This is a genomic window from Bacillus sp. N5-665 (genome assembly GCF_022637375.2).
Taxonomy (GTDB): Bacteria; Bacillota; Bacilli; order Bacillales; family Bacillaceae_G; genus Bacillus_A; species Bacillus_A wiedmannii.
Window position 1 is genome coordinate 2,537,076 of the sequence record NZ_CP093325.1, and the last position, 461,373, is coordinate 2,998,448.

The 461,373-nt window shown below is 33.6% G+C and carries 470 protein-coding genes, 23 pseudogenes, 2 riboswitches and 6 other annotated features (2 of these 501 running past the window's edge); of the genes and pseudogenes, 263 read left to right on the forward strand and 230 right to left on the reverse strand.

Going from position 1 to position 461,373, the window contains the following annotated elements:
* A protein-coding gene (proC, locus tag MNO09_RS15615; RefSeq protein WP_000360731.1) for a pyrroline-5-carboxylate reductase crosses the window boundary here: on the reverse strand, positions 1 to 351 show its start. It extends 468 nt beyond the left edge of the window; only the first 351 of its 819 coding nucleotides appear in the window; the start codon lies at positions 349 to 351; the stop codon falls past the left edge of the window.
* Positions 352 to 690: 339 nt separating this feature from the next.
* Positions 691 to 901, forward strand: a binding site (T-box leader).
* A gap of 144 nt (positions 902 to 1,045) precedes the next feature.
* Between proC and proB the strand changes: the two genes are divergently transcribed.
* Both proB and MNO09_RS15625 read left to right on the forward strand, forming a co-directional pair.
* Positions 1,046 to 2,149 carry a glutamate 5-kinase gene (gene proB / locus MNO09_RS15620; protein ID WP_000744714.1) on the forward strand — a complete coding sequence of 368 codons (1,104 nt, stop codon included), beginning with the start codon at positions 1,046 to 1,048 and terminating at the stop codon, positions 2,147 to 2,149.
* Between the two features lie 30 nt (positions 2,150 to 2,179).
* Positions 2,180 to 3,427, forward strand: a complete 1,248-nt coding sequence (locus tag MNO09_RS15625; protein WP_001006640.1) for a glutamate-5-semialdehyde dehydrogenase — start codon at positions 2,180 to 2,182, stop codon at positions 3,425 to 3,427.
* A gap of 49 nt (positions 3,428 to 3,476) precedes the next feature.
* Here MNO09_RS15625 and MNO09_RS15630 read toward each other — a convergent pair whose 3' ends face one another.
* Positions 3,477 to 4,670 carry a NupC/NupG family nucleoside CNT transporter gene (locus MNO09_RS15630; RefSeq protein WP_000545487.1) on the reverse strand — a complete coding sequence of 398 codons (1,194 nt, stop codon included), beginning with the start codon at positions 4,668 to 4,670 and terminating at the stop codon, positions 3,477 to 3,479.
* Positions 4,671 to 4,834: 164 nt separating this feature from the next.
* On the opposite strand from MNO09_RS15630, the gene MNO09_RS15635 reads away from it, so the two are divergent.
* The 5 genes from MNO09_RS15635 (at position 4,835) to MNO09_RS15655 (ending at position 9,027) form a co-directional block, all read left to right on the forward strand.
* The gene (locus tag MNO09_RS15635) at positions 4,835 to 5,878 is read left to right on the forward strand and encodes an ArsR/SmtB family transcription factor (RefSeq protein ID WP_088107306.1); all 1,044 of its coding nucleotides are present in this window, start codon (positions 4,835 to 4,837) and stop codon (positions 5,876 to 5,878) included.
* 51 nt (positions 5,879 to 5,929) lie between these two features.
* Complete coding sequence (locus MNO09_RS15640) at positions 5,930 to 7,150, forward strand: MFS transporter (protein ID WP_000769361.1); 1,221 nt, start codon at positions 5,930 to 5,932, stop codon at positions 7,148 to 7,150.
* A gap of 96 nt (positions 7,151 to 7,246) precedes the next feature.
* Positions 7,247 to 7,573 (forward strand): heme-degrading monooxygenase HmoA, encoded by a 327-nt coding sequence (gene hmoA, locus MNO09_RS15645; protein WP_000469504.1) that lies wholly within the window; start codon positions 7,247 to 7,249, stop codon positions 7,571 to 7,573.
* A 148-nt stretch (positions 7,574 to 7,721) separates the two neighbouring features.
* On the forward strand, positions 7,722 to 8,426 hold the full coding sequence (locus tag MNO09_RS15650; protein WP_241950189.1) for a nucleotidyltransferase domain-containing protein: 705 nt from the start codon (positions 7,722 to 7,724) through the stop codon (positions 8,424 to 8,426).
* A 205-nt stretch (positions 8,427 to 8,631) separates the two neighbouring features.
* A complete protein-coding gene (locus MNO09_RS15655) occupies positions 8,632 to 9,027 on the forward strand; it encodes a VOC family protein (RefSeq protein ID WP_000773092.1) in 396 nt (131 codons plus the stop codon).
* Between the two features lie 154 nt (positions 9,028 to 9,181).
* On the opposite strand, the gene MNO09_RS15660 is transcribed toward MNO09_RS15655, so the two are convergent.
* Positions 9,182 to 9,784, reverse strand: a complete 603-nt coding sequence (locus MNO09_RS15660; protein ID WP_000827655.1) for a chorismate mutase family protein — start codon at positions 9,782 to 9,784, stop codon at positions 9,182 to 9,184.
* A 282-nt stretch (positions 9,785 to 10,066) separates the two neighbouring features.
* On the opposite strand from MNO09_RS15660, the gene MNO09_RS15665 reads away from it, so the two are divergent.
* Positions 10,067 to 10,570 carry a GNAT family N-acetyltransferase gene (locus MNO09_RS15665; protein WP_241950190.1) on the forward strand — a complete coding sequence of 168 codons (504 nt, stop codon included), beginning with the start codon at positions 10,067 to 10,069 and terminating at the stop codon, positions 10,568 to 10,570.
* A 137-nt stretch (positions 10,571 to 10,707) separates the two neighbouring features.
* Here MNO09_RS15665 and lsrF read toward each other — a convergent pair whose 3' ends face one another.
* The 4 genes from lsrF to MNO09_RS15685 form a co-directional block, all read right to left on the reverse strand.
* On the reverse strand, positions 10,708 to 11,490 hold the full coding sequence (lsrF, locus tag MNO09_RS15670; RefSeq protein WP_000219778.1) for a 3-hydroxy-5-phosphonooxypentane-2,4-dione thiolase: 783 nt from the start codon (positions 11,488 to 11,490) through the stop codon (positions 10,708 to 10,710).
* Between the two features lie 6 nt (positions 11,491 to 11,496).
* Positions 11,497 to 11,859 (reverse strand): cupin domain-containing protein, encoded by a 363-nt coding sequence (locus MNO09_RS15675; RefSeq protein WP_000909986.1) that lies wholly within the window; start codon positions 11,857 to 11,859, stop codon positions 11,497 to 11,499.
* 177 nt (positions 11,860 to 12,036) lie between these two features.
* The gene (gene lsrK / locus MNO09_RS15680) at positions 12,037 to 13,599 is read right to left on the reverse strand and encodes an autoinducer-2 kinase (protein WP_000018824.1); all 1,563 of its coding nucleotides are present in this window, start codon (positions 13,597 to 13,599) and stop codon (positions 12,037 to 12,039) included.
* A complete protein-coding gene (locus tag MNO09_RS15685) occupies positions 13,599 to 14,531 on the reverse strand; it encodes a sugar-binding transcriptional regulator (protein WP_000192723.1) in 933 nt (310 codons plus the stop codon). Before MNO09_RS15685 ends, lsrK begins: the two co-directional genes overlap by 1 nt.
* A gap of 197 nt (positions 14,532 to 14,728) precedes the next feature.
* Between MNO09_RS15685 and MNO09_RS15690 the strand changes: the two genes are divergently transcribed.
* Genes MNO09_RS15690 through lsrB form a run of 4 tightly spaced genes read left to right on the forward strand, consistent with a single transcriptional unit; the run spans position 14,729 to position 19,186 of the window.
* A complete protein-coding gene (locus tag MNO09_RS15690) occupies positions 14,729 to 16,210 on the forward strand; it encodes a sugar ABC transporter ATP-binding protein (RefSeq protein WP_000800273.1) in 1,482 nt (493 codons plus the stop codon).
* Positions 16,207 to 17,160 (forward strand): ABC transporter permease subunit, encoded by a 954-nt coding sequence (locus tag MNO09_RS15695; protein ID WP_000827674.1) that lies wholly within the window; start codon positions 16,207 to 16,209, stop codon positions 17,158 to 17,160. Before MNO09_RS15690 ends, MNO09_RS15695 begins: the two co-directional genes overlap by 4 nt.
* Entirely contained in the window at positions 17,157 to 18,146 is a 990-nt protein-coding gene (locus tag MNO09_RS15700) for an ABC transporter permease (RefSeq protein ID WP_000876511.1), read from the forward strand. Before MNO09_RS15695 ends, MNO09_RS15700 begins: the two co-directional genes overlap by 4 nt.
* The gene (gene lsrB / locus MNO09_RS15705; protein WP_000823626.1) at positions 18,143 to 19,186 is read left to right on the forward strand and encodes an autoinducer 2 ABC transporter substrate-binding protein LsrB; all 1,044 of its coding nucleotides are present in this window, start codon (positions 18,143 to 18,145) and stop codon (positions 19,184 to 19,186) included. Before MNO09_RS15700 ends, lsrB begins: the two co-directional genes overlap by 4 nt.
* 46 nt (positions 19,187 to 19,232) lie before the next feature.
* Here the strand turns inward: lsrB and MNO09_RS15710 are convergent, their stop codons facing one another.
* The gene (locus tag MNO09_RS15710; RefSeq protein WP_000069157.1) at positions 19,233 to 20,735 is read right to left on the reverse strand and encodes a malate:quinone oxidoreductase; all 1,503 of its coding nucleotides are present in this window, start codon (positions 20,733 to 20,735) and stop codon (positions 19,233 to 19,235) included.
* A gap of 381 nt (positions 20,736 to 21,116) precedes the next feature.
* On the opposite strand from MNO09_RS15710, the gene MNO09_RS15715 reads away from it, so the two are divergent.
* The 7 genes from MNO09_RS15715 (at position 21,117) to MNO09_RS15745 (ending at position 31,175) form a co-directional block, all read left to right on the forward strand.
* Positions 21,117 to 22,163, forward strand: a complete 1,047-nt coding sequence (locus MNO09_RS15715) for a DUF2332 domain-containing protein (protein WP_001260245.1) — start codon at positions 21,117 to 21,119, stop codon at positions 22,161 to 22,163.
* 304 nt (positions 22,164 to 22,467) lie between these two features.
* Positions 22,468 to 24,207, forward strand: coding sequence for a sigma-54-dependent Fis family transcriptional regulator (locus MNO09_RS15720; RefSeq protein ID WP_000550895.1), 1,740 nt, complete (start codon positions 22,468 to 22,470; stop codon positions 24,205 to 24,207).
* Between the two features lie 240 nt (positions 24,208 to 24,447).
* Positions 24,448 to 26,052 carry an ATP-dependent acyl-CoA ligase gene (locus tag MNO09_RS15725; RefSeq protein WP_000916935.1) on the forward strand — a complete coding sequence of 535 codons (1,605 nt, stop codon included), beginning with the start codon at positions 24,448 to 24,450 and terminating at the stop codon, positions 26,050 to 26,052.
* Between the two features lie 44 nt (positions 26,053 to 26,096).
* Positions 26,097 to 26,888: an enoyl-CoA hydratase gene (locus MNO09_RS15730; protein WP_000428760.1), complete on the forward strand. Its 792-nt coding sequence runs from the start codon at positions 26,097 to 26,099 to the stop codon at positions 26,886 to 26,888.
* Between the two features lie 119 nt (positions 26,889 to 27,007).
* Positions 27,008 to 28,444, forward strand: a complete 1,437-nt coding sequence (locus MNO09_RS15735) for a GntP family permease (protein WP_000364901.1) — start codon at positions 27,008 to 27,010, stop codon at positions 28,442 to 28,444.
* 599 nt (positions 28,445 to 29,043) lie between these two features.
* The gene (locus MNO09_RS15740) at positions 29,044 to 29,628 is read left to right on the forward strand and encodes a TetR/AcrR family transcriptional regulator (RefSeq protein WP_000517410.1); all 585 of its coding nucleotides are present in this window, start codon (positions 29,044 to 29,046) and stop codon (positions 29,626 to 29,628) included.
* 11 nt (positions 29,629 to 29,639) lie between these two features.
* Positions 29,640 to 31,175 carry an MFS transporter gene (locus MNO09_RS15745; RefSeq protein WP_001246243.1) on the forward strand — a complete coding sequence of 512 codons (1,536 nt, stop codon included), beginning with the start codon at positions 29,640 to 29,642 and terminating at the stop codon, positions 31,173 to 31,175.
* 42 nt (positions 31,176 to 31,217) lie between these two features.
* On the opposite strand, the gene MNO09_RS15750 is transcribed toward MNO09_RS15745, so the two are convergent.
* Positions 31,218 to 31,703, reverse strand: a complete 486-nt coding sequence (locus MNO09_RS15750) for a GNAT family N-acetyltransferase (RefSeq protein WP_000737810.1) — start codon at positions 31,701 to 31,703, stop codon at positions 31,218 to 31,220.
* Positions 31,704 to 31,883: 180 nt separating this feature from the next.
* Here MNO09_RS15750 and MNO09_RS15755 point away from each other — a divergent pair, with 180 nt between their 5' ends.
* From MNO09_RS15755 to MNO09_RS15765, 3 genes are all read left to right on the forward strand, one after another.
* Positions 31,884 to 32,375 carry a nitroreductase gene (locus tag MNO09_RS15755; RefSeq protein ID WP_070168911.1) on the forward strand — a complete coding sequence of 164 codons (492 nt, stop codon included), beginning with the start codon at positions 31,884 to 31,886 and terminating at the stop codon, positions 32,373 to 32,375.
* Positions 32,376 to 32,575: 200 nt separating this feature from the next.
* Positions 32,576 to 34,018: a cell wall-binding protein EntB gene (entB, locus tag MNO09_RS15760; RefSeq protein WP_070168910.1), complete on the forward strand. Its 1,443-nt coding sequence runs from the start codon at positions 32,576 to 32,578 to the stop codon at positions 34,016 to 34,018.
* Between the two features lie 229 nt (positions 34,019 to 34,247).
* Complete coding sequence (locus MNO09_RS15765; RefSeq protein ID WP_070168909.1) at positions 34,248 to 34,922, forward strand: hypothetical protein; 675 nt, start codon at positions 34,248 to 34,250, stop codon at positions 34,920 to 34,922.
* A 30-nt stretch (positions 34,923 to 34,952) separates the two neighbouring features.
* Here the strand turns inward: MNO09_RS15765 and MNO09_RS15770 are convergent, their stop codons facing one another.
* Complete coding sequence (locus tag MNO09_RS15770) at positions 34,953 to 35,471, reverse strand: kinase (protein WP_070168908.1); 519 nt, start codon at positions 35,469 to 35,471, stop codon at positions 34,953 to 34,955.
* 100 nt (positions 35,472 to 35,571) lie between these two features.
* Here MNO09_RS15770 and MNO09_RS15775 point away from each other — a divergent pair, with 100 nt between their 5' ends.
* Genes MNO09_RS15775 through MNO09_RS15790 form a run of 4 tightly spaced genes read left to right on the forward strand, consistent with a single transcriptional unit; the run spans position 35,572 to position 37,520 of the window.
* Positions 35,572 to 35,877: a YfzA family protein gene (locus MNO09_RS15775; protein WP_070168907.1), complete on the forward strand. Its 306-nt coding sequence runs from the start codon at positions 35,572 to 35,574 to the stop codon at positions 35,875 to 35,877.
* Positions 35,878 to 35,890: 13 nt separating this feature from the next.
* On the forward strand, positions 35,891 to 36,439 hold the full coding sequence (locus tag MNO09_RS15780; protein ID WP_070168906.1) for a GNAT family N-acetyltransferase: 549 nt from the start codon (positions 35,891 to 35,893) through the stop codon (positions 36,437 to 36,439).
* A gap of 5 nt (positions 36,440 to 36,444) precedes the next feature.
* Positions 36,445 to 36,993: an isochorismatase family protein gene (locus tag MNO09_RS15785; protein WP_070168905.1), complete on the forward strand. Its 549-nt coding sequence runs from the start codon at positions 36,445 to 36,447 to the stop codon at positions 36,991 to 36,993.
* Positions 36,990 to 37,520 carry a cysteine hydrolase family protein gene (locus MNO09_RS15790; RefSeq protein WP_033656358.1) on the forward strand — a complete coding sequence of 177 codons (531 nt, stop codon included), beginning with the start codon at positions 36,990 to 36,992 and terminating at the stop codon, positions 37,518 to 37,520. Before MNO09_RS15785 ends, MNO09_RS15790 begins: the two co-directional genes overlap by 4 nt.
* A gap of 124 nt (positions 37,521 to 37,644) precedes the next feature.
* Here the strand turns inward: MNO09_RS15790 and MNO09_RS15795 are convergent, their stop codons facing one another.
* Positions 37,645 to 38,082 (reverse strand): YndM family protein, encoded by a 438-nt coding sequence (locus MNO09_RS15795; protein ID WP_001013095.1) that lies wholly within the window; start codon positions 38,080 to 38,082, stop codon positions 37,645 to 37,647.
* Between the two features lie 180 nt (positions 38,083 to 38,262).
* Here MNO09_RS15795 and MNO09_RS15800 point away from each other — a divergent pair, with 180 nt between their 5' ends.
* The 9 genes from MNO09_RS15800 to MNO09_RS15840 all read left to right on the forward strand — a co-directional run bounded on the left by MNO09_RS15800 (position 38,263) and on the right by MNO09_RS15840 (position 54,073).
* The gene (locus MNO09_RS15800) at positions 38,263 to 41,742 is read left to right on the forward strand and encodes a DUF4020 domain-containing protein (RefSeq protein ID WP_176505876.1); all 3,480 of its coding nucleotides are present in this window, start codon (positions 38,263 to 38,265) and stop codon (positions 41,740 to 41,742) included.
* A 107-nt stretch (positions 41,743 to 41,849) separates the two neighbouring features.
* Positions 41,850 to 42,086: a binding site (T-box leader), on the forward strand.
* A gap of 54 nt (positions 42,087 to 42,140) precedes the next feature.
* Positions 42,141 to 42,376, forward strand: a binding site (T-box leader).
* A 194-nt stretch (positions 42,377 to 42,570) separates the two neighbouring features.
* Complete coding sequence (locus tag MNO09_RS15805; RefSeq protein ID WP_001273578.1) at positions 42,571 to 43,647, forward strand: bifunctional 3-deoxy-7-phosphoheptulonate synthase/chorismate mutase; 1,077 nt, start codon at positions 42,571 to 42,573, stop codon at positions 43,645 to 43,647.
* Between the two features lie 9 nt (positions 43,648 to 43,656).
* Positions 43,657 to 43,876, forward strand: a binding site (T-box leader).
* A gap of 53 nt (positions 43,877 to 43,929) precedes the next feature.
* Positions 43,930 to 45,102, forward strand: coding sequence for a chorismate synthase (aroC, locus tag MNO09_RS15810; RefSeq protein WP_001269422.1), 1,173 nt, complete (start codon positions 43,930 to 43,932; stop codon positions 45,100 to 45,102).
* Between the two features lie 18 nt (positions 45,103 to 45,120).
* The gene (gene hisC / locus MNO09_RS15815; protein ID WP_001197255.1) at positions 45,121 to 46,221 is read left to right on the forward strand and encodes a histidinol-phosphate transaminase; all 1,101 of its coding nucleotides are present in this window, start codon (positions 45,121 to 45,123) and stop codon (positions 46,219 to 46,221) included.
* Positions 46,214 to 47,314 carry a prephenate dehydrogenase gene (tyrA, locus tag MNO09_RS15820; protein ID WP_001228147.1) on the forward strand — a complete coding sequence of 367 codons (1,101 nt, stop codon included), beginning with the start codon at positions 46,214 to 46,216 and terminating at the stop codon, positions 47,312 to 47,314. The genes hisC and tyrA overlap by 8 nt, the downstream gene beginning before the upstream one ends.
* A 16-nt stretch (positions 47,315 to 47,330) precedes the next feature.
* Positions 47,331 to 48,620 carry a 3-phosphoshikimate 1-carboxyvinyltransferase gene (gene aroA, locus MNO09_RS15825; RefSeq protein WP_000664596.1) on the forward strand — a complete coding sequence of 430 codons (1,290 nt, stop codon included), beginning with the start codon at positions 47,331 to 47,333 and terminating at the stop codon, positions 48,618 to 48,620.
* A 135-nt stretch (positions 48,621 to 48,755) separates the two neighbouring features.
* Positions 48,756 to 49,916, forward strand: a complete 1,161-nt coding sequence (locus MNO09_RS15830; RefSeq protein ID WP_117616475.1) for a GNAT family N-acetyltransferase — start codon at positions 48,756 to 48,758, stop codon at positions 49,914 to 49,916.
* A gap of 230 nt (positions 49,917 to 50,146) precedes the next feature.
* Positions 50,147 to 50,713 carry a TetR/AcrR family transcriptional regulator gene (locus MNO09_RS15835; RefSeq protein ID WP_088107304.1) on the forward strand — a complete coding sequence of 189 codons (567 nt, stop codon included), beginning with the start codon at positions 50,147 to 50,149 and terminating at the stop codon, positions 50,711 to 50,713.
* 243 nt (positions 50,714 to 50,956) lie between these two features.
* Positions 50,957 to 54,073 (forward strand): MMPL family transporter, encoded by a 3,117-nt coding sequence (locus MNO09_RS15840; RefSeq protein WP_000040222.1) that lies wholly within the window; start codon positions 50,957 to 50,959, stop codon positions 54,071 to 54,073.
* A gap of 29 nt (positions 54,074 to 54,102) precedes the next feature.
* Here MNO09_RS15840 and MNO09_RS15845 read toward each other — a convergent pair.
* A pseudogene (locus MNO09_RS15845) lies at positions 54,103 to 54,276 on the reverse strand (stress protein); the annotation flags it as partial.
* A 164-nt stretch (positions 54,277 to 54,440) separates the two neighbouring features.
* Here MNO09_RS15845 and MNO09_RS15850 point away from each other — a divergent pair.
* Together MNO09_RS15850 and ltaS are read left to right on the forward strand one after the other, a co-directional pair.
* Positions 54,441 to 56,066 (forward strand): ABC-F family ATP-binding cassette domain-containing protein, encoded by a 1,626-nt coding sequence (locus MNO09_RS15850; RefSeq protein WP_000633872.1) that lies wholly within the window; start codon positions 54,441 to 54,443, stop codon positions 56,064 to 56,066.
* A gap of 529 nt (positions 56,067 to 56,595) precedes the next feature.
* Complete coding sequence (gene ltaS / locus MNO09_RS15855; protein WP_000811615.1) at positions 56,596 to 58,569, forward strand: lipoteichoic acid synthase; 1,974 nt, start codon at positions 56,596 to 56,598, stop codon at positions 58,567 to 58,569.
* 58 nt (positions 58,570 to 58,627) lie between these two features.
* On the opposite strand, the gene MNO09_RS15860 is transcribed toward ltaS, so the two are convergent.
* The 3 genes and pseudogenes from MNO09_RS15860 to MNO09_RS15870 form a co-directional block, all read right to left on the reverse strand.
* The gene (locus tag MNO09_RS15860) at positions 58,628 to 59,299 is read right to left on the reverse strand and encodes a TerC family protein (protein WP_000346929.1); all 672 of its coding nucleotides are present in this window, start codon (positions 59,297 to 59,299) and stop codon (positions 58,628 to 58,630) included.
* 115 nt (positions 59,300 to 59,414) lie between these two features.
* Positions 59,415 to 60,077: pseudogene (locus tag MNO09_RS15865) on the reverse strand (DUF3841 domain-containing protein).
* A 181-nt stretch (positions 60,078 to 60,258) separates the two neighbouring features.
* Positions 60,259 to 61,086: a peptidoglycan-N-acetylglucosamine deacetylase gene (locus tag MNO09_RS15870; protein WP_000551432.1), complete on the reverse strand. Its 828-nt coding sequence runs from the start codon at positions 61,084 to 61,086 to the stop codon at positions 60,259 to 60,261.
* A 217-nt stretch (positions 61,087 to 61,303) separates the two neighbouring features.
* Between MNO09_RS15870 and MNO09_RS15875 the strand changes: the two genes are divergently transcribed.
* From MNO09_RS15875 to MNO09_RS16005, 27 genes and pseudogenes are all read left to right on the forward strand, one after another.
* Positions 61,304 to 61,564, forward strand: a complete 261-nt coding sequence (locus MNO09_RS15875; RefSeq protein ID WP_001106983.1) for a hypothetical protein — start codon at positions 61,304 to 61,306, stop codon at positions 61,562 to 61,564.
* Between the two features lie 686 nt (positions 61,565 to 62,250).
* Positions 62,251 to 63,072, forward strand: a complete 822-nt coding sequence (locus MNO09_RS15880; RefSeq protein WP_000248723.1) for an MBL fold metallo-hydrolase — start codon at positions 62,251 to 62,253, stop codon at positions 63,070 to 63,072.
* Positions 63,073 to 63,277: 205 nt separating this feature from the next.
* Positions 63,278 to 63,667 (forward strand): VOC family protein, encoded by a 390-nt coding sequence (locus MNO09_RS15885; protein ID WP_000800662.1) that lies wholly within the window; start codon positions 63,278 to 63,280, stop codon positions 63,665 to 63,667.
* A gap of 166 nt (positions 63,668 to 63,833) precedes the next feature.
* Positions 63,834 to 64,781, forward strand: a complete 948-nt coding sequence (locus tag MNO09_RS15890; RefSeq protein ID WP_000172773.1) for a PLP-dependent cysteine synthase family protein — start codon at positions 63,834 to 63,836, stop codon at positions 64,779 to 64,781.
* A gap of 237 nt (positions 64,782 to 65,018) precedes the next feature.
* The gene (locus MNO09_RS15895; RefSeq protein ID WP_000923446.1) at positions 65,019 to 65,702 is read left to right on the forward strand and encodes a DNA alkylation repair protein; all 684 of its coding nucleotides are present in this window, start codon (positions 65,019 to 65,021) and stop codon (positions 65,700 to 65,702) included.
* Between the two features lie 16 nt (positions 65,703 to 65,718).
* The gene (locus tag MNO09_RS15900; RefSeq protein ID WP_000803739.1) at positions 65,719 to 66,420 is read left to right on the forward strand and encodes a nucleotidyltransferase domain-containing protein; all 702 of its coding nucleotides are present in this window, start codon (positions 65,719 to 65,721) and stop codon (positions 66,418 to 66,420) included.
* A 15-nt stretch (positions 66,421 to 66,435) separates the two neighbouring features.
* The gene (locus tag MNO09_RS15905) at positions 66,436 to 66,981 is read left to right on the forward strand and encodes a GNAT family N-acetyltransferase (protein ID WP_001102509.1); all 546 of its coding nucleotides are present in this window, start codon (positions 66,436 to 66,438) and stop codon (positions 66,979 to 66,981) included.
* Between the two features lie 34 nt (positions 66,982 to 67,015).
* On the forward strand, positions 67,016 to 67,516 hold the full coding sequence (locus MNO09_RS15910) for a GNAT family N-acetyltransferase (protein ID WP_000620337.1): 501 nt from the start codon (positions 67,016 to 67,018) through the stop codon (positions 67,514 to 67,516).
* A 15-nt stretch (positions 67,517 to 67,531) separates the two neighbouring features.
* Positions 67,532 to 68,053 (forward strand): DinB family protein, encoded by a 522-nt coding sequence (locus MNO09_RS15915; RefSeq protein WP_000653841.1) that lies wholly within the window; start codon positions 67,532 to 67,534, stop codon positions 68,051 to 68,053.
* A 69-nt stretch (positions 68,054 to 68,122) separates the two neighbouring features.
* Entirely contained in the window at positions 68,123 to 69,061 is a 939-nt protein-coding gene (locus tag MNO09_RS15920) for a DMT family transporter (protein WP_088107303.1), read from the forward strand.
* 56 nt (positions 69,062 to 69,117) lie between these two features.
* Complete coding sequence (locus MNO09_RS15925) at positions 69,118 to 69,528, forward strand: GNAT family N-acetyltransferase (protein WP_001053323.1); 411 nt, start codon at positions 69,118 to 69,120, stop codon at positions 69,526 to 69,528.
* 301 nt (positions 69,529 to 69,829) lie between these two features.
* Positions 69,830 to 71,020 (forward strand): DUF418 domain-containing protein, encoded by a 1,191-nt coding sequence (locus MNO09_RS15930; protein ID WP_088107302.1) that lies wholly within the window; start codon positions 69,830 to 69,832, stop codon positions 71,018 to 71,020.
* Positions 71,021 to 71,209: 189 nt separating this feature from the next.
* Positions 71,210 to 71,821 (forward strand): annotated as a pseudogene (locus tag MNO09_RS15935) (hypothetical protein).
* A 20-nt stretch (positions 71,822 to 71,841) separates the two neighbouring features.
* Entirely contained in the window at positions 71,842 to 73,089 is a 1,248-nt protein-coding gene (locus MNO09_RS15940) for a glutathionylspermidine synthase family protein (protein ID WP_000287875.1), read from the forward strand.
* A 302-nt stretch (positions 73,090 to 73,391) separates the two neighbouring features.
* Positions 73,392 to 74,192 carry a BA2930 family N-acetyltransferase gene (gene aacC, locus MNO09_RS15945; RefSeq protein WP_131828557.1) on the forward strand — a complete coding sequence of 267 codons (801 nt, stop codon included), beginning with the start codon at positions 73,392 to 73,394 and terminating at the stop codon, positions 74,190 to 74,192.
* Positions 74,193 to 74,204: 12 nt separating this feature from the next.
* The gene (locus MNO09_RS15950) at positions 74,205 to 74,894 is read left to right on the forward strand and encodes a phosphopantothenoylcysteine decarboxylase domain-containing protein (protein ID WP_000676694.1); all 690 of its coding nucleotides are present in this window, start codon (positions 74,205 to 74,207) and stop codon (positions 74,892 to 74,894) included.
* Between the two features lie 137 nt (positions 74,895 to 75,031).
* Complete coding sequence (locus MNO09_RS15955) at positions 75,032 to 75,505, forward strand: tetratricopeptide repeat protein (protein ID WP_000400644.1); 474 nt, start codon at positions 75,032 to 75,034, stop codon at positions 75,503 to 75,505.
* A gap of 12 nt (positions 75,506 to 75,517) precedes the next feature.
* Positions 75,518 to 76,567, forward strand: coding sequence for a hypothetical protein (locus tag MNO09_RS15960; RefSeq protein WP_001000050.1), 1,050 nt, complete (start codon positions 75,518 to 75,520; stop codon positions 76,565 to 76,567).
* A complete protein-coding gene (locus tag MNO09_RS15965; RefSeq protein WP_001057918.1) occupies positions 76,560 to 77,054 on the forward strand; it encodes an NUDIX hydrolase in 495 nt (164 codons plus the stop codon). Before MNO09_RS15960 ends, MNO09_RS15965 begins: the two co-directional genes overlap by 8 nt.
* Positions 77,055 to 77,157: 103 nt before the next feature.
* Entirely contained in the window at positions 77,158 to 77,667 is a 510-nt protein-coding gene (locus tag MNO09_RS15970; RefSeq protein ID WP_001037868.1) for a ribonuclease FAU-1 family protein, read from the forward strand.
* A 202-nt stretch (positions 77,668 to 77,869) separates the two neighbouring features.
* Entirely contained in the window at positions 77,870 to 78,460 is a 591-nt protein-coding gene (locus MNO09_RS15975; protein ID WP_000822636.1) for a TetR/AcrR family transcriptional regulator, read from the forward strand.
* Entirely contained in the window at positions 78,457 to 79,185 is a 729-nt protein-coding gene (locus MNO09_RS15980; protein WP_064475581.1) for a hypothetical protein, read from the forward strand. The genes MNO09_RS15975 and MNO09_RS15980 overlap by 4 nt, the downstream gene beginning before the upstream one ends.
* A 227-nt stretch (positions 79,186 to 79,412) precedes the next feature.
* Positions 79,413 to 80,168: an ABC transporter ATP-binding protein gene (locus MNO09_RS15985; RefSeq protein WP_000218586.1), complete on the forward strand. Its 756-nt coding sequence runs from the start codon at positions 79,413 to 79,415 to the stop codon at positions 80,166 to 80,168.
* A 15-nt stretch (positions 80,169 to 80,183) separates the two neighbouring features.
* Positions 80,184 to 81,170: pseudogene (locus MNO09_RS15990) on the forward strand (aliphatic sulfonate ABC transporter substrate-binding protein).
* A 16-nt stretch (positions 81,171 to 81,186) separates the two neighbouring features.
* Positions 81,187 to 82,035 (forward strand): ABC transporter permease, encoded by an 849-nt coding sequence (locus MNO09_RS15995; RefSeq protein WP_000432139.1) that lies wholly within the window; start codon positions 81,187 to 81,189, stop codon positions 82,033 to 82,035.
* A 177-nt stretch (positions 82,036 to 82,212) separates the two neighbouring features.
* Entirely contained in the window at positions 82,213 to 83,325 is a 1,113-nt protein-coding gene (ssuD, locus tag MNO09_RS16000; protein WP_000422243.1) for an FMNH2-dependent alkanesulfonate monooxygenase, read from the forward strand.
* 223 nt (positions 83,326 to 83,548) lie between these two features.
* The gene (locus tag MNO09_RS16005; RefSeq protein WP_001289320.1) at positions 83,549 to 83,641 is read left to right on the forward strand and encodes a putative holin-like toxin; all 93 of its coding nucleotides are present in this window, start codon (positions 83,549 to 83,551) and stop codon (positions 83,639 to 83,641) included.
* 228 nt (positions 83,642 to 83,869) lie between these two features.
* Here the strand turns inward: MNO09_RS16005 and MNO09_RS16010 are convergent, their stop codons facing one another.
* On the reverse strand, positions 83,870 to 84,691 hold the full coding sequence (locus MNO09_RS16010; protein WP_000189697.1) for an HNH endonuclease: 822 nt from the start codon (positions 84,689 to 84,691) through the stop codon (positions 83,870 to 83,872).
* Positions 84,692 to 84,840: 149 nt separating this feature from the next.
* Here MNO09_RS16010 and MNO09_RS16015 point away from each other — a divergent pair, with 149 nt between their 5' ends.
* Complete coding sequence (locus MNO09_RS16015) at positions 84,841 to 85,926, forward strand: AI-2E family transporter (protein WP_000837880.1); 1,086 nt, start codon at positions 84,841 to 84,843, stop codon at positions 85,924 to 85,926.
* 240 nt (positions 85,927 to 86,166) lie between these two features.
* Here MNO09_RS16015 and MNO09_RS16020 read toward each other — a convergent pair whose 3' ends face one another.
* From MNO09_RS16020 to MNO09_RS16045, 6 genes are read right to left on the reverse strand one after another with little or no spacing between them, the layout of a single operon-like run.
* A complete protein-coding gene (locus tag MNO09_RS16020) occupies positions 86,167 to 86,307 on the reverse strand; it encodes a YrzI family small protein (protein WP_000668504.1) in 141 nt (46 codons plus the stop codon).
* Between the two features lie 25 nt (positions 86,308 to 86,332).
* On the reverse strand, positions 86,333 to 86,473 hold the full coding sequence (locus MNO09_RS16025) for a YrzI family small protein (protein WP_000669812.1): 141 nt from the start codon (positions 86,471 to 86,473) through the stop codon (positions 86,333 to 86,335).
* Between the two features lie 25 nt (positions 86,474 to 86,498).
* Positions 86,499 to 86,642 (reverse strand): YrzI family small protein, encoded by a 144-nt coding sequence (locus MNO09_RS16030; protein WP_000668981.1) that lies wholly within the window; start codon positions 86,640 to 86,642, stop codon positions 86,499 to 86,501.
* A gap of 26 nt (positions 86,643 to 86,668) precedes the next feature.
* Entirely contained in the window at positions 86,669 to 86,812 is a 144-nt protein-coding gene (locus tag MNO09_RS16035; RefSeq protein WP_000668975.1) for a YrzI family small protein, read from the reverse strand.
* Positions 86,813 to 86,840: 28 nt separating this feature from the next.
* Positions 86,841 to 86,984, reverse strand: a complete 144-nt coding sequence (locus MNO09_RS16040; RefSeq protein ID WP_000142719.1) for a YrzI family small protein — start codon at positions 86,982 to 86,984, stop codon at positions 86,841 to 86,843.
* Between the two features lie 27 nt (positions 86,985 to 87,011).
* Positions 87,012 to 87,152 (reverse strand): YrzI family small protein, encoded by a 141-nt coding sequence (locus tag MNO09_RS16045; protein WP_000156191.1) that lies wholly within the window; start codon positions 87,150 to 87,152, stop codon positions 87,012 to 87,014.
* Positions 87,153 to 87,592: 440 nt separating this feature from the next.
* Here MNO09_RS16045 and MNO09_RS16050 point away from each other — a divergent pair, with 440 nt between their 5' ends.
* The 6 genes from MNO09_RS16050 to MNO09_RS16075 all read left to right on the forward strand — a co-directional run bounded on the left by MNO09_RS16050 (position 87,593) and on the right by MNO09_RS16075 (position 91,399).
* On the forward strand, positions 87,593 to 88,177 hold the full coding sequence (locus MNO09_RS16050) for a DUF4825 domain-containing protein (RefSeq protein WP_061673344.1): 585 nt from the start codon (positions 87,593 to 87,595) through the stop codon (positions 88,175 to 88,177).
* A gap of 179 nt (positions 88,178 to 88,356) precedes the next feature.
* The gene (locus tag MNO09_RS16055) at positions 88,357 to 88,737 is read left to right on the forward strand and encodes a GntR family transcriptional regulator (protein WP_061673345.1); all 381 of its coding nucleotides are present in this window, start codon (positions 88,357 to 88,359) and stop codon (positions 88,735 to 88,737) included.
* Complete coding sequence (locus tag MNO09_RS16060; protein WP_000560938.1) at positions 88,734 to 89,606, forward strand: ATP-binding cassette domain-containing protein; 873 nt, start codon at positions 88,734 to 88,736, stop codon at positions 89,604 to 89,606. The genes MNO09_RS16055 and MNO09_RS16060 overlap by 4 nt, the downstream gene beginning before the upstream one ends.
* Positions 89,603 to 90,274, forward strand: coding sequence for a DUF4052 family protein (locus tag MNO09_RS16065; protein WP_000178190.1), 672 nt, complete (start codon positions 89,603 to 89,605; stop codon positions 90,272 to 90,274). The genes MNO09_RS16060 and MNO09_RS16065 overlap by 4 nt, the downstream gene beginning before the upstream one ends.
* 40 nt (positions 90,275 to 90,314) lie before the next feature.
* Positions 90,315 to 90,794, forward strand: a complete 480-nt coding sequence (locus tag MNO09_RS16070; RefSeq protein ID WP_000502959.1) for a CcdC family protein — start codon at positions 90,315 to 90,317, stop codon at positions 90,792 to 90,794.
* A 95-nt stretch (positions 90,795 to 90,889) separates the two neighbouring features.
* On the forward strand, positions 90,890 to 91,399 hold the full coding sequence (locus MNO09_RS16075) for a 2'-5' RNA ligase family protein (protein WP_001259192.1): 510 nt from the start codon (positions 90,890 to 90,892) through the stop codon (positions 91,397 to 91,399).
* A 6-nt stretch (positions 91,400 to 91,405) separates the two neighbouring features.
* Here MNO09_RS16075 and coaW read toward each other — a convergent pair whose 3' ends face one another.
* The 7 genes from coaW to MNO09_RS16115 all read right to left on the reverse strand — a co-directional run bounded on the left by coaW (position 91,406) and on the right by MNO09_RS16115 (position 97,147).
* Positions 91,406 to 92,236: a type II pantothenate kinase gene (gene coaW / locus MNO09_RS16080; RefSeq protein ID WP_000446260.1), complete on the reverse strand. Its 831-nt coding sequence runs from the start codon at positions 92,234 to 92,236 to the stop codon at positions 91,406 to 91,408.
* Between the two features lie 91 nt (positions 92,237 to 92,327).
* On the reverse strand, positions 92,328 to 92,726 hold the full coding sequence (locus MNO09_RS16085) for a 3-hydroxyacyl-ACP dehydratase FabZ family protein (protein ID WP_088107301.1): 399 nt from the start codon (positions 92,724 to 92,726) through the stop codon (positions 92,328 to 92,330).
* Between the two features lie 56 nt (positions 92,727 to 92,782).
* A complete protein-coding gene (locus MNO09_RS16090) occupies positions 92,783 to 93,982 on the reverse strand; it encodes an LL-diaminopimelate aminotransferase (RefSeq protein WP_000222687.1) in 1,200 nt (399 codons plus the stop codon).
* Positions 93,983 to 94,515: 533 nt separating this feature from the next.
* Entirely contained in the window at positions 94,516 to 94,878 is a 363-nt protein-coding gene (locus MNO09_RS16100; RefSeq protein WP_061673347.1) for a hypothetical protein, read from the reverse strand.
* A gap of 170 nt (positions 94,879 to 95,048) precedes the next feature.
* The gene (locus MNO09_RS16105) at positions 95,049 to 95,348 is read right to left on the reverse strand and encodes a hypothetical protein (protein WP_241950191.1); all 300 of its coding nucleotides are present in this window, start codon (positions 95,346 to 95,348) and stop codon (positions 95,049 to 95,051) included.
* 153 nt (positions 95,349 to 95,501) lie between these two features.
* Entirely contained in the window at positions 95,502 to 96,704 is a 1,203-nt protein-coding gene (locus MNO09_RS16110; protein WP_000269251.1) for an MFS transporter, read from the reverse strand.
* Positions 96,705 to 96,994: 290 nt separating this feature from the next.
* Positions 96,995 to 97,147 carry a YqbF domain-containing protein gene (locus MNO09_RS16115; protein WP_078183406.1) on the reverse strand — a complete coding sequence of 51 codons (153 nt, stop codon included), beginning with the start codon at positions 97,145 to 97,147 and terminating at the stop codon, positions 96,995 to 96,997.
* A 478-nt stretch (positions 97,148 to 97,625) separates the two neighbouring features.
* Here MNO09_RS16115 and MNO09_RS16120 point away from each other — a divergent pair, with 478 nt between their 5' ends.
* The 8 genes from MNO09_RS16120 (at position 97,626) to MNO09_RS16155 (ending at position 102,919) form a co-directional block, all read left to right on the forward strand.
* Entirely contained in the window at positions 97,626 to 97,985 is a 360-nt protein-coding gene (locus tag MNO09_RS16120) for a hypothetical protein (RefSeq protein ID WP_088107300.1), read from the forward strand.
* Positions 97,986 to 98,181: 196 nt separating this feature from the next.
* The gene (locus MNO09_RS16125) at positions 98,182 to 98,967 is read left to right on the forward strand and encodes a class I SAM-dependent methyltransferase (RefSeq protein WP_064475560.1); all 786 of its coding nucleotides are present in this window, start codon (positions 98,182 to 98,184) and stop codon (positions 98,965 to 98,967) included.
* A gap of 69 nt (positions 98,968 to 99,036) precedes the next feature.
* On the forward strand, positions 99,037 to 99,225 hold the full coding sequence (locus MNO09_RS16130; RefSeq protein WP_088107299.1) for a DUF3970 family protein: 189 nt from the start codon (positions 99,037 to 99,039) through the stop codon (positions 99,223 to 99,225).
* A gap of 77 nt (positions 99,226 to 99,302) precedes the next feature.
* Positions 99,303 to 100,268, forward strand: coding sequence for a nucleoside hydrolase (locus MNO09_RS16135; RefSeq protein ID WP_088107298.1), 966 nt, complete (start codon positions 99,303 to 99,305; stop codon positions 100,266 to 100,268).
* Between the two features lie 173 nt (positions 100,269 to 100,441).
* Positions 100,442 to 100,684, forward strand: a complete 243-nt coding sequence (locus tag MNO09_RS16140) for a GlsB/YeaQ/YmgE family stress response membrane protein (protein WP_000638309.1) — start codon at positions 100,442 to 100,444, stop codon at positions 100,682 to 100,684.
* Between the two features lie 77 nt (positions 100,685 to 100,761).
* The gene (locus MNO09_RS16145) at positions 100,762 to 101,157 is read left to right on the forward strand and encodes a cytosolic protein (RefSeq protein ID WP_140399243.1); all 396 of its coding nucleotides are present in this window, start codon (positions 100,762 to 100,764) and stop codon (positions 101,155 to 101,157) included.
* A 219-nt stretch (positions 101,158 to 101,376) separates the two neighbouring features.
* Entirely contained in the window at positions 101,377 to 102,234 is an 858-nt protein-coding gene (locus MNO09_RS16150; RefSeq protein ID WP_078183397.1) for a gluzincin family metallopeptidase, read from the forward strand.
* Between the two features lie 16 nt (positions 102,235 to 102,250).
* On the forward strand, positions 102,251 to 102,919 hold the full coding sequence (locus tag MNO09_RS16155; protein WP_078183398.1) for a YjgB family protein: 669 nt from the start codon (positions 102,251 to 102,253) through the stop codon (positions 102,917 to 102,919).
* Positions 102,920 to 102,984: 65 nt separating this feature from the next.
* Here the strand turns inward: MNO09_RS16155 and MNO09_RS16160 are convergent, their stop codons facing one another.
* Entirely contained in the window at positions 102,985 to 104,211 is a 1,227-nt protein-coding gene (locus tag MNO09_RS16160) for an MDR family MFS transporter (protein WP_088107297.1), read from the reverse strand.
* Between the two features lie 101 nt (positions 104,212 to 104,312).
* Here MNO09_RS16160 and MNO09_RS16165 point away from each other — a divergent pair, with 101 nt between their 5' ends.
* The 5 genes from MNO09_RS16165 (at position 104,313) to MNO09_RS16185 (ending at position 109,841) form a co-directional block, all read left to right on the forward strand.
* The gene (locus MNO09_RS16165) at positions 104,313 to 106,049 is read left to right on the forward strand and encodes an ABC transporter substrate-binding protein (protein WP_088107296.1); all 1,737 of its coding nucleotides are present in this window, start codon (positions 104,313 to 104,315) and stop codon (positions 106,047 to 106,049) included.
* Positions 106,050 to 106,208: 159 nt separating this feature from the next.
* Positions 106,209 to 106,832: a YhbD family protein gene (locus MNO09_RS16170; RefSeq protein ID WP_000102255.1), complete on the forward strand. Its 624-nt coding sequence runs from the start codon at positions 106,209 to 106,211 to the stop codon at positions 106,830 to 106,832.
* A gap of 13 nt (positions 106,833 to 106,845) precedes the next feature.
* A complete protein-coding gene (locus MNO09_RS16175; protein WP_001258388.1) occupies positions 106,846 to 107,556 on the forward strand; it encodes a bactofilin family protein in 711 nt (236 codons plus the stop codon).
* A gap of 18 nt (positions 107,557 to 107,574) precedes the next feature.
* Positions 107,575 to 108,282, forward strand: coding sequence for a hypothetical protein (locus MNO09_RS16180; protein ID WP_000401032.1), 708 nt, complete (start codon positions 107,575 to 107,577; stop codon positions 108,280 to 108,282).
* A 23-nt stretch (positions 108,283 to 108,305) separates the two neighbouring features.
* Positions 108,306 to 109,841 carry an MDR family MFS transporter gene (locus MNO09_RS16185; RefSeq protein WP_000229631.1) on the forward strand — a complete coding sequence of 512 codons (1,536 nt, stop codon included), beginning with the start codon at positions 108,306 to 108,308 and terminating at the stop codon, positions 109,839 to 109,841.
* Between the two features lie 54 nt (positions 109,842 to 109,895).
* On the opposite strand, the gene MNO09_RS16190 is transcribed toward MNO09_RS16185, so the two are convergent.
* On the reverse strand, positions 109,896 to 110,216 hold the full coding sequence (locus tag MNO09_RS16190; protein ID WP_001062728.1) for a hypothetical protein: 321 nt from the start codon (positions 110,214 to 110,216) through the stop codon (positions 109,896 to 109,898).
* Between the two features lie 253 nt (positions 110,217 to 110,469).
* On the opposite strand from MNO09_RS16190, the gene MNO09_RS16195 reads away from it, so the two are divergent.
* From MNO09_RS16195 to MNO09_RS16210, 4 genes are all read left to right on the forward strand, one after another.
* Positions 110,470 to 111,249 (forward strand): BC_2878 family exosporium-associated protein, encoded by a 780-nt coding sequence (locus tag MNO09_RS16195; RefSeq protein ID WP_000501719.1) that lies wholly within the window; start codon positions 110,470 to 110,472, stop codon positions 111,247 to 111,249.
* Between the two features lie 259 nt (positions 111,250 to 111,508).
* A complete protein-coding gene (locus MNO09_RS16200; RefSeq protein ID WP_000638757.1) occupies positions 111,509 to 112,279 on the forward strand; it encodes a GNAT family N-acetyltransferase in 771 nt (256 codons plus the stop codon).
* A 489-nt stretch (positions 112,280 to 112,768) separates the two neighbouring features.
* The gene (locus MNO09_RS16205) at positions 112,769 to 113,464 is read left to right on the forward strand and encodes a CsxC family protein (protein WP_001294980.1); all 696 of its coding nucleotides are present in this window, start codon (positions 112,769 to 112,771) and stop codon (positions 113,462 to 113,464) included.
* A gap of 129 nt (positions 113,465 to 113,593) precedes the next feature.
* On the forward strand, positions 113,594 to 114,721 hold the full coding sequence (locus MNO09_RS16210) for a BC_2427 family protein (RefSeq protein ID WP_241950192.1): 1,128 nt from the start codon (positions 113,594 to 113,596) through the stop codon (positions 114,719 to 114,721).
* 296 nt (positions 114,722 to 115,017) lie between these two features.
* Here the strand turns inward: MNO09_RS16210 and MNO09_RS16215 are convergent, their stop codons facing one another.
* Positions 115,018 to 115,449, reverse strand: a complete 432-nt coding sequence (locus MNO09_RS16215; RefSeq protein WP_000027170.1) for a GNAT family N-acetyltransferase — start codon at positions 115,447 to 115,449, stop codon at positions 115,018 to 115,020.
* Positions 115,450 to 116,283: 834 nt separating this feature from the next.
* Between MNO09_RS16215 and MNO09_RS16220 the strand changes: the two genes are divergently transcribed.
* Positions 116,284 to 117,144, forward strand: a complete 861-nt coding sequence (locus tag MNO09_RS16220; RefSeq protein ID WP_000538283.1) for a DegV family protein — start codon at positions 116,284 to 116,286, stop codon at positions 117,142 to 117,144.
* 33 nt (positions 117,145 to 117,177) lie between these two features.
* Here the strand turns inward: MNO09_RS16220 and MNO09_RS16225 are convergent, their stop codons facing one another.
* Positions 117,178 to 117,612, reverse strand: a complete 435-nt coding sequence (locus MNO09_RS16225) for an Lrp/AsnC family transcriptional regulator (RefSeq protein WP_000357670.1) — start codon at positions 117,610 to 117,612, stop codon at positions 117,178 to 117,180.
* Positions 117,613 to 117,754: 142 nt separating this feature from the next.
* Here MNO09_RS16225 and MNO09_RS16230 point away from each other — a divergent pair, with 142 nt between their 5' ends.
* From MNO09_RS16230 to MNO09_RS16250, 5 genes are all read left to right on the forward strand, one after another.
* Positions 117,755 to 119,023 (forward strand): APC family permease, encoded by a 1,269-nt coding sequence (locus MNO09_RS16230; protein WP_241950193.1) that lies wholly within the window; start codon positions 117,755 to 117,757, stop codon positions 119,021 to 119,023.
* 116 nt (positions 119,024 to 119,139) lie between these two features.
* On the forward strand, positions 119,140 to 120,729 hold the full coding sequence (locus MNO09_RS16235; protein ID WP_088107294.1) for a M3 family metallopeptidase: 1,590 nt from the start codon (positions 119,140 to 119,142) through the stop codon (positions 120,727 to 120,729).
* A gap of 30 nt (positions 120,730 to 120,759) precedes the next feature.
* Positions 120,760 to 121,758, forward strand: coding sequence for a phosphotransferase (locus MNO09_RS16240; protein ID WP_000566843.1), 999 nt, complete (start codon positions 120,760 to 120,762; stop codon positions 121,756 to 121,758).
* Positions 121,759 to 121,778: 20 nt separating this feature from the next.
* Entirely contained in the window at positions 121,779 to 123,170 is a 1,392-nt protein-coding gene (locus tag MNO09_RS16245) for a 5'-methylthioadenosine/adenosylhomocysteine nucleosidase (protein WP_001079700.1), read from the forward strand.
* An 81-nt stretch (positions 123,171 to 123,251) separates the two neighbouring features.
* Positions 123,252 to 123,701, forward strand: a complete 450-nt coding sequence (locus MNO09_RS16250; RefSeq protein WP_000659781.1) for a GNAT family N-acetyltransferase — start codon at positions 123,252 to 123,254, stop codon at positions 123,699 to 123,701.
* Between the two features lie 58 nt (positions 123,702 to 123,759).
* On the opposite strand, the gene MNO09_RS16255 is transcribed toward MNO09_RS16250, so the two are convergent.
* Positions 123,760 to 124,176, reverse strand: coding sequence for a hypothetical protein (locus MNO09_RS16255; RefSeq protein WP_000591752.1), 417 nt, complete (start codon positions 124,174 to 124,176; stop codon positions 123,760 to 123,762).
* 121 nt (positions 124,177 to 124,297) lie between these two features.
* On the opposite strand from MNO09_RS16255, the gene MNO09_RS16260 reads away from it, so the two are divergent.
* The 3 genes from MNO09_RS16260 (at position 124,298) to MNO09_RS16270 (ending at position 128,321) form a co-directional block, all read left to right on the forward strand.
* On the forward strand, positions 124,298 to 124,945 hold the full coding sequence (locus MNO09_RS16260) for a response regulator transcription factor (protein WP_000865982.1): 648 nt from the start codon (positions 124,298 to 124,300) through the stop codon (positions 124,943 to 124,945).
* On the forward strand, positions 124,938 to 126,314 hold the full coding sequence (locus tag MNO09_RS16265) for a sensor histidine kinase (protein ID WP_001037283.1): 1,377 nt from the start codon (positions 124,938 to 124,940) through the stop codon (positions 126,312 to 126,314). Before MNO09_RS16260 ends, MNO09_RS16265 begins: the two co-directional genes overlap by 8 nt.
* 201 nt (positions 126,315 to 126,515) lie before the next feature.
* Entirely contained in the window at positions 126,516 to 128,321 is a 1,806-nt protein-coding gene (locus MNO09_RS16270) for a Xaa-Pro dipeptidyl-peptidase (RefSeq protein WP_088107293.1), read from the forward strand.
* Positions 128,322 to 128,383: 62 nt separating this feature from the next.
* Here MNO09_RS16270 and MNO09_RS16275 read toward each other — a convergent pair whose 3' ends face one another.
* Positions 128,384 to 128,665, reverse strand: coding sequence for a hypothetical protein (locus tag MNO09_RS16275; protein ID WP_097860265.1), 282 nt, complete (start codon positions 128,663 to 128,665; stop codon positions 128,384 to 128,386).
* 194 nt (positions 128,666 to 128,859) lie between these two features.
* On the opposite strand from MNO09_RS16275, the gene MNO09_RS16280 reads away from it, so the two are divergent.
* From MNO09_RS16280 to MNO09_RS16290, 3 genes are all read left to right on the forward strand, one after another.
* The gene (locus MNO09_RS16280; RefSeq protein ID WP_000490930.1) at positions 128,860 to 129,624 is read left to right on the forward strand and encodes a class I SAM-dependent methyltransferase; all 765 of its coding nucleotides are present in this window, start codon (positions 128,860 to 128,862) and stop codon (positions 129,622 to 129,624) included.
* 202 nt (positions 129,625 to 129,826) lie between these two features.
* Positions 129,827 to 130,090, forward strand: coding sequence for a hypothetical protein (locus MNO09_RS16285; RefSeq protein ID WP_000409900.1), 264 nt, complete (start codon positions 129,827 to 129,829; stop codon positions 130,088 to 130,090).
* A 374-nt stretch (positions 130,091 to 130,464) separates the two neighbouring features.
* Positions 130,465 to 130,695 carry a hypothetical protein gene (locus MNO09_RS16290; RefSeq protein ID WP_000789031.1) on the forward strand — a complete coding sequence of 77 codons (231 nt, stop codon included), beginning with the start codon at positions 130,465 to 130,467 and terminating at the stop codon, positions 130,693 to 130,695.
* A gap of 260 nt (positions 130,696 to 130,955) precedes the next feature.
* Here MNO09_RS16290 and MNO09_RS16295 read toward each other — a convergent pair whose 3' ends face one another.
* Complete coding sequence (locus MNO09_RS16295; protein WP_000939247.1) at positions 130,956 to 131,387, reverse strand: cytidine deaminase; 432 nt, start codon at positions 131,385 to 131,387, stop codon at positions 130,956 to 130,958.
* 170 nt (positions 131,388 to 131,557) lie between these two features.
* On the opposite strand from MNO09_RS16295, the pseudogene MNO09_RS16300 reads away from it, so the two are divergent.
* From MNO09_RS16300 to dltD, 8 genes and pseudogenes are all read left to right on the forward strand, one after another.
* A pseudogene (locus MNO09_RS16300) lies at positions 131,558 to 131,620 on the forward strand (ankyrin repeat domain-containing protein); the annotation flags it as partial.
* A 17-nt stretch (positions 131,621 to 131,637) separates the two neighbouring features.
* Complete coding sequence (locus MNO09_RS16305) at positions 131,638 to 132,234, forward strand: DJ-1/PfpI family protein (protein WP_088107292.1); 597 nt, start codon at positions 131,638 to 131,640, stop codon at positions 132,232 to 132,234.
* Between the two features lie 394 nt (positions 132,235 to 132,628).
* On the forward strand, positions 132,629 to 132,985 hold the full coding sequence (locus MNO09_RS16310; protein ID WP_001228713.1) for an FtsB family cell division protein: 357 nt from the start codon (positions 132,629 to 132,631) through the stop codon (positions 132,983 to 132,985).
* Between the two features lie 259 nt (positions 132,986 to 133,244).
* A complete protein-coding gene (locus tag MNO09_RS16315; RefSeq protein WP_000271317.1) occupies positions 133,245 to 133,571 on the forward strand; it encodes a DUF3870 domain-containing protein in 327 nt (108 codons plus the stop codon).
* Positions 133,572 to 133,725: 154 nt separating this feature from the next.
* Positions 133,726 to 134,787: a dipeptide epimerase gene (locus MNO09_RS16320; RefSeq protein WP_116480653.1), complete on the forward strand. Its 1,062-nt coding sequence runs from the start codon at positions 133,726 to 133,728 to the stop codon at positions 134,785 to 134,787.
* A gap of 39 nt (positions 134,788 to 134,826) precedes the next feature.
* The gene (locus tag MNO09_RS16325; protein ID WP_000755434.1) at positions 134,827 to 135,828 is read left to right on the forward strand and encodes a C40 family peptidase; all 1,002 of its coding nucleotides are present in this window, start codon (positions 134,827 to 134,829) and stop codon (positions 135,826 to 135,828) included.
* 20 nt (positions 135,829 to 135,848) lie between these two features.
* Positions 135,849 to 137,471 carry a peptide ABC transporter substrate-binding protein gene (locus MNO09_RS16330; protein ID WP_000758263.1) on the forward strand — a complete coding sequence of 541 codons (1,623 nt, stop codon included), beginning with the start codon at positions 135,849 to 135,851 and terminating at the stop codon, positions 137,469 to 137,471.
* Positions 137,472 to 137,804: 333 nt separating this feature from the next.
* Positions 137,805 to 138,986 carry a D-alanyl-lipoteichoic acid biosynthesis protein DltD gene (gene dltD / locus MNO09_RS16335; RefSeq protein ID WP_000782287.1) on the forward strand — a complete coding sequence of 394 codons (1,182 nt, stop codon included), beginning with the start codon at positions 137,805 to 137,807 and terminating at the stop codon, positions 138,984 to 138,986.
* A 39-nt stretch (positions 138,987 to 139,025) separates the two neighbouring features.
* Here the strand turns inward: dltD and MNO09_RS16340 are convergent, their stop codons facing one another.
* A complete protein-coding gene (locus MNO09_RS16340; protein WP_000558687.1) occupies positions 139,026 to 139,250 on the reverse strand; it encodes a hypothetical protein in 225 nt (74 codons plus the stop codon).
* Positions 139,251 to 139,421: 171 nt separating this feature from the next.
* On the reverse strand, positions 139,422 to 140,027 hold the full coding sequence (uptA, locus tag MNO09_RS16345; protein WP_064475528.1) for an undecaprenyl phosphate transporter UptA: 606 nt from the start codon (positions 140,025 to 140,027) through the stop codon (positions 139,422 to 139,424).
* Between the two features lie 277 nt (positions 140,028 to 140,304).
* Here uptA and MNO09_RS16350 point away from each other — a divergent pair, with 277 nt between their 5' ends.
* The gene (locus tag MNO09_RS16350) at positions 140,305 to 141,705 is read left to right on the forward strand and encodes an HD domain-containing protein (RefSeq protein ID WP_070168885.1); all 1,401 of its coding nucleotides are present in this window, start codon (positions 140,305 to 140,307) and stop codon (positions 141,703 to 141,705) included.
* A 191-nt stretch (positions 141,706 to 141,896) separates the two neighbouring features.
* Here MNO09_RS16350 and MNO09_RS16355 read toward each other — a convergent pair whose 3' ends face one another.
* A complete protein-coding gene (locus MNO09_RS16355) occupies positions 141,897 to 142,661 on the reverse strand; it encodes a DUF1836 domain-containing protein (protein ID WP_000447228.1) in 765 nt (254 codons plus the stop codon).
* A gap of 259 nt (positions 142,662 to 142,920) precedes the next feature.
* On the opposite strand from MNO09_RS16355, the gene MNO09_RS16360 reads away from it, so the two are divergent.
* Both MNO09_RS16360 and MNO09_RS16365 read left to right on the forward strand, forming a co-directional pair.
* A complete protein-coding gene (locus MNO09_RS16360; RefSeq protein WP_000914488.1) occupies positions 142,921 to 143,370 on the forward strand; it encodes a hypothetical protein in 450 nt (149 codons plus the stop codon).
* Positions 143,358 to 143,666, forward strand: coding sequence for a YxcD family protein (locus tag MNO09_RS16365; RefSeq protein WP_000447756.1), 309 nt, complete (start codon positions 143,358 to 143,360; stop codon positions 143,664 to 143,666). The genes MNO09_RS16360 and MNO09_RS16365 overlap by 13 nt, the downstream gene beginning before the upstream one ends.
* Before the next feature lie 24 nt (positions 143,667 to 143,690).
* On the opposite strand, the gene MNO09_RS16370 is transcribed toward MNO09_RS16365, so the two are convergent.
* The 4 genes from MNO09_RS16370 to MNO09_RS16385 all read right to left on the reverse strand — a co-directional run bounded on the left by MNO09_RS16370 (position 143,691) and on the right by MNO09_RS16385 (position 147,257).
* Positions 143,691 to 144,926 (reverse strand): NAD(P)/FAD-dependent oxidoreductase, encoded by a 1,236-nt coding sequence (locus MNO09_RS16370; RefSeq protein WP_001000576.1) that lies wholly within the window; start codon positions 144,924 to 144,926, stop codon positions 143,691 to 143,693.
* Entirely contained in the window at positions 144,923 to 145,255 is a 333-nt protein-coding gene (locus tag MNO09_RS16375; RefSeq protein WP_001080017.1) for a (2Fe-2S)-binding protein, read from the reverse strand. The genes MNO09_RS16370 and MNO09_RS16375 overlap by 4 nt, the downstream gene beginning before the upstream one ends.
* Positions 145,252 to 145,524, reverse strand: coding sequence for a (2Fe-2S)-binding protein (locus MNO09_RS16380; RefSeq protein WP_000182240.1), 273 nt, complete (start codon positions 145,522 to 145,524; stop codon positions 145,252 to 145,254). Before MNO09_RS16380 ends, MNO09_RS16375 begins: the two co-directional genes overlap by 4 nt.
* 71 nt (positions 145,525 to 145,595) lie before the next feature.
* Positions 145,596 to 147,257, reverse strand: a complete 1,662-nt coding sequence (locus MNO09_RS16385; protein WP_000885725.1) for a sigma-54 interaction domain-containing protein — start codon at positions 147,255 to 147,257, stop codon at positions 145,596 to 145,598.
* A 180-nt stretch (positions 147,258 to 147,437) separates the two neighbouring features.
* Here MNO09_RS16385 and MNO09_RS16390 point away from each other — a divergent pair, with 180 nt between their 5' ends.
* The 7 genes from MNO09_RS16390 (at position 147,438) to MNO09_RS16420 (ending at position 155,079) form a co-directional block, all read left to right on the forward strand.
* Complete coding sequence (locus MNO09_RS16390; protein WP_001215276.1) at positions 147,438 to 148,613, forward strand: NAD(P)/FAD-dependent oxidoreductase; 1,176 nt, start codon at positions 147,438 to 147,440, stop codon at positions 148,611 to 148,613.
* Complete coding sequence (locus tag MNO09_RS16395; RefSeq protein WP_001257547.1) at positions 148,610 to 149,647, forward strand: proline racemase family protein; 1,038 nt, start codon at positions 148,610 to 148,612, stop codon at positions 149,645 to 149,647. Before MNO09_RS16390 ends, MNO09_RS16395 begins: the two co-directional genes overlap by 4 nt.
* The gene (locus MNO09_RS16400) at positions 149,644 to 150,585 is read left to right on the forward strand and encodes a proline racemase family protein (protein ID WP_078183825.1); all 942 of its coding nucleotides are present in this window, start codon (positions 149,644 to 149,646) and stop codon (positions 150,583 to 150,585) included. The genes MNO09_RS16395 and MNO09_RS16400 overlap by 4 nt, the downstream gene beginning before the upstream one ends.
* 22 nt (positions 150,586 to 150,607) lie before the next feature.
* Positions 150,608 to 151,504 carry a 4-hydroxy-tetrahydrodipicolinate synthase gene (gene dapA / locus MNO09_RS16405; RefSeq protein WP_000789607.1) on the forward strand — a complete coding sequence of 299 codons (897 nt, stop codon included), beginning with the start codon at positions 150,608 to 150,610 and terminating at the stop codon, positions 151,502 to 151,504.
* An 18-nt stretch (positions 151,505 to 151,522) separates the two neighbouring features.
* Entirely contained in the window at positions 151,523 to 153,007 is a 1,485-nt protein-coding gene (locus tag MNO09_RS16410; RefSeq protein WP_000958341.1) for an aldehyde dehydrogenase family protein, read from the forward strand.
* A 113-nt stretch (positions 153,008 to 153,120) separates the two neighbouring features.
* Positions 153,121 to 154,611, forward strand: coding sequence for an alanine/glycine:cation symporter family protein (locus MNO09_RS16415; protein WP_078183826.1), 1,491 nt, complete (start codon positions 153,121 to 153,123; stop codon positions 154,609 to 154,611).
* 102 nt (positions 154,612 to 154,713) lie between these two features.
* Positions 154,714 to 155,079, forward strand: a complete 366-nt coding sequence (locus tag MNO09_RS16420; RefSeq protein WP_000399731.1) for a carboxymuconolactone decarboxylase family protein — start codon at positions 154,714 to 154,716, stop codon at positions 155,077 to 155,079.
* Positions 155,080 to 155,225: 146 nt separating this feature from the next.
* Here the strand turns inward: MNO09_RS16420 and MNO09_RS16425 are convergent, their stop codons facing one another.
* Positions 155,226 to 155,522, reverse strand: a complete 297-nt coding sequence (locus MNO09_RS16425; protein WP_000398782.1) for a putative GTPase — start codon at positions 155,520 to 155,522, stop codon at positions 155,226 to 155,228.
* Positions 155,523 to 155,629: 107 nt separating this feature from the next.
* Here MNO09_RS16425 and MNO09_RS16430 point away from each other — a divergent pair, with 107 nt between their 5' ends.
* From MNO09_RS16430 to MNO09_RS16450, 5 genes and pseudogenes are all read left to right on the forward strand, one after another.
* A complete protein-coding gene (locus tag MNO09_RS16430; protein ID WP_001180587.1) occupies positions 155,630 to 156,133 on the forward strand; it encodes a GNAT family N-acetyltransferase in 504 nt (167 codons plus the stop codon).
* A gap of 399 nt (positions 156,134 to 156,532) precedes the next feature.
* Positions 156,533 to 157,048 carry a DinB family protein gene (locus MNO09_RS16435; protein WP_000915564.1) on the forward strand — a complete coding sequence of 172 codons (516 nt, stop codon included), beginning with the start codon at positions 156,533 to 156,535 and terminating at the stop codon, positions 157,046 to 157,048.
* A 247-nt stretch (positions 157,049 to 157,295) separates the two neighbouring features.
* Positions 157,296 to 157,961: a lytic polysaccharide monooxygenase gene (locus MNO09_RS16440; RefSeq protein WP_000850068.1), complete on the forward strand. Its 666-nt coding sequence runs from the start codon at positions 157,296 to 157,298 to the stop codon at positions 157,959 to 157,961.
* 161 nt (positions 157,962 to 158,122) lie between these two features.
* Positions 158,123 to 159,052: a manganese-dependent inorganic pyrophosphatase gene (gene ppaC / locus MNO09_RS16445; protein ID WP_000416841.1), complete on the forward strand. Its 930-nt coding sequence runs from the start codon at positions 158,123 to 158,125 to the stop codon at positions 159,050 to 159,052.
* A 108-nt stretch (positions 159,053 to 159,160) separates the two neighbouring features.
* A pseudogene (locus MNO09_RS16450) lies at positions 159,161 to 160,807 on the forward strand (M3 family oligoendopeptidase).
* Between the two features lie 18 nt (positions 160,808 to 160,825).
* Here MNO09_RS16450 and MNO09_RS16455 read toward each other — a convergent pair.
* On the reverse strand, positions 160,826 to 161,023 hold the full coding sequence (locus MNO09_RS16455; protein ID WP_000789489.1) for a DUF4017 family protein: 198 nt from the start codon (positions 161,021 to 161,023) through the stop codon (positions 160,826 to 160,828).
* Positions 161,024 to 161,184: 161 nt separating this feature from the next.
* Between MNO09_RS16455 and MNO09_RS16460 the strand changes: the two genes are divergently transcribed.
* The 3 genes from MNO09_RS16460 to MNO09_RS16470 all read left to right on the forward strand — a co-directional run bounded on the left by MNO09_RS16460 (position 161,185) and on the right by MNO09_RS16470 (position 163,381).
* Positions 161,185 to 162,390 carry a hypothetical protein gene (locus tag MNO09_RS16460; protein WP_001059727.1) on the forward strand — a complete coding sequence of 402 codons (1,206 nt, stop codon included), beginning with the start codon at positions 161,185 to 161,187 and terminating at the stop codon, positions 162,388 to 162,390.
* 20 nt (positions 162,391 to 162,410) lie between these two features.
* Entirely contained in the window at positions 162,411 to 162,860 is a 450-nt protein-coding gene (locus tag MNO09_RS16465) for a DUF6884 domain-containing protein (protein ID WP_000824886.1), read from the forward strand.
* A gap of 305 nt (positions 162,861 to 163,165) precedes the next feature.
* Positions 163,166 to 163,381: a hypothetical protein gene (locus tag MNO09_RS16470; RefSeq protein WP_033657660.1), complete on the forward strand. Its 216-nt coding sequence runs from the start codon at positions 163,166 to 163,168 to the stop codon at positions 163,379 to 163,381.
* On the opposite strand, the gene MNO09_RS16475 is transcribed toward MNO09_RS16470, so the two are convergent.
* From MNO09_RS16475 to MNO09_RS16490, 4 genes are all read right to left on the reverse strand, one after another.
* Complete coding sequence (locus tag MNO09_RS16475) at positions 163,366 to 163,818, reverse strand: SET domain-containing protein (RefSeq protein ID WP_000877592.1); 453 nt, start codon at positions 163,816 to 163,818, stop codon at positions 163,366 to 163,368. The genes MNO09_RS16470 and MNO09_RS16475 overlap by 16 nt on opposite strands.
* Before the next feature lie 142 nt (positions 163,819 to 163,960).
* Positions 163,961 to 164,317, reverse strand: coding sequence for a hypothetical protein (locus tag MNO09_RS16480; RefSeq protein ID WP_000606236.1), 357 nt, complete (start codon positions 164,315 to 164,317; stop codon positions 163,961 to 163,963).
* 129 nt (positions 164,318 to 164,446) lie between these two features.
* Positions 164,447 to 165,070 (reverse strand): hypothetical protein, encoded by a 624-nt coding sequence (locus tag MNO09_RS16485; RefSeq protein ID WP_000287710.1) that lies wholly within the window; start codon positions 165,068 to 165,070, stop codon positions 164,447 to 164,449.
* 684 nt (positions 165,071 to 165,754) lie between these two features.
* A complete protein-coding gene (locus MNO09_RS16490; RefSeq protein WP_000813317.1) occupies positions 165,755 to 165,916 on the reverse strand; it encodes a hypothetical protein in 162 nt (53 codons plus the stop codon).
* A gap of 285 nt (positions 165,917 to 166,201) precedes the next feature.
* Between MNO09_RS16490 and recQ the strand changes: the two genes are divergently transcribed.
* The 19 genes and pseudogenes from recQ (at position 166,202) to MNO09_RS16585 (ending at position 182,872) form a co-directional block, all read left to right on the forward strand.
* Entirely contained in the window at positions 166,202 to 168,319 is a 2,118-nt protein-coding gene (gene recQ, locus MNO09_RS16495; protein WP_000494294.1) for a DNA helicase RecQ, read from the forward strand.
* A 25-nt stretch (positions 168,320 to 168,344) separates the two neighbouring features.
* Entirely contained in the window at positions 168,345 to 168,728 is a 384-nt protein-coding gene (locus MNO09_RS16500) for a gamma-glutamylcyclotransferase family protein (protein ID WP_000546568.1), read from the forward strand.
* A 183-nt stretch (positions 168,729 to 168,911) separates the two neighbouring features.
* Positions 168,912 to 169,655, forward strand: coding sequence for a class I SAM-dependent methyltransferase (locus tag MNO09_RS16505; protein WP_001004309.1), 744 nt, complete (start codon positions 168,912 to 168,914; stop codon positions 169,653 to 169,655).
* 116 nt (positions 169,656 to 169,771) lie between these two features.
* Positions 169,772 to 171,847 (forward strand): HelD family protein, encoded by a 2,076-nt coding sequence (locus MNO09_RS16510; protein ID WP_001059525.1) that lies wholly within the window; start codon positions 169,772 to 169,774, stop codon positions 171,845 to 171,847.
* 81 nt (positions 171,848 to 171,928) lie between these two features.
* Complete coding sequence (locus MNO09_RS16515; RefSeq protein WP_070168881.1) at positions 171,929 to 172,285, forward strand: DUF952 domain-containing protein; 357 nt, start codon at positions 171,929 to 171,931, stop codon at positions 172,283 to 172,285.
* Between the two features lie 145 nt (positions 172,286 to 172,430).
* Positions 172,431 to 172,778 (forward strand): PadR family transcriptional regulator, encoded by a 348-nt coding sequence (locus MNO09_RS16520; RefSeq protein ID WP_000339351.1) that lies wholly within the window; start codon positions 172,431 to 172,433, stop codon positions 172,776 to 172,778.
* Positions 172,765 to 173,766, forward strand: coding sequence for an HAAS signaling domain-containing protein (locus tag MNO09_RS16525; RefSeq protein WP_001048853.1), 1,002 nt, complete (start codon positions 172,765 to 172,767; stop codon positions 173,764 to 173,766). Before MNO09_RS16520 ends, MNO09_RS16525 begins: the two co-directional genes overlap by 14 nt.
* A 43-nt stretch (positions 173,767 to 173,809) precedes the next feature.
* Positions 173,810 to 174,322: a GNAT family N-acetyltransferase gene (locus tag MNO09_RS16530; protein ID WP_000617497.1), complete on the forward strand. Its 513-nt coding sequence runs from the start codon at positions 173,810 to 173,812 to the stop codon at positions 174,320 to 174,322.
* A 204-nt stretch (positions 174,323 to 174,526) separates the two neighbouring features.
* On the forward strand, positions 174,527 to 174,898 hold the full coding sequence (locus MNO09_RS16535) for a hypothetical protein (protein ID WP_000739872.1): 372 nt from the start codon (positions 174,527 to 174,529) through the stop codon (positions 174,896 to 174,898).
* Between the two features lie 32 nt (positions 174,899 to 174,930).
* The gene (locus MNO09_RS16540; protein WP_000680428.1) at positions 174,931 to 175,347 is read left to right on the forward strand and encodes a GNAT family N-acetyltransferase; all 417 of its coding nucleotides are present in this window, start codon (positions 174,931 to 174,933) and stop codon (positions 175,345 to 175,347) included.
* Between the two features lie 285 nt (positions 175,348 to 175,632).
* Entirely contained in the window at positions 175,633 to 176,439 is an 807-nt protein-coding gene (locus MNO09_RS16545) for a GH25 family lysozyme (RefSeq protein ID WP_000540640.1), read from the forward strand.
* A 240-nt stretch (positions 176,440 to 176,679) separates the two neighbouring features.
* Positions 176,680 to 177,084, forward strand: a complete 405-nt coding sequence (locus MNO09_RS16550) for a GNAT family N-acetyltransferase (RefSeq protein WP_000288959.1) — start codon at positions 176,680 to 176,682, stop codon at positions 177,082 to 177,084.
* Between the two features lie 15 nt (positions 177,085 to 177,099).
* Positions 177,100 to 177,453, forward strand: coding sequence for an MmcQ/YjbR family DNA-binding protein (locus MNO09_RS16555; RefSeq protein WP_000340184.1), 354 nt, complete (start codon positions 177,100 to 177,102; stop codon positions 177,451 to 177,453).
* A 21-nt stretch (positions 177,454 to 177,474) separates the two neighbouring features.
* Positions 177,475 to 178,182 (forward strand): class I SAM-dependent methyltransferase, encoded by a 708-nt coding sequence (locus MNO09_RS16560; protein ID WP_000655503.1) that lies wholly within the window; start codon positions 177,475 to 177,477, stop codon positions 178,180 to 178,182.
* Between the two features lie 65 nt (positions 178,183 to 178,247).
* Positions 178,248 to 178,634 (forward strand): ribosomal maturation YjgA family protein, encoded by a 387-nt coding sequence (locus MNO09_RS16565; RefSeq protein ID WP_001056434.1) that lies wholly within the window; start codon positions 178,248 to 178,250, stop codon positions 178,632 to 178,634.
* 21 nt (positions 178,635 to 178,655) lie between these two features.
* Entirely contained in the window at positions 178,656 to 179,174 is a 519-nt protein-coding gene (locus MNO09_RS16570; RefSeq protein WP_000821261.1) for a DNA topology modulation protein, read from the forward strand.
* 32 nt (positions 179,175 to 179,206) lie between these two features.
* Positions 179,207 to 179,884 (forward strand): formylglycine-generating enzyme family protein, encoded by a 678-nt coding sequence (locus MNO09_RS16575; RefSeq protein WP_001078763.1) that lies wholly within the window; start codon positions 179,207 to 179,209, stop codon positions 179,882 to 179,884.
* Positions 179,885 to 179,953: 69 nt separating this feature from the next.
* On the forward strand, positions 179,954 to 181,147 hold the full coding sequence (locus tag MNO09_RS16580) for a macrolide family glycosyltransferase (RefSeq protein ID WP_000124901.1): 1,194 nt from the start codon (positions 179,954 to 179,956) through the stop codon (positions 181,145 to 181,147).
* 356 nt (positions 181,148 to 181,503) lie between these two features.
* A pseudogene (locus MNO09_RS16585) lies at positions 181,504 to 182,872 on the forward strand (lytic polysaccharide monooxygenase).
* Positions 182,873 to 183,176: 304 nt separating this feature from the next.
* Here MNO09_RS16585 and MNO09_RS16590 read toward each other — a convergent pair.
* Positions 183,177 to 183,641 (reverse strand): hypothetical protein, encoded by a 465-nt coding sequence (locus MNO09_RS16590; RefSeq protein WP_000024964.1) that lies wholly within the window; start codon positions 183,639 to 183,641, stop codon positions 183,177 to 183,179.
* A 701-nt stretch (positions 183,642 to 184,342) separates the two neighbouring features.
* Here MNO09_RS16590 and MNO09_RS31045 point away from each other — a divergent pair.
* Positions 184,343 to 184,944, forward strand: a pseudogene (locus tag MNO09_RS31045) (DUF6944 family repetitive protein).
* A gap of 179 nt (positions 184,945 to 185,123) precedes the next feature.
* On the opposite strand, the gene MNO09_RS16605 reads toward MNO09_RS31045, so the two are convergent.
* The 3 genes from MNO09_RS16605 to MNO09_RS16615 all read right to left on the reverse strand — a co-directional run bounded on the left by MNO09_RS16605 (position 185,124) and on the right by MNO09_RS16615 (position 186,652).
* Positions 185,124 to 185,558, reverse strand: coding sequence for a GNAT family N-acetyltransferase (locus tag MNO09_RS16605; protein ID WP_000555722.1), 435 nt, complete (start codon positions 185,556 to 185,558; stop codon positions 185,124 to 185,126).
* Between the two features lie 106 nt (positions 185,559 to 185,664).
* Complete coding sequence (rpiA, locus tag MNO09_RS16610; protein ID WP_033657767.1) at positions 185,665 to 186,327, reverse strand: ribose 5-phosphate isomerase A; 663 nt, start codon at positions 186,325 to 186,327, stop codon at positions 185,665 to 185,667.
* Positions 186,328 to 186,331: 4 nt separating this feature from the next.
* Complete coding sequence (locus MNO09_RS16615; RefSeq protein ID WP_001125372.1) at positions 186,332 to 186,652, reverse strand: 2Fe-2S iron-sulfur cluster-binding protein; 321 nt, start codon at positions 186,650 to 186,652, stop codon at positions 186,332 to 186,334.
* A 142-nt stretch (positions 186,653 to 186,794) separates the two neighbouring features.
* Here MNO09_RS16615 and MNO09_RS16620 point away from each other — a divergent pair, with 142 nt between their 5' ends.
* Complete coding sequence (locus MNO09_RS16620) at positions 186,795 to 187,481, forward strand: RNA polymerase subunit sigma-70 (protein WP_000337485.1); 687 nt, start codon at positions 186,795 to 186,797, stop codon at positions 187,479 to 187,481.
* A 21-nt stretch (positions 187,482 to 187,502) separates the two neighbouring features.
* On the forward strand, positions 187,503 to 188,084 hold the full coding sequence (gene clpP / locus MNO09_RS16625; RefSeq protein WP_000991621.1) for an ATP-dependent Clp endopeptidase proteolytic subunit ClpP: 582 nt from the start codon (positions 187,503 to 187,505) through the stop codon (positions 188,082 to 188,084).
* Between the two features lie 44 nt (positions 188,085 to 188,128).
* Here the strand turns inward: clpP and MNO09_RS16630 are convergent, their stop codons facing one another.
* On the reverse strand, positions 188,129 to 188,986 hold the full coding sequence (locus MNO09_RS16630; protein WP_000727304.1) for a glycine betaine ABC transporter substrate-binding protein: 858 nt from the start codon (positions 188,984 to 188,986) through the stop codon (positions 188,129 to 188,131).
* 171 nt (positions 188,987 to 189,157) lie between these two features.
* On the opposite strand from MNO09_RS16630, the gene MNO09_RS16635 reads away from it, so the two are divergent.
* A complete protein-coding gene (locus MNO09_RS16635) occupies positions 189,158 to 190,363 on the forward strand; it encodes a quaternary amine ABC transporter ATP-binding protein (protein ID WP_000370615.1) in 1,206 nt (401 codons plus the stop codon).
* Positions 190,356 to 191,192: an ABC transporter permease gene (locus MNO09_RS16640; protein WP_000095063.1), complete on the forward strand. Its 837-nt coding sequence runs from the start codon at positions 190,356 to 190,358 to the stop codon at positions 191,190 to 191,192. Before MNO09_RS16635 ends, MNO09_RS16640 begins: the two co-directional genes overlap by 8 nt.
* Before the next feature lie 48 nt (positions 191,193 to 191,240).
* Here the strand turns inward: MNO09_RS16640 and MNO09_RS16645 are convergent, their stop codons facing one another.
* The gene (locus MNO09_RS16645) at positions 191,241 to 191,477 is read right to left on the reverse strand and encodes a hypothetical protein (RefSeq protein ID WP_000553347.1); all 237 of its coding nucleotides are present in this window, start codon (positions 191,475 to 191,477) and stop codon (positions 191,241 to 191,243) included.
* Between the two features lie 217 nt (positions 191,478 to 191,694).
* On the opposite strand from MNO09_RS16645, the gene MNO09_RS16650 reads away from it, so the two are divergent.
* The 7 genes from MNO09_RS16650 (at position 191,695) to MNO09_RS16680 (ending at position 195,195) form a co-directional block, all read left to right on the forward strand.
* Positions 191,695 to 191,862: a glycine zipper domain-containing protein gene (locus tag MNO09_RS16650; protein ID WP_000508399.1), complete on the forward strand. Its 168-nt coding sequence runs from the start codon at positions 191,695 to 191,697 to the stop codon at positions 191,860 to 191,862.
* Between the two features lie 106 nt (positions 191,863 to 191,968).
* The gene (locus MNO09_RS16655; RefSeq protein ID WP_000367659.1) at positions 191,969 to 192,454 is read left to right on the forward strand and encodes an HIT family protein; all 486 of its coding nucleotides are present in this window, start codon (positions 191,969 to 191,971) and stop codon (positions 192,452 to 192,454) included.
* Positions 192,438 to 193,274 (forward strand): PP2C family serine/threonine-protein phosphatase, encoded by an 837-nt coding sequence (locus tag MNO09_RS16660; protein WP_000557587.1) that lies wholly within the window; start codon positions 192,438 to 192,440, stop codon positions 193,272 to 193,274. The genes MNO09_RS16655 and MNO09_RS16660 overlap by 17 nt, the downstream gene beginning before the upstream one ends.
* Positions 193,275 to 193,291: 17 nt before the next feature.
* The gene (locus tag MNO09_RS16665) at positions 193,292 to 193,654 is read left to right on the forward strand and encodes a DUF4181 domain-containing protein (RefSeq protein ID WP_000558206.1); all 363 of its coding nucleotides are present in this window, start codon (positions 193,292 to 193,294) and stop codon (positions 193,652 to 193,654) included.
* 61 nt (positions 193,655 to 193,715) lie between these two features.
* Positions 193,716 to 194,159, forward strand: a complete 444-nt coding sequence (locus MNO09_RS16670) for an NUDIX domain-containing protein (protein WP_000841907.1) — start codon at positions 193,716 to 193,718, stop codon at positions 194,157 to 194,159.
* A gap of 19 nt (positions 194,160 to 194,178) precedes the next feature.
* Positions 194,179 to 194,559 carry a DUF4181 domain-containing protein gene (locus MNO09_RS16675; protein ID WP_000267363.1) on the forward strand — a complete coding sequence of 127 codons (381 nt, stop codon included), beginning with the start codon at positions 194,179 to 194,181 and terminating at the stop codon, positions 194,557 to 194,559.
* A gap of 39 nt (positions 194,560 to 194,598) precedes the next feature.
* A complete protein-coding gene (locus tag MNO09_RS16680; protein WP_000523947.1) occupies positions 194,599 to 195,195 on the forward strand; it encodes a uridine kinase family protein in 597 nt (198 codons plus the stop codon).
* A gap of 26 nt (positions 195,196 to 195,221) precedes the next feature.
* On the opposite strand, the gene MNO09_RS16685 is transcribed toward MNO09_RS16680, so the two are convergent.
* A complete protein-coding gene (locus MNO09_RS16685; protein WP_000901169.1) occupies positions 195,222 to 195,740 on the reverse strand; it encodes a GrpB family protein in 519 nt (172 codons plus the stop codon).
* A gap of 41 nt (positions 195,741 to 195,781) precedes the next feature.
* A complete protein-coding gene (locus tag MNO09_RS16690) occupies positions 195,782 to 196,627 on the reverse strand; it encodes an oxidoreductase (protein ID WP_217993423.1) in 846 nt (281 codons plus the stop codon).
* 135 nt (positions 196,628 to 196,762) lie between these two features.
* On the opposite strand from MNO09_RS16690, the gene MNO09_RS16695 reads away from it, so the two are divergent.
* The 7 genes and pseudogenes from MNO09_RS16695 to lpdA all read left to right on the forward strand — a co-directional run bounded on the left by MNO09_RS16695 (position 196,763) and on the right by lpdA (position 204,406).
* On the forward strand, positions 196,763 to 197,722 hold the full coding sequence (locus tag MNO09_RS16695; RefSeq protein WP_241950194.1) for a helix-turn-helix domain-containing protein: 960 nt from the start codon (positions 196,763 to 196,765) through the stop codon (positions 197,720 to 197,722).
* A gap of 123 nt (positions 197,723 to 197,845) precedes the next feature.
* Positions 197,846 to 199,042, forward strand: a complete 1,197-nt coding sequence (locus tag MNO09_RS16700) for an MFS transporter (RefSeq protein WP_000664571.1) — start codon at positions 197,846 to 197,848, stop codon at positions 199,040 to 199,042.
* Positions 199,043 to 199,083: 41 nt separating this feature from the next.
* Positions 199,084 to 199,563: a DinB family protein gene (locus tag MNO09_RS16705; protein WP_000233780.1), complete on the forward strand. Its 480-nt coding sequence runs from the start codon at positions 199,084 to 199,086 to the stop codon at positions 199,561 to 199,563.
* A gap of 169 nt (positions 199,564 to 199,732) precedes the next feature.
* The gene (acoA, locus tag MNO09_RS16710; RefSeq protein WP_000921268.1) at positions 199,733 to 200,731 is read left to right on the forward strand and encodes an acetoin:2,6-dichlorophenolindophenol oxidoreductase subunit alpha; all 999 of its coding nucleotides are present in this window, start codon (positions 199,733 to 199,735) and stop codon (positions 200,729 to 200,731) included.
* Positions 200,732 to 200,748: 17 nt separating this feature from the next.
* Entirely contained in the window at positions 200,749 to 201,783 is a 1,035-nt protein-coding gene (gene acoB, locus MNO09_RS16715; RefSeq protein WP_000198910.1) for an acetoin:2,6-dichlorophenolindophenol oxidoreductase subunit beta, read from the forward strand.
* 27 nt (positions 201,784 to 201,810) lie between these two features.
* Positions 201,811 to 203,010, forward strand: a complete 1,200-nt coding sequence (locus MNO09_RS16720) for a dihydrolipoamide acetyltransferase family protein (RefSeq protein WP_000257796.1) — start codon at positions 201,811 to 201,813, stop codon at positions 203,008 to 203,010.
* Positions 203,011 to 203,025: 15 nt separating this feature from the next.
* Positions 203,026 to 204,406 (forward strand): annotated as a pseudogene (gene lpdA, locus MNO09_RS16725) (dihydrolipoyl dehydrogenase).
* A gap of 82 nt (positions 204,407 to 204,488) precedes the next feature.
* On the opposite strand, the gene MNO09_RS16730 reads toward lpdA, so the two are convergent.
* The gene (locus MNO09_RS16730; protein WP_088107288.1) at positions 204,489 to 205,082 is read right to left on the reverse strand and encodes a hypothetical protein; all 594 of its coding nucleotides are present in this window, start codon (positions 205,080 to 205,082) and stop codon (positions 204,489 to 204,491) included.
* 220 nt (positions 205,083 to 205,302) lie between these two features.
* On the opposite strand from MNO09_RS16730, the gene MNO09_RS16735 reads away from it, so the two are divergent.
* On the forward strand, positions 205,303 to 205,929 hold the full coding sequence (locus MNO09_RS16735; protein WP_088107287.1) for a DUF4085 family protein: 627 nt from the start codon (positions 205,303 to 205,305) through the stop codon (positions 205,927 to 205,929).
* A gap of 49 nt (positions 205,930 to 205,978) precedes the next feature.
* On the opposite strand, the gene MNO09_RS16740 is transcribed toward MNO09_RS16735, so the two are convergent.
* A complete protein-coding gene (locus MNO09_RS16740; RefSeq protein WP_088107286.1) occupies positions 205,979 to 206,470 on the reverse strand; it encodes a hypothetical protein in 492 nt (163 codons plus the stop codon).
* Between the two features lie 250 nt (positions 206,471 to 206,720).
* Here MNO09_RS16740 and MNO09_RS16745 point away from each other — a divergent pair, with 250 nt between their 5' ends.
* The 6 genes and pseudogenes from MNO09_RS16745 to MNO09_RS16770 all read left to right on the forward strand — a co-directional run bounded on the left by MNO09_RS16745 (position 206,721) and on the right by MNO09_RS16770 (position 211,183).
* Positions 206,721 to 207,491 (forward strand): DeoR/GlpR family DNA-binding transcription regulator, encoded by a 771-nt coding sequence (locus tag MNO09_RS16745; protein ID WP_000493613.1) that lies wholly within the window; start codon positions 206,721 to 206,723, stop codon positions 207,489 to 207,491.
* A gap of 13 nt (positions 207,492 to 207,504) precedes the next feature.
* The gene (locus MNO09_RS16750) at positions 207,505 to 208,056 is read left to right on the forward strand and encodes a GNAT family N-acetyltransferase (protein WP_088107285.1); all 552 of its coding nucleotides are present in this window, start codon (positions 207,505 to 207,507) and stop codon (positions 208,054 to 208,056) included.
* A gap of 4 nt (positions 208,057 to 208,060) precedes the next feature.
* Positions 208,061 to 208,399 (forward strand): NIPSNAP family protein, encoded by a 339-nt coding sequence (locus MNO09_RS16755; RefSeq protein ID WP_088107284.1) that lies wholly within the window; start codon positions 208,061 to 208,063, stop codon positions 208,397 to 208,399.
* Between the two features lie 314 nt (positions 208,400 to 208,713).
* Positions 208,714 to 210,564, forward strand: a complete 1,851-nt coding sequence (locus MNO09_RS16760) for a sigma-54-dependent Fis family transcriptional regulator (protein WP_088107282.1) — start codon at positions 208,714 to 208,716, stop codon at positions 210,562 to 210,564.
* A gap of 112 nt (positions 210,565 to 210,676) precedes the next feature.
* Entirely contained in the window at positions 210,677 to 210,922 is a 246-nt protein-coding gene (locus MNO09_RS16765; RefSeq protein WP_000873844.1) for a DUF3977 family protein, read from the forward strand.
* A gap of 21 nt (positions 210,923 to 210,943) precedes the next feature.
* Positions 210,944 to 211,183, forward strand: a pseudogene (locus MNO09_RS16770) (hypothetical protein).
* Positions 211,184 to 211,211: 28 nt separating this feature from the next.
* Here MNO09_RS16770 and MNO09_RS16775 read toward each other — a convergent pair.
* Positions 211,212 to 211,991 carry an arylamine N-acetyltransferase gene (locus MNO09_RS16775; protein ID WP_001138863.1) on the reverse strand — a complete coding sequence of 260 codons (780 nt, stop codon included), beginning with the start codon at positions 211,989 to 211,991 and terminating at the stop codon, positions 211,212 to 211,214.
* Positions 211,992 to 212,083: 92 nt separating this feature from the next.
* Here MNO09_RS16775 and MNO09_RS16780 point away from each other — a divergent pair, with 92 nt between their 5' ends.
* Positions 212,084 to 212,521 (forward strand): NUDIX hydrolase, encoded by a 438-nt coding sequence (locus tag MNO09_RS16780; protein ID WP_000062931.1) that lies wholly within the window; start codon positions 212,084 to 212,086, stop codon positions 212,519 to 212,521.
* Between the two features lie 35 nt (positions 212,522 to 212,556).
* Here MNO09_RS16780 and MNO09_RS16785 read toward each other — a convergent pair whose 3' ends face one another.
* Positions 212,557 to 213,168, reverse strand: a complete 612-nt coding sequence (locus MNO09_RS16785) for a TetR/AcrR family transcriptional regulator (protein ID WP_000795026.1) — start codon at positions 213,166 to 213,168, stop codon at positions 212,557 to 212,559.
* Positions 213,169 to 213,327: 159 nt separating this feature from the next.
* Here MNO09_RS16785 and kynU point away from each other — a divergent pair, with 159 nt between their 5' ends.
* The 5 genes from kynU to MNO09_RS16810 all read left to right on the forward strand — a co-directional run bounded on the left by kynU (position 213,328) and on the right by MNO09_RS16810 (position 217,793).
* Positions 213,328 to 214,614 (forward strand): kynureninase, encoded by a 1,287-nt coding sequence (gene kynU / locus MNO09_RS16790; protein ID WP_000276314.1) that lies wholly within the window; start codon positions 213,328 to 213,330, stop codon positions 214,612 to 214,614.
* A 2-nt stretch (positions 214,615 to 214,616) separates the two neighbouring features.
* The gene (gene kynB, locus MNO09_RS16795) at positions 214,617 to 215,246 is read left to right on the forward strand and encodes an arylformamidase (protein ID WP_000842469.1); all 630 of its coding nucleotides are present in this window, start codon (positions 214,617 to 214,619) and stop codon (positions 215,244 to 215,246) included.
* A gap of 32 nt (positions 215,247 to 215,278) precedes the next feature.
* Positions 215,279 to 216,118, forward strand: a complete 840-nt coding sequence (kynA, locus tag MNO09_RS16800; protein ID WP_088107281.1) for a tryptophan 2,3-dioxygenase — start codon at positions 215,279 to 215,281, stop codon at positions 216,116 to 216,118.
* A 117-nt stretch (positions 216,119 to 216,235) separates the two neighbouring features.
* The gene (locus MNO09_RS16805) at positions 216,236 to 217,153 is read left to right on the forward strand and encodes a serine hydrolase domain-containing protein (RefSeq protein WP_088107280.1); all 918 of its coding nucleotides are present in this window, start codon (positions 216,236 to 216,238) and stop codon (positions 217,151 to 217,153) included.
* A 16-nt stretch (positions 217,154 to 217,169) separates the two neighbouring features.
* Positions 217,170 to 217,793, forward strand: a complete 624-nt coding sequence (locus tag MNO09_RS16810; protein ID WP_001258052.1) for a Pr6Pr family membrane protein — start codon at positions 217,170 to 217,172, stop codon at positions 217,791 to 217,793.
* 51 nt (positions 217,794 to 217,844) lie between these two features.
* Here the strand turns inward: MNO09_RS16810 and MNO09_RS16815 are convergent, their stop codons facing one another.
* On the reverse strand, positions 217,845 to 218,177 hold the full coding sequence (locus tag MNO09_RS16815) for a DUF3889 domain-containing protein (protein WP_000734895.1): 333 nt from the start codon (positions 218,175 to 218,177) through the stop codon (positions 217,845 to 217,847).
* Between the two features lie 144 nt (positions 218,178 to 218,321).
* On the opposite strand from MNO09_RS16815, the gene sleB reads away from it, so the two are divergent.
* From sleB to MNO09_RS16860, 9 genes and pseudogenes are all read left to right on the forward strand, one after another.
* Complete coding sequence (sleB, locus tag MNO09_RS16820) at positions 218,322 to 219,101, forward strand: spore cortex-lytic enzyme (protein WP_001249038.1); 780 nt, start codon at positions 218,322 to 218,324, stop codon at positions 219,099 to 219,101.
* A 15-nt stretch (positions 219,102 to 219,116) separates the two neighbouring features.
* Positions 219,117 to 220,457 (forward strand): germination protein YpeB, encoded by a 1,341-nt coding sequence (ypeB, locus tag MNO09_RS16825; protein ID WP_000943711.1) that lies wholly within the window; start codon positions 219,117 to 219,119, stop codon positions 220,455 to 220,457.
* Between the two features lie 26 nt (positions 220,458 to 220,483).
* Positions 220,484 to 221,080 (forward strand): YhcN/YlaJ family sporulation lipoprotein, encoded by a 597-nt coding sequence (locus tag MNO09_RS16830; protein WP_000697998.1) that lies wholly within the window; start codon positions 220,484 to 220,486, stop codon positions 221,078 to 221,080.
* Positions 221,081 to 221,187: 107 nt separating this feature from the next.
* The gene (locus MNO09_RS16835) at positions 221,188 to 221,544 is read left to right on the forward strand and encodes a hypothetical protein (RefSeq protein WP_000976462.1); all 357 of its coding nucleotides are present in this window, start codon (positions 221,188 to 221,190) and stop codon (positions 221,542 to 221,544) included.
* Positions 221,545 to 221,570: 26 nt separating this feature from the next.
* Positions 221,571 to 222,068: pseudogene (locus tag MNO09_RS16840) on the forward strand (GNAT family N-acetyltransferase).
* 196 nt (positions 222,069 to 222,264) lie between these two features.
* Positions 222,265 to 222,723 carry a GNAT family N-acetyltransferase gene (locus MNO09_RS16845; protein ID WP_000402852.1) on the forward strand — a complete coding sequence of 153 codons (459 nt, stop codon included), beginning with the start codon at positions 222,265 to 222,267 and terminating at the stop codon, positions 222,721 to 222,723.
* Positions 222,724 to 222,875: 152 nt separating this feature from the next.
* The gene (locus tag MNO09_RS16850; RefSeq protein WP_000158261.1) at positions 222,876 to 223,412 is read left to right on the forward strand and encodes a DUF1697 domain-containing protein; all 537 of its coding nucleotides are present in this window, start codon (positions 222,876 to 222,878) and stop codon (positions 223,410 to 223,412) included.
* A 147-nt stretch (positions 223,413 to 223,559) separates the two neighbouring features.
* Positions 223,560 to 223,988, forward strand: coding sequence for a hypothetical protein (locus tag MNO09_RS16855; RefSeq protein ID WP_000514638.1), 429 nt, complete (start codon positions 223,560 to 223,562; stop codon positions 223,986 to 223,988).
* A gap of 96 nt (positions 223,989 to 224,084) precedes the next feature.
* Positions 224,085 to 224,669 (forward strand): SMI1/KNR4 family protein, encoded by a 585-nt coding sequence (locus MNO09_RS16860; protein WP_241950026.1) that lies wholly within the window; start codon positions 224,085 to 224,087, stop codon positions 224,667 to 224,669.
* A gap of 139 nt (positions 224,670 to 224,808) precedes the next feature.
* Here the strand turns inward: MNO09_RS16860 and MNO09_RS16865 are convergent, their stop codons facing one another.
* Positions 224,809 to 225,210, reverse strand: a complete 402-nt coding sequence (locus tag MNO09_RS16865; protein WP_001080450.1) for a hypothetical protein — start codon at positions 225,208 to 225,210, stop codon at positions 224,809 to 224,811.
* A gap of 210 nt (positions 225,211 to 225,420) precedes the next feature.
* Between MNO09_RS16865 and MNO09_RS16870 the strand changes: the two genes are divergently transcribed.
* Both MNO09_RS16870 and MNO09_RS16875 read left to right on the forward strand, forming a co-directional pair.
* Positions 225,421 to 226,590, forward strand: coding sequence for a ParM/StbA family protein (locus MNO09_RS16870; RefSeq protein ID WP_000025618.1), 1,170 nt, complete (start codon positions 225,421 to 225,423; stop codon positions 226,588 to 226,590).
* Positions 226,591 to 226,601: 11 nt separating this feature from the next.
* A complete protein-coding gene (locus MNO09_RS16875; protein WP_001257747.1) occupies positions 226,602 to 226,937 on the forward strand; it encodes a hypothetical protein in 336 nt (111 codons plus the stop codon).
* 118 nt (positions 226,938 to 227,055) lie between these two features.
* Here MNO09_RS16875 and mleBCA read toward each other — a convergent pair whose 3' ends face one another.
* Positions 227,056 to 227,910, reverse strand: coding sequence for a BCA family alpha/beta fold macrolide esterase (mleBCA, locus tag MNO09_RS16880; protein ID WP_000136590.1), 855 nt, complete (start codon positions 227,908 to 227,910; stop codon positions 227,056 to 227,058).
* Between the two features lie 186 nt (positions 227,911 to 228,096).
* Between mleBCA and MNO09_RS16885 the strand changes: the two genes are divergently transcribed.
* Positions 228,097 to 229,026, forward strand: coding sequence for an NADP-dependent oxidoreductase (locus MNO09_RS16885; RefSeq protein ID WP_000644556.1), 930 nt, complete (start codon positions 228,097 to 228,099; stop codon positions 229,024 to 229,026).
* A gap of 117 nt (positions 229,027 to 229,143) precedes the next feature.
* Here the strand turns inward: MNO09_RS16885 and pdxR (MNO09_RS16890) are convergent, their stop codons facing one another.
* On the reverse strand, positions 229,144 to 230,583 hold the full coding sequence (gene pdxR, locus MNO09_RS16890) for a MocR-like pyridoxine biosynthesis transcription factor PdxR (RefSeq protein WP_000706787.1): 1,440 nt from the start codon (positions 230,581 to 230,583) through the stop codon (positions 229,144 to 229,146).
* A 146-nt stretch (positions 230,584 to 230,729) separates the two neighbouring features.
* Here pdxR (MNO09_RS16890) and MNO09_RS16895 point away from each other — a divergent pair, with 146 nt between their 5' ends.
* The gene (locus tag MNO09_RS16895; RefSeq protein ID WP_000234370.1) at positions 230,730 to 231,647 is read left to right on the forward strand and encodes a DMT family transporter; all 918 of its coding nucleotides are present in this window, start codon (positions 230,730 to 230,732) and stop codon (positions 231,645 to 231,647) included.
* 134 nt (positions 231,648 to 231,781) lie between these two features.
* Positions 231,782 to 232,819, forward strand: a complete 1,038-nt coding sequence (locus tag MNO09_RS16900) for a DnaA N-terminal domain-containing protein (protein ID WP_000783728.1) — start codon at positions 231,782 to 231,784, stop codon at positions 232,817 to 232,819.
* A gap of 17 nt (positions 232,820 to 232,836) precedes the next feature.
* Here the strand turns inward: MNO09_RS16900 and secY are convergent, their stop codons facing one another.
* Positions 232,837 to 234,141, reverse strand: coding sequence for a preprotein translocase subunit SecY (gene secY / locus MNO09_RS16905; protein ID WP_000490105.1), 1,305 nt, complete (start codon positions 234,139 to 234,141; stop codon positions 232,837 to 232,839).
* Positions 234,142 to 234,676: 535 nt separating this feature from the next.
* Between secY and MNO09_RS16910 the strand changes: the two genes are divergently transcribed.
* The 7 genes from MNO09_RS16910 (at position 234,677) to MNO09_RS16940 (ending at position 253,767) form a co-directional block, all read left to right on the forward strand.
* The gene (locus tag MNO09_RS16910; RefSeq protein ID WP_001091622.1) at positions 234,677 to 235,192 is read left to right on the forward strand and encodes a DinB family protein; all 516 of its coding nucleotides are present in this window, start codon (positions 234,677 to 234,679) and stop codon (positions 235,190 to 235,192) included.
* 585 nt (positions 235,193 to 235,777) lie between these two features.
* Positions 235,778 to 237,724 carry a bifunctional metallophosphatase/5'-nucleotidase gene (locus tag MNO09_RS16915; RefSeq protein WP_070168874.1) on the forward strand — a complete coding sequence of 649 codons (1,947 nt, stop codon included), beginning with the start codon at positions 235,778 to 235,780 and terminating at the stop codon, positions 237,722 to 237,724.
* A gap of 885 nt (positions 237,725 to 238,609) precedes the next feature.
* Positions 238,610 to 240,313: a M4 family metallopeptidase gene (locus MNO09_RS16920; RefSeq protein WP_000791435.1), complete on the forward strand. Its 1,704-nt coding sequence runs from the start codon at positions 238,610 to 238,612 to the stop codon at positions 240,311 to 240,313.
* Positions 240,314 to 240,800: 487 nt separating this feature from the next.
* The gene (gene pulA, locus MNO09_RS16925) at positions 240,801 to 243,365 is read left to right on the forward strand and encodes a type I pullulanase (protein ID WP_001177927.1); all 2,565 of its coding nucleotides are present in this window, start codon (positions 240,801 to 240,803) and stop codon (positions 243,363 to 243,365) included.
* Between the two features lie 871 nt (positions 243,366 to 244,236).
* Complete coding sequence (locus MNO09_RS16930; RefSeq protein ID WP_000003215.1) at positions 244,237 to 245,214, forward strand: SagB/ThcOx family dehydrogenase; 978 nt, start codon at positions 244,237 to 244,239, stop codon at positions 245,212 to 245,214.
* Between the two features lie 32 nt (positions 245,215 to 245,246).
* Positions 245,247 to 252,257 carry a non-ribosomal peptide synthetase gene (locus MNO09_RS16935; protein WP_140399242.1) on the forward strand — a complete coding sequence of 2,337 codons (7,011 nt, stop codon included), beginning with the start codon at positions 245,247 to 245,249 and terminating at the stop codon, positions 252,255 to 252,257.
* Between the two features lie 55 nt (positions 252,258 to 252,312).
* Positions 252,313 to 253,767, forward strand: a complete 1,455-nt coding sequence (locus MNO09_RS16940; protein WP_000164817.1) for an aromatic-L-amino-acid decarboxylase — start codon at positions 252,313 to 252,315, stop codon at positions 253,765 to 253,767.
* A gap of 111 nt (positions 253,768 to 253,878) precedes the next feature.
* On the opposite strand, the gene MNO09_RS16945 is transcribed toward MNO09_RS16940, so the two are convergent.
* Both MNO09_RS16945 and MNO09_RS16950 read right to left on the reverse strand, forming a co-directional pair.
* Complete coding sequence (locus tag MNO09_RS16945) at positions 253,879 to 254,835, reverse strand: alpha/beta hydrolase (RefSeq protein WP_000797653.1); 957 nt, start codon at positions 254,833 to 254,835, stop codon at positions 253,879 to 253,881.
* Positions 254,836 to 255,147: 312 nt separating this feature from the next.
* Positions 255,148 to 255,315 (reverse strand): hypothetical protein, encoded by a 168-nt coding sequence (locus MNO09_RS16950; RefSeq protein WP_000649299.1) that lies wholly within the window; start codon positions 255,313 to 255,315, stop codon positions 255,148 to 255,150.
* Between the two features lie 531 nt (positions 255,316 to 255,846).
* Between MNO09_RS16950 and MNO09_RS16955 the strand changes: the two genes are divergently transcribed.
* From MNO09_RS16955 to MNO09_RS16965, 3 genes are all read left to right on the forward strand, one after another.
* On the forward strand, positions 255,847 to 256,446 hold the full coding sequence (locus MNO09_RS16955) for an undecaprenyl-diphosphatase (RefSeq protein ID WP_000010593.1): 600 nt from the start codon (positions 255,847 to 255,849) through the stop codon (positions 256,444 to 256,446).
* A gap of 606 nt (positions 256,447 to 257,052) precedes the next feature.
* Positions 257,053 to 258,480 (forward strand): ABC transporter permease, encoded by a 1,428-nt coding sequence (locus MNO09_RS16960; protein ID WP_001010228.1) that lies wholly within the window; start codon positions 257,053 to 257,055, stop codon positions 258,478 to 258,480.
* 11 nt (positions 258,481 to 258,491) lie between these two features.
* Positions 258,492 to 259,169 (forward strand): ABC transporter ATP-binding protein, encoded by a 678-nt coding sequence (locus MNO09_RS16965; protein WP_000447850.1) that lies wholly within the window; start codon positions 258,492 to 258,494, stop codon positions 259,167 to 259,169.
* Between the two features lie 295 nt (positions 259,170 to 259,464).
* On the opposite strand, the gene MNO09_RS16970 is transcribed toward MNO09_RS16965, so the two are convergent.
* From MNO09_RS16970 to MNO09_RS16990, 5 genes are all read right to left on the reverse strand, one after another.
* Positions 259,465 to 259,647, reverse strand: a complete 183-nt coding sequence (locus MNO09_RS16970; protein ID WP_000273229.1) for a hypothetical protein — start codon at positions 259,645 to 259,647, stop codon at positions 259,465 to 259,467.
* A 154-nt stretch (positions 259,648 to 259,801) separates the two neighbouring features.
* Entirely contained in the window at positions 259,802 to 260,338 is a 537-nt protein-coding gene (locus MNO09_RS16975; protein ID WP_001167129.1) for a DinB family protein, read from the reverse strand.
* A gap of 297 nt (positions 260,339 to 260,635) precedes the next feature.
* Positions 260,636 to 261,652, reverse strand: coding sequence for a hypothetical protein (locus tag MNO09_RS16980; RefSeq protein WP_000835940.1), 1,017 nt, complete (start codon positions 261,650 to 261,652; stop codon positions 260,636 to 260,638).
* Between the two features lie 614 nt (positions 261,653 to 262,266).
* A complete protein-coding gene (locus MNO09_RS16985; protein ID WP_088107277.1) occupies positions 262,267 to 263,739 on the reverse strand; it encodes a sensor histidine kinase in 1,473 nt (490 codons plus the stop codon).
* Positions 263,732 to 264,397 (reverse strand): response regulator transcription factor, encoded by a 666-nt coding sequence (locus MNO09_RS16990; RefSeq protein ID WP_000800743.1) that lies wholly within the window; start codon positions 264,395 to 264,397, stop codon positions 263,732 to 263,734. The genes MNO09_RS16985 and MNO09_RS16990 overlap by 8 nt, the downstream gene beginning before the upstream one ends.
* Before the next feature lie 446 nt (positions 264,398 to 264,843).
* Here MNO09_RS16990 and MNO09_RS16995 point away from each other — a divergent pair, with 446 nt between their 5' ends.
* The 8 genes from MNO09_RS16995 (at position 264,844) to MNO09_RS17030 (ending at position 271,104) form a co-directional block, all read left to right on the forward strand.
* Positions 264,844 to 265,536: an HAD family hydrolase gene (locus tag MNO09_RS16995; RefSeq protein ID WP_000540707.1), complete on the forward strand. Its 693-nt coding sequence runs from the start codon at positions 264,844 to 264,846 to the stop codon at positions 265,534 to 265,536.
* A 171-nt stretch (positions 265,537 to 265,707) separates the two neighbouring features.
* Entirely contained in the window at positions 265,708 to 266,079 is a 372-nt protein-coding gene (locus tag MNO09_RS17000) for a DUF4180 domain-containing protein (RefSeq protein WP_000403433.1), read from the forward strand.
* 84 nt (positions 266,080 to 266,163) lie between these two features.
* A complete protein-coding gene (locus MNO09_RS17005) occupies positions 266,164 to 266,688 on the forward strand; it encodes a MepB family protein (RefSeq protein WP_078183525.1) in 525 nt (174 codons plus the stop codon).
* A gap of 138 nt (positions 266,689 to 266,826) precedes the next feature.
* Entirely contained in the window at positions 266,827 to 267,594 is a 768-nt protein-coding gene (locus tag MNO09_RS17010) for an arylamine N-acetyltransferase family protein (protein WP_000202759.1), read from the forward strand.
* 153 nt (positions 267,595 to 267,747) lie between these two features.
* Positions 267,748 to 268,401, forward strand: coding sequence for a YdeI/OmpD-associated family protein (locus MNO09_RS17015; protein WP_000022224.1), 654 nt, complete (start codon positions 267,748 to 267,750; stop codon positions 268,399 to 268,401).
* Positions 268,402 to 268,527: 126 nt separating this feature from the next.
* The gene (locus tag MNO09_RS17020; protein WP_241950027.1) at positions 268,528 to 269,643 is read left to right on the forward strand and encodes an NAD(P)/FAD-dependent oxidoreductase; all 1,116 of its coding nucleotides are present in this window, start codon (positions 268,528 to 268,530) and stop codon (positions 269,641 to 269,643) included.
* A 426-nt stretch (positions 269,644 to 270,069) separates the two neighbouring features.
* On the forward strand, positions 270,070 to 270,738 hold the full coding sequence (locus tag MNO09_RS17025) for a DNA alkylation repair protein (RefSeq protein WP_001003171.1): 669 nt from the start codon (positions 270,070 to 270,072) through the stop codon (positions 270,736 to 270,738).
* 177 nt (positions 270,739 to 270,915) lie between these two features.
* Positions 270,916 to 271,104, forward strand: a complete 189-nt coding sequence (locus tag MNO09_RS17030) for a hypothetical protein (RefSeq protein WP_000170114.1) — start codon at positions 270,916 to 270,918, stop codon at positions 271,102 to 271,104.
* A 434-nt stretch (positions 271,105 to 271,538) separates the two neighbouring features.
* On the opposite strand, the gene MNO09_RS17035 is transcribed toward MNO09_RS17030, so the two are convergent.
* Together MNO09_RS17035 and MNO09_RS17040 are read right to left on the reverse strand one after the other, a co-directional pair.
* A complete protein-coding gene (locus tag MNO09_RS17035) occupies positions 271,539 to 271,988 on the reverse strand; it encodes an NUDIX hydrolase (protein ID WP_001202579.1) in 450 nt (149 codons plus the stop codon).
* A gap of 48 nt (positions 271,989 to 272,036) precedes the next feature.
* Positions 272,037 to 272,294 (reverse strand): hypothetical protein, encoded by a 258-nt coding sequence (locus MNO09_RS17040; protein WP_000996282.1) that lies wholly within the window; start codon positions 272,292 to 272,294, stop codon positions 272,037 to 272,039.
* A gap of 201 nt (positions 272,295 to 272,495) precedes the next feature.
* Between MNO09_RS17040 and MNO09_RS17045 the strand changes: the two genes are divergently transcribed.
* The 4 genes from MNO09_RS17045 (at position 272,496) to MNO09_RS17060 (ending at position 275,634) form a co-directional block, all read left to right on the forward strand.
* The gene (locus tag MNO09_RS17045; RefSeq protein ID WP_000186023.1) at positions 272,496 to 273,926 is read left to right on the forward strand and encodes a PQQ-dependent sugar dehydrogenase; all 1,431 of its coding nucleotides are present in this window, start codon (positions 272,496 to 272,498) and stop codon (positions 273,924 to 273,926) included.
* Positions 273,927 to 274,000: 74 nt separating this feature from the next.
* Positions 274,001 to 274,573, forward strand: a complete 573-nt coding sequence (locus MNO09_RS17050) for a YybS family protein (protein ID WP_001015346.1) — start codon at positions 274,001 to 274,003, stop codon at positions 274,571 to 274,573.
* Between the two features lie 39 nt (positions 274,574 to 274,612).
* Positions 274,613 to 275,176, forward strand: a complete 564-nt coding sequence (locus MNO09_RS17055; RefSeq protein WP_000282955.1) for a GNAT family N-acetyltransferase — start codon at positions 274,613 to 274,615, stop codon at positions 275,174 to 275,176.
* A gap of 77 nt (positions 275,177 to 275,253) precedes the next feature.
* The gene (locus tag MNO09_RS17060; protein ID WP_001048941.1) at positions 275,254 to 275,634 is read left to right on the forward strand and encodes a nucleotide excision repair endonuclease; all 381 of its coding nucleotides are present in this window, start codon (positions 275,254 to 275,256) and stop codon (positions 275,632 to 275,634) included.
* 54 nt (positions 275,635 to 275,688) lie between these two features.
* Here the strand turns inward: MNO09_RS17060 and MNO09_RS17065 are convergent, their stop codons facing one another.
* On the reverse strand, positions 275,689 to 275,895 hold the full coding sequence (locus tag MNO09_RS17065) for a hypothetical protein (protein ID WP_000267714.1): 207 nt from the start codon (positions 275,893 to 275,895) through the stop codon (positions 275,689 to 275,691).
* 132 nt (positions 275,896 to 276,027) lie between these two features.
* On the opposite strand from MNO09_RS17065, the gene MNO09_RS17070 reads away from it, so the two are divergent.
* The 5 genes and pseudogenes from MNO09_RS17070 to MNO09_RS17090 all read left to right on the forward strand — a co-directional run.
* Positions 276,028 to 276,807 (forward strand): undecaprenyl-diphosphate phosphatase, encoded by a 780-nt coding sequence (locus MNO09_RS17070; protein WP_001104283.1) that lies wholly within the window; start codon positions 276,028 to 276,030, stop codon positions 276,805 to 276,807.
* A 62-nt stretch (positions 276,808 to 276,869) separates the two neighbouring features.
* Positions 276,870 to 278,192 (forward strand): NAD(P)-binding protein, encoded by a 1,323-nt coding sequence (locus tag MNO09_RS17075; RefSeq protein WP_000482020.1) that lies wholly within the window; start codon positions 276,870 to 276,872, stop codon positions 278,190 to 278,192.
* Positions 278,193 to 278,255: 63 nt separating this feature from the next.
* A complete protein-coding gene (locus MNO09_RS17080) occupies positions 278,256 to 278,783 on the forward strand; it encodes a GNAT family N-acetyltransferase (RefSeq protein ID WP_000708345.1) in 528 nt (175 codons plus the stop codon).
* Between the two features lie 16 nt (positions 278,784 to 278,799).
* Complete coding sequence (locus tag MNO09_RS17085; protein ID WP_000999066.1) at positions 278,800 to 279,321, forward strand: YfiT family bacillithiol transferase; 522 nt, start codon at positions 278,800 to 278,802, stop codon at positions 279,319 to 279,321.
* A 1-nt stretch (position 279,322) separates the two neighbouring features.
* A pseudogene (locus MNO09_RS17090) lies at positions 279,323 to 279,796 on the forward strand (GNAT family N-acetyltransferase); the annotation flags it as partial.
* 121 nt (positions 279,797 to 279,917) lie between these two features.
* On the opposite strand, the gene MNO09_RS17095 reads toward MNO09_RS17090, so the two are convergent.
* The gene (locus MNO09_RS17095; RefSeq protein ID WP_000522465.1) at positions 279,918 to 280,295 is read right to left on the reverse strand and encodes a PH domain-containing protein; all 378 of its coding nucleotides are present in this window, start codon (positions 280,293 to 280,295) and stop codon (positions 279,918 to 279,920) included.
* Between the two features lie 179 nt (positions 280,296 to 280,474).
* Here MNO09_RS17095 and MNO09_RS17100 point away from each other — a divergent pair, with 179 nt between their 5' ends.
* From MNO09_RS17100 to MNO09_RS17125, 6 genes are all read left to right on the forward strand, one after another.
* On the forward strand, positions 280,475 to 281,326 hold the full coding sequence (locus MNO09_RS17100) for a patatin-like phospholipase family protein (protein WP_000789274.1): 852 nt from the start codon (positions 280,475 to 280,477) through the stop codon (positions 281,324 to 281,326).
* Between the two features lie 12 nt (positions 281,327 to 281,338).
* Entirely contained in the window at positions 281,339 to 281,710 is a 372-nt protein-coding gene (locus MNO09_RS17105) for a YxiJ-like family protein (RefSeq protein ID WP_000924180.1), read from the forward strand.
* 268 nt (positions 281,711 to 281,978) lie between these two features.
* Positions 281,979 to 282,344 carry a hypothetical protein gene (locus MNO09_RS17110; RefSeq protein WP_000432668.1) on the forward strand — a complete coding sequence of 122 codons (366 nt, stop codon included), beginning with the start codon at positions 281,979 to 281,981 and terminating at the stop codon, positions 282,342 to 282,344.
* A gap of 79 nt (positions 282,345 to 282,423) precedes the next feature.
* Positions 282,424 to 283,620: an alpha/beta hydrolase gene (locus MNO09_RS17115; RefSeq protein WP_098828252.1), complete on the forward strand. Its 1,197-nt coding sequence runs from the start codon at positions 282,424 to 282,426 to the stop codon at positions 283,618 to 283,620.
* Between the two features lie 21 nt (positions 283,621 to 283,641).
* On the forward strand, positions 283,642 to 284,049 hold the full coding sequence (locus MNO09_RS17120; protein ID WP_001070912.1) for a DnaJ family domain-containing protein: 408 nt from the start codon (positions 283,642 to 283,644) through the stop codon (positions 284,047 to 284,049).
* 78 nt (positions 284,050 to 284,127) lie between these two features.
* Positions 284,128 to 284,943, forward strand: coding sequence for a YwqG family protein (locus MNO09_RS17125; RefSeq protein WP_000799782.1), 816 nt, complete (start codon positions 284,128 to 284,130; stop codon positions 284,941 to 284,943).
* 713 nt (positions 284,944 to 285,656) lie between these two features.
* Here the strand turns inward: MNO09_RS17125 and MNO09_RS17130 are convergent.
* Together MNO09_RS17130 and MNO09_RS17135 are read right to left on the reverse strand one after the other, a co-directional pair.
* Positions 285,657 to 285,851 (reverse strand): annotated as a pseudogene (locus tag MNO09_RS17130) (RidA family protein); the annotation flags it as partial.
* Positions 285,852 to 286,505: pseudogene (locus tag MNO09_RS17135) on the reverse strand (hypothetical protein); the annotation flags it as partial.
* Between the two features lie 169 nt (positions 286,506 to 286,674).
* On the opposite strand from MNO09_RS17135, the gene MNO09_RS17140 reads away from it, so the two are divergent.
* Complete coding sequence (locus MNO09_RS17140; protein ID WP_078183534.1) at positions 286,675 to 287,637, forward strand: MBL fold metallo-hydrolase; 963 nt, start codon at positions 286,675 to 286,677, stop codon at positions 287,635 to 287,637.
* Between the two features lie 60 nt (positions 287,638 to 287,697).
* On the opposite strand, the gene MNO09_RS17145 is transcribed toward MNO09_RS17140, so the two are convergent.
* The 15 genes from MNO09_RS17145 to MNO09_RS17215 form a co-directional block, all read right to left on the reverse strand.
* Positions 287,698 to 288,639, reverse strand: a complete 942-nt coding sequence (locus tag MNO09_RS17145) for a hypothetical protein (RefSeq protein WP_001242976.1) — start codon at positions 288,637 to 288,639, stop codon at positions 287,698 to 287,700.
* 82 nt (positions 288,640 to 288,721) lie between these two features.
* Positions 288,722 to 289,234 carry an NUDIX hydrolase gene (locus MNO09_RS17150; protein ID WP_088107275.1) on the reverse strand — a complete coding sequence of 171 codons (513 nt, stop codon included), beginning with the start codon at positions 289,232 to 289,234 and terminating at the stop codon, positions 288,722 to 288,724.
* 22 nt (positions 289,235 to 289,256) lie between these two features.
* Positions 289,257 to 290,387: a DNA polymerase III subunit beta gene (dnaN, locus tag MNO09_RS17155; RefSeq protein WP_000394448.1), complete on the reverse strand. Its 1,131-nt coding sequence runs from the start codon at positions 290,385 to 290,387 to the stop codon at positions 289,257 to 289,259.
* A 30-nt stretch (positions 290,388 to 290,417) separates the two neighbouring features.
* Positions 290,418 to 290,861 (reverse strand): NUDIX hydrolase, encoded by a 444-nt coding sequence (locus tag MNO09_RS17160; protein ID WP_000757647.1) that lies wholly within the window; start codon positions 290,859 to 290,861, stop codon positions 290,418 to 290,420.
* 224 nt (positions 290,862 to 291,085) lie between these two features.
* Entirely contained in the window at positions 291,086 to 291,502 is a 417-nt protein-coding gene (locus tag MNO09_RS17165) for a GNAT family N-acetyltransferase (protein ID WP_000706727.1), read from the reverse strand.
* Positions 291,503 to 291,742: 240 nt separating this feature from the next.
* Positions 291,743 to 292,369: a cadmium resistance transporter gene (locus MNO09_RS17170; RefSeq protein ID WP_088107274.1), complete on the reverse strand. Its 627-nt coding sequence runs from the start codon at positions 292,367 to 292,369 to the stop codon at positions 291,743 to 291,745.
* A gap of 289 nt (positions 292,370 to 292,658) precedes the next feature.
* Positions 292,659 to 293,867: an L-lactate MFS transporter gene (locus tag MNO09_RS17175; RefSeq protein ID WP_000815162.1), complete on the reverse strand. Its 1,209-nt coding sequence runs from the start codon at positions 293,865 to 293,867 to the stop codon at positions 292,659 to 292,661.
* 283 nt (positions 293,868 to 294,150) lie between these two features.
* Positions 294,151 to 294,294 carry a hypothetical protein gene (locus MNO09_RS17180; RefSeq protein WP_000653369.1) on the reverse strand — a complete coding sequence of 48 codons (144 nt, stop codon included), beginning with the start codon at positions 294,292 to 294,294 and terminating at the stop codon, positions 294,151 to 294,153.
* Between the two features lie 31 nt (positions 294,295 to 294,325).
* Positions 294,326 to 295,342 carry a serine hydrolase domain-containing protein gene (locus MNO09_RS17185; protein WP_000288899.1) on the reverse strand — a complete coding sequence of 339 codons (1,017 nt, stop codon included), beginning with the start codon at positions 295,340 to 295,342 and terminating at the stop codon, positions 294,326 to 294,328.
* A 102-nt stretch (positions 295,343 to 295,444) separates the two neighbouring features.
* A complete protein-coding gene (locus tag MNO09_RS17190; RefSeq protein WP_001013079.1) occupies positions 295,445 to 295,717 on the reverse strand; it encodes a heterocycloanthracin/sonorensin family bacteriocin in 273 nt (90 codons plus the stop codon).
* A 199-nt stretch (positions 295,718 to 295,916) separates the two neighbouring features.
* Entirely contained in the window at positions 295,917 to 296,363 is a 447-nt protein-coding gene (locus MNO09_RS17195; protein WP_000790755.1) for an NUDIX domain-containing protein, read from the reverse strand.
* A 60-nt stretch (positions 296,364 to 296,423) separates the two neighbouring features.
* Positions 296,424 to 296,882, reverse strand: coding sequence for a GNAT family N-acetyltransferase (locus MNO09_RS17200; protein ID WP_001102697.1), 459 nt, complete (start codon positions 296,880 to 296,882; stop codon positions 296,424 to 296,426).
* A 76-nt stretch (positions 296,883 to 296,958) separates the two neighbouring features.
* Positions 296,959 to 297,882: a nucleoside hydrolase gene (locus tag MNO09_RS17205; RefSeq protein WP_000416762.1), complete on the reverse strand. Its 924-nt coding sequence runs from the start codon at positions 297,880 to 297,882 to the stop codon at positions 296,959 to 296,961.
* 161 nt (positions 297,883 to 298,043) lie between these two features.
* Positions 298,044 to 299,405, reverse strand: coding sequence for a family 8 glycosyl hydrolase (locus MNO09_RS17210; RefSeq protein WP_088107273.1), 1,362 nt, complete (start codon positions 299,403 to 299,405; stop codon positions 298,044 to 298,046).
* Positions 299,406 to 299,543: 138 nt separating this feature from the next.
* Positions 299,544 to 300,458, reverse strand: coding sequence for a DMT family transporter (locus tag MNO09_RS17215; protein ID WP_070168867.1), 915 nt, complete (start codon positions 300,456 to 300,458; stop codon positions 299,544 to 299,546).
* 145 nt (positions 300,459 to 300,603) lie between these two features.
* Here MNO09_RS17215 and norG point away from each other — a divergent pair, with 145 nt between their 5' ends.
* Positions 300,604 to 302,037 carry an efflux pump transcription regulator NorG gene (gene norG / locus MNO09_RS17220; protein WP_088107272.1) on the forward strand — a complete coding sequence of 478 codons (1,434 nt, stop codon included), beginning with the start codon at positions 300,604 to 300,606 and terminating at the stop codon, positions 302,035 to 302,037.
* A gap of 45 nt (positions 302,038 to 302,082) precedes the next feature.
* Here the strand turns inward: norG and MNO09_RS17225 are convergent, their stop codons facing one another.
* Positions 302,083 to 302,613, reverse strand: a complete 531-nt coding sequence (locus MNO09_RS17225) for a DUF4269 domain-containing protein (protein WP_000495201.1) — start codon at positions 302,611 to 302,613, stop codon at positions 302,083 to 302,085.
* A 174-nt stretch (positions 302,614 to 302,787) separates the two neighbouring features.
* On the opposite strand from MNO09_RS17225, the gene MNO09_RS17230 reads away from it, so the two are divergent.
* Positions 302,788 to 303,249, forward strand: a complete 462-nt coding sequence (locus MNO09_RS17230; protein WP_000021530.1) for a hypothetical protein — start codon at positions 302,788 to 302,790, stop codon at positions 303,247 to 303,249.
* Positions 303,250 to 303,520: 271 nt separating this feature from the next.
* On the opposite strand, the pseudogene MNO09_RS17235 reads toward MNO09_RS17230, so the two are convergent.
* Both MNO09_RS17235 and MNO09_RS17240 read right to left on the reverse strand, forming a co-directional pair.
* Positions 303,521 to 304,385, reverse strand: a pseudogene (locus tag MNO09_RS17235) (glycerophosphodiester phosphodiesterase).
* A 45-nt stretch (positions 304,386 to 304,430) separates the two neighbouring features.
* Complete coding sequence (locus tag MNO09_RS17240) at positions 304,431 to 305,231, reverse strand: GNAT family N-acetyltransferase (protein WP_001107082.1); 801 nt, start codon at positions 305,229 to 305,231, stop codon at positions 304,431 to 304,433.
* A gap of 507 nt (positions 305,232 to 305,738) precedes the next feature.
* On the opposite strand from MNO09_RS17240, the gene MNO09_RS17245 reads away from it, so the two are divergent.
* Positions 305,739 to 306,437, forward strand: a complete 699-nt coding sequence (locus MNO09_RS17245) for a hypothetical protein (protein ID WP_033657770.1) — start codon at positions 305,739 to 305,741, stop codon at positions 306,435 to 306,437.
* Positions 306,438 to 306,486: 49 nt separating this feature from the next.
* Here the strand turns inward: MNO09_RS17245 and MNO09_RS17250 are convergent, their stop codons facing one another.
* Both MNO09_RS17250 and MNO09_RS17255 read right to left on the reverse strand, forming a co-directional pair.
* A complete protein-coding gene (locus MNO09_RS17250; protein WP_000971288.1) occupies positions 306,487 to 306,963 on the reverse strand; it encodes a methyltransferase family protein in 477 nt (158 codons plus the stop codon).
* 54 nt (positions 306,964 to 307,017) lie between these two features.
* A complete protein-coding gene (locus MNO09_RS17255; protein ID WP_088107270.1) occupies positions 307,018 to 308,316 on the reverse strand; it encodes an MFS transporter in 1,299 nt (432 codons plus the stop codon).
* Positions 308,317 to 308,960: 644 nt separating this feature from the next.
* Here MNO09_RS17255 and MNO09_RS17260 point away from each other — a divergent pair.
* Positions 308,961 to 310,145 (forward strand): MFS transporter, encoded by a 1,185-nt coding sequence (locus tag MNO09_RS17260; protein WP_001009828.1) that lies wholly within the window; start codon positions 308,961 to 308,963, stop codon positions 310,143 to 310,145.
* A gap of 92 nt (positions 310,146 to 310,237) precedes the next feature.
* Here MNO09_RS17260 and MNO09_RS17265 read toward each other — a convergent pair whose 3' ends face one another.
* A complete protein-coding gene (locus MNO09_RS17265; RefSeq protein WP_000703273.1) occupies positions 310,238 to 311,455 on the reverse strand; it encodes a methyltransferase domain-containing protein in 1,218 nt (405 codons plus the stop codon).
* A gap of 584 nt (positions 311,456 to 312,039) precedes the next feature.
* Between MNO09_RS17265 and MNO09_RS17270 the strand changes: the two genes are divergently transcribed.
* On the forward strand, positions 312,040 to 312,612 hold the full coding sequence (locus MNO09_RS17270) for a DJ-1/PfpI family protein (protein ID WP_088107269.1): 573 nt from the start codon (positions 312,040 to 312,042) through the stop codon (positions 312,610 to 312,612).
* Between the two features lie 134 nt (positions 312,613 to 312,746).
* Here MNO09_RS17270 and MNO09_RS17275 read toward each other — a convergent pair whose 3' ends face one another.
* The 9 genes from MNO09_RS17275 to MNO09_RS17315 form a co-directional block, all read right to left on the reverse strand.
* Positions 312,747 to 313,553, reverse strand: a complete 807-nt coding sequence (locus tag MNO09_RS17275; RefSeq protein ID WP_000831942.1) for a DegV family protein — start codon at positions 313,551 to 313,553, stop codon at positions 312,747 to 312,749.
* Positions 313,554 to 313,753: 200 nt separating this feature from the next.
* Positions 313,754 to 314,260: a DUF3189 family protein gene (locus MNO09_RS17280; RefSeq protein WP_000576339.1), complete on the reverse strand. Its 507-nt coding sequence runs from the start codon at positions 314,258 to 314,260 to the stop codon at positions 313,754 to 313,756.
* Positions 314,261 to 314,339: 79 nt separating this feature from the next.
* Positions 314,340 to 314,807, reverse strand: coding sequence for a DUF1453 family protein (locus MNO09_RS17285; protein WP_000353194.1), 468 nt, complete (start codon positions 314,805 to 314,807; stop codon positions 314,340 to 314,342).
* Positions 314,808 to 315,013: 206 nt separating this feature from the next.
* Positions 315,014 to 316,039 carry a serine hydrolase domain-containing protein gene (locus MNO09_RS17290; protein WP_088107268.1) on the reverse strand — a complete coding sequence of 342 codons (1,026 nt, stop codon included), beginning with the start codon at positions 316,037 to 316,039 and terminating at the stop codon, positions 315,014 to 315,016.
* 105 nt (positions 316,040 to 316,144) lie between these two features.
* Positions 316,145 to 317,383 carry an MFS transporter gene (locus MNO09_RS17295; protein ID WP_070168862.1) on the reverse strand — a complete coding sequence of 413 codons (1,239 nt, stop codon included), beginning with the start codon at positions 317,381 to 317,383 and terminating at the stop codon, positions 316,145 to 316,147.
* 65 nt (positions 317,384 to 317,448) lie between these two features.
* Positions 317,449 to 317,707, reverse strand: a binding site (T-box leader).
* Positions 317,708 to 317,883: 176 nt separating this feature from the next.
* On the reverse strand, positions 317,884 to 320,022 hold the full coding sequence (locus tag MNO09_RS17300) for a penicillin-binding protein (RefSeq protein WP_000549366.1): 2,139 nt from the start codon (positions 320,020 to 320,022) through the stop codon (positions 317,884 to 317,886).
* A gap of 306 nt (positions 320,023 to 320,328) precedes the next feature.
* The gene (locus tag MNO09_RS17305) at positions 320,329 to 320,928 is read right to left on the reverse strand and encodes an undecaprenyl-diphosphatase (protein ID WP_001110142.1); all 600 of its coding nucleotides are present in this window, start codon (positions 320,926 to 320,928) and stop codon (positions 320,329 to 320,331) included.
* 262 nt (positions 320,929 to 321,190) lie between these two features.
* Entirely contained in the window at positions 321,191 to 322,180 is a 990-nt protein-coding gene (locus MNO09_RS17310) for a zinc-binding dehydrogenase (protein ID WP_000644541.1), read from the reverse strand.
* A 171-nt stretch (positions 322,181 to 322,351) separates the two neighbouring features.
* The gene (locus MNO09_RS17315; protein WP_000437694.1) at positions 322,352 to 322,864 is read right to left on the reverse strand and encodes a GrpB family protein; all 513 of its coding nucleotides are present in this window, start codon (positions 322,862 to 322,864) and stop codon (positions 322,352 to 322,354) included.
* Between the two features lie 127 nt (positions 322,865 to 322,991).
* Here MNO09_RS17315 and MNO09_RS17320 point away from each other — a divergent pair, with 127 nt between their 5' ends.
* Both MNO09_RS17320 and MNO09_RS17325 read left to right on the forward strand, forming a co-directional pair.
* On the forward strand, positions 322,992 to 323,873 hold the full coding sequence (locus MNO09_RS17320) for a protein kinase family protein (RefSeq protein ID WP_000651955.1): 882 nt from the start codon (positions 322,992 to 322,994) through the stop codon (positions 323,871 to 323,873).
* Positions 323,874 to 323,958: 85 nt separating this feature from the next.
* On the forward strand, positions 323,959 to 325,227 hold the full coding sequence (locus tag MNO09_RS17325) for a sensor histidine kinase (RefSeq protein WP_001012273.1): 1,269 nt from the start codon (positions 323,959 to 323,961) through the stop codon (positions 325,225 to 325,227).
* A gap of 92 nt (positions 325,228 to 325,319) precedes the next feature.
* Here the strand turns inward: MNO09_RS17325 and MNO09_RS17330 are convergent, their stop codons facing one another.
* The 4 genes from MNO09_RS17330 to MNO09_RS17345 all read right to left on the reverse strand — a co-directional run bounded on the left by MNO09_RS17330 (position 325,320) and on the right by MNO09_RS17345 (position 328,618).
* Positions 325,320 to 325,427: a YjcZ family sporulation protein gene (locus MNO09_RS17330; RefSeq protein ID WP_000120182.1), complete on the reverse strand. Its 108-nt coding sequence runs from the start codon at positions 325,425 to 325,427 to the stop codon at positions 325,320 to 325,322.
* 135 nt (positions 325,428 to 325,562) lie between these two features.
* On the reverse strand, positions 325,563 to 326,363 hold the full coding sequence (locus MNO09_RS17335; RefSeq protein ID WP_000287575.1) for an energy-coupling factor transporter transmembrane component T family protein: 801 nt from the start codon (positions 326,361 to 326,363) through the stop codon (positions 325,563 to 325,565).
* A complete protein-coding gene (locus tag MNO09_RS17340) occupies positions 326,356 to 328,059 on the reverse strand; it encodes an ABC transporter ATP-binding protein (RefSeq protein WP_001182493.1) in 1,704 nt (567 codons plus the stop codon). Before MNO09_RS17340 ends, MNO09_RS17335 begins: the two co-directional genes overlap by 8 nt.
* Positions 328,060 to 328,069: 10 nt before the next feature.
* Positions 328,070 to 328,618 (reverse strand): ECF-type riboflavin transporter substrate-binding protein, encoded by a 549-nt coding sequence (locus MNO09_RS17345; protein WP_001038205.1) that lies wholly within the window; start codon positions 328,616 to 328,618, stop codon positions 328,070 to 328,072.
* A gap of 138 nt (positions 328,619 to 328,756) precedes the next feature.
* Positions 328,757 to 328,872, reverse strand: a riboswitch (SAM riboswitch).
* A gap of 153 nt (positions 328,873 to 329,025) precedes the next feature.
* Here MNO09_RS17345 and MNO09_RS17350 point away from each other — a divergent pair.
* Complete coding sequence (locus tag MNO09_RS17350) at positions 329,026 to 329,706, forward strand: aspartate/glutamate racemase family protein (RefSeq protein ID WP_000864386.1); 681 nt, start codon at positions 329,026 to 329,028, stop codon at positions 329,704 to 329,706.
* A gap of 49 nt (positions 329,707 to 329,755) precedes the next feature.
* Here MNO09_RS17350 and MNO09_RS17355 read toward each other — a convergent pair whose 3' ends face one another.
* The 6 genes and pseudogenes from MNO09_RS17355 to MNO09_RS17380 form a co-directional block, all read right to left on the reverse strand.
* Positions 329,756 to 330,934, reverse strand: a complete 1,179-nt coding sequence (locus MNO09_RS17355) for a macrolide family glycosyltransferase (protein WP_000932166.1) — start codon at positions 330,932 to 330,934, stop codon at positions 329,756 to 329,758.
* A gap of 338 nt (positions 330,935 to 331,272) precedes the next feature.
* Positions 331,273 to 333,399, reverse strand: coding sequence for a peptidoglycan D,D-transpeptidase FtsI family protein (locus MNO09_RS17360; protein WP_000745498.1), 2,127 nt, complete (start codon positions 333,397 to 333,399; stop codon positions 331,273 to 331,275).
* A 221-nt stretch (positions 333,400 to 333,620) separates the two neighbouring features.
* Positions 333,621 to 335,408 carry a PAS domain-containing sensor histidine kinase gene (locus MNO09_RS17365; RefSeq protein WP_000994063.1) on the reverse strand — a complete coding sequence of 596 codons (1,788 nt, stop codon included), beginning with the start codon at positions 335,406 to 335,408 and terminating at the stop codon, positions 333,621 to 333,623.
* Between the two features lie 442 nt (positions 335,409 to 335,850).
* Positions 335,851 to 336,702, reverse strand: a complete 852-nt coding sequence (locus MNO09_RS17370) for a Cof-type HAD-IIB family hydrolase (protein ID WP_000766373.1) — start codon at positions 336,700 to 336,702, stop codon at positions 335,851 to 335,853.
* Positions 336,703 to 336,879: 177 nt separating this feature from the next.
* A complete protein-coding gene (locus MNO09_RS17375; protein WP_088107267.1) occupies positions 336,880 to 337,458 on the reverse strand; it encodes a cysteine dioxygenase family protein in 579 nt (192 codons plus the stop codon).
* Between the two features lie 112 nt (positions 337,459 to 337,570).
* Positions 337,571 to 337,684, reverse strand: a pseudogene (locus MNO09_RS17380) (cytochrome P450); the annotation flags it as partial.
* Here MNO09_RS17380 and MNO09_RS17385 point away from each other — a divergent pair.
* Positions 337,677 to 338,018 (forward strand): annotated as a pseudogene (locus MNO09_RS17385) (PadR family transcriptional regulator); the annotation flags it as partial. The pseudogenes MNO09_RS17380 and MNO09_RS17385 overlap by 8 nt on opposite strands.
* A 102-nt stretch (positions 338,019 to 338,120) precedes the next feature.
* Here MNO09_RS17385 and MNO09_RS17390 read toward each other — a convergent pair.
* The 6 genes from MNO09_RS17390 to MNO09_RS17415 all read right to left on the reverse strand — a co-directional run bounded on the left by MNO09_RS17390 (position 338,121) and on the right by MNO09_RS17415 (position 343,468).
* Positions 338,121 to 338,276 (reverse strand): DUF1540 domain-containing protein, encoded by a 156-nt coding sequence (locus MNO09_RS17390; RefSeq protein WP_000046092.1) that lies wholly within the window; start codon positions 338,274 to 338,276, stop codon positions 338,121 to 338,123.
* 70 nt (positions 338,277 to 338,346) lie between these two features.
* Positions 338,347 to 338,979 (reverse strand): Vat family streptogramin A O-acetyltransferase, encoded by a 633-nt coding sequence (locus tag MNO09_RS17395; RefSeq protein ID WP_001069225.1) that lies wholly within the window; start codon positions 338,977 to 338,979, stop codon positions 338,347 to 338,349.
* A complete protein-coding gene (locus MNO09_RS17400; RefSeq protein WP_088107266.1) occupies positions 338,969 to 340,252 on the reverse strand; it encodes an MFS transporter in 1,284 nt (427 codons plus the stop codon). The genes MNO09_RS17395 and MNO09_RS17400 overlap by 11 nt, the downstream gene beginning before the upstream one ends.
* A gap of 266 nt (positions 340,253 to 340,518) precedes the next feature.
* Positions 340,519 to 341,754: a cytochrome P450 gene (cypA, locus tag MNO09_RS17405; RefSeq protein WP_000062108.1), complete on the reverse strand. Its 1,236-nt coding sequence runs from the start codon at positions 341,752 to 341,754 to the stop codon at positions 340,519 to 340,521.
* A 158-nt stretch (positions 341,755 to 341,912) separates the two neighbouring features.
* A complete protein-coding gene (locus MNO09_RS17410; RefSeq protein ID WP_000282702.1) occupies positions 341,913 to 342,317 on the reverse strand; it encodes a hypothetical protein in 405 nt (134 codons plus the stop codon).
* Between the two features lie 146 nt (positions 342,318 to 342,463).
* Entirely contained in the window at positions 342,464 to 343,468 is a 1,005-nt protein-coding gene (locus MNO09_RS17415) for a DUF1835 domain-containing protein (RefSeq protein ID WP_000565724.1), read from the reverse strand.
* A gap of 229 nt (positions 343,469 to 343,697) precedes the next feature.
* Here MNO09_RS17415 and MNO09_RS17420 point away from each other — a divergent pair, with 229 nt between their 5' ends.
* Positions 343,698 to 343,910 (forward strand): hypothetical protein, encoded by a 213-nt coding sequence (locus MNO09_RS17420; protein WP_000409414.1) that lies wholly within the window; start codon positions 343,698 to 343,700, stop codon positions 343,908 to 343,910.
* Between the two features lie 249 nt (positions 343,911 to 344,159).
* On the opposite strand, the gene MNO09_RS17425 is transcribed toward MNO09_RS17420, so the two are convergent.
* From MNO09_RS17425 to MNO09_RS17460, 8 genes and pseudogenes are all read right to left on the reverse strand, one after another.
* Complete coding sequence (locus MNO09_RS17425; RefSeq protein WP_000878362.1) at positions 344,160 to 344,363, reverse strand: hypothetical protein; 204 nt, start codon at positions 344,361 to 344,363, stop codon at positions 344,160 to 344,162.
* 139 nt (positions 344,364 to 344,502) lie between these two features.
* On the reverse strand, positions 344,503 to 344,919 hold the full coding sequence (locus MNO09_RS17430) for a DUF3995 domain-containing protein (RefSeq protein WP_000905592.1): 417 nt from the start codon (positions 344,917 to 344,919) through the stop codon (positions 344,503 to 344,505).
* Between the two features lie 128 nt (positions 344,920 to 345,047).
* The gene (locus MNO09_RS17435) at positions 345,048 to 345,821 is read right to left on the reverse strand and encodes a DUF3959 family protein (protein ID WP_000732197.1); all 774 of its coding nucleotides are present in this window, start codon (positions 345,819 to 345,821) and stop codon (positions 345,048 to 345,050) included.
* Positions 345,822 to 346,029: 208 nt separating this feature from the next.
* Positions 346,030 to 347,772: pseudogene (locus MNO09_RS17440) on the reverse strand (RNaseH domain-containing protein); the annotation flags it as partial.
* 140 nt (positions 347,773 to 347,912) lie between these two features.
* Positions 347,913 to 348,533, reverse strand: a complete 621-nt coding sequence (locus tag MNO09_RS17445) for a replication-relaxation family protein (protein ID WP_078183818.1) — start codon at positions 348,531 to 348,533, stop codon at positions 347,913 to 347,915.
* Complete coding sequence (locus MNO09_RS17450; RefSeq protein WP_078183817.1) at positions 348,475 to 349,665, reverse strand: FtsK/SpoIIIE domain-containing protein; 1,191 nt, start codon at positions 349,663 to 349,665, stop codon at positions 348,475 to 348,477. Before MNO09_RS17450 ends, MNO09_RS17445 begins: the two co-directional genes overlap by 59 nt.
* 118 nt (positions 349,666 to 349,783) lie before the next feature.
* Positions 349,784 to 349,966: a hypothetical protein gene (locus MNO09_RS17455; protein WP_078183816.1), complete on the reverse strand. Its 183-nt coding sequence runs from the start codon at positions 349,964 to 349,966 to the stop codon at positions 349,784 to 349,786.
* Complete coding sequence (locus tag MNO09_RS17460; protein WP_078183815.1) at positions 349,963 to 350,265, reverse strand: hypothetical protein; 303 nt, start codon at positions 350,263 to 350,265, stop codon at positions 349,963 to 349,965. Before MNO09_RS17460 ends, MNO09_RS17455 begins: the two co-directional genes overlap by 4 nt.
* Positions 350,266 to 350,449: 184 nt before the next feature.
* Here MNO09_RS17460 and MNO09_RS17465 point away from each other — a divergent pair, with 184 nt between their 5' ends.
* Positions 350,450 to 350,671 carry a helix-turn-helix transcriptional regulator gene (locus MNO09_RS17465; RefSeq protein ID WP_078183814.1) on the forward strand — a complete coding sequence of 74 codons (222 nt, stop codon included), beginning with the start codon at positions 350,450 to 350,452 and terminating at the stop codon, positions 350,669 to 350,671.
* Here the strand turns inward: MNO09_RS17465 and MNO09_RS17470 are convergent.
* The gene (locus tag MNO09_RS17470) at positions 350,668 to 351,252 is read right to left on the reverse strand and encodes a restriction endonuclease (protein ID WP_078183813.1); all 585 of its coding nucleotides are present in this window, start codon (positions 351,250 to 351,252) and stop codon (positions 350,668 to 350,670) included. The genes MNO09_RS17465 and MNO09_RS17470 overlap by 4 nt on opposite strands.
* 127 nt (positions 351,253 to 351,379) lie before the next feature.
* On the opposite strand from MNO09_RS17470, the gene MNO09_RS17475 reads away from it, so the two are divergent.
* The 6 genes from MNO09_RS17475 (at position 351,380) to MNO09_RS17500 (ending at position 354,978) form a co-directional block, all read left to right on the forward strand.
* Complete coding sequence (locus MNO09_RS17475) at positions 351,380 to 351,832, forward strand: DUF4429 domain-containing protein (RefSeq protein ID WP_000388427.1); 453 nt, start codon at positions 351,380 to 351,382, stop codon at positions 351,830 to 351,832.
* Positions 351,833 to 352,241: 409 nt separating this feature from the next.
* Positions 352,242 to 352,517: a TIGR04197 family type VII secretion effector gene (locus MNO09_RS17480; protein ID WP_000529645.1), complete on the forward strand. Its 276-nt coding sequence runs from the start codon at positions 352,242 to 352,244 to the stop codon at positions 352,515 to 352,517.
* 41 nt (positions 352,518 to 352,558) lie between these two features.
* Positions 352,559 to 352,921, forward strand: coding sequence for a DUF3958 family protein (locus MNO09_RS17485; protein ID WP_078183812.1), 363 nt, complete (start codon positions 352,559 to 352,561; stop codon positions 352,919 to 352,921).
* Entirely contained in the window at positions 352,918 to 354,225 is a 1,308-nt protein-coding gene (locus MNO09_RS17490) for a pre-toxin TG domain-containing protein (protein ID WP_165690517.1), read from the forward strand. The genes MNO09_RS17485 and MNO09_RS17490 overlap by 4 nt, the downstream gene beginning before the upstream one ends.
* A 17-nt stretch (positions 354,226 to 354,242) precedes the next feature.
* Positions 354,243 to 354,626, forward strand: a complete 384-nt coding sequence (locus MNO09_RS17495) for a UCP019853 family protein (protein ID WP_088107264.1) — start codon at positions 354,243 to 354,245, stop codon at positions 354,624 to 354,626.
* 94 nt (positions 354,627 to 354,720) lie between these two features.
* On the forward strand, positions 354,721 to 354,978 hold the full coding sequence (locus MNO09_RS17500; protein ID WP_074541405.1) for a hypothetical protein: 258 nt from the start codon (positions 354,721 to 354,723) through the stop codon (positions 354,976 to 354,978).
* Between the two features lie 97 nt (positions 354,979 to 355,075).
* On the opposite strand, the gene MNO09_RS17505 is transcribed toward MNO09_RS17500, so the two are convergent.
* The 28 genes from MNO09_RS17505 to terS all read right to left on the reverse strand — a co-directional run bounded on the left by MNO09_RS17505 (position 355,076) and on the right by terS (position 377,176).
* Positions 355,076 to 355,834: an N-acetylmuramoyl-L-alanine amidase gene (locus tag MNO09_RS17505; protein WP_088107263.1), complete on the reverse strand. Its 759-nt coding sequence runs from the start codon at positions 355,832 to 355,834 to the stop codon at positions 355,076 to 355,078.
* A complete protein-coding gene (locus MNO09_RS17510; RefSeq protein WP_088107262.1) occupies positions 355,834 to 356,046 on the reverse strand; it encodes a hypothetical protein in 213 nt (70 codons plus the stop codon). Before MNO09_RS17510 ends, MNO09_RS17505 begins: the two co-directional genes overlap by 1 nt.
* A 3-nt stretch (positions 356,047 to 356,049) precedes the next feature.
* Positions 356,050 to 356,331, reverse strand: coding sequence for a hypothetical protein (locus MNO09_RS17515; protein WP_088107324.1), 282 nt, complete (start codon positions 356,329 to 356,331; stop codon positions 356,050 to 356,052).
* A 67-nt stretch (positions 356,332 to 356,398) separates the two neighbouring features.
* Entirely contained in the window at positions 356,399 to 357,433 is a 1,035-nt protein-coding gene (locus tag MNO09_RS17520) for a hypothetical protein (protein ID WP_098116358.1), read from the reverse strand.
* Positions 357,433 to 358,104 (reverse strand): hypothetical protein, encoded by a 672-nt coding sequence (locus MNO09_RS17525; RefSeq protein WP_088107260.1) that lies wholly within the window; start codon positions 358,102 to 358,104, stop codon positions 357,433 to 357,435. The genes MNO09_RS17520 and MNO09_RS17525 overlap by 1 nt, the downstream gene beginning before the upstream one ends.
* A gap of 15 nt (positions 358,105 to 358,119) precedes the next feature.
* On the reverse strand, positions 358,120 to 360,390 hold the full coding sequence (locus MNO09_RS17530; protein ID WP_241950028.1) for a hypothetical protein: 2,271 nt from the start codon (positions 360,388 to 360,390) through the stop codon (positions 358,120 to 358,122).
* A gap of 13 nt (positions 360,391 to 360,403) precedes the next feature.
* Positions 360,404 to 361,138, reverse strand: a complete 735-nt coding sequence (locus MNO09_RS17535) for a DUF2612 domain-containing protein (RefSeq protein WP_088107259.1) — start codon at positions 361,136 to 361,138, stop codon at positions 360,404 to 360,406.
* Positions 361,131 to 362,321 carry a baseplate J/gp47 family protein gene (locus MNO09_RS17540; protein ID WP_088107258.1) on the reverse strand — a complete coding sequence of 397 codons (1,191 nt, stop codon included), beginning with the start codon at positions 362,319 to 362,321 and terminating at the stop codon, positions 361,131 to 361,133. Before MNO09_RS17540 ends, MNO09_RS17535 begins: the two co-directional genes overlap by 8 nt.
* Positions 362,322 to 362,324: 3 nt before the next feature.
* On the reverse strand, positions 362,325 to 362,681 hold the full coding sequence (locus MNO09_RS17545) for a contractile injection system sheath initiator (protein WP_088107257.1): 357 nt from the start codon (positions 362,679 to 362,681) through the stop codon (positions 362,325 to 362,327).
* A 9-nt stretch (positions 362,682 to 362,690) separates the two neighbouring features.
* Positions 362,691 to 363,161 (reverse strand): Gp138 family membrane-puncturing spike protein, encoded by a 471-nt coding sequence (locus MNO09_RS17550; protein ID WP_088107256.1) that lies wholly within the window; start codon positions 363,159 to 363,161, stop codon positions 362,691 to 362,693.
* Positions 363,158 to 363,985 carry a phage protein gene (locus MNO09_RS17555; protein WP_088107255.1) on the reverse strand — a complete coding sequence of 276 codons (828 nt, stop codon included), beginning with the start codon at positions 363,983 to 363,985 and terminating at the stop codon, positions 363,158 to 363,160. Before MNO09_RS17555 ends, MNO09_RS17550 begins: the two co-directional genes overlap by 4 nt.
* Entirely contained in the window at positions 363,982 to 364,290 is a 309-nt protein-coding gene (locus MNO09_RS17560) for a phage baseplate plug family protein (RefSeq protein WP_088107254.1), read from the reverse strand. The genes MNO09_RS17555 and MNO09_RS17560 overlap by 4 nt, the downstream gene beginning before the upstream one ends.
* Positions 364,291 to 364,298: 8 nt before the next feature.
* Positions 364,299 to 364,718 carry a phage baseplate protein gene (locus tag MNO09_RS17565; RefSeq protein WP_088107253.1) on the reverse strand — a complete coding sequence of 140 codons (420 nt, stop codon included), beginning with the start codon at positions 364,716 to 364,718 and terminating at the stop codon, positions 364,299 to 364,301.
* Positions 364,719 to 364,730: 12 nt separating this feature from the next.
* Positions 364,731 to 367,142, reverse strand: coding sequence for a phage tail tape measure protein (locus MNO09_RS17570; RefSeq protein WP_241950029.1), 2,412 nt, complete (start codon positions 367,140 to 367,142; stop codon positions 364,731 to 364,733).
* Between the two features lie 227 nt (positions 367,143 to 367,369).
* Positions 367,370 to 367,624: a hypothetical protein gene (locus MNO09_RS17575; RefSeq protein ID WP_088107251.1), complete on the reverse strand. Its 255-nt coding sequence runs from the start codon at positions 367,622 to 367,624 to the stop codon at positions 367,370 to 367,372.
* A gap of 29 nt (positions 367,625 to 367,653) precedes the next feature.
* Positions 367,654 to 368,052 (reverse strand): phage structural protein, encoded by a 399-nt coding sequence (locus MNO09_RS17580; protein ID WP_088107250.1) that lies wholly within the window; start codon positions 368,050 to 368,052, stop codon positions 367,654 to 367,656.
* Between the two features lie 24 nt (positions 368,053 to 368,076).
* Positions 368,077 to 369,084 carry a DUF3383 family protein gene (locus tag MNO09_RS17585; RefSeq protein WP_241950030.1) on the reverse strand — a complete coding sequence of 336 codons (1,008 nt, stop codon included), beginning with the start codon at positions 369,082 to 369,084 and terminating at the stop codon, positions 368,077 to 368,079.
* The gene (locus MNO09_RS17590) at positions 369,077 to 369,577 is read right to left on the reverse strand and encodes a phage neck terminator protein (protein ID WP_088107249.1); all 501 of its coding nucleotides are present in this window, start codon (positions 369,575 to 369,577) and stop codon (positions 369,077 to 369,079) included. Before MNO09_RS17590 ends, MNO09_RS17585 begins: the two co-directional genes overlap by 8 nt.
* A complete protein-coding gene (locus MNO09_RS17595) occupies positions 369,574 to 369,927 on the reverse strand; it encodes a hypothetical protein (RefSeq protein WP_088107248.1) in 354 nt (117 codons plus the stop codon). The genes MNO09_RS17590 and MNO09_RS17595 overlap by 4 nt, the downstream gene beginning before the upstream one ends.
* Before the next feature lie 2 nt (positions 369,928 to 369,929).
* A complete protein-coding gene (locus MNO09_RS17600) occupies positions 369,930 to 370,553 on the reverse strand; it encodes a hypothetical protein (protein WP_088107247.1) in 624 nt (207 codons plus the stop codon).
* Positions 370,553 to 370,807, reverse strand: coding sequence for a head-tail connector protein (locus MNO09_RS17605; RefSeq protein ID WP_088107246.1), 255 nt, complete (start codon positions 370,805 to 370,807; stop codon positions 370,553 to 370,555). Before MNO09_RS17605 ends, MNO09_RS17600 begins: the two co-directional genes overlap by 1 nt.
* An 18-nt stretch (positions 370,808 to 370,825) precedes the next feature.
* A complete protein-coding gene (locus tag MNO09_RS17610; RefSeq protein WP_218923479.1) occupies positions 370,826 to 371,056 on the reverse strand; it encodes a Rho termination factor N-terminal domain-containing protein in 231 nt (76 codons plus the stop codon).
* A gap of 59 nt (positions 371,057 to 371,115) precedes the next feature.
* Positions 371,116 to 371,970 carry a phage major capsid protein gene (locus MNO09_RS17615; RefSeq protein ID WP_088107244.1) on the reverse strand — a complete coding sequence of 285 codons (855 nt, stop codon included), beginning with the start codon at positions 371,968 to 371,970 and terminating at the stop codon, positions 371,116 to 371,118.
* Positions 371,971 to 371,983: 13 nt separating this feature from the next.
* On the reverse strand, positions 371,984 to 372,640 hold the full coding sequence (locus MNO09_RS17620) for a DUF4355 domain-containing protein (RefSeq protein WP_088107243.1): 657 nt from the start codon (positions 372,638 to 372,640) through the stop codon (positions 371,984 to 371,986).
* Positions 372,641 to 372,783: 143 nt separating this feature from the next.
* Entirely contained in the window at positions 372,784 to 373,710 is a 927-nt protein-coding gene (locus tag MNO09_RS17625) for a phage minor head protein (protein WP_088107242.1), read from the reverse strand.
* Positions 373,711 to 373,720: 10 nt separating this feature from the next.
* Entirely contained in the window at positions 373,721 to 375,091 is a 1,371-nt protein-coding gene (locus tag MNO09_RS17630) for a phage portal protein (RefSeq protein ID WP_241950031.1), read from the reverse strand.
* A gap of 14 nt (positions 375,092 to 375,105) precedes the next feature.
* Positions 375,106 to 376,377, reverse strand: a complete 1,272-nt coding sequence (locus MNO09_RS17635; protein WP_088107241.1) for a PBSX family phage terminase large subunit — start codon at positions 376,375 to 376,377, stop codon at positions 375,106 to 375,108.
* Positions 376,364 to 377,176, reverse strand: a complete 813-nt coding sequence (gene terS / locus MNO09_RS17640) for a phage terminase small subunit (protein WP_140399248.1) — start codon at positions 377,174 to 377,176, stop codon at positions 376,364 to 376,366. The genes MNO09_RS17635 and terS overlap by 14 nt, the downstream gene beginning before the upstream one ends.
* Before the next feature lie 397 nt (positions 377,177 to 377,573).
* Here terS and MNO09_RS17645 point away from each other — a divergent pair, with 397 nt between their 5' ends.
* Positions 377,574 to 377,780 (forward strand): hypothetical protein, encoded by a 207-nt coding sequence (locus MNO09_RS17645; protein WP_088107239.1) that lies wholly within the window; start codon positions 377,574 to 377,576, stop codon positions 377,778 to 377,780.
* A gap of 58 nt (positions 377,781 to 377,838) precedes the next feature.
* Here the strand turns inward: MNO09_RS17645 and MNO09_RS17650 are convergent, their stop codons facing one another.
* Positions 377,839 to 378,150, reverse strand: coding sequence for a hypothetical protein (locus tag MNO09_RS17650; RefSeq protein ID WP_241950032.1), 312 nt, complete (start codon positions 378,148 to 378,150; stop codon positions 377,839 to 377,841).
* A 613-nt stretch (positions 378,151 to 378,763) separates the two neighbouring features.
* Positions 378,764 to 379,459: a hypothetical protein gene (locus MNO09_RS17655; RefSeq protein WP_088107237.1), complete on the reverse strand. Its 696-nt coding sequence runs from the start codon at positions 379,457 to 379,459 to the stop codon at positions 378,764 to 378,766.
* A 513-nt stretch (positions 379,460 to 379,972) separates the two neighbouring features.
* Between MNO09_RS17655 and MNO09_RS17660 the strand changes: the two genes are divergently transcribed.
* Complete coding sequence (locus MNO09_RS17660; protein ID WP_262366821.1) at positions 379,973 to 380,104, forward strand: hypothetical protein; 132 nt, start codon at positions 379,973 to 379,975, stop codon at positions 380,102 to 380,104.
* An 84-nt stretch (positions 380,105 to 380,188) separates the two neighbouring features.
* Here the strand turns inward: MNO09_RS17660 and MNO09_RS17665 are convergent, their stop codons facing one another.
* The 3 genes from MNO09_RS17665 to MNO09_RS17675 form a co-directional block, all read right to left on the reverse strand.
* Complete coding sequence (locus MNO09_RS17665) at positions 380,189 to 380,881, reverse strand: hypothetical protein (protein WP_088107236.1); 693 nt, start codon at positions 380,879 to 380,881, stop codon at positions 380,189 to 380,191.
* Between the two features lie 1,017 nt (positions 380,882 to 381,898).
* Positions 381,899 to 382,276 (reverse strand): ArpU family phage packaging/lysis transcriptional regulator, encoded by a 378-nt coding sequence (locus MNO09_RS17670; RefSeq protein WP_088107235.1) that lies wholly within the window; start codon positions 382,274 to 382,276, stop codon positions 381,899 to 381,901.
* A 41-nt stretch (positions 382,277 to 382,317) separates the two neighbouring features.
* A complete protein-coding gene (locus tag MNO09_RS17675) occupies positions 382,318 to 382,491 on the reverse strand; it encodes a hypothetical protein (protein WP_170956733.1) in 174 nt (57 codons plus the stop codon).
* A gap of 140 nt (positions 382,492 to 382,631) precedes the next feature.
* Between MNO09_RS17675 and MNO09_RS17680 the strand changes: the two genes are divergently transcribed.
* The 5 genes from MNO09_RS17680 (at position 382,632) to MNO09_RS17700 (ending at position 389,551) form a co-directional block, all read left to right on the forward strand.
* Positions 382,632 to 384,230, forward strand: coding sequence for an NTTRR-F1 domain (locus MNO09_RS17680; protein WP_088107234.1), 1,599 nt, complete (start codon positions 382,632 to 382,634; stop codon positions 384,228 to 384,230).
* 81 nt (positions 384,231 to 384,311) lie between these two features.
* Positions 384,312 to 384,509: a hypothetical protein gene (locus tag MNO09_RS17685; protein ID WP_088107233.1), complete on the forward strand. Its 198-nt coding sequence runs from the start codon at positions 384,312 to 384,314 to the stop codon at positions 384,507 to 384,509.
* 478 nt (positions 384,510 to 384,987) lie between these two features.
* Positions 384,988 to 385,722 (forward strand): collagen-like triple helix repeat-containing protein, encoded by a 735-nt coding sequence (locus MNO09_RS17690; protein ID WP_088107231.1) that lies wholly within the window; start codon positions 384,988 to 384,990, stop codon positions 385,720 to 385,722.
* Between the two features lie 1,012 nt (positions 385,723 to 386,734).
* Positions 386,735 to 387,520, forward strand: coding sequence for a sulfotransferase family 2 domain-containing protein (locus tag MNO09_RS17695; protein ID WP_088107230.1), 786 nt, complete (start codon positions 386,735 to 386,737; stop codon positions 387,518 to 387,520).
* Between the two features lie 528 nt (positions 387,521 to 388,048).
* Positions 388,049 to 389,551, forward strand: coding sequence for an NTTRR-F1 domain (locus MNO09_RS17700; protein ID WP_277884434.1), 1,503 nt, complete (start codon positions 388,049 to 388,051; stop codon positions 389,549 to 389,551).
* A gap of 733 nt (positions 389,552 to 390,284) precedes the next feature.
* Here MNO09_RS17700 and MNO09_RS17705 read toward each other — a convergent pair.
* From MNO09_RS17705 to MNO09_RS17765, 13 genes are all read right to left on the reverse strand, one after another.
* The gene (locus MNO09_RS17705) at positions 390,285 to 390,731 is read right to left on the reverse strand and encodes an MFS transporter (protein WP_241950033.1); all 447 of its coding nucleotides are present in this window, start codon (positions 390,729 to 390,731) and stop codon (positions 390,285 to 390,287) included.
* A 15-nt stretch (positions 390,732 to 390,746) separates the two neighbouring features.
* Positions 390,747 to 391,253: a YpiB family protein gene (locus tag MNO09_RS17710; RefSeq protein WP_088107228.1), complete on the reverse strand. Its 507-nt coding sequence runs from the start codon at positions 391,251 to 391,253 to the stop codon at positions 390,747 to 390,749.
* Entirely contained in the window at positions 391,234 to 391,422 is a 189-nt protein-coding gene (locus tag MNO09_RS17715) for a hypothetical protein (protein WP_088107227.1), read from the reverse strand. The genes MNO09_RS17710 and MNO09_RS17715 overlap by 20 nt, the downstream gene beginning before the upstream one ends.
* A 5-nt stretch (positions 391,423 to 391,427) precedes the next feature.
* A complete protein-coding gene (locus tag MNO09_RS17720; protein ID WP_241950198.1) occupies positions 391,428 to 392,237 on the reverse strand; it encodes an ATP-binding protein in 810 nt (269 codons plus the stop codon).
* The gene (locus MNO09_RS17725; protein ID WP_078183763.1) at positions 392,191 to 393,021 is read right to left on the reverse strand and encodes a DnaD domain protein; all 831 of its coding nucleotides are present in this window, start codon (positions 393,019 to 393,021) and stop codon (positions 392,191 to 392,193) included. Before MNO09_RS17725 ends, MNO09_RS17720 begins: the two co-directional genes overlap by 47 nt.
* A gap of 170 nt (positions 393,022 to 393,191) precedes the next feature.
* Entirely contained in the window at positions 393,192 to 394,016 is an 825-nt protein-coding gene (gene recT / locus MNO09_RS17730) for a recombination protein RecT (RefSeq protein WP_078183764.1), read from the reverse strand.
* A 15-nt stretch (positions 394,017 to 394,031) separates the two neighbouring features.
* Positions 394,032 to 394,967, reverse strand: coding sequence for a YqaJ viral recombinase family nuclease (locus tag MNO09_RS17735; RefSeq protein WP_078183765.1), 936 nt, complete (start codon positions 394,965 to 394,967; stop codon positions 394,032 to 394,034).
* 46 nt (positions 394,968 to 395,013) lie between these two features.
* Entirely contained in the window at positions 395,014 to 395,574 is a 561-nt protein-coding gene (locus MNO09_RS17740; RefSeq protein ID WP_078183766.1) for an NUMOD4 domain-containing protein, read from the reverse strand.
* 16 nt (positions 395,575 to 395,590) lie between these two features.
* Complete coding sequence (locus tag MNO09_RS17745; protein ID WP_078183767.1) at positions 395,591 to 395,806, reverse strand: YqaI family protein; 216 nt, start codon at positions 395,804 to 395,806, stop codon at positions 395,591 to 395,593.
* Positions 395,807 to 396,127, reverse strand: a complete 321-nt coding sequence (locus tag MNO09_RS17750; protein ID WP_078183768.1) for a hypothetical protein — start codon at positions 396,125 to 396,127, stop codon at positions 395,807 to 395,809.
* Positions 396,124 to 396,279, reverse strand: coding sequence for a hypothetical protein (locus MNO09_RS17755; RefSeq protein ID WP_165690510.1), 156 nt, complete (start codon positions 396,277 to 396,279; stop codon positions 396,124 to 396,126). Before MNO09_RS17755 ends, MNO09_RS17750 begins: the two co-directional genes overlap by 4 nt.
* Positions 396,272 to 396,547 carry a helix-turn-helix domain-containing protein gene (locus MNO09_RS17760; RefSeq protein ID WP_078183769.1) on the reverse strand — a complete coding sequence of 92 codons (276 nt, stop codon included), beginning with the start codon at positions 396,545 to 396,547 and terminating at the stop codon, positions 396,272 to 396,274. Before MNO09_RS17760 ends, MNO09_RS17755 begins: the two co-directional genes overlap by 8 nt.
* A 56-nt stretch (positions 396,548 to 396,603) precedes the next feature.
* Entirely contained in the window at positions 396,604 to 396,795 is a 192-nt protein-coding gene (locus MNO09_RS17765; protein ID WP_078183770.1) for a helix-turn-helix domain-containing protein, read from the reverse strand.
* Between the two features lie 241 nt (positions 396,796 to 397,036).
* Between MNO09_RS17765 and MNO09_RS17770 the strand changes: the two genes are divergently transcribed.
* Positions 397,037 to 397,390 (forward strand): helix-turn-helix domain-containing protein, encoded by a 354-nt coding sequence (locus MNO09_RS17770; protein WP_078183771.1) that lies wholly within the window; start codon positions 397,037 to 397,039, stop codon positions 397,388 to 397,390.
* 34 nt (positions 397,391 to 397,424) lie between these two features.
* On the opposite strand, the gene MNO09_RS17775 is transcribed toward MNO09_RS17770, so the two are convergent.
* From MNO09_RS17775 to MNO09_RS17790, 4 genes are all read right to left on the reverse strand, one after another.
* A complete protein-coding gene (locus tag MNO09_RS17775; RefSeq protein ID WP_262366820.1) occupies positions 397,425 to 397,553 on the reverse strand; it encodes a hypothetical protein in 129 nt (42 codons plus the stop codon).
* A 154-nt stretch (positions 397,554 to 397,707) separates the two neighbouring features.
* The gene (locus MNO09_RS17780) at positions 397,708 to 397,854 is read right to left on the reverse strand and encodes a complement C1q protein (RefSeq protein WP_078183772.1); all 147 of its coding nucleotides are present in this window, start codon (positions 397,852 to 397,854) and stop codon (positions 397,708 to 397,710) included.
* A 37-nt stretch (positions 397,855 to 397,891) separates the two neighbouring features.
* On the reverse strand, positions 397,892 to 399,043 hold the full coding sequence (locus MNO09_RS17785) for an AimR family lysis-lysogeny pheromone receptor (protein WP_078183773.1): 1,152 nt from the start codon (positions 399,041 to 399,043) through the stop codon (positions 397,892 to 397,894).
* 685 nt (positions 399,044 to 399,728) lie between these two features.
* Entirely contained in the window at positions 399,729 to 401,405 is a 1,677-nt protein-coding gene (locus MNO09_RS17790) for a copper amine oxidase (RefSeq protein ID WP_088107225.1), read from the reverse strand.
* Between the two features lie 486 nt (positions 401,406 to 401,891).
* On the opposite strand from MNO09_RS17790, the gene MNO09_RS17795 reads away from it, so the two are divergent.
* Positions 401,892 to 403,001, forward strand: coding sequence for a site-specific integrase (locus MNO09_RS17795; protein WP_088107224.1), 1,110 nt, complete (start codon positions 401,892 to 401,894; stop codon positions 402,999 to 403,001).
* Between the two features lie 83 nt (positions 403,002 to 403,084).
* Here the strand turns inward: MNO09_RS17795 and MNO09_RS17800 are convergent.
* From MNO09_RS17800 to MNO09_RS17845, 10 genes and pseudogenes are all read right to left on the reverse strand, one after another.
* A pseudogene (locus MNO09_RS17800) lies at positions 403,085 to 403,741 on the reverse strand (pPIWI_RE module domain-containing protein); the annotation flags it as partial.
* A 323-nt stretch (positions 403,742 to 404,064) separates the two neighbouring features.
* Positions 404,065 to 404,334, reverse strand: a pseudogene (locus MNO09_RS17805) (thiaminase II/PqqC family protein); the annotation flags it as partial.
* A 392-nt stretch (positions 404,335 to 404,726) separates the two neighbouring features.
* A complete protein-coding gene (locus MNO09_RS17810; protein WP_117616499.1) occupies positions 404,727 to 406,259 on the reverse strand; it encodes an alpha/beta hydrolase in 1,533 nt (510 codons plus the stop codon).
* Positions 406,260 to 407,091: 832 nt separating this feature from the next.
* Complete coding sequence (locus MNO09_RS17815; protein WP_000402399.1) at positions 407,092 to 407,424, reverse strand: DUF898 family protein; 333 nt, start codon at positions 407,422 to 407,424, stop codon at positions 407,092 to 407,094.
* A gap of 503 nt (positions 407,425 to 407,927) precedes the next feature.
* Positions 407,928 to 408,269, reverse strand: coding sequence for a heterocycloanthracin/sonorensin family bacteriocin (locus MNO09_RS17820; RefSeq protein WP_097860285.1), 342 nt, complete (start codon positions 408,267 to 408,269; stop codon positions 407,928 to 407,930).
* Positions 408,270 to 408,562: 293 nt separating this feature from the next.
* The gene (tenA, locus tag MNO09_RS17825) at positions 408,563 to 409,252 is read right to left on the reverse strand and encodes a thiaminase II (RefSeq protein ID WP_000672761.1); all 690 of its coding nucleotides are present in this window, start codon (positions 409,250 to 409,252) and stop codon (positions 408,563 to 408,565) included.
* A gap of 122 nt (positions 409,253 to 409,374) precedes the next feature.
* Positions 409,375 to 409,480, reverse strand: a riboswitch (TPP riboswitch).
* 72 nt (positions 409,481 to 409,552) lie between these two features.
* On the reverse strand, positions 409,553 to 410,467 hold the full coding sequence (ddlB, locus tag MNO09_RS17830; protein ID WP_002096579.1) for a D-alanine--D-alanine ligase: 915 nt from the start codon (positions 410,465 to 410,467) through the stop codon (positions 409,553 to 409,555).
* A gap of 4 nt (positions 410,468 to 410,471) precedes the next feature.
* Complete coding sequence (pdxR, locus tag MNO09_RS17835; RefSeq protein ID WP_000471626.1) at positions 410,472 to 411,920, reverse strand: MocR-like pyridoxine biosynthesis transcription factor PdxR; 1,449 nt, start codon at positions 411,918 to 411,920, stop codon at positions 410,472 to 410,474.
* A gap of 160 nt (positions 411,921 to 412,080) precedes the next feature.
* A complete protein-coding gene (locus tag MNO09_RS17840; RefSeq protein ID WP_000868161.1) occupies positions 412,081 to 413,124 on the reverse strand; it encodes a homoserine dehydrogenase in 1,044 nt (347 codons plus the stop codon).
* Between the two features lie 87 nt (positions 413,125 to 413,211).
* A complete protein-coding gene (locus MNO09_RS17845; protein WP_000517081.1) occupies positions 413,212 to 414,453 on the reverse strand; it encodes an esterase/lipase family protein in 1,242 nt (413 codons plus the stop codon).
* 276 nt (positions 414,454 to 414,729) lie between these two features.
* On the opposite strand from MNO09_RS17845, the gene MNO09_RS17850 reads away from it, so the two are divergent.
* Positions 414,730 to 415,071 (forward strand): DUF3914 domain-containing protein, encoded by a 342-nt coding sequence (locus MNO09_RS17850; protein WP_000690182.1) that lies wholly within the window; start codon positions 414,730 to 414,732, stop codon positions 415,069 to 415,071.
* A 76-nt stretch (positions 415,072 to 415,147) separates the two neighbouring features.
* Here MNO09_RS17850 and MNO09_RS17855 read toward each other — a convergent pair whose 3' ends face one another.
* The 5 genes and pseudogenes from MNO09_RS17855 to abc-f form a co-directional block, all read right to left on the reverse strand.
* Entirely contained in the window at positions 415,148 to 415,819 is a 672-nt protein-coding gene (locus MNO09_RS17855; protein ID WP_002096581.1) for a lipoprotein BA_5634 family protein, read from the reverse strand.
* A gap of 68 nt (positions 415,820 to 415,887) precedes the next feature.
* Positions 415,888 to 417,819 (reverse strand): ABC transporter permease, encoded by a 1,932-nt coding sequence (locus MNO09_RS17860; RefSeq protein WP_000144149.1) that lies wholly within the window; start codon positions 417,817 to 417,819, stop codon positions 415,888 to 415,890.
* On the reverse strand, positions 417,794 to 418,564 hold the full coding sequence (locus MNO09_RS17865; RefSeq protein ID WP_000404253.1) for an ABC transporter ATP-binding protein: 771 nt from the start codon (positions 418,562 to 418,564) through the stop codon (positions 417,794 to 417,796). The genes MNO09_RS17860 and MNO09_RS17865 overlap by 26 nt, the downstream gene beginning before the upstream one ends.
* A 280-nt stretch (positions 418,565 to 418,844) precedes the next feature.
* Positions 418,845 to 419,397, reverse strand: a pseudogene (locus tag MNO09_RS17870) (GNAT family N-acetyltransferase).
* Positions 419,398 to 419,417: 20 nt separating this feature from the next.
* Positions 419,418 to 421,046, reverse strand: coding sequence for a ribosomal protection-like ABC-F family protein (gene abc-f / locus MNO09_RS17875; RefSeq protein WP_070168854.1), 1,629 nt, complete (start codon positions 421,044 to 421,046; stop codon positions 419,418 to 419,420).
* A gap of 518 nt (positions 421,047 to 421,564) precedes the next feature.
* On the opposite strand from abc-f, the gene MNO09_RS17880 reads away from it, so the two are divergent.
* Positions 421,565 to 422,554 (forward strand): aldo/keto reductase family protein, encoded by a 990-nt coding sequence (locus tag MNO09_RS17880; protein WP_000395983.1) that lies wholly within the window; start codon positions 421,565 to 421,567, stop codon positions 422,552 to 422,554.
* Positions 422,555 to 422,626: 72 nt separating this feature from the next.
* On the opposite strand, the gene MNO09_RS17885 is transcribed toward MNO09_RS17880, so the two are convergent.
* Positions 422,627 to 423,526 carry a LysR family transcriptional regulator gene (locus MNO09_RS17885; RefSeq protein ID WP_000354629.1) on the reverse strand — a complete coding sequence of 300 codons (900 nt, stop codon included), beginning with the start codon at positions 423,524 to 423,526 and terminating at the stop codon, positions 422,627 to 422,629.
* Between the two features lie 367 nt (positions 423,527 to 423,893).
* Between MNO09_RS17885 and MNO09_RS17890 the strand changes: the two genes are divergently transcribed.
* On the forward strand, positions 423,894 to 424,520 hold the full coding sequence (locus MNO09_RS17890; protein WP_000373290.1) for a DUF6518 family protein: 627 nt from the start codon (positions 423,894 to 423,896) through the stop codon (positions 424,518 to 424,520).
* A gap of 318 nt (positions 424,521 to 424,838) precedes the next feature.
* Here the strand turns inward: MNO09_RS17890 and MNO09_RS17895 are convergent, their stop codons facing one another.
* From MNO09_RS17895 to MNO09_RS17905, 3 genes are all read right to left on the reverse strand, one after another.
* On the reverse strand, positions 424,839 to 425,822 hold the full coding sequence (locus tag MNO09_RS17895; RefSeq protein ID WP_000620165.1) for a sensor histidine kinase: 984 nt from the start codon (positions 425,820 to 425,822) through the stop codon (positions 424,839 to 424,841).
* Positions 425,819 to 426,526: a response regulator transcription factor gene (locus MNO09_RS17900; protein ID WP_078183862.1), complete on the reverse strand. Its 708-nt coding sequence runs from the start codon at positions 426,524 to 426,526 to the stop codon at positions 425,819 to 425,821. The genes MNO09_RS17895 and MNO09_RS17900 overlap by 4 nt, the downstream gene beginning before the upstream one ends.
* 126 nt (positions 426,527 to 426,652) lie before the next feature.
* Positions 426,653 to 427,567, reverse strand: coding sequence for an acetamidase/formamidase family protein (locus MNO09_RS17905; RefSeq protein ID WP_000285655.1), 915 nt, complete (start codon positions 427,565 to 427,567; stop codon positions 426,653 to 426,655).
* 156 nt (positions 427,568 to 427,723) lie between these two features.
* Between MNO09_RS17905 and MNO09_RS17910 the strand changes: the two genes are divergently transcribed.
* A complete protein-coding gene (locus MNO09_RS17910) occupies positions 427,724 to 428,152 on the forward strand; it encodes a cell wall hydrolase (protein WP_001128408.1) in 429 nt (142 codons plus the stop codon).
* Positions 428,153 to 428,212: 60 nt separating this feature from the next.
* Here MNO09_RS17910 and lysS read toward each other — a convergent pair whose 3' ends face one another.
* Positions 428,213 to 429,766, reverse strand: a complete 1,554-nt coding sequence (gene lysS / locus MNO09_RS17915; RefSeq protein ID WP_098116398.1) for a lysine--tRNA ligase — start codon at positions 429,764 to 429,766, stop codon at positions 428,213 to 428,215.
* An 82-nt stretch (positions 429,767 to 429,848) separates the two neighbouring features.
* Positions 429,849 to 430,105, reverse strand: a binding site (T-box leader).
* Between the two features lie 67 nt (positions 430,106 to 430,172).
* Positions 430,173 to 430,343, reverse strand: coding sequence for a DUF2197 domain-containing protein (locus tag MNO09_RS17920; protein WP_000551050.1), 171 nt, complete (start codon positions 430,341 to 430,343; stop codon positions 430,173 to 430,175).
* Between the two features lie 230 nt (positions 430,344 to 430,573).
* On the opposite strand from MNO09_RS17920, the gene MNO09_RS17925 reads away from it, so the two are divergent.
* Positions 430,574 to 431,278, forward strand: a complete 705-nt coding sequence (locus MNO09_RS17925) for a class I SAM-dependent methyltransferase (protein ID WP_001079942.1) — start codon at positions 430,574 to 430,576, stop codon at positions 431,276 to 431,278.
* 146 nt (positions 431,279 to 431,424) lie between these two features.
* Here the strand turns inward: MNO09_RS17925 and MNO09_RS17930 are convergent, their stop codons facing one another.
* From MNO09_RS17930 to MNO09_RS17945, 4 genes and pseudogenes are all read right to left on the reverse strand, one after another.
* The gene (locus MNO09_RS17930) at positions 431,425 to 432,057 is read right to left on the reverse strand and encodes a type 1 glutamine amidotransferase family protein (RefSeq protein WP_001194782.1); all 633 of its coding nucleotides are present in this window, start codon (positions 432,055 to 432,057) and stop codon (positions 431,425 to 431,427) included.
* Between the two features lie 54 nt (positions 432,058 to 432,111).
* Positions 432,112 to 433,592: pseudogene (locus MNO09_RS17935) on the reverse strand (UDP-N-acetylmuramoyl-L-alanyl-D-glutamate--2,6-diaminopimelate ligase).
* A gap of 440 nt (positions 433,593 to 434,032) precedes the next feature.
* Positions 434,033 to 434,260 (reverse strand): hypothetical protein, encoded by a 228-nt coding sequence (locus MNO09_RS17940; protein WP_241950034.1) that lies wholly within the window; start codon positions 434,258 to 434,260, stop codon positions 434,033 to 434,035.
* A gap of 100 nt (positions 434,261 to 434,360) precedes the next feature.
* A complete protein-coding gene (locus tag MNO09_RS17945) occupies positions 434,361 to 434,549 on the reverse strand; it encodes a hypothetical protein (protein ID WP_241950035.1) in 189 nt (62 codons plus the stop codon).
* Positions 434,550 to 435,055: 506 nt separating this feature from the next.
* Here MNO09_RS17945 and MNO09_RS17950 point away from each other — a divergent pair.
* Positions 435,056 to 435,466: a hypothetical protein gene (locus tag MNO09_RS17950; protein WP_001013790.1), complete on the forward strand. Its 411-nt coding sequence runs from the start codon at positions 435,056 to 435,058 to the stop codon at positions 435,464 to 435,466.
* Between the two features lie 121 nt (positions 435,467 to 435,587).
* Here the strand turns inward: MNO09_RS17950 and MNO09_RS17955 are convergent, their stop codons facing one another.
* From MNO09_RS17955 to MNO09_RS17975, 5 genes are all read right to left on the reverse strand, one after another.
* The gene (locus MNO09_RS17955) at positions 435,588 to 435,869 is read right to left on the reverse strand and encodes a hypothetical protein (RefSeq protein ID WP_000600376.1); all 282 of its coding nucleotides are present in this window, start codon (positions 435,867 to 435,869) and stop codon (positions 435,588 to 435,590) included.
* Positions 435,870 to 436,087: 218 nt separating this feature from the next.
* The gene (locus tag MNO09_RS17960; RefSeq protein WP_000397613.1) at positions 436,088 to 436,717 is read right to left on the reverse strand and encodes a class I SAM-dependent methyltransferase; all 630 of its coding nucleotides are present in this window, start codon (positions 436,715 to 436,717) and stop codon (positions 436,088 to 436,090) included.
* Between the two features lie 234 nt (positions 436,718 to 436,951).
* The gene (locus MNO09_RS17965) at positions 436,952 to 437,449 is read right to left on the reverse strand and encodes a DUF421 domain-containing protein (protein ID WP_001021693.1); all 498 of its coding nucleotides are present in this window, start codon (positions 437,447 to 437,449) and stop codon (positions 436,952 to 436,954) included.
* Positions 437,450 to 437,504: 55 nt separating this feature from the next.
* Positions 437,505 to 438,362, reverse strand: coding sequence for an NAD-dependent epimerase/dehydratase family protein (locus MNO09_RS17970; RefSeq protein ID WP_000689428.1), 858 nt, complete (start codon positions 438,360 to 438,362; stop codon positions 437,505 to 437,507).
* 79 nt (positions 438,363 to 438,441) lie between these two features.
* The gene (locus MNO09_RS17975) at positions 438,442 to 439,368 is read right to left on the reverse strand and encodes a zinc-dependent alcohol dehydrogenase (RefSeq protein ID WP_000437354.1); all 927 of its coding nucleotides are present in this window, start codon (positions 439,366 to 439,368) and stop codon (positions 438,442 to 438,444) included.
* 111 nt (positions 439,369 to 439,479) lie between these two features.
* Here MNO09_RS17975 and MNO09_RS17980 point away from each other — a divergent pair, with 111 nt between their 5' ends.
* Positions 439,480 to 439,722 carry a hypothetical protein gene (locus tag MNO09_RS17980; protein WP_078183833.1) on the forward strand — a complete coding sequence of 81 codons (243 nt, stop codon included), beginning with the start codon at positions 439,480 to 439,482 and terminating at the stop codon, positions 439,720 to 439,722.
* A gap of 27 nt (positions 439,723 to 439,749) precedes the next feature.
* Here the strand turns inward: MNO09_RS17980 and MNO09_RS17985 are convergent, their stop codons facing one another.
* The 9 genes and pseudogenes from MNO09_RS17985 to MNO09_RS18025 all read right to left on the reverse strand — a co-directional run bounded on the left by MNO09_RS17985 (position 439,750) and on the right by MNO09_RS18025 (position 450,425).
* On the reverse strand, positions 439,750 to 439,953 hold the full coding sequence (locus MNO09_RS17985; protein WP_000538967.1) for a hypothetical protein: 204 nt from the start codon (positions 439,951 to 439,953) through the stop codon (positions 439,750 to 439,752).
* 395 nt (positions 439,954 to 440,348) lie between these two features.
* On the reverse strand, positions 440,349 to 440,429 hold the full coding sequence (locus tag MNO09_RS17990; RefSeq protein ID WP_081339392.1) for a hypothetical protein: 81 nt from the start codon (positions 440,427 to 440,429) through the stop codon (positions 440,349 to 440,351).
* A gap of 240 nt (positions 440,430 to 440,669) precedes the next feature.
* Complete coding sequence (locus tag MNO09_RS17995; protein WP_070168850.1) at positions 440,670 to 442,754, reverse strand: serine hydrolase domain-containing protein; 2,085 nt, start codon at positions 442,752 to 442,754, stop codon at positions 440,670 to 440,672.
* Positions 442,755 to 442,847: 93 nt separating this feature from the next.
* Positions 442,848 to 444,014, reverse strand: a complete 1,167-nt coding sequence (locus tag MNO09_RS18000) for a serine hydrolase domain-containing protein (RefSeq protein ID WP_000857826.1) — start codon at positions 444,012 to 444,014, stop codon at positions 442,848 to 442,850.
* 907 nt (positions 444,015 to 444,921) lie between these two features.
* The gene (locus MNO09_RS18005) at positions 444,922 to 446,091 is read right to left on the reverse strand and encodes a serine hydrolase domain-containing protein (RefSeq protein WP_000702509.1); all 1,170 of its coding nucleotides are present in this window, start codon (positions 446,089 to 446,091) and stop codon (positions 444,922 to 444,924) included.
* An 805-nt stretch (positions 446,092 to 446,896) separates the two neighbouring features.
* A complete protein-coding gene (locus tag MNO09_RS18010; protein ID WP_001193603.1) occupies positions 446,897 to 447,529 on the reverse strand; it encodes a type 1 glutamine amidotransferase family protein in 633 nt (210 codons plus the stop codon).
* A gap of 74 nt (positions 447,530 to 447,603) precedes the next feature.
* Positions 447,604 to 448,566 carry a helix-turn-helix transcriptional regulator gene (locus MNO09_RS18015; RefSeq protein ID WP_001124127.1) on the reverse strand — a complete coding sequence of 321 codons (963 nt, stop codon included), beginning with the start codon at positions 448,564 to 448,566 and terminating at the stop codon, positions 447,604 to 447,606.
* A 23-nt stretch (positions 448,567 to 448,589) separates the two neighbouring features.
* Positions 448,590 to 448,939: pseudogene (locus MNO09_RS18020) on the reverse strand (helix-turn-helix domain-containing protein); the annotation flags it as partial.
* 91 nt (positions 448,940 to 449,030) lie between these two features.
* On the reverse strand, positions 449,031 to 450,425 hold the full coding sequence (locus MNO09_RS18025; RefSeq protein ID WP_000280084.1) for an aminotransferase-like domain-containing protein: 1,395 nt from the start codon (positions 450,423 to 450,425) through the stop codon (positions 449,031 to 449,033).
* A gap of 190 nt (positions 450,426 to 450,615) precedes the next feature.
* On the opposite strand from MNO09_RS18025, the gene MNO09_RS18030 reads away from it, so the two are divergent.
* Entirely contained in the window at positions 450,616 to 452,307 is a 1,692-nt protein-coding gene (locus tag MNO09_RS18030; RefSeq protein ID WP_000440495.1) for a M3 family oligoendopeptidase, read from the forward strand.
* 14 nt (positions 452,308 to 452,321) lie between these two features.
* Here MNO09_RS18030 and MNO09_RS18035 read toward each other — a convergent pair whose 3' ends face one another.
* A complete protein-coding gene (locus tag MNO09_RS18035) occupies positions 452,322 to 453,416 on the reverse strand; it encodes a helix-turn-helix domain-containing protein (RefSeq protein ID WP_070168849.1) in 1,095 nt (364 codons plus the stop codon).
* A gap of 192 nt (positions 453,417 to 453,608) precedes the next feature.
* Here MNO09_RS18035 and MNO09_RS18040 point away from each other — a divergent pair, with 192 nt between their 5' ends.
* Complete coding sequence (locus MNO09_RS18040) at positions 453,609 to 454,556, forward strand: phosphotransferase enzyme family protein (protein WP_070168848.1); 948 nt, start codon at positions 453,609 to 453,611, stop codon at positions 454,554 to 454,556.
* Positions 454,557 to 454,644: 88 nt separating this feature from the next.
* Here the strand turns inward: MNO09_RS18040 and MNO09_RS18045 are convergent, their stop codons facing one another.
* Entirely contained in the window at positions 454,645 to 455,394 is a 750-nt protein-coding gene (locus tag MNO09_RS18045) for an aminoglycoside phosphotransferase family protein (RefSeq protein WP_088107185.1), read from the reverse strand.
* Positions 455,395 to 455,510: 116 nt separating this feature from the next.
* On the reverse strand, positions 455,511 to 456,305 hold the full coding sequence (locus MNO09_RS18050; protein ID WP_000627930.1) for a VOC family protein: 795 nt from the start codon (positions 456,303 to 456,305) through the stop codon (positions 455,511 to 455,513).
* A gap of 250 nt (positions 456,306 to 456,555) precedes the next feature.
* Between MNO09_RS18050 and MNO09_RS18055 the strand changes: the two genes are divergently transcribed.
* The gene (locus tag MNO09_RS18055; protein WP_000194099.1) at positions 456,556 to 456,999 is read left to right on the forward strand and encodes a carboxymuconolactone decarboxylase family protein; all 444 of its coding nucleotides are present in this window, start codon (positions 456,556 to 456,558) and stop codon (positions 456,997 to 456,999) included.
* Between the two features lie 75 nt (positions 457,000 to 457,074).
* On the opposite strand, the gene MNO09_RS18060 is transcribed toward MNO09_RS18055, so the two are convergent.
* The 3 genes from MNO09_RS18060 to MNO09_RS18070 all read right to left on the reverse strand — a co-directional run bounded on the left by MNO09_RS18060 (position 457,075) and on the right by MNO09_RS18070 (position 458,681).
* A complete protein-coding gene (locus tag MNO09_RS18060; protein WP_000334477.1) occupies positions 457,075 to 457,278 on the reverse strand; it encodes a hypothetical protein in 204 nt (67 codons plus the stop codon).
* A 45-nt stretch (positions 457,279 to 457,323) separates the two neighbouring features.
* The gene (locus tag MNO09_RS18065; protein ID WP_001003844.1) at positions 457,324 to 458,076 is read right to left on the reverse strand and encodes a class I SAM-dependent methyltransferase; all 753 of its coding nucleotides are present in this window, start codon (positions 458,074 to 458,076) and stop codon (positions 457,324 to 457,326) included.
* A 272-nt stretch (positions 458,077 to 458,348) separates the two neighbouring features.
* Positions 458,349 to 458,681, reverse strand: a complete 333-nt coding sequence (locus MNO09_RS18070) for a winged helix-turn-helix transcriptional regulator (protein ID WP_000365527.1) — start codon at positions 458,679 to 458,681, stop codon at positions 458,349 to 458,351.
* A gap of 153 nt (positions 458,682 to 458,834) precedes the next feature.
* On the opposite strand from MNO09_RS18070, the gene MNO09_RS18075 reads away from it, so the two are divergent.
* Positions 458,835 to 459,551, forward strand: coding sequence for an SDR family oxidoreductase (locus MNO09_RS18075; protein ID WP_241950036.1), 717 nt, complete (start codon positions 458,835 to 458,837; stop codon positions 459,549 to 459,551).
* A gap of 42 nt (positions 459,552 to 459,593) precedes the next feature.
* On the opposite strand, the gene MNO09_RS18080 is transcribed toward MNO09_RS18075, so the two are convergent.
* Complete coding sequence (locus MNO09_RS18080) at positions 459,594 to 460,169, reverse strand: NUDIX hydrolase (protein WP_070168846.1); 576 nt, start codon at positions 460,167 to 460,169, stop codon at positions 459,594 to 459,596.
* A 221-nt stretch (positions 460,170 to 460,390) separates the two neighbouring features.
* On the opposite strand from MNO09_RS18080, the gene MNO09_RS18085 reads away from it, so the two are divergent.
* Positions 460,391 to 461,373, forward strand: partial view of an MFS transporter gene (locus MNO09_RS18085; RefSeq protein WP_088107184.1) — the 5' portion only. The gene runs 244 nt beyond the window's last position; only the first 983 of its 1,227 coding nucleotides appear in the window; its start codon is at positions 460,391 to 460,393; the stop codon falls past the right edge of the window.

Consider the following 461,373-nt stretch of genomic DNA (forward strand, 5'->3'; position numbering starts at 1 on the left):
TCTTACAACCTTTAATTTTTTATCAAAAGCTTCTTCAGTACTTTTAATGCTTTTCCCGGCAGCGATCGTTACGACGATAACATCGTTTTTGATTACTTCTTTTATTTCGTTAATGATTGATGCGTATAGGTCTGGTTTAATTGATAAAATTAAAATATCAGCATTTTTAGCTACTTTATTGTTGTCAGTAGTTGTAGTTAGCCCATATTTTTCACTAGCATTTTTTAAATTCATAGTGTTTAAATCCGAACAAATAATATTATTTGCAGACACTATCTTTTTGTTTAGCATCCCACCAATCATAGCCATTCCCATATTTCCACAACCGATGAATCCAATTTGTTTATCCATAATAACTCAATCTTGCTCCTTTTATAATAAATTATATCATTTTGAAATTGTTATCTTAAAATAACAATAACATCTCCATGCAATATAAAGAAACATTCTAAGAGAATATATTCCTTTTTGCAACACTAAAAGATAAAAATCAATTATATTCGACATTCTGTAAATATATACACTATAATTTAAGGTATTATGTTTATGAATATGAGTTAAACTTATATCGATTTGTATGTTCATTCAGTAGGTCAATAATTTCATGCAAGTAACTTGCCGCTCTATTCATTTTTAAAAATACTTCTTGACACCAAATCAAACTATATCGCATAATATAAAAAATTAAACCGAAAATCGTTGAAGGGAAATAGTACATATGTCTTCTTGCGAAAGAGAGTGGAATTCACCGGCTGAAAGATTCCTCGTATAGAATATATCGAACCTATCCCTGAGTCTTAAATGAAAGTTTAGGCGTTCGCCTGCGTTATAGGCGCCAAGTGGATATCTATGTATATCAATTAAGGTGGTACCGCGGAACAATGACCGTTTCGTCCTTTTTATTTTATTAAGGGCGAAGCGGTCATTTTTATTTTGCTCTTAAATAGGCTAGGCGCAGCATTGAAAAGAATAGAATCGCTGCAAGCTGTATAAATAGAAGTGTAATTTATAAAAAACTTTGATTTTAGACTTGGGGGATAAAAAAGTGAAAAAACAACGAATTGTTGTAAAGATTGGGAGTAGTTCCTTGGCAGATAGTCACGGAGGCATCTCTATAGAACAACTTTCAGATCACGTTGCCGCATTGGCTCGATTGAAAGAGGAAGGGCATGAAGTTTTGTTAATTACATCTGGGGCCGTCGCTGCAGGTTTTTCAGCTCTAGGGTATCCTAGTAGACCTGTGACAATTAAAGGAAAACAGGCTGCTGCAGCTGTCGGACAAAGTTTGTTAATGCAGGCGTACACGGAGGAATTTCGTAAATATGGTATCGTTACTGCGCAACTATTGCTGACGAGAAGTGATTTTTCTAGAAAAGAACAATATAGTAATGCTTACGCTACATTAGGAGAGTTACTAAACCGTTCTGCTCTTCCAATAATTAATGAAAATGATTCCATCTCTTTAGAAGAGCTGACGTTCGGTGATAATGATATGCTGTCAGCTTTAGTAAGCGGGCTTGTTTCGGCGGATATGCTAATGATTTTTACGGATGTGAACGGTTTATACGACAAAAATCCTCAGAAAAATGCGGATGCGAAAAAGTATTATTTCCTTCCTGAAGTTACGGAAGAAATCGCTTCTATTGCAGGAGATGCTGGGTCCAAACTTGGGACTGGTGGTATGAAGTCAAAAATTGATGCTGCGAAGACAGCACTTTCTCTTGGTGTGAGTGTATTTATCGGAACAGGACGTGGACAAGAGAAATTTGTAGATGTTTTGAAGGGCAAAGGTGATGGAACGTATGTCGGAAATGCTCCTCAAAAAGAAATGAAAGTGAATAAGCAATGGATTGCCTTGCATTCGCTTGTTAGTGGACAAATTGAAGTAGACGCTGGAGCAGCTACTGCTATCATTCAGCATGGTAAGAGTCTTCTTCCTGCTGGCGTTACGAATGTGTCAGGATTTTTCAAAGTTGGCGATGTCGTAGAAGTAATGACGCAACAAGGGCGCGTCATCGGAAAAGGGCAATGCACATATAGTGCTGAGGAACTAAGAGATGTAAAAGGTATGCAAAGCCAAGATATCCAAGCAAGAGGCGATAGGCATAATTATGAAGTCATTCATAGAGATTATTGGGTTTCACTTTAAGAATAGTGATGTTAAGAAGGAGGAAAAAAGATGAATGAAGTGTTGGCAAAGGGAAAAAAAGCGAAAGAAATTGCTAGAGAACTTGTACTAAAATCTACAAGTCAAAAAAATGAAGCACTTGCTGCAATTGCTGAAAGGCTAATAGTAGAAACAGCTTATATTTTAAAGGAAAACAAACGGGATATTGAAGAAGGTAGGGCGAAAGGATTTTCCGATTCTCTTCTTGATCGTCTTATGTTGACGGAGCAGCGTATTATTGATATGGCAGAGGGAATTAAGCAGTTAATTGAATTACGTGATCCTATTGGAGAATGTGTAAGTAAATGGGAGCGACCAAATGGACTATCTATTCAGGAGATGCGTGTACCACTTGGTGTTGTTGGCATGATTTACGAGGCAAGGCCGAATGTAACTGTGGATGCTGCTACAATTTGTTTGAAGACAGGAAATGCAGTTATATTACGTGGTAGTTCTTCTGCTATCAATTCTAACAAAGCCATCGTTTCCGTTATTCATCGAGCGCTCAAAGAAACAAGCTTGCCTCCAGAAAGTGTACAGCTTATAGAAGATACAACGCGAGATAGCGCAAAGCAGTTGTTTACAATGAATGATTACCTAGACGTTCTTATTCCAAGAGGCGGCAAACAATTAATCGATACGGTAGTAAGAGAAGCATCTGTTCCAGTACTTGAAACGGGTGCAGGAAATTGTCATATTTTCATTGATGAAACAGCGAATAAGCAAATGGCAATTGATATTATTATTAATGCAAAAACGCAGCGTCCATCTGTATGTAATGCAATTGAAACGATTGTACTTCATGAGAAGTGGGTGCAGCAATATGGTAAAGAGCTGTTTTCTGCTTTAAAGGAAAGAGGCGTGGAACTACGTGGTGATCAAAAAGCATTGGCAATTGATTCTTCAATTGTACTTGCTTCAGAAGAAGACTGGGGTACAGAATTTTTATCACTCACGCTGGCAGTGAAAGTAGCTTCTTCTATAGAAGAAGCGATTTATCACATAAATACGTATGGATCTATGCATTCCGAAGCGATTATTACAGAGGATGAGGAAAACGTCAATAAGTTCTTCACATCTGTTGATGCGGCGGCACTTTATCATAATGCATCCACTCGTTTTACTGATGGATCTGAATTCGGATTTGGAGCAGAAATTGGCATCAGTACACAAAAGCTACATGTAAGGGGACCGATGGGACTTCCTGCATTGACTTCTACAAAATATGTGATTCGTGGAAATGGTCAGATTCGAAAATAATAATAAAAGACACTCAATTAGCTTGGGTGTCTTTTATTTTAAAGATTATTTACCATACAAATAGTCCAACAAGCATAGCGCTTAATAAGGAAACTGCCATCCCGCTAACAAGAAGCTTCCAAACATTTTTACCGATTATGGCTGATTTTTCTCCGCCAAATAATGAATTGTAAGTTCCGTAAATCATACCTACTGTACTAAAGTTAGCAAAAGAAGCTAGAAATGTAGTTGCAACTGCAACTGTATGTGGTTGTAAAGACTTTAGGTTTGATTTTAAATCCATCATTGCAACAAATTCATTCGTCGTTATTTTGATCCCCATTAATTCAGCTACATACATCGCATCACTGCCCGATAAACCGAGTAAAAAAGCAAAAGGGCTAAAGATAATGGAGAAGATTTTTTGAATTGTTAAACCTGTGACGAAAAAGCCTAAAATCCCATTTAAACATGCAGTTAATGCTACATAACCAATTACCATAGCTAAAATAACGATAACCATATTCATCCCGACTAACATACTGTTTGAAATTGTAGAAAAGAAATCTTTTTTTTCATCTTTTGAAGGTGTATATACGACATCTTCTTCTTTCGTAACTTCCACAGGATTTAATACATTGGCTAAAATTAATGCATTAATACAGTTTAAAGGGATAGCGCTGAAAATATATGTTGCCGGAACCATTGATAAATAAGCGCCAAGAATGGATCCGCTAACGCTACTCATACTCATAATTCCAAAAGTTAATAAACGATTTTCTTTTAAAACGGATAATTGATCACGGACAACCGCAAGTGCTTCAGTGTTTCCTAAAAACATCATTTGAATCGAAAAGAAACTTTCTAACTTTGGTAAACGAGAAATCTTTGAAATAACTGCACCTACTTTATCAATAATCCAAGTTAAGATACCGAAGTACGAAAGAATATCAAAGAACGTGATAACAAAAATGATAGGAAGTAATGCACTAAAGAAGAAATCAACAGTTTGATTTTCCATAGCGGAAGGAAATACAAACCGAATACCTTCATTCGCACATGATAGTAGCCAACTGAAAAATGAAGCAATTTTATTAATGATAATACTGCCGAGCTTCGTGCCTAACATAAACCACGTAATAAAGAGCTCCAATATGATTAGAATAACGATTGGTCTCCATTTTATTTGTTTTTTATTAGGCGAACATAGGAAAACGATTAATATTACAACAAAAATCCCTAACATATTTAATATGAAATGCATCTCAACAACTCCTTGAGAGTTATTATTTGTATATAAAAAAGCTCCTATTCTTCTTAATTTAGAATGAATGTATTTCAACTTAAATTTTATTAATTCTAAAAATATAGAAGGTAAAATTCGATAAAAGTAGAATTTGATATATAGCAAACAAGGAGGGGATAAAAATGGAGGTTTATCACATAACGAGTAGAAAGAGGGAAACTTATTACGTTCAAGTAAAATATTCGATACTTTTCGAATGTGCACTAGGCATTGCGGCAATTACTCATAAAAGGTTAATCGATACTCTTGAAAAGAGTCAAAATGAATGGGAAGAGATTAAGGAATCATTAACAGAAGAAATGAGAGAGCACTTACATTTTGTAGAAGAACATAACACGTGGAAAGCGTTGCTTCAGTTATTGTATGAAGGAGAGTTTCAGGACTTATCACAGTTTCGTGCTAAAATCGATTCACTTTCAGAAGAAGACTTGAAGTATATATGTTTACCGTTTTTAGGTGAGAAATATGAAGAGAAAAGACATTTAGCAGCAAGTGGAGACGTAACGGCAATACATGAACTAATGGAATTGACACATGATCATCAATTTTTCTCCACGTATATTCGTTTTATATGTGATGTTCATGTACAAGAGCTGCAATCCCATTTAACCGCTGTTATGACAGGTTGGTATGAGAGTGTTATTCAGAAAGAGGAAGAGCAAATACTATCTATATTAAAACGAGATTATGAAGCGAAAAATGAAATGAATAAAAAGATGAAACCAGAAGAGTTTGTCGAGTGGGCGACTGGCGGCGTGAATTATATGCCAGAGCCAAGTGTTCATTACGTACTTCTTATCCCGCAAATGACATACAGACCGTGGAATATTGAGACGGATATTGAAGATACGAAAGTATTTCATTACCCAGTCGCAAACGAAAGCATTCATCCTGAAGATCTGTATGAACCGAATTATTTTTTAGTTCAAAAACATAAAGCACTTGGGGATGAAGCGAGGTTACGCATTGTAAAAATGTTGTTTGAAAAAGAACGAACATTGCAGGAAATTACAGAGAGACTGCAACTCGGTAAGTCGACAGTACACCACCATTTGAAATTGTTACGTGCAGCGAAGTTAGTAGATATACATGAGGGGAAATATGTATTGAGAAAGAAAGCAGTACAGTCGTTAGCGAAAGAATTAGATGCGTTTTTAAATAGATAATATGCAACTAGAATGCACATAGAGGGAGGAATCTAGTAGAAAAGTTGGTGTATGAAATTGAAAAATGTATTGAAAAACCATTCGTTCTTTTATATGTGGATTGGTAGCGCGATTTCAGAGTTAGGCGGGGCTTTCGGAACGTTATGTAATTCGATTCTTGTTTACGAATTAACAGGATCAAAAACAGCATTAAGTAGTATGTGGCTACTATACTTTATCCCATCTCTTATACTACAACTAATAAGTGGCCCATTTATTGATAAATGGAGCCGGAAGTGGATTATGATTTTTTCGCAATGGATGCGGGCTTCGGTTTTCTTACTGCCGTTAGTCATGTTACTTACTAACAGTATAGAAGTATGGCATGTGTATGTCGTACAAATAATAATCGGGCTTATTACGCCGCTGTATACACCTGCAAGTCAAGCAATTACACCGAGCATTGTAAGTAAAGAACAGCTTCAAGACGCAAATGCGTATATTGATGGGATGGCTCGTCTTATGATGTTTCTTGGGCCCGTATTAGCCGGAGTAGTCATTCATTTGATTGGAACAGAACTTACATTATCTTTCGTATGTATTTGTCTATTTGTTAGTGGTGCGTTATTACTTAATATAAAAGAAAAGAGAACAAAACAACCTATTCGGAAAACGTGGCTAGAACAGTTTCTTCACGGTTTTACATATTTTTTCACAAAACCAGTTATCGTTTGGCTCGGTGTCTTTCTTACTTTCGTGCAATTTGGGGTGGGGGTAACGTTGGTTACAAATCTACCTTATATAAAAGATGAGCTTTCAGCAGGGTATGCGGAGTTTGGTTGTTTTATGGCTGGTTTCCCGTTTGGCTATGTAATTGGATCTATACTAGTCGGAAAAGTAACGTATAAAAGCCGGCGTATACTTATGCTTGGTGGATTGTTTATAGGAGGACTTACATACATTTCTCTAGGGTTCAATCATAGTATAGTAATTGCGGTGTTCATTGAAGTAGTTGCAGGCATTTGCATTGCCTTTTTCAATGTTCATAACACAACCATATGCCAACAAACAGTACCAAACAATATGATAGGGCAAGTATTTTCAGTGCGGTTATTTTTCATACGATCCGCTATGCCGTTAGGTGTGTTATTAGGAGGCATACTGAGTGAAATGTGGGGAGTGAGAGCACTATACTTTATCATCGGTGCGATTATATGTACCACTTCTTTAATAGGAATATTACTTCCGTATTTCAAATTTTTAGATGAGGCGATAGAAAAGAAATCAGCATAATTCAAAAAATTAAAACTTTACAATTGAAAATAATTATCATAATCAATTATAATAGAAGAATACTAGTATTCGTATTACAAAGAGGGAGTGGGATATATGTTTATCGAAACGAAAACATTTACAGTAAAAGAAGGTACATCAAATATAGTTGTAGAACGTTTTACTGGAGAAGGTATAATTGAAAAATTTGAAGGCTTTATCGACTTGAGTGTTCTTGTGAAAAAAGTAAGACGAGGAGACGAAGAAGTAGTCGTTATGATTCGCTGGGAATCTGAAGAAGCATGGAAAAACTGGGAAACAAGTGAAGAACATTTAGCAGGACATAGAGCGAGCCGTGGCAAACCAAAACCAGATCATATCATTAACGTTGATCACGCAGTTTATTATGTAAAATCATCGAAAACGGCTTATCAGCAGTCTTAAAATATAATTAAAGGTAGAGGATATTTGTTTATTAATAAACAAATATCCTCTTTTTTTGATTTATAGTAAAATATGGATGTGATATATGTTTTATTGTTTCGTTATAAATGGAGGTAAATGAAGTGAAGAAAATGTTTGGAGGTTATAAATGTTAGAAACACAAACATCTATTAAACATGAACAACATAAAAAATTAGTGCAAACAATAGTAGCTGAAATCTTATCAATAGATAAGGTAACTGGATGTATGCTTATCGGATCTGTCGCAAGAGGTGATGCATATCCTGATTCGGATTTAGACTTATATATTCTTTTAGAAGACGGACAAAAAAAGAAGTTTCATTCTGAAACGAGAGAGGAAATTTTAGTTGAATATAAGTATGCAGATGTTAATCAAATACAAGTAAACTTTAAAAACAATCCGATGGAACTATACTCATTTTTAGCAGGGGAAATTTTATTTGATAAAAGCGGTGAGTTAAAAAAGTTAAAGGAAATAGCTACATATGAATTTGAAAACTATCGTGTTTCTAGCGACAAAGTGAAAGGTATTTCTCATTGGTTGCATAGTTCGCTCATTAAAATTCAGTCTGCTTTGAAAGCACATGATGAGCTAAAGGCTTCATACATAGTTCATACGTCAACTTGGACATTGATAGAAGGGATATGGGCTATTAATAACAAACCTACACCGCCAGCTGGATCTGTTTTAAGGTATATTCAAGTGTTGCCTAATAAACCAATCCATTTGGAGGCATTACTTCATAAATTATTTTTAGGTGATACGACAGAGCGTATCTCTTCAGCAATCTTCTTGATTGAGTGGGTTTTACACAATTTGAAAAGTAAATAATGTGGCTATTATATATAGGTACATTAATATTTCACGTCGAATCGTTCATGTAATTGCATTCATATTAAAAAACGTTCTAGGCTATAGAAAAAAGTATTAGACTATAAAACATAGTCTTAAACGGAACACTTGAGTATCATGTCTTACATATTTAGGTGTTATCAATATGAGTCTATATACCTTCTGTTTAATAGGAGATGAGTGAATGAAGTTAAATCATTTGAATCTATGTGTTGATAATTTATCAGAAGCGAGACATTTCTTTGAAACATTTTTTGATTTTCAATTTTTAGAGCAAAAGGGAAAGGCACTAGTAGTGATGAGTGACGAGAGTGGATTTATACTTGTGCTAAGCGATCCAAAAGCATTTAAGGGAAATAAGGAAGTTATGTATCCTGAAGCTTTTCATATTGGTTTTTTAGTGGATAGTTCAAATGAAGTTGATCAAGCATATAATCGATTAGTAGCTGGCGGCATTGAAATAGAAAAGGCACCGTATTCTATGAGAGGGAGTAGTTATGGTTTTTATTTTTCAATGTTTAATGGATTGTTAATTGAAGTGTCCTGCCTTGACTATAAAGATGGTAAGAAAGTTCAATAGCAATCAACAAGAGTAATTGTTTGAAGGTGTAAATATAGCCCCTTATCCAGTTTGGAAAGGGGTTTGATTATTGTATATGTTTTTTTAAGGGACATAAAAAATAAAAAACAAGTGAATTTTAGTCAAGTATATGAATTGTGAGATAACTTCTTTATTAATCTATCTTAATTTCAAATTCAAACACAGCTTGATCCTTCCGAAACGGCATATTGAGTTCTTTAAATCGTAAGCTTATTCCAGACAAATTATCAGGAAGGGCAGGAGATATAACGAAATGATGACTAAAATGTCCATCAGTGCCACCGCCACCTTCTGACCAGCAGTCATATGTATCATCTATTGATAATTGGAAGAAACTATGAGGCTTATTTTCATTAAAAATTTCATCAGTGGAATCCCAATCGCTATATAAATAAACTACACTAGCATTTGCGTATTGCCGAATAAAAGTTACGGTATACATAATACCTTTATGTTCATACGTTTTAAAAACAGGTATATGTTTTTTGAATGTAGTTGGTTCGACACGAGGTTTAAATTCACCTTCGTCCATTATGGAAGAGAATAGTGAATTTAGATAGTCTGGATAAAATCCGTATTGCTTTGCCCATTTATAAATCGCTTCGTCATGTGGAAAACCTGGGTCATCACCTGAAAGTTCTTTCCGTTCTTTTAATAGTTCACAAATTTTTTCATCGATAGTATACAATCGTTCATCGTAATAATCAGTAGGGCGTTCAAAAGTCATCCGTTTCATAATCATTCCTCCTTTTCTTTATTTTAACAAAAAAGAAAGGGCGAAACATTTTTTAATATAAATATTAATTGTAAATTTAAAATCATTCATAAATCAAATATTATAGATTTAAAATGAAGTTTGATAACAAGGTAGGTCTATTTAGCAGCGGAATTGCTTATGTATAAAATAACAATTTTGTATGCTGATGCAAGAAAATTTAGAGAATGAAGCAGGTTTTCCATATGGTAAAGTACGAAACTATTATAAGTAGTGCAGTGATATGAATAGGAGGTTACGGCTATGACAGCTGTTTTTAAAGATATGGCGTTCCAGCTGAAAACAGAACGACTCGATCTGAATATGTGGGAGGAATCCGATGCAGTCTGGCTTAGAAAATTAATTGGTGAACGTGGTGTGGACATGCCAACTGTTGATTCTGTTCGTAACGCTCTTATTGAGATGCGCAAGAAAGCAACTGAAAATGGAATTTCTCTTCTTACTATTCGTAGGCGAGAAGAAGGGGATTTCATCGGATACTGTGGCTTAATTATCGGTCGTTCCACGCTTGAAGAGCCGGAAATTGCATACGAATTGTTCCAAAGTGCTCATCGCAAGGGTTATGCGACAGAGGCAGCATCAGCAGTGCTAGAGGCTGCGATTGCTACGGGTCGCCATAGACTTTGGTCAACTGTAGGCGCTTGGAATACGGCGTCTTTCCGGGTATTAGAAAAGATAGGGTTTCATCGGCATCACAGTAAGTGGGGGGAGCGCGGTGAGATTGTTTGGAATGTACGAGATCTGTAGAAATCTGACCAAATTCGGAACAAAAAATGTAAAAGAAAGCCTCTATGTTAGGTTACTTAGTAATCTAACATAGAGGCTTTTTCTTATAGTAAGTATTGATTTTGTATATATTTAAGTGTAATAGTCTGTCGTTTATTTTAATTTTTTACATCTTCGTATAATTGGAGTGCCTCTTTTACATTTAATCCATTCTTCACGATACCATGAATCGCTTGAATCATCGCAGCAGGATGTTCAGATTGCCATATGTTCCGGCCCATATCTACGCCAATTGCGCCTTCTTGCAGTGCATTGTACGTAATGTTTAATGCGTCTTCAATTGAATCTAGTTTTGGTCCGCCAGCGATGACGACTGGGGCAGGACAAGTGCTTGTAATTTTTTCGAATCCTTCGCAGTAATACGTTTTAATAATGTCAGCTCCCATTTCAACACAAACGCGGGAAGCGAGAGCTAGAAAGCGAGCTTCACGTTTTTGTAATTCTTTCGCAACAGCGGTAATGCCGAGTACTGGCAGACCGTAATCGTGAGCTTCTGAAACTACATTTGCGAGATTTGAAACTGTTTGTGTTTCATAGTCGGATCCGACGAAAACTGAAACGCCGACGCCAATTGCATTTTGTTTTACTGCTTCTTTTACAGGTGTAACAATTGTTTCATTCGCTAAATCTTTACCGACGACAGTAGCTCCGCCTGAAACACGCATAACCATCGGTGTGCTGCAGTTTTCAGGAATACAAGAGCTAAGTACACCACGTGTCAAAAAGAGGGAATCCGTATAAGGAAGTAAGTTTTTAACGGTCTCAAGTGGTTGTTCTAGGCCGTGAATTGGTCCTAAAAAGTAGCCGTGATCTATCGCTAACATAACCGCTCTGCCATCAGGTAAAATTGTATTTAATCGATTTTTAAATCCCCAAGTCATGTGAAATCACTCCTTCGTTAATGTTGGATTTTCCGTTTGTACTGTATCTTTATTTGGTAAATGTGGTGACTTAATAAAAACTGCTTTAAAAGGTTTGTCAGAATGGTTAATAAGATAGTGAGATTCATGAGGGCGAACTTGCAATACATCGCCTTGTTTAATCGGAACCCTTTCGTTATTCACATAGAAATCAATTTCACCTTCTAATGCATAAAAGACTTCTTCGCACGTCGTATGATAGTGATTTTGAAACTCCTGCCCAGGCTGAATGACAACAAGACCAAGATCAATATTCGGACCTTGTATTAAATATTTCGGCCCGTTATCACCGAAGCGATAGGAGAAATCATTTTCATTCGCTTTTAACATACATTTCACTCCTTTATCCCGCATTAACGGGCAGTAAAACTCCCATCTCAAAATTTAGCTGGAGCAAAGAAGATAGGGGGAGATCAACTGCCCGTAAAAGCCCGATTGGTTCAACTAATAATCAGTGGGGGAGGAACAAAATCCCCCACTGATTAAAGTTTTACTTTATGTAATCTGTTACAGTGCACCAGGCGCAATCCACATATGTGAGGTGAGCCCTTTATCAGCTAAAGCGAGCTGACTGTCATATACAGTTTTCCATGTTTCATAGAATTCTTTATATAGTTCGTGATTTTCAGTAATTGGTTCGAATGTGTGCTCCCACTGTACAAACTGTTCGGCAGTTTCTGCCATAGATGAATATATGCCAGCACCAACTCCGGCAGCAATAGCAGTTCCTAAAGCAGCTGCTTCTTTCACAACTGGTACTTTTACAGGGATACCGAGTACGTCTGATAGAATTTGTGGCCATAGTTTTCCTTTAGCGGCACCGCCAGCAAACACGACTTCAGAAGGGAATGTTCCTGTGAGATTTTCTATTAATTTTAAGTTACCAAGTGTAACGAAGGCAGCATTTTCTTCAATAGCACGGAACAGTTCTTTTTTTCCGCATTTGTCAGCATCTAAACTTAAATTTAAAAAAGAAGGTGCGGCATGACGCCAAGAAATGTAGTTCATTACGTTTGAAAAAGTAGGGATAATACCATGTGAGCCGACAGGTACGTCTTTCGCTTGTTCTTCTAATAATGCATAAGCATCTACACCGAGCTTGTCAGCAAGTTTCTTTTCCTCTTGGCAAAAAGCGTCTCGAAACCAGCGCATAACAAGCCCTGGAAAAAAGGCAATCGTTTCATATTGCCACAGGTTAGGTACGACGTGACAATTTACGCGAATTGCAGCATATGGATCTGTTAGCGGTTCTGTAACATTCACTTCTTGTTGCCAAAAACTACCTCCGCATATTAACGTTTGATTAGGTTTCACGACTCCTGTTCCAAGTGAGGCCATTTGTGCATCTCCGCCCCCGGCAACGACAGGAATTCCTTCACGTAATCCAGTGAATGCTGCACACTCTTTTGTAACATTGCCGATAACGGTACCAGCTTCATTTACTTTTGGTGAAAATGTCAAAGTTAGACCGCAATCTATAGCGATATCGTTATCCCATACTCTATTTTGTAAGTCAAAAATACCGGACGTACATCCGTTTGAGGGATCGATTTGCAGCACGCCGCTTAATTTATATAAAATCCAATCGTTTAACATCGTAAAAGAGTGAATAGCATTATAGACGTCTGGTTCATGTTTTTTAATCCAAAGTAGGCGGGGTAAAGCACCTAATGAAAAAGTTTGGCCTGATCTAGTATATAAATCTTCTTCAAGATGCGACCGAATTTCTTTTAGCTCACTAACTTCGGCAGATGCGCGCCCATCAACATTTGCACAAGCCCAAATTTCTTGCCCATCTTTATCATATAAAACAAAACCTTCTCGCATACTAGTAGCGCTAATAGCTTGAATAGAAGAGGGAGAGACATTACTTCTTTGTAAAACTTCTTTCGTGCATTGTTGTACAAGTTGCCAGTTTTCTTTTACATCAAAATTCATAGAGCCTGGATAGCGAGGATCCGTTTTATGAACCCATTCTTTTTGACTGACCGCAATTTGATTACCTAGTAAATCAAAAAGAACAGCTCGAATGCTTCCTGTACCAGCATCAAAAGCTAATAAATGAGACATTAACAATCACCATCCTTTCGTAATAAGGAGAGGGCCGTTTCCTCATCGGTAATTAATGTATGAATGAACTTTCCTTTTAAGGCACCATATATTGCATCTATCTTTTCTATACCTCCAGCAACACCAACGACATGCTTCATTTTGCGAAGGATAGAGAGTGGCGTACCAATTAGGCGGTTGTGATGCGGAAGATGTAATAAATCACCATTCGTATTATAAAACTGTCCTAAAATATCACCAGCGCCGTGTTGGCTACGAATATATGTCATTTCACGTAGCGTTAATTTTTCTTCTTTTACAATAGTTGCGTCTTGGGATAGCCCGCCAATACCAACAACTGCTGTATGAGCAAGTGAAGCGACATGAAGCATATCTTTTACACTCGGTTCTGATAGAATACTTTGTGCCATTTCGGTTGTAGATGCTAAAAACGGCGTAGGGATAATGTGAAAATCGCCTTGCATGTAGTGAAAATAGTTTTGTTTTCTCGGGAGATAGTGATTTACTCCGCCTGTTAGCGTTACGATTGAAAGATTAATAGAACTTTCAAAATGAATGTTTTCTAGCATTTTGCTAATCGTTTCGCCCCATCCAATGCCGAGTAAATCGCCTTGCTGGAGCTGAGTCTCTAAATATTGTGCAGCAGCTTTTCCGAGTGAGGCGGCATAATTGTCTATTGGAGTAGGGATAATGAAAGCATCTTTTAAGTGGAAATTTTTCATTAGGTCACGTTCAATGCTCAAACAGTGCAAACCAGTACCTTTTACGTGAAATGTAACGATACCTTCACTGCGCGCCTTATCTAATAACCGGACGACTTTATTTCTTGAAATATGAAGAAGTGAAGCGATCTCCTGTTGTGTTAATTGATCTTTATAATAGTACCAAGCTACTTTAGTTAATAAATTCTCTTCAAAGTTTAGCTGTGTCATACTCTTCATCCCTTTCAACAATTGACCACTGCTTAAACATATGTGCTACATATTTTGTTTATTCCAGTTGAAACGATTATTAGTCTGGTGAAAAAAGTGTTCTAGATATGAAAAAAGGAATATACAATGCTACAAAACAAGTAGAACAAATAATCATTTTCTCAAAAAATGTTCTGGATAAAGGCAGGTGACATCATGTGAAGAACGTACCTTTATTACATGTAAAGAAAATGAGTAAGGCGTTTTTAAATCAACTTGTGCTAAAAGAAGTGGACTTACAAGTAGAGCGTGGTGATATATACGCTTTAGTTGGGGGAAATGGCGCTGGAAAATCAACATTAATGAAAATATTAACGGGGTTATATTCGTATGATTGTGGAGAAATGTATGTAAAAGGAATGAGGAAACAGTTTGCAAATCCGAAAGAAGCCCACCGAGAAGGGATTTACTTAATACCACAAGAACCACTCATTTTTCCGCATATGACCATTGAAGAAAATATATGTATCGGACTAAAAGGAAAGAAAAAGGAATTAAAAGTAAAAATCAAGCAATTGATTGACAGTTTAGGATGGGGGATTGACCTTAAAGAACTGGGAGGATCACTATCCATTGCGCAGCAACAATTAGTAGAAATCGTTAGAGGGTTAATAAGAGAAGCCGAGATTCTTATTTTAGATGAGCCAACATCGACATTAACAACTCACGAAATGAAGAGTCTTTTTGTGCTGATGAAAAGTTTGCAAGAAAAAGGAATTGGGATGATATATATTACGCATCGCTTTCCAGAAATTTTTGAAATTGCAAATAAAGTGGCGATATTACGAGATGGAATGATTGTAAGCAAAGGGGATGTATGTGACTTTACATATGACATGTTGATGGAGGGATTATTGCCAAAAGGGTATAAACAAGAAGAGAAAAGAGAAATAGTGCGAGAGTCAAAAGAAACGAAAAAAATATTAGAAGCAACTGATGTAACGAGTCACGCATTCGAAAACATTTCATTCACTGTACATACTGGTGAGATTGTAGGTATTGCTGGCATTGTTGGATCAGGCAGAACTGAATTAGCAGAAGCGATATTTGGATTGAAACCTATAAAATCAGGTTCTATTTTATTAGAAGGAAAATCAATTGATTCATACTCTTTGCATAAAAGACTAAGCGAAGGACTAGTTTATGTGCCAGAGGATAGAGTAAGAAATGGTATTTTTTCAATTGCATCGGTTAAAGAAAATATGACTGCAGCAAGTTTACATCAAAATAGTCGTTTTTTCATTAACCAAGAAAAAGAAAGCGCTTTAGTGAAGTCGTATATAGAACAGTTTCGAATTGTTGCACGAAGCATGGATGAAGTACTAGCATCTTTATCAGGAGGTAATCAGCAAAAAGTCGTGCTTGCAAAATATCTTGCGTGTAATCCGAAAATTATTATTCTTGATGAACCGACTCGCGGAATTGATGCGAAAGCAAGGCTTGAAGTATATGAAACGATAGAAAAAATGAAAAGGGAAGGACTCGCAATATTATTAATCTCTTCAGATATTGAAGAAATTGTTCAATTAGTAAACCGTGTATATGTAATGCGAAATGGACAATTTGTTTCTCATCTGGAGAAAGAACAAATACATGTAGAAGAAGTTACACGTCTAGCATACGGAGGTGTAACGGAATGAAACGTATGTATAAAATGCACGAAACCTCTATCATACTGTTATTACTAATTTACATTGCCATTGTCGGAATGATAAATCCAAGTTTCGTTCAGCTTAACTCGTTATCTTTAATGATGAAATCAAGCGTTATTTTAGTCGTGCTAGCAATTGGCCAATCGTTCGTCTTATTTACGAAAAATATAGACGTATCAGTTGGTTCAATTATGGGATTAAGCGCAGCGGTTTGCGGGATGTTGTTATCGGATGGATATAATGCATTCTTGTCTATTACAGCTGCTATTTTACTTGGCGCTATTATCGGGTTCGCAAACGGGATTGGCGTTGCAAAGTTTCGGGTACCAGCTATTATCATGACATTAGGTATGTTAGGGGTCATTAGAGGTGCGATGTTAATTTTCACAGGCGGAAAGTGGATTGAAGATATACCAAACGATTTTAAGCAACTGTCATCTATCGTCATACTTGGTTTGCCGATAATTGTATGGCTTGTTCTTATTATTTTACTACTACTATACTTCTTTTTAAGGAAAGTGCCATTCGGAAGATACTTTTATGCGGTAGGTGATAATGAAGATGGCGCGAGACTCATTGGTATACCTGTTAATAAAGTAAAGATATATGCGTTTATTATATCGGGTATAAGCGCTGCGCTCGCTGGTTGCATATTTGTTTTGAATATCGGGTTCGTTCCAAATCAAACAGGAACCGGGATAGAACTACAGGTTATCGCAGCTGCGGTACTAGGGGGAATTCATTTAAAAGGGGGAACGGGTTCTATAGTTGGAGCTGCATTAGGAGCAGTATTTTTAGAGGCGATTAGTAGTTCACTTGTCTTTTTAAAAATACCTGCGTTTTGGAATAATGCTATTTCAGGGTTTTTATTATTAGTAATCGTTATGTTAGATAGTGTTATGAAAAAGTGGAAGGCGGAAAGGAGGATGAATCTATGAAGTATTTGTACAGATGGGAAGGCGTTCTAATTGTATTACTTCTTATAGAATTCATTCTCTTTAGTTTTATAAGTAGTGATTTCTTAAATATTAGTAATCTCCTTTTTAGTACAAATGATTTTCTATTTATAGCAATCGCGGCGATACCAATGACTTTCGTTATTGTAACAGGAGGAATAGACGTTTCTGTAGGATCTATTATGGGGTTAACTTCGATTATAATTGGTGTACTTTGGATGAATGGAATACCTATTTTGCTAGCGGTCATATTAGCTCTTATAATCAGCTGTTTAGCAGGAGCTTTAAACGGAATCATTATAAAAATGACAGACGTAGAGCCACTTGTCGTTACACTCGGAACGATGTTTTTATACGGCGGAATTGCACTCGTCATTTCAGGAGGGGCAGGTGCTTCTGGATATGAAGGGATAAGTGGTTTACCTGACGCATTTGTACAACTTGCAAACGGTAGTTTTATAGGAATACCGAATTTATTATGGATTCTGATCGTATTAACAGTTTTATGTACTATATTATTTCACCGTACTATATATGGGCGCCACGTAAAATTAACAGGTTCGAACGAAAATACAGCAAAATACACTGGGATCAAAACGAAAAAAGTAGTCATTATCGCTTACATACTTTCCGGGTTAGGAGGTGGATTAGGGGGCGCTTTCTTAACTGCATATTTCGGTTCCGCACGTGCTGATATGGGAAGTGAAACGATTTTACCAATCATTACTGCAGTCGTATTAGGCGGGACACTTATTACAGGGGGAAAAGGAAGCATTATCGGTACTGTACTGGCGAGTATTTTTATAGGGCTAATGCAGTATGGCTTGCAAATGACGGGTTTAACAAATGAACAATCTAACGTAGTTATTGGTATTATTCTTATTCTTTCAGTTATTATGAGACATTTCAAATTACATCAATTTACAATGGGGAAAAGAAAGAACTTGCATAAGGGGGAAATGTCATGAAGAGAAAACTGGGGATTCTATTAATAGTATGCATTTGTATAATCGGTTTAATTGCTTGCTCTAGTCAAACGGCAGATAAGAAGAAGGCAGATGATGTGAAATTTGCATTCATTCCGAAATTAACTGGAGTTGGCTTTTTTACATCGGGCGGTGAAGGAGCAAAAGAGATGGGAGATAAACTAGGCGTACAAGTGAAATATGATGGACCGTCTGAAGCAAGCGTATCAGGCCAAGTGAAATATATAAACAATTTTATTAACCAAAACTATGATGCACTTATGGTCTCTTCTACTTCAGTAGATGGACTATCACAATCATTGCAACGTGCTAAGAAAAAAGGGATGACGGTGTTAACGTGGGACTCTGATGTGAATCCGAAAGACCGTTCATTTTATATAAGCCAAGGTACACCAGACCAACTTGCTAACTTATTAATTGAAATGACTTCAAAGCAAATTGGAGATAAAGGAAAAGTAGCCTTCTTTTATTCTAGCCCAACAGTAACGGATCAAAATCAGTGGGTAACGAAAGCGAAAGAAATTATTAAAAAGAAATATCCGAACTGGGAAATTGTAACGACGCAGTACGGTGAAAATAATGCGCAAAAATCTTTATCCGTAGGGGAGAATATATTAAAAACATATCCGGATATTAATGCAGTCATATGTCCAGATGCAACGGCACTACCAGCGATGGCACAAGCAGCTGAAAACTTAAAAATGGATAAAAAGGTAGTCGTAACAGGGTTTTCGACACCTAACGTTATGCGTGATTACGTAAAACAAGGAACAGTAGCGCAATTTGGATTATGGGATGTAAAACAACAAGGTGCACTCGCAACTTATGTAGCAAATGAAATCGTTGTAAAAGGGAAGAAGTTAAAAGTAGGGGATAGCTTTGAAGTAAAAGGAATTGGAAAAGTGAAAGTAGAGCCAAATTCTATCCAAGGTTATGATTATGAAGCAGAAGGAAATGGAATTATCGTATTACCAGAGCGGGTTGTATTTACGAAAGAGAATATTGATAAATATAATTTTTAGGAACAAAAAAACGTCCGAATATATCGGACGTTTTTTTGTTCCTTCATTAATTATGAACTGTTTCTTTTTCATTTAATCCAAGCGTACGACCAGTAGAAGTGTGAAGATCTTGGAACAATCTTGGATTTTCAGTTAGTGAAATGCCGTAAGAAGGGATCATTTCTTTTATTTTTCCTTCCCATTCTACCATGCGGCTTGGGAAACATTTTTCTAATACTTCAAGCATGACGTGAACAGCAGTAGAAGCACCTGGTGATGCACCTAGTAATGCAGCGATTGATCCATCAGCCGCACTAACAACTTCGGTACCGAATTGAAGTGTACCTTTACCGCCAGCATCAGTGTCTTTAATTACTTGCACACGTTGCCCAGCAACTACAATATCCCAATCTTCACTTTTCGCGTTCGGAATGAATTCGCGTAATTCTTCCATACGTTTTTCATGTGATAACATAACTTGCTGAATTAAGTATTTTGTTAGTCCCATTTCTTTTACACCAGCAGCTAACATCGTTAAGACGTTATTTGGTTTTACAGAACCAATTAAGTCAAGATTTGAGCCAGTCTTTAAGAATTTAGGTGAGAATCCTGCGAACGGTCCAAATAGTAAAGCTTTTTTATTGTCTATATATCTCGTATCAAGGTGAGGTACAGACATTGGCGGAGCGCCAACTTTAGCTTTACCGTAAACTTTCGCATGATGTTGCTCTACAACTTTTTGGTTTTTACATACCATAAATAGTCCGCTTACTGGGAATCCACCGATATGTTTTGATTCAGGAATGCCAGTCTTTTGTAGTAGAGGTAGACTACCGCCACCGCCACCGATAAAGACGAATTTTGCAGTATGATGCTCAATTTTACCACTATTCATATCGTGTACTTTCACTTCCCACAAACCATTCTTCGTACGTTTAATATTTTCGACACTATGTTTGTAGTTTAGCTCGACATTTTTCGTTTGTAAGTAATCAAACAACATACGAGTTAATGCACCGAAGTTAACGTCTGTTCCAGAGTCAATCTTCGTTGCAGCCATTGGTTCGTTAGGTGTACGTCCTTCCATAATGAGTGGAAGCCATTTTTTTAATGTTTCAGGAGCATCGGAAAATTCCATTCCTTGAAACAGTGGATTTTTTGAAAGCGCTTCAAAACGGTTTTTTAGAAACTCAACATTTTTTTCGCCTTGTACTAAACTCATATGAGGTAGAGGCATAATAAAATCTTGTGGATTACGAATTAATTTGCTTTTTACAAGATATGCCCAAAATTGTCTTGAAAGCTGGAATTGCTCATTCACTTTTACAGCCTTACTAATATCTATAGATCCGTCAGATTTTTCGGAAGTATAGTTCAGTTCGCATAGCGCAGAATGCCCTGTACCTGCATTATTCCATTCATTAGAGCTTTCTTCCCCGGCACTTGCGAGTTTTTCAAAAACTTTAATTTCCCATTCAGGTGCTAATTCTTTTAGTAATGAGCCTAACGTTGCACTCATAATTCCTGCACCAATTAAGATAACGTCTGTTTTTTGCTGCATGTTGCTCATGATAATCTCTCCATCCCCTATATTGGCAAAAAAGAGTAGGTGTTTTTTTATATCTAAGCCGTAAATTGAAAACACCGCCTAGGCCCCACCTAGGTGTATACCTTTTTTGTCTCAATTATATAACCATCTCATACTCTATTATAATAATTAATAGACTAAAATATCTAGTGTTATCTGATAATTTTAAACTATTTAACGTTTTATTCGCCAAAAATCTTATTTAACAAGCTCTTTTAAGGTGATAAATAGAAAAAAATTACAGTTTGAAATTATCTCGAAAAAGCTTACGTATCGTAGAATGGGTAGAAAGGATACCTTTTTATGGAATTTTACTCCTGTTAATAGTGTGATTATTCTGTAAAATGAAAAGGAGGGATACCAATGCGTACACAAGAACAAATCGCAAACTTATTTCGAAATTTTTCAATAAAGGAATGTAAAGGGTCAAGTGACTTATATGAATACTTATCAATAAAAATTGCTGAAGATGAGGAAGTACTTACACTATCTTCCTACGCTCAAGTAGGCCAACCAGTCCCAAACTTATTATTAGGCGCCGTACATTATTTATTACTAGCAGGGAAAGAACATCATTTAAAAACGTATTATAGTAGTTTAGTTGAAAATACGAATACAAATTTAGATCAAGCTTTTGATCAATTTAAAGATTTCTGTAAAACGTTCCGAGAAGAAATCATTACTTTGTTACAAACAAAACTTGTTCAAACGAATGAAGTAAGGCGATGTGCGTACTTATACCCAAGTTTCTGTTACATATTTAATAAAGTGAAAAAGCCATTAGCGTTAATTGAAATTGGGACAAGTTCTGGGTTACAACTGTTCTGGGACCAATATAGCTATTCGTACGGAACAGATGAAACATACGGAAATATAAATTCAAATGTACATTTAATTTCTGAAATAAGAGGAGAGAATGTGCCTCATTTTCTAAAAGAAAGTCCATCTGTCGCAGAAAGAATAGGACTAGATTTACATGTAAATGATTTACATAGTGATGAAGATTATTTATGGCTACGTGCACTCATTTGGCCAGAACATAAAGAAAGACTTGAAATGTTTGACCAAGCAGCATCTTTAGTGAAAAATGAATCTGTTCAATTAATAGAAGGAGACGGTGTGGAGCTATTGCCATCTATTATTGAACAAATAAGTGAAAATGCTGTAATCTGTATTTTCCATACACACGTCGCAAATCAAATACCTGAACAAGTAAAACATAAATTAGAAAAACAAGTGAAAGAAATCGGTGCAAAACGTGATGTATTCCACCTGTATAACAACATGTGGGACCGGGACCTTCATATTGATTATTATATTAACGGAAACGAATATCGTGAAACGGTTGGGGAAACAGAAGGGCATGGGAGATGGTTTAGTTGGAAGCTTAAAAATCGAACTTTATGCTAAAGAAAATCTATCAATTATGGGTTTCGTCACCAATATTCGTAATAAAAACAGTTGACAGAAGGTAATTCGTCAACTGTTTTTTCTTTTTATTAAATTTGTTTTATGTATCCAATGTAAGTGTTAAACAGGTCCCTGCTGCATGTTGCAAATAGTTGATGAGATAATTAGAAGCCACTGGTTAATGAGCTATATTACTAGTTTAAGAATTTATAACTTCAAACGGAAAAACCAAGGGAAAGTAAATATTTAAAATGAATATATAATACATGCGAGAATGAGCACAATTGGATAGGGGGGCTTCCAAATGCATATGGATGAACGAATGAATTTGCAGGTAACTAGTCAGGCTCTTCAGGTAATGAATAATGGAATTGCTGTTATAAGTCATGATGGAATCATCACATATAGCAACAAACTATTCTGTAGCATGTTACATAAAAAAGAAAATGAAATAATAGGTCAGCATATATCAACGATTATTCCTGATCGGAAGAAGTTAGTAGTGAATCAAAGTGATAGTTTGTACAGGTATGAATGCAGGAGTGGAAACCAAGTTTTAATTGTGAATGAATCCCGTGTATATCAGAATGAGACAGAATACGGATCAATTGCCATTCTGGAAAGTAAGGGGAAAAGTATACAGTCTTTGGAAAGCATCATAAGTCGATATGAAAGTGCCTTACATTTACTGTCTGAGTGCATTCTAGGGGTAAATGAACAAGGAATTGTTAATTTTTTAAGTGGTTCTTATGCACAATTTTTAGGGATTGATGATCCGAAGAAAGCGATTGGAAAGCATTGTACGGAGGTTGTTGAGAATACGAGGATGCATATTATCGTAAAGACGGGACAGATGGAAATTGGGCATATCCAGCGTATAAGTAATCGGAATATAATCGCAACGCGCATACCTATCATAAAGGAAGGTAAGATTATTGGAGCAATTGGTAAAATTATGTTTCATGATATACAGCAGTTTAAAGCTTTGGGAGACCAAATTAGTGAAATGGAATCAAAGCTATCTTACTATCAAACTGAATTACAGCGGCTGCAAGAAGGGCGACTTTCCTTTCAAAGCATTATAGGAGAGAGTGAAAAAATGAAAGAAGTCAAAATGATGGCTTTAAAGGTTTCTAAAAGTCGGTCTACCGTTTTGATAAGAGGAGAAAGTGGTACAGGAAAAGAGCTCTTTGCGCATGCGGTACATCGTGCAAGTCCACGTGCAAATGGTACATTTATTCGTTTGAATTGTGCTGCGATTCCAAGGGAGCTTTTGGAGGCTGAATTGTTTGGATACGAAGAAGGGGCTTTTACAGGAGCGAAAAAAGGCGGTAAGCCTGGGAAGATTGAATTAGCCGATAAGGGAACGTTGTTTTTAGATGAAATTGGTGATATGTCTTTGGATATGCAGGTGAAGTTACTTCGTGTATTGCAAGAGAAAGAGATTGAAAGAATTGGAGGTACGAAAATTCAAAAGGTTGATGTCCGTTTCATTGCGGCGACACATCGAAATCTCCGTGAAATGGTGCAAAGAGGGGAATTTAGGGAGGATTTATATTATAGGTTGAATGTGTTTGAGATTGATATTCCTCCGTTGCGAGAGAGAAAAGAAGATATGATACATATAACGGAATTTTTAATTAAGAAATTGAATGGTGAGCTAGGTAGTAATGTTCTTTCATTGGATAAGAGAGTAAGAGACATATTCATGGAACATGATTGGCCAGGGAATATTAGAGAGCTAGAGAATGTGTTAGAACGAGCGATGAATGTTATAGAAGAAATGATTATTCAAGTGCATCATCTTCCTGCCTATTTACGGAAAAAAGATTTGGAAGAAGAGTTAAATCATGAAACATTTACAATGGACCAAGATAAGCATGAGGTGAGTTATTTACTGCAGGCGGAAGTGGAAGCTGCTGAAAAACGTGCAATTACGAGAGCTTTGGAAAAAACAGCTGGAAATATAAAAGGGGCAGCCGAGCTTTTAGGAATTCATCGGGCCAGCTTATATAGAAAAATAGAAAAATATGAAATGTCATGAAGGAAAGCAAAGGGCAAACAGGCCCTTTTTTTGTTTGTAGCAATAAATATTGTCTCTCTTTTGCGACATTTTCTTATATATGCGACATGGTTGCTAATATTTGTAGCGTAAATGCGACATGTGAAATTAGACAAGTAAGGGAGAGTACGAAGGAATAAGTGAATAGGGAATGAGTCGATTTTTGGCATGCTTCTTGCTATATAAATAAAAAGGATTTTAGCAGGAAGGGGATGGAATTCAATGTTGAAAAATCAAAGTTTACCGCATTTTATTATGCAAAGTATCGAAAAAACACCTAGTAAAGTGTATTTACAATTTGAAGAACAAAGGATTACATATGAGGAGCTTTATCATCGAATTGCAAGAGCCATAGCAGGATTTTGTGAGCTCGGTATTCAAAAAGGAGACAAGGTTTGTATTATGCTTCATAACACTCCTGAATATCTGGATGTTTGGTTTGCTTTATCTTTCATGGGAGCAATTGCGGTACCTCTGAATGTGCATTTAAAAGGAGAAGGCTTGCAGTATATTGTAGCCCATTCTGATTGTAAGTTAATTATTGTTGATAAGGAGTTTGTTCCTCAAATTGCTTCTTGTTTGTCATGTATACAAAGGGACATTCAAATTGTTGCTTACGGAAGAAATGAAAGCGTGTTCATTAAAGGCGATGGTAAGGAGCGGTCAGTAATCGAATTGAAAGATGTACTACATACAAATAACCATCACCTTCCAAACGAATTTGTTTCTTCCACTTCTATTAACAGTATCCTATATACCTCTGGAACAACTGGATTACCTAAAGGAGTCATGTTAAGTCATTCTGCCTATGTAAATTCTGCGCAGTCATTTGCCAACTATATGGTTGGTGCAAGTTCAAAAGATGTCTTATTTACAGCGCTTCCGTTATTTCATATAAACGCCCAGGCTCATACAGTACTTGGGGCTATTTCTTCTAATGCGACGATCGCTCTTGGTAAACGGTTTAGTGCTTCTAGATTTTGGAGTGAAATTCGCAGTCATGGCGCAACCATTTTTAATTCTTTAGGATCTATGATTCCTATTCTTTACAAGCAGCCAGAAAAGGAAAACGATAATGACAATTTAGTAAGGGTGACGGCTTGCGCTGCTACGCCTAAGGAGTTTTGGAAGCCGTTTGAGGAGCGATTTGGCGTCCGGATTGTGGAAGGTTACGGATTAACGGAAACGACTGGTTTTTGTGTAACGAATCCAATTCATTCCAACAAGCCACCTTCTATAGGAAAACCATATTCTTACGTAGAGACGAAGATTGTCAATGAAGATGGAAATGAGGTACGGACTGGTGAAATTGGAGAGATTTTTATTCGTTCCTTACAGAGACAAGCATTCATGGAAGGTTATTATAAAATGCTTGATAAAACAGAGGAGGCAATGAAGGAAGGATGGTTCCATACAGGAGATCGAGGTTATCTAGATGAGGAAGGTTATCTATACTTTTGCGATCGAATCAAACAGTGTATCAGGAGGCGTGGTGAAAATATCTCCTCTTGGGAAATCGAAAAAGTTGTGAATAATCATCCAAAAATACTTGAATCAGCGGCCATCGGTGTCCCGTCAGAAGTGGGAGAAGAGGATGTCAAATTATATGTGATTGTAAAGAAAGATGAAACGATGTCCCATGAAGAGATTATAGATTGGTGTCAAGAACGTATGGCTTACTTTATGGTACCTAGATATGTTCAGTTCAGTGAAACTTTCCCAAAAACCGCGACGGAACGGATTCAAAAATTCAAGCTGCAGGAGGAAGGAATCGGCGGTGCTTGGGATCGTGAACGGGTCGGTTATGTAATTAAAAGAACGAGTTGATGTGCTGATTTTACCTCATATCATATTAGAAAGAAGGGAATGGATTGGAAAATAAGCGAGTTGTTACATGGTCCAAAGAAAATGGAATCGCAACGATTATCATTGATAATCCTCCTGTAAATGTACTAAGCGGTGCTGTGGTAGAGCAACTGACGGTAGCGGTCGATGAAATTGAACGGGACGATGAAGTAATTGTTGTACTTCTAACTGGCGCTGGTGGAAAGGCCTTTGTTGCAGGAGGGGACATTAAGTCGTTTCCGGAATGGATTGGGAAAGGAAGTGAATACGCGGAGGAAAAATCATTGTGGCTTCAGAACCCGTTAAATAAAATTGAAAGATTGCCGAAGCCTGTAATTGCTGCTATTAACGGACTAGCGCTTGGGGGCGGGTGTGAATTAGCTTTATCGTGTGATTTACGGATTATTGAAGAACACACCCAAATCGGGCTTCCGGAAGTAAAATTAGGCTTGTTTCCAGGTGCGGGAGGAACGCAACGTTTACCTCGATTAATCGGAACTGCAAGTGCAAAGGAAATGATGTTTACTGGTGAACCACTCACTGCTGAAGTAGCATGGAGAGTTGGTTTGGTGAATCATGTTGTTCCGCGTGGCGAATCGCTGAATAAGGCGAAGGAACTAGCATTGAAAATAGCTCGGTTTTCTCTTCCTGCATTATCTTTGATGAAGCAATCTATCGATAAAGGGATAACTTCTTCTCTTGAGGACGGATTAAAAATAGAAGCTGAAAATTTTGGACATGTGTTTCAAACGAGTGATGTAAAAGAGGGAGTGGAGGCTTTTATAGAAAAGAGGGCACCAATCTTTCATCATAAATAAAAAGCTATAACTATAATATGCAAAAAGTAATGCCTGCTCTGACAGGCATTACCACAATATATACAAACAGAAAAGGATACAAAGTTGAAAAATCCATATTATGGAGGGGGATTGGGGTTATGGATTTATTGATTGTATTGTTATCGCTTGGCTTACTCATTTTTGTAGCTTACCGAGGATTCTCAGTCATTTTATTCGCTCCGTTATGTGCGTTGCTCGCTGTATTTTTAACAGAACCAGCGAATGTTTTACCGTTCTTTTCTAATGTTTTTATGGCGAAAATGGTCGGATTTATAAAATTATATTTTCCTGTATTTTTGCTTGGAGCGATATTCGGTAAAGTGGTAGAAATCACTGGAATAGCAGAAAAAATCGCGAAAATTATTATCCATTTTATAGGCGTGAAAAGAGCAATTCTTTCCATCGTATTAATGGGAGCGATTCTTACATACAGTGGTGTCAGTTTATTTGTGGCAGTATTTGCGATTTATCCATTTGCGGCGCAATTATTTCGCGAGGCAAATATTCCGAAACGTCTCATTCCAGCGACAATCGCATTCAGCGCATTTACGTTTTCGATGGATTCACTTCCTGGATCGCCTCAAATCCAAAATGTTATTCCAACTACGTTCTTTAAAACAGATATTTATGCCGCTCCTACATTAGGAATTATCGGAGCACTGTTTATCTTCATATGTGGTATGTTGTATTTGGAAAGGTGTAGGAAGAAGGCTGCTGCTAAGGGAGAGGGGTACTTCGGAAAAGGCGGTGCTACTTCTGAGATGGCTGCCACAACTAGTGCACAATTGGTGCAAAATCCGATTGCTTCAAGCGATGTAATTCCAGTTAGTTACTGGATAGCTTTCCTTCCGCTTATGCTGGTTGGCGTAATGAATAAAGTCTTTACAGCATTCATCCCTGTTTGGTATACAAAGGGATTTGATTTTGCATCTATAGGTTTGAAGGAGTACGGAACAATTGATATGGGACAAGTCGTGGGGATTTGGTCTGTGGAAATGGCACTACTTATCGGTATATTGTCTGCTATTTTATTAAATTTCCAAGCAGTAAAAGAACATTTTCAATCTATTACAAGCGTGGGCGTAAGTGGTTCAATCTTAGCTGCCATGAATACCGCAGCTGAATATGGGTTTGGTGCCGTTATAGCAGCTTTACCTGGATTTGTCATGATTCAAAACTATTTAACGGGGACTTTCTCAAATCCTTTAATTAGTGGAGCGGTCATGACGAATATATTGTGCGGACTGACGGGATCAGGCTCGGGTGGAATGAGTATTACATTAGGTTTAATGGCAGAAAAATATATTGAAGCGGCAGTGAACTTTGATATTCCGTTAGATGTGCTGCATCGTGTAATTGCAATGGCGGCAGGAGGTATGGATACTTTACCTCATAACGGAGCAGTTATAACTTTACTTGCAGTTACAGGATTAACGCACCGGGAAGCTTATAAAGAGATTTTCGGTATTACGATAATAAAGACACTTGCCGTATTCTTCGTTGTTGGAGTGTATATGATGTTTTCTATTGTATAGTAGGAAATGTTATTAATAACGCAATCATTCTTTTAGATAATGAATAATGGTAACCAGAAACAGTCAACTTTCTATGAGACGATGGTTACTTGTATGTTTTCAATGAATTTCATAAAAAACTTAAATTGTAGATTGAGATTGAAATATCCCCAACTTTACTTGGTTAAGATGAGTAGGGCTTCCCTGTTAAAATAATAAAGTCGGTAAATTTACTTGTTGCAACGATGCATTTCTTCACATCCATTGCAACAGAACCTATTTTTTCCCTTTGATAACAGGTGTATCACAATGTAAAGTAAGGTAGTTTACTGATTTATTTATCCTTATAAAAATACTTGAAATATACCCTCGAGTAGCAATTTCATTCCCAACTATAAGAAAATAATTATAGTGGGCTCTAGATTGTCAACATTAATATTAGCTGTGAAAAGCTTTTGCAAACGTTTTTTATCCATAGAAGAATTTGAGGGGATATTTCTAGTAGTAGTTGAAGATGTAATGAAATTCCAGAAAAAATGAAAGTAACTAGTTACTTTCATTTTTCTTTTGTGATAATATGTTAGTAATTACTTACTTACATATTGAATGGAGGAATAAAGATGGGGAAATTAACAGCACGAGAAAAAGTTATGGAAGCTGCTACGTTATTATTTGGGGAAAAGGGGTATACAGCGACAACAATTCGTGAAGTGGCAGAAAAAGCGGGGGTAAGCGAGTTAACGATATTCCGTAATTTCAAAAATAAGGAAAATCTTTTTAGAGAGAGTATTATTTTACGGACGACACCAGTGGCTTTGTTAGAGGAAATAGAAGAGCAATTTACTGGTGATTTACATAAGGACCTTACGAAAGTAGCAGAAACATATATTCAAACCAATTTGCCAAAGTTAAATTACATTTGGGCTGCGTTAATAGAATCAAGACAAAATAGTGAAATGAAAGCATTACTACATGAATTGAATTCACATTTAGTGGATCATTTAGAAAGATATTTAAAGCAACTTGAAGAGAAGCGACACATTTCCGCTTGTAATTGCCGTCTTATAGCGAATATGTTTTATGGACAACTGTTTTTATACATTATGAATGTAAGTATATCGGAAGAAGAAATTCAGTTAGAAGAGTATATAGAGACGTGTGTAAATTTATTTATGAATGGGATATTAAATAAAGAATGCGAATAAGGGTGGCAGAAATGAGGAATACATTTGCATTAACAGCTTTAATTGCAGGTTTTTTTATGGCAATTTTAGATTCAAATATTGTGAATATCGCATTACCAGAAATGACAAAGACATTTCATACTTCAATTGATACTATTTCTTGGGTTGCTAATAGTTATAATGTTGCCTTTGTATCGTGTTTGTTAATTGCAGCACGTCTTGCGGACCAGTTTGGTCGCAAGAAGCTGTATATTATTGGTTTATTTGGGTTTTCTTCTAGCTCACTCTTGTGTGGAATTGCTACTTCTTTTCAGGCACTAGTTGTCTTTAGGGTAATACAAGGAATTTGCGCTGCAGTTATCGTACCAGTTGCTATGCCTTTAGGTCTTAATTTAGTACCGAAAGAGAAACAAGGTATGATAGGGGGCATCATGGGCGCTTTTGGGGGATTAGCAGCAGCAATTGGCCCTTCACTTGGAGGTGTTTTAACTGACAAATTGAATTGGAGCTGGGTGTTTTTTATTAATGTTCCAGTTGGTATATTATCTTTCATCTTCGTGATTCTTTGTATTAAGGAATCCTATGATCATGCTGCAAGCCCTAAAATAGATTGGGCAGGTATGTTTACTTCTGCATCTGCACTATGCTTACTTGTATATGCACTCATACAAATAAATACAAATCATTTAAGCATGATAAGCTTAATACTTCTTTTTATGCTCTCACTCATAGGTTTTATATTATTTTTTATCATTGAAAAGAAAAGTGAAAATCCAATGTTGCCATTAAAGTTATTCACAAATAAAGAGTTTTCAATCTCAAATTTTTCTTTATTTTTTGTTGGAATGGGATTAATGAACTTTTTGTTTATACTTGCTTTTTATTTCGTTCAAGTAGAAGGTATGTCTGAATTACAGTCAGGTTTAATAATTAGCACGCTAGCGATTGTTTCAATGTTTGTTACAGCAATAGTAACATCAATTGCTGCAAAGCGGGGGAGTTCATTAATAGGTAGTATAGGACTACTAGCATTTATCATAGCATCATATTTATTTAGTCAAATAGATTCCAACTTTACAACATGGGATTATATTTGGCGATTAATGATTGTTGGGATTGGAACTGGCTGCACATTAGCACCGTATACAACAACGGCAGTTTTAAGTGTGCCGATTGAAAATTCAGGCGTTGCTGCAAGTATATGTAATATTTCTAGAACAGTTGGAAGTATTGTCGGGGTAGCGGTACTGGTGATGTTTCTGAATCATCAATTGTTAGTTGAAAAAGAGAAGATAAATAGGGAAGTAGTGACTGTGATTAAAAAAAGTGATTTGTCAAATTTAGAAAGGGGGCAAGTATTGCAAGCGATAAATAAAAAACAGCAAATCATCTTAAAAACTGATGGAGAGCGAAAAATTTACAAGCAACTAAAGGAGGAATATAAGAAAGGAATTATTCGTAGTTATAATTTAGCATTTTTAATGGGGGCTATTATATTTTTTATCGCATTTATTTTTAATATGGGAAGAGTCTTAATAGAGAAGAAAAGAAGAGGATTATTCCAATAAAGAAAAAGGCTGTGCGTCATATAGAGCACGGCCTTATTATAGTTATATGCATTTACTCAAAATCTCCCCAGGCAATCCATCAATCTCACAAACTTTCTCAGATGTAAAACCTATATTTATTAAAATTTTGCGAGAAGGGATATTGTTTGGATCGATTATTGCTTTTAGTACGTTTACATCTGTCTGTTTCGCAATATTCATTAATTCCTTTGCAATCCTGCTACCATATCTTTTTCCCCAATGCTCTGGCAAAATCATATAACCAATTTCAGCTTCTTTAATATTATCCTCGTTTACAGTAACATGTCCAAGACCAATATATTCATTTGTAATAGAATCATATACTTTATAAGAGCCGAATAGTTGATGTTTTTCATTGCACTTTAGCAGCTTTGTAAAGTCATTTTTTGCTTCATCTAACGGAATAGCGCGTTCGGTAATTTGCGCCATTACTTCTTCATTTGAAACGAGCTGGAAATATAAATTGAAATCTGTTGGTTCAAATTTATTAAAATATAGTTTCTTCATAATAACTTCTCCAAACTAATTTTTAATGTTCTTCAGAAAAGTTTAATGACACGTAAATCATAATTTCAATTATAAAAGATTATTAAAGGTAATTATTAATTTTTGGTTAGTAACGTACATACAATGTGTAATTAAGTGCGTGCACTATGGAGTGAATGCAGAAAAGGGTGAATGAAGCATATGAATCCATTTGAGCAAATGATGTACGTTGGTGTCATTATGTCTAGTGTACTATCCGTAATGATTTTAGGATCTTTATATTATAATCCCCGTCTTTCGTTAACTGAATATCCGAAAGATATTCAAAAGGTAGTTTTTCCAAAATCGATTTATGAAAAGAAGCAAACAATCTACTTTAATATTGCATATAATGCTATTCTTTTCGGTACGCCTGTCGTTTCTACATATATACTACATAAACATGAAAAATTATTATATGTTGATGCCTATTTACATACTTTTGGTATTTTAATGATTTTCAATTTAATAGATTTGTTTATAATTGATTGGCTAATCTTTTGCTGGATTACCCCGAGATTTGTTGTTATTCCTAGTACAGAAGGGATGAAGGGTTATAAAGATTATAAGTTTCATTTAAAAGGGGCTATAGTTGGAACAAAATTTTTAGCAATCGTAAGTTTATTTTTGGCAGGAATTGCGACAACTATTTAGTATGAAGAGTTTATAAAAGATGAGGAGATTGATAATGTATAGAATTAGAATTGAGAATTTGATAATATTGAAGTAGGAAGTTTTAAAAACAGTATATTAAGCGGTAATAATATACTGTTGCAAATGTTTTGATACACTGTGAAATTTCCTGATTTTATGGAAATTTTTCATAGAATACAAAAAACGTAATGGAGGCTAATATGAAAAAAGTAATTGGCGCAGCAACAGCAACTGTTTTTGGATTGGGGGCTTTTACCACAACTGCTATCGCAGAAACGATCGTAACAGCAGATGTACTCAATGTACGTGAAAAACCGACTACGGAATCAAAAGTTGTCGAAAAAGTAAAAAAGGGACAAGAGTTAAAAGTAATAAATACCGAAGATGGATGGTCCAAAATTGACTTAAACGGTAAAGAAGTGTTTGTTAGTTCGGAGTTTACAAAAGATGTGTATCATGTAACAGCGAATTTGTTAAATGTTCGTTCTGATGCGAATACAGAATCAGAAATTCTTGGCAGACTGAAAAAAGATGATGTTATTGAATCAACGCATCAAGTAAAAGACGGATGGCTGCAATTTGAGTATAAAGGAAAAACAGCCTATGCAAATGTTTCTTTCCTATCAAGTACAGCCCCAGTTGAAAAAAAAGCTGAAGAGAAAACGAAGAAAGTAGCGAAAGTACAAAAAACGGTTAAAGCTAAAGAAGAAGTTAAAACACAAAAGATAGTAAAGCCTAAGGAAGAAGTGAAAGTACAAGAAGTAGTAAAGCCTAAGGAAGAAGTGAAAGTACAAGAAGTAGTAAAGCCTAAGGAAGAAGTGAAAGTACAAGAAGTAGTAAAACCTAAGGAAGAAGCGAAAGTACAAGAAGTAGTAAAGCCTAAGGAAGAAGTGAAAGTACAAGAAGTAGTAAAGTCTAAAGAAGAAGTGAAAGTACAAGAAGTAGTAAAGCCTAAAGAAGAGGCGAAGGCTAAAGAAGAAGAGAAAGCCCAAGAAATAGCGAAGGCTAAGGAAGAAGCAAAAGCCCAAGAGATAGCAAGGGCTAAGGAAGAGGCAAAAGCAAGAGAAATAGCCAAGGCTAAGGAAGAAGCGAAAGCCCAAGAAATAGCGAAGGCTAAAGAAGAAGAGAAAGCCCAAGCCCAAGAAATAGCGAAGGCTAAGGAAGAAGCGAAAGCTCAAGAAATAGCGAAGGCAAAAGAAGAAGCAAAAGCAAAAGAAAAAGAAAAAGCAAAAGCCCAAGAAATAGCAAAAGCTAAGGAAGAGGCCAAAGCAAGAGAAATAGCAAAGGCAAAGGAAGAGGCCAAAGCAAAAGAAGAATCTAAAAATAACACGCAGGCTGCTAAACGTGAATTAACGGTAGTAGCGACAGCATATACTGCTGATCCAAGTGAAAATGGTACATATGGTGGACGCGTTTTAACTGCGATGGGGCATGATTTAACGGCTAATCCGAATATGAGAATTATCGCAGTTGATCCGAAAGTAATCCCATTAGGATCTAAAGTCTGGGTAGAAGGTTATGGAGAAGCTATCGCTGGTGATACGGGAAGTGCTATTAAAGGAAATCGTATTGATGTTTTAATGGGTTCAAAAAGTAAAGCTATGAATTGGGGAAGACAAACTGTTAAAGTTAAAATTCTTTAATAAATATAGTTATCTAGATAGAAGTCAGTTCTCTTTATTGAGGCTGGCTTTTATTTTTGAGTAAATATGATTGATACAAGGAAAGAAAAAGTAAATATATTATATATCAAATCATTTACTATGTACTTTCACTCGTAATAGTGTAATTAAGTTTAAAGTATAGGTGTATTCTAGTGTTAGTTTTATTTATAATGAAGTGGATTAGATTTATTTAAAGCGAGGATAGAATATGACAACAGAATTATATGGCGCACATTGCAATGAGTTGAAAGGGTATAGAGTAATTGAGGGGAAAGATTCCTATAATCATTATTTTGGTGGTGAAGATTGCAATTTGCCAGTATGTAAGTTATGTAGTGAGAAGATGCATCAAATTCTCTGTTTTGATTTAAAAGATGGGAGACTTGCGGAACTTAAAAGTAATGAACTAAATATTTTACCATTCGTTTCATGTTTGAACTGCGCGATGGTGTGGGAACCGCAATATTTTCAGTTAAGTGATGGAGGTAAAACAGTTCAAATCATACAGCAGCAAAATACAGAAGAATGGATAATGGAAGAGGAATATAAGTTACCAGTTTCATTACCAAAAACAACGGTAAGGCTTATAAATATGAAAAATGATGATATACCTATAGATGAAGATAGTTACGGGGAAGCTTTTGACTTGTTCGGTTCTGAATATGTATGTAGATTATTAGGGGCACCATTATATGATGATCTTCCAGAGAATTTGGCGTGTCCAACTTGTTCTAAAGAGATGAAGTATGTTGCTACAATTACACAAGATTTGGAGGAACGCGGACTTATTTCGGTAGTTGATTTCCAGTTTGGGGAAATGAATATATATTATTATATATGTAAAGAGTGTTCAATTATTAAAACTGAAATACAAGGTACATAACGAAAATAAGACTGACATATTCTGTCGGTCTTATTTTTGTATCGCAACATCAGAAAGAATCGCATCAAATATATCTTTTTGCGTGAAGTTATCTGTAAAAATAGCTTCTCTGGTAACTTCAATTGTATCGTGCGGATTATACCATTTTTCTATGGAATCCTCACCAAATTCATGTCGTTTGTCCCTTGTGTTATGTCGTCGAATCGTTTCTTTTAACGATAAATCAAAGTAATATGTATAGACGTTTCCTTCGAAAAAATGTATTAATTCTTTCAGCATATCACCGTATCTACGACTGTTTAAAATGCCTTCTAAAATAACAAATTTACATTTTCCTTTTCCGTACTTTGTAATTTCAAATAGTAAATCATGTGATAAATTCCCCATCGTATCGTGTACTCTAAGCATATCTCTACGTACAACATCCTGTGATACTAAAAGTGTACCTTGTCCGAAATGTTCTTGTAATTGCTTTGCGATTGTTGTTTTACCACTTGCGGAGTTGCCTCTAAGAATGATTAAAGTTGATTTAAGTATAGGATTAGACATAATGTATTCCCCCAGCATGAATGAGTATATAGAAAATTTTAACAAATAAAGTGCGGAAAGTGTATAATTAATAGGATTGAAATAAAAAGGTGGGAGTTAGATGGAACATGAATTAAATAAGGCGCAGCCAATTTGGAAACGGACATGGTTTCGCTATCTAGGGGCATTTATAATTGTTCAATTACTATTTATTATTTGTGAGATTACAGGATGGGCACCAAATTTTAAGCCAAGTGGAGAGTTTTTAAATAGAATTTTACATTCTGAATTTTTCACGGAATGGTTCACTCCATATGAAATTCCTCATTTTAATGTGTTTACAGCATTTTTTGCGATTACATTGTTACCATACGCATTAATTGGTGCGATGAAAGATTTCACAACAAGGAAAAATACAAATAATTAAAAAGAGGTATTATATGCTATTTCAAAAAGATCATGTATCGGTACGGTACGTAAAAGAAGAGGATGCACAGGTCATTTCAAAATGGTTAACAGACCCAGAAGTCTTGCAGTATTACGAAGGAAGAGATAATCCGCAATCTGTAGAAATGGTACTGAATCATTTTATACATAATCCAAATAGTCATGAAAAAAGATGTTTAATAGAGTTTGATGCCGTTCCAATTGGTTACATACAAATGTACCCAATTGATTCTGAGTGGAAAACATTATATGGCTATGAAGAATCACAAAATGTATGGGGAATGGATCAATTTATCGGAGAGCCGACTTATTGGGGAAAAGGAATTGGAACGAAACTCGTTCAGGCAGCAATTACATATATTATGGAGAACACGGGAGCAGAAGCAATCGCAATGGACCCGAAAGTAAATAATGAACGTGCGATAAAATGTTATGAAAAATGCGGATTTAAAAAGGTGAAGATATTAAAGGAACAGGAGCTGCATGAGGGGAAATTAGAAGATTGTTGGATGATGGAATATAAACGTATAGAGGATAGGTGATAAAAATGAAGGCGCTACTTGTATTAGATATGCAGAAGGGGATTTTAGAGTGTAAAGATTTTTCTGTTGAAAAAGAGTTAATCGCAAATGTTTTAAAACAATTTAAAGCAGAGAATGAACCTATTATTTTCTTAAAACACCGAGATGATAATCCAGAAAGTACGTTGTATTTTGAATCAACTGGAAGTGCATTAGTAGAAGAATATATCGAGTTTGCGGATTATATAGCCGAGAAGACAACACCTAGTGCGTTTAAAGATACAGGTGTTGAAGAAATATTAATGAAACATAAAGTTGATCATGTTGTTATCGTTGGATTTAATACGGAATTTTGTTGTTTATTTACAAGTATCGCTGCTTTTGAAAAAGGCTATAAAGTTACGCTCATTGAAGATGCGACGGGAACAGCTAACGATGAAGAAGTATACGAAATGCCTGGATTAGATATAAAGGACTTCATCGGATCAATCCTGAATTGGTCCCATGTAATTGAAGTACTATATTATGATGAATATGTAGAGGCCTATACAAACAAAGGGAGCTGCGCGAAATGAAAAAAGCATTAATAGTAATTGATGTGCAAGCAGGTATGTATACAGCAGGAACGCCAGTACATAATGGGGAGAAGTTTTTAGAAATATTACAAGAACTTATTGGGCAATGTCGTTCTAATGATATTCCCGTTATTTATGTACAACATAACGGACCAAAAGATCATCCGTTAGAAAAAGGTACAGAGGGCTGGAAAGTACATGAGGTGATTGCTCCGCAAGAAGGGGATAGTATTGTTGAAAAGGCGACGCCAGATTCATTCCATAAGACAAAATTAAACGAAGTATTACAAGAAAAAGGAATTGAACACGTTATTATTTCAGGTATGCAAACGGAGTACTGTGTGGATACGACAACGCGAAGAGCGTTTAGTGAAGGGTATAAAGTAACGTTAGTGAGTGATGCACATAGTACGTTTAATACAGAAGTGTTACGTGCGGAAGACATTGTAAAGCATCATAATGTGGTGTTTGGAGCGTTTGCTAATGTTGTTGCGTTAAAAGATTTGAAAGTGACTGCCTCTAAATAAGAGGTAGTTTTTTTATTATATGAACGATATCTTGAAAATATCGTTCATATAATTTCACGTACCATAATGAATACATGAAAAAGGAGCACCAAATAATTAAAAAGGGTGCTCCTGCATCGAAATGTTACTTCTTCTTATCTTTATCCAATATATTCTGTTCTTCAGCAAATTCCGTACCATATGCAAAGCGGCGATTAATATGAATGTTATCATTGTTGTGCCTTGTGTGTGAGTTAGAAAAGCGATGAACGATTACTTCAGATAATGTAAAGACAGTAGCGGAAAGGAAACTACCCCATGCAATTTGCATGTAATTGTCTAATAAAATATTACCGAAAATCCATACGCTTAAATACGTTAGTAAGAAATCCGACATAATGGCACCGGTATTGCCTATTCGGTTTAATATGATTTTATCGACGAACATATAGGATACGATTGTAACAAAGAGACTAAATGAAATAATTTGGACGAACGTTGCAGGGAAAAATAAAGCGAGTCCGATACTAAATGCGATAATGCACGATATAAACTTAATAAGAACTACAGTAAAACCATTCAATATTTACACCTCCGATTTATACATAGTTTTACAATAAATTTAGGAGTTCATACATTGTAACAAATATATTTACATAAAACTTTTTCACGTTCGATTTTTGTCTAAATATTAAAAAAACAAAGAAAAAATGTTATAGTAAAATGAGAGTATATGACATTTTTAGGTAAGGGGGAATCCATGATGTGGATTACTTCAGAAGTAGAAATTCCAGAGGAGTTAATTGATCATCTTGAACAAGGAAAGTTAGTACTATTTGTTGGAGCGGGAGTTTCTATGAAAGGGAAATCAAACTTACCGAATTTTGATGATCTAGTTGATGAGATTGCGAAAACGTTATATGTAGAAACGCGTGAAATAACAGAACCTCATGATTATTATCTTGGTAAAATTGCGAAAACAAAAGATATACATCAAGTTGCAAGAGATTTAGTTCATATTGAAAAATCAAAGCCGAATCCTCTTCATTATGCGATTCCGAGATTGTTTCCTTTAGATACGGAAGTCCGCATTGTAACGACAAATTTTGATCGGCATTTTACAACTGCGATGAAAGAAATGAATAGAGAATTAAACGTATATTACGCACCTGCGTTACCTACAGGTAGAGCGTTTAAAGGACTCGCCTACATACATGGCAATATAGAACAAGAGAAAGAAGCATTAATATTAACAGATGGTGATTTTGGAAGGGCTTACTTGACGGAAGGATGGGCAAGAAGATTTTTAGTTGATTTATTCTCGAATTATACCGTTTTATTCGTTGGATATAGCCATAATGACCCAGTAATGAAATATTTAGCAACTGGTTTACCACCAAGTACAAGGCGTTATGCATTTGTTGCGCAAGGGGAAAATACGTACCATTGGGAGCATTTAGGAATACGGCCGATTGTATACCCGAATAAAGGTAATAATCATCAATCTCTTGTTAAAGCAGTGAAGCGATGGGCGGAATTAATGGGAGATAATTATATTACAAAACGAATGCGGATTCGTGACATAGTAACAGTTCCACCGTCAGTAGAGCAGGAACAATTATCATACATAAAACAATCCATAAAAAAAATTGAAACAGTCCGCTACTTTGTTGAATTTGCTCATGATTATGAATGGGTGGAATGGCTTGAAACAGAAGGGACATTACAAAATTTATTTTTAGTTACATCAAACGATAATGAGGTAGATGAATTACTTGCAGAATGGTTGGTGGAACAATTTCTTTTTAGTCATCAAAAAGAATTATTTCAATTAATTTTTAAAAATCATTCTAAACTATCTCTGTTATTATGGAGAACAATTTGTAGCTACTTAAACGAAACGAAAATTAAAATGGACCCGTTGTTGTTTGCAAGATGGACACTTCTTTTACTAGAAACAGCTGAAAAAGATAGTAAATCAATTGAAAAAATTTCTTACTTACTCCAAAAATGTTCTTTTCCTGAGCATAAAGAGATTGCTTTATTATTACTAACGTTTATTTTGGATGGAAAGCTTAAGTTAAAGCGGGAGAGAAAATGGGGAAATGATACACAAGAATCAATAGAACTTGAGGAATCGAGTCGTTTACCAGTTTCTACATTTTCTTATGTGGAGCAAATTTGGAATGAGAAGATGAAACCTCATATTTCCTATTACGCCGTACCAATTATGATGATGGGAATAGAGAAGATGCGAATGTTATCACTACGACAAACGGCACTGAAAAAAAAGGATAAGGAAAATGTTGAAAAAGAGTTTCAGCAAAATGATCTTGCATTTTTAATTCAAATTGTAAAAGAGTGTTTAGCCTATTTGTGTGAAAATAATGAAAAAAAAGCAAATTATTATATTACAGAAATGATAGAAGCAAACAGCATGCTTCAGAACCGAATTGCAATTGATGCGATGAATAAAAATATATTCGTTAGTGCCGATGCCAAAATGAAATGGTTGTTACAGGAAGGACTTCTTTTAAATGTCACGTATAAACACGAAGTTTTTCAACTTATAAAAAATCATTTCGCACTCTCTTTAGAAAAAACAAAGGAAGAGGTTATTCAAATTGTATTGAAGGACCTTGCAGAGGAGAGAGCATTTGATGCTTGTTTAGTTTTAGATTTATTATTCACTTGTGATTCGAATAGTCCATCTACAGCAAAAGGTTATGAGTTAATGAAGCAAAAACATCCTCACTTTCATTCTGATCGATATAGTGTACAAAAGAAAGAGACGGCAGAACAAAGTATTACTTGTAATGTAACTGCTGATGGATTATTGCAGTTGAAAGACGATGAAATTATGAAGCAAGTTCGTCAATTTTCTCAAGATGGTGTTTTTGAACAACGCCATTTTTTAGAGATGTTATCGAAAGCATGTAAGTTGAATACAGAATGGAGTATTTCATTTGCCTATCAATTAGTTGGTATGCACGAAATAAGTAATGAAGTATGGTTTGTTTGTATTAGAGAGTGGCGAAATAACCGAGGATTGACAAATGAACAAATCCAAAAAGTTATTCCGCTATTGCAGAAATTTGTTAGAAATACTGCTTTTCATTGGTTAATTAGTAGCTTTCTATATGAAATTAGTAATCGATTAGAAGAGTTAGAGGAAAATAGTATACGCAATGTGAAACGGTTTGCTTTTTCGGTATTCCCTCAAGTAATGAAAAGCGATACAGATTTTAAGCTTGGAAAACAAGATTTTTACAATGAATCGATCCAGCATCCAGTTGGGAAAATGACAGCTGTATTATTAAAACTGTTATCATATGATCATTTATACGATCGTAACGTGTATGAATATTTATTTTTATTTGAAGAACAAGTAAGAGTTAGTACAGAACGGACAAATTTTATGTTAGCTCGTTTAGTAGCAGATATTACATTTCTTTATCATATTGAGAAGCAATGGTGCCGAAAATATTTGTTACCGTACTTAGATTTAAAGCAGGAAAATGAGATTACGAAATATGCATGGGCAGGCTTATGTTACACGCAAATCAATTTACCTTTATTTACAGAGATGAAGCGATTTATTAAGTATGCGGTAGAACATTTGGAAGTATTACATCCGCATACGAGGGAAGCTTTCTTGAAATGGCTTAGTTTTGTATTTATTAAATGTGTACTGTATTGGGAGCAAAAAACAGATTGGTTATACCCGTTACTTATACAAGAAAATGAAGAAAATAAAATTAAATTTATGCAGTTTTTATGCTATTACGTAAAAACGCTAAGTGCAAAAGAACAACAAAAATTTTGGGCATCTTGGCTCAGTGTATTTTTGCGGGAGCGACCGAAAATGGCTGAAATCACAGCTAGAGAATATGTAATGCTTTTGCGTATTATTTTATTTATGGATGAAATAGTAGAAAGAGGATTATCTATAATAAAAACATTTTCAGATGTGCTTGGAAAAGGGAATCAAACGGAGTTAAAACAGTTGTTTAATGAAATACTTGAAAAGACAGAGAGTATAAAAATGTATAAAGAATTGTATGCAAATGTATTTTTCACTTTACTACAAACGCTTCAGGAAGCTGATTTACTTGAAACTGAAATTATTCAAATAAAAGAAATATTAATCCAGTATGGAGTAGAAAAATATGTATTAAATGCAATAGATAATGAGATAATTCGCATCGGAATTGTTATGGAGAATTTACAAGAAGAAATGTAGGACGGAAGTGGAATTTTAAAAAAAATATAAAAAGTTGTTGACAGTGTTTTGAAAAGCGTTCTATAATACGAATCATACTTATTCAATTTCAAAAACATTTGAATAAACAAAGTGCAATGAAGAGATCACAGTAGTGGTTAGTCTTACTGTAACAGAGAGCTGGTGGTTGGTGTGAACCAGTACAGGGATAATCATGAATTACAGTCTTGGAGCATCTTTTTCGTAGTAAAGATAGTATTGTCTTTATGAAGAAAAAGCGGTCAATTGATCGTTAACAGTGAAGAGAGGTAGACGGAAAGTTAGTCTACAACTAGGGTGGTACCGCGATAAATATCGTCCCTACTGATTTATTCAGTAGGGACTTTTTGTATTTTAGTGGTCTAACTTGAAAATTAAATATATATGCGTTGAAAGGAAAAGCAGTAGTTGTTGTTTCCCTGTAACAGAGAGCTGGTGGTTGGTGTGAACCAGTACAAAAACAAGAGCGAATTACAGTCCTAGAGCATCTTTTTCGTAGTAAAGATAGTAATGTCTTTATGAAGGGAAAGACGGTCAGATGATCGTTAACAATGAAGAGAGGTAGACGAAAGAAGTCTACAACTAGGGTGGTACCGCGATAAATATCGTCCCTACTGATTGGATCAGTAGGGATTTTTTGTACAAAAAAGTGGGTTTTTAACTAGTAGATAGTGTCCTTATAGTAAGTATTCGTTTAAAATAAGAAGAGGTATCGATTCCACTAAAATTTTGTATAATTTATCAGTTCAGAAAATAGAGAATTTTTCATTCTCTTACTATACTTTTAAAACATTAGAGGAGGATTTCCAAATGGCAAATCATGAATTAGATCAATTACGTAAACAGGTAGATGAAATTAACTTACAACTATTACACCTTTTAAACAAACGTGGTGAAATCGTTCAAAAAATTGGAGAGCAAAAGCAAGTACAAGGTACGAAACGTTTTGATCCAGTACGTGAGCGTGAAGTACTTGATATGATCGCAGAGCATAACGAAGGACCATTCGAAACGTCAACTGTCCAACATATTTTCAAAACAATCTTCAAAGCTAGCTTAGAATTACAAGAAGATGATAACCGTAAAGCATTACTAGTATCACGTAAAAAGAAACAAGAAAATACAATCGTTAATGTAAAAGGTGAATTGATTGGAAACGGAACACAAACGTTCATCATGGGACCTTGTGCGGTAGAAAGCTTAGAGCAAGTTCGCCAAGTAGGGCAAGCGATGAAAGACCAAGGTCTAAAATTAATGCGCGGTGGTGCTTTCAAACCGAGAACATCTCCATACGATTTCCAAGGTTTAGGAGTAGAAGGATTACAAATTTTACGCCAAGTAGCAGATGAGTTCGACTTAGCGATCATTAGTGAAATCTTAAATCCGAACGATGTTGAAATGGCGCTAGACTACGTTGATGTCATTCAAGTTGGCGCACGTAACATGCAAAACTTCGATTTATTACGAGCTGTAGGTAAAGTTAACAAACCAGTATTACTAAAACGTGGATTAGCAGCAACAATTGATGAGTTTATTAACGCAGCTGAGTACATCATTGCACAAGGTAACGACCAAATTATTCTATGTGAGCGTGGTATCCGCACATACGAAAGAGCGACACGTAACACATTAGACATTTCAGCAGTACCGATTTTAAAGAAAGAAACACATTTACCAGTAATCGTTGACGTAACGCATTCAACTGGACGCAGAGATTTATTATTACCAACAGCGAAAGCAGCACTTGCAATTGGCGCAGATGCAGTAATGGCTGAAGTACACCCAGACCCAGCGGTTGCATTATCAGATTCTGCACAACAAATGGATATTCCAGAATTCCATAGATTCATGGATGAGTTAAAAGGTTTCAAAAATAAATTATCTTAATTCCATATCATATATGCGCTGAAGAGGAAACAGTAGTGCTTATCTCACTGTTAAAGAGAGCTGATGGTCGGTGTGAATCAGTACAAAGATAAGCATGAATTACAGCCTTGGAGCATCTTTTCCGCCAACTTTTGGAGGGAAAGACGGTCAAACGATCGTTACAGAAGAAGAGAGGTAGACGATAGTTGTCTACAACTAGGGTGGTACCGCGATAAACATCGTCCCTACTGAGCGCTCAGTAGGGACTTTTTTGTACAAAAAAATAGTAAAGGGGCAAGAGAAATGAGATACATTACAGCTGGAGAATCACATGGACCGCAGTTAACAGTTATTTTAGAAGGTGTACCAGCAGGTTTAACATTAACAGCGGAACATATTAATAAAGAATTATTAAGAAGACAAAAAGGGCACGGACGCGGAAGACGCATGCAAATAGAAACTGATACAGTTGAAATTGTAAGTGGTGTTCGTCATGGGATGACACTTGGCTCACCAATAACGTTAATCGTTAAAAATGATGATTTCAAACATTGGACGAAAGTAATGGGTGCAGAGCCAATTTCGGAAAAAGAAAGTAAAGATATGAAACGTACAATTACAAAACCACGTCCAGGACATGCGGATTTAAACGGCGCAATTAAATATGGACATCGTGATATAAGAAACGTACTAGAGCGCTCATCTGCAAGAGAAACAACAGTTCGTGTAGCTGCTGGTGCAGTTGCGAAACAAATTTTGAAAGAATTAGGCGTAGAAATTGCAGGGCATGTTCTTGAAATTGGTGGGGTACAAGCGAAACGAATTTCAAACTTACCAATAGAAGAAATTCAAACGATTACTGAAAATTCACCAGTTCGATGTTTAGATAAAGAAGTAGAACAAGAGATGATGGATGCGATAGATAACGCTAAAAGTAGTGGGGATTCAATCGGCGGTATTGTTGAAGTCATTGCAGAAGGTATGCCAATTGGCGTTGGTAGTTACGTTCATTACGATCGTAAATTAGATGCAAAACTTGCTGGTGCAATTATGAGTATTAATGCATTTAAAGGTGCTGAAATTGGCGTTGGTTTTGAAGCAGCAAGACAGCCAGGAAGTAAAGTGCACGATGAAATATTATGGGATGAAGAAAATGGATACACGAGAAAAACGAATAATGCCGGTGGTTTAGAAGGCGGTATGACAACAGGAATGCCAATTGTCGTAAGAGGTGTTATGAAGCCAATACCTACATTATATAAACCGTTAGCAAGTGTTGACATTGATACGAAAGAAGCATTCCAAGCGAGTATTGAAAGATCTGATAGTTGTGCAGTACCAGCAGCAGGTGTAGTAGCTGAATCTGTTGTAGCATGGGAACTTGCACATGCACTAGTCGAACAATTCGGAAAAGATCGTATGGATTTAATTCAGCAAAACATTACGCAACATAACAAATACGCAAAAGAATTTTAATAAAAAGGTGGTTTTAACATGCAAGTAAAAGATCAGCTATCATCATTACAACCATATAAACCAGGTAAATCACCTGAACAAATGAAAGAAGTGTACGGAGATCATTCATTTGTGAAATTAGCATCAAATGAAAATCCATTCGGCTGCTCACCACGTGTTTTAGATGAGTTGCAAAAATCGTGGTTGGAACATGCTTTATATCCTGACGGAGGTGCTACAACGCTCCGTCAAACAATTGCAGATAAGTTACATGTCCAAATGGAACAAATACTTTGCGGTAGTGGTTTAGACGAAGTCATTCAAATAATAAGCCGTGCAGTACTTAAAGCAGGAGATAACATCGTAACGGCTGGTGCAACATTCCCGCAGTACCGTCATCATGCAATTATTGAAGGTTGTGAAGTGAAAGAAATCCCTTTAAATAACGGTGTATACGATTTAGACGAAATTTCGTCAGCAATAAATAATAATACGAAAATCGTATGGATTTGTAATCCGAACAACCCGACAGGCACATATGTGAATGATCGAAATTTGACTCAATTTATTGAAGGTATTAGTGAAAATACGTTAATTGTCATTGATGAAGCGTACTATGAATACGTAACAGCAAAAGATTTCCCGGAGACATTACCGCTTTTAGAAAAACATAAAAATATTCTTGTACTTAGAACATTTTCTAAAGCGTACGGATTAGCTTCTTTCCGCGTTGGATATGCGATTGGACAAGAAGAGTTAATCGATAAATTAAATGTCGTACGTTTGCCATTTAACGTATCTTCATTAGCGCAAAAAGCAGCGACGATTGCTTTTGGTGATAATGAGTTTATTGAAGAAATAGTTCGTGTGAATACAGAGGGATTACAACAATACGAGAGCTTTTGTAAGGAAAATGAAATTCCATTTTATCCATCGCAAACCAATTTCATCTTCTTGCCAGTTGAGAATGCTGGAGAGATTTATGAAGCTTGTGCACACGCAGGGTTTATTATACGTCCGTTCCCGAATGGTGTCCGTATTACAGTCGGAACAAGGGAGCAAAATGAAGGAGTGATTTCAGTGTTAAAACAACACTTTGAAAATAAAAAAAGAAAGTCTCGAGATGAGGCAAATGCGTAAAAAGGTAGTATTAATTGGAACAGGTTTAATAGGAGGCTCTCTTGCATTAGCAATTAAGAAAGAGCACGATGTAACGATAACAGGTTATGATATATTTCAAGAACAAGTAGAGCGTGCAAAAGAATTACACGTAGTAGATGAAGTAGCAGTAGATTTACAGCATGCATGTGAAGAGGCACATTTAATTGTGTTTGCTTCTCCAGTTGAAGAAACGAAGAAGTTATTACACAAATTAGCGTCATTTCATTTACGGGAAGATGTTATTGTAACAGATGTTGGTAGTACAAAAGGGACGATCATGAATGAAGCGGAAGCTTTATTTTCAAAGGAAGTTTCTTTCATTGGTGGACATCCGATGGCAGGTTCTCATAAAACGGGAGTTGAAAGTGCAAAAGCACATTTATTTGAAAATGCATTTTATATTTTAACGCCGATGAATCATGTGCCAAATGAACATGTGGAAGAACTAAAGCGTTGGTTACAAGGAACAGGATCTCATTTTCTCGTTCTAAATACAGAGGAACATGATTATGTAACAGGGATCGTTAGTCATTTTCCGCATCTTATCGCAGCTGGATTAGTAAAGCAAGTGGAGAAACATGCAGGAGATAATCCGCTCATTCATCAACTAGCTGCGGGAGGGTTTAAAGACATTACACGTATCGCATCTAGTAGCCCAAAAATGTGGAGTGATATTGTTAAGCAAAATCGCGAGCATTTAATGGTATTATTAAAAGAGTGGATCTCTGAAATGGAAGATTTATATGATACAGTTTCTACTGGAGATGCAGGCGAGATTCAAACCTATTTTGCAGACGCGAAAGAATACCGTGACTCTTTACCAGTACGAAAGAGAGGGGCAATTCCTGCCTATCACGACTTATACGTCGATGTTTTAGATAAAGTAGGGGCATTGGCTCATATTACGAGTATTTTGGCACGCGAAGAAATTAGTATTACGAACTTGCAAATATTAGAAGCGCGTGAAGGGTTGCTTGGGGTATTACGTATTAGCTTCCAAAGAGAAGAAGATCGTATGAAAGCAAAGCTAGCGCTTGGAGAAGAAAAATACCAAACTTATGAAACAATTTAAATGAGAAGGTGAAAACATGAAGGAAAGAACAATAGAACCTGTTAATAACGGATTAAATGGTATTATTACAATTCCAGGAGATAAATCCATTTCACACCGCGCTGTCATGTTCGGCGCGATTGCAGAAGGAAAAACAACGATTAAAGGTTTCTTGCCCGGTGCAGACTGTTTAAGTACAATTTCTTGCTTTAAAGAAATGGGAGTAGAAATCGTGCAAAACGGTGATGAAGTCACTGTAGTTGGTAAAGGGTTAGAAGGCTTACAAGAACCGAAAGCTGTATTAGATGTTGGCAATTCTGGTACAACAATACGTTTAATGTCAGGAATTTTGGCAAATACACCATTTTTCTCTTGCGTACAAGGTGATGCATCTATCGCAAAAAGACCGATGAAACGTGTTACAAATCCATTAAAACAAATGGGTGCAAACATTGATGGCCGCGAAGAAGGGACGTTTACACCGTTAACAATACGTGGTGGAGATTTAAAAGCAATTGAATACACTTCACCTGTAGCAAGTGCGCAAGTAAAGTCAGCTATTTTACTTGCAGGACTTCGAGCAGAAGGTGTAACAGCTGTTACAGAACCACATATTTCACGCGATCATACGGAAAGAATGCTTGAAGCCTTTGGAGTTAAAGTAATTCGTGAGGGAAAAACAGTGAAACTTGCAGGTGGACAAAAGTTAACAGCAACAGACGTTCAAGTGCCAGGTGACGTATCGTCAGCAGCATTCTTCTTAGTAGCGGGCGCAACCATTCCAAATAGTAAACTAGTATTACAAAATGTAGGGATGAATCCAACTCGTACAGGGATCATTGATGTTTTAGAGAAAATGGGTGCTACGTTCACTGTAGAGCCAATTAACGAGGGAGCATCAGAACCAGCTGCAAATATTACAATTGAAACATCTTCATTAAAAGGAATCGAAATTGGCGGAGATATTATCCCAAGATTAATCGATGAAATTCCTGTTATCGCCTTAGCGGCAACGCAAGCAGAAGGAATTACAGTAATTAAAGATGCGCACGAATTAAAAGTAAAAGAAACGAACCGTATCGATACAGTCGTTGCGGAGTTAACGAAACTAGGAGCTCGCATAGAAGCAACTGATGACGGCATGATTATTTACGGGAAATCAGCACTAAAAGGCAATACAGTAAATAGTTACGGTGATCACCGCATTGGAATGATGCTTGCAATTGCCGGCTGTCTAGCAGAAGGAAAAACAACAATTGAAGACGCAGAAGCAGTAGGCGTATCATATCCTACATTCTTCGAAGAACTTCAAAAGTTAGCAAAATAAAGTAATAAAAAGCAGATACGGGATGTATCTGCTTTTTATATTGGATTCTTGTCGTTAAGTCTATATAATTTCATTCACCGCGCTGGAATATTGAGAATTGTGGTACAATTCAAACAAGGAATGGAGGAGAAATATATGAACGTTATACGATTAAAAGAAGATAGATTTAGAGAAGCATTACGCTTATCGGAATACGCTTTTCAATATAAAGTTGATGAGGAACGATTGCAGCAACAACTTACAAAGATGAAAGAAAGTCATGAAATATACGGTATTATGGAAGGTAAAGATTTAGCAGCAAAACTGCATCTTATTCCGTTTCATATATACATAGGCAAAGAGAAATTTAAAATGGGAGGCGTTGCAGGGGTAGCGACGTATCCAGAGTATAGAAGAGGCGGGTATGTAAAAGAATTGCTTCAACACTCACTTCAAACGATGAGAAATGACGGATATACAGTATCAATGCTACATCCATTTGCTGTTTCATTTTACCGTAAATACGGCTGGGAACTTTGTGCGAATCTCTTTGTATGTCATATGTCAAAGAGTGATTTAGTTATGAAAAAACAAGTAAATGGTACTGTGAAACGTTTCAATAAAGAAAATCACCCAGAAGAGGTCGAAAAGATTTATGAAACATTTGCAGAACGTTTTTCCGGTATGCTAGTTCGCGATGAAAAATGGTGGTTACAAGCTGTTTATGATGATTTAACATTAGCGATTTATTCCGATAAAAATAAAATGGCAGCTGGCTACATGCTATATAAAATAGAAAACTATAAAATGACAGTAGAAGAATTTGTTTCACTGCATAATGAAGCGCGAAATGGTCTGTGGAACTTTATTTGTCAGCATGATTCTATGATTAAAGAACTTGAAATGACAGTAAGTGAAAAAGAACCGTTATTATATACACTGCAAGAGCCACGCGTGAAAGCAGAAATAAAGCCATATTTTATGGGCAGAATTGTAGATGTGGAGCAGTTCTTAAAACAATATGAGTTGAATTGGAACAATGCACAGCAAGAAGTGATTTTACATATTACAGATTCATTTGCACCGTGGAATAACGTTACAGTGAGGCTTGCAAATCATGAAATAACAATTATAGAAGAAGAAATAAAGGATAAAGGAATTAGTCTAGATATAAATGCATTATCTACAATAATGTTTGGATACAAACGTCCGTTACAACTTAATGAACTAGAATTAATTAGCGGAAGTGAAGAGGAAATACGAGCGTTTGAGAATATAGTTCCAGTACGTAAAGCATTTATTTATGATTTCTTTTAAGTTATAAATAGGAAATTGAGCTGTCCCAAATAAAATTTTGGGACGGCTTCAAATTATACTGTCAGTTTTTGTCGGTAAATCGATATATCTTGAAAATCGCTGATATAATTTTTTCACAAACAAGGGATTAAAAACCGAACCGATACTGGTCACGCACTTGACTTTTAATCCATGTAATTTATAATTAAAAACGGAATGAATTTTCATTCCTGAAAATAGAGGTGGAAAAAATGGCTAAAAACAAACAAGAGGATATTTTTGATGCTGCGATGAAACTTTTCGCAGAGCGTGGTTACGATGGTACGACAATTCCAATGATCGCTGAAAAGGCAAAAGTCGGTGCGGGTACTATTTATCGCTATTTTGAAAATAAAGAGGCACTTGTTAACTCATTATTTTCAAAAAGTATGTTAGAGCTTTCTGAAATGATAAAAACGGATTTTCCTGTTGAAGCAAATATTCGTGAACAGTTTAATCATACGTACAACCGTTTATTTGAATTTGCGAGAAACAATGTGGATGCTTTTTTATTTACAAATTCTCACTGTGATAGTTATTTTCTTGATGAACAAAGTAAGAAAATATTTGAAGATTTTATAGGCTTCTTTATGAATATTATTGAAGATGGAATCGCAAAAGGTTTTCTTCGTCCATTGCCTCCAGTTGCTTTAATTATTATTGTATATCAACCGCTAGAAAAACTAACGAAGGTAATTGCAACAGGGCAATTAGAATACTCAAAAGAATTAGTAAAAGAATTGGAAGAAAGTTCTTGGAACGCTATTAGAATCATTTGATTCTATAGCTAATAAGTATAGGAATGAATATTCATTCCTGAATAGATTTAAAACATGAGAGTAGGAGAGGATATTTGTGTAACAATAGGAATGAACATTCATTCCGGAAAAGGTAGTTTAATAAAGTTAAAAAAATAATGTAATAGAACGATAGGAATGAACGTTCATTCCGAAAAAGTATTTTTAAAAGGATAGGAATGAATATTCATTCCCTTTTAATTTTCAAAATGGGAGATGATTAAAATGAGTAAGCTGAAAAATTGGAAAAGTTTATCTTTTCTATTATGGATAGTTATTACTATTGCAATGATCGTAACGATGCCTAATATGGATAAATTAGTGAAAGAAAAAGGGCACATTACGATTCCTAATACAGAACAAAGTAGTATTGCTGACAAGATGATAAAAGAGATGGATAAAGACGGGACTGAAAAGTATGAAATTATAGCTGTTTTTAATAGTGGAAGTAAAACAGCTTTAACAACTGAGCAAAAAGAGGAGATCGTAAAAACAATCCATGCTTTACAAAATGAAAAAGAGCAATTAGGAATTAAGGAAGTTGTTTCACATTTAGATAATAAAGATTTGGAAAAACAGTTGATATCTAAAGACAATACAACCATTTTAACGCAAATCTCTGTAGATAAAAAAAATGGTGAAATATCAAAAGTTACGAATGGACTTCATAAAAAAGTGCAAACGAAGGGTGTTAAAACGTACTTAACAGGAAGTGATTTAATAGCGGGTGATTTTCTTACTTCCTCCCAAGAGGGAGTGAAGAAGACGGAAGTTATTTCTATCATTTTCATTCTAGTTGTATTAATCATTGTATTTCGTTCACCAATTGTTCCAATTGTTTCCCTTCTTACTGTTGGTGTATCATATTTAGTTTCAATGGGGATTATTGCCCATTTAGTAGATCAATTTAATTTTCCGTTTTCTAACTTTACACAAGTGTTTGTAGTCGTTGTCCTGTTTGGGGTTGGAACAGACTATAACATTTTATTATATACAAGATTTAAAGAAGAATTAAGTAAACAAGAAAATGCATTTTTAGCTACGAAAGAAACTTTCAAATCAGCAGGGAAAACCGTTTTATATAGCGGAATAGCAGTACTAATTGGTTTTGCATCTCTTGCTTTAGCGAGTTTTAAATTATATCAATCTACTTCAGCGGTAGCAATTGGTGTCGCAGTATTATTACTCGTATTAACTACGTTAAATCCATTTTTTATGGTGCTTTTAGGAAAAGGAATGTTTTATCCAGTTAAAACATTTAAGGGGCATGAGGATAGTCGTTTATGGGGATTTCTTGCGAAAAACTCAGTAGTAAGACCATTCGCAGCTTTAATCATCGTATTTGTGATATCGATTCCTTTCGTAATGAAATACTCTAACACACTAAATTACAATGATTTATTTGAAGTAGATAATAAATATGAGTCGAAAATGGGGATTAACGTAATAGAAGAGCATTTTCCACCAGGTTTTTCTTCACCAAGTACGTTAGTCATTCAATCAGATAACAAGTTAAATGAGGCGAGTTCGTTGCAAACTTTAGACGAACTAACTGATAAGATTTTGAAAGTGAAAGGTGTTTCAGAAGTATATTCACCGACGCGTCCAACCGGTGAAAGGATAAAAGAACTATATATAAATAAACAAGCGGGAGAACTGAATACAGGTTTAGGAGATGCGAATGGTGGTATAAAGGAAATTAATGATGGATTAACTACTGCAAAAGATAAAATGGGTAGTAAAGATTCAAATAGTCTTGCAAACGTTCAAAAATTAATTGATGGAACAACGAAAGCGAAAAATGGTGTAACAGCATTAGGAACAGCTTTAAATCAACTTTCAAATGGTATAAATGACGGAGCACAAGGTGCGCAGCAAATTGAGAGTGGGTTAACTTCAGTAAATGAAAATATTAGTGTATTATCTAATGCAACTTCACAACTTCATGCTGGCTATGCGCAGTTAGAAAAAGGTTTAAGTTCTTACGATCAATACTTCGGAAGTATTTCTCAAGCGATTGATGGGGCGAAAAAAGGTTACGAACAAATTGAAATGTTAATGACCAATTTCATTCAAACGAAACCAGAATTAGCAAATGATCCGAACATACTGCAGACGATAGGAATTGCTAAAGAGGCTCAAAAACAATTAGGTGGGCTTTCAAATGAATTAAACCAATTAGCAACGCAACATAAAGCAGCAATGGGTTCATTTAAAGAAGCAAATCAATCGTTATCGAAAGTGGATAACGGCTTAAAAGAAATGAGCGATGGAGTTACTAAGTTACAAAAAGGAGCAGCTGATCTTAAAAATGGATTAAATGAAGGTGCTTCAGGCTCAAAACAAATTGCGAACAAGTCATCTGAGTTACAAACCGGATTAACAAAAATAAATGATGGGCAAGGCCAGTTATTAACCGGGCTGAAAGACTTGCAAGAACAGATGGGGCAATTACAATCAGGATTATCTAAAAGTACAGAAGGGCTTGAAAAGGTAAGTAACGGCCTAGGAGATGCTCAGAAATATTTAGGGGAACTAAATGAATCAAAAAGCTCTGCGAAATTTTATATACCAAAAGAAGTTTTAGAGGGGGAAGATTTCCAAAAAGCATTGAATACGTACATGTCACAAGATAGAAAGACTGCTAAAATGACAATCATTTTAGACGTAAATCCGTATTCCAAAGAAGCGATGCCAATTATTGAGGAAATTAATAAAACGATAGACGGTACGCTAAATGGTACAGAATTAAATTCGGCGAAAAAAGCAATCGGAGGTACAACAGCTAGAAACGTTGATTTAAAAGAAGTAACAGGTCAAGACTTCTTACGTACAGCTACAATTATGTTAATTGGCATTGCGATTGTATTACTCGCTATTACACGGTCATTTTTAAATACAATCTTTATTATTGGATCTTTAATATTAGCCTATTTTGCATCACTTGGCATAAGTGAACAAATTAGTACACACGTATTAAACGTAGAGTCATTAAGCTGGAATGTACCATTCTTTAGTTTTATTATGATTGTCGCTTTAGGTGTGGATTATAGCATTTTCGTAATGATGCGATACAATGAACTAGAAGGGGACCCAGCAACGAAAATTGTAAATGCATCTCGTCACATAGGAGGAGTTGTATTATCAGCGGCACTTATTTTAGGCGGAACATTTGCTGCATTAATCCCTTCAGGTGTATTGACACTTATACAAGTAGCATCCGTTGTTGGTGTTGCACTGTTACTATTAGCTATCATTGTGATGCCAATATTGTTACCTGCATTAATAGGGTTAACGAGTAAAATGAAGCATTATACGAAAAAATTAAGTAAAAGAAAATAAAAGAATCCCTTTTTAAAAGGGGATTCTTCTTATTTAATAAACTTGTCCATCACGTCTTTATATTTTGCAAATTCTTCATCTTTCATATCTCCATTCATTTGTAAAAGAAAATTGCCTTTTGCATGTGTATGCGAGAATAACATAGGAGTAGAATTTCCTAATTCATCGTAATATTTCTTAACTTTTTCTAGGTCTTCTTTCTTTTTATTCAAGGTAGAAAAGGGATGAATAGCAATCAACCGTTGCTATTCATCCATCTTCTACTATATAATAGCTATAGTCTACAATAATTGAGTCGTAATATGCGATTTTTTAAGACAATCGGTGAGAAAACGCTGAAATAAGCGGTATTAGTAGGAGGACACAAATGATTACAGTAAGTAACGTTAGTTTGCGTTTCGCGGATCGCAAATTATTTGAAGATGTTAACATAAAATTCACGCCAGGTAACTGCTACGGTTTAATCGGAGCAAACGGTGCGGGTAAATCAACATTTCTAAAGATTTTATCTGGAGAAATTGAACAATCAACAGGTGATATACATATTACGCCAGGTGAGCGTCTAGCAGTATTAAAACAGAATCACTTCGAATATGAAGAGTTCCCAGTATTAGAAACAGTAATTATGGGTCACACGCAACTTTACAAAGTAATGCAAGAGAAAAATGCCATTTACATGAAAGAAGACTTTAGTGATGAAGATGGTATGCGTGCTGCTGAACTTGAAGGTGAGTTCGCTGAGCTTAACGGTTGGGAAGCAGAATCAGAAGCTGCAATCCTTCTTAAAGGTTTAGGTATTGGTGAAGATGTTCATGATAAGAAATTGTCAGAATTAACTGGTGCAGAGAAAGTAAAAGTATTACTTGCTCAAGCATTATTTGGTAAACCTGACATTCTATTACTAGATGAGCCTACCAACCACTTGGACTTAAAAGCGATTCAATGGTTAGAAAACTTCTTAATGAACTTTGAAAATACAGTAATCGTTGTATCCCATGACCGTCACTTCTTAAATAAAGTTTGTACGCACATGGCTGATCTTGATTTCGGTAAAATTCAACTTTATGTTGGTAACTATGACTTCTGGTATGAGTCAAGTCAATTAGCTTTAAAATTAACACAAGATGCTAATAAGAAAAAAGAAGAGAAAGTAAAAGAGTTACAAAACTTTATTGCACGCTTTAGCTCAAACGCATCTAAAGCGAAACAAGCAACTTCTCGTAAAAAATTATTAGATAAAATTACATTAGATGATATTAGACCATCATCACGTCGTTACCCATTTGTTGGCTTTACACCTGAGCGTGAAATAGGAAATGACTTATTAACTGTTGAAGGTCTTTCTAAAACAATTGATGGTGAAAAAGTGTTAGATAATGTGTACTTTACTTTAAATAAAGGTGATAAAGTTGCATTTATCGGTCGTAACGATATTGCGATGACAACATTATTCAAAATCCTTATGGGTGAAATGGAGCCAGATAGCGGTTCATTCAAATGGGGCGTTACAACATCTCAATCTTACTTCCCAAGAGATAACTCTAAATACTTTGAGAACAGTGACTCCAACTTAGTTGATTGGTTACGCCAATTCTCTCCACAAGATGAGTCAGAAAGCTTCTTACGTGGTTTCTTAGGCCGTATGTTATTCTCAGGTGAAGAAGTTAAGAAGAACGTTTCTGTATTATCTGGAGGCGAAAAAGTTCGTTGTATGCTATCTAAAATGATGTTAAGTGGTGCGAATGTAATCACACTTGACGATCCAACGAACCACTTAGACCTTGAGTCTATCACTGCATTAAACAACGGTTTAATCGCATTTAAAGGTACAATGTTATTCACATCTCATGACCATCAGTTCGTACAAACAATTGCAAACCGCATTATCGAAGTAACGCCAAACGGTGTAATCGATAAAGAGGCTACTTACGATGAGTTCTTAGAAAATGAAGAACTTCAAAAACAAGTAGAAGCAATGTACAAAGGTCAATAATAAATGATGAAAAACCTCGCTCTCTTTATGAAAGCGAGGTTTTTTTATAATCTTTGATTTTATGAATTATGAATAATTATTCAAAAATAACTTTAGAGAAGGAAAGACATTTTGAAGTTACATATAGAGGAATGGCTGAAGTATGAATAAACTTGAAATACATTAAGATATTTAATATACACCGAAAAAAACAAATGCTATCTATTGTGAATTTCATTATATTACATTAATGTTCCAGAACTGGAGACATATTTATTTGCGAAGCAGTGAATAAAGGTTTATAGTATGTGGAGTCATAATTAGTGGATGAGACTTGGGAGAAAACAGAAAATGTTACAAATTTATTTTATTAAATAGAAACCAAGGTCAAAATGTCTAGAAAGAAATAGTTGAATAAATACTAGCTTCAAATTATAATTACTAATATTCTTCATTTAGTTAAACAAACAAAATCTATTTGAAGATAAAAAATTGAATAAAGACAGACTTATAAAAAAATAAGCCTTGGATGATCAAAAGAGGTGGAGAGATGAAACAATTACTATTAAAGAGTAAGCGAGTGTTAAGCAATCACTTTGGATTTTTCGTGTTTGCCATTATTTTATTCTGGTTAAAAACATACGCAGCATATGTGACAGAATTTAATTTAGGGATATCCAACACAATCCAAAAGTTTTTACTGTTTTTCAACCCGTTAAGCTCAGCAGTTTTATTTTTAGGGCTCGCATTATTCGCAAAGGGGAAACGTGCTTACATTTGGTTAATTGTTATTAATTTGTTAATGTCTATACTGTTATACGCAAACGTAGTATATTATCGCTTTTTCAGTGACTTTATTACGTTCCCGACATTAACACAAACGAATAACTTTGGAGATTTAGGTGGTAGTATTTTTGCATTGCTACACGTCTATGATCCACTATATTTCTTAGATACAATCATTTTAATTGCTTTAGTCGCAACAAAATTTGCAAGTCCAAAACCAATTCGTGTTGCGAAACATAAATTATCACTAGTATTTGTAGCAGGTATTTTATTATTCAGTATTAACTTAGGTCTTGCAGAATCTGATCGTCCTGAATTATTAACAAGAACATTTGACCGTAATTATATTGTGAAATATTTAGGGGCATACAACTATACGATTTATGATGGCATTCAAAGTGCGAAAGCATCAACAGAACGAGCGTTAGCTGATGGAGATAATATGACAGAGGTTAGAAATTATCTTGCATCAACATATGCAAGTCCAAATCCTGAGTACTTTGGTAAAGGAAAAGGAATGAACGTAATTTATATTCATTTAGAATCATTCCAAAACTTTTTAATTGATTATAAATTAAATGGGCAAGAAGTTACACCGTTCTTAAACTCATTTACAAAAGATGCGAATACGTTATACTTTGATAACTTCTTCCATCAAACAGGACAAGGTAAAACATCTGATGCGGAGTTCATGCTAGAAAACTCAATGTTTGGATTACCACAAGGATCTGTTTTTACAAATAAAGCTCATAACACGTTTCAATCAGCACCAGCTATTTTAGGTCAACAAGGATACACATCAGCAGTGTTCCACGGTAACTATAAAACGTTCTGGAACCGTGACGATATTTATAAATCATTTGGTTTTAATAAATTCTTTGATGCGTCATACTACGATATGAACGAAAAAGATGTAGTAAACTATGGATTAAAAGATAAACCGTTCTTTAACGAATCTATACCATTATTACAAACATTGAAACAACCGTTCTATACGAAGTTCATTACGCTATCAAACCATTTCCCTTATCCAATTGATAAAGAGGAAGCGACGATTGAACCAGCTAAAACAGGTGACTCTTCAGTAGATACGTATTTCCAAACAGCACGTTATTTAGATGAGTCTGTAAAAGGATTCTTGGATTACTTGAAACAATCTGGTTTATACGATAACTCAATTATCGTTATGTACGGTGATCATTACGGTATTTCTGATAATCATGGCGCAGCAATGTCTCAAATAATGGGTAAAGAAATGAACTCATTTGAAAATGCACAACTGCAACGTGTACCATTAATCATTCGTGTTCCAGGAATGAAGGGTGGCGTACAACATCAATACGGCGGAGAAATTGATGTTCTTCCGACACTATTACACTTACTAGGTACAGATACGAAAAATTATGTCCAGTTCGGATCAGATTTATTATCACCAGAGCATAAACAAGTCGTTCCATTCCGTAACGGTAACTTCGTAAGTCCAACAGTTACTGCACTGAATGGAAAATACTATGATACAGCTACTGGTGAATCTGTAGAATTAACAGACGAAATAAAACAAAATGAACAAATGGTTCAAAAATCACTGAAATACTCTGACCAAGTTGTTAACGGTGACTTATTACGATTCTATACACCGGAAGGATTTACACCGGTCGATCGTTCGAAGTACAACTATAACCATCGTGATAAAAATAAAACGAAGGTAAAGACGACTGAAGACGGAGAAACGAAATAAATATTAAAAAGCGCTACTCATTTGAGTAGCGCTTTTGTTTGTACATATAACGTTGTCATTATATAGAATTATCTTTCGTTTTTTGTTTCATCTTTCCAAAGAATACTACACCGGCAATGATAATAATGATAAATACCCATTTTATGAAAGGATTACTTTCGAAAAATCCAGCGAACCATTTTTCATCTACAATCATTTTCGCGGCAGTATAAGCTAAAACAGCTGCTCCAATTGTAATGATGACAGGGAATCGGTCCACCCATTTTAAAATTAATGTACTACCCCATACTACTACTGGAATGGACACTAATAGCCCGATGATGACTAAAGAAAAATTGCCATGCGCAGCTCCGGCAACAGCGAGAACATTATCAATTCCCATTAACGCATCAGCTATAATAATGGTTTTTATAGCAGACCAAAATCCTTCTTCTGCTTTAATATCATGATCTTTACCTTCAGCAATTAATTTGTAAGCGATCCATATAAGGAGTACACCACCAATTAGAAGTAGCCCTGGTATTTTTAACAACCAAACGACAACTAAAGTAGCGAGGGCTCTAATCGCGATTGCCCCGATAGTTCCCCATATAATAACTTTCTTTTGTTGATCTTTCGGTAATCGCCTTGCTGCTAATCCAATTACTATGGCATTATCACCGGCTAACACTAAATCAATTACAATGATGGCAAGTAATGCTGATAAATATTCGGCTGAAAGAAAATCCATATACACATCACTCCTTAAGAGTAATATGTGCTAAAGTGTTGATAATATAAAAAATAGGATTGAATTTGTATATTCAATCCTATTTTTTGACTGTCTTTTGATATGTATATGTGTTTTAATTCCGTATAAGTCGCTTTTGTAGTTTTTTTTGCTTATCTTTTTTCTTTTTTAATTTTCGATTCATCTTATTAATACGGCTTTCTTTTCTGTTATCCCATTTATCACTTCTGATTGTATTAATAGACTTATCTTCCTTAGCACGAAAACGTCGTACTTTTTTCACGAAGGAAAGGGGAATTCTACCAATGACACCTTGTTTTTCTAATGAATCCTCTTTGCCTAGACACCAATCAGGATGTGATAATAAATAGTCGAAATCGAATATTATCCCGTATTCTTTATCCATATAGGTATACCATTCATCTAATGTACACTTATTTTTTGTATGTAAATATATTGATTCGTCAGTCATAGCGCAGCACCAATAGTCAAAATAGCTCCATAGCACCCATTCATTCGGCACATCAAGTGTTAAAATTACCATTTTTGAATTTTCTCTACCCCAAGCTATCTGATTTCGGTTTGGATAATTATTTTCTTCCCATACCCAAATAGGATAGTTACCTTCGTAGTAGGGTAATCTTTTTTTAGCTACACGTACCATTCAATCGTATGAATATATAAAATCAGGATCGATGTTTTCTTTACTTCCTTCTAAATAACCAAGTTTCTTAAATTGTTTCCACGCTGCTTCATTTTGAACTGTATATACGATCATGTGACACCTACTTATGTAATGTAGGTTACAGTATAGCATGTGATGATACTAAATTAAATTAATGTGATTTATATTTTCTATTGATATAAAGGAAGAGGGGGGAATCGAATATACGAGAAGAAATTTCAAAAACGATAAAAAAAGACTCAATAACCTACTAGAGGAAATCAAGTCTTTTTTATTACATACGGTTATCGTGCCAGAAGTTTAATGGGAAGTGTTCGTTCTCACTATAACTTTCTAATTCATATCCTTTTTCTTTCAACCCTTTAATAATTCCAGGTACTGCTTTAACGGATTGTGGATGAATATCGTGCATTAGAATAACTTCTGTTGGCTTGTTAGCTCCATTTACAACGTTTTGCACAATTTTAGCTGATGCAGCATCAACAGGCATTTTACTGTATGTCCAGTCTAAAGAATCAATTGTCCAATCCCAAACTTTTAATCCGTTTTCGACAACTTTGTTGCGAAGAGCTTCGTTTAATCCTGGCATTGAGCCGTAAGATGGACGAGTTAATACTGGTGATTTACCTAGAACACCAGCGATTAAGCCTTGATCTTCCTTCATTTCATCTACATAACGACCTTCTGTGTAAAGTTTCTTGTAGTTATGAGTCATACTGTGCATCCCAACGTAGTGGCCTTCAGCATCTTCACGTTTTACAAGATCAGGGAAAGCTTTTACGTTTGAACCAATTAGGAAAAATGTTGCTTTTGCATTTTCTTTCTTTAACATATCTAAAAGCTCAGCTGTGTATTTTCCAGGACCGTCATCAAATGTTAAGTAAGCTACTTTTCTAACTTGCCCATTATATTGTTTTGGAGCTTCTTTCGGTGCAAGAGATGATTGAATTTCACTTACAAGTTGAACAGATTTTGCTTCATCCTCTGTACTTGCTAGAGCAGTATGTGCTGATCCTAAAGCCGCTTCGTATGTAAATAATACCCCCGCGCAAATCAACATAGCCCTTTTTACTAAAGTTGTCATTCGAATTCCATTGTGCATAATTTTCCTTCTCTCTATAAAAGTTCTACTCTACTATATTAGCAATTATAGGGCGGTAATTGCAAAAAAACTTTTTTACAAGAGTAAAAAAGTTTGGTCAAAAGTATGCAAGATTTTAAAGGGGTATCATTTCGAAAGAAACGTCACAAATAATTGGATAATTTTAATTATGAGTTGGAAACAATACAAGGGATATTAATTTTAGGAGGTGCTTTAATTGAATTATAAAAAAATGCTTTCAATATTTATGACAAGCATATTTACAGTAGGATTATTAATTGGCTGTAATCCAGCTCCAAAAGACGAAAAGGAGCCAGATCCAACGGAGGAACCTTCTGAACAAAGACAGGAGGAAAAAAATGAAAAACAAGATCCTGCTAAAGAAAAAAATAATGAGTTAAACAAAAAGGATGAACAAGAACCAGATCCAACAGAAGAGCCATCTGAGGAACAAAAGAAGAAAAAAGAAAATGAGTAGTTGTAGTTTAATGAAATATGTAACGTGATTTTGTAACGAAGAATATTTTCTAAAATATACAACCACTTTTCTTACTTTATAAAAAAGTGGTTGTATAAAATTGCATATGCATTTAAATATTTCATGGATATAAATTTTGTCTCAAGGCTACTTTTTAATTCATGTAGTTTGTGATGTTTATTTCCCCTAAAATGAAGCTTGAAATCAATATTCATTTATCTTTACAAACTCTTCAATCATCAAATTAAATTCACCCGATAGTTTTATCAACAAACTTTATGTTGCTACTGCTTTCTGTATTACATACTTCGTACAGTATAATTACAATTTTTATTATACTCTCTCCTTAATTTAAATCTACTATCCCCCTGATGTGTATTAGTAAGTATTATAGTGATAAAGTTGTAACAAAATCTTTCAATTGCTTCATTTATTTTATGAAGATTTGCTCTTTCTTTTAACGATTAAAGGTTTAAGTATATTAGAAAGTTTTAATATAATTAAAACTCTATTTTCTTGGAAGCAGCAAATAAAAATTAAAGAAATTAGACTAAAGTGTTAAAAGGAAGGGGGCTAATCATACTTTCGTATTACTTCATTTTCATTCCAATTATTGATTCGAATATTTTTGTTTTCTATTAAAATATTGGTATAAGAACAATTAAATTTAAAAAGGGAGTGGGAATATGGTTAATTATATTTGCACTACATGTGGAGTACAGTATCCCGAAAATGAAGAAGCACCTTCTCGTTGTAATATTTGCAATGAGGAAAGGCAATATGTGAATCTAATTGGGCAGTCATGGACAACATTAGAAACTATGCAAAATAGCAATTTATACAAAAATGAAATAATAAAAGAAGAAAGTGGTTTGTATAGCATTACTACAAAACCTAAATTTGCAATTGGACAAACAGCATTTTTAATACAAAGTAAAACTCTACATGTTATGTGGGATTGCATTAGCTATTTAGATGATAAAACGATTAAGAGTATATATGATTTAGGTGGTATTCAAGCAATAGCACTTTCTCATCCACATTATTACTCTACACAAGTAAAATGGGCGGAAACATTCAATGTACCTATCTATATTCATGAAGATGATAAAGAGTGGGTGGTTCGCCCGAGTAAACAAATTAAATTTTGGTCTGGGGAACATCTGATATTATCGGAAGAACTTACATTGCATCGCTTAGGAGGCCATTTTAAGGGCGGGACTGTTATGCATTGGAAAGAAGGTAACGAAGGGAAAGGAATTTTGTTATCAGGTGATATTATACAAGTAGTTTCCGATCAAAAATGGGTGAGTTTTATGTATAGTTATCCAAATCTCATCCCATTACCAGCGAATAAAGTTAGAGATATGGCAGAGAAAGTAAAAGATATCCAGTTTAGTCGACTATATAATGCATTTCATGGTGTGGTGGAAGATGCGAATAAGGCTGTACAAAGATCTGCTGATCGGTATATAAAGGCCCTGCAAGGAGAACTTTTTCATACGTAATAAAATATAAGGAAGAACTATTTATTTCATCTCAATATTTATATAACTACTTTTATATGAATTTAATACTAAAGTCCTACTATTTATAAACTAATAGGTCTTTCAACTTAGGTAGTTCTCACACTAATGAGGGATATGAAAGGGAATATATGTAACTTATAATAATTACTATAAAGCTTTGGAAAATGAAAAGGAGGAGATTTGCATGAAGAATTGGGTTCAATTTAGAATTGCAAGACCAACAGATAAATTTGAAGAAGTTATAGGTTTTTATGAGAAGGGGTTAGGGTTAAAGCGTATAGGAGAATTTCATAATCATGAAGGATATGATGGGGTTATGTTTGGAGTACCGGATGCCGAGTATCATTTAGAGTTTACAACGCACGTTAATGGAAGTCCATGTCCGGCACCGACAAAAGATAATTTACTAGTATTTTATATGCCTAATAAAGATGAAATTGAAAAAATAGTGAATCGATTAAGTAATATGGGCTATCATGAGGTGAAACCAGAAAATCCGTATTGGATAGAGAAAGGGACCACAATAGAGGATCCAGATGGTTGGAGAATTGTGCTTATGAACGCATTTGAATAAAGAAGCTCTTTTCGTATGTAATGTAGTGTAACAAAATGATTTAGTCATAAATCCCTACAGCATTTGTAGGGATTTTTATATAAAAAGATTTAGCCAAGAGAGTTATGAAAATGTAGAAAGTATTTTAGCTAAAAATAAATATGATTTATGTAGGAGGAATAGAAGTATGACATTAAAGCATTTTAATGAGTTCGCTAAAAATGTTGGGAATACACCTCTCATTAAATTAGAATGCGAAGAAACGAAGGATCTTTCTGTTTATGCTAAATGTGAATGGCACAACCCTACAGGATCGATTAAGGATAGAGCCGCACTTGGAATGATTAATAAATATTTACAAGAAGCGGACAAAAAACAACCTATTTTAGAGTATAGCGGTGGAAGCTTAGCGAGATCAATTGGCTATATTTGTTATTGTTTAGGAGTTCAATGCACGTTAGTTTTAAGTTCTGGAACTGGTAAATCACTACTAAATGAACTTAAACATTATGGAGCTAACGTGATTTTAGTTGATAAATGTATGGGTTTTTACGCAGTAATTGAAAAGACAATTGAGATTAGCAAACAAAAACCAGAGTTATACTTTTTATTCCAACATTATAATAATGCAAATCTATTAAGTCATATAGAAGGAACAGGACGAGAAATTATTACACAAATGAATGGAAAACCAATACACGCATGGGTAGCATCTGCTGGTACTGGTGGAACTATAATGGGGGTCTATAAAGCAGTAAAGAATTATACAAAAAAAGCTGAGCTACATTTAGTAATGCCTGCTGAATTGCCTTATGGTTCCGAACAACCACCAAATGATTTAAAGAAATATGCTGGATCAGGTGGGTTCGGCCTAGGAAGGAAACAACATTTCATAGAACAGGAAGACAATTTGATAGAAAAACAATGGACATATTCATATAAAGAAACCTTGTATGAAATGGCACGTTTTTATAATGAAACTGGTATGAAAATAGGAACGTCTGCGGCAGCGAATTTATTAGCTGCTAAACAAATTGGAAAAGAAAAAGGCGCGAATTTTAATGTAGTTACAGTTTTTCCGGACGCCGGGTCTATAGAAGAGTGGTCAGATGTAAAGAGCTTACAACAATTATAGAGAAAATCAAACAAAAGTTCTATCATATTCTATTTCTTACAATATGAGAAATTGAAGAAATGAAAACCTGTATATGTAAAATGTACAGGTTTTTAGTGGTTGTTTTAGTTATCTGTAGAAACTTTAAAATTTCACATACCGTATTTTTAAAAATAAATATAGGAAAACCAAAAAGTAATGTAGAATATATCGTACATACATATATGAAGTCAACATAAAAGATAAAGAGGTGGGCATATGTTACTTGAAGAAGTAATGCAGCAACTAGAGGAATATGGAACAGAACAAAATCGTAAAACGTATAAAAACCACGGAGCGAAAGAGCCACTATTCGGAGTTAGTTTTGCCAATTTAAAATTGTTAAAAAAGAAGATAAAAAAAGATCATGATTTAGCAATTTCATTATGGAAAACAAAAAATATGGATGCAATGACTTTAGCAACAATGATTTTAGATCCAAAGAAAGTTACGACAGAACAGCTAAATAAATGGGTACAGGAAGTTGATTATTATTGTTTAATGGACGTTTTGATGACGGCTATTTGTACTTCGCCAATCGCGATAGAAAGAATGGAAGAATGGACAAAGTCTGATGATGAATGGATTGGAAGAGCTGGCTGGTCTTTATTAGCAAATATAGCGATTAAAAATAAAACGTTACATGATGATTTCTTCTCTCCGTATTTAGAAGAGGTTAAAACAAATATACATAATGAAAAAAATAGAAAAAAAGAAGCGATGAATAGTGCTTTAATCGCGATAGGAATTCGTAATGAAGACTTAGAGGGAAAGGCGATTGTAATTGCACGTGAAATTGGAAAAGTACAAGTTGATCACGGGGCAACATCATGCAAAACACCAGACGCAGAGCCGTATATAAAAAAAGCGAGAGAAAGAGCTGAAAAAAAGAAAGTGAAATAAGAAAAGGGGAACGGTTATGAAACCAATGGAAGCGGCACAAAGCATAATTACATCACAATTTCCGAATTGTGATGTAGCTTTACTGGGAGGAAGCGTTGTACGAGGAGAAGCGACAAAAACATCTGATCTGGACATTGTTATAGTTGATCAAAATTTAACGTCTTGTTATAGAGAATCTTTCTATAGTAATGGATGGCCTGTTGAAGTGTTTGTACATAATTTTGAAACGTGTAAAACCTTTTTTAAAATGGATTGTGACCGAGGGAGACCTTCGTTACCACAATTAGTTTCAGAGGGTATTGTATTGAAAGGGGAAAATGAAATTGTTGAGAAATTAAAAAGAGAAGCAAATGATTTACTAAATAAAGGGCCAGCTAAATGGACGGAAGAAATGATGAAGCAGAAACGGTATTTTATTACGGATACTTTGGACGATTTTATTGGTGCATCAAAAAGAGAAGAAGAATTGTTTATCGCAAATTTATTAGCTGATTTATTACATGAATATGTATTAAGAGTAAATGGTAAATGGCTTGGAAATTCAAAATGGTTTATAAGGGTACTTAGAAGGTATGATGAACAGTACGCAGATCAATTTGTAGCAGCGTTCGATCATTTTTATACAACGGGAGAGAAAAGAAAATTAATTATTTTTGTAGAAAAAACGCTAGAACAGTACGGAGGAAGAATGTTTGAAGGGTTTTCTATAGGAAAATAAAAAGGAGATAACGCAATGAATGTACCATATGTTCAATTAAGAGAACTTACACTAGATGATGTAGAAGAGCGATATCAATGGTCATTAGATAAAGAAGTGACAAATCATTTAGTTGTACCGGATCAATATCCACCCTTCACTCGTGAAGATACGAAAAAGTGGATTGAAGCATGTATAAATCGAAAAAATGGTTATGAACAAAGAGCTATCACTACAGAAAACGGCATACATATTGGGTGGGTAGATCTTAAAAACTTTGATAAAACAAATAAAAATGCAGAACTGGGAATCGCGATTGGTAATAAAGAGTATTGGGGTAAAGGATATGGATTAGCAGCTTTATATAGTATGTTACATCTAGCATTCATTGAATTTGAATTAGAAAAAGTTTGGCTACGTGTAGATGAAGATAATTTTCAAGCTAGAAAGAGTTATGAAAAGGCTGGTTTTATTTGTGAAGGATTAATGAGAAATGATCGATTACGTCAAGGGAAGTTCATTCATCGTTATCGTTATAGTATGTTAAGAGAAGAATACGAATCTTTAAATGGTAGTTTATAAAAATATTATGTTAACTAAAAGGAGCTGGAGAAATATGATTCGATTACTTACGAAAGAAGATGCGAAAAAATATTGGGATTTACGTTTACAAGCATTACAAGTAAACCCAGAGGCATTTGTAACAACTTATGAAGAGGCGATTCGCCAGGAAAATCCTATTAAGCGAGTGGAAGGTAATTTAACAGCTACTACTAGTTGTACATTCGGTGCTTTTAATGGGGATCATCAATTAGTTGGAGTTGTCACTTTACTAACTGAAGAAAAAGAGGCGTATAAACATAAAGGGCATATCGTTGCGATGTATGTAGATGCAAGCAATCGAAGAAGTGGTCTTGCACGTGAGTTAATACGTAAGGCAATTGAAAGAGCAAGAGAGATGAGCTTAGAACAATTGAACTTAGGTGTTGTATCTACAAACGAACCAGCAAAAAAATTGTATGAATCAATGGGCTTTAAAACGTATGGGATTGAAAAGAGAGCTATAAAGATGAATGGTGTGTATAGTGATGATGAACATATGGTCTTGTTCTTTTAATAGAGGGAGTTTAGTATGAAAGATCTCCATTTAGAAAAAAATATGAACCCGCAAGTAGCGATTTTGTATGCGACGGTTACTGATACATTTAAACGATTGCAAAAGTTAGTAGAAGGTACTGATGTGAAAGAACTGTCCTTCAAAAGGTCAGAAAATAATGAAAACAGTATTGGGCAACTACTTCAGCATTTAGCAATAGTCGATTTACACTGGGTGTACCGTTTAAAAGGAGAGGAAGTTCCACCGACACTTGAAAATAAATATGGACCAATGTTGAATGAAATGGGAGGATTGCCTAGTTTAAGAAAGTATAAATTACAAGAATTAATGCAAGATTATGAAGCGGTGCAACATATGTTTTATGAGGAGTGTATGAAACTAACAGAAAATGATTTAACAAGGGAAATTTTTTATGAGAAGGGAGAAACTGCGACTATAAGGTGGGGAATATGGCATATAGCCGATCATAATCGGTACCATCAAGCTCATATTAGTCAGTTAAGAAAACTATATAGAGCTAGAATAGATGCGAGATAAAGATTTCGAATTTTAATTATATTTAATTTGTTGTATAGTATAAGAAGAAACTAAACAAGGGGTTTTATAATGAAAGCTATTGCAGTAGGGATATTGGCATCATTCTTCTTTGCCTTTACCTTTGTTTTAAACCGGGCGATGGACTTAGAAGGTGGAAGCTGGATTTGGAGTGCTTCATTACGGTACTACTTTATGGTTCCAATGCTTTTACTTATTGTCATGTATAGAGGGAACTTAAAGCAACTCTTTCAATATATGAAAAATAATCCGAAAGAATGGTTAGTGTGGAGTATCGTTGGATTTGGTCTCTTCTATGCACCACTTAGTTTTGCCGGAGCTTTTGGACCCGGTTGGCTTGTTGCATCAACATGGCAAATTACGATTGTCGCAGGAATTTTGTTAACACCATTTTTTGCAGTAGATCCATTACATAAAAAACTTCCAATGAAGGAATTAGTTATGTCTGGGGTTATTTTATGCGGTGTTGTACTCATGCAAGTAGAACATGCTTCTTCATTAGGAATTCGAGAAACCGTTTTATGTGTAGTTCCTGTACTTATTGCAGCGTTTGCGTATCCTCTTGGAAATCGAAAAATGATGCAAGTTTGTAAAGGCGAATTAGATGTATTCCAGCGAGTTCTCGGTATGACATTAGCAAGTTTACCATTTTGGTTTTTACTATCTGGTTATGAAGTATCAACAGGCGGATTACCGTCAAGTAGCCAAGTTTTCCAATGTTTTATTGTAGCAGTTAGTTCTGGTTTAATCGCGACAGTACTATTCTTCTTTGCGACAGATCTTGTAAAAGATGATCCACAAAAACTAGCAACAGTGGAAGCAACACAGTCCGGTGAAGTTTTATTTGCGCTAGTAGGAGAGCTCATCTTGCTATCTGCGCCAATTCCGTCATCTTTATCTTGGATCGGAATGAGTTTTGTTATTGTCGGAATGATACTACATAGTTATGTAGCGGTCGTTGTGAAAAAAGAAGAAAAAATAACGGCATAGTGAGATTAGCTCTTTATATAAAGAGCTAATTTTTTTTCATAGAAAGGGATGAAGAGATGAATTTGCAACGCGTGGAACAAATTGAGAAAAATCCAATTTTAAATGTGTTACAGTATGCAGTCGGGCCAAGTGAAACTAGCTTAAAGAAAGCAGTTTTATATTATGAAAGTAATAAAGGGACTTTGTACAGATATGAAGAAGAGGCTTGTATAGGTATTGAAATAATCGGAGCAAATAAAGCGAGAATATGTCATATAGCAGTCGCTCCACAATATCGTAATAAAGGAATTGCGTTGCAAATGATAAAAGAAGTAGTAAAAATGCTTCAATTAACTTATATAGAAGCAGAGACAGACAATGAGGCAGTAGAATTTTATAAAAAAATTGGTTTTCAGGTTAAAAGTTTAGGAGAAAGATATCCGGGGATTGAAAGATTTCATTTGTATTTTAAAAATAAAACATATTAAAATCATCTTAGAATATAATATCCGGAATAGGATTTGAAGAAATAGTTCGTTTTATATGTATCCCGTTATTTGTGGACAGTAAAACTCCCACCTCAAAATTCGGCTGGAGTAAGGAAGCTAGGTGGAAGCCCTGAAGCCCGTAAACGCCAATTGGTACGGGGATAATAATCAGTGCGTGAATGAACAAAAGCTCCACTGATTAAAGTTTCACTTTATTTTTTCTAATTTTAATAGCAACTAGTTATTAGTTTTTGACAAAAATGTAAGAAAGGTTAGTTGATGCTAAGGAAGGAAGTAAAATATGAGTAAATCAATAAATAATGGAGCAATTGAGAAGAAGCGTGCAGTCTCATTAGATTTAGCAAGAGGTACTATGTTACTATTAATCGTACTTGCCCATGCACCGCTTTACTTGTATGCTGCAGATCCTGGAATTATGCATAGGGTGGAAAGCGGAAGTTTCTTTGATCAAATTGTAAACCTTTTTGGTATATTCATAATTGATAACCGTGCAAGAGCGATGTTTGCCGTATTATTAGGCTACGGTTTGGTTCTAGCACTCGAAGGGCAAATATCAAAAGGGAAAAATGAAAATCATGCTGTAAAAAGAGTAAGAAGACGCTCTTGGTATTTAATACTGTTTGGGGTTGTGTTAGCAGTCTTAATTGGAGGGCAAGATATTCTTATGGCCTATGGTGTAGCGGGGCTTCTTGTTAGCCCGCTATTAAAGTGTAAAATGAAAACATTAATTCGAACATTTACGATTATCACTATATTGTATATCATTTTTATTCCAATAATATGGGGATTTAATATGCAAGCAATAGGCGATTACGGTTTTTCACCAGATGTTTCAGCAAAAGACACGTATCTAAGTACTATAATGTTACGATTACTTTTCTTTCCTGTTATACCTGTTCTCATCCATTTTATGTTCCCAATTCTTCCTTCGGTAATTCTTGGTTTGTGGATTGCTAGATATCAGTTATTAATAAAACCAGAGCAACATTTAAAAAAATTATATTTTATAACAATTATAGGATTAGCAATTTCCTTAATAGGTGCTTTGCCTCTATCTTTTATAGGGACTATATGGTATCCAAGTGTATTTACAGCTGGAATGATAAATGGAATCCATATTTTAACTGGAATTGTTGGAGGGTTAGCATATGCAACGGGTTTCGGTATAATAGGGAGTAGATTGAAAAATCTAGGGTACTTTAGCCTTTCATTAATTGCTTTGGGAAAGCGCTCATTAACATTTTTTGTTTTGAATGAGGCACTGCTTGTTATACTTTTATCACCTGTAGCATTTGATTTAGGTGGGTATGTAAGTAACGCTCTTGCTGCATTGATAGCTATAAGTATTTGGATATTGTCTGTCATATTAGCTACAATAATGGAGAAAAACAATCTGAATGGACCATTAGAGATTTTATTGAGACGTTTAATATATATAAATAAAACAATTGAAAGACGACCCGGGTATTAGGTCGTCTTTCAATTTATTATAGTCTATAAATAAAATTATAATCTAATGATAGTTTGTTTTTATTCATGGAATAAAAAGTATAAAATATGCAAATGTGCATATAGGCTTTAGTTTGAAAAAATTAACATATACATTATATAATAAAGTTACCTGGAAAAATATAGATAAAAGAAATTAGGTGTATAACACATGAGAATGGATAAAAGTAAATTTATAAAAGTTGCTGCATCAATAGGAGTATCATCATTTTTATTAACTGGGTGTGGTGATTATGAAGAGGAAACTGCACAGAAAGAAAGTACCGCTATTAAAACAGATGGTGCAAAGCAAGGGAATGAACAAGAAGCTTTACATTGTGATGATAAAACTCCTACCAATGAAAATGTAGAAAATGATGAGTTATGCAAGGAAATTAATCCATCGTTTTCATCGTATAATGAAAACTCACATTTACCGATACTACCATTCGTAGCAGGATATTTATTAGCAAGCAGAACTTCAAATATGAATTATACAGCAAAACCCAATGTACTGAAGAAACCGTATGCAAATAATATTATTCCATATCGTGAAAAAGACCAAAGTAGAACTGGTGGCAGCGGTGGTGGTTGATACTACGGTGGAACTAACAGTAACAACAATAATTCTTCCAATAAAGTAGATTTAAACAAACAACAGCCGAGTACATCAAATAAAGTGACGCCAGATACAAATACGCCGAAATCATCTACGACTCAAACGCCGAAAGTGAATTCTGGTTCAAGTGGAATTGGAAACGCAAAAGCGCCAGCCGGATCATAATACGAAAGGATAATAGGATCATGTATACAGAACAAGAGCAGAAAGAGTATATGAAAGTATGGTTTTCACTTGCGGAAGAGGCTGGTCGGAATGGTTTTACATGGCCGAGTCTATTAGAAAATGAAGAATGGAATCAATATATGGCAACAGGTATGTATCGTATGCCAGTAAAAACTTATACTGCTATTTCAAAAGCGACAGAGGAAGTTATGTACGTGTTATATAGAACGTATCAATATATTGTCAATACGACAGAAGATTTTCAAAAACTAGGATTTCCAGCTGAAACGTGGGAAATTGCGAGAATGAAACATATTGGTTTGTTTTCATATTTTACAAGGTTTGACTTTATCGTAAATGGTGAAGATATAAAGTTAATAGAAGTAAATTGTGATACACCAACAGGTTATTTAGAGCCATCTGTCGCAAATGAAGTGTTATGCCGTTATCACAATGTAAATCACCCAAATCATATAGAAGAGCATATTGTGCAGGCGTGGGAACAAATTAAACATGACTATAGTATAGATCCTAGAGAAACGATTTATTTTACGAGTTATGATTGGCATGATGAAGACCATCAAACGGTTCAATTTTTAAGAAGCTATTGCTTAGATCAGTCAACGGATTATATAGGTATACAAGATATCGTCGTTGCAGATGATGGTATATATACGCCAAATGGTGAGAGAATTCATTATTTATATAGACTATATCCAATTGAATATTTAGTTTCAGACGCTGATAAAAACGGGAAAAGAATTGGACTTCAGTTTTTAGATCATATAGCGCAAGGCAGAGTGAAAATCATTAATCCACCAGCTGCTTTTCTTATGCAAAATAAAAGTGTACTCGCATTAATTTGGCAACTTTACGAAGAAGAATTTTTCTTTGAGGAAGAAGAGCGAGGAATCGTTCAGAAATACTTCCTACCAACATATTTTACAAATAAACCATTTATAGAAAGAAATGAATCCTATGTTTCTAAACCTTTATACGGCCGTGAAGGCGGAGGAGTATCTATATTTGAAAATAATGAACTATTAGCTGAAGATAAAACAGAGTATTACTTTGAACAGCGGAAAATATATCAGAAATACATAGAAATGCCTGACTATACAATTGACACATGGGACGGTCCGTATACTGGTAAACTATTAATTGGTTCACACTGTATTAGCGGGAGAGCTGCTGGTTTATTTTTACGTGTAGGTGAGAAAATAACGGGAAACTTATCGATGTTTACAGGGGTTACAATTGAAGGGTAAATAAAATGGAAGAGCTTATCAGTTGTGATGGGCTCTTTCGTTTATATATAGTGTTTGTATTGTTTTGACGTATTACTTTTATTTTTCTTCATACTGAAAAAACGTATGCAATTAAGTAAATTAGTTCAAATAGTAGAAAAGAGAATAAAGTTTTTTATTTATCTGCTTTTGTTATTTGATTATTATGCATGTGAATATATAACCTTTTTTTGTAGTGACAGAAATGATTAAGTTAAAAATTAAGAAAAATATGATAATATATGTATGTAGTAGTTTTAAAAAATGGGGGAACAATCGTGAAAATGAATGACATAGTGGCAAATACACAATTGCCAAATACAATCAAAACAATTACAAATGATTTAAGAGAATTAGGGTTAGAAAAAGGAATGACGGTTATTGTGCATTCTTCGCTCAGTTCTATTGGCTGGGTATCTGGCGGAGCCGTTGCGGTAGTAGAGGCGTTAATGAAAGTTATTACGGAAGAGGGAACAATTATTATGCCAACTCAATCTTCGGATTTATCTGATCCGAAACATTGGTCAAGACCACCTGTACCTGAAGAATGGTGGCAAATTATTCGAGATAACGTCCCGGCGTTTGAGCCACATATAACACCAACAAGGGCAATGGGAAAAGTAGTTGAATGTTTTCGTACATATCCGAATGTAGTACGTAGCAACCATCCATTAGGAAGTTTTGCTGCATGGGGAAAACATGCAGAAGAAATAACGATGAATCAGTCGCTATCAATGAGTTTAGGAGAGGAATCTCCATTAAGAAAAATATATGATTTAGACGGATATATATTATTAATTGGTGTTGGATATGATTCCAATACGTCTGTACATTTATCTGAAGTACGTACTGGTGCATGTGAGTTAATAAAAGTAGGGGCACCAATTATAGAGAATGGTGCAAGAGTATGGAAAGAGTTTGTTGATATGGATTACGATTCTGATAAGTTTGTAGAAATCGGTGTAGAGTTTGAGCGAAAAGGAACTGTAACAAATGGGAAAATAGGAAATGCAACGTGCCGTCTTATGAAGCAACGAGATATCGTTGACTTTGGAACAGAATGGTTTCGTAAGAAAAATCAGTAAGGGATGGTTACAATGAAGGGGAAAAAGGTATTAATTACGAGTGGTGGTTGTTTAGAAAAATGGGACCAAGTGCGTGGTCATACGAATATGGCAAAAGGAACAATTGGTAGAATAATCGCGGAAGAATTTATAAGTAAAGGAGCACATGTTATATATTTACACGGTTATTTCGCTGAGAAACCAAACGATGTAAACAATCAATTAGAATTACACCCGTTTGAAGGAATTGTTGATTTACAAGATAAAATGAAAAGTATAATTACACATGAAAAAGTCGATGCGGTCATTATGGCAGCGGCTGGATCAGATTGGGTTGTAGAGAAAATTTGTGATCAAGATGGTAATGTTCTTGATATGAATGGGAAAATTTCAAGTGATATAGCGCCAATTATTCATTTTCAAAAGGCTCCAAAAGTATTAAAGCAAATAAAAGAGTGGGATCCAGAAACCGTACTCGTTGGCTTTAAACTTGAAAGTGATGTAAATGAAGAAGAATTGTTTGAAAGAGCGAAAAATAGAATGAAAGAATCTAAGGCAAATGTAATGATTGCAAATTCACCACATTCTTTATATTCACGCGGAGCGGTGCACAACGTAATTGGACAGGACGGTAAAGGGAAGTTATGTAATGGGAAAGATGAAACGGCGAAAGAAATTGTCAAAAGGTTAGAAGTACTATGTAATCACATTACTGCTTTATAATTTTAAGTATTTGGATAAGAGTGAATCCGCATAGTATATATAGGTAAGCGAAACTTTAATTTATGGGAATTTTACTTTTACACAAATGTTAACCATTCAAGATGGATACATAAAATAATTGGTGAGGAGTGGATTCTATGGAACATTTATTAAAGCAAGCGATTAAACTAAGAAATGAAAAGAAATATGCGCAATCTAGAGAGATACTTATGGGGTTAACCAATTTTACGCGGGATGCAGAAGTGCTTTTTCAATGTGCCTGGATACATGATGTAATGGGACTTGAAACAGACGCTGTGCCGTATTATGAACAGGCAATTGCAAATGGTCTTGATGGGGAGTCACTTTGCGGTGCATATATCGGTCTTGGCAGTACATATCGTTGTATAGGTGAGTATGACAAAGCAATTACTGTTTTAGAAACAGGTTTGCAGCAGTTTCCGGATAATGCCGTGATGAAAGTATTTTTGTCATTAGCAAAATATAACGTTAACGATCATGAATCCGCGATGAAATTATTACTTGAAACGGTTATAAAAGTAGACGAAGTTAAAGAATTTGAACGTGCCATTACATTTTATAAAGATCATTTAAACGAGGTTTTTAAATAGAGGAGTGAACGTATGAATGACTCACTATCGCGAAGGCGAAAAGGTATTTGGATTGGACTCGTATCTTTCATCTTGTTATCAAACTATTTATTGTATGCCCTTCCGATTGTACCAGCCGCTCCGAAAGAAGTAGTGCTTGGTTCTTTGTTAGATTGTATGTTTGTAATTCCGCTTATTACATATTTCTTTATTATTCGAAAAAGATACTCGCTAACGTATATATTTCCTGTCGTAATAGCTGGATATATATTTGCGAGATTTATTATTCCAAGTAACTATTTACAAGCTTTTTCAAACGTTTCTTATATTATAGTTGCAGGAGAAATTGCTTTTGTAGGTCTAGAATTATTCCTTCTCTATAAAATCGTTAAAGTGCTTCCTGAAACAATCAAACGATATAAAGAATATAGAAGAGAATATTCTTCATTTTCTTATGCGATTGATGCAGCGTTTGATGCTACTATGAAAAGAAATAAATTAGTAGATATCATTGTAACAGAGTGTAAGTTAATCTATTATGCATTTTTATCGTGGCGTGCAACAGTACCGGAAGGTAAATCTGTATACTCATATTACAAAAAGACTGGTGCAATAGGTGTATATATTATGATTATCCATGCAACCTTAATAGAAAGTATTGGTTTTCATTATTTGCTTCATCAATGGAATCCAGTTGTAGCATGGGTGTTACTTATTTTAAATGTATATGCAATGTTTTATTTTTTAGCTGAAATTCAAGCAATGCGTAAAAATCCAATTATTGTTACGGAAGAACAGGTAATTATTCAAATTGGATTAGGGAAGAAAATCATTATACCGTTTACACAAATTGATAAGATTACGTTTTATAAAGGAGAACTTTTAAAAAAAGAGAAAGAGGTTCTTGACGCAACAGTGATGGAATTTATAAAGGAACCTCCAACATTTGAAATAATACTCAAAGAGCCAATGAAAGCACAATTATTATATGGATTTTCTAAAACAGTAAGTCGTGTTTACTTAAATGTTGATGAGGAACGAAAATTTTATGATGTGATGGTGGAGAAATTGAACCATGAATAATGCTACTAATTTTTATCGTGCGCTTGGTGTGTATGGTATTTGTATCGAAAATAATAATATATTAGTAATTGATAAATCAAAAGGTCCATATAAGAACAGATATGATCTACCTGGTGGGAGCTTTAATGAAGAGGAGTCGTTGTTATCGGCACTCCATAGGGAATGTAAAGAAGAAACTGGATTAGAAGTAAAGGTTATAAAGCAAGTAGGTACGGTTGATTTTCAATACCCTTCAAAGTTTAAAGATTATACACATGTACACCATATTGCAGTTTTGTATGATGTTGAAAAGAGTGCAGGGAAAATCATAGTACCAAAACAATTTGAAGGTCAAGATTCTTTAGGAGCGAGATGGGTTTCTATAGAAAGCATTACAGAAGACAATTCATCTCCACTTGTATGTAGTGCAGTGAAGTGGTTGAAAACGAATGAGCTTCCATTAGAAGTGAAAAAATATGAAACATGGACAGTGAAAAACTCCTTCTAAAATAAGAGGGAGTTTTTATTGTGTATTTGGAGACCAAACACTTCTTTATCACTATATAAATGGATATAATTAAGATTAGAAATAGCATAAGGGGAAACCAAGAATGAATAAATTACTAACACCAAAAAGTGAAATTATAGAAAGAAAAATTCGGTATGACTCGACCGTAGTAGATCACACTTGCTTATTACTTGAAAAGCAGTTGCAAAGTATCGTGTTATTTCATGAGGTTCAGTATTCATTTACAATGACTGCACATCGTGCGAGTTTAACAATCCCAAAAGGAAGTTACACCATTGCATACTACTGGGAAAATCGTCCGTACAATTTATACATATGGAGAGATAAAAATGGAATGTATTTAGGCTCTTATTTTAATGTTGTAAAAAATACGCAAATAACAGACGAATTAGTGTCATTTGAAGACTTAATTATTGATATATTGGTACTTCCAAGTGGAGAATATTTTATTTTAGATGAGGATGAGTTACCTGAGCCTTTAGAGGGTTTTGAGGGTGGTTATGTGAATGAAGCTCTTAATGTATTAGAGGAAATAATTCAAAAGACGCTTCCTCAAATGATTGTAGAGACAGAAATGGTGTGGTTAAACTAAAGCGATTTGAAAAGAAAATATGTGTTTAATGAAATTGAGTAGTCTTAAGTTATATGATCTAACTTTTTGATAAGTCTAAGGTTAGATGTATATTTCTTGAGATTACTCTTTTTTTGTGGAAACTAATATTGACTGAATATAGTTCAGTCGTTTATGATTGAATCAGATTCAGTCGAAGGTAAAAGATAGTAGGAGATGACCTATGAAAAGAATATCAAAAGAACCAGATGTTAGAAGGCAAGAGTTGATGGATATTGGTTTTGAACTATATATGAAAAATGGTATGAAAGGATTTGGCATAAAAGATGTTGTGAATCAAGCAGGTGTAGCAACGGGCTTATTTTATTATTACTTCAAGTCTAAAGAGAATTTTGTTGATGAAGTATTAAATGATTTTATTGTGAAAAATATGGAGTTAATTGAAGAAATACTTATTTCTAATGAACGGTCTGTCATGCAAAAGCTGAAAGATTCTCTAAATATATTTTGGACATTTATCGAAAAATTAGCACCCTATAAAAATGTGAGTTCGTTTCAGACGGAACAACATTTTCAACTGGAACAGAAATTATTTACGCGAATGCAGCCATTAATTCGACAAGTAATCGAAGAAGGGGTGAAAACTGGGATTTTTAATACTAATAACTCATTATTAGCATCAGGATTTATTTTATACGGTCTTAGCAGTATTGCTCATTCAGAGGTGAATTTGAATCTAGACACGAAGCAAGAAATGATTAATTTAGTATTAAATACACTACGATACGATCAAATCGAAGGAGAATGTATATGAAAATTATTATTGATGGAAACAATATTTCGAATGAACAACTTACAAAGTGGAAAAGAGAACGTATTAAAAAAGTTTTAAATACATTAGGACATAAAGAACCGGAATTAAATGATACAGACGTTATGAAAAAAAAACTAACGGAACTAAAGTTAAATCATTCATACAATGAAATGTATGATAAGTTGAAAATTAAACTGAAATTAAGTGAAATGGGTATGCGTATTTGTACTGTTTTATCTGGTGATAGACGAAAATTTTCAAAAACAAGTATCTATTTAGATGGGATTACAGCAGAAGAAGCGATAAATGGAATTGATAGTTTTATGCTTGAACAATCAGATGAAAATGATCAAGTGAATTTATCAGCCTGTCCAGATCACTACGTACTAAGACCCTTTGGGGAAAATGAATTAGAGGTTATCGAAACTACTGGTAATTCTCCATTTCCAGTTCAATTTTTTATTGTTTTTGGTGACGAAACGGGATTGAAGACACCTCGAGATAAGTCTTATCAATATCAATCAACAGGTGTTGCACGTATGAAAGACGGTACTACTATTGGTGGAGTTCGACATCAATTCAAAGATACAGATACTGGTATAGAAGTAAGTCTAGTTGTAGAGTTTCCGGCACTTTGTCCTAATAGCCTTATTAAATCGCATCAAATGCATTTGGCATGTGAGTTTTCTTATTGGTTACAGTGGATTAAGAACCATAAAAAATAATTTTTAAATAAATAACAATAAGGATGTTCAAACGAATCATATGTATTTTTTAATAAAACCAAGTTGACTTATCGGAAATATTTGTATAATATGTACTTAATTCTATTACGTATTGCTGATTGGAGAAACCAAAGGCATTTTATCTATTGATAAAATGCCTTTGGTTTTTTTATTGCATAAATACTGAATCTGTTCATTTAGATGAATCATTTCAAGGAGGCGAAGAAGTGACTGTTTCAATTGATGGAGTATCAAAATATTTTTCGAAACAAACTGCTACGGTTCAAGTATTAGAGAATATTAATTTTCAATTAGAGAAAGGGGATTTTGTTACAGTAATTGGTCCGAGTGGTTGCGGAAAAAGTACACTATTAAAAATTATTGCAGGTTTAGACAGCGATTTTGAGGGAGAAATCATTATTGACGGGGAGCGTATAACAAAACCGAGTAAGAAGCAAGGATTTATATTTCAAGAGCATCGATTGTTTCCATGGCTAACAGTGGAAGAAAATATTGCAGCTGATTTGTCATTAAAAGATAAGTATGTGAAAGATAAGGTAAAGGAATGGGTTGAAATCGTTCGATTAGACGGTTTTGAAAAATCTTATCCGAAAGAAATTTCAGGCGGGATGTCACAACGTGTTGCGATTGCGAGAGCCTTATTAAGAGATCCGAATGTATTATTACTTGATGAACCATTTGGGGCACTTGATGCTTTTACTAGAAGTCATTTGCAAGAAGTACTGTTGAACATTTGGGAACAGAAGAAAACGACAATGATATTCGTTACACATGATATAGACGAAGCAATATATCTTTCGAACCGAATTGTCATCATGAGTGCAAAGCCTGGAAAAATACATAAAGTGATTGAAAATAATTTATCTTATCCGCGTAGTAAAACTTCGGAGTCATTCCAAGAAATTCGAAAGAAAGTATTACAGCAGTTTGAACACGGGGGATTAATTCAAACAAGTATATAGGGAAAGAGTGAGTATATGTATAAAAAAATTAAAGTTCTTTCTTTTGCAGTAGCTATTTCTTTATTTTTATTTGGATGTGAAAAAAGCACAGCAAGTAGTAAGAAGGAAGATGTAACAGTACAAATTGGTATACAGCAAGGATTAAGCCCGCTATTATTAGCACAGAAAAAAGGATGGTTTGAAGAGGAGTTAAAAAAAGAAGGGGTTAAGGTGAAATGGACAGAGTTTCAAAGCTGACCTCCCTATTTTGAAGCGATCGCATCAAATCGATTAGACTTTGGTGAAGTCGGGAACTCCCCAGTTATTTCAGCGCAAGCAGCTGGGATTGAATTTACCGAAATTGCTAATACAAGTTATGCGAGGAAAGGGACTGGAATTCTTGTACAAAAAGATAGCAAGATTACGAGTGTAAAAGATTTAAAAGGTAAAAAAATTGCAGTAGCAAAAGGAAGTAGCGCATTTAATTTATTATATCGAGCATTAGAAAAAGAAGGTATAAATGCGAAAGATGTAAATGTCATTCAACTGCAACCAGATGAAGCGCAGCCGGCATTTGAATCCGGATCAGTAGATGCATGGGCCATTTGGGATCCGTTTATTTCACTACATACGTTAAATAAAGGGGCAAAGATTATTGCAGATGGTGAACGATTAAATGTTTCTTCACCAGAGTTTTTAATTGCGAGAACAAAATTCGCGAAGGAGCATCCAGAATTAGTTGAGAAATTCCTTAAAGTTTATGAAAAAGCACGTGTATGGCAAGAGTCAAACTTAGATGAAGCGATAAAAATATATACTTCTGCAAAGAAGATAGATGCAGAAATTGTAAAAGAAGTGTTTGATCACGACAAACCAATTTTAGTTCCGGTAACGAAAGAAATAATAGCTGAACAGCAAAAAACAGCGGATTTTCAATATAAACTCGGTTCAATAAAGAACGAAATTAAAACAGATAAAGTTGTAGATAATTCTTTCGTAGAAAAAGCATTAAAGGCGAAATGAAAAGAGGTTTTGTAAATTGGAGAATACGAAAGCTGTTATGAAACCAACGGGTATAACGATTGGCAAAAACAATGTAAAGAAAGTGCGAAAGACGAATGTAAAAGTGCTAGTAAGAGCGATTACTATACCAGTTATCGTATTAATAATTTGGCAATTAGCCGGCGTATTCGATCTAGTTTCTAAAACAGTATTACCAACGCCATTAGATATATTTCTAGCTTTTCAAGAACTTATAAAAACAGGAGAGTTATTCGGTCATTTAAGTATCAGTGTATTCAGGGCTGCGGCTGGTTTCTTTATTGGCGGGAGTTTAGGAATTATTTTAGGAACGATTGTTGGATTTTCAACGAGAAGTGAGCAATATTTAGATCCATCTGTACAAATGTTAAGAACTGTACCTCATTTAGCAGTTGCGCCACTTTTCGTATTATGGTTCGGTTTTGGTGAAACATCGAAAGTATTATTAATTGCGGACGGTGCATTTTTTCCTCTATACGTAAACGCGTTTTTAGGGATACGAGGTGTAGATTCAAAGTTATTCGATGTTGCCAGAGTGTTAGAGTTTAGTAAAAGAAAATTAATTACAAAATTAATTTTACCTGCCGCATTGCCGAACCTATTACTCGGAGCAAGGTTATCTTTAGGAGTTGCATGGGTGAGTTTAGTAGTAGCAGAACTTATGGGGTCTACAGAAGGTATTGGCTATATGATTATGGATGCAAGGCAATTTTCAAATACAGATATCGTATTTGTCGGCATTATTATTTTTGCATTCGTTGGAAAGTTTTCTGATTCACTCGTACGTTTACTAGAAGTGAAGTTTTTAAGATGGCGAGATAATTTTAAAGGAGAGACAGGGAATTAACATATAAAGTGAAACTTTAATCAGTGGGAAGGGTCATCCCCCACCTAACTTCTTTGCTTTCGCTGAATTTTAAGGTGGGGATCTTACTGCCCGCAAATAGCGGGGTAAATTATTAGGGGTAATTTATATAGAGTATGTTAGTATACGTTTCAAAATAAATAAGGGGTGTGTAAAGGTATGGAATTATTATGGTTTATTCCGGCTTATGGAGATGGTCGATATTTAGGAACGACAAAAAGAGGAAGAGCAGCTGAGTATGGTTATTATAAACAAGTTGCAGCTGCAGCTGATTATTTAGGATATTCGGGTGTATTACTTCCAACTGGTCAAGGGTGTGAAGATCCATGGGTATTAGCATCGGCACTTGTAGCTGAGACAGAGAAATTAAAATTTTTAGTAGCAGTTAGACCAGGACTAATGTCACCGACAGTTGCAGCGAGGATGGCATCTACATTTGATAGAATTTCAGATGGGAGATTACTTATTAATGTAGTAGCTGGAGGAGATCCTGTTGAATTGCAAGGTGATGGATTGTATCTTGAACATGATGAAAGATATGAAGTAGCAGATGAATTTTTAAAGGTTTGGAAGTCAGTATTACAAGGTGGAACAATCTCTTTAGAAGGAAAACATATTAAAGTTACGGATAGTAAAGTTGTATTTCCTCCGGTTCAAACACCGTATCCACCAATTTATTTTGGCGGATCGTCCGCTGCAGGTAAAGAGGTTGCAGCTGAGCATAGTGATGTATATTTAACGTGGGGAGAGCCACCAGAGCAAGTGAAAGAGAAAATAGAAGAAGTAAGAAAACTTGCGGAAGAGAAGGGGCGTAACGTACGATTTGGTATTAGACTACACGTAATTGTAAGAGAGACAGAAGAAGAAGCATGGAAAGAGGCTGAAAGGTTAATTCAATATGTAGATAATGAAACAATTGAGCTCGCTCAAAAAACATTTGCAAGATATGATTCAGTCGGACAAAAAAGAATGACACATTTAAATAAAGGTACGAGAGAGTCGTTAGAGATAAGTCCTAACTTATGGGCTGGAATTGGGCTTGTAAGAGGTGGTGCTGGTACTGCGCTTGTTGGAGATCCGCATACAGTAGCAGAAAGAATAAAAGAATATGAAGCGTTAGGAATTGATACGTTTGTATTATCAGGATACCCCCATTTAGAAGAGGCATATGAAGTGGCAGAACTGTTATTTCCTTTATTGAAAGACGAGAAGAAACAAGAAAATAAAATTGTTGGTGAAATGATAGCTGATGCATATGCTTTAAAAAAATAGTGAGAAATAAAGTTGAACCAATCGGGCTTTTACAGGCAGTTTCACCTATGTTTTGCTTCATTTTGTTTACTGCCTGTTAATACGGGATAAAAAAACTCGCAAGTATTTCACTTGCGGGTTTTCATCGTAAACTATTAGAAAATATGGTAAAATTAAATAGTAACTTAAGGTACGGTTGGTTGTTCAATTATCACTTCTCCGAATAGGAGGGGGGTGATAATACGTGAGTGAAATAGCGTTGCTACTGCAGGGTGGACTGTTTCTCGTTGCATTGTTAACGTTCGTCGTCGTTTTAATAGACAAGCTCAAAAAATAACAACCCACCTATGCCAATAGAATGTGGGTTGTTTTGTTTGTAAGAAACAAATAGGATAAATGAACAATCCAATCTGCTAAGTTACGTGGACTAGTGTGTAGCCGCACACTGGTCTTTTTTATTTATTTACAATTAATAATTGGTTTATGTGATTGTATTGTTCTTTTCATACTTATTATAACACAGTGTCTTTTCGTCAAGAAAGGAGACCGTATGTTCTGATTTCGATTAAATAGAAGGTTTTTTTTCTTTAAATAGCCCATCCATATACTGTTTTAAAGTTTGGACATAAAATTCCTGCCTATTTACATCATTTACGCCGACAATTGGAGATGAAAGTTCATATCTCTTTTCTGATAAATGAACGACAACGTCAAATATATCAAATAGACGAATGAAACAGAACAGGCCATCTTTATCACTTAATAAAATAAAGTAATGGTTCTCACTATTTGTATTTAATGTATTCCATAAAGAACTTTTACTTAAATCGCGAACTATACTTTTTTCTTTTAATTCCATAAAATCGCCATTTGATAGAATGTTAGAAATATCAATCGCATCTGGATCTTCAAAATAGCCATCAACAGCTTGTACAGCGAAAGTATAAGCCATTTTTAATACACTCATTTTGTATTTACGGTTATCTAAAAGTAATTCACGTTGAATAGAGCTAGCTACTTTCGTTACACGTTCTTCTTTCCAAATTTCATTATGTAGTGAAATATCGTGCTTTTTACATAGTTTCATAATTAATGCATTGGAATAAAGTATTTCATCACTTACTTCAACAACATCTGTCTCAGCAGCCGCAAGTTCCTCACCATGTTCATTCGTATAGAGCGGGGAATCAATTTGTTTTTTCATTTGCTCAATCTTAAATTGACTTAATTTATGCCGAATTAAGGGACGATCAATATTTGTTGTCATTTGTTCATGGCAAGTATCACAAATTGAGTTTGTGAAATAATATCCACATAATATTTCGGGGATGACATATTGTTCACTAAGTTCTTTCGTATCTTTTCTGCATATGATGCATTGTGTCATTTTTATCACCTTTACCTGCAAATTTGTATGTAATCTCATTGTAGTGTATTTATTGGTATTTTGGAATATTGTAAAGGAAAATATTATGTGAAATTCTTGCTTATTTTGGTACAATGAAGAGAAGTGCTAGTTTAAAGGAGGACGTTTTTTTGAAATCGAAAGTGCACTTTTGGACATTAGAAGTGCTAATGGTTGTAGCGATCATATTTATTTGCACAAAAATATCGTTTCTATTTCAACCGATTGGTATCTTCATATCAACGTTGTTTTTCCCAATCTTAATCGCGTTATTTTTATACTTCATATTTAACCCATTGTTAGTCTTTTTGGAGAATAAAAAAGTACCTAGAAATTTAGCGATTTTACTGTTATATCTTTTTATTATAACATTAACTGCAGTTGGAGTTGGGGTAGTTGTTCCAACGATCTCACAACAGTTAATGGATTTAGTAAAAAATATGCCCGGTTATATTAAAGAGGGAAAACTATACATACAAGATTTATCCCATCACAGATTATTTGAATGGTTATCTACACAAAACTACGTTTCCATTGAAACAATTGAGAAAAATGCGATTGAATACTTAAAGGATATACCAAACACGATTACGTCGAGTGCAACGGCTTTATTTGGTATTATCACAAACGTTGCATTAGTTATCTTCACAGTACCGTTTATTTTATTTTATATGTTTAAAGATGGACATGCGTTTCCAGGGAAAGCAGTTAGTCTATTACCTGAGTCTTACCGTGAAGAAGGACTTCGTATCATTAAGGAAACGAACGAAACATTATCTGCATATATTCAAGGGCAAGCGCTCGTTTGTATATTTGTAGGTGCTTTTACTTTTATCGGTTATTTAATTATCGATTTACCGTACGCTTTCGTTTTAGGAATTATAGCAGCATTTACAAATATCATTCCTAACTTAGGTCCATTTATCGGTGCAGCACCAGCTGTTATTGTAGGTCTGTTCGTATCTCCGATGCAAGCGTTGTACGTAATTATTATCGTAACAATTGTACAACAGTTTGAAAGTAACATCATTTCACCGCGTATTATGAGTTCGAAATTAAATATCCATCCGTTAACAATTATTATTTTAATTTTAGGGGTAGGTAACTTTGCGGGAATTATCGGAATGATTTTGGCAGTACCAGTTTATGCAGTAACAAAAACAGTTGTATCGAACTTAGTGAGATTGTTTAAGACGAAACGAAGTAATCGAAAATAGTATAAGTTGAGAAAGATACACCACTTTTTAAGTGGTGTATCTTTTGTTTATTACTCAATATTAAAAGTGTACGGGTGTAATTTTATTATATATTTATTACACATCAAATATAACGATATACTTGTGTGATAGTATGTCTATAAAACTATGTGGAATCCCTCTGAATTATCCAAATCATTTCCTTACAGCGTGCTAGCAACATCATAATCGACCCCTTTCAAATTTTATATTTTTAAAGGATTATAGATGAGAGTAGTACTTGCTTCTACGATCTCGAATTTCGTCCATAATCTCTTTATATTGTTCTTTTTGTTTTAATTCAGCTTCAGAAAGGTTCTTTTTCTGAATTGTAATTGTTAAAAAGAATAGGTGAAACTTCATGGTACATTCCTCCTTTCGAAAGGAATTATAGATGGCTACAGTAATGACTTTGACGTTCTTTTACATCCTCCATAGCTTTATTAATTTGATGGTCATGCAATATCTCACTGTCTGAGAACTTAGTTTTTTGAATGGTGATCGTTAAAAAGAATACTTTAAATTTCATTTGTTTTTTCCCCTTTAAAAGTTATTTAGAAAAGACGGCTATAATAAGAGGCTTGACGCTCTTTCACTTCGCCCATAATAGTTTGAATGTGTTGCTCACGCAAAATTTCTTGCTGTGAAAGCTTACGCTTTTGAATGGTAATCGTTAAAAAGAATGCTTTAAATTTCATTAGGATAATGCTCCTTTAAAAGTTATTTAGAAAAGACGGCTGTAATAAGAAGCTTGGTGCTCTTTCACTTCGTCCATAATAGTTTGAATGTGTTGCTCACGCAAAATCTCATTCTGTGAAAGCTTACGTTTTTGAATGGTGATTGTTAAAAAGAATGCTTTAAATTTCATGAAGGTATTGCTCCTTTAAAATATATTTTTAATACATTTGCGTATAGTATGAACTTTTAATGTCAGTCATTTTATCAGTTAGTTGTTTTAATTGTTGTTTACGAATGATTGCATCTTCAGATAAAGTGTTTTTCTGAAGTACAGTTGTAAAAAAGAAAATATGAAAAGTCATAAATGAATTCCTCCTTTCGAAAAGGAATTACAGGTGATCACAATAAAGCGTTTGGCGCTCCTTAACATCATTCATAGCTTTTTCAATTTGCTCGTTATGAAAAATTTCATCTTTGGAAATTGTATTTCTTTGAATCGTAATACTTAAAAACAATACGCTAATAGTCATCGAATGTTGCTCCTTTCTTTAAAAAATAATATAAGAGGCTAAAAAATCGCACAAAAAAGCCACAGGAAGATATAGTTCTCCTATGGCAGGGCGTGAAAAAGCCACAGGAAAGTATATGACCTCCTGTGGCGAATTTATGAATTAATCGAAATAATGTACGATTTTCAATTCTCCATTAGGGTGGTCGAATTCATATTTAATTGTCCGAAAAACAAAGGTGCAGTTAACGCTAAAGTTAAAGCATGTAATTGTAATTTCATCATTTCCTTCGACCTCCTTTTAGAATATTTTTCTTACGTTAGTAAGTATATACAATTAATGGATAATTGTAAACACAAAAATTGAAAATTTTTAATTTTGATTAAAATGCGTATGTTTTAAAGGGTTTTAAGAAGAAGTATTGTAATTAACGAAATATTGATAAAAATGGGGGATGCTAAATGAAATATATGCAACGTAATATGGTTGTTATGCTAACAATTTTTTTATTTATTACTGCTTGTTCTAGCAGAGAAAGAATAAAAGAAATATCCGATGTTGAACCTAGTGATTTTAAGAAATATGCTGGGACATACGTTGGTAATAACTCAGATGTAGTAGCAATTGTGAATCATTTACCCGGTGGTGAAACATTTCAAAGTATAAGTTTGGAGAATGAAAGCATAAAGGTGAACTATGGCGCAAAAGGAAATGGAAACCTTACAGAAGACATGGTTGAGACGTATTGGTTTGATGGTAAGGACACGATGGAGAAGAATTTTCTCTTTAACGTTATTTATCTAGCGATTTTAGTACCAAATGCGAAAACTTACGAGTTTCAAGTCGAAAATAAAAATTTCACGATAAAAAGAGAAGAAATACTATCAGTCCTGTATGAAAAATTTGATGATTTTCCAAAAGAAGATGATATGTGGAATAAAAGGAAAGTATTAAAGTTCCTTAATGATAATAACAAAAAAATTAATAGGTTTGTGAATGATAAAGATTTCCGAAAATCTTTATTTGTTAAATATCCAATAAAGTAGTCGAAATAATTGGAGGGACAAAGATGGAGTTAGTATACAAAATTTCTTATTTTAGAAAGAGAGTCATTCGTTTAAGAATGGCTCTCTTTTTTGTAAAAGAAATTTATGGAAATAAATAATTTAATGTGATATGGTTAATTACATAAGTAATGAACCTATGAACCTAAGGTGGTGAAATTGTGAAACCTACTCTAGAGCAAAATAAATTAATATACATACAAATTGCAGAAATCATTGAATCTGATATTTTAAAAGACATATTGCTTGAAGAAGAACAAGTTCCATCAACAAATCAATTTGCGAAGATGTTACAAATAAATCCAGCTACTGCAGCTAAAGGGGTAAATGTATTAGTGGATGAAGGGATTTTATATAAAAAGAGAGGGATCGGGATGTTTGTTGCAAAGGGAGCGAAGAAAGTTGTACTAAAAAAAAGACAAAACACTTTTATGACCGAATATTTACCTAAAGTGTGGGAAGAAGCGAAAGTGCTAGAAATATCAAAAGATGAATTGATGGATATGATTCAAAAAATTACGAAGGAGGGGAAAGAGGGATGATTGCACTTGAAACGTTAGAGTTAACGAAAAAATATAAAAAGAAAATAGCTGTAAATGAAGTAACGATTTCATTGGAAGAGCATAAAATATATGGTTTGCTTGGAAGGAACGGAGCAGGGAAAACGACTTTATTAAACTTACTAGCAGGACAAATTATTTCGAGTAGTGGAAGCGTATCTGTATTTGGTGAAAATGTATTTGAAAATAGTAAAGCGATGCAAAATATTTGTTTTGTTAGAGTAAAAGAAGAGGCTCATTTAAGTTATAAAGTAAAAGAATTTTTTAAGATGTGTAGCATGTTTTATAAAAATTGGGATGGAGCTTATGCTGAAGAACTGGCAGATAAATTTCAGCTGAATATGACAGAGAAATACCATAAACTATCCCATGGTATGCAAACAGTCGTAGGAATTATTCAAGGATTAGCAAGTAGAGCACCAATTACTATTTTTGATGAACCAACTACAGGTTTAGACGCAGCACATCGTGAGTTATTTTATAATTTACTACTAGAAGATTACGGTGAATATCCACGAACAATTATATTATCAACTCATTTAGTAGAAGAAGTTACTCATGTTATTGAAGATGTAATCATCATAAAAGTAGGCGCACTTGTTGTTCAATCATCGGTGGAAGATTTATTGCAAAAAGCTCATATTATTTCAGGGAAAAAAGATAAAGTAGATGAATTTTCGATTAATAAAAAAGTAATAAATCGAGAAGTTTATGGAAATAAGGGGATTGCTGTTATATGGGAAGAACTTTCTAATGAAGATTATTACTCTCTTGAAAAAGAAGGGTTACTAATTGATAGAATTACATTACAAAAACTATTTATACATATAACGGGTGGTGAAGTGAAATGACGATGTTAATGAAGCAGTTGAAGTTACATATAAATTTTCATTATAAAGCAATTATAATATTTTGGATTGTAGCTTTATTAATAAAAGGGGCTTTAAATGCTGCTCATTTAAATGGAGCGAACATTGGTTATTTACCTGAAATTATAAATAACCCTTCAATAGCAATTATGTTATTTATAGTAGGGAGTGTTTTCATCATACAAGATGAGCTGTTTCGTTTAGCGGTTTCATTCGGTGTAACGAGAACACAATATTTTATCGGAGCAATTTGTTATATTGTACTTCAATCTGCATTATTTTCATTTCTTCAAGTTATGCTTTTACAAGATTTAAAATATAACGTAGTAAATGTTAACTTTGGGGAGCAATTGGTACAACAATTTATTTTACAATTTTTATTTTATGTTACGACAGCATGTTTCTTTCAACTAGTAGTCGTGTTTAAGCAAAGATTTAAGTGGATCGGTCTTATGATTGGTGGGACACTTTTCTTATCAATGAATAGTGTACTTTATGGAGAAGCGGGGATAACAGGTTTAATTTTTACAAACGATGCATCTTTAATCGACATTCCTTATTTTACTGTTATTTCAATCGGATTAACTATTCTTTATATCATAACTAGTAGTATATTTATTCGTAAAGTATCATTTGAACGAACGGTTTAAAATAGTAATAGATTATTATTTTAGAGAGAAGGAAAAGTAAATGGGAGATACTTCTTCATTAATAACAGTCTTTTTATGTATTGCACTACTAATATTTTGGCGTCGTTATCGCTCCATGCATAAGCCAATAAAGGGATCGGGAAAACGTATTTTATGGCCATTCCTATTTTTAACACCAGGTATTGTATGGTTTTTAGGTCCCGTACATCCAGCTATATTACAAGTAGTTATAGCGGGATTCATTGGTGTACTTTTCGCTGTGCCGCTTATAGTATTAACAAATTATGAGCGGAGAGATGATGGGAATATTTATACGAAAAAAAGTGCAGCTTTTTTAATTACTTTTATTGCACTTGTCGTTTTGAGATATGGTTCAAGACAATATATTGTTGACTTAGATCAGCAAACGATTGGTTTATTATTTTATGTTGTTGCAGTATCGTATATTATTCCGTGGAGAATTGCTTGTTATATAAAGTTTAGGAAAGTTTGGCGGGAAAATAGTAATCATGCTTTATAAGAAAAAACTTTTCTTTTGAGAAGTTTTTTCTTTTTATATGTAATTGAAATCATTTGTTGAAGTGCAAGCTATCATACAATATGATGAATATAAAAATGCGTACAATTTTACTTTTTCTAAACGACATGTCTATTAATGAAATAGAGGATATTAGGAAACAACATGATCCTTTATTCGGTTTAATCCCACCGCATATTACAATTGTATTCCCATTTGAAAGCTCGACTTTAAATGATGAGCTGAAATTACATATTTTAAAATTATCAAAAGGGATACAGGAGATAGAAATTGAATTTGCGAATCAAATTAAGAGTGAAAGAGAATATTTATTTTTACGAGTTGAAAAGGGACAAAAACAAATAGAAGAACTTCATGATATGCTGTATACAGGCGCTTTATTACAATTTTTGAAAGAAGATATTCCGTACATACCGCATGTAACAGTCGGGAGAAAAGAAAGTACTGAGTTAGCTGCTGAAGTAGCTAAGGATATTCATAGTTTCCCTGAAAAGTTACAATGTGTAATTGATAGAATTAGTGTAGAGCGAATTGGAGAAAACGGGGAATCAATTATTGAATTTGAAGTACCGTTGCAAAAAAGCTGACAAAAGTCAGCTTTTTTTATTCGTAACATGAAGTAAAGCACCAATCGCACCACTATTACCACCATCTTGTAAAAAGATTGGTGTTTTATTTTGATATTTTGTGTAGTTACTAATAATATTTTGAAGGTGTACGTTATTACATAGAGTCGAACCAATATAAATAATATGGTCAATGTTTTTTGTTTCGGCGAATTGAAGGCTTAATGCAGTAACGACTTCACCAACAAGCCCTTGCACAGTTGCTAGTATATCAGCACTACTAAAATTTGAATCTGTTTTGGTAGCTTTTCCGAAATTGCTTGCAGTTAAGCTATTATCAATAGGGGAGAGAATGCCACCATAAATATCACCAACCGTAATATCTAGTTCTTTTCTAGAACCTAATTTTGTTAAAGGAATCACATCTTCAAAATGATCTATATTTGTTAACAATCTTGAAAGCCCCATAATAGTACCACCGCCAACACCAGTTCCACCAGCTCGAATATATTTGTCATTATAAACGTAATGAATGGAAGTACCTGTACCGATATTTGTTAAAATAAAGTTGTTTACATCATATTTTTCTTTTTTTAATATGTATCGGACACCTACATGAGTAGCTTCAAATTCGTTTAGTTCTACTATTTTATATGAATCTGAAAGTAGTTGCTGTATTTTTTTTGCTTTACCACCTGTTATACATATTTGTTTTATATGAGTTTTTTTCTTAAGCCAGTCTATTATTTTATCTTGTTCATTTGAATAAAATTTTTCAAAAGCTAATTGCTTTTGTTCGTTCAAATAAGCAATTTTCGTTAATGTTCCTCCGGCATCGATACCGATAGTGCTTTCCATTTTCCTGCCCCTAACCAAGTAATTTATTTACTCTGTTCATGTTAGTGAAACAAATTTGTAGGAGATAGATCCCCGTAGAATTACATCGTCTCTATTTTGCTTGATATATTAATAGCTTTTCTATAGTTACAATCGGCTGATCGTTAATAGTTGCAGTACCTTTACCGAGAATAAAACCTCGACGATTGCGAGTAAGCTCATAATGTAAATCAAGTTTATCACCGGGATATGCTTTTCCATGGAACACAACCCCATCTAATGAGGAGAGGAAGCCTAGACCTTCAGAGTCACTTGTATGTACAAATGCACTAAGCTGAGCAAGTGCTTCTACAATTAACATATGAGGCATATGTTTTTGATTATCATTTATAAACCACTCATTATTTGAAATGAGTTTATATCCCGTAACAGATTCACCATGTTTTACATTTGTTACTTTATCAATCATTAAAAAAGGATAACGATGAGGAAGAGTGTATTTAATATGCATATGAAAGTACCTCCAATAAATAATACCCCTGCTACAGTTAAGCAGGGGAGTTATCATTAATTTTTAACTAATTCATTTACTTTTTCAAGAGAAAAAATACCGCTATTTCTAATGTTTTCAACAACTTGTTGTAACACTTCTTTATCTTGAACAAGTGCAATACGTACAAAGCCTTCTCCATGAGGTCCAAATGCATGACCTGGTGTAACAACGACATTCGCACGATCCATTAATGCATAAGCGAAATTTATCGAAGTCCAGCCTTTCGGAATTTCGGCCCAGACGAACATACTACCAGCTGGTTTATCAACATTCCAACCAAATGTTCGGAATCCATCAACTAAAGTATCTCTACGTTCTTGATAAATACCGCGATTTTTCTCACAAAACGCAGCGCCATTTCTTAGTGCCGCTGATGCCGCTTTTTGAATTGGTAAAAACACACCATAATCTGTATTTGATTTAAATTGAGTAAGTGCACGAACAATTTCTTCGTTTCCAATCATATATCCAATACGGCTACCTGCTAAACTATAACTTTTTGATAAAGAGTTGATTTCTACTCCAACTTCTTTAGCACCAGGTACAGAGAGGAAGCTAATTGGTTTATTGCCATCAAAATAAAATTCAGCATAAGCAAAATCATGGACAACAATAATGTTATGCTTTTTCGCAAATGCGATTACCTCTTTAAAGAAATCTGCATGAGCCATTGCTGGAACGGGATTCCCTGGGAAGTTTAAAATCATCATCTTTGCTTTATCGGCAATTTCTGCAGGAATTAACTCTAAGTTAGGTAAGAATTCCTTTTCTTTCTTTAATGGCATGTAGTAAGATGTTGCACCAGCCATTTGAATTCCAGTTTCATAAGCTGTATATCCTGGATCCGGAACTAATATAATATCTCCCGGATTTGCATAAACCATAGGTAAGTGAACGAGTCCGTCCTGTGAACCCATTAATAATAAAACTTCTTTATCGGCATTTAATTTAACGTTATGAGTGTTGTTGTAATATTTAGTTACAGCTTCGTGAAATTCTTGAATACCACTTAATGTGTATCCATAGCTTTCTTTTTCACTTGCTGTATGTACCATTTCTTCTCTTACGAAGTCAGCAGGTGGCATATCAGGATTCCCGATACTTAAATCAATCATTTTGTGACCTGCTGCAATTTTTTCTTTTTTATAGGCCCCTAATTCACTAAATATAGAAGATTGGAATGCTTTCATTCTAGTTGCTAACGTGTAAGTCATCAAAACCCCTCCTAAAAACAGTGTTTTCTTTCTGCATTTTTAATTATTCTGAAAACACATGTTTACATTTTATCATTTTTTTATGAAAATTAAAACGATTGACAAATTTAGAGGGAGGATTAGTCTTTTTTGAAAGGGCGTTGTAAATAAGGATTGGTTAACTGAACTGTTTATTATATCTTTCTATACGGTTTAGGATGTTTTATAGTTTTTATTAAGTATATCCCGCATATTTTGGATGAAAAATAACACGAAAACGAGGCCTAATATACCACTAAGCCAATAGTATGAATTTCCCGTCGTGAATCTTTCATAAAATGAAAGTGCACTCCATAGGATTAGGATAATGGAACAGATTGTTGAGACAATTAATGAACTTAAACTTCTCAAAAAAAGCACCTCGCATTAAAATATTGTTATTATATAATACTACATTTAAATTTAAAGATTTAAAAGAGGAAAATGTTTTTGGGGAGGTTTTGTAAATTAAAAATAACGCAGAAAATATTTTCTGCGTCTTATATGAAGTGTAATCATTTCTTTTTATATGTACATAACTTTTCCACTGCATAAAAGTATACATTTAATTTGCCATCGACAACTTTTAAAGTTTGATCCGATGTAAATGAGTTACCATAATCAATGTGATATACATTAGAATTCTTTACAAATGAGCCTTTGTATAAATCTTCTTTTTCCTTTGATGTTTGCATCTCCACTAAATATTGAACAATTTTTTCTTTCTTTTCTTCTTTTACAACTGTTTCAAATTTATAAGATGCAGGGCAAAGACCATTTTTGTTGTCAACGACTTCCCAAGAACCGTATATATCATTATTGCTACAGCCACTCAGTAGAACGATGAATATTGGAATAATTAATAAAACCTTTTTCATTTTGTACTCCTTTCTTTTCATTTTTAATAAACGTGCGAATACGATACGAATATTGTAATAAATAAAGTTTAAATTTTTATAAAGAATTATTTAATTTCATATAAAAATTTAAGGAGAATTGAAAAAGCATGAATCTAGTGTAAAGCCAGATTCATGCCGAGTACTGTAGCCTATGTTATGTCTCTTTTGAGGAAAAATAATGAGGAAAGTAGGATCATTATTCCATTTAAAATATATATAATTGCAACAATGAAGGCTATCCCACCTTCGCCAAATCCAGCTTTATCGAATATAGAAGCAAATGCTACGGTAGCAAAAAAAACAATAGGAGTTAGTAGTAAAAAAATGAAACCTGCGATAATTCTTCTTTTAAGGTTATGTCCAGATAAGGAAATTGCTAAAAAGTTTATGATGCTAAACAGAGCTAATACAAAAATAAAGATACTAAATAACTGCATACCATCAGACAATTTCGCACCTCCTGTATATATCATGTTAGTATACTGTATTCGAAAGCGAAAGAGGGTACTCCTTTAAATAATTATAATAAGCGTAATAAATAAGGCTTTATATAACAAAGACGCATGGATTAATCAAATATGATCCATGCGTCTTTGTTTATGTTATAAATTCGCAGATTGCGAAGGTTGTTTTTCATATTGTTTCTGTTTAGATAATGAAATGAAAATAATTAATAATGAAATCACACCGAAAATGAGAACCATATATTGCAATCCAATCGTATCTAAGAAGAAGCCTGTGCCGAGTAAGACAATTTGGAACATAACTCTCTCAAACATATTACGGAATGAGAAGAGACGACCATGATAGCTTTTTTCCACTTTCGTTTGGAAAATTGTCGACATAATAGGGAAGAAGCAACCAACACTAAAACCAAATAAACCAAATGATGTAAGAGACATCCATTTTATATCGCTAAAGAACAAGGAAAGGTGTGCAAAAGCGGTACAAACAGCGAAGAAATATAATAATTTTTCAGGTTTGAAATGGTCAGATAAACGTTTAATAACGAAGGCCCCTAACATAAATGCGACACCTTCAATTGTATATATAAAGCCTTTAATCGTTGGATCATGTTGCATTTCACTAATGTTAATTACCATTAAATTAAATCCAGCTATAAATAATAGAGGGATAATACTTAATATAAGTGCTGTAAAAGCAATAGGAATTCCTTTTAAAATACGAAAAACTTCCATAAAGCTATTATCTTTTGCAGCTTGTTTACTTCGTGTTGTTGATTTCTTATCTTCGAATTGTAGGAAGAAAGTTGAGAGGAATAATAAAGCGTACGCTGCCATTGAGAAGGCATACATATACTGTAAACTCATTACAACTAAAAGAATTCCACCTAGTGAAGTACCTGCAATACGAGCGATTGTACCTACATTCATATGTACACCGTTCATCTGTAATAACTCATGCTCACGTACGATGAGTGGAATTACAGATTGTAATGCAGGGAAGTAAAATGCTGCAGAAATTTGAAGAGCAACCATAAATGCAATCATGAAGGCAATGCTTTCAAATTGGATAGCGAAAAACATAAAAATAACACTAATAACGCGACCGAACCCAGCATAAAGAAGAACTTTTTTCTTTTCATACTGATCGATAATCCGACCAGCCATAGGACCAACTAGTACACCAGCTAATAGTCCGATAAATAATATAACTGATTTCATGAAATCAGAAGGGACATATTTTTGCATAAATTCAAGGTTGCCAAGAATACCAAGCCATAGCCCTAGACCAGCAATAAACTCCCCAATTAACACAATCCAAACATTTTTATTACGCCACATAATGTAAAACCTCTCCGTCTTTTAAAATGAAAAACTCGTATATAAAACCTCCTTATTTTATATATTATTTTTAACGAACTTTTTTAGAGTCAGAGTCTATATTACGTGTTTCATGAGTGGATTTCAATCTTTTTGATTTGTCAAAAATTTGATGTGTTAATAGATGAAACAAGTAAGTCAAAATGTATAAAATCAATGATTACATATTCAGTGAAATTAAGGATAAATAAAATAAAAGCATCAAGAAAATATCACTATTAAATGATATTTTTCTTGATGCTTTTAATACATCAGGCCGAATATTCTTCTTTACGTACTTCGAAAAATTCATTACGACGTAAGTAATTATAAACTTTCTCGGAAACCTGTTCTTCTTCAGACATTAAGAAACGATGATCAAAAGCATAGAATGATTGACCTTTAATTAATTTTACGTAGTATATTTTACACGCCTCCTCTAGCATAATTGGAACTTACCTAATATTATGATGGCCTATATGCTTGTGAATCATACTTGGAGTTTCAAAGGATAGAAGCTAAATAAATTGAAAAAGCTTACAAAACTGTAATGTTGTTGTCACGTTTTCCGATAGTTAAAAATAACCAATCTCTTCTATACTACAAATAAGTTACATAAAATAAGGGGGTAAAAAGATGGATGAAGTGATTGGAGAAGTTGTAGCAGGTATTTGTGAATTTGTAGTAGAAGTAACAGCTGATGCTATTGGGAATTTAGTTTCCGGGAATGATGAGGAAAAAGAAACATTATAATAGTTTGTAAAAGTATACAGATGATCCAAATATAAAGGCTGATTTCTAAAAGGGAGTCAGCTTTTTTATTTTTTACATTATATTAATATTATTTGAATATTTATTTGTTATTATGTTTGTGAAACTCATAAAGGAGGTGAATAAATAAAGATGTCTAATTTAGGATCTGATTCTCGTTTAATTATGGCGAATGTAGACGAAAGGGAATATCATTTTATTATACGTGAACATCCGGTTTTAGGGAAAATTATATCGCTACTTGAAAATGGAAAAGAATATGGTTTAATAGATAAACAAATCGCTAATAAAGATAAATTTATAAAATCGGAGCTTATAAAATTAGATTATTTTAACATAGATGTTTTACATCATACACCTGGATGGATATGGATTGGTATGGATCAATTTGGTTTACATGCTCGTGAGGCTACTTATAACGAAGTAGACGTTATTATGAAGTTGAAAGAGGATTTATATTATATAGATGTATATGAAAAAGTAAAAATGTAATAAATATTTAGTCAGGTTAGGGGACAAGTTCCCGTAGCCTTTTTTGTTTAGTAATAAAACGTAACATTTATATTATATCGATGATAGGACAGCATGATAAGAAGTAAGCTGAAAAGAGGATTTGAAAATACATAAAGAGAACTTTAATTATTACATGAATCTTATATGTAAGTAACAATAGAAAGAAGATGATAAAATGAGTAAAGAAGAGCTTGTAAAACAACAGTTTGGTAATAATGCGGAAAAGTATGTAAAAAGTAAAATTCATGCAAAAGGACCGGATTTACAATATGTAGTTCAACAAGTAGAGTCTCGTCATAATAATCGTCTTCTTGATATTGCTACTGGCGGTGGACATGTTGCGAATGTATTAGCTCCATTGTTTAAAGAAGTAGTTGCCTTAGACTTAACAGAAAAAATGTTAGAGAATGCAAAAAACTTTATTATAAGTAATGGATATGAAAATGTATCTTTTGTCGCTGGAAACGCTGAAAGTTTACCGTTTGCCGATAGTTCTTTTGATACGATTACATGCCGAATTGCAGCACATCATTTTACGAATCCAGCTCAGTTTATTTATGAAGTAAATCGTACGTTAGAACATAATGGATTGTTTATTTTGATAGATAATGTTTCACCGGAAAATAATGAATTTGATACATTTTATAATTTTATAGAAAAAAAGCGAGATCCGAGTCATGAACGAGCGCTGAAAAAAACAGAATGGATTACCATGTTAGAAAAAAACGGTTTGCAAATGCAATCATGCCTTACTTTTGACAAGAAATTTGAATTTGACTGGTGGTGCGATATGATGAATGTACCTTTGCAGAAACGTATGAAATTAACAGAATGTATGATGAAAACACCAGTTGAAATGCAAGAATTCTTTAATATTCAAATTGAAAATAATAAAATAAATTCGTTTTATACTGAAATGGCATTGTTTGTATGCAAAAAAAGCGCGACATTAAAAAGATAAATTTCTTGCAGTCTTTTCAAAGTACGTTATACTTAGTACAGAGAAAATGAGAATTGAGGAAATATAATAATGATTCGCGTACGTATTGAAGGAACTGAAGAAGAAATGCTTGAATTTATGGAGAAAATGCCAGATATTCCTGGATTTGAAAAAACACATATGAGAGAACCGAAAAAAGGAAATAATCCAAAATACGATTCAAGTAAAAATGTACTAGCATATTTATCTTATAAAAAGATTGAAGTCGCCAATAAATAGGCGGCTTTTTTAGTTTGCACCGTTTCACAGCCTTGTCTTTTTTACATAATAATAATAGTAGATTATGTTGAAGAGGGGTGAGGATAGTTAATAAGAAAATCATCTTTTTTGGAGACTTTGGTATTGACGATGCGGTGGCGTTAATTTATGCAAATAAAACATGTCAATTGGATATTATAGGTATTGTTGCTGAATATGGGAATGTATCGCGAGAAATTGTAACGGAAAATGTGTATTTTTTAGAAAGATACTATGCTACAGAAGTAAAAATCATTGAGGGTGCAGCAAGACCGATGACAGCTGAAGAACCTTTGTTCTTTCCTGAAATACATGGAGATCACGGTTTAGGGCCAATTATTCCACCTGATATGAGGATTTGTAAACGGGAAAATTTTTGTGGACTAATTAAATTAATTGAACCTTGTCCAGAAGATATTATTATCGTAGCGACAGGGCGTTTAACAACATTGGCAACGCTATTTTTATTATATCCAAATGTAATGGATAAGGTATGTTCGTATTATATTATGGGCGGTGCTTTTTTATTTCCTGGTAACGTTACTCCTGTATCAGAAGCTAATTTTTATGGGGATCCAATCGCCGCGAATATTGTCATGAAGTACGCAAAGAATGCGACTATTTATCCGTTAAATGTAACGCAAGCAGCCCTCATTACTCCTGAAATGGTGGATATTATTAATAAAGAAGGAACAGGGCAAGCGAAGCTTATTAAATCAATGATCGATTTTTATTATGAGAACTTTTATAAAAAAGAATACCCGGGTATTGCTGGAAGTCCGATTCACGATTTACTTCCGTTCATTTCATTTATAAATGATGATATTTTTGAATACAAAAAATCTGCAGTTTGGATTAGTACGACAAATGACGTAACAAGAGGACAAAGTGTGGCAGACTTTAGAAAAATAGCTGAGCCGACAACGTTTGATAATAGGCCTATTCAAAAAATTGCAGTTGGTTTTAACTATCCAGCTTTTAAAGAAGAGTTTATGCGGACAATATTAAAGCCTGACTGTCCCTAATATGTGAAATACGAAGGGTATCAACCATACGTCGAAATAACAGGTCGTTCATTATTTTGAAATAATCAAATAGTTAAGCTGTATGAATAACTTATGGGAAATGTAACATAACTAATGGTAAGCAATTGTTTCTAATTATATTTTGATCTGTAAAATATAAAGGAGGTTATCATATGATTTGGTCTTTAATCGTTGGTGGTTTATTAGGATGGTTTGCAAGCTTAATTACTGGAAGAGACGTACCAGGTGGCGTAATAGGCAATATTATTGCTGGTATTATCGGTTCTTGGATTGGTACGAAATTACTTGGTAGTTTTGGCCCTGTAATAGGCGGGTTTGCAATTATTCCAGCTTTAATCGGTGCGATTATTTTAATTTTCATCGTAAGCTTTTTATTACGAGCAATGCGGAAATGAATGTACGGACTGTTTACATTTGTAAGCAGTCCTTTTTATATGTTATGCTAGTATTATACAATCAGGAGGTGTCAGCATTGAAAATATTTACAGTAAATTTCCATCAAGAAGATAATGCTAAAGCGACAACAGTACATAAATTAAGTGAAGAGGACTTCAATAAAGCAACAGAAAAAGGTACTCGTCATCTATTTGATTTAGATACAAACGTTGGATTCTTCGTATTCTTTGACGCAGAAGATGCAGAAGGTAATGATCAATACTTAATGTTACAATACGAAGGGGATCATGAAGAGCCAACTGCGTGCTACGGATTTGATTTAAAACTATACTATCAATTTTTAGCACTATACTTAAATGATCTTGAATTCCACGGTGAAACAGATGAGGAAGAGGAAGAGTATGGCCCAATTCATCATTTAGCTCACTTACTTTATCATATTGTTGAAGATGGTAAGTCAATCGAAGTGTAAAAATACATATGTAAAGCTGTCCTTTTTGGACAGCTTTTTTTATTATTATGATGAATGTTATGATTTGCATAATGGTAAATGGATTTCTGATGGTGATAAATGGTTTGATTAAACAGAAAAAGCAACAAAGAAGACTCATCTTTCTTTGTTGCTTTTTCTACGTTTCAGGAAGGATTGCAGTGTAAATGGCGAGAAGGGATATATAAGGAGATGGAAAAAATGATAAATAATACGATTCCAAGTTTTTTAAAATTGTGGGAAAGTAACGATGTAGAAGTAGTAGTCCTCAACCAATACTTTACTTCGCATCCAGAGATATTTGAAGAATACTTTAAGTATCATTGTCCACATACGAGAGAACGAGTTTCTAATGCCATTAAACGATATCCCGCAAAAATAGAAGAAATTCGTATCATTGCAGAAATATTACCGACTATTCTTCAAGAGATAACGAATGAATATCATTATAAATATAACTTTGATGTAAATATGAATTTTCATCTATTTGTTGGAGGGTTTGGCTCTAATGCATTTGTAGAAAGGGAAATTATTGGAGACATATTTTTTGCGGCAGAAAAATTATCTCCAGATGTAAATCATCTTCGTGTTATTGTCGCTCACGAAATAGGACATATATATCATAATGTTATGTTACACAATGATGGAATGGATTGGGGTAAAGCCGATTGGACTGACGGGTCAGTTAATTTGTATCGTGAAGGCGTTGCAACATATTTATCAAAGCAAATTATAAGAGGTTTAAATGAATCAGTGTACTACTCATATAACAATGATGGCGAACGTTGGTTACAATGCTATATAGAAAATGAAGAACAAATAAAGAATCGTTTTTTGGAAGATTATATAGAAGGATGGACGTTTGAAAAAGAGAAAGAGTGGTTTCGGTTATCTGGAGGACAGTATTTTGGATACAACCGAATCGGTTATTTTTTAGGAACAGCTTTTGTAGAATATGTTGTACAAGCATTGGGAGAGAGTGAAGCATTTACTTTTTGGAACAAACACAATTTGAAAAGCGGTGTCATGGATTGGTTATCGAAAGGAATAAGATTATAATAGGGGGCCGAAATGTATGAAAGTGTATGTAAAGATAGCTATGTTATTTCTCGCTTTTACATGCATATTTGCATTAGTAGCATGTAAAGGGACAGACGAAAAAAAGGAAACAAACCCAACCTCGGAAAATAGTAAACACGAACAAAATAATTCTTCTGAAGAAAAGAAAGAGCCTGAAGCAAAATCAAATAATGAAGGATCAGCAAAACCAAAGACAGATTCAAGCACGCAAGATACAGTTATAAATCAAAAATCAATTAACCACATTAAAGATTTGTTTGAACTAGCGAAAGAAGGAAAAGTACCTAATGTCCCGTTCGCAGCACATACAGGTGATATTGAAGAAATAGAAAAAGATTGGGGTAAAGCAGATAAAACGGAACAAGCAGGCAACGGAATGTACGCTACCTTTACAAATAAAAATGTTTCCTTCGGTTTTAATAAAGGGTCACAAGTTTTTGATGTACGCTCCTATCATGCAGAGTTAAAATCAATTACATTACAAGAAATAGAGAAAGCATTAGGAAAACCAGCTTCAGTTAAAGTAAATGGGGAAGATAAAATATACGTATATAAAGTAAACAATCAGTTTGAGTTAAAATTCATTATTCCAAAATCGACTGGTAAGGTAAATCATATTTCGGTATTTTCACCAGAAGATAGTATTAATAAAATGGCAGGGTAATAAAAAAGGGTGTCACAAAAGTCTCGAGACTTTTGTGACATCCTTCTTTTTATAAAGAAAGCATCCTATAAAATATGAGGGGTATGCTTCGAAACGTCTTTATTTATTTTATTACGTTCTACATTATGAATAAACAGTGCTTGAATAATCCCTCCCATTATTAAGAAACAAGCGCAAATATAAAATAGCATGCTACCGTTTAGTTTACTTAATAAAACCGCACCAAGTACAGGACCGCACGTACGAGATATATCCCAATGTAACCCGTAAATTGAAAAATACAATCCACGCTTATCTGTAGGAGCGATTTCTGAAACGAATCGAAGTAAATGGTTTAAGGCGATACTTTCCCCAATGACTAAAAAGAGTAATGTGAAGAATAGTGATGTGATTGTTGCTGAAATCCCGTAGCCAATTGCAGCTATTGTATAGCAGGTGTAAGAAATAAGAATAATTTTCGCCATAGAAAATCGTTCAGACCATTTCACAAGGAAAACTTGCAGGAAGATTTCCATTATAGCCTTGCATGTTGAAATAAAAGCGAGCATGAATACGAAATCTGGAAATATATCTTTAGCGAAAATGCGATAATTTGTCTCAGTTTGAGCATAAAAAAAGCTAATAGGGAGTGTAGTAATCATAAGTCCTAAAACGGCGTAATGCTTGCTTACAAATTGTTTTGAAGATGATACTTCAACTTTTTGCTTTGGCTTTGTAAATACTGGAGCGGTTTCTGGAAGCTGCGTCCATACAACTACTGCATATACCATAAGTGTAATGCTTTGCATTATAAATAAATATTCAGGGTGAGTATGATAAAAGATAGCACCAATTATTGGACCGATTACGGAACCAATTGCAGCCATCGTATGCAAAAGAGCAAAAATTTCTGCTTGTTGTTTTTGTTTTGTTAAATCAGCAATTTGTGCACGTTGAGCGGGAATATATAAGGAACGGCCAACCCCATTTATGACGTAAAGCAAAGCAAATATAAAAACAGATTGAGCAAAGACGAAGCCGCCGATTGCAACGCCTTGTAGCAATAAGCCGAGTAACATAATTTTCTTTCGCCCATATTTATCCGTCACTCCTCCAGCAATAAGTGTAAATACAATGTCTGAGAGAGGTTGTAGCCCGAAAATGAGCATAGTTATTATTATATTACCGTTTAACATTTTATTAACGTAAATAATCATAATGAGAGCTAACATAGATTCAGTCGTTCGAGTTAATAATTCGCCGCACAGTCTAATAATAATGGGTTTATTATAACGTAGTATGAGATTGTTCAATATTAATTCCTCCTTTCTATATTGAAATGATAAGATGAAAGGAGAGGTGGAAAAAGGGTAGAAACAAAAGGGGTTATTTTTCACCTTTTAGGGGGATTATGATGTTTATTTTAGATCAATATATCGCACTATGGTGTGCCTATGGTAAAGGGAGACAAGAAGGAGAACAATTAGAAGTTACCGTACAAATGATAGCAGAAACATTATTTTGTACGGAGCGTAATAGTAAATTAATAATAAAAAAATTAGAAGAGTTAAATTGGATCGCTTGGTTTCCAGGACGGGGGAGAGGGAATCGCTCTAAATTAATATTTCAAAAGCAACCGATGATATTAATTTTAGACAGAGGAAAAGAACTAACGAAAAAAGGGGATGTGAAAAGTGGAATCTCATTTGTGGAACGCTACAGCTCACAATTTCCATTAGTAAAGAAAGAGTATGAAGCTTGGATAGATTCCATATTTGGTCATAAAATAGAAAGGACACCTGAAGGAAGAAAAGATGTACTTCGGTTGCAAGTACAAATGAATTTAGACATCGCTTTGGATCCGGTTTACGCTACGATGCGCTCAGAATGTCATATGGTTAAACATATTTTTGATACACTCGTATATGTGAATGAGGAAACAAATTGTATAGAGCCAAGACTTGCTTTTCACTGGCAATATAATGACGCTGAAAAGGTTTGGACATTTTATTTAAGAAAAGGCGTTCATCTTCATAATAGAAAACGACTTACCGCACATGATGTTATACATTCGTTGAATCGATTTATGAAAGCGGAAAACAACCCACACGCATGGATGTTGCAACATGTTAAAAATGTCCATGCAGTGGATGAATTTGTTGTTGAAATTCAATTACATACGGAAAATAGGATGTTTTTACATATGCTAAGTGCAGAACAGTGTTCTATCGTACATGAAGATGAAAAAGGAAGCTTTATTGGTACAGGTCCTTTTATATTACGTGAGAAAAATGCACAGTTATTTGTATTAGAAGTGCATGATTTATATTATCGTGAAAGACCTTTTCTTGACCGAATTGAACTAATGAATGTAGAGCAAAATGTAAATACGTATGATGTATTAGTAAAGGCGCAGTATAAAGATAAAGAAAAGCCCAATAAAGAGTGGTCTCGGCTTGAATCGAACGTGACATATGTAACGTGCAATCTTGTAAAAGAAGGGCCAATGCAAGATGAGTTGTTTCGAAAGGCGCTTTATAAAATTATTCATGGCGATAAAATTGTTCAAGAGCTCTGCGACGAACGTGGAGAAGTGGCAAAGAAACTAATATTAGCAAATGAAAGCATAGTAGAGATTGAGGAAGATATAGCTAGTTTAATTAAAAGGAGTACGTATCATTATGAAGTGCTACAACTCTACACATTTACAGGACAAGATCACGTAGAAGATGCACAATGGATTCAGAAAGAGTGTGCGAAGTATGGGATTCGTGTAGAAAATAATTTTCTTGAAGTTGAAGAGTTATTGGAAATCAGTACGATACAAAAGGCTGATATGATGCATGATAGTGCAACTATTAGTGAACGTATTGAAGATAGTCTGCTATATATGTTTCTTACAAAAAATAGCTTTATTCATGGGCAAAGCAGCATGAACTTTCATAAAATGTTGTCCCCGTATTTTAAACAAGAACGAGTAGAAAAAAGAGTTACATTGTTACGCGATATTGAGAACACTTTGTTACGTCAAATTCATATTATTCCTTTATACCGCAACAAACAACAAGTAACTTCTCACGAAAAAGTACAAAATATAATGATTAATTCACAAGGGTGGATTGATTTTTATGAAATATGGTTTACATTTTGATATATAAGGGTTTTTACACGTTTTAAATGATGTGTAAGAGCCTTTTTTTCGTGTGTGAAACAGGTTTGTTTTACACATTGTTACGCTACTTACGATAAAAGTCTATTTACAGCGTAACAGTGTTATGTTACATTGTTATCAGGAAGGAGTGTTATACAGTTGAGTACAGATTTAATTTCAAAAAAAGATTTATTAGAACTAACTGGTATTTCATACGGACAGTTATATAGGTGGAAAAGAAAAAATTTAATACCGGAAGATTGGTTTGTACGAAAGTCAACATTCACGGGTCAAGAGACATTTTTTCCGAAAGAAAAGATATTAGAGCGTATTGATAAAATCCAAACGATGAAAGAAGATTTATCACTTGATGAACTAGCAAATATGTTTTCACCGAGTGTAAGAGAAATCCTTTTAACAAAGGAAGACGTCTTACGTAAAGGAATTGCATCAGAGCCAGTTTTACAATTCTTCATAGAACAAACGAATAAAACAACAGAGTTTCAATTTGTAGATATTCTTTATGTGTATATGTTAGAAGAATTACTACAATCGGGAGAGATTAGTTTAGAAGAAGGAAAAATGGTCTTGCAAGTTTTACGTGAAAATTATGAGGCGATTAAGCATAAAGCTTGTGACTTAATCATCGTCCGAAAGTTAGGGATTTCTACATGTTTCTTAGTTTCAAACGTGGACGATTTAATTTTTGAAAAAGGTACCAAAATAGTTTTACGCGAAGCGATTATGAAATATACCGAAGCATTAAAAACGAAACTGTTGTAGTGGAGGAGAAAGTATGCGTACAGATAATTTGATTATAAATGGTTACGGTTCATCGAATGGCGGCGAGTTTCTTAAAGTGCAATTAAATGGAAAAGGGACTGTTAATGGAAATGTTGAATGTGATCAATTTGAATGTAACGGTTACGGTGCTGTTACTGGAAATTTGAAAAGTAGCAATGCAAGAATTAGTGGATCGGGTAAAGTCGATGGTACAGTTATTGCGGAAACGATGCGAATTGATGGGAAAGCAACAATTACGCAAGATGTGAAGGCGAACAGTTTAAAAATTGCAGGAAAAGGTACAGTAGGTGGAAATGTAACTGGTGAAAAATTTAAAATCAACGGTCAAGCAACGATTGATGGGAATTGTGAAGTGGATACTTTTTCTTCAGAAGGACAATTTACAATTGGTGGATTATTAAGCGCCGATGAAATAAATATTAATATTCACGGTACATGTCGAGCAAAAGAAATTGGTGGTCAAACGATTAAAGTAAAACATAGACTAAGTACTTTTAGTAGACTGTTTAAATCAGTATTTGGTATGCAATTAGAGGCTGAACTATTAGAAGGTGACAATATCGATATTGATTATGCTCACATAAAAACGGTAAGAGGAAACAATGTTACAGTAGGAGCGAACTGTGAGATTGAACTGATCGAATATACGGGTGTTCTTACTGTTGATAAAAGCGCAAATGTAAAAGAAATGAAGCAGATTTAATGGAAGGGAGAAAGTAATATGGAACATCAACATAGTCTTACTGTCAATGGTTCTGGTAGTTCAGCAGGCGGGGATTATAACAAAGTGAAGATTCGCGGTGAAGGAACGATTTCTAATGATATGAGCTGTAATGAATTTAAAACGTACGGAACGAGTGAAGTGCGCGGTAATATGAAAGTGAAAAATTATGTCGTGTATGGAGATAGTGAAGTACAAGGAAATGTAACTGCTGAATATGTAAAAGTATACGGAAATACACAAATGAATAGTGATGCCCATATTGAAAAAACGAAAGTAAGAGGTATGATAGAAGTTAAAGGGAAGTTTACTGGTGATTTCGTAGATGTGAAAGGCGCTTTAAATGTGAAAGGAGATATTGAAGTTGAAGAACTATCACTAACTGGTGGCCTTGAAAGTGATGGATTACTTAATGCTGAAAATATTGATATTTCACTTCGTTATGAAGGAAGTAAAGTGAGAGAGATTGGTGGTAAGAAGATTACCGTTCATAAAAAAGCGAGATTTATTCCATTTACAAGTCATGCTGGAAGCCTCCAAACGTCTATCATTGAAGGAGATGAAATTTATTTAGAGCATACGATTGCTGAAGTTGTAAGAGGAAACAACGTTACCATTGGTCCAGGATGTGAAATTAGTGTTGTAGAATATCATACTAGTTTTAACCAAAAAGGTAATGCAGTCGTAAAAGAACATAAACAAATATAAGTAGTACGAGGGAGAGCAAGGTTATGGTTGAGAAGAATAATAAGCTCGGCTTTGTTGTGGCGGGCTTATTGCTAGGTATTTTAATGGCATCAATGGATAATACCATTGTCGTAACGGCGATGGGAACGATTGTTGGTGACTTAGGAGGCCTTGAAAATTTTGTATGGGTCGTTTCTGCCTATATGGTCGCAGAAATGGCAGGTATGCCGATATTCGGAAAACTATCAGATATGTATGGTAGAAAGAGATTCTTTATTTTCGGTTTAATCGTCTTTATGATTGGTTCGGCACTTTGTGGTACTGCTGAAAATATTACACAGTTAGGTATTTATCGTGCCATTCAAGGTATTGGCGGCGGGGCATTAGTGCCGATCGCGTTTACTATCGTTTTTGATATTTTCCCTCCTGAAAAGCGCGGGAAAATGGGTGGATTATTCGGAGCAGTATTTGGTTTATCAAGTATTTTTGGTCCGTTGCTTGGTGCGTATATTACAGATTACATAAGCTGGCACTGGGTATTTTACATTAACTTACCGCTTGGCGTTTTAGCACTTATTTTTATTACATTCTTTTATAAAGAATCACGAGTTCATAGAAAGCAAAAAATTGATTGGTTTGGCGCAATTACTTTAGTTGGTGCAGTAGTTTCGCTAATGTTTGCTTTAGAACTAGGTGGACAAAAGTATGATTGGGATTCTAACTTTATTTTAAGTTTATTTGGCGGATTCGCTATTTTAATTATTGCATTTATTTTTATTGAACGTAAAGTAGAAGAACCGATCATTTCATTTGAAATGTTTAAACAACGTTTATTCGGAATGAGTACCATTATTGCATTATGTTACGGTGCTGCGTTCATGTCAGCAACTGTATACATACCGTTATTCATTCAAGGTGTATACGGTGGTAGCGCAACAAACTCAGGATTATTACTTTTACCGATGATGTTAGGATCAGTCGTAACAGCTCAATTAGGTGGATTTTTAACGACGAAGCTTAGCTACCGAAACATTATGATTATTTCTGCTGTTATTATGCTAATTGGACTATTCTTATTAAGCACATTAACGCCAGAAACAAGTCGTATATTATTAACGGTTTATATGATTATTATTGGATTTGGAGTAGGTTTCTCATTCTCTGTACTAAGTATGGCAGCTATTCACAACTTCGGTATGGAGCAGCGTGGTTCTGCAACTTCAACGAGTAATTTCATTCGTTCACTAGGAATGACACTTGGTATTACAATCTTCGGAATGATTCAAAGAACAGGTTTCCAAGATCAATTAGAAGAAGCTTTTAAAGGTATGAGCGGAGGAATGAATACAAACGCTTTAGGAGATTCAAGAGCTATTCTATCAGAATCGGCAAGATCTCAAATCCCGCCGCAAATATTAGATAAAATTATTGATGCTCTTTCTAGCTCCATTGTTCAAACATTTATGTGGGCATTGGTACCAGCAGGTCTAGCATTCATATTTATTTTCTTTATGGGAAATGAGCGTATGGTAATTAAGAAAAAACAAACGAATAAAAAGAGTGAAACATCAAAAGCGTAATGAAAAAGCTCCTTTCCAATTGGAAAGGAGCTTTTTCGTATGTACGGATTTAGATTAGCCTTCGATAATTTCGTATTCTTCGTCTGCTAATAATAAAATTTGTGTCTTCTTACCTTTGTTTTGAACTTCGATTACATCGTATGCACCTAAGTCTCTTAGTTTGTTTTGAGAAGCGTTAACCATAACTTCCATAGAATCAATTAAGATATCTTCTTCAATGTATGATTCAGGCAATGCCATATCTTCTGTTTCTAATACACATGCATATAGATTTTGTAAGTTTTCAGCAGTTGGGTTTTGTTCCTCAACATCAATGATGTTCTTTACTGCATCCATATTTTCTTCTTTTGCTTGGTATACTTTAATTTTAGCCATTGTTTTATTCTCCTTTATAACGTAATCGTAGAGGCTACACCTTATTATAACGTTTTTTTCATGAAAGATGAAATTGTTATATGTATTTATAGGGAAATTTATGTGTTATTACTCATTATTGGCGTAATTTCATTATTAATGTGATAAGTAAGTACCTATATTCCTGAGTTAAAGTTATATTGTCCAAGCTTTTTTATGCTCCGTTCATATTATATGTATTAGATAAAACATATAGGAAAGGGATGGAGTGTAAGTGGGTTGTGAGCCGAAACGAAATTATCAATGCTGCCAAAATAGTATTTGTGAATTTTTGCGAAGTCTAGAGCCTTTTACAAAAGTTGAGAGTATTGTAATCGCCGGAAACGAAATTGTTGTATCTTATTTTCTTTCATTTAATAAGAGGAATGGTATCGTATCCTTCGTACAAGAGGACAATGAGGTTATTTTTGTAGATTGCTCTAGGATTGATGCAATTCGAATAGGAAAAGTTTGTAGTTGTAAAACGAAAGTTAAATTTATTGAAGAGGATTTTAGTTTACTTGGAAATGTTTGTCCGCAATGTTTAACAGAGGGTAGTACACTCTTTTTTGACTTTTACAATCCAGAATTGAATTTATCACTACAAGCAAAAACAATTGATGCACCTAGTTGTACTGAATTTATAGATGAGATGGGGAATGTCGTAAAGCAAATTACTATAATAGGTGAAGCGATTGTTTCTAAAGATTTTGTTCAAGTGCCAGAACTATTAAACTTTCAATTAGTTTTATCTGATACGGCTACGAATCCTTTAAAGTTTGGAATACTGTTCATTAATTTCCCTGATCTTACGTATATTATTCTTTTCGCATCGAGTGGGTACCTCAATATTTCGAATTGTTTGAAAATCGAGAGTGGAACTGGTAATGCTGAAATAGAAGAGATGAAAAAGATGGTGACGAATGACAATAATACGTACAAGTCAGTTGTTAAATTGACTAAAGTATATAAGAATGGAGGAACAGAATCATATATTTATAAGAATGAGTTATAACATACGTATTTAAATGAACCCTCAAACGAGTATTGAGGGGTATTACATAATAAAAGATGATAATCGGTTACATGTAGATTGCAAATTATTATTAAGTATATTTACTGTTAACCTTTATACAGGACAGTCGCTTACTATTCATTAGATGTTATAATAATTTTATATTTACGAATATTTTACGATTATATATAGTTTAATAAACTTTTGTTTATATATGAAAAGTAGAGTTAAACTGATTCCAAAGAAAGCGGGAATGTACATGATATATGAAGCGAGTATACATACGAGAGAAAAATTAGTTACTATGTTCGAGGATTTCAATAACGTTGTTTTACTTTCTTATTTACAAGGACATATGGGTACTGCTTGGGTAAATAATCTTGAAAATCCAACAGTAGCGCAAGTTACGGTAGGGATCTTTACATTTTACGCTGGTGATTCGAATGCGAAAGAAACTGAAGAATTAGTACGTAACATTCCTGATAGAATGTTAGTAATCGTAAATAGTGAAGAGTGGAAAAAGCGTTTAGAAACATGTTACGAAAGAAAAATAGATAAGTTTTTACGCTATAAGTTCAAACGGAATGCGGAAGTTTTTAATCATTCAAAATTACAATCTTTTATATCAGCGCTTCCAAAAGGATACGAGTTACGAAAAATAGATGAACATATCGTAAATATTCCCACATTACATAAGGTCTCTGAAGATTTTACAAGTCAATTTCAAACGGTGGAAGATTATATAAACCGAGGTATAGGTTATAGCGTTTTATATAAAGATGAAGTTGTATGTGGTGCATCATCGTATAGTATTTATGATAATGGCATTGAAATTGAAGTGGCGACTGATCACAATCATAGAAGAAAAGGGTTGGCGACTATAGTTAGTGCAGCGCTAATCTTGGACTGTCTAGAAAAAAGAATATATCCAAATTGGGATGCAGCGAATACTACGTCTGCTAAACTAGCAGAAAAGCTAGGATATGTTTTTGATAAGGCGTATGATGCTTATTTTGTGGATAATAGGTAAATGAATGAATTTGTACAATTGTACAACAGAAAAAGTCTAGAAAATCCTATAAAATTCGTGTTAATTACTCTTTTTTAAAATTACAAATTGGTATAAAAATCGACTTGAAAAAGTCGGTTTTTATTTTTTAACAATAAGGTGCATCCAATATTAATTTGCTGTTGCATAGATATTATGGAATGAAGAAATTAACAAAATTAATTTTATTTGTCTTAATAAATTTAAGAATAGATTTTTGAAAGTTTCTTCGAAAATATGGATATCCTTTTTACTATTGAACTTAATCAACATATTATGGTGTTTTTCCGCGATAATAGTTAAGAATTTTTTTAATAGGTAAATATTCATAAAAACTAATTATATTAAACTGTGTGTATTTGCAAATGATAAAAGTGACTATGATACAAACCCACGCATTAATAGAAAAAATACATATACAGTAAAGAGAGTTAAAAAACTCTAATTTTTTTATAAAGGAGATTATAAAATATGAGTGAACAATGCCCAATTAATGTACCATGTCAGGTAGCAGGACAAACTCAAACACCATTAAGTGATGCACCTGCAACACCAATTACTACTCCAGGAGCACCAATTGTAAAAATACCAGTTGTATTAGCAGAAAGAACGATTCAAATTGTTGTAGAATCTGATATTTCATTAGATCCTCCAGCAGTTGAAATTAAACGTATCTTAAAAAATGCATTTTTAACACAATGTAAGTTAGTTCCTGTAGCATTCGAACCAGTACCAGGTACACCTTACCGAAGAGTTACAAGAGCAAAATTATTTGTACAAGGATATATTCGAAAAAATATTGAGTATGCAAATGATGAGTGTAATGGAGTGCTATATGACCGTATTGCAAATGTTCCATTTTCTGGTTTTGCAGATTTAACAGAAGCTGATTTTCTATCATTAGCTATAGTAGCTGCTTCCTCAGATACTACTTCTCACTTTATTAATCCTAAAAATGGTGATTTACCACGTTTAGACAAATACTTCTTCGAAAATACAGTTTTTTATAACGAACAACCATATTGCGAGTTAGTTAGCGCTCAATTTTTCGAATTAGACTTTTCGCCTTGTCCAACAGACCTAAATGAACCATTTGATACTCTTCGTGAAAAAATTGTACTAGATCTTACTTTAAAAGTTTTACAAGTACAACAAGTACAAGTATAAAACTAAAAAAGCATTGTCTTTGATAAAAAGACAATGTCTTTTTTATTATTATAAAACATATATAATGATGAAAATGAATACGTGTAAAATAACATATTTTCCTGAATTTTATTAGATGGGGGGATGGTGATGAATAAGCCATGGATTGGTAAGGTGCTATGGGATGAAATTCACAAGTATAAAGATCTGAATAAACAAGATAATTCACGAGAAAGAATAGTAAAGAAAGAAGAGGAAGTATCTGAAGTAAAGAAAGAAGAAGAAGTATCTGAAGTAAAGAAAGAAGAAGAAGTATCTGAAGTAAAGAAAGAAGAAGAAGTATCTGAAGTAAAGAAAGAAGAAGAAGTATCTGAAGTAAAGAAAGAAGAAGAAGTATCTGAAGTAAAGAAAGAAGAAGAAGTATCTGAAGTAAAGAAAGAAGAAGAAGTATCTGAAGTAAAGAAAGAAGAAGAAGTATCTGAAGTAAAGAAAGAAGAAGAAGTATCTGAAGTAAAGAAAGAAGAGGAAGTATCTGAAGTAAAGAAAGAAAATGCAACATCTGAATCACAATTAGAATCTTCAGTGCGTTCAATGGTAGTGAAAACACCATTTTCTATTATTTCTGAAGTGTCTAGTTTTAAAATATTTCCGAAAATAAACATAAAAAATCAAGAAGCGTTTGTTTTTCAAAATGAAAAAGATGTAGGTAAGCGTGAATTAGATTCTAAGTTATTAACTACAGTACAACAGTATCATTCGGAGGCTTATTGTGAAATAGTTTCTTTTAATCTTCATGAAAAGAGAGTGCTTATGGAATTATATAATAAAAAAGTTATAGGGAATATTGAAGAGAAAAAGGTAGAGACATCTTCATGGACCCCAATACATAGCATAGTATTAGAGGGTGAAAATGAAGGAGAAATAAATAATGTTATAACCGCCAAGCTACCAATAGAAATAGGAAAATATAAAGGTGAAATTATTTTACGAGAAAAAGTTGTATTTAAAGAAAAAGTCATAGGAATAAAAGAGGTGGAACAGGAGATTGTTTTGACAAAAACTGAATTCTTAGTGCCAAAAGTAATAAAAAATGGACAAAATACATTTACAGTTGAAAAAGGGAGCTTATTTGTAGAAGGCTATATTTATCAATGTATTGAATACATATCAGAACAAAGTACATTTCATAATAATGTGTATCAATTAATGCAAAATATTGTACTGGAATTAGTCGTTCAAGTAATACAAGAACAGGAAGTACAAGTACGAATGAAATAAAAATGAATATATTCTCTAAATGCTACAAATGGTTTTTCCTCAATAAATTCAGTGTAATATTTATGAATACTAATTTTTGCTAACGGGGATAGTTACTTTATTATATGAATCTATTTAGGTCTATGAAAAAATAAGTGCTAACATGTTTGAAAACAAACTTACTAACACTTATTAAAAACAGATATAAAATTTGGATTATATGTGGTTTAATTTAAGAATTTAATAAAAAACATTGATAATTACTTGTTATAAACTGATGTGTAAAATAAAGTGTATTCACTTCTTTTTTACAGGACTCACAATTTAAATAGTAATACATGTTTATCATAATTTTCTAAACACCAATTATATTTTTTTAGAATAATTGGATGGACAATTTCTTTCGTTGTATCAACATCAGTAAAGCCGTATGTTTTATAAAAACTCTCGAGTTCTTCAAAAGGAAGACAATATACGTTTTGTATTTCTAATGTTTTCGCAGTTTGTATTAAGAATGACACGAGCTTCTTAGCTAATTGTAGACCTCTAAATTTAGGAAGAATAAAAATCCCGCCCATTTCTATAGTATCTTCATCTATTTGGACTAATCGACCCACACCTGCATACTCGTTGTTGTATGTAATAATTGCAACTTTATCACTTTTTAAATCACTTCGTACAAATCCTATTGAATCATATTGATTATTAATCCATTCTAAATCTTTATATGTGGCCAATTGAATACTCATATACATCCTCCTTCGGAATATTAGCGCTATCTTCATTATATAAAACATAAGATGCTATATCAAAAGAACCTTGATATAGCACATTTATTTAAGTTATTAGTTGAAGGTATGGGTTTACTGGTATTGAAATGATGGCTTCACCAAACAGAGGATAATAATCTTGTGAATTTAGTGTTACATAGTCAAAATGAAAATTAGTTTATGCGTATAGAGATCATAGAGTTATTTTAATTAGCAGCTACTGTATTAATTGAAACTATTAAGGAAATGTGGTAATTGCCAGCCTGAGTGATACAAATCGTATTAAGATTTAGTCAAAAACTCCTCTTGAAATAGGGGAAAAGGAAGAGGGATTTAAATATAAGAGCACTTCGAAAAGTGCCCTTCAGTAATGACTACTCATTCTAAAAAGAAAGGATGCAATATATCATATGAAGTTAAGTGTATTTAATTATGGACCCTTTATATAAAAGTTTTATTTTATTCCAAATAAATAGGCGGTTGTTTCCGCAACCTCTTTTCAGTAAAACAAAGCACTACTTTATTGGATTTAGCTTTTAAATTTTAAACAGTATAAATTTGAAAAGATTATCCTAAATTAAATAATTTAAATGCAATTATGTAAAATTCCCATAAAATTATTTGTGTTATAGAAAAAATAACAATAAAAAAATGGTTAAAATGGAATGATTTTTAATAACAGTTCAAGTTTTGAAGAATAGTGCATACAATATAAAGTCTTTTCCTTTCTTCATTTAAGTTTTACGTATATAATTTAAAAGTACTATTTTTATTTTATATTTTTTATATTTATAACAGAATAGAGGTTTAAAAATGGGTGTTAAAATCATTACGGATAGTGCGGCGGATTTACCGGTAGAATTGCTGCAAGCATATGATATTGATTTAATTCCACTCCGTGTTTATGATGAAGCAGAAACAGAGTATTTAGATGGAGTTACATTAGAGTCAGTTACATTATTGCAAAACATGAGAGAAGGCGCTGTTTATAGAACGTCATTGCCTTCACTTGAAACTTTCCAAGAAAAATTTATTTCTTATGCAAAAGAAGGTAATCCTTGTATATATTTAGCTTTTTCATCTGAACTGTCTGGTACATATCAATCTTCAGTTGTTATTAAAGAAGAAGTGAAAGAAACATATGCTGATTTAGATTTAGAAATTATCGATACGAAATGTGCTTCGCTTGGTCAAGGGCTTGTCGTATTAGAAGCTGCTAAAATGGCAAAAGACGGCGCATCAAAGGAAGATATTTTAAAACGTGTTGATTTTCTAATGAACCATATGGAGCACATCTTCACTGTAGCTGATTTACAGTACCTTGTGAAAGGTGGACGTTTAAGTAAAGTAGCTGGTTTTATCGGTGGTTTACTAAATATTAAGCCAATCTTAAACGTGGAAGAAGGAAAGCTTGTACCACTTGAAAAAGTACGAGGGAAAAAGAAAGTACTTGGCCGAATTGTAGATATTATGGAAGAGCGCGGAAAAGACCTTAAAGGTCAAACAATCGCTATGACTCACGGTGATGACTTAGAAACAGCTGAGGCTTTAAAAACATTAATTACGGAAAGATTTGGTTGTGAAGTATTTATTGTAAATACAATTGGAGCAGCAATCGGTGCGCATACAGGACCTGGTGCGTTAACATTGTTCTTCTTAAATGAGGTAGAGTAAAGGATTGGTCTTTTGATCAATCCTTTTTTCTTATTAATCTGTAATAATCGGTCTATATGGTATCGGTGAAGATAATATCATCGAAGTTTTCACCGTGCCAAACGGAATAACGATATCAATTAATTCCTCTAATTCCTTCATAGAGTGAACTGCTACTTTTAAGTAATAGCTACTTTCACCTGTTACTCGATGACATTCGAGTATTCTATATTCTTCGTAGATTTTCTCCTCAAATTTTTTACAAGGAATCTTTAGATTTTCAATTCCTAAAAATGCTTGAATTGATTTTCCAACTGCATCTAATGATATCCGTGCGGTATATTTCTCAATTATTCCTGCATCTTGTAATCTCTTTAGTCTTTCGGTAACACTAGGGCGGCTGAGGTGTAAGTGCTCAGTCATTTCTGTAATTGTCATTCTGGCATCTTCTTGTAGCAATAGGGTTATTTTCTTGTCAATTTTATCCATGAATTATACTCCTTTGCAAAATTGAAAGTAAATTTCTTAAACAAATACATAATATAAAACCTTAAGTTAAATTACATACACTTTTGCATATTGAATAGACTGATAACTCTCTATAATTAAAATATAAATGGAGGTGCTTGTAATGTCTAATCATTTTAATGAAACTATTTCTATTAAAAGGGGAACAGCCTTATACGTCGGAGCGGTTTTAGGATCGGGAATTCTTATATTACCTGGTATGACAGCGAGTATAGCAGAAGGGAATGCGATTGTTTCTTGGCTTGTTATGATATCCCTTAGTATTCCACTTGCATTCACATTCGCTTTTTTATCGATTGAGCATCCAAATACGGGTGGAATTGCTACTTTTTCAGAAAAAGCTTTCGGTAAAAATATTGGTGCTATTATAGGTTGGTTTTTTTTTATTGCGGGTAGCGTTGGGCAAATCGTTGTCTCAATGACTGGTGGAATGTATATAGTGAAAGTGTTTGCTTTATCATCATATTTTTCTTATGTTATAGCGTTTATTATTTTAAGTATTTCAATAGGTTTCAATTTATACGGGTTAAAAATGAGTGGATTGTTTCAAATATGTATTGGTGTATTAACGTTCTTTATTTTAATCGTAACAATTATTAGTGCACTACCTTATATTGAAATGAAAAATATAAATGTACATATTTCTATGCAAGAAATAAATCCGATTTTAGATGCATCTTTATTAATTTTTTGGTCTTTTTTCGGCTGGGAAGCCATTGCAAGTTTGGCTCCAGAATTTAAAACACCTAGAAAAAGAAATATTATTTTATCTACGGGATTTGCGATCGTTATTATTGGAGTTTTATATATTGGTATTGCATTATCAGTAATTGGAACGAAATCTTATCATATAAATACTGATAATACGACAGCTCTCGTGCTTGTAATCAAGCAAACATTAGGCGGCAAATTTTCATGGATAATTGGATTTGTAGCTTTTATCATTTGTTTAGGGACGACAAATGCATTTATCGCAAGTATGGGGCGCCTAGGTTATTCACTAGGAAAAGAAGAAGTTGCACCGCGTTATTTAGCACATATTAATAAAAAAAGAGAAACACCAACAAATGCAGTAAAAGTTGTAGGTTGTATTGCAATAATAGGTTTGTTAATAAGTTTCGTTTTCCATATTAGTATAGATAAAATTGTTTTAATACCGAATTCGTTAGGGATTGTTACATACATAGTAGGTACTGCTTCTGGAATGAAATTAATAAAGAATAGGTTAGGTAAAATTTTTTCTATAGTAGCTTTTACATGTTGTATAGTAGTTTATCCTTTTATTGGAGGAGTAATACTGATTCCAGTAGCCGTAGCATTAATATGTTTATGTTATGTGCGTTTCAGTAGCAGAAGAAAAGAATATAAATAAGAATGTGTTTGTATAAATCGAAATATTTAAAGATATTAAAATTTTTACATTTCGTTTATAATTGTGTGGGGAGAAACATCTGTAACTATTTGTAAAAATAGGAGGCGGCTATAAAAGTGAATGAAATTGCTAAGTGGGATTTAGATCGATTGTATCCGATTGAGAATATTTTAACTCCAATATTGGGGCTGAAAGAACAATATTATGCGACAAAAGATGTAGCGATTCTTTCAAAACTTATACAAGCTATTGAAAAAGCAGAATACTTTTTGTATTGCCGATCAGCTGAAGAAAGTGTTTCATCTGATCTTACCATATTGACTGCTACAGTAAAAAATCTGAAAAGAGAAGTGCAGCAAGTAATACAAAAAAGTGAAGTGGAAACTTCCGATAATATTAATACTAGGTTAATAAAAGATGAACTTAACGCATGGGAAAATATGTACATACAATTAAGGAATAAAATAGAAATAGAGCACGATAATAAGCACTTATCATTTGGCCAAGCAAATAATATTGCAATGAATAGTGATAATGAAAAGGAAAGATTAGAAGTATTCGAATTATTAACAAGTGCCTTACATAAGGAAAAAGAAATCTTCGCTACTGTCTTAAATCAATTAGGGAGATTACGCAATACAAAGAGTAATGAATTAGAAGATAGAGTGATTTTAACTCAATCTCTACATGCGAATGGTATTTCTGAAACTGTATTATTACAAATGTGGAATGCGACAGAAGAAAATCTTGATACATTAGTAAGTGCTTTAAACGTGTATAAGAAGGGGGAATCTTCAATTACATGGCATGAACTTATGACAGTAAAAGAAAATAATGAGGTTAATATCCCTTTTTCAGTAGCACTTCAAAGCATATACGATGCGTTTGAAAATATAGATAAAGAATTAGCAGAATTTGCACGGAATGCAATAGAGAATGGATGGGTAGATGCGGAACCGAGAGAGAATAAACCACCAGGTGGCTTTTGTGCTCCTTTCTTCGGTGAAAAAGAATCACGGATCTCTATGCGTTATGACGGAAGTATTGATAGTGTAAGAGTACTTGCACACGAACTAGGACATGCTTGGCACTTTTATAATATGAGTTTTGAGCAATCTACTTCTTTTTTAGATGATTATTTGCCAATGAGTACGGCTGAATCGGCGTCTATATTCTTTGAAACCGTGCTTATAAACTATCTAATTCAAACAACAGATAGTATAGATATGAAAAAGTCATTGCTTAGTTGGAAAATAAGAAACTGTTTTAATTATGTAATGGCAATTCGAGCATCATTTGAATTTGAGAAGAATTTTTATGAAAAATGTAAAGAAGGTCCTTTAAGTGCTAATGAAATCGAGAAATTATCTATAGTAGCGCAAGAAAAAGCATACGGGAATGCATTATTAGAATATCAGCCGTTTGTTTGGATGAAATATGTTCAGTTTTATATAGCAGATGTTCCTTTTTATAATTATCCATACACATTTGGCTATTTAGCTAGTTTTAGTTTATTAGAAATAGCTCAAGAAAGTAAAAGTACTTTTCATTCGAAATATAAGGAGTTTTTACGAGAAACAGGAAAAGCTTCAGTGGAAGAGCTTATGAAAAAACATTTTGAAATAGATATAACAAGCTATTCGTTCTGGAATAAAGCTTTTAGACAAATTTCTAAAGATGTTGATGAATATTTGCAATTGATGTAAGGAACGCCACGTAAAGGAAGGATAAGTAAGATGATTGATCCATTATGTAATAAAAAAGCTGCAATGATTTTTCAAGAGCTGAAGGTGGAGTGTGAATTTTTATTTAAGTTTAAAATTCGAAATGCAATACCTATTCATCGTGGTTGGCTAAATTTAAAGTGGAAACTCGAAACGGATGCAGGATCTTTTGTATTAAAGCAATATAATAAAGAACGATACAAAATGTATAACCCAGAAATTTTACTACAAGCATTACAACAACAGCAAAGATTACATAATAATGGTGTAAGTTGTCCAAAGCTCCTAACTTATAAAAATAATGTAATGCATACATCAAAAAATAATGAAAGATTTATAGTTTTAGAACATAAAGAAGGTAATCTAATTTCACCAGGAAAATTGAATGAAAAGGAAATCTACTCTCTTGGTAAGACAATAGGTCAAATGCATGATTTGTTAAATGATGGCTCTTTAATAGAAGGAGAAAAACCTAAATTTGTTCCGCCTACTAAAGAGGAAAGGTTGAAACATTGGGAAGATAAAAGGAGAGAAGCAGAACAGCTAGGAAAAGAACATATTCTCTACCATATAAAATTACAGCAAGAAGCAACACAATTAGTAAATATAGGTCAATTTTATAGTAGTAAAAGAGGATGGGTGCACCGTGATCTATGGGTAGATAATTTCTTATTCCATAACAATGAAGTCTCAGCAATTCTAGATTTTGATCGTATGGATTATGATTATGTAGAGTTGGATATTGGGCGTGCGATTATATCTTGTGCCTTACATGATGGAGTATTAAATAAGAGTCTAGTTGCATCATTTTTAGCGGGATACCGTAATAAATTAGACTTTCCAGTAGGGAGTATTGTTCGGACAATTCAAATGCTTTGGTATATGGAGAGTACATGGTGGATTCATGCCAACATGGATCAGCATAGTGTACCACCTTCACGCTTTGCGGATGAAATGAATTGGATAGCTGAAAATTACGGTGCCTTACATAATATATTGGCAGATTTATAAGAAAAAAGGAGACTACATTCATGAACAGAATCGGCATTATCGGAGCAATGCAAATTGAAATAGACTTACTTTTAGAAAAACTAGCTATACAAGAGGAACAGACGATTGCGGGAATGCCTTTTTACATTGGCGAATTCATGGGAACTGAAGTGATTATTACAAGATGTGGTGTAGGAAAAGTAAATGCAGCCGCATGTACGCAAATATTAATTCATAAATTTGATGTAGATGCTATCATCAATACGGGTGTTGCTGGTGGGTTACATCCAGATGTAAAAGTTGGTGATATCGTTATTTCAACGGATGTTACCCATCATGATGTAAGTAAAACTCAAATGAAAAACTTATTCCCGTTCCAAGAAGAATTTATCGCAAGTAAGAAATTAATAGAGTTAGCAAGTACAGCATGCAATAGTAGTAGTTTACATATGGAGATTCATGAAGGAAGAATCGTCAGCGGTGAATGTTTTGTTGAAGACTCAAAACTAAAAGCGAAATTAATAGACGAATATGCACCGCTTTGTACAGAAATGGAAGGTGCAGCAATTGGACATGTTGCCTACATAAATGATATACCGTTTCTCGTTATACGATGTATTTCTGACAGTGCAGACGATGAAGCGCAAGTTTCCTATGATGACTTCGCGAAAACTGCCGCAAATTATTGTTCAGAAATTATCGTGGAGATGCTGAAAAATATATCGAGTAATACTTATAGTTCAAAAGGAGAGAATGGAATGTTACATGCATTAATTTTTGATATGGACGGAACGTTATTTCAAACAGATAAAATTTTAGAATTATCGTTAGATGATACATTTGATCACTTAAGATCACTACAATTATGGGATACGGTAACGCCTATTGATAAATACCGTGAAATTATGGGTGTGCCTTTACCGAAAGTTTGGGAAGCTTTATTACCGAATCATTCTCTTGAAGTAAGAGAACAAACTGATGCATATTTTTTAGAAAGATTAATTGAAAACATTAAGAGCGGAAAAGGTGCTTTATATCCGAACGTAAAAGAAGTTTTTACATACATAAAAAAAAATAATTGTTCAATATATATTGCTAGTAATGGTTTAACTGAATATTTACGAGCGATCGTATATTATTATTCTTTAGACCAGTGGGTTACTGAAACATTTAGTATTGAACAAATAAACTCTCTTAATAAAAGTGACTTAGTAAAAAGTATTTTGAACAAATATGAGATAAAAGAAGCAGCGGTAGTTGGGGACCGTTTATCTGATATAAACGCAGCTAAAGATAATGGCTTGATTGCGATTGGATGTAATTTTGATTTTGCACAAGAAGATGAACTTGCTCAGGCAGATATAGTAATAGATGATTTAATGGAGTTAAAGGGAATATTGTCTGAAGTGAAGAATACGCACGCTACGAGTTGAATAAGGTAACAATCATAAAAATGCTCAGAATAAATGATTCTAGAGCATTTTTATGTATTTTCAAATTAAGGGGGAAATCACTTGAAAGAAAAGCATATTCAACAAATTGAAGATTTAATGATATACGAACACGATTATCTTGTTCAAGAAAGCAAAGAAGAAGGATTTAATTTCTTAATAAAACTAAAAAGTGAATATGAAAATAAAATAAACATATTTAATAAAACTGGAGAATGTTTATATGGTATTTTTCAAGGGGAAAAGTTAATTGGAATAGGAGGGCTAAACAAAGATCCATATACAGAAAACAATAAGATTGGCCGATTAAGGAGATTTTATATTTCAAAGAACTATCGTCGTAAAGGGCTAGGGAACTTGTTATTAAACCGATTATTATTACATGCAGAAAAGTATTTTAAAGTGGTTGTTTTACATACAGATACGAAACAAGGTGATGTGTTTTATAATGCAAATGGATTTGTGAAGGGGGAAGTATATAAAGGATCTAGTCATTATAAAGTATTATATTAGTAAAAAAGAGACCTCAGCTTCGAAAAATAAGCTTATGAAGTCTCTTTTTGATAATCAATTATGTTTTAACATTCATTTGTTTCAATAATCCCTTCGGATCACCTTTCACATAATAAAAATGCGGATTGTTTTCATCATCGTAAAGCATAATATAAGGCTTTTGATTAAGCGGGAGAAGAATAAGTACTTCATCAATTGTTGTATGTAACCATTGATTTGTAATAGAAACTGGTTTAGATAAAGGGATTTTTATCATGTGACCATCTTTTGGAACGACGTTTAAGTTTTTGAATGGGCCAGTAATCGATTTAGCATATTGAACAGCTTCTTTTTGAATAGCTGGATCTAAAGATTGTTTTTGAACGACCATTTCTTTTTGACAATCAAACACTTCAATTTGTTGATTTGTATTTGCGAACACATTTGTTGATAATAAGAAACAAAGAAGAGTAATGAACCCAATTTTTTTAATCATAGTACAACACCTCGTCTTTACTATACCCTTAAAAAGTTTAAATATTTTTCTGTCACATTTATGTAACAAAGAAGTTGTATAATACAATTGGTTTTTGTTTAATAGCAATGGAGGATAATGTATGAAAGTATTAATAGCAGATGATGAACAAGATATGTTAAGGATTTTAAAAGCTTATTTCGAGAAAGAAGGCTTCGAAGTTTTATTAGCGAAAGATGGAGAAGAAGCACTTCAAATATTTTATGATGAAAAAATTGATTTAGCTATTTTAGACTGGATGATGCCGAAACATAGTGGTATTACTGTTTGTCAGGAAATAAAAAGGAACTCAAGCGTTAAAGTATTAATGCTTACGGCGAAAAGTGAAAGCGAAGACGAATTAGCGGCGCTTCAAAGTGGTGCAGATGAGTACGTAAAAAAACCATTTCATCCAGGTATATTAATAACTAGAGCGAAAAAGCTTATACAGCATAATGATGTCATTCAAGTTCAAGATTTGAAAATAGATTTCACTAAAAATAAAGTTTATAAAAATGACAAAGAGTTAGATATTACAAAAACAGAGCTAGAATTAATAAAGTGTTTTTTAAATCATAAAGGCATGATTTTAACTCGTAAAAAATTGTTAGATATCGTATGGGGATTTGACTATTTTGGAGAAGAGCGAACTGTTGATACACATGTAAGAAGATTACGTAAAAAAGTAGGAGAAAATATTATAAAGACGCATCGTGGTTTAGGATATAGTTTGGAGGAGCAGAGTGAATAAACTTGGAAAAAAGCTATTTCTCAGCATTTCTTTAACTGTTATTCTTATTTTTACAATCTCTTTATTATTAATTAACTATCTTTTACCGAAATATAATATTTACAAAACACGAGAAAGTTTAGAAGGTATTACAGCACAAATACAGTCCATACCGAGCAAACAACTGGATGAAGCAATTACTAGTATTGAAAATAAAGGAAATGTTACGATTGCGTATACATCAATTAACAATTCGGAAGATCAAATTAATGATGAGTTACGTATGCAACTTACAAGGAAAAGGGTTGCCCTTAATAAACTTTGGATTACAAAAGAAGAAGTAATGAAAGTAAAGAACTTTGGGCAAGCGAATAAAATATATGATCAAGAAAAGATTAAATCTAGTTTTTTTGTGAAATACATTGCCAAAGACGATATGTTGATTTTAGTAGGAGTTTCGATCGCACATTCTAATGACGTAATAAAAACGTTAAATTCATTTTATTTTTACATTTTTGGCATTACGATTTTTCTCATTATCGTACTTGTATGGATACTTTCAACAACAATCACCAGACCATTGAAAGAATTAAGTAATGTTGCAGAAGATATTTCAAATTTGAAATTTGAACGAGCGAAAGTGAAAACAAATGATGAAATAGGGGACTTAGCTAATAGTATTAATATCATGAGTGAAAAACTAAATGAAGCGCATGAAGATTTAACAGATCGAAATGAACATTTAAAACGATTTATGGGTGATGTAACGCATGAATTAAAAACTCCAATCGCATTAGTGAAAGCATATTCTATGGGAATAAAAGATGGTTTAGATGATGGTACATACATAGATACAATCATAAAACAAACTGATCACATCTCAAACCTAATTGAAGAGTTATTACGATTTTCTAAACTAGAAAGAGATGTTTTAGAAAAAGAAGAATTCGATATTAAATCACTAGTCCAAAGTATATTAGATAAGCATAAGATTGAACTGGAATCGAAAGAAATCAATTTGCAAGTGAACTATAATGTTAGCGATGCAGTTGTTAATGCTGATGTAAATAAAATGAAAATGGTCTTTCAAAATTTAATATCTAATGCGATAAAATATACAGCAAATCAAAATATAAAAATTACTTTAGAAGATCGACATAAAAATATATATTTTCAAATTCAAAATGGTATGAATGCTGAACAAATGAAAGATATCGATAAAATTTGGGAACCTTTTTACGTCCTAGAATCTTCTCGTAGTAAAGATCATTCTGGTACAGGACTAGGTTTAGCGATAGTGAAAAGTATTTTAGAAAGACATGGTTTTGATTATGGAGTCTCTACAATAGAGGGAGATATAAGATTTTATATTAATATGAAGAATGACTAATTCGAAACTATAAAAAACATCGTCTATTATTAGACGATGTTTTTTTATGATAATATGAGAGCAGTAAATCAGAATATATAACCTCGAAAGCTCGTTTGAAGAGTGTTCTACAAATTTTTCAAGTTATTGCATGGGATATAAACTGAATTTTCTGTGATTTTGTTGTATAGTAAAAGGAGACATATATGGGGAGGAAAAAGTATGGGGAAAAAGAAAATAGCAATTACATTATCAACAATCTTATCTTTATCAGTCACATCAGGAGTTTCTAGTATGACTGCGTATGCAGACAATAAAGAAACAAACTACATAAATGAGAATGATGTGAAGTTAAATGGGAAAGTTTCAGAAGGGGTACAATCAGTACAATCAAATACGAAGATCGAATTAGAAAATGGGATGACAAAACCGATTTACTCGCTTGATGAAGCAATTATCGAAAATCTATTTGTAGAGACGGAAGTTGATAGTGATCGAGATGGAAAAAAGGATCGTGTATCAGTAAAAGTTATGCGTCCAAAAACTGATTCGAATGTGAAAGTTCCCGTTATTTATGAAATGAGTCCATATCGATCTGGCTTAAAAGATGTTCCTGTATATAATGTAGATGAAGAATTGTATGCGTATGAAGGGAAACCGTATGGAGCTGTTAATCTTGGTTCATACGGAAATTATTATGTGCCAAGAGGCTATGCAGTCATTTTAGGTGAAAGTATAGGAACTGGAAAATCAGACGGATGTCCAACTACTGGGAATGAGCAAGAAATATTAGGGACGAAATCTGTCATTGATTGGGTAAATGGGCGTGCGAAAGCATATACAGAAAATGGTGAGGAAGTTAAGGCTAATTGGTCAACAGGAAATGTAGGGATGACAGGAGTATCTTATAATGGTACGTTACCAAATGCTGTTGCGACGACTGGTGTTGAAGGGTTAAAAACAATTATTCCAATCGCAGCGATTAGTAGTTGGTATGATTATTATCGTGCAAATGGTGCAGTCATTGCGCCAGGTGGATACCAAGGAGAAGATACAGATAATATGGCCGAAGCAGTACTAACAAGAGAAAACCCTGAAGTTTGCGGACAAGTAATAAAAGAGTTAACAGCTGGACAAGACCGAAAAACTGGTAATTATAATGATTTTTGGGATAAACGTAATTATGTAAAAGGTGCTAAAAATGTAAAAGCAAGCGTATTTGTTGTTCATGGTTTAAATGATTGGAATGTAAAGACGAAGCAGTTCGCGCAATGGTGGGATGCACTTGGAGAAAATAATGTTCCTCGTAAAATGTGGTTACATCAAGGTGGACATGGTGGAACATCAACGAATGACTGGCAAAGAACACAAAATAAATGGCTCGATTATTGGTTGTATGGAATTGAAAATGGAATTATGAATGAACCAATGGTTGATGTTCAACGTGAAAATAAAACTTGGGATAAAATAAAAAATTGGCCGGATCCAGCAGCTGTACCGTCAAAAGTTCGTATGTATTTAAGTAACAAAGCAGTTAATTTTCCATTAAGTATGGGCTCTGCAAATAAAGTTTTCTCATTCGTAGATGACGCAAAAATGAAATCAAATCAATTAATAGCAAACCCAGAATTAGAAGTAGCCAATCGATTAGTGTATACAATGCCTGTACTTCAAAAAGATACGCGTATAAGCGGTACACCAAAGATTTCAATTACAGGAAATATTGATCGATCTGTATCAAATTTAACTGCTTTACTTGTTGATTATGGTGGAGCAAAGCCGGAAATTGTAACGAGAGGCTGGATGGATCCACAAAACTTAAAGAGTATAGAAAATTCAACAGCGATTCAACCGGGCAAAGATTATACATTTACATGGGATATGCAGCCTGATGATTATGTATTTAAAGCGGGGCATCAAATAGGGGTCATTTTAATCGCTAGTGACTATGATTATACAATTAGACCGAAAGCGGGCACAAAGCTTACAGTAAAATTAAGTGAAGTAACATTGCCGATTGTGAAATAAATAGTTATGAATAAAGAGCTTACTGCATAGTAAGCTCTTTAAACTTTGAAATGGGGAGTTTATTATGAATTTTTATTAGTAGATACAAAAATGCTTACAACAAATAAAAAAATTGCATTCATGATCAATAGACCACTAAAGGTAAGCCCAGCAAAACCTCCAGTGAATCCATCTCCTACTTTTTCACCAATTACGTGCAAAGTGGCGAAGAAAACAACAGGAGAAGAAAGTATGAAAATACCACTGGCTATTTTCCATATCCGTTTATATTTCTTTGCTATAAAGAAAATCAGTGTATTAAAAGTGATAAGAAGAAAAATAAATCCAATTAATGAATTCATCATATCCTCTTTTTAATATAATTCTGAATTTTCGTATGTTCATTTTGAATGGAATATTATACAATATAATTATATTGTATGGAAAGCGAGTGATATATTATGACAGTCAGCTCTTTCGAATTTTTATTAAAAATAAAGGTACAGGAAGATTAATTGAGTTAAAATCTTCCGTACGTATAAAACGGAGGAGAAAATAAATGTTTAGTTTTTATAGTACACTTTGCACGGAACTTTATGATTACACAAAGCCTGTCGGGTATTCTTTAAATGGTGATATTGAGTATTACCAAGAACGTTTAAAAAATGGTAGAGGAAGAATTCTCGAAGCGGCAGTAGGATCAGGGCGTGTTATCATCCCACTTCTTGAAGCTGGTTTTAAAGTGGATGGGATTGACTATTCACCTGAAATGCTAGAATCGTGCCGTATACGATGTAATGAGAGAGGCTTACATCCTCATTTGTATGAAGGAAGTTTACAACAATTTTCACTGCCGCATAAATATGAGGCAATTATCATTCCTACTGGATCCTTTTGTTTAATTGAAAATCGTGCGGATTCTATAAACGCATTGAAATGTTTTTATGAACATCTTAATCCAGGCGGGCGTTTAATCGTAGATATTATGCTTCCGCATGACTGGAAGACTGGAGAGGTTCATACATCGACCTTTTCTTTGCCAAGCGGAGACGGAATTACATTAGAAAATAAATCAATTGAAATAGATTGGTTGAACCAAGTTACTCTATCATATTTAAAATATGAAAAATGGAGTAAGGGACAGTTAGTACAATCAGAACTGCAACGCTTTGCGGTGCGCTGGTATGGAATAGACGAGTTTAAAATTCTGTTAGAAAGTATAGGTTTCTCTAACATTACTTGTTCGGCTGACTATGTTTATGAAAATGAACCGTCAAATGCAAATCAAATGTTTACTTTTGAAGCTATGCGAAACGAAAAATAAAGAACTATCTATGATAACAAGGCAGTCGATATAGTATCGATTGTCTTGTTTCAATTGTATAGTACCTATATGTTATTACGTTTTCATTGTCCAAGCATTCTTCTACTAACTACATATACTATTTATATTAAAGACAGTCGCTCTTTTCAATGGAACTGTTATTTTTCTATAAATGATATTTTAGAGGAGTAGGGGGATAAATTTGGAAAAGGAAGCACAAGGAAGAATTGAAAATCAAGTGTATTCAAATCGTGTATTAAGATCAGAATTTGATGCAAATTGGGAAACATGTATATCAAAAAGTGGTTATGTAATTTATGTAGCGACAAGTAATAATGCTGAAGTAATTGTCCTTCTTGGAGATGGTTCAAGTAAATTATTAATATTTGAAAAAGGCGGTAAAGTAGTAGTAGGCGGCGGTGGAACAAGTCATTACAGTAAACCGCATATCGCAAGAAATATTTAAGGTAGAACGCGTTAATTGAGAAGAAGCTGGAAAACGGTTCGTCATTCATGTTTAGAGCATGATAGACTAACCGTTTTTATTTCTTTAAATCATTTTAGAGGAACTTGATTTATTACAAATACATCGGGATGACTAGCGAAAATTGGAAGGGAATTGTACGGATAAGAATTCGAATTATAATATAAGTTTGGAAGAAACATAAAAGCAATATAAAAAAGCATTTCCTATTTCGGGAAATGCTTTTTCTATGTTATAGTATAATAGTGTTTCGAAAAGATGTTATTTTAATATACTTCAAATCTTGTTGTGTATTATTTTTATATTAAATTAGTCGTGCAAGTATTTTTTTATATAAGGAGTAACAATTTAGAGAAATGAAAAATATAGACTTTATACTAGAAAGTGATGAGGCATTAAAACCGTCTGAACGATTAGTACTATTATTATTAGAGAAGCATAGAATGTTATATACGAACGATCTATTAGCGTTATCTAATTTATCATATAAAACATTAACGGATTCATTAACAGCGCTTGTTTTAAAATCATATGTGTTAAAGGAAACAGGTAAAGGAAGAAGACAGAATTGTTATAGATTAGTATGATAAGACTGCTTATTTTAGAGAATTTATATTGATATTTTTCGAATGTAAGGAGAAATAGAATTTTAATTTTCAAATGAAAAACGCGCCCGATACGTACTTAAATATTTGAATTTCATTTTTATTAATGATAATCCTATCAGTAATAAGAATAGAAAAATAAAATAAACTGCATAAAAAAGAAATAAAAAAACAATCCATTTTAAAAATGGATTGTTTTTTTATTGGAATAATATTATTTGATGAATGGAAAACAGGAATGATTATTCTACTTCACTTGTGTACTTTTCAGGTAATAATTCCATTACGTTACATTTTACAAGTTCACCATTATAAGAAAGTATAACGTTTGTATTTTTTCCGTAATCACTTATTAATTCTCGACACATACCACACGGAGCAACAACCCAACATTTTTCTATGTCTTCATGAGGGTGTGGGTGAGCAACTGCTACAATGGTATCAAATTCATGATCGCCTTCTGAAATAGATTTTCCAATCGCCATAGCTTCACCACACACTGTAATTCTTCCAACATTCGCTTCAACATGCACTGCTGCATAAATATTACCTGTTTTAGTACGTACAGCGGAACCGATATGATGACGGCCATATTTATAGTTTTTTTCAATTACTTTTTCAGCAGATGTAATTAAATCATAGTCCTCACTATTTAAAGGTATTATTTGTAACATAATTTCTCCTCCTTATTAAACATAATTACCGCTATTTTAACAGAAAATTTTAATATTTAAAACAAAAGATGGAAATTGAAGATATAATATTATTATGTAAACTGTCGTTTTGACAGGAAAATATAGTAATTAATAGAACATATAGAAGAGTATACTTAAATATTTTGAAAGATGAGAGAATAGCATATGATATTGCATTAGAAAAAGGATACGAGCACCTTTTAAAACATTAAAAACAGGAAGTGAACGTATGATAAATAAATGGAGTGTAGGCATATTTTTATTTAACGAGGTAGAAGTGTTAGACTTTGCTGGGCCATTTGAAGTTTTTTCTGTAACCGAAGCGGATGAAGAAAAACCATTTACTGTTTATACAGTTAGCCAAAATGGAGAAATGCTTACAGCAAGAAATGGATTAAAGGTAAAACCGGATTATAGTATTGAAGATTTACCACCAATTGATATTTTAATCATTCCAGGTGGTAAAGGTGTTAGGGAAAATGAAGTGCAAAATGATATTATAATAAATTGGGTTCGTCAGCAAATGAAGGAAGTAAAGCTAATGACTTCAGTTTGTACGGGTGCGCTATTACTTGCGAAAGCCGGTTTATTGGAAGGCTTAAAAGCAACAACGCATTGGGCTAGTATTCAAACTTTCAAAGGTGATTTTCCGAATGTAGAAGTTATGGAGGATGTGAAATTTGTAGATGAAGGACACATTATTACATCTGCAGGTATTTCAGCTGGTATTAACATGTCATTTCACATTGTAAAAAATTTGTTAGGTGTGGAGATTGCTGAGGAAACAGCAAAAAGCATGGAATATGATATTGACTTACAAAATTAAAAAGCCCGATTTGGGCTTTTTTTATTATATTGAATGTATATAGGTAAGTTCCATTACAGATAATTTATGCTCCAAATCTTAGTTCTGAAACGATAGTATCGAATGTACGAAAATGCAGCTTTTTTCTCCTTGTAAGCATGTTAAAACGAGGAGAAATTTCGTATGTAAAAAAACTCTTCTACAATAGTAGAAAAAGAATAACAGAAACTACTATTTTATGGCAGCATACATAAAAAAATTCAAAGTAAATATGGAAATGTCGTCGAATGCTATCTTTAATTGGTTAATTTGTGAGATATTTTTGTGAAGGAGCTTATTTTATAAGAATAGAATTAAAGTTAGTAAGGGATTATGCCGAGGGTAGTGAAAATATATGTGTTAGGGGGATTTCATAATGAGGAAACTCAAGCGAATAAATGTTCCTAATATAGAAGAGCAACTATCACAGCCTAATGAGAAGCGAGCAATTAATAAGAAAAAACTAAGAAGATTTATATTCATGTTTATATTTATTGCGGCGACTACTTTGTACGTTCAATTTATTTTAACGAAACAACAAGAAATAATCGTAGAAAAAAAAGATACAATAACGAATCAAAAAAAACAATTGGTCTCTTTAAAGAAAGATCAGGATTCTTTAAAGACTAACATAGAAAATTTAACAGACGATGAGGAAGAAATTTTGAAGTTTGCGAGAAAAGAATATCAATTTTCTAAGTCAAATGAAACTATATTTGTGTTGCCGAAGTAGTGTAATAGAGCAGTTAGCGATTGCTAGCTGTTTTTTCATGTATGAATGGCATGGTACAAGTAACAATCACATATTGTAAAAATGAAGAGTTTGAGCTGTTTTTATAATTATGGAATATACACCGAAATAAATGTTGTTAAAATTCTGTCAATTGTATTATAATACAAGGTAAGCGGATACATTTTTTAATCAACGTTGAGTTTATCACTCATACGACTATTAAGAAAACCGTTATCCCGTATTAGAAAGGAAGGTAGCTGTGTACGCTTCAAATACAATTTATATCGTAGGGGATGCGAAAGCACCTCAAAATAATCCTATTACCGAAAAGTTCAAAAGTTATTTTGTAGCGTTTGTACTTGTTAAGGAGACAGGGGAAATTGTAGATGCAGATTGCTCAGCGACAATTGCGTTAACATCTCAATTCGTTAAATATTTGTTTCTACATAAAAATATTAATGATCCACTATTGGTAACTGAAATAAAAAATAGATACTTCGGTTCGTCTCAAAAAGCACTACTTGTAGCATTAAAAGATGCACAGAAAAAATATAATCAAATCGCTGCTTTGTCTACCCATTCCTAGACAAAATCCAGCCATAAGAATCTTCTTATGGCTGGATTTTTTTATTTCACATTAACTTCCTACATGAAAAGTAAGCGAAAGAGGAGATTTATTGCTCCCAAAAAATTAATTATTTTTTGGGGATTAAGGTTCCACTTTGTCAGACAACGAAAGGATGAACAATATGAAAATTACCGATGTAAAAGTAAATCGTAGACGTGTAAATCTTCATACACCGTTTAAAACGGCGCTTCGTACCGTAACCGAAATAGAAAGTATAGATGTATATATTTATACAGATGAAGGAATTGTTGGGAAGGGTGCTGCAACCGCAACACCAGTTATTACGGGGGATTTCGCTAACGGGATTGAAGAAGCAATTTTAGGACCGATGCGTTCCTGTTTAATTGGTCAAGATATCATTCAATTTCAGCAGTTACTGCAGCACATTCAAATGAGTTGTATTGGAAACCCAAGTGCGAAAGCGGCGGTAGATATCGCTTTATATGATGTGTATTGTCAACACCAAAACGTTCCACTTTACGCATTATTAGGCGGGAAGAAAGAAATTTATACAGATATTACGGTGAGTGTAGATGAGCCTTTTATTATGGCGAAAGAGGCAAAGCAACATGTAGAAAAAGGATTTCAAACTTTAAAAATTAAAGTGGGAAAATCTGCTCATTTAGATTTAGAACGTATTGAAGCAATTCGAAATAGTATACCAAAAAATACGACGTTACGATTAGATGCAAATCAAGGGTGGAACCGAAAAGAAGCGGTTACGATCATTAAAGAGATGGAAAATCGTAATTTAAATATCGAGTTTATTGAACAACCTGTTCATGCGAAAGATTGGGATGGGTTAAAGTATGTCAAAGATCATGTACAAACGCCCATTATGGCAGATGAAAGCATATTTTCAGCGCGTGATGCATTGAAAATCATTCAAGGAGGATATGCAGACTTAATTAATATTAAATTAATGAAATGTGGTGGCATACGTGAAGCGTGGCGTATTGCCGATATTGCCGAAACAGCTGGCGTAAAATGTATGGTCGGAAGTATGATGGAATCTTCACTTTCTGTTAGCGCTGTAGCCCATTTAGCAGCTGCCCATCCTAATATTCATTACTTCGATCTTGATGCACCGCTTTGGTTAATGGAAGAACCGGAAGGAATGACGTATTCAGGGTCAAAGGTAAACCTTCAATCGACAGTGAATAGTAAATCTTAGGAGAAGAGACTAGTAAACTATCTTTTAAGGGGGATATGTATGAAAAAAGTAGGAACTGCATTTTTAACAACTTTATTTATATTTTCATCGTTTACATCAGCAAATGCTGAAGAGAAGAAAGATAGTAAAGCGTTTATCGATGTATCTGCCGCAACACTTTGGACTGCGCCTGATTCATTACGGCCAATAGATGTACCGAGCGCTACAAATCCAGTTGATTTATGGAAGTGGACGAAATCGATGACGCTTGACGAGAAACTTTGGTTAACAGATGCAAATAAATTAGAAACGCAAGCACTATTAGGTCAAGAAGTAACGGTTGTTGATAAAAAAGGCGACTGGGTGAAAGTGTTAGTCCATGGTCAACCAACACCACGAAACGAAGAAGGTTACCCGGGATGGATGCCTGAAAAACAATTAACATATAATCAAGAATTTGCAGATAAAACAAATGAACCTTTCGTATTAGTAACGAAACCGACAGCTATTTTGTATATTAATCCTTCTGAAAAACATAAATCGCTTGAAGTGAGTTATAATACGCGACTGCCGCTACTTAGTGAAGATACAATTTCGTACCGCGTGTTGTTACCAAACGGACAGAAAGCTTGGCTACGAAAAAATGATGGAACGGTTTACCGTTCTCAAAATGATATTCCAACTCCGGCGGCTGATGATTTAATAAACACTGGAAAAATGTTTTTAGGATTACCGTATATATGGGCTGGTACGAGTGGTTTTGGATTTGATTGTTCTGGATTTACACATACGATTTATAAATCGCACGGTATTACTATTCCGCGAGATTCTGGTCCGCAATCGAGAAATGGAATTGCAATTGATAAAGAAAATTTACAAAAAGGCGATTTAATCTTCTTTGCACATGATCAAGGAAAAGGTAGTGTTCACCATGTTGCTATGTATATTGGTGACGGAAATATGATTCACTCACCAAGAGCTGAAAGATCTGTAGAGATTATACCGCTAAATACACCAGGATATATAGAAGAATACGCTGGTGCTCGTCGTTACTTACCTTAAAAAATAGAGGGGGTTTTCAAATGAAAAAAGTTGTTCGTTACTCATTAGTTAGTACTCTATTAGTTTCTTCATTTTTAGTAGGATGCGCAAAAGAAAAAACAACGACAAAGCCGAAAGATGAGAAGAAAGTATTACAGTTACTAGAAACTGGTGAAATTCCTTCATTAAATTCAGGGAAAGTAACAGATGCAGTATCATTTAACGTTTTAAATAACGTAATGGAAGGATTATTTCGTTTATCGAAAAATGATGAAGTGATTGAGGCTGGAGCACAAAAATATGAAGTAAGTAAAGATGGAAAAACATATACATTCCACTTGCGTGAAGCGAAATGGTCTAACGGAGATCCAGTAACAGCACAAGATTACGTATACGCTTGGAAGCAGCTTATTAATCCGGATACTGCTTCTCAATATGCATACATTGCGTACGATGTGAAAAATGCGGAGAAAATAAATAAGAAACAATTAGGGTTAGAGGAATTAGGAGTGAAAGCGACGGATGATAAAACATTCGTTGTAGAACTAGAACATCCAGTGCCGTATTTTACGAAATTACTTATTTTACCGTCCTTCTATCCAATTAACGAAAAATATGCGAAAGAGCAGGGCGATAAGTACGGATTAGAAGCAAATAAAGCGGTGTATAACGGGCCATTTACATTATCAGAGTGGAAGCATGAAGCAAGCTTTACAATGAAGAAAAACGATAAGTATTGGGATAGAAAAGAAGTGAAGCTAGATGAAGTAAACTATCAAATTGTTAAAGAAATTTCAACTGCGGTAAATTTATATGAAACAGATAAAGTTGATAGAGCTGTCATTTCTACAGAATTCGTCGATAAATATAAAAATAATAAAGAGCTAAAACAATATACAGATCCGGTTATGTACTTCTTCCGATTCAATGAAAATGTACCGATTCTTAAAAATAAAAATGCACGTCTTGCGCTAAGTACAGTGTTTGATAAGAAAGGACTTGCGAATTCATTTTTAAATGATGGTTCGGTTGCTGCTAACTATTACGTACCAAAAGGATTTTTAAAAGGTCCAGATAAAAAAGATTTTAGAAGTACAGCAGGTGAGTTTAATAAAACTGATGTAAAACAGGCGAAAGAATATTGGGAAAAGGCGAAGCAAGAGACTGGTACAAATGAAGTAACGCTTGAGTTATTAAACTATGATTTGGAAAACTTTAAGAAAGTAGGAGAGTACATTAAAGAACAGCTAGAGAAAAACTTACCAGGCTTAAAGGTAAATGTAAAATTACAACCACATACGCAAAAGCTAGCGCTAGAGAAGAAGAAAGAATATGAAATGTCATTATCACGCTGGTTACCGGATTATCCAGATCCAATGACATACTTAGAAGTATTCCTTTCTGGAAGTAGTGTGAACAATACAGAATATGCAAACCCAGAATATGATGCGTTAATTAAGAAGATTAAAACAGAATTAGGTAATGATGAAAAAGCTCGTTGGAAAGCAATGCAAGATGCTGAGAAAACGTTACTGGATGATGCAGTAATTGCACCGGTATTCCAGCGCGGATTATCATACTTACAAAAGCCATATGTGAAAGATTTATATGTACATCAATTCGGTCCAGCTACAAGTTTAAAATGGGCAGATGTACAAAAATAAAAGTATAGAAAAACAGACTTCACGTATGTGATAGTCTGTTTTTTTGTACAGTTTCAAATGTAGAGACATTTTATATATTTTTTCATGTCTTAAAAATAAAATTATTAGTAAAATTCCAGTGTGAAATTTATGTAGAATCTTGTATAATTAACGTGTTTCTATGGAAACATTTTCTTGTGTTATTTATATAGGACTTAATAGAACAAGGAAAGAAATACATACATGTATATAATAGATAAATAGAATGGAACATGTATAGAGAAAAAGGAGAGAAATGATGGCGTGTCAAAAACAAGGGTTACAATTTAATAGCGATAGAAAGAGGAAGAGACGATGAAAATGAAGCATGCTTTTGGTCCCATAATTTTAGCGTGTGTGTTTTTTTTCATTATCATACTCATCCCATCGAAAAGTTTAGTATCACTTATTAGTGATAAGAAGGTAGAAGATGCGGCAACTTCCTTACAAAAAGAAAAATTGCAAAGTGTTTTCTTACAGCAAAAAATGTTAGAGAATTCGCAGTATTTACCGATGTATGGTTCATCTGAATTTTTACGAATGGATGCATATCATCCGTCTAATTACTTTAAAGTAAATCCCGCAGGTTTTACACCATATTTAATGGGGATTGGCGGTACGCAAAGTTTAGCTCATATATTAAATATGACGTCTACAATGGATGAGTTAGAAGGTAAAAAAGTAGTCTTTGTTCTATCACCACAATGGTTTACAAAGACTGGGGTATCACAAGGGGATTTTACGAACAATTTCTCTAAGCAACAAGCATATCATTTTATTTTAAATGATGAAATAAATGCTGAAATGAAGAAGCAAATTGCGAAACGACTATTAGACTATAAAGTTGTTCAAAAAGATGATATATTAAAGCATTCATTAGAAGGTATTGTATATAATGATACGAAACATAACATAAAAGCAGGTTTAGTTAAACCACTTGCTTATATGCATCGAAATATATTAGATCATAGAGATTTATTTAACTCTTTATTTAAGATTGAACCGATGAAAGAAAAAACTAATATGGGACTACGTTCAATATCTTGGGTAGATGCACGTAAACATGCAGAAGAAGAAGGGAAATTGGAATCTACTACAAACACATTCGGAATTGAAAATCCGTATTACTATAAACATAATTTGAAGAAAAAATTAAAAGGTTTAAAAAACTTTAGAGCAAATGAATCATATGAAGAATCACCAGAATATGATGACTTACAAATTGTTTTAAATATATTTAAAGAGAAAAATGTTAAGCCACTATTCATTTCTGTACCTGTAAATGGACCGTGGTATGATTACGCTGGTTTCCCTAAAGAACGCCGCGAAGTGTATTATAAAAAAGTTCGGGAACAAGTTGAGAAAGCAGGATACCCAGTAGTTGATTTTTCTGGCCATGAATATGATAAGTATTTCTTAAAAGATACAATTCATTTAGGTTGGAAAGGCTGGATTTACTTTGATGAAGCAGTGCATAACTTTTATACTGAAAAATAAGTGTGGAGAAAAAGGAACGGCTATAAGCTGTTCCTTTTTTTAGTACAGAGGATTTTGATGTGGGCAATTCGGAAAGGCATGTATATCTTGAATTTGTCTAAAATCATAATGCTTCATTGCGAATTGAGCTTGATAAAGGTATTCATACACATATAATTGACCATCATGTATTGAACATAATACACCAGAAGTTCCTTGCCCGTTCATGAAAGAAATGCCGATAGGGCGTCCGATTAAGTATAGTATTTTTTGTTGCCAATGCATAGGGGAATCACTCCTTTTTGAGATAATATACGAAATGGACGAGTGAAGTGTTGCTTATCCATGTAAATGTTAAACTGAAGGGTTTTCTTGTAATTTCTACAGATTAGTCAATTTAAACATAAAAAACCGCTATAGTTCGTAATGAATGTATAGCGGTTTTTATTTATTATCTTAAGCAAGATTTTTACGTTTTTTTGTCCATTTTTTAATGATGAAGTATAAAAGAACGAGTATGACACCGCCAATTGCGAATGATTTCACATATGGCCCAGCAATATCATTAATATTCTCCCAATTTTGACCTAGTTTTTCACCTAAATAAATGAAAATGATAGACCAAGGGATGATTGCAAGTGCTGTTAATGTAGTGAAACGTAATAATGGCATTTTTGTAATACCAGCAGGAATTGAAATCGCATGACGTACTACTGGAATAAAGCGTGCAGTGAAAATTACACCAGTCCCGTAACGGTTAAACCAATCTTCAGCTGCATCTATATGTTTTTTATGAATGAAAATATATTTTCCGTATCGTTCTAATATAGGTCGTCCACCGTATCGTCCAAGCCAATAAATAAAGATTTGAGCAATAACGCCGCCAATTGTACCGAATACAACGGCGCCTACAAATGAGATACTACCATTGAATACTAAGAATCCCGCATAAGCAAGGACGATTTCACTTGGAATAATCTCAATCATTAGACCAAGCATAATGCCCCAATAACCTAATCCTTCAAAAAACGTTAATACTGAATGAATAAAACTACTTACCATTGTTGCACCTTCTAGTTTATGTATTTTTGAATAAATGTCCCTTTATTTAACAATGTAAAAGGTTCACTATATGTAGATTATACCTTATTTATATAGGGGATTGCTATTTCAATTCTTTTATGTCTTGCATTAGTAGTTTAGTAAAGGATATAAGCCCAGTTTTCATGAAGAGATAATAAATATTCTCTTATCACTTAGACAGGTACTTCACTTTCAAAAAACGAATTATAATGTTAATAAAATTTTTATAGAAAATTAACATGATGAAGGTGAAAATATGAAAAAGGAATTATTAGAAAAGGCCTCATATCTACATAAAGCAGAATTAGAACAACTACATAAAGCTATATTAGTTTCCGAGAAAGCTCATGAAGGACAATTTCGCGTTTCAGGTGAGCCGTATATTACTCATCCATTTGCAGTTACAGAAATTTTGTTAGATTGTAAGGCAGATATTATAACTTTAGTTGCAGCATTATTACATGATGTGGTGGAGGATACAGATTATACAATTGAGTATATACGTGATATATTCGGTAAAAAAGTGGCTGATATTGTAGAAGGGTTAACTAAAATTGATAAAAAACAAATCCCTAATAAAGAAGAGTATGAAGCAATAAACTTAAAGAAATTATTGTTAGCTACGCAAGGAGATATAAGAGTAGCTATTATTAAAGTGATAGATCGTCTACATAACATGAGAACTTTACAGGTGAAAGCTGTAAAGAAACAAATTCCTTATGCAAATGAAACACTCAAAATTTTCGCTCCGATTTGTAAAAGGCTAGGGATATTTCATATTCAACACGAGTTAGAAGATTTAGGCTTTTTTTATCTTAATTATTCTAAATATAAGGGAATGAAAATTCTTTTACAAAAGTATGTTAAGTTGTTAGAGGATTTGTCTCAAAATATAATGCAAGATATAAATACTTTTTTAAATACATCTTTAATATTTGAAGTTGACTATGAAGTAAGCCCTATTTATACAGCTTATTCTCGTCTCCAAGATATTCAAGACATTACAGCAGTGTCAAAAATAATTATCACGGCCTCAAATAATTTAGACTGTTATAAAATATTAGGAATTATACATCAGCTATACAAACCAATTCCATATCAATTTGAAGATAATATAGCAATTGAACGTGATGTATTAAACAAATACTTAAAGACCAAAGTGGTAATCAATAACCATGAAATAATGATATGTATTGAAACAAAAATAAATCAGGAGATACGAGATAAAGGGGTATTTCATATTCTTACAAAAAGTATAACTGATAAGGATATGCAAAATATAATTCATAAATTGATGGATCATTTTATTAAGACAAATGATCTAGTAACTCAAGATGCGATTGAATTTTATGATTTAGTATCATATGAACTATTCCAAGATAACATTGTAGCATTTACTCCTAAGTTAGATTCCGTGAACTTACCGCAAGGTTCTACTGTAATTGATTTTGCTTTCGCATTAAACCCTGAGATTGCTAAGTATATGTCAGGTGCCAAAGTTAATGGTATAAATAAACCGATAACAACGAATGTTTCACATCTAGATATCATTGAACTTTTGGTAACTGAAAACATTAGTAATGTGAGACAGGATTGGTTAAGTTTTGCTAATAGTTCAAAAGCTCAAATCGAAATTTGTAAAGAGTTACAAAGATGAAGGAATTAAATTTATCGAGAAAATTTTTCCGGAATTTAATAGAATGAAATAATCATTTTTGAATTAATAATAGGCGCTTATGATTTTTCATAATTAATACCTAGAAAAACAAGTATCCACCTGTTATATATTAGGACAGGTGGATACTTGTTTTCATTATAAAAAAATAGAAGCATTTCTGCTCCTATTTTTTACGGTTTCACTTCTAAATTTTGTAAAAATAAAGTTGCTGTTACGTAACGTTTCGCTAACATTTGTACATAAGCGGTATGTACAGAAAGTGTCGCAATAATAATAGCGTTACGAATTGCTTCACGTTGTTCGTTGTTAACCTGATCGAACTTGCTTGCGATTTTATCAGCTTTTTCTTTTACGATGTTTTCAATTGTATGAACTGTATCTGTTGCATTTAGTTGTAAGCAATTCCCTTGATTGAGTTCTTCAAATAGGGAAGAGTATGCTCCATATAAATGAACAGGATTGATTAAGTCATCACTTCGATCGGCTGGGTCATTTACGATAAGGCGTAATAGCTTACGAATGGATTCAAAATCAAGTGCTGTTTTTAAATCTTCGACAATGAATAGTAAGGCTGCTTGTTCAATTGAATATTTTTTCCCTTTTTGAGGGGAGCCAATCATTTCTTTAATATCTCGTTTTACCCAGTTTTGCATGGCCGTTACTGAGAAACTTGTATTTTCAATCTGATTTCCAAGCGCAACTATTTCATTTAATGAAAAACCGACGTCTGTATCATCAATTTTAATCAGTTTTTCAAAAATAGGTGAAAGTGCGGTAGTAATAAAAGCAGTTACGCTTTGTCCGCTTTCAATATCTTTTTTATGTGACTTTGCCCACGCTTCTTGTAAAATACCGAGAGGCTTTTTCGTATTCCATCCTCTTAAAGATAGAAGAAGGGTAGCCATTTCGTTTCGTGTGAGATGAAATGTTTCCATCTTTTCACCTCCAAAAATATTAAAAAGTTCTTATGAACCTATAATATGTTTTGTTTCATTTAAAGTCAATTCTGTTTTGCTTAATTTTTCCTTTGTCACCAAACTGTTGTAAGTAAATAATGCTTGCATATTTCGACAAAAGTTCATATAATAAGTTCATAAGAACCTTTAAAATGTTTTTAAAAACAAATCTATCATTCTGAATTTACTAGAAAGGTAGATTTCACATATATCTATATAAAAGGAGAATGGATATAATATGTTGAAAAAACTTGTAGCAGTCATGACAGCATTCATGGTTATCTTTGGAGCTAGTAGCTTCATGTTTGTAGATCACGCAGCAGCGAAGAGTTACAAATCTGGTAAAAAATCATACACACCAAGTTCTGGTCAAAAGTCAAAAGTTGATTTGAACAAAAAAGATACTAACGTGAATTCACAAAAAACAACAACAGATTCAAAAAACAAAGCAACAAACACAGCACCAAAAAGTAATAAAGGAAGCTTTATGAAAGGTTTATTACTAGGTGGTCTTGGTGGTTTACTAATGGGTAGCTTATTTGCAAATATGGGAGCTCTTGGTTCTGTATTAGCGTTTATGGTAAATATGTTAGTAATGGCTGGTATCGTAATGTTAGCAGTTCGTGCATTTAAATACTTCAAAGATCAACGTAAGAAAAAGGCAGATGAAGTAGCATGGAAACAATAAAAATTTCTGAACAAGAATTAATAAATGCACTTTGCGTATATATCGCTGAAAAAAGACAAGTTGGTCCAGAAGAAGTTTTAGTTGAATTAATGTATGACGATGACTATGGTTTCTCTGCTGAAGTAGAGGTAAATGGTCGCAAACAAATTTTAATTCAAGCGAACTTAATCGAAGCACTACGCTTATTGCTTGATAGAGAATATAATGTCAATTCATTTGCAGCAAGGTTACAACTTGAATTAGACGATGAAGAAGGCATTTACGCATTAGCAAAGTTTAATAACTCAAATGAGTAGAAAAAAGAGCTGTTGAGAGTAATCTCAGCAGCTCTTTTTAGTATGTGCATATGCTTGGGAATAATCACGCCAAATTTCATTCATTTTCCGTCTACCGACATCAATCATCGGGTTAAATTGAATGGCAGCTTGTTGTCGTACGGTATGTACATGTTGGATCGCCTGTTGCAAGTGTTGTTCAACCGAATGGGATTTTGTATTTGCTTGTTTTACGATTGAATATCCAGCAACAGTTCCTTGTGCCATAGCGATTTTTCCGCTTTCAATGCCAGTTATATTGCCGGCTACAAATAAACCGGTAAGAGGGGTTTCCATCGTTTCGGAATGGAGAGGAACGTGCCCGCCTAATTCCGGAATGTAACGGAAAGGACAACCAGCTAAAGCGGCTAGCTCAGCAAGAGGGTATAAGCCACCGGCAATACAAACGAAGTCTGCCTCATATATTTGTTCCGATCCAGTTATGATGTTTCCTTTCGTATCAATAGTAGCAACGCGTACACCTTCAACTTGATCTGTACCGATAATTTCAAGAGCTGCTTTTCGAAGGTGAAGTGGTGTGCCATTTATTTTCATACCGTTATTTGGATAGAAGTTTAATCCAGCTTGTTTCGCCCAATTATATTTCATCAATCGACTACCTATACGTAATAAAGGCGAAGGGGCAAGGTGTGCAGCATGTAATAGAGAGTTTAAAACTTCTTCTGGTTCACCAGCCTTTTGACTTAATTCACTTTTTTCAGGAAGTACGATATGTTCCACTTTAATACCTGCTAATTGTAATTCATTTAAAATAGCGAAGGACAAAATGTTAGCACCAATGATTACTCCTTTTCGCCCAACTTGAACGCGATGTACATTTGTCATTACTTGGGCTGCCCCGATTGACATGACTCCTGGAAGTGTCCAACCAGGAAGGGGAATGGAGTATTCAGCAGCGCCAGTAGCAAGTAAAACGAACGGTGCTTTTAACGTACCGATATTCGTATGTACGAACCAAGAACTTTCATCTTTATCTAAATTATAGACGGAAATGCCGCATCGAATATCAACTGAAAGTGATTTTGCTTCTTCGTGAAGGCGTTTTGATTCTTTTATTCCGTTCCACCATTCTCCAGTAGGTTCTTGATGTAATTGTCCGAGCAACCTTCCGCCAGGCTTCATAAATTCATCAATAACAAGTACATTTAGTCCAAAGTGAGCACAAGAGATGGAGGCTGACAAACCTGCTGGTCCAGCTCCGATAATAATGACATCATTCATCGCTTTTTCACCATCTCTCTCACGATATTTGGATGCTGTTTACCACTATCAACTACCATATCTTTTTCTACAACAGTTAAGCATGCTCGTACGTTCGTTTGATTGTTTACTGTGACGCGGCATTCAGAACAATGTCCAATATTACAGTAAATACCTCGTGGCGTCCCGCTATCTTCATGCACTCTTAAAGTTCTTATTCCGTTTGCAAGTAAAGCCGCCGCAATGGTTTCATGTTCATAGGCTTCATATTGTTGCCCGTTAAATTGGAAAGTGATGCGCTTACTACTATTTAAACTTCCTAAAATAGGGTGATGTGTAATTCTATTCATTGATTTTCACCTACCGCTCCAAAGGTAACTGCGCGAACTGGTGGTTGATATTTTAATGGCATTTCATTAGTGTTTACGTCGGGATTTGCACTTTCAATCATTCGATCTATCATCATTCTACATGTGCGGCCACCGCAAAATCCCATGCCAGCACGTGTTCTTAGTTTTAATTCTCTTGCCGAGCATTTATATTCAGCAATTGTCGATTGAAGTTGTCCGTATGTAACTTCTTCACATCGACAAACAATTAAGTGATCTTTATTCGTCATATGTATTCCTCCTCTAGTTCGGTTTGCACAAATTATTATGCAAAAACTATGCCATAGTAGAGAAGGAATGTTTATTGTAATCCGAGTTTTTTTAGGCGGTTATATAAAGTGGCCCTCGTAACACCAAGCTGTTTTGCGCATTCTAATTTATTCCCATTCAAAATACGTAATGCCCTCTCAATGACTTTTTTCTCATGTTCATCCATCTCTTCTTGCAAAGAGAGAATTGTATGATTGTTGCTGAGTAATAGGGAATGAGCCGTATGATTGTCTAACGTTTCAGTTGTATGAAATGGTAAATATTCTTGTTTTATAATACCGTCAGTTGCAAATACGACAAGTCTTTCAACAACGTTTCGGAGCTCGCGAATATTACCTGGCCAATTGTAATGAAGCAGTTCATGCATAATGCTTGAAGGCAAGTCACGAATTGGTCTGTTATAGTTGATTGAAAAATCGTTTAAGAAAGAATATGTTAATTCAATAATATCTTCGCGTCTTTCACGCAGCGGTGGAATATGCAAGCTAACTACATTTAGGCGATAGTATAAATCCTCTCGAAACGTACCTTTTCTCATTTCTTCTTGTAAATCACGATTTGTAGCAGCGATAATACGGAAGTCAATATTGATCTCTTTTTCTCCACCAACTCGGTAATATTTTCGTTCTTGTAGTACACGCAACAGTTTTACTTGCATATCAAGTGGCATTTCTCCTATTTCATCAAGAAATAATGTACCGCCTTGTGCGAGCTCTATTTTCCCTTTTTTCCCTTTACTACTTGCACCAGAAAACGCCCCGCGTTCATACCCGAATAATTCACTTTCAAATAACGCTTCTGGAATGGCGCCGCAGTTAATTGAAATGAAAGGTGCCTTTGCTGCCTCGCTTGCTTCATGTATCGCTTTTGCAAATACTTCTTTTCCAACACCACTTTCGCCGAGTATTAAAACAGTTGATTTCACCGAACAAACTTTTCTAGCTAATTGTATCGTTCTTTGTATAACAGGGCTTTTTCCATTCATCGCAAGGAAAGGGTCGGATTCATCTTTGTACTTTGCAACCTCTTGTTCTAAACGGTGCATTTCATGTGACATATTAAATAGTTTTTCATTTAAAGCGACTTGATTTGTTACATCAGTTTCTGAAACGACAGCTCCGATAATTTCATCGTTACAATACACTGGATTTGAATTTATTAATACGAACAAATCTGGACGGGGCTGATGGAATTGAGCGATTATGCTTTTTCCGTCATGTAATGATTGCAAGATTTCCAAATCTTTATAGTCAAAAAAACGAGTGATAGGTTGTCCAATAATTTCAGTATGGTTGACTGAAAAAATCTTTTCGGCGCCATCTGTCCAAGTGCGAACACATTCTTTATCATCGATAACTGTAACAGAAGAATCCGTTGTTTGTATTACGGTGTTATAAAAAGATTGTAGTTCATTGTAAGTCTTAACAAGGAATGGAATAATTTGCTGAGCCATTATACAACATATAGGCTCTTTATTTTCGTTCATTACGATAACGGCCATTTCATTAGAAAACGCGTCAATTAAAGCGGTGAATGAGTCATCTTCATATATAACTGTGCAGTTATATTTTTCTGTAGTAGAAGGGTGGTAATAAAATTTTCCGTTAACTTGTTCAATATGTTGCATGTTGTATGTACGATCAATTGATAAAGTTTTTAGAAATTCTTTTATTGTAGGAAATGAGAATGCCATATTGTCCTCCTGTTATGTATAAAAATTTTGACAGTGATAAAAAAATAATACACCTATTTACGATAAATTTAAAATATTTTTACAAATAAAAATATTTTTTATAAAAAGTGTATATAAGTAGAGTTGGCATGTCAATTGCATAAAAGAAAGTGAGGGAATAAAAGAAGGGAGGGGTGCTACGTGAGGCACTGTGACGTTTTAATAATAGGTGGTGGAATTATAGGTTGTTCTATCGCTTATTACACTTCAAAATACGGAAGAGACGTAACAATCATTGAAAAAGGGGAATTTGTCAGTGGAACGTCTTCACGGTGTGACGGGAATATTTTGGCTATTGATAAAGATCCAGGCTTTGATAGTCAAATGTCTTTAGTTAGTCAAAAATTAGTAACAGAATTAAGTGAAGAGTTGGAGCACTCATTTGAATATAGAGCGCCAGGAAGCATTCTCGTATGTGAGTCAGACGAAGAAATGGAAGCTGCACAGCAATGGGTGAATCGTCAAAAGGAAGCTGGATTACCGTTTCGAATGCTTGATAGACACGATATAAGAGAAGAATCGCCATTTTTTGCAGATGATTTATTAGGCGGGTTAGAATGCGCAACGGATTCAACTGTAAATCCATATCTTCTTGCTTTCTCACTTCTTGCAGAATCGAAGAAATTTGGTACGAAAGCTTTTAATCATACGGAAGTAAAAGAAATGAAAAGAGATATAGACGGTTCCTTTATTGTAGAAACGACAAATGAGACGTTTACTGCGAAGCAAGTGGTGAACGCAGCCGGTGTATGGGCTCCAAAAATCGGACAAATGTTAGATGTAAATGTCCCAATTGAACCGAGAAAAGGGCATATTATTGTAGCTTCAAGGCAACAACACGTTGGCTGTCGAAAAGTAATGGAATTTGGTTATTTAATTTCTAAATTTGGCGGAAAACGAAAAGTGGATGCTTTAACTGAAAAATATGGGGTAGCTCTTGTATTTGAGCCGACAGAGAGTCAAAATTTTTTAATTGGTAGTAGTAGAGAGTTTGTAGGGATGCATACGAGGATAAATAACGAGGTTATTAAATGTATTGCGAATAGAGCAATTCGCTTTTATCCGAAAATGGCGGATATGATGGTGATTCGTTCATATGCTGGATTACGCCCGTGGACAGAAGACCATTTACCGATCATTTCACGTGTGGAACATATCCCGAATTACTTTATAGCGGCAGGGCATGAAGGAGATGGCATTAGCCTTGCAGCTGTTACTGGGAAAGTGATTGAAGAATTATTAAATGAAAAAGAAACAATTATTCCTATTGAACCACTTCGTTTGAGTCGTTTTACAGAAAGGGTGTTAAACGGATGAGGTCACAAAGAGTCTTTACGACGATTGATACACATACGGGCGGGAATCCAACGAGAACATTGATTAGTGGACTTCCTAAGTTAATTGGAGAGACGATGGCAGAGAAGATGTTACATATGAAAAAGGAGTATGACTGGATTCGCAAATTGTTAATGAATGAACCACGTGGTCATGATGTAATGTCAGGAGCATTATTAACAGATCCATGTCATTCTGAAGCAGATATTGGTGTTATTTACATAGAAACAGGTGGATATTTACCGATGTGTGGTCACGATACAATTGGTGTATGTACAGCTTTAATTGAATCAGGTTTAATTCCGGTAGTTGAACCGATTACTTCGTTAAAGTTAGATACACCAGCCGGCTTAGTTGAAGTTGATATCTTTGTTCAAGATGGAAAAGCGAAAGAAGTCTCTTTCTGTAACATACCAGCTTTTTTACTGAAACATATTACTGTACAAGTCGAAGGAATTGGAACTGTAGAAGCAGATATTGCGTATGGAGGGAATTTTTATGCCATTATCGATGCGAAGTCAGTAGGTTTAGAGTTAGTACCAGAAAACGCATCTACAATTATCGATAAGGCAATTCATATTAGAAATATCATTAATGAGGAATTTGAAATCATACATCCGCAGTATTCGTTTATTAGAGGGTTAACCCATATTGAATTTTATACAGATCCTACTCATGAAAGTGCTCATGTGAAAAATACAGTTGTCGTTCCGCCAGGAGGAATTGATCGTTCTCCATGTGGTACAGGAACATCAGCGAAGTTAGCTGTATTATACACAAATCAAAAAATTAAAGTGGATGAAGAGTTTATTCATGAGAGTATCGTGGGCTCTTTATTTAAAGGGTGCGTCATAAATACAACATCTGTAGAAAATATTGAAGCTGTCGTAACGAAAATTACAGGTTCAGCTTGGCTTATGGGGATGCATAGATTTTTTTATAATGAAAAGGACCCACTGAAAGAGGGCTTTTTGCTAATTCCGCCGATGGAACATGAAACGGAGGATGTAAAATGAACATTCAAAAAATGTATACAGCAGTAGACGTACATGTAAATGGTGAAGCATTTCGTGTAATGAAAGATGTACCATGCAAATACTACTACAGTTTAGAGCAATTAAACGAACAATTTTCAGGTGAATTAGCAGAAGAAATGAAGCTTTTATTAAATGAGCCACGTGGTTTTATCGGATTAAATGGATGTATTGTCGTTCCTTCTATTCATATGGAAGTCGATGCCGCTGTATTATTTTTTAATCATGAAGGATCCATTCCGCTTCATTATGGAGGCATTGTCGCAGTCATAACGACGTTACTAGAAAGCGGGTATTTAAAAAAGAGAGAGACGAACCAATACAAAATCGAAACGCTATCTGGTATATTTTCAATCCATGCGTATGTAGAGAATGATGAAGTTGTATCAGTTTCGTTTGAAAGTAAACTATGTTATATGGTTGAGAAAAATTTACAAGTGGGTAATATAAGTTACTCTCTCATTCAGGCAGATAAAGTATATGCAGTTGTAGAAAAGGATGCATATTCACCAGAAATCAGTTTTGAAAATATCTCTAAATTAAAAAAATGGGGCGAAGTTACACTTCAAGCTATACAAAAACAGTCATTAATAAAAAGACTTATTTTAGTAGAATCTATGCAAACAGAAAAGAACCATATAAAGTCGATTACATTTCATGAAGATAACTTTATAGTACGTTCGCCTGGTTTTGTTTCTACTATTGTATCTTATGTTCATACATTATTTAAAAATGATTATATAGCGGATAAACCTTTTAAAAATGAAAGTATTTTTAATAGCTTTATAACAGTGGAACAAGTGAAGAAAGAAGAACAAGGATACATTTTTCGCTTTAAAAGTAGAGGGTTTATTACAGGAATGCAGACGTTTCTATTAGACTCTACAGATCCGTTTCCGACAGGATTTTTATTAAAATAAAATAGTAAAGGGAGAGATAAATATGAAAAACATTAAAGGAGCATTTCCAGTATTAATCACACCGATGGATGAGTTTCAAGAAATTAATTGGAACGGTGTAAAACAAAACGTAAACTATTTTATCGATCAAAAGGTAGCTGGCATTATTATTAATGGAAGTACAGGAGAGTTTGTTAGTTTATCAAAAGAAGAACGATTTAAAATGGTAGAAAAAGTATTAAAAGAAGTTGATGACCGTATTCCAGTTATTGTAGGAACTGCAGCAGAAACGACGAAAGAAACGATTGAATATACGAAACATGCAGAAGCACACGGAGCGGATTGCGCATTAATTATTAACTCGTACTATTGTAAGCCGAAAGAAGAGGAAATTTATTTTCATTTTAAAGAAATCTCAAACGCTGTAAATATACCAATTATGTTATACAATAATCCGTTTACATCTGGTATTAATATGAGTACAGAGCTCATGCTACGTATTGGAAAAGAATGTGAAAATGTTACACATATTAAAGAATCTAGCGGAGATATTCGTAAAGCAAGAGATTTAGTACGACAAGGCGAAGGTGCTTTTCAAGTATTCTGTGGATCTGAAGATTTAGTTATGGAATCTTATTTAGTAGGTGCAACGGGATGGGTTTCAGTAGCAGGTAATATCGTACCGGGACTTGTTACGAAAATGTATGAGCATTTCCAAAATGGTGAATTAGAAAAAGCTTGGGAAATAAACGATGCTATTTTACCTCTTTGCGAGTTTCTTGAAGGATCAGGAAAATATGTACAAATCGTTAAACGCTCAATGGAATTACACGGGCAAGCTGGGGGACCTTCTCGTTATCCGAGACTCGGATTAACTAAAGAAGAAGATCAAAAACTTCAAATGATTATTTCAAAAATTGCAGCTCATGCAGCTGTTTAAATAAGGAGGAAATCATATATGTTAACGACAAACATTGAGTTGAGACCAAAAGTAAAAGCGTTTTTAAATGAAGAAATTAAAATGTTTATTAATGGTGAATTTGTACCTTCCATTAGCGGGAAGACATTTGAAACATACAATCCAGCAACAGAAGATGTTCTAGCTATCGTATGCGAAGCGCAAGAAGAGGATATTGATGTCGCAGTAAAAGCGGCAAGATCTGCATTTGAATCAGGGCCTTGGGCAGAGATGACTACCGCTGAAAGAGCGCACCTTATTTATAAATTAGCAGACTTAATTGAAGAGCATGGAGAAGAATTAGCGCAATTAGAAGCTTTAGATAATGGGAAGCCATATCAAGTAGCACTGGATGATGATATTGCAGCGACTGTAGAAAATTATCGCTATTATGCGGGATGGGCTACAAAAATTATCGGGCAAACAATTCCGATTTCAAAAGATTACTTAAATTACACACGCCATGAACCCGTTGGCGTTGTAGGTCAAATTATCCCATGGAATTTTCCACTCGTTATGTCTTCTTGGAAAATGGGAGCTGCACTAGCAACAGGATGTACGATCGTATTAAAACCAGCAGAGCAAACGCCTTTATCGTTATTATATACAGCGAAGCTCTTTAAAGAAGCAGGTTTTCCAAACGGTGTTGTAAACTTTGTTCCAGGTTTTGGCCCTGAAGCAGGAGCTGCAATCGTAAACCATCATGATATTGATAAAGTAGCCTTCACAGGTTCAACAGTTACAGGGAAATATATTATGCGTCAATCTGCAGAAACAGTTAAACATGTAACGTTAGAACTTGGTGGTAAATCACCAAATATCATTCTAGAGGACGCTGATTTAGAAGAAGCGATTAACGGCGCATTCCAAGGCATTATGTATAATCACGGCCAAAATTGTAGTGCCGGTTCTCGCGTGTTCGTTCACCGAAAACATTACGAAACAGTCGTAAATGAACTAGTGAAAATGGCGAATAACGTGAAACTTGGAGCAGGTATGGAGAAGGAAACGGAAATGGGTCCACTTGTATCTAAAAAGCAACAAGAGCGTGTGCTACATTACATTGAACAAGGAAAAGCAGAAGGCGCTACTGTTGCTGCTGGTGGTGAACGTGCATTTGAAAAAGGTTATTTTGTACAGCCGACGGTATTCACAAATGTTACTGATGATATGACAATTGTGAAAGAAGAAATTTTTGGACCAGTTGTTGTAGTACTTCCATTTGATTCAACAGAAGAGGTCATCGAAAGAGCAAATCGCTCTTCATACGGACTCGCTGCGGGCGTATGGACACAAAATATTAAAACTGGACATCAAGTTGCTAATAAATTAAAAGCAGGAACAGTATGGATTAATGATTATAATTTAGAAAATGCAGCTGCACCATTTGGTGGCTTTAAACAATCTGGTATCGGTCGTGAGTTAGGTTCATATGCGCTTGATAACTATACAGAAGTGAAGAGTGTTTGGGTAAATATAAAGTAATAGAGAGTCTAACTGTTAATGAATAGAGATACGGACAACTGGAAGCTTTAATAATAGTTGTCCGTTTTCTTATATATAAAATAGCTTTTAAAAGAATGATAAGGGGGATTTGGATGGAGCAATTAGTAGAGTGGTTAGTAGGGCAAGTATGGAGTATTGGGTTAGTTGTTTTTGCATTAGGAGCAGGTGTGTATTTTACAATTGCCACTCGTTTTCTGCAAATTCGTTATTTTAAAGAGATGATTAAACTATTATTTGAAGGGAAGAGCTCGGAGACGGGAATTTCATCCTTTCAAGCATTTTGTTTAGCCTTATCAGGTAGGGTTGGAATAGGTAATATCGCAGGGGTGGCGACAGCTATCGCTTTTGGCGGACCAGGAGCCGTGTTTTGGATGTGGGTAATGGCTCTTTTAGGAGCAGCGAGTGCATTTGTTGAATCAACATTATCTCAAGTATATAAAAGTAAAGTCGGAAATGAATACCGCGGTGGTACACCATATTTCATTGAAAAAGGCCTGAAAATGAAATGGTTTGCAGTCATTGTAGCGGTTGTTGTAACACTTTCATATGGCGTTTTATTACCAGGTATTCAGTCTAGTAGTATCGCAATTGGATTTGAAAACTCTAATGGCATTAGCAAATATATAACTGGAATATTATTAGTTATATTATTAGCATCAATCATTTTTGGTGGCGTAAAGAGAATTGCAGGCGTTTCACAAATGCTTGTTCCATTTATGGCAATTGGATATGTAATTGTTACATGTATCGTATTAATTGCGAATGTAACGGAAATTCCAAGTATGTTTGCTTTAATTTTCTCTAGTGCTTTTGGTGTAAATGAAATGTTTGGTGGAATCGTCGGTGCAGCAATTGCATGGGGTGTAAAGCGCGCTGTATTTTCAAATGTAGCTGGTGTTGGAGAAGCGACGTATAGCTCCGCTGCGGCTGAAGTATCTCACCCAGCAAAACAAGGGTTAGTTCAAGCGTTTTCTGTATACATTGATACAATTGTCGTATGTACAGCGACAGCTCTTATGATTTTAATAACAGGTATGTATAATGTTATACCTGAAGGGAAAAGCGCTATTGTAAAGAATATAGGGGATGTTGATGCTGGTCCAATCTATACACAACAAGCAGTTGAAACTGTTATAACGGGATTTGGTCCATTATTCATTTCAATCGCAATTTTCTTCTTCGCATTTACAACTTTACTCGCTTACTATTATATCGCTGAAACGACACTTACTTATTTAGATCGTGAGCTTAAATATAGCTGGTTAAAACCAGTATTAAAAATTGGATTTTTAATTATGGTTTACATCGGTAGCGTTGAATCAGCGTCGCTTTTATGGAATCTTGGAGATTTAGGAATCGGTAGTATGGCATGGTTAAACTTAATCGCGATTCTACTATTAAGTAAAATTGCATTAAAAGTGTTAAAAGATTATGAAGCGCAGAAAAAAGAAGGGAAAGATCCCGTGTTTGATCCTAAAAATGTGGGAATTGAAGGTTTAACATTTTGGGAAGAAAGAAGTAAAGAACTTGAAAGGAAAAATTATAAAGAACAAACAGTAGTGGATGATAGCTTGAAATTTTAGTATAAATAAACTGAATATTCATTTTATTTAACGAGGTATATTGCCTTCTTTTCATCACATACTACAATAGGTACACATAATTGGAATGGGGGTAATAATAAGATGGAACACGAACAACATAGTTCAGTAAATGACGTTCTACATCATTATAAGGAGGGTATCGGTAGTTTTACAAACCAAATTCCTGAAATTGCTGAAACATATAATGCATTCACGCAAGCTTGTTTTCAAGAGGGGTCTTTAACAAAAAGGGAAAAACAACTTATCGCATTAGGAATTAGTCTAGCAACTCAAGATGAATATTGTACCGTTTATCATACAAAAGGTTGTCTTGATCAAGGGTGTTCAGATAAAGAGATTCTGGAAGCATGTGGCGTATCAGCAGCATTTGCTGGCGGAGCTGCAATGAGTCAAGCAGTAACATTAGTACAAGAGTGTTTAAGTGAACTGAAAAATCAAAAGCATTGAATATAAAAGAACGTTTTAAACTTTATGTTTAAAACGTTCTTTTACGTGAGATTAAATTTGAGTATAAAAATTACCTAGTATGTGATGTATTAAAGTAAGAATTTAAAATTTAGTGGGAATGTGAAATCACAACTATTTATTTAGTTTTAAGTTTTCTGAAAAAGTTTCAATTGTTTCATATAGTCAATAGCTTTTGTTTTGTTCTTTTGTTTACATACATATTCGAATTCATTCTTATCTCGATAATAACTATTCATTATTTCTTCTGTAAGAATTCCAACGGAAATAGCTTTTTTAATTGCACAATGTGGTTCATTTGTATGAGAGCAGTTAGAAAACTTACATCTCTTAGATATCGCCTCTATATCTTCATATCCAAGATCAAAGTCATCCTTATGATTTATTAAGTCAAATCCAATTTTGCTAATTGTTAATCCCTCCACTTTCCATACATTCTATAAGTATGTTTTATCTAAATATATATTTCATTTTCGTATTCCGTTATTCCTTCTTTAAAAATTGGTACAATGAAACAAAAGGGGGATTAGCAATGCAAAATTTAGTAATTGAAGAGATTAAGCAAATAAAAGATGACGTGGAGGAGCTTTCGAATCTTTTGAAAACGGTTGTAAATGATGGGGCGTCAATTGGTTTTTTACCTCCACTGGAACAGAAAGAATCAGAGAAGTATTGGGAAACTGTTTTAACACCCGAAGTGATTTTATATGTCGCTAAAATAAATAATGAAGTGGCAGGGAGTATTCAATTACATCTAGCTACAAAACCTAATGGGATTCATAGAGCTGAAATTTGTAAGTTAATGACTCATCCAAACTTTAGACGTAATGGCATTGGACGTTTACTTATGCAAAAAGCAGAGGAAAGAGCAAAGCAAGAAAACAGGTCTCTTTTAGTGTTAGATACTAGAGAAGGAGATCCTTCGAATAGATTGTACAAGTTATTAGACTATCAAGAATCCGGAAAAATACCAGGGTATGCAATTTCTCCGAATGGTGAGTTAGATGCAACGGTAATTTATTATAAAATGATTTAGTTTTTTATTTGAAAAGGGAAATAATTTCAAGCGACACATTTGTTATTATGTTTGTGTGTTGATTTATAAAAAATATTGATAATTTAAAACAATGTTTAATAAAACCTTGTAACTTCATCTGGAGCGTTCAATTAAAGGGCTAGTTTGTAGGGGGGATAACAGGTTTTTTAGAATTATTATTTAATGTATTATCCAAAAGAAGTCTCCTTCCTCAAGCGTGTTACCTCGGCTGTCTGCCCTAGGACAAATTCGTTAGCTATTAAAAGTAGCGATGAACCGAGAAGTCCCCACTTCGGGGTAAGCTCGTAAGTGATACTAAGTGGGTGGTAGTTTCACATAGGAATTTTGAAGTCTTTTGGTGAATAGTAAATGTTAATCTAAAAGATGGAGGTTGCTGTGATGTTGAAACTGTTTCAATATAACTGGCAAGTTCGTAATGATTGGTTTACATGGTGCGAAGACATCTCGGCCGAAGAACTGGTAAAGAAACGGGTCGGTGGGTTCGGCAGTATACTACATACTCTATTTCACATTGTAGATGTGGAATATATGTGGATCTTAGGGTTGCGTGGTGAATTAGTGCCTGAGGAGCCATCGTTTGAAGAGTATGCTAGCTTACAAAAAGTGAAAAATCTTTCAGCTCAATACCACGGGAAAGTGAAGCCATTTGTGACCTCTTGGACAAATGAAATGGATTCTCGAAAACTTTCAAAAGCTGACTTCAATGAAGAGCCAATTAGCTCAAGAGACGCACCAATTAGGCGCCGAGTCATTGAATGTACACATGGAGAGTTAATACGTCATGTCATTATCCACGAAATCCACCATATCGGCCAGTTATCTATATGGGCACGAGAGGTAGGAAAGGAGCCAGTTTCCGCAAATCTGAGAGGGAGAGGGCTATTTGATAACTAGACTAACTTTGCCAATTTCGTAATTTATTTATAAACGAATAGTTTAATTGAGTATATTTAACACCGCCTATATTTCTCTAGCGGTGTTATTTGAATGTATCAATAAAATTTATTTAATGTACTAATTGAATTTGAGAAAGTTTTTAGAGGGTTATGTTTGTATAGTCTCTCATCTTATAATGAATGTAGAGGAGATGACTAGGCAACTATAGTTGTTTTCGCTTTATTATGCGAAAGGGGATGTCGGGATGAAAACGAAAGGTTTACAGAAAGTGAAGAAAGTTATGTTAAGTGGTAGCATATTACTTACGGGATTGTTAACTTTCGGTTTTTCAGAAAAGGCTTCAGCTCATGGTTATGTAGAATCACCAGCGAGCCGCTCTTATTTATGTAAGCAAGGGGGAAATGTAAATTGCGGTCCAGTTCAATATGAACCACAAAGTGTAGAAGGAATAGGTGGATTCCCGCAATTAGGACCTTCTGATGGACAAATAGCAGGAGCAGGCCATTTTCCTGCTTTAGACGTTCAAACAGTTGATAGGTGGAAGAAAGTTACGTTAAACGGCGGGACGAATACATTTAAGTGGAAACTAACGGCACCTCATAGTACGAAAGAATGGAAATACTATATTACGAAAAAAGATTGGAATCCAAATAAGCCGTTAACAAGGTCTGATTTAGATTTAGTGCCATTCTATGTGAAAAATGATGGAGGAACTAGACCAGGAACTTCAGTAACACATGAAGCAAATGTACCTACTGATAGAAATGGATATCACCTTATTTTAGCTGTTTGGGAAATTGCAGATACTGGGAATGCATTTTATCAAGTTATAGATGTTAACCTCGTAAATAACGGTTTGACATCGAATTTCGCGCTAAATCATGTAGTGCAGGCTCCTACACTATTTTAAATAAAAAATACATTTTGATCATCTAATTCATTTTAGATGATCTTTTTTCCGAAAAACGATGAAAAATATAGAAGAAAGTGCAATTATTTATAAAAAAATGGGCTTTAAATATTGTCATATTTGCTTCTTTAAGATATCCTTTTCATGAAGAGGTGGAAAACATGGAAAAAGTACTAGTTTTCGGGCATAAAAACCCAGATACAGATGCAATTTGTTCTGCAATTGCTTATGCAGAATTGAAAAAAGAATTAGGAATGAATGCTGAGCCTGTACGTTTAGGCGAAATCAGCGGTGAAACTCAATTTGCGTTAGACCATTTTAAAGTAGAAGGACCGCGTTTTGTTGAGACAGTTGCAAGCGAAGTGGACAACGTTATTTTAGTTGATCATAACGAGCGTCAACAAAGTGCTAACGATATCGAATCTGTTCGTGTGTTAGAAGTTATTGACCATCACCGTATTGCTAACTTTGAAACAAGCGATCCTATTTACTACCGTTGTGAGCCAGTTGGTTGTACAGCTACAATCTTAAACAAAATGTACAAAGAAAATGGCGTTACAATTCGTAAAGAAGTTGCAGGTTTAATGTTATCTGCAATCATTTCAGATTCTTTACTATTCAAATCTCCAACTTGCACAGAGCAAGACGTAGCAGCAGCTCGTGAATTAGCGGAAATCGCTGGTGTAGATGCTGATAGCTACGGCTTAGAAATGTTAAAAGCTGGTGCTGACTTAAGCGGAAAAACAATGGAGCAATTAATCTCTCTTGACGCTAAAGAATTCCAAATGGGTAATGCGAAAGTTGAAATCGCACAAGTAAACGCTGTTGATACAAACGACGTTCTTGTACACCAAGCGGAACTTGAAAAAGTTATCTCTGCAGTAGTAGAAGAAAAAGGTTTAGACCTATTCTTATTCGTTGTAACTGATATCTTAACTAACGATTCTGTCGGTCTTGCGATCGGTAAAGCAGCAAACGTTGTTGAGAAAGCATACAACGTATCTCTAGAAAACAACACTGCTACATTAAAAGGTGTTGTATCTCGTAAAAAACAAATCGTACCAGTATTAACAGAAGCATTCCAAGCTTAATTTTATTGAGTACAGATAAACAGCAAGGACAAGTAGTCAGATTGGCTACTTGTCCTTTTCTATCTCTAAAAAACAGAAAATTAAAATTTTAAAACGGGAGGATTGTGTATGCTTAATGATTTGGAGAGTAAATTACAGTCACTTTTAGAGCGAAATATTACTGCTGTTTCAGAATTAGAGAATTGGCTTTTGGATGAACAGAGTGTAACCGCTGAAATAGAAGAGGAGATAACAAGTAGTTTAATCGCCACGTATAGAGATACAAATGATAGAAATAAACGTAATTTACATATGTATAATCAAAATACAATTCAACCACTTTTAAAAAAATACAATGCAAAATTTGACCAGAAATTTATAGAGTCTCCGTTTTCCGACTTATTAGATGAGCAGAAATACAGTTTTATGAAAAAAGCAAGATTGATAAAAAGTAAAATGTTTAATGACAAGAACATTGCTCTTACCATTAAAGAGCAAGAGCTTATTGCGAAGTATAGAGAAATAATGTCTAACATATCTATTAATTGGGAAGGCGAGCAAAAGACGTATGCATACGTAAAAGCAAAGCTAGATAACCCCAATAGAACTATTCGTGAAAAAGCTTGGTATGCTTTATGTGAAGCAAGAAGTATAGTGAAAATAGAAATAGATTGTATTATGAATGAACTCATACAATTGCGGAATGAGATCGCTTTACATGCAGGATTTAATAATTATAGTGAATATGCTTTTAAGCAAAAAAATAGAGATTATTGTATTGAAGAGTGTTATAAGCTTCATGAATCTATAGAAAAGTATGTTGTACCAATATGGGAACAGTTAGGAAGTCTTTCTAAAAAGAATCTCGGTGTAAAAAAATATCGCCCTTGGGATCTTACTCCAAGTAATTTACCAAAAACCCCGTTTCAAAATGCCATTGATTTATTGAATGGGGTGGAAGAAATATTTCGGAAGACAGATTTATATTTTTATGAGAAATTTATTCATATAAGGAAAGCTGGATTCATTGACGTAGAAGAACGTGAAAATAAAGCGCCAGGAGCCGCTTGTTTTACCTTGCCTCATAGTAAAGAGGTTTTTGTATATTCTAATTTTAGTCCATCATTTTATGCAATTAATGCACTCATACATGAAGTAGGGCATGCCTTTCATTTTTATAAACAATTTAACAATGATAGTAGTATGTAAGAAAAATATCTTCGCGAAGAAGTGGCTGAGCTTTATTCTCTCAGTCTTGAGTTGCTAGTAATGGATAAGCTGGATATCTTTTATAAGCAAGAGGATGAATATAAAGAAGTACAGCGCGTACAATTATATCGTGCTTTCTCACTGTTAATGTCGTCAATTGCAGGAGATGTATTTCAGCACTGGCTGTATTCAAATCCAAACCATACTCCAGGAGAACGTGATAAGAAATATATGGAACTATGCGAAAGGTATCAATATTCATCAGTCGATATTGCTGGATTAGAAGATGAAATTAGTTCAAGTTGGTTAGAATCATTTCATTTTATTCAGTTTCCTTTTTATAAAATTGAATATGCAATTGCACAAATAGGAGCAATGCAATTGTTTCAAATTTATCGAGAAGACCCAGAAAAAGCGATTGCTTTCTTTAAAGAAGGCGCGAGTGCAGATTGGAATTTATCCATACAAGAAATATATGAAAAAACAGGTATCACGTTTGACTTTTCGGAAGAAAGGATAGAAAGTACTGCGAGTGTAATTTTTGATCTAATTAATGAATTAAAATAAGGATAGCATTTGCTATCCTTATAACTGTTTGTTCGTAGATTTTTTCTTGTTTATATAAAATGTAATAATAGCCGCAATGATGAAAATAGGTATGGCATACGCTTGCCCAACAAGCAACTTCCAGCCAATATGATTATAACCTTCAGATGCTGGAGCAATCATAGCGATTATGCAAACAATAATATAGAGTACTAGTGCAGGGATTATATTTTTCATTTGTTCACCTCCTTTTCATAAAATTATTACATGTATATTTTTATAATACATTATAGTTTGAGAAAAGATATATGTTTTTCTAACATTTATGTAAATAAAAGGGTTGTTATTAAGTGGAATAGAATAGGTGTATGTAGAATGATATAGGGGTGTTACATATAATGAACAATATATTAAATCGAATAAAGAAAGATGTAAGTATAGAATTATTGAATACGCTATGGCCTGGTTTTAATAGGGCTGCATTTGCATTATATAATGATGAGCATGTGTATGTATTTCATCATCCATTATTTTTGAAAGATGATGGTGAGTATGCCGTTTTAAAGCGGGACGAACAATTTAAGGCTGATACATTTATCCTATTAAAAGATTATCCGACTGCCATCGTGAATATGAATAGGCATAGAGATTATGAAAGTTTACTTGCAGTTGTGGTGCACGAACTTTTTCATTGCTATCAATATTTGAATAAAGAAAGTAGATTTCCAAATGAATCTTTAGGATTTCAATATCCTATAATAGAAGAAAATATAGAATTGCGAAATAAAGAACGATTTTGTTTATATAATGCTGTGCACTGTAAGTCACAAGCTGAGAAAAATAATTATATTAAGCAATTTATCGAATTAAGAGAACAAAGAGCTCGTTTTATAAAAGAAGAGTTTATCACTTATGAGTGTATGGTTGAAAGTATAGAGGGGCCTGCTTGGTATGTTGAAATGAACGCTTACAATGCAGTATGCGAAAAGGATGAAAGCGAAACAATACGAAAATATAGCGGATTTATTTTAGATGCATATGAAGCTAATTATAACATTAGGAAGAGCTGCTATAGCTCAGGAATGCTTTTATGTTTATTATTAGATGAAATCCATCCTGAATGGAGAACGAACTTCTTTAATAGTGATAAATCGTTATATGCTTTTTTAAAACAAAATATAAATGTGGATTTGAGTTTTAATAAAGAAATTGCAATAAGTAAAGAAACACAGCAAATCCTTCATTTTGTTCAAAACGAAAGAGACAAGGATTTTAAACAATTTTATAAGGAAAAAGGATATCATTTGTATATTGTAGGGAATATAAAATTAAATTCGTTTAATCCAATGAATGTAAAATTAAACAAAAATAAAGCGTTACATAAAACCTTTTTAAGTGTAAGTATACATAATAAAACATATATGATAAATCAACCTGTTTTAGCATCTTTTGAAGAAGATTTTAAAAATATGAAACAAGTTCATATTATAATGAATGAAAAGCCAATAGAAACAAATAATGGTTGGAACGTAGTAGGGATTGGAGATATAGAAGCTGAGTATGAAGAAGTAGGGAATTCTATATTTTTATATTTAAAAAGTTAGAAGTGAGGTAAGAAATAACGATGAAAAGGTTATGCATAATTCCATGCGGAAAAAAGAAGATTTGGGATAAGTATCCAGATTACGGACCGATGGAGGCAAAAGATGTATATATTAGTCCATTCGGAAAAGCATGTCAGGCGTATGCAACTATGTTTTTCAAGAATTGGGTTATATTATCGGCGAAGCATGGATTTTTAAGACCAAATGATATTGTATTAGAAAACTATGATCTTGCCTTCGATTCAAAGAGTGATGAAATTATTAGCATGGAACAATTAAAACAACAGATGATTGAAAAAGACTTGCTTCAGTTTGATGAAATTGTTTTACTTGCAGGCAAGAAGCATAAGAAAGTAGTGACACAATTATATCCAGAAGAAAACCTTACGTATCCGTTAGCAGGATGTAAAGGAATTGGATATATGTTACAGAGGTTGAAAGGGGCTGTGGGGGAAGGAAGGGAACTATAGCCAACTTGTTGTATGAGCTTTTTAGTTATATATATTGTGAGCAAGGAGATAGAAAATACATATTAATTTAAAGCCCAAATATTGGGCTTTTTTCTTTGTAGTAATCTCTTTAAATATATTAGGTACAACTAATAGAAAAGTATAACGTTTATAACTATACATATAAATCTAGAATATAGACTAGTAAACAAACCTCTTTCTACTTTTAATCATAGAATATGATGAATTCTATTTAGGAGGAATATTTATGGGGAATCATTGTAGTTGCAGGCGTTCATTTTGGGATGATTTAATGTTCGGAAGATGTGGATGTAAATGCAGGGATTGTCACGAATGTCGTTGCAAAGAGAAACCGAAATGCGATTGTGACGAGTGTTGCTGCAAGGAGAAACCGAAGTGTGATTGTGAAAAATGCAATTGTAAAGAGAAACCGAAATGTCATTGTAAACATGAAGGGTATTAATAATAAAAAAGAGTACGCTAAGTACTCTTTAATTTTTTATGGTTATATTCCATCTTGAACAGATTTTTTTACAATTTCCCACGTGTCTTGTTTTTTAATCTTGATAGCTACATTAGTTCCGGTAGATTCCTTATAAAAGATATATCCATTGTTTTCGTCCACATATGTCAATGGTTCACTTATGCAATCTCGCGAACAAGATGTATTAATTAGCTCGATTAATGATAGTTCGCTCGGATCGGTTTTACTTGCATCTATAATAGTATCAACGTCTATTTTACGGTAACCTTGTAAGTTTACATGGAAACTTTGTTCAATTTCACCTGTAATGCTAGTATTCATTACTTCAACAGAATTTTTCTTTTCTTGAAGAAATCCATTCTCATAAAGTAATTTTGTATATCCAAGCCATCCGATTAAAACTAGCATAATAAACATACTAAATATTTTAAGTGTTCGAAGCCGTTTACTAACAATCGTTTCTGAGTATTTCATTCAGTTAAATCCTCCATTGTTTTTAATTAAAAGTATGCCTAGATACATACTTTTAGAAGAAGGATAGAACTTAACGAGTTCTATTCTAGATTCAAAAAAGAAAGCATCTGAAGTTAGATGCTTTCTTTTTAAGTATTTTTCGCTATCTGTTCGTTACTTGTTTCATAAGTGGTCTAATTTCTTTAACAGGTGGTTTTTTATCATAGGCATCAACGTATGAGAAATAGTAATTTAAATTTCTGAGAAGACCTTTTCCTATTTTAGCGCTCAAGAACGGAAATACTTGCCCAGTATAATCATCGAGAGATTTACAGTAATATTTTTCATCTAAATATATACTGTATTTACATGTTAGTTCAACTAGTGAGTTACTGTCATCATCAATTACTTCCTTAGAATCAATAATGTCTATTAATGCAAATTTTTCATTTAGATAAACTTTCTTCTTTTTCTCGTGTTTATTTGTGAGGATAAATACGAGACCAATGGCGTTAATCAAAAGATTTCCTCCTATAAAAAACGGATATTAATAAAATATATCGATATACGTTAAATGTAAAGAGGAGAGGTGAAATTTCATTGATACAAAGTTTAATAAGCCGATTTGTGTTTTCAAATCGGCTTATTATTATTGAAACACTTGAGGAAATTGCTTTACGATTGCGTTTGTTATCATATCAGCCATTTCTAATGCTTCTTTTTCAATTTTATCATATAGTTTTACGCTTGCTTCAAAATCTTTATTTAGGAAGGCAAGCGCTTCTGCTTTCGTAAGTGCTAAATGTTCATAAAACATTTTTCTGAATTCTTCTTTTTCTATATATGGGTTGATGCTAGTAAGAAACGCCACAATTTCATCACCATTAGCGTACCATTTTTTCTCTATAGCGGCAGCTGTATTTTGATCACCAGCTTTTGCGGCTTTAACTAGATCCGCTGCAATGACTAAGTGGTCTTTAATTAGTGAACTATATTTTTTTACAGCATCCTCACCATAGAATGGTTCAAGAGATAGTCCCATATGTGTTGCATTTTGAAGAAGACGCCCAACTGTAACGTTAACGTCTGGTAAATTAAAGACAATACTTATAATAGCTAATCTCGTCCAAACGACGTGTTGTTCCCATAAAGAACGCATATAACCTTTTAAAAAGTTTTCATTTTTACTAATTCGGTAATTACGTACAGATGTATCAAAGTGTACATAAGGGTTATGATAGGGGGAGTAATACGATTGCCAATAAGAATACATAAACGGTAACACTCCTTTGAACATGTATAACTCAAAGTATGATGGGAATTTATTTTTAGTTACGTGTCCTAGATTAATTTCTGAAATTGATATGGAAAAAGATGAAGAATTTTATTGTGGTATATATAAATAAAATGAATACGATAATAAACAAGGCTCTGCAAGGGAAGTTGCAGAGCCTCAAAAGGGTATTGCCGAGATGTCGGACTCGACTAATTAATGTTATCATAAAATTCTATTAAAAAAACCTGGTAAATGTGTCCAAATGAAAGTGGATCTTTAATAAAGTCAAAGGGATCCGCTTCCCGCAGCAGATCCCTTTAACTAGATAATGTTGATGAGCAAAAACTCATCTGGAGTACTTTTATAGTAACAAGTGAAATTCGTTTTGTGTATTGAGAAAAAAAGAATTACTTCAATAAACGCTTAGAACTTATATTTTACTTCTTGTTATTATTATCATTTGTTGTGAGTGGAGTATGGTTATAAAATGGAGAAAAGAATTGCAAGCATCTAAAAGCGTAATGAAATATATAATAATTAAAAAAGACCTGCTTATATAAGCAGGTCAAATTAAGGGGTTTTATCCAACAGAATATGTCATATGATATCAACTGTATTGTATTAAGTCTATAAGGTTTATATTGAGAAAAGTTTTGTGAATGGATATATTTCGCACACGTATTAACGTTTAAAAAGTTGAGAAAGAAAATGAAAAAGCTTTTTATAAGAAAATAATGGCTGGTATTTATAATACGATTCATATTTCCACGCATCATGATTCGAGAATTGGAGTTGGTTCGGTACTGTTTTCTGCTTGATGGAACTAATATTCTGCTGCTTCATATAGTAACCTCCTGAATTCATATGTATAAGATTAGTAGTATTCAAGGAAGAGTAATAAAATGTATATTTATTTTGTAATTCATTTTATATGTGCTTTATTTATGTTTTAAAATTCATAAATATAAATAGCCATTAAAACACCGTTGCTAAACAACCTTTAAAACGTAGAAAAGCATAAAAAAATGAAAAAGCAAGCTGTTAGTCATGTATTCATCACTTTCATGACGCATAAGTGATGATATAATAGGAATAGATGAAAGATATAGAAAAGCAGGTGACTCTTTTTTGTTTACAAAAGCACAAGAACTTTTAGCGTCTTATTTCGGTTATTCGTCATTCCGAAGAGGACAAGATGAAACAATTAAAAATGTATTAGATGGGAAAGATACGGTTTGTATTATGCCTACAGGTGGTGGTAAGTCAATTTGTTATCAAATTCCCGCATTAGTATTCGAAGGAACGACATTAGTTATTTCACCTTTGATTTCACTTATGAAAGACCAAGTAGATACATTAGTACAAAACGGTATTTCAGCTACTTATATTAATAGTTCTATTTCAATTACAGAAGCGAATCAACGCATTCAATTAGCGAAACAAGGACATTATAAGTTACTTTATGTAGCGCCTGAGCGTCTTGATTCAATGGAGTTTGTTGACCAACTTATCGATATGAAAATCCCGATGATTGCAATTGATGAGGCGCACTGTATTTCACAGTGGGGACATGATTTCCGTCCGAGTTATTTACATATACATCGCATAGTAGATTATCTTCCAGAAAAGCCGCTCGTATTAGCATTAACTGCGACGGCAACACCACAAGTTCGTGAAGATATTTGCAACACGCTTGGAATTAATCAAGAAAATACGATTATGACAACGTTTGAGCGCGAGAACTTATCATTTTCTGTTATTAAAGGACAAGATCGTAATGCATATTTAGCGGATTATATTCGTCAAAATCAAAAGGAATCTGGGATTATTTATGCAGCTACTAGAAAAGTAGTTGATCAGTTGTATGAAGATTTAATGAAAGCGGGAGTTTCGGTATCAAAATACCATGCTGGTATGAGTGATAACGATCGAAATGAGCAGCAAGAACTCTTTTTACGTGATGAAGTGAGTGTAATGGTAGCGACATCTGCATTCGGGATGGGGATTGATAAATCGAATATTCGTTACGTTATCCATTATCAACTGCCAAAAAACATGGAAAGTTATTACCAAGAAGCAGGACGTGCTGGCCGTGATGGATTAGATAGTGCATGTATATTGTTATATTCTTCTCAAGATGTGCAAGTACAGCGCTTTTTAATTGATCAATCGACAGGTGAATCTCGATTTTCAAATGAACTTGAAAAACTGCAAAATATGACTGATTACTGTCATTCAGAACAATGTTTACAATCATTTATTTTGCAATACTTTGGAGAAGAACCGAAAGAAGATTGTGGTCGCTGCGGTAATTGTACGGACGACCGCGAAAGTATCGATGTGACGAGAGAATCACAAATGGTTCTATCTTGCATGATTAGAACGAACCAACGATTTGGAAAACAAATGATTGCACAAGTTTTAACTGGTTCGAAAAATAAGAAAGTTATTGAATTCAATTTTCATACTTTACCAACATACGGGTTACTATCAAATCGTAGCGTAAAAGAAGTTAGTGAATTTATTGAGTTTCTAATTTCAGATGAGTTAATTGCAGTTGAACATGGTACGTATCCAACATTAAAAGTAACAGAAAAAGGGAAAGAAGTATTATTGGGTAAAGAGAATGTTTTACGTAAAGAACGAGTAGAGACAAGACAAATTGTTCAAGATCATCCTTTATTTGAAGTGCTTCGCGAAGTACGTAAAGAAATTGCGCAAGGAGAAGGTGTACCTCCATTCGTTATTTTCTCTGATCAAACGTTGAAAGATATGTGTGCAAAAATGCCGCAAAGTGACTCTGAACTTTTAACTGTGAAAGGGATCGGCGAACATAAACTTGCGAAGTATGGTTCTCATTTCTTACAAGCAGTTCAGCACTTTATTAAGGACAATCCAAACTATGCTGAAACAGTTAAAACAGAAGTGGTGACAGAGCGGAAAAAGTCAGGGAAAGCTTCAGCAAATTCTCATTTAGAAACGTATGAAATGTATAAACAAGGCATTGATCTAGATGAAATTGCGAAAGAACGTGGCTTATCAAGACAAACAATTGAAAATCATTTAATTCGCTCTTTTGAAGATGGAATGGGAATAGACTGGAACAGTTTTGTTCCTGCAGAATATGAATCACTGATTGAAACTGCCGTGCAAAATGCAGAGGGTGGTCTGAAATCAATTAAGGAACAACTTCCAAATGAAGTGAGTTACTTTATGATTCGTGCATATTTACAATTTAGAAAGTAGATAGATATAAAGGGGATAGGGATATATGCATCACGTTTTCGTGTATGGCACATTAAGAAAAGAGCAAACGAATGCTCATTTTATGCAAGGTGCAATATGCATCGCAGACGGAGCATGGACGTATGGTAAATTATTTGATACAAACGAAGGGTATCCGGCAATGATTTGTTCAAATGAGGACAAAGTATACGGAGAAGTTTATGAAGTAAATGAGGTTGTTCTGCAAAAATTAGATGAACTTGAAGAATATACAGGTAATGCAGAAAGTGATTTATATGACCGAATCACCGAAACGGTTTATTTAGGTGATAGAGAAATACGTGCATTTGTGTATGTTGCTCAAGATAAAAAAATGCTAAAGAAAGTTATCATTTCTGGTGATTGGGTGAAGTATCAACAAGGACAATAAAGGCAGCCGTAGAAGCAGATAGTGGGAACATCCATTATCTGTTTTTTAAATTGACAATTTAAAAATTCTGATTATTTTGATAAAATGTAAATGAAGGGAAATCAAAAGGAGGATTTTTCATGGGTATCAGAAATTTAGTTTCCCACCTGTAGCAGAAAAATAATATACAGGAGGAGAATATTAATGAACGAATTAAATGTAAAAGAATTTTATAAAAAACAATTTGAACTACTAAGCTATGATGTAAATAATGAAAATTGGTTACAGGAAGTTGCGAAAGAAGTTAAAGAACAAGTTGGATATCCATTTCAGTCGATGTTAGAACTAGGAGCAGGAAATGGTGGATTTGCAAGAGCGATGTCTAATTTGAATGTAAAGATGACTACAGTTGAGCTAGTACGAGAGTTAGTTATGTTTGCGAAAGAACATTCTACTAATGATATTGTTATTCACTGTGCTGACTTTTATAAAATTAATTTTGAAGAAAAGTTTGATGTCGTTACTTATTTGGACGGATTTGGTGTAGGAACGGATGCAGAACAATTATTTTTATTAAAACGCATCCATAGTTGGTTGAAAGATGATGGGTGTGCACTTATTGATATTTATCAACCTTTATATTGGGAAAAAGCAAGTGGGCAAGAAATGACCTTAAGTGCAGCTATGCGAAAATATGAATATGATAGTATAAATGAAAGAATGTTAGATCATTGGTGGCATCCTAATAATCCAAATGATATAGTTACACAGTCTTTACGTTGTTATACGGTAGATGAGATTAGCAATCTATGTGCTGAAGCTGGTTTAAGTATTGTAGGAGTCTTCCCAGGAGGAGCATATGATTTTGAAAAACGAAAATATAAAGAATTAGCAACTTTAAATGAATGTTTGGCGTACCGAATTAAAATAAAGAAGAGTAGAGATTAATCTCTACTCTTCTTTATTTTGGAAAATTCTTACTGAAACTATTGACTTTATAAATGGATTTTTAATACAATTGTATTTCGACTGAAAAATTAGAACGGACAGGAGGGAATCATCAAATGAACAACATTTTTGAAGAAGAGTTACAAAGGATGAAAGATACATTAAGTACGATGGATGATCAATTAGAACAGCTCGAAAACATTCCGGTTTATTATGGAGATGATTTTAAAGAACAAATTCTAGAAAGTATGAGGGAGTCTAATAGACAAAACTTACGTATTGGTGTGCATGAGCCATACTTTGGGAGACTAGACTTTCAAGAGGATGGCAAGGAAGAAGTTATGCCGATTTACATCGGTAAAGTAGGTGTTTCACATAAAGACACAATGAAACCAATTGTAATTGATTGGCGGGCACCTGTCGCAAGTATGTTTTATTCATTTACCGGCGGTGATGAATTAGCGTTTTATCAATCACCAGACGGATTAGTAGAAGGTGATGTGTATTTAAAGCGGAACATCTCGATCCGAAGAAGAGAACTAGAACGTGTTGTTGATACATACGTGAAAGGAAATGAAGATGTATCGCATGCCGATGATTTTCTTCTATATCGATTAGGTGAGAATAAAGATAATAAACTAAAGGATATTGTTTCGACGATACAATCAGAGCAAAACGATATTATTCGTGCGGAAAGAAACTTACCATTATTAATTCAAGGGGTTGCAGGGAGCGGAAAAACAACAATCGCTTTACATCGCCTTGCTTTTTTAATTTATGAATATCGTGAGCAGCTAGAAGCTGAGAGAATGATTGTATTCGCTCCGAATAGTCTGTTTTTGGACTATATTTCGAGTGTACTTCCTGAATTAGGTGTAGGGAATATTAGTCAAACAACATTTCCGGATTGGGCATTACGCATGTTAGATGATTCGGTGAAACTGAAGCAGACAGAAGAAAAATTGAAAGAAGCATTTTCTATTAATCGTGATGAAGAAAAGGTTATGCTCGGTAAATTGAAAGGCACGCTGGAATTTAAGTCCTTTATTGAAGAGAGAATGGTTCAATTTGAAAAAGAATTAATACCAACAAGTGATTTTGAGGCATGGGACAAAGCTATTATTCCAGTAGAAGACATAAAAAAATGGATGCAAGTTGAATATAAACACTATCCATTAAAGAAAAGAAGAGAAAGATTAGTCGGCCGAATGAAGCGCTGGATTGAAATTGAACTGAAAAAGTATGGAGAAACAAACGAGAAGAAATTATTAAAAAAAGAAGCGACAAAGAGATTGAACACCTATATGAAGTTTTGGCCGAAAATGAGCCCACTTTCACTATATAGTTCAATATTGAAAAGTAAAGAAATACTCGAAGTATTGCCTGAAGAACTTGTGAAAGAAACTGAAAAGAGTTGTCGTAAAAAAGAAGTGTATGTAGAAGATTTACCAGCTTTAATTTACATACATCACCGTATAACAGGTATTGAAATCGGACAGAAATTCCATCACGTCGTTATTGATGAAGCGCAAGATTTTTCACCATTCCAAGTGTATGTATTAAAAGAAATTACACTAGGTAATTCTTTTACTATATTAGGTGATTTATCTCAAGCAATTTATGATTATCAAGGGATTGAAGATTGGGATGCTTTTAAGGAAGTATTCCAAGAAACAGGTTATTATGAACTGACAAGAAGTTATCGTTCTACAAAAGAAATTATTGAATTTGCGAACGAAATAATTAAAAATGCAGAGATTCCAGTTGGACTCGCAACACCAGTTTTTCGTAGTGGTGAAGAGGTTAAAGTAATCCATGTAGAGGATCAATTTAATGAGATTATGAAGACGTTAAAACATCTACAAAATGAAGATGTGAAAACAATTGCGGTAATAGGAAGAACAGACGATGAATGTCGCGATATATATAAGAAATTAACAAATGCAGGATTAGCTGTAAACGTCATTGAAGCAGATCAAAGTAAATATGAAGGTGGTATTTCAGTAGTACCTGTATACTTGGCAAAAGGGCTAGAATTTGATGCGGTACTTCTCATCGACGTTGATGAAGTGCATTACAAAAATACAAAACACGATGCGAAGTTACTATATGTCGGATGTACAAGGTCGCTTCATGATTTATGGATTTTTCATAGCGGGAAAGCATCGCCTTTAATTAAAGGAATAAAATAAATATGAAAAACAAGAGGCTTTTCTAGTAACAAAAAAAGAACCTCTTGTTTTTCTATATAAAGACATGGAGAGAAAATAACTATGATTACAAAGGTAATAACAAAAAGAAATTGGGAAATTGCAAAGATAAATGGAGAAATTAATGAAACTTCACTAAAAGAAGAGGGATTTATTCATTGCTCATTTTTAAAACAGGCTTTAGAAGTTGCTGAAAAACATTTTAGTCATGAAGAAGATGTGTTATTACTGACAATTGATCCATCCTTAATAAAAGCAGAAATAAAATATGAACTCGCTTCTAACGGTCAAGAATATCCGCATGTATATGGAGTAATTAATATTGAGGCAATTGTAGATGTTACCCGATTTACTAAAGAAAAAGGAGAGTTTATATTACAAGAGGTACAAAATTATGATTGTAATAGCCGTTTAAACTAACAAGAAAAGCACAAATTATATAGTTTGTGTTTTTTTATTATCTATTTTTTGTAAATACGTATTGTTTTTAGCACATTAATACTGTACGATACATAGTATAAAACACATACTGTATGACATATAGTAATGGAAATGAGGTGAGTGAATGGATGCTTTATTAAATTCGTTAATTACTGAACTAAGAAGAGGTACATTAACATTAGCGGTTTTAAGCCAGTTAAGAACACCGCAGTATGGGTATTCACTTGTCCAATTATTGGAACAATCAGGGATTATAATCGATCAAAGTACTTTATATCCACTACTTCGCCGATTAGAAAAGCAGGAGCTAGTAACGAGTAGTTGGGATAAAACGGAGAGTAGACCTCGTAAGTATTACGTTTTAAGTGAATACGGATTAGATATATTTTTGCAGCTGAAGAAAGAATGGATAAAGGATTCGAAAGAGCTTTATAACCTATTAAAGGAGGAGGACAAAAATGAATTTGATTGATATTTATGTAGAAGAAGTAGCGAAGAGATTACCTGAAAAAAATCGTGAAGATATTATTCTTGAATTACGGTCAACAATCGAGGATATGTTACCTGATGATTATAGTGAAAACGACGAAAAAAGAGTTCTTGAAAAATTAGGAAGTCCCGTTTCATTGGCTAATGGATATTTGGATAGACCGATGCATTTAATTGGACCACGTTATTTTGATGTATATACGACGTTATTAAAAATGATTATACCAATTGCAGCTGTAATCGCACTCATTGCAATGGTTGCAGAAAATTTTGTAGGATATAATGGTGAGCAAGCGGTATTAAATGTTATTTTAAATTTGATAGGTAAAGGAATTGGGGAAATTATCGAAGTAGGCCTCCATGTATTTTTCTGGTTGACACTTGTATTTGCTGTTATAGAAAGAACGGATAAAGAAAAGGACCCACAACCATTAACAACAAGTTTAAAAAAATGGACGCCAGATGATTTGAAAAATATTTCGTATATCCCGAAGAAAAAGGCGATCTCAAAGTTTGAAGTGTTTGGAGGTTTGATGTGGACTGCAATATGGGCCACACTTTACTTTTATGCGAATCATCTTGTAGGTGTATATCATGGTACAGAAAGCGGACTGAAGTTTGTCGCGCCAACTTTTAATCAAGATGTGTTACTTCAGTATTGGCCAATCGTTTTAATTATGATCGTGTTTGAAATAGGTATATCTCTTTATAAGTTAGTACAAGGACAATGGACGAAAAAGTTGGCACTTGGGAATGCTATACTTCAAATAGCTGGAACAATAGTATTCATTGTAATTGTAGTAAATCCGCATTTATTTAACGAAGGATTTATTACGTATGTGGCAAATGTGTTTACTACTTCTCCAGAGGAATTTAAAAAGTGGTTAATTGGTGGAGGTATTATCATTTATATTTTATCTGCGGTATTAAATATATTTGATGGTTTCCGAAAAGCTCGTATTCGTATGTAGTAGTGAAAGGAAAGAAGATATACTTTATGAAAGGAAGAAAGCAATGATAAGGGAAGCAAGGAAACAAGATGTAACATACATGTTAGATATTTATAATGATGCTATATTGAATACAACAGCCGTCTATACGTATAAACCTGTAACCCTTGAAAATAGAATAGATTGGTATGAACAAAAAAAGGCTAACGGCTATCCGATTTTAGTATGTGAATTAGATAATAAAATAGTAGGATTTGCGACATTTGGCCCGTTTAGAGCTTGGCCTGCCTATAAATATTCAATTGAGCATTCTGTGTATGTTCATAAGGAATATAGAAAAAATGGGATAGGAACTTCTTTAATGAAAGCATTGATTACAGTTGCAAAAGAAAGGGAATATATGACCTTAATTGCTGGAATTGATGCAGAAAATGAGAAAAGCATTGTCTTACATGAAAACTATGGATTTGTTCATGCGGGGACAATTAAGAAGGCTGGTTATAAGTTTAACAGGTGGTTAGATTTAGCTTTTTATCAATTGGAGCTTAATGGTCCTAAAAAGCCTACGGAAGAGTAAATGTTTGCGTTATGCGAATTATGTATTTTAGAAAGATAGTATGGGAAAATTTCATGCTATCTTTTTTATTGTATGGATAAATAACATGTAATAAAAAAGGTTTTTTTATATTCTATATCGAATTTTGAGAAGATGATAAAACTATATAAAAAAAGGTATGAATATATACAAAAAGTATAGTGAAGGCATGCTAGGGGTGAGCGATTGAAAAAAAACTTAAAAACTTCAACAATTATCATATTAATTTTAACAATTATCGCTATTGAAGTTGGAATCGCGATTTATGATCATAATCTGTCATTGGATACGATTTACTTTGCAGCAATCCTCATTTGTATTGTATTGCTTTTTGGCACACGTGTTTCTGAAGAGAAAGCAAGTACATCGAAACAGAGACGAAGAAAAACAGCACTTATATTTTGGCCATCTATTTTATTGTCTATCGTTAGTTTTGCTGTTATAAGTTATATAAGAATAGGCTATGTATCTGTACCAGGGATAATTGGTTTTTCATGCTTTGTTACTTATGGTGGATTCGTATTTATTAGTATTATAAAAAGGAAAAGTAAAAATTAAAGGTAGCTTACTAAGTTGAAAGGAAGAAATATATGAAACATATAGAAAGTGGTACTCGAACTGAAGGAGAATACATAAAAAATAAAGTAATTCAATATAACATGTCGATTTTAAAAGATGAAGCAAAACAGTCGATGGAGCAAGTAAGTTTCGTAGTAAAAGATGAGGATGGAAAAATATTTGGTGGGGTAACAGGAACGATGTATTTTTATCATCTTCATATAGATTTTTTATGGGTTGATGAAACAGTTCGTCATGATGGTTATGGCAGTCAACTGTTACATAAAATCGAAGACATCGCGAAGGAAAAAGGGTGTAGATTAATATTATTAGATTCATTTAGTTTTCAAGCACCCGATTTTTATAAAAAGCACGGCTACCGAGAATATGGTGTTGTTGAAGATCATCCTAAAGGACATAGTCAACACTTTTTAGAGAAGCGGTTATAGTAATAGTATTCGTGCTCTAGAAGAAAAATTGATTTTAAAAGCATCACCAAACAAGGTGATGCTATTTTAATTTTAAAGCAACTACTCAAGCTGATGTAATTATGGGGACAAATAGTACGATTCGTATAGCTATGATTTTCTTTTTTAATGGAAATAAGTTACTGTCTTTGTAGAAGACACTTGTCGTATTTACTATATGTACTAGCAAATACTATTGAATTTTTAGGAGAGGAAGAGCAATAAGACGAGCTCTGAATATAATACTAATAAAGGAGGTGTTTAGCAATGGGTTACATTGTAGATATTTCAAAATGGAACGGTAACATTAACTGGGATGTAGCCGCTCCACAACTAGATTTCGTAATCGCTAGGGTACAAGATGGATCAAATTATGTAGATCCTTTATATAAAAATTATGTCCAAGCAATGAAAACTAGAAATATTCCATTTGGTAACTATGGATTCTGTCGCTTTATTTCAATTGCTGATGCGAAGAAGGAAGCGCAAGATTTTTGGAATCGCGGTGATAAGAGTGCTACAGTTTGGGCTGCTGACGTAGAAGTGAAAACAATGGATGATATGAGAGCTGGTACACAAGCTTTTATCGACGAGTTACGCCGATTAGGTGCTAAGAAAGTTGGCTTATATGTTGGGCATCATGTATATGAGCCTTTCGGTATGGCGAACGTAAAAAGTGATTTTTTATGGATTCCTAGGTATGGCGGTAATAAACCAGCATATCCTTGTGATATTTGGCAATACACTGAGACAGGTAATGTACCAGGTATCGGCAAATGTGATTTAAATCAATTAATAGGAAATAAACCACTTTCCTGGTTTACTGAATCAGTACCAAAACAAGAGAATGTACAAGCACAAGTTTCTAAACAAAACATCATTCAATCAGGTGCTTTCTCACCATATGAGGCTCCTGAAGCTATGAAAGCTTTAACATCAGTTAAAATGACTGCTACCTTCATTTTACAATCGGATGGCTTAACGTATTTTATTTCGGATCCAACTAGTGATGCGCAATTAAACGGTATGAAAGGTTGGCTTGATCGAAAAGGTTGGTGGTATGAAGTTAAATGAAGATAAAAGCCGTCCTATTGGGCGGCTTTTATCATTAGTCAACTTAATATATTATGTGCTATTTTTAATATAGAAGAAATAGGAAAGGATGAGAGAGGGAATGTTTATATTGCAATTGTAAAATCGGTATTATAAATTAATTTTATAAAGGTTTTTTATAATAGGTTGGATTCTATAGTTTTATATTGAAGTAAGGTAAGACAAAATAAATATAATGAGCAATTTGATAGGGGAAAGAAAATGTACACGTATAAATTGCAACATGAACAACCAATCTACGTAGAAAAAATAAGAAAACTTTATGACTCTGTCGGTTGGTGGCCAGAAAGAAAAGAAATCGATATTCAAAAAATGTTAAAGAATAGTATAGCGATTGGGGTATGGGAAGAAAATGAATTAATCGGATTTGCCAGGGTTGTTTCTGATGGTGTTTTTCGAGCGTACATAGAAGATGTTGTTGTACATGAAAGTGTAAGAAATAAAGGCATTGGAGAGAAAATGCTAACAATATTACTTCAAGAAATATCTCATGTTCATATTGTTAGTCTATTTTGCGGAGAGAAATTAATAAAGTTTTATGGTGAGCAGCAATTTCATGCGACAAAACAAATTGTAATGCACCGTAATCAAATCGTGAAAGAATAAGAGGTGTCAATTAGAATGGATGCAACTAGAACATATTGTTTATCAAAAAGAAAAGCGACTGAAGATTCTCCTGATGGTTGGAATGCAACATGTATGAGGCTTAATAATAAAATATTTGCGATAATAAACCATGAAGAAGGAGAAAAAGCTGCGATTACATTAAAATGTGATCCAGAACTTGCACTAAGATTAAGAGAAGAGTATCTAGAAGCAATCACTCCGGGGTATCATATGAATAAAAAACATTGGAATACAGTGTATATACATAAAGGTGTAGAGCAAGAGCAAATTAATAAGATGATTGATTGGTCATATAATTTAGTTCTACAATCATTTTCAAAGAAAAAGCAGCAAGAGTTATTAGATTAGTATGTATAAGGGGTGGATGATTTGAAAGACACAATCAAAAGTACATATGATAAATTAGCGAGTACATATAAAGAAAATCTAGACTTGGCAAATCCATATAACAGTTATTATGAAAGACCAGCGATGATGGAGATGATTCCAAAGAATTTAGAAGGGAAGAGTATATTAGATGCTGGATGTGCAGCTGGGTGGTATACTACTCAATTTGTAGAAAGGGGAGCAAATGTTACTGCAATTGACGTAAGTTCTGAAATGGTAAAAGCTGCAAAGGAAAGTACGAGTAATAAAGCAACGTTTCTTTGTCATGATTTGCAAGAAGTATTACCATTTGAAGATAATACTTTTGATGTTATTGTAAGTTCGTTAACGCTTCATTACTTAGAAAATTGGAATAAAGTATTTCAGGAGTTTCATCGAGTATTGAAGCCAGGTGGCGAATTTATATACTCCATTCATCATCCTTTTATGGATTTTACGAAGTTTACTAGTGAAAATTATTTCGAAAAACAATTATTAGTAGATACGTGGACTAAACCAAATATTACAATAGAAGTTAGCTTTTTTAGAAGATCACTCCAAGATATAATTAATGAAACAACAAATTATTTTGTGTTAGATAAAATGGAGGAACCGAGGCCAGTTGAAAAAATGAGAGAAGTAAACGAAAAATCATATCATTATCTAAATACAAACCCACATTTTCTTATTATGAAAGCCATTAAAAAATAGCTAGTAAAATAATTATATTTTACTAGCTATTTACAGTTTTAAATTACATATTAGGGGATATTGAGATGAATATGAAAAGAAATAGATTATTATATGCATTGTTTACTATAGTTGTAATTATTTTAGGTCTATGTTCCAGAAAATTTGCATTTACGTTACCTCATCTATTAAATGACTACTTAGGAGATGCTTTATGGGCATGTATGATTTTTACTGGATTCGGATTTTTATTTCCTAAAATGGACACGAAGAAATTGGCTTTTATAAGCTTGCTGTTTTGTTATGGGATTGAATTGAGCCAATTGTACCATGCCGAATGGATAGATAGCATTCGTGCAACAACCTTAGGTGGATTCGTATTAGGTTACGGATTTTTGTGGAGTGATTTAGTTGCTTATACAATTGGTGTTGGGATTGGAATGTTTTGTGAGTTTATGTTACGGAAGAAATAAAAGATGTAAGAAGGGGTATTTATGAAAAGAATAATATTAATAGGTTCTGGTGGTTCAGGAAAATCTACATTAGCAAAACAGTTAGGGAATAAATTAAATATTAAAGTACATCATCTTGATGCGTTATTTTGGAAACCGAATTGGGAAGGTGTACCGAAAGAGGAGCAAAGAACGGTTCAAAATGAATTAGTTAAAGGGGAAAATTGGATTATTGATGGGAATTATGGCGGAACAATGGACATAAGAATTAATGCAGCTGATACAATTATCTTTCTTGATATTCATAGAACAATATGTGTTTATCGTGCTTTTAAAAGGGTTGTACAATATCGGAATAAAACAAGACCGGATATGGGGGCTGGATGTGAAGAAAGATTTGATTTGCAATTTTTCAAATGGATATGGCAATATCCTAAAACGAAACGACCCTCAATTTTAAAAAGGCTAAATCAATTGAGTAAGGAAAAAGAGGTTATTATTTTAAAATCTTCAAATGAAGTAAGACTATTTTTAGAGAAGTACGATACCATAGATAGTTAGACTATAAAAAGAAGTAACATGGGGGGATAGGATTGAATAGATTCATTGGCCCGGTTGATTCTAATATGGTGAAAATTCCAGCAGGAAAAGTAGAATTAAGAGATGATCGAATAAAAAAACAATGGCAAGTTCAAGTTAAACCGTTTCTTCTTGCAAAGTATGTTGTAACAGCGGAATTATATTATGCTATTATGAATCGTGCACTAAATGGTAATGAAAATAGTAATAAACCAGTTGTAAATATTTCATGGAATGATGCCATTATATTTTGTAATTTACTTTCCAAAAAAGCGGGATTAAAAGAATATTATTCTATTAGTGAAGATGGTCTAATTGTTAGTTGTAATTTAGATTCAAATGGCTACCGATTACCTTTTGAAGCAGAGTGGCAATATGCGTGTAAGGCAGGAACTACGGGATACATATATGGAGAACTGAAAGAGATTGCTTGGTACAATGAAAATTCAAGTGGATATATTCATGAGGTCGGAAAAAAAGAACCGAATGCATGGGGACTTTACGATATGTTAGGAAACGTTTGGGAATGGTGCTATGATTTATATGATGAACAAGTGTACGGATCATACCGAATTTTCCGCGGCGGTAGCTGGGCTGAAGCAGCTAGAGGTTGCGGTGCGACTTGTCGTCGCCGTAGTCATCCTACATTTCATATAGATGACCTTGGGTTTAGGCTTGCTAGGTCCATTTAGAAGAATAAGACAAAATACCTATAATACTAATGGCAACATAGACAAGATTTAAATTAAGGAGTGTTTAAAGTGGCACGTGTTTTATTCATTAATGCTGGATCAGAAGGACATATAAATCCAACGTTGCAAGTTGTAGAAGAATTAGTTTCACGCGGGGAAGAGGTAGTTTATTTTTCAATTGAATCTTTTAGAGATCGTATTGAGAGAACGGGTGCTACTGTACGAACAATTGACGAGCAAAAGTTTTTAAAAGCTTTTCTTTCTGGTGGTCGAAATTATTTATCAGAGAGAATAAATGGTCTTTTACATACGGCAGAGGTTATTATACCAAATGTTCTTGAACAAATTGAAGGGGAACATTTTGATTACATCATTCATGATTCAATGTTTGGTTGTGGACATATAATTGCTCAAATTTTAAAGCTTCCAGCAATAAATTCCTGTACATCGTTTGCACAGGATGAAAAATCATTTGAACAAATGTTAGACCACTTGTCTAAAAATATCCCAGTGGAAGTTCAGGATAAGATACATAATGATTTTGAAAGCTTAACGAAGGGAATTACAGAAAAATATGGTGTTGAAATAAACTCACAGTATGAAGTTTTCTGTAATCCAGCGCCACTTACTATTGTGTATACAATAAAGGAATTCCAACCTTTTGGAGATATGTTTGATGAAACTTTTAAATTTGTAGGTCCATCCATCTCTACACAAGTAAAAAATAAAGAGTTTGATATTACTACACTTGAAGAAAAAAGCCCGATTTTCATTTCATTAGGTACTGTTTTCAATGAAGCGCTTGATTTTTATAAACTTTGTATGAAGGCGTTCGAGAATAGTGATCATACAATTGTGATGTCTATTGGTAATAAAACGAAAATAAGTGATTTAGGTAATATTCCTAAAAACTTCATTGTGAAAAACTATGTACCACAAACGAAACTACTCGCATATGCAAAGTTATTTATTACACATGGCGGGATGAACAGTACACATGAAGGATTATATAACGGGATTCCACTCATTGTAATTCCGCAAAGTGCAGATCAACCAGTAATCGCAAAGCAAGTGGAGAATCTCGGAGCTGGGATTAAGTTGTCTATGAAGGAATTAACTGAGGAACAACTACGTGAAAGTGTAGAAATCGTATTAAATAATCCTTCATTTAAAGAAGCAGCTTTGAATTTGAAGGAGTCTTTCCAAAAAGCAGGTGGATATAAGCAAGCTGTTGATGAAATTACTACATTTGCAGGCCAGTAATAATTAGAAAATTATACATGAGAAGAGTGTCTATATGAAAGGATATAGGCACTCTTCTGTTATATGAAGCGAAGAATCGATTGTTTTGAAAGGTTAAATATCTGCATTATAAATTTAGGCGATAGTTTTACGTATTAGTAATGCTTTCACAGTTTCTGCACAACTTCTGCACATATTTTAGTGATTTCTATGTCATGATATATTCATTAAGTGAAATATTTCACAAGAAACGAAATATATTCTCACTATGGTGTATGAATAAATAACACATACATCGATACAAGATTGTCTCTTGTTATTCTTTTACATCAAAGCCCACATTACACTACGAAGTATAACAAGAAGGGGACAGGAACATGAATAATCGATTTTTAAAACAACTACAAAACATGAAAATGAACAAAAAAAGTCTAGGAGCTGTTGCATTAACAGCCGGAATTATTGGCACGACACTTATTCCTCAAAACGCATACGCGCATGGTTTTGTTGAAAAGCCTGGTAGTCGATCTGCTTTATGTAGTCCAACTTATGGTGCACTAAATGTAAACTGCGGAAGTGTTATGTATGAACCACAAAGCTTAGAAGCACCAAAAGGATTCCCGCAAGGTGGCCCACTTGATGGACAAATCGCTTCTGCAGGTGGAAAATTTGGTGGTATTTTAGATCAACAAACTGCAAATCGTTGGTTTAAAAATACAATCACAGGCGGGGAAAATTCTTTTACTTGGAAGTATACAGCACCGCACTTAACGAGCAAATGGCATTACTATATTACAAAAAAAAGGATGGAATCCAAATAAAGCGCTCACAAGAGCAGATTTTGAGCCAATTGGAACTGTACAACATGATGGTTCTGCAGCCTCAAATCATTTAACTCACAAAATTAATGTACCTACTGATAGAAGTGGATACCATGTGATTTTAGCAGTATGGGATGTAGCTGATACAGCAAATGCATTCTATAATGTAACCGATGTTAATCTTATCAATGATGTGAAACCAGATATAGAAGCTCCAAGTAGTCCAAATGGAATTCAGACACAAAACGTAACAGCGAATAGTATAGAACTAACGTGGAACGCTTCTACGGATAATATAGGGGTAAAAGGGTATCAAATCTTCCGTAACGGAGTGATGATTGATACAGTACCAGGAACTCATTTTATTGATAAAAAATTACAACCAAGTACAGAATACTCTTATACTGTAAAAGCAATTGACGTAGCTGGAAATGTCTCGAAAGAAAGTGCAGCGCTTTCAGTAAAAACAAAAGTTGAGGCTCCTGATACAGAAGCACCAACACAACCAAAAGGATTACATAGTATGGGAACGACAGCATCAAGTGTAGATTTAATGTGGAGTCCATCTGACGATAATATTGGTGTAGACCGTTATGATATTTATAGAGAAACAGAAGGATCAATGAAAAAGATTGCAACATCTAATACGACTTCTTATATGGATAAAAATTTACTCTCTAATACTACTTATAAATATGTAGTGAAAGCTGTTGATGTAGTTGGAAATGAATCTGTACAGAGTGATATATTCACAATTACTACAAAAACTGAAAGCGCTTCATATGAAGGTTGGGATGCAAAGAAAGCATATGAAAAGGGAGATAGAGTTCTACACGAAGGAAAAGTATATGAAGCAGTCCAGAGCTATCAAGGAAATGGGGATCCAAACTGGATTTATGCCTTATCATTATGGAAAACAGTGTAAGCTTTACCTAGGTATGAACTAAGAGATGATGGGCTTTGATGCAAAAGGAAATTTTGAGAATTCACTTTTCTGTTTATAAAAAAGACGACGTTGAATACGTCGTCTTTTTTTCTAAATTTTACTTTCCTTCATTAAATGATGATAAGTCCCGTAATTAAACTAAAGTGTTATTTTCATAAAATAACGGGGAAAGGAGAGATTTAAAGAAAAATCATAGTGTATGATTCTAAAATGTTTTTGAAAATGTATGGAGCGAAATAAAAAGAACCCTGTATAAAACGGTTTCTTTTGCTGCGTTAATCTATTAATTACAATCTTGATAATATTCATCACATGAATCCTTATTATCGTTACAGCAAATACAAAATGTTTTTTGCACAAATAAACTAACTATACTAGTAGGACCTTCCTGTTTGGTAAAAGTAAGACTTTGAAAATCTTTAACTTGAAATATTTTTGTTTGAACAGGTTGTAATGTTGCAGTAATTGGGCGGCTAGATTTTCTTGTTAGAATAGTTACTTGAACGGGTGCACTCATCCCGACAACGAATAACTGAATTAATGTTTTATTATGATTGTTTGTGAAATCCTCAAATACAGTTTGTGGCGCGGTGGTTTCAAGGAAAATAGATAAAGGTATATTTCCATTTGCATTTTCTGCAGAACCAGTTATCGTATGAGTTTCAATAAAACAGTTATTTTTTTGATCGTTCGAATGCGATTGATTTTTATAATATTTTTTACCATCTTTATAAAAATAATTAGCCATAAATATTTTGCTCTCCTTTCTTTGGAATATTAATATATATTATTAATTAAAAAGAAAGAGTGCTTGTACAAAAGAATAATATCCGCTTTTGTAAAAAAAGAAATATATTTGAGGATGTTGTAGTTTCTAACTAAAAATAAGCACACATTGAAGTGTGCTCTAGATAAGAAAGGTAAGAATCTTATGAATGGAGAATCTCCATTCAATAACATATGCTTGTCTAATTTTAAGGTGAAAACTTTTTAACAAAAAAGTTATTCGGAAAATTTTCCTGTGATGATACAATTATATTTTTTGATTTTAGATGTTTGGAATTATGAATATCGAGATGGATTTTAAAAAAATTCAGAAATTTAATTTCATTGCAAATAATGAAGCGGTTAGCCAACTTTAACTAATCGATACAGGGGTAGTAATCTAGATACATAGATATTATATTGAGTTATGTATTGTATTCAAGGGGGAATACAGAATGTGTACGTATGGGGAAACGTATTTAAAGAATTCTTCGAGAAGCAAGAACGAAATAAAAGAGCGATTAGCAAAAGCTAACTGCTCCAAACAGAGATGTCACACTTGATGTATTTATAGTATTGACGAAATATCGAGTTTTATTCAAATGGAGAGTAGTAGGCTATTAACATGGAGATGCATAAATTCATATCCTGTAAGTAGTAAATTAATGACGGGATAGATTGAAAATGGATGATCCGATTAAGGAGATAGTTGGTGCTTGGTTTGTTGCAGTAGGGACAATTATTGCTGCGATTGGTAGTACACCTTTTAAAAAATTGAACGACGAATTAAGAAGAGATTTAAACGTATGGGGGAATGTATTACAGGCAACAGGGAACGGCCTGGAAGCTGATGGACAAGGGGAAATATCTCTTGAAAAAATCGGTAATGAAATCCAATCAATTGGTAATATAACGGTTTTAACAGGACTCATTATAGAATTTGAAGATAATACACAAAAAAAGTAGTGATTGCAGGAAATTGGATACAAGCATTAGGTGGTATTACATCAATAGGTGGGGAATTAGAGGATAGTTCCGATATAGATGAATCGTATAACATTGCCGGTAATGTGTTACAAGCGACTGGAAATTCATTACAGGCAATTGGTGGAATAGATGAATTGAAAACTAGTCGGGATAAAGTGGAAGAAATTTCGGAAGGAAATGAGGAGGATGGACAGATTATAGTGATTATGGGGAGCTGGATTCAAGCAGTTGGTTCTGTAGTTTCATTAATCGGTCAAATAAGAGAAGAAAGAGAAGAGATAGTAGAGAACAATTCATAGTGAGTTTAATAAAATAATCTTTTTAAAGTGAAAGCAAACAGAATATAGTGCGAATAGAAAACTAGAGAACACCAATTCATTAAGGTTGTTTTAAGACTATGTATGATAGGTTCTTTGCTTTCAAGTGAATAAGATACAGAAAGGTGACTATATGAATAAACAATATAGTCACCTTTCTGTTATGATAACACTTTCATCATAAGTATATGTGGAATACCATCTTCCATAAATATATCAGAAGAAGTTTCATAGCCTAATTTCCTATAAAATCCTTCAGCTTGTGTTTGCCCGTGTAATTTCACTTTTGTAGCTTGTTCATTACGAGCAATTTCTTCTAACGTTTGAATGATGACTTTACCTAATCCATATTTACGATAGTCTTTTAAAATACAAATTCGCTCTAATTTTCCTGCGCCGTCAACAAATCGTATACGACCTGTACCTACAGGAAGCTCGTTATAAAAAACTAAAATATGTTTACATTCCTCACCGATTTCATCGAATGTATCGAATTCATCTTCAAGAGGGACATTTTGTTCTTTTACAAATACTTCTTTTCGAATATGAAAGGCAGTTTCTAAATCTGTAAGTTCTGTTATGAGTTTGGAGTGCAAATTGTTCAGCCCTTTCTATTGTGGTGTGCTTTTGTTTTCATAGTATATCATAATGATACGCCATTAAGAGAAAATATAAAAAGCTGACTGTAAGAGTCAGCTTTCATTATAGTTCCTTTATCCCGTTTTTTGTTCCAATAATCGCCTTACTAGTCATATTAACAAACAACCCTGTTTCAACTACACCTGTAATCATTTTTAATTGAGTGTGTAAATTGGTAGGATTAGTTATGTTATAAGGGAATATACAATCAATAATCATGTTATTGTTATCGGTAATAAACGTTTCATTATTTTTTAAACGTAACGTTGTTTGACAACCTAAAGATTGAATTTTCCTTTCGGTTTGTTTCCATGAAAAAGGTATAATTTCAACAGGTAATGGGAAAGTACCTAAATGTGTTACAAGTTTCGATTCATCAGCAATAATAATTAGTTCTTTGGAGGAAGTGGCAACAATTTTCTCGCGAAGTAATGCGCCACCACCACCTTTTATAAGCTGTAAATTAGCATCAATTTCATCCGCTCCATCAATTGTAAGATCAAGACTTTGTACGTCGTTTAACGAAATTAGAGAGATGTTTAGTTGTTTAGCTAATACTTCCGTTTCTTTTGACGTTGGTACAGCTTGAAATGATAAGCCTTCTTTTATACGCTCACCTAATTTTTGTATCGCCCAATATACAGTAGAACCTGTACCAAGTCCAACTTTCATCCCATCTTTTACAAAGTTAGCAGCATATTCACCAGCGAGCTGTTTGAAATTCAGCATATCATTCTGCTGGACGTGGGCCTGCATCAAGACCTGAATTTTCTACTGTAAGTATAGGACGAATGACTATATCTTTATGTACGTGCATTTGGCATGATAAACGTAAGTGATCTTCAATTCCTTTTTCTGTAATCGCATTTTTTTCATTTGTGCTCGCTTCACAGAAATCACCCGCTATAATTTCAACTCTACAAGTAGTGCAACGTGCTTTACCACCGCAACGATGGAGAATATGTACACCGTTATCTTCAATCGCTAATACTAACTTTGTTCCTTCTTTCACATCAAAAGTTCCCGCACCTTCAATTGTTAATTTTGGCAAATTTGTTCCTCCTCACGTAAAATTGTACATAACATATTTATGACCGCGAATTATTGAACATAAACATAATTTTTTTATATGCCCGTAACTTTTTTATTTGTTGAATCGTTAATTAAGTAAGCGCTGAAAAGGAGTGGTTATTTTGTGCACAAAAGTAACTCATATTTTAAAGAATCATATCGATATGAATCATTCAAATATAAACTTTTTAATTGAGCAATATGGAGAATTGAAAAGGTATTGTACATTTTTAACGAAAAATAAATGGGACGGCGAAGATCTTGCCCAAGAAACAGTTTGTAAAGTTCTTCAAAAATATAGTAATAAAGATATTTGTATGACGCTTGTATATAAAATAGCTAGAAATCGCTGGATAGACCAGATGAAATCAAAATCAGTTCATGAAAAAATAAAGGAACAAATTATTTTTGATGCCCCACAAGAGAACATTGCAGATTTGCATGAAATGGTAGGGAAAGTATTATCGTCATTAAATGTACAGCAATCCGCAATTTTACTATTAAAAGATGTGTTTCAATATAGTATAGCTGATATTGCTAAAGTATGTTCCGTATCAGAAGGTGCAGTGAAAGCTTCTTTATTTCGGAGTAGAAATAGGCTGAAAACTGTAAGCGAAGAAGGGATAGAGATTGTCGAATTCACAGATGATATTGAAGTTGTAGTAACGTCTATTCGTGAGGAGAGACCAGAATTATTAACGAAACTCCTTCCGACAATAGATTTTACTAAGTTACCATCTATACAGCCAGTCTTATTGTTTTATGCGAAAAACCCTTCTTCTTACAGTTGTATGCTTTGTGCGGCATAACAATTATTGGAGGGATTTAAAATGAATGCAATTCCATATGTAGTAGAACAAACGAAATTAGGAGAACGTTCCTATGATATATATTCAAGGTTATTAAAAGATCGCATTATTATTATCGGTTCAGAAATAAATGATCAAGTAGCGAGTAGTGTCGTAGCTCAATTATTATTTTTAGAAGCGGAAGATGCAGAGAAAGATATATATTTATACATCAATAGCCCAGGTGGTTCAACAACAGCGGGTTTTGCCATATTAGATACGATGAATCTCATTAAACCAGATGTACAAACGCTATGCATGGGATTTGCAGCATCATTTGGTGCATTGTTATTATTATCAGGTGCAAAAGGAAAACGGTTTGCGCTCCCTAACAGTGAAATTATGATTCATCAGCCACTTGGTGGTGCGCAAGGCCAGGCAACAGAAATTGAAATAACAGCGAAAAGAATACTAAAGTTAAAGCGTGATATTAATAAAATGATTGCAGAAAAAACGGGGCAATCAATTGAAAGAGTAGCACATGATACAGAAAGAGATTATTTTATGACTGCTGAAGAAGCGAAAGAATATGGGATTGTAGATGATGTTGTTACGAAAAAATAAGATAAAACAGGCTAGAGGAATAGCATATCCTCTAGCCTGTTTTATTAATCTTTTACCCATTCATCAACTAGCGCTTGATTCTTTTCAATCCATTTGCGCGCCGCTTCTTCAGGGTCTTTCGTTTTATTTAACATGACCATTAATGTACCAAGCTGCTCATCATTCATTTTCCATTTATCAAAGTATTTTATAACATCCGGGTGATCTTTTTCGAAACCTTTACGAACAGAGTAATAAATGTCATCTTTTTCACCATATACTTTCTTAGGGTCTTTTAAATATTTTAAGTCAAATTCTGAAAAGCCCCAATGTGGATTCCAAAGCGTAACAGCGATTGGTTTCTTTTTCGTATATGCTTTCTTTAGTTCACTCATCATCGCAGCTTCTGAGGATTGGACAAGTTTTAATTTTATATCATATTCCTTCATCGCTTTATTCGTTAAATTCATAAGACTACTACCGGGTTCGATACCGACAATTTTATTATCTAGTTCATCTTTATGAGCATTTAAATCTTCGATACTGTTTATGTTTTTCACATAAGAAGGGACGACAAGGCCAAGTCCAGTACCTTCATACCATTTTGATTTTAAGACAATATCATCTTTATAACGAGCATTTAGCGGTTTATCCGTAACAGGTAGCCATACTTCTAAATTCGCATCCACATCACCGCGAGCAACGCCAGTCCAAATTGCAGCTTTTTCTAAATACATGAGCTCAACTTTGTAGCCTTTTTGTTCTAATAGAACTTTCCACATGTTTGCCGTTGCAATGTTTTCTTTCCAACTTGTTACACCAAGTTTAATTTTCCCTTTCGAATTTGCATTTGTTGCATTACATGAAGAGAAAATCATAGTAATAAATAATGCAAGGCATATAAGCCATATTTTCTTTTTCATCGAAACCCTCCTAAGAAACGTTTGCCTTTTTAAATAAATGTATAAGTAAGCATTCTTATTATGAACGGAAACGAGAATTTTAAAGAAATCTTATGAATGTCATTTTTATGTAATATTTCTTTGCAAAATCGCAACACTATATGAATAGATGGGTAGAAAAGGAGTAGTGACATGGATAATACAAAGGTGCGTGTTGAAAACGTAACAAAAGTATTTGGGAAACACCCGCAAAGAGCGCTGTCTTTATTAAAAGAAGGAAAAAGCAAATCGGAAATTTTGAAAGAGACAGGAATGAACGTTGGTGTAAAAAAGGCAACCTTTGAAGTATATACTGGAGAGATTTTCGTTATTATGGGTTTGTCTGGTAGTGGGAAATCTACGTTAGTTCGGATGTTAAACCAATTAATTAAACCAACAGCAGGGCATATATACATAGATGGTGAAGATATCGCAACTATGGGAAAAGAAGAGTTGCGAAGAGTGAGAAGAACGAAGATGAGTATGGTGTTTCAAAAGTTCGCTTTATTTCCACATCGTACAGTGATACAAAATGTTGCGTACGGGTTAGAGATACAAGGAGTTCAAGTAGAGGAACGGGAGAATAAAGCATTAGAATCGCTACAGTTAGTAGGACTTGATCATCATAAAGATAATTATCCTAGTCAACTTAGTGGCGGTATGCAGCAGCGTGTTGGAATTGCAAGGGCATTAACAAATAATCCAGATGTATTGTTAATGGATGAGTCATTTAGTGCTTTAGATCCACTGATTCGCAAAGAAATGCAAGATGAATTGTTAGAGCTACAAGATAAAATGGAGAAAACAATTATATTTATTACACATGATTTAGATGAAGCGCTTCGAATTGGTGATCGGATTGCGTTAATGAAAGATGGAGAGATTGTTCAAATTGGAACGCCGGAAGAAATTATGATGAGCCCTGCCAATGAATTTGTTGAGAAATTTGTTGCGGACGTAAATTTAGGAAAAGTAATTACGGCGGAATCTATATTAAAACGACCAGAGACTTTACTAATTGATCGTGGACCGCGTGTAGCACTTCAAATTATGAGGAATGCAGGTGTTTCAACTGTATATGTTGTAAATAAAAAATATGAATTTTTAGGTATATTAACTGCGGATGATGCGAGTAAAGCCGTTCAAAAACAATGGCCAATTGCTGATTTATTACTTAACGATATTCCGCACGTGTATTTAGATACTTTACTGGAAGAAACATATGCAAAAATGGCGGAGATGAAATATCCGTTACCCGTAATTGATGAGAAGAAAAGGCTAAGAGGAATTATTAAACGCGAAAGTGTCATTCAAGCTCTTGCAGGTAATATTGAGGAAGAGGTGAAAGACGATGAGTAGTATACCACGTATTCCATTAGGGGAATGGGTCGATTCATTTGTTGCAAGTTTATATGAGCACCTTGAAGGCTTATTCCGAGGATTCTCTTATATTATCGGTGGATTCGTTGATTTACTCGCTAATTTTTTAACAATAATACCAGCTATATTGATGATTATTATCCTTTGTTTCCTCATTTGGTACACAACGAGAAAAGTATCTTTAATTGTTTTTACACTCATCGGTTTATTATTTATTTTAAATATTAACTACTGGGCACAGACGATGCAAACATTAGCACTTGTACTTACGTCTGTTATTATTTCAATCATTGTAGGAATCCCAATCGGAATTTTAGCTTCTCAAAATGAACGTTTTTCAAAATTTTTAAAACCGACATTAGATTTTATGCAAACAATGCCGGCTTTCGTATATCTTATTCCTGCGATTACATTTTTTGGAGTAGGTGTTGTACCTGGGATTATCGCATCAGTAATCTTTGCAATGCCACCGACAATTCGTTTTACTGACTTAGGAATTAGACAAGTTCCAGAAGATTTAATTGAAGCAGCGAATGCGTTTGGCTCTACCGCATCACAAAAATTATTTAAAGTACAATTACCACTTGCAACTGGAACGATCATGGCTGGTGTGAACCAAAGCATTATGCTTTCTTTATCTATGGTAGTAACAGCATCTCTTGTAGGAGCACCAGGTCTTGGAGTTGATGTATACCGCTCTGTAACACAAGTTAATATCGGAATGGGATTTGAAGCCGGACTAGCTATTGTTGTCATTGCGATTATATTAGACCGTATTACACAAGGATTTCATCAAAAAAGAAGATAAAAGAAAAACACACTTTATTATACAAAGTGTGTTTTTTTGTTCAAAAAATTACATACGAACGATAACAGAACCGCCAGCTGGTGCATAAACATGGTTTTGTTGTTGTTCCATTGATTTAATTAAATGATTATTCTCTTCGATTAATGAGATTAATTTCGCTAATTGACTTTCAAGACTTGCGATACGCTGCATCATATATTGTGAATCATGATGCAGTGTATTTCTTACGGGATGGGGGGAATACACATATTGTTGATTTATATTTGGATTCCAGTGAGGATGCATTTAAATCTTTCCTCCTTCAATTAATTACGAAGCTTTCTTATAGTAAATGCCTATGTATAATTAGTGGTTACTTGAAATTTTATTATGATAAAAGGATTATGTACAGAAAATGGAAAATGTTATATATGAAGTTAAAGTATATTTTGGGGAAATATTCAAGTGAGATAGTGAATATATTAATACATTCAAGTAAGTGTATGTTATTTAGGGAGAAACGATGGGAGGCGATGCAATTTTGGCTAAAAATAAAAAAAGAAATGATGCATTGGCGATAGGTGTCGGTATAGGGGTTGTAATTGGTGTGTTTCAAGGGTTCTTTACTAATAATTTAGTAATCGGAATTGTGATTGGAATTGTAATTGGGATTGCGTTTTTGAAGAAATAGTGAGTTGTAAATTTATTTGAAAAATCGCTTCGTTAAAAGAATGAATTTTCGGAATATAAATCCTGTTTTTCCTTTTTTTATGATATTATAAATAAAAAGGCTGGTGATGGATATGTCAACAAACAATCAAGTAGAACAAAACTGCTTTATTTGCGAAAAACATAGAGGAAACATAATAGTTCCAGGTGGAGCTATTTACGAAGATGAACTCGTTTACGTAGGACATGTCCACTGGGATAGTGAAGAAATATACCTTGGTTATGTAATGATAGATATAAAAAGACATGTACCTGGCCTTGCCGAACTAGCAGATGAAGAAGCAAAAGCGTTCGGACTTATAACAAGTAGAGTAAGTAAAGCGCTAAAAGAAAGTGAAGGTGCAGAACATATTTACACTTTTGTTTCAGGGAATGGTGTACCACATATGCATATGCACATCATACCGCGTTATCCAAATACACCCAAAGAGTTTTGGTCACCAACTGAAGTAGCGAAATGGACTGGTGCGCCATATGGTGACGCAGAGAAAATCAAAAAACTATGCGAAAGAATACGAAAGTATATGGTGAGTGAATATGCATACAACAAATAATAGACAATACTCATGGGTTGGAAATAAGAAGATGTGTTTAGACGAAGTTTCAGTAAAACAATATGGTGATATCGCACTCGGTGCATATGGCGGGAATATAAGTGCTGGAGCAAAAAAGAATGAAGATGGTGCGTTAGTTTGGTCAAATGGTGATTGGGAATTTGCAGCTATTTTAGATGGACATAATAGTGCGGAAAGTGTTGATTTAGTAGTAAATACAATCCAAAAGGAATATGAAAATATAAAAGTAATGATGAATGAATCGATTGATACAGTATTTCGATCTGTTGAAAATCATCTACTTACAATTTTTCAATCCTCTTCATTTAAGGAAAAGTGCCAAAGCATTAAAGGTGAAACAGCTTGCTTAATATGTGTAAGAAAAGAAAATTATATATGGTGGTTGTCTATTGGCGATTGCCTCATTTATGTATTTCATGAAGAGTTACATAAGTTAGGACAATATGCATTAAATCAACGTCATTTTTACGAATGGATCGGAAATGTAAACACTTTCACTTTACCAGTCCCTTGCTATTCAACAGGAATTCGTGAATTACGTGCTGGAAAGAATCGAATTGTAATGGTTACAGATGGAGTATTAGAATGCGGGGAACGTCATTATGAAACACCATTGAATCTGTATAACGATATGAACGGAAGTAATGTAGAACTAAAAGAAAATGTTCATAATGTTTTAGAACACGTTCATCAGCAATTAGGGAGAGATAGTGCGACTATTATTAGTTGGGACGTAGAGAACAAAATGAGTACTACGTATCCGAGTGATCAGCCGGAGAAAATCCAGACGATAAGATAAAGGAGGTGATCTCTCTAATGCATGTGAAAGTAATTGTATTAGTTTTATGGATCATATTCTTATTTGTTTTAGAAAATATAGTGAGAAAAAGGCTAAATATACCGAAACAAAAAGGATGGAATAATAAATATGTAAATAAGCTGCATAAATGGGGAAACAGGATTATTATTTTTTCGTATATAGTAGTTATAATTATATGCTCTTCTCTTTCGAACCCTCTATACATGGGCTTCCTACCCTTTCTCTTTTTAATTACGTTGTATAGTTTCGAATCATATATGGAATGGAAATATGATAGAGAATCAAGGGAGTTTTTGATGTCCTTAGGCGGAGTTGTATCACTATTGATAACGGGGATAATTCTATATTTCCTTATTTAATACGTATTGATTAAGACACTATGGCAATATCATAAAATGAGCAATTATAGGCAGAGAAGAAATGAAAAGTCCTCGATTACGTGCTGAAGTAATGATTTTAAATGAAGATCATTCTAAAGTACTTGTACAATGTGATTTAAGAGAAACATTTTATCGTTTTCCAGGAGGTTCTATTGAATTTGGCGAGATGGCACAAGAAGCAATAATGCGGGAGTTGATGGAAGAATATGATTTGAAAGTTGATGTTCAAAAGTTAGCAATTGTAAGTGAGCATATTTTTGAGTGGAAGAATGAAAAAGGACATCACTGTACATTGCTACATTGGGGAACTGTTGAAGCGATAATTACCAATGAAATAAGACATAAAGAACATGTGGATATTATATTAATATGGAAAAGTATAGAAGAATTAAAAACGAAGCCAACATGCCCTGAAGGGATTGTAAGTTATTCACAAAAGGATAACTGTCATGTAATCCACTTTATTTTAAATAATGCAACGTAGTAATAGGAGGGGATTGAACATGTGGAATTCTTCTGTTTGGATAATAATTATAGGAATTGCTATAGGCGGATATTTTTTAGAGCAGTTTTTAAGAAGAAAGTTGAATATGGAGAAGAGAGGTTTCTTTGGATATAAGTATGTAAATAGCTTGCATGTAAAATTGGAAATTGTATTGTTTATTATTTATTTTGTAAGTAGTATGATTTATGTTAATAGCGATGAAAATGCAAACATAGGGTATGCCTTTTTCATTTTTTTTGCAACGTTATGGACGTTACGCGCATGGATGGAGTGGAAATTTGATAGAGAATCGAAAGAATACATCCTTTCAACAATCGGTTTACTTGCATTTGTAGTTATGATTTCATTGCTACTTTACTTCGATCCGATTTCAGCGTAAAAGTAAGTCTATAGATATAAAACGAGGGGATGAAATAGTTTGGGGTTAAATAAAATATTAGAACAAATTCGAGTGAAGTCTGTAGAGCAATCACTACTAATAATAGGTATTGATGGTTGTGGCGGCGCAGGAAAAAGTACGTTAGCTAATAAAATAAAAAGTAAGTTTTCAACTGTAACAATTGTTCATATGGATGATTTTTATTTACCATCCTCACAAATTATAAATGAACATCCTATGAATAAATCGATTGGTGCAGATTTTGATTGGAAACGCCTTTTACAAGAAGTTTTAGATCCGATTAGTAATGGCATTGAAGGATGTTATAAACGTTACGATTGGGAAACGGATTCTTTAGCAGAAACTCATACTGTCCCTGCAATCGGAATTGTTATTATAGAAGGTGTATATGCAGCACGTCAGGAACTGGCGGAGATGTATGATTTGAAAATATGGGTGAATTGTCCTCGTGAAACACGTATAAAAAGAGGGATTGCTAGAGATGGCGAAACAGCACGTGATATGTGGGAAAACAATTGGATGGTTGCTGAAGATATGTATGTAGAAAGTCATAAACCACATGAATTTGCAGATTTTATAATTGATGGTACAAATCAAGAGTTAACTAATAAATAAGAAACCATTGAGTAGTAAATGGTTTCTTATTTAAATTTATCATTTATTTTAGCTAAAATGGATGTAACGAAATTTGTTTTATCCTCTGCATATTGATGTTTATCATTAGGATTAGCTTGTGAAAGTTGAACCTTTAACTGTTCATACTGTATACGAGAAGTTTTGTTGTCAATTAAGTAATCTCTGAATTGTAATTGTTCTATTAAATATGTGTTTCCTTGTTCATACATATGAATTTGATGAGTTCTTGGCTCTCCTTTATTAAAATAGTATCGTTCAGGCAGTACATCTTTTCTGTATTTATAGTTTAGTAGTTCTAACTTGTTTATACATTTTAAACCGTCCGTATAATTTTCTAATTCGATTGCAATATCAATAATTGGCTTTGCACTTAAATGTGGAATAGAGGTACTACCAATATGGTGTATCGCTAAAATATGTTTGCCAATTTGTTCTTCAATGAGTTGTTTTTCTTTCATAAACTCAATTTGCCATTCTTCAGTCCATGGAACTAAAAACACTTTTCCAAACGGTAAACCTAACATTTGATTAGCACCTCTTTCAAAATGTTTATCAAAAAAGTAAACTACATTTTCTTAAAGCTTCTCAAAACAAGGTATTCCAACAATCTCCAAGGAAGAATCTTCTTCGCAAAGATCATAAATTTTACACCTTTTCCAATCGGATATCGTAATTTCGTACGCTTAGATTCAGCAATTTCTACAATTTTATTAGCAACATCTATCGGATTACCAAATGTATCACTGCCGCTATTAATATGTTTTTGTATTTTATCCATATATTCTTTGTAAGGAGAAGGTGTATCAGATTGGTTTGTAGCTAGTTGTTTACTAACTTCCCAAATATTTGTGTTATAAGAACCAGGTTCAATTAAAGCAACATCTATTCCGAACGGTTTTACTTCTAAACGAAGTGATTCACTCCAGCCTTCTAACGCATATTTTGAAGAAACGTAAGGGGATAGACCAGGGAATCCAACTTGACCACTAATGCTGCTTATATTTATGATTTTTCCACTTTTTTGTTCTCTCATATAAGGTAAAACAAGTTGAGTGATTGAAATAGCACCAAAAAGGTTCGTTTCAAATTGTTTACGGTATTCCTCTACTGGAATTTCTTCTACAAAGCCCCCATTTGCATATCCTGCATTATTAATGAGAAGATCTACTCTGTTTATTTCTTTTAAAAATAATTGGAAGTTATGTATAGAACTTTGATCTGTTACATCTAATTGTTGAACTCTTATATTTTGTTGTAAATTGAGTTTGGTAGCATGAGATAGTAAGTTTACTTGTTTTTCAAGGTTTCGCATTGTAGCAATGACAATATAGTCTTTTTTTGCTAGTTCAAGTGTCGTTAATAGTCCGAATCCACTTGATGCGCCTGTAATAATCGCGATTTTTTTATTCATTGGTCGCTCGCTTTCTTTTTCTTTTATCATAACGAGTTATAAAGGGAAAAGCTATTTAATGTATAAAGATATTTGTTATAATTGAAAATGGTTATCAATTAAATTTAGTTTTCACATAAAAGGAGTGTGGATTTCATGGAGACTAACGGTTTTCATGATATTTTTCATAAATATTTTCATGGGTTACAAGTTGTAGAAGAAAGATATATGAATGTGCCAAAAACAATAGGTAAGGGTGATGTGCGAAGATGGACCTCGTTTTCTGGAATGGAAATTGTGTTTTCAAATTATCAATTTCATAATAATTATCGCATTCAGTTTGCATCTGATGCAGCAATGGTGGAACTTAATTTTTGTTTACAAGGATCTGGGGAAGTGCAAATTGGTCATACATCGTATGAATTAATGTCTGGCAATAGCTATTTATATTTTATGAATGATTTTGATGTGTTATTTGAATATGAAAAAGAAAGGCCTCTATATTCATTGGCAATTGGGATTCCTGTACAATTATTTAATCATTTCATGATGAATAATGCTATTGAAAAAAGTCTTGATTTTCATTCTATATTAGGAAATCAATCTTTTAAAAAGTTTCAAAATCCAATTGATTCTATAACATCTAATCTTATTAAGAGTATGATAGAGCATCCCCAAAAGGATTGTATTAGTCAACTAGAATTAGAAAGTAAAGCGCTCGAATTGCTTTCTATACATTTTGGGAGAGTGTTGCTTAATGATTGTGACGCAAATAAAAGGAGTCAATTATCAAAAAAGGATTTGAATAAAATAAAACAGGCTGAAGAAATTTTACTTCAACGAATGGAATCACCCCCATCATTATTAGAATTGGCTAAAATAGTAGGATTAAATGATTATAAATTAAAAATTGGATTTAAAGAATTATTTGGGATGTCCACGTTTGCATATTTACGAGAAAAACGTATGGAACATGCGATAGATTTACTACGTTCGGGAAATAGTAATGTGACCGAAACGGCATTTGCAGTTGGGTACAATAATGTCAGTCATTTTTCAGAGTTATTTCGTAAAAAGTATGGAATGAATCCATCAAAACTTTTACGTATTTATTAACGTAAAACAGGAATAATCCGCTATACCGTAAATTCCTCCGTTATTTGGTAGTTGCTTTTTGTAATGGTCATTATAATTACAAACAACATCCAATTGGAAATAATTTTTTATGGAGGAATTTAAATGAAAGAGCGGAATGAAAGTCATTTTTGGCTATTTGTATTAACAGGGATGTTTCTTATTATAACAACAACCGGTTTTGCACGTATGGCATATGGAATTATATTGCCATTTATGCAAGAGGGACTTCATTTATCTACAGCTCAATCAGGTATGTTAGGAACAATACTTTTTTTAGGCTATTTATTAACTGTAGGAACATCTGGAATATTTACTATCCGTTTTGGCGCAAAATCCGTTTTATTAATAGGGAGTTGGCTTGTTGTTGTAAGCTTATTGGGATTAGCCTTTGTTTATTCATTTTGGCTAGTCGCTATTTGTATGCTATGTGCTGGAGCTGGTAGTGCTTTAGTATATACACCACTCATGTCAATAACGGTAGGATGGTTTCCGGACAAAAGAGGAACTGTAATGGGGCTGTTATTAAGCGGTGCTGGCATAGGTATGTTATTTAGTGGGATAATTGTTCCTTATGTAGTACGTACATTTCCTGAGTACAGTTGGCGTGGTGTATGGTTTTTGTTTGGGGTTATTACATGTATCGTAGTATGTATCACTTCAATTATTTTGAAAAATCCTGATGTAACCGAAGATGAGGAAAAAGGGAATCATAAATCGTTTTTATGGAAAACAAAAGAACTATATGTTATTGCATGGATGTATTTTATTGTGGGAATTGTTTACTTAATTCCGAATTTATATCAAACTAGTTTTATGATTGATAGTGGTATTTCGGCAGCAATGTCAGGAACCATTTATGCAATTGCCGGTATGTTTTCAATAGTAGGAGCTCCTATCTGGGGATTGATTTCAGATCGGATTGGCATAAAGAAAACGTTATGTATTGCACTTATTTTAGCTGTAATAGGTGATGTGGCACCAATCCTTTTTGGAAACATAATGGGTTTTATCGTATCGGCAATAATTTGGGGTTCAAGCCTCGGTGGTATCCTTTTATTAATACAAGTTGCAGCATCAAAGCAAGTATCCCAAAAGTATGTATCAATGGCAATTAGTTTTATATCTGTTTTTTATGCAGTTGGTCAAATGATTGGACCAGGACTTGCAGGCTGGATTATTGGAACAAGTGGTTATACAGCTGCTTATGGATTAGGTGCGTTCGGTTTCTTTATATGTATATGTATGGGATTGCGTTTAAAAAGAGGAAATCTTACAAACTCAGCGTATTTAGAGAAGTGAGTATTGTCTTGAAATGAATCTTTTTAAAGGAGGGACGTAAAGTGGTACATGTGAAAGATGTATTAGCAGATCAATTATTGGCGAATGCAAACGATCCTAGTTGGTATATTCCATTTTCAGATGCAGTGAAAGACCTACCTGAGAGAGAAGCTTTTTGGAAACCGAATGAAGAGAGTAATAGTATAGCTGAAATTGTACAACATTTACTGTATTGGAATTCAACGTGGCAAACTAGGTACAAAGAATCGAATGTGGATGCCGTGCCCGCTATTGGTGATAATAACAAAAGTTTTATGCTTTCAAATAATCAAACCTTCGATGAGTTGAGAGAAAAACTACTAGAGAAACTGTTACAATGGCAAAAGCTTATAAATGAAGAGAAGGTTGAAAGTGATGTAGTTGGATTTCCTGTTTCTGCAAAGTGGTGGGAAATATTAGCGAATGTAACAACTCATAACGCTTATCATATTGGTCAAATTATTTACATCCGGAAGTTACAGAAGAGTTTTGAGAATGAATAAGATAATAATTCTCAAATTAGGTGAACAAAAGTGGACAAAACGAGACATATGTCTCATTTTGTCCACTTTTTTATTATGAAAGAAATGAGAAAACAAATGAAATCAAGGATTAGAATTTGGCACAGTACTTGCAATATAAAAGATGAACAAGAAAATAGGAGGGCTGAACATGTTAAAAACAACTGAAAGTAAAGGGAATGAAATTACGAAAGAACAAGCTCGTTGGATGTATGAAAAAATGTTAGAGATTCGTAAGTTTGAAGATAAGGTGCATGAATTATTCGCCCAAGGCGTTCTGCCAGGTTTCGTTCATTTATACGCAGGTGAAGAAGCGGTAGCAGTTGGTGTATGTGCCCACTTAACAGATCGTGACAGTATTACAAGTACGCATAGAGGACATGGACATTGTATCGCAAAAGGCTGTGATTTAAACGGGATGATGGCTGAACTTTTCGGGAAAGTGACAGGGTTATGTAAAGGTAAAGGCGGTTCCATGCATATTGCCGATTTAAATAAAGGAATGCTTGGTGCAAATGGAATTGTAGGCGGAGGTTTTCCACTTGCTTGCGGCTCAGCATTAACAGCTAAATATAAAGGAACGAAAGATGTGAGTGTTTGCTTCTTTGGTGACGGAGCAAATAATGAAGGGACATTTCACGAAGGGGTTAACTTAGCAGCGATTTGGAAGTTACCAGTTATTTTTATCGCCGAAAATAACGGGTACGGTGAAGCAACGACATTTGAATATGCGTCAAGTTGTGATTCCATTGCAGATCGAGCGAAAGCTTACAATATTCCGGGTGTTCAAGTGGATGGAAAAGATCTACTTGCAGTATATAAAGCAGCAAAAGAAGCGGTGGAGCGCGCACGTAATGGCGGTGGTCCAACAATAATTGAATGTATGACCTATCGTAATTACGGTCATTTCGAAGGTGAAGCGCAAACATATAAAACTTCAGAAGAAAAAGAAGAACATTTAAATGAAAAAGATGCGATTGTGAATTTCCGTAAGCATTTAATTCATGAAGCTTTATTAACTGAATCTGAACTTGTCGATATGGAAAAGGCAGTAGATGAAGCAGTGCAAAGATCGATTGAATTTAGTGAAAATAGTCCATATCCAGAGGATGAAGAATTATTAAAAGATGTATACGTTTCTTACAAATAAGAGGAGGGTGAAAAATAATGACTAGAACAGTAAGTATGTCAACTGCAATTAATGAAGCGATGAAAATTTCAATGCGTCGTGATAAAAATGTAATTTTGATAGGAGAAGACGTTGCAGGCGGTGCACAAGTTGATCATTTGCAAGATGATGAAGCATGGGGCGGTGTACTCGGTGTTACGAAAGGACTTGTACAAGAATTTGGCCGGAATCGTATTTTAGATACTCCAATTTCTGAAGCTGGTTATATGGGAGCGGCGATGGCAGCGGCTGCAACAGGATTACGTCCGATTGCTGAATTAATGTTTAATGATTTTATCGGTAGTTGTCTTGATCAAGTGTTAAACCAAGGCGCAAAGTTCCGCTACATGTTCGGTGGTAAAGCGAAAGTGCCAGTTACAGTACGTACGATGCATGGTGCTGGTTTTAGCGCAGCGGCACAGCATTCACAAAGTTTATATGCGTTATTTACGAGCATTCCAGGTATAAAAGTTGTCGTACCTTCCACTCCTTATGACGCAAAAGGCTTATTATTAGCGGCAATTGAAGATGATGATCCAGTAATCTTCTTTGAAGATAAAACACTTTACAATATGAAAGGCGAAGTACCAGAAGGGTACTATACAATTCCTTTAGGGAAAGCAGATATTAAGCGTGAAGGTTCTGATGTAACAATCGTCGCAATTGGAAAACAAGTTCATACAGCACTTGCAGCTGCAAAGCAATTATCGAAAAAGGGGCTTGAAGTAGAAGTAATTGATCCACGTTCTTTATCACCACTGGATGAAGATACGATTTTAGCATCTGTTGAAAAAACGAATCGCCTAATTGTTATTGACGAAGCAAATCCAAGATGTAGTATCGCAACGGATATTGCAGCAATTGTAGCGGATAAAGGATTCGATTTGTTAGATGCACCTATTAAACGAATTACAGCTCCACATACACCAGTTCCGTTCTCGCCACCACTTGAAAAGTTATATTTACCAACACCGGAGAAAGTAATTGAAACTGTATCAGAAATGATCGGAGACCAATCTTTATTACATGTGTAATGAAACGATTAGAAGGGAGAGAGAACTATGGCTGTAGAAGTTGTAATGCCAAAGTTAGGTATGGCGATGAAAGAAGGTATTATTACGAGCTGGAATATTAAAGCAGGTGATAATGTAGAAAAAGGTGAACTAATTGCTAGTATTAACTCGGAAAAAATCGAAACTGAAATAGAAGCACCGGCGGATGGAACTGTTCTGGATATAGCTGTAAGTGAAGATGAGGGAGTGCCGCCGGGTACTGTAATTTGCTATATCGGTAAACCGAACGAAAAAGTAGAAGTAAATGAAAGTACACAAGTTGTAGTAGAAAAAACACCGAATCTAGAGCCTAAAAAGGTCCAACATCCAGAACCATATGCGATAGATGTGGCGAAGCAAAGAATCAAAATTTCACCTGTAGCGAAGAAAATTGCAAAGTCTGAAAATCTGGATATCAAGGCATTAGTTGGTACAGGACCTGGCGGAAGAATTACAAAGGTAGACGTATTAAAGGCGCTTGAAGAAAGAGTTGCAATTCCAGAAGTACTTGAACAAGAAGAAAGTAAAGTCATTCCTGTTACTGGTATGCGGAAAGCAATTGCAAAACGTATGTATGCAAGTTTACAAAATAGTGCGCAATTAACATTAACAATGAAAGTAGATGTAACAGATTTAGTTGCTTTACATAAAGACATAGCGGAAGTTGTACAAAAACGATACGATAACAAACTAACCATTACAGATTTCGTTTCTCGTGCTGTTGTATTAGCACTTAGAGAGCATAAAGAAATGAATAGCGCTTATATAGATGATGCAATTCATCAATTTGAACATGTTCATTTAGGCATGGCAGTCGCGTTAGAAAAAGGATTAGTCGTTCCGGCTATTCGCTTTGCTAATAATTTATCTTTAGTAGAGTTATCTAAAGAAATTAAAAACGTTGCACAAAAAGCAAGAGAAGGTAGTTTAAGTAGTGATGATATGCAAGGAACAACCTTTACAATTAGTAATTTAGGTAGCTTCGGTATTGAATATTTCACACCAGTATTAAATACGCCTGAAACTGGTATTTTAGGTGTTGGGGCAATGGAACATGTTCCAGTATATAAAGGGAAAAAATTAAGAAAAGGAAGTATATTACCTTTAAGTTTAACATTCGATCATCGTGTATTAGATGGTGCACCAGCAGCTGCATTTTTACGCACAATTAAACGTTATTTAGAAGAACCTGTAACAATTCTTTTATAAAGGGAAGGTGAGAGAATGAGTAAATTAGTCGTTATTGGAGGCGGACCTGCTTGGTTATGTAGCAGCAATTACTGCGGCTCAAAATGGAAAAGATGTCACTCTTATTGATGAAGCTGATCTTGGTGGGACTTGTTTAAATGTTGGTTGCATGCCTACAAAATCATTGTTAGAAAGTGCGGAAGTGCATGACATTGTGAGAAAAGCGAATAATTATGGAATTACACTTAACAATGGAAGTATATCAATTGATTGGAAGCAAATACAGGTGAGGAAATCACAAATCGTAACGCAGCTCGTCCAAGGAATACAATATTTAATGAAAAAAAATAAAATAAAAGTTATACAAGGTAAAGCGAAATTTGAAACGGATCACCGTGTGCGAGTTACAAACGGTAATAAAGAAGATGTAGTAGATGGAGAACAGTTCATTATAGCGGCAGGTTCAGAACCGACTGAATTACCTTTTGCTCCATTTGATGGGAAGTGGATTTTAAATAGTAGTCATGCAATGTCCCTAGAAAATATACCGAAATCATTATTAATCGTTGGCGGTGGTGTAATAGGTTGCGAGTTTGCAAGTATTTATAGTCGCCTTGGAACAAAAGTTACGATTGTTGAAATGGCACCGCAATTATTACCTGGTGAAGATGAAGATATCGCAAATATTTTAAGAGAGAAACTAGAAAAAGATGACGTGAAAATATTTACAGGAGCTGCTTTAAAAGGATTAAATAATTATAAGAAGCAGGCTTCATTTGAATATGAAGGAAGTATCCAAGAAGCCAATCCGGAATTTGTTCTCGTTTCTGTTGGCCGAAAACCACGTGTACAACAATTAGATTTAGAAAAAGCAGGCATTCAATTTTCAAATAAAGGAATTTCTGTGAATGAACATATGCAAACAAACAGATCACATATTTACGCAGCGGGTGATGTGATTGGTGGAATACAGCTTGCTCACGTTGCCTTCCATGAAGGAACGACAGCAGCATTACACGCGAGCGGAGAAGATGTGAAAGTAAACTATCATGCTGTACCTCGCTGTATTTATACAGCTCCAGAAATTGCTAGTGTCGGTTTAACAGAAAAAGGAGCAAGAGAGCAATTTGGGGATATACTAATTGGAGAATTTCCTTTTACAGCGAACGGAAAAGCGCTTATTATTGGAGAACAAACGGGGAAAGTAAAAGTTATTGTGGAACCTAAATATCAAGAAATTGTAGGAATTTCTATTATCGGTCCTCGTGCAACCGAACTAATCGGACAAGGAACGGTGATGATTCATACAGAAGTAACCGCTGATATTATGAGAGATTATATTGCAGCACATCCAACTTTATCTGAAGCAATCCATGAAGCATTATTGCAGGCGGTAGGACATGCTGTGCATGCTTAAATAGAAATATAATAACCCACTATTCTCTACATTAATAAGAAAATAGTGGGTTGGATTTTTTCAATTAGTAAATATACAATTATTATTTTATTTCAATAGCTGAAGTTATGTCGTTCCAATCAGCAGCTAAATTTGCAGTTTGACCATACCAATCAGAGTGTCTAAAGGAGACACCTTTTCCATATCCTTGAGTTGAAGAATGTTCCCATAGCGTTGTTGAATAACTTGCAGAAGGTGAAGCTGTACTTACAGAAGAAATTCTGTCGTTCCAGCTAGAAGGTAAGTTTTTAAAGCCGCTGCTCCAATAAATATACTGTCCACCTTTATTTTGATGCTCATAAAAATCGGTACTACCAGCACCACTACCTAAAGGGTTAATTTGATTTTTAAGTGCCTTTTTATCCTTTTCAATAAAAGCATTCAATGTTTCTCTGCTAGTAAAGCCATAAGCTAACCAATCTCCATTTTCATTTTGCTTAGGTAGTACCATAGTAATTTGGATGTCTTTTTTTGATTGATCGCTTAATTTTGTGAATGAATTAACATTCTTTTCATCAACTTTTAAATAATCAAATGATTTAATTGTATTACCTTTTTCCTCAGCACTTGCTACGCCTAGTCCGCCAGTTAATGCAAAACCTGCTACTAATGTCCCTGCTACTAATTTCTTCAACATATAACCATCCCTTTTTGTTTAGATTTTTGTACAGGTGAATCTTGTACACCTAAAATGTATTCTAATTTTTTATTTTTGTAAATATTCTGAAGTTTTAGAAATAAAAGGCGGAATATTTACAGTTTTGCATTTTTTCTTTAGAAAAAATAGTTATTGGAATGATATAATAAATAGATATATCGCTTTTGTTGGATGTTAAAATGTTTTAGGAGGGAAGGGATTGAAGTATTTCAATAAAGATTGGTATAAAGAAATACAAATTATAGAATTTGTAAGTTTTATAGAGTCTATAAAAGAATGGTCAGAAATGGATATACAAAGTTTATTAGATGAAATAAAGGAAAGGAAAACAGATTTATTAAAATTCCTTCCTGAATCCATACATCCATTTATTCATAGCACCACAATTAATTCAGAATATCCTTCTAGTGAATTGAAAAAACTTATGAAAGAATGGATAGAGGATTGTGAGAAAAGAAGGGCTCATTTAGATCGATTCTACTTAGAGCAATTCCATTCGATTAAGAAAAAACTCCCAACAAATGTTATTCAGTTACATGATTACTCACTACATGACAGTGTAGTCAAATCAGTAGAAAGAAGGTCAGAAGATAAGCTAATAATAACTTTAGATTGCAGTGGTACTTTAAGTGAATTTGATAAACTGGAAGTAACTTTTACAGGCGTAACGAAATGTTCTATTCCGGAAGATTTTGAAGGTGCTTGGTGGTTATGTCATGAAATAAATCTTACTAATGAAGGGTTTGAATTGGGTGTTTTATTTGATTGCCCATTTGAAGAAGTGACAATTTGTGCAAAAGACGTATTGCTTGAGATAGGTAACTAGTAAACTTTATAACTTTACAAACAAAAAAACAGTCTTATAAGACTGTTTTTTATTTAGATGCTAAATTATCAAGTTTCCAATAAGTATCTGTTAACGGCGCAGCTTTGCTATCTATGTATAAATACATGGTATTTAAATCTTTTGGAGATGCTTTCATATTAAATACAATGTCGGTAGTTAAAGAAAACTCAGAAGGAACCTTTTTAGCATTTTCAGTTTGTATAACTTCACCTTCGTATTTTTCACCTGTTTTTTCATCTTTTATGAAATATTTTATTTCTGAAAGATCTATCGTTTGTCCGTCAGTACGAGCATTATTTATAGTAACGCGAGCTGTGAGACGCCACTCTTTGTCTATTTTTTCGAATTTAGCATTTTCAACAGTTGCTCTATAGTATTCATTTTTATATATTTCCCCATAGTGCATTGCATCCTTTTCAAGAGCGCTCTTTTCTTGTTTTGGTGCAGTATTCCCATTACATCCTGCCATTAGTCCTGTAAATAATAATGCTGTACAAGTTACTTTAATTATAGATTTCATAATAATTCCTTTCTGTGTTAAAAAGTAAAACATAGGAATAATTTTACATCAATAGGAAGTTAAATGGAAGTGTGTTTGTGGAATATGCAAATATGCATTTATTTCGTTCTGAAGTTAACGGAATAGAAAGAGGGAAAAAGCTGAATAAAACGGAGTGAATAAGAATTGAAAATATTGTAAAACGGAAGAGACATACATATAATTAAAATAAGGATGAGATTTCAGAATCTTCAATAACGGCGGTGGGTACATGTTTACTGAAGAGCGTAGAGAGAAAATTTTAGAGTTACTTAAGAAAGATGGAAGGGTAATTGCTAAGGATCTTGCAGAAAGTTTCGATATGTCTATTGATTCGATAAGAAGAGATTTGTCTATTATGGAGAAGGATGGTTTGTTAAAAAGAACGCACGGAGGTGCAGTTGAACTTACGCGAGTGAGAAACTTAGCTACTGAACCATCGAAACGTTATCGTGATAGTTCAATAGAGGAAGATACGATTGCGAAAGTTGCTGCATCCTATATACAAGAAGGAGATTCCGTTTTTATTGGCGGGGCTTCAATTCATTATGCCATGTTAAAGTATTTACCTGAAACATCATTTACAGTGATTACGAATGCTTTAGAAATTGCTAGTAAGTTACGGGAATATAAGAACATTGATACGTACTTAATTGGTGGAAAGGTGAAACCATCAGGAAATATGACAGATACACTTGCCTCAGAATTGATCAGTAGATTATCTATTGATCTGTATTTCTCTACAGGTGGTGGTATTTCATTGAATGGTATAAGTACTGCAACGCCGGAAGTTGCTTATTTTGGAAAAACAGTAAGTAAAATTGCTAGAAGAAACATTTGTTTAGCTCCTCATAATAAACTCGGAATAGACTGCTTTATAAAAGGAGAATCACTAATAGAAATTGACCTTATAATAACTGATGAAGAGGCAAGTAAAGAAACGATTCAAGAATTTGAGAAACGAGGTAAAGAAATTATAATAGCATCAATAGACTGCATTTAAAAGGGAGTTTGAAATGATAATAAGAGGACAGAAGTTTCATATAAATGGATTAACTTATACAATTCGTTCTGCAGCTGCAACGGATGCTGAGCAGTTATCGGAAATTAGAGTTCAGATCGATGGAGAAACTGAGAATATGGATAGAGAAGCTGGAGAGGGATTTATAGATAAGATAGGTTTTCAAAAAATAATAAAAGCAGATAGTGAAGAGATGAAGAATCTCTTTTTAGTTGCAGAAGTGCACAACCAAATCGTAGGATTTTCAAGATGTGAAGGATCAAATTTGAAAAGATTATCCCATAAAGTAGAGTTTGGCGTTTGTATATTAAGAGAGTTTTGGGGATATGGAATCGGTAAGAGTCTCTTGCAACAATGTATTCAGTGGGCTGATGAAACTGAAGTGAAAAAGATATCATTACAAGTGCTAGAGACAAATGAAAAAGCTATTCAACTTTATAAAAAATTAGGTTTTGAAGTAGAAGGTATTTTGAAAAATGACAAAAAGCTGTCGGATGGGAAGTATTATAATACGGTTGTAATGGGAAGATTCATAAAAGAGGTGTAGTGGGATGTTTTACAGAAGAAAGTACTATATAGTAAAAAATGAATTTGTAGAAATATTTAATGAGCATTTTACTAACACGAACTTACCCAATCAATTAAAGCATGGTTCCAGGCTAATTGGCCGCTGGATGAAAGATAATAATGATGGTACAACTGAAATATTCGCCATATGGGAATATGATAATTATGAACAGTATAAAGAAATTGAATCGAAAATTAGAAGTGACGAGATGCATGTTAAAAGAATACAGGATTGGTATGAAAAACATGGCGGGAAAGAATATGTTTTACAGAAGTACATATTAGAGTTAAAAAATGAAGAGTTAGTATGTACTGTAAAGTGATAGAGGAGTGAGAGATTATGAGAATTAAAACAAAATTATATTTTAGTTTAGCACCCACTATTTTATTTGCAATAGCTTTGATAGTTTTCTTTATAAACGGCAATCCACAAAAGTGGTTTTGGTTATGCATTTTCTTTGCGTCCATTATACAAAATATAGTTTTACTAAAAAAGAATAAAGAAGTTCATTAATATATGCTAATTATTAACATGTTTGTGTCATCTTTCTAGTTTTATTGAAAACGCTTTTATTCAGTTTTATAATAAAAGTATGTTTTTACAGATCTCCAAAACAATAAATAGGGAGATGATACAATGTTAGCTTCACCGTTTTACTTAAATACATGGAAAAAGTTTGTTGATGAAGGTGTCCTGGATTCGAACCGTATAAACGAAAGAATTTCAGAGTCATGGTATCGATGTAAACAGGCCAATGTGAATCCTCATATGAATAAAGGTCAGAAAATTTTGTCTTCTAATATTTTTCAGAATCAAAAGAAAAAGAGTGAAATCTTCCTTGATATAGCAATACCTCAAATACAAAATATGAGAAAAACCATTGATGAACTGCAAATGATGGCATTATTAATTGATCCTGATGGTTACGTTCTATCGTTAAGTGGAAATCAACAAACGTTGAAACGAGCAAAACATATTAATTTCATTGAAGGTGTGAAATGGACGGAAGCAGCTGTTGGTACAAATGCGATAGGAACCGCGTTACAGATTGAAGAGGCTATTATGATAAGTGGTACAGAGCATTATTCTGTTGCATCTCATAGCTGGAGTTGTGCGGCCGCTCCCATTCATAATGATGATGGGAAATTAATTGGAGTTTTAGATTTCTCCTGTCCAATTGAATTTTCACATCCATATATGCTCGGAATGGTAACTTCGATTGCACATGCGATTGAACGTGAATGTAGCATTCGAGTGCATCAAAACGAACTACACTTAATCCATCGTTTTTTAGATGTAATTGACAGCGATGAACAAGTTGTTATTTGTAATCATCGTGATGTTATCGTTTCTGCAAGCAAGAAGGTTCGAGAACGAGTTTCTAATTGGTCACGAATGAAACTTGAAGATTTAATGCAAAATGGATTGAAATCTAAATTAGAAGTACCAGTATATAGTAATGATAGAATGATCGGGAAATGTATTTATGTAAAGGAAAATAAACAAGGAAATGTATTTTCTACTTCTCCATATATAAACGGAATTACTTTCCCTGGAGTTATTGGGACAAGCAATGCATTTCAACATACTTTAGAAGAAATTAAGCTAGTATCTCCAACTTACGCTAGTGTATACGTTTGTGGTGAAACAGGTGTAGGGAAAGAATATGTAGCGAGAGCGATTCATGAAAATAGTCCAAGAAAAAATGGTCCTTTTATAGCTGTTAACTGCGGTTCATTGCCGAAAGAATTAATGGAAAGTGAATTGTTTGGTTATGCTGAAGGAGCGTTTACAGGTGCGCGGCGCCAAGGGTATAAAGGGAAATTCGAACAAGCAGACGGAGGGACAATATTTTTAGATGAAATTGGTGAAGTACCGCCAGAGATGCAAGTAGCATTATTGCGTGTTTTACAAGAACGAACAGTAACCCCAATTGGTAGTTCAAAAGAGGTACCGGTAAACATTCGTATTATTACTGCGACACATAAAGATTTACTGCGATTAGTTGAGGAAGGCAAGTTCCGTCAAGATTTATATTATCGTTTACATGTGTATCCGCTATATGTTCCATCGTTAATAGAAAGAAAAGAGGATATTCCGTACTTCATACAACATTTTTGTGAACGAAAGAATTGGAATGTTGTATTTCCGACGAGTATTTGTAATCAATTTTCACAGCATACATGGCCCGGAAATATTCGAGAGTTATTAAATGTGTTAGAACGTATTTACATTTTGTCGCAAGGACGGGAAATATGCGAAAAACAAATCTCTTTTTTATTACAAACAATGATGGGAAATCAACATCAACTTGCATTGCAAACAGAAAATCAAACAGAACATACATTAAATTTCCGTGAAAAAATACAGCGTGATAGTATGGTTGAAGCGCTAGAAAAGACGAATGGAAATGTTTCATTAGCTGCAAAACTTTTAGATGTACCTCGAAGTACATTCTATAAGCGAATGCAAAAATATAAGCTATAAAGTAGATTTTTGTAATCTACTTTTTCTTTGTGAGCTCATGTTCTGTCGGAATGTGCGCTTACCGGGGAAATAATTGAATAGTTGAAAATTAATTTCCGAAAGGGGAACTTATGTGAAGTATATTGAAATCGGCATCGGAAATAGGTGGTTCGTTCGAACAGAAACTGAAAATAAAGATGGAACTGAATTTGAGGAAAGAGGAATTATAAAACCTATTTACTTTGAGTCTTTATATGTACGGATTTGGTTTCGGAAAACGTGTTTTATTTTTGATACGAAAGAAGGGTTTAAGAAAGTAAGAAAAAGTAGAGATGAGTATAAGTTTATTGTTGGAATTGTAAGTAGGTTAAAACAATAGAATTAAATAGGGGGTGTTCTTATGATTAGAATCACCACATTCATACTCGCTATTATTGTAATGGGCTATTCTATTTACAGTTGGAATGATGATTCGAAGCAAAGTATGCTTATTTTGCAATTATTGTTATGTTTTATGCTAGCTGGTATGGGGATATAAATTGTTAAGAAGGATGAAAAAGAGAATAAGAATATGGGGCTGTTACTTTTACTTACAACGCTATTTTGTATTGCTGTATCGTTAATGAAATATTTAAAATAAGCTGTTACTTAATATGTTGAGTAACAGCTTATTTTTTTGAAGTTTTCTCATTAAAAATAGTAGTTGCTGTTTGGTACATTTCTTTATCAATACAAAATTTTTCTGTTATCCAATAAGCAAGTTCAGAAGAGGTAAGACTATGTTCACTTTTCTTACCTTGGAAATATTGTTTTAAAACATTATCATTAATAGAAGTTGGAATGCCATCGATATAACCGAAAATCTGAATTTTCTTTAATACTGGAGATGTACGCCAATCATTAGACTTTGTAATGAGTTCTTTCATACTTGATAAATGTGTTGGCTCTGTATGTAAGATTTTTGCTGGACCTGGATCTCTAGTAATTTCAATACTATTATTTGAGACTTCATAAGTAAAAGTTTCTCTTACATTACTTACTTGAAATGATTCATAAAGTGGATAAGCTTGGAATAAAGGCGCACAGTAACCAACATCGACATAATAAGGTTTGTCTAAGTTAACTCGTAAGCATAAATGTCCGGGATCCATATACATATAATGAACATCAAAACCAAGATTTGATAATAACCAATGGAGTCCAATTGAGTGCGTCCAACAAGTACCGCCCAGACCTTTTGTTGTAATACGATTTATGTATGTCTCAATGGAAGGAAAATAATCCCCTGTTACATTACCTTTTTCCCAGTCAATTATTTTAGAAAGGGTTTCCCACTTTACTTTTTCTTGATGAGCTTTAATAAGCTCATTTAAAAACTTTAAGTTAGTAGGCTGTTTTGTAGTACCTAAAAATGATAGAAATTTGTTTACTAGTTTTTCTGACGGCATATTCTTTTCCTTTCAATATAGAAGTTAGCATTAAGAATATTATACAATAAATATCAGAAAATACAGTTATTAATAGAGTGGGAGAGAATTATATGTCTATGTCGCTATATTATAAAAAGATCCGGGAGCAATTAGGTCATGAACTAATTTTTATGCCGAGTGTAGCTGCTGTTATAAAAAATGGGCAAGGAGATATTTTGTTTCAATATCCTGGCGGGGAATACTGGAGTTTGCCAGCTGGAGCAATTGAACTTGGGGAAACTCCAGAAGAAGCAGTAGTTCGGGAAGTTTGGGAAGAAACAGGATTGAAAGTGCAAGTGAAAAAACAAAAAGGGGTATTTGGAGGAGGAGAGTACCGTCATATATATCCGAATGGCGATGAAGTAGAATATTTAGTTGTTGTGTTTGAGTGTGAAGTTATTAGTGGCGAGCTAAAATCGTTAGATGGTGAATCTTTAAAACTAAAATATTTCTCTTTATCTGAAAAGCCACCATTAGCATTACCGTACCCAGATAAAATATTTTTATAGATGTAAAATAGCACACCTTACTTATTGAAGGTGTGCTATTTATATAATCCGGTCGTATACATCTCAGTTAACGTATGTACAACCTCTTCTAAGTCGATCTTTTTATCATTTTTCACAATTGTCCAAAGAAACATCTCATTCATCGCGAACCAAGCACGAGCTACAATTTCTTTATTTAATTCAGGATGTGCTAATCCACCTTCTTGAGAGTATGTAATATCCTGCGCAATATTGTTTATAAAGCGTTCCCGTATCTCGTCCCACTTTTGACGTATCTCTTTTGATAATCCTATAGCTTCTTGAACAACTTGCAATATAGCTCGTTCTTTTTCTGCTAGTTGTAGGAATGCTCTAACTTGATTTTGAATCATTTTATGTGCTTCTTTTTTCGTTTGAGGCGAAAAGGAGCGCTCAGCAATATCATAAAATTGAATCATAACATCTTCCATTAAAACGATGAGGAGATCATCTTTGTTTTTAAAGTATACATATGCCGTTCCATAACCGGTTTCTGCATGTTTAATAATTTGTGTAATTGTCGTTTTTTGAAATCCGTTATGTATAAAAATAGTGTAACCAGCGTGTAATAGTTTCTTCTTTGTCTCTATGGAGCGGTGTTTTCTTGATGAAAGAGTATTGTTTTTCAAAGAATCACCTCTTTATACTGAAATATCTGAAAATATAACTGTATTGTAAAAGAAATTCATATATAAAGTCAACTGACATAATATCATTGACGTTATATCAACTATGGTGATATATTTCAATTAGTTAGAATAAAAAGAAAATTAAAAGAAGGTGACACCATGTATAAAGAACCATTTCAATCAACTTATGAATATGCGCTTGAATGTGATAAACATGATGAACTGAAAGATTTTCAAACTGAATTCTATAAAAAAGAAGGAACAATATATTTAGATGGAAACTCATTAGGACTACTTTCAAAAAGAGCAGAGAAATCGTTACTTACGTTGCTCGATTCATGGAAGGAGTATGGAATTGACGGCTGGACTGAAGGAGAGCATCCGTGGTTTTTCCTTTCGGAGAAATTAGGTGAATTGACAGCGCCTCTTATTGGAGCTTTACCGGAAGAAGTTATTGTAACCGGTTCCACAACGACGAATATACACCAAGTTATTGCGACATTTTATGAGCCGAAAGGAATACGTACAAAAATTCTTGCGGATGAATTAACATTCCCGTCAGATATATATGCACTTCAAAGTCAAATTCGTTTAAAAGGATTAGATCCAGATGAGCATTTAGTACGAGTGAAAAGCCGAGATCGTAGAACACTTTCTGAAGATGATATTATTCACGCAATGACAGATGATATCGCGTTAATTTTATTACCTTCTGTACTATATAGAAGTGGCCAAATTCTTGATATGAAACGTTTAACAGCGGAAGCACATAAGCGTGGTATTCATATCGGATTCGATTTATGTCATTCAATCGGTTCTATTCCGCATCATTTCAAAGAATGGGATGTTGATTTCGCAATTTGGTGTAATTATAAATATTTAAATGCAGGACCTGGTGGAGTTGCGGGGCTTTATGTAAATAAAAAGCATTTTAATAGACTCCCTGGATTATCAGGGTGGTTTAGTTCTAGAAAAGATAAGCAGTTCGATATGGAACATACATTAACAGCTGCTGATCATGCAGGTGCTTATCAAATTGGTACACCGCACGTATTAAGTACTGCACCTTTAATTGGTTCTCTTGAAATATTTAAAGATGCTGGTATAGAACGTTTACGTGAAAAATCGCTACATATTACAAGATACATGCTGGATTTAATTGATCATGAATTAAAAGATTTCGGATTTATAATTGGAAATCCATTAGAGGATGAAAAACGAGGCGGGCATATTTATTTAGAGCATGCAGAAGCAGCACGCATATGTAAAGCGCTAAAAGCAAATGGAGTTATCCCTGATTTCCGTGCGCCTAATGGAGTAAGACTTGCGCCAGTTGCTTTATATAATACATACGAAGAAGTATGGCATTCTGTTCAAATTTTAAAGAAAATCATGAAAGATGAAGAATATAAGCAGTTTGAAAATAAGCGAGAGGTTGTGGCATAAACATGAAATCATCAGAGTGGATTGATATTTCACAACGGCTAAATAATGATATTGCCACTTGGCCAGGAGATACACCGTTCTCGTATGAAGTTTCATGGTCAAAAGAAGAAAGTGGTTCAGTAAATGTCGGAAAGTTAACGATGAGTATTCATACAGGTACTCATATTGACGCACCGTTTCATTTTGATAATGATGGAAAGAAAGTAATAGAATTAGATGTTCAAGTTTATGTCGGTCCAGCACGGATCATTGATGTTTCTAATCTTGAAAGCATTGGGAAAAAGGAATTAGAAAACTTTCATTTAGAAGGCGTAGAACGCTTGTTGTTACGCACATCTTCACATGGTAAAGCTAATGAATTCCCAGTTGTAATCCCGCATTTACGTGCTGATATCGCACCATTTCTTTCTGAAAAGGGAATTCGTTTAATTGGGGTTGATGTACCATCAGTTGATCCATTAGATGATAAAGAATTAGCAGCGCACCATCAATTGTTTAAACATGGCATACACATTTTAGAAAATGTCGTACTAGATCATGTAGCAGACGGTGATTATGAATTAATCGCATTACCACTTGCCTTAACAGATGCAGATGGAAGTCCAGTTCGAGCAGTTATTAGACCAATATAAGTAGAAATATATAAAAGGGGCGTTTGGCTAATATGAAAGAAAACGAAAAGGTAATTATGGAAAAAGGAATTCATACGGACTTTAAAGAGAATATGACGTACGGGGAGTATTTACAATTAGATAGTTTACTATCTTCTCAAAAGAGATTATCAGATCATCATGATGAAATGTTATTCATCGTGATTCACCAAGCAAGCGAGCTTTGGATGAAATTAATTTTACATGAGTTAAATGCAGCGATTGAATCTATTAAACAAGATAAATTACAACCAGCTTTTAAAATGTTAGCACGTGTATCAAAAATTCAGTCGCAAATCATTCAATCTTGGGATATTCTTGCGACATTAACACCATCTGAATATATTGAGTTTCGTGATTCACTCGGTCAATCCTCAGGGTTTCAATCGTATCAATATCGTATGATTGAGTATGCACTTGGCTATAAAACACCGCACGCATTAAAAATTTATGAAAAGGATCCAGAATTACACGCTCGACTTCATACAGCACTACATGCACCAAGTTTGTATGATGTGGCAATTCAAGCTCTTGTAAAAGAAGGATTCCCTATTCATAAAGATGTGTTAAATCGTGATATTACGCAGCCTTATGAAGAAGACGCAACAGTAGAAGCAGCATGGATAGAAGTGTATGCAGATGTGAAGAAATATTGGGATTTATATCAGCTTGCTGAAAAATTAATCGATATTGAAGACTGGCTACAACAATGGCGTTTCCGTCATATGAAAACGGTAGAACGCATTATTGGTCATAAAATGGGAACAGGTGGATCTTCTGGTGTATCTTATTTGAAAAGGGTACTTGATCAATGTTTCTTCCCAGAGCTTTGGAATGTTCGTACGAAATTATAAAAAACCAACCTGTCAGTTTATTACTGGCAGGTTTGTTTTTTATTTGAACACATTTATGTTTTAATTAAAGCTACAAGATATAATAAATAAGGTAATGATTTAATTGGAGGTAAAGTTTTGGATTTCAAGCAACTAGAAAATAAATTTGAAAAGAAAAAAGTAAATACATTTCTCGTTTATCAAAAAGGTGAGCTAACCAATGAATATTATAAAACGATAGAATGTTCAAGTAATTTATATAAAATAAATTCGATTACAAAAAGTATTGTATCCATATTAATAGGTATTGCAATCGATAAAGGATATATAAATGATATACATACACCAATTACAAAATGGATTCCAAATATACCAGAAGAAAAAAACGAATTAACAATTTATCATCTATTAACGATGACTACAGGTGAAGATTGGAAAGAGTTCGGAAATGGAGTAGTGTTCCCAAATGATTTTGTAGAATCGGAAAACTGGGTGCAATACATATTAGAAAAAACAATAATTGAAGAACCCGCTTCAAAAATGAATTATAACTCAGGGTCTTCGCATTTGCTTAGTTATATTATTCAAGAAGCTGCTGGAATGTCGACAGAACAATTTGCCAAAAGATATTTATTTGATTCGTTAGAAATTACCGAATATGAGTGGCAACAAGATCCTCAAGGCATACATGTCGGTGGTTTCGGTATGAAAATGAAATCTAAAGATTTATTAAAGCTCGGAATTTTATGTTTGCAGAATGGATATTGGCAGGGGAATGAAATTGTATCATCGAAATGGTTAGAAGAATCAAGTACACCTCTATTTGAAACGTATAAACATGTCGGGGCATATGGATATCACTGGTGGGTATTGAATAACGAAAGATTTCACATACCGTATTGTATGTACTTTGCTATGGGGTACGGCGGACAATACATCGTTATCATACCTCAATTAGAGCTTGTTGCTGTAATAAGTAGTCATATGCCAAAACGTGGACTCGTTCCATTGAAATTATTTATTGAACATGTACAAGAGAATGATAAGTTGATATAAGAAGAGGAGAGAATGTATGAGAAGTGTAAAAACATTATCTTTATTTAGACTATGTTTAAGTCTTCTAGCATGTAGCGCCATTATTACGCAATTTATAATAAGGGCACAAGTGAAACCGTTCAATCCAGTTAACTTTTTTAGTTTCTTTACGATCGAAAGTAACATCTTAGTTGCATGTATTCTCCTTTTAAGTAGCATTGGAACAGCTACATTTGGCCGGTCAGAGCAGTTTAGTATACTTCGTGGTGCCGCAACTGTATATATACTTACGACAGGACTCATTTATTTTTTGCTATTAAGAGGATTAGAAGAATCACTTCAAACCGCAATACCATGGGTAAATACGGTGCTACATTATATCATGCCAATTGCCATGCTTTTAGATTGGATTATAAATCCACCTAGTAAGAAAATCACTTGGAAACAAGCTGCAAGTTGGCTCTTATTCCCGTTCTTTTACGTTGTGTACAGCTTAATACGTGGCACGATTGTGAATTGGTATCCTTATCCGTTTTTAGATCCGAGAATAGGCGGATATGGTAGAGTGCTTTTATACAGTATAGGGATAGCGATTGTAATTAGTGCTATTTGTATATTGGTAAGATTTTTAGGGAATCGAGATTTTAGGAAAGAATTTTAGAAATGAAAGAACCCCCACTGTTAACATTTTAATAGTGGGGGTTCTTTCATTTTATCTACTCGTCTTCTGAAATGACATTTTTATAAATTTATCTGTCTTCGTTTCAAATTCTACATCAACAAAAACACCATATTCTTTTCCATCTTCACGTAGCCACAATTTAAATTTTTCAACCGTTATTTGAACGGTTTTCGGTTTTCTACCTATATGAAGGTAATCAATAATCTCCGCTTTTGGGTATTGTTCTTTCGTCTTTTCTACAGCAAGTTTACCCCATTTGGCATACGGTGGCTGCGCATGAACAATTGATGGACCGATATATATATTTGAACATGTTGTTATGAACAGAATGACGAGTACGATACGCTTTAACAATTTCTTCATGATGAACTCCTTTTATCTTTTTTTATATTGTTTACATATTTTTTCAACGATATGAGTTTGGATTTTTTTGTCTTCTTTACATAAAAGTGAAGCTTTTACAAAACATAACCAAGAAATCATTTCCGTAATTAAGGAGGGAAAACCATGCGTCAAAAAGCTATTTTTAAAATAGCAATTTTACTTGCGTTCATAGGACTATCTTTGATGGTAAGTAGTATACAACTAAAAAATGTTGAAGCTTTTTCTAATCAAGTCATTCAAAGAGGAGCATCTGGCGAAGATGTCATTGAACTGCAATCTCGTTTGAAATATAACGGATTTTATACGGGAAAAGTGGATGGTGTTTTCGGATGGGGTACATACTGGGCACTTCGAAATTTTCAAGAGAAATTCGGATTACCTGTTGATGGTTTAGCTGGAGCTAAAACGAAGCAAATGCTAGTAAAAGCAACGAAGTATGATAAGTCAACTGCTAATAAAGGAACGACAACGAATAAAGGAAATAGTGGTGGTACTGCACAAGAAAATAAACCATCTCAAAATAAAGGGACAAATGTTCCAAATGGTTATTCTCAAAATGACATTCAGCTTATGGCAAACGCAGTATATGGAGAATCTCGTGGTGAACCGTACTTAGGGCAAGTTGCAGTAGCTGCAGTTATTTTAAATCGGGTTACAAGTGCATCGTTCCCAAATACCGTTTCGGGTGTCATCTTTGAGCCAAGAGCATTTACAGCGGTAGCAGACGGACAAATATATTTAACGCCAAATGAAACAGCGAAAAAAGCTGTATTAGATGCAATTAATGGATGGGATCCAACAGGAAATGCATTGTATTATTTCAATCCAGATACTGCAACGAGTAAATGGATTTGGACTCGTCCACAAATTAAAAAGATTGGGAAACATATTTTCTGTAAATAGAGCGGAGGTGGAACTATGTTACGAGGTATTATAATCGTATTATTAACAGTCGGTGTAGTTGGAACTGGATACTGGGGCTATAAAGAGCACCAAGAGAAGAATGCTGTATTAATTCGAGCGGAAAATAGTTATCAACGTGCGTTTCATGATTTAGCATACGAAGTTGATTTATTGCACGATAAAATTGGAACAACGCTTGCGATGAATTCACGTGCATCTTTATCACCTGCATTAGCAGATGTATGGCGTTTAACATCTGAAGCTCGTTCGGATGTAGGACAACTTCCTTTAACATTAATGCCTTTTAATAAAACGGAAGAATTTTTAGCAAATATCGGCGATTTTAGTTATCGTGCAGCCATTCGTGATTTAGAAAAAGAACCGTTAAATGATCAAGAATACAAAACGTTGGAAACTTTATATTCAAATGCAGGAAATATACAAGATGAGTTACGAAAAGTACAACATCTAGTTTTGAAGAATAATTTACGCTGGATGGATGTTGAGATGGCACTCGCATCAAATCGTGATCCTGCAGACAATACAATTATTGACGGATTAAAAACAGTAGAGAAAAACGTAACATCGTATTCATCTACAAACTTCGGACCGACCTTTACTAGTGCACAAACAAATAAAAAAGGCGGATTTGAAGCAGAAGGGAAAGCAATTTCTAAAGATGAAGCGGCGAAAATCGCAAAATCATTTTTGAATTTAAAAGGAAATGAAAAAGTAGATGTTGAGAAAAGCGGAAAAGGTGCGAAAGAATCTTTCTATAGTGTGAAAATTAAAGATAAAGCAACGAATAATGAGTTTTATATGGATATTACCGGCAAAGGCGGATATCCAATTTGGGTAATGAATAATCGAGAAATTAAAGAACAGAAAATTAGTTTAAACGATGCAGGAAATAAAGGTTTGACATTTTTAAAGGACCATAAATTTAATAATATGGAGATTTTTGATAGCTCGCAATATGATAATGTTGGTGTATTTACGTATGTAGTAAATGAGAATGGTATACGAATTTATCCAGAAGCAATCCAAATGAAAATTGCTTTAGATGATGGTTCTATCGTTGGTTTTTCAGCAAAAGAATATTTAGCATCACACCAAAAACGAACAATTCCCTCAGCAAAGCTAACTGCAGCAGAAGCAAGAAAGAAAATCAATCCAGATGTTAAAGTTATGGAAGAACGTAAAGCTGTAGTTGTAAATGATTTGCATAATGAAGTACTTTGCTATGAATTTATAGGTACTTTAGGGAAAGATACGTACCAAATTTTCATTAATGCAAATAGCGGAGCAGAGGAAAAAGTGAAGAAAATGCAAGCTGTTGAAAAAATTTATGATTAAACTTTAATAGTAAAGTGGTGAGAATAATGAAGATTCTAATATATATGTTGATGCTTTGCTTGTTTATAACTGGATGCAGTATTGGAAAAAAGGACAATCCAAACGAAAAACCAGAGCAAAAAAATGTTTCGACGAAAAATATTAATTATACGAACAAACCAAATAAGCCAAATGAAAAAGCAGCGGATCATTTAGCATCTTTAGCCGCAAGTGTGCCAGGTGTAAATGATGCAACAGCCGTAGTAGTCGGCAAATATGCTATTGTAGGTATTGATGTAAAAGCGAAACTCGATCGAACTCGTGTTGAGTCCATTAAATACTCTGTAGCAGAAAGTTTAAAAAACGATCCGGATGGTGCTAATGCAGTCGTTGTAGCGGATGTTGATACGTATGAACGACTGAAACAAATTGGAAAGCAAATTAAAAAAGGAAAAACAGGTGAAGGTATACTTGATGAGTTAGCAGCAATTGTTGGCCGAGTAATGCCACAAGTTCCAAATGACATGATTGAAAATCGAGAAACGAATCCAATTAAAGATAATGATAAACAATTACCAAAAGATGAAGAACAAGAACTAAGAAAAGAACAGAATGACCAATCAAATAATCATTTGAATAAATAAAACTAACCCCGTACTAAAATGTGCGGGGATTTTCCAACATAATATTTAATATTCAGTTTATTTTTAAGGGAATATATGGTTTAATTATGATGGGAGGGACAACTGTTATGATGAAAAAAAGCGCATTAATAGTATGTAGTTTATGCTTAGGTTTCAGTATGACAGCGTGTGAACAGAAGAAAGAAGTGAAAAAACAAACAGCGACTTCTTCTACTGTGATGGAAAGGCAGCAGAAAGATTCTATCAATATAAATCATTTCTCGAACATAAATGAAGGAATGACTTATACAGAAGTGAAAGATGTAATTGGTTTTGATGGTAATTTACTTATAGAAGAAGGTGTAGAAGATTCTACACAAATTAAACAAATTTTTGCTTGGAAGGGAAGCGATCCAACTTCATTAGTTGAAATTACCTTTTTAGATGGAAAAGTGCATTCAAAAGAGCAGCAAGGTTTAAGTTAATAAGTTGAAAAATGGGAGAGTTTCGCATGAACATACATACAGGGGAAATTCAATTAGTTCCGTATAAGGAGAAATATAAAGAAGTTATACAAACATTTACTTTACCAAGTGAACAAGTTCAATTTACATCAGACCCAGGTGAATTATTGGAGAAAGCAAAAAGTGATCGAACAAAAAATGTGATTGTTATTTTAGATTACAACGGGGTACCTGTTGGTCTTTTTGCATTGCAAACTGGGGATAGAGTACAGGAATTCACAGACAATCAAGATGCTTTACTTTTAACTTCGTTTTCTATAAATCACAATAGGTAAAGAAAGGGATATGCTAAAAAATCATTGGCATTATTACAAGAGTTTGTAAAACGTTATTTCCCGATAAAAAATGAGGTTGTACTTGCTGTGAATGAAAAAAATATTCCGGCACAAAATTTATATGAAAAAGTCGGCTTCCAAGATAAAGGCTTTAGAAGAATGGGACCAATTGGTCAACAAATTATAATGCATTTACCTATCATAAAATAATGAGAAGAAAAACTTACTCTTGAAAAACAAGATAGTAAGTTTTTTTATTTAGAACGATAAGAGAATATATATGAAAAGGCTATATTTAAGAGTAAAGAAATTATAGCTAGTTACATAAAAAATAAAGATACTTGAAAAACTTTAAATTTAGTAAGTTCTACAATCATTAAATAATACTTTTTGGGGGCGTAGCTTTATGGAAATTATTCAATTACTAAAGAAGGATGACTTATTTAATAAGGCAATAGATGTTTTTTGGAAAGAATGGGGGGAGGCAGGTGGGCGTGCATTTTATGAAGATTGTATGACTAATGCTTTAACTGATCCAAATGACATACCAAGTTTTTACATTGCAAAAGTAGATGATAAGATTGTCGGAACGTATGCATTAATTCGCAATGATTTAAATAGTCGTCAAGATTTGAGCCCGTGGCTAGCGTGTTTGTTTGTAGATGAAAAATTTAGGGGCAACTCTATAGGAGCAAAATTGTTGAATCATGGACTGCTAGAAGCTGCAAAGAGAGGGTATCAATTTCTTTATCTTACTTCAGATCTTAACGGATATTATGAAAAATATGGATGGAAAGAAATTGGAGTTGCTTATGGGCCTAGTGGAGGGTACATACCTTTGTTTAAAAAGTCAACGGCTCTATAACGAAAGCACTTTTTATTCAACAAACAGGTGCTTTCGTTAAATGAAATTAAACACCAAGAACCTTACTACAATAAAATGTAGCAAGGTTCTTATAGGTTATATTAAATAACTTTACATCAACTTTGAAACACATTTAAACGAGGAGAAATGATATGACAATTTATATTGCATTACTAAGAGGAATCAATGTAGGCGGACATAAGGTAATCCAAATGGCTGATTTAAAACAAATGTTTGAATCAATAGGGTTAAAACAAGTAAAAACATATATTCAAAGCGGTAATATCGTGTTTGAATATGATGAAGATATAAAATTTCTAAAGGAAAGAATACAATCTGAAATTAAAATCACTTTTGGGTATGATGTTCCAGTCATGTTAAGAATACATGAGGAATTTATAAATATTATAAAAAGTTGTCCTTATGAAGCCGATTCATTGCTAGAAGGTGAAAGTATACATGTTGCTTTCTTAGCAAATGAACTTTCTGAAAAAGAAAAAGATCAGCTGCTTATGCAAAAAAATGAGACTGAAGATTGCTATATTCATGAAAAAGTTGTGTATTTATTTTTCAAAAATAGCATTCGAAATTCTAAATTAATGAACCAGTTTCAGAAGTTACATACACCAGCTACAGTAAGAAATTGGCGGACTGTGAATAAATTAAAAGTGATAGTTGAAGGTATGTAAAGAAATACGGTAAAGTATATTGGAATACGATTGACAATAGACTAACATCTACAGAAACAAACTCTTAGGGACGTATTACTTAGGGGTGATAAATGTTTCAAAGACTATAGTTATAGTATAAAATAAACAAATTAAGGGGTAGGTAAGATGGGGAAATTTGTGAAAGACCAAAAGGTAGTTGCACTTACATTAGAGGGTTTAGCACCATGTACGGTTGTAAGAGTTGGTTGGATTTTTATCATGGTACAAGTAGAAGAAACGAAGCACCTATACTCACTTACAAAAGGTAAGATAACGTCTATAGAAGAAGATAAACACTATCTTTTAGAAGAGAGTTTTGATGAAGAGGACGTTTATGATATAGGTAGGGTATTTGGTGCAATTGAAACAACAGACATGGAACTTGCAAAGAAATCATTTGAAGAAAATGAAGACTTCAAGAAATACGAAGATTTTCACAATCCATCAGAAGGGAAACTGTATGGTGGAGAGTACTATACTACAATCAAAACAGGTAAAGAGTTACTAGAACAATACTTTAATCGAGAAGGAATAAGGCGTAATGGTACAAATTAAATTAGATGCGAAAACAATTAAAAGTCAAATCTTATTTATGTTAGGTATATAGCCTAATAAAAAAATTTTATATTTTATTATTGGGAGGACGAAATAATGGATTTGGTAAACAAATTTTTAAACGGCTTGAGAGCAGCATTATCAACAGATGATCTCGAAATACTAAATAAAGCGTGCGGTGCTACAAAAGAGGATATTGATACATTAAGGTCAGAATATCCAAATTGTCCAGAATCACTAATCTCTTTTCTTGAAAATATTGATGGTACATATTGGCGGAAATATGGAGAAAACGAAGTTGCGGTATGTATTTTAGGCTCAGATGTTGAAGAGTATCCATATTATTTGCTTTCTACACAGCAGATGCTCGAAAGTTCAAAAGAAGAAGAAGACGTATCCTATCTTTTAGAATACCAAGATGACGAGGATGCTGTTGATTCTAAGATAAATCCAAAAGGACTTCTCCCTGGCACTTATATTCATTTTTCAGACTGTATGAACAATGGTGGAACATCAAGACTCTATATTGATTTTAACCCTTCTGATGAAGGTATATGTGGTCAAATCATTCGTTTTTTGCACGACCCTGATGAATATGAAGTGATTGCAAACAGCTTTGATGAGTATTTACAGAATCTTATTGATGATGATTTTAATTTTCTAGAAGAAGAATCTCAATAATTTGTCTACAAACTCATTTAAATAGTTAGAAATTAAACAACTTTAAAGAGCCTTACTACAATATGATTTGTAGCGAGGCTCTTATATTTTTTAATCAAAATTAAATAACATTATTATTACTTTACAAAATCTCATCTTTTTATTTATATTGTTTTGCGACTATAAGTTCGACGATAGGATAAATAAAGAATGAAGAACAAAGTGCGATAAAAAGAGGAAGATTCTTTATTTTATCGAGTAATAGGAATGCAAATCCTTCTGATAATATTAAAATAAAAAACATAAGGCATATAAGTGCAAAATAAGAAATTTTAAAACTTTTATATTGGATTTGCTGTCCCATTCCATCTTTGCTTTCTTCCGATACTCCGTTTGGATCTCCCCAAGTCATATGATTGATGAGGTAGCTAATTATTATTGCGCTTGCGAAGATTGTTCCACCTAAAATCGCACCTTCAGAGATGTATTTATAGACTCCATGTATAAGTACTCCAAGTAACGATAAAGTGATTGTTAGTAAAATGAAATTTTTGCGATTCATATTAGAAACGGCAACTCCATAGTTGTAAAAAACTCTTTACACCCATAGTATAAAATTGAAAAACCTTTATGTCAAATGTTTTTTACATGAAAGGTGTAATAATATGATATTTTGTTTTTACGATTAATAAAAAATTACATTACATTTGAATGTAAAAGAATGGGCTCGCATATATTTGGAAGGGATGTCAGATTAATTTAGGGGGTAGTTATGTCTATTCTATTAAAAGCTGGTGCTGATGCAGGAAATAACGGTTTGAAGTTAATGGTGAAAGGGCAAGACCCTATTTTTATTCCGAGTATATATTCTTTATATATAGGAGAGCCTACAGGATTGTTAGATGAGAGTGATGTTTCATTATCCGAATTAGAAAATCACATTGACGTGACCATTAGTTCTCCATCGCTAATGTTAAATAATGTGCGGTATATCGTAGGTGAAAAAGTCATTCAAGATCAATTAAAAGGTACTGAGGTTGAGAAGAAATCAAATAAGTCAACTGATGAGTTAATGGTTATTACAATTCTATCTGGTTTAGCGGTGAGTGCTATGCGTCAAAGTCCAACTTCTAGTCATATTAATATTCGTTATGATTTATCTGTTGCTCTTCCTATGCAGCTTATTACACAAGAAATAGCTGCGGAAAATGCGAAGCGTTATATGGGCAATCATAAGGTTGTGTTCCATTATCCAAACGGACGTGATGTGACAATTAATATTTCAATCGAATATTGTAAATGCCTGCCTGAAGGCGCTTCTGGTACGTGGGGCATTGTATATGATGAAGAAGGAAATGTTGTGAAACATAAAATTGAATGTGAACAAAATCAAGTTTCAGAAGTTGATTTTGTTGATAAAACTTTATTGTCTTTTGATATTGGTGCAGGGACGACAGAAGAAGTAGTTTCACTAGGTGTGAACTTTAGACCACAACTAAGTAAGGGCTTATCATATGGTGTGAAAGAAACGTTACTACAAATTATTACAAGATGGAACCGGAAGTATCCAACAAAGACGATTGATAGTATTACAGAGTTTAACCAAATTTATTTAAATGATAAGCATCCGAGAAATGCATTATTAGTTGAGGAATCACAACCAGCATTATTAGGATTAGCAGCGCGTGTCGCAACGGATATTATAAATAAAATTGATGACATGAAAGACGATCCATACGTATTTATTTATGGCGGGGGCGCAGTAATTATTAAAAACAGTTTAAAAATGATTTTAAAACAAAAAGGACGACTAACAAATGTAATCTTTGTAGATAATCCATTATTTACAAATGCACGTGGATTATTAGTCTACACTTGTTCACCAAAATATAGAGAGCATAAGCAAAAAGAGTTAGGATTTACAAACTTAACGATAAGTTAGTTGGTGGAAGTATGCGATCTAGGCGATATAAACGTGGTGATCGAGTAAAAATCAATATTCATAAGTCAGTATCACCTGAAATGATTGCATGGCTAAATAAACAATCAAATCCAACCAATTTCTTTTTCTTTGCAGCGCAGCAACTCTTTAAACAAGTAGGAGATATTGATGTGTCAAAAGCTATACCAAGTAGCCATGTTTTCTCATTATACGTAGAGCCATCTTCCTTATTAAAGGTCGAAGTAAATCCTTTTAAAAATGTACCACTAGAAGCTAATAAATCTACCGATAATATTAAAAAAAAATCATGGGAATCTGTTGATCAATTAGATTGTCCGTTTTTTTAAACATAGAAAAAATAAGTATTGCCCATCACTATACATACGGATACAGTGATGGGCTTTTTTACATGTAACGAATAGAAGGGGCACAAATTGTGGTGTGCCCCTTCTATTCGTTATTTATCTATATTTTAGATGTATGTTCAGTAACTGCATGAAGTATGTCTTCCCAGTCATCAGGATGATTTTCATGTCCTGCGCCTTCAAGGGTTAATAGCAATGAGTTAGGAATTTCATCAATAAGTGCGAGACCATGTTCAAAAGGGAGTGCTGTATCGTCTGTTCCGTGAATAACTAATGTAGGTGCTTGTATGGAGTGAAGCACACCTTCATAAGCATCATCCCCTTGAAGTAAAGCGTGATTAAACATACTTAATAGATTATTTGCTCGTTCTATTTCTTGTTTTACTTGATTATAGACTCTTTTTTCATCAAATGTTCGTTTGGATCCACATAAAAGGCGAGATCCGGAAACTAAATATTCTGCTACAACATTTTCATTTGTCCAATCTAAATGCGTGCCATTTGCGTGATGTGTTAAAATTCTTTCGTCCATCGGAGGTAAATCGCGCGTGTTATCGTCAGAGCCTATCACACTTGTAGCTAATAATGTTAACGTTAAAATTCTTTCGGGATGTTTTACAGCAGCAATTTGAGCGATCATACCACCTAATGACATACCAAATAGATGTGCTTTATCAATATGATAAGCATCGAGTACCCCAATTGCATCTTCAGCCATATTTGTAACTGTATAATTGGAAGTTCCAGGCTCATATGTAACAGAGCATCCCACATCACGGTTATCAAAACGAATAACAAATTTCCCCGTGTTAGCCAACTGTTCACAAAACTCTTCATCCCAATAAACCATTGAACACGTAGCGCCCATAATTAATAAAATAGCTGGGTTTTTAGGGTTCCCAAAGCTTTCTGTACATATATCAATCCCGTTTATTTTAAATATCTTTTCAGTCATAGAGTTTTCCCCATTTCTTTTGAATTTCATTAAAAATACAATGTTGAGTGATTCTAAGGTGTATGTAAGTTTCGTTTTGGAATTAATAGTGCAATAACCCCTAAAAATAAGTATATAGCCATTCAAGGCAAAAAATTTTGAGAAATATTTGTATGTTATTAAAATAAATAGCAAGGAGGAATGGAAATGAAAGCAATTGTTATAGATCAATATGGTAATGTTGAAGAATTAAAAGAAAGACAAGTTTTAAAACCGGTTGTTAAAGATAACGAGGTATTAATACGCATTCTCGCAACATCTATTAATCCTGTTGATTGGAAAATAAGAAAAGGAGACTTACAAGAACAGTTACGATTTTCATTTCCAATTATTTTAGGGTTAGATGTAGCTGGGGTTATTGAAGAAGTTGGGGAAGAGGTAGAGTGCTTCAAAGTAGGAGATAAAGTATTTACGAAACCTGAAAATATAGGGAAGGGCTCTTATGCTGAATTCATTACAGTAAAATCGGATTTAGTATCCTATATGCCTACTAATCTAAGTTATGAAGAGGCAGCTTCTATTCCTCTGGTAGGACTTACAGCGTGGCAAAGTCTTGTAGATTACGCAAAAATAAAAGAACATGACCGAGTACTCATTCATGCTGGAGCTGGTGGAGTTGGAAGTTTGGCAATCCAAATCGCAAAATCATTTGGAGCTTTTGTTGCAACAACTGCAAGTAGTAAGAATGAAGAGTTTTTAAAGTCTTTAGGAGCAGATCTCGTTATTGATTATAAAAAAGATAAATTTGAAGAATTACTATCAGATTTCGATATTGTATTAGATACAATAGGTGGTGAAGTACAAAAGAAAAGCTTTCAAATTATAAAAGCTGGTGGTGTGTTAGTTTCGATTGTTCATGAGCCAATTCAAAAAGTAAAAGGGATAAAATCAGGGTTTTTATGGCTAAAACCAAACGGAAAGCAATTAGAAGCATTATCAAAATTAATTGTACACGGAAAAATAAAACCAATTATAAGTAAAGTTGTGCCGTTTAATGAAGAGGGGGTTAGAGAAGCTCATATTTTGAGTGAAGGTCAACATGTTAGAGGTAAAATTGTAATGAAAGTCGGAGGATAATGAATATAGTGGCTTGTAGAGAAAGTGAAGTTGAACCAGGAAAAAACTTAGAAATAAATACTATCCCAAAATTCACATTTTTATTTTGGGATAGTATTTATTATTGGACATGTAATGTTATTTCAATAATATACAATTTCGTATTGTATCATGTAATTTCTTTAAACCAATCAACATATCTTTTTCATTTAACATTGAGTAGCTAATCCGTAATTGATTATTACTTATATCGGTATTTAATAGACAAGCTGTTCCTGGTAAAAAAGAGACATCTACTTCATTTGCTTTTTGTAATAAGGTAAAGGAATCTATCGAATCAGGAAGTGTAATCCATAAATTAAAGCCACCATTTGGTATTTCAAATCGTAATTCTTTAAGTGGTGATAACATATCAATCGTTATATCACGTCTAATTTGTAGAGCCGTACGTAATTTTTCTAAATGATTTTTCATACGTTCTGCACGTAAAAAAGGAAGGAGTGCTTTTTGCGTTAATAAAGGACTACCGATATCCATTGAACCTTTTACAGCATATAACCATTCAAAAATAGGCCCATCGGCAATAAGAGATGCGATACGCAATCCTGGTGCTAACGTTTTACTAAATCCTTTTATATATATTACATGACCGTTCGTATCAAAATTTTTGATAGGAGGGGGAATAGTAGCACCCTCAAAATATATTTCTCCGAAAGAATCATCTTCAATTATAAAAAACTCATATAGCTCTGCTAATTCTATAAGTTCCATTCGCCTTTCATTACTCATTACTGTACCTGTCGGGTTCTGGAAAGTTGGATTCGTATACAATAATACGGGATTTTTACTTTGACAAATATCATCGATTAAGTCGGATCGAACTCCATGATTATCAAGAGAAACTGGTATAATTTTAGCGCCTTTATTGATGAAAATATCAAGTGCAGAACTGTAACAAGGACTTTCCACTAATACAATATCACCAGGTTTTAATAATGTTTGAGCAATTAAATCAATTCCTTGTTGTGCTCCGCTTGTAATTAATAATTGAGATGGATCGGTCACTAAATTTTGGTGTTCACTTAAGTAATTTGCTATTTCAACTCGCAGTTCATAATCACCCTGTACTGGCCCATAAGTTGCTAGGATCATCTGGTCTTTATTAAGTATTTTATGCATTTCGTCTGCTAAGAATGGATTTGGCAATAAACGAGGATATAAAATTGCTTGTGAAAAATCGTAATATTTTCGGTGCTGATTCATTGCATATTGAGATCGCATAACATTAATCGTTTTCGTTTGTTGCCATTTGTACGGAATTGGTTTGAAATCTTTCTTTACATGTTTATGTATATAAGCACCTTTTCCTTGCTCAATGCGTATATATTCTTTCTTTTCTAATTGCTTATATGCCTTACGAACAGTTAATAGGCTAATCTGCAAATCTTCGGCCATAGAGCGTAAAGATGGAAGGGGGTCACCATGCGCAAGCATGCCACTTTGTACTCTTTCAACGATTTGCATATATATTTGTTGGTAATACGGTATGTTGGATTCTTTACGAAGGACAATCTTCATGGTTTCACCTTTTTCGTTTTTATTTTATTAAAGCGAAAAATATAAAGAGAATCAACTACAATTTTAAGTAACTGTTATATACATAGATACACTGTTATACACCATACCTTCTATACTCATGTTAAGAGTAAAAAGGAGGAAGAAAAATGGTCATTTTCAATTATATTTTAGTATGTATTATTTTCGGAACAACATTTTTAACGATAAAAATGGGAATTGAAGCAGGAGCGCCCCCATTATTTTCAGCAGGAATTCGTTTCTTTTTAGCAGGCGTAATTCTGATAATTATATTTAAGTTAAAGCGAAAAGAAATTATGCCACATGTATTTTCAAAACGTATTATATATGCTGGTTTTTGCTTAACGTTTATGACATTCGCTACATTGTACTGGGCGGAACAATATATTTCTTCAGGATTAGCTGCTGTACTTTCTGCTACGGGGCCGATGATGATTTTATTATTACAGGCAAAGAGAAATAAGGAAAAATTACAAAAAGAGCAACTCGTAGCATTAATTATTGCACTAATAGGTGTTATTTTTGTTTCTTTACCAGGAACGCACCAAGAAATAAGTCTCATATGGAGTATCGCTTGTTTTGTTTTAATAATAGGAGAGTTATTTTACGGAATAGGCTCTATTCGCTCAAAAGAAATACTTTCGGATTTACAAAGTGTTTCACCATTTCTCATTAATGGTATTCAAATGTTTTACGGAGGAGTTTTATTACTAATCATATCCGTCATAGTAGAACAACCGAATGTATCTGTATTAGCTTCATGGAGTGTACAGTGGCCTATTTTATATCTTATCTTTATCGGATCAATTGGTGGGCACGGATTATATTATTGGCTCTTATCAAAAACAAACCCTGTATTCCCGTCAACGTGGTTATATGTATCACCGCTAATTGCTATTATAGTAGGATATATCATATTAGGAGAACCTTTAAACCCTACAATGGGAATAGGTGCTTGTTTTATTTTGGTTGGTGTATTTTTAGCTAATCGATCCACACTCCGGAGCTATTTCAAACAAGGGAAATTATTTGAGAAGGAAATGTAGTTGTATAAAGAAGCAGCCCTGTATATAACAGGGCTGCTTGAATTTTATTCATGATACGGATTGACTTTATTTATTGGAAAGGCGTAATATTATTAAGCTATATGAAAGAGAACTGTAAAAAGAGGGGAGTTATTATGAAAATGAATTGGACTGAAGTAAAGGAAAAAATTCGACCGCAAATTTCAAAACCATCATATGAAACTTGGTTTACTAATACTACTGTTTATTTAGAGGATGATATATTAACAATTTATTGTCCAAATGAATTTGCTCGTGACTGGTTAGAATCTCACTACAAAGAATTAGTATTTCATACATTAAGAGAAATGTTTAATACGACGTTTGAAATTCAGTTTGATCTATGTAATGACGAACCATCAAAGTTGAAAGATGTTCCAAAAAAAAAGCTAAATAGCTGGGATGAAGTAAAGAAAGCGTTAAGGCCAAAATTAGCAGAGAAAACATTTATAACCTGGGTTAGAAATACAAATGCTACTATAGAAGATAATACATTAATAATCTTTTGTGAGGATGCGTTTCATCGTGATTTGCTTGAAGGTGAGTATAAAAATATAATTTCAAGTACCGTACAGAAAATTACTAATGAAGAATATCAAATATGGTTTGAAATAGAATCAAAAACCACTTCTATCACACATATTCATCATATGCAAAATAATCCACTCACTTCCGGACAAGAAGAACCCAATACAATTTGGAATGAAATAAAAGGTAAAATGCAATTAATAATTTCAAGACCTTCATATGAAACATGGGTTAAAGAAACGACAGCCAGAATAAATGAAAATTCATTAATCATTTATTTTGAAAACGAATTCCAACAAGGATGGGTTGAAAAGTCTTATAAAGATTTAATTGCGGAAATAGCTAAAGAGTTAACTGGAAATACATATGAACTTCAATTTGAATTAGAATCAAATAAAGATGCAACCAGTAGTGGTGAAAAATCAAAATCACCTACTGAAAATACTATTTTCGAATTATGGGAGCAGTTCAAATCGTCCAATGATGAGTTAAAATATAATAATGTAGAGGATAGCGAAAAACGCATTCAAGCATTAGAAGAAAAAATAGTGAACTTAGAAAAAGTGATTGATACATTAGTGGGAAAATTAGAGGTAGTAGAATTAAAAACACAGTTGGAAAAATAACCAACTGTGTTTTTTACTTAATTCGCTTTATTGATAAACCCTTTATAATGACGTTTTACAAGCTGACTTTCTAAAGTCTTCATTGTTTCAAGTGCTACACCGACGATGATAAGTAAGCTTGTACCACCGATTTGTGCAGAAGGTGGTAATGTAGCAATTTTCGTGAATACGAGCGGTAAAATTGAAATTGCCCCTAAGAAAATTGCACCGATAAATGTTAAACGGTATAAAATTTTAGTTACATATTGTTCTGTGGATTTACCAGGACGAATACCAGGCACATAGCCATTTTGCTTTTTCAAATTCTCAGCCATTTGTTCAGGGTTTACTTGAATAAATGCGTAGAAGTATGTAAAAGCAACGATCAGACCGACATAAAGCGTCATTCCAATTGGATGTGCGAAATCAAGATTTGCAACTAACCATTGCGATACGCTTGAATCAGGGAAGAGCTGCGCAATTGTACGCGGCGTCATTAAAAATGCGGAAGCAAAGATAACTGGAATTACACCAGCACTATTTACTTTAAGAGGTAAATGAGTGTTTTTTGCTCCTTGATATTGATTGTTTCCTGAAACAGCTTTTGCATATTGAATCGGTATTTTACGCACAGCTTGTTGAATGTAAATAACGCCAACAACTATCGCTAAAATTACGAGACCAATTAAGACCATCTTTATGATGTGCATGAATAATTGATCGCCTGCATTTTGAAATTGTTGCAAATAAATTTGATTCGCAACATTTGGAATCGCCGCAACAAGTCCTGCGAAGATAATCATCGAAATACCATTACCTACTCCATTAGCGGTAATTTGTTCACCTAACCAAAGTAAAAATGCAGTACCTGCAGTTAAAACTGTCGCAATAAATAAGTATGTAGTCCAGCTTTGATCTGTTATTAATTGTCCACCTGCTATATTATTAAAGCCATAAGACATCCCAATGGCTTGTATGAAGGCGAGAATGATTGTAAAGTATCGAGTGAATTGAGCTGATTTCTTACGGCCCATTTCTCCTTGCTTTGCCCATTCCGAAAATTTAGGTATAACGTCCATTTGTAGTAATTGTACTATGATGGAAGCTGTAATATATGGTGTAATACCTACAGCGAAGATTGAGAAGTGTTGCAGTGCTCCTCCGCCAAATACGTTTAGCATACCTAAAACGTTAGCTTGATCTTGTACTTTTAATACCTCTGCGTTAGTATGAGGAACTGGAATAAACGTGCCAATTCGAAAAACAATTAGCATCGCTAGTGTAAAAAGAATTTTGTTTCTTATCTCAGCTACTCTCATGAAATTTGAAATCGTACGAAACATTATGTCGCCTCCTATATTTTTATCAGTTCAAAACTGATTATTATATCCCGATGAAGTAACCACAAACCTCCTTCCGCATTAAATTCATTTGACAAATGGAATTTTATACATTTTGTAGTTTTCTCGGATATAAAAATATAAGGTGTTTTTTAGCGACCAATAAGCTTTTCGTAATTATTCAATACACATAATATATCGAATAAATTAACAAATGTACATACATACGCATGAAAAATGAATGAATAGGGGCATTTTTTACATTTATTTAATGCTAGATTGATAATTAGGAACGTTTTATGTAGTTGTATTGAAAGGATTCCGTGGAAAGTATTATGGTGTAGCTGTAGCACATGATAACCTCAAGGAAATCTTCAAGGATGTTGAGAAAACTCATATATTTTGTCGTGAATTAGAGAAACTATTAAAGCAAGAAAAGATTTGATTGAAATAGTAGTGAAGGAAAATCTTTCTTCTATAGAGAATATTTCTAACGCAGGAATCTAAGTATATAGGTTCTAATGAAAGGAGAATTCACATGAACACATTTGTAAAGGACAAGTTTTATAAAACGAGAAATCAATTATTTGAGGAAATTACTTTGTTAAGTGATGCTCAATTTAATAGAAAACCAGATAAGGATAAATGGAGTATAGCACAAGTTTGTCATCACTTAGTTTTATTAGATGAGAGAGTTATAACGGTTATTTCGTCAGGATTAAAAAAGATGGATAGTTTCCAAAATGAGCGTAAAGAAATTCATACTATTGTATTAGATAGATCGATAAAATTTATAGCACCAGAAATGATTGAACCAAGTATAGAACCATTTGAAGTGCTGCAAATGGTTGATTTGTTAAACGACTCTAGAAAAGAATTAATGCGTTTTCTGAGTACAATAGAAGATGAATCTAAATTGGCAAAAAAATCAGTGATGCATCCAGCTCTTGGAGAATTACTTCTTGATCAGTGGATAGAATTAATCTATTTGCATGAACAGCGTCATATAGAACAAATCAAAGAGGTCAAATTGCTTTGTGAAGTTGAAAAGTAAAAATTATTATCTATTTATTGAGCGATTTAAGATAGCATCAAGGGTTTGAGTGATAAAATACAAGTCTTAATTAAAATTATGATGAATTTAGTTGAAAGCAACCAATAAGCAGAAGAAAATACGAAACTAGCAGATCTTACTCTTGAATAGGAAACGAACATTCAAAAAAACGAATCCGAATTGCTGTATAAGTGTAACCCCGTCTTAAATGAAGAACGGGGTTATTATTTTTGGAAGTGATCTCAGCATTTTCATTTAGAAGGAAATAAATTAGCAATGAAATCCGAAAATGTAATTAGCATTACATACTATATCTTTAAGTTATAATGATTTCTGGAAATGAGTTATATGTCCATAATTTTGACAGTACATATACATCTACCGTTGGTTTAGCGCTCTTCACACGTTAGAGGAAGAAGTAAATACTATTCTGCTAGGGGGGATATGCATTTTATTCTCTATATTTTCACAGCAGAACCACCTCCAAAATTATCTTTTGCAGTTGAATTTTTCCGAATAATAAGTTACATTTTTAAAGTTCAAGCTACTTTATAGCAGTACAAAAAGGGGAGAAATATTGTTATTATGCAAAAAATGAAATGGAAGAACTATGTATGCTATTTTATTATTCTTATGCTTATTGTAACAGCAGTAACAGCCAAACCAGCTATTTCTAAGGCTGAGGAATCTGATGTTAATATTACATTGTTAGGTACTGCAGATATTCATGGTAGATTTATGCCCTGGGATTATGCGCTCGATGGTGCAAATACGAGCGGAAGTTTAACACAGCTTTATACGGTTATAAAGAAGGTGCGTCAAGAAAATCCCAATACCATATTAGTAGATGCTGGGGATACAATCCAAGGAAACTCAGTAGAATTATTCAATGATCAGCCACAATCGCCAATGATGGTAGCGATGAATGCAATGGGATATGATGCTTGGGCATTTGGAAATCATGAATTTAACTTTGGATTAGATACATTGAAAAAAGTTAGTGAGCAATATAAGGGAAAGACGTTAGCAGGAAATATTTACAAGGAAAATGGAGAGCGTTTTCTTCCTGCATATACAATTGTTGAAAAAGGTGGAATTAAAGTCGGGATTATTGGTATGAATACACCAATGATTAGTGATTTTGAAAAAGGGACAGATCATTTGGATGGATTGGTAGTGAAAAATCCAGTAGAAGAGACAAGGAAGGCCATTAAAGAGTTAGAAGGTAAAGTAGATGTAATGGTAGGTGTTATGCATATGGGACTAGAAAATGAGAATGGAATCCCTGGTACTGGTGTTCAAGATATTGCGAATGCTTGTCCGGAACTAAGCGCTATTTTTGCAGCTCATATGCATAAGCTTGTTAAAAAAGAAGTTGTAAATGGTGTCATTATTACAGAACCAGATAAATATGGAACACATATCTCACGTATTGACCTTAATTTTACAAAGCAAGATGGAAAGCTGGTTCTAAAAGATAAAACTGCTACCGCTATACCTGTAAAAAATACTGATGGAACAACAGTAGTATCTGATCCTACACTTGAAGACACACTCACACCTTTTCACGAGTATGCGAGGGGAGATGCAAATGTTGTAGTCGCTCAATTAAAGGGTAGAAACCTTGTTCCTGAAAATGAAATAAAAGGTATTCCAGGTGTGCAGATTCAAGAGACACCTTTATCGGATTTCTTTCATGAAGTCATGCTCTACTACAGCAAAGCAGATGTAGTAGCCCATCAAATTGATAACGATAATGCCCGTTTGGATGTAGGTCCTATTAAGAAAAAAGATATTGCGTATAATTATCAATATGCTTTGGGAGAAATTACGGTATATAAGGTAACTGGGAAAGACTTAAAAGACTATATGGAATGGGCGGCAGGGTACTTTAACTCATCTCGTGCCGGAGATGTAACAGTTAGCTTTGATAAAACCCGTCGTGCTTCTAAATACAGTACGAATGATTTCTTTGGAGGCGTAAAATATGAAATTGACTTAACAAAACCATATGGAAGTAGAATTACAAATTTACGTTCTATTCGTACAAATAAACCAATCAAAACGAACGATGTTATGACACTAGGAATGAATGCATATAGAATGGAGGCTCTTCAGGCAAAAGGTGGAGCTTTAGAGGGGCGTAAGTTTGAACAAATTTGGTCATCTAAACAAGAGAATGCATTCGGGGAAACTGGTGGAACCATTCGTAACCTTGCTATTACATATTTAAAAGAGGTAAAGAATGGTGTATACACACCAAAAGTTATGCATAATTGGAAAATTACTGGCGTGAATACACATTCTTCAGAGCATAAGGCTGTAGTGGATCTTGTAAATAAAGGGATTTTAGAAATTCTAAAAACTGAAGATGGAAAATATACAAATATAGCATCTATAAATACTAAAGATTCAATTACAAAAGAAGAGATTGTAGCACTCTCACAAAAAGCTAATATTAATCCAAATCAGTTTAATCATGTAAAAAGAAAAGGTGAATTTTACAAAAAACTTAGTAGGATAATTAAATAAATATAAAATAGATAGCTTTCGTGCAAAAAACTATTAAACTTGGACATACCATTATCCTAAAAAAAGTTTGTGATTGGTATGGAAATATAAAGAATCAACGATAAAAAGTCCCCTGGATCATTAAACAAATCCGGGGGATTTTTTATTTGAATAATTTTGGTTTTATTTCTTACTATGCATATTTATAATATGCTTTAAAAGAACATACCTTGAGCTAATAACATGCAAAAGATGTGTCCTTTACTATATTTAAATGGGAGACAAATTAAAGATATTTTTGACAAAATAAAAAAGCCTGAAACTCATATGAGACTTCAGCTATCTCATGATGTTACAATCCATGTAGCTATATACATAAAAACATTATATTAAAAAATCTAAATTGTAGATGCGCTGCCTCACTAAAGTATTTATATACTATATATATCATAAAACAAAACACGCACTTTCTTTTTCTTGTTTATCAAGGTCATTAGTATTCATTTGATCCATCTTTATCCTAAATCAACTTCATGTCCGAAATATAAGTTTAAATAAGTAATATAAATTATAAGATGTCCTATAATAATTGTTATTTTAATAGCATTAAACCTACTCTTAAAATAGTAAAGAGTGGGTTTTTATGTTGTTATTTAGATGTAAGGGTACTTTGATTAGAATGAATATAGATAATTAACAACTAACCAATTGGATGAGCGCCTAAAAGAGCTCTGTTTTATTGAAATTAATATACATATATGTGTCGTTCTTTATTTATATCATCGACCACATATATGTAATTTTGCATAATGTTACATAAATTGTGTATTTTCTCTTTTTTCCGACAGGAATAGACAGTATACTTTGTACAAGCTTTCTATTTCAAAAATTATACGAGGTGAAAAAATGAAAAACAAAAAGACATTAACTAAGGTAGCATTAACAACAGGCTTAGCTTTAACAGCTGTAGCACCATACGGAGTAGGTCATGCTGAGGAAACAGATCAACTACAAGTTCAAATTCAGGAAGAATCGTTCCGTTCAGGTGAACTTACACAACCGTCACAAAAGGCACCAGAGAATGTAGTAAAAGATGCTCTTAAGGAGAAAACAGAACAAGCCCTTTCTCCAAAGCAAGTCAATGGAGAAACAGGAGTAGATTATAAAGTTCTTCAAAAACGTGGTTCATATGATGGAACTACACTTGTACGTATACAGCAAACATACGAAGGAAAAGAAGTATATGGCCATCAATTAACTGCACACGTAGATAATAACGGTGTTATTAAAAGTGTTTCAGGCGATAGCGCGCAAAATTTAAAACAAGAAGAATTGAAAAAACCTATTAATCTATCAAAAGATGAAGCAAAACAATATATTTATACGAAGTACGGGAACGATATCAATTTTATTTCTGAGCCAGAAGTTAAAGAAGTTATTTTTGTTGATGAAAATAATGGACAAGCTAGCAATGCATACCAGGTTACATTTGAAGCTGCAACACCAAAATATGTTTCCGGAACTTATTTAGTAAATGCACAAAATGGTGATATGTTAAAAAATATGTTACAAGAATCTAACTTAAAAGCAAGTGAAAAACTAGTTGGAGCATTAAAGAAAAGTAAAAAAAGCAATCTTACATCATTAACTGGAACAGGAAAAGATGATTTAGGTATATCACGTACATTTGGAATCTCTCAACAAAGTAATGGCAAATATGCTCTTGCTGATTATACAAGAGGGCAAGGAATTGAAACATATGATGTGAATTATAGAGACATTACTAAAGAAGAAAGCTATTATCCTGGTACATTAGCAACTAGTACTTCGACAACATTTAACGATCCAAAAGCAGTAAGTGCTCATTACTTAGCAACAAAAGTATTTGATTTTTATAAAGATAAATACAAGCGTAATAGCTTTGATAATAAGGGACAAAAGGTAGTTTCAGTTGTACATGCTTGGGATTCTGGAGATACGAATGATCCGAAAAATTGGCAGAATGCATTAAGTGCGAATAATGGAAGTATGCTTGTATACGGAGATCCTATCGTTAAAGCTTACGACGTAGCTGGCCATGAATTTACACATGCAGTTACTTCTAGCGAATCTAATCTTGAATATTACGGTGAATCTGGTGCGATTAATGAGGCGCTATCTGATATTATGGGAACATCTATTGAGAAATACGTAAATAATGGAAGCTTTAACTGGACGATGGGAGAACAAACTGGATCTGTTTTCCGTGATATGGAAAACCCGGCTTCTGTTCCATCTTCACTTGGAGTACCTTATCCAGATGATTACAGTGAATTTAACGATTTTAATGGATGGGATCAAGGTGGCGTTCATTTTAATTCAAGTATTATTAATAAAATTGCATATCTCATTGCAAAAGGTGGAACTCATAACGGTGTAACTGTTAAAGGGATTGGTGAAGATAAAATGTTTGATATCTTCTATTATGCAAATACAGATGAGTTAAACATGACTTCTAATTTTAAAGAATTGAGATCAGCATGTATTCGAGTGGCAACTAATAAATATGGAGCAAATACTGCTGAAGTTCAAGCAGTTCAAAAGGCATTTGATGCAGCGAAAATTAAGTAAGTTAGAAATATAGTTTTCATTCATATATTATTACGTTATGAAAAACAGCTACTGTCATTTTAAAGATAGTAGCTGTTTTTTATACAGCAATGTATGATTGAAAATACACTTAATAAGCAATAATTAGGTTGTCTATCTTTATGAAGTTACGACACATATATAAGGTTTAAAGTATATAAAAACAGAAAATTAATAATATATTGACCTCTTAATAGAAAGTGCTATAAAATGAAAGCGATAACAAACGATTGCTTTAAAATGATTTCCCTGATCTTTTAGTATTTACAAATATATGTAGACATAAAAAAATCTATTTTTTTAAACATTAATGCAAACGTTTTCGCATTAAAAAGATCATGGAAATCCATATGTAAAAATTGCCAATATGGGGGGGTGAAATAAAAGAGATTTCTAGATTAATTTAAGTAGTGTAATTTAGTACGAACATATTAAATCGTGCGTACTATTTAAAGAAAGGGTGTATGTGGTGCAAATGATAAAAAGATTAATTAACAAATCAGTTTTATTACTTACTATAATCGTTATGTTATCCTCTGTTTTCTCTTTTCAAAGTGTAAAGGCAGTTTCAAATTCGAAAACAACTGAAGTTATCATTCATTACAAAGAACAGTCTGGAAATACAAAGGATTGGAACCTTTGGTTATGGGGAGAAAATGCGAATGGTAAATCATATGAATTTACTGGTGAAGATGAATTTGGAAAGTACGCTAAGATTAATATAGATGATGACTATGATCGTGTAGGATTTATCATTCGTACGAATGAGTGGGAAAAAGATGGTGGCGATCGTTGGATTGAAAATATAAAGGACGGTCGTGCTGAAGTATGGATTCTTTCTGGTGATGAAAAAGTATATAATTCTAAGCCTTCTTCGGATCTATCAATTCAAAAAGCAACTATTGATAGTTTTAATGAAATTACTGTAACGACTAATGTCCCGTTTCATATTAAAGAACGGAATATTGAAATTGAAGGCATTAAAATTAAGGATATTAGTCCTTATGATATAAACAGTGGAGATATTACTAATAAGGTAAAAATAATTACAGAACAGAAAATTGATTTAAAACAGACATACAAAGTTAAAATAGAAAACGTTGCTGATACGAATACTGAAATCGGTAAAGTCATTCGTAACGAAGAGTTTGATAAATTATTTTATTATAGTGGTAACGATTTAGGGAATATATATACGCCTCAGCATACGAAGTTCCGTGTATGGGCTCCTACTGCGAGTGAAGCGAAGTTAGTTACATATAAAAAGTGGAACGATAAAATAGGTACTGAAATAAACATGCAACAAGGTGAAAAAGGAACTTGGAAAGCAGAACTTAAAGGGAACCAAAAAGGGCTCTATTATACGTATAAGGTGAAAATTGGTGATAAGTGGACTGAAGCAGTTGATCCGTATGCACACGCTGCTTCTGTAAATGGAGATAAAGGTGCAATTGTTGATATAGAAGAAACAAATCCGAAAAAATGGAAGGCAAACAAAAAGCCGAAATTTAAAAATCCGGAAGATGCTATTATTTATGAATTGCATGTACGTGATCTTTCTATTCAGCCCGAAAGCGGTATTAAACAGAAAGGAAAATATTTAGGGGTAACAGAAAAAGGAACAAGAGGTCCTGAAGGTGTGAAAACAGGCCTTGATCATATGAAAGATCTTGGTGTTACGCACGTGCAGCTTTTACCGATATTTGATTATGCATCAGTAAATGAAGAGAATTTAAACGAACCACAATATAACTGGGGATATGATCCGAAAAATTTCAACGTTCCAGAAGGATCCTATTCTACAAATCCATATGAGCCAACTGTTCGAATAACTGAATTAAAGCAAATGATTCAAACACTGCATGATAATAATCTTCGTGTTGTAATGGATGTAGTATATAACCATATGTATAATGCTGCTGAATCTAATTTTCATAAGTTAGTTCCAGGTTATTATTACCGTTACAATGAAGATGGAACATTTGCAAATGGAACTGGAGTAGGAAATGATACAGCTTCAGAACGAAAAATGATGAGAAAATTTATGGTGGATTCGGTCACATACTGGGCAAAAGAATATAATTTAGACGGATTCCGTTTTGATTTAATGGGTATCCATGATTATGAAACAATGAATGAAATACGTAATGCTGTTAATCAAATTGATCCTTCTATTATACTGCATGGAGAAGGTTGGGATTTAAATACACCTCTTGCAGCTGAGTTGAAAGCAAATCAAAAAAATGCGGAGAAAATGAAAGGGATTGCTCATTTTAACGATAATATACGTGATGGATTGAAAGGTAGTGTATTTGAGGAGAAGGAAAATGGATTTGTAAATGGAAAGGACAACATGGAAGACCGCATTAAAAAAGGGATTACGGCAGGCATTTACTATGATACAAATTCGTCTACTTATAAAGATCCGGAGCAGGTGCTAACTTATGTGGAAGCACATGATAATCATACATTATGGGACAAACTTGAATTGACTAATCCAGATGACAGTGAAGAAGTGCGAAAACAAATGCACAAATTGTCTTCTTCGATTTTATTAACATCACAAGGTATTCCATTCTTACACGCAGGACAAGAGTTTATGCGCACGAAATATGGTGATCATAACAGTTATAAATCTCCTGATTCAATTAACCAAATGGACTGGTTGCGCCGTGCAGCATTTAATAATGAGGTAGAATATATGAAGGGTTTAATAGATTTACGCAAAAAGTACTCAGCTTTTCGAATGACATCTGCAGAACAAATAAAAAAACATATAGCTTTTATGGATACTCCCAAAAATGTTGTGGCTTATTCAATAAAGGGAAATGGTAATAAAAACGAATACTTTATGGTGGCTCACAATGCAAATAGAGAAATCGTTGAAATAACGCTTCCATCGAAAGGTCCTTGGAAAGTATTAGTAGACGGTAAACAGGCAGGCAGTAAAACACTTTACGTTGTCCATGATAATAAAATTAAAGTTCCTGCGTTAAGTTCATTAGTTTTAAAAACGGAGAAACCGATTAAATAAAAGTAAATAATGTGGAAATATATACTGAATTAAGCAAATTGAATAAGGATTGCAAATAAAAAAGCGAAGTGAAGGTTGTTTTCACTTCGCTTTTAAAGTTAATGTAATATAATTTCACATACTGTAATTATATTACAATTTAATAAAAGAAATAGGCAAGAGATTATTGGTATTGTAACAGTTGGGAGAGAAGATGTCTTTGCGTTTATTTATAAAATTATCTGAAATACATTCTTAATTTATATAATTTTCATTACATATTCGAACATATAACGGACTAGAGGTTCGAGTTGTATTAATTCCTACAAATCGTTTAAAGATAGTAAAGGCGTAAAAAGTATATGGAATTAAAATAGAGAAAAGATACCATTCAAGGTGTCTTTTCTCTATTTTAAATACGATATGTAAGTAACTTACTTGCATGCAATAGTATGTTATATTTTTACACTAACTTCTAAAGGGAAATTTAAAACTCTTTTCTTAATCTATTTGTAATAAATCGTATCAGAAAATTTTATCGATATAATAAATAAAACTTTCTCAATATTATTGTGTTTAATAACTATATCCATCTGCTTTCCAATCCATTACAATAATTTCACATTGGAAATACATGAAAATTCTCAATGTTCTAAATGGTTTATACCTTATAGGATTACTATGGGAAAGGATGTGAAATGTCTAATAAAAAATCATTTTTTATGATGAAATAAAAAAATTTAATGAAGAAAAAGTTATTTTATTATTCTCAAGCTTCGTTGAAGTACATGTATTTATAATCACTATGAGACAAGGGGCAGAATCTAAAGATTATTTTTGTAGATTAGAAAATTGTATTTTAAAAATAAGTGAAACATTTATGGAGGGTTATATGAGCGAGCAAATTTATTTCTGGTCTCCTATTAAGCATTGGGAGAAATTGCATAATCAAATTTTGATAGGGGAAACAAGATTTACAGGCGTTCTGTCTGAGTGGTTTCCTGAGTTTTATTTTTTGACTCAAAAAGGTGTGAAAATTAGTGAACTAGTAGAGCACTTTTCGTTAGGAAATGTAGAAGAGACACAAAAAACAATAGAGCTTATGATAAAAAAACGTGTGTTAGTAAGTAACATATTACCCCCAAGAGAAGTCTTTTCCACACAAGAAAAGATTTTTCCGAATCCATATAGCAACCAGATGCGCTTTTCTAAAGAAGATTTAGATAAGTATATGAGTGAACAATTGAATCGAACGCACCATGCTGTGCGGTCAACCGAAATTCAACTTGAAACAACAAATGATCTACCCACTATAATCAAGGAACGTAGGTCTTGTCGCCAATTTGATATGAAAAAACATATTAGTTTTTTAGAATTTTCCCAATTCATATCAACTCTAAAACAGGTTAGGAAAGAAAATATATACTATCATTACGCAAGTGCAGGCGGACTCTACCCTATTGATATCTTTGTTTATATAAAACCAAAACGTATAGAAGGTATGAAAGCTGGGTTTTATTATTATAACCCATCAAAAAACTGTCTTGTGATTGTAAATAATATTGATCAAGTAATCAAAAGTGATCATGAGTTAATTAACCAAGATTTATTTACTCAGTCTGCCTTTTCAGTTTATTTGGTTTATAATGCGAACGCTTCCATCCCGAAATACGGTTCAGATGGATATTTATTTGCTTGTATTGAGTCTGGTATTATCACTGCTACCTTAAATATGGTGGCTGAGACATTGAATTTAGGCGTTTGTTCAATTGGTCATATGAAATTTGAAGAGATTCAGCAGTTTTTATGTTTGGATAATCATCAAGTATTTCTCCATGGGCTTGAAATTGGTCTGAAGATTAACGAATAGATGAAATGAATATTAGGGGGATAAAGATAAAAATGCACATTAAAGATCGAAGTTCGATTCATGAAAATAAAGGGGTAGAGGCGTTTTGGAAGGAGCAGTTATCTTCCGAGGTTCTCGATTTTTCTGTATTTAATAGAGGTTACCAACTAAATAAAGAAAATCCTTGCGAGCACGTTCAAGTCATAATGAATGTAGAGTTTAGTAAAAGTATACAAAAAATAATTAAGTTTCAAGATTTATTATTATTTAGCTGGTTACAGGCCGCGTTAAGGATTTGTTTGGCACACTATACAGATCAAGAAAGGATTACTATTGGTATTCCTGTAATTGAAAAGAATATTGAACAAAGCGAGAATCTTAATAAATTGATTCCTTTAGGAAGTGAAATCCATCCGCATCATAGCTTTAAACAAGTAGTAAATCAGATTGAACAAACGACTTTATTCGGGTATGAAAATCAGGAGTATCCGCTCTCTGAATTATTAGTTAAACACAATTTAACTCCTTTTCAAATTGTTATTGGGATGGAAGGATTACATAACGAAAATTCGCTAGAAGAATATGCAGAGAATAATTTAGCCATCTGGATACAAAGAAAATGGAATGAAATACATAATGAATTTGAAATTCAAATTTCTTTCAAGTCTCATTCATTCTCTTCTTTGCAACAGTTTGCAAATTCATATCTTTATGTTTTAAAGCAAGTGTCAACAAATTCGAATTTGGCTGTGAAAGATATTTGTATCATTTCAGAAGAAGAGAAAGAGTTGCTAGAAGAATTGAATCAAGGACAGGCGGACATAGAATTGTCTCAATCATTTCAAGATTTATTTGAGGAGCAAGTGTTAAAAACCCCAGATCAAATTGCTGTTGTTTGTAATGATCAATCTTTGACATATAGAGAATTGAATAGGAAATCAAATCAATTGGCTTCTATTCTTCAAAGTAAAGGTGTTTCGAAAGAAAGTATTATTGGGGTTATGGTAGATCGTTCATTGGAAATGATCATTGGCATGGTGGGGATTTTAAAAGCAGGAGCAGCTTACTTACCTATCGATCCTAACTACCCAACTGAACGAATTGAATATATGTTACAAGACAGTCAAGCAAAATGTTTACTTAGTAAGCGAACTGAGGAAGCATTGCCACAATTTGCGGGTGAAGTACTGTATCTTGATAAAGAATATCTTTTCCAAGGTGAAGAAAGTAATTTAGTACGAGAACATAATCCTAATGATTTGGCTTATGTTATTTACACATCAGGATCGACAGGGAATCCAAAAGGGGTAATGGTAGAACAGAAATCTCTTGTCCATTTTTTAAGTGTAATGAGAGAAAAAGTAAAAGATAATCAGTCATTCTTGTTTCTTGCTAGTGTATCTTTTGATATCTCCTTGTTAGAAATATGTCTGCCTTTAACACAAGGTTCGAAAGTAGTTATTGCTACAGAGGATCAGTTCGCAACAAAAGAATTAGCTTATTTGGTCAAAGAACATAAGGTGGATTTATGGGAATCAACGCCATCGCGAATGGAAGTGATTTTGAGTGATCCAGAAGGGGCAAATTTTCTAAAAGATTTAAAATCTATTTTGTTAGCAGGAGAAGCATTTTCCATTGATTTGGTTGAAAAAATTCGATGCATCAGTGAAGCGACAATTTTAAATATTTATGGTCCTACAGAAACAACCATTTGTGCAACAGTAAAGGATTTGAGCTCTGCCAAAGAAGTTACGATTGGAAGTCCCAACCCGAATTATCATTCCTATATATTGAATAAGTATGGTCAATTAAAACCATTTGGAATTCCGGGTGAACTCTGCATTGGTGGCGTGGCGGTAGCACGAGGGTATCTTGGGAAATCTAAACTGACAGATGAAAAGTTTGTACCGAGTCCTTTTACAGCAGGAGAAATGATGTATCATACGGGTGATCTCGTTCGTTGGTTGCCTAATGGAGAACTTGAATATCTAGGTCGAATGGATCATCAAGTAAAAATTCGGGGATATCGGATTGAATTAAGAGAAATCGAAAGCCAGTTAAGGGAATATCCAGAAATAAACCAAGCTATCGTTGTTGATCAAGTATATGGAAATAGGAAATTATTAGCTGCGTACTATGTATCGGATAATAAGGTCTCTTTTGATGAAATCAGAAAATATTTAAGTGATAAATTACCTGAGTTTATGATTCCTGAAAAAATGATTCAGGTGGAAGAGATTCCGTTGAATCCAAATGGGAAAGTTGATAGGAAAAGGTTATTAGAGATAACACAAACAGATTATGTATCAATTCCATACGTTGCCCCGCGCAATGAAATTGAACAAAAATTGGTGCATGCATGGGAAAAAGTTATGGAGATTGAGGGAATCGGTATTCATGATAATTTTTTTGCTTTAAAAGGAGAATCGATTAAAGCACTTCAGGTAATTAATTTATTAAGAAAAGACTGCTTAAAAATAAGTACAACAGATTTTTTTAAGCATCCCACGATTGCTCAACTTAGTAATTGTGTAAAGTTAGAGCATAAAACGGAAAACTTTGAAAATAGACCCACCCATGTTAAAGATTTGTCTAAGCCATTTCCCTTAACAGAGGTTCAGACAGCGTACATGTTAGGAAGGAATTCACAGTTTGAATTAAGTGGTATTTCACCTCAAACTTATTTTGAATATGAAACAGAATTGAATATTAATCGTCTTTCAAAAAGTTTTCAAAAGGTAATTCAACGTCATCCGATGTTACGAGCTGTAATTTTACCAGAGGGAGAACAGCAAATATTAAAAAGCGTTCCTGATTACGAGATTGAAATAGTGAGCCTCATAGATTTAGATGATAGGAATCAAAATGCTCGCTTACAAGAAGAACGTTCTCGAATGACTAATCATGTATTTCCTTTAGGGCAATGGCCTTTGTTTGAATTAAAAGCCTTTCTTTTAAAAGAAGACACGTATTTATTATGTTTTCGATACGATGCTTTATTAATGGACGGAGCAAGCATGAACATCGTTGGACAGGATTTGTTTCATTATTATTATAAACCAGAGCAAAGGTTAGAACCTCTATCTTTTGATTTTCAAGATTACATGTTTATCTATGATGAACTGGAACAAAGTACAGAATATAAAACAGCAAAAGATTATTGGACAAGTAAGCTTCCTGACTTTCCGTTTGCGCCTTCTTTGCTGTTAAAAAAGGATCCAGCAGAGATTGCTACTCCTAAGTTCCAATCACTTACTAAGATCCTGGACAATGAAATATGGAAAAAGCTACGAAAGTTAGCACAAGAGAAAGAAGTAACTCCTTCGGCTCTGCTTTGTACAATATATGGTGATGTATTGGCATATTGGAGTAATCAACGTCGATTGGCAATTAATTTGACTGTATTTAACCGTTATCCTGTTCATGAAGAAGTAGAGCAAATTGTGGGAGATTTCACTTCACTCATCTTGTTGGATGTTGATGTGAATCCAGATCAATCTTTCTTTACTAGAGTAAAAGAAACGCAATCTACTTTATTAGATGGTCTCGAACATCGCCATTACGATGGAGTTAATTTCATTCGAGATTTTACTCGATATCATCAAATGACGCCAAAAGCAGTTATGCCAATTGTTTTCACCTCGATGCTAGCAGGTGCGGGTGCGTTTGCTTGGGAACAGCTTGGTTCTCTTCGCCATATTCATGCTCGAACTCCACAAGTGTATTTGGATAATGTAGTAATTGAAAAAAATGGAGAGTTATTAATTAGCTGGAACTATGTTGAAGAGTTGTTTGATGTTGATGTAATAGAAGCAATGTTTTCCCAATTTGTTGACTTATTGGAACAATTGGTGAAACAAAGCGACGTAACATCTTTGCGGATGAAAGAATCGGATCAAACTTTAATTGAGCAATACAATGAAACAACAGAAAAAATACCTTTAACTACTCTGTATCAATTATTTACAGACCAAGTAAAACGTACACCGGATGAAGTAGCAGTGGTATTTGAGCAAGAATGGTTAACATACTCGGAACTTCATAAACGCTCCAATCAAATTGCGCATTTCTTAAAAGAGCAAGACATTGGTCTAGGTGACAAAGTGGGTCTTTTAGCAAAAAGACAAGTTGACACAATTGCTAATATGATAGGTATTTTAAAAGCAGGTGCCGCTTATGTTCCGATTGATCCCGATCATCCTTTAGATCGCCAAACATATATTTTAAAAAATAGCTCATGCAAACTTTTATTAGAACCTAGTCTTTATGAAGAAAAACATTTGTCATTATATACAACAGAAGATATGCCCGCTATTGCTGGTCCAGAAGATCTTGCCTATATAATATACACTTCAGGAAGTACAGGGAAACCAAAAGGAGTAATTATTACTCATCAAGCGGTTGCAAATACCATTCAAGACATTAATCAAAAATATGAGGTAAATGAAGATGATCGTATTATTGGTATCTCTTCCATGTGTTTTGACCTATCTGTATACGATATTTTCGGAGCTTTAAGCACAGGTGCAATGTTGGTAATGATTCGTGATCCAAGAGACATGCAAGAATTAATCCGCACTGTCGAACGTAGAGGGATTACAATTTGGAATACAGTACCTGCAATTATGGATTTGGCATTAGATCAAGTAGGTTCTCATTTTGAACATTCTTCCTTGCGTTTAGTTTTACATAGTGGAGATTGGATTCCACTTTCTTTACCAGAAAAAATAAAACGACATTTTCCGATTGCAGAAGTAGTTTCACTAGGAGGAGCAACAGAAGCATCGATTTGGTCAATTTATTATCCGGTCAAACAGGTGGAATCAAATTGGAATAGTATTCCATACGGGGTGCCCTTGGCAAACCAAACGTATTATGTGTTGAACTATGAAAAGAAAATGTGCCCTGTTGGTGTAATTGGGGATTTATATATCGGGGGAGTGGGCCTTGCTAAAGGATATTTAAATGACGAACAGAAAACGAATGACGCATTTGTATCACATCCTGATTTTGGTCTTTTATACAAGACAGGAGATTGTGGAAAAATGCATCCTGAGGGATATATTGAATTTTTAGGCCGCCAAGATTATCAAGTGAAAATTCAAGGATATCGAGTAGAGTTAGAAGAAATTGCCCATTGTCTTCTAACTTACAAACAAATCGAACATGCTGTTGTAATTGATCAAACAGATGAGAATGGAATAAAATTTTTAGTTGCATATGTGGTAAATGAGCAAAATATTAGTACAACAGAACTACGAAAGCATTTGCGAGATCACTTGCCGGATTACATGATTCCTTCTTATTTTGTTTATTTGGAACAATTGCCCTTGACTCCAAACGGGAAATTAGATAGAAAAGCGCTCCCTACTCCAGAGAAACAAAAAAATGAAGTATTTATTGCTCCAAAAACTGAAATGGAAAAAATATTAACTAGTGTTTGGCAAGAAGTACTCAAAGTAGATCGAGTTGGGGTAAATGATCATTTCTTTGCCTTAGGTGGAGATTCGATAAAAGCAATTCAAGTGTCCGTCAGACTATATAGACAAGGATTTGAGCTAGAGCCAAAAAATCTATTTTCATTTCCTATATTAGGAGACATGGTTCAATTTGTTAAAAAGCTTGATCATCTTCCAAATTTGCAAACAAGTGATGTAAACAAAACGAACGATAATAAAGTTACATCACTAAATGTTAAAAATAAACAACTTAATCAACATACACTTATCAAAATACAAGAAAAAATGCCAGAAATAAAAATAGAACGTATTTACCCATTGGCACCTTTCCAGGAAGTTATTTATGAACATGCTGCGACTGAACCTGATACAAATGCATATTTCGAACAAACAATTTGGGCACTTGAGGGGGAGCTGGATATTAATCTCTTTATTCAGTGTTTCCAACAATTAGTTGATCGTCATGATTCTTTAAGGACGATAATTGTGCAAGATGAACAAGCACAACCTTGGCAAGCTGTTTTACACGATGTTCAAATGATTTCAGAGATAAAAAACTTGATTGAGATGACGAAACAAGAACAGCAAGAATTCCTAGACCAGTGGATGAATGAAAATTTAAGTCAAGGATTCAAAAAAGATGAACTCATGACCCGTCTCTGTATATTCCAGCTAGGAAATAACGAGCATAAGGTGGTTTGGAGTTCCCATCATCTATTATGTGATGGTTGGAGCGTCAGCATTTTGATAGACGAATTATTCCAGCTCTATGAAACAATAAATGCGGGAACTACGGCAGAGTTACCTATGGTGAAACCTTTTGAGACATTCATAGATTGGACTGTAGCACGAGATCATGAGAAAGCACGTCATTTTTGGAGGGATTATTTATCAGGATACAATCAGAAAATTAGTATTCCTAAAAAGAAAGTCCCATCTAAAAGTGAAAGGTTAAACTTCACTTTTATGGATTTAACATTAGACAAGGATTTGACTAATCAGTTACAGACATTTGTAACTAAAAACAATATAACTATGAATACAGCCCTACTAGCTGTATGGGGAATATTACTTGGCAAATTCAACGGAACGAGAGAAGTAGTATTGCCTAATCTAGTATCAGTCAGACCTCCCGAAGTAGAAGGAATTGAAAATATGTTCGGTCTGTTCACAAATGTTTTGCCTATCCGATTAGCATGGACAGAAACGCAGTCTTTTGTGGACTTCCTGCAAAAAGTTCAACTAGAAACATTAAAATGTAATGAGTATGCATACTATTCATTTGTTGATATACAAAAGCAAAGTGAATTAAAAACTGAGTTGACTGACCATCTTTGGGTTTTTGAAAACTATCCAACTAATCCAGCAATCTTTTCTTCAAATGAAAACAGACATTTTGCTATCACGGATTACGAAGTTGTTGATGAGCCACATGTAAAGTATGGAATTATGTGCTTCCCTGAGGAAAAACTTACAATAAAGTTTGGATTTGATCAAACCGTATATGAAGCAGAGAAAATACAGGAAATATTAAATCACATCCATGGATTAATCAACATGATTCTTCAAAATCCAATACAAGCAATTGGTGATTACAAATTATAAAAAATGAAAAGGCGAGCAAGAACTCGCCTTTTTAAATAGAATAGGGGTAAACCAAATGACAAAAAACCTGCAGTTATCAGCTGAAGAGATGCGTCAGTTAGGATATCAAGCGGTTGACTTAATTGTTGATCATATGAATCATTTAAAAAGTAAACCAGTTTCGGAAACGATTGATAGTAATATTTTTAGAGACAAGCTAATTGAAACGATTCCGGAAAACGGATCCAATCCAAAAGAGTTACTTCATTTCCTTAATAACAATGTGTTTAATCAAATTACTCATGTGGATCATCCTCATTTTATGGCTTTTGTGCCCGGTCCTAATAATTATGTTGGTGTAGTAGCAGATTTTTTAGCAAGTGGATTTAATGTATTTCCTACAGCTTGGATAGTAGGTGCAGGTGCTGAACAAATTGAATTAACGACAATCAACTGGTTAAAATCAATGCTAGGATTCCCTGATTCAGCAGAAGGACTATTTGTCAGTGGCGGTTCCATGGCTAATTTGACTGCACTTACTGTAGCGAGACAGGTCAAGTTGAATAATGACATAGAAAATGCGGTTGTGTATTTCTCTAACCAAACTCATTTTTCTGTAGATCGAGCACTTAAAGTATTAGGGTTTAAACATCATCAAATTTGCCGAATTGAAACAGATGAAAAGCTAAGAATTTCAGTTAGTACTTTAAAAAAGCAAATAAAAGAAGATCGATTAAAAGGGAAAAAACCATTCTGTGTTATTGCCAATGCAGGGACAACGAATTGCGGAGCGGTGGACTCTCTCGATGAATTGGCTGATCTATGTGGTGATGAAGATGTATGGCTACACGCGGATGGGGCTTATGGGGCTGCAGCAATTCTCAGTGAAAAAGGAAGGGAGTTGTTAAGAGGAATTCATCGTGCTGATTCTTTGACGTTAGACCCGCATAAATGGCTTTTTCAGCCTTATGATGTTGGTTGTGTACTCATTCGAAATAGCCAATATTTAAGTAAAACGTTCCGTATGATCCCAGAGTATATTAAGGATACGGAAACTAATTTAGAAGAAAAAGTGAATTTTGGGGAGCGCGGAATTGAACTTTCTCGTAGATTTAGAGCATTAAAGGTATGGCTTTCTTTTAAAGCATTTGGAATCACAGCTTTTCGTGAGGCAATAGATCATGGTATTATGTTGGCTGAACAAGTTGAAGAGTTTTTAAGGAAAGAAAAAGATTGGGAAGTAGTAACACCTGCTCAATTAGGTATTGTTACTTTTCGTTACATTCCTTGTGGTCTAACGTCTACAGATACAATTCATGAAATAAACAAAAAATTGGTGGAAGAAATTAATCAAAGAGGATTTGCTATGCTAAGTACGACTAAATTAAAAGAAAAAGTAGTAATTCGAATTTGCTCTATCAATCCAAGGACAACAATAGAAGAAATGCTTCAAATCATGATGAGCATAAAAGCAGTGGCAGAGGAAATAAACAATTCGTCTAAACATCTTATATCTGTTTCTCAGCCTTGATATATTAGGTAAGTTTTACGTAATAATAGCCGATTTAAAAGAATCGGCTATTATATTTAAATAAATACTCACCAATGTAAACTATTCATGAATGTTTCTCTTGTAAAGGGATTAAGCTTCAACCTTAGATACTCTTTTGAAACCAGTTTTTATTGCTTGTACTATTTCGTTCACAGCGTAAATAGATACCTCGGCATTTGGATTCAATCCTTCAAACCAGTGATAGGCATTTGGATATAAATGAAATTCGACATCAACACCAGCTTGCGCTAGATTGCTTACATAGGTTAATGTTTCACTGCGGAATGGATCCAATTGACCAACAAATGTGTAGGTATATGGTAAGCCACTATAATCCTCAGCTCGAGAAGGTGCTGCATAGGCAGGGATTTGATCCGTTCCATACATTTCTCCTAAATACATTTTCCAACCAGCTTCATTTGCCTTTTGATTCCAAACAAATCCCTCTTTAATTTCATTGGCCGAAGGTGTATTATTTCGGTCATCAATCATTGGATAGAGTGGCATTTGTAAACAAATCGAAGGGTATTTTCGATCTCGGGCTAATAATGATAATGCTGCTGTTAGTCCACCTCCAGCGCTTACTCCTGCAACCCCAATTCGATTCGAATCAATGTTTAATAACTCTGCATTATCAGCAATCCATTTTAAAGCTGCATAACAATCCTCAATTGGTGCTGGGTAAGGGTGTTCAGGTGCTAAGCGGTAGTCTACAGACACGACCACACAGTTAGCTTCTTTTGCAAACCTCATACAAGTATCATCGTTATCGTCTATAGACCCTAAGATATAACCTCCACCATGTATCCATAATAAGACAGGTAAAGGTTCATGATTTGATTTTGGACGATAAATTCTTAATGTTAAAGGATTAGCATCTGGTCCAACAATGACTTCATCTGTTAACGAAAGGGAGTCATCAACAACGGTAGGTGGTCTCATTTGAGCTATTCCTTCTCTAATTGATTGCAAGTTTTCCGGACGTAAATCGAGATCTGGAAACATCTCTAACCCTTGTAATAATTCTGGATTTACTCTATTTTTCATTTTAGCACCTCTATTTGTAATTATTTTCAAATAAATGAAGTGTATTCTAAGTAGTTTAATTGTGAAAGAACACCATAATTAAATTGTAAATTGGATATGTTACAACAGTCAACAGAATATTCAGAAATAAAAACCTTTCTCAAGAAGGAGTTTCACGCAACCAATAATATAAGTAGTGGATTTAGGAACAAAGTGTTTTCATGTCGTTGTATTTATGTACACTTAGTTTTCTAACTAAACCAAGTGATGATCTTTTTTATTTTAATGACATATTGCAAATGATACCTGTTCGAATTCATACTCGGTAAGAATTCATACATTTGTATTCCTTAAATGAAGGTTGATTAATTTTGGAATTGTATAAGAGTTATGTCTTACTTTATTAGTAGCTTCTTTAATAACTGTATGAAGTTCATCCGCTGAATCATCTTTATTTCCAGCTACATGTTTAATTGCATTCTCTCCGCAATATGCTTTCACAATTTCCTCATCAGTATTGATGATACAAAACTTTGCAATTGGACTTTAACTAACTACATATAAACTCCTTATATCTCTAGATAAACTACCGATTAGCCCCATATAAACTCTAGATAACTAAGCTATCAAGGAGGTAAGAAAAAATGAATTTTATGATTGGTCTTATCGAAAATATCTCCTCAACTTCACAAATGATTATTTATATTGTATCGATTGCAGGTGCGATTATGTGAATGTTCCTGAACCACCATACACCGCTGTATCAGGGCTCTTACCAGTATAATAAGTATCAGGATTAAACGCCACTTTAGATTCTTCAGTAAACATGAAAAATGACAAAACTGTAAGAATGCTCGAATGTTTGTAAGAAAGTTCGATGTTTTCCTTTGTCTTTTTTTATTAAAGTAAAAAAGAAGAAAGCGATTTCATAAGAGGTTGATATTTTTAGATGAGTACAAATATCAAAACTATTCATGCAATGAAGGTGTATGGCAATCGGTAAAACACCTTACTAAAAAGGAGGGATTTGAAATGTCTTTTTCTCAATTCAATATTGATATTTTTCGAGCAATTAATGATTTAGGTAAACAATATTCATTTCTAAACTCAACCATGGTATTTTTGGCAGAATATATGGTATATATTTTTGCTTTAATTATTTTAGCTTATTGGTTTAACGGGGTCAGAAAAAGTAGGGTGTTGATTATTCAAGCGATGGTTGCTTTTGTAATTGCTGAGGTGATTGGAAAAATAGCGGGGAAATTTCATCTGAATTATCAACCGTTTGCAGTATTGCCTGATGTGAATAAACTTGTCGAACATGCTGTAGATAATTCATTTCCTAGTGACCATACGATACTCTTTTTTTCGATTTGTTTTTCGTTTTGGCTTGTTCGTAAAAAAACTGGATGGTTATGGCTTATACTTGCATTTTGTGTAGCGATTTCCCGTATTTGGGTAGGGGTTCATTATCCTTTTGATGTTGCAATAGGAGCTTTAATAGGATGTGTTTCAGCATTGTTTTCTTATTGGTTAATACCGAAATTTTCTATTATCAATCAATTGCTTACTCTATATGAAAGAGTAGAGAAACATGTTTTACCATCCAAAAATAATTCAAAGGGATTTTGAATATACAAGTATAAAAAAGACATTATCCTTCCTATAATTCTACAGAAAGGATAATGTCTTTTTCGTTTTATCGATAGTGCAAAATATTAGATTGATAGTGATGTATAGAGAACCCATAGTTAAATATAAGTCTCTTCAACTCTATCCAACCATTCAAAATAGCTTATTTTTTTGTTTTGGAGGTATAGGTTGATGGGCATGTGGTACTACTCCATATAAGAGAACATTAACTTGCTTATATTTTTATTGAAAGGTGCACCTTTTAAAATGACATGATTTCTTTGAGAAGCATATATAGATATTCAGATATGGTTCTCTATGTTTATTGCATAGAAATTACACAATAAATATTTTTTCATGTTACATACATTAAATTAAGCTTAATTTTCTCTTTTTCTATAAGTCCTTTAAATAGATAAACTTCTTACCAATATTCAAAACTGATTACATTTTGGATTGTTTTTTTTGGGTTTTTCAGTTTTTCTTGACTAAGCCAATGAATAACTACACATAAACTCCTTATATCTCTAGATAAACTACCGATTAACTCCATTTAAACTCTAGATAATCTATATAGAATACAAGTTATCAAGGAGGTAAGAGAAAATGAATTTTATGAAACGCGCAATTCTCAGTATGAAAAAAAGGATAGGAACATCATTAATTTTGATGGCAGTATTTCTGATTGTTACAAATTTGGTTCTTTCAGGGTTCACGATCCAAAATGCATCAAAAAAAGCTGCGGATGCAGCAAGAAAAAAACTAGGTGCAGATGTTACTTTAAGTCTTGATTTTGACAAATTAGGTCAACAAGCTCGAGAAACTGGAGAGATGCCTAATCCACCGAAGCTTAAAACAAAAGAAACAGATCAATTAGCGAATTCCAAGTATGTAAAAGACTATAATTACATAGCTAACACTTTTGGTATTTCTGATGGACTTAAACTAGTAGGAGCTTCAGAAGGAGAAGAAGGAAAAGGTAAAGTGGGAATGGCGGCTGTGCGAGGCGGTTCAAGCTCTGGTACAGAAATAGATATGAATGCTTCTTTTATGATTGAGGGGGTCCGCAAGACTGCATTACAAGAAAGCTTTAAAAACGGAAAAAGTAAAATCATTGATGGAAAACCAATTACAGAGCAAATGAAGGATCAGAATGTAGCTTTAATGGAAAAACGATTAGCGGAATTAAACAATTTGAAAGTAGGAGACAAAGTTAAAGTGCAATCAGGGGATAAGAAGGAAACCCTCGAGATTGAAATTATCGGTATTTACGAAACGAATGAGCAAGCAATGGGTCAACAGGCTCCTCCTATTATGGATCCAGCTAATAAACTATATATGCCGCATTCAACTATGAAAAAATTAGAAGTAGACCAAGGTATAAGTAGTGTTCAAGTCGTGTATTTCTTGAATGATCCACAATATATTGATGCATTTAAAAAAGAAGCAAAAAAATCTAATATTGATTTTAATTATTATAAATTAGATGCACATGATTCATTGTACAAACAAATGATTGGTCCTATCGAAAATATTTCTTCTACTTCTCAAATGATTATTTATATTGTATCAATTGCAGGTGCGATTATATTAGGGTTAATCATTATGCTATCAATTAAAGGACGTCGTAAGGAAATGGGAATTCTGTTATCTATTGGAGAGAAAAAATGGAAACTGATGGCGCAGTTCGTAGTAGAAGTAGTATGTGTCGCTATTTTAGCATTTGGATTATCCATAACAACAGGAGCTAAGGTTTCTCAATATATCGGGGATAATTTACTTTCGAGTGAAATTGCTACAGCAAGCGAAGAAACGGACACCACGCGAAATAGTACTGTAATGATGTCTGGACCTGGTGGTACGCTACAAAATCAAAAAGAGGATCCAATTGATAAAATTGATGTAAGTGTAACAGGAGAAGATGTAGGGAAAATGGGGGGGATTGGATTAGCTATTGCTATAATAGCAACGCTTCTTCCGGCATTATCTATTCTACGTTTAAATCCAAAACAAATTCTTTTAAAAGATGAATAAGGAGGCTTCATATGGAAACGATTTTACAATTTAAAAATTTGGATTATTATTATGAAAGTAATGGGAAAAATGTAGCAATACTAGACAATGTCAACTTTTCTTTTCAAAAAGGGCATTTCTACACGATTTTAGGACCATCTGGATCTGGTAAAACTACAACTCTAAGCTTAGGTTGTGGACTGGATGTCCCTAAAAATGGTTATGTACTGTATAATGGCAAAGATATTCGAAAAATTGGTTTGGATAGATACCGTAATCAAAATGTATCTGTAATTTTCCAATCTTATAATTTGATTACTTATATGACGGCTCTTCAAAATGTCCTAACAGCGATGGAAATTACAGGTGTCAAAGTGAAAAATAAGACGGTAAGGGCGTTAGAATTATTAGAGAAAGTAGGACTCACAGAAGTAGAAGCGAAACGAAACGTCTTGCAACTAAGTGGTGGGCAACAACAGCGTGTAGCAATTGCTCGAGCACTATCTTGTAATGTTGATTTACTGATTGCAGATGAGCCGACAGGAAACCTCGACGAGGAAACCACAATGGATATAATAGAACTGTTTCAAGAACTTGCACATAAAGAGAATAAATGCATTATTGTTGTGACGCACTCACAGGAAGTTGCTAAAAAATCAGATCGTGCAGTGTATTTAAGTAAGAAGAAGTTGGTCGTAAATGAAATCTAATATAAACATCGTAGCTGTTCAATTCACATAATTTTCAAAATGTAGCCCTTTCAAAAGCTTATATTTGATTTATAATAAAATCAAGCCATAATCAAAATGGTCTCCCTGTACTGAATGTTAAAATAGTTTGTTGTTCCCGTTTTAATAATATAAGAAAAAGAACTTGTAGGATATTCTACAAGTTCTTTTTCTTATAATTGGTTACTTATATCATGGGATAATCACACATAAAAAACGGGACGTTACCTAGATATATAATCTAAATGCTGTCCCGTTTAACTGTGTATCTGTATAGTTATTGCAGAATTAAACCTACAATCATAATTAAACTAAATACTATTATCCAACCAAACGCACAATAGCCAAAAATTCTAATCCATTTAGGTAATTGATTCATGTTAATTTTATTTGAGGGAACTCCCTGCATAGAAAACATCATTTTTTGATCTCTATCTCTATTATTTTGTTGTTCATACATAACATCATAACCTTTCCAGAACTATTGTGTTTATAGTATATCAGCATGAAGAAAATTATGTACAGAATAAAAGGGGATAACTTAATATTATGTGGTGAATTTTATAAATACTCAAAAAGAGCCCTACATAAATAAGACTATGTTTCTTCAAGTATTAACTTGCTGGATATGCATTAGAACCAAGATAGCGTTCTTTTATAATTTGAAGATGATGAAGCTCATGACCAGCAATGATGTATGCTAATGCACGAACTGTAACTTCAGAATTATTCGCATTTCCTCTTTGTGACCAAGCTTCTTTATCTAAGCTTCTAAGTAAATACACGGTAGATTGGCGAACAACTATTAAATTCTCAAGAAGATCTTGCATAGATTGCTTATCAAAAGCAGCTCTAAGAACATACATATCATCATTATAGCCTGGAAGTTCTGCTGTCTCGCCTCGAGCAATAGATAGCAAACGATACGCCATAATACGTTCTGTATCTGCTATATGACCGATTACTTCTTTTATACTCCATTTAGTAGGAGCATACCGGAAAAGTCCCTCACTATTAGAAATTTTCTTTAATAAAAGATTCGTTTTCTTCATTTGTTGTTCTAGAATATGTATGATATTTCCGTCTGATACCAAGTTGGTATACGTTGCATAATAGGAGTTATATTCACTTACCTTTGGTCTTATTTGCATACGAATCATCCTTTATATTTAATCATTACATATAGTTTATCATAAAAGAGTTCCAAATTAATCTGAAAGTTTGATTTCACATTAAATAGAAACAACAATGAATTTACAATGCGTATGTGTAAACACCTAAATAAGTTTGATATACAAATAGAGTCCCATATGAATAGGACCCTATTTCTCATTTTCTCTATACAGCTAAAGGTTTGTTGGGGGTTTTTAAGTATTTTGTAAGTTTTCATAATAAATCGAAAGAGCTTGATTTCACATTAAATAACAAACATGAATAGGAATTTACATTTAATTCGCAGGATACTTCTCATTTACAAGATCTTCGATGTTATTTGCTTCTTTAATTTCTTTTGATGATAACCAATTTGTATTTCTTGTTCCAGACTTATTTTTTAAATTGATGTCAAAGTTTTTCGTATTTAGTTCTTCTTTAAGGATTGTGGTTACTTTGATTAAATCCTCAATTAAAGGGGGATTATTTTCAAATATAGTATTGGTGGTATTAATAACTAAAGTCACTATATATTTTCGATATTTTTCATCATCCGAACTTGAATACGTAATACCTTCAATTGAAAATCGATCGTTTTGCATTTCATGTAATTTTTCTTCTACTTTGGTCTGCGTTCTAATCCAATTTTTCCAGTATTCGTTTATTGGGTCTTTCATTGTGGATTTCATTGTTTGTAACAGTTCTTCTTTTGTTGTTACTCTTTGTACATTTTTAAAAGGTCCACCTAAAGATCTACCAGTATGATCTTTAATTTCTAGTTCTGTTATCTTTTTATTATTCTTCTGAATCAGTTGAAATAGGGCATATAAACGATCTAATTCTACGGAATCCAATTGGCTAAAGTCAATCTCGTTACTCATTTGCAAAGTTAATAGCAACTCATCTGTTGGGCTTCCTTCTTCTGGATTTTGATTATCCAACATATATTGCAGAACATTTTCATTTTCATTTTCCACGTACCCTAACTTTTTCATTTCTTCTAGAGTTGGTTGGAATTTCTGATATGCCTCATATGTTTTTTTTCCATATTTGTATTCATCACCTACTATATATGAATAGAGGAGGCCTTGTACCTTTACTCGAAATTTGAAATTTTTGTTGTTTTTTTCTTGCACAGTATGATAAGTATTACCACCATTATTTTCATTTATCGAGCTCCAATCTGTTACCACAATATCGATACCGTGTTTTTCTTTTATATATTCTTGTACCTCAGATTCATTTTCTTGATTACAACCACTTAAAAATATGAAATATACTACTAGTAATATTACATTTTTTATGCTTTTCATATAAGCACTCCCTACGTAAGAATTAACTCTTGAATGTGCAGCACAATGCAAAGCTGTCTTTTCCTTCGTCATTTACTCTAACTTTTATACAGTTTAAACTTTAAATGATTAGAGCCTTGATGTTTTTCGCCCATATCAGCCCGAACATTACTGTTTTGAAATACAGAAAATTGATTTGTTTTAATCTCTTTTTAAATTCTACAAGTATATGATTTATCAGGTTCATCTTTACACTGTATTTTCATATCGTAAGAACAATTGTACAATAAAAATTGATTATATTAATAAAATATCCCTTCCTTTAAATCGATACGGCGGAATTTATCAAAGAAAATGCTTCGTTCTACCAAATTTTCTTTACGATTAAATGCTTGATATTGCGATTGTAGGGGAAGATGAAAGGTTTTTAGGCATTCTTACCCACGCGAGAGTGAGTGAACTACTACAAGAAGCGTGGGGAGATAGGTACACACTAACCCTTGGGACAATGGAACATGAAGGTGCTCTACAACGGTTAACAAAAGCAATCAACAAATATACAACAATTAAAATTTAGTAATTATTGAACCCTAATAAGTTTATACTTACTACAAAAAACAAACAAACTCGTCCCACTAAGAGGGGAGTTTGTTTGTTTTTTGTTTTGATAATGGAATTTTCATGCAAAATTCCACACTATGTTCCATATTTTTTATAGAATACTTTATATTTAGCGTTTCAAGAATTTGTTTAACAATATATAGCCCCAAACCACTTCCGCCAGTATTTCGATTCCTTGATTTTTCAATTCGATAAAATGGTTTGAAAATTTGTTGTATATCTTCATCTTTAATATTGATACCTGTATTTATAATTTGCATTTTAATTTGATCTTGTTTAGAGTCCTTACTTAACTTTATATAGACTTTTTCATTATGTGGTGAATACATAACTGCATTATGGATAATATTTTTACATGCTTTTTCAAAAAGTACACGATCTGTATAAACAGAAAGGTCAGAGTCAATTTCTTTTATTATTTGGATGCTTTTTTGAGAAGCGAAAAATTCGAGATCTTTTGTGATTGTACCTATTAACTTTGAAAGATTAACTTCTTCTGTTTTTAGTTTAAAAGTGTGTTGTTCTAACTTTGACATACTTAAAATTTCACGAACTAATTGTTCCATACTTTCAATAATTTGATGATTTTTCTTTAAATATTGATCACGATTTTGATAAGGACCAATATTGTATATCATCCCTTCTAAGTATCCTTTCATTACAGTAAGAGGGGACTTTAATTCATGTGCTACAATCGCAAAAAACTCTCTGCGTTTTGTTTCTATTTCTCTTTCTTTTTCAATATCATTTTTTAATTGTTCATTTGCTTTTTTTAAATCAAACATAGCTTGTTGTAAGTTAATAGACATGTCATTCAAACTATTAGATAATTCTCCTAACTCATCTGTGGAGCGAACCTCAATTTTTTCGGAGAAATCTAAATTTGCCATCTTTTGTGCACCCTCATTAATATAAATAAGTGGCTTTGTAATAAACCTGGAATAGAAATAAGCACTCCCTATACCAATTACGATCACAATGATACTAATATAGGGGAGAAAGCGCGCTAATACTTGCGAAGCTTCATCAATCGGTTGAAATGTTGCGAACACTACAAGCGTTAAACTACCATCTTGGAATTGAATTGGTTCCGTAACATTATATGAATTGCTAATGGTACCTGCATTCTCAAATCGTGCTGCTTTAGTAACTACTGTTGTTTGTGTACCACTTTGAATAAAAGAAAATGAAGGCGAGTAAATAATTATTCCTTCTTTATTTTGAAGCGAAAGCATCGCGTTATTTTTTTTTGCGTATTCATCAAAAAGTGGTATCGCATCTTGAAACGTAAGATCTTTGGATTTATCAATTATTTCTTTTATCCCTGTTTGAAGTTGATCTGTTTTGTATTGCTCATAAAACGTAGGGAGAAAGAAATATAAAGTTAAATAAATCAACACTGCAAAGGATAACAAAATGAGAGATGTAGTCATAAAGAGTTTATAAGTAATTTGCTTCATCTTCATGATTTTTACAATTCTATTCATCAATTTTATAACCAATACCCTTTATTGTTTTAATATAGGGGATAGCTAGTTTTTTACGTAGATTTTTAATATGTGTATCTATTATTCGTGTTTCTCCAAAATAATCGTATCCCCAAACTTTTTCTACGATATTTTCTCTTGTAAGTACTTTTCTTTCATTTTGAAATAGTAGTTGTAGAATTTCGAACTCTTTTGTCGTTAACAAAATTTCAACATCATTTACATATACTCTATATGCATCAACATCAATGCGCACTTCTTTAAATACCAAATAATTATTTACATTTTTATCATAACTTCTTCTAAGTACAGCTTCGACTCGTCTAATCAAAACATGAAACGAAAAGGGTTTTGTTATATAATCATCAATCCCAAGATCGAACCCTTTCATTTGATCTTCCTCTTCTTCTAACGCAGTTAGCATAATAATTGGTATGTTTGACTGACTTCGAATCATTTTAGCAACTTCAAATCCATTAAGATTGGGCATCATTACATCTAGAAGAACTAAATCAAAGGATTGCTTATTAAATTGTGTCATACCCTCTAGTCCATCTGAAGCAACTACCACTGTATACTGTTGTGTCATTAAAAATTGTTTAATTAATTCCTGAATTTCTTGATCGTCCTCAACCACGAGGATATGATAGTTTTTCATAATATCACCTCTGGTAGTCATTATAGCCGTACTATCTGTAGTTTATGTGGAGATACAGTAGGAAACTTCATAGGACGTTTAACGTATTAACTCCATTTTCAAGATTGTGTATTCTCCATAAAAAAGTATTATTACCCATATTCCTTTTTTATGGAGAAATATTTGTCTGCTTGAAAAAACTTATCATATAAAAAGCTGAACGATTAATATTTTTAAAAAAACAATGTATAATAATGTGAATTGTATGTAGTTTTTTTAACTGTTTGAAAATATACTTTCGATACTTTACTAGAAGGAGAAAGGGAGATGAATTTAAATATAAAAGAAGCCAGCGAAATTCTAGAGCGTACGCCACAAAATTTTTAGTTTTTTTGCTAATTTAGTAAAGGCCTAAGGTGCGAACAAGGGATTATTAAATCATGTGAGAAAGGTTGTGAAATTATTTGATGGGTTATAAAGCGATGCTGTTTGATTTAGATGATACGTTACTTGATAGGGATAAGGCAGTAGATAAATTGTTTTTATTTGTTTTAGAAAAGTGTTATGAGGATGTTAGTGATACAGTCAAAAACAATATGTTACAGAAATTCAAAGAATACGATAAAAGGGAATACGGCATTAGTGATAAAACGATAGTTTTAGAATCATTATTTAATGAATTCGCGCCGAAATATAGATTGCCACACAATTATATCCAAGATTTTTGGAATGAAAATTTCCCTAAATGTTTTTCAATAGACCAAAATACTATTCATTTCTTAAATCATATAAAGAGGCACTTTAAAATTGGAATTATAACAAATGGCTCAACGCATAGACAAAAAGCTAAAATAATTAACACGAATTTAAACAATTACTTTGATACTATCATTATCTCTGAAGAAGTGGGACTTAGTAAACCTGATAAACGTATATTCGAACTAGCATTAAACAAGCTAAATGTACAACCAGAAAATACTTTATTTGTTGGGGATGACTTAGAAAAGGATATTGCTGGTTGTCAAAATGCAAATATAAAGGGCGTATGGTTTAACCCTCAGATAATCAAGAACACTGCCGAAATACAACCGTATGCCGAGATTAATACTTTGGATAGTTTGTTGAGTTATGTTAAACCACAATATTTTTATAACAAGTAAAACCAATCTCGATATTTAATAATTTCATTGACCGTATTAGTACTATAAATAATCTATATTTGAAATAAAAAGAGGCTATTTTGTTCGCTGTATCTAATTTGAACTATGATTAAAATGAAGAGCTGCAATACAAATTTACTCATACTGTGTAAGTAATAAAGGGGTGGGACTATGGAAATAAAGAAATTAGTTATCGATGGAATAAATATTGCGGTCATAAAAAATGATAAAGTACTAATATCCGATGTTCAAACTGCGTTGGATCTTATGGCAACAGTTCAATATGAAGTAGATGCGAAACATATTATTATCGACAAATCATTAATAAGTGAAAAGTTCTTTGACTTAAAAACACGCCTTGCGGGTGATATTCTTCAAAAGTTTATAAACTACAAGGTAAAGATTGCTATTATTGGAGATTTCTCTATGTATACGAGTAAAAGCTTAAAGGATTTTATTTATGAATGTAATAAAGGGAAAGACATTTTTTACTTAGCAACTGAACAACAAGCAATTGAAAAACTAAGTACATTGAAGCATTAATAATACCATAGTAAAATCTCCCTCTTTTTCATGTCGCTTATTATTTACAACATATAAGAACTGATGTTTGTGGTAAACTAAGAGATGAATAAAGGGGGAGTTTTCTTGTACAATTTTAATGATACAATCCGAAATTTAAACAATTTAGTTTACAAACCTAACAATTTAATGCTTACGAATCTAAAAGAAGAAAAGCAAAACGCAGAATATGTAGGATGTTTATTTCACTTAAATAACAAAACTATCCGTTTTAGAGTATCAAAAATTACGCCTAATAAAATTGGTCAATTTGTTTCTTTTTGGGAGAAAGATGACAATATGCAAAATCAAGCTTTTTCTTATAACGCTGCTCCTGAACTATTAGTTATCACTTGTATAAATGATAATAAACTAGGGCAATTTATTTTCCCTAAAGAAATTCTTCTTAAAGAAAAAATATTAAAAACGCAAAGTCAAAAAGGGAAGATGGCTATGAGAGTTTATCCAATTTGGGATACCCCTGTTAGCAACCAAGCTAAAAAGAGCCAAATATGGCAACTTCAATATTTTGTTGATTTAAGCGATCATAATAATTTACCTATAGATAAACTATTAAATTTGTATTTGTAGCTTCTTTTTTTAAGTAATCTTGTGAGTTAGACTTTTTGTACCGGTACAGTTAAACGAAATGTACATTGTTTCAGTACCCCATCAAATTTACAATTAGCATATACTATAGTAACTTATAAAATTTAAGGGGTGCTGCCTATGACAAGTCTACAACATAAGCTTTTTACAAGATTGAAGCTTGCAAACCGTGCTGAAATGAAGTTTGAAGAATTAAATACAATTCTCTTTGCATTTGCGCACACTATACCATTTGAGAATTTAGATGTTATAGCACGTAATGCAAATACAATTACTATGGAAAATTTACAGAATAAAATTTCAACTACATCCCGCGGCGGACTTTGTTATGAATTAAATACTCTTTTTTACTACTTTTTAAAAGATTGTGGTTATGATGTACAACTTGCCCTTGGTACTGTATATAAAAATGATATAAACGCATGGGCGCTTGAGGATGGACATATAACGATTATTTTAAATTATGCTAACGAACGATACTTAATTGATGTAGGTATTGCTTCATTAGTACCTCTAGTCCCTGTACCTTTTACTGGCAAGTCTGTTTCTTCTAAAAATGGTACGTATCGAGTGAGACGAAAAGATACGAGTAAAGGGAATTACGTTCTAGAAAGAAAAGATATTAACGGTGAGTGGAAAGTTTGCCATGCTTTTTATAATCGTATGATTGATGAGGCAGTAGTGAATGATGTTCAAAAAAGAGTAATAGAAGATGAGAAATCTATTTTCAATAAAGGACCCATTGCGGTCAAATTAACAGACTCTGGCCATGTCTCTTTAACGAATACAAGTTTAACTGAAATGATTCATGGTGAAAAAACGAAACGTGAAATTACAGAAGATCAATATATAGAGCTTTTATATACTTTATTTGCAATTGAGTTATGATAAAACAACTAGCCGGTTCTTATTCAGAACCGGCTATTATATTAATTTTGATTTAAAATAACTATTAAAGTTTAATTTTCTTAATAGATATAATACACTAGAACGGTATGAAAAAGTATGTACAATGAATTTTGAATGTAAAGGAAGATTTTCATGTCAATTATTGATAAATTGAAACTTAATAAGTATACAAATATGGTCGTAATTCATGAACCTAGTGATTATGACATTTTTACAGGGAAAGAAACTGCATTTTCAAAAGAACACGATGCTATTTTTATTTTTGTAGAAACACTTGATGAGATGGTGAAACAAACGAATTATATTATTAATAATGAAGAATTACTAATTGAAAAAGGCTACATATTCTTCGCATATCCGAAAAAAGGTAATTCTCGTTACAGTACGTTTATTCACCGTGATGAGATGTTTCCTGCATTAAGCGTTGGCGAAGATGGGTATGTAGGACAGAGTGATATTAAATTTGCACGAATGGTAAGTATGGACGATGTCTTTACTGTTGTAGGCTTAAAGCGTGAAAAGAAAAAAGAGAAGAAAACGCCTACTATGAGTCAATGTGTTGCCGATTATGCAGATCGTATTAAAGATGTTGAAGCATTATTGGCTAATCATCCAAATGAACTTACGTTTTATCAAAGTTTAACACCTGGATATCAAAAAGATTGGGCACGTAATTTGTTTTCTGTAAAACAAGAAAAAACACGCGATAAACGTCTTGAGAAAATGATTGAAATCCTTTCACAAGGCTATAAAACAATTGAATTATTCCGTAAGAAGAAACAATAACGATAAGGAAAGTCACAATGATGCAACAATTAATTACACTTAGCACATTGAAAAAAGAATTCCTTTCAGTATACTAAAGTATGTTCTTATATTTAAATAATTAGCAAAAGAGAAAAGGTGTTTGAAATGAAATCGTATATTGTAGTTGGAGCTGGGATTTTAGGAGCGTCTACTGCTTATCATCTTGCTAAAGCATGTGCGAACGTTACTATCGTGGATCGCCAACAATTAGGTCAAGCAACTGATGCAGCGGCTGGTATTGTATGTCCTTGGCTTTCACAGCGTCGTAATAAAGCATGGTATAAAATCGTTAAAGGCGGTGCACGTTACTATTCTTCGTTAATCCAACAATTAGAAGAAGACGGTGAAACGGATACAGGTTACAACCGTGTAGGTGCAATTAGTTTACATACTGACGAGAAAAAACTAGATCAAATGGAAGAACGCGCTTATAAACGACGTGAAGATGCACCAGAGATTGGAGAAATTACACGTTTATCAGCTGAAGAAACGAAAAAATTATTCCCAGCATTATCAGAAGAATACAGTTCTGTTCATATTAGTGGCGCTGCACGAGTAAACGGAAGATCATTACGTAACGCATTAATAAGTGCTGCGAAAAAACATGGTGCTACGTTTATAAAAGGAGATGCTATATTAGTTCGTGAAGGGAATCGTATTACTGGAGTTACAGTAAACGACGAAACAATTGTAGCAGAAAAGGTAATTGTAACTGCAGGCGCATGGGCGAATGAAATCTTGAATCCATTAGGAATTAATTTCTTAGTTACATTCCAAAAAGGACAAATTGTTCATTTACAAATTGAAAATACAGCAACAGAAAATATGCCAGTTGTTATGCCGCCAAACGATCAATACATTTTAACATTTGACAATGGTCATGTCGTAATTGGAGCTACCCATGAAAACGAAACTGGCTTCGATCATCGTGTAACAGCAGGTGGTTTACATGAAGTATTTCATAAAGCATTAACAGTTGCGCCTGGTTTAGAAGATGGTACTATGCTTGAAACGAGAGTTGGATTTAGACCATTTACACCAGGATTCTTACCTGTTATTGGACCACTGCCTAACTTTGAAGGTATTCTCATTGCGAACGGATTAGGTGCTTCAGGTTTAACTGCCGGTCCATATTTAGGGTCAGAGTTAGCTAAACTAGCACTCGGACAAACAATTGAATTAGATTTAAACGATTATGACGTTGCGGGTGCAATTGAATAATAAAAAAGATTAGGATTCGCTCCTAATCTTTTTTATTTGGGGTAGCACGACATACCCATCAAGCTAATATTTTTAATTACTCCCATAAAAAAATTATGCATCGTTGACTACAGATAAGATGGTTATGTTAATTGAAGACAATTGATTTTAATCGCGAAATTTATATAAAAAAGATAAAATGGAAGAGTCTTTGAAATATTTAGATGAAAAAGTGGGCGAGATAATATAATTGGGTACAGCCGAGATACGTGTAAAAATAGGTCATAGACTTATATTTATTTCCATATATAAAATCAGCTTTTTCTTAATTATTAGGGGGCACCATACATCGTCATCAAATTAAGGAGACGATTTTCCCGAAAAATGGAAAAACGTTTGCAATAAGACTTATAATGAAACAGTGCTTTAATAAAGGAGTTGTATAAAATGAATGAAAAAAAAGATACAGAAATAAAACGCTCTTCAAAAGCAGAAAACATTCTATCTCAGATCAATAGTAAAACTAAGCTAGGCGACTTACGAAAAATCGCGAAGGACATTAAAAAAGATCACGAACTAGCTATGGAACTTTGGTCAACCGAAGAGTTTTTGCCCAGGCTATTAGCAATCTTAATTATGGACAAAAAACTTCTTTCACAAGATGTGCTAAATAAGCTTGATAAGGATATGCAGACTCACACTTTTGATGAGCGAAATAACTTAATGGATTGGTTAATGGCTAATCAGCTCACCAAAGACAAGCAGAAAATTGCATTGATGGAGTCATGGGAAAATAGTCCTTCTGCTCTTCAAAGGCGAGCTTTTTGGTATTATCAAGGGCGATTGAGATGGACTGGACAAACACCGCCTAATAACACCGCAGACTTGCTATCTACATTAGAAGCTAATATTACGCAGGAAGAACCGGAAGTTCAATGGGCTATGAACTTCACCGCAGGCTGGATAGGCGTTTATGATGAAAAGAATCGTGCACGTTGTATTAAACTTGGTGAGAAAACAGGTCTTTACAAAGATGTAATAGTAGCAAAAGGATGTACTCCCAGCTATTTGCCAGATTTCATTACGATTGAAGTTAACAAACGACATAATGATTAAGTTACCTTTGAATAATTTATTAGGGTTTAATGCAAAAAAATAAAGGAATTTAATGCCTCGATAATTGTATTATTTCTATAATACTATGCATCTCAATAATGTATAGTATTATAGAAATAAGTAATATAAAAAGAGATTGAATGACACATATTAATCATTAAGAAAGGGACGATCACAATGACGAAAGTATCTTATAGTGGTTTAAAATACGGGAAAAGTGATGTGGAAATAAAATTATTGGTGGATATACAAAATGATTGGTTTGAGGTAACACATACCAAGGAAGTGTCTCAAGTAATAAATAAATCAACAGGGAAATATATTATAGTAAATCGAAATACCTTGAAATGTGAGTTTGTTTCATAATACAAAGAAACTGTGAAACAACTAAATTTTAAACAACTGACTATATCAGTCTCTTTATAGTTTGATCAGATAACAATATTCTATATGAAAATAGCGAAATAGAATATTGTTTTCGCAAAATACTGGTAAGATGATTTTTATACATAAACAATGTCCGCTAATGATGTGTTATGTTAACCTCATATGAATATGATATACGTATTACATTTTATCTATATTAGGGTAAGGGCAACTGTCATACAATGTAGATAGCATCATGAATTATAGGGGAGATGAAAATGAAAAAAATTTATAGTTAGTTATTTAGTATGTCTCATATTTTTTCTATACTTACACCTAATTGGGAATTAGAAAAATTAAAAACCTTGCTGCATATGAAGTGTAGCAAAGTTTTTGAAGGTGTTTAATTCTTATTTAACTAACGGCTTTGTTAGCTAATACTGTAATTGTTTTAATAACCTCTTGTTTAATTCCCACAACGCTGTTTTGTTACTATCCCATTTCAACAGCATTACTGCTTCTTCAAAGCATAACCATTTATAATTGAAGTGTTCTTTGGATAATGAAATATTTTTTGTAGGAACTTTAACTCCAAAAGAAAACTCTTTTATTACATAAACATCTTCTCCCCAAAGAAACTCCCCAACTACGTCCTCTACAGGTAGTGAAGACACAGAATCTAATTTTATATAGGGATATTTTCTTAAAATACCAGCCTCTTCAAATGATTCCCGTTTTGCTGATTCAATTGGAGTCTCACCATCTTCTCCACCACCAGCTATTCCTTGCCAATAACCATAATCACTTCGGTTAAAAATAGCATATTGAATAGAATCATCAGTTATTATATAAGGAAATATTAATACTTGATATGGCGCTCTCATTGCATAACCTCTTCCCGAAAATAAGCTTTAAATAAACATGAATAATTGTTAATTATTATATGGAGTGGGTGTTCTTTTGAATAAAAACACAACTGATAAAATAAAGATTACGGCCTTCAAACTCCCCCAATATGGATAAACAACATGATCTGTTAAACTAGCATATTGAAAAATATTTTCTATACCGAAAATGCCTATTATGACTGCTAAGAGAAAAGTGGCTTTTCCAATAGTACTATTACGATAGAGGGTAAATAAGTATATTGCACATATAAGTGGTACGATGATTTGTAGTAAGATTGCCATGGATTGTCCCCCTAATTTATATTTTCTACTTATATTATACCGATAAATGTAATAAAAAGGAATATAAGTTAATTGATGCTAAGCAGAAAACAGACTTGTACGAACAGAGATATTACGACTTCACATCTATAGTTTTAATACTAATTGAACTACTCTAATCATATTCTTCCATTAAAAAGAATAAAAGGGGTGTAAAGTTAATTGACAAACGTTAAGGTTCGTTTACGGCCCATCGTTCATAACATAAATTTACCAACTGTAATAAAAACAACTAGACTTCCAGGTGAATCGACCGAAAGACTATTTATCGCAACCCAATTAGGAGAGGTTTTTTACATAGGAGACGGAGATATAAAGACATTTTTAAATATTCGTCACCGAATTATTAAATTAGGCACATTTGAAGAAGGTGTTTCTAGTAGCGGTTATGATGAACGCGGGTTGCTCGGACTGGCGTTTCATCCGCAATTTAATCATAACGGCTTATTTTATCTTCATTATTCAGTAGCCGGCACTCAAGGACCAGGTGCGCTTTCAGAACAATTTAAACCGAATCCTTGTGACCCGAAAACTTTAAATTTAAAGTGGACAAATAGAGATACTCAATATGATCATATTGATACAGTTGAAGAATGGATTTTACAATCAAATGGTAAACTTCAAAAACGAAGAACTTTACTTAATATAAGAAGACCATTTTTTAATCATAACGGCGTAAATAGCTTAAACTTTTCACCTGAGACTGGAAAACTTGTTTTTACTAATGGAGATGGCGGTTCGGGCTATGATCCATTTAATTTAAGCCAGGATGATTTAGAAGTAGCGGGTAAAATAATTGAAATCGATGTAAGTAAAAATACATTCATAAACAATCCTCCAGTAGTTACACGTTTTAATGAACTTCCTCTATCTATTCAAGAAACTCTTACAGTAATTGCAAAAGGCGTACGTAATATAACAGGTATTTCATTTCAAAGGTTTTATAATCAATATATCAAATATGCCGGAAACGTCGGGCAAGATATAGTAGAGTCTATTTTTTCATTTGTTCAATACAAACCAATACCAGTTACCGAACTTGTTCAAACCCATTTAATGAGAGATACTCCCGAGCAATATGAATTTATTAATTTTGGCTGGAGAGGGTGGGAAGGAGAATTACCTACTTCTTTTATAAGGCACTGTTCTGAGAATCCTACTTTAGACGAGAGAACAATGGCTTATTATAATGAAACAATAGAAACAACCGCGAAGCGTATCCAGCCTCTAATCAGTTATTTTCATAAAGATTCCAGACCAGATAAATTTGGAGGAACTTCACTTACAGGAGTTCAACCATATATGGGAACTGCAATCCCTAGTTTAACGGGTAGTATCGTGTTTACTGATCTTGCTAAGAAAGAAGAATCTCAGTCTCCAGTAAAGGGTGCGTTAGCTTATTCTAGAGCTGATACGCATGGTAAAAATACTGACTTTCATGTTATTGAAACCCATTATGATTTCGGTGAGCAGGCAGCTTATTATATGAGTTTAGGAACAAATTTAGATCAGACTAGATTATATTTAGGAGTTTACGGTTCTATGAAAGTAACTGACTTTAACAAAGGTACTATTTTTGAAATCGTTCCTTAATATGATACACACTCTCAGAATCATTCATTATATAATCGTCCATTGCATAATTAGATATCTTTAGGGGGATTTTGATGAATCACTTTAGCAACTATTGGTATCAACTGATGATCGCGCATGATGCGAATTTTGTTCATAAAAGAAAGAGGACGCCAGCAAAGAGGTTAGTCATTACAGCGTTACTCGGTTCACTTGCTGCTATTTTTCAATCTGCCGGGAACTTAATCCCTGGTATCGGCTTATTTATTAGTCCTTTTGCGACGCTGCCTATATTTTTCGCTATTTGTTATTCTACTCGCACGGGAATACTTTCTTACATTCTTACTATTCTCCTATTATTTATTATTGAGCCAAGCGAACTAATTGTCTTTCCTTTTACTACAGGTTTATTAGGTATAGTGTTAGGAGTATCCTTTATACAATTCAAGAGAAGGATTTGGATTGTTTCCTTTTCGGCGATATGTTTACTTATAGGAATTATGGTCGTTCTTGATATCTTTCGATTTCCTGTATTAGGTCCTACTGTTCATACAACTTTGGATATAAAAATTATTCTATCAATATTTATTTTGAGCTTTCTATACTGCTGGATCTATGCAGGCATTTGTAGAATAATGTTGAATAGAGTATATAAAGTATGGTCTTAACAATTTCTCATATATTTTTAAAGATTGGAGATTTAAGTCGTGTATAACGTTAAAGTTAGAAGGCCAAATTCGGATGATTTAGATGAACTAAATATGTTTTTTCGTCTTGTTATTACTGATACATTTAAAAATGAAGGGTTATCACAGTTATTAGATGACTTAGAAAATGAAATTAAAACGAAAAAACAGTATTTGAAAAATGATTTGGAGAGTAACGGAGAAAATTGTTACTTTTTATTAGCAGTTGATACAAGTAACGATAAAATCATTGGAACAATTGAAATCGGTCCAGCGAGTACATTGATTAATAGTTGTACAGGTGGTGTATTTAAAGATTTATATGAAATAGGAACAGTATTTGTACTACCTGAATATCAACGAAATGGCATAGGCAAGTTATTACTTAATGCAATGTATATTACGTTACTTAGCAGAGGAATAACTGAATACTGTTTAGACAGTGGATACAAAAAAGCACAAAGTATATGGACGAATAAGTTTGGAGAGCCTAGTTATGTATTAAAGGATTATTGGGGAGAATCAAGTGATCATATGATTTGGAAGAAGAGTTTACATGATACTCCTATAATATTTGAATTATAAAATGAAATATGCCTCTGAACGTAGCTTTTCTTACATATGTATGCTATTATTTATCTTTATAATAAAAGAGGACGTGAATGAACTTGATTAAAATTAATATTCCTGAAGCTGATGTTTCAATTACTGAACGTAAACAAGTTATTAAAGGAGACGAGCCAATAATTACTCCAATTAACGGTTTTATCGATTTCCACTTGTTCCCTAGAGATAAAGGCGGCATTTTTATGTTTTACAATATTAATGACGAACTTCTTTTCGTAGGTAAAGCTCGTAAAATTAGACAACGTATTAAAAAGCATTTTGAAGACAATGTTTCACCAATTAAAAATCACCGTGATGAAGTATACCGCATTGATGCATGTATCGTAGAAGATCCAACAGAAAGAGAAATTTACGAAACATATATCATTAATGAATACAAAGCAAAATATAACGTTGATAAAGTGTTCTATAAATAAGTAACAAAAAAAAACAATCCTAGCGCATATACTGGGATTGTTTTTTATTTAAATTTAGTCTTCATATTTTTCTCCTTTTTTTAAATGATTAGCAACAACAAAACAGCATACACCTATACATATAAGTACAATGCCAATTGATTTATGCTTTCCCTCAAAGAAAGGAATATCAGAAATAACATTTGTCATACATAACCCTATAAACACAAGGATAGGTCCTGCCCACAGTAATACATTACCGAATTTCGTATGTTGCCACATAGTAACCCTCCTCACTTATTTTTACATATATATCCATAAAATGAAAGTAAATTCATAGAGAAATATAGTTTTTTTCATATCGAAAATTCAACCTTCATATATTGGTACAAGCAAATGAGAAAGGGGACCATCATGAATTGGTTAGAAGCTTTTATATTAGGGATCATACAAGGTTTAACAGAGTTTTTACCGATAAGTAGTACAGGTCATCTTTATTTAGGAAGGCATTTGTTTCAATTAGATGAAGCAGGATTGTTTTTAGATACGATGCTGCACATTGGAACTTTGCTTGCAGTGTTTATTTATTACAAAAAAGAATTTATATATTTAATTAAAAATCCATTTTCAAAACTAATGCTACTACTTATTGTTGGGACGATACCCGCAGTTGTAATTGGATTGTTATTCAAAGACTTTTTTGAGGATATTTCAAAAACAGGTATTACGATTGGTTGGGAGTTTTTAGTGACAGGTTTATTTCTATATATGGCCGATAAACAAAAAAATGGTCGTAAAAAAATGGATGACATTACATATAAAGATGCATTAATTATCGGTTCCTTTCAAGCGGCTGCTATTTTTCCAGCAATTTCTCGTTCTGGTATGACAATCGTTGCTGCATTATGGAGGAAGTTAGACCGGGAAACTGCTGCTTACTTTTCTTTTTTATTATCAACACCAGCCATTGTTGGCGCTATCATTTTGCAATTAGCAGATGTTTATCAAGGGAAAGCAGAATCTATTTCTAGTACATCTTTAATTGTTGGAACGTTATCAGCGGCGTTTTTCGGTTATATAGCCGTTTCATGGATGATTCAATATTTAAAACGTCACTCATTAAAAGTATTCGCGTATTACGTATGGGGATTAGGTATTTTAATATTAACGTTGCAATTTACTCATGTGTTTTAATTTAGTAACAGATACTGTTTCATTCATACAAGGCAGGGTCTTTTTTCATTAAGGGGGAAAATATGTTTAATAAGGCTATCGTTATTGGCGGAAGTATAGCAGGGAAATTCGCAGCAAAAGCATTATCATCTACTTTTAAAGAAGTAATCATTATAGAAGCTGGTGAAAGCTGGGATGGAAAGTCTTCAAGAAAAAGAGTTCCACAAAGTAATCATCCTCATGTGTTATTGAAAGGTGGAGAAAAAGCGATTGAGGAATTGTTTCCTAATAGCACTAATGAATTAATTGAAGCGGGTAGTATCATAAATAACTTTACTCGTGACTTAAAATGGCATCAATTTGGTTTATGGAAACAACCATTCATAGGAGAAGTACATATGATTCAACAAAGTAGGTTTTTGCTTGAATGGCATATTCAAAAACGAATTGATGATATTTCAAATGTTACCACTAAATTTGGAACATTAGTTGATGGTTTATTAGTAGATGGAAAGCTTAACAAAGTATGTGGAGTAAAAGCTAAATGCTTAGAGACGGGCACGCAAGAAGAAATTCAAGCAGAGATTGTTGTTGATGCGAGTGGATTTGGTTCAAAAAGTATAGCTTGGTTACGTGAATACAATATTGAAGTGCAAGAAGAGAAAGTGCGTATTGATTTATTTTACGCAACTAGAATGTTTAAACTTAAAGAAAATGAGAAATTAGACTGCTGTAATATGCTAATGTCTCCAAGCTTCCCTGACAATCCTTATGGCGTACTTATTCAAACGATTGAGGATAATCGTTATTTTGTTACTTTCAGCGGATATGCAAATGAGAAAGCACCACAAACAGATGATGAATTTTATAATTTTGCTGAAAACCTATCAATTTCTAATGTGACAGATTTTCTAAATAAAGCTGAGGCAATTTCAAATATCAAAACGTACAAAATTCCATATCAAGTACGTAGGCGATTTGATTTAGTGAATCATCTACCCGAAAGATTGTTAGTAGTTGGGGATGCACATTGTCGTTTCGATCCTGTTTTCGGTCAAGGCGTTTCAGTTGCAGCTATGGAAGCTCACCAATTGCAGTTACTTTTACAAAGGAAACAAAAGCTTGATAAAGCATTTACAAAGCAGTTTTATAAAGAGACTGCTCATATCATACAAACCCCTTGGGAAATGACTACAACGGAAATATCACGTCATCCTCAGCTAAAAAGAGAATTAACGATAAAGCAAAAATTTCAGCTATGGTATACGAAACAAATATATCAACTATCTGCAACTGACTCTGACGTTTATATTCGATTAGTAAGAGTGATGAATTTAATTCGTAATCCATTTCACCTATTTCATCCGAAAGTGCTACTTGCTGTATTACTGAAGCGAAAGAAATAGAAGGAAAATAGTTGATTAAAAAAGAATATATAACAGTTAGTAGATATAGAAGGAGTAGTTGAGATGAAAATATACATAGAACAATTAATGAAACACGATGCTAAAGATTTATTTACGTTTGAACTTACGAATAAATCTTTTTTTGAAACAATGGTACCAAATCGTGGCTCTCAATATTTTGATTTTGAATATTTTCAAAAGTTACTAGACGATTTATTAATAGAACAAGCGGATGGAGATTCTTATTTTTATTTAATTCGTAATGAAGAAAAAGAAATTGTAGGACGAATAAATTTAGTAGATATAGATACGGAAACTCGAAGCAGTTCATTAGGGTATCGAGTCGGAGAAAAGTTTACTAAAAAAGGGGTTGCAACAGCAGCTGTAAAATTAGTTTTAGACATAGCGAAAAATAATGAAATCACGGAAGTTCATGCTAAAACAACTACTAATAATCTCGCATCACAAATTATATTAGAAAAAAGCGGGTTTTCTTCTTATCAAGACGAAGCAGATACAAATTCTGTAGAATTAAACGGGGAACATGTGAAGTTTGTACATTATATATGGAGAAATACTTCGCGCTTATAATAAGGGGGACTTATACATGAATGATTTACGTTATCCAATTGGGCAATTTACATACAAACGTCCTATAACTGAAGAAATGATTGATACATGGATTCAAGAAATTGAAGATTTACCTAATGAACTAGCAAAAGCAATTAAAGATTTAGATCAGAAGCAGTTAGACACACCATATCGAGTTGGTGGATGGACGGTTCGTCAAGTAGTTCATCACGTTGTTGATAGCCATATGAATAGCTACATACGCTTTAAATTAGCACTAACAGAAAAGAATCCAACTATTAAACCATATAAAGAAGAGAAGTGGGCAGAACTACCTGATTCTAAATTACCAGTAGACGTTTCACTAGTAATGTTAGATTCGTTACATAAAAGATGGGTTAACCTTTTATATTCTCTAGAACTACAAGATTTAGAAAAGACATTTAACCATCCAGATACTGGTGAAACAAAACTTGCTGCTGCAATTGGACTATATGCATGGCATGGACGTCATCATACAGCGCATATAACTTCATTAAGAAAGCGACTAAATTGGTAACATGGAGATTACATTAGAGAAGGCGACAGAAAATGATGCAGCAGTATTATTTCAAATGCAAATAGACTCTTTTAGCCCTTTATTAAATAAATATAAAGACTATGAAACAAATCCAGCAAATGAATCTATTGAAAAAACTATTTTAAGGATAAATAATCCCGGCAGTAACTTTTATAAGATGATAATAGATTCGAACCTTGTTGGAGCGATATGTATATCCCAAATAGAAAGACCTTATAAACTTTGGATCAGTCCAATGTTCATTCATCCAATCTATCAAGGGAAAGGAATCGCTCAGAAGGTACTTATTTTAATTGAAGAGATGTTTCCAGAAACACGAAGCTTTGAACTTGCTACGATTTTAGAAGAAGAAAGAAATTGTTTTCTATACGAAAAGATGGGGTATAAAAGAACAGAAGTAATAAAGAAATTAAATGATAAAACTACACTTATTTATTACAAAAAAGAAAGGTAAAGCATTTGAAATACGCTTTACCTTTTTATGTTACTTTAGATTAAATATACAAAAACAATGAATATTCTTCCAAAATACTCGGGTTAGTAATTTTGATAATGAATAAACATACAGAAAGGCGTTATTTTGTCGTATATGTTACTAACGCTTTTTGAATGCTTAAAACACTATCGTCACCTTTAAATTCCTTCGTAATTGGCGTACTCAAACTAGATACCCAAATTTTAAGCTCAGCATCTAAATCAAAATGCCCAGCTGTTTCAATGCTAAATTGTGTAATACTTTTATAAGGAATAGAATGATACTCTGTTTTTTTACCTGATATCCCTTGTTTATCTACTAAAATAAGACGACGATTTGTAAATACGATTAAATCACGAATTAATTTATAAGCATGTTCAACTTTCTCATCGTCTAACATAATCTTCTCTAAATCACGTTCTACACTTTCTGTACTCGCATTTGATGCATTTCCTAAAATACCGCTAAATAAACCCATAGGAAATTCCTCCTCCGTTATTTGTGGATTGTGTTACTTATATTGTACCATGCTATTTACTAAGAAATTATGACATTACTTTAGTAGTTTCTGGTTATTATTGCAATTCATTTATATAACCTCATCTTAAAATCTTGTGCTAACATGTAAGTAAGAAAAAAGAAGCAGAGGGATATAGCATGAAAAATATAGGTTTAGTATTAGAGGGCGGAGGAATGAAAGGTCTATATACTGCAGGAGTACTCGAATATTTTATGGAAAAGAACTTATTCTTTCCGTATGTAGTTGGCGTATCCGCTGGTGCATGTATGGGCGCAACTTATTTATCACGTCAAAAAGGGAGGAATAAAAAAGTAAATACAGAGCTAGTGTCAGATCACCGATATATATCTTATCGAAATTTGATTCGAAAACGTGAATTATTCGGAATGGAATTTTTATTTGATGAAGTCCCTAATAAAGTTGTTCCATTTGATTTTCAAACTTTCTTAAACTCAAGTGAACAGTTTGTCATAGGAACGACTGATTGCGATTCGGGAAAAGCAGTTTATTACAATAAAATAGAACATGGAAATGATATTTTAAAAATCATTCGTGCATCAAGCTCTGTCCCGTTTATAGCACCTGCTGTAGAATATGATAATCGAAAATTGCTAGATGGAGGGATTATAGATCCTATACCGGTTTTAAAAGCCCAAACTGATGGTTATCAAAAGAACGTCGTGATTATGACAAAGCCAGAAGGATATGAGAAGCAGCGAAATAAATTATCCGGACTAGCTAAAATTTTATATAGAAAATATCCGAATATCGCAGAGTCTTTAGTAGAACATTATCGTTTCTATAATGAGACGATATCTTATATGAATCATATAGAACAAAAAGACAACTTTTATGTCATTCAGCCTAGCGTACAGCTTCCTATAAGTGGAATAGAAAGAAATAAAGAAAAACTTGTCAATTTATATAATCTTGGCTATACAGATGCTCAATATCATTATGAAAATTTATTACGTTGGATAGAGAAATAAAGGGGTGGAAAGTTGCTATTAGGTAAAATGGTTATTTTTAATGAATTGCAGAAAAAGCATAGTCCGCTGCATAAACCGTTTCCGTATCGTGCTACAGGAAAATTGCAACGAGACTTAAAAAGTAAATTTACAGATGATGACTGTATAAATGCTGATTTTAATCAGTATTGGATGCATAAAGCAGGTACTTTAAGTTCTGTACTAAATGGAAACGAACAGAACATTACGTTTCAGCAAATAAAGTGGTTAAGGAAATCGTTTTTTGAATGGTTTCCGCAATATCGTTCTATAGAAACAGAAATTGTGAAGTATCCCGTTTTGTATAGAGATTTCATGAATTATGAGAAAGCGCGAAAACTATTACTATATTATCTTACTGAATAAAAATTAAAACGTACAAGTTATGCTGCTTGTGCGTTTTTTGTTCATAAAAAAGACAATATTTATACCTTGCTTATATAGGAATTTTAATGTGCAGAAAGAAGTACTTATAGAATGAAGTAAGGGAGGAGAGGCATTTAGCGATTGTTTTCCTATAATGGATTGTCCAACTCGAATATCGTTAGTTATTTATGATAAAATATTTCGAGTGAAATCAAGTACTTATTATATCCAGTATTAAATAAGTTAAGCCAGGAGGAACAACAGTAAAATGGAAAACGTATCAAATATAGGTAAATCAGAATCAATAAAATCTTTACGATCGACTATTCGTAAACTTGAAAATGCACTATCACAAATGACTCAAAAAGGTGCAAATACTACATTAGTGAAAAAACGACTTAAAGCCGTTTGTGTAGGGTTAGCAGTACTAGAAAACGTTTGGAATCAAGAAAGTCACCAGTATAGTCAAGAAGAGTTAGCAGAAGCTCGTAATGTCCTTGTTGGTTTACTTCCATCAATTGAGAGGGCTTATGATAAGTCTAAAGTTGGTAGTCCGCAAAGAACACTTTTAACAAGACGGATAAAAGCATTGGAACTTTCTATTCAGGCAATTGATAAACTTTCTAATAAATAACTCATCTAAATACATATCATCCTAATCCTAATTTTTATAAAAGCAATCTAGTGAAAAGAAATACAAAGGAGGAAGATGGGTGACTTCAATAATTAGTCCTAAGTTAGAGGAGCTTAATAATCAATTAAAGAATGGAAATGAGACAGCTTTTTATACTTTTTTACATGAAATAAAGTCGAATAATACGCCACTAATAGAACAATGTCCTGTAGATAATAAGTATAAACTTATAACGTATATATGGTTAGGAGACCAAAAAACTGAAAATGTTTATGTATTCGGTAGTTTTCCTGGTTGGGATCTGTCTGTAAATCAATTAAAAAGGTTGTTACAGACAGATATATGGTATGAAACGTTTAGGACGGATAAGAGTTTTATTTCAACTTACTATTTTTCAGTAAACGATTTTTTCGAAAATGATTGGATAAAGCGTAGTGAACAGTACCAACTAGACCGATTTAATGGAAATACATTTGGAGAAGGCGCTAATAAAGCATCAGTGTTAAGTATAGGGATGGAAATACAGTATAGCAGTCGTTTTCCTTCAAACCATTATCTATCCGGAAAAATTGAAACATATTCTTTTCATAGTACGATTTTAAATAACACACGTAAAATTCATATTTATACGCCTCATGACTATTCTCACACTTCACACCTTCAAGAACTTCTCATTGTGTTTGATGGGAATTCATTCATTAATAACCTTTCAATCGCAAAAACACTTAATTATTTAATATACGAAAAAGAAATCCCATCTTGTATTGCTGTTGCAATAGATTCTGTTGATCGACTAGAAGAGCTAACTTATAACGATATAATGAATACATTTTTAACGGAGGAACTACTTCCGTGGATTAAAGCTAGGTATCACGTATATCAAGAAAAGAATCATACAACAATTGCTGGTTTCAGTCTTGGTGGCTTAGCAGCTTTTTATGCAGCGCTTCAAAATCCACATGTTTTCGGAAACGTGTTGTCAATGTCTGGATCCGTGCATTGGAAAAAGGATGGTTATGAAAATCAAATTCCTTGGATTGAAAATCAAATTTCATCTATAGATTTAAATGCGACTCAACCTCATTTTTATATTGCAGCAGGAGAACTTGAAAACAAACCTCTTTTAACGGCTAATAGACGCCTGTATAAAGCTTTAAAAGAAAAAGGATACCAAATTACTTATGAAGAGTTTCAAGGCGGACATGACGGTGTTTGGTGGCGAGAAAAGTTGTTTGATGGATTGAAAGCATTAAAACTTACAAAAACGACACCCTAAATTAAAAAGGAGAGAGAGTCTATGAATCAAGAAGAACTAGATAAAAAACTAAAAAAGCAAGAGATATTAGTAAAAGATGAGAAAGTTTGGTCCTTTACGTATGAGGACCATATTAGTTCTATCGTTAAAGAAGCAGAAAAGAAAGGGTCTTTTGATAATTTACCCGGTAAAGGGAAGCCTCTTAATCTTGATAATGATCTTTCTTACAATCCTGAAAAGCAACTGTATAGAACGCTAAAGAATAATCATGTTTTACCTAGGTGGATTGAGCTTTCAAAAGAAATTGATGATTTAAAAGAGAGACTAAAAGAAAATACAAATACTGCAGAAGCAGCTGATTTAATTCGAACTATTAATAAAAAAGTTTTAGAACATAATTTACTTTGTCCACCAAGTGCGCAAAAAACGAGGATGAAAACGGATATTTAACGATTTTCAATGCAGCTATCTCTTGCTATATAATTAAGTAAGGCATTTTCAATTCATTATTAAAGGGAGGCAAATGTAATGAAGAATACGTATCAACTTCAAATTCCGAAAGAACTAGAGCAGTATCGTAGTATTTTAGAAGAAAGTGTGAAGCCGTATATTAAAGTGTCTGGAGCGAAAGCAGAGACAACGCTTTTTGATAGTAAGTTTGGTGGTTATCCGTATTTACCTATAGATCAAGAGCATCCTAAAGATTCAAATGGACAACCTATGATGTTACTTGCGCAGTTAAACTTTGAAGAAATGCCGCATGTTGAATATATGCCTCAAAAGGGAATGTTACAGTTTTTCGTAAGTGCTGAAGATGAACTTTATGGAGCAGATTTTGATCATCCAACAATCCAAAAAGACTTTCGAATTATTTATCATTCTACAGTTATAGAAGATTTAAATAAGGTTATTACTGATTTTAGTTATTTAAACACTTCAGAATTAGAGGACTTTATCATACCTGAAGCAGCGAAATTAAAGTTTGAATTGGGTTATCAACCCGTAACATCAAGGGATTATCGATTTGAAAAGATGTTTAGCGAGGAAATTGATTGGGAAGAAATTGTTGATGAAGAAAATCATACAGAATTAGGCGAACTGTATGATGATTTATGTAAAGATCAAGGGCATAAAATTGGTGGTTATCCATTTTTCACACAGACAGATCCAAGGGAATGGGAAGTAAAATACCAGCAACATGACATGTTATTGTTGCAAATTGATACAGATGATTCATTAAATATTATGTGGGGAGATTCTGGTGTTGCTAATTTCTTTATAAAGAAAGAAGATTTATTAAATCTAGATTTTTCCAATGTTATTTACAATTGGGATTGTTATTAAAAATATATAAATGAAATACTAGCAAGCTAAAAAATCTTCCTAAAGGTGAGGGAGATTTTTTTATGTTAAAAATAAACGTTATGTTAACTAGAATAAAGAACAATGAGTGTAATGAAAGTCAAGCGTAAATAACAAAAACAACAACAAATAATGTAAAGTTGTAAAACGTGTGCAAATAGCAATAAATTCATTAAGTAAAACATAAAATAATATTACTAATTTATATTTTGTATAGAAATATTTTTTTGTATAAAAATTTCTTGCCAATCAAAAATGATTTTGATTCGATAATTCTTAACGGATTATTGATTTGAATTTGCTGTGATGGATTTATAACAAAAAGAATGATAAAAACTGTAGAAATTCGTTTAGGTACGATTTTATGTGAATCTCACTAAAAATCTCTGTTTCGTCTCATTAAGTATAGTTTACTTGGTTTTTGATACCTGTAATTGCTTTGGTTCTATAACTTCCTATAATATATATTATGTTAACTAGATAAAAGTAATAAACTTATTATATGTTAGTTTATTCTTGTTAGGTTCCCCTTTGCACGGGGTTCATTCTGTGTGGTCAATTATGTAATGATTTGTTGTTGTTAATGATAACGTCTCTAGATATTAATGATATTATAGATAATAAAAAATACAATTCGTTTAAAATGAACGCAGTAAACGAATTGTATTGATATGATGACGAATAAGTTTTTAAAATTAGTTTGCTACAGCAATTGCTTCGATTTCGATTAATAAGTTATCGTTAATTAACTTTCTAACTTCTACAGCTGAACTGGCTGGTGGATTTTTAGTATCAATGTATTGATCTCGTATATCTCTAACAATGGCCATTTGAGAAATATCTGTTAAGAAAAATGTTAATTTTACTACATCATTAAATTGTAATTCTGAAATCACACCTTTTGTTATTAATTCTTCAGTTACTTTTGTATAGAAAAAGTGATACCACCAGATAAAAAACTCTTCATAAGTTATTTCTTTTGAGTATCTGCTGCTTACAAAATATCCTTTTAAAGATTTATCGTTTTCTTTAAACAATAAGACCAAATCTTTACTGATTGTGTTCGCAATTTCGTTAAGTATAGATAAGTCTGTTGATTTAAATACAGGAATAACAGGTTGTGAATTTTGAGATAAGCCTAATTTTTCGTAAACTATATTTAAATGTAAATCTATTTGTCTATCTGCTGCTACGAAACCTTTTACTAATTGCTTTTTCTTATAATTAATATCAGTATTAGTGTTTTGAAAATATTCTTCAAATGTTTCGTTATCTGCTGTAATTAAATTTAATGTTGAATATCGAGAATTTCCATATAGACCAATTTGAACTTCTCCTAAATCTAAATACGTATTACCATACATCCCGAAAGCCTCTATATCTGTTAGTTCTTGTTCTTGAATTGCATAATAATATCGTTTCTTATTTCTTAAAGGTCGCTTCTTTTTTAAATAGTTTCCTTCAATGTAATTTATTTGTCCAAAATCTAATAACACTCCACTATACAGTAAAAGACTATAAGATTCTTTAGATAAATGATTAAATTAGTTTCATCTGCTGCTGTTTGATTTACATTTTATATATAAGAATAATGAATTTGACGAATTTATGAAATGTAATGCATTTAAGATGAAAGGTAATATAATTTCGTTTAAACTACAATTAGCTACAATAACAACATACGTATATTGTTAAACGTAAAAAGGAGAACGAATGAAAAAGAAATATATGAATCAAATTCATACTGATGTAAGTTTTAAACTGAAAGATATTATAGGTTTATTGAATGATTACTTTAAAATGAAAGCAAAGCTGCGTCCTGTAAAGAATTTACCTATTGTTTTATCAGATAAAAATAATAAGTCTTTAGAGAGTGTTTCATGGTTTGGGCACTCTGCTGCTCTTTTAAAAATAGAAGGTAAAACATTGTTATTAGACCCGATGTTTGGAGATGCCTCTTCCCCATTTCCTGTGTTTACTAGTAAACGTTATAGTGGTTCTTTTTCTATAGAACGTGAAGACCTTCAAGAAATTGATGCGATTATCATTTCTCATAATCACTATGACCATTTGAATTACAAGAGTATTATGCAGTTAAAAGATCGTACAAAGCACTTTTACGTTCCAACTGGAGTTGCGCAATATTTAATTAAATGGGGTGTTTCACCTAGCAAAATTAGTGAACATAATTGGTGGGACGAAATTGCGTTTGATAATATAAAGTTAGTTTGTGCACCTGCAAGGCATTTCTCTGGACGGAGTATGACCGATAGAGATTGTTCGTTATGGTGTTCATGGCTTATTCTTGGTCAAGAAACTAAAGTTTTCTTTAGTGGTGATAGCGGTTATGCTCCTCACTTTAAGGAAATTGGTGATAAGTACGGTCCGTTCGATCTTACTTTAATGGAATGTGGGCAATACGATACAAGGTGGTCTGCTATTCATATGTTGCCAGAAGAGACGGTACAAGCACATATTGACGTTAAAGGAGAACTACTTCTTCCGATTCATTGGGGTGCTTTTACATTATCATTACATGAATGGAGTGACCCTATTGAACGTGTGACAAAAGAAGCAAAGCGTTTAGGAGTTAATATTGCAACGCCACAAATGGGTGAATCTATTACGTTAAAATCTACAGACTATCCTTCATCAGCTTGGTGGAGGGAATTTTAACTATAAATAAAAAAGAGCGAACCCTTTTTTAAGGAATTCGCTCTTTTTCTGTATTTAAACTTACTTCACTATATTTGCTTTACCGCTATCTAAAACTCTATTTGTTTGTACAGAGGTAATATTAATAACCGTATTCATACTTTTATCAGTTAGTTCAATGAGTTCGTTTTCGTGATTGATTTTCTGTAAATCCCACACCATTCCATTGAACTCGTTATGCTGTCCACTTACTCTTACTATATTTTTCGTTTTACTTGATGGTTGTATTTGTAGATTTGTAAATTGGTTCCCACTAATTTCATTTGGTGTAGTTACATTACTATCCATATAAATCATATTTACACAATCTTCAAGTGAGAAGTTCATAAAACGGTTGGCATTTATCCAAGCATAACCAGATTGCGGTTTCTTTGCTACTAATTTCAGCCCAGTTTCCATTCCTACAACTTTTATATTTTCAAAGTTAATAAATGAAATTTCATTTTCTTTCCCACCAGAATACAAAGAAATTCCAGTACCTTTATTTGTTTCTGTCCAATTAATAATATTTATATCTTTTATTTGTGTTTTGTGCCAAGTGTTATAATACTTATTTTTGCCGTCTAAATATATAACTTCAGAATTAAATTTAGGATCGTCTATAGCTATATAAGCTCCTTCGATAGAAGCATTTCTTTCTAATTCTAGAACTCTAAAATTACCTTCAACAACAAACTGTGTTCCATAACCGAATAATAATTTTACACCTTTTTTCACTACGATTGGTGACGTAATTTTATACTTCTTATCCTCAAGCAATACTGTTTTAATTGTACTAGCCTCTGCTTTATTAATAGCAGATTGTATTTTGTTTGAATCATTTTTACCTTTAAAGTATTCTACATACAACTTATCATTTTTTACTACACTATCTTTTTTGTTGTATTGATAAAAAGCAAAAGTAATTAGAACTACAGCTATGAGTAAAATAATTATTTTCTTCTTCATCACACTCATCCTCATATTAATTTTCTCCTTAGCTACTCTTCGAATCATTTAAGTTTTAATTATTTTGCTGTGTATTATAGATTACAATTCCTGCTTTTTATAATTGAACTATATTATCTATAGAACTATCCTGCTTAGCCAATTCTTCATTCCTATAATCTATTAATTTATGATTAGATAAAACAAAATTGTGCTCTAATATTAATTCATTGTGGAGTAAATCAGGTAAAAATTTAGGTATCATCTCTCCTACGCCGTAATTATAGTCACTTAGAATCCAAGAAATCTCTTTCCAATCTAAAATTCCTTCTGATACTTTTTTTGGAGTGTGATATGTAAATTCATTATGTAGCTCTATTAAATAAGCATACATACCGCCAGAATATGAAGAGTCCTCCCATTTAATAATACCTTTAAATTGAATTTGTTCATGTTTAACTTCTATATTAGTCTCTTCTTTAATTTCACGAATCGCATTCTCTAAAGGTGTTTCTCCCTTTTCTATCTTTCCCCCTACCCCATTCCACAATCCTTTTACAGGGTCATATTCTCTATTTAACATAAGTATCTCTTCATTTTTCTTTATAAAACATAAAGTGTGCTTGTACATAATGTGATTCCTTTCTTTGCTATTAATAGGCTCTTACTGGAGATATAAGATGTACTGCTGCAGATAGTTTCCCTGCTTCAATTAATATCGGTCTCATAGAACCGCTGAAACTTAAAGTAACCGTTTCTTCTTTTATTGCCTTTAAAGCATCTATCATAAATCGTCCATCAAAAGATATGTTTAATTGTTTTTCACCTTGAATCGTATCTATCTGTTGAGTCTCGGATATTTTTCCAATCTGAGAAGCATTAGAAGAAATTTTAATTGTGGATTCGTCTATGATTTCTAAGTTAACATTGTTATTTGCCCATTCACTTGCTAATAAGCTGGATCGATCTACACCTTGTAAAATCCTTTTTCTATCTACGTTAATGACTGTTTGAAATTCATTTGGAATTAAACTAGATATATTAGGATATTTTCCTTCAATTAATCTTGAATATAATGTAGTTGTACCGAATGTAAAAATAATGTGACTTTCTGAAAGATAGATGTATACGAATTCTGAATTACTATTCATTAATTTTAGCAGTTCACTAATAGTTGCACTTGGTACGATACAACTTGCTTTCACATCTGTAGATATTTTCGTTTCGCGTATAGCAAGTCTATGTGAATCAGTTGCTACGCAAATTAACTTAGTATAATCTAACTCTAAATGAACACCAGTAAGAACAGGTCTAGATTCATTTTTAGCTACTGCAAAGGCTGTTTGTTTAAACACTTCAATCAATTGTTCCGTTTCTACTTGTACTTTTGCATGATCGTCTATAAGTGGTACATTCGGAAACTCATATGTTGGAAGTCCATTTAAGTTTAATGTAATTTCTTCTGACTGTATCGCAATGATTTGCTCATCCTTACTTTTTATTGTTACATTGCTTGGCATTTTCTTTATAATTTCAATGAAATATTTTGCAGGTACTACAATAGTCCCTACTTTTAATATAGTTGTAATTTGGTCGTCTTCGTTAGAACTAGGGATGAATTTTTCGATGAAAATATTTGAATTACTTGCGATTAAAGTAATTCCAGATTGATCTGCAATTATTTTTATACCGGATAGTATAGGGATTATAGCTTTGGTAGATATAGCTTTACTTACTTCTGAAAGTGCTTGAGTGAAATGTTTATGATTAACGATAAACTCCATTTTTTCCCCGCCTTACATGAAATGATAATTTTATGAAGATTGATGAATGATTGTTCCGTTAAAGAAGTAAGGTACTGTTTCTTTCCTTTGTAATGTATTTAATAAGTGTTCTGGTATACGTAAATGCGGTGCTGCTCTATGTAATTCCATCCAAGTAATCTCTTCAATTTCTTTTGGCCTTGATATATATGTCTCTCCGCCAATTATTTCGCCTAAAAAATTAAAGAAAATTGCATGGTGACCTCTCTCTTCGAAAAAAGCTTCGCTGATAGAACAAATACCGTTTACAGTTATATGTAACCCTGTTTCTTCTTTCACTTCCCGAGTTACTGCCTCTTCTAACGTTTCTCCCAATTTAACTGCGCCACCTGGTAGCGTGTAATAAGAACCGTTCTTTCCTTTGTTTTTTACCATTAAGATCTTTTCGTTTGTATTATCGTATAAAAGTGCATATGTAACATTTACTTTTTTCATCTAAGTCCACCTTTAATAACGAGAATTTTCTGCCTTTGTTACATTCTACCATTTAATCGTTTTAAAATATAAAAAAGTTAATAGAGTAGTTCATTTATCTGCTCTTAGTAAAAGTAATAATCGATAAACCTTCATTACTAAATAAAAAAGAACGTATTTTGAAAGTAAATATTCAACGTACGCTCTTTATGCTTTGATTGATTCAGTTTGGGATTCTATCTACTTTATAACCTTTTTTCTAAATAGTATCGATTGTGCCCTTTAGGGTGGTCTTCACTTACTCCAATCACTTTATATCCATGCTTTTTATAAAAATCAGGAGCTTGAAAGCTAAAAGTATCTAAATTGATTAGCCTACACTCATTTTCAATTGCAAATTCTTCAATAAGTTTTAATAACTTGCTTCCGTAGCCTTCGTGTCTATACTCATCAGAAACCCAAAGGAAATCGACATGTACGTGGTGCCAAAATGTAATTGCAGTTATTCCACCTACAATTTCTTCCTTTTCATTTCTCACGATAAAACTAATTTTTTCTGAAGGCTTTTTCTCTTCTTCCGAAATATGTTTTTGGTTATATTCAATTACTTTTTCTCTTATGTAATCACTATCTTCTTGGACCCATTGTTTTACTATTTTCATTTTAATTATCGCGCTCCTTTTAAAGTATCTATTCAATTTAATAATCGTAATATCCTGTCTAACTTAATAGTCGTAGGGCACTGTTTCATTTCACTAAAATAAAGAAAAGCCCTACTACATTTTATCTGTAATAAGACTTTTATGCATTGTATAGAATCGAATTAATCTAAAGGAATGTAATTATCGAAAATATTTACGTCGTTCGATTCTTATTAATTAAAACTTCCGTAAGTTCACACCTTAGTAGAATAATTGAATTGTATCACTGCGGAAAAGAATGAATACTCCTAAACCAATTAGAACTATTGGAACGATAATATGACAATTTCTCTCAAGTACTTTAGCTAAAATAGGAGCTCTTAACAATGTGTAGCTAATAAAACACCATATTGCTATCATGGTAAAAAATATAACTAATGTAACAATATTTGTTTTAAGATTTTGACTAGCGAACATTGGTATATAAATCGAAATATTGTCAGCCCCATTAGCTAACGTTATCAAAGCTACTTTAAATATTGAACCAGAAACGTTATCAATGACTTCATTCCTTTTATAAGAACGAAGTGACAATATTCCTTTCACTCCCATATAAATTGGTACGAATCCTAATAATCCGATCCACGAAACTGGAATGAAAAAAGAGCTTAAAGAACCAATGATACTTAGAAAAGTAATCACACTAAATCCTAAATATTGTCCAATAACAATATAAAGTTCTTTCATCTTAGTTTTTTCTCGGACAGTCCTACCTTCTTTCTTAATTACTCCTGTCTTTACTTGTGAAAATAAAACAAGGAGTATGAAAATGTCATCAATATTTGTTGCAGTGAATGCCATAAAAGAAGAAATTATGGTTGTAACCAATATAAGCCAACTACCTTTATAATAAAATAATGGTATACAAATGAATTGCATATCTAATAACAAAGGTGGTTAATGTAGTTTTATAACATGATTTCAGTACCTTTATAAAACAATATGAATATTTTACTAATCTGCTACTTAGTTCGTTGAGAAATAAATCACTTTATTACTTTTCAAATCATTTCATTTTGAATTAAGTAACTCTTTTCTTCCTACACATTTATTAAAAAGGGGAAATCAAATATTTTGTAATATAAAAAGAGCCCTTTATTAGGACTCTTTTCCAGAATTAAGCTATTTTCCGATATAAATGTTTTGTTTCTTTTTTCTTTTCTGCTTTTGGTGGACGAATTAATATTGAAATAACGAAAGAGATAACAGATAGCACACCAATTATAATAAAGGTTGGTTGAAACCCACCAAGTAGTGCTCCGATGAATGCTCCTGCAAGCGCACCAAATCCGAAACCTTGGTAAACAATTCCGTAATTTGTACTATGATTTTTTAAGCCGAAGAAATCTCCGACAATGGCCGGGAATATTGTAATGTTACCACCAAAGCAGAAGGCAACACTTGCTACGCAAGCGAAATAAATGCCGTAATTTAGAGGAATGAAACTTAAAGTAAAGACTGACAATCCAATTATTATAAACGTTGCAGAAACAATTTTCATTCGGCCAATTTTATCTGATAACGTTCCAAGAACTATTCTACCTACCGTATTAAAAATTGCAATCATTGCAACGGCGTTAGCAGCAGTAGCTGCACTAAGTCCAACGAGCTGTACTCCGATATCTTTTACCATACCGATTAAATATAGTCCACCCATACACGATGTAAATAACATGAAAAACAAGAGATATACTTGTTTCGTTCGCATCATTTCACGAGGAGTATAGTCATTGTGTAATGTCTCAGTTACAGTATTACTTACAATTGCTTCACGTAAGAAGAACGATCCGGTTAATACTAAAAGTAGGACGATAATCCCCCAATATAAAAATGCTTGTGATACACCAAGACTATCGATAAGACTTCCGTTTATATATCTGAAAATTAAGCTGCCCATTCCATATGCCGAAACAGATATGCCAGAAATAAGTCCTTTTCGATTTGGAAACCATTTAATTAAATTAGATAGTGATGTAATATAAGCAGTTCCATCTGCATAACCAACAACAACACCAGCTAATAAATATAGTAATGGTAAGGAAGAAACTTGTGAACTAAGTATTAAACCGAGTCCCAGAACAATCCCTGCAGTAGCGATGAGTTTACGAAGTCCTAACTTTTGCTGCAACTTTCCTGCAAATAAGGTTGAGAATGATAATGAAAAACTTGTTATGGAGAAAGTTATCGCTACGGAATTAAGGTTCCATCCAAACTTACTAACAAGGGGTTGATTAAATAAACTCCATGTATAAATTGTTCCAAGGCCAATTTGAACAATGATTGTACCTAGAACAATTAGTAACGGATTTATAGAAGTTTGTTTCATACTAACTGTCCCCTTCTTTTATCTTGACATGAATTTTCACAGTTAGTATAACCATCATAAATTACAAAATACTGTACGGAAAATGGTAATTCAGTTCATGTACACAAAAAGACACTCCATAATGAAGTGTCTTTTTGTAGGTTATATTAGATTTACTTAAAGAAAGCTTTGTTAAGATAAGACATTTTCAAATGCTTATGTATATATGATATCAAAAGACTTCTGTCATGTGATGGGACTTAAGATGTATTTTTCATTCATCATATAGTCGGATGGATAAAAATTAATATTCGATTTCATCAAAATCCTTCGGCTGCGGTACCGTTTGCATATTAGCAGCATCTTTAGGATCGCTATAAATTGCATTTTGTTCTGTATTCACATCTTTAATATTTTGTTTTTTGTTTTTATTCATTTTATCTTTCATTTTCTTTCACTCCTTTTCATTATAGGAGTAATTATGCCCTATTACCGTTACGAAATGTATCAGCGACTAAATTGCTAAATTCACGTAAATAATATAAATAATTATCACCACCGTAGTTGCATCTTTTATTGTACATTTTCGCAACAACTACATTATATTCTGGTATTACTAAAAGAGTCGGTCCAGTAATTCCTAATATTTGATACGCTCCTTTTGGAACACGTTCACCAAGCTCACTTAAAAGTGCAGGTTCATTTTGAACGAACCAAAACAATCCGTTTTGTGGTAATTCCTTGTTTATAAATGTGGGACTCTGCAAACTCGTAGCAATTTTTATAACTTCTTTTGGAACAATTTGTTTACCGTTTATCATACCTTGATTTAAATGAAGATTGCCCCAATAAGCAAATTCTCTAGCTGAGACAAACAGATTTTTTTCACTACCATCATCTACCGTACCAATTTCACTAATTGCGTCTTCATTTGGATTATCCACAACTTTAACTAAGTTTTCATGCTCTTGAATTCTCCAACCTGTTTCTTGGAAGTTAACTAGATCGAATACACGCTCCTTTAACAATTCAGGAAAACTTTTGTTATATAGCTGATAAATAAGACGTGTTATCATTCTTACATTAATATCTCTATACGCCCATGATTGTCCAGATTCAAATTCACGAAAAATTGTCCCGTCATTCGTTTCTCCTAAACCGTGCGAATGGGTTACTAAATGTCTTATCGTTGTTTTACCAAGTAATACAGGGTCGAAATCATTAAAGTACTTTATCGCCTCGTCATCAATAGAGTTTATTTTCCCCTCGAAAAGCGCATATGCTACCATTAATCCTAAATAACTTTTTCTCGCAGAAGCAACGTTGAATTGTGAAGATGCTGTTATTTTTTTACTTGTAGATATATTTGAATGATGGCCACTATAATGCTCTAGTACAATTTGATTATCTTTTATAATGCACAGTGCTGTTGCAGAACTATGATTTTCTTCTTTTATATTCTCAACCCAAGAAATCAATTTATCGTATGTATACAAATAAATCCCCCTTAACATGAATAAAAAATTACAACATGAAAGAAAAGTATAAAATAGTATTTACACCTTTCTTTCATATGAAATATTATTGATGTTCTATACTTAAATGATCCACCAGTTCCAGCAATTAAAGCAGCTGAAACATCCAGCGCAACCTACGCATCCGCCGCAACGTCCTGCACAACCTCCGCATCTTCCGCCGCCACATCCACCACAGCGTCCACCACAGCCTCCACATCCGCCACAACGACGTGCATCATCTTGAATGTAATAGTATGGATATTGATTTTGTTGTAGTTGATCCCAATACACAACATTACCAGATTGAAAATCATTAAGGTTTAACGATTGTAGTTCTTGTTGAAATCCATTCATTACGAAACCCTCCATTTATACAAATAAATTCCGTCCAAATGTTACAGTTTATCTATTTTTGCAAACAAAGTAGAAATCAGACTATAGACTAAATGCGTACATCAACAAAATATGAACTTACACTAGGTGATGTACCTTGTTTTTTAGCCTATTTTCTTAATCTCCTTTCGGTGGACGTATTTATTATTAATAGAGATGTTTAAAAATTGCTAATCCAACAGTTTACTAGTTCATCACTTAATTTTCTTTCTAGTAACTCTTTAACTGAAGGCTCTGGCATGATTTTATACGTATGTAAAACTTCTTGATTATAATCTATCCAGTGAAACGCTAAATGAGATTCTTTAGATTTTGGTATGAAATCAATATGTAACTCTTGCGAATCTACTTCAAAAATGTGATTGATTTCATGATGAATAACTTCTCGGTCTTCCCATTGGTTTTCTATGACTCCTAAAAAGTTTTTTATACTACAGTTTACTCCGAGTTCTTCTCGTAGTTCTCTTATTAATGCATTCTCAGCTGATTCGCCAACTTCAACATGACCACCTGGTAAAAAATAATGATGGCCAATATATTCAGCCACTAACAATTTTTTATCCTTTATCATAACAGCTCGTACAATATGGTGAAATTTATTTTTCAATTGCTATTCCTCCCAGTTATTTAATTTCATCCTTCATTTCACATCTTTACTTCGTAATACTTAAACGAACAAACGATATACTTGCTCCCCATCGTATTCATGTCCCAATGGTTGAAAACCGTAACGTTCATATAGTTTCTTTGCAGAGATATTATCTTTATGTACTGTTAACCTTATTTCTTTACACGCCTTAAATGTGTTTTTTATTAAATAGATGCTTCCCTGTAACGCCGCTTTTCCATAACCATTTCCTTGCTGCTTTTGATCGATAATAAATCCATTTATCCAATACATATCAGTTGTCTCTCTTACAACGGCATGCATAATAAATCCAACCATTAGATCACCGTCGTATATCGCAAATGGTATGTACTCTACATTGTCACCATCTGGTTTTATATACACTTTAGCTAGTGAAACTGCTACAGCCGGAACAAATTTTTTTTGCTCTTCTTTAACTTGTAATTTTAATGCATCTTCCCAACTCTCTCTCGTGACAACCTTTAACTGGACATTCAATATTGTAAGCTCCTTTATAAAGAGAATGTATTTATATATTCAACGTAGTGAAATATATCCCTTTTTCGACAACAACTTATAACATGATTTTTATAAAATCTTGAATGAATTGTTGTTCATCAATTTCTAACGCTATACGGGAACCTTTAGATATAGAGCTAGGGCGAAAATCAGCGAATGTTTGTCCTTTCGTATCTCCGTATGTATCTACATTCACTGTACGAAGCGCAAATTTAAAAAAACTTGGGTTAACTAATCCACTTATAGCAACCACATCATGTAGCAAAGGCCCTTCGATAGATAGATTAAGTTTTTGGTATGCAGATAAATAGTAATCATACATCGGTTTCATTATCGTATGAAATGGATTTTTTGAATTAGCTTGGATATAGTTAAATACATTTGGAGTTAACACAGCTTTATTTGTTACATTTAAAGGGAATATAAATAAATTCTTTGCTTGCTGAAAAATAATTTTACTTGCTATAGGATCTCCATACACGTTTGCCTCTGCTAATGGCGTAACGTTTCCTACTTCTAAAAAAACACCACCCATGAAATATATTCCTTTTACATTCAGCATTAAATTATTCCATAAATTAAAAGCAATCGCTAACGAGGTAGATCTTCCTACATCGACAATTGTTAAATCTTTCCCGTACTTTACAAGAATCGCAGCAATACTTCCAAAATTGTATATTGGAATAGATAATACGCTTTCTGGAACATGGATGGGCCCTAATCCTTCTGCTCCGTGAATTTCAGGGTAGTACGTAGTAATTTCTTCTGTAAGTGGTTTTGTTGCACCACTAATGACAGGAATGTCTTGTCTATTTGCTAACTGTAAAATATACGCTGCATTATGTGCAGCATGTATATGCTCAACATTTCCGTATCCGGTTACAATACCGACAATTTCAATTTCGGGATGCAGTAAACCAAACATAATGGCAAACGAGTCATCAATACCTGGGTCTCCGAAAAATAATACTTTTTCCAAGAAATACCCTCCCCTCATAAAAAATTGAGTCATTAATAACTATGTATATGAAAAAAGCAAGTATATCTATGCAAATTTTAGAACGGATAATGTTTTACAAAATATTAAAAAGGAACTAGCGTATGCTAATTCCTTTCTTAAGTAACCATTCTCAAATTTAATTAATTATCGTATCCTTCATAAATTGCATCATTTATTTGATTTTGTGTCTTTTTATCTTCAGGTACAGGTTTCCACCAATTTCCTGTAATGAATAACATAGTTAATAAATTATAACTATCACTAAAATAGCTTTCTCTCTTATTCTTCATCCAATCCCAACCGCTATTTACCCACTTTTGATTATTACTATCCGTTATACTTGCAGCAATAAACGGTGAAACAAATACAGCAGTTGGATAACTACCAATATTGGATCCGTTTAATTGATAACCATCCACAATTTTAGAAGGATTTCCATTCGTTTTATTTTGAATCCATGAAGAGACTTTATCAGAAATGACTTTACTTCTTTTCTCGCCGTACATCGCATAGTCCATTACAATTCTCAATGGTACCCGACTAGCATTGTAATAATATGCATTTGTATATTCTGACTCATCTAAGAAGTCTTTAGGTGCGGGTTGTGGTGGGTTTTTTACAACGAAATCTGAAATAAGTCCTGTATTTTGAGAGTACTTATTACTAAATTGCGTATAAACATCGTACAAATTATTAATAACAGTAAGCCAAGTTTTATCACCTGTAAATTCATAAAATGCTCTAAGGTGTGACATCATCCAATCAGATGGTCTCGTATCAAGTGAATTTTTAGAATCCCAATCTCCCAAATTTAGTCGGTTATTATTTGTAACATTACTAGCTTTAATACCTTTTGTAATCATGTCTTGTGCTTCTTTCAAATAATTAACCGTTCCATGTGATCCCCACTGCTTATGAGCAAGAAGAAGAGAATACGCAATATCTAAATCCCCATCAGTAGCAGAATTAAAATGACCTTGTGCTTTTTTACTATCTGCGACAACCCATCCCATTAAATTAGGATTTTGAGAGCTTTTAAAAGTTTTTGCTGTTTTAAATAAACCGTCATAGATTTTTTGAGCATTCGAATCATAACCAGCCATTAATACTGTAATTATCATCCCATACCCTTGACCTTCTGAAGTTCCAAGTGGCTTAAACCCATCAGCATCACCCGTAATCTCTCCTTTTACGTAATAACCACCAGGTAAAGAAGATAAATCATTTTTCAAATATTTCTTTTTCCAATTATCGTAGTAACTTCTTACAGAAGCATTTAAACTTTCCTGTGTAACATGATTTGGTTTTATAACACCTGCATAATTAACTTGCTGGGGAAATGGTTTCATTTCTTTTACAGCAGCTACTTGTTGATTGACTATGGGAATAGAAGTTTGTACTGAATTGTCCATTACATTTGCTGCGAAACTAGAATTAGAAAAACTAGCTAGTCCAATTCCTATAATAGAAATACATGTGAAAATTTTTCTTTTTCCATTCATTATGTTGTCATCTCCTTTTAAAATGCTTACTACATAAAATGTAACATACAATATTTAACTGAAATACAAAATATTATATTTATCAACATAAGAAGGAAATTACATAAAAAAGTATCATAAAATTATTATTGAATTACATTATACGGATTGATTATTTGCTAAATTCCTATGTTTTTCTTTTCTTAATACTGGTATATGAGCAATCACAATTCCAAGTATAGTAATCCCTCCGCCAATTATCGAAACAAAAGTTGGCACTTCTCCTAACCATATCCAAGCAACAAAACATGCAGTTACTGGCGTTAAATATAGAGAACTTGTTGCCTCAGCAGCACCAGAATGAGATATGATATATGCCAATGCGATATATGGGAGTACTGTTGGAAATAAACCTAAAAATATAACACTCATATTCACTTCAAGAGGAGCTGCTAGTATTTCTTGATAAACTCCGGGTAAGAAAATAAGCATACATACAGTACTAGACAAAATTGTATATATGGTAAATGGCAAGAAACCATACTTTTTTAAGTAAGAAGTTTGGAAAACGAAAAATAAGCTTTCTGAAATCGCTGCTAATAATATAAATAATCCTCCACTATTCAATTGAATAGCATCTCCTTGACTAAATGATATGAAAGCAATTCCTATAAAACTAATTACACCACCGATCCAACCATTTATTTTCATTTTTTCATTCAAAAAAACAGATGCAAAAATAGCCGTTACTATAGGTGTGACTGAAACAATTAAACTTGCAGATCCAGCATTTACTGTTTTTTCGCCGTAGTTTAATGCAATGTGATAAAAAGTGAATCCTAAAGCACCGAACATAAAAATTGCTGGGATATCCTTTAAATCCGGTAGCCGTAACTTGTAAATAAAAGAAAACAACAGAAGTATAAATGAAGCGATTAATAAACGTAGTAAAGTAAGATGCTCAGGTGTGTAAGATTCAAGCCCCATACGAATTGCCGGAAAGGCAGTCCCCCATATTAAAATCGTAAAAGCATGAGCACAAATAATCCGAAAATCCCATTTTTTATAATTCATGTTTTTCTCCCCCTTCAAACCAACCACTTTATAATTACCAATTATTTCTTTCATCATATTTAATAGTTGATACAATGTCTTCAACCAGTTACTTATCGTAAAAACCAACCACTTGGCATTTATAAAGTGAACGAGGAGTTTTTTTATGACAACTAATAAAAAACTGCCTAAATATCGGCAGATAGTAGACTATATGAAAGAAAAAATTGAAAACGGTGAATGGCCTATTGGAAGTAAGATTCCTAGTCAACGGCAGTTAGCCAAATTATTTCATGTAAATCGAAGTACTGTAATAACTGCGCTAGATGAACTTATGGCAGATGGATTGATTCAAGGGAAAATTGGAGCAGGAACAATTGTAACAAATAATACATGGTCATTATTAGCGACGAATCCCCCGCCTGATTGGAGTGAATATGTAAAGGCCGGTATTCATAAACCTAGCAAGTTAATAGTACGAGAAATCAATGAAGCAGAAGCAAATAAAAAACTTATCCATCTTAGTAAAGGTGAACTTGCGCCTCAACTTTTCCCGCTAGAAACTATGCAGACGATTATGAAAAGCGTATGTGAGGAATTAGAGTATTTTGGATACGAAGAACAAAAAGGTTTTTTACCGTTACGTGAAGCAATTAGTAAATACGTAAAATCATTCGGAATACATACATCAGCCAGTTCTATATTAATCGTCTCTGGTGCATTACAAGCACTCCAATTAATATCAATTGGTCTTTTGCATAGAGAATCAACCGTTTTACTTGAACAGCCTTCTTACTTATATTCACTTCATGTATTTCAATCAGCAAATATAAATCTATCTGGTATATCTATGGATCATCACGGTATTTTACCTAACGAATTTTTAAAACGAATTAAATATAGTCAAAAGAAAAATATTTTATATTCTATCCCTTGTTTTCAAAATCCAACAGGGATATTAATGTCTCAAGAACGAAGAAAAGAAATATTAAAAATATGTGAAAAAGAACAGTTACCTATTATTGAAGATGATATTTACCGCGAGTTATGGATTGATGAACCACCTCCAGCTCCTTTAAAGTCGATAGATAAACATGGACATATATTATATGTTGGTAGTCTCTCTAAAACACTTACTCCTGGACTTAGAATTGGATGGATTATTGGACCAGAACCTGTAATTGATAGATTGTCAGATATAAAAATGCAAACAGACTATGGATCAAGCTCATTATCCCAAAGAGTTGCTGCTGAATGGATAAATAAAGGTTTTTATGAAGAACATGTTGCAAACGTAAGAATTAAACTAAAAGAACGAAGACAAATCATGATACGAGCTTTAAATAAGTACTGCGCAGATATTGCATCGTGGGATATTCCTAGTGGCGGATTATTTATATGGCTAAAGATTGTACCTAGCATTCCGATGAAGAAATTATTTTCAGAGGCGCTATCAAAAGGAATTCTTTTAAACCCAGGACGTATATATGAAGAAGAATCAGATCGGTACATTCGTTTATCATATGGATATGCTTCTTCGGAGCAAATGACTAACGGGATTAGATTACTGAGTGAATTAATTCGTAAGCTAATGCCATAACAAAAACTCCTCTTTTATTTATAGAGGAGTTTTTGTATATCATATTTACCACAATCTCATTTCCTGTCCCAATAAAATAAGTTCGTCATAAGGATCTCCGTCAATATTTAATACTTGAGCAAAAGCAGGTTCTGTTTTTAAACCGTTCTCTTTTAAGTGAAGAATTTCTTCCCTTATATGGGGATGCTGCATTAATAACATGTGCTCTACTATCATATGTCTATATGCATTTTGGTTACGCACTGGCTTAGGCTGAGCAAATAATTCAAATTTAAAACCTTCAAATTCAAAATTTACCTTTATCGATTCTGTAGTTTTAATTTTTTTCTTTTTTATTTTGAATCCTTTATAAGAACCGTATAAAGATCTCATTTCCTGTTCAAAAACATCAAAGTTATGTACTTCCATTACTATATCTAAGTCAGATTGAAGAGTATCAATTCTAATAGGAATTGTTCCGCAAAGAACCGGACTATACAAAGTTAAATCCTCCATAATGTTAAGTTTATTCAAAACATCATACACTTTTTGTTGCTTCTCATTCCCAGATTGTAAATATGTAATTGATGTAAACATGGAAGTCTCTCCTTCATTTCGCGTAATACGTGTATTATTAAATTCAAGAAAAATTTATCCGTTGAAACTTGTACTAGGAGTACCAATACTTCAATATATTAAGACGAACAAACAATATGTTTCAACTTTCCTCCTATACTGCAATACTATAAAAATAAAAAAGGAGGAATTATTATGAGCATTTTTCACATTCTTTTAACCATCCACATATTATTTGGAACAATATGCTTAATCAGCGGTATTGTAGCGATGGTTGCTCAAAAGAAAAAAGGAAAACATACGGAATGGGGTGAAATATATCATGCATCCTATGTTGTTATCACCGTTACTGCAATTATATTATCCATTATAAATTGGGATAAAATCGCATATTTATTTTATGTAGCAATTTTCTCTTATTCATTTGCGATATATGGATACCTCGCACGAAAAAAACGTTGGAAAAATTGGCTTCACCACCATATTAGAGGTATGTTAGGCTCTTATATAGGTGCCGTTACCGCACTTTTAGTAAACGTCGGTATTCATATTCCCATAATTAATTTATTACCGCCTATATGGTTTTGGTTTTTACCTACATTAATCGGTATTCCTCTCGTAGCCAGTGTATCAAAAAAATATAAAAAGCGTAGTTAAAATTCATTACAATTTCGTTACTTTCTGATGGTAATTATAAAAAATCATACTCAATGTAATATTTTATTAACAAATTCAAATTCATATTGCTTTAAGTTCGTCACTTAGAGCTAAATAAAAAGAATCCAATAAAAATATTGGATTCTTTTTCGGATTGCATTTCAATATCGGCTCTATGTATTCAATGATGTTACCATTTGGATGACAAACTATCTTTGTATACTTGTGGGTACTTGTATTATTGATTCAGTGATAATTACACCATTATAGTTTAAGGCTGTAATAATGAATGTAAACGATCTGGGTAATTCGTAAACATCCCGTCAACTCCCCATAAAATTAACTTTTTCATATCTGTTTCATTATCTACAGTAAATGGATGAACTTCTAATCCATTTTTCTTTATACTCTTTACATAAGCTGAATCAATATATTTATAGTTCATCCCAAGACCGATACAGTATGTTTTATACTTTTTTATCTCTAATTCAGTTAAATGAGCTGCCTTTTTGTAAGGTAGTAATTGTACTAGCGGTATATTAACATCTAAACCATGAATCTTTTGCAGACTTTCTTCACTAAATGATTGAATAATAATTTTATCACTTATTTCGTAGTGCTTTATAATTTCTAATAGCTTTTCTTCCATACCAGGATATTCATCTGGCAATTTTGTTTCAATGTAATAATTAGCGCTTTGCCCGAACGTTTCAATAATTTCTTCTAGTGTTGGAACTTTAGCATCTTCAAATTCTTTCTTCGCTAAACTTGGATGCTTTTCATTAAAAAAAAGACCCTGCATTAAGTTGCTTTATTTCTTCTAATGTATGTTCCTTAACTAGCCCCGTACCGTTTGTAGTGCGGTTTACTGTTTCATCATGCATAGCTACTAAATGTCCGTCTTTTGTCATTTGGAGATCAATTTCTATATAATCTCCTCTCAATTGTTGCCCTAATTTATACGCTGCTATTGTATGTTCCGGCGCATACGCAGAAGCGCCTCTATGTGCAATGTTTTTTATATGATTTAATTGATTAATAGCTTTCGTGTACTTAAGTTCATTTGCTTTATGAAAAACAAAAGTACCTATTACTATAAAGGTGCAAATGATTGTAACTATATATTTTCTTTTCATAATGATGTATTAACTCCTACATGAAATTAATTTGGCTTGGATAATTTATTCAAATAAATGTCGATTTTCAAAAACAGTCATTTGTCCAACAGATTGAAAGCCAGCCTTTTTATAAATATTAATTCCATCAGGTGAAGCTTGTAATACGCATTGAGCAACCTTCAATTCTTTTGCTTCTTGCAGCAAGTAATTAAACATAGTAGAGCCAAATCCTTGCCCTCTCATTTCTTCTTTAGTTGCTATATCATAAATACCAATACTATCTTTTGTACATACTATTGAACCAACAGATACGACTTCATTTTTAAAAATCCCTAAATATAGTTTCATATTCTCACTATTCCATAAATCGAAAGAAGCAGTTTCATTGTAGAATGCTTGTACATGTGTACCTTCCTCTGATGTACCAAATAGATTAGCTAACGTTTCCCCAAAATTTTTAATTTGTCCTGGCGAAGATGCTTTTTGTATCGTAAAACCTTCTGGCATGTTTATTGTTGGATGAATTGTTTTTAAGTCTGCTACCATCGCGATATTTTGTTCTGCTTCTTTTAAGCCAAGTTTTATTAATTCGCTTTTTATAATCTGTTCATACCTATCATTCCAAAACCAAACACTCATTGGAAATTTCTTTTGATTATAGTTGTTTACCACTTTATATAATTTCTCAATACCTTCCGTTAAATCATTGTTTAATAAAGTAATGATATTAAATGTATCTGCAGGTAAACCACAGTCGACAGCAACATAATCCTTCGTTTCTTTTACATTCATTCCATGTACTTGCCGCGAAATATATGACGTTTTATATGTGAAGTTATCTATTAATAACTGTTTATAATTCATTCATTTTCTCCTTTCATAATAATTCGTATTCGAATCGTTCCGTATTAAATATAACATATATGAAATGTGCCTATTTCTATAAAAATAGCTCTATACATCACTCTATTCACCCTAAAAGAATTAAAAATGATATAACGTTGTCGGAATGAAAAAAGTGGTATATAATAAACAGTAACATTACTAGTAATTATTTTAGGTATTCCTAGAATAAAGGAGCGATACATATGAAAATTACTATTTATTTCGGAAGTCATGAAGATCAAGATGTTCGTACTATGGACTGTCATTTAGATGTAGAAGATACAGAAGAGATCGTTTCTGTATCATAATATAAATAGTTGGGATGAACCCTCTTCCCTACAGCGTTTAAGGCACCTTTAATAGGTGTCTTTTTTGTTATTTTTTCATCAAAAACCCTTTACTTTAGAGCGTTTTAATAGTAAAATATACATATACGAACAAGCGTTCTTTTTTATTTTAATTGTACATGAAGGGATGATTTTCACAATGGCTCAAGCAAAGCGCAGAGGAAGAAAAAAGCAAACACCTATTATTTCAAATACAGGCTTTATCGGCTCTGTCTTTATTGATACATTGGAGTTACAAAAGAAATCCTATTATTTCGCTCGTAAAAAACTTCAAATTGTTCATCACGTACTTGATGGCCTCTCTGGAGCAACAAGTTCTCTATTTAAAGAACATAACATTTCAGCATACATGTCATGTGTGTATTTACATAAACAAAAGAAAATCGGCTTTGTTCTTTCAACGAAACCATTTGAACAAAGTGACGGTGTTTCTTACTTTATAAATTATTTAATCGAAAAGAATTTTTACGGTAACGAAGAAGTAGAATATCAAGAAGTATTTAATACAGGTTTTATCGGTGTAGTATTCGCTGATTTATGTAGCATAGATCGTTTTAATTTCGAGTTTGAAATGGGTATGTTAACGAAATTAATGAAAGATATGATTATTCCGGTTAAAGAACTCTTTTTACGCCACAATGTACCGGCCTACATCTCCACTTCTCATTTAGAGGAACAAAATAAATTAGGTTTCGTTCTATCTGTAAAACCATATGATGAACGTGCAGAAGCAGATTTATATTTTGAGGCGTATTTAAAAGAACGCGGTTTATTTATCGGTGATGAAGAAGATGATATTGATAAGATTGTTATTAGAAAAACAGCTGAATTACGATAAAAAAGCGCAGGATAATGATCCTGCGCTTTTTATAATTTATGAAACGGATTTACCAAATAAACGGTATTAGTTTTTTGGTTTTCTGTTTATACACTGTAAATTGTTCCCCGTACTTGTTTTGTAAGTAAACATCAGATTTTGGAATATAGTCAAAAACAAATACTAAGAATAGGCCTATAGGAATAAACAAACTATAAAGATTGTTAGAGATTAACGCTAAACCAAGCACCCAAATGCAATCTCCAAGATAATTAATATGAATCGCATATTTAAATAAACCGCCTGTATATAGCTTACCTTGATTTATAGGATTGTCTTTAAAAGATTTTCTAAGTAACTCTGAAACTGTGTTTAATATACTTCCTCCTAAAAACAATGTCCAGCCTATAATAAGAACTGTTAAGTTTGAATCCTGATTACTAGTAATCATTAAGATTGGAAAACCTACATAATTTATTCCAAAAGCAATACTGTTCATAATGACTTCTTGCCATGCAATCCCTCTAGGCAACCATATAAACATCATAGCTGTTAATCGTAAAGCGGTAATAATTAAAGCTATAAAAAGTTCTATTGGATTCTACGAAGCACTATAATCTTTCGAATGAACTTCTAACGTGAAACGATTTGATGAAACTTTAATTACTATTAAATATAAGATTCCACCTACAATTGGAATGATGTAGGCTGGGATATAATTTAATAATAGCCCGGACACTACCATTGCTATAGGAAGCATCATTTTACCTATACTTAATCCAATGCTGAGAACCCTTCCTCTGTATTCATTGGGAATCTCATTTTGCATGAAATAAATTAAAGGAATATCAATTAGCGCTATAATAAAACCTAAAAAGATCATAACAACACAATACGTAATAACGAATGCAAAATCATTCACTTCAAAACTTTTGAATAAAACTGGAATCCCTAAAATAATCATACAAACTGACAACATAGAACTTAGCTTTTTCAAAAGATAAGAGTAAGAAAAACGATCCGTTATCTTTTTTACTACAATCGCACCAAGTATCATCCCTACTGGAAAAGTCCCTTGAATGATACCAAATTGCTTAGAACTAAGATTGAGTACTGTGTTAATAATGTATGGCAATGGAACAGTTACAGCAAAGCCTAAGAAGAAATTAAACGAAATTAAAATATGAAACGTATTCTTTAAGCTTTCCTTTTCAAGTAAGTAAGAAAACCCCTCTTTTATATCTTTAATAAAATGAACTCCTCTTTTTGAATTTTCCTCATTTATGTTGTACTCGAACAATCTAAAATGAATAAATAGTAATGCTATCCCTGAAAGAATAAAAGAAATACCGTTTATAATTATAAAAGTCTTAATATTAAATACTGAAAAAACGATGCCACCTAACATAGGGCCGACAATTAAAGATACAGAATCGATACTTTTACTTATAGAATTAATACTCATAAGCCTCTCTTTAGAGACGATATTTGGTTTTGCAGCCTCTAATCCTATTCCAAAAAAGGTTGTAAAGACCGTCATTAGAAAGGTAGTAGTATAAATGATGAATAAGTTTAATACATAATAGCTGCTTAATATATAAACAGTTATTAATAAGCACCCACTTAGTAAATCCATACAAACGACGAGTTTCTTTTTATTAACTTTATCAGCAATTACACCGGCAAATGGGTTCATAACAATCATTGGAATCGTTCCTAATATGAGCGTAATCGCGAAATTTAACGCAGATCCAGTTATTTGTAAAACATATAATCCTAGCGCGAAACTATACATAGAGCTACCGAATATTGATACTGTTTTTGCAATTGAATATAAACAAATATTTCTTAGTTCTTGGTTTCTTTTTTTATTTTCTATATGCAATCGTAAACTTCCCATAACAATTCCCCCCACTTTTCTTTGTATTACATTAAGTGTAAGTTATTGGGTTAACCCAATATCAATACATTGTGTTTAAAAATTAATACAAAGAAATAAAAAAAGATGGGGTTAACCCCATGCCCATTAAACTAATCTCATCTACCGTCAATGATTTGAAGATAAATAGCTTAGAATTGCTTAAGCAAATAGTTGTAATTGATTAGATACAAAAATATACATATAAAAAACGCCACCCTTTTCTAAAATTAATTCTACAGAAAGGATGTCGCTTTTTTACTTGATATACCCGTTTAATACTTACGTTTGTTATTTATATAATCTTCATTAGTGAAAGTTAGCAATAGTTGAATTATTTAGATCGCACTTCCATCGAAAGGTAAAATTATTAGAGTTTCAGAAAGCCCATTTTATCTCTTTTATATGGGTACACGTATACGAATGCAAATTTTTTTTATTGAAATGTAAAAAGTAATATGATATCTTCTATTACATTGATTAATTACATATGAGAATCATGTATAATGGCTTGGGGGTCTCTACCAGGAACCAATAACTCCTGACTACAAAACGCGTCTTTTAGCGTTTGTGGTCAGGAGTTTTTTTGTTCTAAGGTAAATAATGATGAGAAGGGAATACAAAAAATGAATTTCAAAGTATTTATATTAGCTTTAGCAACAATAGCAGTAGGGCTTGTAGAGCTTATTGTTGGAGGAATATTGCCAGACATCGCTAAAGATTTTAATGTTTCATTAAGTTCCGCTGGTCAATTAATTACAATTTTCGCCTTTACTTATGCTATAGCAGGTCCTGTATTATTGATTTTCACAAGTAAAGTGGAACGAAAAAAATTGTATATTATTTCACTTTACACTTTTCTAATTGGAAATATACTTACTTATTTTAGTCCGAACTTTACTTTTATGATGATAGCACGAATATTAACTGCTATGAGTACTGCTTTAGTTGTCGTACTTTCCCTTACAATTGCAGCTAAGATTGTTAATCCCTCTTACCAAGCAAAAGCATTAGGATTAATTTATATGGGTATTAGCTCTTCACTTGTTTTAGGAGTTCCACTAGGCATATTAATTTCGAACACATTTGGCTGGAGAGTTATTTTTTTATGTATAGCTATTTTATCATTGGGATCTATTATCTTAATTTCATTATTTTTAGAGAAAATACCTGGGGAGGAAAACCGAACTCCTTTATCTATCCAATTAAAAGCCGTGTGTAGTCCAAAACTAGGTGCTGCTCATCTAGCTACCATGTTTATGTTAGCAGGACACTATACTTTATATGCTTATTTTACTCCTTTTTTAGAAGAAAAGTTTCAACTAAGCCCTTATTGGATTAGCATATTTTATTTAATGTTTGGTATAGCTGCAGTAAGTGGCGGAGCGTTCGGCGGTGGATTATCAGATAAAATAGGCGCTCCAAAAAGTATAGTAATAGTTATTACTTTATTTGCTCTAATCTTATTTATATTACCGTTCACGACAGTTTCTATTAGCCTATTTATTCCCGTTATGATAGTTTGGGCTGCATTGAGTTGGGGACTTGCACCACCTCTACAAAGTTATTTAATTCAAACTGCTCCAGATACGTCAGATATACAGCAAAGTTTTAATAATTCAGCTCTACAAATAGGAATTTCGCTCGGCTCTGCAGTTGGAGGTATAGCCTTAAAACAAGTACATAATGTCGCTCATATGGCCTGGGTTGGTGGATCTCTAGTTCTATTGTCTTTAGGTTTGGCTATCTTTTCTCTTACTAGACATACATCGGCAAGAGAGTGTCATGTGAGTGCTAAACATGTAGATTAACATTCTCTTTGTCTTTTGATCGCAAAGAGTCTAAATATAAATCGTCAAAAAAGTCCAGTTATAAAACCGGACTTTTTTTGACGGGATTGCCCTTATCTTTTTCCGAAAAATGAATATGTATAAATTTCTTCTCCTTGAACAAAGAAATCCTCGTACTTTCCTCCTCGTGTCAAATAATTTGAAGTACTTTCATCAATGGAATGAAAGTGTAGATTTTGGATTTCTTTCGTTACTTTTGAAAGTGTAAAATTTTCTCGAAAGTTATTTGTAATTTGGCTATTTGAGCTGAAATTTTTAAATAAAATAAATAAACTTACTAAATAACAATCCGTTTTAAAAAGTGGATTTAATTCGTGAAGTAAAAAATCCTCATGCTCAAAACTATAATTGCTCGTACCAGAATGATCAATTACAACATCAACTGACTGATTCTGAATAGGGATATTCAAAAAATCAGCACAGATAAAGAGAATGTTTCTTTTCGGATTTCTTCTCGCTAATACATCTTTTAAAAATAAAAGTTTATTTAAATCTCGATCCACTGCAATGTATAGGCAATTTTCGGGCAGTTCTTCATAAATGTTTCTCAAAAAGAATCCAAGTCCCGATCCTAAATCCAGTATTAATTTGTTATTTAAATTTAAATGTACTAGTTTCTTTTTCGCCCATTCCCCTTCCCTATGCATATTTTCCAAATACGCATTATCAGTTTCATGAATATAATCCGATATAGTATCTTCAAGTGACGTTTGCTCATTAACTTTAAATAATTTACCCGCAGTTATAATTCCTGAAGTAATAATATATTCTTCACCACAATTACAAATTAGCTTCCCCTCAGTAATTTGGTTGTTAGTAATAATTCCATCTTGAAGAATTAGTTTTTCGCTACACTTAGAACATGTAAGTAAATGAAGTACGCTTAAATCTATCCCTATAATTGAATTTGAAGTTTCATTTGTTAATAATAAATCTTGTAACACTTCCTTTAATTTATCCCGCCTCTTCTCCAAAAGCTCTATTTCCTGTTCCATCTTGTCATATTTCAATTTAAATAAAGATTGGTAAAAAGTATCATTTTCGTAATTCATAGATTTCGCTAAATTTTTATAAAAAAATAGTTCTTTAATTTCATTCAAGCTAAATCCTAGATCTTTGTAATGTAATATAAGTTCTAAATCTATTTGACAATACTCATCAAAAAAATAATGCGATCCCTTTCTTTCAGGAATAATGAGGCCGAGATCCATATAATGTCTAATTGTATCAATACTTACATTATTTACTTCTGCAAACTTACTGATTTTCATAATATCACTACCATTTATATATATTTTTATATAGATTTCTATTTTTATCTTTAAAAATCCTTTTATCTCTCTATACAACAGAATTTAAGGTATGTATAGGATATTTCAATGCCACATATTTTATAAGTGTATAATCTTTTATTTAATAAAATATACATGTAAACGGATATCATCACCTCTCCTTTATTTAACCAGTGGAGCAGGACTACTATTCTGATGACACTTTTATTTCTATTTCTGTATGTGATGAATTACACCAACTTGCTCGAGAAAGTTAAAGATTCTCATTTCCAAATACCTTACGAAGTTATTGCTAAAAATGTTGGTTTTGTAGAATGAATCGGTAGAAACTAAGCAGAAGATTTAATTGATTTATATGTTTGGGTGAGTTAAAAAATTGCTAACACCTCTTTCAAATGCATGGAATATACAGGGATTTATAACTTAATATAGAACATAAACAGGAGAAGTTCATCTTGTAAATAAGGGGACATACTTATGGAATTAGAATCAAATGTTAAAGCGATTGTTTTATTAGAAACGTTAATTGGCACTGGTAACAACAGTAAGGGGTGGATTAGAAAATGAAAATTGCAATAGTCTGTTTTGATAACTTTACTGATATAGATGTTTTTCTACCATGGGATTTATTAAATCGTGTACGTTTAGTTGGCGGTATTTCTGATTGGAACGTTCAACTATTAGGAACGGGAAAAACTCATATATCCATGTCTGGCTTACGTATTCCCATGACAGAAAGCATATCTGATATTCCGTCTGCTGACGCTGTAATATTTGCAAGTGGTAAGGGTGTACAAGATTTATATAAAAACCAAGAATATATTAATAGTATTCATGTAGATCCTCAAAGACAATTAATAGGATCTATGTGTTCTGGTTCATTACTACTAGGAGCTAAAAAATTGCTAACAGGTAAAAAAGCCACTACATATCCATCCGCAGTAGAACAGCTTAAAGAATTTGATGTGGACGTTATTGAACAAAGTTTCGTGAACGAAGGAAATATTTCGACTGCTGCAGGCTGTTTTGCAGCTCAAGATCTCTCAGCGTGGATTATAAGAACCCTAATCAATGAAGAAATGGTCAATACTGTGCTAGAAACTGTTCAGCCAGTAGGCAAAGGTTTATATTTTTAATTTCAAATCAAGTTGAGGGATTGGTTGCTCCCAAAAATGATAAAATGATCTTTTTTGCTTGATAGCGATGTAATATGCCTCCAATTTCAATTTAATTAAATAAAAAACCCGTGAATCATTCACGGGTTTTCATCTTAATAACTAATTGCTATTGTACCTTCACCTGCATGAACCGCAAATGAAATTGGTAATGGATATAGTTTAAAGTCCATTTCAGGGAATGCTTGTCTAATATCTGAAATCCATTCTTCAGCTCCATCTTTATCATTAGCATGGAACATATGAAGTACTTTTGGTAATTCTTTTTCAAGCTCATTTTTAATGTATTCTCGACATTTTTGGATTTTGCGAACTTTCTTTTCAAGTAAAAGTTCTCCACCTTTTACTTCTAATATTAAGTTAACACTTAATAAACTTCCAAGTAAAAATTGAACTCCCTTTACACGCCCACTTGCGTAAAGGCCTTTTAAACTTTTCGGGAATACGTGGAAAGGTCTTCTTTTTTCATCTACCAATGTTTTGTGTATATCTTGTAACGTCATACCATCAGTGTATAACGATTTCGCTTTTCTAATTAATTCATCCATTGGATAACTTGTTGTTTCACTATCCAATACCGTTAATGGGAAACCTGCCATGTCTGCAGCTAACTTCATGTTTTGATAAGTTCCACTTACTTTTCCGCTAATAGCAACTGCAAATCCCTCTTCATATTCTTCTTTGCATTTCGAAAATAACTCTACCATTTCCCCTATGTTAGGCTGTGATGTAGTGACAGTTTTACCTTCGTTTAACGCATTATAGACGCGCTCACGCACACCTTCTTCACAATCTTTGTACGACACACCATCAATAATAACTTCAATCGGGATAACAAAATTATCTCCTTCTGTTGTAAAACTCGCAGTTGTACTATCAGTAATCCAAGCAACACGCTTCATGTTGTTCCTCCCTTAATTCAATTCCTCTTTTCTGACTTTTCTATATATTTATGTTACGAAAAGAGAATATCCCTGTAATAGTAACAGGACTTTATTGTTTTGGCTATAGTAGATGAATAGTAAATGTGAATATTTTTTGTCATTTTCACCATAAAAAGAAGAAAACCGAAGTATTTGCCCGATTTTCTTCTTTTTATGCATTATTTAAAAGTTTCATTATCTAAAATTACAACATAATCATTTGTCAATCGGCCAGCTTCTTTCGTATAACTAACAAGTCTTTGTACGTTATCACAGCAAAGTTTCGCTCCCCATACGAGTAACGGTACGCCGATGAAGTCGATGTGAAATCTTCTAGAAAACAGGCCACCGAAAGTCATTGGTAAAGGCACTGTTGGTGATGTATTAGAAAAAATAATCTTTTCATGACTTTGATAATGTTTTTGCAAAATCTCTCCTAAATGTTTCATCGCAGGTACAACAACTTTTGATGCGCCGCATCCAATTGTATATACTGGATTACCATTTTCGTCTATTCCATGAAAAATAATTTTCCCCATATCTTCTGTTTTCAATTTATTAAAGTAATCTACATTCAAAATTTCTTCTTTCGTTAACTTACGATCCGTTGGTAATTTATTTAAATGATAAGCTGCAGCAAGTGAAGTTGAATGCGTTCCGCCGAAATCTGTGTAAATGAATATCATATTATCATCCCTTGTTATAAATGTTCAATGTTATTTAGTATTACCGTTCACGGCGCTGTTAAACAATGGATGAATACTTTCATGTTTTTTGTATTAATTCATTATATTTTTTCCAAATATAATATCGTTTACTAATTACAGTACCTAATGTGATACATAAAAAGGTATTTGTTACAACCATTAATGTATAGTGAGTACTGCTAGAAAACATACTTTGTTTAATCAAAACCTTCGTACCTAGAATGGCAAGTAGAATAATTGTACTTAACCAATTTCCTTTTCGTAATACATGACCTGTTTCACTATCTAATCGAAATGTTAAAACTTTTCCCCTAATCATTCCAAGGCCCAATCCAATCCCCAGCATTACAACGAATAGTAATACTTTCAATATAGTTAATTGTCCCATATGAATAATAGACTGGATTGTCGCAAAGCACAGCAAAGTCGGAATGAACCAAATACGATTAATATTCACTTTATATTCTTTACCTTGCATTAATATCATTATAAAAACAACAAGTAGAATAACAAATAGAATATCCATTTAGAGTCCTCCTATTTACTTGTTTACATTTGAAAATTATATTCGCTTCTTTTCATTCCATACTTTAAATAAACTAGCTAATAAAAATTATAAAATATAGAATGTGATTTCCCATCAGTTTTAAGCATTGTTTATGCAAAAAAGACGTACAAATAAATAGTACGTCTTTTTTACATTTATTAATGCGTTCATAAACTCTTTTAACCTTATGAAAAAGAGTTTTCTAATTCTTTCATTATCTTTTCAGGACCCGCTCCTTTATTTGATGGAATAACTACTGTAATTCCTAAGCCTGGATATACGGCCGAGCGAAAACTGACGCCTGGATCATATCCCATTACATGATATTTGAATATTTCGTTTTCTCTTGTTTCAATCCATATTCCATATCCGTAAGACTGATTATTATTTACTTGAATATGAGGAGTTAAAAGTATTTTTGTATATTCTCGGCTTATGATTTCAAAGTTAAATAACGCTTCCCAGAACTTCAGCATGTCTGGCGCAGTAATAAAAGCACCACCATCAGAGCCTCCTATTATTGGTATAGAGTAGATGTTTGTTCTCCAATTTTGGTTAGTTTCATCTTTTATATATCCAAGAGCTGTGTACCTTGGTAATGTATCTAAAGAAAAATAGCCAGAATCATTAATACCAATTGGTTTAAATATGTTTTTTTCTATATACTCCGTAAATTTAAGTCCTGTCTGTTCTTCGATTATTAATCCCAGTATGATAAAACCTGCATTGTTGTAGTGAAATTTACTTCCAGGTGCAAACATCATACTTCTGCTTTGGAATAATGGTAAAAAATCTTTTAAACTTTTTAATAGATACATAGGAGTTTCTTTCCAAAGATCCTCAAAGTTATCCAAAATACTTTCATCGAAATAATCCGGAATACCCGAACTATGCGTCAAAAGGTGATGTATTGTAATATCTTCATTAAAGTTTGGAAATTTAATACTTAAACACTCTTTTAACTTTGTTTGAAAAGTAATTACACCTTTTTCAACAAGTTGACAGATACCGATAGCAGTGAATATTTTACAACCGGAGGCAATCCCGAACTTTGTTTGTAGCGTATTGTTTATACATTCATTTCGATTTGCGTAACCAAACGCCTCTTCATAGACTAAGCCTTTTTCTTCTTTCACTAAAATTACCCCAGAGTAATCTATATGCCGATGTATTTCTTTTACAATGCTGTCTATTTGATCTTTTGTTTTCATTACAAAAACCACCCTTGTTTATCAATATTGTTCACCTTTCTTATATTTCCATATATAGGAGGGAGAACCCTCCTATTGAACACCATACGATTTAAACTAAGAGAACTATTTCGAATTGATTGACTCAGAGGAATGCACTTTAGACTGTGATGGCAATAAAATAAACACACACAATATGATAGTTATAAGGAACATGATTGATGATCCTATAATAACTACAAGTTGTATAGAAATAAATTGAGTTGCAACTCCGAATAGAATCGTAATCAAAATGGTTATGACCGCAATAACGAGCCCATATATACTCCCAATCCGTCCCATAATATGGACAGGTATATTATTTTGATAAAAGGTATAAAATCCCGTATTGGCATATGCCATAGAGAAAGATAAAATAAAGAATCCGATTGTCGCTATTAAAAATTCATTTGAAAAAGCATAAATTAAATAACCGATTGCGATGAATAATGATCCTATTCCAATTAAAAATGAAGGTGTTAATTGTTTTGATAAAATTGTATTTGTTATGGCTCCTAAAATAAACCCTGCTCCAGCGATACTAACTAAAAAGCCATATTCGCTATCTGTTAACAATAAAACTTCTTTCGCAAATGACAATTCAAGTGAATCAGTGGCGGCAACTAAAACCATCATCCCTTGAAATAAAAAGTACACAAAAACGATATATAAAGATTTCTTACTGAAATTTAAAACGATGTTCCAATCTTTTTTTAGTACAGCTAAAGATAACTTGTCATTTGACGTAGTAATATCGGATTTTTTATCAAGATTAGGTAACAGTAATGTAATTACTCCTGATAAGAGAAATGCTATAGCATTTATATATATAGCAAACTCCGATGTACTTGCTATTAACAATAAGCCCGCTATCGCTGGACCAATTAAAGATGCACCAGATCCTATTAAACTACGTAATGAGTTGAAACGTTGTCTTTGCTCAACTGGAACCAATTTCGTCATATACGTCATAGCAGTTGGCTCATAAATTGCATTGGCCATACTTATAAAGAATACGAATACATAAACAATCCAAAGTGATGGAAGTAAAGGTAAAATAGCGATAAATACCGCACGATATATATCAAGGTGAATCATTAACTTCCGTTTATTTAAACGATCAATCATACTTCCTGACCATGCGTTTGTAAATAAAGCGGCTAATGGTTTAATTACATATAAAGTAGCAACAGCTAAGGCTGAGCCTCCCATATTATAGACAAGTACATTCAGTGCTATTAAGTAAATCCATGCCCCTAAATTCGCAATACCAACTCCAGACAGTAGTAATAAAGGATATTTCCAATCTTTAAGTAAGTTTTTCATTTTAGGCCCCCGCTTTCCAAATTGTTTTGAATCAATAAAAAAATCCCACCCCCAAGACTTTTAGTCTTAGGGACGAGATTTATCATCGCGGTGCCACCCTAGTTTGTTAATATGTCGCCATATTAACCTTATCAGGTACTGCATTCTATTTCATGCTTATACCATAGCTCTATAACGGGAGCTCCCGTCACACTATCCCCTAATAAAAGGTTCCGATGTGCTGCTCAGAGGCTTGGTTCAATAAAGAATTTTTGCTCCTTTTCAGCTAAATAGAGCTCTCTGTGAAAAATTCATTTTATTTACTCTTCTCTTCACTGCATTTGATTTTTTCCATATTATCACAAATTAATTTAACTGTAAATATAAAATAATCAGATATTTACGGACATGTCACTGTTTATTCTCTTATTTATTATTTTTCCAAAAAATTACGGTGCGTGAAATTACTTAAATCTATAAAAAAAGAGCCTATTATATATAGACCCTTCACTTTGTCCGAATTAGTTTGTATTCGCCTCTGCTAGCGGTTGTAACGGTGGTTCCAATTCTAGGATTAATGCATCGCCTTCTTGTATATCTTGTCCCTTTTCAATGCTCTGACTCGTTACATAGCCCGTACCTGTAGTTTTTAAATCTAATTTTAATAATTTAGAGAAATACATAACATCACGCATTGACCAACCTTGTAAATTTGGCATTATTGCGTTCTTCCCTAATAAAAATATACGATCCCCTTCACTCATTACTTCACCAGATTGCGGATATTGTTTTATTATTTTTCCTTCGCCTAAAATTATCGGTTGGAGCTTCTCTTTTTTCACACTATTCTCTACTGTATCCATTGATTGATTGACATAGTTTTGTACTTTTAATTGGGATCGTTTCGTTGCATCTGCCATTTGTTTTTCTGTATATGGTTTCACCTTTAAATATTCAAGGCTATTTTTCACAACTGGTTTAAATATTTCAGCAAGCGGCTGAGCTCCATACTCGTCTCCCTTTAACTTTGGCTGTTTAATAGCTAAGTATACAATTAACTCTGGGTCATCAATCGGAGCCATACCTAAAAATGAAAAAATATAATTTTCTTTCCCTTCCATATATCGTCCATTTTCAGGATTCGGAATTTGCGCTGTTCCGGTCTTACCTCCTATTGGATAACCATCCACTTTATACATTGTACCAGTACCTTTTGATGACGTAATAACACGCTCCATTAAATTCCTTACCTCGTCCGCTGTCTCTTTTTTTATCGGATTCCCAATTTCTTTCGGTTGATTTTCCATAATAACTTGTTTGTTTGTGGGATTTACAACTTTGTCAACGATATATGGTTGCATCATTTTTCCGTCATTTGCTATAGCAGTAGCTGCTTGGATTAATTGAATGGGAGTTACTGTAGAACCTTGTCCGAAAGAAGTTGTGACTTGTTGAATTTGTGTATTTAATAATAATGTGTTTTTACTTTCGCCAGGTAAATCTATTCCAGTTTTTTGGTTGAATCCAAATTTATTCATATATTGCTTAAATTTATCCGGTTTTAATAACTTATCTTCTAAAATAGAAAAAGCTACGTTTGATGATCTTTCAAAGCCTTCATCAAATGTAATAGATCCCCATCCAAACCCACCGTTATGATCTTTTATATCAGATGAACCAACTGAATATTTTCCAGATTGGAAATATTCTTTCCCGTTATATACCCCTTCATTTATTGCAGCAGCTAACGTAAATATTTTCATTGTTGAACCGGGTTCGTATGCATTTGCGATTGGATCATTTAAAAAGTACTCGATATCACCTTTATTGGGGTTAAAACTAGGTTTACTAGACATCGCTAAAACTTTTCCTGTCTTTGGATCCGCTATGATTCCTACTAACATAGAAGGATCATAGTGTTCTTGTGCCTTGTTCATTGCTTCTTCTAAAAAACCATTAATTTGTTTATCAAGCGTAAGGTATACATTATTTCCATTTTTAGCGGCTTCTACTTTTCCTATATCATTCGTAAGCGGAATACCCCCTTGCGTGCCCACATATTCTATTTTCCCATTTGTAGAGCGCAAATATTTATCTAGACTTTTTTCAAGTCCAAATTTTCCTTCTGTATTTCCTTTATCATCTGGTCTAGCAAAACCAAGTATATAGGATGCAAAATCTTCATTTGGATATACTCTTGCTTTCTCTGACATAAAGGATACACCCGGGATTTTTAATTGTTTTATTTTTTCCTTCACTTCTCTAGATAAATTCCGACCAACTTTTCCAATTTCAACTTGCGTACGTCCCTCATGAAAATTTTTTAATACGTCCTCTTTATCAATTTCAAGCGCATCAGCTAATCGTTGAGCAGTTTCATCTTTGTTTTTCACTATATCTTTCCCTTTCAAATTCACAACAACACGATACGTTGTGGAATCTTGGACTAGCACTTTTCCAGTTTGATCATAAATCGTGCCACGATTTGCTTCTAAAACACCATTTTTATTATGTTGTTCATTTGCTAGATCCTTTACATCCACATTATGCAGGACTCCTACTGCCTGAATATAGAAAAAACGCAAAAGCATAATAAGAAATAACACAATAAAAGTAACCATAAAATACCGCGCGCCTTTATTCGTTTGAAGTTTATGCATGTTTATCTCCTTTCTTTATTAATTTATACATGCAAAGATGCGCTTTAAAATATGTAATTTTTGTTTTCGATACTATATGTTTCGAAGTTTTCTTATCAATTCCTTTAAAACAATGTGAAACTGGTTATTGTTAATTTATTTAAACACTTAAAATACAGTACGTGAAATTTAAGAATATTCATTCTTTTAATCTTGCTGCATAACACTCAAATTCTTTTTGCAAGTAATCTATTCACTTGTATACAAAAACCCTCCTTTCAATTTCCAAAGGAGGGTTTTCAATATATAAAATGCTAGTTATGAAATTTAACCTACATGGTTATACTTCTTTAGAAAAGGAATTCGTTTCGCTGCGAGTGCGTACATTTTGAAAACAAGTTTTGCGATTGGTTCAAATATACGTTTTTTCTGCAACAATAAACTGCTTATAATACTTGTTATTACAGCTGCACCCATTACATCTAAAGGAAAATGAACACCTACATACAAACGTGATATACAAACTAAAACCGCCCATAAAAGTGCAATATATCTTAACTTTTCTCCTCTAAGAATAAAAATGAATGCAATCGATAATACAAGTACAGAATGATCACTAACAAAGGATGAGTTTTCTGCATGAGGTACTAATTGATTCACATCATATGCTACAAAAGGACGTGGATGATAATATACTACATGAATAAAAACATTTACTAGTAATGCAATTATTACTGAAAGTGTCGTATACAACACTGTATATTGTTTTCTTATCGCATTCTCTTTCTTTCCGTTATGAAACCATAAGATAAACATGAATAGAATAGCCACATATGCAGCGCTATTTGTAATAGCAATCATTGCCTTATCTAAGAGCGCAGATGTACCTGCTAAATTGTTTATCCATTGAAATACTGTGTAATTCACATTACTCTCTCCTTACAATTTCTTGTTTTACTTGAAATTAAGTTACAAGTTTACTTGATTTACACAGTATACAACATTTACACACATTTAGATTTTCACTTTATTCATTTTACTATTTTTCATTTGACAATTATGTAACTATTTACATGTATTAAAAATATATAGGGTGGAAAAAACCTTTTAAATCGAATGATTCACAAACTATAAGTTTATATATTACAAAACATAACCATATAAAAACATAGGTTATTAAATCATATTTTTATTCCATACGTAGAGCGATATTACCGAACTGTTCGCTCTGTTCCATACGGCTTAACGCTTGAATGGCTTCTTTTAACGAATAAACTTTATCAATAATTGGTTTAATTTTATATTTCTCTATAAACTTAATCATTTCATTAAATTCCTCACGGCTCCCCATAGATGTCCCCATAATATCGATTTGATTATAAAATAATGCTCGTAAAGGTAATTCAATTTTATCTCCTGAGCTAGCACCAAAATTAACAATTCTCCCATTTGGTTTTAATACATCAAAATATTGTAAGAATGTTGCTGGACCTATACTATCAATTATTAAATCTACTTTCTCTCCGCGTAAACTCTCTTCCCAATTTCCAGAACTATTAAAAGAAAAGTCTGCGCCATATGTTTCGGCAAACTTTCTTTTACTCTCTACCCTTGAAGTAACACTTACTTTTGCACCAATTGCTTTTGCAAATAACATGGCAAATGTCGCTACACCGCCGCCTATCCCCGGAATTAAAACATGTTCTCCACACTTTAATCTACCCTTTGTAAAAAGTGCTCTATATGCAGTTAGTGCCGATAAAGATAAAACCCCAGACTCTTCCCAAGTAAGATATGACGGTTTTGCCACTACATTTTCAGCTGGCACAATAACATATTCAGCAAACGTTCCATTTTTCGGTCCACCTAAAACCTCTGGTAAATCTGGTACTTCGGCAATATTTTCCCATCCAATGCTAGGATTTATAATAACCTCGCTATTTAATAAATTATTTGAAACACCTTCTCCGATTTCTGTAACAATTCCTGAACCATCTGACCCTATTACTAACGGCAGCTCCATTTCTTTTCTATTGTTTATAATAAATAAATCCCTATGATTTAATCCTGCAGCTTTTAACTTTACTTTTACTTCACCGGCATTAGGATTTGTTTCAGATGAAAATTTATATTCTAATCCTTCTACCCCTTTTTTATATTGATGTACAATAGCTTTCATTGTTTAATTCCCCCTTAATATTTTCAATATACTAGAAATATCGAAATAAATAAAATAATCCGTCTCCAATAATTAGAAATAAAGTATATCGTTATAACAAAAGAACAAATCCCTCCCTATAAATAACGTAGGAAGGGGTTTTTAAAATTTTTCAGATAAGAATCTGTAATTTTAATTTTTTTGAGTTTTGGCCAATTCTAAAATTCTTTGAATAAACGGTGCCTTTTCCTTTGTATACGAAACACGATCAAAAGGATATGTAGCTGCAAGTTTCTCTTTTAATTCTCTATATTCTTTACGTGCCCATTCATGTTTTATTAGAAAGTCTCGAAATAAAAGATTGTTTTTCCATTCGTCACTATTATAAATATAAACATGCAAATGATGGGTACCAGCTCTCCATTTTCCCTTTCTAAAAAAACGTCGATTAGGTGTTTCTTTTGGAACATACTCATATCCAATCTTTAATAAATCTTCAATCCACTTTTCAGTAATTTGTAAATCCGTTACGCCAATCATCATATCAATTAGAGGTTTCGCTCCTAATCCTTGTACAGATGTGCTCCCTATGTGCTGAATAGCAATACATTCTGCTCCAAATAATGAAATAAATTTCTCTTTTTCTATTACATACTCTTCATACCAATCTTTTTGATATGGTTTAATAACGATTTGTTGTTCCATATTGTTCACCCTCTTATAAGTGTTTATTATTATATTTATAAAATTTCATGTGATTAACATAGGATTTTTACAAAATATGTCGAATACTGAAATATACAACTTAATTATAATAAATGTGAGGTATATTATGAAAGATATTCCAGTTGAAATTCAATTAAATCAAGTAACATTCCAATTAAAGAAACATACTAATTTTGATTGGCTTATGAAATTAGGAACCGTATTTGCGGTTTTTGACCAGCAAGATTCAGGAAATCTATCTTTTGGTGTAGAAAAAGATGGACATAAGAAATTTATTAAATATGCAGGAGCACATACAATTGCATATAACGGAAAGACCGGCGATGCAATTGATAGATTAAAAAATTCAGTTTCCTTATATGAAGAATTAAAGCATGAATCACTTATACAATTAATTGAACATTTTCCCGTTCAATTTGGATATGTCTTAATTTTTGATTGGTTTGATGGCGAATGTCTTCATTCACATTGGAGTTTCCCGCCACCTGAGAAATATAAAAATCCAAACTCTCCTTATTATAAATATAAGCATTTATCTGTTTTGGAGCGAATTCAATCCTTAAATTCTATGTTTTCTTTCCATACATATGTCGAAAAGGAAAACTATGTAGCAATAGATTTTTATGACGGTAGTATTTTATATAACTTCCATACAAATGAGACGAAGATTTGTGATATTGATTTATATTCTAAAAAACCATACGTGAATAAAATGGGAAGATTATGGGGTTCCTCGCGTTTTATGTCTCCTGAAGAATTTGAGCTAAACGCTATGATTGATGCAAGAACAAATGTATTTAATATGGGGGCGATGGCTTTCGAAATTTTAGGAGGTGGAAAAGATCGTTCCTTTACAAAATGGGAAGCAAGTAGGGATTTATATGAAATAGCGTATCGTGCTGTAAATGAAAGCCGAGCTGAACGATATGAATCAGTTAAAGTATTTTATGAAGAGTGGATAAACGTAGCAAATACTGAAAAGATATAACCCATATTATTAAAAACATAAAGTTTCTACTATAATCATGTATAATACATATAAAATGGAAATTCAAAATAACGAGGAAAATATTATGAACTTTGTTTATATTAATCAAAACGTATTAAATAATCTTCTTTACATTTTAAGTAGCATATTTATTTTTTATTTTATATATGATAGCGGACGCTATTTAAAGAAATATAAAAAACTACTTATTATCCTTTGTACGATTATCCCTCTTATTTTATGTATGCGCTATCCAATCTATATGGATGAAAATTGTATTCATGATTTAAGACAAATACCAGTTATAATAGGCACACTTTATGGTGGCTTCCCTGTTGGTATCATTTTGTTTGCTATTTTATTAATTACAAGATTTTTATTTTATGGATTTAGTATGTTAACAATACTAGTTTATGGCACAATGTTTATCGTTACAGCATTCGCATCCGCAAAATTTAATAAGTATAATAGAAAAATTAAAGTAGCTTATGGAATGTTTTTAACATTTTTTCTAGCAATATTTACAACTGTAATTGTATTAACTTTATCAGATTTTGAAGTGAATAATTTGTACATTATTTATTTCATAATATTACCAACTATTTTGATGTTGTTTGTCATTTATTTTAATGAAGTTTTAAAAGATGCAGTATGTATGCGATCGAAGATGATTAAAATGGAAAAAATGGAGATTGTTAGCCAACTTGCTGCTAGTATATCGCACGAAGTAAGAAATCCCTTAACTGTCGTAAAAGGATTTACTCAACTTTTAAAAACACCTAATTTAACTCCAGAATCAAGAGATGAGTATATTGAACATATACTTGAAGAGTTACATCGTGCACAAGGAATTATTGATGATTATTTAACGTTTGCCAAACCTGCTTCAGAAAAATTAGATCATATTTCAGTAGAACAAGAGTTGAACCGAGTTATTAATATGATCTTACCATTATGCAATATGAATACAATACATATTACAAAAGATTTTTCCACGGCAACAATTGTAGGCAATAAACAGCACTTTCAACAATGTTTTTTAAACTTAATAAAAAATGGTATTGAAGCAATGCCTAATGGTGGTACTTTACATATCTCCTCATCTATTAGTAATAATAAAGTTATTATTCGAATTGAGGATAGCGGAATTGGTATGTCACAAGATCAAATAAATCGATTTGGTGAACCATATTTTAGTACAAAAACGAAAGGTACAGGTTTAGGTACAATGGTTGCTGTTAAGATCATTGAAACGATGCAAGGTAGTTTAAAAATCCGAAGCGTTGTTAATAAAGGTACAACTTTGACAATTACATTGCCGAGATGTAATAACAACTCATCTGAAAACAAATAAAAAAGGAGCAATTATGCTCCTTTTTTATTTGTTTCGATACATAAGTATCTTCTATGTTTTTTAAGTTTACATTTGTGGAGACTAATTAGAAATTAGTACCCTCCGCCCCAGCAGCTGCATCCAACGATAATTAATAAAATAAATAACACAACTAATAAAGCGAAACCTCCACCAAAACCACAAGAACCACCGTAACTCATATTTTCTCCTCCTTTTGGTTTGAAAACTAATAGGTAGTTGATCATTTTAACTGGTTCGTATTATACATTATGTAAATATCCCTTTTTTGAGCATGTCTACATAAAAATAAGTAAAAGCACTCATTTGAGAGTGCTTTAAAATGGATACCAAAAATTTTGAAATACATGTAACTTTAAATACACTGCAACAATTAAAATAAAAACACCTACAAATAAAGCAATGAAATCCCCGCTTTTCGCTTTATTTGTATAAAACCAAGTTCGTGTATTCTTCTTTCCAAATCCTCTTAAATCCATTGCATTTGAAACTGTATCGATTCTATCTAGTGAATGGATAATTAAAGGCCAGAAAATTAAGACACGGTTTTTCATACGAATCCATAAACTTGCTTCTCCTTTTTCAAAAGCTACTCCTCTCGCCTCTTGCGCATGTTTAATAACTTTATATTCGGACTGAATATCAGGTATATAACGTAATGCAATATTTATTGCATATGTAATCTTATAATGAATTCGAAATTTACTTAAGCTACTCACAAATTTGCTTGGATCAGTCGTATATATAAAAATAAGTGTAAATGGTAATAACGTAAAATATTTTAATGAAAGTGTAGCTGCATAAAATAATGTTTCACATGTAATTGTTGCATATCCGATATGTAAAAACGAAGTATATGATTCGGTTAATTCAGATCCATGAGTTGGTGTAATAAATAAAATCATTACAGAATTTAATAAACTAAATGTAAATATAACAGTAAAAACAATACAAATTTTACGAAATGGAATTTTTGCAACTAGAAGTCCGATACAGCCAATCATAAAAACAATAAGCAATATGCGAAAATCAAGAAACAAAAAAGTAAGCGTCATACAAAAAATAAATAATAACAATTTCACTGCTCCATCCATACGATGAAAGTATGTACTATACATGTTCCTCCCTCCTAGTAACCTCAAAATAAAGTTCTATAAACCTTTCAGGGTATGCAATCCCACTAAATTTAACTAACTTGAATAATGAACTTTCCCTAAGTTTCGCTCTTTGTAACGTTTCTGAATGTCCTAATACGATAGACGAGGTATTATTCGCAATAATTTCCCCTTCATGTAAAACGATTGCTCTGTCTGCATATTCTAATGCGAGATTCATATCGTGTGTGATAAAAATAAAAGATATTCCCTTTGCAGCTAGTTTTTTAATAAACGACATAAACTGTTTATAATGATAATAATCTTGTCCCGCTGTCGGTTCATCTAAAATGATAAGTTTCGGATTTGTTGTTAGTACAGATGCAATCGTTACTCTCTTTTTTTGTCCATAACTTAATGCCTGAATTGGCCAATTACGAAATGGATACAAACCACAAATTTTTAATGTTTCTTCCGCCCTAAGCTTAATTTCTTCATTTGAAACCTTTTTTAATTTTAATGAAAATGTAACCTCTTCTATAACAGTAGGTTGCGTAATCATATGATTTGGATTTTGCATCACATAAGATATAACTTCACCACGTTTACGAATAGACCAAGAATTGATATTTACTTCATCAAATACAATCCTATCATTTTTTGTTTTGTTTATGCCTATAAGACTATGAGCTAATGTTGATTTACCAGCTCCATTATGGCCCAAAAGTGCTACAATTTCACCTTCATATATTGAGAAATTTACATTGTCCAATACTTTTTGTTTATTAGAATAGGAGAATGACAAATTCTCTACTTTCAATAATTCTTTTTTTGTAGGGGTACCTTTACAAAAAACTTGCTTCTCCATCCACTCATCTATTACGCTACGAACACTTTCCCTTTGAAGATTTTCAAGTGGGTAGTATATTACGTCATTATTACCATCAAACTGCAATTTCTTTAATACTTCTATGTACATAGGCTCTCTTAAGCCGATAGATGGTAATATATTTGACGCAAAAATCTCTTCTGGTGTCCCTATCGTAACAATTTCCCCTTCATCCATTAAAATGATTTTATCTAAATCCAGATTTAACATTTCTTCTATTCGATGTTCAATAATTACAATTGTTTTATTATATTGTTTATGTATATCTTTAATAAGTTCTATTGTATGTAAGCTACTGACAGGATCTAAATTCGCTAAAGGTTCATCAAATAATAATATATCAGCATTCGTTGTTAACAACCCTGCTAGAGAAACGGTTTGTTTTTGACCTCCTGATAATTCATGTGGACTTTGTTTATGAAAAGAATGCATCTTTACCTTTTTTAATGAGTCTGAAACAATTTTTTTCATTTCATTTTGATTTACACATTCATTTTCTAAATAAAAAGCTACATCTTCTTCTACTGTAAGACCAATAAATTGAGCATCTTGATCTTGCAAAATTGTTCCTACCTGTTTACTCTGTTCAAAAACACTGCCTTTCCTCGGATCTTTGCCGGCAATTAAAATATTACCAGTACTAATCCCCCCATAAGAAAAGGGGATTAGCCCATTGATACAATGAGCTAAAGTTGACTTCCCTGAACCACTTCGTCCAGCAATTAGTACTTTTTCTCCAGGGTATATATGAAATGTAATGTCTTTTACAGTAGGCTGCGCAGCATGTTCATATTGAAAGCTGAATTGTTCAAAAGAAATAATTGGTTGCATGTTAACATCCCTACTTTTCAATTTTTAAATGTGTATGTTTCTTATTAGATTTAGCTAGACCTATTGTAATTGGCAATCCAAGAACTAGAAATACAATAACATCAGCAATTGTTGCTCCTAATACTTGTATAACAATTTTGTCAAATGGTTCTCCCATCACAATAACATCGAATGCCCCAGCAAATATAATAGCAATGACAATACCAATTAACCCAGTAATGGCTAAATAAGAAATATCCCGCTTATTATACATACCGTTTTTCACACTAAAGCTAACTCTTTTTTGAATGAGTCCCATTGCAAAGCCGATAATGCCTGAACTTATAACCCAACCCCACCAAATACCCCATCCAGCGATTGTATCTGTTACTGTATGACCGATAAGTCCTATTAAAAGTCCTGCTACTGGACCAAATAACGCTCCAAAAACGGTTAAAATAGCTAATGCAGGTTTAATAAATGTATTTGGTGCAATAGAAAATCCCCAAAGTCCTAATATCCCGTATAATGCTGCTCCAATTCCGATTGCTACTACTAACTTTGTTGATAATTTGTTCATTACAATTCCCCTCCCATATTAGTCAACTTTTATTACTCTATATTTATTTTGAAAATGAATTATGCATCGACACTCCCTTTCTATACAACAAAAAATGACCCCTTACATAAGAGGTCATTTTCTTCACGTTCAAGAATCCTCTTATCTTCCAAAAAACACATCGTGTCCTCTGCGGAATTAGCACCTTCCTATAAATTTATATAGGGGTTGCTGAGGTTTCATAGGGCCGTTCCCTCCACCTCTCTGGATAAGTATTAATTTGTAATTCGTATTATGGCACTAATAAGTATAAATTTCAACACTTTTCTAATTATTTTTATTTTTTGTTTAACGGTACGTTTAAACCATTGTATTCTTATCGGAATTGTGAAATAATGAATTCAAAATAGTTACGGGAGGAATGTACGATGAAAGTAATCGGTTTAATTGGTGGACTAAGTTGGGAATCTACATCGTTATACTATAAACATATTAATACACTTACACTCTCTCAATATGATCAAAATGCAAAGCTTGTTTTATATAGCATGGACTTTGGTGAAGTAACTACTTTATTACAAAATCATCAATATGAAGAAGTGAAAAACGAATTAGTCACAGTTGCAAAAAAGGTTGAAAAATCCGGAGCTGATTGTTTATTAATGTGTTCCAATACGGTCCATTTATTTGCTGAAGAAGTAGAAAATGCAATATCTATTCCACTACTTCACATTGGTGATGTAAGTGCTAAAGAAATGGTAGAACAGAATATAAAGCGTATCGGACTATTGGGTACGAAACAAACGATGGAACAAGACTTCTATAAATCACGTCTAACAAATTTTAATATTGAGACGATCATCCCAAATGAAGAGGAAAGAAATTTTATTCATCATGTTATTTTAAATGAATTAAGTAAAGGAATTATTTCAGAAACATCAAAAGAAAAACTTTTACAAATTACAAACTCATTAATTCAAAACGGCGCAGAAGGTATATTGCTAGGCTGCACTGAAATACCATTGCTCATTTCCCAAAACGACCTTACTGTACCTGTTTTTGATACCGCTTTTTTACATGCAAATACTGCTGTGCAGTTTGCAGGATAATAATATAAAAGCATAACGGTTAATCCTCTATGTTTTTATATTGTCCACACTATTTATTTAAAAGAGATTTTATAACTGTAATTGCTTCTTTAGTACCAACACATTCTAAAAAACTATCATTCAGTTTTCGTATACCATGTTTATACTTTTCATTTGAAAGAACGTCTGTTACCGCTTCATTTAAAGTTTGCACATTAACATGCTCTTTCAATAATCGATGTGCTGCTTCAAGTTCAGTTAATCTTTGTGCTATCATTGGCTGGTCTTTATCGTGTGGAATTATAACAAATGGGACATTAAAATAAATGGCATCGTGAACGCTATTCATACCACCATGTGTAATGAAAACATCTGCTTCACTTAATATTTCTGATTGGGGTACGTATGAAGCAATTATAAAATGGTCTGGCGCTTTTTTAATTTTAGAACGATCATTTCGATCACCAATTGCCATTACGACTATCCCTTCAAAATCTGAGAAAGTATCAATACAAGTATTAAAGAATGGTTCGAGTCCTTCAAGTAGTGTCCCCATTGAAATATAAATAACTTTCTTATCTTTAAGCAATTCAAATGGAAACTCTACATTTGTTTTACGATTTGAAATACTAGGCCCAATAAAAATGTTATTTTCTCCGAATGAATCGCTATTAGGTTGAAAATAACGACTTGTGTACACGAGTGAAATATCTCCCTTATTATGCATAAATTGAAGATTATTTTTGGGCTTTACTCCAAATTCATGTTCCATTTGATATAGTAACTTTTTAGAAAGTTCATCGGGTCGGAATTGTATTTCTGCATTTGGATGAAAAGGTAAAGTCTCCAAAAACTCTGGGGGAATTAAAAATATAGGAGAAGAAAGTACGCCTGGAATTTGTAAATACTCCTTTACTAAATCTCCAGCACCAAATATATCGTAAATTACGAAATCAAAATTGATGCTCTCACATAATTGTTTTGTAATTTCTAATATATATAAAGAAGTTTGAACATGTACATGAAAGAAAGAATTCAGCCCATATGAGGTTTCAGTATCAATGGAAATCTCCTTTAATAAATCTGGATGAGTATATACAGTGGCTCCCAAATCTTCAATTCTGCTTTTAAAGTGTTCTGTTGTAATATAATGTACGTGATCACCCCGTTCAGTAAAAGCTTTGACTAAACGTAATGTAGGATTTACATGTCCCTCTGCTGGAAAATTAACCACTAAAATATTTAGCACTTATTTCTCACTCCTTACATTTCAATACTCTTATTAATCATACTGTAATTATTACCGTCAATCTTCCCCTAATAGTCCTAATATACTTACTACTTTATATTGATAAATAATTGTCAGTTAATAAATTAAAAAAGGCATCTACATAAGTAGATACCTAACCGTGATAAGGAGTGTTCTGTGAGGTTAGAATAAGCTTTTCAGCTTGTCCTATGCTATCAATATATGATTTATTTTATAAAGTGTGCATAGTTGATAGAATGATTTCATCCTTCTCTATCATCCATTTTGAATCTATTTCTAAATAAGAAGACTCTAGTTTCTATAACATTTCATATGTTTTAATCTTCTTGAGAGCTATCTATTTTTGTAGTTTCTCCAGTCAATCGCTTATTTTTTAATTCAAAATAAGCATCTAAAACTTCTTTTCCAATATCAGAGTTAATACCAGATTTATCATTAATAACCCACGGCACAACTACAGAGAATGCTACTTCAGGATTATCATACGGCGCATATCCTGCTAACGTTAAGTTATAACATTCTCTTCGCTCACCTTTTTCATTTCTTCCTATATCACTTTCTCCACCGTATACAGTCTGTGCTGTCCCTGTTTTACCTGCTGGCTTATAAGATGCTTTTTGGAACGCCCTTACTCCTGTTCCATCACCTTCTTGGAATACCCTTCTAAATCCTTCTTTTACTTGATTTATATATTCCTCTTTCATATCTATCTTATTTAAAACGATTGGTTCTACTGAATGCACCACTTTACCAATCTCATCTTTTTGCGACGTTTGCTCTCTTACCTCTTGAACAATTTGTGGCTTCATTCGATATCCACCGTTTGCGATTGTTGAAATATACTGTACAAGCTGAAGTGGCGTATAGGTGTCATACTGGCCAATTGAGTAGTCTAGTAAGAAACCAGGTTGATTATCTTTTTTACCAATTTGTCCAGCTGTTTCATTCGGTAAATCGATGCCCGTTGGAACACCTAATCCAAATTGCCTGAAATAATACCTCATTTTATCAAAGTACTCCTGTTTAATATTTAATGAACTATTTTTCACATAATCTACACCTGCAATTTTTAATGCTGTATTAAACATATAAACGTTTGAAGAGACTTGTAACGCTCTTAAATCATCAATATTTCCAAACTCTTTCCAAGACTTTTTTTCCTTTGTTCCTTTAAACTTCATAGGTGCATCATAAAAATAAGTACCTGGTGTTATAGCTTTCGTTTCAAATCCAGTTAAAACTGTCGCACCTTTAACTGTTGATCCAAGCTCATAAGAACTAGTCATTGTGCCTAATGCATAGTCTTCAACTTCTGTTTTTCCGTCTTTTTCTACAAGTCTTTTCCCAGCCATGGATAATACTTGTCCGTTTTTCGGATTCATCATCACAACGAAAGCACGGTCCAACATTGATTCTGACCCTTTATATGCCTTTAATATTTTTTCAATACTTTCTTCTACTTTCTTCTGTAATTCCATATCTATTGTTAAAGTTAAATTCTTACCGCTCTTTCCCTCAGAAACGGTTTCCGTTCTAATTGTATTACCTTGTTTATCTGCAACGCTTCTTACTTCTTTTTTTGTACCATGAAGTACATCTTCATATTGCTGCTCGATATAACTTTTTCCAACTCTATCATTTCGGCTATAATCACGTACCAAGTAGTAATCTAATCGTTCACTTGGTAATCCTTCATCGGAATTAGAAACATTTCCAAGAACAGATCGGAATAATCCATCATTTACATACACTCTCTCCCAATCAACCGATACGTCTACACCTGGGAGATTCGCTAAACCTTCACTAATTATAGTAAATTCCTTTTCACTAACATCTTTTTTTATAATTTGAGGAGCCATTTGATAACCAGAAGTCATCTTACTTTTAATAGCTAACACCTTTATATCTTTATCTGTTAATTCCTGAAGATTTTTATCTGTAACCCGTTTTCTTTTTAACTCTTCTATTTTTTTATCTAGCTTCTTGCCACTAATTTCCTTCTCTCTAAATATATCTATTTCTTTTTTCGATACTAGATTTTCAGCCAGTTTCGGATTTAATTGCATCCAAAAATCTTTCTTATCTGTCTCAGTTAACTTAGCTATATCTTCTTGCGGCATTTCAATTATGTCTACAAGTTGTCTTGCGGTTTTTAATATATCTTCTGATTTTACACCTTTCATCTTTGTATATGTAATTGTACGTAAAGATCTATTATCAACTACTGGATTGCCTTCTCTATCAAATATTTTTCCGCGCGGGACAGAAAGACTTACGGTCGCATTTTCTTTCTTCTCTACTTCATTTTTATACGTTTCTCCATCGATAATTTGTACTTTACCTAATTGTATGATCATGGCAGAAAATAATAAAAATACACAAAAGAATAAAATATTTAACCGCGTCGGTATTGCTCTACCTGTTGTTTTCTCTCGTTTTTTCACTTCGTCTAAATCTCCTCCTTACAATATTTCAAATAATATTTGTTTTCTATATTAAAAGTAACGTACAACTTCCATACATTACCTTGCACAAATATTAATATAATATTTAAAACTTAATAGAAATTAAAACAAATCTAAAGAAAAGGTAAAGTTTACTAAATTAAATATAAAAATCCCCAATAACCGAAAGCTTAACTTTTGGTTATTGGGGATTTAGTAATTTAAGAGTTAATAATTGGACGTATTGATTCGAATCTATCATCATAATTTGATAGAGATTTTTCACTCTGAGCTTTCGGCAAGTAAATCGTTACTGTTGTCCCGACTCCAACTTCACTCATAATACTTATATTTCCTTGATGACTTTCAATGATTTTATAACTTAACATTAATCCGATACCGGTACCTTTTTCTTTCGTACTATAAAAAGGCTCACCTAATCTCTTAATTCTATCTTCAGGTATCCCTATTCCTTCATCAATTACATGAATAATGACACCTTCATCGTTTCTCTCTTTAATATGAATTGTAATTTTCCCGCCATCTGGCATAGCTTCGATTGAATTTTGCAAAATATTAATAAACACTTGTTTCAATTGATTTTCTGAGCATTCAATGCTTATGTCTTTTGTGTCTGCATATAGTTCCACTTGAATATTCGTCATAATTGCCTTTGTATTCATTAACGATACGACGTTATTATAAATTTGATAAATATTTTTTTGTTCTGTATTTATCTCATCTGTTTTAGCAATTGATAAAAACTCTTGAAGAATCGCTTCTATTCTTTCAATTTCAGAAAGCATTAAATCAAAATATTTTTCTTGATCTTCTTTATTAATTTGAAATAACTGTATAAACCCTTTAATGACAGTTAATGGGTTCCTCACTTCATGAGCCACACCAGCTGCTAATTGACCAATTGCTGCAAGTGTATCTGATTTATTTAGCAATTCTTCTGTCTTTTTCCGTTCTGTAATATCGCGTACAATGATCATAATTTTATCATGTAATAATGGTAAGCATCTAGCTTCAAAAAAATCGATACTCCCATTAATTGTAAGTGGATATTCAACAATTACATTCGTTCCTTTTTCCTTCACTTGATGAATTGCTTCCTGAAACTGCTGTGCTACTGGAGATGGTAATACTTCGAAAAACTTTTTTCCCATAAAAGCTTCTGCCGGTACGTAAAATTTCGAAGGCGATCCTGCTTTATAATCTATAATTGTGCCATCATCTTCTGTTAAGAAACATAAATCTGGTAAAGCCTTAAAAATTAATTCCAATTCAGACGTTTGTTGTTTTAACTGCTCTTCTATCGCTTTTAAATGTGTAATATCTACTCCGACCGCCCAGTAGCTATATCCTGTTACAGGAAACTGTTCTGATATATTGGACCACATGATTGTTTTGATTTCACCATTTTTACATGTTAAGTGCATTTCCCAATCCCTGAAATTTTTTCCACAAGTTAAAAATTTCGTTTGTATTTGGTGACGATAATTATGATCTGGGTACAATAATTGAAGGGCATTTGGATTTCCTATTATTTCTTCAGCGGTATAACCTGTTACAATTTCACACTCCCGATTCCACAAAACAAAATCTCCATTATAATCAAGCGCATCAACCATAACAGGCATGTTTTGTAAAATCGTATGCAGTTCCTCCTCTTTCCGAGAAAGTAACGTTGTATTTTTACTTTGAAATACTTTTGTCGCCCCATCTATAATTAGATTTGAAAGCATTTCAAAGTATTTTTGACAATTGAAAATGTCGCTTTTGTTTGTCCATACTACAAAAGATCCTAAATGTTGATTGTATAAAAAAATGGGGATTTCAATTTTGGGAAGTTTACATATTTTCGTCTCATTTATTCCAAAAGAAAATATACATTCTTTTTCAGCATCAAGAAGTTGATGTGATATGTTGGTTAATTTATAAAACTGTTCTGCCATGGTTTCTATTGTACTCACATCAATAAGTTCCATTAGCCGCGCATTCATTCCTTTTTCACCTCAATATGTAAAATTAATACAAATTCAAAATTTATACTTCTCCATTATACGAAGAATGTGCCTTTAGGTATATAGCTGCAGAATAATTATTCGAACAAATTTTATTTTTCAATTAAAAAAGAGAAGAATTTACGTATAAAATGAAACTTTAATCATTATGTATTTTTTAATTTGACAAGCAACCGATAACGCGCCCTCATGCATAGATTTAACTATGACAATAGCATTATTCATATCGCTTGTAGTAGTATAAAAATACAAAAAATATAAAGTTCATAAAATTTTCACAATTAACATGAAAAATATAAACATTTATTCCAATATATTCTATATAATATAAAGTAATAAGGCTTCTATGAATCTCATAGAATACCTTACCCCTAATAAAAAGAAAAAAAGAATCTATTTGGATTCTTTTTTTCTTTTTATATTACATTACATATTTATATATAGCATGTGCAACACCGTGTTCTTCATTTGATAAAGTTTCGTATTGACACATCGCTTTTATTTCTTCCACAGCATTCCCCATTGCAATTGATATGTTCGCTTTTTCCATCATGGAAACATCGTTTAGCCCATCACCAATCGCTACAGTATTTTCGACTGGAATATTCAGATGTTCTGCTAAAGTATATAATCCATTGCCTTTTTGAGCATCTCGATGATTAATCTCTAAGTTATGCCAATATGAAGATGTAATTGCTAAATCAGTATTATGCAGAAACGCTGCTTTTAACTTTTTTAATTTTTCTATGTCATAAGAAAATGGTAAAAGCTTATGCACATGTATATCAGTTTCTACAATTGGTTTACAACTTTCTGCACTATGAAATGCTGTATGTTCAAGATATAATGCTGCAATCGTTTCTAACTCTTTCAAATCAAAATCTTCTTTTGAATTCTTCACATATTCGATCTCATTACGTACACTCTCTACTCCATAATCTGGTACATATACACCTTTATTAGTATAAAGCTGATAATATAAGCCATTCTCTTCAAGATAGTCCACAATCTCAAGTGCCTGCATATTTTGAATTGGATATCTCTTCATCATTTTATTATCTTTATATATAAGTGCACCATTTTCCGCAATAATTGGACACTCTAAATTAACTTCTAACAACAATCTTTCAATGTCGACGATAGAACGTCCTGTACAAATTGCTACAACATGACCCGCTTCCTGACATTTTCGAATTGCTTCTGCATTCTCTTTACTAATCATTTTATTCCCCGAAAGAAGAGTTCCATCTAAATCAATTGCGATTAATTTCATTATTCCTTCACCACTTTCTATAAATACACGAGCTCATTATAAACAATAGGTATCGTTTTCATACTGATCTCGTGAAGTACTCCTTATTTATAATTTATGAAAAGCGTTTCAGGTCAAGAAATAATTAAAAATAAAATCAAAAGCTTTTCTTTTTAAAGAAAAGCTTTTGATTTTAAACTATGAACTATAACTAATATATTTCGTCTCACACATGTACACATTCTTTTCTTCAGTTGGGACATATATTTTAAACTTTTCTAAACGTTTTCCGTAAATATGAATAGTGATAACGCTTTCATTTTTACCTATTTCAAGAATATGACAATCAGCTGGTGGAATGACTTTATCTGTTTTTCCTTCTCCCAAATAAAGATTTCCTGTATGTGTTAAATAAACAAGTGAATTTTCAAGCTGCTTAGTTTGTATAAAGTTCTGCACCATTATTCTTCCTGTAAAAACGCCTTCTACTCCCCATGTACCATCGTGATCATGTAAAGGGGTAGATTGACCATCTTTCCATACAAGAGCTAATACTTCAAAACGCTTTAAAGGATCTTCATATAGCAAGTGTCGTGCATATTGAGTCGAATTCACCTTCTGTTTCTCTAACGGAAGCCATCTTTTCTTTTCTAATAGTTTTCCTAGTAATTTTTCAATTGCACAAACCATTTGCTCTTCGAATAAATTACTATCTATTAAATCGGTTACACCTTTAATAAATGCTTGAAACGTTTTACTTCCATTACACGTTAACATAAGTATCCTCCTCTACTCTTCTTTCACACACTTCCATACTATAAAACACACTAGAATTTTACAATTGAGAAATAAAAAACAAGGTACAATACAATGCACCTTGCTGAACGTTTTACCTAGTTTTCAAAAGAATAGGTAAGTATTTTAATGTTTGTTCATTTTCCAATATACATTTTTCTAAATTGAACGATGGAGATAACTCTATTTTTTCAAAGACTATAACGAAAAAAATACATAAACAAGTCGGAAAGCCAAACCGAAATATGTACGACATAACTGAAACAGGAGAAGAAATTTTTTATGAAATGTTAAGAGAGTTTCCTGAAAAACTTGCGACAAATAACGCTGAGTTCCTTGTACGTATCGCCCTATTTGAAAAACTTGATTACGAAGGTAGAAAAGAAATTTTAACAATACGCCAAGACGTACTACATAAACAGCTTACTGCTCTTCAATCTTTACATGTTAGCTCATCTTTTATTACAGAAGTCATTGAATTTAGTAAATCACGTATAGAACACGAATTGCTCTGGATTACATCACTTATGAAGAAAATATAAAAATTAACAAGAAAAGTTAAAAACAATGAATGAAAATGAGATTTATTATCAATACTATAATTAATAAAAGGGCAACCACGATTTGGCTACCCTTCAAAAATTTTATATTTCTGGATCAAAAGTTTTGCAATCTGTTTCTTCCGTAGTTGATGCATGTTTCCCTTTATTACTTACTACATAAATTGCATCTGCACTACATTTATTGCCGTTAGCCCAAAATTTACAGTTGTTTACTTCACATAAAACGTCTTGTGCCATAGTATCACACCTCCTTGTTCTAATATCATTAACAAAATTCGGAGGTATGATACTCTTTGTCATGCATTTTTTATTCCCTTTTTAGTTTTCTTAATGGTTCAATGTTTCCTTGTACAATAGCATCTATATTTTCTGTTATTTTTTCAATGTCAAAATGCCACCATTGAATTTGCAATAATTCTTCTATTATTGCATTTGTAAATCTTTGCTTTATTTTATTTGCAGGGTTTCCGCCAACAATTGTATATGGTGCGACGTCTCTAGTCACAACAGATTTAGCTGCAATGATTGCACCATCCCCTATTTTTATTCCAGGCATAATCGTTGTATCCATACCAATCCATACGTCATTTCCTATAACTGTATCACCTTTGTAAGGTAAATCAGACAAATTAGGTGTATACTTCTCCCACCCATTTCCAAATATATTAAATGGATATGCCGAAAATCCATCCATCCGATGATTCGCTCCGTTCATAATAAAGGTAACTCCATTTGCAATACAACAAAACTTTCCAATAGTAAGATGATCTCCAAGAAATTCATAATGATGTAATACTCGATCTTCAAATGTTTCTCCATCTTTCGCATCATAATAAGAATAGTCACCAACAAGTATATTAGCTTTCGTTATTGTATTTTTTATAAAATGAATGTTTTGATTTCCTTCAATTGGGTATTTTACATTTGGATTAGGATTCATGTTGTACAGCACTTCCTTTACCATTTATTTCACTTTCTACCGCTATTACTGGCTTTAAATTGTATATAGGTAAAATAAATAATAATCCAATTATAAATAGTAAAGCTGTGCCCTCATACATCGTACTTAATGAGAATACCTCTTTTAATGAACCAGCAATACTCATTGTTACTACCATTGAACCGGTGAATAGTGGACTTAAAATGCCATTTACACGACCAATAAAATCTGTATCGCTGTTTTGAATAATGAGCGTATTAATACCTATTTGGATACATGGAAGAGCTAACCCACTAAAAAGTTGTGCTGTAAGTGTCACCCATAAATTCGTCGAATAACCAATAATACCAATGCCGATCGCCTGACCGAGCATCCCTACAATTAACATCTTTTGCGGAGCAACATTTTTCGCAAATACCATCGCTAAAGCGCCGCCAACAATCATACCCGCGCCATTTACTGTTAGTAACCATTGCAAACTCTCTTTTGATAACCCTAACTGCTCAGTCACAATAAATATACCTAATGGCTGAATCAATCCTATACCTAGTCCTGCTGCCATAAAACAAAGCCCAAGCAAAGTTAATGCTTTTTTCTTTTTTACGTATTTAATACCGTCTAGCATTTCCTGTAACAACGTGATTTCTTTTTTCTCATTTTTATTCTCAAGATCTTTCGGAAGAAATAACAACACAGCTGCTGCCAGTAAAAAAGATATACCTGTTATGATAATTGAAATATAAATTCCAAAACTATGAAAGATAAATGTTCCAAGAATCGGTCCTAACACCATAAAAATCGCAAATATTGTTTGATATATAGACATCGCTAATTGGATTTGTTCCGTTGATAAATGCTGTTTAAACAATTTCATACCTGATGGTTGAGAAAACTGCGAAAGGATTGCAGAAATAAGCGTGACAAAAAACACGATTTTCCATGTTCCAAACATAAGTGTAATTAATACAGCGAATACTGAAATGGAACTTAACGTTTCACACCATATCATTGTCTTCTTTGGCTTCCACTTATCAGCAAAGGTTCCACCTATAAAGGAAAAGATGAAAATTGGAGCAAACTCAGCAACCGAAATCATTGAAATAGCAAAAGCATCACCTTTCGTCATTTCCATTACATATAGTAATACCGCAAAGTTCCGAACCCATATTCCAATTTGTAAAAACAATGCTGATGCAAGAATTCCTTGCACAAACCGATTTTTTAATACTTGTGATACCCCATTGTTTTGTTTCGTTACTACATTTGTCGACATAAAAAAGCCTCCTATTTCATGTTCTGAACAGGAGGCAGCACAAATCATATAAAAAGACTATATATTCGCAGAGCGAAATACATCCCTTTTCTATAAATGCACAGACTAATCCTATTCAGAAGAATATTTCGTTTTTTAACGAAGATCTCTTACAAATAGAATTAGTTGATCATTGGGATGTTTTCACCCTTCCGTTTCGAATTTAAATAACACATACATACTCTATGTAAATCATTTTCTATGTATGCATGTCTACAATAAATATTCTAGAATGTTAATGGTAATTCCTCTAAAGAACGCATTAAATAATTACCCTGCCATTTCATTTCTTCACGGTTACCTTTTATTTTTAGTTCAGGCATTCGATTAAATAAAGTAGTAATAGCAATCTTTGCTTCTAACTTAGCAAGTGGAGCACCTAAGCAGAAATGGCTACCATGGCCAAATGCAATATGACGATTATTCTCCCGAGTAATATCGAATACTTCCGGATTTTCAAATACAGTTTCATCACGGTTTGCAGAAGCTAATGCAATGACAACCATATCTCCTCTTTCGATTGTTCGGTCGTGAATTTGAAAAGGTTCATCTGCCCATCTTGAAGTGGTAACCTCAACTGGAGAATAATATCGTAATCCTTCCTCAATAGCTGCATCAATTAATTTTGGATCTTCTTTTAATAACTGTAATTGATCCGGATTTTCGAGAAGTGCTAATACCGTATTTGTTATTAAATTTACCGTTGTCTCATGTCCCGCCACAATTAGTAACATTATCATTGAATATAGTTCTCGGGCGCTAAGTTTATGCCCTTCACTTTCCGCAAGTATTAATGCACTCACCAAGTCTTCTTTTGGCTCTTTTCGTTTATTATCAACTAAATATTGGAGATATGTAATAAACTCAGATAGTTGCTTTTCGGTTTCTTTTATTTCTTCTGGCGTTTCTGGGTAAGCAATGACAGCATGAGACCAAATTCTAAATTTCGCTTGATCTTCTTTTGGAATGCCGAGCATTTCACTTATTACAATAATCGGTAAAGGAAACGAGTAATCATCAACAAGATTTAATGAACTTTTTCGCTCGACTTCATTTAACAAATCATCTGCAATATCCTGTATTCTTCCTCCCAATTGCGTGATCATCTTCGGTGTAAAAGCTTTTTGTACGAGTGATCGTAAACGATTGTGGTTAGGTGGATCTGAATTTAGCATGTGCGTCGTTAAATAATCACTATTATCAACAGTAAGAAAGACATTCAATGTATCTTGAGAAAATACATTGGCCGGATCTTTTTTTAAGCGATTATCTTTTAATAGTGGCAAAGCATCTTCATATCTTGTAATAAGCCACTCTGCACCTAATTCAGTTTTATTCACAAATAAGATAGGTTGCACTTTTCTAGATTCTTTATAAATTTCATACGCATCTTCTTTAAACTGAGCTGAAGCTAAATTAATACCATCCTCTATTCTTAGCCCAACTTTGTTTTTCATTGACATTGTATTCCCTCACTCTCATTTGTTTTTGAAAACCAACCAACATATGCATTATACTCTAATAAAAACGCGAAAATTGTAAATTTTCATTCAAAATCTTACTTCGTATATTGAAAAATAAAAAGTGAGAGAGTAAAATCCTTCTACTCTCTCACTCTTCTTTACGCAAAACACATGAAATTACTAATTTGTTGATAGCGATAACTTACTTTACGACGACGACCACCTTGCCAAGTGTAACCTGAAACCCCATTTCTCCTCACTTCAGTCGGGAAGAACCATAAGTCTCTTCCGAAAGGTCCAGGACGATGCAAACGTAAATATCCCCATCTTCCTAGACAGTTACACATCCATGATTTCATATTCCCTGCTTGAGCTGGAGAAGCAAATGTAGACGGTAACGACGGCGCTTGTGACGGTGGTGGTGACGTTGGAGCATCTTCCGCATCATCTGGTCTATAATCTTCTTGTTCCATATCTCTCACTTCATTTACAGATTCATACCCGTAGTTTTGTGGATTATAATACATCCCTTGATCATATGGATAATTTTGCTGGTTATACATATTAACAAATCACCTACTTTTCATTCAGTACCTTTAACATTCATATGTAATATGTGCTCTATAGGAAGCTTATGTTATAGCCCAAATTCAATTTAAAAACCTCGTATTATTTAAAATACGAGGTTTTTAAAAATAAAATGTATTTATTATTTCCTTAACTTTACACTATAAAAACGCATTTCTTTTAGTGAACCTTCAAATTCAAATACGTCTTGTTTAATTAATTCCTTTAAGCGATATTCTAAAAACGTATCGCCAACTAACTGCTCTACAAGACCAAGCGCTTCACCAATTACTCTTGGAGCTTTTAGGAATTCTCGATCAGCACCTATACTTTTCGCGCATTCAATAATAAATTGATCAAAATAATCTTCTTGTACAGAACGCCCTTCATTTTCTTTCCAAACTCTTAGAAACTCCGTACTTTTCGATAATCTATACCACTCCTCTTCAAACCTCATTCGCTTCTCTTCAGTTAAATACGGAGATTCTGCAAAACTTTTTTGGAATAGAGCTAAACTGTCAGGCGGTAATTCTCCTGTTCCACGAATAGCATACTCTTTTTTTAATATTTCTTTACTTGCTTCAGACGTATTAATAACGCGAATGTTTTTCTTATCTTTTAATTGCGCCATTACAAAACATAGGCCTACATGTTCATGTGCGTTATTAGCTTTCCAAATTGTAATAGGCGTTTCAATAGGAATAGTGTGTAGTTCTTCCATAGTTTCTAAAAACCTTGGTAAATACTCTTCTTCAAAATAATTATCATAAGCAGTTAAATTGTTTACTAACCATTTCTGTCTTGCTAGTTGTCCCTCATTCATATGTAACTTGTTTATCGGCCCAATTGAAAAGAATTCAGAAAAAGCGACAACCCTCTCTTCCAATCGTTCTTCTTGACTAAGCATATGTTTTAAACATCCAGCTGTTGAATCATCAAATGCAATATGAACATGTGAGCTTTCTTTTACATTTCTTTTATAAGATGTATTACTCGTTAGTTGTTTAGGAATATCCATTAAATTTTCAATGGTATCTTCACTATAGTTTTCTTCTAACAAATTTAACTGAATTAGAATACTTTGAAGTAAATGTTTTGCTTCATCTTCGTACATTTCTTCTACAACATTTTTGATTTTATCTATCACACAAATCCCTCTATTCATTTCATAAATAACGTATATTATAGTGTATCATTTTAGTATCATTCTTTTAAAGTTTTTTTAAATTAAAAGCATTTATTATTCAGATTGCTACAGCAATCCACATTTTCATCAAAATCTCTCCTACAATTCTTAATTACTAAATATCCCTTTGTAAATCCCTTTATTTAAATGTATAATTATATAGAAAATAAAAAATATAGGAGCTATATGTATGGAAAAAGCGATTACTACTTATAAACATTATTTAAAAAATTGGAGATTTATATTTATTTGTATATTACCTACTATCGCCATATTATATGTTTTCGATGTCATCTTCGAACTACTATTTCATCAAGATTTCTATTTATCAAACTTAATTTTTGCTATTATATTATTTTTAATATTTATTAACATCAAAGATATGTTTAAAATTGAAAGTTAAAGCACGGGATAAAAAAAGAGCACCCTGCAATTGGATGCTCTCATGTGATAGAGGTTTTTTCTGAGTATTAAGTAGGACACGAAGGTCTTGTCCTACAACATAATATATGCTTGTACTTATTTTATTGTGCATCTATTAAACATCAAATGTATACGTATTGCTAAAAATTCTGCTTATTTATTAATTGTATAATTATTATATTTACACATAAAAAAACATCCCTATGGATGTTTTTTTATGTACTGATTTTTAAGCTTCCATAAACTTAGCCGGTACACCAATTTTTTCAACTACAGAAGATATATTAGTAGGATTAATCATTACATTTTCAATACTAACTAATTTATTTTCTAATAGTCCATTCTCTGTAGTAATAAGTTCTTCAAACCGATCTAAAGTCATCGAGAATTTGTGTTCACTTCCGCCATTCATACAGACTTTTACATACTTCATAGTGTCACCGCCTTTCATAATAATCTATATTTCGATAAGAAGGCGCTTACATCCTTTTTATTTACTACTAGATTTCTCACTTTTATTCCTTGCTAATTCACGTTTATTTATTTTAGAAAAGGCAGCTACTATTTTATGTTCACGTTATAATTGCTAGTAAGAACGATAAAGATAAAAATGCACAAAGTGGTATATATAAAACAGTATCCATTTTAGCAAAACGCGTATCTTTTTTTCGCTTAAAGATGCCAAAATAATGAAACTCACCAATTACTCTTATAAAAAAAACAATCATACAAATCCAAGAGCCCAATTGAACAATACTATTAGGAAATACAAAATGAACAACATTTGTTTGTTGTAATAAAATCATTGCCGCCATACTTAATAATAACGCAATGAACAATGTCATTCCTACACCTGGTATAAATGCCTTTTCTCCAGATCTTGTTGGAATGACACTATTTGTCGCCCACGTACCTCCGAAAGCCCAGTAAACATGTAAAAAGCTAACTAAAAATAATATACAGACAGAAATATATGTAATAATAAGCATTTTGTCCTCCCATTATTTTATTTAAGTCCTTAACTTTAAGGTATGCTATAAATTTCTCATTAGCAATCTATATATAATTACATAAAAAACCCTTCAATGATAAATCATTAAAGGGTTACTCAAATATCTTATGCATTATACCTATTTCTACGACGTTCCATCCTCGTTTGTCCTTGAGTAGTACCTTCTTTAAATTGATGTATTTGCTCTGTCATTTCATAAGTTGCAGCTGGAGTTGGTTCTTCGTAATTATGCTCACGTATTTTTTCTGGCGTTTTTCGTTTTGATACTTTTCCACCAAACTTAAATAATTTCATCTTAAGCTTCGGTAATTTTGGAAGTGGAATCTTAAATGATAATTTTTTACGCTTCTTTTTTTGATGAAATAGATTTATATTTTCTTTATCAGTATCGTTCTCTTTACGGTGTAATAACATCGCAAGTAATCCACCTAATATAAGTCCTCCAACTAACAGTAGAAGATATAAATAATGACTTGTCATTAAACTCGACATACGTTCAAGTATGACTAACGACTGTACTTCTTTAATATCCCAAAGTAAAGCGGCCCATAATGAGAATAAACCGAAAGTAAGTCCATATGTACGAAAACGGAATAAACATGGAATTAAAGCGATACAAGCGGCGATTTTCGCATTCCCTATTATTGAACTTGTTGAAATATCCTGATGCCAAATGACTAACAGTAGTGTTATAAATGGCGCATACGCTATCCAACTACATATACGTGAATATATTTTTTTCGCAAAATAGCTACCGAAACTAGTAAAAAATAAAAGGCCCCCGATATATAAAGATTGTTCTAGTGGGATTTGCTTTATAATTCCTGCAACCGGAAAGAGGCCGCTCAATAGCATTAATAACACATCTAATTTCTTCACAATTCCTCATTCCTTTCAAATTTCTTTTGAATCAATTCATATTACTTTCCCAAATGATGTAGTTTTTTATTTCTAAAAAACATCTTAATCCTGTATGTAAATAAAGTAAATACGTAAAAGAAAAGATACATGACAAAAGATATCCTTATTTACATGAAAAAATGACAAATCCTGATCAATATAATGAGCAGGATTTGTCTACTATTATTTAGAGCAGAATAATTGAATCTTTCTTTTCTATTTTCATTATATCTACATCCAGTTCATCATCAAACTCTTTAAACTCTCTTGCATCTATATCCGTCATATAGCCCTTTACTACTTTCGCCATATGCATGGAATACGGCATGTGTACATCCTTTTCTAACAGCATACTTGAATTACAACACATGTAATGTATCATTTTGGCAATATAATTCCTTTCTACAGGTTTTACACCTAGCGGTAATATTTCAAGTATGTATCGCTGTAATGTTTCACTACCATTAATCGAATATTTACCAGTGCTATAATACATTCCTTTTTGATCTGTGTATAAACTTGTGCCATCCAGTATATCATCACATTCTATCTCACCGTATTTTGGTACATCAAAAGATATATTTATTCTTATAATGTTTAAGTTTGGAACCTTTAGCACATCAGGAACAATCTCAGGGAAAGTATCTATATCAATTTTTTTATTTTGTAACTCTTTTATCCAATGTTTTCTTAAATTCGCATCTATAATGAAATATACTTGCTCATTTTGCTCTTTTGCATGTTGTAAAATTCCCGTTAGTGTTTCAGAAACAAATTGTTTAAATTGAATCCCCATATCATTTCTTTTTGAAGGCTGCGGTAAAAAGGCATTATGTTTATTTATATTTAATAATAAACGATCAATCGTTAGCCACTCAGTATTCCCGTATAATTTATATGAAATTTCTTTCCCTTTTATTTGTGAAATAATAGGTAAGAAATCGAATTTCGAGATTCGTTCAATTGATAAATTAACATATGTACAAGGTAAATTTATCTTATTCCAACTACGTTTCAAAAATCCTTTTTGTTCTAATAAACTAAGGATACAATTTATAATTGTTTTACGGGATACACTTTGGCCTATAAATAAATTAATAAATGCTGAAATACGGTTTGTTCGTGCAAACCCTTCTCTAACGATTTGCTTTGGATCAATTTTTTCACGCCCATCACAATTTTTCATTGCGATTAACGCCAATGTTGCATCATTGCGCTCACCTGCAGTAGCATAAACCGCTTTCATAACATCCTCTACTAAGTTTGTTTTGTATTTCTGGCAATATTGCATTTTATATGGATTTTGCAATACTTTTTCAATATTATATCTTACTATTTTTAACAATACTGGAGAATCTGCATTTAATACATAAGATGACTCACCAATATGAGCTAACACAATTTCACTTTCAAATAACGCTTGTTCTACTTCCATTGAAATTTTTTCAGACCATATTTCTAACGTTATAGTCTCTAATCCTTTTGGTGCAATTAAAGGGAATAATTCATTTTCATTATTTGTTGCTAGCTTTTTACATTCTGGTAGTAATGTGAAATAAGAGAATTTTTGCTGAAACCCTTTAAATAGATACTCTCTTTCCTTTACTTTTATACCAGGTTTTATTTTAGTACCTTGCACTTTATATATTCTCTCATTGTATGGAAGCAGCACCCTAATATTTGCTCCTAGCATATAATCTTTCGGATATTGAAGAATATGCTCTAATTCAACTTCTCCACCTATATGAAAATCCTCTTTTAAATTTCTAAATATCTTAATCCATTTTATGCCGTTTGTAGCTTGTTGTACTTTTAGTTTTACAAACCGTAATTTTTTATTATTCGATGCAAATTCTGGTGTAGAAATTAATATCATGCCCCGTTTTCGTCTTAATAGCAATGGAATGTCTGGATGATTATATTCTTGATATTAAGACTGTTTTTATGAGCATTTCGTATAAGTGTGATTTAACTGATAAAAGCTATTTTCAAAGACGACATATCAGCGATAATTTATGTCTATTCTGAATAGGTGTTAGCAAGTTCGTTTGCAAACTTGTTAGCACTTTTTTATATTTCTTCTATTACATATACCTTCACAAAAATATCATACCTAGCTGCTAACTCTTCCAGTCTCTTTTTTCTGTAATTGGTCACTGTAAAGAAATGAATTACTGGTACTCTCCCTTTATGCTTCTGTTTATATATCTGCGTAAGTTCTTCATATTTTTTTAACTTCTCTTCATTTACTTTCATTTTCTGCGAGCGATCCACTTCAACCGCATGAAGTATATTTTCTTCATCACGAAACTTCACATCGGGAATTATTTTCTTTTTCTCTTTGTTCTTTATATAACGTATATCCGTTTCAATCTGCCAATCATCCGGGCAAAATAAATGTAACCATGCTTCATTCCGTAATAATGCATGCGCAAGCTTTCCTCTTGAAACAACCTTACCGTCATCACCAAACATGGCATGCCCTTCCTTATTGAGATAATACACGTACTCTTTCCCTTGTATCGTCTTACTCAAATATGGCTTCAAATCACCCATAATTCTGTTTGCATTCCGTATACCACCCATATCATGCACACTCATTACATGTCTTCTTGTTGCAAACTGCAACTTCCTAATCGTCGCAAGTATCGCCATCTGACGGTTGATTTTCATGTGACTCTGGATGTTCATGTTTTTCCACCTCATATTCTTTTAGATGTTTCCACATGACCTTGTCATCGATATACGGCACTTGCAATACGATGAAGTTTTCCTTCATATATATAGCTCTCCCTGGAATAGATGGTAAATGCTCTAATCCGGATTGATCAATTACCACTTCTGATGCGGTACGAGTCGGTAAACGGAAACCGAGTTTTGCATTTGCCATCTGTTTGACTACCCTCGGTAATGTGTCCCCTGTCGGATATTGGGTACAGAAGACAATGCGAAACCCAAGCGCCCCTCCAACACGCGCGATATGACTTAGCATGTATTGGCACTCTTCTAGCATTTTATTATGAGCTCTCGGTAATCCTTTGGCAGGTGCGAGTACTGCCCCTTCATCTACTACAATGAAATACCGCTCCCTTTCTTTCGTGTGAACAATATTCTTGATGCCACGTTCTTTCATGTACTTCCCGCGCTCATGCATTTTCTCCATCACTTTTAACAGCATACCGTGTGCTTGCTCTGATGTTTCTGCGATTTGTTCGACTTGCTTCAACTTTTTATATTCGCTAAATTCCAATCCTTCTTCTTTCAAATCAATCAAATAAAAATGAGCATGATCAGGATTTGCTAATGATAAGGAAGCAAACATATTTTTAAGGAAGACTGTTTTCCCCATACGAATTAATCCACCTACAGCCATATGCGGCGTTTCGTCAAAATCGTGATATACAATCGTTTCTAGACTCTGACCAACTGGAATACGCCATTTCCCTCTCGTTACTAAATCCATTGACCATGACCAGTTTTTCGGTATTTCTCTTCGGAATACACGTATGTTCAATTTATAATTATCGTATTGAATACGTACTGGTTTATTTAATCCTTCCGAAACAACATCTTCTACCTTCTGAATGATTTTACTCGGCATGCCAAGCGGCAAGGTATATACATAAGTCGTACTACGATCATCATCAATTTGCTTTTGGAACTTTGGATATTGTAATTTTTCTTCATTATTTCTTTTGATCGCAATACCAGCTACCTCAAAAAACACTTGTATCTTTCGTTTATCATCATTTTTACTTTTGAACTTTTCACCGAATAATGCCACTGTTAAACCTGCAGCTGGAACGAGTAATAATTCAATCATTTTCTCCACTCCCCGTATACCCTCTATAAGGGTATGTATCCCTTATTTTTGGAAGACTCCCGTACATGCTCTATGTCATCTGTCAGTAAATGTCCTACAATTCCACGTTGGTATTCCCCTATAGAAACGCGAAAAGCACATAACGTAGAAGATACAAGAACGAGCCTGTGAGCGTTGTGTACATAGTCATACGTGGAAGCCAATGTGGAACACTCTGCCCCATTTTTTCTGCAATCTTCATCGTAATCACTGACAAGCCTGTTGCCGTCCATACCACTACCGCTTCTCCTACAATTGTCATTTGAATCCCTCTTTTCGAATGAGTTGTAATCCCTTCGGTGTCATCACTGGCTGATACTCATTGATGACATCTCCCCAATCAAGCACTTCATCCTCATCTTCATATAAATCATCCATAATATCGTTTGATAAACGGTAATAGCCTTTGTACTCACGATTATTAAAAACCTCATGTCTTTCCATGTGGTCCAAAATTGCATATGTTTCTTTTTTGCCATTTGAATCTCTAAACATACCTCTTAATTCTTTTGATTGATACAGGTAAGGCGTTTCATTCAAGTGTGAATATTGCCAACGCATGCGCGCCCTCTCCCCTCTTGGTGTCCTTGTTTCCACTTGGTATGCCGAGTGGTCTTGATATAGGTATATGACCTAGTAGAAATTAAATTGCCTGTATTAGGAAAAATAATTTCCCATTATGAGAAAATAATTTATTAAAAGGTGTTTATCATGGAAATGTTGAAATAATTTGCAGGTGATAAAAATGAGTATTCATTTAAAAAGTAATATTGAGGAATGGATAAAGAAAAGTGGATATAGAAAAGATTTTATAGCGAAGAAACTAGGGATAACTGTTAAACAATTAAACAACTACATAACAAGTACTTCTTTTCCAAGTGCTCACCGACTATTTGAACTAGCTCATCTCTTTAACTGTCAGGTGGATGATTTATACGAGGTACAAGAAAAAGACCCTGCTGATTAATTACTAGCAGGGTTTAGCGCATATTGAGGTAACGGTTGGCCCTCAATAGATTCCATATACATTTCAGCCAATCTTGATCCATCGATTAGTTGTACATTCAATTCTTCAGCATATTTTTTTGCATTTTTTGAAAAGCCACCTGTTGATACCACATAACCACCTTTTGCCTCTCTTTTGGCAATATTACTATGCACCAGGGCAATTGCTTTATAGGACATGTCATTGCACAAACACTTCACCTGCCCCAGATAAAGTTCACCGTTTACTGTATGTTCAAAGTCTACGCCATAATCACCTGTAGCTACCGTTACAAATGCAGATCCACCATAATACTTTTCAAATACATCAGCAACAAAAGCTTCAAATTCTAATGGTGTTTGACGGATAAACACTGATGAGCACTTTTCATTTTCTAACGGCTTCATAAATCGATAATAAAGCCCCATTGCTAAAGTACGTTTAAACTCTTCATCTTTATTAAAACGAGCAATGAGTTGGTATAAATGATGGTCTTTTCTTCTTTTATAAACATACCATGAAATGTAAAGTATACCTGCTACTATTAGAAAAGCATATAACATATACACACCTCCTTAGAGGTAGTATTTCTTACAAAAATCTTTTTATTAAGTAACTTTTTGTAAAAATATCTGAATTATTTGATATAAACAATATTGCCTTACCAATACATATCAAGGGGGATATTTCATGGAAGCAACAGGCGTAAATGGACAATTACAAGTTGAAGGGAATAAAATCGTCATTAAACGAAAAGGTGTGCTTGCAAAAATGTCACAAGGATTAAAGGGAGATAAAGAAATCTTAATCAAACACTTATCTTCTATTCAATTTAAACCTGCTGGAATATTTACAAATGGCTATATTCAATTTTCTTTTTCTGGAGGAAAAGAAAATAAAGGTGGGCTTTTCGACGCTACAAAAGATGAGAATTCAATAATGTTTAGTAAAAAACAACAACCCAATTTCCTGAAACTCAAAGCATTAATTGAACAAAAGATGGATGAACAGCATTCGCCTGCACCTATAAATGCTTCTGGTGATGTTGCCGATCAAATCAAAAAACTAGCTGACTTGCGTGATAGCGGTATCCTAACAAATGAAGAATTTGACGCGAAGAAGAAACAATTACTTGGAATATAAAGAAGCCGTCCTGTTGGGCGGCTTCTTTTTACTTCACATACACATAGACCTCATTTGCTGATACATAGTATGGCTTACCTTTACTGTTGTGTATTTTATATTTTGATGAACCATCAACAATTACCTTTGCATCAATTATAAATACTATACCAATCTCTTTATCTTTCATTTGATTCCTAGCAAAGCGTATTCTCTCTTTACGAACTCTCTCCCACTGACTAAAGACTGTAAAACACAAAAATTTTAAAAAAAGCAAATCTTTTAAGGAAAATATATACAATTATTGTTATAATTAAGTTCGCAATATTTTCCCGGGAGTATTCCTATAAAGAACAGTAGACAATGGACATATACACTAGACGCTCCCCTTCTTAAATAATTTCATAGAAATATAGAAAGGGTTTATACGATGGGACAATTTCAAAGTAATTTTCAATCGGCACAACAAATCGCTACGCAGATGAGAGCAGCTTCGGATACCATCCAAAGTGCAACAAATCGCTCTATAAAAAAGGCGACCCGTACTACGCTTTCTGTTAATTCAAAAGCACAAGAAATGAACCAACAATTTTTAGATTTGACGAAACAATTTTCCACCGCCTTTCAACAAGCGGTCGATAACATTCATTCGGTAGCTAAAGAGTTTGAGAGAATGGATCACGAACTTCACAACACTTTTCGCTAATATGACCACCTTCGTAAAAGTAAAACGGTAGGAGGAAAAAGATGAGTCAAGATATTGAAAAACAAATCAATCAATTGAATCAAAAATTACAAATTGTATTCAAAGAACAGAATCGGAATCAATCTGCAATTCAAACTCAAGAACACGCGGAAGCAGATTTTTACGAATGGAGAAATCGAAGTAATCGTTTATTTAACCGAATTCTAGAAGCTTGGCACGGCGATAGAGAATTATCTCATTTTTTTATGAATATGCGTCAAGAAGCACAACATATCGAACGAAAACTTACATTCGAATTGGAAAACCAAAAAGAAACATTGCTTAAAGAAAGACGAGACCTTAGTGATTTAGAAGACGACCTATCCTACCAGCAACAACAATTAGCAAGGGAGGTCAATGTATGAGTTTAAATATGTATTTGGGAGAAGTACAAAGCCAAACTCAAAGCATGAATGCTGTATGTACGGCTACCATTCAAGGTATGGAACAAACCATTCAGTCGATTGACGCTTTTGCAATTGATACTGTTCTACAAGGGCAAACGTATAGCAGTGCAAAATCATTTTTTGTACAAACCTTTCGTCCTTTAGCGCAAGGAATCATTTACTTATGTGAAGAATTAATCCGTCAAAATAATGCCTTTCCAAACGATTTTCAATCAAAAGTTGCTTCAACAGATGTCATTGAACAAGAAATAAGAGAACAAATTCAAGAAATTAATCAATCGATTGCAAGTATAGAAATGATGAATGCCGTTACACCAATGCCTGGAATAGATGCACTTGTGGCTGTTTTAGTTGAGATGAGAAAAAAACTTGAAGAAAAACTAGAGCATTTACATGAATTTGAATATACATCCAGTAATAACTATAGTACGGCTCTTCAACTAGCAGCGAGTATTGCGGCAGGTTTAGCGGAAGTCCAAAGTGGAAAAGGTTTTAGTCCTGCAAGTGGTACATTTAGCACAAAAGGATTGAATATGGAGTGGACGGCTTCCATTCAGACGATTGAAGAAGATAGGAAGCGTCAGGCTGACAATCTTTTAAATGGTAGTCCAATTGAAGAAGGAGCGATTGATGGTAGACCTTCATCGGAATCAGAAGAAAAAGGTTTTGATGGTAAAAAACTAACAAGAGATATAGCTGGTGAAATAAGTGGTGAATATGATGTTCGTCGTGCTTGGGATGGTATTGATCCATCTACTGGCGAAAAACTTTCCACTTGGGAAAGGATTTCCGCTGGAGGAATGGCTGTAGCTGGTCTTACACCAGTCGGAAAAGTTGCTAAAATTGGAAAAGGTGTTAAAATGACTGCAAAAGCGGCTGAGGCTGCTAATACAGTTAAAAAAGCTGAAAAAGTTGAAAACACAGTCAAAAAAGCTGAGAATTTTGCTGATAAAGAAAAATTAATTGGGCATTTTGATAAACATGGCGGAGAATTTAAAGGTGCTTATGAAAATGCTGAACAATATTTGCAAGGTGCTAGAGATGTAATTGAAAATGGGATAAAAGTTAAGTATGATTACAAAGGTGAAGTACGAACGGGTTACGTTAAATATATGGGTAATACTGGTAAGGGGAAAGCTAAGTTTGAGTTAGTAGGCACAAATAACGAGGGATATATTACAACATATCATACGCAAAGCGGTAAAACGTTTTGGAGAACTTTAAACGGAAAAAATGAACAAATTATAAACCCCGCTGATTAATAATAGGAGGAAAAAATATGAAGTACATGGCATATGTAGAAAAAATCGATGAGCTAATCGAAGAGGAAGTTACAATAAATATTAATGGTATAGTATTCACAGGATTCTCCACTGTTTGTCCATATAAAATTGAAGAAGGAAAAAATTATCCTGTTATTCTCGACATTACAATTTTTGATGATATTGAAATAAATGAAGGAATAGATGGAGTGAAAAATTTAAAGAGAATTGATAATTCTTTCAAGTATCGTATTAGTGGAATATTAAATCCTGAGTTTATTGACGCAGGGATTATTATTACAGACGAAGATGAATTATTCCCGGAACACAGTGAATACTTTAACAAGTATGTTGAAATTGAAGTTGATAGAATCAATATTGAATTTTTAAAAGAAGACTAGTCACTTCTAATAGTTTCTAAACTAAGATTGGTAAGTCATTTTTCTCAGATAACCTCAAACATAAAATTCAGTATAAATAAAGAGGTCTTTATATATGGCAATATGTTTATTAATGACTAAAGAATTTGAAGATGAAGAGATTGTTGTTTATCAATACTATCCTTCTGAATCACCCGATAAAATAGGCAAAATGTATTATAATAAAAAAGAACGAATGTTTTATGACTTAGAGCAAGCTCTAGTAGATTCAGAAACAATGAGAGAACATTATTTTAATTGTGCATGTACTAGGATTGTGCGCTGTCTTAAAAGAAACGAAGGTTTTCCTGATAGCATGGCATATGAAGCATAATTAAACAAACATAAATAGAGCCGATTCCACTACAGGAAACGGCTCTTTTCCTTACTTCACATACACATAGGCTTCACTTGCTGTAATATAGTATATTTTACTTAACTTCATACCACCAACCTTTACGGTCAAGGTATCCCTTCATGGCATTAAGTTGTGTATCTGACGTTGGTTCAGAAACGAAGAATGTTAATCCATCCGATTGTAAGATGAAAGTAGCTGTCATTTTTACGGATGTCAATGCTTGCATAGCATCCTGAACTTCATACGGTGAAAAAGCACCCGTTTGGATGATATTTTGTTTTGCTGGTGGAGTGGCTACATTCTGACTTCCTCCCCTAGTTTCTTGTACAAAGTAGGCAAAGATTACAGCTGAAGTGATTGCATCCACATTCCACTTAGCCATATCTCCATCGTTGTCGATAAACCCTGCTTCTATAAGAAAGAACGGGCAGTTAGATGAACGAATTACTCCTACGTCTGGACGAATTTTTGCTCCACGGTCTTTCCATCCGGTACGTTTAGCAATTTCTGCTGAGATACGAGCTGCCATAGGCGCTTCCTTTTCGGAATAACAGAGTACTTCTACTCCGTGACCATTACCATCAGATGCATTATTATGCCAAGCAAACCCTACATCGTTTGGTCTGTCATTAATATTCCTAACTTGGTTACCTACGACAGCTGAAGCTGTTCTCCCTACGTTGTCTGTATCATCTTCTACAGAATGACCTAATGCACGTAACTTTCTAATAAATTCTCCGTTAGTTTGATCTCCTAAGAGGTGTTCTTTTCTCCCTCCATAGTTAGCCCCTGGTACAATTGCATTGTGCCCCCTGTGGCTCGATACTTTCATTATTCAACATCTCCTTTTTTATCTTGATCCGCAAACCATTTGCCAGCAGTCGGATTTGAAACTACACCTGCAGCAATCAAAATAAACAGGATAATATCTACATACTCTTGATATCTCCCTAAATTAAAATTAGGGATGGTATCCATAAGGACCATCCCTAACAATGCGAATAATGCCACCCATAATCCGCGGTTTTTAAGTTTTTCTTTCATATTTTAATTCATCTCCTTTTCTACATTATCAAGGCGCTTATGTGCGCCTTTGGTGCTTTCTTCTACCCTTGTAATACGCTCACCAAGTACAATCATCTGTCTTTCATTCGCCTTTAAATCTATACGAATATCATCAACCCCCTTGCTGATGTACTCTAATTTCGCGTTCGTTTCTGCTCCTTGTCTGCCTTCTGTCTTAATTTCTTTTGAACGATTTAAAGCATAAGAAAAGTAACCGATAAGCAATGAAGCAGCCGCGATAAGTAAACCAATTTCAATTGTCATATCTCCGCTCCTTTCCAAAATAAAAAAACCTGCATTTCTGCACGTTTGTAATTCATTCACATTCTTTTCACTCTCTTACGATCTGAAAAATGGTAATTTCTCTATTCGATGTACCTACTGAGTATGCGTAATTATCGTTATCGAATGTCATCATATTCTCATAAATATTCTCACCTTCGTTACCAGAGACGTTAACAGCATATTTACCATACTTTTTGGATTTGTATATTTCAGCAAACATTGCGCTACAATAAATCATATTCCGTAATTTTTCCTGTTTTAATACCTGATTTACCCCACTTTTTTGTACATAAATAATCCCTTTTTCTACTTCTTGTGCGAGTGTTATTTTATTTAAAATGCTATAGTATACGTATGAATCGTTACCCGAGGCATTCCATATAATAGCTACATTGTTATTGCCAACACGACCAAATCCATAGAAATTCATCATTGACATAAATTTCGATTGAATTAACCTACCATCTCGCCAATTAAAAATAACAATTTGTTTTGAATCATAGTTAAAACAATACAGAAAGTCATTTTCTATAAATGCCCCTGATAATGTAGGTGGGAAATCCGAATTAAATGTCACTTTGTTTGTTATACTCAACGTATTTTTATTGAAATAAAAACACTCTGCACTTTCTTTTCTTGCGACAATTAATAAGGTAATATCTTTATCTACATAGAAAATATCGTTTATTCTACCTGTACCTGTACTATTAGCTATACTGCTATGAGGTACCTCTTTCACTTTACTTTGCGTTGCCTTGCTGTAAATGATGATCTTATTATCTGTACTAACACCGAAATGATCACCCAATTCAAGTAACCTCTCCATGATTGTAATTTCGTTAGGAAGGTTTGTAATATCCCCTGTCGGCGTAGACTTTACAAAGTTTTTTATATTATAAATAAAACTAGTCTTATCCTCAGCCACTACTAGTAATTTATCGCCGCCAAGATAAACAATGTTTCCTGGTCTTGGAGTTTTAGAAATATCCATCGTTATCGTACCTAACTTATTAAAATACGATTTATGATACATAGGATTCGAATTACCTCTAAAAAGTCCATGATCTTCAAGATATGGCATTACTGCAACACCTCATCTTTCACATTACCGTTTAAATCTGGAATTAATGTATACACATCTGTTGTTTCTACAGTAACTCCATCTTCTTTGTATTCAATGACAGTTTGCTTTCTGTAATTACCATCTGCATCCGCATCTGATAATATCGCCTTCCTGCGTAATTTCCCACTTTTTGTTTTCCATTCCAGTACTCTATAAATACCCCTATCATCTTCATCGGAACCAAATTTACTCAGGGGTTCTACATGCGCTTTTAATTTTTTATCCGTTTCTGCCAACTTAGTAGCAGTTTCTTTCAGCTTCGTTCCAACTTCTTGAAAAACCCCTTCAACATCATCAGCAGTAAACATTCCACCTACATCTTTTATCGCAATGTTAATCGCATCACGGTGTGGAGAAGAATTGATTTTTAGTATTTCGTTGATTTCATTAATCGCTTTAACAATAGTAGTTTTTTCTGTAGTTGTTAACTCAGCCGTATTACCGAGTGTATTACCAGAAGTAGCAGTTTCCTGTAATTCCTTTAAGGCTTCATATGTTCGGTTAAAAAACCAATCAAAATAAGAAGCTGGAGGCCTTTGCGAAACCTTCCAGCCAGTATCTTTTAATATTTGTGGTGGTTCTGTACCTTTGCTTTTCCATTCAGGAAGTGGCTTTGTAAAGTTAGCCATCATAAACCTCCTTTATTATTGCTTCGTCCATTTTTCAACACCTGCATTATCAATACTTAGTTTCCAAAATGATCCGTCTGGCGATTTTAGTACAACACCTTTTGCTGCATCACCAAATTTCAAATCACCATACACCGTATTATCGCTTTCAGTATTTACGAATGTTTTCGCATACTCATCACCACTAGTGGCAAAAATTCGATTAACACGGACTAAAGTGTTTGCATTGTTTGATAAGGATAAGGTGAAACGCAATTTATACGTATTCGCTGATCTTGCTGCTATATGGATTGTATCTGCTGTATTTCCATTCACATTTATAGCTTGCGTATATGCACCATTTAAAGTTGTGACACGCTCGATTTTAATATTCTTAGGTGTTTCACCTTGAGCGAACGCAATCCCTACTGATTCAAGATATTGCAATGGAGTTGTGCCAAAATCAATTTCTATAACTGCTGGCTGTTCCACTGTTGGATTTGTAAAGCGACAAAATTGCTCTTTTCTTAAACTGAACATGCCCCATATATTCCCTGCTGTCCTTGGAGCGCCTGGTAATGTAACTGCATAACGTTTATCTGCTAAAAGAAGCACATCGTCTTGATCACCACTCATCTTTTTACTACCAGGTAAAATTGGAGTGATAGTTATATCTGGAATTGTCTGCTTGTAGTCTGTTAAAGGCAAATACGCTTTACCACCATCTTTTGTTGAAGTAAGCATAACTCTACTAATACCAATCTGCTTATTTACTAAATTACTTCCCCAACATTTAATCCTAATTTTCGTACATTTATCTGTGACTGCCCACGGTGCGGATACAGCGATTGCTTGCGATCTATTATTTTTCGTCCAGTGCACACCAATCCATTGTTTACTTAAATCATCGTACATTTCCATCTCATAATTTTGTGGATGATTTCCCCAACTGGACATAGCCGTTAAATAAGCTGCATACCAAATTGGATCGGTTGCCGTATCAATTTCAATTATTATTGGATTCTCATAAGTAGCGTTTGTTCCATCAAATACAAGCCCTGCTTCTGTATCGAATGTGAGTATATCTGTTAGTTCACCTGCAACAATTGGATGTGTAGATACTTTTGTAACTTTGTATCCACGCAAATGACCATTTACTAAATAATCATCCTGGTTCCCTAAGAAGTTCGGTTTATGTGGTAGACTAATTGGCATTGCATTAATACGTTTTTCAGCCATATAGTTATTCGGACTTACGAAACTGTTCAAATATCCATTATCAATCCAGCCCTCTGTGATTTCTTGTGCCATCGGGCTGACAATCTGATTGAATCTTGCAGACTTTGTAAATTCATAAGCTGCTTCAGCAGGACTGATTTTATGAATATCCCAACCGAAAATGTTGAAACGATTTGTTCCACCTTCACAATAAATCAGACGTTTTGTACCTGCCTCTGCTTGAAATTGCACTTGGTCGAATAAATTACCACCTACATCACTCGGTACTTTGCTATCTCCCTCTAAATACAAGCCGTACTCAAAGTTCATCATGGTAATCTGATGGAAGAAGTTCGCATTCACCCAAGCCATATCTTGCTCACGTTTAATTCTTGGATCTACTCGTAAATGAATACATTTCTGCATGTTCGTTATCGTAATGTTATTGCACTTTACATTATCGATGTAGGTCATTGCATCCATCGCTTCCATCAATATGCCTGTACCTGTCCATCCACTTGTTGCACGTTTCCCAAGGATATTAATATCTTTGAGCATATGAGTTTGCTCGTAGAACTGGAAAATATCTGTCGCATTAAAATAAATAGCCGCCTTCGTAAAAGTGAAAGGCAGCGTTCTTAAATCTATTGTTACGCCCTCCACATAAGCTTCAGGCTTCATTTGTATTACATTTATATCAGCTAATGGTTTTAATACGGCATTTTGTGAGAATACCAATCTAACTTTTGGTGGAACAACTAGTGTACGAGATATACCATAAATCCCATCTGGTACATGCACTGTCGTTATTTTATCCGTTGCTGCAAAAACAAGGTCAAACGCAGCACTTGCATCTTTCCCATCACCTATAGCACCATATCCTTTTACATTAAGCGCTGGTATAGCATCATCCTTATGCATTGCACTTTCTTGCAATTCTTTTACCGCTTCATAGGTTCTGTTCTGCAAATAATTTAAGTATTCAGCTGAAGGTCTTTCATCTATCTTCCATCCATTATCCTTCTTAGAAATAGGCGGTTCCAATCCTCGTGCATTCCACTCTGGTAACTTTTCTTTAAAATCAGCCATTCGATCCCGTCCTTTACCAAGCTTTTAATACATCTTTTGTTCCATCCCTAAACCCATTAATCCGAAAATAACCACCAAACCTACCACCTTTTTCGCCATCAGATATAGAAAGCCCCTTTTGTTTATCAAATTGTTCTTCTGTTGGTCCAAGGGTAAAATCTCCAGGATAGTAAAATGTATCTGATACCAAATCGGCAAATCCATATTCTTCATCTGTTTGCACTTCATTCGAATCAGAAAACTTGAATGATCCAACAAAGTGTATATCTGCTGGAACTCCATTTACCAACAATTCATTCACGATATAACCGAAATCTTCAAGTGGAAACCCTAAATTCACTACATAATCTACATCAATTTCAACATGTAGCCCTACTGGTTCCCCTTTGGTCCACTTTTCTTGTAACTTAATACATTTCTTCTCAACGCCAAGAATTAATGATACAAAGTGCAAAACTGTAGGAAGTGATCCATCAGAATTATTTCGAATGATGCGAGATTTCAATAACATCCGAAATACATCATCATCGAACCCCATCCGATCTTGCCCAATATTTCGGCCAATATAATCTAACGTTACCCCTTGTGCTTTATCAATATCTCGCCAATCATGAATTTGATTTAGTAATTGTTCGCTTTCCTCAATATGATGCGCTGCAAGCTTCATCATTTTTGATATATTACTATTTTCGCTGCGGTTATAGTTATCAGTAATTCTCTTTATCATCTTTGTATAAGTACTAGACAATGTTTACCACAACCTTATTGAAGTTTGTACTTGGAATATGCAAGAAGCCGATAGAAACATTTGAAGTTGTCCAAGTCACACCATTATCCTTTGAAATCTCAAGGGTACAATCTTTTATCCCCTGTACACTTCCAAAAATATTAGCAATAATTTTCCCCGTTACAATGGTGTCGCCCATTCCTAACCCTGTGTAGTTAATACCATCTTCATCTAAACCACCGATGTATTTAATTACTTCTGACATAATTAATTTACGGCCAATCGACAATGCAGGAAATTCACCATCACGATAAATCGTCACACGAGCAGAAATGGACTGCTCAGTTGCTTTACTAAAACTAATTATGTGTTCATTGCCACCTTCATCGAAAACCTTCACTTGTGTTTTCCCATATGCACGAATTCCGACTGGTTTTGATTCCATAATAGACTTAGCAATGGCTTTATCTTCCCCACCATACACAACCGTTTCAAAACTATGTGGAGGTCGTCCATCTTTATCTGGTATATCATCACTATTATTAAAAACAACCACGGTACGAATACCTGGCACATCATTTAATAGTCGTGCCCTTGTACCCTCTGTGGTTGATGACTTCGTTGCGAATGTACTGGCATATCTTCTTCTTAATTCGAGATCTGTTTCTTCTTCTCGTCCATATTCTGTCGGCTTTGGATTAGACACGCTATTTACACCAACTGAAGGCGTAATAATCTCAGTGATTGTATTTGCTTTTACATTGCCTTTTGTTCCTGCTTCGCTTGCTAGTACGTCTACAGTTACTAATCCGTCTGAGTTGTCGTCATATCCGTTTTCTGTAGTAACAAATTCAACGCCATCTTTTGTAGCAACTATAGTACCAGCTTTCACAGTTACACCAGGATCTACTTTAAAATTAGCAGTTCCTGTTGCTGCTTTCGCACGTCTTCTTTCTGCACCGCGATTTTTAACGACTTGATCCAAACTTACACCTTCAGCTGAAAAATAAAACGCACTATAATAGATTGATTCAGCTAACTCATTTTCTTCTGCTCTGGAAAATGCAATGGTTTGAATGAACATTCCTAAAGGACCACGCTCTGACAGGTTCACATCATTCCCAAATAATTTACGCGCTTGTTCTTCCATTTCTTTAATAAAGTCGGCATACCGTTTACGCTTGAAACCTTCAGCTGTTAACACGCATTACACCCTCCCTTCTAACACGTCACCTGTTTCTTTCTCTGTAAATTTAAAATCAACAGAGAGTTTGCGATGTTCTTTGTTATAGTCGAACGTAATATCTTGTATGTTTTCCACTCGTTCATCTTGCAGTGCCGTTTCGAACAATGCATTTGTTACCAAGGATTCGTCATACTGTTTCACTTGTACTGTGGTGCGATCAAAACCGTGTTTTGGGTTTAAAAACCACGATCCTTTTGCCGTTTTAAACGCAACTGCCACTGCTTGCACAAGTTCATCGCTACCTTCAATCATTTTAAAACCATTCTGCATATCTAGTTCTATATCATTCGTAGCTGGATTTATATATAGGTTTTTCATATACATCCCTCACCCTATTTGTGATCCATTCACTTCTACAATGCCTTTCATTATGATTTTACCTCCACCAATAGCAATCGTAGCACCACCAGACTTTTCACCGATTAGGAGCTTGTCTGCATCTGTAGCAGGTAAATCATTTGTAAAAAAGTTAATCCCACCGATAACTAGCGCATCATCTACTGCGAGCATACGCTGACTTGCAGGGTTATTTGCTTCGTACATGATGTTATCTATTTCCCTTTGCGCAAATACCACTGCTACAGGATCATTGCGTTTATATGGCACTCTAATATAGAAATCTCCGCTTTGTTGAATAACAACTGGCACTGATTTAATAAGTGTTTCACCAGGTAATATTCTTACATCAGCTTTTAGCTTTACTGGATCATAGTTTTCTATCAATCCGATTGCACATGTATTTAAACCGCCAACCATTTTCTCTTTAAACCTTCTGAAAAAATCATTCGCTTCTTTCATACTGGATACACTTCCATTTCGGTATAGTACGTGTTTCCATTCGCTTTATGACGGCCTTTCTCCACTCGAAATATACCGTTTGCTGTTTTAGATTTAATTTGTAAAATACTATCCGTTGTAATGCGATGGTGGAGCAGTGATACTACCTTGTATCCATTCATTACAATTTTCTTTTTGTTCTCATCAATACCGACTTCATAACTTGTTTCAATCGGTGAAGGTGTACCAATTAATCCGTGTTCTTTATCCAGGATAAAACCTATTCTATCTCCATCAAATTTATCTCGAATAAAGATACTTCCACGGTTCACATGTACTTTAGCACCGCAATCTTTAGCTACCTCAACAATCGCTTGTCCGAGCATCGTTTTCACGGTTTTAGCGCTCTTATATACAACGTTCGTCGGCAAAACAAAAGACCCAATCTGCAAACCACTCATGCTGATTAGGTCACTTAATACTTGCTTTCCTGTTATGTTTTCTGCATAGGCTTTATCCACCCATTGTTCCATCCATTTATCATTTACATCAATAATATTCACTTTTGTGATCTTATCCACGCCACTCCATTCAGTACGCGGATTTCTTACATATCCAACTAGAACGGCCCCTACATCTGATTGATACCCAGCATTTAAAATGACTGGCATCCTATCCTGTATGTTATTAATAGTTGTGTCTTTCAAGTTATATATTTCAATTTCAGATATATTCGGATCAGCCCCATCATCAAATGGCACATCAAAATTTATAGTAAAGTCTTCACTTTTAAAGACTGCATTCCCAATAATAGCTTCATATTTACGCCCCCATAACATACTCATGATAATCCCCCAATCTCTAATAGCACTGTCTTACCTAAGTTTTCAAATGAAACTCGTGTTTCCTTGCCGCTATTATCTTTAGGAGTAATTGTCACTTTAGGAAGCCGCTTATCATTTAACGCATAAAATAAAGGTAAATTTAAAACCACCTTTTCTCCTGCTAAAATAACATGGCCATCTTTTTCAATTCCGATTGTAAAGAAATCAAATCGTTTATTATAATGCACTTCAAATGTAAATAATTCTTTTGCTAACTCCATTTCAAATCGGTATGGAATTTCTTCTTTTATAATTTCAATATGCACGATATCACCTACCCTGTAGGTTGTTTACGTCCTGCTGAAGATACAGCTTTTGTTTGTATTGCTTCAGCTAAAACAGACGGTTTAGCAATTCGTACGCTCACTAAAGTCATACTGAATTTCAAACCGCCTTTCACTTCAACGCCATGTGAGGTGTTGAAACTTCCGATAACAACACCAAACACACCATTGCGGTATACATAATCCATTACCTTACCTTGCTTTTGGTAGCGAACTAGTTTACTTAATTTTGCTGAAGCTTCTGGACCAGTAAGAATACCGCTTATGTCCATCTTATCGGTTTCTCTTTCTACATGATCCGCAATTGATTCGCCATCTTCAATTGGATGCTCTGTTACTTTTACACCATACTTTGGATTCTCGTCATAAACGGTATCTAAAATGATGTCACCTAGCTTTGCTTTTGGCACAATATCACCTACCTATGTTGCTAGATTCAATTCATTCCAAAGCTCTCTCAAAGCTTTTTTTGTTTCTTCTTTTACCTGTTGTGCAATAGAAGCATCCCCATTGCTATTCACATGGATAACAACTTGCGGTGCAAATGTAGTACCTGACGAACTTCCGCTACCACCGCCACTGTTTCCTCCTGACGGTCCATCTTTTTCAAGATTCAATGTAGCTCTTGAGCCAGTTGTCCCTAGTATTCCTGCATCACGTAAAGCGTTCGACTGTCTAGCGGTTAATACTGCTTCATCCTTATGCAGTATCGCTTTATATCCGTCAAATGGTACTTGTGCAAGACCTGTAGCGTGACTTCCATCAGCTCCACCGCCGCCTAACCAAGATGGTAAAGACGGAAAACTAAATGATGGCATTTTAAAACTTGTTATTTTGCCAACAAAGCCATCCCAGGCACCTTTAGCCCTATCGATGAAATTTAACAGTGGACTGAAAAAATCCTTGATGGCAGCCCCTGCGCTGTTCATCGCATCACCAATCGCTGTACTTATAGAATCCCATGTTTCCTGCGTTTTTTGTTTTGCTGATTCCCATTTTTCAACAATTCCTTGCCAGATTTCTTGAGCTTTGCTAATAACTTTCGCTTTTGCATCATCTATAGCTGTTTTCACTTTATTACTTATTTCATTCCATTTTGCTTCTGTATCAGCCTTTAAATTTTCCCACGCTGTTTTTAAATTAGCCCACAATTCAAGCGCTTTTGCCTTTACTGTGTCCCAATTGAGATAAAGCAGTACACCTATAGCAATCAGGGCAGCAATAGCTGCAACGATCCAGGTAATAGGGTTTGCCCACATCGCGGCATTTAATCCCCACTGTGCAATGGTTTGCATCAATGTACCAGCTCGCCACGCTATCATTAACGTGTTAATAACACCGATTACTTCCATCCCTATCATCGCTAGTTTAAAAGCACCAACCCCCGCTGCTAAACTAATCAAGATATCAGAAATTGGACCCCAATTATCTATAATGCTTATTCCTATATCGGATAATGTTTGGAAAAACTCTTTGACCCCTTCTGACGTAGCAAGGAAGTTTGTGAAGTCATTAAGTAATCCTAATAACTTCTCACCAAGCGGAGCAAGAGCAACCCCTACATCTACAATGAAATCAACCAAGTTCCCTATTGTCTCCATTAGAATAGGACCATTTGTTTTTACATACTCAATGAAATCTTTGAATCCTTGTGATTCTCCAACGCTCGCTGCCCAATTCTTAAATTTTTCAGTCAAGCGGAGTAATCCTTCTTCCATACTCGCACCTAATGGAGTAAAAGCTTGCAGTAATGAGAAGATACCTGCAAATACATTTCCGAACGCACGAGCAAATGTATCTAGTGCATCCGCTGCATTAACTGATAACCATTCAAAAAACGGCTTCAATCCACCCGATTCTATTGCTTTATTTGCATCTGCCATTAAAGAAAGCAAAACATCTGAAACGTTTGAAATTGTAGGTGCCATTTCCGTTAATATACCTTGAACTAATTTCAATCCTTGGCTAAACATTTGAAATATAGGTTTTTCAAATTGTTTAGTAAAATCACCCCAAAAATCTTTAAACGCTTGTAAATCCTTTACTGCTTGCCTTTGTTCTTTTCCCATTTCTTTATATAATGCTGCAAGCTCTTTCTGTGCGGCTAATTTCTCTTTAGCAGTATCTGCATTCGCTATTTTCTCTTCAAGCTGGGCCACTTCATCGGCTGCCGTGAAAACTTGCCCTAGTACGGAAACTGCAACAGCACCAAATGCAGCAGCTCCAATTCCTACTGCCCCAAATGATGCTGCTAATCCCATTATCCCTGCTACAAGTGGAGCAATAGCAGCCGAACCCACTGCGGTTAATGCTACAATAGCGGTTGCGATAAGTCCTATTTTTAAAGCTGATGTTTGGGCTTCATCACCAACATTATCTACTTCTCTTGCTGCACTTTGAGCTGCCCTTTCTAGTTCTCGCATGGAAGCACTACCCGTTGCACCCACTGCGACCAACGCTGCTGAAGCTTCACCTGCTTGATCGCCTACTTCATCCAATGCACGGGCTGTCTGATCAGCTTGACTCTCAACTCCATCAAGCATCCCATCCCCAACCGCTGCCATCGCTGCTAATCCTGCAGCGGCTCCTTGTGCTTCGTCCCCTATTTCATCGATTGCACTTGCTGCGCTATGTGCTTCTGAAGATATTTCATCAAATGCCGCACTACCAACTGCTGCAATCTCAGCAAATTCAGCCATTACCTCATCAATTTCATTTCCCATTTCCTCAAGAGCATCTTCTATATCATCAACATTTCGCTCTATTAGGTCTAAAACAGCTGTATTCACATTATCAAAGTCAATGCTGACTGATAACTCGCGTAGCGATCCCATTATTCACGCCCCTTTACTTTGGGGTTTTTGGCATTTTCTTTTTCATATTCTTTTCCGTTATGCCAATCGCTGCTAAAGATTCCATAACATCTTCTGCATCCCATGTTTTTACTTCCTGGGGACTAATGTTATAGTGGGCAGCAATTGTATGCGCCCACCAAAACCTAGCTGCTCTTTTAATAAAACGCTTGTCAACACTTTCAATGCCAGCAAGCTCTCGTAATTCCTTATTTTCCTTGTTGAAATCGGATAGCTGCTAACACCACATCATCCAATTCAGCTGAATCTTCAAAGTCATCCAGTTTCATTTTAGGTTGTACAACAATATTCTCTAATACCGCTGAATAAAGAGATCTACGTCTAGTTGCTTTATTTTCGTCTACCTCATCCATAATATCTAACCAAGTAGACGGTGCTACTTTTTGAAATACGAACTCTTTCTTCTCAACTTTACTAGTGTGTGTTTTTTGTTTTGCCGCCATATTATTGACCCCTCTCTATTTATCTATTTTTATTCCGCTGAATAATCCGCTACATAAATCGGTACTTCCACACCGCTTACCTCTGCCCCAAATTCTGTAGTTGGTGTTTTGAGAATACGTGCTTCATTACCACCAGCTTTGAATTTGCTATCATTCGCATCGATAACTTGAACAGGGAATTTACGCTTTTCCTTCGCTAATTTACGCAAGAAAGGTAATGAAGAAGAAGTATGTTTTAATGTGAGCGTAATCGTTGCCGTATTATCAGCACTTTCTGCAAAGGTTACATCCCCGTGTGCACCAACATGAGGAATCACATCATCCTCATTTTTTTCACAGTTTACAAAAGTACCATCCATAAAGCCCACCATAAATTGTCCATCTATGATGACACTTACTTTCTTTGGATCATAAGAGTTTACTTCCATACTGTATGAACCTCCTTAAAGTGATTAAAGTTGTAATTCACCAACAATATCTACATTCTCAATTGCACCAGCTATCGTTGCAGTCCACTTCAAACCAGGAAGAGTACGTTTCCCGCGGTCATTTGCGCTTACTTCAGCACGATTCGGTGCAACAATGCTATATAACGGGTTATCAGCTACATCTGTAGCAATAATCCCTTGTTTCACACCATCTTTTAACGTTTTCTCTAGCTCTGCCACAATAAGCGCAATACCAGCATCTGTAAATGGTACTTTTGGTAATCGAGCTAATAACGCGAATACATTTTCTGTCATACGAGCTTTCAAGTAATATTGCCCTTGCAGAATATCAATGTATTCTCCTGTTGTTGTAACGCCTTTTGAGGTAATGTTTACTCCACCCTCAGTAATATAAGTGGATGCATTATTTGTTTCGATTTCTCCAATAACTGCATCATCATAATCAGCAGGAGCAATACCATTAAGGTTTTTAAATGTCCATGTATAAGAGCCGACTTGCATTGGTGCACATACACCAACCCAAGCTGCTGCTGGATACGTATCAGGAGCAGGATGCACCACAATAACAGTGTTTTGTGAGTTTAATGTTTTCGCTAACGTTTTATTTACTGTTGATGCAAAGTAAAACTTCTCTTGTGTATTAATCCATTTCGATAATTCTGTAATAACTGGATCTGTTTGAAGTGTGCAATGCAGATAAAAAAAGTCATTGGACTTCTTAACTAATTCATTTAAAGCAGCACTTAATTCTGTTGGATTCCCTGTAGCTGCAACATAGGCGACACCATGCACCGCAATTTTTTCTGGTCTTGGTGTTTGTCCTAAAATAGCAGAAGCCATTTTATACGTTGCTGAATTTGTACCGTAATCCGTACCAATCCCATCAATTTCCGTATACTCTTTGTAATCCAGTTTCTTGTCTGTAGACAAAATAAGCGGTAAACCAAATCCTTTTTGGCTCACCGCTTTTGTTTGTCTCGTGATAGTTACTTTAACGTAACGATTACCCATGAGATATTCCTCCTTCTGTTATCTCAGCAGTATCAATTGACTCAATATCTTTTAGCTGCTGATGAGGTACTCTTAAAATGACATCAAAACCGTTTCTGCGCTCATAATCCTCAATAACAAATGCATCACGGTTAATTACATCGGTTTGATTTGCTACTGCTACCCCAATACTTTGCAGTACATCTGCTCCAGCAAAAGAGAACCAATCATATATCTCTTGCGCCAATACAACAGAATCGTCATCATCCATCGCATAAGAAGTAAATGAGATAGTAGTCTTGTAATCACTTAATCTCTGTAACTTATATTCACCATTGATAACAACACCTGTTTCTTCTGCTTGTCCTACTGCTTTTCCATGTACAGTTGTAAATTTATAAGTTGCATGTGGTACTTTCGGCCTTTCACCCATTTGATCGGCCATAATGATAGGAGCAGCACAATGCTTATTTATAGCAGGGATTAAAACGGCTCTTAATTCTTTTACATTCACCCGTCTACCCCCTTTGCATAGTACATATATACATCTGCATAATCTTCATAATCTTTGTTTGTATCGATGGTATACATTTGCTTCTTATATTCAATCTTCTGCCCTATTTTTAACGGTGCTAACGTGTAAATCTTACGGTCTTTTCTCGTATAGGTACCATTTGCTTCCTTTTGCAATTCATCCGTTGTCAGAGGAAGAATGATGCCTATCATGTGCTGTGGTTGTGCCTTTGCACCTGGAATCCATTTTCCAGCATCGTCATAATGTCCGTTTGTTTCTTCAACATGAACAACAAACGATACTTGAAATTCTTCTACGAAATCAGCAAATTGAAATGCTTTACTGCTCATTGCTATTCCACCTCGTGTCTAATGGCACCAATCATACGACCAGTATCATGTAGAGGATTAGATGAACCTTTTACATTTCTTGTTGATGCAGCGTTTGGCGGGCTTGATACAGTTCTCGCATGGCGTTGTATCATACCAGCGAATTCCATACCAATCATATCTGTAAATACATCCGGATCAATATTCAGCTCTATAACTTCCGTAAATAACATATCAATTTTGTCACCAATTTTATCAACGTTATTATCAAATCCTGTTCTGATAAAGGAGCGCTCTGGTATAGTGACAGATTTCAGCAAAGCAAAAACAGGTTCGATTTTATCACCATTAACTCTTGCTAATACTCCACTTCCATCCTCCAAGCCAATTGCTTTGAGATCAGGAAAATCAGAAGCACGTTTGTTTTTCGCTTCCGGAACCAATGGTATAGTTAGGAATTGAGCTTTCTTAGGGACAATAGTTGTACCAAACTCATGCACACCAGCAATCGTTACTAAATCTGCATTATTTCCGTATTCATAATTGTCCTCACCGAAAATACCAACCTTTATTTCTTTCTTCCCTAACTTTTCTAATGCTCTTTTATAACGCTTGCTATTATTTGTACTTCTAATTGTTACACCCATTACCGAAACCGCACTTTCCGATATGGTTTCAAAAAATTCAAGGCAGAACGGTATGTTGCACCTTCAAAAAAGCTCTTACTCATATCACCCAGTGATTGGCTCGCAACATTTTGGCTTTCTTTCATCGATTTAATAATCATATCTACAGCAATTTCAACATCAGGAGGTAAAGATCCGTCTGTAAATTGTGGCGAACAAAAACCATTTATATGAGCAATCGCTCCAGCTCTGTATTGTTCATCTGTTAATGCCACAAGCTCGCCCCCTTTTCATTACTCACCGTTTAATAGCTCAATTAACTCCTCACGGTTTAAGCTACTATACCCTTTGAGTCCTTTCTCTTTCGCTAATTCTTTTAATTCAGATACAGTTAAATCATTTAAGTTACTTTGCGGTTTTTGTGGCTCATCAATAGATATGAAGTCTTCATATCTTAGCAACCGTCTTCCGTGTTCTTCTGATACACACCAAACATGACCAGTCTTATTATTTTGAATCCACATCATATCAACTCCTACAAAAGAGAATAAGAGAGCTATGCAAGCCCTCTTATGGTGATTTTTTATGCTCTTTTTGCACTTAATACTGCTAATGCTTCAGGACGCGTTACCTTCGCACCGTATAGATGGAGACCTTTCACCGCATCAGCAAATCGTTTCTCAGGACGGTATCCCTCTACTTGAGTTGCTTGCTCTGCATAAGACCAAGCGATATTATGACCAGCAATAATTTTCGAGTTCTCAGTTGCACCCGTTCCTGCTTTTGGTGTGTTATTAGATTTTAGTACAAGGAAACCAGCAGCTTGTCCGATTACACCATTTAACAAACGCTGATCAGAAGGTAAGTTCCCCGCTTTTACAAAACGGTCATCCTTTAGCATCATACCTTCATACCAAGGCGGCAAAACAACCCATCGCCCTTGTTCTGGTACATCTGCTTCATCTAACTTCACTGATAAATCTACAAGGTATTCATATGCATCGCTTTTTGTTGGCACAACTGGTGTAGTATCATTACCAATTACATGAGCAGCTTCTACATAATGAGATGCAATAAACTGATCTGCCTGATTTCGTAAAGCGTATGCAGCTTCTCTCATGGCTTCATCCATTAACTTAGGGTTTTGTTGGATTTTATCAACATCATCAATTTGGAAGTTGAAAAATTTAGATTGATCGATAACAAGATTACGAGTAGCATCTGTTAATGTTTCCGGATCACTCATATTTCCGTTCTTCGTATAATTACCAACTGTCACTTTACCGATGTTATTGATTTTAACTGTATCGCCAGCAGCTTTAATCTCACCTTCATAATCTCGGTTAACAATTCCTGGTTGTCCAAATACTAATGTCTTTTGTAAGTTTTGAAGTAAACGAGCGCTCCAAATTGTTGGAATAAAATTATTAATTGCCATAGTTTAACGCCTCCTATTGTCCTTTTAAGAATTTTTCAACTTGCTCCCAATTTGCATTAATTTCATCAGGAGTCATCTTTTCAATAGCTTCTTTTGTTAAGATTTTCCCTGGATCAGCTGGTGGGTTTGGATCACGTCCACCCTGCTTAAACTTTTCTTCAACAGCTTGTTGTACTGTTAACGAGAATACTTCCTCTAACACGCCAAGACCTTGAATTGTCGTCTCTTCATCACTCCCAATAAAGTAGTCAACTAACTTAGTAGGTAACTCCTTTTCGGTAGCGATAGATAACGCTTTGTTTTTAAGAGTCTCTTTATGCTTTTCTACTTCCAGTCGCTCAAATTGTTGTTTAAGGTTACGTAATTGCTTTTGATCTTCCGTTTCAGCAGGGAATCGTTTTGCGATTTCATCTTCAATCTTTTTCGGAAGCGTTTTGTTTTCGTATGTTTTAATAGCATCCGTTACTCGTGTATCAGTGAGCGATTGTAACCACTTCTTCCCACTATCATCATCATTTACAAACGACTGAACTGCTTCAAGTGTGATTTGCAGTGGTTCTGGTACTGGTGTAGGAGTTGGCTCCGGATTTGGAGTAGGATCACTAAAATATTGCATGTTCCCTAATCTTAAAACTGGTTGGTACATTCTTTTATATAATGAAACTTTCATTTCGTAGTATCCTCCTTGCCCTTCATAGTTACCTATTCAGTCCCTATTGAAGTTCAATGTTTTTAGCAGTTTATCGTCATACTTAGGACAAATGGTCAATAAAAAAACACCTACTCATTTAAGTACGTGCTACTCATTCATTATTAAGATGCTAACCTTTCTTTCTTCCACTCTTTGAATGCCATGTTCTCTAACTCTTTGTGATTCGGCCTTTCAACTTTTTCGATTGAGTAAGTCAAAAAACAACGACAGTTTATATTCTCAGAGGGGACTCCTCCTAATTGACCAGGCGTAGGTCCTGTCCCAAGATTCCCCACAAACATTTCTTCAACAGGAATCGTTTTATTATTCAACATACGATGATTCGCAATACCTCTTTTACCTTTAGTAGGTCGCACACGTTCATCCTCTAATGTGTTCCACGTCTTAAGCATTATGACCCCATTCTTATTCGCATGAATGGCACTATCATTTAAAGCTGATTGAGAAACACGATGTCCCTCTGTACGAACAATCCGAGTAGCTTTGACAACATCGCCTTCTAATGAATCCTTTAAGCGTTTTGCCATAATAGAATACGTCTCATTCTCCTGTAAGCCTTGTGTGACTTCCTGCTGAATCTTATGAATGATATCTGCCCGGTTCCTCTCTAGACGAGCTTTCAATGTTAATCCTGCTACTGGATTCTGTAGCATTGCAGTAAGTGACTCTGGTCTCACGGATGCATATCCTAGTTTGGTACGTGTAGTTGTTTCCACGCCCCATGCTGTTAGGTAGTATCCATCTTTATATACTTCTCCTAACACTTTAGCCATTTGTTTACTGACTTCGTTGTGATTAACTCCCATAATCCAGTTAATCCGTTTGTTCAGCTTCTTCAGCCGATCATATTTGAGCATTTCTTCAAGTGTTAACTCTCCGTTCTGCTCATACTTTTCATATTGCTCTGCCATCAGTTTTCTAATTTCAACTAATGTTTTCGCATATTGACGAGCAATCGCTCGTTCTGCTTTTTTAATTAATTGACCAATACGGCGATTAATCAGTTTGAAGATGTCAAACAGATTCATGTGCAATCACCTACTCAATTTCTTCATTTTCATCATCTGGTGGTAAACTATCTAAATCAATTGCCCCCTCTTTTTCCTCTCCCATTAGCTGCAGCTCGTAGTCCACATCATCGATATAAGGTATTTGCTCCAAAACTGTTCTGTCACTATGAATGCCTTTCAATTTTGATGCGAAGTCGCCAACATATAAGAGATCAATCGGAAGGTTCCTCTTAAACTCCCAGAAAACATCTAAGTAGTTGATATGAATCTCTTTCTTTGTCCACGCACTACAAAGAACTTTAAACTGTTCACGAAGTCCTTTTCCAAACTTACGCGCTTTTGTTCCGGCTTTATTCTCAAGGTCAATAAGTTTCCACTTACGACTTTCTCCTGTTTGTGCAGAACCAGAAAATTTCTCATCTGCCATGTCAACGGATGCTGAGAACTTGTGTATATCCTCATTCAAGTTCTTACGTGTATTTTCTACAAAAGTATCGTTGACATTTTTAGTGATAAAATCCACATCACCATCTTCTGGAACTTCAAATGCTCCCGTTTGTTTTGCATTATTGATTACTTCATTATCAACAGTTGTACCTTTAAATTTCATATACGCATTAGCAAATGTCTCTACTTCATTTACTGAGTCACTCCGGTTTTTGTCATACGCATCAATTAAAGCTTCCACCTTTTCAAAATCGCCTTTTTCTTCATTGTTATTTTGGAAAAGAATGATCGGAACATAATCAAACATGTGAGATTTCACTTCTTCATCATCTTCCTGATCGGCAATAAACTTACCATCCTCATTCTCAATAAAAAAGTAGATGTTTGTAGAGTCATACCACTCTACTTTCGTACGCTCCTTTTGATCTGTTCCCTCCGTTACAGGAACCTTATAGTAACGAATGGCATGGCTAACGTCATTCTTATCTTGAATAAACACGACTTCCCAAGGATTCAGATTCATAATCCTCTCAGTGCCGTTTTTATCAACATATAAAAGCCTTGCAGCATAACCACAAATACTAATTAATTTTCCTAACTCACTGTCTAAATCGTCAATAACATTAAGAGTATTACAATTAATAAGGTGTCCAGTAAAGGTTTTATGCTTTTTCTCGTCATACTTCATCTTATCGATTTGATATGAAATTGGCTTACCAAACAAATAACCAACTGATTGATTAATAATGTAACCTCGATAGTCATGCGGTAATTTATTATTCGGTTTCTTCGGGTCCAGCATAGAACGTTTTTGTATCTCCAACCCCTCTTGGTCATAACGATTGTACAGACTTAAAGTGATATTTTTCGAAGCGGAATGCAATTTAATTATTTCTCTAATCACATCACTGTTTGGATTTTTAACTGGCATCCTAATAGTTGATCTTTTCATTGTTTCACCTCGCTTTAATATAGGGATGGCACTGCTTTCGCTTTTACATTACCGAATAGAATTGTATTCACAAAATAACGATCACTATCCATCTGATGGTCATTCTGCTTAATCGGTTTATCTTCACCGCGTTCCATTGCTTTCTCATCCCATACATAAGAAGAGAATTCACGCAGCGTTTCTATACAACAGTCGCAGAATTTAATTAAATCGGTCGTTAATGAGGTTGCTACATTTCGTATTCCATCTAAAACATCATTCTTAGCTTTCTTCACTTTCCAACCTTTTTGCTTCAGTAAAATAATAAATGAGCTTGCGGAAGGGTCTACGATAATACGTTTGGTTAGACCGTTTGCAAACTCAACTAGATCGTCATAATATTGATCATCTGTTTTCTGTACATTCTTTTTACGTGCATCATGATGATATTCCTTTACCTTGTACCAAATCCCATTAGATAGCCCCCATAAACCGAATGCCATAGGGTTTTGCGTACCATAGTCGCAGGAGATATAATACTGCTCATATTTTCTTGGGTGCGATGGTACAACATGCTCATCTTCATTAAACATGCTGTATATTAAGCCTTCTGCCATTACCCATAGCCCCAATATATATCGCTGATAAAAGACACCGCTAAACATGCGTTTGAAGCGGTCTTTCACTTTCTCAGAAAGAGATAAGTTGTCATCCATTGTAAATTTCAAATGGCAAACTAACTTTTCTTTTTTCTTATCGATAAGTTCTGTTTTCACAAAGTGATATGGTGAACCAGGGTTACAGTTCATAAACACCTTTGCTCCATCGACAGAACAACGCCCAATCATTTGATCTATAAATGATTTAGGAAATAGAGCAGCTTCATCCGCTAATGACCCAGCAGCAGTTAAACCTTGCAGCGTGTCCTGTGAGTTCTCCTTATTGGCTCCAAATAAGTAGTACGTATTCCAACCGATTTGCAGATAATTTTCTGAACGATTGTAATCATATCGCCATCCCCACGCTGTAAGAATCTGAATCATTGGATTAATTACGTTACGCTTTAATGAGCCAATTGATTTACCAGCAATAATAAATGACTCACCTTTAAACTTTTCTTGTGACCATTGTAGAAAACTACATATCATGGATATTGTTTTACCGGATCGTATTGCTCCATCCGCAATTACAATATCATGGTCCTTATATGGAGAATGCTCTCTCCACCACCATAACAACTGTAATTGTTTGTCTGAAAAAGGTTGAAACTTAAAGGATTTGGTCTTTCGTTTCTTAATCCTCGCCATTTACATCACCAAACACCGCTTTAATGTTTTCTGGATCTGGAGCAGTTGCTTTTAAGAAATCTTGTATTGCTTCTGCATTATCGTCGTCTTCATCACCAGTTAAAACCGTTATTTCTGCTTTCTTCTTTTCAATATCCAATCTCATTTGTTCAAGTTCCATACGGCGTTTGTCATCCTTATTTGCTAAATCATCAAACTGTTTGATTAAGGAAGATAAGGTACTCATTGCCCTGGACTGTGCATTCATAAAGGTAGCATGACGGTCCCAGGCGAATTGAAATTCATATTCTTCTTCAATCGGTATTGCTGTAATAGCCTTTTTGTCATCTTGAAATACTTCAGATTTGGACTTTTTAAGTTCTTTAATCATTTCTTCTTTCGATTCAACGAACATTAATCGTTGCGCCCTAATAATTGCAACATACTGGATTGATATATTTTCCCACAACATATCCAATGGATCTTTTGCTGCAATCTCTTCCATAAGCTCCATAACTTCCTCTGGAAAGTGCTTGCGAAAAAAACCATGAGTAACTGCGTTATCATTACCAGTAGGAGCACCATGGCCAACTGCGTTCTTATTGCCCAATTTCGGATTTGTATTACCACGATTACCTGCTGCATTTGCATTTTTGTAGGGTGCACCTTTTTTCTTTGGTTCCTCTTTTTGTGTGCACCCTTTTTTATCTTTTGTGTGCACCCCTTCTCGATTCCAACCATGTCTCTTTTTCCACGACTTTACTGTATTAAGACTAACACCATATTTTTCAGCTATGTCTTTATATTTCATTTTCTTCATGTAATCCAGTTCAGCTAACTCGTGTTTTTGTTTAGTCACGTCACACCACCACACCACCTCTTCAATAGTAGGTATGGATCGCTATTTCATTCCACACCTCTTATATAAACCATCAATACAAGTAAGAAATGCTCTACGTTTAATCACTGGTAAAATCACCTTACCTTTCACGATTTTCATGTAATACGAAAAAGAGACCTTCAAATGACGGGATAATTGCTCATCGGTCATTTCTAAGTCTCTTTTAGCCACTGCTATTTGATTTTGGAATTGTTGGTTATTAATATCTACCACCTCGCGGTAATTACTTATTATATTTTTAATCCCTTTGAAAATCCATTAATTCACATGTATAATTGTATTAAAAGTCAAAACTTTTAGAATTGAGGTGAAAATCATGAAAAGTTTTGGTATGTTAGTACTCTCTACTGTCTTTTCAGTGCTCCTAGTATATTATAATGTCAATTCCTTTTATAATAAATTTACATCAGGGAATACATATTACTGGGTAAACGGTATCCTAGCTGCTGGATTCCTTATATCCTTAATTATCAACATAAAAGATATCATCAAGAAAAATTACACAACTTCTGAATCGAATTAAGGAGCCTATTACGGTTCCTTTTTCTATGTAAAATAAAAAAGCAGCGGATTCGCTACTTTTATTTGTTCCAATCTTTAAAATCGGTATATTTACTATAAGCTGTTTCTGTTGCATTTCCGTGCCAACGATTCTTAGCATTTTCTCTTTTATCTTTCACATTAAGTTCGCTTATATCTCCATTTTCATTTAACCATTCTGGATTATCATGAGCGTATTTATCGTTAAACATCCTTGCTTGCTTTAACGTTTTGAATCCTTCACCAAGAGGGTGTTCAAATCCACCTTTATGTCCAACAACTATATAGCTTTTCTTATCTCGTTCACCTAACGTTTTAAAATAAGGTTCAGTACCGCGTTTTATTTTCTTCACATCAACATCCCCTTTCAAATCACCCTAGATTTATTATACAAAATAAAAATAGCTACTTTTGAAAAGTTTCATACTTTTTTATGAAAAAAATCTTATTTAAAAAAACCTCTGTTTTTGTTCAATTTTCGTGGAGAACCTTCTTCTAGTTTGTATATACCCTCGTAAGGCAAACTAGAAGGAGGAGAGGATAAAATGGAAACAGAAACTCAACAACAACCGAGCAATAATTTATCACCTGAGCTTATTTTAGCTATCGCTAAATTAATCCAAGTTCTCCATGAAGCAGGAATCATTTGATTCTTGCTTTTTTCTTTCGTTATGTTCGTTTGTTTTGTACAAAAGAAAAAGCACCTACTGAATAGATTCTTTTTTCTCTTTTCCGCCATTTCTCACAATACAAATATATCACGATGATTCCAAAACAACCGGCACAATTCTACCAGTAATTTAAATCTTTCTATGGTTTTTCTATAAATTCTATAACTCTTGTTCCGGTTCTCTCTTAATATATATTCAGTTTCATGCCGTAGCTTTACACAAAAGAATTACATTAATTTCAACTATTGCAAAATAAAAAAATAAGCCCTTTTTAAGTGCCCATTTTTTATTTTCGTTAAACTAATGCAGTTAGTCTATTTATCTTTTCATTAAATTCTTCGACTTCGCTACTTCTTGTATCATTTAAAAAGCTATAGCATTCTGTACATGCTTCCATAAATTCAAGTAAGCTTTCCTTACTAATTAAATCACTCTGTTTTTTATATTTATCGGCATCAGTTGGTTTTGGATGAATAAATGAATTTCGCAAGGTAATTATTGGTCTAATTTTGGCCCATCCTTTTTGCTGCAAAAATGTTTCTCCACATAAAATTTGTAGAAACCAATCCAATTTTTCTTCAACTTTCAACCTAGTTAAAATTTTATTTATTCTAGCATGGGTCATTCCAAACTGTAATTGTAACTCTTCATGCAATTTATCATTTACAGCACTTTCAAGTATCGATACAGCTTTAAATAATAGCATTTCTTTATTCTCTGAGAAGTCTCCTTCATCGAAACGATCTAACAGTCTTAAAAATTTTTTCTTACTATCATGAAATTCAGAAGCAATTAACATTGTGTTTTCCTGATCAAATAATTTGTCTTTTTTTAATTTTTCCCTAACAATCTTTACTGCAGCAACCTTATCTTCAATAAACAAATCATCAACCTTATAATATATTAAAAGCCATGGTAAAAACTCTTTTATGAGGTTATCCATAAGCCCTGCTTCTTTTTTGAGATACTCCATAAGCTCTGTTTTTTCCATTCCTTCTCCACCTTATCATAATATAATTATATTAAATATTACATTATGACAACCTCTTCGTCTACCATTAAATCCCTCTTATTTCTCAGGTATTTCAAGTAAAATAGTAGCTTTAATAAAATTCTTTTAGAAATATATAATTATTTATATATAACTCATATCTTCCTCTCCTTTCTCTATAGATTTTACCAATATATATTCCTACTTTTAACAACTCTATCATTATCTAATTTTAGCCTCACTTACCCATATCTTCTATTTTGTGTAACTAAGCCAAATGCTTTATCACGGTCTGGACTACGTTGTCTCGCCATCTACATTTCACCTGCCACCTCACGTTCAAATTTTAATATTTCCATGAATTCACTACTTACGCTATTCACTAAATGAATTTCACTTTAAAAAGTCCATCTATTTTTGTTCAGTTTTTGTGGAGAACTCCATTTGAGTTTGTATATAGACGTAGACCAAAATCGCTACACCTACTGCGCCTATCTCTTTGGAAGGGAGGTTATGAAAATGAAATTCAAAAAAACAGAATTAGAAAACGGAACACGGATTTCAGAACGAGAATTTGATATTCCAGGATTCATCTCTGCCGTCGCTAATTTAATTACGGCCCTTCACCTAGCAGGAATCATTTGATTCTTGCTTTTTCTATTCATTATGTTCGTTTGTTTTGTGCAAAAGAAAAAGCACCCCACATAGATGCTTTTTCTCAAAAATTATTTAATTAAAAAATCCCGTCTTTACATCCAAATGATCAATTTCAGTTGATTTATCCAAACCTAACTTTTTAACACAAGATTTATAACTAATTATTATTTCTTTGCACAATGATTTTTCAATTTCCAAAATTAAATCTTCAACTTTTTTTCTTTCAGGATGTGATTCAGGTAGGTTCATGAACCACAAGGCTGTTTCATACTTATTAATTAATACGACTAGATTAGGGCTAGCTAATCCCATATTTGACCCTTGGATAATAGATAAAAATTCTTTTTTATCAGCTATACTTGTTAATTCTTCTACATTTTTTTCAAATTCCTTTAACTCTTCATTGTATTTTGTTGTAGTTTTTGTATGCGAAATACTTATGATTGGTATTTCTTCCACAGTCTTATCTGGTACTATAATATCTCTTAACACTTTTTGCTTTGCCAGTAATCCATATAACGGAGCATATACTTCATTTAATCTCCTTTCTATGAATTCCCTATTTTTATCATCAAAATATTTCCTTGCCCCGAAATAAGCTGATATAATAGCCCCCACGGCTGTTATTACTGTTGCAAATTGCGCAATAGTTTTAAGAATTTCTAATGAAAGGTTTTGATTATACATCCAACTATACAATCCTGTTATGACTCCTGTAACAACCAATAACAATAGCAAAAAATTGAAAGTCCATCTAAAATTCAAACTTTATTCCCCCACTCTACATTAAACAATCATTTTAATATGATAATTCAATTCAACTTATGTATTTTTTTCATTTTTCTTTATAGGTTCCCGGGCTCCTACAAGATAACTTTATCACCCGTCACATACATCGAGCAAATTGAAAATGACGTTTTTGGGGGATTTTACGAAAAAACATTTCATGTCACCAATCACCCCAGCAAATTTACCAGGCTCAATAAGAAACACAAAAGCCACGATACAAATGCACCGTGGCTGAATATATAAATTAAATTGGTCTTTTCATTCTCCGTCCATTCCGACCGAGTAACGTTTTGATAAAGGGGCTACGCTATCCCCACACTATTCTTCTTTCAAAGAACTGTATAGGTATAGCGTAATATTAATTATGTTTTGAAAAATCCCCGAAAACGTCCCCTTTTTTGTCGGTAATAATAATTTCTTAAATCTCCCCGTACCAGCAAAAAGATCTAAACTCCCAATAAACTTTGCAAGGAAATCCCCTCATTAAACCATCAATTTGTAAAAATCCTAATTGTTTTTATGTACTATAGTCAATAACATCGGATATAATAGATATGGAAAAAGCTTATTTGTGTTACAGCACAAATAAGCTTCAAAGATTATTGTTTGCCATTCCTTCTATCCACTAAAAGAATTAATAGAAGAACTATTTGGCAAACATCCGATATTGAGATTGGAGCGAATATAATCATTCACCTCCTTTCAAAGCCAATCGTATTACAGTACGATTGGTTTTTTTATTGGGATTTTTATCCTCCCTACGCAATTCATCATAACATGAAAAACCATAATTTTAATCATCCTTATTAACAAAAAAGATTTCTATATTAATTATGCTCTATACATTAATATTTTTCTGAACTTAAATAAAAAAAGCCCCACCTAAAGGCAGAGCAAGGAGACCGTAAAACATGTAAAGTAACCACTTCATATCCCAACAATATGAATAGTACCAAATGCTAGAATTCCATTTTCATCATGTCAAAACCAAATTTATATAATCCCCAATGCCGTAGCTATCAACTGAATTGCACTTTTTTTCTTCTGATAAAACGGATCACGCTTTATCATTAATTCGTTGTATACAAACGAATCTTTAACCTTCCGATTCCCCAAGTACTTCATCTCAATTATCCTGCGTTCATCTTCATCAAGTGCATGTTTTAACGTCCGTTCAATTTGTTTAAAACGTATCTCATGATTCTTATCGTCACCTTTCATTTTAGGAAAAAGAACAACACACCCGGCTTGAGCCTGCTCTTCTTGATTCTTCATCCGGACGCACAATGCTTTGTAGTTTTTCAACTCCTTCACCACAAGTCTTCGCATCTCCTTTTCATCAATGTCTTCAAAAAAGGACAATTGATTCATACGATACGGTTCCCCTCCGTTCGATCTACTCTGTTGAACTTTTACTTCATTTCCTTTTTACATTCTTCAAGAAAAGCGATTACTTCTTGAGTCTGTGCTCTCGTTGAAAGTAATTCCATCACATTTCCTTCTGTGTTATATACACGGATCGTTCTTTCCTTAAACTCTATACCTAACATCCCGTCATCACCTAGAAGCTTTATATTAATTTCCATATTCACCCTTCTTTCTACTAAAATAGTGTTTTATTTAATAGAGTGGATTTTATTATTTTGTACAAGCACTCTTTCCTTTTGTTCAATAAAATATAGAGACATCTCAAAGAAGAACTTAACTTAAAAAAGGTGGTGATTTTTTGATTAAAAATCGCATTGTAAATGGAGGATTCGAGACGGGCACTCTTTCTCCATTTATTGTAAACAACCCCTCTTTTGTTTCTATTAATAGCTCTACTAGTCATTCTGGTGTTTACAGCGCTAAATTATCTGGAGGTTTAACTAACGCTATCATTGCTCAAGCGGTTCCAGTATCCCCAAATGAAACGTTCGAACTTTTTGTATCCATTTCTAAAGTCGGACCATTTCCTAGCCCTTTGATAGCTATCAATGTTCAATATTATAATGGTAATACTTTTTTGGGTGATGGCTTAGTTACTTTTATACTTTCTAATCGTATCCCCGATAACAACGAAAAAGATTGGTTAGAAGTTTATGAGACTGCTTCTCCAGTGCCGGCTACAGCTAATACAGCATCAATAGTTATTGCTAAGTTCCCCGAATTAGGAAGTGCTGATGTATTTATTGATGATATATCCCTTCTATCCGTCGGATCTACTGGGACATCAATACCTGAAACAACCTGTTTCCAGGATACGAAAGCTAAACTCCAACATTGCACTGGTCACTATGTCTCTCTCGTTCTTTCAGGATGTTGTACTCCTATACAAGGTCAGATTTCCAACGTAGACGAAGGAAGCATACTTTTTATTTCTACAGAAGGAACAAGCGCCATTGCTATCTGTAATATTGTTTCATTTACTTCAATTCCCCTTGTCTATGGCGCGAATCTCAATGAGAATACTGTATTTATCGTTAGTACATTATCTAACACAGCTGTCAAGGCACCTATTATTGTCGGAGATTCGCCTATAGATATAGCAATTACACCAGACGGAACTCGTGCCTATGTTGTAAATCGAGGAGACTCTACTGTATCCGTTATTAACACGATCACCAACACAGTCATTGGAACACCTATATCTGTTGGTAGCTTCCCTGTGGCTATCGCCATTACATCAGACGGAACTCGTGCCTATGTTGTAAATCAAGGAAATTCTACAGTATCTGTCATTAGCACAATCACCAACACAGTCATTGGAACACCTATATCTGTTGGTAGCACTCCTGAAGATATTGCCATTACACCAGATGGAACTCGTGCCTATGTTATAAATCGAGGAGACTCTACTGTATCCGTCATTAGCACGATCACCAACACAGTCATTGGAATACCTATATCTGTTGGTAGTATTCCTGTGTCTATTGCCATTACACCAGACGGAACTCGTGCTTATGTTGTAAATCAAGGAGATTCTACAGTATCTGTCATTAGCACAATCACCAACACAGTCATTGGAACACCTATATCTGCTGGAAGCTCTCCTGCGGCTATTGCCATTACACCAGATGGAACTCGTGCCTATGTTACAATTAGAAATGACAGTACGGTACTCGTCATTAACACGGTTACCAACACGGTTATGGGCTTCCCCTTCTCTGTTGTTACCACTCCTGAAGATATTGCCATTACACCAAATGGAGCTCGTGCCTATATTTCATATCCGTCTATCGATGCAATATCTGCTATCGATATCATTAACGATTTTGCCATTGGAGGATCTATATCTGTTGGTGATAACCCTATAGGTATTGCAATTACACCAAGTTGCATTTAAGCTTTTGCATTTATATACCAAATCTAACTATATTAAAAATTACAGATATAGATCGATCTTTAAAAAAATCATAAACGTTAAATGACTTGGCAGACAGTTTCTATAATTGTCTGCCAAGCGACTTCTAACACTGTACTTTTTATCTTAATTGGAATATCTATGGCAATATTCGGTGCATTAGATCATAACCACAAAATGTTCATGGGTTCACTATTCGTAATTGTACAAGCTGTACTTGTAATTACATATATTAAGATGTTTAAAAAAATTGGTTTCTAAACATTGAATACCAGCTGAAATGTTCAGTAGATATACTTATCATTTCAGCTGTATTTTCCTATTCAAATAAGGATTTTATTAAAAACTTACATGTATATATTTTTCGTTATATAATTAAAGTATCGATATATTAGGATTGTTAATTATGTCAGGAACGATAATGATTTTGTTATACATTTGTTTCGGATTAAGTGCAGTTTTCAGCTTAATAAAAGAATTTAAAAAGCCACAGAAAAACCAGTTCTTGATTTTAGTTGATTCTCTAATTTTGCTAGGAGCTTTAATCCTATTAGGTAGTATCTTCATCTAAATTACATAACTAGAACTCCAGTTGGGAGTGGAGCAGTTAGCGAAAGCTAACTGCTTTTTATAAATTAACTATTTTATTAAATTTCACATATACAACCGCTTGTCCATTTCACTTCGCCCTATCCTTGCATTTACTATTAGTAATACGAATTTTCAGAGGTGAATTATATTGGACAAGTTTTTATCTTCCGCTGCACTTAATCCTGGTTCAATCGGACCTACACTCCCACCTATGCAACCTTTTCAATTTCCTACTGGACCCACTGGTTCAACGGGAGCTACCGGGGTGACTGGGCCAACCGGACCTACGGGTAGTACTGGATTTACTGGTGTGACTGGACCCACTGGGCTTTCTGGCGATACTGGGCCGACCGGTAACACCGGACCTACCGGCATCACTGGACCTACTGGGCCAACTGGACCTACGGGACCTACGGGACCGACCCTATTTTTCACTCCCCTTACACCAGAACCTGAATCTATAGATCTTCCACCAAATACAAATAATTTAACAATTATGGAAGTCTTTGTCCCTATAGAAAATATTGGCGACAGAGTCCTATTAAATGCGACTATAGGAACAGTTGTCGTTGTTGAGATTGGAGTAGACCAAAGTAGTTTCTTTGACATAGCTAACATTAACTATCAGTTATTCCGTGATAATTTGTTGTTAACAGAAACATTTGTATCCGGAAACTATTCAGTCGGTAGTGACGGAAGTTTTTTCTACCCTTTTAACTCCACATTTACATGGGTAGACTCTCCTGGAGACCCGGTAACACCACCAGATCCAGTTCATTATCGTGTTATAGCGAATATAGGAGAACTGAGTGAGACTATAACATCAGCACACGTTGGAAATCGTGGGTTTGCTGCAATAAAATCCCCTGGCGATCCAATTTAATTAAAATTATTTCTCACTTATTCCACTATGGACATGTAAATATTAAAATCTCTAAGTTTACTCTACCGAGCAGTTAGCTTTTGCTAGCTGCTCTTTTGTGATTCATCGTCACATTATGATGAAATGTTCATATATTATCTCGAAGCAAAAACCCTAATTTTCTTTTTAACATCTCACTTTTCCCATAAAGAGCATTTTATTTAGTGCTCTTTTTGGTAATCTCGTAAAGTTCTATTGTTCCATTAAGAGGACCCGCACCTCTAATCGGGTCTTTTTTTATGTTTTCTACTCAAATAGCGTTTTTGTTCAAATTCACACTAAAAGTAAAATTGTCATTTTTTCATTCAACCGAGTTCATAACATATTCTTTTCCTCCGATAAAATAATGATTAGGTGTCCCATGCGCATTTTACCCATTAGAAATAATACCTTTCACGTACTTACGTATTAGAAACTTAATTTCTACATCTTCTGCAATAGCAATTTTGTTCACTTTTTTGATACATTTATGAAACATTCACATGTTATCTTCAGTATGTTCTATTCTTTTTGAAGAACCATGTGAGAATACCAAAACAAGAAGCCCTAGAGCCCTAACTCTAGGGTCTTTTTGTTTTTAAATAAGGATTTTGTTTCAAATGTATTCACTCTTTATTTTCAACTTCCATATACTTATACGGACTATAAAAAATACAAAATATAGTTCTTGGTCCAAGAGCATCGTTAGGGCAAATGGTGCTCTTTTCAATTCAAATAACTATTTTTTATATTTCTTGCACTTTTAAATGAGACAAGCATATGTTGTAGTATAGTGTTTCATCACTTATAAACACTTCCTTTTTTCAAGAGTACATATTCGATATGTACTCTTTTTGCATTAATATAAAATAACGCTTTTATTTCAAAATTATATTATTTTAAACTATCTATTCTACTTCTCTTCTCTTGTTCATATGCCAAGCTCTTTATTCATAAACTAAAAATAATTGACATAACTGAATGGAGGCTAACTATGTCTATTTCAAATATTATTAATTACGGACGCGTTCCCCACTTCAATCCTAACTTCCCTTTGATCTTATTTTGGAGTCAAAAAAGTGGTTGTACCTCCCTTGCACATTGGTTTTTTTATCAAATTAATTTATTTAAACCGGCTATAAAATATAATTCTTTCATCCATCATTACGAAAATGATATATATAAAAACTCCTCGGACTACTTTATTGAACTTGCTGCGGCTTTATATACAAAGAGAACAGATACTTATAAACTAGTTAGAAATCCATATACAAGAGCTGTAAGTTCATTCTTTTCACTCATCGCTCCCCCATACATAGAAAACCCTGCATGGAAGCCCATTCGAAGTTTTTATTATGGTAATGATAATTGTAATAAGCCTATTTCGTTTAAAATCTTTCTCTATTACTTAAAAGCGCAAATGAAAGATTTAGAACAAGTAGATCCACATTTAATGCAGCAATATGTACCAGCTGAGGAGGAGTTTGTTACAGAGTATATCTACCTTGAAAATTTCTCTAAAGAAATTGTACGCCTAGAACAAACATATCAATTAAAAACTTCTCCTTTACACATACTAACCAAATCATGGCATCATCAGAAGGACAAGGCGATTTTTAGCGGTACTTTTGCAGATGCTGATATTACCGATCCTTTATTCCCACGCCTCCCAACATACGATAGTTTTTATGATCAAGAAACTATCCAATTAGTACAAGATATTTTTAATAAAGATTTCAGTACGTACAAATACCCATTAACTCCTTTAATAAATAAGTGATTTTCTAATTGCGATTTCATATATTATAGAGAAACTTAATTTCACAGCAGTGCAATTATCACCACATGCCGAATAAATCTTTGCGATTTTATCTACAATTCTTTTAGAAGCAACCTTTATATGGATTGATAAATTTGAAACAACTGATGCTAATGAAGCACTCGAATAGAAATTAAAATGATTATCTTAGAGCACATATAAACATGTGCTCTATTCTCTTTTAAACAAATAACGATTTTATTCAGTTTCTTAACAATTCCTTTCATTCTTTCAAACTGTTTCTATATTTTTGCTGAAACTGCACTTAAAGTATAACTAAAGACCACCTGTGCATTCACATCAATAATTCCTGCTAACTTTTCGATTTCCGCTATCTATTTCCCTATTACCGCTAACCTAAAGAATCAAAATCCCTCATGAAGTATCATGAATAGAATATACATTATTAAATCTTCATTGAACAAATGTACAAGCATAACTAACAAAGTTGAATATATCTATACTAATCTAAAAAAAGGTGGTGATTTTTTGATTAAAAATCGCATTGTAAATGGAGGATTCGAGACGGGAACACTTTCTCCATTTATTGTAAATAATCCCTCTTTTGTTTCTATTGGTGGCTTAAACAGTCATTCTGGTGTTTACAGCGCTAAATTATCTGGAGGTTTAGCTACCGCTATTATAGCTCAAGCGGTTCCAGTATCCCCAAATGAAACGTTCGAACTTTTTGTGTCCCTTTCTAAAACCGGACCATTTCCTAGTCCATTGATAGCTATCAATGTTCAATATTATAATGGAAATACTTTTTTGGAAGATGGCTTAGTTACTTTTATACATTCCAATCGTATCCCCGATAACAATGAAAAAGATTGGTTAGAAGTTTATGGGACTACTTCTCCAGTGCCGGCTACAGCTAATACAGCATCAATAGTTATCGCTAAGTTCTCCGAATTAGGAAGTGCAGATGTATTTATTGATGATGTTTCCCTTCTATCTGTCGCTAATTCTGGAACTACCGGACCTACAGGACCTACTGGTTCACAAGGACCTCATGGTAACACAGGTGCCCAAGGACCTACTGGTAACACGGGTGCTCAGGGACCTACTGGCAACACTGGTTCACAAGGACCTACTGGCAACACTGGTGCTCAGGGACCTACTGGCAACACTGGTACTCAAGGACCTACTGGCAACACTGGCGCTCAAGGACCTACTGGCGACACTGGTGCTCAAGGACCTACTGGCAACACTGGTTCACAAGGACCTACTGGTAACACGGGTGCTCAGGGACCTACTGGTAACACGGGTGCTCAGGGACCTACTGGCGACACGGGTGCTCAAGGACCTACTGGTAACACGGGTTCACAAGGACCTACTGGCGACACGGGTGCTCAGGGACCTACTGGCGACACGGGTGCTCAAGGACCTACTGGTAACACGGGTTCACAAGGACCTACTGGCGACACGGGTGCTCAGGGACCTACTGGCGACACGGGTGCTCAGGGACCTACTGGCGACACGGGTGCTCAGGGACCTACTGGCGACACGGGTGCTCAGGGACCTACTGGTAACACGGGCGCTCAAGGACCTACTGGCAACACTGGTGCTCAGGGACCTCAAGGTAACACGGGACCTGGTTCAATATTATTTAGTGATACAGATACGGGAACGCAATCATTAGGTGCTTCGTCAACAGATGTTCTTCAGGTAACAGCTGTACCTATAACAGCAGGTGATCAATTGAAATTTGATTTCACTGTACAAGTTTTAGTAACTCCTTCATTACCATCATGGTCAGTTGCCCTTACCGTCGTATTATCCAGCTCCGTTGATGGAGCTCTCCTCACACAGACTTATCACTTATCCGATGATACTAACATTGGTATTCAAACAATAAAAGTAGCAGAGATATATACAAATAGCCCTTCTGTCAACTCCCATGATTACACTGTTAGCATTACTTCTACCAATGTCAATGCTTCAACTTCAGCAGAAGTTAGAGGATTAACAATTCTTAGATTTGATGCTTAATTTCTGCAAACAGAAATAATTGAGTTTTCAAGAAGTTGATCCAATCAATCTCATGGCTCAAAGGGATTAATTGGGTCTTTTTTTATTGTAGGTTATGTAACTTCACATCACTACACTTCCCTCTCAAACTTTTCATTCAAACTACCACCGACAAAATATTGTTATATTTACTCATAACTTTTCTCTTTCGCTTCACTAATTAACTGAGTGATTTCATATACAGCATTTTGTGCACATTCCATGTTTCTTCACCCCTTGAATATTTTTCAAAAATCAATACATACTATTTTCAAGCCGCTTAATCCACGGCTGGTACTTCCTTCTTTTTACAGTAAGAGGCAGATTGGTTCATCACTTTTCTAATTCTTACTGTATATTTTTAAAAAATATCAAAAATAATACCAACAAGCTGTTTGAACTAGCAGCTTCACTCTTCTCGTAATGGGAATGCAATTTATCACATTTAGCTAACTCATCCGACTAACTGGCAAACAACCGAAAATGTTGTCTGCTTTTTGTATGGAATTTTTCATGTTACATATACTACTTTTGAGCCTGTTACCAATGCAAGTCATTTGGTGTTTTGAATTCCGACTAAGCGTTTTTGTTGCATAGATTATTACATCTTTGACAACACTGTTTTAAAGCGCGTTTTCTGGTTATTCGTAGTTCTAATCCAGAATAATTTTTCTCCTATAAAGGACGGCAGGTACGACTGCTCGTCCTTTTTTATTTATACCGCATACTCTCCTTTTTGGTAGTTTTGCACCACATTGCCCTCATCATCGTAGTAAGCAATTTCCCAATAGGGATGGCAGTTATGTTTCTCAATTTCCCCATCGAACAAAACGAACAAATTAGTTTTCCAGTTTCCAACGATCGTACCCCACATGCCAGCTACGTTTACTCGCATACCCATGTATGCAAAATGTAGGTTGCGGTAATTCTGCATTTTCTTGAAAGCTTTCTCTGCGCTGTACATGCGCTTGATGTCAAAAACACCTTCGTTCTCACACTTTACAAACTTCATAAATTCCACCCTCGACATCGTTAGAAATTTTGTTCTGAACTTCTGCCAGTACAGAAATCTTGCTTTACTTTCCGTTTCTGCTACTACAAATTCTTCATTTAGCCAATGTTCGAAAATAGTTGTAAGTTTGAATTTGTAAAGGATCGCCATCTTTCCACCTCCACCTTAATTTGCAATCAACTTGCGGAACAGTTTTTCGTTTCTTGTGTCTAGTGCGTAATCTATGAGTTGTGATTTACAGAGTTTCTCTAAATCGTTGACTACCTGTGCTAATTCCAATCTTTCAGTAAATGGTAGATCTGTTTCATCAGATGCTTCACCTTCTAATACCTCAATGAATAATGGATATCTGAATTTATCAGTGAAGTTTAATTCAATAAAAATTGCTTCTTTTAGATTAAAACGGATCTGATCAAAAGCTTTGTCTGGATCATCAGAAACTAAATTGTTTTTATAAAATTTAAATGGTACTGTTTTTGTGCATTGTGTAGACATAAACAACGAAATTGGCTTATCGAATTTAACCCGTTCTACAAAATGAACCCTTTTTAATTCCCCTTCATTTTTCAGTAAATACTCCAGAATCCAAAGGCACTCTCTCCATTTCATTTTGTAATGCTCTTTGAACCATTCAATAAACTCACGCTTCTTCTCAACCGACACGTTGCTCATGCAGTAACCCCCTTTTCCATCCTTCAAATTTTTCTATCCAAGCATCCCAATTTTCTTTTTGCTTTGCTTCTTGCTGCTTTGCTACCTCACAAGTACAACCCTCAATCTTTATTGCACCTGAAAAAATTTCTGTATGAACCACACCAGTGTTACTGCATGTTTTGCACATTTTCTTCACTCCTTTTCACGATAATCATCGCCTTCTACAGCGATTAAGTAATGCTTACTCATGCCGAACAATCGGCTCTTGGCTGCATAACCAATCTTTTCAGGTAATGTTTCATCATCTTCATTAGAGCTGTATAAAATCGGTAAATTATGTCGATACCGATAATCAATAATTTGATAGTAGAGGTTCTCTTTCGCTTCTGACCATTTTGACTTCCCTAAGTCATCCCAGATAAGGACCTCTACTTGTTTTGCGTGGTTTAACAATCGGTTAAATTCTTTCTTATCATCGTTCATCATCTTGGCTGCAATAAGATCATCCATGAAAGTTCCGTCTGATATAAGCAGTACGCTATGCCCTCGCTTCATGAGATACTTTGCTGCAGCTACTTGAAGATGCGTTTTACCAAGTCCAAAACTGTTATGTTCTCTCTTTGCTTGTGCTCGCTTGGCTGGTTCTAATTGCTTAATTCGTAACTCTCCAAATGTTGCGATGAAGCCCAGGCTGTTTTGTTTCGTATCCTTGACCTCTTTGAAGTTCTGCAAGTAGTTCCCCATCGTACTATACAAGAGCTTTTGTTCTTGTGTTTGTCGTTTGTACGAATCAAACCGAGCATCTGTAAATTCTTCTGGAATCATCGCGTTTTTCAACCTACGTTCCATTACTCGTTGCGCTTTGCACTCACAATCCTTTTGCATAGATACTCTCATACCGAATTCATTCACTTCTTCGTAAAAAACTACTTCTGAATCCTGACATTTTAAACATCTATACTCGTTTAATGAAGCTTGGCATGTTGCGCTCTCGGCTTGCATTTTCTTCCTCATAGCTTCTGCTCGTACCATAACCTCTGCCAGTGCGTGCCCTACGTGTTGCATTTCCTACACCACCTCTTTGATTTTTATAATCTTCATCAAGCTTGATTACATCTGCCAATGTTTTCACGTTGCTCTTTTGCCAGTTGAATAAAATACCGCTAATGTATTTCCAACGCTTTGCGTTCTGATCCACTGCTCTATCGACAGCTTCCATAATGATTTGACTTCCTAATACATCACTGAACTCTCCAAGGTCCTGCATTGCCGTTTCACTTAATGGAATGTTGTTCTGTAAAAGGTAGTTGTAACTTTTTTGAAATTCTCCATCTATCAAAGGATGCTTATCTACATCATCATTATTTAGATTAGTACTTGGTATTTCAGTACTTAGTTCTTTAGTACTTAGTAGTGTCGGATTTTCCACAAGTGGCTTTTCCACTTCTGGCTTTTCCATATGTGGTTTTTCCACAAGTGGCTTTTCCCTATGTGGAGTTTCGTGAATTTCGGTTTCCCAACTAGTTATTTTCTTTGTCTTTTCATCCCGAACTGGATATCGTTTTACATAACCTGCTTTTTTCAGTTCGTTAATTCCTGTCCTAAGCGAATCCTCACCATCTTTAGCGTGTTGAGCTAGTTCGCTGATATGGAATGTCCAATCGTCAGGTAATGTAAGTGCATACGCCAGAATCCCTTTCGCTTTCCAAGACAAACTTTTATCCTTCAAACCAGTATTGTTAATAACCGAATAGTTGTTATCTTTTTTGACCCGAAAAATCCCCAAAGTGTCTACCCCCTAGTGCAAATCGCGATGTAAGACTCATTTTCCTTAATGACTTTCTCTATCCGATAACCCGGATAGTTGTTGTGTATATAACGTGCAATTGACTGTTTCAACTCATCGTTTGATTGCTTCTCTCCCACAATTTGCGAGAGAGAAGCACTTTGGACATGTTACTCACCTTCAATCACGAAGTCGCCTTGTCCGTCTCCTTCACCTGACTGTTCCACTTCACTTTGATCCACTTCGATAAATTCCGGTTCTTCCGTGATATCCTTACGAACCACTTCGTCATGCTGCGCTTGTGACTGAACTTCAATGCTAATTGGTAAGTATTTAAACATGTAACGAACCACTGTTTTCTTTGCCATTTCATCATAATCACTTGCCCATGGACTATAACTGGAATTAGCAGCTGCCGAACGTTGGCGGCGCTTTTCGATTTCGCTCTTTGGCATAAACTCCATTTGATGCCCGCCATCTTTGAAATGCGCTACTGCATACGCCCCAATAAATTCACCACGTTCACCAAATGACGGCTTATGTTTTAACTGTGGATGTAAGCCAAGCTCGTACTCGAACTCATCATTTTCATAAACGGCATGCGCATAAATACTTTGGATGTGACCAGAACGTCTTGCTAAGTCAATCATCCCTTTGTAACCGATAATGAACTGGACTTCCATTTTGTTTTGCTTTTTATTTTTAAACGGTAGTAGGTAGCAATGACCAAGTAAACCTGGTTCTAATCCTAATTGCACTGCTTGCATTACAGCTCCCATCAATGACGGTACTTCGCATTCTAGCAATTTTGGATTTGTACGGATTGTAGTAAGTGCAATACGGCTCATACGCTCCATGCTCATGTGTTTTGGTAAGACTTCCGCAAAACGTGGAGCCATTTTCTTCATATAACCTTCAACCAGTTTATCCGGTGTTGCAGGTGCACTTGCCTTACGATTTGCTAATTGATTTTTTACATCTTGATTAGTTGCCATTGTTTATTTCCTCCCTTATTTAACTGTGAATTTTCTGGATATAGATTCTTTTGCATACTGCTCAAACAAATCAGGGTGATCTGCTTTAAATCGCTTGCTATCAAAACGATTTGTTGTGTATGACTTCCAGTACACTTTGTAATTTTCAGTTCCGCCAGCTTCATTGGTACCGAGCTTTGCTTTGATTTTGTTTTCGTACTCTGCCTTTTGTTCTTGGAGTACTTTAATTTCTCGGTCAACTTGATCACGCGCTTCAATCAGAAGTTCTTCTTGCTTACCTAAAATCACAAAACTATCTGTAATGGATTCTGGATATAGATGTTTTAATAATTCAGTTGATGCATCCGAACCATCAAACATTGGCGGCTCGTTCTTCTCAACATTGTTGAGCCAGAAGTCTTTTTCAATATCGATAAGGTACTGAATCAATTCCCCATCGCGTTCGATTTTTTTATGAACAAATTTGTTACCACCAATCAATACCGCAATCCACCATGCTTCATAGCCAGTTACGGCCATATAATGTTGGCACTGTAAAAGATAAGCCGCTGGAACTTCTTCATCTTCCCACTCTTTTTTTAAATATTCCGACGCTGTTTTACATTCCAGACCAATCTTTTCACCGACAATTAATCGGTCCACATTCGCTAACATCCACGGATATTCAGGATGCTGAAGGATTGCATTTCTTCGTTGTACTTTCAAATCTGTGCGCTTGGAAAATTCCCTTGCGACTACTTCTTCCAAAACATTACCGAAATATGCTGCTTCACTTGGTATATCTTCTTTTTCAATCGCTTGAGTTTTTTCAAGGAACACTTGAACCGCTGATTTCCATTTATTTAAACCTGCAATTGCAGAAACATCTGAGCCGCCAATACCTTGTGTACGTGCTTGCAACCACTGATCATGGTCCATATTGAGTGTATTAACCAATACTTTTGCTTGCATGTTCTATTCACTCGCTTTCTGTGATATACTAGCCCTAACTTATCTTTTAAAGGGGCCTCCTGCTGCTACAGGTGGTCTTTTTTTGTGCATATCTCCAAATAAACCCTTTGGACGTTCTTCTTTTTCCTTTACATACATTAGCTATATGAACAGGACTAATACCGATAAATCTCGCTGCAGCCTTCGTTGATTTAAATTTCCTAAGTACCTGTAATGTATGTTGATCTATTTGCTCAACGGGTTTGGATGTCTTTAACTTTAAGTCTTTTGCATAATCTTTCGGCAATAAATACTTATAAGCGTGCTTTATATTCTCCGAATTTGTAACCCATTCCAAATTAGAAAAAGTGTTATTACTTCTATTTCCGTCCTTATGATTCACATGGTTTTTTCTATCTGGATTTTCAATAAAAGCTAACGCAACTAATCTGTGAACATAGAATTTTTGAGTTTTCCCATTAAGGTGCAATTGCACTTTTTTATAACCTTGACTACAAAATTGTTTGCGGTGCTTCTCTTTTTTGAACTTAACAGATTTTACATTTCCTAGGTTTGAGACTTCATAATGCCCTTCGTATCCTGCTATCGGCTTCCAAACCTCTTTCATTTCACAACCACCTCATTTATTCCCCTGCGATTTTCTTCTCAAATCCAAGCTGCGTAATCATGTAGTCCATGATGTTGTCCTTTAAAATCACTTCGCCATCTGGTGCGATTAAAAACTCGTCACCTGGTAGAATTTCATTACCTAATGCATCCTCAATTGGATGGTCTATCATTTGTTCTTGCGGATCTGCTTTGCCGTAACCGTTGTGCATTGCCATTTGGTTTTCTAGCATCTAACTCACCTCCTCGCAAAGAGTTATATAATGCGCTCTTTCTACCAAATCCGCATTAATTCCCTGACTTCTTAACCGCTTAATCACCTTTAGAATGTTTTTACGATCTCTTTCACGTTTTACATCGTGCTTTTCTTTTGCTCGATACAGTGCTGCAAGTTCCCTTCTTGCAAGGCGCGCTTCCTTTACCCACTCACGCAATAACTTTTCATCATGTGTTCTTAATGCTTCAATTTGCTTCTGTTCGCAATGTTTTAAAAATGAATCTAACGTTTGTTTCTTTTGAATGTCCTTTTGTAGAACAGGTGCTGTAATTCTCATATTCTTTTCACCTTCCTTAATTGCTGATTTTCTTGCTTGAGCTGCTCGTTCTCGTTGATAAGTTTTTCAAATGTATCAAATAGCGCTACACCACCCACGAATGACACGATAACCATCGCTGTAATAAAAAGGCTGAATGTACTTTCAACCAACGTTTTGTGCCTCCTTTTGGGCTTCTAACCATGCTTCCAAATCTTTTTGTAAGAAGAGTAATTTGCGCCCTTCTCGGATAACTGGAAACTGGGGATGGTTTGCCAACTCATACATTCTGCAAACCGCGATGTTAAGGTAAGCTGCCGCTTCTTTTACTCGCATTACTTTGTTCGGCTGTGCTTGTTGTTGAAATGAAGCCAAAGCTGCTTGAATTTCTTCACGAACAACTTCACGGATTGATTCTTTAATGATTTGATCTAATCCCATTTTGTTTTGCTCCTCTCTATTTAACTTAACCAACTTTAACTTAACTATAAGTTAAGTTAAGGACAAAAAATTTTAATTGCATCTAGTTTCACTTTTAAGAAATCAGCAATTTTTACAATTAAGTCATAATAAGGACGGCGTTTGCCATTTTCTATGTACCAATAGTAAACTTCGGTAATACCAACGGCTTCAGCTACTTCCTTACATGTATATCCTTGTTCTACACGTAGCTGTTTTAGAGTTTTCATATGCAACTCCTCTCTTCCGTTTTTGTTGTTAATTACATAATAACTTAACCTAAAGTTAAGTTCAAGTATTTTTAAAAATTTTTTTCAGAAATTTTATCTTTCCACTTAACTGATAGTTAATATATAATGACAGTGTAGCATAGTGTAGTGAAGTATAGTGCCGTGTGTCACACTATAACAATGATAAAGAAGAAATAACTTCATAATAAAATAGATAAAATAAACTTGAGGTGTTTTAATTATGTTTAGTCATGATAGGTTAAAGTTGTTAATTGAAAAAAGAGGGATTACCCAACAACAATTAGCTGATGCAATTGGTGTTAGTCATGTTTCTGTTTATAACTACGTCGAAGGAAAAAAATCACCAGGTACACGTACACTTCAAAAAATAGCTAATCATTTAAAAGTTACTACTGATTATCTATTAGGATTATCTGATTCGCCAGATTTAACAGCAGACCAAGATCTACAACTTACAGCAGAAGCCCAAGAAATACTTCAAATCATAAATGATCTACCTGAAGAACAACGAAAAAAGGCATTAGAACAACTAGAAATGTTTGTGAATTACGAAAAAGCAAAAGGGAATATTTAACGAAAAAAGACTATCCAAAGATTAGATAGTTTTTTTACATTGCTTTTTCTCTTTTAGGTTCACTTAAACAAATAGATAGTAATGTCTCTTTTGGATCATTTTCCTCTTGTAGTAGTAATAGAGCTTCTTTAATCAGATTAACTTCCCCATCTTTACTCTTCATCTTCTCTTATCCCCTTATCATTTTTGTAATTTTTTTACATAAATTTCTTTTTTGTTCGTAAACCTAAAAAGGAAATCTCCCCTAAAACTACAAATGACATCGTCAATTAAGACGATGTCATTTTAAATATATATGTAAACCTTAATTACGTATCTTACCAACCGCCACCAGGATCAACCATCATTTGCTGAACTACTGGTTTTGAGTCATTTGTACTAGGCTTTTCTTTCACGGAATCAGTGTTAACAACTAGTGTAGCTGCTAATAATAGTGCAGGAATAATTGTAATTAATTTTTTCATCTTTTCACCTCTTTCCAATGTTAATTGTACCAAATATTCAAATTAAACCCAAGTGAATTTTCGGTAAATTCGAATAAAATATATTCCCCGACTTTTGACACATTAGAAGAGATTGCTTCATTAACTCTTCCCTTTTAGCTCCCTCATATGTTAAAGCTAAATAAGCGGTCTGTATGTCTGTTAATTCACCAGTAGAAATTTTTATTTGATTTAACATTTCCCTTGCTCCTGTTGTATTACCTTGTTTAATCATTAAATATGCCATCTCACTTGGATGTACAACATCTGAATCGCTAATTTCTTTGTCGTGATGAATCTTTAAAAACGATAATGTATGTTGCACCATTTCTTTCTTTTTCTCTATACCTTCAACCTTTCTATCACCAATCACTTGTAAAGTTTTCTCTAGGTAATATTTTGAGTTCTCATATTCACCTTCTGAGAAAACGTACGATTCACCTAGCTTTAAGTACGCATTTACTTTTGGAAAAGAAAAAAAGTTATCCCACTCAAGATCATCTATTAATTTAATACAAACGCTTCTGGCTTCAACTACTTCTCCGCCTTGCAATGAAGTAACAGCAATCGCTTCTCTGTAACGTAATTTGAAGCACTCTCGAAGATGTTTATTACTAATTTTATCAATCTTTGTTTCAAGTGACTTCAGCCGCTCGTTTAAAGCAGTATAGTTACCTGTTTGATATTGCGCTTGACATAATAAAATTTCAGTTAACACTTCCATCTCCATTGTTTTCACTGATTTACTTTCTATATGCAACGCTTTATAGTACTGTTTGGCATTCAATTCACCTATATATCGGTTATAAATAATCTGATATACTTCAGCGAATTCTTTATTTTCAGACACCTTAGAGTTTAATTCACTATTTATTACTTCCATCAAAAGATTGAACTTACCTCTTAAAGCTAAGTCCTCCATCGCTTCACGTAAATTCTCTGATTTCGGGTTTGTGACATCGATATAATTCTTTAACATATTCCCTTGTACCTGTATGCCTTTATTTAATAGGATGATTGTTTTAGAAAGAAAACCAAAACTAATATCTGTGTTACCTTTAAATACTTTTGTAACAGTACTTGGCTTAACACCCCAATGATCTGCTAGTTTGTTTTTTCTTATACCAGCTACACATAATTCTTTTTCAATTTGACCTAGAGTTTTCCACATGTTTTGTCCCCCTTATTGGAACAAGACACACTTCCCTAGCATGAAAACGCACCTTAATGATGAATTACATCTAAAAGCTGTGTTATACTAGCCGTATACGTTACGTAAACTCGTAACCGAAAGGCTCATGGCAAATGTTTTCCCTACTTATATTAGGGTTAAACGGTGTAAACGTGTTCCCAGCACAATTACACACGCTATGGGTCTTTTTCGTTCCGTTTGATTTCTTAAAATCAGTTCATCATAAGATTCAGAATCTTCACCCCACTTAAAGTCAATTCATGTTGAGAAAGTTTTTTCGAAAAGTCTATGCCCCAAAACTATTAGCATTATATTAATTGTGGCCTATACTCTGGCAGTAAGCGTCAATTATTTGCCGTTTACAATTTGTAAAAAATCTATGAGTTAATCTCCTTACACTACATGTGAAGGTTTTTTACCAATAGAAAACAGCTAATTACTAAAATTCCTCTGGTATTAAAAAGCGAACCGACCTATCAGCTATATTATTAGCTAAACAAATTACCACCCGAAGCGGAAAATCAAAATAAAAATGAATGTGTGAATTACATTTTGATCCGACACTTAATAAGTAATGTAAGTTCTATATCTCTATCAAATCGAAGAAGTGACAGCACAACTTCGATTTGATAGTACACCACAATATCAATCTTTTTGATAATTTTTACCAGTTTCGAGGTTTTAGTTCTGGACCAACAACACTTTTAATTTCTTCTTCGCTAGATTCATCATGTACGAAATGTGCTGAATACCAAATAACAACATCTTGTCCATTAATAAACTCTCCATTAAGGAATTTATCTATATTAGCCCTTGCTTTATTTACATCTACTGTGAATCCTTGTCCATCATCTAACTCCGAACTATGGTAGCGAAGAATCCACACATCTCCAACACCAAAACTATCAGCAGAACCATCGTTAGTACCTGGTATCAAAGTATAACCTTCACCTGTTGATTTGTTGGAGATTATCCATTGTCTATTATGTGAAGGAGAACGTAATCTTCTAATTTCATAATTCTTGGTATGGAGATTAGACTCTCCAATAATAGGCGGGTTGTTAAACTCTTGTACAACATTGTTACCTGGAGTAACAATGTCGAAATCAAATCTCCAATATGCGTGATGAATATGTCGTTTGCAAGTACACGAATTTGCTATCGCACTAAAGCCAAATCGTGGGAGGATCGTCCCATCGGCATGAAGTCGCCACTCGCTAATATATCGATACCACCCTGCTTGCATTTCACTAACTAATACTACTTCTTGTCCATCAACATAAATTGCAACACCGAGGTAGTTACCGGTATCAAAGCCAGTATCAAGGATAGTTCGTGCTGGGGTTGAACACAATCGGAATCCGGGTGCAACATCTGTTCCAATCGCTTCAATCTTTCCTTCCATCCACTGCCAATCACGGAAAGGACCGCAAATATCATTATCATAACGAACATTAAGGATTGGTAAATGGGCACGGTATAAAACTTGTTTTTCGCGATATTTCACATGTCGAAGTTCGATACCTGAGCCGACTATACCCGTAGAAGAAGCAGGCCTAACTGCAGTGAAGCTCCAAAGCTCAGTACCACCTTGATGAACTGTTACCTGTACTTGTCCCAAATCCCCTTTATTTGACGTAGATTGATTTGAATCTGGCGGAGGCTCGCAGATTTGATCATTTGCTATTGAAAATGGTGGGGCCCCATTTTCATAAAAAATAACTTCTCGTCTAATCATATTCGCTCCTACAATCTGATGCAAAGGTTCTAGAGTATCTTGTTTTTCAACCTCTGCATTTTCATCACTGATAATACCACAAGGGATAAGGCCCACAGCGAGGGTTCTTTCAATTTGACCATCTGGAAGTTCTGTCTCAATGAGTGAAGGCATTGCTCTGTAAGGACGTACAAGATTTTCTCGAATTAACCTGCCAAGTTCAGGATTCTCTTGAACGATATTTACTGCTAACTCAAACTCTTCAGGGCTAGGTAACGGTTGACTATCAAACTGTGAAACACTTATATGACTTGGTTTATTAATATGTCCATTGGCTATAACTGTACGATTATTAGTGTAGTCATAGTATGTGGCTTGATAATGACTGGGGGATGAAGGAGTATCACTTTTGGGGTGGTTTTTGCATTTGTTTCTATCACTAGGAGTGTCCTCTCGATTAATAAATTCCAACGAGAGCAACAGGTGCCTCGTCCCCTGCAAGAATTGCTGAACAGAATGATTGTTTTCTAAAACACTTATTATTTGATTAATTTTTTTGGGGCTTGGACCAAAAGGAACTACATTAATATTTAAATCTTCATTATTACTTGGTTTTACATCCATTGAATCACTCTCCAATAATAATTGTTGGGGTAGAATTAGGATTTTGATCTTTGTAACATTAATACAAAAAACTTTTATATCAAAATTCAAAAAGATTCGTATTTATAGAAGGAATAATTCTATTATTAATAAACCTTCTTAAGTTTTTAAAAGTATAAAACGTCGTATATATGCCAAAATAGAAATTACTATAGAGCATCCTAATTAAAATATACAAATAAATTTTGGAACGCTGTAAATTCGAATCTCCCTTACGATACCCCTACTATCAATAAATGCAACTTATCTATTTTTAGGAACGGCTTTTATTAAGTGAACCAAAAACAACTAAAATACTTTTAAACAACCATCTCCTATAACTGAAATTGTTCATATATGCTAAAATATATCCATCGCTGATATGTCCAACTTTGTAATTTTCATAGCAGCAAAATTACAACTAGACTTATACACCATGATTCAAAACAAAATGAAGGAGTGTTTTAAGTGAAAGGACATATTCGAAAAAGAGGAAATAAATATTGTATTGTGGTCGACATTGGGCATGATCCAGAGACAGGAAAAAGAAGACAAAAGTGGTTTTCTGGTTATAAGACAAAAAAAGAAGCACAGGCTGATGTTGCGAAGAAGATTACAGAATTAAATGAAGGAACTTTTATAGAGCCATCTAAAGTTACATTAAAGGAATACCTAAATCATTGGCTAGAAATTAAAAGTATGAGTATAGAAAGGAGTACATTTGTCGGATATAGGGCATTTATCAACCAGCATGTTATACCTAGTATAGGAATGGTTGCACTCCATAAATTAAATGTTATGCACATTCAAAAATGCTATAAAACTGCGATAGATAAAGGTATTGCAAACAATTCTATTCTGCTTATGCATAGAATATTAAAGAGCGCTTTAAATCTAGCTGTAAAACAAAATATTATTTCTCGAAATCCAGCTGCTTTTGCTGAGATACCGAAAAAAGAAAGAACCTCTATCCAGACTTGGACAGAGGAAGAAGTAAAAAAGTTTCTTTTGCATTCACAAGAATCACGATATCACATTGGGTATCTACTTGCAATAACTACAGGTATGCGTATGGGAGAAGTTCTAGGCTTACGATGGCAAGACGTTGATTTTGAAAAACACACTGTTACAATAAACCAAACATCTGGCCATGACAATAAAATCAAAAAATCAGCAAAAACAAATTCATCAAAGCGTACCATTCCTGTGCCTAAAGAAACTATAGAATCCTTAAAAAGACATAAGATTTTAATTAATAAAGAAAAATTAAGGTTTGGTTCTGCTTATCAAGATCAAGATTTAATTAATTGTAATGAGTTTGGAAGAATTATAAAAAAAGCACATTTCAGAAAGAATTTCATTAGAGATACACACAAAGCGGGTATAAAAGAAATTAAATTCCATGATTTAAGACATACACACGCTACCATACTATTGAAACAAGGAGTTAACCCTAAAATTATCAGTGAGCGATTAGGCCATACAGACATTTCAATGACATTAAGTGTGTATTCGCATATTTTACCGAATATGCAAGAAGAGGCTGTTAAAAACTTCGGTAAAAGCATCTTTGGATAACTTATGTTTGCAAAATGTTTGCATTTTATAAAAATAAGTCAAACAAACGCTGTTATATCAAGGTTTGTTTGACTCAACATCTTATATTCTTGATAAAATCTTCGAATTCCTATTGAAACATTTAATAATGGAATATTCTCGCCTCCGCGCGTTATATATTCGAACCGATATACATAAGCGAAATAATCTTGTGTTTTTTCGTCTTTAATAGGCTCTGACATAGCCTCACAAATATTTTGTGATCTTAGAGGAGAAAAATATATATCTTCTTCGTGTATGTTTTCTAATTGTAAAGGACGTTCACAAAAAATATGTGAAATTAATGCTGGCACCCACTTAGAATATATTTCATTATCATGTAATACTGTTACATTAGAAATTAAATCGTAATGCCATTCATATTTTGGTGGTTCTATTAATTTATTAGGTTTCCAATCATGAATAATTTCATACCAACTTTGGAAAATATAATCAAGTTGTTCTTTTCTAATAGGTTCTTTACATACAATCCATGGTGTATTTTCATTTAATACATATGGATTATGCTGAATAAATAATATATCAGAAAACATATCATATAACCTTTCATTCAATCGTTTCAACTTACTCGTTAATAAAAATGTCTTATAATGTATCTCTACAATATCGAGCCATTCAATAGGAAAATATATAAATGATACACTTTCATTTAAAAGAGGTTCTACTATATTCTCAAATGTTAATAACCGTAGTTTTTCCATGTAATGAATACTTCCTTTCTTCATTTGCTTTGATCATCAAAAAACTAGAAGAAACCGTTACATAATCTAATCAATTAAAACCCGGTTCTTTATAATTTAATAGTTATTCACTTATATAAATAATACATTATAAATAAAAATAATAATTGTTTATCTTCTATATTTTATAAAACACAACATATACATCACCACCTACTAATATTAAATACAATACATTCGAATTATACAATATAAATAGTATATTGTATTTGCAATTTACAATAACTTTACAAAAATAACGATAAAAAAGGTATTGTTCATTCCTATGTTCAACAATACCTTTTTTATCCAATTACTTCTTTTACATCTGTATTCACTGGCCACTTTTCTAAAGTATAAGCCATTTCCCAAAATGAATATTCATTTTGGCTGCTAATAATAAAATGCTGTTTCATTCGATTTCGGTCTGCCTCTGTTACTTTTTCAGCTATTGCATCTAATCGTGTAATTTGCTCTTCAACTAAAGTACGGAACCAACCCGATGCAGAAATCCATTCTTTATAAATTGGCTCTTCTGGCTGACGCTCTTTTAAACATTCATAAATTGAGTAGAAATCAATATCATGCCCCGGTTTCGACTCAATAGTAAAAAAATATCTGATTGGTTAAACTCTTGATATTAAGAATGTTTTTATGATTATTTGGTATTAGTGTGTTCTAAATGATAGTGGCTATTATTGAAGATGACATATAAGCGATTATTAAACGATAGTCCTTCTACATCATAGATAGAAAGAATACCGTTTTTTCGTTTAGAGTATTTGTATATACTTCAAAATATTAAGACGCTAGGCATAGATCATGCCCCAAGGTTTGAGAATCTAAAGTATTTGAATAAGAAACTTTACTCCGTTCGTTATAGTTATTCACATCATAATATATTATTATTATTATTATTTCTACCTTAAGAACTGAAAATAGCTATTTAAAAATATGGCTGCTAATTTCAGTTCGATCTTCCTTGCACCCAAGTAGCAATATCATTTATAACATACTCAGGGATATTAGCGGGACTATAATATTCATCCGGTTTACTTAATTCTCCATCTCCTTCTGTAAAGAAGTGATTTAACTTTGGATATAGTCGATAATCAATGTTATCTCTCTCTTTTAATTGTTCTTTCCAATAAGGAATTTCAATTTTTGATAGAACTTGATAGTCTCTTTCTCCTTGAAGAATAAGAAGCGGTGTTTTTTGTTTTTTTGACATTTCTGCTGCTTTAATTTTACGGATAGAATCCCAATATACTGGTGGTCCTAAAGAAAAACCCTTTGGCGGATTCTGACTAGAGAAATTAGGATCCTTTAATAATTCAAACTGCGATTTGTAAAATTTATATTCTTCTGGTTTCATTTCTCCAATAGAAAGACGATACTCCAGTTGATCTAAAACATTGTCTGTGAATGCCTTGCCCGCTCCTCCCATCACAATTGCCCCAGCAATATTTTGATTTTGATTTTTTTCAATTATCCTCGGAATCATCATTCCACCTTGACTATGACCAAGAATATAAATTTGATTCTTATCTATCATAGGTTCATTTTGAAGAAAATGAGTCACAAGAAGTGCATCATCTGTTGTCTCTTTATCAACTGTATAAAAAGGACTAAGTTCTGTTTTCAATCTATGTTCATAGGTTCGTTTATTATAGCGAAGAACAGCAATTCCTTTCGAGGCAAGACCTTCAGCTAAATCACGAAATGGTTTTAAAGCATACGTTGCTGAATCCTGATCGGCTGCTCCAGCTCCATGAACAAGAATAACCGCTGGAAAAGGACCCTTTCCCTTTGGAACAGATAATGTTCCTGGTAATGGAAATGCACCACTTCCAACTACTACTTCTTTATCAACAAATGATTTAGGATTACTATATGATGGCCGATCTGTAACAGGACTAAACGGCATACTGAGTTGAAAATCATCTATTTTTCCAGATGGATCTAGTTTTATTAGTAAAGGTACAGTAATTTGTTCAAAAACTAAGTTAATCTCTACATTTGTATGAACAGAATTTGTCTCTTTTTGTGTAACCTCTCCAATTTCTATAAAAGAACCTTTTTGTAATTGCGTAGGAAGTTCTTCCCAATAGTTCTTCAACCATTTTTCAGATACTATTTTCTGTAATGATCGAGAAGTTAAATCAAATGCAGATTTATAATCTTCAGTATGCATAGAACAGACAAATGGAAAAGCAGTAGATATAACGGGATTTCCCTCTTCAATATTGTCTATTTTTTTTATATTTGTGTTTGTTTCCTTTAATGTCGATTTAATTTGGTGACTAAACGGATTATTATATGTATTTGGATATAAACTTCTTTTCAATACGTCCTTATTCCGTCCCTCAAACAAGTTTGAATAATCCTCAAAATTTTTAGGTGACATTACTTCCTCCGCATATGAAACCGAAGGAATAGTTATCGCACAAATTGCACTGACAAGTAATAACTTACTACCCATTCTTTTTTTCGTACTCATATATATTAATTCTCCCTTCAAAATTAAAATTTTTAATACAGCATGCCTAGTACTATAAGGTCATAGATATTTTCAAGGCGATTAATAATCTACTTTACGATCCCCCCTAACAGGTTAAAAAACTATTATAAACAAACTTCAATATAAAATGCCTTCGCTCTCTTTTTCACATGTATGTTAACTCTAGAAATTACTTATTTTCTTTAAAACACTCTTGTTACTGGTTTGTTTTTCATATATAAGTCGTACCCTTTTCCCCCTTCGCGCCACTTTATATTTTTATCATATACAATGAAAATCTCTTTTTCCTTACCTATTACTTACAAATTCCTTACATCCGAAATTGCTTTTATAATAGTGCTGCAGGAACCACTGTGCCCGAAAGCGCAAAAAAAGAAACACCAATGTAATTTGCTTTGGTGCTTCTTTTTCAGGCTTTAAATTTTGATTATTTTTCTTGCTATGTAACACAAATTACATTGTGCTATATGATACAATCCTAATGTTGTTAGAATCACTTTTTTAAATGGTAAATTTATACTAGAAGGTACTCATATCCAACAGTTTAAGAAAAAGAAAAGTCTCAAAATAACTAAATGTAGAGACAGAAAATTTTCATTTAAGGATGACTTCAAAACCATTAACTTAAGAAACGGATATTCTTCAGAGCGAAAAATAAAAAGGTTTCTTTCAAAATGTATGGAATTTTTGTTCTGGAGGTATTCATATTTGTTAACTGAATGAGCATGGGCTATTTATCTATATTTTCGTTTTTCATACCATAAATAAAAATACCAGTCGTTATAGACTGGTATTATAAAGCTAATGTTTTTTAATTGATAAATGTAGTATTTTTTACTTTCCAGTCTTCAAGTTTAATGAAAACCCAGAATGAGTAGATTCCTAGAGTGATAATTGATAAGAGCAACCATTTTATCCAATTACCAAACAAGCCTACAGCAGAACCATTGAATTTCATACGGTGCCCGTTAACTACTGTATGATTTATTTTCCAACCATAAACCATACATAAAGCCCAAGGGTAACAAATACCAAGGGTAAAAACTGTAATAAGTACACCAAGGATACTCCAACCAATAAAGCTGAATAATCCACCATCAAAAAATGAGTGGCGACCATTTTTTAATTCAGAACCGATTTCCATAAAAAACTCCTAACATATATACATTCATAATGACAAAAACAAATTATATCACAATAAAATGGTTTCAGGTCTATAAATCGTAATATAAAGTAAAACAAAAACATCTTACAGAAACAAAGCGCCTTATCTCAAGTTCTTAATTTTGTATACTAGAGCGGTGCATTTAATAAAAATAGTTACATAGTTGTAAAAATTTATAAGGTGGTAAGATTTTTTTATGATTAAGTTTAATTATATGAGAAATATGAAAAAAGAAAAAAGGGCTGATAGAAGCCCTTCTTTTTGGTTCTGGTGCAATAAATTTACTTACGAAAGTCAAAGATCGCATAAATGGTATAGAACATAAAAAAGACATTCGATTGTTGATTTGAAATAAAGTCACAATGTTTATAAAAAGGTGGGATAAATTGTTTCTTTAAATTAAAGGATGCTACATGTGTTTTGATTAAATTTTTTTATAAAAATTGTATAATACTTCACAAATGGATTCCTTTTTTCTCTAATCAATATTCATATGTTACAATAGTACCAGTTGTATCAGTAGTACCATTAAAACCACTAAAACAATTAGAACAACCACCACAACCACCACAACTACCACAGCCACCACAACCGCCACAACCAAAACAACCGAAGCAACCAATACAACGGAATCCACCACAACGAAATCCACCACAGCGACCGCCACAACCACCACAGCGACCACAACCGCCACAGCGACGAGCATCATCTTCAATATAGTAATATGGATATTGGTTTTGCTGGTCCCAATACACAATATTTCCAGATTGGTAATCATTAAGGCTTAACGCTTGTAGTTCTTGTTGAAACTTATTCATTTTCATGACCTCCGTTTATAAACTTCAACCTTTTCAATGCTTTCCTATATTTCTGTTCGTTAAATCTAAGTAGAAATAGCGCTATAAACTAAGTTCAATACGTACCCCTACAAAATATGACCTATCACTAGATAATGCACCTTGTTCATATACCTATTTTTAGGTTATTTTTCCATAGGCTCATTTTTATAAATTGAAAAAAGACGCACTTAGATTGATGCGTCTTTTTGCGATACTTCTTTTATGAAATCATATACATAGGTATTATCCATACCTATGTATAGCAATACCCCTACTCATTATCCAATGACATCTTCTACTTCTGTATTCACTGGCCACTTTTCTAAAGTATAAGCCATTTTCCAAAATGAATATTCATATTGACTGCTAATAATGAAATGCTGTTTCATTCGCTTACGGTCAGACTCTGTTACGTTTTCAGCGATAGTATCTAATCTTGTAATTTGCTCTTCAACTAGCGTACGGAACCAATCAGATCCATAAGCAGAAATCCATTCGTTATAAATTGGCTCTTCTGGCTGATACTCTTTTAAACGCTCACCAATTTCATAATACAACCAATAGCAAGGTAAAATTGCTGCAATGATATCGCCTAAATGTCCTTCATACGCAGCACGATACATATGTGAAGTATAAGCGTATGCAGTTGGAGCAGGGATAAAATTATCTTTTTCTTCTTGTGTTATCCCAAGTTTCTCCGCAAAATTCTCATGTAAAGATAATTCCGCCTCGTATGTATTTTGAGCATGGTGTGCCATACGAGCTGTTGTTTCTAATTCCAGTGCTTTTGCAGCTCCTAAAGTTTGTACTCTAGCAAAGTGACTCAAATAATATGAATCTTGAAGCACATAATAGCGAAAACTAGCTAAATCTAAAGTTCCTTCACCAAGTTGTTTTACAAAAGGGTGATGAAAACTAGCTTCCCAAATTGAATCTACTTCTTGACGTAATGATTGTGAAAATTTCATTTAAATCCCTCCAATAAAGTATAAAATTTAAGTATTTACCCACAGTTATTAAATCTGTAAAATAAAAAAACTTTCTTTACAAACGTAAAGAAAGTGAAAGTGACAGTATTTATTCATAAAATAGTAATGTCTTCCCACTTCCCTACGCTAGTATTAACCAGATCAGGTACTAAGAGTCTCAAATTCTCGTTTGATCTCAGCCTATAATAGGCCCCCCTAGTGGATAAATATTTAATTTTCGTATTGTATTCATCATAACATACTTCATGTTACTGTCAAAAACATTCATGATACTGCTACTTAAAACCCTTCTTCTTTTCTTACTTTTAATGAAGTTTCAATAATCATATCTAATAGTTTACTATAATGAATACCAGCTGCATCTGCACTTTTCGGTAGTAAACTTGCTTGTGTCATCCCTGGTAATGTATTAACCTCCATTACATATGGAATTCCGTCCTTTACCATCATATCCACCCTTGCATAAACGCTGCATTTCAATGCTTTATAACAAGCCAGTGACGCTTTGTTTACACGTTCCTTCAATTCAGCTGGAAGCTCGATAACTTCTTCAATTGTACTAACATCATCATATTTTGCATTGTAATCAAAGAACTCAGCTGCATGTCGGATTGAAATAATAGGTAACTGTTTTCCATCAAAAATTGAACATGTAATCTCATCACCTTTTATATACTTCTCTATTACTACTTCAGAATCCCATTCAAACACAGTTTCCAGCATTGAAATTAATTCATCTTTATCATATACAATCTTTACCCCAACACTTGATCCACCAGAGTTTGGTTTTACCACTAACGGAAATCCTAACTTATCTAATTCATCAAGATTTAGATCCGCCATTTTTGTAAGTTCAATCCAATCGGGTGTTTCTATACCTTCATAGCGTAAAATCTTTTTCGAAATATTTTTGTCCATACACATACCGCTAGATAACATATTGCTCCCGCTATAAGGAATACCTAAACTTTCAAGCGTGCCTTGAACCGTCCCATCTTCTCCGTATTTTCCGTGTAATGCGAGCAGCGCAAAATCAATGTCTTTCGCTTTTTCGATTAAATCTATTTTTTCATTTAACGTAATTGGTACGATTTCATATTTATTTTTATCTAAATTTGCAATCATTTCATTTCCAGTCATAATTGATACTTGTTTTTCAGAGGATACTCCACCCATAATAACGCCAATTCTCATTTCCTCAACTCCAAATTTCATTTTTTATTGTATCACCGATTATTTTGATTCCACGAACTATTTCTTCTTCTTTCAGACGTGAAAATCCTAATCGAAAAGTAGTCGCTCCTCCTCCATCAGAATAAAAAACATCTCCAGGAGAAAATGTAACCCCTTGCTCATAACACTTTTGTAAAAGTGTGCGGGCATGAATTTTTTCTTCTAACTCTATAAATAAATGAAGTCCACCATCACCGGTCATTCTTTGAAACGGAATGTACTCATTACACGCCCCAACAGCTAACTCATATTTTTTCTTATAAACTGATCTTGCCTTTTTTAAATATTTTTCAAAATATCCTTCATGTAAATATTGAAATAGAACAGCTTGATCTAACGTAGATGTGTGAATCGTTCTTGCTCTTTTTACACTTTCTAAATGATGAATCAGCTCTTTATCTGCGATGATCCAGCCTACACGTAAGCCAGGGAAAAGTACCTTTGAAAAGCTACTAATATAAATTACATTATTACCAGCGCCAGCAAAAGTTAATAATGGTGCTAAATGTGAACCTGAATAACGTAGCTCTTCATTAAATCCATCTTCTATAATAGGAACCTTATATTTTGAGAATAATCTCATCAGTTCCGTTCTTTTCTCCGAACTCGTAACAATACCGGTTGGATTATGATAGGAAGGAATTAAATATGCGAAATCAAACTCTTTTTCACGCAAACTTTTTTCTACTTCGTTCGTATCGATGCCATCTTCATTCATATTAATTCCGTGAACTTCAAGTCCATGTAAACGGAAAAGCTTCAATGCAGCATGGTGAGTTGGATTCTCACAAATAACCCGCCCTGATTTCTTTGATAACGAGGATAGCACGATGTCTAATCCTTCTGTAAATCCATTTGTAATTAAAATATCTTTGTTCGAAATATCTACACCTTTCATTTCCATATAATGAAGTAGATAATTCATTAACGGTCTATAACCTTTTGCGTATCCGTAGTTTAATACGACATCCCCTTCAATGGACATACGAGTAAGAAAAGCTCTTTTGAAATTTTCCACATCAAATAGCTTTTCGTCCGGAGCAATGCTATTAAAAACAATCATTCCTTTTTCCCAGCGAACACCATGTTTCATTAAATCTAATTCATCCGCTAATAAGGTAACGGTATTAAGTTTATTTTTCCAATCTATTTCAACAGACGAAGTGTTCGATATATCAACCTTAGCTACAAAATTCCCTTTACCTTTAACTGCATAAATGAGTCCTTCTTGCTCTAAATCCGCATAAGCAGCGAGTACAGTATTTCTGCTCACACTTAGTAATTCACTTAATTCCCTAGTTGAAGGGATTTTTTGATCCCCGAGCAAATGACCTTTCATAATCATCTTTTTCAAATAATCTTTCAATTGAATATAAACGGGACGATCTTTCACAACTTTAAAATCTTTAAACAATTCCTTACCCCCTGCAATCATTTTTGCATATTTATTTCATTCTCAAAAGGTCCACTACATATGTATTTTTTATAAAGGGCGGTACGGTCTTATAAAGTGGAACTTTAATCAATGGGGCTGATTATCACCCACTGATTATTATCCCTTAGTAACAGGCATTTTACTGCCTATTACTAAGGGATAAATCTTTGCGGTATAAGTTAATTACATCTTTTAAAGCTGCTGCTGCGGCTCCGCGTGGATTGGAAGCACCACCAATTGTAGTAACTTGCCCCATCGTATCTGTAAAGAACGTAATTCCTTTTTCTGTCCCATTTACTTTTGCTAGCGGATGATCTTTATCTATTTCGTACGGTTCCACATGAAGAACCACTTTACCGTCCTTATCCTTATATGCTGAAGCTATTAATTTAATATATTTATTTTGTTCTTTAGCATTTCGAATTTGTTGTTTTGTAACATGTTCGATTCCTTTTATATGTATATCAGTAAGCGTATTTTCTGTTCCCATTAAACTATTTGTCAAAAGTAACAATTTACACGCACTATCAGAACCACTTACATCTAATATTGGGTTCGTTTCAGCAATCCCTTTACTTTGCGCTTCTTTCAGTGCTTCTTCAAACGTAATATCTTCCTCATTCATTTTCGTAAGAATATAATTTGTTGTCCCGTTTAATATTCCTTCTATTTTTTCAATATGGCAACCAGCTAAACTAAATTGACCAATATCAAGTGTCGGTAATGCGGCCGCAGTTGCACCACTATATCGAATTCGTACATTTGCGATTTTTGCTGCTTCATTTAGTTCTCTCCAGTTTGTAACGAGTGCGCCTTTTGAAATTGCGACAATATCCATATGTTTCTCAATCGCTTGTTTTATATATTGTTTTCCTGGATTTCCATCTTTAAGGTTTGTAACTGTTGATTCTACTAATACAGTTCCACTTATGCTAGTTGTTGCTCGTTCCTCTGGATGATGTTCAATGTATTCTTCAATTGCAGCGCTACCGCCACCGTACGTTAATAAGTGATGAATAGATAATCCATCCTCATTATGTATTGCAACATTTCTACCTAATACAGCGCTTACCACTAAATCTATTCCATATGATTCATTTATATATAAATATTTTTCATTTAATAATTTTATAAACTCTCTTCCTACTGTCCCATATCCTGATAATACAACTTGAACTTTCATAATATCCCCCCATATTTTTCTACCATATCCCTCTTTCAATATAATATAAAGCGCCCTCGAATTCCATCGAGAGCGCTTTATTATTACCTATTTCGGTAAACGTGATAGCTTTTCAGCAATTGTTCTATAAAATTCTTGAATGCTAGAAAAACCTAACGTATCTGAAACACTTAATCCTACCATGTCGAGATGGTCCCAATTCGCTTTCGTTTCGATATGATTCCATTTTCCAACCTGTAATGACTCATTATTATTTACAGCAACATTAGAAGATGGTGCAATCATAGAATTTGTATTTACTACACCATCATTTTGCCACCAAGAAGTATCAACTAACGGACGGTTTTCTTCATATCTCGCATAAGAACCTAAGAAAAATGCATTCCCCATCAACACTTTATTCATCGTTATATGAGGTAAATGTAAACCTGTTATAGGTGCTGCTTGTGATGCATGTCCACTATAAGATAAGTAATACACATCCGGTTGCGTCTTTACCCAATTATTTAACTCCTTTGCACCATCAGTACTTAAATCCCATTGACTAATGTCTTTTGTATTTTTCCAAATTGAACTATTTAGAATACGATTACTATATTGGAAAAAGGACTCTCCAGCATTCTTCTTTATACCCCATTGATCCAATTTAAAATCATATAACGATAAATTATTGTTTCCTCCAAAGCTTGCAGCTGTAATAAGTAAATCTTTAACGAACGGCAGCAGAAGACTACCATCCGCAAGTGTTGTACCGTTGTGAGGGGTTGCTAATGTTGTCACACTATGAACATATGATTTTCCGCCTTCAAATAGTGGTGATATTTTGGTGTCTGGGTGATTTTTCACATAATTCTTTTCTTCAAAACTACCTTCTTTTAATAGCTGTACTAATGTTCTAATCGTTTGTCCACCCATACTATGCCCAACTAAATGAACTTTATTTGTTTCACTCCAATTCGGTGCAAAACCACTATAAGTTCTACCAAAACGATTATGTCCATGTTTCTCAGCATGTGCGGCACCGTAGTCTACTGTACCACCGTTAATTTGCGCATATAATTCACATGCACGATCCCAGTTACTAGAAACAGGTCCAACAGCTGCGGTATGTACCATATAACCACTTTGTTTCAAATCTTCCTGTATATCATGAACACCACCCCAATATTTTACGCCAAGCATTTCTTCTCTACCCCATCCAGCAAATCCATTCACCAATATGATAGGATAATTATTTTGTTGTCTCTCTTCAGCGTACGTTATTTTCATTGCGAATGAACATACAGTCACTAATACGAAAAAACATATTTTTAAAAATAACTTCCCCATACTTCCCCCCCTAATAAAACGTTTACATTTTTCTTTTAAAAAATTCACAGCATGCTTTAATAACTTAAACATAATGTAAAGTATTTTATATACGTTGTATATATAGAAAACATATACAAATGTTGATAAATATTAATTCAAGTAAACATTTACTGTTTACAATACAACTTGTAAATCTGATTATTTGAATTTATAATTAGATATAGTTTCCTCATGTTAAATAGATTTAAAAACCATAAGAAAACTAATCTCATTGCTTGAAAAGGAGGAAAAAGCATGAAAATCGGATCAAATATTCATACATTATCTCAACCTACTAACATAACTCCATCTACTCTTGAGCATAATACTATCTCTTCTACTAAACTTGAAAGTAAGAAAGTAAATGATCCTATCAAGTTTGATATTCGTTCATCTGAAAAAGAAATGAAACAACCTGAGCATAAATTTAATGAATTAGATTTATGGAAGATGTTAAAGGATAAAGGTATTCCTTTATGGATCATCCTTGAAATGCTACAAAAGTCTCGTAAAGAAAAAGAAGACCAAAACAATTCGGTTCAAAATTCAAATGCGATTGAAGAAACGAGTGAGACTCGATTAAATGAAGTAATGTAAGGCAAAATATTTGAGTGATCTATAAACTAAAAAGAGTTCGAGGTTGATAAAATTTTCATCAGCCTCGAACTCTTTTTTAAGGTTTTTCTCCAATCGTTACAAACTGAAAAGATACGTCTCCTTCCAATCCTTTAATTAGCTTTTTTACTTTGACATTTTCATTAACCAATGTATTATCTGTCGACATTTTAGGGTTTTCATCACCTAAAGTTTTTTTAAATTGAAGAAGATGCATTTTCGTTTCATTTGCTTTTATCTCCTTATATATATCATTTTTTGATACAATCACATACCATTGCGTTGGATAAATACGTTTGTTACCTATCCAAGCGTCACTATTGTATATAACAGGAACCTCTTTTCCTTCTAATTTAATACTTCTCAAAGTCTTTTCGTCTTCTTGTGCAAACAGTAGCGAACCCTCTTTTGAGAATTTCGGTAACGTATTTATAGGTATAAAATTTGAGCCATTATCTCGTTTACGAAAAACTTTATCTTTAATCAATGCTCGTGCTGTAGATTCATTTAAAATTAATACCCGTCCGTTTCCATAAGTACCTGTTTTCACAGAAAACACTTCATTGGCTTTCGTAATTTCCTGATAACGATTAATAATTGGTGAAATTTTATTTTCATCTCCAATGGTTAATAAACCGTTTGCTGGAAATGGATTCTCCTTTTTAGAACATGCACTAAAACTTATTAATAGTAGTATCATTAACATAAAAATAGTTAAAGTTCTTTTCATCTCGTTTCCTTTCATCATACAGTTCATTTTTCCACATACTTTAGTGTAGTCTTACAAGCTAATAAATTCTATTGCTCCATAACCTTATAAAGCTTTTGCAGGTAACGCCAACGAGTTATAAAGAAATATAATACTTGTATACATATAAATGAAATTAAAATAACGATAGAACTATTTATGATAGAAAAATCGACTAATTGCTGTAATGCCATATAAGCGACTACAGTATGAATCACTGCAACGACAATCGGTAAGAAGAACATTAATAATAACTGCCTCGTTACAACTTTTTTCAACTCACCTCTACTTAATCCCATTTTCGAAATCATTTTATATTGCTGTTGATCGCGATCCAAATCTGTATATAATCTGAAATAAATAAAACTAGCAGCGAACGTAAAGAAGACGATTCCGACTAAAACACTTGCCATAAGTAATAACCCATTCGTTTGCTTCGCACTTAACAAATCTATAGTTAAAGCTCGAAATTGAAAATTACCTACCCTAGTATCTTTCTCAAATGTATTAATTAATTCATTTGAAATCCCCTTCGTTTTCATCCAATCGTCTACAACAAATCCGTAAGTACGATATGGAATTTCTTTATTAACTGGGTCACTAGTAAGAGGTATTCCATCATATACTTGATCTTGAACAGCGATATAAATAGTTCTAGAATCATGTGGTAAAACTAAATTTTCTACAGCTTTTTTCACATAAAATGTCTTTGTCCAGTCACCTTGAATGACTTCTATATTCTTTTTATACTCGCCATTTTTAAATTCTTGTTTTTGTGATACGACTCCAGGAATTAATAAAATTTCATCTTCTTTTTCAATTATTTCTTGTTGATAGCCTAGTGCTTTAGCAAGATCGTTATATTCACTTAACTTCATTACATTTACGCCATTTTCTGTGTATATATATGAAGATGAAGCCATTCGGTACGGAATATTAGCATCAGAAAGGTGTTTTTTTATAATAGAAAGATTTTTATTCAATACTTTGTCATTTTCAAAACTTCCATACAAAAATGTATAGGGATTTGTCATCCTTACCAAATCCCTATTTCCAATTGCGGCTGTTGTACCAATTGCTGTAAATGCAACTGCTGAAACAATAGATACTATAAAAAACATCGTTGCATTATCTTTCATACGGTAAATTAATTCAGAAAATGTTAATATATTTGTTCTCTTTAAAAAGAAAGATTCTCTCCTTTTAGCAAAGTGCAATATATAAACGCTACACTGTGTATATAAAAAGTACGTTCCTATAATTACTAGGAGCACACCTATTCCAAGCGTAATAAAATTGGTACTTGATATGAAGCGAAATACTGAAAAATATCCATAGCCTATACCAATTAAAGAAAGTAGTGATAATAAAATTGAAGATTTCGGTTCAGGTTTTGGCTTTTCCTCTGCTCGAATAAGTTCCACAAGTTCCGTTACTTTTATCATTTTAAATGTAAATAATGAAACAATTAAAAACAAGAAAAGAAATGTGATAACTGTTAATAATACAGCCCGCACTGGTATATAAAAAGGTAAGCCATTATTAATCATTAATACACTTGCACTTATCAATAAGACTAGTTTAGAAAATATGAGTCCAATGAAAATCCCTATACAAATTGAACCAAGTCCAATCAGCATATTTTCAATTAATAATAATTTTTTAAGCTGTCTCATTGACATACCTTGCATCATTAAAATGCCAAATTCTTTCTTACGCGTTTTTAAAAACGAACTAACTGAATATAAAATGAAGAAAAATGAAAATACAAAAATCAATCCTTGCGAAACTGAAAATCCCAATGTACCAAATGCACTTATTGTTGCACTTGTCGATTTCAACTCACCTTGTAAATCAGGATGAAATAATAAAAGAGCATACGTAAAGAAAATCATAATAGAAAATGCACTACTTAAAAAATGGGCAGCATATGTACGCTTATTGCGAAAAATATTGTTAAATGCGAACTGACGAAAAGTCATGCCTTTTCCCTCCTAACAAAGAAAGGACATCCATAATCTTTTGATAAAATGTTTGCCTGCTTTCGCCACAATAAATTTCGTTATATAGTTGACCATCTTTAATAAAGATTACTCGGCTGCAAAAACTCGCTGCATACGGATCATGAGTAACTAACATCATCGTAGCTTTTTCTTCCTTATTGAGAATATCTAACATCTCCATTACATCATTTGAAGATTTAGAGTCTAAATTTCCTGTTGGTTCATCTGCAAGTAATAATTGCGGCTTATGAACAATTGCACGAGCGATTGCTGTTCTTTGAGCTTGGCCCCCTGATATTTCAAACGTTCTTTTATTCAATATATCTGTTATATTTAATTTCGCTGCAATTTCTTGTACTCGTTTGTTCATTTCTTGCACAGCAACACCATCTAAAGTCATCGGCAGTACGATATTTTCCTTTACTGTAAGTGTGCTAAGTAAATTAAATGATTGAAAAACAAATCCTAATTGTTTCCTACGAAATAAAGCTAAATCTTCTGATGATAACTGGAAAGGATTTGTACCATTTATTAAAATTTCTCCTGAAGACGGAGAATCGATAGTAGATACCATATTTAATAATGTAGTTTTCCCGCTACCAGATGGACCCATAATCCCTATAAATTCACCTTCTTGAATTGATAAATCAATATCTACTAATGCTTTAAAAGGTATTTTCCCTTTATATACTTTACTAATATTTTTCGCATGTAAAATTTCCATTTCTATTCTCCCTTCATTTGCACTTCTCACAATAGAGTGTAAATGAATTGTCTTAATGCTCATATTGATTCATCTTTCATTTACCTTACACGCTTGTAAGATTTCTAAAAAAACTGACAATAAAACTGTTTTCAAACTAAAATTAACGCATAACTATCTTATAATAATTGTATAGTGGCAGGAAAGACAATGTATATCAAATCTTTATTATATAAAAGAAAAAAGACCGATTGCTTTATCAGTCTTTTCCTTCCCAAAGCTATATTTTTAACTAATGACTTTAAAGAGCAATATTTTTGATCCACACTGATTTAGTCAATACATAATGATTATATAGTTGATTTTCTATCGTCTGTTGACCCAAATAAGTAAATCCACATTTTTCAATAATTTTATTTGATGGTACATTTTTAATTAAAGCAATTGCGTTAAGGACATCCACATTTGTATTTTCAAACAAATAGCCGATTAAGCCTTTAGTCGCTTTCGTTGCATAACCATTATTATGATATTCACTTGAAACAGCATACATAATTTCTCTGTTCGGTGCAGGGAGTTCGCCTTTCATACCTGTGCAGCACCATCCAATAAATTCATTTGTGATTTTCTTAAATATTCCTAGTCTTAATATGTGATCATCTATGTTAGTCGTAGTTCTCACTGCATGAAGAAACGCTTTGTTCTTTCGTTGATTTCCAGTCTGGTAAAAACTTTTCTATTTCTGGTTGATTTGATATTTTATAAATACTCTCTGCATCTTTGAACGTAAACTCTTGTAGGTATATATCACCACAATCTATTCTAAATAACTTAGTCAAACTCTCTTCTCCCATCTTAATCCCCCTTCCTTACTTTAAAGCACCTTAATCTGCTTCGTAAGTTCCATAAACCGTTCATCTAGTTCTTTATATTCTTTGTCTTTAGAAGTTAAAAAGCTTAATTTCCCTAATACTTCTTGTCTTTCTGTTTCTAACGTTAAACGTAGCTCTTCAATTTCATCCCTTGTTTTCGTAGGTTCTTCAAGTTGCTTTTGTATCGTATTGTTTACAAACACGAGTTTTGTGTTAGTTGTTTTCTCCAGAAAATATCGATCGTGAGAAACGATAACGAGTGTTCCGTTATACTCAGCTAATGTATTTTCAAGCTGTTCACGTGAAGGCAGATCAAGGTGATTCGTTGGTTCATCTAATATAAGCACATCTTTTTCATCTAAAATATAAGCCATTAGCTTACATTTTACTCGTTCCCCCATACTCATATATCGTATCGGCTCTGTCCATTGAGAAGCTTGGAACCCTAAATGTTTCATTAAATTTTGGACTTTTCCTCTTTCTTCAAATGTAACTTTATAAAATAAATCTTCTGGTGTTTTATCAAGTGGTAAATCAAATACTTCTTGTGTTAAATAACCGATGTTTGCTGATGGTGAAATCCATACTTCTCCTTCAGCAGTTTCGTTTCCCATAATCATCTTCAGTAAAGTTGTTTTCCCACTACCATTCGGCCCAATAATCGCAACCTTCTCACCGTGCTGAATTGTAAAATTAACGTTTTCAAATAATGTCCGATTATTAAATTCTTTCCGTAATTGTTTTACTTCTAAGAAACGTTTCCCTACTTTTTTAGTCGCTTGAATAGAAAATTCAACTGAATAATCTTCTTTCACACGTTCAACTTTCGTTTTCTCAAGCTCTTTTTCAAGACGTTTTCGTTTCGATTTTACTTGCGCATCCATTCGCTTTGCCTTTACACGATAAAACTCTTTCACTCCTTCTTGCTTTGTAGACTGTGCATGTGCCTTTTGTGACCATGAACTTAATTCTTTTATATGAGTTTCTACTTGTTCTATCTTCTTTTGTTGTTTTTCATATTCACGCTGCTGCGTCATTCTTTTATGTTCACGTGCTTTCATATAACTTATATAATTACCACTATGATCAATTAATTTCTTATCCTCAATTGACCATATTCTTGTTGCGATAACATCTAAAAAATATCGATCATGTGATACGACGATAACTGTACCTTTCATATTTTTGATTTGTTTAATAAGAAATTCCGTACTCATCTCATCTAGATGATTTGTCGGTTCGTCTAATATTAAAACATTAGGATTTTCGGAAAATCCTTTTGCTAATCGAACTTTTAGCTTTTCACCACCACTTAAAGTTAGAAAATCGTTCGTTGGCACGCCCCATTTTGCAAGGAGTTCCGCTTCTTTTGCAATTATATCCTTACTAACAAATGATTCTTTTTCTTGTTCAACATATGCTGTTGTCATATTCATTTGCATCCATTCAACAGTACCTTTTGATGGTTCAATTTTCCCATTTATTAATTGAAGTAACGTTGATTTACCAGCCCCGTTTTTACCAATTAACCCGATAACATCCCCTTGTCTTACTGTCACATTCATTTTCTCTAACAAAGTGTTTTCCTTTATTTCAACATAAACATCATTTAATTTTAATAGTTCTTTCATAATACCGATCCCTTTCATTAAGGGAGAATAAAAAAATCCTCCCAAATAAATTTGGCAGGATTAGTCGTTAAAATATTTATACCCAAATAAGCTATTGCGTAACATAAATAGCAATACCGTTGTATGGAAATTGGGTAGACTAATCCTATTTTTTAGAAATTGAAATTTATTGAATTTCAACATTTAAAAATAAGATTAGTTAATCATCGTCCACCCATCATTCCTTTCCGTCGTTAGTAACCATATTGTACCATGATAGTACTGTATGAGTAAATGCAATTATATGTGCTATTATTATGATTACTTTCTTCTAGGTCTATTTATCATTTCTTAGCTTCAAATTGAACAAGCATACTTTACATTTGCTATACTACTTTTCCTTTAGATTTCCCTAATAATAACCTTCTAAGCACTCCCTCTTATATAATTTTTATATAACTGTATGATTAATTTTATATTATACATACTACATTTCAGTTTTTATAATAAAGTTATCATTTTTAAGGAGGGATTCTACAATGGAATTTAGCAAACTCGGAAACAGTGGATTAACAGTAAGTAAGATTGCATATGGTAACTGGATAAACCATGGTGGAAAAGTAAATGAAGATACTGCAAATGAATGTGTGAAAGCCGCATTAGATGTTGGAATTACAACGTTCGATACTGCAGATGTTTATTCGGACACTATTGCTGAGGAAGTGCTTGGCCGCTCTTTGAAAGGTATACGCCGAGAAAGTATAGAACTTTGTACAAAAGTATGTCATCCGACCGGACCTGGAAAAAATGATCGAGGTTTATCACGAAAACATATTATAGAAAATTGTAATGCATCGTTACAACGGCTACATACAGACTACATTGATGTCTATTATGCACATCGATTCGATACAACAACACCTCTGGAAGAAACAATGTTAGCTTTCTCAGATCTTGTAAGACAAGGGAAAGTCCTTTATTTAGGCGTAAGTGAATGGACATCGGAGCAAATCACACGCGGTGCAGCACTTGCACGAGAATTGAAAATCCCTCTTATTGCTAGCCAACCTCAATATTCGATGTTGTGGCGAGTTATAGAAACTGATGTGATTCCAACATGTCAACGTGAAGGACTTGGCCAAATTGTTTGGTCTCCCCTCGCACAAGGTATTCTCACTGGAAAATATCAACCAGGTAAACCACTCCCCGCCCAATCACGTGCTAATTCAGATGCAGGAAAACCCTTTTTCAACAAACTCGTACAACGTTGGATGAGTGATGATGTACTTACTGCAATACAGAAACTTAATCCTATTGCAATTGAAAATAATCTTACCTTACCTCAACTCGCAGTTGCTTGGGTACTACAAAATCCAGCTGTTTCCTCTGCAATTATTGGCGCTTCAGATCCGGAGCAAATAAGAGAAAATGTAATTGCTTCTAGTGTTACATTGTCACCTGAAATTATGGGTCAAATTGATAGTGTACTAAAAGGTTTCATTGAGTATGACCCAAGTAAAACAGGTTAAATCGTCAGTGACTTAACAATAAATATAGTACCTTTCCCAAATTACTACTGCCCATCCAATCAAGATGGGCCTTTACTTTTCAAATTCAAATTGTGAAGTCGTATAAATCTCTCTAACAACTGCTAAGAAGTTCTCGAGCACGACAGACTTTTCATCCTGCCTCCATCCAGCGTATAAGTTTATTTCCGGTGTATGTTCCTCAATGTCTTTATATATGACTCCCGATTTTTTATAACTTTCCACCGATGATGGAACGACAGAAATTCCCATTCCTGCTGCAACTAAATTAACAATCGTCTGCATTTGAATTGCTTCTTGAACAATATTTAAACTTACTCCATGCTCCCAAAAGTAACTAATAATTAAATCATAAAAGTTAGTACCGAAATGACGAGGAAATAAAACAAATGGTTCATCTACTAGTTCTTTAATAGAAATATTAGGTAACGAAACTAATGCGTGATTTTCATGTAAAACCAATTTTAAACGTTCTTTAGAACAAACTTCGGAAGAAAATATTTCATTATTCTGCTTAGAACGAATAAATCCAATGTGAATTTGCTTTTCATAGAGTGCTTTTATCTGCTGGTCTGTTGTCATCTCGCGTAATATAAGCTGAATTTTAGGAAAGCGTTCTCGAAATGTTTTTAATATGTTTATAACCGTTTCTGTAGAATCGACAAAACCGATGATTAAATGTCCAATCTTTCCTTCATCCGCAAGCTGTGTTTCTTTAATAGTTCTTTCTACTTGAAGTAACGTTTGCCGAGACCCTTCTAAAAATATTTTCCCAGCATCGGTAAGCTCAACCACTCTTTTTGTTCGATGAAAAAGTTGGACCCCTAATTCATCTTCTAATTTACGAATTTCTTGGCTTAAAGGAGGTTGTGCCATCATTAGGCGTTCTGCTGCACGGCTAAAGTTTAATTCTTCTGCCACCGTTATGAAATATTTTATTTTTCGAATATCCATTACAATCCCCCTATCATTCACAACTAGTAAAAAATCCCTCCTTCTAATAAATTGTAAATAAAAACAGGAGGAAACTATATCAATCCCTTTTCGTTTCTTTTTTATCATAAATCATTTCATGAAAATACGAGAGATTTATACTAAGTTGAATTACATGTTTTGGGCAATTTCATTACTTCCATATATTATTTGATTTACCATTTGGTTGAGTAACGAGTACTTGATATTTTATTCACCCAATTATAAAAACAAAATGTTATTCGTTACCCAATAATCACTTGTTGTTTTTCGATAAATTTTTATTGATTATCCCCCTACAATAAGCTATTATATGTTTGCAGAAAATATTAATGTAAGGGTTGATTTTATGGACAGGGCATTAAAAATCACAAAGTTAAATATGTTTTTAAAGATTTTTCTCATCCCGATTATAGTAGGGATTATTGTTGGTATACTAACTAAATTGGGGCAAGGTATACTTCCAGGACATTGGAATTCATTAGCTAATCTAGGAAGTGTTTGGTTAGTTCCATCCTTTTTTGTGGCTAGCTTTAGTTATTCTAAGCGTACAGCTATACTTTCTGGTATCCTTGCACTACTCGGTATGGTATTAGGCTATTATGGTTATGCAATAGTTATTAAAAATGTAGCTCACTCTATTTATTTTATATCTGTATGGATTGTATGTGCATTTATAGGAGGAACTATCTTTGGAACTGCAGGTTTTCTATGGAAAGATACTACAAATCCACTTCATAAATTCGGAAGCGCGCTTATTAGTGGAGTTTTTGTAACGGATGGACTTCACATTCTTTTAAATTTTGAAGACTATAGTCACATGTTACCTGTTGGATATACCGAAGTGATAGTCGGGATTATCTTGATTCTTGTGTTAGAACGCTCTAATGCTAATCGAATTTCTTCTTTCTTAATGATGGTTCCTATCACTATTTTAGGAATAATTGGATATACATTATTAAGTTTGTTTACTTAATTACAATACTGTATCATGAAAAAACAAAAGACTAATTCTATAATAATCCACAAAACATATCACGAATTCGAACATTATACTTATTAATGTTGATACACTTATTCATATGATGGATTCATGAAGCTATTTCTTTCAAAGGGGTGGCTTTTTTCTTACAAAAACTATTTATCAGCTTTTTATTAAATACTTCTAATTTAACAATCGTATTTATTTGCGTGTCATTATACATACGAAGATTACCTTTTACCATTTCATATAATCGCTATAAAGTAAGGCTAAAAAACTTATCTCCAAAGTTCTTTAGCCTAGTTCACTTATTTACACATTAAAAAATATAATTCGTACAACGGTACCTTTACCAACTTCTGAATGGATTTCTACACTATGTCCTAATTGTTTCGTAATTTCATATACAAGATATAGCCCCATTCCAGTTGATTCTTTAAAATCTCTGCCATTTTCTCCTGTAAAGAAAGGTTTAAACACTCTTGGTAAATCTTGCTTCGGTATCCCTACGCCATTATCGGCAATTTCAAGTATAACTGTATTACCTTCCTTACAAGCTTTCACTTTAATCTTTTCTCTACTACCTGATGAATATTTAATCGCATTCGATAGTATTTGTCCAATTAAAAATTGTAACCATTTCGCATCACTTTCTACACTAATGTCCTTATCAATTTTAAGCTCTGGATATACAAAATTCCGGATAAAGAAGCGTTTATGTTCATGTACAGAATCATTCACTATTTTATGTAGTTGTACTTTTTCCACATAAAAGTCTTGTGTAAATGCTTCTAAACGTGCGACATACAGAGCCATCTCTAACCCCTTTTTCAGCCTATCTGTTTCCTCATTTATACTTTCAAAACGTGAATCGACTTCATCTTGTGTAATTAATTCTATTACAGATAAAGGTGTTTTCATTTGATGAATCCACTGATTCATAAAAGTTAAATGATCATTATTTTTTCTCTCTTGTATTTGCAGCTGATTTTGATAATGTCGATATTGCACCTCAAGAAGTTCTTGAAGAGCATCAGATAAAGCTGCAAAATCTGATTTTTGAACAGATTCATCCAAAGAGTTCAACGGATTTGCTAATCGTTCATAGAAAGTACGATGAGTAAAATAACGAAATACTAAATAGCCTACCATAAAAAAGACACCTAAAAACATTGCATATAATGCCGTTGCAATATGGTTATGCCCATCAAACCAATATACAAGAAATATGGCTAGTAATTGGATTGCTGTAAAACAAATAAGTGGTATATGATCACGAATAAATAATCTTATCATTTCTCCATACCAGTATCCCAAGTAATATGTAATCTATAACCGACACTACGAATCGTTTCAATCGCATCTTCAATCTGTAACGTTTTTAACTTTTTTCGCACACGAGTTGTATTTACGCTTAAAGTATTATCATCAACATAAGATTCGCTATCCCATAATTTATTCAACAGCACTTCTCTACCCACAACACGCGGATAATTTTTCATTAACATTTCTAATAAAATGGCTTCGTTTCTCGTTATATCAATCCCTTGATTACGCAATTTCAATACAAGCCTTTCAGGATATAAACAAAGACCTTGTTGCTCAACCATCCGTTCTTCTACTTTCGGTGCATAATCTCCATAAGCACGTCTTAAATGACTACGAATTTTAGCCATTACCACTTCGTAATGGAATGGCTTTGAAATGAAATCATCACCACCGTTTTCTAGTGCCATAACTTGATCCATCGTACCTTCACGGGCTGAAATAAATAGTATCGGACATGTAGAAACTCCGCGAATTTGACGACACCAATAGTACCCATCAAAACTCGGTAAATTAATATCTAATAAAACTAACTCTGGTTGTTCTTCTAAAAAAATGTTTAATACATTTTGAAAATCCGATACAATAATTCCTTCATACCCGTATTTCGCGACATGTGTTGATAATAGTTCTGCAATTTTCATATCGTCTTCTACAATCATAATTTTAACCATGTGTTTACTCCTTTTTCGATCCACAATCTTATATTCAATTATATAAAATAAATACTACCTGTTTTTATATCATCCGTAAATCAAAAAAGGATACTTTTATACAACAGCATCCTTCTTCTATCATTCTTATTTAAGATGAAATTTACTCAAATTAAAACCTAGCTTCTCCACATAATTCATACCTAGTTCCATTCGTGCTGTTTTCAGTGGATCTACAACTTGGCAAACTCTTAAATCGCCTGCAGCTGATAATAAAAGTGTTGCATTAGCTTTAGACATTTCTAATTCCTTATGTAAAAATGTCACCATATTACGTACAGCGCGATTCGCTGCATCATCTAACAATTTCTCTGAAGCAATCGTCATTATTTTTTCTTTTTGGATCGCCATTGGTAGTGACCATTTCTTTCCTTTTATAATTTGAACTGTAACAGTTACCTCACCAGCAACCTCTACTCCACTAACACCAATTTCACCATCACCCATCGCCGCGTGTAAATCACCTAATGCTAATAGGGCACCAGGAACATTTACAGGTAATAATAATGTTGTCCCTTCTTTTATTTCTTTACAGTCCATATTCCCGCCGTGATCATGCGGTGTGCCACATGAAATACTCTCTTCTTTCGGCGCAGTACCAATAACACCGATCATTGGATTAATCGGGATTTGTAGTTCATTTGAAAACAAAACATGTTCATTATGTATTGGGACGATTTTCACTGTATTTTCGTTTAGATCTTCACCCATTACGCCAAGATTCGCTCCTGTAGTTAAAACACCTTGCTCTGCAATTTTAATCTTTTCAATCATTACAACTAATATATCACCAGGTTCTGCACCATTAATATATACAGGCCCAGTCGCCGGATTAATTCGGTTCCAATCTAATTCTTGAAACGCAACATCTTCAGATTCAATTTGATTTTCAAAGCAATCATATGTTTCAAATACAAGACGACTCCCAATTTCTACTTCCATACACGGCTTATTTTCTGGTGACATTGCGTAAATAATATGGTCTTTATGAATTCGATACACGTTATCTCTCCCCTTTTACATTAGTCTACAATTACTAATTAGCTTTTTTCATAAAAGCTAATTGTGAAAATTAATGAATTTACATATAGAAAAGCACTTAGCTTATTTTCATACATACACTCTTTACTATAACAGATAAAGAAAGGTGGTAGCACTATGCCCCTTATTCCATATAACGAAAGTGATGTTGATTTACTAGCTCGTTTAATTCGTGCAGAAGCTGAAGGAGAAGGTCGACAAGGTGAACAACTTGTTGGCTGCGTAGTAGTAAATCGTGTATTTTGTGATTGCTTAGATTTTAAACAGCTTCGTTCTGTACGTGACGCAGTATATCAAAGTCCCGGTGGATTTGAAGCAGTGCAATACGGATATTTTTATCAGCGTGCTCGTGATTCTGAAAAAGAAATTGCAAGAAAAGTTTTACAAGGTGAATGGCGCTGGCCAGCACGTTGGGCTCTTTGGTATTTCCGTCCAGTTGGTGCTTGTCCACCTGAATGGTATAATCAGCCGTTTGTAGGACAGTTTAAAAGTCATTGTTTTTATGAACCACGTGGTGATGAATGTCCGAAAATGTATTCACGGTAGCAAAATATGAAACGCAAGTACTTAGCTTAGATCTCTGAGTACTTGCGTTTCCTTTATTTTTTAGAAATCTAATAATGTGATGAATTTTTCAATGCCTACTACATGTATTAATAACGGTATACGTGGGCCGCTAGACTGATTTATTATGAGCCTATATATAATAATAAATAATTGTTTTTGATTTTCTTTCATTATTTTTTTATTTTCATGATGACAAATCGAATACAATTGTTCCATTAAGTTAGAGTAATCTTTGTTAGAACGAAGTATGTTGCAAACTTCTACTAGCCACTCTTTCTGTCTTTCATCTAATGTGTTGTAAAACTCTGTATTTCTCTCTAGATTTACCGCAATTAATTTTTCAGATTGAAAGTTTCTTATCCAATACTCTGCACGGTTACATATCGCTATCATAGCATCTAATGCATAACTCCTATCTGTTTTTTCTAATATACCTTGTAAAATAGATGAATCAAAATTTAATAGCGGTAACGTTCCAGCAACCTGATTAAACTTTGGATACTCTTTAAACCCGCTATCAACTTTAGAGAGTTTAATTGCATCAAATAAATCTTCATTTTTGAGCGTTTTATTTTCATAACTATCTTTTAATCGTTCATACTCTGTATAATTGCGAATCACATCTTCATCAAGGCCGATATGAAAAGCTGCGTTTGGTCTATATTTAGCAAACATAAAAAGAATCACTTCGGGCAAATACACTTTTAACAGCTCGCTAGGTGTAATACTATTCCCTGAAGAACTAGACATTTTTTTATGATTCCCTTTAATGCCAATGAAATCATAAGAAACATAATGAGGAGCTTCACGATTGAATATTTCCATCGCAATTTCCTTTGATACATTATAACTACCCGTTTCTGATGAATGATCTCTTCCGCCCGGTTCAAAAATAACATCCTCTATCATCCACCTCATCGGCCAATCGATTTTCCAATTCAATTTCATTATATTTGTATCTAAGACCGATAATTCATTTTGCTTTCCACATTCACATTCATACCGTACTGTTTTTAACACTTCATCAAAATGTGTAATCGTTGTTGCATCTTTCCCGCATCTCTCACAATATAACGTAACCGGATAAAAGCTCTCTCGCTCTTCTTCACTACACTCCCCAGTTTTAAATCTCATTAAAATATCATATATTTCTTTTCTTTTATATAAAGCCTCTAATATGTTTTTGTTATACCTTCCGCTTCTATATTCAGCATGTTGGTATATGAATTCCACTTCAATCCCAAATACTTGAAGCGATTTCTCAAACTCTTTTTCAAAATGCCCTGCATACGAATTATGACAGCCATATGGATCTGGAATATCACAGTATGGCATACCAATATATTTTGCAAAAGATGGATCAATATTTTTAGGGACTTTTCTAAACCTATCATAATCATCCCATGAAAATATAAAACGAGTCTTTTTCCCTAAATCTTGAAGTGCTCTTACAACGAAATAAGTCGTTATTATTTCGCGAAAGTTCCCGATATGAACAGAACCAGATGGACTTATTCCAGATGCGCAAACAAAAGTTTCTTTATTTGGATGTTTTCTTATTAATTCATGTGCTACTTCATACGCCCAATGCATATGTTATTCACCTCAATTATTATTTGTTTTCATATTTTCAAATTTATGCAATAAAAAAACTCCCACCCCCAAGATTATTCATCTTGAGGACGAGAGTTGTTAGCTTCGCGGTACCACCTCAGTTTGTTAATACGTCGCCATATTAACCTCTTCAGGTACGGCAAAATATGCTTATACCCTATCTCTATAACGGGAGAATCCGTCGCACCATCCCTAAACAAATTAGTTCCTTGCGCAGCTCCAAGTCTTTTTTCATTAAGATTTATACCGCTCATTCTCAGCAACCAGAGCTCTCTGTACGTAACCTTTCTTAACTACTCTTCTCTTCCATGCCACTTTATATATTAGTTTTTTTCATATGATAATTTATAATGCTTTTATTGTCAAACTTTTCCGGACATATAAGCTATCTAAATAAATGCTTTATCGCTTCTAATTGAATTTTGTGGCTACACTCATCGCAACAATAAGTTCCTTTCGGTTTCTCTTTAAATCGCTTATATTTTTCACTACCTTCGTAAACACGAAATACATTTTTACAAGAAAAGCAAACAATTTCATAAAACATCATATGCATTTTCCTCTCCATGTTTATACATTTTTTTAATCACTTAAGAAAATCAGTTTTCCACAGTAAGAATCTTAATATCTCTGGCTAAAAGGTTTACCTATATTCTTATCGAATTATACAAATATCTTATAAAGCGAGGTGAAAATCTTGATCAGTAATATAGAATTAGTTTTAGATGCTTTAGCAAGTTTTGCTAAAGGACCTCGTTAGAATGAAAGTATTGGAGTTGAAATACAATGAATCGTATTAATTACATAAGACACGAAGAAAAGAAATATCATGACCTTTGCTATGAACAATACAAATTATTTGAAACTGGCTCTTGGCTTTACAAACCGGTTAAAACAGTTATGGATTTAATAATGGATTACTTTGAAGGACAAAACAACTTGCAAGTACTTGATCTCGGCTCTGGCGTTGGAAGAAATAGTATTCCAATTGCACAAAAAATAAAAAATGCTAGTGGTACTGTTACATGTGTGGACTTACTGGATTCCGCTTTAACAAAATTACAAATTTATAGTAAAGAACATGATGTTTTTGAAGTTATAAAAACAGAACAAGCAGCAATTGAAAACTACTACATCCAACCTGATACTTTTGATTATATCGTTGCAATATCAAGTTTAGAGCATGTTCAATCAGAAGAAGATTTAAAAAACGTGCTCCATTCTATGAAAAAAGGTACAAAGACTGGTGGTATCAATTGTTTAATTATTAACTCGAACATACAAGAAATTGACTTACATACGAAAGAAGAATTAGATGCTTTAATTGAAATTAACCTTCCTACTGAACATATGATATATCTATTAAAAAGCATTTATAAGGAATGGCAAGAAATAAAAATTGAAATAAAAGAATTAGCTTATAATATAGTCCGAAACGAAAGACACATTCAATTAAAAACAAATGCTATTACTTTTGTCGTTCAGAAATAATAGTATAATAAAGAAGTGACTCTTTCTCTCAAATTCATTTTTATTGTACAAAATTTGTTACTTTATATATTTATTAATCAAAACACAAAAACCATGCTTCAGTATCATTAGAAACATGGTTTTTATTATTGATCATACTAAATTGCTTAGCTATTTAATGAATTCATTAACTGGAAGAAATGTTCAGGTTCATGTGTCTTATTTAATTCATACCATGAATGGAGTGTATCTGGCGCAAATACATCTAATGTTTTTAGAACTTCCATTGCAAATTCCAAAGGAGCTACTCCAGATGCAGTAATAAGATTTTCACCAGACGCTACAGGTCCCATTTCATATAAATTTTCCCCTTTATATGTAGGGCAAACCATTTTCATATAATCTAAACTATTACTTGTATGCTTTCTAGAATTTAAGTATCCGTAATTTGCAAGGCCTATTGTTGCACCACAAATTGCAGCCACAATAGTACCAATCTTTAAAGCTTCTTCAACTTTTTGCAATATGGGTTTATGTATGTTTTCAGTCCAAGTATTTCCTCCAGGTAAAATCAATAAATCATTACTCTCAAGTACACATTCATCTAGGGAAATATCTGGCTTTACGCTCAAGCCTCCCATTGAAATAACCATTTCTTTATTTATTCCAACTGTAACTACTTTAAAAGGTGCTAAACCCTTTTTAAAATATCTACCTGTATTAAGTTCAGCAATTAAATGTCCGTATTCCCAATCGGACATCGTATGAAATACATATAAATAAGCTTTTCTAGTTTGCATTCAATAACACTCCATTCACAACTTAATCTAATCTAGTCTTTTCTAAAAGATAATCTATTTATTATTTATAATTGCTTGTCGAGCTTTTTCTTTATCATCAAAATAAATAGTCGAATCCTTTAAAATTTGATACGTTTCATGCCCTTTCCCTGCAATCAAAACAATATCATTAGAAGATGCCATGTTTATTGCATGTTTTATAGCCAGTTCACGATCTAATTCTACTTTATAATTCAAATTATTATTCTGTGAAAATCCTTTTTCAATATCTTTCATTATTGCCTGCGGGTCTTCCGAACGTGGATTATCAGAAGTAATATAAACAAAATCACTATAACTTCCAGCAATTTCACCCATTATAGGTCGTTTTTTTCATCTCTATCCCCACCGCAACCGAAAACAGTAATAATTTTACCTTTTGAAAACTCGCTAATTGTAGAGAGGACATTTTCTAACGCATCGGGTGAATGAGCATAGTCCACGATTACAAGGAAATCTTGATTTTCGTCTATGATTTCCATTCTACCTTCAATGCTCTTTACATGAGATAAACTGTCACTAATGTTTGTAAGCGGAATACCTTCAACCAATGTAGCTGTTATTGCTGCTAATGCATTATATACATTAAAGCGGCCTATTAGATTTAGATGGATTTCTATTTCTCCATTAAAGGATGCAACTACAAAACGAATTCCTTTTGGGCTTAAAGTTATGTTCTTCGCTTGAACATCTGCTTTATTATGTATCCCATATGTGATAACCTCAGCTGAAGTAATTTTTTTAAAGTATTCTACCGACGGATCGTCTGCATTCAATACAACAAATTTTTTATCTGTAATAGAAAAGTCATTTCCTAATCTGGAAAATAGAAGGCCTTTTACTTGCTTATATTCCTCAAATGTTCCATGGTAATCCAAATGATCTTACGTTAAATTTGTAAAAACAGCGGTTTTAAAGTTACACCCTTTAACTCTTTCCATATGTAAACCTTGTGAGGTAACTTCCATAACACAATAATCTGTATTATGATTTTTCATCGTTTGCAAATTCCGCTGAAGTATCGGTGGTTCTTGCGTATTAATATCAGTAGGATACCATTTCGAACCAACTTTCACTCCGTTATTCCCCATAAGCCCTGTTTGAAATCCATAATCACTCAAAATCTTTTCAAGTAAATAGGAAGTAGTTGTTTTACCATTTGTTCCTGTAATTCCAATTAGTTTCATTTCATTAGATGAGTAACCATAGAAATGTGACGCAATAACTGCCATAGCATACCTAGCATCTTTAACAATTATTTTAGGTATTTCAATATTTACATCTCTTTCTACAATTAACGCCATAGCGCCATTTTTCACTGCATTTTCAACAAATTGATGTCGATCTTCAAGAAAACCATCGATACCTGATACACATATAAATAAATTTCCACTAGTTATTTTTCTAGAATCCATTTCTAATCCCGTAATTTCTACATTCATATCTCCAATGGTTTCTTTAATCAATAACAAATCCGCCAGCTCTTTTAGTTTCAAATCCCTCGCCCCCTTACAAATTTCCCCTACTTATTTTACCACTTTATATAAAATAATGGTTTAAAATTCCATATTAGTCGGATGAAATTTAATCATCTTCAATAAACAAAAAAATAAAAGAGCACTTGTTTCCGCAAGTGCTCTTTTTGGGGATTTTGAGATACCCTATTAACGAAAGTTAAGGTTACTTAAAGTTAATAGGTATTTCTATTATATGCTTGTCCTTTTTATTTGTGCATAATCAATATATAAGAATTTATATTAACACTAAATAATTTCCTTAATTACTATTTTAGAATAAAGGTTATTCAACTCATTGCAAATAGCCTAAAAAAGATAAGCCAAAACTATTATTAAAATATAAATTTAATATCATACATTACTTGTTCAGCTACAGTATCAGCTAATTGATTAACAAATTGATAAAACAAATACTAAATTTATTTTAAACCTAAAATCGGTAATACTGTGTAATTAATCCTATATCCTTCAAACCCTGATGGCTTCACATCGTATTCCCACTTATGGAAGCATTCTGTTAACATGTATCCTACTTTTCCTTTATTCTCGTCTGTATTATGATTAATATAGCCGCATTGTTGGTGCGAGGTAATGAGATCCCCAGAAATTTTCTCCACATTCTTAAAACGGCTAAGATCAGGCGTCACATCTATCCAACTTTGATTTGTTACTTTATCATAACGAGCTTTTAAACGATAAATAATCCAACCATTTGGTTGTTTAAGTACACTATTCTCTAAAGAGGCCTTACCTGAATAGTAAGTAAGTAACTACATCAATCTCAACTTCTTCTTTGTTTTTCATATCTTCCATGAATTGTACAACTTCACTATAATCTGTTTCTTTTAGTTCTTCCTCAAAAACACCAAGTGATACTAAAATTAGTATGAACGCTGTAATTGAAAATAAGGTAATGATTATCTGTTTTCTTGTCATGTAGTTCCCCCTAATTATATTAAACACTACACATGATATGGCTTTGAATATATTCACTCTAGTGTTCTAACGTTTTTCCTCCATTTTAAATTTCACCATAATTAACCACATTATTGTTTCTAGAAATACTAAATGAAAATCATATTTTCAACATGGTTAAACTTCATTTTAAGCAGACAACAGATAAGGTATACCTCGCCCATTACGATATGACTACCTACTAATCTTTTTCTTTTGTACAAGCGATTAATAGCCGAAATTTTCACAAAACATTTTGACGTATTACTTATTCCAATATAAAATTATATGCAAACAATCAAAATTAACCTAAAATATATAAAGGGTATACCATACTAACAGTTAAATGCTTAGATTTGTCCTTTTCCATAATTAACAAGGATAGAGTAACATGAAAATAGAGAACGAGTACCGTTACTAATCACATGCAGGTTCTTTGAAAATTACATTTTCATACTATAAACATAAATAAAAGGGGTACATATGAAATGAACGGTTTAATGGAAAATAATTTAAGAACTTTGTTCCTTCTCTTTGTAAGTATAATTGTACTAGTATTTCAAACTATTATTTTTGTAAGAATAGTAAGAAACTGGTTCAAAACCAAAAATATAGATAAATTAAAAGAAGATAAACAGTATATTAAAAAGCTAACTATAGTATACATAGCAATTATGGTAATAGGCGCTATTACAAACTTACCTTTATTCGGATTTATATTGTTAGGTTTTATGTCTAATACTATTATATTAATGTCTTTAAAGATAGAATTGTCTAATACAAAATCAAGTCAGTTGAAAACTGTGAAGAACTCAAAGCTCATGTTATGGTTTGTAATGAACACTATACACTTAGTGCTTTTCTTTGTTGAGGGGATAAAACTCATTAAACGTATATAAGGCGATACTTTGGGATAACGATACGAGTTCTTACGCATCACTTAATTACATTACATTGACAAATTTATAGAAGGGACTGTATCTTTTAAAAGAAACGGTCCCTTCTATAAATATATATGTATTAAAATTTATATTTTTTTACGGTACAAGGAATAGTTACAATGTACAAATCTATAGCATAGATTGTAACCCAAATACCTTTACCTTCAGCTTCTAACTTTTTATCTAATTGAGACAAATGCTCTGAAACTTTTCTTTTCCCCCATCTTCTAGGAAGCCATTGAAAAACCTTAGGAACATTATATTTCTTATTATACCAAGTATTCAATCTCCAGAAAATGAAAAAAAACAATACAATAATTATGATACGAAAAATATCAAAATATGAAATTCCTAAAATCATATTTTATTTTCTCCATTTCTTCTTTTTCTGACATTAAAACTCCACAAAAAATATCAAACACATTTTGTTTCTCATTTTATCACTGTATTTCCCCATATTTTAAGCGCTATCTAATCTTGTTTCTCTAGACCTATCTCTATTAAGACTTCTAATTCATTCATAATTTCTTGTGTGTTTTATTATTTATACATAATATACAATTAATATATACTAATTTTTTACAGGTCTTTTCTACATTTTATCATTAAGAAATTAATTGAAGGTTTATTTTCTACATTCTTATTTGGTTCATCAATTTCTGAAATCTGTACTAATCCATATTTATTAAAATCTTGCTTTATAGATTCAGAATCGTAGAAGAACATTTTTACACCTTCCATTATCTCATAATAGTCTTTATCCAACTGGTTTCCTTTTCCGTACATGGGAGCTTTTTTAGAAACGGTTGTAAAAATCAAATACCCGCCTGGTTTTAACTGATTATAACAATCTTTAATAAACTTCTCTCTTTCCTGCTCATTCAACAAGTGAAGAAGTGCATGACTAAATATCCCATCATAAAGTTTATTATCAAAAGGCATTTCGTTTACCGAACCGTGATACATACGAACATCTTCTAGTCCGTTTTGTTTTGCTAAATCAATGGCTGTTTTTGAAATTTCAATACCTGTTACATTTATACCATTTTCGATAAACACCTTTGCGTTTCTTCCATATCCAATACCCGGAACTAATATATCTTTAACGCTCTTTTCCAGAAAAAAATCTTTTGTCAAAATTGCAGATTCTGTAGGTTCAAATCCCCACATCGTTTGTTTCTCAATAAAGCTTGATTCCCAAAATTCCATTTTATTTTTATCTCCTTATTCTTATCTCATGTATAGCATCACATGAAAGACCTATTAATTTTAACGCTGCTTTTTTCACCACAGTCACTATAGGTCCATTGAATATAGCATATTAATAAGCCTATATCTATTTTAAAGATTGGTTGAATATGTATTCTAAATATTAACCATTACGTTTGTAGAAAAATAAAAAAGCCAATACTCCGTTGCAGTATTGTCTTTTTTAAAGAGAATTTATCTTTTTATTTTGTGTTGATCTAATATTTTTTCTAAAATTTCTAAAGTTATCGGTTGAGCTTTCTCTATTAATTGATAACCAATACGCCCATTCGGTTCAGCTGTAACTTGTTGTAAACACTTTAAATCATGAATTCCTTTTTCTCTTAATTGCATATATAGTTGTTGTTCCGACATTTTTGCTTTCATCAAATTCTCTTTTACAATTTCTCCATTCTCAACAATTACAATGCTACTGCCATTTAGGAATTGCTCCACCTTCTTTGATTTCAATTCAAAAAAATGAATGATAAGAAGTATGCTTGCAAATATTACAGCTGCAAATATAGATGGGACTACTTTCCTACTTAATACAGGCTCTACAATAATACGTCCAATTGAAACTACTATAATTATTTCAGCTCTCGTCATTTGGCTAACAGAATTACTACCTGTCATTTTTAATGCAATCATTCCAGTAAGAATTAAAATAATACTTTCCCAAATTATATTCATAATTGCCCAATCCTTTAATGGTGAATGTTACTAGCATTCCCATTAAAGTTGTATTTTACATACTTACCAAGTTTTTAAAGCCTTCAGACCATGATGGAAATATAGGGTTCCACCCATACTCTTTACGCGCTTTATTATTTGAAGCTCCTCTTTCCCAACTATTTTTACCAGTTTGAACTTTAGGCATAGGTGCCCCTATCGCTTCTGCATATATTGGTAACCATTCTTTACTAGCTGCCGGAAAATCATCCACAATATTTACGGTTCCCGTCGGCCAATGAAGAGCTAACATAGCTGCTCTAGCGGCATCTTCGACATGTAAAAACGAGCTTATCCCGTCTGATGCAATAATTTCATTATTACGAACTTGATCTGCTATTAATCCGTTTTCTGCATACCATGTGCCTGGTCCATATAGCGTACCGTAACGAAGTATAACCGCTTCTGGTAACTCAGAAACAGCTTCTTCTAATTTTAATATGCCATTAATAGTCACATGCCTAGACATAGGGACAGCAATATCTAGTGAATCTTTTTCTGCCGCAAATGTATCTCCTGGTTCATACACCCATGAAATACTTTGAGCGATTATTCTCTTTACCTCTACATTTTTAGCAGCATCAACAAGGTTACGAGTGCCTTCAATTCTAATTTCGGCATTATCCTCAACATTCCACGTAGACAATGACGTTAATTGATGAATGACTACTTTAGGAGTTGTTTCATTTAATACAGAAAATACAGCATGCCGATTAAATATATCAGCTATTACTGGGATAGCACCAACTTTCTTCATTACCTCTACTTGTGATTCATTACGAATCATTGCATATACCGTATGCCCCTCTTTTATTAACATCGGTAATAAAGAACGTCCTATTACACCCGTAGCACCTGCTACAAATATTTTCATATATATTTCCTCAATTTATTATCATAAATGTGACGAAATATATATGAAATACGTGACAAATAATTGCTAGATTTATTTGTTATTCATATGAAACGAACACTTTTAAAGGCTTCAACGCCCCTTCACTTAATTCCTTAAAACATTGTGTAAGTGCAGTGTAATGAATTTCATGTTGAAAAATCTCTTCTATCCATGGCGTCTGTTCTATTTGATTAAAAAACCAATCTGCATGTTTTTGATAATCATATCCGTCACTTGAACCAATGATTTGCAATTCTTTTCGATAAAAGTCGGCGATTAATGTTAAGTCTTCTATATTACCATCAGAAAGAATACATATAGCCCCATTACTTTTAATAACCTTTTGCAATGTGTGAAACCCTCTATTTGTAGCAGAACATTCCAAACCGTAATTATACGTATCTATAAGTTTCTCTTCCGAATCAAAGAGGTTTTTCGCACCAAACTTCTTTGCAAATTCTCTTCTATTTTTATTAGGCTCAACAACATCCACATGCTCAACACCTACATAGTATTTTAAAAAATAACAAGCGAGTAAACCGATAACTCCCATTCCAGTAATGAGTACTTTTTCATCACGTCGCGGGTCTAGCTTCAATACCCCTTTAGCAGCATCACACGAAAGAATAGATAATAAAGCAACTTTAGATTTTATATAACTAGGCACTCGAATTACTTTATCCCCTTTAACTATTCCTACCGTTTCATGCCCATAAAAAGAAACTACTTTATCACCTACGTTTAAATTTGTTACTTTATTACCAACTTGAATAACTTCACCATAACTTTCATATCCAGTTTTTCTTGGATACATAGGATTTGTATCTGTAACATCAGATTCTTTATACTGCGGTAACTCTGCTCCAATACTTATTGCACCTGCAATTGTTTTAATAATAATTTCCTCATCCTGTATAGACTTAATTTTACATGTTTCCCACTTAAGACGTTTTGATCCTACTAAAACTAATTTATTTTGTTCCATTTATAACCCTCACATTATATAAAAATATATTCTCACTAAATTTCAAACAATGTATAATAGATTCATCTAAAATTCAAGCTATAATGTTGGCTAGCAACCAACAGTGATAATATGATAATTGAATTTGATGGATATAGAATAAATGAGTATGTTATTGGCCGTAACTGTTCTCTAAACGAATTAAGAAGAATGTATTTACATGTAAAAAATGAAGAGATATCTAATGAAGATCTTCTAAGCTTATTTTGTGTACAGTACCATTATGAAAAAATTCCAAAATTACTACAAGAAGACATCACGAGCGATGTTTTCATTGATTTAGATACGGACTATATTTATACCCCTAATAGATAACAGTAAACTAGATTGAATGAATAGAAATTACGATTCAGCTAAGAGTTTAATAAAATAAGTAATTGTCCAAATTACTGTTGCAAATTGAGTGACAAAATACATTGTCCATTCAAAACCAGTCAATTTTCTCTCTCGTCTTACCTTTTTTAAATATCTGTAAAATATAAATGTACTTAAAAACATTAGTAACAACGATAATTGCTGTAAATCATCGACTATACGTACCCCCATAGACTCGATCACCCTCCTATTCAAAATAAATGCTATACTTTAAGGATATTATCTATTGGTAATTTATTTCCATTTAAAACAATTATGTCCTAAACAAAAAGAGCACTCAGCAATTGAGTGCTCTAAAAAGTATTAACGTAACACTTTTCTTTTACTTTTTATAACTCAGTTCTATCACTTCCGGTATATGATTACTATCATATTTCCTTGTATAGGGGTAACGTCACATGCCCATCAACTTAAGAATTCCAAATTACCCCAAAACAAAAAAATGAGCTTTTTTGCTACAAGTTAGCACAAAATTTCGTTCTGGGGGTATTTACTTTTCTTAGCTTGATAGCAATGTGGTAGGGCCCTATATTTGACTCTTTTTCTACACCTAGATATTCTAGAGTTCATTCTAACATAAGTGCAGCCTGTTGACGTGTGAGTGTGCCATATGGCGTGAACTTAGTAGCTGAAACACCTCGGATAATTCCTGTATCGTATAGGGCTTGTACATCATAATACCGGCTGCGAACGTAATTACATCAAGAAGATTAATGGAGCAAATAATGATTGCCCTGAATTGGTATGATAGCTGTTTTTGCAGAATTTGAGCGTGATATTATTCGTTGAAATTCTCTTCTTAAAGATAATATGTAAATACAAACAAAACCAGCAAAACACCGTTCCTATGTCGTACTGGTTTTGTTGAAGTCCATCTTGAATTGTAGCTAGTTCAACGTAATTGCAAATTCTGAGTTCGGTGCCCCAGCAATTACAACCGTTCCATTCTTCGGCAGTTTTACTTTGTTATTGCCGCTCACGATGGTAAAGTTGACGCATACTCCATTCTCATCATACACCGCGAACGCACCCTTTGATGGCAATGTCACGGTCATCCTTTTTCCTGCTGCCGCTTGCGGGATCGTAAACCATTTAGCATGCCCATTTGCTTGCAGCGTAACTTTGGATGATTGGCCAGCATCAAGTGGTTTTACGTTGGTTCCACTTACGTATAACAACCCGGCCATTTCCATATATTCATTGCCGCCTTCTGTATAGAAATGCGTTTCCGTCGTATCACGGCCATTCATCACGGGGATTTGGAGCTGATGCGTCGCGGTGTTCGGACCTGTAATTTTTCTGCCCTCCCAATAGCCCGCCAGGCCTTCCTTACGATTAATTTGTGTGGTAATAAGTTTCGGTTGTACGAGATATTCAATAGAACTAAATTTCTCATTCACAAGATAGAACTTAACACCTTCCCGCTTCGCCCATGCGGCAGCGGTTTTCTTCGATAGCACATTGTCTTCTAGTTTCTCGGCTAAATAGTGAGTCATCACACCTTGCCCTAAGTCTGGTGTCGATTTATATGTGCTCTCCCTCAAATAAGTTCTTCCATTCTTCTCGGTGACAAAGTTGAGCTTAGAAGTACCCTTCTCATTAATAAAGCTTCCATCCGCAGTATATACATATTTTTCTTCTTGATTAGATGGTAAGAACAGTTCTCCATTCTTCGTAATTTCAATTTTGAAATGAGTTTCGCTATTGCCATAAAATCCCGCTTTCTTTGCCACGTCTTGAGGCATCTTGACCTTAACCGGCTTGCCAAAAGATTTGTTAGGCTTGATGTTCTTAATTGTACCCTTCTCTTTAAGCGCGGCGAGCAGCAATTCCGTTGCCAGCAGTTGATTTATAGAGCTTCGTCCACCGGATGACAACACAGCCGCTGCCATTTTCTGTTCCGGAAGCACGACCAGTATAGCATGTTGCAGTGCCGTGTCGCCGCCCTTAGCCAAGCCTTTTATCCCATATTCACTGAATGGGTATAGTTTCACACTATCCCAGCCAAGACCATAGTTAAAAATATTATCTCCATCCCCCGGCCACATTCCTTTTTTATATTCCTCTTGCTCCATCGCCTTGACTACCTTATCAGAGAGGATCCCTTTTCCCTGTCCTATAAATAATTGTGAGAATCGTACCATATCTTCTGCCGTGGAAGAGACCCCTCCCGTACCAATCACATTCACAGATTCAATTGGAAGCTGCCCTTGGTACGCCGGAAAATAAAGTCCAGCCCGCTTTTCGTCCCTCCATTTGTCCTGCGGCGTTTTTGTATGATTCATCTTTAAGGGTTCTGTAAACCGTTGATGTAGAAATTTGGTAAAGCTCATACCGCTGACTCTTTCCACCAAAATTTCGGCCAGCGTAAAGCCATCGTTGCAGTATACCGAGAACGCGCCAGGGTCTGCTTTCAGGCTCTGGTTGGACAATTGCTGCAACAAGAAATCATGGGAATAGGTATCATTATCGTTAAATAAAAATGCATTACTTAACGTTGAACCTTGCAAGCCGGAGGAGTGATTCAACAACATACGCGGGGTAATGCGTTTGTACCGCACATCTTTCATATTAAAATCAGGAACATAGTTGACCACAGGAGCATCCAAATCGACTTTTCCTTCGTCGGCCAATTTCATTACAGCCGCTGTTGCATACATTTTACTGACTGAACCAATCCCGTATAGAGTATCTTTGGTTAGTGGCTGTTCCCCTTCCATATCGTTCTTTCCAGCCTGCCCCGACAAAGTAAGCTTGCCATTATCAATTAGCGCATACTGCACGCTAGTCGTCCCATGGGACTTCGTAAGTAGCGCAGCCTTCTCTGCTGCAATCTTCTTCAACTCTTGGCTAGCTACTTCTGCGTTAGATACAACTGTAGTCTTACTGTCAGAAAATGCTTTCGCCCCTGTTGGTAGAATCATAGTTAGCGCTAATGTAACGGCTAATACACCAGTTAGTTTATTTTTCATGAGGGAATTGCCTCCTTAGATAAGTGATCAATTTCATCATTTATTTGTTTAACTATGAAAATATGATAAAATTTATCTGTTCTTCCTTTTGGCTTACTTGCTAAATTCAGCAAGTAAAATATTTTTAAAAGGGTCAGGACTATCAGCATTAAGGCTGTTCAAATTGACAGCTAATGTATGCTTGCCTCCAAGTGTGCCTCCAGCAAAAGTAACAAACCCTGGAATGCTACCTCCGTGTCCCCATATTGAGACACCGTTTGGAAGCTTAGCTTCATAGATTCCAAGACCATATCTGCCAAGTGCAGCTTCTCCTGTTGGAACTGTAGTAAGCATTTGTTTTAGTTGCTGTTCTTTTAGTAATTTACCCCCAAGTAAATAAGAGAAGAATTTGTTTAAATCATCAGCTGTAGAAATCATATCTCCGGCCGAGCTCCCCATACTTGGGTTATAATCAGTAACATCTTTTGGCTCACTTGCTCTGTCTAATTGGATATATCCACGGGCATGCTTGATTCCTGGAATCACGCTTGAATTTCCGAGTAAGAATGTATTCGATAATTCAAGTGGTTCAATAATTCGATTTTCAATTTCTTCCGCATAGCTGTTACCAGTTACTTTTTCAATAAGAATCCCTAGTAATACGTATCCTGTATTTGAATACGACCAGCTCTTTCCTGGAGCAAAATCTGGAGGCATGGATATTCCCATCTTTACTAATTCTTCAGCAGTATAAGATTTTTTTGTATCCATGATATTAAAATCCTTTGACCTTGTGTAATTAGCGATACCACTTGTGTGGTTCAATAATTGCCGGATAGTAATCTGTTTATCATCATACCCGTTTCCTTGAATGACACCAGGCAACCATTTTTCAATAGAATCGTCTAGATTCAAGCGGTTTTCTCCTGCTAATTGAAGTATAACTGTTGCAGTGAACGTCTTTGTCACGCTGCCAATTCGGAATCGAAAATCTGTTTTCATTGGTTTCTTGGTACTTAGATCCGCTACCCCAGCTGCATAACTCCATGTTTTTCCACCCTTAGAAACTTTAGCAAGTATCCCCGGGAATCCAAGTTGCAATGTATCCCGCACTGCTTGCTTGACAGAATTACGATCTCGTTGAGTACTTGTTTGTACCGAACTAGATACACTTTGAGTAGGTTCTGCTTTTGCAATTAAGGTCGGCGTTGTGTATAACAGAGAACTTCCAGCTATTAAAAGGGCCAGACTTGCACATGTAATTTGACTACGTGTTTTCATAGGGCATTCCTCTCCTCTATTCATATTGTATAGGTGGTTTCTTGCTATTTCGTATTAACCACACAGCTACCATCTCCACCAATGAAAAAAGGTCAACATTGAATTCGTAATCATCTTCATATTTATTATTTTTACAAACGCTATTCTGTCCTGGGTAAATCCCTCTTTTTCCACATATATGTTAACCACATAAATTACTTCTTTTCCTTGAAACAGTCTTGTTACTGGTCTGTTTTTCATATATAAGTCATATCTGTTCCGCCTTTCACGCCTCTTTATATTTTTATCATACACAATGAAAATTTCTTTTTTCTTACCCATTTCTTACAAATTACTTACTTTCAAAATCGCTTTTATAATAGGATAGCAGGAACATCTGTGCCGTAAAGTTCAGTAAATATATTAATCAAAAAGAAACACAGTTTTTTTACTTCTGTGTTTCTTTTTACCATCCTTTTAAATATTAAGAGTCGATTTACCCTTAACAGGATGAATTCTGGCTCTTTTCTAATGTAATTTTTCTTCTTGCAATACAACACAAATGACATTGTGCTGCATGAAACACTCCTAACGTTGTTAAAATCACTGGTTTTTAAGTCAAAATTTATTTAACTTAGGGCGGATACTCCATATCCATCAGCTTAAGAAAAATAAACGCCCTTAAAACGAAAAAATAAGTTACCTTCTCAAAGTAACTACCTGTAGAAAAAGAAAATGTTCATTTAGGAGATATATTAAAACCTTAGCTTGATAGTAATGTGGGGCTACCCCACATCCATCAACTTAAGGAGAATAAACGCCACCAAAACAAAAAAAGCCCCAAATTTTTCTCGAAAATAAGGTGGGGCTTTTGAACCAGAAAAGTATATTTTTAACTATGAAAACTACGGTAAATTTTTCCTTTTTCCTACTTGCTAAATTCAGCAAGTAAAATATTTTTAAAAGGATTAGGACTGTCAGTTCTACCCAAACTATTCCAATTGACAACCAACGTATGCTTGCCTCCAAGTGTACCTCCAACAAGAGTAGTAAACCCTAGAATGCCACCTGTGTGTCCCCATATCGAGACACCGCTTGGAAGCTTAGTTTCATAGATTCCAAGACCATATCCATCGATTCCTTCTCTTCCTGTAGGAACTGTAGTAAGCATTTGTTTTAGTTGTTGTTCTTTCAGTAATTTGCCACCGAGCAAGTAAGAGAAGAATTTGTTTAAGTCGTCAGCAGTAGAAATCATATCTCCAGCCGAGCTACCTGCACTTGGGTTATAATAAGTAACGTCTTTTAGCTCACTTGCTCCGTCTGGTTGGTCATATCCACGGGCATGGTTAGTGCCTGGAATAACGCTTGAATTGCCAGGTAGGAATGTATTCGACAATTCAAGTGGTTCAATAATCCGATTTTCAATCTCTTCCGCATAGCTGTTTCTGGTTACTTTTTCAATAAGAATGCCCAGTAATACGTATCCTGTGTTTGAATAAGACCAGCCCTTTCCTGGGGCAAAGTCTGGAGGCAAAGAAACCCCCATCTTCACTAACTCTTCAGCCGTATACGATTTTTTTGTATCCGTAAAATCAGCGTCTTTTGACCTTGAGTATTCAGCGATACCACTTGTATGGTTCAATATATGCCGGATAGTAATCTTGTTACCATCATATCCATTTCCTTGAATGACACCAGGCAACCAGTCTTCGATGTAGTCGTCTAGATTCAGGCGATTCTCTCCAGCTAATTGAAGTACAACTGTTGCGGTGAACGTCTTCGTCACACTCCCAATGCGAAAGCGAAAATCTGTTTTCATTGGTTTCTTGGTTCTCAGATCCGCTATTCCAGCGGCATACCCCCACGTTTTTCCACCCTCAGAAGTTTTAGCCAGTATCCCCGGGTATCCAAGTTGCAATGTATCCCGCATTGCTTGCTTGACGGAAGTACGATCTCGTTGAGTATTTGTTTGTAACGAACTAGATACATTTTGAGTGGGCTCTGCTTTTACAATTGAGGTTGGTGTTGTATATAACAGGGAACTTCCAGCTATTAAAAGGGCCAGACTTGCACATGTAATTTGACTACGTATTTTCATAAGGCATTCCTCTCCTCTATTCATATTGTATAAGTGTTTGCTTACTGTTCCTTACTTCCTGACAAGACTTAGGGAAAGGCCCTCACGCATATAGATTAAAGCCCCAGTACAAAGGTATCTATCAATACCAACAATTTGAGCCAGTTAAATCTCCATCCCTTCTATTACAAAATTATTTAAAGGTATGAAAGCATATTATGTACCCTTATTTATTGTTAGGGTTAACACAACATGAGACATAGCCCCAACCCATATTTTACTTTATTTATCCATAATATGTATTGAGAAAGAATGTAAATTCGAATCCTTTTCGTACCCCAACTATTGATCGTTTTTTTCACCTATTATAATTAGTTATTTAGAATTTCATAATAAAAAACTGTAAAAAAAATAACGAGTCCCTTAACGTACAGGAAGCGGTTGAAAAATATGTCTAAACGCACAATTTTCTTTTTTTTGATATGGTGACCCCATCGCAATCAAGCTAAGGTTTTGAAGTACCCACTAAATGAAATTTTTCTTTCTCTACAGTTAGTTATTTTGAGAAGTCAGCTCATTTTTTTGTTTTTACGGTGTTTACTTTTCTTAAGTTGATGGGTATGTAACGTCACGAAAATACGGATTTACAACGTTTAGGAATTTTCAATACTAAAAAGCCCAACTTCACCGTTAATTAATAGAGAAATTGGGCTTTTTCATTACTCCATAACCATTTTTTAGTTATATTTAAAAACCATGCTTTGACATTGTCTAGAGCATGGTAATTATTTAAACAAATATAAATCTGCTAAGTTGATTTTTCAGCTCAGCTATTTAATGAATTCATTAACTCGAAGAAGTATTCAGGTTTATGAGTCTTATTTAGGTTATACCATGCATGTAATGTATCTGGTGCAAATACATCTAATTTTTTCAGTACTTCCATCGCAAATTCCAGAGGAGCTATTCCTGATGCAGTAACTAAATTCGCATCAGATACCGCAGATCCCAACTCATAGAACTTTTCTCCTTTATAGTTAGGACATACCATTTTAGTGTATTCTAAATTATTACTTGTATGCTTTCTAGTATCTAAGTATCCCCTATTTGCAAGGGCCTCAGTTGCACCACAAATTGCAGCAACAATAGTGCCAAGCTTTAAAGCTTGGCCAATTCTTTCCAAAATAGGTTGATGAATTTCTTCACTCCAAGTAGTCCCTCCTGGTAAAATTAAAAGATCTTTACTCTCAAGAGTACATTCATCAAGGGAAATATCTGGTTTTATGCTCAGTCCTCCCATAGTAGTAATCATTTCTTTATTAGCTCCTACTGTAATTACTTTTAAAGGTACTAATTTTTTTTTGAAATATCTTCCTGAGTTTAATTCAGCAATTAAATATCCATATTCCCAGTCCGACATTGTATTAAATACATATAGAAAAACTTTTTTTGTTTGCATCCAATAACACTCCAATCACAATTGATATGGCTATTATAATATAACTTCCCTGACAGTTAACGTCAGGGAAGTTATCATACTTGATGAAATTTTATTAATTCCGACAGAACTTCAATAAGTCTTTTCTTAAGACTTATTGGCTCAATAACTTTAATAGATTTATTGTACGGTAAAAGTAAATAAGGTATATATGTATGTATAATATCTTTTTCAAGAAGAAAAACTGCTTGATTTGAAGTCCGTTCTTGTAAATAATGTCCTAAAAACCAATGTTGGCAAATATCAGCCAATACACTTTTATCCCCACTAATAACCAAAGAAATAATCCCTTCCTTATCTTCTATAGTTGGAAGAAGATTTTTTATAAAAAAGTCACGTGCTGAAAAATTTTCTGGCCGGTTAAACTTATTTTCGGTTAGCATTAAACTTTCAATTCGATCTACTCTAAAACTACGGATATCATTCCTAAGATGACAAAATCCAATCACATACCACTTATTATTCCAATAGATAATTCTGTACGGATCGACCAATCTATAATCTAATTGCTTTTTGCCACTTTTATAGTAAAGAATTTTTACTGAGTACCCGTCAGTTACGGCCTGCTCCAATTCCTTCAAAAAATGTTCCATAGAGAGTGAACTACATCGACTTATTACTTCTAGACTACTTAAATGTTGGTTTATCTTTGCTTCCTGCTCTTGATTTGAGTATTTACTTAGTTTTGAAATGGCCCTATTTAATGCTTCACCTCCATAATATCCGGCTTCTTCTGCAAAAACAGCAGCGTGAAATAGTGAAGTTTGCTCCTCAAAATCAAAAAAAAGAGGAGCCTCAATAAAATTGTTCAATAAAGTGTATCCACCGTTATGTCCTGGTTCTGAAATTATAGGTACGCCACTTGTTGAAATTGTATCAATATAACGATACACAGTCCTTATATTCATCTCTAACTTTTCTGAAATTTGTTTTGCAGTAATTTTTTCACCTGAGCGAAGCATCCATAGAATCGCTAACATATTGTCAATTTTAGGCATGTAATTCCACCTCTCTATGGAATTTATTCTCTATTAAATATTTCTGATTTTTGGTATAACTCATCAACTGTTCCTTTCCGAAGCTTTCTATATAATGAGGCCCTAGACACATTTGTAATTTCACAAATGTGATTTACAGTCATATCTCCCTCTTAATAAAGCTTTACTGCATAGTTCATTCCTGCATGATTTTTATGGTATTTCTTTAACCGACCTTTAAATTTTCCTTCTTTCTTATTCAGTTCAATCCCTTTATGTTTCCGCCTACGGATCAGATCACGTTCTAATTGGTTTACACCCGCTATAACCCCGTAATTAAGAATTGGCTGTAGGGATTACCTTCTGATAAATCTAGCCATGTATCTTTTAAGGATTATAATTATCATCTTTATTATAATATGCAGTTACAACAATGGCTTCAATTATTATAGCGATACACACAAACAAGAGAATTATTTTGCGCCTCACAACAAACCTCCTTTTTCATTTTTTTCTTTTTTAAATTGAAAGGTTATACGCTCCACTTGTTTGATTTCCTCAATTACTTTACGAATTCCTACTTCAATCCTATCTTCCTTCACATTCGATACGTTTAACTTTAATAGTCTTTCTTTCGGAAAACCTCTCACATAATTTTTATCAATTGTATCAATACTTATTTGTTTTTCACTTAGTCTTTGGAAAAACATTTCTGAAATACTCGTTTTATGTAATTCTAAACAAGTGTGGATTCCAATTGCATTTTGCTTTGTATATGTAAATAAAAGCGGGTTTTCATTATGCATTCTTTCTAATGTTTCTGCTAGTTTTTTAGATCTATCGTGATAGGAAGATTTAATTTTATTTTTATGACGTTCAAACATGCCACTCTTTATATAAATTTCTAAAGCAGCTTGAGATATCATTGGGCTATCGATATCTAAAATCTTTTTATATGTATGGAAATCATTTGCTATTACCGGTGGGATTACTGCTACACCAACTCGTAAACCTGGAAAAATAATCTTTGAATAACTTTTCAAATATATGACATGATTCCCATTATCCAAGCTATATAACGGATCTGCTTTTGAATCCATTTCTAAATCTGCTAAATAATCATCTTCAACTATATATACATTATATTTCTTAGCCAATAACACAATTTTTTCTTTCTCATCTTTAGAATAAGAAGTTCCGAGCGGATGATGATATCTTGGTATTGTATAAAAGAATTTTATTTTACCTGTTCGAAAAATGCGTTCCAATTCATTTAAGTCAATACCTTCATTCGTACGTTTAATACCGATTACAGGAATTTTGTTTATTTCTAGATATTCAATATATAGATGATATGTTGGTTGTTCAATTAATATCGTTTCATTTTCATTTGGAAATGGTATAGAAGTTAATATTGCTAGCGCCTGCTGTACACCTGACGTTATAAAAATATTCTCTTCTTTAGTGAAAACTTGATAGTTTATCAGTTGTTTTTGAATAACCGGAATTAAAGACGGTAAACCTTTTGGCGTCCCATATACGAACAAGTCATTTTTATATGTATCAATGGCTTTATTAATACAATGTTGAAAATCTAAATATGGAAAAACATCTGGATCTGGTGCTGAGGTAGCAAAATCAATTATCTCGTCATTTTCTACAAAACTCCCTGATTTTCGAACAACGTAGTATCCACTTTGAGGGATGGAATAAATAATATGACGCTTTTCTAATTCATGTAGTGCCCGTATAACTGTCGCCTTATTGCATTCATATTGTGTAACAAGTGATCGTATAGAAGGTAATTTCTTTCCTTCTTTTATCTCTCCATGTTGAATCATTTTTTCTATATCATTAAAAATATGTAAATACTTATACATTATTTCACTCCCTTATTAAAGCACTTAAAAAGACCCCTCATTCTCATACGCTCTCTATAAAGCAAAAGTAAATACATCCTTTCTATCACTTTAAAGTTTAACATTATTTCACATTTTCTCCTCTTAACAAGGAAATTACAATTAATAAATAGAATATCTCCATGAATAAATAAAAAGTGAGGGATATGTTATGGAGCGTTTAAATACAATTGATATTAGTAATGTTCTAGAATTAGAAAATACTCTTTCTACTTTAGAAAATGAAGTGATTTCTTCAAAACTAGAACTTGAAAACTGGTTAAAAGAGCAGTCAAAAGTTATTTGGGAAATAGAAGAACAATTAAGATTACATTATATCGCCTTTCAATGTAATACGGATGATGAAGAAATAAAGGATACTTTTGAACATGATCAACAATTTGTAAAGCCACTTTTAAAGCGATACCAAAATTTATTGGATAATAAATATTTAGAGTCACCTTTTCGAATGGAATTAGATTCTAACGTATATGGTTTGCTAGATGCAAAAATAAAAAATGCTCAAAAGTTATTTTGTGAAGAAAATATCGAACTAGAAATAAAGGAAGACAAATTAGTCACAGAGTACTTTGAAATCACTGGAGGATTAAGTGGAATTTGGAACGGAGAAGAAAAAACGATAACGGAATTACAATCCTATTTACAAGATTCGAATCGTGACATCCGTAAAAAGGCAAAAACCATTATTTCTGAACAATTTTTATCTGTTGAAAAAGAACTCCAAAACATATTAAATCAACTAATTGAAATTCGCCATCAAAAAGCAAAGAATATTCAACTAGCGAATTATCGTGATTATATGTTTAAGAAATACGAGCGTTTTGATTATTCAGCGAAAGATTGCTATGAACTAGCTGAATCCATACGTAAGTATGTTGTGCCGCTTAAAGATAAAATATTGCTAGAGAAAAAAGAAAAACTGCAAGTGGATACGCTTCGCCCATGGGATGTATCAGCTGTAACTCCAGATCAAAAAGTACTTAAACCTATTGCAAATGAAAATGATTTAATTGAAAAGAGCACTCATATCTTTAATAAACTAGATGTTGAATTTTCAGCAATTTTAAATCGAATGTATAAATACAATTGTCTTGATTTAACAAGCCGCAAAGGAAAAGCAGCTGGTGGCTTTTGTGAGTACTTACCAGCTTCACAATTATCTTTTATTTTTATGAACTTAAATTATACACAAGATGATATTATCACTTTTATACATGAAATGGGGCATAGTATTCATAACGAACTCATAAAACCATTAGAATTACGACAGTATATAGAAATTCCAGCTGAAACAGCTGAACTAGCCAGTATGACAATGGAGTTATTCTCGCTTAATTATTGGGATACCTTCTATACAGACAAAAAAGATTTAAAACAAGCAAAAATTAACTTCTTTAAAGATGTTATTTCATATTTACCTGTTATGCTTATTGTCGATCAATTTCAACACTGGCTATATGAAAATCCAAGTCATACTTCTGAAGAAAGAAATGAAAAATACTTACAACTTCAAAAACATTATCAGTCTAGTGTCATACATATTGATGGCTACGAAAACTGGATAGCAACGAGTTGGTTACCTGTACTCCATATTTTTGAAGTACCATTTTATTATATTGAATATGCGATCGCCCAACTTGGTGCATTACAAATGTATAAACAATATAAAGATCAACCTAAGCAAGCACTAGAAAATTATAAAAAGGCATTATCACTAGGAAGTTCGCAATCTATAAAAGAAGTGTATGATGCAGCCGGTATTCGTTTTGATTTTTCTGGTGAAACAATTAAAGAACTAATGCTATTTGTAGAAAAAGAATTAGAATTACTTGAACAAATATAAGAAGAAAACTACACCTATATTTTAGGTGTAGTTTTCTTCTTTATTTTATTAATCAGTTCTATGTACTGAGAATCTCCATATCCGATTGTAGGAAAAAGATGAAACAACTTCGTTAATAATTCTTGAGTTGATAAATCTTTATTTTTAGAGATAAATTTCATTACAGTATTATCTTCTTTTAGCATTTCTAAATATAAATCGATAGCCTGATTCATTACTGGCAGTATTTCAACAGATGTTTTTTCATGATTTACGAGCACTTCTTTATATGCAGAGTGATAGTTTTCTAACTTTATTTCAGTTTGACTTACTTTAAATTCATCCTCTCTGAAGCTATTTAAATATACTTTCCCTTCATAATAAGACTGTTCAAGATATGAAAGTATTGTAAGTAGATTCATTTGGCAAAACATATCTTCACCAAACCATAAAACAATACATTTATAATTTTTCGTAAAAAGTTTTTCTAACGGATCTATAACCTTTTTTGTATAACTTTCTACGGAACTGTTATGTCCTTCCGCTCTTGTTTTAATAAAATCCTCATCAAAAACTTGTGTAGTAGCAGGGTTCACACACATCGCCTCATTAAATGGTGCATAATCCGAATCACCCATTAGCTTTTCGGTTTTAAATTCTTCATACATCATTTGACCATTTAATATGTTTAATACATCATTCTCAAACAGCTCACTCATTGCACTACGCAACTGCTCAACCTCTAATTTTCTAGAAAAATTCATTTTAAACTCCCCTTCTTTATTTATATTGAGTTTAACAAATGATTGAATTGGCATTTTGTTAAGCTTAAAGTCTCTTGGATTCATCCCAAAAACATTTTTGAAAGCTCGGCTATATGCTTCTTGCGAAGAATACCCGTAATCAAAAGCGACATCGATTATCTTTCTATCCAGTTTTAGGTCTTCAGTAGACAAGTACATTTTTCTAAGAAGGACATAACGTCTAATACTAATACCTGTTACTTGATGAAATTTAAAAGAACAGTAATACGGAGAATACCTCATATAACGGGATAATTCATTTAATGAAAATTCTTCTTTTAAATTGCTCTCAATCCAATCAATCATCTGCTGTATATGTGCATTCATTTCCTTCACTCCTTATATAAAAGTATAAAAGAGATTCGTTTCTTTCTTTTGATATTTCTTGTGTTTTATAACATGAGCCATTCATTACTTCATGCTTCATTTTAAAGGATATCAAAAATAAAACACGAATGTTGTAAATTACGAATCTTTTAGTTCTCTAGTAAAAAATTAAAGTTTGGAAAGGACGTTACAATGAACGAGCTAGAAAAAGAAATACTTCAATTAATAAATAAACTATATCCTTTGAATTTTATTAACATTAGACCAATAACAAATGAGATGTATAAATGTCTCACAGAACAAGTTACATACTTCATTAGAATTACAAACTACAAAACATATGAAGAACAGTTAGAAGAAATTACATATACGAACTTTTTATATCAAAATGGTTTAGCGGTTCCTCCAATATTACCTTCTCTTAATGGGAATTTAGTAGAAAAGTTAACATTAGACAAAGAGATTTTTGCCGTATTATATAAAACTGCGCCTGGTATACATTTACCGAGGTGTGATTGGAATTCTAATATATTTAAAAATCTTGGTAAACAAATTGGAAAATTGCATCGTATTTCTAAAAGCTTTGAACAGACTATGCCGGTTAAACATATAAACGATTGGTATGAAAATGAAGAATATAATTTTCTTAAGTATATCCCTAAAAAAGAAACTACTATAAGAGAAATTGCATCTAACATTTTAACTTCTATAAAAGAGATACAAAAATCTCCTTCAAATTATGGCTTAATTCACGGAGATTTATGGTTAGAAAATATTTTAGTTGAAAATAATTCAAACTTAACAATGATTGATTTTCAAGACTGTGAAAAACATTTTTACATATTTGATTTAGCAGTTCCTATTTATAGTGCGATAGAATATTCATTTGCTGGAAATGGGAATATCGTTGACTATGAGCATTCTATTACAAAAGCACTATTTGAAGGGTATCAAGAAGAAAATGAACTACCTAAAGAGATGATAGACAAATTTCCATTATTTATAAAATTAAAGGAGATTTTTGAATATAGCTTAATGCATATGTATTGGGATAAAGAAGAATTAACTGAGGAACAAGTACGGATAATGAATCTTTATAGGATGAAGATTGAAAATAAATATACCTATATCAATATTTAAAAATGCTGTTGTTTAACTACAAGGAAACTTTAGTTAAACAATAGCATTTATTTATTAATTATCTACTAAACAACCTTTGTTTTATTACTTATAAATACTGCTTCAATAATATGTTTAAATACACTTCATTTTGCGGAGATACTTTCTCAGAAAATCTAGCTGCAATCATAATAGGAGCCCATTGAAAGATCTCATCTCTTGTTAGATCAGTATTACTGCAATATATTTGTAAATACATTTCTGCTAATTCTATATAAGACTGCGCATACAATAAATATGTACGAAACACATCTGCACGAATATCACCTGAGCAAGCATCTACCCAGTCTATAATACTTACATTCTTTTCACTCAAAATTAGATTAAATGGATGGAAATCACCATGGCATAATCTAGGTTCAAATTTGATTGAATGTAACTTATTCAATATACTTTCCTTTTGTTTTTCATCCAATTTATGTACATATTTAATTTGACGCTCTAACCTTTCCCCCATCGCTTCCATTTCATCCGTATTCACACGTATGGCATGAATCTTTTTTTGTTCATTAACACAAATATTTATGTAATGCTCTGCCTCATTTAGATTATTAAGCAGGAGATCACCCATACTGTCACCTTTTACGTATTCCATAATAATTGCTTGTCTATTTTTTATCCTTGTCACTTCAAATACGTTCGGAACTGATAGTCCACATGAATAAGCATATTTTTGTTTTTTTGCTTCATTCATAGACTCTGTATCAGGCAGATATTCATTAAATAATTTTACAACCTTAGTATCATAGAGATAGATTTCTGCTGTATTCCCTTTAGCTATCGGATTTCCTAAATTCAATTCATTTCTCTCCTTACTGTAAATTAAGCTGACACATTATACTCCCCTATAAATTCAGTGTAATTATACTGAAACCCTTCTCCACGAAAATATAAAAAACTTACCACTTTCTATCCTTAAATAGAAAGTGGTAAGTTTAATTTACTAGGAATATCGGAAGGGAAATGTGGTGTATGCACAATTGAAAATGCATATCCCTGCTCAATAAATGATACTTCATTATGTTTACATTGAAATGGGACACTATTTTTCTTAAAGTTAATTTGGATTTGCTGTAAAAATGCTTGATCTGTTGTTCCGAAAGATACGTGTACTTTTGGTGGTAAAGCTTTCATCGCAATCGGGATCCAAGGTCGCTGCCACCAAGTTGCAACGATGTATGCAGTGCCACCTATAACAAAGTTGAAAATATCCCCATCTTCCATCGTTTTCATATTTAAATTTGATTTCAACCATTCTGTAAATACAGGTACACTTTTAACAGGAAGTCCGATTTCCCTTACATATAAAATATTTAAAGGGGACTGCGGTACTAATACATCTTCTTTAACATAACTATGAGCGATAATTTCGAGAAGATTTCCATCTCCGTCTTTAAAGTATACATTGAATAAACCATTCTCTTCACCAGTTACATTTCCATTTTGCCATTTCACAATGAGTAATCCAGAATCCTTCAACCATCTTGCTGTTTCGTGAAATTTTGAATACGGAATCTCAAAAGCGAAATGTGCAGGTGCGATTGGTTCGTATACTTCTTGAAAACTAATTGTAGTGTATGGTGTTACTTCAAATTGAATAAAAGATGCCGTTTCTTTTTTTATTGGAAAAGATAATATATCCTTATATACTTGTTTTACCCCTTCTATGGAAACCGTTTGTAGTTTTATATCTGATATATGTGTAATCATTGTAATAAACCTCCAAATTCATTATATCTATTAGTATTGTATTTCAAAAACTAACAGGAAGAATCCATCTAGAGATTGAAACTTTAATTAACAAAATAATACTTTTGTATTAGAGCAGTTACGCTAACATTTTCGGCTAATGCAATAAAATTTTAACTTCAAGCGTTTTGCGCTATAGTTCAAATAATTGGTATAAACGACCATATCAAGATATAATGAACAATATCTTAAGCTAAAGGAGTGATGTTTTGTGACCCAAAGAATTTCTTACTATGATGCTGCACCTGATGCTATGAAAATTATGATGGACATGGAAAAGTACACAAAGCAATCAACGATTGATCGAATGACTAGAGAGCTTATTAAAATTAGAGTTTCTCAGATCAATGGCTGTGCTTACTGCATAGATTTACATACATCTGATGCACGAAAAATGGGAGAAACTGAACAAAGAATTTATTGCTTAAGTACTTGGGATGAATGTACTTTTTATACAACAGAAGAAAAAGTCGCTATTGAACTAGCTGAGCATATTACACTTATTCCTACTAAAAGAGTTCCTGAGTCCCTATATAAACGAGTATGTGAACATTATGATGAAAAACAATATATTGACCTTGTCTTGATTATTAATCAAATTAATAGTTGGAATAGAATTTCTATCGCAATGGGAAATACACCTGCTAAAAAATAACACTCTAAGCAACTTACTTACTCTATACATTATTTCTTTATTACATATAATTCAAAAAGGTTGACTTTGCCAACGTTACCTTATTTCTACTACTATTACTTCTGGATAATCCCAATAAAAATGCTTAGAATCTGGGATTAATTTTACTGTCGTACTTGTTCTCTGTATAAAAATACTCGCTGCCTTACCTCTATATCCATCCCAATTTTCTGTTACTGAAGCACGAATTAATATTAGATTAAATGGAGACCATTTTGTATAAACTTCTTTCCCGCACAAAAAGCTGCTTTTTTTAAAGAAAAGCAGCTTTTACTTTATAACATATTATAATTTTGCAGCAGTAATCATAAACCTTTTTGAATTCGTACGAATCCCTTTTTCAGAACTATTTGCGTCAATGAACTTTTGTAAAATAGTAAAATCTTCTTCCTCTTCTCCAAAATTAGGAATAATAGGCGTATGTTTTAATAAGAAAATGAGGTCTTCAGGGCTACTGTAATAATCAGTGACATCATATTCACTTACTTGAACGCGTTCAAATCCTGCACTACTAAGTTCCCTCATATACTTTTCTTTTAAAGTTCCATCTCTTTCACCTAAGCATTGTCCTCTACCAAATGCTTCTTTTAGGTTTAATTTATCGTGTTCACTAACTTGTTGCGTTAAGAAAACAGCATCCTTTTTCATTACTTTTGATAATTCAGTCGCTGTAAATGGTGCATGACAACTTGAAGCTATATCAAAATGTGCATGCGGAAACACTAAAGCTTCAGAATCCATTTGAAGAAACTCAACATTTTGTATGCCTGATTTTTTTAAGTTAGAATGTGCTGTAGCAATCATCCCATTAGAATTATCTATTCCAATTAACAATTTAGCCGAAGATGCTATGTTAAGTACATTTTCTCCTCCACCTGTACCAACATCTAGTAAAATATGTGATGGCTTGCATCTTTCTTTTACCTCTCTATAAAAGTCCCATGAATCTCCTACAGTTTCACATTTTATTTTACTAAAATCCCATCCATTTAATCTTCCTACTTTATCATAAAAGTTTTTGTATTCTAATTCGTTCATTTTATTATTTCCCCTTTGTTAAAATGCATAAAATGTTTAATCCTGATCATCCCCGAAATAGCCTCATAGTTTATATATTCGTAAATCTCCTTTTATATCAAGTACGCATCTCTCAATCCCAAACAACTACTTACTTCGAGCTATACATAAATTCATCCCACCGCAATTAAAAGAATATATGTACGATAACATCATTTAATTAAGTATATTATAAAATAAAAATTATCAAAATAATAACTTTACACACTTTAGTTTACATAATATATTTATAGTTAATCTTCATTAATATATTCTAAATGTCTTCTTCCCCAACGACACATACTATCTAAGACAGTAGTTACTGTTTTTCCATGTTCAGATAAACTATATTCCACTTTAGGTGGTATTTCTTGATAAATTTCTCGTTCTATTAGTTGATCTTGCTCTAATTCACGCAATTGCTTCGCTAAAGTCCCTTGAGATATATCTGGTATTAATCGCTTTAATTCACCAAATCGTTTTGTTCCATCAGTTAATAATATAAACAAAATGAGTGGCTTCCATTTCCCTCCGATGATTTGTAATGTCGCTATTACTCCTTTTAATTTCGGTTCTTGTAAATCCATTTTTTCACCTCTCAAATCCACATGAATAGCGGTTAGTACGAAATTTGCGACTATGTACATATAAAGTGCGTACTTTTCACTCGCTATCTTTTAGCGAATAATAAAAGCATAGCAATTTTATTTTAAAGTTTTTATTAAGGGAGTGGCTAAAATATGTCTATTACTACATTAAAAGATAATCGTATCGTTATCATTGGTGGGAGCTCAGGTATCGGATTAGCAACAGCAAAACAAGCAATCGAACAAGGAGCACATGTTATTATTGCAGGGCGTTCGAAAGAAAAACTAATGATTGCTCAAGAAATAATAAGTAACAACCGTCTTGAAACTTATGTATTGGATAATCAGGATAAAAACCAATTAGAAGATTTTTTCAAAAAGCTTGGGAATTTTGATCATTTGTTCACCCCAGGAGCCTCTTATACCCTTGGACCAATTACTGCTACGGATGATATTGCTGAAAGCAGCTTTATCGGCAAGTTTTGGCCACAATATTATGCCGTAAAATATGCAATTCCTTTTCTTTCAGACTCCGGATCTATCGTATTAATGTCCGGTGCATTTAGTCAAAAACCGCTTAAAGGGGCACCTGCTTATGGAGCTTGTAATGGTGCTATTGAGAGTTTAGGGAAAGCTTTAGCTGTTGAAATAGCTCCTATAAGAGTTAATGTTGTTTCCCCTGGAACGATAAGGAGGGAAAATGAACAAAACGAAAATAGACTAGCTGCTTATGAAGCTTATAAATCTCTTTCTCTTCTAAAGAGGCCTGGGCATAATGATGAAATTGCACATACTGTTCTATATTTAATGCAAAATAGTTTTACTACAGGCAATGTATTGTTTCCTGATGGAGGATACACATACCATTAAATTATTTAAAACAAAAGCCCCTTATTAAGGTGGCTTTTGTTGCTAATTTAGAAACTGCTGCAGTAATACAGGATCCTCTTTTAAAATTCCTGCTAAAAACATAAGTTGCGGATAAGGTTGTAAGATTAAGTCTATATCCATTTTTTCTTTCAATATAGCTATTCCACCTTGCTTAATATAATCTTTTAGTGTTATTTCCTTACTACAAATTAGCCTAATATCACTTAAAGTAAGTAATAAAAGTCCATTCGTTTCAGAAGATGGATATGGCTTATTTTCTGAATGTGCCATATACATAATAGATAAAGTTTCATCTGGACTATCAATAATTAATATTGGATTGATCTCATTTGCTACCTTTATTTTCTTTGATTGCACATTCCAGTTCTCTTTATAATATGTACTTGGTGAACTCAAAATAGTAATATCGATAGTAGCTTCTTCTCTCACTTCTCTTTTAGCAGTTTCTACTGCTGTTTCTTCATCTTCTTTATGTCCGCCGAGCCTTACTACACCTAATGTATCTCCTTTACTCGTTGGCCCAACTTGGAAAACAAATAAGTTCTCGTATATTACATATGCACCAGATGTTCGTACATTTTTATCTATATGTATCAATATTTCCCCTCCTTAATCAACTTTCTCGCAAAATAGTTTACTATAATTTTATTATGTTTTTAAATAATCTTCAATCCAAAGCCTTCATTTTTATTCCCTCCTTAAAATTTTAAAATACATCTAAAAAGTAGGATTCACAAAAGAATCATAGAATTCTATATATAACAAATATTGAACGGATTTTTTTCAAATTCCTCTATAATAAAGGTGGTATAAATAGTGTGAAACTTAAACAAGAACAAAGATTTACCGTAAAGACAACTTTCTCTAAAGAATACAAGATTTTTATTTTTGGTTTACTCATTTCACGAATTGGGGATTCACTATATACTTTTGCATTGCCTTGGATTGCCTATCAATTAACCGGTTCAGCTGTAATTATGAGTTCTTTATTTGCTATTAATGTATTGCCAATTGTTTTATTCGGCCCTTTAGTTGGTGTAATAATTGATCGATACGATCGAAAAAAATTACTTTGGATAGCGGATATTACCAATATTATTTTAGTAAGTCTCGTACCAATTCTACACGCATTACATCTATTAGAAATCTGGCATTTATACGTAATTACTTTTATCTTAGCAGTTATGTCTATGCTTTTTGATGTAACAACTGTTACAGTCATTCCGCAAATTGCTGGAGAATCCTTAACGAAGGCCAATTCTTTCTATCAAATGGTCAATCAATTGGCTAGTTTATTTGGTCCAATGATAGCTGGGGTTTTCATTTCTTTTATTGGCGGCTTTCAGTTGCTTTGGATTAATGTTCTTTCATTTATTGCAACATTAGTTGCTGTGATGTTATTACCGTCTATGAAAAACACAAATAAAAAATGTGAAGATAAAAATACACTTCAAAATGTACTATCTGATTTGGTTAATGGATTTACATGGCTCAAAAATGACCGCTTAAATTTAGCTTTATCTTTTCAAGCTATGATAGGAAACTTTGGAGCAAGTGCGGTTTTAGGTGTATTCATGTATTATTTATTATCCATATTACAACTTACCCCAGAACAAAGTGGGGTTAATTATTCATTAATTGGAATAGGTGGTCTTTTAGGAAGCTTGATTGCAGTTCCTTTAGAAAAAAGGTTGCAGCGCGGCATACTAATTCCTTTACTCCTATTTGTTGGAGCAATCGGCTTAACTTTTGCGCTTTGGAGTACATATTGGTTCGCTCCTGGAATTGCTTTCGGTGTTGC

What these genes read in the sequence shown, in the direction of transcription:
- MNO09_RS15930 (WP_088107302.1), top strand. Translation starts at nt 69,830, where the DNA reads ATGAGTAAATCAATAAATAATGGAGCAATTGAGAAGAAGCGTGCAGTC.
- hmoA (WP_000469504.1), top strand. Translation starts at nt 7,247, where the DNA reads ATGTTTATCGAAACGAAAACATTTACAGTAAAAGAAGGTACATCAAAT.
- MNO09_RS17140 (WP_078183534.1), top strand. Translation starts at nt 286,675, where the DNA reads ATGAAAAAGAAATATATGAATCAAATTCATACTGATGTAAGTTTTAAA.
- MNO09_RS16570 (WP_000821261.1), top strand. Translation starts at nt 178,656, where the DNA reads ATGAAAAGAATAATATTAATAGGTTCTGGTGGTTCAGGAAAATCTACA.
- MNO09_RS16060 (WP_000560938.1), top strand. Translation starts at nt 88,734, where the DNA reads ATGATTGCACTTGAAACGTTAGAGTTAACGAAAAAATATAAAAAGAAA.
- MNO09_RS16220 (WP_000538283.1), top strand. Translation starts at nt 116,284, where the DNA reads ATGGGTGTTAAAATCATTACGGATAGTGCGGCGGATTTACCGGTAGAA.
- MNO09_RS16140 (WP_000638309.1), top strand. Translation starts at nt 100,442, where the DNA reads ATGATTTGGTCTTTAATCGTTGGTGGTTTATTAGGATGGTTTGCAAGC.
- MNO09_RS17265 (WP_000703273.1), bottom strand. Translation starts at nt 311,455, where the DNA reads ATGAAAATCAGTAAGTTTGCAGAAGTAAATAATGTAAGTATTGATACA.
- MNO09_RS15720 (WP_000550895.1), top strand. Translation starts at nt 22,468, where the DNA reads ATGCATATGGATGAACGAATGAATTTGCAGGTAACTAGTCAGGCTCTT.
- MNO09_RS15840 (WP_000040222.1), top strand. Translation starts at nt 50,957, where the DNA reads ATGAGTAAGCTGAAAAATTGGAAAAGTTTATCTTTTCTATTATGGATA.
- MNO09_RS16755 (WP_088107284.1), top strand. Translation starts at nt 208,061, where the DNA reads ATGTTTTACAGAAGAAAGTACTATATAGTAAAAAATGAATTTGTAGAA.
- MNO09_RS15870 (WP_000551432.1), bottom strand. Translation starts at nt 61,086, where the DNA reads ATGCACAATGGAATTCGAATGACAACTTTAGTAAAAAGGGCTATGTTG.
- MNO09_RS15770 (WP_070168908.1), bottom strand. Translation starts at nt 35,471, where the DNA reads ATGTCTAATCCTATACTTAAATCAACTTTAATCATTCTTAGAGGCAAC.
- MNO09_RS16930 (WP_000003215.1), top strand. Translation starts at nt 244,237, where the DNA reads ATGAGCGAGCAAATTTATTTCTGGTCTCCTATTAAGCATTGGGAGAAA.
- MNO09_RS15915 (WP_000653841.1), top strand. Translation starts at nt 67,532, where the DNA reads ATGAAAGATCTCCATTTAGAAAAAAATATGAACCCGCAAGTAGCGATT.
- abc-f (WP_070168854.1), bottom strand. Translation starts at nt 421,046, where the DNA reads ATGAAAGAACTATTAAAATTAAATGATGTTTATGTTGAAATAAAGGAA.
- MNO09_RS17740 (WP_078183766.1), bottom strand. Translation starts at nt 395,574, where the DNA reads ATGAAAGAGGTTTGGAAGCCGATAGCAGGATACGAAGGGCATTATGAA.
- MNO09_RS18070 (WP_000365527.1), bottom strand. Translation starts at nt 458,681, where the DNA reads ATGGATTTACAAGAACCGAAATTAAAAGGAGTAATAGCGACATTACAA.
- MNO09_RS15785 (WP_070168905.1), top strand. Translation starts at nt 36,445, where the DNA reads ATGAAGGCGCTACTTGTATTAGATATGCAGAAGGGGATTTTAGAGTGT.
- MNO09_RS16305 (WP_088107292.1), top strand. Translation starts at nt 131,638, where the DNA reads ATGATAAATAAATGGAGTGTAGGCATATTTTTATTTAACGAGGTAGAA.
- MNO09_RS15630 (WP_000545487.1), bottom strand. Translation starts at nt 4,670, where the DNA reads ATGCATTTCATATTAAATATGTTAGGGATTTTTGTTGTAATATTAATC.
- aroC (WP_001269422.1), top strand. Translation starts at nt 43,930, where the DNA reads ATGAGATACATTACAGCTGGAGAATCACATGGACCGCAGTTAACAGTT.
- MNO09_RS16750 (WP_088107285.1), top strand. Translation starts at nt 207,505, where the DNA reads ATGATAATAAGAGGACAGAAGTTTCATATAAATGGATTAACTTATACA.
- MNO09_RS16920 (WP_000791435.1), top strand. Translation starts at nt 238,610, where the DNA reads ATGAAAAACAAAAAGACATTAACTAAGGTAGCATTAACAACAGGCTTA.
- MNO09_RS16720 (WP_000257796.1), top strand. Translation starts at nt 201,811, where the DNA reads ATGGCTGTAGAAGTTGTAATGCCAAAGTTAGGTATGGCGATGAAAGAA.
- MNO09_RS17250 (WP_000971288.1), bottom strand. Translation starts at nt 306,963, where the DNA reads ATGATGTTTATATGGTTGCCTAGAGGGATTGCATGGCAAGAAGTCATT.
- MNO09_RS17460 (WP_078183815.1), bottom strand. Translation starts at nt 350,265, where the DNA reads ATGCGTTGGCAATATTCACACTTGAATGAAACGCCTTACCTGTATCAA.
- MNO09_RS15745 (WP_001246243.1), top strand. Translation starts at nt 29,640, where the DNA reads ATGAGGAATACATTTGCATTAACAGCTTTAATTGCAGGTTTTTTTATG.
- MNO09_RS17315 (WP_000437694.1), bottom strand. Translation starts at nt 322,864, where the DNA reads ATGGAACAACAAATCGTTATTAAACCATATCAAAAAGATTGGTATGAA.
- MNO09_RS17970 (WP_000689428.1), bottom strand. Translation starts at nt 438,362, where the DNA reads ATGAAAATATTTGTAGCAGGTGCTACGGGTGTAATAGGACGTTCTTTA.
- MNO09_RS15695 (WP_000827674.1), top strand. Translation starts at nt 16,207, where the DNA reads ATGAAACGTATGTATAAAATGCACGAAACCTCTATCATACTGTTATTA.
- MNO09_RS16150 (WP_078183397.1), top strand. Translation starts at nt 101,377, where the DNA reads ATGATAAATAATACGATTCCAAGTTTTTTAAAATTGTGGGAAAGTAAC.
- MNO09_RS16260 (WP_000865982.1), top strand. Translation starts at nt 124,298, where the DNA reads ATGAAAGTATTAATAGCAGATGATGAACAAGATATGTTAAGGATTTTA.
- MNO09_RS17350 (WP_000864386.1), top strand. Translation starts at nt 329,026, where the DNA reads ATGAAAGTAATCGGTTTAATTGGTGGACTAAGTTGGGAATCTACATCG.
- MNO09_RS16885 (WP_000644556.1), top strand. Translation starts at nt 228,097, where the DNA reads ATGAAAGCAATTGTTATAGATCAATATGGTAATGTTGAAGAATTAAAA.
- MNO09_RS16815 (WP_000734895.1), bottom strand. Translation starts at nt 218,177, where the DNA reads ATGAAGAAATTGTTAAAGCGTATCGTACTCGTCATTCTGTTCATAACA.
- MNO09_RS17280 (WP_000576339.1), bottom strand. Translation starts at nt 314,260, where the DNA reads ATGATATTCATTTACACAGATTTCGGCGGAACGCATTCAACTTCACTT.
- MNO09_RS17955 (WP_000600376.1), bottom strand. Translation starts at nt 435,869, where the DNA reads ATGATTTTAGGAATTTCATATTTTGATATTTTTCGTATCATAATTATT.
- MNO09_RS17050 (WP_001015346.1), top strand. Translation starts at nt 274,001, where the DNA reads ATGAATCACTTTAGCAACTATTGGTATCAACTGATGATCGCGCATGAT.
- MNO09_RS17275 (WP_000831942.1), bottom strand. Translation starts at nt 313,553, where the DNA reads ATGAAGCGTGTTGCTTGGATTACTGATAGTACAACTGCGAGTTTTACA.
- MNO09_RS17320 (WP_000651955.1), top strand. Translation starts at nt 322,992, where the DNA reads ATGAAAGATATTCCAGTTGAAATTCAATTAAATCAAGTAACATTCCAA.
- MNO09_RS16775 (WP_001138863.1), bottom strand. Translation starts at nt 211,991, where the DNA reads ATGCCGTCAGAAAAACTAGTAAACAAATTTCTATCATTTTTAGGTACT.
- MNO09_RS17585 (WP_241950030.1), bottom strand. Translation starts at nt 369,084, where the DNA reads ATGGGTAATCGTTACGTTAAAGTAACTATCACGAGACAAACAAAAGCG.
- MNO09_RS16395 (WP_001257547.1), top strand. Translation starts at nt 148,610, where the DNA reads ATGAGGTCACAAAGAGTCTTTACGACGATTGATACACATACGGGCGGG.
- MNO09_RS15895 (WP_000923446.1), top strand. Translation starts at nt 65,019, where the DNA reads ATGTTACTTGAAGAAGTAATGCAGCAACTAGAGGAATATGGAACAGAA.
- MNO09_RS17580 (WP_088107250.1), bottom strand. Translation starts at nt 368,052, where the DNA reads ATGGAAGTAAACTCTTATGATCCAAAGAAAGTAAGTGTCATCATAGAT.
- MNO09_RS17480 (WP_000529645.1), top strand. Translation starts at nt 352,242, where the DNA reads ATGGGACAATTTCAAAGTAATTTTCAATCGGCACAACAAATCGCTACG.
- MNO09_RS15890 (WP_000172773.1), top strand. Translation starts at nt 63,834, where the DNA reads ATGACATTAAAGCATTTTAATGAGTTCGCTAAAAATGTTGGGAATACA.
- MNO09_RS16660 (WP_000557587.1), top strand. Translation starts at nt 192,438, where the DNA reads ATGCATACAACAAATAATAGACAATACTCATGGGTTGGAAATAAGAAG.
- MNO09_RS17290 (WP_088107268.1), bottom strand. Translation starts at nt 316,039, where the DNA reads ATGAAAACAAAAGATCAAATAGACAGCATTGTAAAAGAAATACATCGG.
- MNO09_RS17325 (WP_001012273.1), top strand. Translation starts at nt 323,959, where the DNA reads ATGAACTTTGTTTATATTAATCAAAACGTATTAAATAATCTTCTTTAC.
- MNO09_RS16965 (WP_000447850.1), top strand. Translation starts at nt 258,492, where the DNA reads ATGGAAACGATTTTACAATTTAAAAATTTGGATTATTATTATGAAAGT.
- MNO09_RS16745 (WP_000493613.1), top strand. Translation starts at nt 206,721, where the DNA reads ATGTTTACTGAAGAGCGTAGAGAGAAAATTTTAGAGTTACTTAAGAAA.
- lsrK (WP_000018824.1), bottom strand. Translation starts at nt 13,599, where the DNA reads ATGTCTCATTTATTAGCTTTTGATGCTGGTACAGGAAGCATTCGAGCT.
- MNO09_RS16295 (WP_000939247.1), bottom strand. Translation starts at nt 131,387, where the DNA reads ATGTTACAAATAATACCTTTAAATAGTGAGGACTATGATTTAATTACA.
- MNO09_RS18050 (WP_000627930.1), bottom strand. Translation starts at nt 456,305, where the DNA reads ATGATTACACATATATCAGATATAAAACTACAAACGGTTTCCATAGAA.
- MNO09_RS15775 (WP_070168907.1), top strand. Translation starts at nt 35,572, where the DNA reads ATGGAACATGAATTAAATAAGGCGCAGCCAATTTGGAAACGGACATGG.
- MNO09_RS17920 (WP_000551050.1), bottom strand. Translation starts at nt 430,343, where the DNA reads ATGCATATGATGTTTTATGAAATTGTTTGCTTTTCTTGTAAAAATGTA.
- MNO09_RS15980 (WP_064475581.1), top strand. Translation starts at nt 78,457, where the DNA reads ATGAAAATTATTATTGATGGAAACAATATTTCGAATGAACAACTTACA.
- MNO09_RS15755 (WP_070168911.1), top strand. Translation starts at nt 31,884, where the DNA reads ATGAATCCATTTGAGCAAATGATGTACGTTGGTGTCATTATGTCTAGT.
- MNO09_RS16640 (WP_000095063.1), top strand. Translation starts at nt 190,356, where the DNA reads ATGAGTAGTATACCACGTATTCCATTAGGGGAATGGGTCGATTCATTT.
- MNO09_RS17245 (WP_033657770.1), top strand. Translation starts at nt 305,739, where the DNA reads ATGGCTCAAGCAAAGCGCAGAGGAAGAAAAAAGCAAACACCTATTATT.
- MNO09_RS16065 (WP_000178190.1), top strand. Translation starts at nt 89,603, where the DNA reads ATGACGATGTTAATGAAGCAGTTGAAGTTACATATAAATTTTCATTAT.
- MNO09_RS16910 (WP_001091622.1), top strand. Translation starts at nt 234,677, where the DNA reads ATGAACACATTTGTAAAGGACAAGTTTTATAAAACGAGAAATCAATTA.
- lsrB (WP_000823626.1), top strand. Translation starts at nt 18,143, where the DNA reads ATGAAGAGAAAACTGGGGATTCTATTAATAGTATGCATTTGTATAATC.
- MNO09_RS16985 (WP_088107277.1), bottom strand. Translation starts at nt 263,739, where the DNA reads ATGAATAGAATTGTAAAAATCATGAAGATGAAGCAAATTACTTATAAA.
- MNO09_RS17620 (WP_088107243.1), bottom strand. Translation starts at nt 372,640, where the DNA reads ATGAAAGTTTCATTATATAAAAGAATGTACCAACCAGTTTTAAGATTA.
- lsrF (WP_000219778.1), bottom strand. Translation starts at nt 11,490, where the DNA reads ATGACTTGGGGATTTAAAAATCGATTAAATACAATTTTACCTGATGGC.
- MNO09_RS16850 (WP_000158261.1), top strand. Translation starts at nt 222,876, where the DNA reads ATGACAATTTATATTGCATTACTAAGAGGAATCAATGTAGGCGGACAT.
- MNO09_RS16010 (WP_000189697.1), bottom strand. Translation starts at nt 84,691, where the DNA reads ATGACACAATGCATCATATGCAGAAAAGATACGAAAGAACTTAGTGAA.
- MNO09_RS15750 (WP_000737810.1), bottom strand. Translation starts at nt 31,703, where the DNA reads ATGAAGAAACTATATTTTAATAAATTTGAACCAACAGATTTCAATTTA.
- MNO09_RS16030 (WP_000668981.1), bottom strand. Translation starts at nt 86,642, where the DNA reads ATGAAATTTAAAGCATTCTTTTTAACGATTACCATTCAAAAGCGTAAG.
- MNO09_RS17550 (WP_088107256.1), bottom strand. Translation starts at nt 363,161, where the DNA reads ATGAAAGAAGCGAATGATTTTTTCAGAAGGTTTAAAGAGAAAATGGTT.
- MNO09_RS15665 (WP_241950190.1), top strand. Translation starts at nt 10,067, where the DNA reads ATGACAGCTGTTTTTAAAGATATGGCGTTCCAGCTGAAAACAGAACGA.
- MNO09_RS16730 (WP_088107288.1), bottom strand. Translation starts at nt 205,082, where the DNA reads ATGTTGAAGAAATTAGTAGCAGGGACATTAGTAGCAGGTTTTGCATTA.
- MNO09_RS16180 (WP_000401032.1), top strand. Translation starts at nt 107,575, where the DNA reads ATGGAACATCAACATAGTCTTACTGTCAATGGTTCTGGTAGTTCAGCA.
- kynU (WP_000276314.1), top strand. Translation starts at nt 213,328, where the DNA reads ATGTATAAAGAACCATTTCAATCAACTTATGAATATGCGCTTGAATGT.
- mleBCA (WP_000136590.1), bottom strand. Translation starts at nt 227,910, where the DNA reads ATGACTGAAAAGATATTTAAAATAAACGGGATTGATATATGTACAGAA.
- tenA (WP_000672761.1), bottom strand. Translation starts at nt 409,252, where the DNA reads ATGAAATTTTCACAATCATTACGTCAAGAAGTAGATTCAATTTGGGAA.
- MNO09_RS17080 (WP_000708345.1), top strand. Translation starts at nt 278,256, where the DNA reads ATGAAAATATACATAGAACAATTAATGAAACACGATGCTAAAGATTTA.
- MNO09_RS17025 (WP_001003171.1), top strand. Translation starts at nt 270,070, where the DNA reads ATGAATGAAAAAAAAGATACAGAAATAAAACGCTCTTCAAAAGCAGAA.
- MNO09_RS17555 (WP_088107255.1), bottom strand. Translation starts at nt 363,985, where the DNA reads ATGAGTATGTTATGGGGGCGTAAATATGAAGCTATTATTGGGAATGCA.
- MNO09_RS18040 (WP_070168848.1), top strand. Translation starts at nt 453,609, where the DNA reads ATGAACGAGCTAGAAAAAGAAATACTTCAATTAATAAATAAACTATAT.
- MNO09_RS17145 (WP_001242976.1), bottom strand. Translation starts at nt 288,639, where the DNA reads ATGAGGATGAGTGTGATGAAGAAGAAAATAATTATTTTACTCATAGCT.
- MNO09_RS17975 (WP_000437354.1), bottom strand. Translation starts at nt 439,368, where the DNA reads ATGGAACAAAATAAATTAGTTTTAGTAGGATCAAAACGTCTTAAGTGG.
- MNO09_RS17845 (WP_000517081.1), bottom strand. Translation starts at nt 414,453, where the DNA reads ATGGGGAAGTTATTTTTAAAAATATGTTTTTTCGTATTAGTGACTGTA.
- MNO09_RS17660 (WP_262366821.1), top strand. Translation starts at nt 379,973, where the DNA reads ATGAAAATGAAATTCAAAAAAACAGAATTAGAAAACGGAACACGGATT.
- MNO09_RS17005 (WP_078183525.1), top strand. Translation starts at nt 266,164, where the DNA reads ATGAATAAAGGGGGAGTTTTCTTGTACAATTTTAATGATACAATCCGA.
- MNO09_RS17210 (WP_088107273.1), bottom strand. Translation starts at nt 299,405, where the DNA reads ATGAATGGAAAAAGAAAAATTTTCACATGTATTTCTATTATAGGAATT.
- MNO09_RS15780 (WP_070168906.1), top strand. Translation starts at nt 35,891, where the DNA reads ATGCTATTTCAAAAAGATCATGTATCGGTACGGTACGTAAAAGAAGAG.
- MNO09_RS15925 (WP_001053323.1), top strand. Translation starts at nt 69,118, where the DNA reads ATGAATTTGCAACGCGTGGAACAAATTGAGAAAAATCCAATTTTAAAT.
- MNO09_RS15885 (WP_000800662.1), top strand. Translation starts at nt 63,278, where the DNA reads ATGAAGAATTGGGTTCAATTTAGAATTGCAAGACCAACAGATAAATTT.
- MNO09_RS17515 (WP_088107324.1), bottom strand. Translation starts at nt 356,331, where the DNA reads ATGACAATTGAAATTGGTTTACTTATCGCGGCTGCTTCATTGCTTATC.
- MNO09_RS17930 (WP_001194782.1), bottom strand. Translation starts at nt 432,057, where the DNA reads ATGCAAACTAGAAAAGCTTATTTATATGTATTTCATACGATGTCCGAT.
- MNO09_RS16960 (WP_001010228.1), top strand. Translation starts at nt 257,053, where the DNA reads ATGAATTTTATGAAACGCGCAATTCTCAGTATGAAAAAAAGGATAGGA.
- MNO09_RS16555 (WP_000340184.1), top strand. Translation starts at nt 177,100, where the DNA reads ATGGATGCAACTAGAACATATTGTTTATCAAAAAGAAAAGCGACTGAA.
- MNO09_RS16565 (WP_001056434.1), top strand. Translation starts at nt 178,248, where the DNA reads ATGAATATGAAAAGAAATAGATTATTATATGCATTGTTTACTATAGTT.
- MNO09_RS17570 (WP_241950029.1), bottom strand. Translation starts at nt 367,142, where the DNA reads ATGGGATCGCTACGCGAGTTATCAGTCAGCATTGACTTTGATAATGTG.
- MNO09_RS17965 (WP_001021693.1), bottom strand. Translation starts at nt 437,449, where the DNA reads ATGAATATAATTTGGGAAAGTATTATTTTAATTCTTACTGGAATGATT.
- MNO09_RS18035 (WP_070168849.1), bottom strand. Translation starts at nt 453,416, where the DNA reads ATGAATGCACATATACAGCAGATGATTGATTGGATTGAGAGCAATTTA.
- MNO09_RS17470 (WP_078183813.1), bottom strand. Translation starts at nt 351,252, where the DNA reads ATGTTATATGCTTTTCTAATAGTAGCAGGTATACTTTACATTTCATGG.
- MNO09_RS17850 (WP_000690182.1), top strand. Translation starts at nt 414,730, where the DNA reads ATGAAAATCGGATCAAATATTCATACATTATCTCAACCTACTAACATA.
- MNO09_RS16075 (WP_001259192.1), top strand. Translation starts at nt 90,890, where the DNA reads ATGCGTACAATTTTACTTTTTCTAAACGACATGTCTATTAATGAAATA.
- MNO09_RS17330 (WP_000120182.1), bottom strand. Translation starts at nt 325,427, where the DNA reads ATGAGTTACGGTGGTTCTTGTGGTTTTGGTGGAGGTTTCGCTTTATTA.
- MNO09_RS17165 (WP_000706727.1), bottom strand. Translation starts at nt 291,502, where the DNA reads ATGAAAATAGTAAAACAATGGGTCCAAGAAGATAGTGATTACATAAGA.
- MNO09_RS17455 (WP_078183816.1), bottom strand. Translation starts at nt 349,966, where the DNA reads ATGACAATTGTAGGAGAAGCGGTAGTGGTATGGACGGCAACAGGCTTG.
- MNO09_RS16590 (WP_000024964.1), bottom strand. Translation starts at nt 183,641, where the DNA reads ATGGCTAATTATTTTTATAAAGATGGTAAAAAATATTATAAAAATCAA.
- MNO09_RS17710 (WP_088107228.1), bottom strand. Translation starts at nt 391,253, where the DNA reads ATGAGCAACGTGTCGGTTGAGAAGAAGCGTGAGTTTATTGAATGGTTC.
- MNO09_RS16415 (WP_078183826.1), top strand. Translation starts at nt 153,121, where the DNA reads ATGGAGCAATTAGTAGAGTGGTTAGTAGGGCAAGTATGGAGTATTGGG.
- MNO09_RS17345 (WP_001038205.1), bottom strand. Translation starts at nt 328,618, where the DNA reads ATGAACAAATTATCAACAAAGTTAGTAGTAGCAATCGGAATTGGAGCA.
- MNO09_RS16340 (WP_000558687.1), bottom strand. Translation starts at nt 139,250, where the DNA reads ATGCATTGGCAACAAAAAATACTATACTTAATCGGACGCCCTATCGGC.
- MNO09_RS17595 (WP_088107248.1), bottom strand. Translation starts at nt 369,927, where the DNA reads ATGAGCAGTAAAGCATTTCAATTTGCTGATTTCGTAGAAGAATTTCAA.
- MNO09_RS17425 (WP_000878362.1), bottom strand. Translation starts at nt 344,363, where the DNA reads ATGAAGTATGTAAAAGTCTGTATGAATGGCGGAAGTGAACACAAATTC.
- MNO09_RS16365 (WP_000447756.1), top strand. Translation starts at nt 143,358, where the DNA reads ATGGAAACAATAAAAATTTCTGAACAAGAATTAATAAATGCACTTTGC.
- MNO09_RS17900 (WP_078183862.1), bottom strand. Translation starts at nt 426,526, where the DNA reads ATGGTTAAAATTATGATTGTAGAAGACGATATGAAAATTGCAGAACTA.
- MNO09_RS16290 (WP_000789031.1), top strand. Translation starts at nt 130,465, where the DNA reads ATGAAAAATATAGACTTTATACTAGAAAGTGATGAGGCATTAAAACCG.
- MNO09_RS16835 (WP_000976462.1), top strand. Translation starts at nt 221,188, where the DNA reads ATGATGAAAAAAAGCGCATTAATAGTATGTAGTTTATGCTTAGGTTTC.
- MNO09_RS17190 (WP_001013079.1), bottom strand. Translation starts at nt 295,717, where the DNA reads ATGAATGGATTTCAACAAGAACTACAATCGTTAAACCTTAATGATTTT.
- MNO09_RS15660 (WP_000827655.1), bottom strand. Translation starts at nt 9,784, where the DNA reads ATGAAACGGATGACTTTTGAACGCCCTACTGATTATTACGATGAACGA.
- MNO09_RS17095 (WP_000522465.1), bottom strand. Translation starts at nt 280,295, where the DNA reads ATGGGTTTATTTAGCGGTATTTTAGGAAATGCATCAAATGCGAGTACA.
- MNO09_RS16530 (WP_000617497.1), top strand. Translation starts at nt 173,810, where the DNA reads ATGATAAGGGAAGCAAGGAAACAAGATGTAACATACATGTTAGATATT.
- MNO09_RS16875 (WP_001257747.1), top strand. Translation starts at nt 226,602, where the DNA reads ATGCGATCTAGGCGATATAAACGTGGTGATCGAGTAAAAATCAATATT.
- MNO09_RS17040 (WP_000996282.1), bottom strand. Translation starts at nt 272,294, where the DNA reads ATGGCAATCTTACTACAAATCATCGTACCACTTATATGTGCAATATAC.
- MNO09_RS17300 (WP_000549366.1), bottom strand. Translation starts at nt 320,022, where the DNA reads ATGCATAAACTTCAAACGAATAAAGGCGCGCGGTATTTTATGGTTACT.
- dnaN (WP_000394448.1), bottom strand. Translation starts at nt 290,387, where the DNA reads ATGGAGTTTATCGTTAATCATAAACATTTCACTCAAGCACTTTCAGAA.
- MNO09_RS17995 (WP_070168850.1), bottom strand. Translation starts at nt 442,754, where the DNA reads ATGAAAAATAAACTAACTGGTGTATTAGCCGTTACATTAGCGCTAACT.
- MNO09_RS17670 (WP_088107235.1), bottom strand. Translation starts at nt 382,276, where the DNA reads ATGAATCAATTGTCCTTTTTTGAAGACATTGATGAAAAGGAGATGCGA.
- MNO09_RS16090 (WP_000222687.1), bottom strand. Translation starts at nt 93,982, where the DNA reads ATGACTTACACGTTAGCAACTAGAATGAAAGCATTCCAATCTTCTATA.
- MNO09_RS16855 (WP_000514638.1), top strand. Translation starts at nt 223,560, where the DNA reads ATGGGGAAATTTGTGAAAGACCAAAAGGTAGTTGCACTTACATTAGAG.
- MNO09_RS15700 (WP_000876511.1), top strand. Translation starts at nt 17,157, where the DNA reads ATGAAGTATTTGTACAGATGGGAAGGCGTTCTAATTGTATTACTTCTT.
- MNO09_RS17065 (WP_000267714.1), bottom strand. Translation starts at nt 275,895, where the DNA reads ATGTGGCAACATACGAAATTCGGTAATGTATTACTGTGGGCAGGACCT.
- MNO09_RS17125 (WP_000799782.1), top strand. Translation starts at nt 284,128, where the DNA reads ATGAAGAATACGTATCAACTTCAAATTCCGAAAGAACTAGAGCAGTAT.
- MNO09_RS17000 (WP_000403433.1), top strand. Translation starts at nt 265,708, where the DNA reads ATGGAAATAAAGAAATTAGTTATCGATGGAATAAATATTGCGGTCATA.
- MNO09_RS16690 (WP_217993423.1), bottom strand. Translation starts at nt 196,627, where the DNA reads ATGAATAAAAAAATCGCGATTATTACAGGCGCATCAAGTGGATTCGGA.
- MNO09_RS16465 (WP_000824886.1), top strand. Translation starts at nt 162,411, where the DNA reads ATGAAAAGGTTATGCATAATTCCATGCGGAAAAAAGAAGATTTGGGAT.
- MNO09_RS17880 (WP_000395983.1), top strand. Translation starts at nt 421,565, where the DNA reads ATGGAATTTAGCAAACTCGGAAACAGTGGATTAACAGTAAGTAAGATT.
- MNO09_RS16385 (WP_000885725.1), bottom strand. Translation starts at nt 147,257, where the DNA reads ATGGCATTCTCATTTCCTACAATAAAAGAATTTCTAAAAACTTTATCA.
- dapA (WP_000789607.1), top strand. Translation starts at nt 150,608, where the DNA reads ATGAAAAACATTAAAGGAGCATTTCCAGTATTAATCACACCGATGGAT.
- MNO09_RS16540 (WP_000680428.1), top strand. Translation starts at nt 174,931, where the DNA reads ATGAAACATATAGAAAGTGGTACTCGAACTGAAGGAGAATACATAAAA.
- MNO09_RS16270 (WP_088107293.1), top strand. Translation starts at nt 126,516, where the DNA reads ATGGGGAAAAAGAAAATAGCAATTACATTATCAACAATCTTATCTTTA.
- MNO09_RS16440 (WP_000850068.1), top strand. Translation starts at nt 157,296, where the DNA reads ATGAAAACGAAAGGTTTACAGAAAGTGAAGAAAGTTATGTTAAGTGGT.
- MNO09_RS15765 (WP_070168909.1), top strand. Translation starts at nt 34,248, where the DNA reads ATGACAACAGAATTATATGGCGCACATTGCAATGAGTTGAAAGGGTAT.
- MNO09_RS16990 (WP_000800743.1), bottom strand. Translation starts at nt 264,397, where the DNA reads ATGAAAAACTATCATATCCTCGTGGTTGAGGACGATCAAGAAATTCAG.
- MNO09_RS17465 (WP_078183814.1), top strand. Translation starts at nt 350,450, where the DNA reads ATGAGTATTCATTTAAAAAGTAATATTGAGGAATGGATAAAGAAAAGT.
- MNO09_RS16475 (WP_000877592.1), bottom strand. Translation starts at nt 163,818, where the DNA reads ATGAAATACTCAGAAACGATTGTTAGTAAACGGCTTCGAACACTTAAA.
- MNO09_RS17070 (WP_001104283.1), top strand. Translation starts at nt 276,028, where the DNA reads ATGAATTGGTTAGAAGCTTTTATATTAGGGATCATACAAGGTTTAACA.
- MNO09_RS16185 (WP_000229631.1), top strand. Translation starts at nt 108,306, where the DNA reads ATGGTTGAGAAGAATAATAAGCTCGGCTTTGTTGTGGCGGGCTTATTG.
- MNO09_RS16085 (WP_088107301.1), bottom strand. Translation starts at nt 92,726, where the DNA reads ATGCATATTAAATACACTCTTCCTCATCGTTATCCTTTTTTAATGATT.
- MNO09_RS17270 (WP_088107269.1), top strand. Translation starts at nt 312,040, where the DNA reads ATGAAAATTGCAATAGTCTGTTTTGATAACTTTACTGATATAGATGTT.
- MNO09_RS16760 (WP_088107282.1), top strand. Translation starts at nt 208,714, where the DNA reads ATGTTAGCTTCACCGTTTTACTTAAATACATGGAAAAAGTTTGTTGAT.
- MNO09_RS17015 (WP_000022224.1), top strand. Translation starts at nt 267,748, where the DNA reads ATGTCAATTATTGATAAATTGAAACTTAATAAGTATACAAATATGGTC.
- MNO09_RS15940 (WP_000287875.1), top strand. Translation starts at nt 71,842, where the DNA reads ATGTATACAGAACAAGAGCAGAAAGAGTATATGAAAGTATGGTTTTCA.
- MNO09_RS17295 (WP_070168862.1), bottom strand. Translation starts at nt 317,383, where the DNA reads ATGAAAAACTTACTTAAAGATTGGAAATATCCTTTATTACTACTGTCT.
- MNO09_RS15725 (WP_000916935.1), top strand. Translation starts at nt 24,448, where the DNA reads ATGTTGAAAAATCAAAGTTTACCGCATTTTATTATGCAAAGTATCGAA.
- aacC (WP_131828557.1), top strand. Translation starts at nt 73,392, where the DNA reads ATGAATGACATAGTGGCAAATACACAATTGCCAAATACAATCAAAACA.
- MNO09_RS17340 (WP_001182493.1), bottom strand. Translation starts at nt 328,059, where the DNA reads ATGCAACCAATTATTTCTTTTGAACAATTCAGCTTTCAATATGAACAT.
- MNO09_RS17395 (WP_001069225.1), bottom strand. Translation starts at nt 338,979, where the DNA reads ATGAATCCTAATCCAAATGTAAAATACCCAATTGAAGGAAATCAAAAC.
- MNO09_RS16830 (WP_000697998.1), top strand. Translation starts at nt 220,484, where the DNA reads ATGAAGATTCTAATATATATGTTGATGCTTTGCTTGTTTATAACTGGA.
- MNO09_RS15640 (WP_000769361.1), top strand. Translation starts at nt 5,930, where the DNA reads ATGAAATTGAAAAATGTATTGAAAAACCATTCGTTCTTTTATATGTGG.
- MNO09_RS17615 (WP_088107244.1), bottom strand. Translation starts at nt 371,970, where the DNA reads ATGGCAATTAATAATTTTATTCCAACAATTTGGAGCGCTCGTTTACTT.
- MNO09_RS15880 (WP_000248723.1), top strand. Translation starts at nt 62,251, where the DNA reads ATGGTTAATTATATTTGCACTACATGTGGAGTACAGTATCCCGAAAAT.
- MNO09_RS17240 (WP_001107082.1), bottom strand. Translation starts at nt 305,231, where the DNA reads ATGAATTATAAACAGTTATTAATAGATAACTTCACATATAAAACGTCA.
- MNO09_RS17910 (WP_001128408.1), top strand. Translation starts at nt 427,724, where the DNA reads ATGCCCCTTATTCCATATAACGAAAGTGATGTTGATTTACTAGCTCGT.
- MNO09_RS17445 (WP_078183818.1), bottom strand. Translation starts at nt 348,533, where the DNA reads ATGAACATCCAGAGTCACATGAAAATCAACCGTCAGATGGCGATACTT.
- MNO09_RS17705 (WP_241950033.1), bottom strand. Translation starts at nt 390,731, where the DNA reads ATGGCGATCCTTTACAAATTCAAACTTACAACTATTTTCGAACATTGG.
- MNO09_RS16860 (WP_241950026.1), top strand. Translation starts at nt 224,085, where the DNA reads ATGGATTTGGTAAACAAATTTTTAAACGGCTTGAGAGCAGCATTATCA.
- MNO09_RS16700 (WP_000664571.1), top strand. Translation starts at nt 197,846, where the DNA reads ATGAAAGAGCGGAATGAAAGTCATTTTTGGCTATTTGTATTAACAGGG.
- MNO09_RS17790 (WP_088107225.1), bottom strand. Translation starts at nt 401,405, where the DNA reads ATGGATGTAAAACCAAGTAATAATGAAGATTTAAATATTAATGTAGTT.
- MNO09_RS16400 (WP_078183825.1), top strand. Translation starts at nt 149,644, where the DNA reads ATGAACATTCAAAAAATGTATACAGCAGTAGACGTACATGTAAATGGT.
- sleB (WP_001249038.1), top strand. Translation starts at nt 218,322, where the DNA reads ATGCGTCAAAAAGCTATTTTTAAAATAGCAATTTTACTTGCGTTCATA.
- MNO09_RS16420 (WP_000399731.1), top strand. Translation starts at nt 154,714, where the DNA reads ATGGAACACGAACAACATAGTTCAGTAAATGACGTTCTACATCATTAT.
- MNO09_RS17770 (WP_078183771.1), top strand. Translation starts at nt 397,037, where the DNA reads ATGTTTAGTCATGATAGGTTAAAGTTGTTAATTGAAAAAAGAGGGATT.
- MNO09_RS15625 (WP_001006640.1), top strand. Translation starts at nt 2,180, where the DNA reads ATGAATGAAGTGTTGGCAAAGGGAAAAAAAGCGAAAGAAATTGCTAGA.
- MNO09_RS16380 (WP_000182240.1), bottom strand. Translation starts at nt 145,524, where the DNA reads ATGACGAATAAAGATCACTTAATTGTTTGTCGATGTGAAGAAGTTACA.
- MNO09_RS17375 (WP_088107267.1), bottom strand. Translation starts at nt 337,458, where the DNA reads ATGTTAACGTGTAATGGAAGTAAAACGTTTCAAGCATTTATTAAAGGT.
- MNO09_RS16980 (WP_000835940.1), bottom strand. Translation starts at nt 261,652, where the DNA reads ATGAAAAGCATAAAAAATGTAATATTACTAGTAGTATATTTCATATTT.
- MNO09_RS17860 (WP_000144149.1), bottom strand. Translation starts at nt 417,819, where the DNA reads ATGACTTTTCGTCAGTTCGCATTTAACAATATTTTTCGCAATAAGCGT.
- MNO09_RS17950 (WP_001013790.1), top strand. Translation starts at nt 435,056, where the DNA reads ATGAACGGTTTAATGGAAAATAATTTAAGAACTTTGTTCCTTCTCTTT.
- ypeB (WP_000943711.1), top strand. Translation starts at nt 219,117, where the DNA reads ATGTTACGAGGTATTATAATCGTATTATTAACAGTCGGTGTAGTTGGA.
- cypA (WP_000062108.1), bottom strand. Translation starts at nt 341,754, where the DNA reads ATGTCAATGAAAAACAAAGTTGGGCTAAGAATAGAGGATGGTATTAAT.
- MNO09_RS17020 (WP_241950027.1), top strand. Translation starts at nt 268,528, where the DNA reads ATGAAATCGTATATTGTAGTTGGAGCTGGGATTTTAGGAGCGTCTACT.
- MNO09_RS16360 (WP_000914488.1), top strand. Translation starts at nt 142,921, where the DNA reads ATGTTGAAAAAACTTGTAGCAGTCATGACAGCATTCATGGTTATCTTT.
- MNO09_RS17655 (WP_088107237.1), bottom strand. Translation starts at nt 379,459, where the DNA reads ATGGAAAAAACAGAGCTTATGGAGTATCTCAAAAAAGAAGCAGGGCTT.
- MNO09_RS17645 (WP_088107239.1), top strand. Translation starts at nt 377,574, where the DNA reads ATGAAAAGTTTTGGTATGTTAGTACTCTCTACTGTCTTTTCAGTGCTC.
- MNO09_RS16505 (WP_001004309.1), top strand. Translation starts at nt 168,912, where the DNA reads ATGAACGAATTAAATGTAAAAGAATTTTATAAAAAACAATTTGAACTA.
- MNO09_RS17420 (WP_000409414.1), top strand. Translation starts at nt 343,698, where the DNA reads ATGGAAAAAGCGATTACTACTTATAAACATTATTTAAAAAATTGGAGA.
- MNO09_RS16040 (WP_000142719.1), bottom strand. Translation starts at nt 86,984, where the DNA reads ATGACTTTTCATATTTTCTTTTTTACAACTGTACTTCAGAAAAACACT.
- MNO09_RS17630 (WP_241950031.1), bottom strand. Translation starts at nt 375,091, where the DNA reads ATGAAAAGATCAACTATTAGGATGCCAGTTAAAAATCCAAACAGTGAT.
- MNO09_RS17820 (WP_097860285.1), bottom strand. Translation starts at nt 408,269, where the DNA reads ATGAAAATGAATAAGTTTCAACAAGAACTACAAGCGTTAAGCCTTAAT.
- MNO09_RS17810 (WP_117616499.1), bottom strand. Translation starts at nt 406,259, where the DNA reads ATGAGTACGAAAAAAAGAATGGGTAGTAAGTTATTACTTGTCAGTGCA.
- MNO09_RS16900 (WP_000783728.1), top strand. Translation starts at nt 231,782, where the DNA reads ATGAAAATGAATTGGACTGAAGTAAAGGAAAAAATTCGACCGCAAATT.
- MNO09_RS15975 (WP_000822636.1), top strand. Translation starts at nt 77,870, where the DNA reads ATGAAAAGAATATCAAAAGAACCAGATGTTAGAAGGCAAGAGTTGATG.
- MNO09_RS17310 (WP_000644541.1), bottom strand. Translation starts at nt 322,180, where the DNA reads ATGAAAGCTATTGTACATCAATATAAAAAAGGGGTAGAAGGATTAGAA.
- MNO09_RS16050 (WP_061673344.1), top strand. Translation starts at nt 87,593, where the DNA reads ATGAAATATATGCAACGTAATATGGTTGTTATGCTAACAATTTTTTTA.
- MNO09_RS17775 (WP_262366820.1), bottom strand. Translation starts at nt 397,553, where the DNA reads ATGAAGAGTAAAGATGGGGAAGTTAATCTGATTAAAGAAGCTCTATTA.
- MNO09_RS17180 (WP_000653369.1), bottom strand. Translation starts at nt 294,294, where the DNA reads ATGAAAGATAAAATGAATAAAAACAAAAAACAAAATATTAAAGATGTG.
- MNO09_RS16685 (WP_000901169.1), bottom strand. Translation starts at nt 195,740, where the DNA reads ATGTTAGGTTTACCGTTTGGAAAAGTGTTTTTAGTTCCATGGACTGAA.
- MNO09_RS15685 (WP_000192723.1), bottom strand. Translation starts at nt 14,531, where the DNA reads ATGACACAGCTAAACTTTGAAGAGAATTTATTAACTAAAGTAGCTTGG.
- MNO09_RS16410 (WP_000958341.1), top strand. Translation starts at nt 151,523, where the DNA reads ATGTTAACGACAAACATTGAGTTGAGACCAAAAGTAAAAGCGTTTTTA.
- ppaC (WP_000416841.1), top strand. Translation starts at nt 158,123, where the DNA reads ATGGAAAAAGTACTAGTTTTCGGGCATAAAAACCCAGATACAGATGCA.
- MNO09_RS17430 (WP_000905592.1), bottom strand. Translation starts at nt 344,919, where the DNA reads ATGCTTATTATTACATATATTTCTGTCTGTATATTATTTTTAGTTAGC.
- MNO09_RS17980 (WP_078183833.1), top strand. Translation starts at nt 439,480, where the DNA reads ATGATAATTGAATTTGATGGATATAGAATAAATGAGTATGTTATTGGC.
- MNO09_RS16460 (WP_001059727.1), top strand. Translation starts at nt 161,185, where the DNA reads ATGAACAATATATTAAATCGAATAAAGAAAGATGTAAGTATAGAATTA.
- MNO09_RS15710 (WP_000069157.1), bottom strand. Translation starts at nt 20,735, where the DNA reads ATGAGCAACATGCAGCAAAAAACAGACGTTATCTTAATTGGTGCAGGA.
- MNO09_RS15910 (WP_000620337.1), top strand. Translation starts at nt 67,016, where the DNA reads ATGATTCGATTACTTACGAAAGAAGATGCGAAAAAATATTGGGATTTA.
- MNO09_RS16320 (WP_116480653.1), top strand. Translation starts at nt 133,726, where the DNA reads ATGAACAATATGAAAATTACCGATGTAAAAGTAAATCGTAGACGTGTA.
- MNO09_RS16455 (WP_000789489.1), bottom strand. Translation starts at nt 161,023, where the DNA reads ATGAAAAATATAATCCCTGCACTAGTACTCTATATTATTGTTTGCATA.
- MNO09_RS17060 (WP_001048941.1), top strand. Translation starts at nt 275,254, where the DNA reads ATGAACTTGATTAAAATTAATATTCCTGAAGCTGATGTTTCAATTACT.
- MNO09_RS18065 (WP_001003844.1), bottom strand. Translation starts at nt 458,076, where the DNA reads ATGAACGAATTAGAATACAAAAACTTTTATGATAAAGTAGGAAGATTA.
- MNO09_RS16215 (WP_000027170.1), bottom strand. Translation starts at nt 115,449, where the DNA reads ATGAGTATTCAATTGGCCACATATAAAGATTTAGAATGGATTAATAAT.
- MNO09_RS16650 (WP_000508399.1), top strand. Translation starts at nt 191,695, where the DNA reads ATGGGAGGCGATGCAATTTTGGCTAAAAATAAAAAAAGAAATGATGCA.
- MNO09_RS17110 (WP_000432668.1), top strand. Translation starts at nt 281,979, where the DNA reads ATGGAAAACGTATCAAATATAGGTAAATCAGAATCAATAAAATCTTTA.
- aroA (WP_000664596.1), top strand. Translation starts at nt 47,331, where the DNA reads ATGAAGGAAAGAACAATAGAACCTGTTAATAACGGATTAAATGGTATT.
- MNO09_RS17085 (WP_000999066.1), top strand. Translation starts at nt 278,800, where the DNA reads ATGAATGATTTACGTTATCCAATTGGGCAATTTACATACAAACGTCCT.
- MNO09_RS16025 (WP_000669812.1), bottom strand. Translation starts at nt 86,473, where the DNA reads ATGAAATTTAAAGTATTCTTTTTAACGATCACCATTCAAAAAACTAAG.
- MNO09_RS16035 (WP_000668975.1), bottom strand. Translation starts at nt 86,812, where the DNA reads ATGAAATTTAAAGCATTCTTTTTAACAATCACCATTCAAAAACGTAAG.
- MNO09_RS16845 (WP_000402852.1), top strand. Translation starts at nt 222,265, where the DNA reads ATGGAAATTATTCAATTACTAAAGAAGGATGACTTATTTAATAAGGCA.
- MNO09_RS15900 (WP_000803739.1), top strand. Translation starts at nt 65,719, where the DNA reads ATGAAACCAATGGAAGCGGCACAAAGCATAATTACATCACAATTTCCG.
- MNO09_RS16240 (WP_000566843.1), top strand. Translation starts at nt 120,760, where the DNA reads ATGATTGATCCATTATGTAATAAAAAAGCTGCAATGATTTTTCAAGAG.
- MNO09_RS15800 (WP_176505876.1), top strand. Translation starts at nt 38,263, where the DNA reads ATGTGGATTACTTCAGAAGTAGAAATTCCAGAGGAGTTAATTGATCAT.
- MNO09_RS16120 (WP_088107300.1), top strand. Translation starts at nt 97,626, where the DNA reads ATGTCTAATTTAGGATCTGATTCTCGTTTAATTATGGCGAATGTAGAC.
- MNO09_RS18030 (WP_000440495.1), top strand. Translation starts at nt 450,616, where the DNA reads ATGGAGCGTTTAAATACAATTGATATTAGTAATGTTCTAGAATTAGAA.
- MNO09_RS15955 (WP_000400644.1), top strand. Translation starts at nt 75,032, where the DNA reads ATGGAACATTTATTAAAGCAAGCGATTAAACTAAGAAATGAAAAGAAA.
- MNO09_RS15970 (WP_001037868.1), top strand. Translation starts at nt 77,158, where the DNA reads ATGAATAAATTACTAACACCAAAAAGTGAAATTATAGAAAGAAAAATT.
- MNO09_RS15735 (WP_000364901.1), top strand. Translation starts at nt 27,008, where the DNA reads ATGGATTTATTGATTGTATTGTTATCGCTTGGCTTACTCATTTTTGTA.
- MNO09_RS15675 (WP_000909986.1), bottom strand. Translation starts at nt 11,859, where the DNA reads ATGTTAAAAGCGAATGAAAATGATTTCTCCTATCGCTTCGGTGATAAC.
- acoB (WP_000198910.1), top strand. Translation starts at nt 200,749, where the DNA reads ATGACTAGAACAGTAAGTATGTCAACTGCAATTAATGAAGCGATGAAA.
- MNO09_RS17925 (WP_001079942.1), top strand. Translation starts at nt 430,574, where the DNA reads ATGAATCGTATTAATTACATAAGACACGAAGAAAAGAAATATCATGAC.
- MNO09_RS16935 (WP_140399242.1), top strand. Translation starts at nt 245,247, where the DNA reads ATGCACATTAAAGATCGAAGTTCGATTCATGAAAATAAAGGGGTAGAG.
- MNO09_RS15830 (WP_117616475.1), top strand. Translation starts at nt 48,756, where the DNA reads ATGAACGTTATACGATTAAAAGAAGATAGATTTAGAGAAGCATTACGC.
- MNO09_RS17780 (WP_078183772.1), bottom strand. Translation starts at nt 397,854, where the DNA reads ATGAAAAAATTAATTACAATTATTCCTGCACTATTATTAGCAGCTACA.
- MNO09_RS17390 (WP_000046092.1), bottom strand. Translation starts at nt 338,276, where the DNA reads ATGGCACAAGACGTTTTATGTGAAGTAAACAACTGTAAATTTTGGGCT.
- MNO09_RS16375 (WP_001080017.1), bottom strand. Translation starts at nt 145,255, where the DNA reads ATGAATAGAATTACACATCACCCTATTTTAGGAAGTTTAAATAGTAGT.
- MNO09_RS16740 (WP_088107286.1), bottom strand. Translation starts at nt 206,470, where the DNA reads ATGAAATCTATAATTAAAGTAACTTGTACAGCATTATTATTTACAGGA.
- MNO09_RS16190 (WP_001062728.1), bottom strand. Translation starts at nt 110,216, where the DNA reads ATGGCTAAAATTAAAGTATACCAAGCAAAAGAAGAAAATATGGATGCA.
- MNO09_RS17865 (WP_000404253.1), bottom strand. Translation starts at nt 418,564, where the DNA reads ATGGAAATTTTACATGCGAAAAATATTAGTAAAGTATATAAAGGGAAA.
- MNO09_RS15905 (WP_001102509.1), top strand. Translation starts at nt 66,436, where the DNA reads ATGAATGTACCATATGTTCAATTAAGAGAACTTACACTAGATGATGTA.
- MNO09_RS16895 (WP_000234370.1), top strand. Translation starts at nt 230,730, where the DNA reads ATGGTCATTTTCAATTATATTTTAGTATGTATTATTTTCGGAACAACA.
- MNO09_RS16165 (WP_088107296.1), top strand. Translation starts at nt 104,313, where the DNA reads ATGTTTATTTTAGATCAATATATCGCACTATGGTGTGCCTATGGTAAA.
- MNO09_RS17525 (WP_088107260.1), bottom strand. Translation starts at nt 358,104, where the DNA reads ATGGCTAACTTTACAAAGCCACTTCCTGAATGGAAAAGCAAAGGTACA.
- MNO09_RS17675 (WP_170956733.1), bottom strand. Translation starts at nt 382,491, where the DNA reads ATGGAAATTAATATAAAGCTTCTAGGTGATGACGGGATGTTAGGTATA.
- MNO09_RS16200 (WP_000638757.1), top strand. Translation starts at nt 111,509, where the DNA reads ATGATATATGAAGCGAGTATACATACGAGAGAAAAATTAGTTACTATG.
- MNO09_RS17985 (WP_000538967.1), bottom strand. Translation starts at nt 439,953, where the DNA reads ATGGGGGTACGTATAGTCGATGATTTACAGCAATTATCGTTGTTACTA.
- MNO09_RS16500 (WP_000546568.1), top strand. Translation starts at nt 168,345, where the DNA reads ATGCATCACGTTTTCGTGTATGGCACATTAAGAAAAGAGCAAACGAAT.
- MNO09_RS16430 (WP_001180587.1), top strand. Translation starts at nt 155,630, where the DNA reads ATGCAAAATTTAGTAATTGAAGAGATTAAGCAAATAAAAGATGACGTG.
- MNO09_RS17030 (WP_000170114.1), top strand. Translation starts at nt 270,916, where the DNA reads ATGACGAAAGTATCTTATAGTGGTTTAAAATACGGGAAAAGTGATGTG.
- MNO09_RS17895 (WP_000620165.1), bottom strand. Translation starts at nt 425,822, where the DNA reads ATGATAAGATTATTTATTCGTGATCATATACCACTTATTTGTTTTACA.
- acoA (WP_000921268.1), top strand. Translation starts at nt 199,733, where the DNA reads ATGTTAAAAACAACTGAAAGTAAAGGGAATGAAATTACGAAAGAACAA.
- kynB (WP_000842469.1), top strand. Translation starts at nt 214,617, where the DNA reads ATGAAATCATCAGAGTGGATTGATATTTCACAACGGCTAAATAATGAT.
- uptA (WP_064475528.1), bottom strand. Translation starts at nt 140,027, where the DNA reads ATGGTAAGTAGTTTTATTCATTCAGTATTAACGTTTTTTGAAGGATTA.
- MNO09_RS16945 (WP_000797653.1), bottom strand. Translation starts at nt 254,835, where the DNA reads ATGAAAAATAGAGTAAATCCAGAATTATTACAAGGGTTAGAGATGTTT.
- MNO09_RS17510 (WP_088107262.1), bottom strand. Translation starts at nt 356,046, where the DNA reads ATGAAAGAAAAACTTAAAAACCGCGGATTATGGGTGGCATTATTCGCA.
- MNO09_RS16045 (WP_000156191.1), bottom strand. Translation starts at nt 87,152, where the DNA reads ATGACTATTAGCGTATTGTTTTTAAGTATTACGATTCAAAGAAATACA.
- MNO09_RS17750 (WP_078183768.1), bottom strand. Translation starts at nt 396,127, where the DNA reads ATGAGAATTACAGCACCTGTTCTACAAAAGGACATTCAAAAGAAACAA.
- MNO09_RS17945 (WP_241950035.1), bottom strand. Translation starts at nt 434,549, where the DNA reads ATGACAAGAAAACAGATAATCATTACCTTATTTTCAATTACAGCGTTC.
- MNO09_RS15650 (WP_241950189.1), top strand. Translation starts at nt 7,722, where the DNA reads ATGTTAGAAACACAAACATCTATTAAACATGAACAACATAAAAAATTA.
- MNO09_RS16515 (WP_070168881.1), top strand. Translation starts at nt 171,929, where the DNA reads ATGATTACAAAGGTAATAACAAAAAGAAATTGGGAAATTGCAAAGATA.
- norG (WP_088107272.1), top strand. Translation starts at nt 300,604, where the DNA reads ATGACAACTAATAAAAAACTGCCTAAATATCGGCAGATAGTAGACTAT.
- MNO09_RS16155 (WP_078183398.1), top strand. Translation starts at nt 102,251, where the DNA reads ATGAAAGTGTATGTAAAGATAGCTATGTTATTTCTCGCTTTTACATGC.
- MNO09_RS16280 (WP_000490930.1), top strand. Translation starts at nt 128,860, where the DNA reads ATGTTTAGTTTTTATAGTACACTTTGCACGGAACTTTATGATTACACA.
- MNO09_RS16995 (WP_000540707.1), top strand. Translation starts at nt 264,844, where the DNA reads ATGGGTTATAAAGCGATGCTGTTTGATTTAGATGATACGTTACTTGAT.
- MNO09_RS15740 (WP_000517410.1), top strand. Translation starts at nt 29,044, where the DNA reads ATGGGGAAATTAACAGCACGAGAAAAAGTTATGGAAGCTGCTACGTTA.
- MNO09_RS16695 (WP_241950194.1), top strand. Translation starts at nt 196,763, where the DNA reads ATGGAGACTAACGGTTTTCATGATATTTTTCATAAATATTTTCATGGG.
- MNO09_RS17745 (WP_078183767.1), bottom strand. Translation starts at nt 395,806, where the DNA reads ATGCTAGAAAACCAAATGGCAATGCACAACGGTTACGGCAAAGCAGAT.
- MNO09_RS16665 (WP_000558206.1), top strand. Translation starts at nt 193,292, where the DNA reads ATGCATGTGAAAGTAATTGTATTAGTTTTATGGATCATATTCTTATTT.
- MNO09_RS16645 (WP_000553347.1), bottom strand. Translation starts at nt 191,477, where the DNA reads ATGCATCCTCACTGGAATCCAAATATAAATCAACAATATGTGTATTCC.
- MNO09_RS16070 (WP_000502959.1), top strand. Translation starts at nt 90,315, where the DNA reads ATGGGAGATACTTCTTCATTAATAACAGTCTTTTTATGTATTGCACTA.
- entB (WP_070168910.1), top strand. Translation starts at nt 32,576, where the DNA reads ATGAAAAAAGTAATTGGCGCAGCAACAGCAACTGTTTTTGGATTGGGG.
- hisC (WP_001197255.1), top strand. Translation starts at nt 45,121, where the DNA reads ATGCAAGTAAAAGATCAGCTATCATCATTACAACCATATAAACCAGGT.
- MNO09_RS16525 (WP_001048853.1), top strand. Translation starts at nt 172,765, where the DNA reads ATGAATTTGATTGATATTTATGTAGAAGAAGTAGCGAAGAGATTACCT.
- MNO09_RS17635 (WP_088107241.1), bottom strand. Translation starts at nt 376,377, where the DNA reads ATGGCGAGGATTAAGAAACGAAAGACCAAATCCTTTAAGTTTCAACCT.
- MNO09_RS17365 (WP_000994063.1), bottom strand. Translation starts at nt 335,408, where the DNA reads ATGAATGCGCGGCTAATGGAACTTATTGATGTGAGTACAATAGAAACC.
- MNO09_RS17075 (WP_000482020.1), top strand. Translation starts at nt 276,870, where the DNA reads ATGTTTAATAAGGCTATCGTTATTGGCGGAAGTATAGCAGGGAAATTC.
- MNO09_RS15950 (WP_000676694.1), top strand. Translation starts at nt 74,205, where the DNA reads ATGAAGGGGAAAAAGGTATTAATTACGAGTGGTGGTTGTTTAGAAAAA.
- MNO09_RS15920 (WP_088107303.1), top strand. Translation starts at nt 68,123, where the DNA reads ATGAAAGCTATTGCAGTAGGGATATTGGCATCATTCTTCTTTGCCTTT.
- MNO09_RS17475 (WP_000388427.1), top strand. Translation starts at nt 351,380, where the DNA reads ATGGAAGCAACAGGCGTAAATGGACAATTACAAGTTGAAGGGAATAAA.
- MNO09_RS17215 (WP_070168867.1), bottom strand. Translation starts at nt 300,458, where the DNA reads ATGAATTATAAAAAATGGGATTTTCGGATTATTTGTGCTCATGCTTTT.
- MNO09_RS17760 (WP_078183769.1), bottom strand. Translation starts at nt 396,547, where the DNA reads ATGGGATTAGATCAAATCATTAAAGAATCAATCCGTGAAGTTGTTCGT.
- dltD (WP_000782287.1), top strand. Translation starts at nt 137,805, where the DNA reads ATGAAAATGAAGCATGCTTTTGGTCCCATAATTTTAGCGTGTGTGTTT.
- MNO09_RS16435 (WP_000915564.1), top strand. Translation starts at nt 156,533, where the DNA reads ATGTTGAAACTGTTTCAATATAACTGGCAAGTTCGTAATGATTGGTTT.
- MNO09_RS16915 (WP_070168874.1), top strand. Translation starts at nt 235,778, where the DNA reads ATGCAAAAAATGAAATGGAAGAACTATGTATGCTATTTTATTATTCTT.
- MNO09_RS17600 (WP_088107247.1), bottom strand. Translation starts at nt 370,553, where the DNA reads ATGGGTGTAACAATTAGAAGTACAAATAATAGCAAGCGTTATAAAAGA.
- MNO09_RS17500 (WP_074541405.1), top strand. Translation starts at nt 354,721, where the DNA reads ATGGCAATATGTTTATTAATGACTAAAGAATTTGAAGATGAAGAGATT.
- MNO09_RS15805 (WP_001273578.1), top strand. Translation starts at nt 42,571, where the DNA reads ATGGCAAATCATGAATTAGATCAATTACGTAAACAGGTAGATGAAATT.
- MNO09_RS16520 (WP_000339351.1), top strand. Translation starts at nt 172,431, where the DNA reads ATGGATGCTTTATTAAATTCGTTAATTACTGAACTAAGAAGAGGTACA.
- MNO09_RS17495 (WP_088107264.1), top strand. Translation starts at nt 354,243, where the DNA reads ATGAAGTACATGGCATATGTAGAAAAAATCGATGAGCTAATCGAAGAG.
- MNO09_RS17735 (WP_078183765.1), bottom strand. Translation starts at nt 394,967, where the DNA reads ATGCAAGCAAAAGTATTGGTTAATACACTCAATATGGACCATGATCAG.
- MNO09_RS16020 (WP_000668504.1), bottom strand. Translation starts at nt 86,307, where the DNA reads ATGAAGTTTCACCTATTCTTTTTAACAATTACAATTCAGAAAAAGAAC.
- ddlB (WP_002096579.1), bottom strand. Translation starts at nt 410,467, where the DNA reads ATGAGAATTGGCGTTATTATGGGTGGAGTATCCTCTGAAAAACAAGTA.
- MNO09_RS16245 (WP_001079700.1), top strand. Translation starts at nt 121,779, where the DNA reads ATGAACAGAATCGGCATTATCGGAGCAATGCAAATTGAAATAGACTTA.
- tyrA (WP_001228147.1), top strand. Translation starts at nt 46,214, where the DNA reads ATGCGTAAAAAGGTAGTATTAATTGGAACAGGTTTAATAGGAGGCTCT.
- MNO09_RS17175 (WP_000815162.1), bottom strand. Translation starts at nt 293,867, where the DNA reads ATGAAACAAACTTCTATAAATCCGTTACTAATTGTTCTAGGTACAATC.
- MNO09_RS16325 (WP_000755434.1), top strand. Translation starts at nt 134,827, where the DNA reads ATGAAAAAAGTAGGAACTGCATTTTTAACAACTTTATTTATATTTTCA.
- MNO09_RS15965 (WP_001057918.1), top strand. Translation starts at nt 76,560, where the DNA reads ATGAATAATGCTACTAATTTTTATCGTGCGCTTGGTGTGTATGGTATT.
- MNO09_RS17400 (WP_088107266.1), bottom strand. Translation starts at nt 340,252, where the DNA reads ATGTCGACAAATGTAGTAACGAAACAAAACAATGGGGTATCACAAGTA.
- MNO09_RS15655 (WP_000773092.1), top strand. Translation starts at nt 8,632, where the DNA reads ATGAAGTTAAATCATTTGAATCTATGTGTTGATAATTTATCAGAAGCG.
- MNO09_RS16780 (WP_000062931.1), top strand. Translation starts at nt 212,084, where the DNA reads ATGTCTATGTCGCTATATTATAAAAAGATCCGGGAGCAATTAGGTCAT.
- MNO09_RS17010 (WP_000202759.1), top strand. Translation starts at nt 266,827, where the DNA reads ATGACAAGTCTACAACATAAGCTTTTTACAAGATTGAAGCTTGCAAAC.
- MNO09_RS15635 (WP_088107306.1), top strand. Translation starts at nt 4,835, where the DNA reads ATGGAGGTTTATCACATAACGAGTAGAAAGAGGGAAACTTATTACGTT.
- MNO09_RS16865 (WP_001080450.1), bottom strand. Translation starts at nt 225,210, where the DNA reads ATGAATCGCAAAAATTTCATTTTACTAACAATCACTTTATCGTTACTT.
- MNO09_RS17530 (WP_241950028.1), bottom strand. Translation starts at nt 360,390, where the DNA reads ATGGCTGATTTTAAAGAAAAGTTACCAGAGTGGAATGCACGAGGATTG.
- MNO09_RS16125 (WP_064475560.1), top strand. Translation starts at nt 98,182, where the DNA reads ATGAGTAAAGAAGAGCTTGTAAAACAACAGTTTGGTAATAATGCGGAA.
- MNO09_RS17035 (WP_001202579.1), bottom strand. Translation starts at nt 271,988, where the DNA reads ATGAGAGCGCCATATCAAGTATTAATATTTCCTTATATAATAACTGAT.
- MNO09_RS17260 (WP_001009828.1), top strand. Translation starts at nt 308,961, where the DNA reads ATGAATTTCAAAGTATTTATATTAGCTTTAGCAACAATAGCAGTAGGG.
- MNO09_RS17685 (WP_088107233.1), top strand. Translation starts at nt 384,312, where the DNA reads ATGACTTGGCAGACAGTTTCTATAATTGTCTGCCAAGCGACTTCTAAC.
- MNO09_RS15960 (WP_001000050.1), top strand. Translation starts at nt 75,518, where the DNA reads ATGAATGACTCACTATCGCGAAGGCGAAAAGGTATTTGGATTGGACTC.
- MNO09_RS17855 (WP_002096581.1), bottom strand. Translation starts at nt 415,819, where the DNA reads ATGAAAAGAACTTTAACTATTTTTATGTTAATGATACTACTATTAATA.
- MNO09_RS17485 (WP_078183812.1), top strand. Translation starts at nt 352,559, where the DNA reads ATGAGTCAAGATATTGAAAAACAAATCAATCAATTGAATCAAAAATTA.
- recT (WP_078183764.1), bottom strand. Translation starts at nt 394,016, where the DNA reads ATGGCAACTAATCAAGATGTAAAAAATCAATTAGCAAATCGTAAGGCA.
- MNO09_RS17715 (WP_088107227.1), bottom strand. Translation starts at nt 391,422, where the DNA reads ATGTGCAAAACATGCAGTAACACTGGTGTGGTTCATACAGAAATTTTT.
- MNO09_RS17610 (WP_218923479.1), bottom strand. Translation starts at nt 371,056, where the DNA reads ATGTGGATTCAAAATAATAAGACTGGTCATGTTTGGTGTGTATCAGAA.
- MNO09_RS15860 (WP_000346929.1), bottom strand. Translation starts at nt 59,299, where the DNA reads ATGGATTTTCTTTCAGCCGAATATTTATCAGCATTACTTGCCATCATT.
- MNO09_RS17225 (WP_000495201.1), bottom strand. Translation starts at nt 302,613, where the DNA reads ATGTTTACATCAATTACATATTTACAATCTGGGAATGAGAAGCAACAA.
- MNO09_RS16370 (WP_001000576.1), bottom strand. Translation starts at nt 144,926, where the DNA reads ATGAATGATGTCATTATTATCGGAGCTGGACCAGCAGGTTTGTCAGCC.
- lysS (WP_098116398.1), bottom strand. Translation starts at nt 429,766, where the DNA reads ATGCATTGGGCGTATGAAGTAGCACATGAATTAATAAGAAAACATCCA.
- MNO09_RS17505 (WP_088107263.1), bottom strand. Translation starts at nt 355,834, where the DNA reads ATGAAAGTATCGAGCCACAGGGGGCACAATGCAATTGTACCAGGGGCT.
- MNO09_RS15850 (WP_000633872.1), top strand. Translation starts at nt 54,441, where the DNA reads ATGATTACAGTAAGTAACGTTAGTTTGCGTTTCGCGGATCGCAAATTA.
- MNO09_RS16100 (WP_061673347.1), bottom strand. Translation starts at nt 94,878, where the DNA reads ATGAAAAAGGTTTTATTAATTATTCCAATATTCATCGTTCTACTGAGT.
- MNO09_RS16630 (WP_000727304.1), bottom strand. Translation starts at nt 188,986, where the DNA reads ATGAAAAAGAAAATATGGCTTATATGCCTTGCATTATTTATTACTATG.
- MNO09_RS16485 (WP_000287710.1), bottom strand. Translation starts at nt 165,070, where the DNA reads ATGTATTCTTATTGGCAATCGTATTACTCCCCCTATCATAACCCTTAT.
- MNO09_RS18010 (WP_001193603.1), bottom strand. Translation starts at nt 447,529, where the DNA reads ATGCAAACAAAAAAAGTTTTTCTATATGTATTTAATACAATGTCGGAC.
- MNO09_RS16230 (WP_241950193.1), top strand. Translation starts at nt 117,755, where the DNA reads ATGTCTAATCATTTTAATGAAACTATTTCTATTAAAAGGGGAACAGCC.
- MNO09_RS16175 (WP_001258388.1), top strand. Translation starts at nt 106,846, where the DNA reads ATGCGTACAGATAATTTGATTATAAATGGTTACGGTTCATCGAATGGC.
- MNO09_RS18000 (WP_000857826.1), bottom strand. Translation starts at nt 444,014, where the DNA reads ATGAAAACACGTAGTCAAATTACATGTGCAAGTCTGGCCCTTTTAATA.
- MNO09_RS16975 (WP_001167129.1), bottom strand. Translation starts at nt 260,338, where the DNA reads ATGCAAATAAGACCAAAGGTAAGTGAATATAACTCCTATTATGCAACG.
- clpP (WP_000991621.1), top strand. Translation starts at nt 187,503, where the DNA reads ATGAATGCAATTCCATATGTAGTAGAACAAACGAAATTAGGAGAACGT.
- MNO09_RS16655 (WP_000367659.1), top strand. Translation starts at nt 191,969, where the DNA reads ATGGATATGTCAACAAACAATCAAGTAGAACAAAACTGCTTTATTTGC.
- MNO09_RS17335 (WP_000287575.1), bottom strand. Translation starts at nt 326,363, where the DNA reads ATGTATAGTACATACTTTCATCGTATGGATGGAGCAGTGAAATTGTTA.
- MNO09_RS16355 (WP_000447228.1), bottom strand. Translation starts at nt 142,661, where the DNA reads ATGGAAACATTTCATCTCACACGAAACGAAATGGCTACCCTTCTTCTA.
- kynA (WP_088107281.1), top strand. Translation starts at nt 215,279, where the DNA reads ATGAAAGAAAACGAAAAGGTAATTATGGAAAAAGGAATTCATACGGAC.
- MNO09_RS17785 (WP_078183773.1), bottom strand. Translation starts at nt 399,043, where the DNA reads ATGTGGAAAACTCTAGGTCAAATTGAAAAAGAATTATGTGTAGCTGGT.
- MNO09_RS17450 (WP_078183817.1), bottom strand. Translation starts at nt 349,665, where the DNA reads ATGATTGAATTATTACTCGTTCCAGCTGCAGGTTTAACAGTGGCATTA.
- MNO09_RS18005 (WP_000702509.1), bottom strand. Translation starts at nt 446,091, where the DNA reads ATGAAAATACGTAGTCAAATTACATGTGCAAGTCTGGCCCTTTTAATA.
- MNO09_RS16545 (WP_000540640.1), top strand. Translation starts at nt 175,633, where the DNA reads ATGGGTTACATTGTAGATATTTCAAAATGGAACGGTAACATTAACTGG.
- MNO09_RS17765 (WP_078183770.1), bottom strand. Translation starts at nt 396,795, where the DNA reads ATGAAAACTCTAAAACAGCTACGTGTAGAACAAGGATATACATGTAAG.
- MNO09_RS16205 (WP_001294980.1), top strand. Translation starts at nt 112,769, where the DNA reads ATGAGTGAACAATGCCCAATTAATGTACCATGTCAGGTAGCAGGACAA.
- MNO09_RS16675 (WP_000267363.1), top strand. Translation starts at nt 194,179, where the DNA reads ATGTGGAATTCTTCTGTTTGGATAATAATTATAGGAATTGCTATAGGC.
- MNO09_RS17100 (WP_000789274.1), top strand. Translation starts at nt 280,475, where the DNA reads ATGAAAAATATAGGTTTAGTATTAGAGGGCGGAGGAATGAAAGGTCTA.
- MNO09_RS17575 (WP_088107251.1), bottom strand. Translation starts at nt 367,624, where the DNA reads ATGGCGGCAAAACAAAAAACACACACTAGTAAAGTTGAGAAGAAAGAG.
- MNO09_RS16350 (WP_070168885.1), top strand. Translation starts at nt 140,305, where the DNA reads ATGAAAAAGGAATTATTAGAAAAGGCCTCATATCTACATAAAGCAGAA.
- MNO09_RS17285 (WP_000353194.1), bottom strand. Translation starts at nt 314,807, where the DNA reads ATGGATATTCTATTTGTTATTCTACTTGTTGTTTTTATAATGATATTA.
- MNO09_RS16490 (WP_000813317.1), bottom strand. Translation starts at nt 165,916, where the DNA reads ATGAAGCAGCAGAATATTAGTTCCATCAAGCAGAAAACAGTACCGAAC.
- MNO09_RS18025 (WP_000280084.1), bottom strand. Translation starts at nt 450,425, where the DNA reads ATGTATAAGTATTTACATATTTTTAATGATATAGAAAAAATGATTCAA.
- MNO09_RS16810 (WP_001258052.1), top strand. Translation starts at nt 217,170, where the DNA reads ATGAGAAGTGTAAAAACATTATCTTTATTTAGACTATGTTTAAGTCTT.
- MNO09_RS16225 (WP_000357670.1), bottom strand. Translation starts at nt 117,612, where the DNA reads ATGGATAAAATTGACAAGAAAATAACCCTATTGCTACAAGAAGATGCC.
- MNO09_RS16510 (WP_001059525.1), top strand. Translation starts at nt 169,772, where the DNA reads ATGAACAACATTTTTGAAGAAGAGTTACAAAGGATGAAAGATACATTA.
- MNO09_RS16635 (WP_000370615.1), top strand. Translation starts at nt 189,158, where the DNA reads ATGGATAATACAAAGGTGCGTGTTGAAAACGTAACAAAAGTATTTGGG.
- MNO09_RS16255 (WP_000591752.1), bottom strand. Translation starts at nt 124,176, where the DNA reads ATGATTAAAAAAATTGGGTTCATTACTCTTCTTTGTTTCTTATTATCA.
- ltaS (WP_000811615.1), top strand. Translation starts at nt 56,596, where the DNA reads ATGAAACAATTACTATTAAAGAGTAAGCGAGTGTTAAGCAATCACTTT.
- MNO09_RS15790 (WP_033656358.1), top strand. Translation starts at nt 36,990, where the DNA reads ATGAAAAAAGCATTAATAGTAATTGATGTGCAAGCAGGTATGTATACA.
- MNO09_RS17255 (WP_088107270.1), bottom strand. Translation starts at nt 308,316, where the DNA reads ATGGGAAGTTTACGATTGCATATAGAAAATAAAAAAAGAAACCAAGAA.
- MNO09_RS17890 (WP_000373290.1), top strand. Translation starts at nt 423,894, where the DNA reads ATGGACAGGGCATTAAAAATCACAAAGTTAAATATGTTTTTAAAGATT.
- MNO09_RS17815 (WP_000402399.1), bottom strand. Translation starts at nt 407,424, where the DNA reads ATGGAAATCGGTTCTGAATTAAAAAATGGTCGCCACTCATTTTTTGAT.
- MNO09_RS15715 (WP_001260245.1), top strand. Translation starts at nt 21,117, where the DNA reads ATGCGTACACAAGAACAAATCGCAAACTTATTTCGAAATTTTTCAATA.
- coaW (WP_000446260.1), bottom strand. Translation starts at nt 92,236, where the DNA reads ATGGAAAGCACTATCGGTATCGATGCCGGAGGAACATTAACGAAAATT.
- MNO09_RS16970 (WP_000273229.1), bottom strand. Translation starts at nt 259,647, where the DNA reads ATGTATGAACAACAAAATAATAGAGATAGAGATCAAAAAATGATGTTT.
- MNO09_RS15835 (WP_088107304.1), top strand. Translation starts at nt 50,147, where the DNA reads ATGGCTAAAAACAAACAAGAGGATATTTTTGATGCTGCGATGAAACTT.
- MNO09_RS16670 (WP_000841907.1), top strand. Translation starts at nt 193,716, where the DNA reads ATGAAAAGTCCTCGATTACGTGCTGAAGTAATGATTTTAAATGAAGAT.
- MNO09_RS17625 (WP_088107242.1), bottom strand. Translation starts at nt 373,710, where the DNA reads ATGAATCTGTTTGACATCTTCAAACTGATTAATCGCCGTATTGGTCAA.
- MNO09_RS16275 (WP_097860265.1), bottom strand. Translation starts at nt 128,665, where the DNA reads ATGATGAATTCATTAATTGGATTTATTTTTCTTCTTATCACTTTTAAT.
- MNO09_RS16940 (WP_000164817.1), top strand. Translation starts at nt 252,313, where the DNA reads ATGACAAAAAACCTGCAGTTATCAGCTGAAGAGATGCGTCAGTTAGGA.
- MNO09_RS17695 (WP_088107230.1), top strand. Translation starts at nt 386,735, where the DNA reads ATGTCTATTTCAAATATTATTAATTACGGACGCGTTCCCCACTTCAAT.
- MNO09_RS16130 (WP_088107299.1), top strand. Translation starts at nt 99,037, where the DNA reads ATGATTCGCGTACGTATTGAAGGAACTGAAGAAGAAATGCTTGAATTT.
- MNO09_RS18075 (WP_241950036.1), top strand. Translation starts at nt 458,835, where the DNA reads ATGTCTATTACTACATTAAAAGATAATCGTATCGTTATCATTGGTGGG.
- MNO09_RS17545 (WP_088107257.1), bottom strand. Translation starts at nt 362,681, where the DNA reads ATGAAAAACCTATATATAAATCCAGCTACGAATGATATAGAACTAGAT.
- MNO09_RS17410 (WP_000282702.1), bottom strand. Translation starts at nt 342,317, where the DNA reads ATGTATAACCAGCAAAATTATCCATATGATCAAGGGATGTATTATAAT.
- MNO09_RS17960 (WP_000397613.1), bottom strand. Translation starts at nt 436,717, where the DNA reads ATGGAATTTTGGGAATCAAGCTTTATTGAGAAACAAACGATGTGGGGA.
- MNO09_RS16330 (WP_000758263.1), top strand. Translation starts at nt 135,849, where the DNA reads ATGAAAAAAGTTGTTCGTTACTCATTAGTTAGTACTCTATTAGTTTCT.
- MNO09_RS16550 (WP_000288959.1), top strand. Translation starts at nt 176,680, where the DNA reads ATGTACACGTATAAATTGCAACATGAACAACCAATCTACGTAGAAAAA.
- MNO09_RS17490 (WP_165690517.1), top strand. Translation starts at nt 352,918, where the DNA reads ATGAGTTTAAATATGTATTTGGGAGAAGTACAAAGCCAAACTCAAAGC.
- terS (WP_140399248.1), bottom strand. Translation starts at nt 377,176, where the DNA reads ATGAAGAAAATGAAATATAAAGACATAGCTGAAAAATATGGTGTTAGT.
- secY (WP_000490105.1), bottom strand. Translation starts at nt 234,141, where the DNA reads ATGTTTCGTACGATTTCAAATTTCATGAGAGTAGCTGAGATAAGAAAC.
- MNO09_RS17370 (WP_000766373.1), bottom strand. Translation starts at nt 336,702, where the DNA reads ATGAAATTAATCGCAATTGATTTAGATGGAACTCTTCTTTCGGGGAAT.
- MNO09_RS16955 (WP_000010593.1), top strand. Translation starts at nt 255,847, where the DNA reads ATGTCTTTTTCTCAATTCAATATTGATATTTTTCGAGCAATTAATGAT.
- MNO09_RS16310 (WP_001228713.1), top strand. Translation starts at nt 132,629, where the DNA reads ATGAGGAAACTCAAGCGAATAAATGTTCCTAATATAGAAGAGCAACTA.
- MNO09_RS17160 (WP_000757647.1), bottom strand. Translation starts at nt 290,861, where the DNA reads ATGAAAAAAGTAAATGTTACATATGCACTTTTATACGATAATACAAAC.
- pdxR (WP_000706787.1), bottom strand. Translation starts at nt 230,583, where the DNA reads ATGAAGATTGTCCTTCGTAAAGAATCCAACATACCGTATTACCAACAA.
- ssuD (WP_000422243.1), top strand. Translation starts at nt 82,213, where the DNA reads ATGGAATTATTATGGTTTATTCCGGCTTATGGAGATGGTCGATATTTA.
- MNO09_RS17520 (WP_098116358.1), bottom strand. Translation starts at nt 357,433, where the DNA reads ATGCCATATCTTGAAGATCATGGACTTTTTAGAGGTAATTCGAATCCT.
- MNO09_RS17720 (WP_241950198.1), bottom strand. Translation starts at nt 392,237, where the DNA reads ATGCAAGCCGAGAGCGCAACATGCCAAGCTTCATTAAACGAGTATAGA.
- MNO09_RS17885 (WP_000354629.1), bottom strand. Translation starts at nt 423,526, where the DNA reads ATGGATATTCGAAAAATAAAATATTTCATAACGGTGGCAGAAGAATTA.
- MNO09_RS17230 (WP_000021530.1), top strand. Translation starts at nt 302,788, where the DNA reads ATGAGCATTTTTCACATTCTTTTAACCATCCACATATTATTTGGAACA.
- MNO09_RS17150 (WP_088107275.1), bottom strand. Translation starts at nt 289,234, where the DNA reads ATGTACAAGCACACTTTATGTTTTATAAAGAAAAATGAAGAGATACTT.
- MNO09_RS17120 (WP_001070912.1), top strand. Translation starts at nt 283,642, where the DNA reads ATGAATCAAGAAGAACTAGATAAAAAACTAAAAAAGCAAGAGATATTA.
- MNO09_RS16870 (WP_000025618.1), top strand. Translation starts at nt 225,421, where the DNA reads ATGTCTATTCTATTAAAAGCTGGTGCTGATGCAGGAAATAACGGTTTG.
- MNO09_RS17840 (WP_000868161.1), bottom strand. Translation starts at nt 413,124, where the DNA reads ATGAAAGTTCAAGTTGTATTATCAGGATATGGGACAGTAGGAAGAGAG.
- MNO09_RS16210 (WP_241950192.1), top strand. Translation starts at nt 113,594, where the DNA reads ATGAATAAGCCATGGATTGGTAAGGTGCTATGGGATGAAATTCACAAG.
- MNO09_RS16110 (WP_000269251.1), bottom strand. Translation starts at nt 96,704, where the DNA reads ATGTGGCGTAATAAAAATGTTTGGATTGTGTTAATTGGGGAGTTTATT.
- MNO09_RS18015 (WP_001124127.1), bottom strand. Translation starts at nt 448,566, where the DNA reads ATGCCTAAAATTGACAATATGTTAGCGATTCTATGGATGCTTCGCTCA.